Source organism: Microbacterium sp. 1262, assembly GCF_040544895.1.
Taxonomy (GTDB): Bacteria; Actinomycetota; Actinomycetes; order Actinomycetales; family Microbacteriaceae; genus Microbacterium; species Microbacterium plantarum.
On the sequence record NZ_JBEPKU010000001.1, the window covers coordinates 2490587 to 2940680 of the forward strand.

Annotated in this window: 451 protein-coding genes, 4 tRNA genes and 2 pseudogenes (2 of these 457 cut by a window edge); 260 read left to right on the forward strand and 197 right to left on the reverse strand. The window is 69.7% G+C overall.

Going from position 1 to position 450094, the window contains the following annotated elements; all coding sequences use genetic code 11:
- Nucleotides 1–499: the beginning of a DHA2 family efflux MFS transporter permease subunit gene (locus ABIC53_RS11805; RefSeq protein ID WP_274178108.1), read on the reverse strand. The gene continues 992 nt to the left of window position 1, outside the view; only the first 499 of its 1491 coding nucleotides appear in the window; the start codon lies at nt 497–499; its stop codon lies beyond the left edge, outside the window.
- A complete protein-coding gene (locus ABIC53_RS11810; protein ID WP_354451599.1) occupies nt 496–1119 on the reverse strand; it encodes a PadR family transcriptional regulator in 624 nt (207 codons plus the stop codon). The genes ABIC53_RS11805 and ABIC53_RS11810 overlap by 4 nt, the downstream gene beginning before the upstream one ends.
- Nucleotides 1120–1304: 185 nt before the next feature.
- Here ABIC53_RS11810 and ABIC53_RS11815 point away from each other — a divergent pair, with 185 nt between their 5' ends.
- The 5 genes and pseudogenes from ABIC53_RS11815 to ABIC53_RS11835 all read left to right on the forward strand — a co-directional run.
- Nucleotides 1305–2435 (forward strand): Ltp family lipoprotein, encoded by a 1131-nt coding sequence (locus ABIC53_RS11815; protein WP_354451601.1) that lies wholly within the window; start codon nt 1305–1307, stop codon nt 2433–2435.
- 79 nt (nt 2436–2514) lie between these two features.
- A complete protein-coding gene (locus ABIC53_RS11820) occupies nt 2515–2886 on the forward strand; it encodes a PH domain-containing protein (RefSeq protein WP_137749778.1) in 372 nt (123 codons plus the stop codon).
- A 37-nt stretch (nt 2887–2923) separates the two neighbouring features.
- Nucleotides 2924–3829 (forward strand): phosphoribosylaminoimidazolesuccinocarboxamide synthase, encoded by a 906-nt coding sequence (locus tag ABIC53_RS11825; RefSeq protein ID WP_378718936.1) that lies wholly within the window; start codon nt 2924–2926, stop codon nt 3827–3829.
- Nucleotides 3830–3945: 116 nt separating this feature from the next.
- Nucleotides 3946–5286 carry a uracil-xanthine permease family protein gene (locus tag ABIC53_RS11830; protein ID WP_274178106.1) on the forward strand — a complete coding sequence of 447 codons (1341 nt, stop codon included), beginning with the start codon at nt 3946–3948 and terminating at the stop codon, nt 5284–5286.
- A 103-nt stretch (nt 5287–5389) separates the two neighbouring features.
- Nucleotides 5390–6071 (forward strand): annotated as a pseudogene (locus ABIC53_RS11835) (VOC family protein); the annotation flags it as partial.
- Between the two features lie 35 nt (nt 6072–6106).
- Here ABIC53_RS11835 and ABIC53_RS11840 read toward each other — a convergent pair.
- The 5 genes from ABIC53_RS11840 to ABIC53_RS11860 form a co-directional block, all read right to left on the reverse strand.
- Complete coding sequence (locus tag ABIC53_RS11840) at nt 6107–7120, reverse strand: LacI family DNA-binding transcriptional regulator (protein WP_274178105.1); 1014 nt, start codon at nt 7118–7120, stop codon at nt 6107–6109.
- A 7-nt stretch (nt 7121–7127) separates the two neighbouring features.
- Nucleotides 7128–8645 (reverse strand): GH1 family beta-glucosidase, encoded by a 1518-nt coding sequence (locus ABIC53_RS11845; protein ID WP_274178104.1) that lies wholly within the window; start codon nt 8643–8645, stop codon nt 7128–7130.
- Nucleotides 8642–9559 (reverse strand): carbohydrate ABC transporter permease, encoded by a 918-nt coding sequence (locus ABIC53_RS11850; RefSeq protein ID WP_112615779.1) that lies wholly within the window; start codon nt 9557–9559, stop codon nt 8642–8644. Before ABIC53_RS11850 ends, ABIC53_RS11845 begins: the two co-directional genes overlap by 4 nt.
- Nucleotides 9556–10611 carry a carbohydrate ABC transporter permease gene (locus ABIC53_RS11855; RefSeq protein WP_282501831.1) on the reverse strand — a complete coding sequence of 352 codons (1056 nt, stop codon included), beginning with the start codon at nt 10609–10611 and terminating at the stop codon, nt 9556–9558. The genes ABIC53_RS11850 and ABIC53_RS11855 overlap by 4 nt, the downstream gene beginning before the upstream one ends.
- A gap of 70 nt (nt 10612–10681) precedes the next feature.
- Nucleotides 10682–11944, reverse strand: coding sequence for an ABC transporter substrate-binding protein (locus ABIC53_RS11860; protein ID WP_282501830.1), 1263 nt, complete (start codon nt 11942–11944; stop codon nt 10682–10684).
- Nucleotides 11945–12177: 233 nt separating this feature from the next.
- Here ABIC53_RS11860 and purS point away from each other — a divergent pair, with 233 nt between their 5' ends.
- From purS to ABIC53_RS11875, 3 genes are read left to right on the forward strand one after another with little or no spacing between them, the layout of a single operon-like run.
- Nucleotides 12178–12423, forward strand: a complete 246-nt coding sequence (gene purS, locus ABIC53_RS11865; protein WP_023953132.1) for a phosphoribosylformylglycinamidine synthase subunit PurS — start codon at nt 12178–12180, stop codon at nt 12421–12423.
- Nucleotides 12420–13124 carry a phosphoribosylformylglycinamidine synthase subunit PurQ gene (gene purQ, locus ABIC53_RS11870; RefSeq protein ID WP_274178101.1) on the forward strand — a complete coding sequence of 235 codons (705 nt, stop codon included), beginning with the start codon at nt 12420–12422 and terminating at the stop codon, nt 13122–13124. Before purS ends, purQ begins: the two co-directional genes overlap by 4 nt.
- Nucleotides 13125–13148: 24 nt before the next feature.
- Entirely contained in the window at nt 13149–14078 is a 930-nt protein-coding gene (locus ABIC53_RS11875; protein WP_354451607.1) for a 2-hydroxyacid dehydrogenase, read from the forward strand.
- Between the two features lie 29 nt (nt 14079–14107).
- Here the strand turns inward: ABIC53_RS11875 and ABIC53_RS11880 are convergent, their stop codons facing one another.
- Nucleotides 14108–14626 carry an adenine phosphoribosyltransferase gene (locus ABIC53_RS11880; RefSeq protein ID WP_112615769.1) on the reverse strand — a complete coding sequence of 173 codons (519 nt, stop codon included), beginning with the start codon at nt 14624–14626 and terminating at the stop codon, nt 14108–14110.
- A gap of 78 nt (nt 14627–14704) precedes the next feature.
- Here ABIC53_RS11880 and ABIC53_RS11885 point away from each other — a divergent pair, with 78 nt between their 5' ends.
- The 8 genes from ABIC53_RS11885 to sufU all read left to right on the forward strand — a co-directional run bounded on the left by ABIC53_RS11885 (nt 14705) and on the right by sufU (nt 24641).
- On the forward strand, nt 14705–16420 hold the full coding sequence (locus ABIC53_RS11885) for a glycoside hydrolase family 13 protein (RefSeq protein ID WP_114588919.1): 1716 nt from the start codon (nt 14705–14707) through the stop codon (nt 16418–16420).
- Between the two features lie 15 nt (nt 16421–16435).
- Nucleotides 16436–17440: a LacI family DNA-binding transcriptional regulator gene (locus ABIC53_RS11890; protein WP_282501827.1), complete on the forward strand. Its 1005-nt coding sequence runs from the start codon at nt 16436–16438 to the stop codon at nt 17438–17440.
- A gap of 55 nt (nt 17441–17495) precedes the next feature.
- Complete coding sequence (locus ABIC53_RS11895) at nt 17496–18710, forward strand: amidohydrolase (RefSeq protein WP_282501826.1); 1215 nt, start codon at nt 17496–17498, stop codon at nt 18708–18710.
- Nucleotides 18707–19675, forward strand: coding sequence for a hypothetical protein (locus ABIC53_RS11900; RefSeq protein ID WP_282501825.1), 969 nt, complete (start codon nt 18707–18709; stop codon nt 19673–19675). Before ABIC53_RS11895 ends, ABIC53_RS11900 begins: the two co-directional genes overlap by 4 nt.
- Nucleotides 19676–19736: 61 nt before the next feature.
- Nucleotides 19737–20498: a hypothetical protein gene (locus ABIC53_RS11905; protein WP_282501824.1), complete on the forward strand. Its 762-nt coding sequence runs from the start codon at nt 19737–19739 to the stop codon at nt 20496–20498.
- Between the two features lie 82 nt (nt 20499–20580).
- The gene (locus ABIC53_RS11910; protein ID WP_323986999.1) at nt 20581–22671 is read left to right on the forward strand and encodes an APC family permease; all 2091 of its coding nucleotides are present in this window, start codon (nt 20581–20583) and stop codon (nt 22669–22671) included.
- Between the two features lie 186 nt (nt 22672–22857).
- On the forward strand, nt 22858–24186 hold the full coding sequence (locus tag ABIC53_RS11915) for a SufS family cysteine desulfurase (protein ID WP_354451614.1): 1329 nt from the start codon (nt 22858–22860) through the stop codon (nt 24184–24186).
- Nucleotides 24183–24641, forward strand: coding sequence for a Fe-S cluster assembly sulfur transfer protein SufU (gene sufU / locus ABIC53_RS11920; protein ID WP_023953189.1), 459 nt, complete (start codon nt 24183–24185; stop codon nt 24639–24641). The genes ABIC53_RS11915 and sufU overlap by 4 nt, the downstream gene beginning before the upstream one ends.
- Nucleotides 24642–24700: 59 nt before the next feature.
- Here sufU and ABIC53_RS11925 read toward each other — a convergent pair whose 3' ends face one another.
- The 5 genes from ABIC53_RS11925 to ABIC53_RS11945 form a co-directional block, all read right to left on the reverse strand.
- A complete protein-coding gene (locus ABIC53_RS11925) occupies nt 24701–25735 on the reverse strand; it encodes a DUF1266 domain-containing protein (RefSeq protein WP_274178093.1) in 1035 nt (344 codons plus the stop codon).
- A 4-nt stretch (nt 25736–25739) separates the two neighbouring features.
- On the reverse strand, nt 25740–26717 hold the full coding sequence (locus tag ABIC53_RS11930) for an SRPBCC family protein (protein ID WP_274178092.1): 978 nt from the start codon (nt 26715–26717) through the stop codon (nt 25740–25742).
- An 80-nt stretch (nt 26718–26797) separates the two neighbouring features.
- Entirely contained in the window at nt 26798–27163 is a 366-nt protein-coding gene (locus ABIC53_RS11935; RefSeq protein ID WP_274178091.1) for an ArsR/SmtB family transcription factor, read from the reverse strand.
- A 164-nt stretch (nt 27164–27327) separates the two neighbouring features.
- A complete protein-coding gene (locus ABIC53_RS11940; protein WP_103841693.1) occupies nt 27328–27663 on the reverse strand; it encodes a TraR/DksA family transcriptional regulator in 336 nt (111 codons plus the stop codon).
- 9 nt (nt 27664–27672) lie between these two features.
- On the reverse strand, nt 27673–28062 hold the full coding sequence (locus ABIC53_RS11945) for a hypothetical protein (RefSeq protein WP_354451617.1): 390 nt from the start codon (nt 28060–28062) through the stop codon (nt 27673–27675).
- Between the two features lie 126 nt (nt 28063–28188).
- Between ABIC53_RS11945 and ABIC53_RS11950 the strand changes: the two genes are divergently transcribed.
- From ABIC53_RS11950 to ABIC53_RS12015, 14 genes are all read left to right on the forward strand, one after another.
- Entirely contained in the window at nt 28189–28404 is a 216-nt protein-coding gene (locus ABIC53_RS11950) for a hypothetical protein (RefSeq protein WP_023953215.1), read from the forward strand.
- A gap of 324 nt (nt 28405–28728) precedes the next feature.
- Nucleotides 28729–28815: a K(+)-transporting ATPase subunit F gene (gene kdpF / locus ABIC53_RS11955; protein WP_064955215.1), complete on the forward strand. Its 87-nt coding sequence runs from the start codon at nt 28729–28731 to the stop codon at nt 28813–28815.
- 1 nt (nt 28816) lies between these two features.
- Nucleotides 28817–30499: a potassium-transporting ATPase subunit KdpA gene (gene kdpA, locus ABIC53_RS11960; RefSeq protein WP_354451620.1), complete on the forward strand. Its 1683-nt coding sequence runs from the start codon at nt 28817–28819 to the stop codon at nt 30497–30499.
- Entirely contained in the window at nt 30499–32676 is a 2178-nt protein-coding gene (gene kdpB, locus ABIC53_RS11965) for a potassium-transporting ATPase subunit KdpB (protein ID WP_354451622.1), read from the forward strand. The genes kdpA and kdpB overlap by 1 nt, the downstream gene beginning before the upstream one ends.
- Nucleotides 32677–32698: 22 nt before the next feature.
- Entirely contained in the window at nt 32699–33307 is a 609-nt protein-coding gene (gene kdpC / locus ABIC53_RS11970; protein WP_274178087.1) for a potassium-transporting ATPase subunit KdpC, read from the forward strand.
- Nucleotides 33308–33456: 149 nt separating this feature from the next.
- The gene (locus tag ABIC53_RS11975; RefSeq protein WP_274178086.1) at nt 33457–35976 is read left to right on the forward strand and encodes a sensor histidine kinase; all 2520 of its coding nucleotides are present in this window, start codon (nt 33457–33459) and stop codon (nt 35974–35976) included.
- A complete protein-coding gene (locus ABIC53_RS11980) occupies nt 35973–36647 on the forward strand; it encodes a response regulator (protein ID WP_274178085.1) in 675 nt (224 codons plus the stop codon). Before ABIC53_RS11975 ends, ABIC53_RS11980 begins: the two co-directional genes overlap by 4 nt.
- A gap of 23 nt (nt 36648–36670) precedes the next feature.
- Entirely contained in the window at nt 36671–37171 is a 501-nt protein-coding gene (locus tag ABIC53_RS11985; protein ID WP_274178084.1) for a GNAT family N-acetyltransferase, read from the forward strand.
- 26 nt (nt 37172–37197) lie between these two features.
- Nucleotides 37198–37638, forward strand: a complete 441-nt coding sequence (locus ABIC53_RS11990; RefSeq protein WP_114588904.1) for a VOC family protein — start codon at nt 37198–37200, stop codon at nt 37636–37638.
- A 208-nt stretch (nt 37639–37846) separates the two neighbouring features.
- On the forward strand, nt 37847–38749 hold the full coding sequence (locus tag ABIC53_RS11995) for a carbohydrate ABC transporter permease (RefSeq protein ID WP_378718933.1): 903 nt from the start codon (nt 37847–37849) through the stop codon (nt 38747–38749).
- Complete coding sequence (locus tag ABIC53_RS12000; RefSeq protein WP_023953243.1) at nt 38749–39612, forward strand: carbohydrate ABC transporter permease; 864 nt, start codon at nt 38749–38751, stop codon at nt 39610–39612. The genes ABIC53_RS11995 and ABIC53_RS12000 overlap by 1 nt, the downstream gene beginning before the upstream one ends.
- A 38-nt stretch (nt 39613–39650) precedes the next feature.
- Nucleotides 39651–41012, forward strand: coding sequence for an ABC transporter substrate-binding protein (locus ABIC53_RS12005; RefSeq protein WP_274178080.1), 1362 nt, complete (start codon nt 39651–39653; stop codon nt 41010–41012).
- A gap of 39 nt (nt 41013–41051) precedes the next feature.
- A complete protein-coding gene (locus ABIC53_RS12010; RefSeq protein WP_112615711.1) occupies nt 41052–41444 on the forward strand; it encodes an ester cyclase in 393 nt (130 codons plus the stop codon).
- A 15-nt stretch (nt 41445–41459) separates the two neighbouring features.
- Complete coding sequence (locus ABIC53_RS12015) at nt 41460–42047, forward strand: DUF1349 domain-containing protein (RefSeq protein WP_354451626.1); 588 nt, start codon at nt 41460–41462, stop codon at nt 42045–42047.
- Here the strand turns inward: ABIC53_RS12015 and ABIC53_RS12020 are convergent.
- Nucleotides 41983–42633: a hypothetical protein gene (locus ABIC53_RS12020; RefSeq protein WP_354451628.1), complete on the reverse strand. Its 651-nt coding sequence runs from the start codon at nt 42631–42633 to the stop codon at nt 41983–41985. The two genes, ABIC53_RS12015 and ABIC53_RS12020, sit on opposite strands and share 65 nt — an antisense overlap.
- 44 nt (nt 42634–42677) lie before the next feature.
- Between ABIC53_RS12020 and ABIC53_RS12025 the strand changes: the two genes are divergently transcribed.
- The 5 genes from ABIC53_RS12025 (at nt 42678) to ABIC53_RS12045 (ending at nt 48698) form a co-directional block, all read left to right on the forward strand.
- Entirely contained in the window at nt 42678–44429 is a 1752-nt protein-coding gene (locus tag ABIC53_RS12025) for an alkaline phosphatase family protein (RefSeq protein WP_274178077.1), read from the forward strand.
- A 53-nt stretch (nt 44430–44482) separates the two neighbouring features.
- On the forward strand, nt 44483–46804 hold the full coding sequence (purL, locus tag ABIC53_RS12030; RefSeq protein WP_354451631.1) for a phosphoribosylformylglycinamidine synthase subunit PurL: 2322 nt from the start codon (nt 44483–44485) through the stop codon (nt 46802–46804).
- 7 nt (nt 46805–46811) lie between these two features.
- The gene (locus tag ABIC53_RS12035) at nt 46812–46970 is read left to right on the forward strand and encodes a hypothetical protein (protein WP_162815495.1); all 159 of its coding nucleotides are present in this window, start codon (nt 46812–46814) and stop codon (nt 46968–46970) included.
- Nucleotides 46971–47101: 131 nt separating this feature from the next.
- Nucleotides 47102–47935, forward strand: a complete 834-nt coding sequence (locus tag ABIC53_RS12040; RefSeq protein WP_354451633.1) for an efflux RND transporter periplasmic adaptor subunit — start codon at nt 47102–47104, stop codon at nt 47933–47935.
- Between the two features lie 28 nt (nt 47936–47963).
- Complete coding sequence (locus tag ABIC53_RS12045) at nt 47964–48698, forward strand: hypothetical protein (protein WP_269266844.1); 735 nt, start codon at nt 47964–47966, stop codon at nt 48696–48698.
- Between the two features lie 54 nt (nt 48699–48752).
- On the opposite strand, the gene ABIC53_RS12050 is transcribed toward ABIC53_RS12045, so the two are convergent.
- The 4 genes from ABIC53_RS12050 to ABIC53_RS12065 form a co-directional block, all read right to left on the reverse strand.
- Nucleotides 48753–49664 (reverse strand): glycine betaine ABC transporter substrate-binding protein, encoded by a 912-nt coding sequence (locus ABIC53_RS12050; protein ID WP_120263833.1) that lies wholly within the window; start codon nt 49662–49664, stop codon nt 48753–48755.
- A gap of 73 nt (nt 49665–49737) precedes the next feature.
- Nucleotides 49738–50661 (reverse strand): ABC transporter permease, encoded by a 924-nt coding sequence (locus tag ABIC53_RS12055; protein ID WP_114588893.1) that lies wholly within the window; start codon nt 50659–50661, stop codon nt 49738–49740.
- Nucleotides 50661–51986: a quaternary amine ABC transporter ATP-binding protein gene (locus ABIC53_RS12060; protein ID WP_269266842.1), complete on the reverse strand. Its 1326-nt coding sequence runs from the start codon at nt 51984–51986 to the stop codon at nt 50661–50663. Before ABIC53_RS12060 ends, ABIC53_RS12055 begins: the two co-directional genes overlap by 1 nt.
- Nucleotides 51987–52300: 314 nt before the next feature.
- Entirely contained in the window at nt 52301–52597 is a 297-nt protein-coding gene (locus ABIC53_RS12065) for a chorismate mutase (protein WP_023953263.1), read from the reverse strand.
- Nucleotides 52598–52685: 88 nt separating this feature from the next.
- Between ABIC53_RS12065 and ABIC53_RS12070 the strand changes: the two genes are divergently transcribed.
- A complete protein-coding gene (locus ABIC53_RS12070; protein ID WP_274178072.1) occupies nt 52686–53834 on the forward strand; it encodes an AI-2E family transporter in 1149 nt (382 codons plus the stop codon).
- Nucleotides 53835–53856: 22 nt separating this feature from the next.
- Here ABIC53_RS12070 and ABIC53_RS12075 read toward each other — a convergent pair whose 3' ends face one another.
- Nucleotides 53857–55032: a lactonase family protein gene (locus ABIC53_RS12075; protein WP_274178071.1), complete on the reverse strand. Its 1176-nt coding sequence runs from the start codon at nt 55030–55032 to the stop codon at nt 53857–53859.
- A 1-nt stretch (nt 55033) separates the two neighbouring features.
- Nucleotides 55034–56320, reverse strand: a complete 1287-nt coding sequence (locus ABIC53_RS12080; protein WP_354451638.1) for an adenylosuccinate synthase — start codon at nt 56318–56320, stop codon at nt 55034–55036.
- A 142-nt stretch (nt 56321–56462) separates the two neighbouring features.
- Here ABIC53_RS12080 and ABIC53_RS12085 point away from each other — a divergent pair, with 142 nt between their 5' ends.
- The 12 genes from ABIC53_RS12085 (at nt 56463) to ABIC53_RS12140 (ending at nt 68371) form a co-directional block, all read left to right on the forward strand.
- On the forward strand, nt 56463–56960 hold the full coding sequence (locus ABIC53_RS12085) for a transporter substrate-binding domain-containing protein (RefSeq protein WP_274178069.1): 498 nt from the start codon (nt 56463–56465) through the stop codon (nt 56958–56960).
- The gene (locus ABIC53_RS12090) at nt 56957–57937 is read left to right on the forward strand and encodes a cation diffusion facilitator family transporter (protein ID WP_354451640.1); all 981 of its coding nucleotides are present in this window, start codon (nt 56957–56959) and stop codon (nt 57935–57937) included. The genes ABIC53_RS12085 and ABIC53_RS12090 overlap by 4 nt, the downstream gene beginning before the upstream one ends.
- A gap of 98 nt (nt 57938–58035) precedes the next feature.
- Entirely contained in the window at nt 58036–58377 is a 342-nt protein-coding gene (locus ABIC53_RS12095; protein ID WP_354451642.1) for a hypothetical protein, read from the forward strand.
- A 21-nt stretch (nt 58378–58398) separates the two neighbouring features.
- Complete coding sequence (locus ABIC53_RS12100) at nt 58399–59337, forward strand: hypothetical protein (protein WP_354451644.1); 939 nt, start codon at nt 58399–58401, stop codon at nt 59335–59337.
- Nucleotides 59334–59897 (forward strand): dihydrofolate reductase family protein, encoded by a 564-nt coding sequence (locus ABIC53_RS12105; RefSeq protein ID WP_354451646.1) that lies wholly within the window; start codon nt 59334–59336, stop codon nt 59895–59897. The genes ABIC53_RS12100 and ABIC53_RS12105 overlap by 4 nt, the downstream gene beginning before the upstream one ends.
- Nucleotides 59898–59988: 91 nt before the next feature.
- Nucleotides 59989–61179, forward strand: a complete 1191-nt coding sequence (locus ABIC53_RS12110) for an LLM class flavin-dependent oxidoreductase (RefSeq protein ID WP_354451648.1) — start codon at nt 59989–59991, stop codon at nt 61177–61179.
- Entirely contained in the window at nt 61176–62504 is a 1329-nt protein-coding gene (locus ABIC53_RS12115; protein WP_354451650.1) for an NtaA/DmoA family FMN-dependent monooxygenase, read from the forward strand. The genes ABIC53_RS12110 and ABIC53_RS12115 overlap by 4 nt, the downstream gene beginning before the upstream one ends.
- Nucleotides 62501–64378: an FAD/NAD(P)-binding protein gene (locus ABIC53_RS12120; protein WP_354451652.1), complete on the forward strand. Its 1878-nt coding sequence runs from the start codon at nt 62501–62503 to the stop codon at nt 64376–64378. Before ABIC53_RS12115 ends, ABIC53_RS12120 begins: the two co-directional genes overlap by 4 nt.
- Before the next feature lie 49 nt (nt 64379–64427).
- Nucleotides 64428–65480, forward strand: a complete 1053-nt coding sequence (locus tag ABIC53_RS12125) for an iron-siderophore ABC transporter substrate-binding protein (protein ID WP_274178062.1) — start codon at nt 64428–64430, stop codon at nt 65478–65480.
- Complete coding sequence (locus tag ABIC53_RS12130) at nt 65470–66522, forward strand: FecCD family ABC transporter permease (RefSeq protein WP_274178061.1); 1053 nt, start codon at nt 65470–65472, stop codon at nt 66520–66522. Before ABIC53_RS12125 ends, ABIC53_RS12130 begins: the two co-directional genes overlap by 11 nt.
- Entirely contained in the window at nt 66519–67574 is a 1056-nt protein-coding gene (locus tag ABIC53_RS12135) for a FecCD family ABC transporter permease (protein ID WP_274178060.1), read from the forward strand. Before ABIC53_RS12130 ends, ABIC53_RS12135 begins: the two co-directional genes overlap by 4 nt.
- Complete coding sequence (locus ABIC53_RS12140; RefSeq protein WP_274178059.1) at nt 67571–68371, forward strand: ABC transporter ATP-binding protein; 801 nt, start codon at nt 67571–67573, stop codon at nt 68369–68371. Before ABIC53_RS12135 ends, ABIC53_RS12140 begins: the two co-directional genes overlap by 4 nt.
- A gap of 35 nt (nt 68372–68406) precedes the next feature.
- On the opposite strand, the gene ABIC53_RS12145 is transcribed toward ABIC53_RS12140, so the two are convergent.
- From ABIC53_RS12145 to ABIC53_RS12165, 5 genes are all read right to left on the reverse strand, one after another.
- Nucleotides 68407–70014: a molybdopterin-dependent oxidoreductase gene (locus tag ABIC53_RS12145; protein ID WP_274178058.1), complete on the reverse strand. Its 1608-nt coding sequence runs from the start codon at nt 70012–70014 to the stop codon at nt 68407–68409.
- 125 nt (nt 70015–70139) lie between these two features.
- A complete protein-coding gene (locus ABIC53_RS12150; RefSeq protein WP_354451656.1) occupies nt 70140–71192 on the reverse strand; it encodes a GNAT family N-acetyltransferase in 1053 nt (350 codons plus the stop codon).
- 47 nt (nt 71193–71239) lie between these two features.
- On the reverse strand, nt 71240–72232 hold the full coding sequence (locus ABIC53_RS12155; protein ID WP_274178056.1) for an ABC transporter substrate-binding protein: 993 nt from the start codon (nt 72230–72232) through the stop codon (nt 71240–71242).
- 53 nt (nt 72233–72285) lie between these two features.
- A complete protein-coding gene (locus ABIC53_RS12160; protein WP_274178055.1) occupies nt 72286–73053 on the reverse strand; it encodes an amino acid ABC transporter ATP-binding protein in 768 nt (255 codons plus the stop codon).
- Nucleotides 73050–74063: an amino acid ABC transporter permease gene (locus ABIC53_RS12165; RefSeq protein WP_354451659.1), complete on the reverse strand. Its 1014-nt coding sequence runs from the start codon at nt 74061–74063 to the stop codon at nt 73050–73052. Before ABIC53_RS12165 ends, ABIC53_RS12160 begins: the two co-directional genes overlap by 4 nt.
- 156 nt (nt 74064–74219) lie before the next feature.
- Here ABIC53_RS12165 and ABIC53_RS12170 point away from each other — a divergent pair, with 156 nt between their 5' ends.
- The gene (locus ABIC53_RS12170) at nt 74220–74852 is read left to right on the forward strand and encodes a LysE family translocator (RefSeq protein ID WP_354451661.1); all 633 of its coding nucleotides are present in this window, start codon (nt 74220–74222) and stop codon (nt 74850–74852) included.
- 72 nt (nt 74853–74924) lie between these two features.
- Here ABIC53_RS12170 and ABIC53_RS12175 read toward each other — a convergent pair whose 3' ends face one another.
- Entirely contained in the window at nt 74925–76271 is a 1347-nt protein-coding gene (locus ABIC53_RS12175; RefSeq protein WP_354451663.1) for an HNH endonuclease signature motif containing protein, read from the reverse strand.
- Nucleotides 76272–76379: 108 nt separating this feature from the next.
- Nucleotides 76380–77120, reverse strand: a complete 741-nt coding sequence (locus tag ABIC53_RS12180) for a GNAT family N-acetyltransferase (protein WP_274179040.1) — start codon at nt 77118–77120, stop codon at nt 76380–76382.
- A gap of 181 nt (nt 77121–77301) precedes the next feature.
- On the opposite strand from ABIC53_RS12180, the gene ABIC53_RS12185 reads away from it, so the two are divergent.
- Nucleotides 77302–78018, forward strand: coding sequence for a Pr6Pr family membrane protein (locus tag ABIC53_RS12185; protein ID WP_274179041.1), 717 nt, complete (start codon nt 77302–77304; stop codon nt 78016–78018).
- On the opposite strand, the gene map is transcribed toward ABIC53_RS12185, so the two are convergent.
- A complete protein-coding gene (gene map / locus ABIC53_RS12190) occupies nt 78002–78772 on the reverse strand; it encodes a type I methionyl aminopeptidase (RefSeq protein ID WP_274179042.1) in 771 nt (256 codons plus the stop codon). The genes ABIC53_RS12185 and map overlap by 17 nt on opposite strands.
- A 58-nt stretch (nt 78773–78830) precedes the next feature.
- On the opposite strand from map, the gene ABIC53_RS12195 reads away from it, so the two are divergent.
- Nucleotides 78831–79097, forward strand: coding sequence for a helix-turn-helix transcriptional regulator (locus ABIC53_RS12195; RefSeq protein ID WP_274179199.1), 267 nt, complete (start codon nt 78831–78833; stop codon nt 79095–79097).
- A 67-nt stretch (nt 79098–79164) separates the two neighbouring features.
- On the opposite strand, the gene ABIC53_RS12200 is transcribed toward ABIC53_RS12195, so the two are convergent.
- The gene (locus ABIC53_RS12200; RefSeq protein ID WP_114587482.1) at nt 79165–79656 is read right to left on the reverse strand and encodes an FBP domain-containing protein; all 492 of its coding nucleotides are present in this window, start codon (nt 79654–79656) and stop codon (nt 79165–79167) included.
- Nucleotides 79657–79979: 323 nt separating this feature from the next.
- On the opposite strand from ABIC53_RS12200, the gene ABIC53_RS12205 reads away from it, so the two are divergent.
- Nucleotides 79980–80663 (forward strand): hypothetical protein, encoded by a 684-nt coding sequence (locus ABIC53_RS12205; protein ID WP_114587483.1) that lies wholly within the window; start codon nt 79980–79982, stop codon nt 80661–80663.
- A gap of 81 nt (nt 80664–80744) precedes the next feature.
- A complete protein-coding gene (locus ABIC53_RS12210) occupies nt 80745–81431 on the forward strand; it encodes a phosphatase PAP2 family protein (protein WP_274179043.1) in 687 nt (228 codons plus the stop codon).
- Here ABIC53_RS12210 and ABIC53_RS12215 read toward each other — a convergent pair.
- Nucleotides 81376–81822: a hypothetical protein gene (locus tag ABIC53_RS12215; protein WP_354451667.1), complete on the reverse strand. Its 447-nt coding sequence runs from the start codon at nt 81820–81822 to the stop codon at nt 81376–81378. The two genes, ABIC53_RS12210 and ABIC53_RS12215, sit on opposite strands and share 56 nt — an antisense overlap.
- A gap of 158 nt (nt 81823–81980) precedes the next feature.
- On the opposite strand from ABIC53_RS12215, the gene ABIC53_RS12220 reads away from it, so the two are divergent.
- The 9 genes from ABIC53_RS12220 to ABIC53_RS12260 all read left to right on the forward strand — a co-directional run bounded on the left by ABIC53_RS12220 (nt 81981) and on the right by ABIC53_RS12260 (nt 90990).
- On the forward strand, nt 81981–82649 hold the full coding sequence (locus tag ABIC53_RS12220) for a peptidylprolyl isomerase (RefSeq protein WP_274179045.1): 669 nt from the start codon (nt 81981–81983) through the stop codon (nt 82647–82649).
- Nucleotides 82650–82856: 207 nt separating this feature from the next.
- Nucleotides 82857–83843 (forward strand): methionine ABC transporter ATP-binding protein, encoded by a 987-nt coding sequence (locus ABIC53_RS12225; protein WP_274179046.1) that lies wholly within the window; start codon nt 82857–82859, stop codon nt 83841–83843.
- A complete protein-coding gene (locus tag ABIC53_RS12230) occupies nt 83840–84583 on the forward strand; it encodes a methionine ABC transporter permease (protein ID WP_112615635.1) in 744 nt (247 codons plus the stop codon). The genes ABIC53_RS12225 and ABIC53_RS12230 overlap by 4 nt, the downstream gene beginning before the upstream one ends.
- Nucleotides 84584–84649: 66 nt before the next feature.
- Entirely contained in the window at nt 84650–85492 is an 843-nt protein-coding gene (locus ABIC53_RS12235) for a MetQ/NlpA family ABC transporter substrate-binding protein (RefSeq protein WP_274179047.1), read from the forward strand.
- Nucleotides 85493–85516: 24 nt separating this feature from the next.
- Nucleotides 85517–86950: an argininosuccinate synthase gene (argG, locus tag ABIC53_RS12240; RefSeq protein ID WP_274179048.1), complete on the forward strand. Its 1434-nt coding sequence runs from the start codon at nt 85517–85519 to the stop codon at nt 86948–86950.
- 58 nt (nt 86951–87008) lie between these two features.
- Nucleotides 87009–87647 (forward strand): TetR/AcrR family transcriptional regulator, encoded by a 639-nt coding sequence (locus ABIC53_RS12245; RefSeq protein WP_112615629.1) that lies wholly within the window; start codon nt 87009–87011, stop codon nt 87645–87647.
- Entirely contained in the window at nt 87647–88312 is a 666-nt protein-coding gene (locus ABIC53_RS12250; RefSeq protein WP_274179049.1) for a hypothetical protein, read from the forward strand. Before ABIC53_RS12245 ends, ABIC53_RS12250 begins: the two co-directional genes overlap by 1 nt.
- Complete coding sequence (locus tag ABIC53_RS12255; protein ID WP_274179050.1) at nt 88309–90252, forward strand: YhgE/Pip domain-containing protein; 1944 nt, start codon at nt 88309–88311, stop codon at nt 90250–90252. Before ABIC53_RS12250 ends, ABIC53_RS12255 begins: the two co-directional genes overlap by 4 nt.
- 75 nt (nt 90253–90327) lie before the next feature.
- On the forward strand, nt 90328–90990 hold the full coding sequence (locus tag ABIC53_RS12260) for an HAD family hydrolase (protein ID WP_323986955.1): 663 nt from the start codon (nt 90328–90330) through the stop codon (nt 90988–90990).
- A 10-nt stretch (nt 90991–91000) separates the two neighbouring features.
- Here the strand turns inward: ABIC53_RS12260 and ABIC53_RS12265 are convergent, their stop codons facing one another.
- Nucleotides 91001–92149 (reverse strand): mandelate racemase/muconate lactonizing enzyme family protein, encoded by a 1149-nt coding sequence (locus ABIC53_RS12265; RefSeq protein ID WP_274179052.1) that lies wholly within the window; start codon nt 92147–92149, stop codon nt 91001–91003.
- Nucleotides 92150–92258: 109 nt separating this feature from the next.
- Here ABIC53_RS12265 and ABIC53_RS12270 point away from each other — a divergent pair, with 109 nt between their 5' ends.
- Nucleotides 92259–92927 (forward strand): GntR family transcriptional regulator, encoded by a 669-nt coding sequence (locus ABIC53_RS12270; RefSeq protein WP_274179053.1) that lies wholly within the window; start codon nt 92259–92261, stop codon nt 92925–92927.
- Here ABIC53_RS12270 and ABIC53_RS12275 read toward each other — a convergent pair.
- A complete protein-coding gene (locus tag ABIC53_RS12275; protein ID WP_274179054.1) occupies nt 92913–93614 on the reverse strand; it encodes a helix-turn-helix transcriptional regulator in 702 nt (233 codons plus the stop codon). The genes ABIC53_RS12270 and ABIC53_RS12275 overlap by 15 nt on opposite strands.
- A 73-nt stretch (nt 93615–93687) precedes the next feature.
- On the opposite strand from ABIC53_RS12275, the gene ABIC53_RS12280 reads away from it, so the two are divergent.
- Together ABIC53_RS12280 and ABIC53_RS12285 are read left to right on the forward strand one after the other, a co-directional pair.
- A complete protein-coding gene (locus ABIC53_RS12280) occupies nt 93688–94428 on the forward strand; it encodes an alpha/beta fold hydrolase (protein WP_274179055.1) in 741 nt (246 codons plus the stop codon).
- Between the two features lie 52 nt (nt 94429–94480).
- Nucleotides 94481–95494: a glycoside hydrolase family 6 protein gene (locus ABIC53_RS12285; RefSeq protein ID WP_274179056.1), complete on the forward strand. Its 1014-nt coding sequence runs from the start codon at nt 94481–94483 to the stop codon at nt 95492–95494.
- 15 nt (nt 95495–95509) lie between these two features.
- On the opposite strand, the gene ABIC53_RS12290 is transcribed toward ABIC53_RS12285, so the two are convergent.
- Nucleotides 95510–96808 (reverse strand): PP2C family protein-serine/threonine phosphatase, encoded by a 1299-nt coding sequence (locus ABIC53_RS12290; RefSeq protein ID WP_274179057.1) that lies wholly within the window; start codon nt 96806–96808, stop codon nt 95510–95512.
- A gap of 109 nt (nt 96809–96917) precedes the next feature.
- Here ABIC53_RS12290 and ABIC53_RS12295 point away from each other — a divergent pair, with 109 nt between their 5' ends.
- Nucleotides 96918–97457, forward strand: coding sequence for a hypothetical protein (locus ABIC53_RS12295; RefSeq protein ID WP_274179058.1), 540 nt, complete (start codon nt 96918–96920; stop codon nt 97455–97457).
- Nucleotides 97458–97464: 7 nt separating this feature from the next.
- Entirely contained in the window at nt 97465–98049 is a 585-nt protein-coding gene (locus ABIC53_RS12300) for a TetR/AcrR family transcriptional regulator (RefSeq protein ID WP_274179059.1), read from the forward strand.
- Between the two features lie 4 nt (nt 98050–98053).
- On the opposite strand, the gene mnhG is transcribed toward ABIC53_RS12300, so the two are convergent.
- From mnhG to ABIC53_RS12335, 7 genes are all read right to left on the reverse strand, one after another.
- Nucleotides 98054–98404 carry a monovalent cation/H(+) antiporter subunit G gene (mnhG, locus tag ABIC53_RS12305; protein WP_112615611.1) on the reverse strand — a complete coding sequence of 117 codons (351 nt, stop codon included), beginning with the start codon at nt 98402–98404 and terminating at the stop codon, nt 98054–98056.
- Nucleotides 98401–98673, reverse strand: coding sequence for an MrpF/PhaF family protein (locus tag ABIC53_RS12310; protein WP_114587494.1), 273 nt, complete (start codon nt 98671–98673; stop codon nt 98401–98403). Before ABIC53_RS12310 ends, mnhG begins: the two co-directional genes overlap by 4 nt.
- Complete coding sequence (locus ABIC53_RS12315) at nt 98670–99233, reverse strand: Na+/H+ antiporter subunit E (protein ID WP_378718927.1); 564 nt, start codon at nt 99231–99233, stop codon at nt 98670–98672. The genes ABIC53_RS12310 and ABIC53_RS12315 overlap by 4 nt, the downstream gene beginning before the upstream one ends.
- Before the next feature lie 2 nt (nt 99234–99235).
- Nucleotides 99236–100801 carry a Na+/H+ antiporter subunit D gene (locus ABIC53_RS12320; RefSeq protein ID WP_274179060.1) on the reverse strand — a complete coding sequence of 522 codons (1566 nt, stop codon included), beginning with the start codon at nt 100799–100801 and terminating at the stop codon, nt 99236–99238.
- Complete coding sequence (locus ABIC53_RS12325; RefSeq protein ID WP_269266802.1) at nt 100798–101319, reverse strand: Na(+)/H(+) antiporter subunit C; 522 nt, start codon at nt 101317–101319, stop codon at nt 100798–100800. Before ABIC53_RS12325 ends, ABIC53_RS12320 begins: the two co-directional genes overlap by 4 nt.
- Complete coding sequence (locus tag ABIC53_RS12330) at nt 101316–104228, reverse strand: Na+/H+ antiporter subunit A (RefSeq protein ID WP_274179061.1); 2913 nt, start codon at nt 104226–104228, stop codon at nt 101316–101318. Before ABIC53_RS12330 ends, ABIC53_RS12325 begins: the two co-directional genes overlap by 4 nt.
- 71 nt (nt 104229–104299) lie before the next feature.
- Nucleotides 104300–105358, reverse strand: a complete 1059-nt coding sequence (locus ABIC53_RS12335; protein ID WP_282501786.1) for a LacI family DNA-binding transcriptional regulator — start codon at nt 105356–105358, stop codon at nt 104300–104302.
- Nucleotides 105359–105414: 56 nt separating this feature from the next.
- Between ABIC53_RS12335 and ABIC53_RS12340 the strand changes: the two genes are divergently transcribed.
- Nucleotides 105415–106671, forward strand: coding sequence for an MFS transporter (locus ABIC53_RS12340; protein ID WP_274179063.1), 1257 nt, complete (start codon nt 105415–105417; stop codon nt 106669–106671).
- Between the two features lie 264 nt (nt 106672–106935).
- On the opposite strand, the gene ABIC53_RS12345 is transcribed toward ABIC53_RS12340, so the two are convergent.
- On the reverse strand, nt 106936–107481 hold the full coding sequence (locus ABIC53_RS12345; RefSeq protein ID WP_274179064.1) for a TetR/AcrR family transcriptional regulator: 546 nt from the start codon (nt 107479–107481) through the stop codon (nt 106936–106938).
- Between the two features lie 109 nt (nt 107482–107590).
- Here ABIC53_RS12345 and ABIC53_RS12350 point away from each other — a divergent pair, with 109 nt between their 5' ends.
- From ABIC53_RS12350 to nucS, 3 genes are read left to right on the forward strand one after another with little or no spacing between them, the layout of a single operon-like run.
- Complete coding sequence (locus ABIC53_RS12350) at nt 107591–108352, forward strand: CPBP family intramembrane glutamic endopeptidase (protein WP_274179065.1); 762 nt, start codon at nt 107591–107593, stop codon at nt 108350–108352.
- A gap of 47 nt (nt 108353–108399) precedes the next feature.
- Nucleotides 108400–108984, forward strand: coding sequence for a GNAT family N-acetyltransferase (locus ABIC53_RS12355; RefSeq protein WP_354451678.1), 585 nt, complete (start codon nt 108400–108402; stop codon nt 108982–108984).
- 9 nt (nt 108985–108993) lie between these two features.
- Nucleotides 108994–109692 carry an endonuclease NucS gene (gene nucS, locus ABIC53_RS12360; protein ID WP_091501312.1) on the forward strand — a complete coding sequence of 233 codons (699 nt, stop codon included), beginning with the start codon at nt 108994–108996 and terminating at the stop codon, nt 109690–109692.
- Between the two features lie 26 nt (nt 109693–109718).
- Here the strand turns inward: nucS and ABIC53_RS12365 are convergent, their stop codons facing one another.
- Nucleotides 109719–110591 (reverse strand): aldo/keto reductase, encoded by an 873-nt coding sequence (locus tag ABIC53_RS12365; protein ID WP_274179067.1) that lies wholly within the window; start codon nt 110589–110591, stop codon nt 109719–109721.
- A 90-nt stretch (nt 110592–110681) separates the two neighbouring features.
- On the opposite strand from ABIC53_RS12365, the gene ABIC53_RS12370 reads away from it, so the two are divergent.
- The 4 genes from ABIC53_RS12370 to ABIC53_RS12385 all read left to right on the forward strand — a co-directional run bounded on the left by ABIC53_RS12370 (nt 110682) and on the right by ABIC53_RS12385 (nt 113402).
- Nucleotides 110682–111323 carry a TetR/AcrR family transcriptional regulator gene (locus ABIC53_RS12370; RefSeq protein ID WP_354451681.1) on the forward strand — a complete coding sequence of 214 codons (642 nt, stop codon included), beginning with the start codon at nt 110682–110684 and terminating at the stop codon, nt 111321–111323.
- A gap of 10 nt (nt 111324–111333) precedes the next feature.
- Nucleotides 111334–112005 carry an HAD hydrolase-like protein gene (locus tag ABIC53_RS12375; protein ID WP_354451683.1) on the forward strand — a complete coding sequence of 224 codons (672 nt, stop codon included), beginning with the start codon at nt 111334–111336 and terminating at the stop codon, nt 112003–112005.
- 174 nt (nt 112006–112179) lie between these two features.
- Nucleotides 112180–112671, forward strand: coding sequence for a GNAT family N-acetyltransferase (locus ABIC53_RS12380; protein ID WP_282501783.1), 492 nt, complete (start codon nt 112180–112182; stop codon nt 112669–112671).
- A gap of 611 nt (nt 112672–113282) precedes the next feature.
- Nucleotides 113283–113402, forward strand: a complete 120-nt coding sequence (locus tag ABIC53_RS12385; RefSeq protein ID WP_282501782.1) for a glutaredoxin domain-containing protein — start codon at nt 113283–113285, stop codon at nt 113400–113402.
- A gap of 99 nt (nt 113403–113501) precedes the next feature.
- Here the strand turns inward: ABIC53_RS12385 and ABIC53_RS12390 are convergent, their stop codons facing one another.
- The 7 genes from ABIC53_RS12390 to ABIC53_RS12420 form a co-directional block, all read right to left on the reverse strand.
- Complete coding sequence (locus ABIC53_RS12390; protein ID WP_282501781.1) at nt 113502–113792, reverse strand: hypothetical protein; 291 nt, start codon at nt 113790–113792, stop codon at nt 113502–113504.
- 52 nt (nt 113793–113844) lie between these two features.
- Entirely contained in the window at nt 113845–114690 is an 846-nt protein-coding gene (locus ABIC53_RS12395) for a hypothetical protein (protein ID WP_282501780.1), read from the reverse strand.
- A 338-nt stretch (nt 114691–115028) separates the two neighbouring features.
- Nucleotides 115029–115367, reverse strand: a complete 339-nt coding sequence (locus ABIC53_RS12400) for a DUF3892 domain-containing protein (RefSeq protein ID WP_354451686.1) — start codon at nt 115365–115367, stop codon at nt 115029–115031.
- Between the two features lie 104 nt (nt 115368–115471).
- Nucleotides 115472–116140, reverse strand: a complete 669-nt coding sequence (locus tag ABIC53_RS12405) for an Abi family protein (RefSeq protein ID WP_282501779.1) — start codon at nt 116138–116140, stop codon at nt 115472–115474.
- 161 nt (nt 116141–116301) lie between these two features.
- The gene (locus tag ABIC53_RS12410; RefSeq protein ID WP_323986951.1) at nt 116302–117045 is read right to left on the reverse strand and encodes a recombinase family protein; all 744 of its coding nucleotides are present in this window, start codon (nt 117043–117045) and stop codon (nt 116302–116304) included.
- Entirely contained in the window at nt 117009–117677 is a 669-nt protein-coding gene (locus ABIC53_RS12415; protein WP_282502684.1) for a maleylpyruvate isomerase family mycothiol-dependent enzyme, read from the reverse strand. The genes ABIC53_RS12410 and ABIC53_RS12415 overlap by 37 nt, the downstream gene beginning before the upstream one ends.
- Nucleotides 117677–117967, reverse strand: a complete 291-nt coding sequence (locus ABIC53_RS12420; protein WP_282502683.1) for a DUF1905 domain-containing protein — start codon at nt 117965–117967, stop codon at nt 117677–117679. The genes ABIC53_RS12415 and ABIC53_RS12420 overlap by 1 nt, the downstream gene beginning before the upstream one ends.
- A gap of 66 nt (nt 117968–118033) precedes the next feature.
- On the opposite strand from ABIC53_RS12420, the gene ABIC53_RS12425 reads away from it, so the two are divergent.
- Complete coding sequence (locus tag ABIC53_RS12425) at nt 118034–119029, forward strand: RNA polymerase subunit sigma-70 (RefSeq protein ID WP_323986950.1); 996 nt, start codon at nt 118034–118036, stop codon at nt 119027–119029.
- Nucleotides 119030–119281: 252 nt separating this feature from the next.
- Nucleotides 119282–119857 carry an alpha/beta fold hydrolase gene (locus tag ABIC53_RS12430; RefSeq protein ID WP_354452216.1) on the forward strand — a complete coding sequence of 192 codons (576 nt, stop codon included), beginning with the start codon at nt 119282–119284 and terminating at the stop codon, nt 119855–119857.
- Between the two features lie 183 nt (nt 119858–120040).
- On the opposite strand, the gene ABIC53_RS12435 is transcribed toward ABIC53_RS12430, so the two are convergent.
- A complete protein-coding gene (locus tag ABIC53_RS12435; protein WP_282501774.1) occupies nt 120041–120391 on the reverse strand; it encodes a hypothetical protein in 351 nt (116 codons plus the stop codon).
- 166 nt (nt 120392–120557) lie between these two features.
- Between ABIC53_RS12435 and ABIC53_RS12440 the strand changes: the two genes are divergently transcribed.
- Nucleotides 120558–121496 (forward strand): AbiTii domain-containing protein, encoded by a 939-nt coding sequence (locus tag ABIC53_RS12440; protein ID WP_282501773.1) that lies wholly within the window; start codon nt 120558–120560, stop codon nt 121494–121496.
- Nucleotides 121497–121600: 104 nt separating this feature from the next.
- Here the strand turns inward: ABIC53_RS12440 and ABIC53_RS12445 are convergent, their stop codons facing one another.
- From ABIC53_RS12445 to trxB (ABIC53_RS12460), 4 genes are read right to left on the reverse strand one after another with little or no spacing between them, the layout of a single operon-like run.
- Nucleotides 121601–122002, reverse strand: coding sequence for an arsenate reductase ArsC (locus ABIC53_RS12445; protein WP_282501772.1), 402 nt, complete (start codon nt 122000–122002; stop codon nt 121601–121603).
- 11 nt (nt 122003–122013) lie between these two features.
- Nucleotides 122014–123006 (reverse strand): metalloregulator ArsR/SmtB family transcription factor, encoded by a 993-nt coding sequence (locus ABIC53_RS12450; protein ID WP_407667121.1) that lies wholly within the window; start codon nt 123004–123006, stop codon nt 122014–122016.
- Nucleotides 123003–124097: an ACR3 family arsenite efflux transporter gene (gene arsB, locus ABIC53_RS12455; protein WP_282501770.1), complete on the reverse strand. Its 1095-nt coding sequence runs from the start codon at nt 124095–124097 to the stop codon at nt 123003–123005. The genes ABIC53_RS12450 and arsB overlap by 4 nt, the downstream gene beginning before the upstream one ends.
- Nucleotides 124094–125056: a thioredoxin-disulfide reductase gene (gene trxB, locus ABIC53_RS12460; RefSeq protein WP_282502613.1), complete on the reverse strand. Its 963-nt coding sequence runs from the start codon at nt 125054–125056 to the stop codon at nt 124094–124096. Before trxB (ABIC53_RS12460) ends, arsB begins: the two co-directional genes overlap by 4 nt.
- Before the next feature lie 74 nt (nt 125057–125130).
- Here trxB (ABIC53_RS12460) and ABIC53_RS12465 point away from each other — a divergent pair, with 74 nt between their 5' ends.
- Nucleotides 125131–125520 (forward strand): arsenate-mycothiol transferase ArsC, encoded by a 390-nt coding sequence (locus ABIC53_RS12465; protein WP_282501769.1) that lies wholly within the window; start codon nt 125131–125133, stop codon nt 125518–125520.
- 45 nt (nt 125521–125565) lie between these two features.
- Here the strand turns inward: ABIC53_RS12465 and ABIC53_RS12470 are convergent, their stop codons facing one another.
- Nucleotides 125566–126879: an FAD-dependent oxidoreductase gene (locus ABIC53_RS12470; protein WP_354452218.1), complete on the reverse strand. Its 1314-nt coding sequence runs from the start codon at nt 126877–126879 to the stop codon at nt 125566–125568.
- 90 nt (nt 126880–126969) lie between these two features.
- Here ABIC53_RS12470 and ABIC53_RS12475 point away from each other — a divergent pair, with 90 nt between their 5' ends.
- On the forward strand, nt 126970–127320 hold the full coding sequence (locus ABIC53_RS12475; RefSeq protein ID WP_282501768.1) for an ArsR/SmtB family transcription factor: 351 nt from the start codon (nt 126970–126972) through the stop codon (nt 127318–127320).
- Complete coding sequence (locus ABIC53_RS12480) at nt 127317–127820, forward strand: GNAT family N-acetyltransferase (RefSeq protein WP_282501767.1); 504 nt, start codon at nt 127317–127319, stop codon at nt 127818–127820. The genes ABIC53_RS12475 and ABIC53_RS12480 overlap by 4 nt, the downstream gene beginning before the upstream one ends.
- A 281-nt stretch (nt 127821–128101) precedes the next feature.
- Here ABIC53_RS12480 and ABIC53_RS12485 read toward each other — a convergent pair whose 3' ends face one another.
- Both ABIC53_RS12485 and ABIC53_RS12490 read right to left on the reverse strand, forming a co-directional pair.
- The gene (locus ABIC53_RS12485) at nt 128102–128686 is read right to left on the reverse strand and encodes a hypothetical protein (protein ID WP_354451693.1); all 585 of its coding nucleotides are present in this window, start codon (nt 128684–128686) and stop codon (nt 128102–128104) included.
- Entirely contained in the window at nt 128683–130023 is a 1341-nt protein-coding gene (locus ABIC53_RS12490) for a hypothetical protein (RefSeq protein ID WP_354451695.1), read from the reverse strand. Before ABIC53_RS12490 ends, ABIC53_RS12485 begins: the two co-directional genes overlap by 4 nt.
- 289 nt (nt 130024–130312) lie before the next feature.
- On the opposite strand from ABIC53_RS12490, the gene ABIC53_RS12495 reads away from it, so the two are divergent.
- The 5 genes from ABIC53_RS12495 to ABIC53_RS12515 all read left to right on the forward strand — a co-directional run bounded on the left by ABIC53_RS12495 (nt 130313) and on the right by ABIC53_RS12515 (nt 136683).
- Nucleotides 130313–130789, forward strand: coding sequence for a DUF2975 domain-containing protein (locus ABIC53_RS12495; RefSeq protein ID WP_282501765.1), 477 nt, complete (start codon nt 130313–130315; stop codon nt 130787–130789).
- Entirely contained in the window at nt 130789–131007 is a 219-nt protein-coding gene (locus ABIC53_RS12500; protein ID WP_023953394.1) for a helix-turn-helix domain-containing protein, read from the forward strand. Before ABIC53_RS12495 ends, ABIC53_RS12500 begins: the two co-directional genes overlap by 1 nt.
- A 120-nt stretch (nt 131008–131127) precedes the next feature.
- The gene (locus ABIC53_RS12505; RefSeq protein WP_354451697.1) at nt 131128–132600 is read left to right on the forward strand and encodes a DUF3375 domain-containing protein; all 1473 of its coding nucleotides are present in this window, start codon (nt 131128–131130) and stop codon (nt 132598–132600) included.
- Entirely contained in the window at nt 132593–133327 is a 735-nt protein-coding gene (locus tag ABIC53_RS12510; RefSeq protein ID WP_274179100.1) for a DUF4194 domain-containing protein, read from the forward strand. Before ABIC53_RS12505 ends, ABIC53_RS12510 begins: the two co-directional genes overlap by 8 nt.
- The gene (locus tag ABIC53_RS12515; protein WP_354451699.1) at nt 133324–136683 is read left to right on the forward strand and encodes an ATP-binding protein; all 3360 of its coding nucleotides are present in this window, start codon (nt 133324–133326) and stop codon (nt 136681–136683) included. The genes ABIC53_RS12510 and ABIC53_RS12515 overlap by 4 nt, the downstream gene beginning before the upstream one ends.
- A gap of 40 nt (nt 136684–136723) precedes the next feature.
- On the opposite strand, the gene ABIC53_RS12520 is transcribed toward ABIC53_RS12515, so the two are convergent.
- Together ABIC53_RS12520 and ABIC53_RS12525 are read right to left on the reverse strand one after the other, a co-directional pair.
- The gene (locus ABIC53_RS12520) at nt 136724–137140 is read right to left on the reverse strand and encodes an immunity protein CdiI family protein (RefSeq protein ID WP_274179102.1); all 417 of its coding nucleotides are present in this window, start codon (nt 137138–137140) and stop codon (nt 136724–136726) included.
- 137 nt (nt 137141–137277) lie between these two features.
- Nucleotides 137278–137361 (reverse strand) — tRNA-Leu (locus tag ABIC53_RS12525).
- 141 nt (nt 137362–137502) lie between these two features.
- On the opposite strand from ABIC53_RS12525, the gene ABIC53_RS12530 reads away from it, so the two are divergent.
- The 7 genes from ABIC53_RS12530 to pknB are packed head-to-tail and all read left to right on the forward strand — an operon-like array spanning nt 137503 to nt 146490.
- Complete coding sequence (locus tag ABIC53_RS12530) at nt 137503–138243, forward strand: FHA domain-containing protein (protein WP_112615553.1); 741 nt, start codon at nt 137503–137505, stop codon at nt 138241–138243.
- A complete protein-coding gene (locus ABIC53_RS12535; RefSeq protein ID WP_269268443.1) occupies nt 138240–138797 on the forward strand; it encodes an FHA domain-containing protein FhaB/FipA in 558 nt (185 codons plus the stop codon). Before ABIC53_RS12530 ends, ABIC53_RS12535 begins: the two co-directional genes overlap by 4 nt.
- A gap of 9 nt (nt 138798–138806) precedes the next feature.
- Complete coding sequence (locus ABIC53_RS12540; protein ID WP_112615549.1) at nt 138807–140042, forward strand: PP2C family protein-serine/threonine phosphatase; 1236 nt, start codon at nt 138807–138809, stop codon at nt 140040–140042.
- A gap of 56 nt (nt 140043–140098) precedes the next feature.
- Nucleotides 140099–141424 (forward strand): FtsW/RodA/SpoVE family cell cycle protein, encoded by a 1326-nt coding sequence (locus ABIC53_RS12545; RefSeq protein WP_112616917.1) that lies wholly within the window; start codon nt 140099–140101, stop codon nt 141422–141424.
- Nucleotides 141421–142878, forward strand: a complete 1458-nt coding sequence (locus tag ABIC53_RS12550) for a peptidoglycan D,D-transpeptidase FtsI family protein (RefSeq protein ID WP_114587517.1) — start codon at nt 141421–141423, stop codon at nt 142876–142878. Before ABIC53_RS12545 ends, ABIC53_RS12550 begins: the two co-directional genes overlap by 4 nt.
- Nucleotides 142875–144728, forward strand: coding sequence for a serine/threonine-protein kinase (locus ABIC53_RS12555; protein ID WP_354451703.1), 1854 nt, complete (start codon nt 142875–142877; stop codon nt 144726–144728). Before ABIC53_RS12550 ends, ABIC53_RS12555 begins: the two co-directional genes overlap by 4 nt.
- 13 nt (nt 144729–144741) lie before the next feature.
- Nucleotides 144742–146490, forward strand: a complete 1749-nt coding sequence (gene pknB, locus ABIC53_RS12560; protein ID WP_269268440.1) for a Stk1 family PASTA domain-containing Ser/Thr kinase — start codon at nt 144742–144744, stop codon at nt 146488–146490.
- A 32-nt stretch (nt 146491–146522) separates the two neighbouring features.
- On the opposite strand, the gene ABIC53_RS12565 is transcribed toward pknB, so the two are convergent.
- From ABIC53_RS12565 to ABIC53_RS12580, 4 genes are all read right to left on the reverse strand, one after another.
- Entirely contained in the window at nt 146523–147164 is a 642-nt protein-coding gene (locus tag ABIC53_RS12565; RefSeq protein WP_354451705.1) for an anthranilate synthase component II, read from the reverse strand.
- Nucleotides 147161–147319: a hypothetical protein gene (locus ABIC53_RS12570; protein WP_181574158.1), complete on the reverse strand. Its 159-nt coding sequence runs from the start codon at nt 147317–147319 to the stop codon at nt 147161–147163. Before ABIC53_RS12570 ends, ABIC53_RS12565 begins: the two co-directional genes overlap by 4 nt.
- The gene (locus ABIC53_RS12575; RefSeq protein WP_258524581.1) at nt 147319–148044 is read right to left on the reverse strand and encodes a class E sortase; all 726 of its coding nucleotides are present in this window, start codon (nt 148042–148044) and stop codon (nt 147319–147321) included. Before ABIC53_RS12575 ends, ABIC53_RS12570 begins: the two co-directional genes overlap by 1 nt.
- A gap of 74 nt (nt 148045–148118) precedes the next feature.
- The gene (locus ABIC53_RS12580; protein ID WP_354451708.1) at nt 148119–148304 is read right to left on the reverse strand and encodes a hypothetical protein; all 186 of its coding nucleotides are present in this window, start codon (nt 148302–148304) and stop codon (nt 148119–148121) included.
- Between the two features lie 361 nt (nt 148305–148665).
- Here ABIC53_RS12580 and ABIC53_RS12585 point away from each other — a divergent pair, with 361 nt between their 5' ends.
- A complete protein-coding gene (locus ABIC53_RS12585; protein WP_023953414.1) occupies nt 148666–148905 on the forward strand; it encodes a cell division protein CrgA in 240 nt (79 codons plus the stop codon).
- Nucleotides 148906–148981: 76 nt separating this feature from the next.
- Here ABIC53_RS12585 and ABIC53_RS12590 read toward each other — a convergent pair whose 3' ends face one another.
- Together ABIC53_RS12590 and ABIC53_RS12595 are read right to left on the reverse strand one after the other, a co-directional pair.
- The gene (locus tag ABIC53_RS12590) at nt 148982–149881 is read right to left on the reverse strand and encodes a rhomboid family intramembrane serine protease (RefSeq protein ID WP_274179108.1); all 900 of its coding nucleotides are present in this window, start codon (nt 149879–149881) and stop codon (nt 148982–148984) included.
- A gap of 7 nt (nt 149882–149888) precedes the next feature.
- Nucleotides 149889–150446: a peptidylprolyl isomerase gene (locus ABIC53_RS12595; protein WP_181574157.1), complete on the reverse strand. Its 558-nt coding sequence runs from the start codon at nt 150444–150446 to the stop codon at nt 149889–149891.
- 92 nt (nt 150447–150538) lie between these two features.
- Between ABIC53_RS12595 and ABIC53_RS12600 the strand changes: the two genes are divergently transcribed.
- Together ABIC53_RS12600 and ABIC53_RS12605 are read left to right on the forward strand one after the other, a co-directional pair.
- On the forward strand, nt 150539–151117 hold the full coding sequence (locus ABIC53_RS12600) for a DNA helicase (RefSeq protein ID WP_112615535.1): 579 nt from the start codon (nt 150539–150541) through the stop codon (nt 151115–151117).
- A 5-nt stretch (nt 151118–151122) separates the two neighbouring features.
- Nucleotides 151123–151608, forward strand: coding sequence for an aminoacyl-tRNA deacylase (locus tag ABIC53_RS12605; RefSeq protein WP_274179110.1), 486 nt, complete (start codon nt 151123–151125; stop codon nt 151606–151608).
- A gap of 282 nt (nt 151609–151890) precedes the next feature.
- On the opposite strand, the gene ABIC53_RS12610 is transcribed toward ABIC53_RS12605, so the two are convergent.
- From ABIC53_RS12610 to ABIC53_RS12645, 8 genes are read right to left on the reverse strand one after another with little or no spacing between them, the layout of a single operon-like run.
- A complete protein-coding gene (locus tag ABIC53_RS12610) occupies nt 151891–152172 on the reverse strand; it encodes a hypothetical protein (protein WP_354451711.1) in 282 nt (93 codons plus the stop codon).
- Between the two features lie 16 nt (nt 152173–152188).
- A complete protein-coding gene (locus tag ABIC53_RS12615; protein ID WP_354451713.1) occupies nt 152189–153004 on the reverse strand; it encodes a DUF2705 family protein in 816 nt (271 codons plus the stop codon).
- Nucleotides 153004–153936: an ABC transporter ATP-binding protein gene (locus ABIC53_RS12620; protein ID WP_274179113.1), complete on the reverse strand. Its 933-nt coding sequence runs from the start codon at nt 153934–153936 to the stop codon at nt 153004–153006. The genes ABIC53_RS12615 and ABIC53_RS12620 overlap by 1 nt, the downstream gene beginning before the upstream one ends.
- Nucleotides 153933–155207 (reverse strand): metalloprotease, encoded by a 1275-nt coding sequence (locus tag ABIC53_RS12625; protein ID WP_274179114.1) that lies wholly within the window; start codon nt 155205–155207, stop codon nt 153933–153935. The genes ABIC53_RS12620 and ABIC53_RS12625 overlap by 4 nt, the downstream gene beginning before the upstream one ends.
- Entirely contained in the window at nt 155204–156340 is a 1137-nt protein-coding gene (locus ABIC53_RS12630) for a lantibiotic dehydratase C-terminal domain-containing protein (RefSeq protein WP_274179115.1), read from the reverse strand. Before ABIC53_RS12630 ends, ABIC53_RS12625 begins: the two co-directional genes overlap by 4 nt.
- Nucleotides 156337–159093: a lantibiotic dehydratase gene (locus tag ABIC53_RS12635; RefSeq protein ID WP_354451716.1), complete on the reverse strand. Its 2757-nt coding sequence runs from the start codon at nt 159091–159093 to the stop codon at nt 156337–156339. Before ABIC53_RS12635 ends, ABIC53_RS12630 begins: the two co-directional genes overlap by 4 nt.
- Before the next feature lie 2 nt (nt 159094–159095).
- A complete protein-coding gene (locus tag ABIC53_RS12640; RefSeq protein ID WP_354451718.1) occupies nt 159096–160679 on the reverse strand; it encodes a nitroreductase family protein in 1584 nt (527 codons plus the stop codon).
- A 29-nt stretch (nt 160680–160708) separates the two neighbouring features.
- Complete coding sequence (locus ABIC53_RS12645) at nt 160709–162412, reverse strand: TOMM precursor leader peptide-binding protein (RefSeq protein ID WP_274179118.1); 1704 nt, start codon at nt 162410–162412, stop codon at nt 160709–160711.
- A gap of 75 nt (nt 162413–162487) precedes the next feature.
- On the opposite strand from ABIC53_RS12645, the gene ABIC53_RS12650 reads away from it, so the two are divergent.
- Entirely contained in the window at nt 162488–162646 is a 159-nt protein-coding gene (locus tag ABIC53_RS12650) for a hypothetical protein (RefSeq protein ID WP_269268424.1), read from the forward strand.
- 409 nt (nt 162647–163055) lie between these two features.
- On the opposite strand, the gene ABIC53_RS12655 is transcribed toward ABIC53_RS12650, so the two are convergent.
- From ABIC53_RS12655 to ABIC53_RS12670, 4 genes and pseudogenes are all read right to left on the reverse strand, one after another.
- Nucleotides 163056–163232, reverse strand: coding sequence for a hypothetical protein (locus ABIC53_RS12655; protein ID WP_274179119.1), 177 nt, complete (start codon nt 163230–163232; stop codon nt 163056–163058).
- A gap of 2 nt (nt 163233–163234) precedes the next feature.
- Nucleotides 163235–163330 (reverse strand): annotated as a pseudogene (locus tag ABIC53_RS12660) (hypothetical protein); the annotation flags it as partial.
- Nucleotides 163331–163351: 21 nt separating this feature from the next.
- A complete protein-coding gene (locus ABIC53_RS12665) occupies nt 163352–165298 on the reverse strand; it encodes a hypothetical protein (RefSeq protein ID WP_323986937.1) in 1947 nt (648 codons plus the stop codon).
- A 164-nt stretch (nt 165299–165462) separates the two neighbouring features.
- Nucleotides 165463–166608, reverse strand: coding sequence for a sensor histidine kinase (locus ABIC53_RS12670; RefSeq protein ID WP_323986936.1), 1146 nt, complete (start codon nt 166606–166608; stop codon nt 165463–165465).
- 80 nt (nt 166609–166688) lie between these two features.
- On the opposite strand from ABIC53_RS12670, the gene ABIC53_RS12675 reads away from it, so the two are divergent.
- Nucleotides 166689–167525 (forward strand): response regulator, encoded by an 837-nt coding sequence (locus ABIC53_RS12675; RefSeq protein WP_354451721.1) that lies wholly within the window; start codon nt 166689–166691, stop codon nt 167523–167525.
- Between the two features lie 176 nt (nt 167526–167701).
- Here the strand turns inward: ABIC53_RS12675 and ABIC53_RS12680 are convergent.
- From ABIC53_RS12680 to dnaA, 9 genes are all read right to left on the reverse strand, one after another.
- Nucleotides 167702–167774, reverse strand: a tRNA-Ala gene (locus ABIC53_RS12680).
- A 14-nt stretch (nt 167775–167788) separates the two neighbouring features.
- Nucleotides 167789–167862, reverse strand: a tRNA-Ile gene (locus ABIC53_RS12685).
- A gap of 61 nt (nt 167863–167923) precedes the next feature.
- Nucleotides 167924–168328 (reverse strand): DUF3566 domain-containing protein, encoded by a 405-nt coding sequence (locus tag ABIC53_RS12690; protein WP_354451723.1) that lies wholly within the window; start codon nt 168326–168328, stop codon nt 167924–167926.
- The gene (gene gyrA, locus ABIC53_RS12695) at nt 168325–170904 is read right to left on the reverse strand and encodes a DNA gyrase subunit A (protein WP_112615521.1); all 2580 of its coding nucleotides are present in this window, start codon (nt 170902–170904) and stop codon (nt 168325–168327) included. The genes ABIC53_RS12690 and gyrA overlap by 4 nt, the downstream gene beginning before the upstream one ends.
- A gap of 33 nt (nt 170905–170937) precedes the next feature.
- Nucleotides 170938–172995, reverse strand: coding sequence for a DNA topoisomerase (ATP-hydrolyzing) subunit B (gene gyrB / locus ABIC53_RS12700; RefSeq protein WP_354451725.1), 2058 nt, complete (start codon nt 172993–172995; stop codon nt 170938–170940).
- A 123-nt stretch (nt 172996–173118) separates the two neighbouring features.
- Complete coding sequence (locus ABIC53_RS12705; RefSeq protein WP_112615518.1) at nt 173119–173607, reverse strand: DciA family protein; 489 nt, start codon at nt 173605–173607, stop codon at nt 173119–173121.
- A complete protein-coding gene (gene recF / locus ABIC53_RS12710; RefSeq protein ID WP_274179123.1) occupies nt 173594–174760 on the reverse strand; it encodes a DNA replication/repair protein RecF in 1167 nt (388 codons plus the stop codon). Before recF ends, ABIC53_RS12705 begins: the two co-directional genes overlap by 14 nt.
- Nucleotides 174761–174818: 58 nt before the next feature.
- Nucleotides 174819–175958, reverse strand: coding sequence for a DNA polymerase III subunit beta (gene dnaN / locus ABIC53_RS12715; protein WP_112615514.1), 1140 nt, complete (start codon nt 175956–175958; stop codon nt 174819–174821).
- Between the two features lie 393 nt (nt 175959–176351).
- On the reverse strand, nt 176352–177677 hold the full coding sequence (gene dnaA / locus ABIC53_RS12720; protein ID WP_240309637.1) for a chromosomal replication initiator protein DnaA: 1326 nt from the start codon (nt 177675–177677) through the stop codon (nt 176352–176354).
- 396 nt (nt 177678–178073) lie between these two features.
- On the opposite strand from dnaA, the gene rpmH reads away from it, so the two are divergent.
- The 9 genes from rpmH to ABIC53_RS12765 all read left to right on the forward strand — a co-directional run bounded on the left by rpmH (nt 178074) and on the right by ABIC53_RS12765 (nt 183622).
- Entirely contained in the window at nt 178074–178211 is a 138-nt protein-coding gene (gene rpmH / locus ABIC53_RS12725; RefSeq protein ID WP_036304730.1) for a 50S ribosomal protein L34, read from the forward strand.
- A 13-nt stretch (nt 178212–178224) separates the two neighbouring features.
- Nucleotides 178225–178563: a ribonuclease P protein component gene (gene rnpA / locus ABIC53_RS12730; RefSeq protein WP_023953438.1), complete on the forward strand. Its 339-nt coding sequence runs from the start codon at nt 178225–178227 to the stop codon at nt 178561–178563.
- Nucleotides 178560–178916 carry a membrane protein insertion efficiency factor YidD gene (gene yidD, locus ABIC53_RS12735; RefSeq protein WP_354452220.1) on the forward strand — a complete coding sequence of 119 codons (357 nt, stop codon included), beginning with the start codon at nt 178560–178562 and terminating at the stop codon, nt 178914–178916. The genes rnpA and yidD overlap by 4 nt, the downstream gene beginning before the upstream one ends.
- Nucleotides 178917–178923: 7 nt before the next feature.
- Complete coding sequence (yidC, locus tag ABIC53_RS12740) at nt 178924–180012, forward strand: membrane protein insertase YidC (RefSeq protein WP_112616914.1); 1089 nt, start codon at nt 178924–178926, stop codon at nt 180010–180012.
- Nucleotides 180013–180058: 46 nt separating this feature from the next.
- On the forward strand, nt 180059–180565 hold the full coding sequence (locus ABIC53_RS12745; RefSeq protein WP_274179125.1) for a Jag family protein: 507 nt from the start codon (nt 180059–180061) through the stop codon (nt 180563–180565).
- A complete protein-coding gene (gene rsmG, locus ABIC53_RS12750) occupies nt 180558–181205 on the forward strand; it encodes a 16S rRNA (guanine(527)-N(7))-methyltransferase RsmG (protein WP_354451729.1) in 648 nt (215 codons plus the stop codon). The genes ABIC53_RS12745 and rsmG overlap by 8 nt, the downstream gene beginning before the upstream one ends.
- Nucleotides 181206–181336: 131 nt before the next feature.
- A complete protein-coding gene (locus ABIC53_RS12755) occupies nt 181337–182266 on the forward strand; it encodes a ParA family protein (RefSeq protein WP_323986932.1) in 930 nt (309 codons plus the stop codon).
- Entirely contained in the window at nt 182266–183249 is a 984-nt protein-coding gene (locus ABIC53_RS12760) for a ParB/RepB/Spo0J family partition protein (protein WP_274179127.1), read from the forward strand. Before ABIC53_RS12755 ends, ABIC53_RS12760 begins: the two co-directional genes overlap by 1 nt.
- Before the next feature lie 34 nt (nt 183250–183283).
- Nucleotides 183284–183622, forward strand: a complete 339-nt coding sequence (locus ABIC53_RS12765; RefSeq protein ID WP_269268412.1) for a tryptophan synthase subunit alpha — start codon at nt 183284–183286, stop codon at nt 183620–183622.
- A gap of 80 nt (nt 183623–183702) precedes the next feature.
- Here the strand turns inward: ABIC53_RS12765 and trxA are convergent, their stop codons facing one another.
- The 4 genes from trxA to ABIC53_RS12785 form a co-directional block, all read right to left on the reverse strand.
- A complete protein-coding gene (gene trxA / locus ABIC53_RS12770; RefSeq protein WP_023953450.1) occupies nt 183703–184026 on the reverse strand; it encodes a thioredoxin in 324 nt (107 codons plus the stop codon).
- 71 nt (nt 184027–184097) lie between these two features.
- Complete coding sequence (trxB, locus tag ABIC53_RS12775; RefSeq protein ID WP_274179128.1) at nt 184098–185129, reverse strand: thioredoxin-disulfide reductase; 1032 nt, start codon at nt 185127–185129, stop codon at nt 184098–184100.
- 104 nt (nt 185130–185233) lie between these two features.
- Nucleotides 185234–186829 carry a murein biosynthesis integral membrane protein MurJ gene (gene murJ / locus ABIC53_RS12780; protein WP_269268410.1) on the reverse strand — a complete coding sequence of 532 codons (1596 nt, stop codon included), beginning with the start codon at nt 186827–186829 and terminating at the stop codon, nt 185234–185236.
- Nucleotides 186826–188964 carry a DUF6049 family protein gene (locus ABIC53_RS12785; RefSeq protein ID WP_354451733.1) on the reverse strand — a complete coding sequence of 713 codons (2139 nt, stop codon included), beginning with the start codon at nt 188962–188964 and terminating at the stop codon, nt 186826–186828. Before ABIC53_RS12785 ends, murJ begins: the two co-directional genes overlap by 4 nt.
- 126 nt (nt 188965–189090) lie before the next feature.
- Between ABIC53_RS12785 and ABIC53_RS12790 the strand changes: the two genes are divergently transcribed.
- The 7 genes from ABIC53_RS12790 to ABIC53_RS12820 all read left to right on the forward strand — a co-directional run bounded on the left by ABIC53_RS12790 (nt 189091) and on the right by ABIC53_RS12820 (nt 197409).
- Nucleotides 189091–190608 (forward strand): DUF7059 domain-containing protein, encoded by a 1518-nt coding sequence (locus tag ABIC53_RS12790; protein WP_354451735.1) that lies wholly within the window; start codon nt 189091–189093, stop codon nt 190606–190608.
- Nucleotides 190609–190653: 45 nt separating this feature from the next.
- Nucleotides 190654–192087 (forward strand): CCA tRNA nucleotidyltransferase, encoded by a 1434-nt coding sequence (locus tag ABIC53_RS12795; RefSeq protein WP_282501744.1) that lies wholly within the window; start codon nt 190654–190656, stop codon nt 192085–192087.
- Between the two features lie 79 nt (nt 192088–192166).
- Entirely contained in the window at nt 192167–193495 is a 1329-nt protein-coding gene (locus ABIC53_RS12800) for a GAF domain-containing protein (protein WP_354451738.1), read from the forward strand.
- Nucleotides 193496–193569: 74 nt separating this feature from the next.
- Nucleotides 193570–194106: a putative glycolipid-binding domain-containing protein gene (locus ABIC53_RS12805; RefSeq protein WP_354451740.1), complete on the forward strand. Its 537-nt coding sequence runs from the start codon at nt 193570–193572 to the stop codon at nt 194104–194106.
- A 25-nt stretch (nt 194107–194131) separates the two neighbouring features.
- Nucleotides 194132–196285 carry a 4-alpha-glucanotransferase gene (malQ, locus tag ABIC53_RS12810; RefSeq protein ID WP_354451742.1) on the forward strand — a complete coding sequence of 718 codons (2154 nt, stop codon included), beginning with the start codon at nt 194132–194134 and terminating at the stop codon, nt 196283–196285.
- Nucleotides 196286–196370: 85 nt separating this feature from the next.
- Nucleotides 196371–196880: a DUF2231 domain-containing protein gene (locus ABIC53_RS12815; protein ID WP_354451744.1), complete on the forward strand. Its 510-nt coding sequence runs from the start codon at nt 196371–196373 to the stop codon at nt 196878–196880.
- A gap of 13 nt (nt 196881–196893) precedes the next feature.
- Nucleotides 196894–197409: a DUF2231 domain-containing protein gene (locus tag ABIC53_RS12820; RefSeq protein WP_114587537.1), complete on the forward strand. Its 516-nt coding sequence runs from the start codon at nt 196894–196896 to the stop codon at nt 197407–197409.
- Between the two features lie 68 nt (nt 197410–197477).
- Here the strand turns inward: ABIC53_RS12820 and ABIC53_RS12825 are convergent, their stop codons facing one another.
- A complete protein-coding gene (locus ABIC53_RS12825) occupies nt 197478–201167 on the reverse strand; it encodes a family 43 glycosylhydrolase (protein WP_354451746.1) in 3690 nt (1229 codons plus the stop codon).
- 192 nt (nt 201168–201359) lie between these two features.
- Between ABIC53_RS12825 and exaC the strand changes: the two genes are divergently transcribed.
- On the forward strand, nt 201360–202907 hold the full coding sequence (gene exaC, locus ABIC53_RS12830; RefSeq protein ID WP_112615445.1) for an acetaldehyde dehydrogenase ExaC: 1548 nt from the start codon (nt 201360–201362) through the stop codon (nt 202905–202907).
- Between the two features lie 19 nt (nt 202908–202926).
- On the forward strand, nt 202927–203391 hold the full coding sequence (locus tag ABIC53_RS12835) for a DUF779 domain-containing protein (RefSeq protein ID WP_323986920.1): 465 nt from the start codon (nt 202927–202929) through the stop codon (nt 203389–203391).
- Here ABIC53_RS12835 and ABIC53_RS12840 read toward each other — a convergent pair.
- A complete protein-coding gene (locus tag ABIC53_RS12840) occupies nt 203351–203875 on the reverse strand; it encodes a putative immunity protein (RefSeq protein ID WP_354451749.1) in 525 nt (174 codons plus the stop codon). The genes ABIC53_RS12835 and ABIC53_RS12840 overlap by 41 nt on opposite strands.
- Nucleotides 203876–203959: 84 nt before the next feature.
- On the opposite strand from ABIC53_RS12840, the gene ABIC53_RS12845 reads away from it, so the two are divergent.
- From ABIC53_RS12845 to ABIC53_RS12895, 11 genes are all read left to right on the forward strand, one after another.
- A complete protein-coding gene (locus tag ABIC53_RS12845; protein WP_354451751.1) occupies nt 203960–204592 on the forward strand; it encodes a TMEM175 family protein in 633 nt (210 codons plus the stop codon).
- A gap of 130 nt (nt 204593–204722) precedes the next feature.
- Nucleotides 204723–205772 carry a LacI family DNA-binding transcriptional regulator gene (locus ABIC53_RS12850; protein WP_354451753.1) on the forward strand — a complete coding sequence of 350 codons (1050 nt, stop codon included), beginning with the start codon at nt 204723–204725 and terminating at the stop codon, nt 205770–205772.
- Nucleotides 205769–206713 (forward strand): carbohydrate ABC transporter permease, encoded by a 945-nt coding sequence (locus tag ABIC53_RS12855; RefSeq protein WP_112615437.1) that lies wholly within the window; start codon nt 205769–205771, stop codon nt 206711–206713. The genes ABIC53_RS12850 and ABIC53_RS12855 overlap by 4 nt, the downstream gene beginning before the upstream one ends.
- The gene (locus tag ABIC53_RS12860) at nt 206710–207549 is read left to right on the forward strand and encodes a carbohydrate ABC transporter permease (RefSeq protein ID WP_354451755.1); all 840 of its coding nucleotides are present in this window, start codon (nt 206710–206712) and stop codon (nt 207547–207549) included. Before ABIC53_RS12855 ends, ABIC53_RS12860 begins: the two co-directional genes overlap by 4 nt.
- A 43-nt stretch (nt 207550–207592) precedes the next feature.
- A complete protein-coding gene (locus ABIC53_RS12865) occupies nt 207593–208882 on the forward strand; it encodes an ABC transporter substrate-binding protein (RefSeq protein ID WP_354451757.1) in 1290 nt (429 codons plus the stop codon).
- Nucleotides 208883–208970: 88 nt separating this feature from the next.
- Nucleotides 208971–210119, forward strand: a complete 1149-nt coding sequence (locus tag ABIC53_RS12870) for an ADP-ribosylglycohydrolase family protein (RefSeq protein ID WP_354451759.1) — start codon at nt 208971–208973, stop codon at nt 210117–210119.
- A complete protein-coding gene (locus tag ABIC53_RS12875) occupies nt 210116–211483 on the forward strand; it encodes an ADP-ribosylglycohydrolase family protein (RefSeq protein WP_354451761.1) in 1368 nt (455 codons plus the stop codon). The genes ABIC53_RS12870 and ABIC53_RS12875 overlap by 4 nt, the downstream gene beginning before the upstream one ends.
- The gene (locus tag ABIC53_RS12880; RefSeq protein ID WP_269268391.1) at nt 211480–212412 is read left to right on the forward strand and encodes a ribokinase; all 933 of its coding nucleotides are present in this window, start codon (nt 211480–211482) and stop codon (nt 212410–212412) included. The genes ABIC53_RS12875 and ABIC53_RS12880 overlap by 4 nt, the downstream gene beginning before the upstream one ends.
- Nucleotides 212409–214364: an SUMF1/EgtB/PvdO family nonheme iron enzyme gene (locus tag ABIC53_RS12885; RefSeq protein ID WP_354451764.1), complete on the forward strand. Its 1956-nt coding sequence runs from the start codon at nt 212409–212411 to the stop codon at nt 214362–214364. Before ABIC53_RS12880 ends, ABIC53_RS12885 begins: the two co-directional genes overlap by 4 nt.
- The gene (locus ABIC53_RS12890; protein ID WP_354451765.1) at nt 214361–215548 is read left to right on the forward strand and encodes a CaiB/BaiF CoA transferase family protein; all 1188 of its coding nucleotides are present in this window, start codon (nt 214361–214363) and stop codon (nt 215546–215548) included. Before ABIC53_RS12885 ends, ABIC53_RS12890 begins: the two co-directional genes overlap by 4 nt.
- On the forward strand, nt 215545–216387 hold the full coding sequence (locus ABIC53_RS12895; RefSeq protein ID WP_354451767.1) for an HpcH/HpaI aldolase/citrate lyase family protein: 843 nt from the start codon (nt 215545–215547) through the stop codon (nt 216385–216387). The genes ABIC53_RS12890 and ABIC53_RS12895 overlap by 4 nt, the downstream gene beginning before the upstream one ends.
- A gap of 104 nt (nt 216388–216491) precedes the next feature.
- Here the strand turns inward: ABIC53_RS12895 and ABIC53_RS12900 are convergent, their stop codons facing one another.
- Nucleotides 216492–217484, reverse strand: a complete 993-nt coding sequence (locus ABIC53_RS12900) for a LacI family DNA-binding transcriptional regulator (protein ID WP_354451769.1) — start codon at nt 217482–217484, stop codon at nt 216492–216494.
- A 191-nt stretch (nt 217485–217675) separates the two neighbouring features.
- Here ABIC53_RS12900 and ABIC53_RS12905 point away from each other — a divergent pair, with 191 nt between their 5' ends.
- The 8 genes from ABIC53_RS12905 (at nt 217676) to ABIC53_RS12940 (ending at nt 225770) form a co-directional block, all read left to right on the forward strand.
- A complete protein-coding gene (locus tag ABIC53_RS12905) occupies nt 217676–219502 on the forward strand; it encodes a glycoside hydrolase family 2 protein (RefSeq protein ID WP_354451771.1) in 1827 nt (608 codons plus the stop codon).
- Nucleotides 219503–219585: 83 nt separating this feature from the next.
- The gene (locus tag ABIC53_RS12910) at nt 219586–220896 is read left to right on the forward strand and encodes an ABC transporter substrate-binding protein (RefSeq protein WP_274179146.1); all 1311 of its coding nucleotides are present in this window, start codon (nt 219586–219588) and stop codon (nt 220894–220896) included.
- A 61-nt stretch (nt 220897–220957) separates the two neighbouring features.
- Nucleotides 220958–221899, forward strand: a complete 942-nt coding sequence (locus ABIC53_RS12915; RefSeq protein WP_274179147.1) for a carbohydrate ABC transporter permease — start codon at nt 220958–220960, stop codon at nt 221897–221899.
- Nucleotides 221896–222819 carry a carbohydrate ABC transporter permease gene (locus ABIC53_RS12920; RefSeq protein ID WP_274179148.1) on the forward strand — a complete coding sequence of 308 codons (924 nt, stop codon included), beginning with the start codon at nt 221896–221898 and terminating at the stop codon, nt 222817–222819. The genes ABIC53_RS12915 and ABIC53_RS12920 overlap by 4 nt, the downstream gene beginning before the upstream one ends.
- Nucleotides 222816–223439, forward strand: coding sequence for a hypothetical protein (locus ABIC53_RS12925; RefSeq protein ID WP_274179149.1), 624 nt, complete (start codon nt 222816–222818; stop codon nt 223437–223439). The genes ABIC53_RS12920 and ABIC53_RS12925 overlap by 4 nt, the downstream gene beginning before the upstream one ends.
- A 27-nt stretch (nt 223440–223466) precedes the next feature.
- Complete coding sequence (locus tag ABIC53_RS12930) at nt 223467–224261, forward strand: SDR family NAD(P)-dependent oxidoreductase (protein WP_274179150.1); 795 nt, start codon at nt 223467–223469, stop codon at nt 224259–224261.
- The gene (locus tag ABIC53_RS12935) at nt 224258–224986 is read left to right on the forward strand and encodes an SDR family oxidoreductase (protein WP_274179151.1); all 729 of its coding nucleotides are present in this window, start codon (nt 224258–224260) and stop codon (nt 224984–224986) included. Before ABIC53_RS12930 ends, ABIC53_RS12935 begins: the two co-directional genes overlap by 4 nt.
- 100 nt (nt 224987–225086) lie before the next feature.
- Complete coding sequence (locus tag ABIC53_RS12940) at nt 225087–225770, forward strand: helix-turn-helix domain-containing protein (protein ID WP_354451775.1); 684 nt, start codon at nt 225087–225089, stop codon at nt 225768–225770.
- Here the strand turns inward: ABIC53_RS12940 and ABIC53_RS12945 are convergent.
- The 3 genes from ABIC53_RS12945 to ABIC53_RS12955 form a co-directional block, all read right to left on the reverse strand.
- Entirely contained in the window at nt 225746–226144 is a 399-nt protein-coding gene (locus ABIC53_RS12945) for a VOC family protein (protein WP_354451777.1), read from the reverse strand. The two genes, ABIC53_RS12940 and ABIC53_RS12945, sit on opposite strands and share 25 nt — an antisense overlap.
- Before the next feature lie 86 nt (nt 226145–226230).
- Complete coding sequence (locus ABIC53_RS12950; protein WP_354451779.1) at nt 226231–227454, reverse strand: hypothetical protein; 1224 nt, start codon at nt 227452–227454, stop codon at nt 226231–226233.
- Nucleotides 227451–228437, reverse strand: a complete 987-nt coding sequence (locus ABIC53_RS12955) for a hypothetical protein (protein WP_354451781.1) — start codon at nt 228435–228437, stop codon at nt 227451–227453. Before ABIC53_RS12955 ends, ABIC53_RS12950 begins: the two co-directional genes overlap by 4 nt.
- 175 nt (nt 228438–228612) lie before the next feature.
- Here ABIC53_RS12955 and rpsF point away from each other — a divergent pair, with 175 nt between their 5' ends.
- The 4 genes from rpsF to rplI are packed head-to-tail and all read left to right on the forward strand — an operon-like array spanning nt 228613 to nt 230283.
- A complete protein-coding gene (gene rpsF, locus ABIC53_RS12960) occupies nt 228613–228969 on the forward strand; it encodes a 30S ribosomal protein S6 (RefSeq protein ID WP_036305492.1) in 357 nt (118 codons plus the stop codon).
- A 5-nt stretch (nt 228970–228974) separates the two neighbouring features.
- Nucleotides 228975–229505, forward strand: coding sequence for a single-stranded DNA-binding protein (locus ABIC53_RS12965; RefSeq protein WP_023953543.1), 531 nt, complete (start codon nt 228975–228977; stop codon nt 229503–229505).
- A gap of 59 nt (nt 229506–229564) precedes the next feature.
- Nucleotides 229565–229819, forward strand: a complete 255-nt coding sequence (gene rpsR, locus ABIC53_RS12970; protein WP_023953545.1) for a 30S ribosomal protein S18 — start codon at nt 229565–229567, stop codon at nt 229817–229819.
- 11 nt (nt 229820–229830) lie between these two features.
- Nucleotides 229831–230283, forward strand: a complete 453-nt coding sequence (gene rplI / locus ABIC53_RS12975; protein WP_023953547.1) for a 50S ribosomal protein L9 — start codon at nt 229831–229833, stop codon at nt 230281–230283.
- Between the two features lie 256 nt (nt 230284–230539).
- On the opposite strand, the gene ABIC53_RS12980 is transcribed toward rplI, so the two are convergent.
- Both ABIC53_RS12980 and ABIC53_RS12985 read right to left on the reverse strand, forming a co-directional pair.
- Nucleotides 230540–232282 carry a chaplin family protein gene (locus tag ABIC53_RS12980; RefSeq protein ID WP_274179156.1) on the reverse strand — a complete coding sequence of 581 codons (1743 nt, stop codon included), beginning with the start codon at nt 232280–232282 and terminating at the stop codon, nt 230540–230542.
- Between the two features lie 80 nt (nt 232283–232362).
- Nucleotides 232363–233481 carry a hypothetical protein gene (locus ABIC53_RS12985; protein WP_354451784.1) on the reverse strand — a complete coding sequence of 373 codons (1119 nt, stop codon included), beginning with the start codon at nt 233479–233481 and terminating at the stop codon, nt 232363–232365.
- A 463-nt stretch (nt 233482–233944) separates the two neighbouring features.
- Here ABIC53_RS12985 and dnaB point away from each other — a divergent pair, with 463 nt between their 5' ends.
- The 4 genes from dnaB to ABIC53_RS13005 all read left to right on the forward strand — a co-directional run bounded on the left by dnaB (nt 233945) and on the right by ABIC53_RS13005 (nt 236995).
- Nucleotides 233945–235315 (forward strand): replicative DNA helicase, encoded by a 1371-nt coding sequence (gene dnaB / locus ABIC53_RS12990; RefSeq protein ID WP_036304736.1) that lies wholly within the window; start codon nt 233945–233947, stop codon nt 235313–235315.
- Between the two features lie 73 nt (nt 235316–235388).
- Entirely contained in the window at nt 235389–235736 is a 348-nt protein-coding gene (locus ABIC53_RS12995) for a hypothetical protein (RefSeq protein WP_354451786.1), read from the forward strand.
- Entirely contained in the window at nt 235733–236635 is a 903-nt protein-coding gene (locus ABIC53_RS13000; protein ID WP_354451788.1) for an ATP-grasp fold amidoligase family protein, read from the forward strand. The genes ABIC53_RS12995 and ABIC53_RS13000 overlap by 4 nt, the downstream gene beginning before the upstream one ends.
- Nucleotides 236636–236728: 93 nt before the next feature.
- Nucleotides 236729–236995, forward strand: coding sequence for a hypothetical protein (locus ABIC53_RS13005; RefSeq protein WP_354451790.1), 267 nt, complete (start codon nt 236729–236731; stop codon nt 236993–236995).
- Here the strand turns inward: ABIC53_RS13005 and ABIC53_RS13010 are convergent.
- Nucleotides 236968–237399: a YkvA family protein gene (locus ABIC53_RS13010; protein ID WP_354451792.1), complete on the reverse strand. Its 432-nt coding sequence runs from the start codon at nt 237397–237399 to the stop codon at nt 236968–236970. The two genes, ABIC53_RS13005 and ABIC53_RS13010, sit on opposite strands and share 28 nt — an antisense overlap.
- Nucleotides 237400–237556: 157 nt before the next feature.
- On the opposite strand from ABIC53_RS13010, the gene ABIC53_RS13015 reads away from it, so the two are divergent.
- Nucleotides 237557–238879: an APC family permease gene (locus tag ABIC53_RS13015; protein ID WP_354451794.1), complete on the forward strand. Its 1323-nt coding sequence runs from the start codon at nt 237557–237559 to the stop codon at nt 238877–238879.
- A gap of 85 nt (nt 238880–238964) precedes the next feature.
- Here ABIC53_RS13015 and ABIC53_RS13020 read toward each other — a convergent pair whose 3' ends face one another.
- The 5 genes from ABIC53_RS13020 to ABIC53_RS13040 all read right to left on the reverse strand — a co-directional run bounded on the left by ABIC53_RS13020 (nt 238965) and on the right by ABIC53_RS13040 (nt 247072).
- Nucleotides 238965–240377, reverse strand: a complete 1413-nt coding sequence (locus ABIC53_RS13020; RefSeq protein ID WP_354451796.1) for a phytoene desaturase family protein — start codon at nt 240375–240377, stop codon at nt 238965–238967.
- Nucleotides 240374–241264 carry a UbiA family prenyltransferase gene (locus tag ABIC53_RS13025; RefSeq protein WP_354451798.1) on the reverse strand — a complete coding sequence of 297 codons (891 nt, stop codon included), beginning with the start codon at nt 241262–241264 and terminating at the stop codon, nt 240374–240376. The genes ABIC53_RS13020 and ABIC53_RS13025 overlap by 4 nt, the downstream gene beginning before the upstream one ends.
- 4 nt (nt 241265–241268) lie before the next feature.
- A complete protein-coding gene (locus tag ABIC53_RS13030; RefSeq protein ID WP_354451800.1) occupies nt 241269–242831 on the reverse strand; it encodes a cryptochrome/photolyase family protein in 1563 nt (520 codons plus the stop codon).
- A gap of 61 nt (nt 242832–242892) precedes the next feature.
- Nucleotides 242893–243843 carry an ATP-grasp domain-containing protein gene (locus ABIC53_RS13035; RefSeq protein WP_354451802.1) on the reverse strand — a complete coding sequence of 317 codons (951 nt, stop codon included), beginning with the start codon at nt 243841–243843 and terminating at the stop codon, nt 242893–242895.
- 67 nt (nt 243844–243910) lie between these two features.
- Nucleotides 243911–247072, reverse strand: coding sequence for a chitobiase/beta-hexosaminidase C-terminal domain-containing protein (locus tag ABIC53_RS13040; RefSeq protein ID WP_274179166.1), 3162 nt, complete (start codon nt 247070–247072; stop codon nt 243911–243913).
- A gap of 343 nt (nt 247073–247415) precedes the next feature.
- Between ABIC53_RS13040 and ABIC53_RS13045 the strand changes: the two genes are divergently transcribed.
- From ABIC53_RS13045 to ABIC53_RS13075, 7 genes are read left to right on the forward strand one after another with little or no spacing between them, the layout of a single operon-like run.
- Nucleotides 247416–249053: an ABC transporter substrate-binding protein gene (locus ABIC53_RS13045; protein ID WP_354451803.1), complete on the forward strand. Its 1638-nt coding sequence runs from the start codon at nt 247416–247418 to the stop codon at nt 249051–249053.
- Nucleotides 249054–249063: 10 nt separating this feature from the next.
- The gene (locus ABIC53_RS13050; protein ID WP_112615363.1) at nt 249064–250053 is read left to right on the forward strand and encodes an ABC transporter permease; all 990 of its coding nucleotides are present in this window, start codon (nt 249064–249066) and stop codon (nt 250051–250053) included.
- Nucleotides 250054–250056: 3 nt separating this feature from the next.
- On the forward strand, nt 250057–250965 hold the full coding sequence (locus ABIC53_RS13055; protein WP_274179168.1) for an ABC transporter permease: 909 nt from the start codon (nt 250057–250059) through the stop codon (nt 250963–250965).
- On the forward strand, nt 250962–251810 hold the full coding sequence (locus ABIC53_RS13060; RefSeq protein ID WP_274179169.1) for an ABC transporter ATP-binding protein: 849 nt from the start codon (nt 250962–250964) through the stop codon (nt 251808–251810). Before ABIC53_RS13055 ends, ABIC53_RS13060 begins: the two co-directional genes overlap by 4 nt.
- Nucleotides 251807–252595 (forward strand): ABC transporter ATP-binding protein, encoded by a 789-nt coding sequence (locus ABIC53_RS13065; protein ID WP_274179170.1) that lies wholly within the window; start codon nt 251807–251809, stop codon nt 252593–252595. Before ABIC53_RS13060 ends, ABIC53_RS13065 begins: the two co-directional genes overlap by 4 nt.
- Nucleotides 252592–253869, forward strand: coding sequence for a S8/S53 family peptidase (locus ABIC53_RS13070; RefSeq protein WP_274179171.1), 1278 nt, complete (start codon nt 252592–252594; stop codon nt 253867–253869). The genes ABIC53_RS13065 and ABIC53_RS13070 overlap by 4 nt, the downstream gene beginning before the upstream one ends.
- Nucleotides 253853–255040 (forward strand): ROK family transcriptional regulator, encoded by a 1188-nt coding sequence (locus ABIC53_RS13075; RefSeq protein WP_112615353.1) that lies wholly within the window; start codon nt 253853–253855, stop codon nt 255038–255040. Before ABIC53_RS13070 ends, ABIC53_RS13075 begins: the two co-directional genes overlap by 17 nt.
- Here ABIC53_RS13075 and eda read toward each other — a convergent pair.
- From eda to ABIC53_RS13105, 6 genes are read right to left on the reverse strand one after another with little or no spacing between them, the layout of a single operon-like run.
- Entirely contained in the window at nt 255031–255657 is a 627-nt protein-coding gene (eda, locus tag ABIC53_RS13080; RefSeq protein WP_274179172.1) for a bifunctional 4-hydroxy-2-oxoglutarate aldolase/2-dehydro-3-deoxy-phosphogluconate aldolase, read from the reverse strand. The genes ABIC53_RS13075 and eda overlap by 10 nt on opposite strands.
- On the reverse strand, nt 255657–256382 hold the full coding sequence (locus ABIC53_RS13085; protein WP_274179173.1) for an SDR family oxidoreductase: 726 nt from the start codon (nt 256380–256382) through the stop codon (nt 255657–255659). The genes eda and ABIC53_RS13085 overlap by 1 nt, the downstream gene beginning before the upstream one ends.
- On the reverse strand, nt 256379–257890 hold the full coding sequence (locus tag ABIC53_RS13090) for a xylulokinase (protein WP_274179174.1): 1512 nt from the start codon (nt 257888–257890) through the stop codon (nt 256379–256381). Before ABIC53_RS13090 ends, ABIC53_RS13085 begins: the two co-directional genes overlap by 4 nt.
- Nucleotides 257891–257892: 2 nt before the next feature.
- Nucleotides 257893–258864, reverse strand: a complete 972-nt coding sequence (locus ABIC53_RS13095; protein WP_274179175.1) for a shikimate dehydrogenase family protein — start codon at nt 258862–258864, stop codon at nt 257893–257895.
- The gene (gene deoC / locus ABIC53_RS13100) at nt 258861–259580 is read right to left on the reverse strand and encodes a deoxyribose-phosphate aldolase (RefSeq protein WP_274179176.1); all 720 of its coding nucleotides are present in this window, start codon (nt 259578–259580) and stop codon (nt 258861–258863) included. The genes ABIC53_RS13095 and deoC overlap by 4 nt, the downstream gene beginning before the upstream one ends.
- On the reverse strand, nt 259573–260178 hold the full coding sequence (locus tag ABIC53_RS13105) for a glucose-6-phosphate isomerase family protein (protein WP_274179177.1): 606 nt from the start codon (nt 260176–260178) through the stop codon (nt 259573–259575). The genes deoC and ABIC53_RS13105 overlap by 8 nt, the downstream gene beginning before the upstream one ends.
- A gap of 133 nt (nt 260179–260311) precedes the next feature.
- Between ABIC53_RS13105 and ABIC53_RS13110 the strand changes: the two genes are divergently transcribed.
- The gene (locus ABIC53_RS13110) at nt 260312–262780 is read left to right on the forward strand and encodes a glycoside hydrolase family 2 protein (protein WP_274179178.1); all 2469 of its coding nucleotides are present in this window, start codon (nt 260312–260314) and stop codon (nt 262778–262780) included.
- Nucleotides 262781–262809: 29 nt separating this feature from the next.
- Here ABIC53_RS13110 and ABIC53_RS13115 read toward each other — a convergent pair whose 3' ends face one another.
- The 3 genes from ABIC53_RS13115 to ABIC53_RS13125 are packed head-to-tail and all read right to left on the reverse strand — an operon-like array spanning nt 262810 to nt 265657.
- On the reverse strand, nt 262810–263754 hold the full coding sequence (locus ABIC53_RS13115; RefSeq protein ID WP_114587579.1) for a phosphotriesterase family protein: 945 nt from the start codon (nt 263752–263754) through the stop codon (nt 262810–262812).
- Entirely contained in the window at nt 263751–264716 is a 966-nt protein-coding gene (locus tag ABIC53_RS13120; protein WP_112615335.1) for an NAD(P)-dependent oxidoreductase, read from the reverse strand. The genes ABIC53_RS13115 and ABIC53_RS13120 overlap by 4 nt, the downstream gene beginning before the upstream one ends.
- A complete protein-coding gene (locus tag ABIC53_RS13125; protein WP_274179179.1) occupies nt 264713–265657 on the reverse strand; it encodes an SIS domain-containing protein in 945 nt (314 codons plus the stop codon). The genes ABIC53_RS13120 and ABIC53_RS13125 overlap by 4 nt, the downstream gene beginning before the upstream one ends.
- 62 nt (nt 265658–265719) lie before the next feature.
- On the opposite strand from ABIC53_RS13125, the gene ABIC53_RS13130 reads away from it, so the two are divergent.
- A complete protein-coding gene (locus ABIC53_RS13130) occupies nt 265720–266472 on the forward strand; it encodes an SDR family NAD(P)-dependent oxidoreductase (protein ID WP_274179180.1) in 753 nt (250 codons plus the stop codon).
- 14 nt (nt 266473–266486) lie between these two features.
- On the opposite strand, the gene ABIC53_RS13135 is transcribed toward ABIC53_RS13130, so the two are convergent.
- Both ABIC53_RS13135 and ABIC53_RS13140 read right to left on the reverse strand, forming a co-directional pair.
- The gene (locus ABIC53_RS13135) at nt 266487–269021 is read right to left on the reverse strand and encodes an alpha-L-rhamnosidase (protein WP_274179181.1); all 2535 of its coding nucleotides are present in this window, start codon (nt 269019–269021) and stop codon (nt 266487–266489) included.
- Entirely contained in the window at nt 269018–270334 is a 1317-nt protein-coding gene (locus ABIC53_RS13140; RefSeq protein WP_274179182.1) for a DUF3863 domain-containing protein, read from the reverse strand. The genes ABIC53_RS13135 and ABIC53_RS13140 overlap by 4 nt, the downstream gene beginning before the upstream one ends.
- A 181-nt stretch (nt 270335–270515) precedes the next feature.
- Between ABIC53_RS13140 and ABIC53_RS13145 the strand changes: the two genes are divergently transcribed.
- The 10 genes from ABIC53_RS13145 (at nt 270516) to ABIC53_RS13190 (ending at nt 282423) form a co-directional block, all read left to right on the forward strand.
- Nucleotides 270516–271778: an ABC transporter substrate-binding protein gene (locus ABIC53_RS13145; RefSeq protein WP_274179183.1), complete on the forward strand. Its 1263-nt coding sequence runs from the start codon at nt 270516–270518 to the stop codon at nt 271776–271778.
- Nucleotides 271775–273037: an ABC transporter substrate-binding protein gene (locus ABIC53_RS13150; RefSeq protein WP_274179184.1), complete on the forward strand. Its 1263-nt coding sequence runs from the start codon at nt 271775–271777 to the stop codon at nt 273035–273037. The genes ABIC53_RS13145 and ABIC53_RS13150 overlap by 4 nt, the downstream gene beginning before the upstream one ends.
- Before the next feature lie 118 nt (nt 273038–273155).
- Nucleotides 273156–275255, forward strand: coding sequence for a DUF6259 domain-containing protein (locus tag ABIC53_RS13155; RefSeq protein WP_274179185.1), 2100 nt, complete (start codon nt 273156–273158; stop codon nt 275253–275255).
- Nucleotides 275252–276244, forward strand: coding sequence for a carbohydrate ABC transporter permease (locus tag ABIC53_RS13160; RefSeq protein WP_023953595.1), 993 nt, complete (start codon nt 275252–275254; stop codon nt 276242–276244). The genes ABIC53_RS13155 and ABIC53_RS13160 overlap by 4 nt, the downstream gene beginning before the upstream one ends.
- On the forward strand, nt 276241–277077 hold the full coding sequence (locus ABIC53_RS13165; RefSeq protein ID WP_112615319.1) for a carbohydrate ABC transporter permease: 837 nt from the start codon (nt 276241–276243) through the stop codon (nt 277075–277077). The genes ABIC53_RS13160 and ABIC53_RS13165 overlap by 4 nt, the downstream gene beginning before the upstream one ends.
- Before the next feature lie 3 nt (nt 277078–277080).
- Nucleotides 277081–279858 carry a glycoside hydrolase family 2 protein gene (locus tag ABIC53_RS13170; RefSeq protein ID WP_274179186.1) on the forward strand — a complete coding sequence of 926 codons (2778 nt, stop codon included), beginning with the start codon at nt 277081–277083 and terminating at the stop codon, nt 279856–279858.
- The gene (locus ABIC53_RS13175) at nt 279855–280574 is read left to right on the forward strand and encodes a Type 1 glutamine amidotransferase-like domain-containing protein (RefSeq protein ID WP_274179187.1); all 720 of its coding nucleotides are present in this window, start codon (nt 279855–279857) and stop codon (nt 280572–280574) included. The genes ABIC53_RS13170 and ABIC53_RS13175 overlap by 4 nt, the downstream gene beginning before the upstream one ends.
- Before the next feature lie 62 nt (nt 280575–280636).
- Nucleotides 280637–281026 carry a DUF2256 and DUF3253 domain-containing protein gene (locus ABIC53_RS13180; RefSeq protein ID WP_274179188.1) on the forward strand — a complete coding sequence of 130 codons (390 nt, stop codon included), beginning with the start codon at nt 280637–280639 and terminating at the stop codon, nt 281024–281026.
- A gap of 60 nt (nt 281027–281086) precedes the next feature.
- Nucleotides 281087–281479 (forward strand): ArsR/SmtB family transcription factor, encoded by a 393-nt coding sequence (locus ABIC53_RS13185; protein WP_114587591.1) that lies wholly within the window; start codon nt 281087–281089, stop codon nt 281477–281479.
- Nucleotides 281479–282423 (forward strand): cation diffusion facilitator family transporter, encoded by a 945-nt coding sequence (locus tag ABIC53_RS13190; RefSeq protein ID WP_274179189.1) that lies wholly within the window; start codon nt 281479–281481, stop codon nt 282421–282423. The genes ABIC53_RS13185 and ABIC53_RS13190 overlap by 1 nt, the downstream gene beginning before the upstream one ends.
- A 17-nt stretch (nt 282424–282440) precedes the next feature.
- Here ABIC53_RS13190 and ABIC53_RS13195 read toward each other — a convergent pair whose 3' ends face one another.
- Nucleotides 282441–283187 carry an EI24 domain-containing protein gene (locus tag ABIC53_RS13195; protein ID WP_354451814.1) on the reverse strand — a complete coding sequence of 249 codons (747 nt, stop codon included), beginning with the start codon at nt 283185–283187 and terminating at the stop codon, nt 282441–282443.
- Nucleotides 283188–283298: 111 nt separating this feature from the next.
- On the opposite strand from ABIC53_RS13195, the gene ABIC53_RS13200 reads away from it, so the two are divergent.
- A complete protein-coding gene (locus tag ABIC53_RS13200) occupies nt 283299–284645 on the forward strand; it encodes an APC family permease (protein WP_112615305.1) in 1347 nt (448 codons plus the stop codon).
- Here ABIC53_RS13200 and ABIC53_RS13205 read toward each other — a convergent pair.
- Nucleotides 284630–285400, reverse strand: a complete 771-nt coding sequence (locus ABIC53_RS13205; RefSeq protein WP_274179191.1) for an IclR family transcriptional regulator — start codon at nt 285398–285400, stop codon at nt 284630–284632. The two genes, ABIC53_RS13200 and ABIC53_RS13205, sit on opposite strands and share 16 nt — an antisense overlap.
- Before the next feature lie 162 nt (nt 285401–285562).
- Between ABIC53_RS13205 and ABIC53_RS13210 the strand changes: the two genes are divergently transcribed.
- From ABIC53_RS13210 to ABIC53_RS13230, 5 genes are all read left to right on the forward strand, one after another.
- Entirely contained in the window at nt 285563–286498 is a 936-nt protein-coding gene (locus ABIC53_RS13210) for a carbohydrate ABC transporter permease (protein WP_023953611.1), read from the forward strand.
- Nucleotides 286495–287403, forward strand: a complete 909-nt coding sequence (locus ABIC53_RS13215; protein WP_269268368.1) for a carbohydrate ABC transporter permease — start codon at nt 286495–286497, stop codon at nt 287401–287403. Before ABIC53_RS13210 ends, ABIC53_RS13215 begins: the two co-directional genes overlap by 4 nt.
- A 28-nt stretch (nt 287404–287431) precedes the next feature.
- On the forward strand, nt 287432–288718 hold the full coding sequence (locus ABIC53_RS13220; protein ID WP_274179192.1) for a sugar ABC transporter substrate-binding protein: 1287 nt from the start codon (nt 287432–287434) through the stop codon (nt 288716–288718).
- A gap of 91 nt (nt 288719–288809) precedes the next feature.
- Nucleotides 288810–291065 carry an FAD-dependent oxidoreductase gene (locus tag ABIC53_RS13225; protein ID WP_274179193.1) on the forward strand — a complete coding sequence of 752 codons (2256 nt, stop codon included), beginning with the start codon at nt 288810–288812 and terminating at the stop codon, nt 291063–291065.
- Nucleotides 291066–291094: 29 nt separating this feature from the next.
- Nucleotides 291095–293149 (forward strand): alginate lyase family protein, encoded by a 2055-nt coding sequence (locus ABIC53_RS13230; RefSeq protein WP_354451818.1) that lies wholly within the window; start codon nt 291095–291097, stop codon nt 293147–293149.
- Between the two features lie 105 nt (nt 293150–293254).
- Here the strand turns inward: ABIC53_RS13230 and ABIC53_RS13235 are convergent, their stop codons facing one another.
- Nucleotides 293255–294277 carry a zinc-dependent alcohol dehydrogenase family protein gene (locus ABIC53_RS13235; protein ID WP_274179195.1) on the reverse strand — a complete coding sequence of 341 codons (1023 nt, stop codon included), beginning with the start codon at nt 294275–294277 and terminating at the stop codon, nt 293255–293257.
- Between the two features lie 87 nt (nt 294278–294364).
- Between ABIC53_RS13235 and ABIC53_RS13240 the strand changes: the two genes are divergently transcribed.
- Nucleotides 294365–295354: a bile acid:sodium symporter gene (locus ABIC53_RS13240; protein WP_274179196.1), complete on the forward strand. Its 990-nt coding sequence runs from the start codon at nt 294365–294367 to the stop codon at nt 295352–295354.
- On the opposite strand, the gene ABIC53_RS13245 is transcribed toward ABIC53_RS13240, so the two are convergent.
- Together ABIC53_RS13245 and ABIC53_RS13250 are read right to left on the reverse strand one after the other, a co-directional pair.
- Nucleotides 295337–296311, reverse strand: coding sequence for an intradiol ring-cleavage dioxygenase (locus tag ABIC53_RS13245; RefSeq protein ID WP_274179197.1), 975 nt, complete (start codon nt 296309–296311; stop codon nt 295337–295339). The genes ABIC53_RS13240 and ABIC53_RS13245 overlap by 18 nt on opposite strands.
- A gap of 107 nt (nt 296312–296418) precedes the next feature.
- Nucleotides 296419–297810, reverse strand: coding sequence for an HNH endonuclease signature motif containing protein (locus ABIC53_RS13250; RefSeq protein ID WP_354451820.1), 1392 nt, complete (start codon nt 297808–297810; stop codon nt 296419–296421).
- A 197-nt stretch (nt 297811–298007) separates the two neighbouring features.
- Here ABIC53_RS13250 and ABIC53_RS13255 point away from each other — a divergent pair, with 197 nt between their 5' ends.
- Together ABIC53_RS13255 and ABIC53_RS13260 are read left to right on the forward strand one after the other, a co-directional pair.
- Nucleotides 298008–298337, forward strand: coding sequence for a DUF3140 domain-containing protein (locus tag ABIC53_RS13255; RefSeq protein WP_354451822.1), 330 nt, complete (start codon nt 298008–298010; stop codon nt 298335–298337).
- A gap of 44 nt (nt 298338–298381) precedes the next feature.
- Nucleotides 298382–299188, forward strand: a complete 807-nt coding sequence (locus ABIC53_RS13260) for an alpha/beta fold hydrolase (protein ID WP_274179519.1) — start codon at nt 298382–298384, stop codon at nt 299186–299188.
- Nucleotides 299189–299207: 19 nt separating this feature from the next.
- Here ABIC53_RS13260 and ABIC53_RS13265 read toward each other — a convergent pair whose 3' ends face one another.
- Complete coding sequence (locus ABIC53_RS13265; RefSeq protein ID WP_274179518.1) at nt 299208–299600, reverse strand: GIY-YIG nuclease family protein; 393 nt, start codon at nt 299598–299600, stop codon at nt 299208–299210.
- A gap of 95 nt (nt 299601–299695) precedes the next feature.
- Nucleotides 299696–300619 carry an NADP-dependent oxidoreductase gene (locus ABIC53_RS13270; RefSeq protein WP_354451825.1) on the reverse strand — a complete coding sequence of 308 codons (924 nt, stop codon included), beginning with the start codon at nt 300617–300619 and terminating at the stop codon, nt 299696–299698.
- A gap of 119 nt (nt 300620–300738) precedes the next feature.
- Here ABIC53_RS13270 and ABIC53_RS13275 point away from each other — a divergent pair, with 119 nt between their 5' ends.
- Complete coding sequence (locus ABIC53_RS13275) at nt 300739–301389, forward strand: acyl-CoA synthetase (RefSeq protein ID WP_274179516.1); 651 nt, start codon at nt 300739–300741, stop codon at nt 301387–301389.
- Entirely contained in the window at nt 301386–301715 is a 330-nt protein-coding gene (locus tag ABIC53_RS13280) for an amino acid transporter (RefSeq protein ID WP_112615279.1), read from the forward strand. The genes ABIC53_RS13275 and ABIC53_RS13280 overlap by 4 nt, the downstream gene beginning before the upstream one ends.
- Nucleotides 301716–301796: 81 nt before the next feature.
- Here the strand turns inward: ABIC53_RS13280 and purB are convergent, their stop codons facing one another.
- Nucleotides 301797–303179 (reverse strand): adenylosuccinate lyase, encoded by a 1383-nt coding sequence (purB, locus tag ABIC53_RS13285; RefSeq protein ID WP_274179515.1) that lies wholly within the window; start codon nt 303177–303179, stop codon nt 301797–301799.
- 27 nt (nt 303180–303206) lie between these two features.
- Nucleotides 303207–303683, reverse strand: coding sequence for a low molecular weight protein-tyrosine-phosphatase (locus tag ABIC53_RS13290; protein ID WP_112616901.1), 477 nt, complete (start codon nt 303681–303683; stop codon nt 303207–303209).
- Between the two features lie 143 nt (nt 303684–303826).
- On the opposite strand from ABIC53_RS13290, the gene ABIC53_RS13295 reads away from it, so the two are divergent.
- A complete protein-coding gene (locus ABIC53_RS13295) occupies nt 303827–304126 on the forward strand; it encodes a hypothetical protein (protein WP_274179514.1) in 300 nt (99 codons plus the stop codon).
- The gene (locus tag ABIC53_RS13300; RefSeq protein WP_274179513.1) at nt 304123–305427 is read left to right on the forward strand and encodes an alpha/beta hydrolase family protein; all 1305 of its coding nucleotides are present in this window, start codon (nt 304123–304125) and stop codon (nt 305425–305427) included. The genes ABIC53_RS13295 and ABIC53_RS13300 overlap by 4 nt, the downstream gene beginning before the upstream one ends.
- A gap of 27 nt (nt 305428–305454) precedes the next feature.
- Here the strand turns inward: ABIC53_RS13300 and ABIC53_RS13305 are convergent, their stop codons facing one another.
- On the reverse strand, nt 305455–305862 hold the full coding sequence (locus ABIC53_RS13305; RefSeq protein ID WP_274179512.1) for a phage holin family protein: 408 nt from the start codon (nt 305860–305862) through the stop codon (nt 305455–305457).
- Between the two features lie 72 nt (nt 305863–305934).
- On the opposite strand from ABIC53_RS13305, the gene ABIC53_RS13310 reads away from it, so the two are divergent.
- Complete coding sequence (locus tag ABIC53_RS13310; protein WP_274179511.1) at nt 305935–306999, forward strand: histidinol-phosphate transaminase; 1065 nt, start codon at nt 305935–305937, stop codon at nt 306997–306999.
- Between the two features lie 24 nt (nt 307000–307023).
- Here ABIC53_RS13310 and ABIC53_RS13315 read toward each other — a convergent pair whose 3' ends face one another.
- The 5 genes from ABIC53_RS13315 to ABIC53_RS13335 form a co-directional block, all read right to left on the reverse strand.
- Nucleotides 307024–307518, reverse strand: coding sequence for a DUF1990 domain-containing protein (locus ABIC53_RS13315; protein WP_112615267.1), 495 nt, complete (start codon nt 307516–307518; stop codon nt 307024–307026).
- 152 nt (nt 307519–307670) lie between these two features.
- On the reverse strand, nt 307671–308117 hold the full coding sequence (locus tag ABIC53_RS13320; protein WP_274179510.1) for an SRPBCC family protein: 447 nt from the start codon (nt 308115–308117) through the stop codon (nt 307671–307673).
- A 139-nt stretch (nt 308118–308256) separates the two neighbouring features.
- Nucleotides 308257–309045 carry a hypothetical protein gene (locus tag ABIC53_RS13325; RefSeq protein ID WP_274179509.1) on the reverse strand — a complete coding sequence of 263 codons (789 nt, stop codon included), beginning with the start codon at nt 309043–309045 and terminating at the stop codon, nt 308257–308259.
- Between the two features lie 93 nt (nt 309046–309138).
- Entirely contained in the window at nt 309139–310482 is a 1344-nt protein-coding gene (locus tag ABIC53_RS13330) for a sensor histidine kinase (protein WP_354451830.1), read from the reverse strand.
- 2 nt (nt 310483–310484) lie between these two features.
- Nucleotides 310485–311162, reverse strand: coding sequence for a response regulator transcription factor (locus ABIC53_RS13335; protein WP_354451832.1), 678 nt, complete (start codon nt 311160–311162; stop codon nt 310485–310487).
- 208 nt (nt 311163–311370) lie between these two features.
- Between ABIC53_RS13335 and ABIC53_RS13340 the strand changes: the two genes are divergently transcribed.
- The 4 genes from ABIC53_RS13340 to ABIC53_RS13355 are packed head-to-tail and all read left to right on the forward strand — an operon-like array spanning nt 311371 to nt 315122.
- On the forward strand, nt 311371–312504 hold the full coding sequence (locus tag ABIC53_RS13340; RefSeq protein WP_354451834.1) for a thiamine pyrophosphate-dependent dehydrogenase E1 component subunit alpha: 1134 nt from the start codon (nt 311371–311373) through the stop codon (nt 312502–312504).
- Nucleotides 312501–313481, forward strand: a complete 981-nt coding sequence (locus tag ABIC53_RS13345; protein ID WP_354451836.1) for an alpha-ketoacid dehydrogenase subunit beta — start codon at nt 312501–312503, stop codon at nt 313479–313481. Before ABIC53_RS13340 ends, ABIC53_RS13345 begins: the two co-directional genes overlap by 4 nt.
- Before the next feature lie 31 nt (nt 313482–313512).
- On the forward strand, nt 313513–314853 hold the full coding sequence (locus tag ABIC53_RS13350) for a dihydrolipoamide acetyltransferase family protein (RefSeq protein ID WP_274179503.1): 1341 nt from the start codon (nt 313513–313515) through the stop codon (nt 314851–314853).
- A gap of 59 nt (nt 314854–314912) precedes the next feature.
- Nucleotides 314913–315122: a DUF4287 domain-containing protein gene (locus tag ABIC53_RS13355; protein ID WP_274179502.1), complete on the forward strand. Its 210-nt coding sequence runs from the start codon at nt 314913–314915 to the stop codon at nt 315120–315122.
- 106 nt (nt 315123–315228) lie between these two features.
- Here ABIC53_RS13355 and ABIC53_RS13360 read toward each other — a convergent pair whose 3' ends face one another.
- On the reverse strand, nt 315229–315795 hold the full coding sequence (locus tag ABIC53_RS13360) for a manganese efflux pump MntP (protein WP_274179501.1): 567 nt from the start codon (nt 315793–315795) through the stop codon (nt 315229–315231).
- Between the two features lie 219 nt (nt 315796–316014).
- On the opposite strand from ABIC53_RS13360, the gene ABIC53_RS13365 reads away from it, so the two are divergent.
- Nucleotides 316015–317037: a metal ABC transporter solute-binding protein, Zn/Mn family gene (locus ABIC53_RS13365; RefSeq protein WP_274179500.1), complete on the forward strand. Its 1023-nt coding sequence runs from the start codon at nt 316015–316017 to the stop codon at nt 317035–317037.
- A gap of 19 nt (nt 317038–317056) precedes the next feature.
- On the opposite strand, the gene csrA is transcribed toward ABIC53_RS13365, so the two are convergent.
- From csrA to ABIC53_RS13425, 12 genes are all read right to left on the reverse strand, one after another.
- Nucleotides 317057–317305, reverse strand: coding sequence for a carbon storage regulator CsrA (csrA, locus tag ABIC53_RS13370; protein WP_307225170.1), 249 nt, complete (start codon nt 317303–317305; stop codon nt 317057–317059).
- A gap of 60 nt (nt 317306–317365) precedes the next feature.
- The gene (locus ABIC53_RS13375) at nt 317366–319417 is read right to left on the reverse strand and encodes a flagellar biosynthesis protein FlhA (protein WP_354451840.1); all 2052 of its coding nucleotides are present in this window, start codon (nt 319415–319417) and stop codon (nt 317366–317368) included.
- Nucleotides 319414–320505, reverse strand: coding sequence for an EscU/YscU/HrcU family type III secretion system export apparatus switch protein (locus tag ABIC53_RS13380; protein ID WP_354451842.1), 1092 nt, complete (start codon nt 320503–320505; stop codon nt 319414–319416). The genes ABIC53_RS13375 and ABIC53_RS13380 overlap by 4 nt, the downstream gene beginning before the upstream one ends.
- A 13-nt stretch (nt 320506–320518) precedes the next feature.
- Nucleotides 320519–321280 (reverse strand): flagellar biosynthetic protein FliR, encoded by a 762-nt coding sequence (locus ABIC53_RS13385; protein ID WP_112615241.1) that lies wholly within the window; start codon nt 321278–321280, stop codon nt 320519–320521.
- 1 nt (nt 321281) lies between these two features.
- Nucleotides 321282–321557: a flagellar biosynthesis protein FliQ gene (gene fliQ / locus ABIC53_RS13390; protein WP_023953659.1), complete on the reverse strand. Its 276-nt coding sequence runs from the start codon at nt 321555–321557 to the stop codon at nt 321282–321284.
- A gap of 12 nt (nt 321558–321569) precedes the next feature.
- Complete coding sequence (gene fliP, locus ABIC53_RS13395) at nt 321570–322304, reverse strand: flagellar type III secretion system pore protein FliP (RefSeq protein WP_114588711.1); 735 nt, start codon at nt 322302–322304, stop codon at nt 321570–321572.
- On the reverse strand, nt 322301–322858 hold the full coding sequence (locus ABIC53_RS13400) for a FliO/MopB family protein (protein ID WP_274179499.1): 558 nt from the start codon (nt 322856–322858) through the stop codon (nt 322301–322303). The genes fliP and ABIC53_RS13400 overlap by 4 nt, the downstream gene beginning before the upstream one ends.
- Nucleotides 322815–323465: a flagellar motor switch protein FliN gene (gene fliN, locus ABIC53_RS13405; protein WP_354451845.1), complete on the reverse strand. Its 651-nt coding sequence runs from the start codon at nt 323463–323465 to the stop codon at nt 322815–322817. Before fliN ends, ABIC53_RS13400 begins: the two co-directional genes overlap by 44 nt.
- Nucleotides 323462–324391 (reverse strand): flagellar motor switch protein FliM, encoded by a 930-nt coding sequence (locus ABIC53_RS13410; protein WP_112615233.1) that lies wholly within the window; start codon nt 324389–324391, stop codon nt 323462–323464. Before ABIC53_RS13410 ends, fliN begins: the two co-directional genes overlap by 4 nt.
- 307 nt (nt 324392–324698) lie before the next feature.
- Nucleotides 324699–325508 carry an OmpA/MotB family protein gene (locus tag ABIC53_RS13415; RefSeq protein WP_274179498.1) on the reverse strand — a complete coding sequence of 270 codons (810 nt, stop codon included), beginning with the start codon at nt 325506–325508 and terminating at the stop codon, nt 324699–324701.
- Nucleotides 325505–326308, reverse strand: a complete 804-nt coding sequence (locus ABIC53_RS13420; RefSeq protein WP_274179497.1) for a motility protein A — start codon at nt 326306–326308, stop codon at nt 325505–325507. The genes ABIC53_RS13415 and ABIC53_RS13420 overlap by 4 nt, the downstream gene beginning before the upstream one ends.
- Entirely contained in the window at nt 326308–326574 is a 267-nt protein-coding gene (locus ABIC53_RS13425; RefSeq protein ID WP_269268331.1) for a flagellar FlbD family protein, read from the reverse strand. The genes ABIC53_RS13420 and ABIC53_RS13425 overlap by 1 nt, the downstream gene beginning before the upstream one ends.
- A 104-nt stretch (nt 326575–326678) precedes the next feature.
- On the opposite strand from ABIC53_RS13425, the gene ABIC53_RS13430 reads away from it, so the two are divergent.
- Nucleotides 326679–327308, forward strand: coding sequence for a hypothetical protein (locus ABIC53_RS13430; RefSeq protein WP_282501684.1), 630 nt, complete (start codon nt 326679–326681; stop codon nt 327306–327308).
- Nucleotides 327309–327411: 103 nt separating this feature from the next.
- On the opposite strand, the gene ABIC53_RS13435 is transcribed toward ABIC53_RS13430, so the two are convergent.
- The 15 genes from ABIC53_RS13435 to ABIC53_RS13505 form a co-directional block, all read right to left on the reverse strand.
- Complete coding sequence (locus tag ABIC53_RS13435) at nt 327412–328572, reverse strand: flagellar hook protein FlgE (protein ID WP_354451849.1); 1161 nt, start codon at nt 328570–328572, stop codon at nt 327412–327414.
- A gap of 57 nt (nt 328573–328629) precedes the next feature.
- The gene (locus ABIC53_RS13440; protein WP_323986839.1) at nt 328630–329082 is read right to left on the reverse strand and encodes a flagellar hook assembly protein FlgD; all 453 of its coding nucleotides are present in this window, start codon (nt 329080–329082) and stop codon (nt 328630–328632) included.
- A gap of 14 nt (nt 329083–329096) precedes the next feature.
- Nucleotides 329097–330527, reverse strand: coding sequence for a flagellar hook-length control protein FliK (locus ABIC53_RS13445; protein ID WP_354451851.1), 1431 nt, complete (start codon nt 330525–330527; stop codon nt 329097–329099).
- Nucleotides 330524–330982, reverse strand: coding sequence for a hypothetical protein (locus ABIC53_RS13450; protein WP_269268327.1), 459 nt, complete (start codon nt 330980–330982; stop codon nt 330524–330526). Before ABIC53_RS13450 ends, ABIC53_RS13445 begins: the two co-directional genes overlap by 4 nt.
- Nucleotides 330979–332298, reverse strand: coding sequence for a FliI/YscN family ATPase (locus ABIC53_RS13455; RefSeq protein ID WP_274179492.1), 1320 nt, complete (start codon nt 332296–332298; stop codon nt 330979–330981). The genes ABIC53_RS13450 and ABIC53_RS13455 overlap by 4 nt, the downstream gene beginning before the upstream one ends.
- Nucleotides 332295–332930 carry a FliH/SctL family protein gene (locus ABIC53_RS13460; RefSeq protein WP_274179491.1) on the reverse strand — a complete coding sequence of 212 codons (636 nt, stop codon included), beginning with the start codon at nt 332928–332930 and terminating at the stop codon, nt 332295–332297. The genes ABIC53_RS13455 and ABIC53_RS13460 overlap by 4 nt, the downstream gene beginning before the upstream one ends.
- Nucleotides 332920–333921, reverse strand: coding sequence for a flagellar motor switch protein FliG (gene fliG, locus ABIC53_RS13465; protein WP_274179490.1), 1002 nt, complete (start codon nt 333919–333921; stop codon nt 332920–332922). Before fliG ends, ABIC53_RS13460 begins: the two co-directional genes overlap by 11 nt.
- A complete protein-coding gene (fliF, locus tag ABIC53_RS13470) occupies nt 333918–335543 on the reverse strand; it encodes a flagellar basal-body MS-ring/collar protein FliF (RefSeq protein WP_354451855.1) in 1626 nt (541 codons plus the stop codon). Before fliF ends, fliG begins: the two co-directional genes overlap by 4 nt.
- Nucleotides 335543–335848 (reverse strand): flagellar hook-basal body complex protein FliE, encoded by a 306-nt coding sequence (gene fliE / locus ABIC53_RS13475; protein ID WP_269268323.1) that lies wholly within the window; start codon nt 335846–335848, stop codon nt 335543–335545. The genes fliF and fliE overlap by 1 nt, the downstream gene beginning before the upstream one ends.
- Complete coding sequence (locus ABIC53_RS13480; protein WP_023953675.1) at nt 335848–336240, reverse strand: flagellar basal body rod protein FlgC; 393 nt, start codon at nt 336238–336240, stop codon at nt 335848–335850. The genes fliE and ABIC53_RS13480 overlap by 1 nt, the downstream gene beginning before the upstream one ends.
- On the reverse strand, nt 336237–336578 hold the full coding sequence (locus tag ABIC53_RS13485; protein ID WP_023953676.1) for a flagellar basal body rod protein FlgB: 342 nt from the start codon (nt 336576–336578) through the stop codon (nt 336237–336239). Before ABIC53_RS13485 ends, ABIC53_RS13480 begins: the two co-directional genes overlap by 4 nt.
- 126 nt (nt 336579–336704) lie before the next feature.
- On the reverse strand, nt 336705–336965 hold the full coding sequence (locus ABIC53_RS13490) for a hypothetical protein (protein ID WP_282501679.1): 261 nt from the start codon (nt 336963–336965) through the stop codon (nt 336705–336707).
- On the reverse strand, nt 336962–337339 hold the full coding sequence (gene fliS, locus ABIC53_RS13495) for a flagellar export chaperone FliS (RefSeq protein ID WP_112615207.1): 378 nt from the start codon (nt 337337–337339) through the stop codon (nt 336962–336964). Before fliS ends, ABIC53_RS13490 begins: the two co-directional genes overlap by 4 nt.
- A complete protein-coding gene (gene fliD / locus ABIC53_RS13500) occupies nt 337336–338715 on the reverse strand; it encodes a flagellar filament capping protein FliD (RefSeq protein WP_282501678.1) in 1380 nt (459 codons plus the stop codon). The genes fliS and fliD overlap by 4 nt, the downstream gene beginning before the upstream one ends.
- Nucleotides 338716–338808: 93 nt before the next feature.
- Nucleotides 338809–339609 (reverse strand): sigma-70 family RNA polymerase sigma factor, encoded by an 801-nt coding sequence (locus ABIC53_RS13505; RefSeq protein ID WP_404568586.1) that lies wholly within the window; start codon nt 339607–339609, stop codon nt 338809–338811.
- A gap of 240 nt (nt 339610–339849) precedes the next feature.
- On the opposite strand from ABIC53_RS13505, the gene flgN reads away from it, so the two are divergent.
- Genes flgN through ABIC53_RS13525 form a run of 4 tightly spaced genes read left to right on the forward strand, consistent with a single transcriptional unit; the run spans nt 339850 to nt 343004 of the window.
- Entirely contained in the window at nt 339850–340332 is a 483-nt protein-coding gene (gene flgN / locus ABIC53_RS13510; RefSeq protein ID WP_036304750.1) for a flagellar export chaperone FlgN, read from the forward strand.
- Between the two features lie 8 nt (nt 340333–340340).
- Nucleotides 340341–341744, forward strand: coding sequence for a flagellar hook-associated protein FlgK (gene flgK, locus ABIC53_RS13515; protein WP_282501677.1), 1404 nt, complete (start codon nt 340341–340343; stop codon nt 341742–341744).
- Between the two features lie 13 nt (nt 341745–341757).
- The gene (locus ABIC53_RS13520; protein WP_112615201.1) at nt 341758–342639 is read left to right on the forward strand and encodes a flagellin N-terminal helical domain-containing protein; all 882 of its coding nucleotides are present in this window, start codon (nt 341758–341760) and stop codon (nt 342637–342639) included.
- A complete protein-coding gene (locus ABIC53_RS13525) occupies nt 342636–343004 on the forward strand; it encodes a flagellar assembly protein FliW (RefSeq protein ID WP_112615199.1) in 369 nt (122 codons plus the stop codon). Before ABIC53_RS13520 ends, ABIC53_RS13525 begins: the two co-directional genes overlap by 4 nt.
- 17 nt (nt 343005–343021) lie before the next feature.
- On the opposite strand, the gene ABIC53_RS13530 is transcribed toward ABIC53_RS13525, so the two are convergent.
- Nucleotides 343022–344098: a sugar-transfer associated ATP-grasp domain-containing protein gene (locus tag ABIC53_RS13530; RefSeq protein ID WP_282501676.1), complete on the reverse strand. Its 1077-nt coding sequence runs from the start codon at nt 344096–344098 to the stop codon at nt 343022–343024.
- A gap of 96 nt (nt 344099–344194) precedes the next feature.
- A complete protein-coding gene (locus tag ABIC53_RS13535) occupies nt 344195–345115 on the reverse strand; it encodes a flagellin N-terminal helical domain-containing protein (protein WP_354451861.1) in 921 nt (306 codons plus the stop codon).
- A 72-nt stretch (nt 345116–345187) separates the two neighbouring features.
- Between ABIC53_RS13535 and ABIC53_RS13540 the strand changes: the two genes are divergently transcribed.
- Genes ABIC53_RS13540 through ABIC53_RS13570 form a run of 7 tightly spaced genes read left to right on the forward strand, consistent with a single transcriptional unit; the run spans nt 345188 to nt 351366 of the window.
- Nucleotides 345188–346042: a metal ABC transporter ATP-binding protein gene (locus tag ABIC53_RS13540; protein ID WP_354451863.1), complete on the forward strand. Its 855-nt coding sequence runs from the start codon at nt 345188–345190 to the stop codon at nt 346040–346042.
- Nucleotides 346039–346920 (forward strand): metal ABC transporter permease, encoded by an 882-nt coding sequence (locus ABIC53_RS13545; protein ID WP_354451865.1) that lies wholly within the window; start codon nt 346039–346041, stop codon nt 346918–346920. The genes ABIC53_RS13540 and ABIC53_RS13545 overlap by 4 nt, the downstream gene beginning before the upstream one ends.
- 10 nt (nt 346921–346930) lie before the next feature.
- Entirely contained in the window at nt 346931–347347 is a 417-nt protein-coding gene (locus tag ABIC53_RS13550; protein WP_112615191.1) for a Fur family transcriptional regulator, read from the forward strand.
- On the forward strand, nt 347325–348344 hold the full coding sequence (locus tag ABIC53_RS13555) for a permease (protein WP_274179481.1): 1020 nt from the start codon (nt 347325–347327) through the stop codon (nt 348342–348344). Before ABIC53_RS13550 ends, ABIC53_RS13555 begins: the two co-directional genes overlap by 23 nt.
- Nucleotides 348337–349260 carry a TIGR03943 family putative permease subunit gene (locus ABIC53_RS13560; RefSeq protein ID WP_274179480.1) on the forward strand — a complete coding sequence of 308 codons (924 nt, stop codon included), beginning with the start codon at nt 348337–348339 and terminating at the stop codon, nt 349258–349260. Before ABIC53_RS13555 ends, ABIC53_RS13560 begins: the two co-directional genes overlap by 8 nt.
- Nucleotides 349250–350680 (forward strand): hypothetical protein, encoded by a 1431-nt coding sequence (locus ABIC53_RS13565; protein ID WP_274179479.1) that lies wholly within the window; start codon nt 349250–349252, stop codon nt 350678–350680. The genes ABIC53_RS13560 and ABIC53_RS13565 overlap by 11 nt, the downstream gene beginning before the upstream one ends.
- Complete coding sequence (locus tag ABIC53_RS13570; RefSeq protein ID WP_274179478.1) at nt 350656–351366, forward strand: DNA-3-methyladenine glycosylase; 711 nt, start codon at nt 350656–350658, stop codon at nt 351364–351366. The genes ABIC53_RS13565 and ABIC53_RS13570 overlap by 25 nt, the downstream gene beginning before the upstream one ends.
- 207 nt (nt 351367–351573) lie before the next feature.
- Here the strand turns inward: ABIC53_RS13570 and ABIC53_RS13575 are convergent, their stop codons facing one another.
- Both ABIC53_RS13575 and ABIC53_RS13580 read right to left on the reverse strand, forming a co-directional pair.
- Nucleotides 351574–353100: an HNH endonuclease signature motif containing protein gene (locus ABIC53_RS13575; protein ID WP_274179477.1), complete on the reverse strand. Its 1527-nt coding sequence runs from the start codon at nt 353098–353100 to the stop codon at nt 351574–351576.
- Nucleotides 353101–353251: 151 nt separating this feature from the next.
- Nucleotides 353252–356260, reverse strand: coding sequence for a DEAD/DEAH box helicase family protein (locus ABIC53_RS13580; RefSeq protein WP_354451868.1), 3009 nt, complete (start codon nt 356258–356260; stop codon nt 353252–353254).
- 233 nt (nt 356261–356493) lie between these two features.
- Between ABIC53_RS13580 and rpmB the strand changes: the two genes are divergently transcribed.
- The 7 genes from rpmB (at nt 356494) to ABIC53_RS13615 (ending at nt 361261) form a co-directional block, all read left to right on the forward strand.
- Nucleotides 356494–356730, forward strand: a complete 237-nt coding sequence (gene rpmB, locus ABIC53_RS13585) for a 50S ribosomal protein L28 (RefSeq protein ID WP_005051771.1) — start codon at nt 356494–356496, stop codon at nt 356728–356730.
- Nucleotides 356730–356900, forward strand: coding sequence for a 50S ribosomal protein L33 (rpmG, locus tag ABIC53_RS13590; RefSeq protein ID WP_005051772.1), 171 nt, complete (start codon nt 356730–356732; stop codon nt 356898–356900). The genes rpmB and rpmG overlap by 1 nt, the downstream gene beginning before the upstream one ends.
- 4 nt (nt 356901–356904) lie before the next feature.
- Nucleotides 356905–357210 (forward strand): 30S ribosomal protein S14, encoded by a 306-nt coding sequence (gene rpsN / locus ABIC53_RS13595; RefSeq protein ID WP_112617610.1) that lies wholly within the window; start codon nt 356905–356907, stop codon nt 357208–357210.
- Between the two features lie 171 nt (nt 357211–357381).
- Nucleotides 357382–357510: a hypothetical protein gene (locus ABIC53_RS13600; RefSeq protein WP_258524735.1), complete on the forward strand. Its 129-nt coding sequence runs from the start codon at nt 357382–357384 to the stop codon at nt 357508–357510.
- Between the two features lie 2 nt (nt 357511–357512).
- Nucleotides 357513–358664, forward strand: a complete 1152-nt coding sequence (locus ABIC53_RS13605; RefSeq protein ID WP_354451873.1) for an alpha/beta hydrolase — start codon at nt 357513–357515, stop codon at nt 358662–358664.
- A 211-nt stretch (nt 358665–358875) separates the two neighbouring features.
- Nucleotides 358876–359163: an HU family DNA-binding protein gene (locus tag ABIC53_RS13610; RefSeq protein ID WP_036304753.1), complete on the forward strand. Its 288-nt coding sequence runs from the start codon at nt 358876–358878 to the stop codon at nt 359161–359163.
- Nucleotides 359164–359284: 121 nt separating this feature from the next.
- The gene (locus tag ABIC53_RS13615; protein WP_112617617.1) at nt 359285–361261 is read left to right on the forward strand and encodes a bifunctional copper resistance protein CopD/cytochrome c oxidase assembly protein; all 1977 of its coding nucleotides are present in this window, start codon (nt 359285–359287) and stop codon (nt 361259–361261) included.
- A gap of 6 nt (nt 361262–361267) precedes the next feature.
- Here ABIC53_RS13615 and ABIC53_RS13620 read toward each other — a convergent pair whose 3' ends face one another.
- Nucleotides 361268–362395: a hypothetical protein gene (locus tag ABIC53_RS13620; RefSeq protein WP_269268302.1), complete on the reverse strand. Its 1128-nt coding sequence runs from the start codon at nt 362393–362395 to the stop codon at nt 361268–361270.
- 42 nt (nt 362396–362437) lie between these two features.
- Between ABIC53_RS13620 and ABIC53_RS13625 the strand changes: the two genes are divergently transcribed.
- A complete protein-coding gene (locus tag ABIC53_RS13625) occupies nt 362438–363817 on the forward strand; it encodes an ATP-dependent DNA helicase (RefSeq protein ID WP_112617618.1) in 1380 nt (459 codons plus the stop codon).
- A 9-nt stretch (nt 363818–363826) separates the two neighbouring features.
- Here the strand turns inward: ABIC53_RS13625 and ABIC53_RS13630 are convergent, their stop codons facing one another.
- The gene (locus ABIC53_RS13630) at nt 363827–364504 is read right to left on the reverse strand and encodes a biliverdin-producing heme oxygenase (RefSeq protein ID WP_354451876.1); all 678 of its coding nucleotides are present in this window, start codon (nt 364502–364504) and stop codon (nt 363827–363829) included.
- Between the two features lie 71 nt (nt 364505–364575).
- On the reverse strand, nt 364576–364884 hold the full coding sequence (locus tag ABIC53_RS13635; RefSeq protein ID WP_274179474.1) for a DUF2470 domain-containing protein: 309 nt from the start codon (nt 364882–364884) through the stop codon (nt 364576–364578).
- A 180-nt stretch (nt 364885–365064) separates the two neighbouring features.
- Here ABIC53_RS13635 and ABIC53_RS13640 point away from each other — a divergent pair, with 180 nt between their 5' ends.
- The 17 genes from ABIC53_RS13640 (at nt 365065) to ABIC53_RS13720 (ending at nt 385553) form a co-directional block, all read left to right on the forward strand.
- Nucleotides 365065–366210, forward strand: coding sequence for a serine hydrolase domain-containing protein (locus tag ABIC53_RS13640; protein WP_240309756.1), 1146 nt, complete (start codon nt 365065–365067; stop codon nt 366208–366210).
- Between the two features lie 297 nt (nt 366211–366507).
- Nucleotides 366508–368205 (forward strand): ABC transporter substrate-binding protein, encoded by a 1698-nt coding sequence (locus ABIC53_RS13645; RefSeq protein WP_354451879.1) that lies wholly within the window; start codon nt 366508–366510, stop codon nt 368203–368205.
- Nucleotide 368206: 1 nt separating this feature from the next.
- Nucleotides 368207–369181 carry an ABC transporter permease gene (locus ABIC53_RS13650; protein ID WP_274179472.1) on the forward strand — a complete coding sequence of 325 codons (975 nt, stop codon included), beginning with the start codon at nt 368207–368209 and terminating at the stop codon, nt 369179–369181.
- The gene (locus ABIC53_RS13655; protein ID WP_274179471.1) at nt 369178–370176 is read left to right on the forward strand and encodes an ABC transporter permease; all 999 of its coding nucleotides are present in this window, start codon (nt 369178–369180) and stop codon (nt 370174–370176) included. The genes ABIC53_RS13650 and ABIC53_RS13655 overlap by 4 nt, the downstream gene beginning before the upstream one ends.
- A gap of 17 nt (nt 370177–370193) precedes the next feature.
- Nucleotides 370194–371057, forward strand: a complete 864-nt coding sequence (locus ABIC53_RS13660; RefSeq protein WP_354451882.1) for an ABC transporter ATP-binding protein — start codon at nt 370194–370196, stop codon at nt 371055–371057.
- Nucleotides 371054–371944: an ATP-binding cassette domain-containing protein gene (locus tag ABIC53_RS13665; RefSeq protein ID WP_112617626.1), complete on the forward strand. Its 891-nt coding sequence runs from the start codon at nt 371054–371056 to the stop codon at nt 371942–371944. Before ABIC53_RS13660 ends, ABIC53_RS13665 begins: the two co-directional genes overlap by 4 nt.
- Nucleotides 371941–373230 (forward strand): alpha/beta fold hydrolase, encoded by a 1290-nt coding sequence (locus ABIC53_RS13670; protein ID WP_354451884.1) that lies wholly within the window; start codon nt 371941–371943, stop codon nt 373228–373230. The genes ABIC53_RS13665 and ABIC53_RS13670 overlap by 4 nt, the downstream gene beginning before the upstream one ends.
- On the forward strand, nt 373227–374669 hold the full coding sequence (locus ABIC53_RS13675; RefSeq protein ID WP_323986806.1) for an aminopeptidase P family protein: 1443 nt from the start codon (nt 373227–373229) through the stop codon (nt 374667–374669). Before ABIC53_RS13670 ends, ABIC53_RS13675 begins: the two co-directional genes overlap by 4 nt.
- Entirely contained in the window at nt 374666–377419 is a 2754-nt protein-coding gene (locus tag ABIC53_RS13680) for a beta-L-arabinofuranosidase domain-containing protein (RefSeq protein ID WP_354451886.1), read from the forward strand. The genes ABIC53_RS13675 and ABIC53_RS13680 overlap by 4 nt, the downstream gene beginning before the upstream one ends.
- Nucleotides 377416–378318, forward strand: a complete 903-nt coding sequence (locus tag ABIC53_RS13685) for a dihydrodipicolinate synthase family protein (protein WP_112617629.1) — start codon at nt 377416–377418, stop codon at nt 378316–378318. The genes ABIC53_RS13680 and ABIC53_RS13685 overlap by 4 nt, the downstream gene beginning before the upstream one ends.
- Before the next feature lie 53 nt (nt 378319–378371).
- Nucleotides 378372–379373, forward strand: coding sequence for a proline racemase family protein (locus ABIC53_RS13690; RefSeq protein WP_274179465.1), 1002 nt, complete (start codon nt 378372–378374; stop codon nt 379371–379373).
- Nucleotides 379370–380347: an ornithine cyclodeaminase family protein gene (locus ABIC53_RS13695; RefSeq protein ID WP_323986804.1), complete on the forward strand. Its 978-nt coding sequence runs from the start codon at nt 379370–379372 to the stop codon at nt 380345–380347. The genes ABIC53_RS13690 and ABIC53_RS13695 overlap by 4 nt, the downstream gene beginning before the upstream one ends.
- Nucleotides 380344–381054, forward strand: a complete 711-nt coding sequence (locus tag ABIC53_RS13700) for a GntR family transcriptional regulator (protein WP_112617632.1) — start codon at nt 380344–380346, stop codon at nt 381052–381054. The genes ABIC53_RS13695 and ABIC53_RS13700 overlap by 4 nt, the downstream gene beginning before the upstream one ends.
- The gene (locus ABIC53_RS13705) at nt 381051–382217 is read left to right on the forward strand and encodes an NAD(P)/FAD-dependent oxidoreductase (protein WP_282501662.1); all 1167 of its coding nucleotides are present in this window, start codon (nt 381051–381053) and stop codon (nt 382215–382217) included. Before ABIC53_RS13700 ends, ABIC53_RS13705 begins: the two co-directional genes overlap by 4 nt.
- Nucleotides 382214–382522: a (2Fe-2S)-binding protein gene (locus ABIC53_RS13710; RefSeq protein WP_274179462.1), complete on the forward strand. Its 309-nt coding sequence runs from the start codon at nt 382214–382216 to the stop codon at nt 382520–382522. Before ABIC53_RS13705 ends, ABIC53_RS13710 begins: the two co-directional genes overlap by 4 nt.
- The gene (locus tag ABIC53_RS13715) at nt 382519–384063 is read left to right on the forward strand and encodes an FAD-dependent oxidoreductase (protein WP_354451889.1); all 1545 of its coding nucleotides are present in this window, start codon (nt 382519–382521) and stop codon (nt 384061–384063) included. Before ABIC53_RS13710 ends, ABIC53_RS13715 begins: the two co-directional genes overlap by 4 nt.
- On the forward strand, nt 384060–385553 hold the full coding sequence (locus tag ABIC53_RS13720) for an aldehyde dehydrogenase (NADP(+)) (protein WP_282501659.1): 1494 nt from the start codon (nt 384060–384062) through the stop codon (nt 385551–385553). The genes ABIC53_RS13715 and ABIC53_RS13720 overlap by 4 nt, the downstream gene beginning before the upstream one ends.
- A 96-nt stretch (nt 385554–385649) precedes the next feature.
- Here ABIC53_RS13720 and ABIC53_RS13725 read toward each other — a convergent pair whose 3' ends face one another.
- On the reverse strand, nt 385650–386519 hold the full coding sequence (locus tag ABIC53_RS13725) for a MurR/RpiR family transcriptional regulator (RefSeq protein ID WP_274179459.1): 870 nt from the start codon (nt 386517–386519) through the stop codon (nt 385650–385652).
- Between the two features lie 126 nt (nt 386520–386645).
- Between ABIC53_RS13725 and murQ the strand changes: the two genes are divergently transcribed.
- The 4 genes from murQ to ABIC53_RS13745 all read left to right on the forward strand — a co-directional run bounded on the left by murQ (nt 386646) and on the right by ABIC53_RS13745 (nt 391374).
- Nucleotides 386646–387551 (forward strand): N-acetylmuramic acid 6-phosphate etherase, encoded by a 906-nt coding sequence (murQ, locus tag ABIC53_RS13730; RefSeq protein ID WP_274179458.1) that lies wholly within the window; start codon nt 386646–386648, stop codon nt 387549–387551.
- A gap of 69 nt (nt 387552–387620) precedes the next feature.
- Nucleotides 387621–389156: a PTS transporter subunit EIIC gene (locus tag ABIC53_RS13735; protein WP_274179457.1), complete on the forward strand. Its 1536-nt coding sequence runs from the start codon at nt 387621–387623 to the stop codon at nt 389154–389156.
- A gap of 15 nt (nt 389157–389171) precedes the next feature.
- A complete protein-coding gene (locus ABIC53_RS13740) occupies nt 389172–390254 on the forward strand; it encodes a MupG family TIM beta-alpha barrel fold protein (protein ID WP_354451891.1) in 1083 nt (360 codons plus the stop codon).
- Between the two features lie 121 nt (nt 390255–390375).
- Nucleotides 390376–391374, forward strand: coding sequence for a LacI family DNA-binding transcriptional regulator (locus ABIC53_RS13745; RefSeq protein ID WP_112617644.1), 999 nt, complete (start codon nt 390376–390378; stop codon nt 391372–391374).
- A gap of 68 nt (nt 391375–391442) precedes the next feature.
- Here the strand turns inward: ABIC53_RS13745 and ABIC53_RS13750 are convergent, their stop codons facing one another.
- Nucleotides 391443–392597, reverse strand: a complete 1155-nt coding sequence (locus tag ABIC53_RS13750; protein WP_354451894.1) for a DUF4232 domain-containing protein — start codon at nt 392595–392597, stop codon at nt 391443–391445.
- A complete protein-coding gene (locus ABIC53_RS13755) occupies nt 392594–394108 on the reverse strand; it encodes an alanine/glycine:cation symporter family protein (RefSeq protein WP_354451896.1) in 1515 nt (504 codons plus the stop codon). The genes ABIC53_RS13750 and ABIC53_RS13755 overlap by 4 nt, the downstream gene beginning before the upstream one ends.
- A gap of 270 nt (nt 394109–394378) precedes the next feature.
- Here ABIC53_RS13755 and mbhE point away from each other — a divergent pair, with 270 nt between their 5' ends.
- The 7 genes from mbhE (at nt 394379) to ABIC53_RS13790 (ending at nt 400611) form a co-directional block, all read left to right on the forward strand.
- On the forward strand, nt 394379–397156 hold the full coding sequence (gene mbhE, locus ABIC53_RS13760) for a hydrogen gas-evolving membrane-bound hydrogenase subunit E (RefSeq protein ID WP_282501654.1): 2778 nt from the start codon (nt 394379–394381) through the stop codon (nt 397154–397156).
- A complete protein-coding gene (locus tag ABIC53_RS13765) occupies nt 397153–397536 on the forward strand; it encodes a sodium:proton antiporter (RefSeq protein ID WP_282501653.1) in 384 nt (127 codons plus the stop codon). Before mbhE ends, ABIC53_RS13765 begins: the two co-directional genes overlap by 4 nt.
- On the forward strand, nt 397533–399053 hold the full coding sequence (locus ABIC53_RS13770) for a monovalent cation/H+ antiporter subunit D family protein (protein WP_282501652.1): 1521 nt from the start codon (nt 397533–397535) through the stop codon (nt 399051–399053). Before ABIC53_RS13765 ends, ABIC53_RS13770 begins: the two co-directional genes overlap by 4 nt.
- Nucleotides 399050–399412, forward strand: coding sequence for a Na+/H+ antiporter subunit E (locus ABIC53_RS13775; RefSeq protein ID WP_282501651.1), 363 nt, complete (start codon nt 399050–399052; stop codon nt 399410–399412). The genes ABIC53_RS13770 and ABIC53_RS13775 overlap by 4 nt, the downstream gene beginning before the upstream one ends.
- Nucleotides 399409–399666: an MrpF/PhaF family protein gene (locus ABIC53_RS13780; protein WP_023953776.1), complete on the forward strand. Its 258-nt coding sequence runs from the start codon at nt 399409–399411 to the stop codon at nt 399664–399666. Before ABIC53_RS13775 ends, ABIC53_RS13780 begins: the two co-directional genes overlap by 4 nt.
- Nucleotides 399663–399992 carry a cation:proton antiporter gene (locus tag ABIC53_RS13785; RefSeq protein WP_282501650.1) on the forward strand — a complete coding sequence of 110 codons (330 nt, stop codon included), beginning with the start codon at nt 399663–399665 and terminating at the stop codon, nt 399990–399992. Before ABIC53_RS13780 ends, ABIC53_RS13785 begins: the two co-directional genes overlap by 4 nt.
- A 169-nt stretch (nt 399993–400161) precedes the next feature.
- Nucleotides 400162–400611: a hypothetical protein gene (locus tag ABIC53_RS13790; protein ID WP_354451900.1), complete on the forward strand. Its 450-nt coding sequence runs from the start codon at nt 400162–400164 to the stop codon at nt 400609–400611.
- A gap of 92 nt (nt 400612–400703) precedes the next feature.
- Here ABIC53_RS13790 and ABIC53_RS13795 read toward each other — a convergent pair whose 3' ends face one another.
- Together ABIC53_RS13795 and ABIC53_RS13800 are read right to left on the reverse strand one after the other, a co-directional pair.
- Nucleotides 400704–401111, reverse strand: coding sequence for a GNAT family N-acetyltransferase (locus ABIC53_RS13795; protein ID WP_282501648.1), 408 nt, complete (start codon nt 401109–401111; stop codon nt 400704–400706).
- Entirely contained in the window at nt 401108–401671 is a 564-nt protein-coding gene (locus tag ABIC53_RS13800; RefSeq protein WP_282501647.1) for a pyridoxamine 5'-phosphate oxidase family protein, read from the reverse strand. The genes ABIC53_RS13795 and ABIC53_RS13800 overlap by 4 nt, the downstream gene beginning before the upstream one ends.
- Before the next feature lie 152 nt (nt 401672–401823).
- Between ABIC53_RS13800 and ABIC53_RS13805 the strand changes: the two genes are divergently transcribed.
- Nucleotides 401824–402225, forward strand: a complete 402-nt coding sequence (locus tag ABIC53_RS13805; RefSeq protein WP_274179451.1) for an arsenate reductase ArsC — start codon at nt 401824–401826, stop codon at nt 402223–402225.
- A 96-nt stretch (nt 402226–402321) separates the two neighbouring features.
- Here ABIC53_RS13805 and ABIC53_RS13810 read toward each other — a convergent pair whose 3' ends face one another.
- Together ABIC53_RS13810 and ABIC53_RS13815 are read right to left on the reverse strand one after the other, a co-directional pair.
- Nucleotides 402322–402837, reverse strand: coding sequence for a septum formation family protein (locus ABIC53_RS13810; protein WP_282501646.1), 516 nt, complete (start codon nt 402835–402837; stop codon nt 402322–402324).
- Nucleotides 402838–402923: 86 nt separating this feature from the next.
- Nucleotides 402924–403223, reverse strand: a complete 300-nt coding sequence (locus tag ABIC53_RS13815; protein WP_354451903.1) for a DUF4406 domain-containing protein — start codon at nt 403221–403223, stop codon at nt 402924–402926.
- 54 nt (nt 403224–403277) lie between these two features.
- On the opposite strand from ABIC53_RS13815, the gene ABIC53_RS13820 reads away from it, so the two are divergent.
- The 3 genes from ABIC53_RS13820 (at nt 403278) to ABIC53_RS13830 (ending at nt 405575) form a co-directional block, all read left to right on the forward strand.
- The gene (locus ABIC53_RS13820) at nt 403278–403976 is read left to right on the forward strand and encodes a DeoR/GlpR family DNA-binding transcription regulator (RefSeq protein WP_404568587.1); all 699 of its coding nucleotides are present in this window, start codon (nt 403278–403280) and stop codon (nt 403974–403976) included.
- Nucleotides 403977–404092: 116 nt separating this feature from the next.
- Nucleotides 404093–404977, forward strand: a complete 885-nt coding sequence (locus ABIC53_RS13825; protein WP_274179449.1) for an SDR family oxidoreductase — start codon at nt 404093–404095, stop codon at nt 404975–404977.
- Between the two features lie 103 nt (nt 404978–405080).
- Nucleotides 405081–405575, forward strand: coding sequence for a DUF1269 domain-containing protein (locus ABIC53_RS13830; RefSeq protein WP_282501644.1), 495 nt, complete (start codon nt 405081–405083; stop codon nt 405573–405575).
- Between the two features lie 52 nt (nt 405576–405627).
- Here ABIC53_RS13830 and ABIC53_RS13835 read toward each other — a convergent pair whose 3' ends face one another.
- From ABIC53_RS13835 to ABIC53_RS13850, 4 genes are read right to left on the reverse strand one after another with little or no spacing between them, the layout of a single operon-like run.
- Entirely contained in the window at nt 405628–405858 is a 231-nt protein-coding gene (locus tag ABIC53_RS13835) for a helix-turn-helix domain-containing protein (protein ID WP_274179447.1), read from the reverse strand.
- The gene (locus tag ABIC53_RS13840; protein WP_282501643.1) at nt 405855–406469 is read right to left on the reverse strand and encodes a hypothetical protein; all 615 of its coding nucleotides are present in this window, start codon (nt 406467–406469) and stop codon (nt 405855–405857) included. Before ABIC53_RS13840 ends, ABIC53_RS13835 begins: the two co-directional genes overlap by 4 nt.
- Nucleotides 406469–407119: a hypothetical protein gene (locus ABIC53_RS13845; RefSeq protein ID WP_274179445.1), complete on the reverse strand. Its 651-nt coding sequence runs from the start codon at nt 407117–407119 to the stop codon at nt 406469–406471. The genes ABIC53_RS13840 and ABIC53_RS13845 overlap by 1 nt, the downstream gene beginning before the upstream one ends.
- Entirely contained in the window at nt 407119–407880 is a 762-nt protein-coding gene (locus ABIC53_RS13850; protein WP_354451907.1) for a hypothetical protein, read from the reverse strand. Before ABIC53_RS13850 ends, ABIC53_RS13845 begins: the two co-directional genes overlap by 1 nt.
- 174 nt (nt 407881–408054) lie before the next feature.
- Between ABIC53_RS13850 and ABIC53_RS13855 the strand changes: the two genes are divergently transcribed.
- Both ABIC53_RS13855 and ABIC53_RS13860 read left to right on the forward strand, forming a co-directional pair.
- The gene (locus tag ABIC53_RS13855) at nt 408055–410580 is read left to right on the forward strand and encodes an ATP-dependent Clp protease ATP-binding subunit (protein WP_112617660.1); all 2526 of its coding nucleotides are present in this window, start codon (nt 408055–408057) and stop codon (nt 410578–410580) included.
- 168 nt (nt 410581–410748) lie between these two features.
- A complete protein-coding gene (locus ABIC53_RS13860) occupies nt 410749–411498 on the forward strand; it encodes a gamma-glutamyl-gamma-aminobutyrate hydrolase family protein (RefSeq protein ID WP_354451909.1) in 750 nt (249 codons plus the stop codon).
- 149 nt (nt 411499–411647) lie between these two features.
- Here ABIC53_RS13860 and ABIC53_RS13865 read toward each other — a convergent pair whose 3' ends face one another.
- Both ABIC53_RS13865 and ABIC53_RS13870 read right to left on the reverse strand, forming a co-directional pair.
- A complete protein-coding gene (locus tag ABIC53_RS13865; RefSeq protein ID WP_354451911.1) occupies nt 411648–412532 on the reverse strand; it encodes a transglutaminase family protein in 885 nt (294 codons plus the stop codon).
- A complete protein-coding gene (locus ABIC53_RS13870) occupies nt 412529–415048 on the reverse strand; it encodes a circularly permuted type 2 ATP-grasp protein (protein ID WP_354451913.1) in 2520 nt (839 codons plus the stop codon). Before ABIC53_RS13870 ends, ABIC53_RS13865 begins: the two co-directional genes overlap by 4 nt.
- Nucleotides 415049–415116: 68 nt before the next feature.
- Here ABIC53_RS13870 and ABIC53_RS13875 point away from each other — a divergent pair, with 68 nt between their 5' ends.
- From ABIC53_RS13875 to ABIC53_RS13885, 3 genes are all read left to right on the forward strand, one after another.
- On the forward strand, nt 415117–415629 hold the full coding sequence (locus ABIC53_RS13875) for an amino-acid N-acetyltransferase (RefSeq protein WP_354451915.1): 513 nt from the start codon (nt 415117–415119) through the stop codon (nt 415627–415629).
- Between the two features lie 45 nt (nt 415630–415674).
- A complete protein-coding gene (locus ABIC53_RS13880; protein WP_282501638.1) occupies nt 415675–416343 on the forward strand; it encodes a hypothetical protein in 669 nt (222 codons plus the stop codon).
- A gap of 237 nt (nt 416344–416580) precedes the next feature.
- Nucleotides 416581–416988, forward strand: a complete 408-nt coding sequence (locus ABIC53_RS13885) for a dehydrogenase (protein ID WP_323986785.1) — start codon at nt 416581–416583, stop codon at nt 416986–416988.
- Between the two features lie 218 nt (nt 416989–417206).
- Here the strand turns inward: ABIC53_RS13885 and radA are convergent, their stop codons facing one another.
- From radA to ABIC53_RS13900, 3 genes are all read right to left on the reverse strand, one after another.
- A complete protein-coding gene (radA, locus tag ABIC53_RS13890; RefSeq protein WP_323986784.1) occupies nt 417207–418571 on the reverse strand; it encodes a DNA repair protein RadA in 1365 nt (454 codons plus the stop codon).
- A gap of 162 nt (nt 418572–418733) precedes the next feature.
- Nucleotides 418734–419690 carry an L-lactate dehydrogenase gene (locus ABIC53_RS13895; protein WP_114588768.1) on the reverse strand — a complete coding sequence of 319 codons (957 nt, stop codon included), beginning with the start codon at nt 419688–419690 and terminating at the stop codon, nt 418734–418736.
- 32 nt (nt 419691–419722) lie between these two features.
- Nucleotides 419723–420502 (reverse strand): SDR family oxidoreductase, encoded by a 780-nt coding sequence (locus tag ABIC53_RS13900; RefSeq protein WP_282501635.1) that lies wholly within the window; start codon nt 420500–420502, stop codon nt 419723–419725.
- Between the two features lie 100 nt (nt 420503–420602).
- On the opposite strand from ABIC53_RS13900, the gene ABIC53_RS13905 reads away from it, so the two are divergent.
- A complete protein-coding gene (locus ABIC53_RS13905) occupies nt 420603–421454 on the forward strand; it encodes a helix-turn-helix transcriptional regulator (protein WP_282501633.1) in 852 nt (283 codons plus the stop codon).
- A gap of 3 nt (nt 421455–421457) precedes the next feature.
- On the opposite strand, the gene ABIC53_RS13910 is transcribed toward ABIC53_RS13905, so the two are convergent.
- Nucleotides 421458–422846 (reverse strand): MFS transporter, encoded by a 1389-nt coding sequence (locus tag ABIC53_RS13910; RefSeq protein ID WP_282501631.1) that lies wholly within the window; start codon nt 422844–422846, stop codon nt 421458–421460.
- 71 nt (nt 422847–422917) lie between these two features.
- Between ABIC53_RS13910 and ABIC53_RS13915 the strand changes: the two genes are divergently transcribed.
- A tRNA-Ser gene (locus ABIC53_RS13915) sits at nt 422918–423008 on the forward strand.
- An 82-nt stretch (nt 423009–423090) separates the two neighbouring features.
- Here ABIC53_RS13915 and ABIC53_RS13920 read toward each other — a convergent pair.
- Nucleotides 423091–423528: a hypothetical protein gene (locus ABIC53_RS13920; protein WP_323986727.1), complete on the reverse strand. Its 438-nt coding sequence runs from the start codon at nt 423526–423528 to the stop codon at nt 423091–423093.
- A 476-nt stretch (nt 423529–424004) separates the two neighbouring features.
- On the opposite strand from ABIC53_RS13920, the gene ABIC53_RS13925 reads away from it, so the two are divergent.
- The 9 genes from ABIC53_RS13925 (at nt 424005) to ABIC53_RS13965 (ending at nt 429597) form a co-directional block, all read left to right on the forward strand.
- Nucleotides 424005–424274, forward strand: coding sequence for a hypothetical protein (locus tag ABIC53_RS13925; protein ID WP_282501629.1), 270 nt, complete (start codon nt 424005–424007; stop codon nt 424272–424274).
- Nucleotides 424274–426022, forward strand: coding sequence for a WXG100 family type VII secretion target (locus ABIC53_RS13930; RefSeq protein ID WP_447660256.1), 1749 nt, complete (start codon nt 424274–424276; stop codon nt 426020–426022). Before ABIC53_RS13925 ends, ABIC53_RS13930 begins: the two co-directional genes overlap by 1 nt.
- A 77-nt stretch (nt 426023–426099) precedes the next feature.
- Nucleotides 426100–426480 (forward strand): DUF2267 domain-containing protein, encoded by a 381-nt coding sequence (locus tag ABIC53_RS13935; protein WP_274179305.1) that lies wholly within the window; start codon nt 426100–426102, stop codon nt 426478–426480.
- A gap of 38 nt (nt 426481–426518) precedes the next feature.
- Nucleotides 426519–426983, forward strand: coding sequence for a hypothetical protein (locus ABIC53_RS13940; RefSeq protein ID WP_282501627.1), 465 nt, complete (start codon nt 426519–426521; stop codon nt 426981–426983).
- A gap of 122 nt (nt 426984–427105) precedes the next feature.
- On the forward strand, nt 427106–427585 hold the full coding sequence (locus tag ABIC53_RS13945) for a hypothetical protein (protein ID WP_274179303.1): 480 nt from the start codon (nt 427106–427108) through the stop codon (nt 427583–427585).
- A 176-nt stretch (nt 427586–427761) separates the two neighbouring features.
- A complete protein-coding gene (locus ABIC53_RS13950; RefSeq protein ID WP_282501625.1) occupies nt 427762–428106 on the forward strand; it encodes a hypothetical protein in 345 nt (114 codons plus the stop codon).
- Nucleotides 428107–428168: 62 nt separating this feature from the next.
- Entirely contained in the window at nt 428169–428582 is a 414-nt protein-coding gene (locus ABIC53_RS13955) for a hypothetical protein (protein WP_282501624.1), read from the forward strand.
- A 29-nt stretch (nt 428583–428611) separates the two neighbouring features.
- Nucleotides 428612–429076 carry a hypothetical protein gene (locus ABIC53_RS13960; RefSeq protein ID WP_282501622.1) on the forward strand — a complete coding sequence of 155 codons (465 nt, stop codon included), beginning with the start codon at nt 428612–428614 and terminating at the stop codon, nt 429074–429076.
- Nucleotides 429073–429597: a hypothetical protein gene (locus ABIC53_RS13965; protein ID WP_274179299.1), complete on the forward strand. Its 525-nt coding sequence runs from the start codon at nt 429073–429075 to the stop codon at nt 429595–429597. Before ABIC53_RS13960 ends, ABIC53_RS13965 begins: the two co-directional genes overlap by 4 nt.
- A 43-nt stretch (nt 429598–429640) precedes the next feature.
- On the opposite strand, the gene ABIC53_RS13970 is transcribed toward ABIC53_RS13965, so the two are convergent.
- Together ABIC53_RS13970 and ABIC53_RS13975 are read right to left on the reverse strand one after the other, a co-directional pair.
- Nucleotides 429641–430567, reverse strand: a complete 927-nt coding sequence (locus ABIC53_RS13970) for an SDR family oxidoreductase (RefSeq protein ID WP_274179298.1) — start codon at nt 430565–430567, stop codon at nt 429641–429643.
- Nucleotides 430568–430661: 94 nt separating this feature from the next.
- Nucleotides 430662–431504: a helix-turn-helix transcriptional regulator gene (locus ABIC53_RS13975; protein WP_282501619.1), complete on the reverse strand. Its 843-nt coding sequence runs from the start codon at nt 431502–431504 to the stop codon at nt 430662–430664.
- A gap of 257 nt (nt 431505–431761) precedes the next feature.
- On the opposite strand from ABIC53_RS13975, the gene ABIC53_RS13980 reads away from it, so the two are divergent.
- The gene (locus ABIC53_RS13980; RefSeq protein WP_282501617.1) at nt 431762–432790 is read left to right on the forward strand and encodes a S41 family peptidase; all 1029 of its coding nucleotides are present in this window, start codon (nt 431762–431764) and stop codon (nt 432788–432790) included.
- Between the two features lie 20 nt (nt 432791–432810).
- Here ABIC53_RS13980 and ABIC53_RS13985 read toward each other — a convergent pair whose 3' ends face one another.
- Genes ABIC53_RS13985 through ABIC53_RS14005 form a run of 5 tightly spaced genes read right to left on the reverse strand, consistent with a single transcriptional unit; the run spans nt 432811 to nt 436541 of the window.
- Nucleotides 432811–433668: a hypothetical protein gene (locus tag ABIC53_RS13985; protein ID WP_282501616.1), complete on the reverse strand. Its 858-nt coding sequence runs from the start codon at nt 433666–433668 to the stop codon at nt 432811–432813.
- Nucleotides 433661–434209 (reverse strand): hypothetical protein, encoded by a 549-nt coding sequence (locus ABIC53_RS13990; RefSeq protein WP_274179294.1) that lies wholly within the window; start codon nt 434207–434209, stop codon nt 433661–433663. Before ABIC53_RS13990 ends, ABIC53_RS13985 begins: the two co-directional genes overlap by 8 nt.
- A complete protein-coding gene (locus ABIC53_RS13995) occupies nt 434202–434813 on the reverse strand; it encodes a hypothetical protein (RefSeq protein ID WP_274179293.1) in 612 nt (203 codons plus the stop codon). The genes ABIC53_RS13990 and ABIC53_RS13995 overlap by 8 nt, the downstream gene beginning before the upstream one ends.
- Nucleotides 434814–434847: 34 nt before the next feature.
- Nucleotides 434848–436110 (reverse strand): hypothetical protein, encoded by a 1263-nt coding sequence (locus ABIC53_RS14000; protein WP_282501615.1) that lies wholly within the window; start codon nt 436108–436110, stop codon nt 434848–434850.
- A complete protein-coding gene (locus ABIC53_RS14005) occupies nt 436107–436541 on the reverse strand; it encodes a hypothetical protein (RefSeq protein WP_323986718.1) in 435 nt (144 codons plus the stop codon). The genes ABIC53_RS14000 and ABIC53_RS14005 overlap by 4 nt, the downstream gene beginning before the upstream one ends.
- Here ABIC53_RS14005 and ABIC53_RS14010 point away from each other — a divergent pair.
- Both ABIC53_RS14010 and treS read left to right on the forward strand, forming a co-directional pair.
- The gene (locus tag ABIC53_RS14010) at nt 436540–437199 is read left to right on the forward strand and encodes a YoaK family protein (protein ID WP_323986717.1); all 660 of its coding nucleotides are present in this window, start codon (nt 436540–436542) and stop codon (nt 437197–437199) included. The two genes, ABIC53_RS14005 and ABIC53_RS14010, sit on opposite strands and share 2 nt — an antisense overlap.
- Nucleotides 437200–437261: 62 nt before the next feature.
- Nucleotides 437262–439559: a maltose alpha-D-glucosyltransferase gene (gene treS, locus ABIC53_RS14015; RefSeq protein WP_354451924.1), complete on the forward strand. Its 2298-nt coding sequence runs from the start codon at nt 437262–437264 to the stop codon at nt 439557–439559.
- Between the two features lie 126 nt (nt 439560–439685).
- On the opposite strand, the gene ABIC53_RS14020 is transcribed toward treS, so the two are convergent.
- Entirely contained in the window at nt 439686–440930 is a 1245-nt protein-coding gene (locus tag ABIC53_RS14020; protein WP_354451926.1) for a maltokinase N-terminal cap-like domain-containing protein, read from the reverse strand.
- 161 nt (nt 440931–441091) lie between these two features.
- Here ABIC53_RS14020 and ABIC53_RS14025 point away from each other — a divergent pair, with 161 nt between their 5' ends.
- Nucleotides 441092–441367, forward strand: a complete 276-nt coding sequence (locus tag ABIC53_RS14025) for a hypothetical protein (protein WP_114588784.1) — start codon at nt 441092–441094, stop codon at nt 441365–441367.
- Here the strand turns inward: ABIC53_RS14025 and ABIC53_RS14030 are convergent.
- Entirely contained in the window at nt 441364–442653 is a 1290-nt protein-coding gene (locus ABIC53_RS14030; protein ID WP_274179287.1) for an MFS transporter, read from the reverse strand. The two genes, ABIC53_RS14025 and ABIC53_RS14030, sit on opposite strands and share 4 nt — an antisense overlap.
- 70 nt (nt 442654–442723) lie before the next feature.
- On the opposite strand from ABIC53_RS14030, the gene ABIC53_RS14035 reads away from it, so the two are divergent.
- Both ABIC53_RS14035 and ABIC53_RS14040 read left to right on the forward strand, forming a co-directional pair.
- Nucleotides 442724–443332 carry a TetR/AcrR family transcriptional regulator gene (locus tag ABIC53_RS14035; protein WP_274179286.1) on the forward strand — a complete coding sequence of 203 codons (609 nt, stop codon included), beginning with the start codon at nt 442724–442726 and terminating at the stop codon, nt 443330–443332.
- Nucleotides 443329–444030 carry a FadR/GntR family transcriptional regulator gene (locus ABIC53_RS14040; protein ID WP_323986715.1) on the forward strand — a complete coding sequence of 234 codons (702 nt, stop codon included), beginning with the start codon at nt 443329–443331 and terminating at the stop codon, nt 444028–444030. Before ABIC53_RS14035 ends, ABIC53_RS14040 begins: the two co-directional genes overlap by 4 nt.
- A 7-nt stretch (nt 444031–444037) precedes the next feature.
- Here ABIC53_RS14040 and ABIC53_RS14045 read toward each other — a convergent pair whose 3' ends face one another.
- A complete protein-coding gene (locus tag ABIC53_RS14045) occupies nt 444038–444229 on the reverse strand; it encodes an Rv3202a family protein (protein ID WP_274179284.1) in 192 nt (63 codons plus the stop codon).
- 186 nt (nt 444230–444415) lie between these two features.
- On the opposite strand from ABIC53_RS14045, the gene ABIC53_RS14050 reads away from it, so the two are divergent.
- From ABIC53_RS14050 to ABIC53_RS14060, 3 genes are all read left to right on the forward strand, one after another.
- Nucleotides 444416–445846: a four-carbon acid sugar kinase family protein gene (locus ABIC53_RS14050; RefSeq protein ID WP_354451930.1), complete on the forward strand. Its 1431-nt coding sequence runs from the start codon at nt 444416–444418 to the stop codon at nt 445844–445846.
- A gap of 20 nt (nt 445847–445866) precedes the next feature.
- Complete coding sequence (locus ABIC53_RS14055) at nt 445867–446763, forward strand: NAD(P)-dependent oxidoreductase (RefSeq protein ID WP_354451932.1); 897 nt, start codon at nt 445867–445869, stop codon at nt 446761–446763.
- Between the two features lie 370 nt (nt 446764–447133).
- On the forward strand, nt 447134–447343 hold the full coding sequence (locus ABIC53_RS14060; RefSeq protein WP_274179344.1) for a DUF3072 domain-containing protein: 210 nt from the start codon (nt 447134–447136) through the stop codon (nt 447341–447343).
- Here the strand turns inward: ABIC53_RS14060 and ABIC53_RS14065 are convergent, their stop codons facing one another.
- Genes ABIC53_RS14065 through ABIC53_RS14080 form a run of 4 tightly spaced genes read right to left on the reverse strand, consistent with a single transcriptional unit; the run spans nt 447344 to nt 449695 of the window.
- Nucleotides 447344–447814, reverse strand: coding sequence for a BLUF domain-containing protein (locus tag ABIC53_RS14065; protein WP_354451934.1), 471 nt, complete (start codon nt 447812–447814; stop codon nt 447344–447346). It lies immediately after the preceding gene.
- Nucleotides 447811–448053: a hypothetical protein gene (locus ABIC53_RS14070; protein ID WP_274179280.1), complete on the reverse strand. Its 243-nt coding sequence runs from the start codon at nt 448051–448053 to the stop codon at nt 447811–447813. Before ABIC53_RS14070 ends, ABIC53_RS14065 begins: the two co-directional genes overlap by 4 nt.
- On the reverse strand, nt 448050–448406 hold the full coding sequence (locus tag ABIC53_RS14075; RefSeq protein ID WP_354451936.1) for a DUF6804 family protein: 357 nt from the start codon (nt 448404–448406) through the stop codon (nt 448050–448052). The genes ABIC53_RS14070 and ABIC53_RS14075 overlap by 4 nt, the downstream gene beginning before the upstream one ends.
- 59 nt (nt 448407–448465) lie before the next feature.
- Nucleotides 448466–449695 carry an ROK family transcriptional regulator gene (locus ABIC53_RS14080; RefSeq protein WP_354451938.1) on the reverse strand — a complete coding sequence of 410 codons (1230 nt, stop codon included), beginning with the start codon at nt 449693–449695 and terminating at the stop codon, nt 448466–448468.
- A gap of 88 nt (nt 449696–449783) precedes the next feature.
- Between ABIC53_RS14080 and xylA the strand changes: the two genes are divergently transcribed.
- Nucleotides 449784–450094: the start of a xylose isomerase gene (xylA, locus tag ABIC53_RS14085; protein ID WP_114588790.1), read on the forward strand. It continues 877 nt past the right edge of the window; the window shows 311 of its 1188 coding nt (coding positions 1–311); it begins with the start codon at nt 449784–449786; the stop codon falls past the right edge of the window.

Sequence of the window (450094 nt, forward strand, 5' to 3'; positions counted from 1 at the left end):
GCGGTCCGACGAGGGTCGCGACGCCGGCGGTCGCACCCCACAGGCCCATGGCCGCGCCCCGGCGCTCGGCGGGGAAGGTGCGGGTGATGACGGCCATCGTCTGCGGGGTCATGAGGGCGGCGCCGAGACCCTGCACGGCGCGCGCGATCACGAGCACGGCGAGCGAGCCCGAGAGCCCGCAGGCGAGCGAGGCGATCGTGAAGATCGCGAGCCCGATCAGGTAGATGTTCTTCGGCCCGAATCGGTCGCCGAGGCGGCCCGTGACCAGCAGGGGCACTGCGTAGGCGAGCAGGTACGACGAGGTGACCCACACCACGTTGTCGAGGTTGCCGGTCGACGGGTCGAGCGCGGCCTTGATCGCCGGGTTCGCGACCGAGACGATCGTGGTGTCGACGAGGATCATGAAGAACCCGATGACCATCGCCCACAGGGCGGGCCACGGGTTGACGGCGGGGGCGGCGCCTTCGGGGGCGCGGACGGTGCTGGTTCTCTCGCTCATGCGCGGGCGGCTTCTCTCTGTGCCAGGTAGCGGTCGGTCGGGGCGAGGTCGGTGACCCCCCACACGGTGTCGGGACGACGGATGTACTCGACCGCTTCGTCGAGCCAGGCGACATCCGCCGACAGCAGAGCCGTCTCGCGGTGCACCTCGATCCAGAACTGGGGATACGAGCCGCGCTCGATCGCATGGTCGCGCGCCTGGCGGTGCGCCTCGAGGGATGCCGCCAGGGCGTCCCTCCGCTCGCTGAGGAGCGCCACCACTTCGGCGCGCTCGAGGTTGTGCGATTCGGCCAGCGCGACGCGGAAACGCTCGGGGCGGTCGACGGCGGGGAGCTCGCGCCGCACCCACGCGGTCATCATGTCGGCGCCGGCGTCCGTGAGCGTGTACGTCGTCCGCTCCGGACGGTTGCCGTCGCGATCGGTGCCGACGTCATCGATGAGGCCCTGCCGCTCGAGACGCGCGACGGTGTGGTAGATCGTCCCGTGCGTCAGGGCGACGAGGCGGTCGGCTTTCCGTTCGCGCAGCAGGCGGACCATCTCATACGCGTGCATGTCGTCCTCGTGCAGCAGCGCGAGCAGCATCAGCCCCAGCGGGGTGAGCCGATCGACGGCATCCGGCATGGCACCCCCCTCTCGATTAGTCCATGTGGACTATACGCCTTTTTCACGGGTGATCGTCGGCCGGCATCCGGACGGACCCCCGCGATGCTCGGGAGGCGTGGACCGCAGCGGATCGAGCACCGCGCCAGTCCGATCGACGCCCACTACTGCTCCTGCATTGTGACGAAAGGGGATCGGATGCCAATATGAGAGCCGTCTCATATTGCACAGAGACATTCGGGGGAGAAATGACTTCAGAAAACACATCGCACTCGCGCGCCACCACGCCGCCACCGCCGCCACCGCCGCCACTGGCGCCACCGGCGCCACCGGCAACCCTCGCGGCCCCGCCGGCACCTTTCACGCACGCAGCATCCGTCCAGACGCCGCCCCAAGACAGCTACCCGGCCGCGCCATCCGCTATGACCACACAAGGACCGGGCTCAGCGCAGCCCGCCCTGAGCGATAAGTCGTTCATCGCGACCTGGCTCTTCGCACTATTTCTAGGGGTCCTCGGAGTCGATCGGTTCTACCTAGGGAAAGTCGGAACTGGCATCATCAAGCTCCTGACTTTCGGCGGCCTCGGGATCTGGGCGCTGGTCGACCTGATCATCACGCTGACGCAGAATGCGAAGGACGCCCGGGGCCTCGCGGTGCGAGGCGAAGGCAGGCAGCCGATGATCGCTTGGATCGTCACCGGCATCGTCGTGGTCGTCGCGCTCGTCGCTAACATCGGCAACGCGGCGAACAGCGTGTCGGACCGCGTCTCGGCGCCTGTCGTAGCCGCGCCCATCGACGACCAAACCGCGAACGATCCCGCCGACGACGTGGCGGCGGCACCAGTCGACGACCGTGCCACGGTTCCGACCATCGTCGGTTCGACTGTGGCCGAGGCCCGGGTCGCGCTGCAAGCAGGTGGCTTCGTCCTCGTCGTACCCGAAGGAACCGGTGACGACTGGCTCGTCACGTCTCAGAACGTGACCGGAGGCGCCAAGGCCGATGACGGAGCAGAGATCACGGTCGTCGCTGAAGCCCCCGCGCCTGTGCTCTCGCTGGGGCAGCGCAACGCGGTCGACAAAGCCGCGAGCTACCTGTCCCTCATGGGCTTTTCGCGCACGGGGTTGATCACGCAGCTCGAGTTCGAGGGGTTCACCAACGAGGACGCCACGTTCGGCGCGGACAATGCCGGCGCGGATTGGAACGCGGAAGCTGCCGAGAAGGCCGCGAGTTACCTTGATCTCATGGCGTTCTCACGCCAAGGGCTCTACGACCAGCTCGCCTTCGAAGGGTTCACCTCCGAACAGATCGAGTTCGGGCTGGCAGCCATCGGTTATTGAACGACCGGGGGCAGGCGATCTGTCTGCCCCCGCACCACGTACACCTACACCTCCATCTCACGATCACCGAGGAACCCTCATGGAACCCGCCGCAATGCTCACGTGGACGCTGCAACAAGAGATCGCCGTCCCCGCCGATGTGCTGCCCCTTCTGACACAGGGCGAAGAAGCCGTCGCATCGTTCAAGACGTTTCGCGATTCTGCGACCTTCACCACCAAGCGGCTGATCGTCCGTGACGCCCAGGGCATCACGGGCAAGAAGGTCGAGATCTACTCTCTGCCCTACAGTGCGATCAATATGTGGTCATCCGAGAACGCGGGAACCCTCGACTGGAACTCCGAGATCGAGCTGTGGACGCGAGCCGGACACATCAAGGTGAAGCTCTCGAAGGGCGCCGACGTCCGGCGTATCGACAGCCTGATTGCCTGGGCCGTCCTGCACGCACACTGACCTCGGCTGTAGTGGTGCTTGCCGCGCGGCTCAACCCATCGGCGCGCTCCGGGATAATGGCCGGGTGAGCGCCCTCGATCTGCCCGGCTGGAAGCACGTCTACTCCGGCAAGGTCCGCGACCTGTACCGTCCGGCGGACGGCCCGGCCGACCGGATGCTCGTCGTCGCGAGCGACCGCGTCAGCGCTTTCGACCACGTCCTTGAGCCCGGCATCCCCGGCAAGGGCGAGCTGCTGACGCGCCTGAGCCTGTGGTGGTTCGCCCAGCTCGCCGGTCGCGACGGCGGCCACCCGATCCCGAACCATCTGCTGGGGCTCCAGCCGCCGGCAGCGGTCGCCGCGCGGGCGATGATCGTGCGCGAGCTCGACATGCAGCCGATCGAGTGCGTCGTCCGCGGCTACCTGACCGGCACCGGCTGGGCCGAGTACTCCGAGAGCGGCACGGTGTGCGGCATCCCCCTCCCCGCGGGCCTGCAGAACGGCGACCGCCTGCCCGAGCCGATCTACACCCCCGCGTACAAGGCTCCCCTCGGCGAGCACGACGAGAACATCTCGTTCGAGCGTTCCGTCGAGCTCGTCGGCGCCGAGACCGCCGCCGCGCTGCGCGACGCGTCGCTCGAGATCTACCGACGAGCCGCCGCCCTCGCCGAGAGCAAGGGGCTCATCCTCGCCGACACGAAGTTCGAGTTCGGCCTCGATGCCGATGGCGTGCTGACCCTCGCCGACGAGGTGCTCACGAGCGACTCGTCGCGCTACTGGGATGCCGAGGCCTGGCGCACCGGCACGACGCCCGCCGAGCGCATGGCCAGCTACGACAAGCAGATCGTGCGCGACTGGCTCGCGGCGGCCTGGGACAAGACCGGCACTCCCCCGGCTCTCCCCGACGACATCGTCGAGCGCACCGCCGCGAAGTATCGCGAGCTGCTCGAGACGCTCGCGGGCTGAGGGCGGGCCGTACGCGCGCTCCGCGGAGCGCCGACGCGGCATGCAGGGATCTCACAGGTAGGGTAGGGCCGCTCTCGCGCTCCATCCCGAATCGTTCATCCTTTCCGAGGAGTCCCATGCCCATCTGGTCCCTCCACGGCGACGGTCGCACCGTCGCGCGCGGCGCCGTCGTCAAGCCCGGCGAGCGCCTGAACTGGCCCGGCACCATCGCGATCGGCGCGCAGCACGTCGTCGCCATGTTCGGTGCGACGTTCCTCGTGCCGATCATCACCGGCTTCCCGGTCTCGACGACCCTGCTCTTCTCGGGTCTCGGCACCCTCGTCTTCCTGCTGATCACGCGCAACAAGCTGCCGAGCTACCTGGGCTCGTCGTTCGCTTTCATCGCCCCCATCACGGCGCTCAACGGCGGCAACCGCCTCGAGACCGCCGAGCAGATCACTCAGGCGCTCCTCGGCGTCGTCGTCGCGGGCCTCCTGCTCGCGGCGGTCGGCTTCATCGTGCAGGCCTTCGGCACGGGCTGGATCGAGAAGCTCATGCCGCCCGTGGTCGCCGGTGCGATCGTCGCGCTCATCGGGTTCAACCTCGCACCCGCCGCCTGGAACAACTTCCAGCTGCAGCCCGAGATCGCCACGGTGACCCTGTGCGCCGTCATCCTGTTCAGCGTGCTGTTCCGCGGGTTCCTCGGCCGCATCTCGATCTTCCTCGGCGTGATCGTCGGCTACGTCGTGGCCGCCGTCACCGGACAGGTCGAGTTCGAGGCCGTCGGGGCCGCCGCCTGGTTCGGTCTGCCCGACTTCCACCTCGTGGCGATCGGGGATGCCGCGGCCTGGTCCATCGTGCCGATGTTCCTCCCCGTCGTGCTCGTGCTGATCGCCGAGAACGTCGGCCACGTGCGCGGCGTCGCGACCATGACCGACGACCCCTCGATCAACAAGCACACCGGCCGCGCGCTCATCGCCGACGGTGTCGCGACCACCCTCGCGGGCGGCTTCGGCGGCTCGGGCACCACGACCTACGGCGAGAACATCGGCGTCATGGCCGCGACCCGCGTCTACTCGACCGCCGCGTACTGGGTGGCCGGCATCGTGGCGATCCTGCTCGCCTTCTCGCCCAAGGTCGGGGCCGTGTTCAACACGATCCCCGCGGGCGTGCTCGGCGGCGTCACGACGGCCCTCTACGGCCTGATCGGCGTCATCGGCATCAAGATCTGGGTCGACAACCGCGTGGACTTCTCGCGTCCCGTGAACCAGTACACCGTCGCGGTGTCGTTCGTCATCGCGATCGCGGGGTTCGCGATGAACTTCGGTTCGCTGCAGTTCGGCGCGATCGTCCTCGGCACCATCGCGGCACTGGTGATCTACCACGCCGGCAACGCGATCGCCCGCTGGCGCAAGACCGGCGCCGACGACGGCGGCCCCATCCCCGCGGTGGGCCCCCTGGGAGGAGACCCCCAGTAGGCCCGCATCCCGAGTGCACGGCATCCCGTCGAAAGGACGACTTTCAGACGCGAGGATGCCGTGCACTCGGCGTTTCGCCGTGCACTCGACGCCGCTCCCGGCCCTGCAGGTGCTCGCCGCAGGCGGCGACACCGTCACCCTCGGGCGCGCCGGCCGGCCGGTCGTGATCCTGCGCCACGAGCCCGCGCTCCGCCATGCGGCCGCCGGGTCGGCTGGCTTGTTCCACACGGCCATCCTGTTCGAGACGCAGGCAGCTCTGGCGGCCGCGCTCTACAGCGTCGCCCGCCACGCGCCCTCGACCTTCACCGGCAGCGCCGACCACCTCGTCAGCCAGGCGTTCTACTTCACCGACCCCGAGGGCAACGGCATCGAGCTCTACTGGGACCGCGATCGCAGCACCTGGTCGTGGACGCACGGACAGGTCGAGATGGACACGCTCTTCCTCGACCCCAACGCCTTCTTACGCGAGCACCTCGATGCCGCGATGCTCGACAGCGCGGGCAGCGCCGGCTCCACGCCATCCGATCCCGCCCGCGCAGGCCCTCTTCGTCAGCGCGGGCGGCTACCACCACCACATGGCGATGAACGTGTGGAACTCCCGAGGGGCAGGGCCGCGCATGCCGGCGCTCGGGCTCGGCCGCGTCGACCTCGCGCTGCCGACGGCCGACGATCTGGGGGCTCTCACCGAACGTCTGCGCCATCATGGCATCGCGGTGCGCGACGACGGGCGCACGGTCGCGTTCGACGACCCCTGGAAGAACACGCTCCACGCCGCCCTGGCCTGAGCACGACGCGCCCTGACCCGAGCGTCAGGCCCGCGTCAGGCCGAGCCGCGGACGATGAGCTCGGTGTCGAGGATCGTCACCTCGGGGGGCGACATCCCCGCGAGCCGCGCGAGCAGGACATCGGCCATGCACTCGCCCTGCGCGAACGACGGCTGCCGCATGGTCGTCAGCTGCGGCTCGGTCGTCAGCGCGACGGGCGAATCATCGAAGCCCATGACCGCGACCTCGTCAGGGACCCTGATCCCCTCGGACGCGAGCACCTGCATGGCGCCGCGCGCCATGAGATCGCTCGCCACGAAGAGGCCGTCGAGCGGCTCGCCCGCCGCGAGGATGGCACGCATCGCCACAGCTCCGGACTCGGTCGTGAAGTCGCCCTGCACGACGGGGGCCGGCGTGAGTCCCGACTCCGCGAGCGCCACGCGGTAGCCCTCGGCGCGGTCGACGCCGGCGGGCATGGACGGCGGGCCCGTGATCGCGCCGATGTGGCGGCATCCGCGGCCGATGAGGTAGGCCGTGGCATCCCGCGCACCGGCGACGTTATCGACGTCGATGTAGTAGTCGCCCATCCGCGATCGCACCGGTCGACCGCCGTAGACGACGGGAATCGCGGCCGCGATGCGCTCGATGAAGGTGTCGCTCGTGTGGTGCGACACGATGATCGCGCCGTCGACGGCCCCACTGCGCACGTACTGGGCCGTCTTGTCGCCGGGGTCGGCGCTGGCCATGATCAGGTTCAGCACATAGTCGCTGCGGCTGATGCGCGAGTTGATGCCCGACACGACCGCCGCGAAGAACGGATCGCCGAACACCCGGCTGGTGTCTTCGGGCACGACGAGCGCGATCGCCATCGTCGACCGGCTGGCGAGCGAACGCGCCGCGCGGTTGGGAACGTAGTTGAGCTCGGCGATCGCGCGGCGCACCGACTCGAGGGCGGCGGGGCTGACGGCGGTCGAGCCGTTGACGACGCGCGACACCGTCGAGCGCGATACACCGGCGACGGCCGCGACCTCTTCGATGGTCGCGGCCGTCCGGTTCTGGTCGGAGATCACAGGTGGGCTACCTCGGGACGGCGGTCCGGGCGGCGTCCGCCGGAGCGGGAACGTCGATCGCACGATCTGCGATGACCCGACGATACTCCTTCGCGCTGTCCTTCAACGTCCGCTCCTGCGTGTGGTAATCCACGTGCACGATGCCGAAGCGCTTCTCGTAGCCCCAGGCCCATTCGAAGTTGTCGAGCAGCGACCAGTAGAAGTAGCCGCGGACGTCGGCACCGGCCTCCTGGGCGTCGAGGATGGCGCCCAGGTGCACCCGCAGGAACTCGGTGCGCTCGGCGTCCGGCACCGACTTCTCGCCGTCGACCTCGACGAGCTCGTCGTCGTAGGCGGCGCCGTTCTCGGTGACGTAGAGGATCGTGCCGACGGGCTGGGCGTACTCGGTCCACACGCGCTCGAGCAGCTGGGTCAGCCCCGCGGGCTGCACCTCCCAGTGCATCGACGTGCGGGGCAGACCCCGCTCGTGCCAGTAGATGTCGTGACCGGCGGGCCACGGCGAGCCGGTCTTGCGATCGGTGGGCGCGTCTCCCGGGGTCGGCGGGTTGGGGTCGGGACGACCGCCCACGAACTCGCCGTGGTAGTAGTTCACCCCGAGGGCGTCGAGCGGCTGCGCGATGATCGTCTCGTCGCCCGGGCGCACGGCATCGCGCCAGCGCTCGACCGCCGCGGCATCCACCTTCTCGATGTCGGCGACGATGTCGCCGGGGTAGGCGGCCCGGAAGATCGGGTCGAGGAACCAGCGGTTGAACTGGCCGTCGATGCGCCGCGCCGCGTCGACGTCGGCGGCATCGGCCGGATCGGCCGGTTCGGCCACCGTCAGGTTCAGCGTGATGCCCAGCGACAGCGACGAGTCGCGCTCGCGCAGGGCGGCGACGGTCTGCCCGTGACCGAGCAGCAGGTGGTGCGCCGCGAGCATGCCGTCGCCGATGTCGAACCGTCCGGGAGCGTGGATGCCCGCGGTGTAGCTGAGGAACGACGAGCACCACGGCTCGTTGAGCGTCGTCCAGTGGTGCACGCGGTCGCCGAGGGCGTCGTGCATGTCGAGGGCGTACTCGGTGAAACGATCGGCGGTCTCGCGAAGGGTCCACCCGCCCCGGTCCTCGATGGCCTGCGGCAGATCCCAGTGGTAGAGGGTCAGCCACGGGATGATCCCGGCACCGAGGAGCTCGTCGACGAGCCGCTCGTAGAAGTCGACGCCCTTCGGGTTGAGCGCGCCGCCGTCGGGACGCACGCGCGACCACGAGGTGGAGAACCGGTACGTGTCGAGACCGAGCTCCTTCATGAGCGCGACGTCGTCGCGGTAGCGGTGGTAGTGATCGCACGCGACGTCGCCGTTGTCGGCGTTGATCACGGCACCGGGAACACGGGCGAACGCATCCCAGATCGACGCGGTACGACCGTCTTCGAAGGCCGCGCCCTCGATCTGGTACGCCGCGGTGGCTGCTCCGAAGAGGAAGCCGGTGGGGAAGCTGCGCGAAGCGTTCATGTTCTCCTGCTGAGTGCGGTCGAGGTTCAGGGTCATCCCTTCACCGCCCCGGCCATGATGCCACTGACGAGCTGCTTGCCCGCGAAGATGAACAGCAGCAGCAGCGGGATGGTGGCGAGGATGACGCCCGCGAGCACGACCGAGTAGTCGACGAAGTAGTTCGACTGCAGCAGCGACAGCGCCACGGGAAGCGTCGGGTTTTGCCGGTCGAGCACGATGAACGGCCAGAAGAAGTTGTTCCAGGCTCCGACGAAGGTGAAGAGGAACAGCATCGCCGCGGCCGGACGCGCCGCGGTCATGCCGACGGTCCAGAACGTGCGGATCATCGAGGCTCCGTCGACGCGCGCCGCCTCGATCAGCTCGTCGGGCACCGCCTGACGCAAGTACTGCGTCATCCAGAACACGCCGAAGGCGCTGGTGAGCGCCGGGATGATGATGGCGCCGATCTGCCCCGTCCAGCCGAGCTCGGAGAACAGGATGTAGAGCGGCACGACGCCGAGCTGCTGCGGCACGGCCATCGTCGCCACGACGAAGACCAGCAGCCCGGGTCCGCCGTGGAAGCGCAGCTTCGCGAAGGCCCAGCCGGCGAGCGTCGAGGTGATCACGACGGCGGCGGCGATGAGGAACGAGCTGTAGATGGAGTTCCACAGCGCCGGCCAGAAGTTGACGGCCGGGTTGGAGATGACCGACAGGGCGTTCTCGATGAAGTTGCCGCCGGGGATCCACGGGAAGGGCTTGCGGAGCGTGGACGAGTCGCCCGAGCCGATCACGAACGACCAGTAGAGGGGGAACACGGCCGAGAGGAACACGGCGCCGAGGATGGCGTAGGTCCAGAACCCGGGACGGCTGCCGCGGATGCGCCGGGCGCGGCCACCCCGGCGCTGCTTGCGCGCGTTCGGGATGCCCTCTTCCACCGTGGCGAGGGGGACGGGAGTGCCGATGGTGCTCATGCCTGGTTCTCCTTCAGCGCGCGCTGCGCCTGCTTGGACTGCTTCTTCTGCTCCCGTTTGCTGAGCTCACGGCGAAGTCCTTCGTCGCGGACGAGGGTGCGCGTCACCACGAGGTTCACGAGTCCGATCAGCACGATGATGATGAACAGGATCCACGCCATCGCCGCGGCCCGGCCGAAGTTCCACTGTCCCCAGCCGACGTCGTAGAGGTAGAGGGTGATGGTCAGCCACTGCTGGGCGGATCCACCACGGCCGAATTGGTCGAACACGCGCGGCTCGTCGAAGATCTGCAGGCCGCCGATCGTGGCCGTGATGATGACGAAGATGAGCGTCGGCTTGAGCGAGGGCAGCGTGATCGAGAAGAACTGGCGCACGGGGCCGGCGCCGTCGACGGTGGCCGCCTCGTAGAAGTCGCGGTTCACGGCCTGCATGGCCGCGAGCAGGATGAGGGTGTTGTAGCCCATCCAGCGGTAGTTCACCATCGTGGCGATCGCGACATGGCTCCAGAACGGCTCGACGTGCCAGGGGATGGCGCCGATCCCGATCGCTTGGAGGATGCCGTTGATGAAGCCCGACTGGTCGGCGAACATCGCGTTGAAGATGAGGCCGACGGCGATGGGGGCGACGACGTAGGGGACGAGCACCGCCATGCGCCAGAAGGTCTTGGCGCGGATGTTCCGGTCGAGCACGGCCGCGATGAAGATCGCCAGCACGAGCTGCGGGACGCTCGAGAGCAGGAAGATGCTGAACGTGTTGCGCAGCGCGGTCCAGAAGTGGGGCTGCGACAGGATCCAGATGTACTGGTCGAATCCGATGAACTCACCCTCGCCGCGGATGAGGTCCCAGTCCATGAACGAGATCACCGCGGTGTACGCGATGGGGAAGAGCCCCACGATCGCGAACATGATGAAGAACGGCGAGATGTAGAGGTACGGCGAGAAGCGGATGTCCCACTTGCTGAGCTTCTGCGAGAAAGAGATGACTCGCGGAGGACGACCGCCGTCGTCGTTTCGGGGGGCGCGCGTCACTGGGCGCTGCTGAGTCGTGGTCACGATCGTCCTTCGGGTCCGAGAGGGGGACGCCGGGGCGCACCGATGATCCGATGCGCCCCGACAGGGTGGGTCAGAAGGCTCCGACCTCGGTCACCCAGGTCTTCCAGGAGGTCTCCTTGTCCTCGATGCCGTCGAAGACGCGCGTGATGGCGTTTCCGAGGGCGTCGTGGAACTGGAAGTACTTCGGGCCCTTGAAGGTCGTGACGGTGATCGCGTTGGCGCGGTCGATGCCGATCTGACCCGAAGGAGCGTCGTTGAAGTACTCGTTGACGAACCCGGTCAGGTCGGGGCTCGACTGCGCCTCGGGCTGGCTCGGGAACGTACCGGCGTTGTTGAAGGCCTTGATCTGCGTCTCGGGAGACGTCAGCCAGTCGGCGAGCTTCTGCGCGTTGGTCACGTTCTTGCCGTTGGCGGGGACGACGAGGTACGAACCGCCCCAGTTGCCGCCGCCCTCGGGGAAGGCGTTGGCGATGTCCCATCCGGCGATGTCGGGGGCTTCGCCCTCGATGATGCCGTGCATCCACGGCGGGCACAGCATCGCGGCGAACTTGCCACTCGCCATGGCCGCGTACCAGTCGTCGGACCACTGTCCCGGGTAGGCGGCGATCGGGATCGCCTTGTCGACGACGGTGTCGTAGGCCGCGCGGATGTCGGGGTTCTCGGTCGCGATGACCGTGCCGTCCGGCTCCTCGTAGGCGACGTCGAGCTGGTTCACGACGCCCTGCAAAACGGAGTTCGCCGAGTCGATGAAGGGCTCACCCGTCTTGGCGACGTAGTCACTGCCGACCTGGAAGAACGCGTCCCATGTCGGGAAGAGCTTGGCGACCTCTTCGCGGTCGGTGGGCAGGCCGGCTGCCTCGAACAGGTCGGCGCGGTAGCAGATCGCCTGCGGTCCGACGTCGGTGCCGTACGCGACGAGGTTGCCCGCGGCGTCGGTCGCCGCCTTCTCCTTCCAGTCGAGCCAACGGCCGGCGAGCTCGTCCGGCACCGGGGCGACGAGGTCGGAGTACTGCATCATCTCGGGGAACCAGTCGACCTCGACGCCTTCGACGTCGGCGAGGCCGGTCTTGCCGAGCTTCTGGAAGAAGTTGGTGCGGGCGTCGTTCGAGGTCGCCGCCTTGGTGTGTACGACCTTGATGCCGGTCTCCTCGGTGAACTCGGCGAGCAGTTCGTCGGTGTAACCGAAGTCGTTGAACGTCGCGAGCGTGACGGTGTCGGAGTCGCCCCCGGATGCGGCCTGGTCACCTCCGCCCGAGCATCCGGCGAGGACGATGGCCGAGGTGGTTGCGACGCCGGCCACGAGGCCGATCCGCCGCAGTGCGCGTGAATTCACGTGTCACTCCTTCGTGATTGCGGTATCTGGTGCGCGGCGGTTCGCACCCGACTATGGGAGCGCTCTCACCGATTGCCCATGACCATACGGGAGCGCTCCCAGGAACTCAAGAGAGCGCTCCCGAAGTGGATGGTCACGATCGGGTCACGACACCGGCCGGATGCGGCGGACGAGCGGCGCCTTCCCACCCGTAGACTGGTCGCGCACCCATCCCGCGACCTCCGGAGCGAGCAATGCCCACCATCGTCGTCGACGTCATGCCCAAGGCCGAGCTCCTGGATCCGCAGGGCAAGGCGGTGTCGGGAGCTCTCACTCGTCTCGGCGTGGCCGGCTTCTCCGACGTCCGCATCGGCAAGCGCTTCGAGCTCACCGTCGACCGCGCCGACGACGCGACCCTCGAGACCGCTCGCCGCATCGCCGACGAGATCCTCTCGAACTCGGTCATCGAGGACGTCGTGAACATCGAGGTCGTGGAGTGACCGCGCGCATCGGTGTCATCACCTTCCCGGGCTCGCTCGACGACCGCGATGCGCAGCGCGCCGTCCGTCTCGCGGGCGCCGAGCCCGTCGCGCTGTGGCACGGCTCGCACGACCTCGACGGTGTCGACGCGCTCGTGCTGCCCGGCGGCTTCAGTTACGGCGACTACCTCCGCGCCGGCGCGATCGCGGCGCTCGCGCCGATCATGGCCGAGGTGAAGGATGCCGCAGACAAGGGCATGCCGATCCTCGGCATCTGCAACGGCTTCCAGATGCTCGTCGAGGCGCATCTGCTGCCCGGCGGCCTGATCCGCAACGCCCACCAGCAGTTCATCCGCCGCGACCAGCGCCTCGTCGTCGAGAACGCCGACACCGCCTGGACGAGCGGCTTCGAGAACGGCCAGGAGATCGTCATCCCGCTGAAGAACGCCGACGGTGGCTTCACGTGCTCGGCCGAGACGCTGAAGCGGATCGAGGGCGAGGGTCTCGTGGCGTTCCGCTACCGCGGAGTGAACCCCAACGGCTCGCTCGACGACATCGCCGGTCTCACGAATGAGCGCGGCAACGTAGTCGGGCTCATGCCCCACCCCGAGCACGCCGTCGAGCCCGGATTCGGCCCGAACACCAGCGACGCGATGCGCTCGGGCACCGACGGGCTCACGTTCTTCACGTCGGCCGTCGCGGCGGTGCTCGCCCGCGTCTGAGCACCGGGTCGGTAGCGTGGGGGCATGATCGAATCCCCCCGCCCCATCGTCGTCAGCGCGCCCAGCGACGAGCTGGCAGCCGACATCGGCGCCGTGCCCGAGGGGGTCGACCTCGTGGTGTGGGACCTGCGGTCCCCCGCGCCCCGAGACGCGTTCGACATGGTCGTTCCGCCGTACATGTCGGGCAAGCGACTCCTCTCGGCTCTCGAGAACATCAGCGTCGGGATGCTGCAGAGCCAGTCGATCGGCTATGAGGGCATGGGGCGTTACCTTCCCGAGGGCACGAAGCTGGCGAATGCGTCGAGCGTCCACGAGACGGCGACCGCCGAGATCGCGGTGGGCCTCGCGATCGCGGCGCAGCGCGACCTCGCCGACTACGTGCGCAACCAGGAGTCCGCGCGCTGGGCACCGCAGTTCAGCCGCAGCGTCGCTGATCGCACGGTGCTCGTCCTCGGCTACGGCGGGGTGGGCAAGGCCGTGGCATCCCGGTTGCTGCCGTTCGAGACGACGATCGTCCCGGTCGCGTCCCGAGCCCGGGACGAGGACGGCGTCCACGTGCACGGCATCGACGAGCTCGACGAGCTGCTGCCGCGCACCGACATCCTCATGATCACGCTGCCCGGTGGCGAGACGACGAAGGGCCTCATCGGCGCCCGTGAGCTCGCGCTGCTGCCCGACGGCGCGCTCGTCGTCAACGTCGGACGCGGCACGGTGCTCGACACCGACGCCCTCGTGTCCGAGCTGCAGTCCGAGCGCCTGCGCGCCGCCCTCGACGTCGTCGATCCCGAGCCGCTGCCCGAGGACCACCCGCTCTGGGGTGCTCCGGGCGCGCTCGTCGTGCCGCACGTGGGCGGCGCGGCCGACGCCATGCGTCCGCGGATCGCGAAGCTCGTCCGCACGCAGATCGAGCGCCTCGCCGCCGGCGAGGAGCCGCTCAACATCGTCGAGCCCTGAGCCGCCGGGCCCTGATGGGGCCCGGCGGCTCAGACGCGGAAGATCGTGTGGACCGGGCCGCAGACGTCCTGGCCGCCGAGCTCGACGAGCTCCATGAGAACGGCGGTGCCGACCGTCCGGTGCCCGAGGCCTTCGAGCAGGCGCTGGGCCGCGCGCAGCGTGCCACCGGTCGCGAGCACGTCGTCGACGAGGAGCACGCGCGTACCGCGTGGCAGATCGTCCGCCATCTCGATGGTCGCCTGACCGTACTCGAGGTCGTACGAGACGGATGCCGCCGGGCGCGGCAGCTTGCCCGCCTTGCGGATCGGCACCATGCCGACACCGCTCGCCGCCGCGACGGCGCCGGCGATGAGGAATCCGCGCGCCTCGACGCCGGCGACGACGTCGAACTCACGGGCGAAGGGCGCGACGATCGCGTCGACGACGGTGCGCAGCGCGGTCGCGTCGGCGAGCAGCGGCGAGATGTCGCGGAAGAGGATGCCCGGTTCGGGGAAGTCCGGGATGAGCGCGATGAGCGACTCAGCGTGCTCGAGGGGGTCGGAAGTCACCGAACCACCCTAGGCCCGTTTTGATGCTCCTCCGACGGCGAGGTCGCGACTGCAAGCGCTTGCACTAGAGTGAGCGCCATGACCTCCTCTTCCGTGGACACGGCGGCATCCACCCTCGCCCCGATCGGGATCTCCCGGCCCGGCGCCGAGTGGTGGCGCACCGCCGTCATCTATCAGATCTATCCCCGCTCGTTCGCCGACGCCTCGGGAGACGGCATCGGCGACCTCGCCGGCATCACCTCGCGCCTGGGCGACCTCGCCGACCTCGGCGTCGATGCCGTCTGGCTGAGCCCCTTCTTCCGGTCGCCGCAGAAGGATGCCGGCTACGACGTCTCCGACTACTGCGACGTCGACCCTCTCTTCGGCACCCTCGCCGACTTCGACACGATGCTCGACGAGGCGCACGCCCGCGGCATCCGGGTCATCGTCGACCTCGTCCCGAACCACTCGTCCGATCAGCACGCCTGGTTCCAGGAAGCGCTCGCGGCGGAGCCGGGCAGCGCCGAGCGCGCGCGCTACATCTTCCGCGACGGCAAGGGCGAAAACGGCGACGAGGCGCCCAACAATTGGGAGTCGGTCTTCGGCGGCCCCGCCTGGACGCGCACGACGAACCCCGACGGCACGCCGGGCCAGTGGTACCTGCACCTGTTCGACTCGACGCAGCCCGACTTCGACTGGGCCAACCCCGAGGTGGGCGACGAGTTCGAGCGCATCCTGCGGTTCTGGCTGGACCGCGGCGTCGACGGATTCCGCGTCGACGTCGCCCACGGCCTGGTCAAGTCGGACGGCCTGCCCGACTTCGTGCCGGCCGAGGACGCTGGATCGATGGGCGGCGACAGCCTCGACGTGCCCTACTGGGGCCAGGAGGGCGTGCACGACATCTACCGCCGCTGGAACCGCATCCTCGCCGAGTACGAGGGCGACCGGGCCCTGTGCGCCGAGGCGTGGCTGCCCACCGTCGACGAGACCGCCCTGTGGGTGCGCCAGGACGAGATGCACCAGGCGTTCAACTTCCCCTACCTGCAGACCGAGTGGGACGCCGACCACCTCACCGAGGTGATCTCCGAGTCGCTGCGCGCCTTCCCCGCGGTCGGCGCGCCCGCGACCTGGGTGCTGTCGAACCACGACGTCGTCCGCCACGCCTCACGCCTGGCGCTGACCGCGGAGAACCCGCAGGGCCACGGTCTCGGCCCCGACTCCCCCGGTCAGCCGGACGCCGTCGTGGGCCTGGCCCGCGCCCGCGCCGCGACGACCCTGATGCTCGCCCTGCCCGGCTCGGCCTACCTCTACCAGGGCGAGGAGCTCGGGCTGCCCGAGGTCGTGCACCTGCCCGATGACGCCCGTCAGGACCCGACCTGGTTCCGCACCGACGGTGAGCGCTACGGCCGCGACGGATGCCGCGTGCCGATCCCGTGGGAGGCCGACGCCCCCGGATACGGGTTCAGCCCGACCGGGGCCTCGTGGCTGCCGCAGCCCGAGGAGTGGCACGGCCTCGCGCGTTCGGTGCAGGACGGCGACCCCGCCTCGACCCTGACGCTCTACCGCGAGCTGCTCGCCGCACGTCGCCGGCACGACCTCGGCGCCGGATCGCTCGAGTGGGTCGATCTGCAGCTGGGTGACGACGTCGTGGCGTTCCGCAACGGCGACGTGCTCGTCGTCGCCAACACCGGCACGGATGCGGTCGCACTGCCCGCCGGTGAGATCCTGGTCTCGAGCGTCGCCGATCTCGCCGAGAGCGCCGGTGACGTGGCCGAGCTGCCCGTCGACGCGGCGGTCTGGATCCGCGTGAGTTGACGAGAGGAGCGGGAGATGGTCGGCATCGACGACGTCGCGCGACGCGCCGAGGTCTCGACGGCGACCGTCTCCCGCACCCTGAGCGGCCGGGGTCCGGTGTCGCCCACGACGCGCGAACGCGTGCTGCGGGCGGCATCCGATCTCGGCTACGTCGTCTCGTCGGCGGCCTCGAGCCTCGCGTCCGGACGCACCCGCAACATCGGCGTACTCGTGCCGATCCTCGACCGCTGGTTCTTCTCGCGCGTGCTCACGGGCATCGCCGCGACCCTGCAGCGCGACGGCTACGACGTCGCGCTGTACGCCCTCACCGCCGAGGCCGACGAACGCCGCCGGGTGTTCGCGACCTCGCTGCGACGGCAGCGCGTCGACGGCGTCATCGTCGTGTCGATGGCACTCGCAAGCGACGAGATCGCGCAGCTCGGCGACCTGGGCCTGCCGGTCATCGCGATGGGCGGGCAGCTCGCGGGCCTGCGGTCGCTCACCGTCGACGAGATCGAGGTGGCCCGGACGGCGACCGAGCACCTGCTCGACCTCGGGCACCGCGACATCGCCCACATCGGCCTGCATCCGCAGTTCGAGGGCGACTTCCACATCCCCACACAGCGTCGCCGGGGCTTCGAGGCCGCCCTGTCCGAGGCCGGCGTCGCCCCGCGGACAGACCGCTTCGCGGCGGCGGACTTCACGATGGCCGGCGGGCATGATGCCGCGACGCGGTTGCTCCGCGACGCCGAGACCCGCCCCACCGCGATCTTCGCGGCCTCGGACGAGATGGCGATCGGGGCGATGCTGGCGGCGCGCGAGCTCGGGCTGCGCGTTCCGGAGGACGTGTCGATCATCGGGGTCGACGGCCACGACCTCGGCGAGTTCTTCGGCCTCACAACGGTCGACCAGTTCCCGGGCCGACAGGGCGAGCGCGTGGCCTCGGCGATGATCGCGGCGCTTCGCGGGGCGGCGTCCGAGGCCCCGGCCGACCTCGACTTCGCGCTCGTCGAGCGGTCGAGCACGGCCCCGCCGGCCTGAAACCGGCGCAGCGACCCCCGGGCAGCGCGCAGGCGCCCTCCCGTAGGCTCGGAGCATGTCCTTGGACCTCGACGCCCTCTACACCGACCTGCACCGGCACCCGGAACTGTCGTTCCAGGAGACGCGGACGGCCGCCGTCATCGCGGCTCGGCTCAGCGAGCTCGGTCTCGAGTACCAGGAGGGCATCGGCCGCACCGGTGTCGTGACCGCGATCCGCAACGGAGACGGTCCCGTCGTGTGGCTCCGCGCCGACATGGACGGCCTCCCGGTACCCGAGCAGACCGGCCTCGAGTACGCCTCGACGGCGCGCGGCGTCGACCCCGCGGGCAACGACGTGCCCGTCATGCACGCCTGCGGCCACGACATGCACGTCACCGCGCTTCTCGGAGCCCTCGAGCAGCTCATCGCCACGCAGCACGAGTGGTCGGGAACCGTCGTCGCCGTCTTCCAGCCCGCTGAGGAGTACGGCGCGGGCTCGCAGGCGATGCTCGCCGACGGCGTGCTCGACCGCTTCCCGAAGCCCGACATCGTGCTGGGCCAGCACGTCACGCCCCTCCCCGCCGGCGTCATCGGCGTGCGACCGGGCACCCAGATGGCAGCATCTGACGGCCTCAGCGTCGTGCTGCACGGTCGCGGCGGCCACGGCTCTCGCCCGCACTCCACGATCGATCCCGTCGTGATGGCGGCGGCGACGGTCATGCGCCTGCAGACGATCGTGTCGCGCGAGGTCGACCCGCGCGATGTGGCCGTCGTGACGGTCGGCTCGATCCACGCCGGCCTGAAGAACAACATCATCCCCGCCGAGGCGAAGCTCGAGCTCAGCCTGCGCTACCCCGACGACGCCGCGCGGGAGCGCGTCATGGCGAAGGTGGAGCGCATCGTGCGCGCCGAAGCCGCCGCATCCGGTGCCGAGACCGAGCCCACGATCACGGTCGACCACACCCTGCCCCCGACGATCAACGACCACACCGCGACCGCCCGCCTGACCGCCGCATTCGAGCGCGCCTTCGGCGAGGGCAGCGTCGTCGACCCCGGCATGTTCACCGGCAGCGAGGACGTCTCGTGGTTCGCCCGCGAGGCCGGCGTTCCCCTCGTGTTCTGGTTCTGGGGCGGCGTCGACCCGCAGAAGTTCGCGGATGCCGTCGCAGCAGGCACCGTCGAGCGCGACATCCCCACCAACCACTCCCCGTTCTTCGCGCCGGTCATGCATCCGACGATCGAGCGCGGTGTCGAGAACCTCGTCGTGGCAGCCAAGGAGTTCCTCGCATGAGCGACCCCAACGACCCGTTCGCCGATTTCGAGCCCTACGAGCCGCCGGCCAAGCCCGAGCGCGCGAAGCGCGAGAAGGCGCCGCGTGAACCGCGTGAACCGCGTGAAGCGCGTCAGCCGCGCGAGAAGAAGCCCCGCGCGTCGCGTGAGCCCGGACCCAAGCGAGAGAAGGCGTCGGGGATGCCGTCCGTCATGGCGGACTGGCCCGACGAGCCCCTCGCGCCGCGTCCTGCCGAGCGGAGCGACGACGGCGGCGGCGGCGATCGTCGCCTGCTCGTCATCCTGTCGAGCATCGCCGGCTTGCTCGTGGTCGCCGTCATCGTGGTGTTCGCGATCTATCTGACGCAGCAGTCGCAGCGGCAGGAGCCCGCGGCCGGCCCGGTGCCGACGGCTCCGGCGACGCAGTCGATCCCGCAGCCGTCCGGCACTCCGCAGCCTTCGGAGAGCCCGAGCGCCCCGGCCGCGGCCGCGGGCGTCGCGGTGACCGCGGACGGGTTCACGATCACCGATGCCGGCGGATCGACGACCTTCACCCACGCGTGGGCGGATGACGCGGCTCCGGCCGTGGCGGCACTCACCGAGCTCTTCGGCGCGGCTCCGACGGAGGACTTCCAGAACGGCGACGCCGAGAACTATGCGTATCGGATCTACGTCTGGGAGGGTTTCCGGCTCTACGACGTGTATCTCAGCGAGAGCAACCGCCCGCGAGCCGAGGTTCCCGCACCGACCTACGTCTCCTACGACTCGGACATCGACGTACCCGTGACGGACGACTTCGGGGTCGAGCTCGACATGTCGGCCGACGAGGTCGCGGCGCTCGGTCCCGACTCCGGCCAGGGCGGTTCGTTCGTGTTCGGCTCGGACCGCAACACCTTCTACCAGGACGGTCAGCGCCGCTTCGGAGCAGCCGTCACGGTCGAGGGCAGCAAGGTCACGGTCACCTACACCTTCCGCGCCGGGCGCTGAGAGGGTCTCCGTGCCAGGCCGGGATGCCGCCGGCGGTGACTCCCCTGCCAGGATGGCGGGTATGACCACAGCGACACCGCGGCGGCCCCTCATCGTGCTCTCGATCGTGGCGGGGGTGCTGCTGATCGTGGCGGCGGTGGTCGTGTTCCTGCTCGCGCAGCGCGATGCCGCACCCGCGGCTGCGCCGTCGTCCCCGGCCCCGACTCAGACCAGCGCGGCATCGGGGCCGACCCCGACGCCCACGCCGACACCCACACCGGCGGATGCCGCACCCGTCGCAGCCGAGGTGGTCATGGCCGCGACCGGTTTCACGATCGTCGCCGATGACGGATCGACGCTGCTCGAGTTCCGCTGGCGCGATGAGGTCGGGCCGGCCGTCGCCGCACTGACCGAGGCGTTCGGAACGGAGCCCGAGCTCGGCGTCCAGACCGGAGACGGCACCCACTTCCCCGACTACACGATCTACGACTGGGCCGGCTTCGCGCTGTACGACATGATCTTCGTCGACGGCAACAAGCCGCGGGACGAGTACGGCATCCCGACGTGGGTCAGCATCGGGGCGAACGAGGTGCAGGAAGTGCCCATCACACCCGAATTCGCGCTCACCATCGGCTCGGCCGCGGATGCGGTGCGCTCGAACGGTCCCGACGACGAATGGGCGATGCCCGGCGACGGCGAACTGCGCTTTGTCTTCGACATCGACCGAACTGATTTCCTCTCTCCCGACGGTCCGGTGCGAGACCTGTCGTACAGCGTCTTCGCGGACGCGACCGAAGGCCTCGGCGTCACCGACATCCTGTACCGCCCCTACAGCGGGCTCTGAACCGAACGCAGAAACCACGGTTCGACAACGCTCCGGTGACGCTCGGCGCGGCGAGATTGCGCAGGATGCCGCGCCAGGCGTAATGTCGCCCGCCGTGACCACTGACAGTCGCGAACCGGGCGAGGAAACCACGCCGATCGCGAAGCGCATCCTCATCGGCGACCCGCTCGATTCCGAGAAGCTCGACGACCAGCTCCTCCCCAAGCGCCGGGCCCTGCCGATCTTCGCCTCCGACGCCCTGTCGTCGGTCGCGTACGCGCCGCAGGAACTGCTGATGATCCTGGCGATCGGCGGCACGGCGATGCTCGCCTTCAGCCCGTGGGTCGCGCTGGCGGTGGTGGCCCTGCTCATCGTCGTCGTGCTGAGCTACCGGCAGCTGATCAAGGCCTATCCCTCGGGCGGCGGCGACTACGAGGTCGCGCGCACCAACCTGGGCGAGAAGGCCGGGGTCGTCGTGGCCGCGGCGCTGCTCGTCGACTACATCCTCACGGTGGCCGTGTCGGTGGCCTCCGGCGTCGACAACATCATCTCGGCGTTGCCCGGCCTCGCCCCCTGGCGGGTCGAGCTGGCGGTCGGGTTCGTCGTCCTCATCATCATCGTCAACCTCCGCGGGGTGCGCGAGGCCTCGTCGGCATTCGCGGTGCCGACCTACATCTTCATCGGCTCGGTCGGCGTCATGGTGGCGACCGGGCTCATCCGCACGCTGCTCGGCGACGCCCCCGTCGCCTCGAGCGCGCAGTTCGCGATGGAGGCCGAGAGCCTCAGCCAGGTCGCGCTCATCCTGCTGATCCTGCGCGCGTTCTCGAGCGGCTGCTCGGCCCTGACCGGAGTCGAGGCGGTCTCGAACGGTGTGCCGGCCTTCCGCGCCCCGAAGATCGCGAACGCGCAGAAGACCCTCGTCATGATGGGCACGATCGCCATCCTGCTGTTCTCGGGCCTGACGGCTCTCGGACTCATCGCGGGCGTCCACTACGCCGAGGACCCCTGCGCCCTCGTCGGCTTCGACTGCGTCAACCAGCCGCAGCCGAGCCTCATGGCGCAGATCGCCGCCGCGACGTTCGGCATGGGGTCGATCCCGTTCTTCATCATCCAGGCCGCGACCGCCTGCGTGCTGCTGCTCGCCGCGAACACGGCGTTCAACGGGTTCCCGCTGCTGGGTGCCGTGCTCGCCCGCGACGGGTACGCGCCGAAGTCGCTGAACACCCGCGGCGACCGGCTCGTCTTCTCCAACGGCATGATCATCCTGGGGCTCGCCGCGATCCTCGTGCTCGTCGTGTTCCAAGCCGACCTGACCACCCTCATCCAGCTGTACATCATCGGCGTGTTCGTGTCGTTCTCGCTCGGTCAGGTGGGGATGGTCAAGCACTGGCGGCGTGAGTTGCGGCTGCTGCATCCGACCGCCGCCGCCGACCGCGCGGAGGCCCGCCGCGGACTGATCATCAACGGGATCGGGGCGACCTTCACCGTCGCGGTGCTCGTCATCGTCACCGTGACGAAGTTCACCCACGGCGCCTGGCTCGTGTTCATCGCGATCCCGATCCTGGCGTTCCTCATGGTCGGGGTGAGCCGCTACTACCGCGACGTCGAGCACGAGATCGCGATGGATGACGACGTGCACTACGGCTCGACGGGCGACGTCGCCCTCGTCCTGGTGAACCGCCTGCAGAAGCCCGTCGCGAAGGCCGTCGACTACGCCCTTTCGGCGAAGCACGACAAGACCATCGCGGTGCACGTGGCGGTGTCGAAGGAGTCGGCGCAGGATGTGCAGACCGACTGGGAGGTGCACCGGATGCCGGTGCCGCTCGTGATCATCGAGTCGCCCTACCGCCAATATGCGGCTCCCCTCGCGGCGTTCATCCGCAAGTACCGCGAGAAGCACGGCTCATCCGTCGTCACGGTGTACCTGCCGCAGTACATCGTGGGCCACTGGTGGGAGACCTTCCTGCACAACCGACGCGCCCGCCGCATCGCTCAGCAGCTGATGATGGTGCACGGCGTGCAGATCACCCTCGTGCCGTGGCTGCTCGATTCCTCCGAGATCGTCTACGGCCGACGCTCCCGCCCGATGCCCGGCGACGACCGGGCCGGCCGGGCCTCCGCGACCTACGGCCTGGTGGCCCACACCGATTCGCCCGAGCCCGGCGAGGCGGTCTCGCGCGAACGCGCGCAGTAACTCCTCAAGCGCGGGCGCAGCACCGCCGCCAGCAGGCCGGTCCGGCCCTCGATGGCACGGGTTTGAGGAGTTACGGCAGGCTGACGGAGGCGGAAGCTCGGATCCGCGGCCCCGAACCGCTCCGAGCACGCGCCGCCGCCCCGAGCGACCCGAGCCCGGGCCGGCGCGCGGGCGTAGCCTAGAGGGGTGAGCTCTCCCGTCGTTCCCGCCGCTTCACCGCGCGTCAGTCCGCTCGACGCGGTGTCGTTGCGCGCCGACTTCCCGATCCTCTCGGAAGAGGTCAACGGGCACCGGCTGGTCTACCTCGACTCCGCCGCGACGAGCCAGAAGCCCACGGCGGTCCTCGACGCCGAACGCGACTTTCTCACGCACGCCAACTCCGCCGTCCACCGCGGTGCCCACACCCTCGCGGCCGAGGCGACCGATCTCTTCGAGGATGCCCGCGCCGCCGTCGCCGGTTTCGTCGGCGCCCAGCCCGAGCAGCTCGTCTGGACGAGCGGCGCGACAGCCGGCCTGAACCTCGTCGCCTACGCGATCGGCAACGCCACGCTCGGCCGCGGCGCGCCCGCATCCGCACCGTACGCGCTGACCCCGGGCGATGAGATCGTCACGACGGCGATCGAGCACCACGCCAACCTCATCCCGTGGCAGGAGCTCGCCGCCCGCACCGGCGCAGTGCTCCGCCACATCCCCGCACGGGCAGATGGCACGCTCGACCTGGATGCCGCGGCATCCATCATCGGTGAACGCACCCGGATCGTCGCCTTCACCCACGTCTCGAACGTGCTCGGCATCGTCAACCCGGTCGCCGAGATCGTCGCCCTCGCGCAGGCGGTCGGCGCTACGACCGTGCTCGACGCGTGCCAGTCGGCCCCGCACCTGCCGCTCGACCTGCCGGCGCTCGGCGTCGACCTCGCTGTCTTCAGCGGTCACAAGATGCTCGGCCCCTACGCGATCGGCGGACTGTACGGCCGCGCCGAGGTGCTCGACGCGCTGCCGCCGTTCCTCACCGGCGGATCGATGATCACCACCGTGACGCTCGACCACGCCGAGTACTTGCCGGCTCCCCAGAAGTTCGAGGCCGGAACGCAGGCGGTCGGACCCGCGATCGGTCTCGCCGCGGCCGTGCGCTACCTGCAGGACGTCGGACCCGAGAACATCCACGCGCACGAGGTCGCCCTGGCCGAGCGCATGGGCGCGGGCCTCCGCGAGATCCCCGGCGTCCGCCTGCTGGGCGACGCCCCGGGCGCGGAGCGCGTCGGCCTGTGGTCGTTCGACGTCGCCGGCGTGCACGCGCACGACGCGGGCCAGTTCCTCGATGCCCAAGGCATTGCGGTGCGGGTCGGGCACCACTGCGCCGCGCCACTGCACCGGCAGTTCGGGATGACGGCATCCGTCCGCGCCTCGGCGGCGCTGTACAACACCGAGGACGACGTCGACCTGTTCCTCGACGCGGTGCGCGGCATCCGCGGCTTCTTCGGCGTCAGCGATCAGGCCGAAGGGGCGCACGCATGACCGGGCTCGACTCCCTGTACCAGGAGCTCATCCTCGACCACTCGAAGCACCCGGTCGGCAACCCCCTCCACGACGTCGGCGATGCGGCGCACGCCGACTCGCACCAGAAGAACCCCGTCTGCGGCGACGAGATCACGCTGCGCGTCGCCGTCGACGGCGACCGCATCACCGAGGTGTCGTGGGAGGGCACGGGCTGCTCGATCTCGCAGGCCTCGGCCTCGATGCTCGCCTCGCTGGTCGAGGAAGAGGTCGAGGGCGACGGGATGACGCGGGCCGACGCGGCCGCCCTCATCGAACGCTTCCGCGAGGCGCTGCGCTCGCGCGGCAGCATCCCCCTGGACGAGGAGACGTTCGGCGATGCCGCGGCGCTGTCGGGCGTCTCGAAGTTCTCGGCGCGCGTCAAGTGTGCGATGCTCGCCTGGGTCGCCCTCGAAGACGGCCTCGGCCGGGCCTGAGCCCCGGCTCACCGCGGATCGGCCGCAGAGGTCGGTTCAGGCCGAGGGCCGAGCGCCGGTCAGGCCGAGGGCCAGGCGACGGATGCCGCGGGCCAGTCCGATCGCTGCAGTTCCGCGAGCGTCTCGCGCTGGCGCTGCACCGACTCGAGCGAATCCGTGCGGAACGCCGTCGCGATGACGACCTCGCGCCAGTACTCGTCGCGACCCTGGTACGTGGTGAACGCGCGCGTCGCCAACGGCTCGAGCAGCGCCCACGCCTCGTCGGCGGTCAGGTACCCCGCGACGTAGGCGTAGCGGACGCCGCCGATCGCGCGCTCGATGTCGGCGGCCAGCAGCAGCCGGGGCGGACGCTCCTCATCGCCACGCGCGAGGTCGTGGATGTCGAAGACCGGCAGGTCGGTGAGGGCCGCGATGCGCGACATCATGTGCTCTGCCGCATCGCTCTGCGCGACCTCCGCGAACCGCGTCGAGAGCACGCCGCGGGCGAGCGTGTCCGCGACGAGAAGCTCGGCGTCGGAGCGCGAGACGATCTTGAACTGCTCGTCGAGCGCAGCGCGGAGCTGCTGCATGCCCGGCAACGGCATCGCGAACCAGGGTGATCCGTCGGCGCCGTCACGGTGCTTGGCGCGCAGGTCCTGCGGCAACTCGGCGAACGTCGGCGTGAATGCGAGCGAGGAGTTCCACCCGCGCATCGCGAAGTCGCTCGCGGCGTCGAGCGCCAGGATCTGCTGCTGCCGCGGCGTGAGCGGACTCCGCGCCGCGAGCGCGAGGTACTGCCGCTGCGCGTTGCGCGGAGCGCGGGCGTCGCGCACAGCGAGGACGATCGACGCGACGAGCAGGCCCGCGCACATCCCGAGGAAGAGACCGAACAGGTTGTTCCCGAAATCCTCGCTGCCCACCCACACGTACGACAGCACGAAGCCCAGGATGCCGATCGGCACCGCGATCGCCGTCACGGGGAACGCCCGCTTGCGCATGGCCTTGGGGTCGGCCTTGCGCCGAGCGTCCAGCATCCGTGTGTACCGCCGCCGAGGGCGGACGGGGAACTCCACGTCGCCGGGATGGTTCTGGAGGGCGATCACGGGTTCCGTCACCCCATCATTTTGACAGCACCTCCGCCTCGAGGCGGGCGTAGGAGTCTTCCATGCCGTCGGCCATGCCGGTAGCGAGGACCGTGTCGCGCGTCTCCTTGTCGGGATACTCGATGAGGAGCGTGAGCAGGGTGGCGCCGTCCTCTTCGTAGAGCTGGAGGTCGTTGACCGTGCCGGGCCCCTCGACTCCCGACATCCGCTCGGTCGCGACCTCGCGGCGCGGCGCGTCGAGCTGCAGCAGCTCGCCCTCGAACCCGAACGCCGTCTCGGGGGCGCCCTCCTGCTCCCACGCGTACCGGAACGTCCCGCCCACCTCGGTGGCGGGCTCGGCGACCGTCATCGACCAGCCGTCCGGACCCAGCATCCACTTCTTCAGCAGCTCGGTCTCATGGTGCGCGCGCCAGACGAGCTCACGCGGACCGTCGATGAACCGGGTGATGCGCACATGCGTGTCGTCGAGCAGTTCGACGTGCGTGCCCTGCCCCTGCGCGTAGGCGCGGAGGTCCTGCACGACCGCGTCGAGCTGGCCCATGGCGAGGCGCGAGCCCTCGATGGCGCCCATCGCGATGACCTGCTCGAGCCCCTCAGCGGACGTGAAGTAGGTGACGTTCGTCAGGCGCGAGCCGGTCTCGGTCGTCTCGAACGAGAACAGCATGCGCATCGCCGGGAACTGCTCCATCGGCTCGCCGTTCTCGTCGGCGAACGCGTCGAGCACCTCGAAGCTGCGGCCCTCCTCGATCGTGATGAACTCCCAGGTTCCGCGCGACTTCTCGCCCTGCGGGCTCGACATGGCGTACTGCGCGCGTCCGCCCGGGGTGAAGTCGAACCGCGTGAAGGTCGCGGGCCAGCCGGGAGGGCCCCAGAAGCGCTCGAGCTGCGCGGGCTGCGTGAACGCGCGCCAGAGGCGGTCGACGGGCGCGGCGACATCCGCCACGAGCGTCATCGTGAGGTTCTCGGCATCGGTGGTGATGTCGGTGACGGGCATCGAATTCTCCTTCGAACGGATGGTGCGCGTGGGGTGGGTGTGCGGGCTTGCGGGTCTGCGGGTCTGCGGGTCTGCGGGGGTCAGTCTTCGGGCTCGGCGAGCAGGGCGTCGAGGCGATCGACGCGGGCACGCCAGAGGTCTTCGTAGCGGGCGAGCAGGGCCCGCGCGCGGGCGATCATGGCGGGGTCGGCGCGGACGAGGCGCTCGCGCCCCTCCGCCCGCTTGACGATGAGGCCGGCCGTCTGGAGGACGCCGACGTGCTTCTGCACCGCGGCGAACGACATGTCGTAGTCGGCCGCGAGCGCCGACACCGACTGCTCGTGCTCGATCGTGCGGCGGAGGATGTCGCGACGCGTCGCCGTAGCGAGCGCGTGGAAGAGACGGTCGATGTCGTCATCGCTCAGCTCGCTCCGCTCACTCGGTCGGGGTTCGTTTCGTGCAACCATTTGGTTGTACGTTAGGGCTCGGGGTGGCGGGTGTCAACACCCGCGGCGGAACGAATTTCGGAGATCGACGCGAAACTCGGACCGGGATGCCACATCCGTCCGAATCTCGCGCGATTCTCCGAGGTTCGACCGGATGCGGGCGGCGTGAACAGCTACGGGCGCGGCTAGCGCGAAGCGCAGGCGACGCACATCGTCGCGTGGGGGCGGACCTCGAGGCGCTCGACCGGGATGTCGCGGCCGCAGCTCGCGCACACACCGTAGGTGCCTGCGGCGACGCGGGCGAGGGAGGCCTCGACCTCGGCGAGCTCTGCCCGCGCGGCTCGACGTAGAGCCTCGACCCGCTGCCACTCCCCCGACAGCGTCGACCCCTCGGGGTCGTGCTCGTCGTCGGCGGTGGCGTCGGCGCGGTCGTGACGAAGGCTGTCGTCGTCGGCATCCAGCCGGTCGAGCTGCACGGTGAGCTCACGCTTGCGCTCGTGCAGTCGCGCTTCCGGGTCCATCCCGCGACCCTACGCCCGCAGGAGGTCGTCGTGGCGACGCGGCTCGCGCCAGCTGTGTCTCACGACGACACCGGCCAGGATGACGGTCACGGCGAGCGCATGGAGGGCGATGATCGACGGCCCGAAACTCGGCCCGACGAACACCGACTCTCCCGTGGGGGCCGTGTAGCGGCATCCGACGCCGAGGGGAAAGAGTTGCCAGGCGCCCTGGGCCGCGACGGATTCGGGCACCACGGATGAGTCGAACACGAGACGGTTGCCCGCAGCGTGCGCGCAGGCGCCGCTCGGCCCGTCATTGATGCCGGGGGGCATCGCTGCCAGCAGGGCTCCAGCCCACAGCACCGCAGCCACGAAGGCGAACAACAGTTTCAGCGCGCGGGTGCCCGTCCGGGACGTCATGCGGGAACCCTACCGATGGGCCCCGCGCGGTACGGGCCCGGTCCCTTCGGCCACACGAGTCGCTACGTCAAGCCGGTGACATGGTCGGCCGGATCGGCGCACGCTGGGAGTGGAAGGGAGAACGACATGACCGATCACCACGACAACGAGGCCGAGCACGCCGACGAGGGTGCCCAGCACGCCCCCGACGAGAACCCCTCGACGGAGGAGCTCGAAGAGCCCAGCGTCGCGAAGGAGCCGGGCGAAGAGCCCAAGGCTCCGGAGCAGAAGGACGAGGAGCCGAGCCACCACGCCGTCGGCATCGGGGTCATCGACGACGAGTCCTCGCCCCTCGCGCCCTGACCCCGCCCCTGATCCGGCCGGGAGGCCCGGCCTGGCGATACATCTGCAGGACCGGTGGTGCTGGTGTCGTCTGGGCGCACGTCGGAGGCGACAGCAGCACCGGCCGCCCGACGGATGTATCGCCACCGGGCGCCGAGCCGGCACCAGAACCGTGAGGGCGGCGTGAGGAGCGGGCGCGGGGCCGTATGGATTCCGTGAGGACAGCGGGCGCGGCATCGGGCGGGGTGTTGCATCGGATCTCGTGCTCGACCTCATCTATCTCGCCGCGATCCTCGCGCTCTTCGCCGTCGCCGGCCTCATCGCCCGGGGGGTCGAGAAGCTGTGATGGTCTTCTCGCTCCTCGCGGCGGTGCTGGCCGTCGCCGCCATCGTCTACCTCGTCGTCGCCCTCGTGCGGCCCGAACGGTTCTGACGTGGATGCCGCGCAGATCGGGTTCGCGTCGTTGCAGATCGCGACCCTCGTCCTCATCCTCGTCCTGCTGTACCGGCCCGTCGGCGACCACATCGCTCGCGTCTACACGTCGCCGCGCGACCTCGCCGTCGAACGGGGCGTCTACCGCCTGATCGGCGTCGATCCACGCGCCGAGCAGACCTGGCAGGCCTACGCCCGCGGCGTGCTGCTGTTCTCGCTCGTCGGCGTCGTGATCGTCTACGGACTGCAGCGCCTCCAGCCGATCCTGCCGTTCAGCCTCGGCCTGCCCGCACCGAGCGAGCACCTCGCGTTCAACACCGCCATCTCGTTCGTGGCCAACACGAACTGGCAGTCGTACTCCCCCGACACGACGCTCGGCTACACCGTGCAGTTCGCGGGTCTGGCCGTGCAGAACTTCGTCTCGGCCGCGGTCGGCATAGCCGTCGCCATCGCCCTCGTACGGGGCTTCGCGTATCGCCGCTCGGGGACGATCGGCAACTTCTGGGTCGACCTCGTGCGCGGGCTCGGCCGCATCCTCCTCCCGATGGCGATCGTCGCGGCCGTCGTGCTGCTCGCAGGCGGCGTGATCCAGAACTTCGCGGGCTTCACCGACGTGCAGACGATCGCCGGCGGGGCGCAGTCGATCCCCGGCGGACCGGTCGCCAGCCAGGAGGCCATCAAGCTGCTCGGCACGAACGGCGGCGGGTTCTTCAACGCGAACTCGGCCCATCCGTTCGAGAACCCGACGCCGTGGACGAACCTGTTCGAGATCCTGCTGCTGCTCGTCATCCCGTTCGCCATGCCGCGCGCCTTCGGCCGGATCGTCGGCGACGATCGCCAGGGCTACGCGATCGTCGCGGTCATGGGCGGAATCTTCCTCGCCTCGATCGCCCTCGGCTCGTGGGCCGAGGCGTCGGGCGGCGGCACGGCGACGCAGCTCGCCGGCGCCGCGATGGAGGGCAAGGAGACCCGGTTCGGCGTCGCCGCATCGGCACTGTTCGGCGGCGCTTCGACGCTCACCTCGACCGGCGCGGTCAACGCGATGCACGACAGCTTCACACCGCTCGGCGGCATGATGCCGATGCTCAACATGATGCTCGGCGAGATCGCTCCCGGCGGCGTCGGTTCAGGGCTGTACGGGATGCTGGTGCTCGCGATCCTCGCCGTTTTCGTCGGCGGCCTGCTGATCGGACGCACGCCCGAATACCTCGGCAAGAAGATCGGGCCGCGCGAGATCAAGCTCGCGAGCCTGTACATCCTCGTGACGCCGACGCTCGTGCTCGCGGGAACGGCGCTGAGCTTCGCGATCCCGGCCGTGCGCGCCGACGTCGAGGGCACCTCGATCTGGAACCCGGGCGTCCACGGCCTGAGCGAAGTCCTCTACGCGTTCACCTCCGCGGCGAACAACAACGGCTCGGCTTTCGCCGGCCTCACCGCCAACACCCCGTGGCTCAACACGGCGCTCGGCGTCGCGATGCTGCTCGGCCGGTTCATCCCGATCGTGCTCGTCCTCGCCCTCGCCGGATCGCTCGCCGCTCAAGACACCGTGCCGTCGAGCGCCGGCACCCTCCCGACGCACCGCCCGCAGTTCGTGGGCCTGCTCGCCGGCGTCGTCGTCATCATCACCGCGCTCACCTATTTCCCGGTCCTCACCCTGGGCCCCCTCGCCGAAGGACTCTCCTGATGTCTGCCCCTCTGACCGAAACCCGGCCCTCATCCGGCCCGTCGTCCGCGGACCCGGACGCCAGCCCGGCACCGCGCCGGCGCAGCGCGTTCAGCCTCGAGCAGGTCGGTGCCGCCCTCCCCGGCGCGGTCCGCAAGCTCAACCCTGCCGCCCAGTGGCGGAACCCCGTCATGTTCCTCGTCTGGGTCGGCGCGGCCCTGACGACGGCGATCGCGATCGCGGAGCCGTTCCTCGGCGGTCCCGAGACCTCGGGCGGCTCGGCGGTTCCGGCCGGGTTCACCTGGGGCATCGCGGTCTGGCTGTGGCTCACGGTCCTCTTCGCGAACGTGGCGGAGTCCGTCGCCGAGGGCCGCGGCAAGGCGCAGGCCCAGGCGCTGCGCAAGACCCGCACGACGACGACCGCGCGCCGGGTGGTCTCATACGACGAGCGGACGGATGCCGCGGCCCGCGGCTCCGCGACCGAGGAGGTGCCCTCGGCCGACCTGCGGCTCGGGGATGTCGTGCTCGTCGAGGCCGGTGAGCTCATCCCGGGCGACGGCGACATCGTCGACGGCATCGCGACGGTCGACGAGTCGGCCATCACGGGCGAGTCGGCTCCCGTCGTCCGCGAGTCCGGCGGCGACCGCAGCGCCGTCACGGGCGGCACCCGGGTGCTCTCCGACCGCATCGTCGTAAGGATCACGTCGAAGCCCGGCGAGACCTTCGTCGACCGGATGATCGCCCTCGTCGAGGGCGCTGCGCGTCAGCGGACGCCCAACGAGATCGCCCTCAACATCCTGCTCGCGAGCCTGTCGATCGTCTTCGTCGTGGTCGTGCTGGCGATGAACCCCATCGCGTCGTACAGCGCCTCGCCCGTCAGCATCCCGGTGCTCGTCGCGCTGCTCGTCTGCCTGATCCCGACCACGATCGGCGCCCTGCTGTCGGCCATCGGCATCGCGGGCATGGACCGTCTCGTGCAGCGGAACGTCCTGACCATGTCGGGCCGTGCGGTCGAGGCGGCCGGCGACGTGACGACCCTGCTGCTCGACAAGACCGGCACGATCACCTACGGCAACCGCCGCGCGTCGGAGTTCGTCGCGATGACCGGCGTCGACGGCGCCGAGCTCGCCCGCGCGGCATCCCTCTCGTCGCTGTCGGACCCGACACCCGAGGGCACCTCGGTCGTCGAGCTCGCGGCCTCGCAGCACGTGGTGGGCGAGCTGCCGCGCGACGCCGTGGCGGTCGCCTTCACGGCGCAGACGCGCATGAGCGGGGTCGACCTGCCCGACGGCACACAGGTGCGCAAGGGCGCGTCGGGGTCGGTGCTCGCCTGGCTCGACGCATCGGCACGACCGGTCTCGGCCGAGGCCCGCGCCGAGCTGCTGCACCACGCCGACGCGATCGCGCAGTCCGGCGGCACGCCGCTCGCCGTCGCGACCCTCGACCCATCCGGTGCCGGGACGCTGCTCGGGGTCATCCACCTGAAGGATGTCGTCAAGGACGGGCTGCGCGAGCGCTTCGACGAGCTGCGCTCGATGGGCATCCGCACCGTCATGATCACCGGCGACAACCCGCTGACCGCTGCCGCGATCGCGAGAGAGGCGGGTGTCGACGACTTCCTCGCGGAGGCGACGCCCGAAGACAAGCTCGCCCTGATCCGCAAGGAGCAGGAGGGCGGTCACCTCGTCGCGATGACCGGCGACGGCACGAACGACGCACCCGCCCTCGCGCAGGCCGACGTCGGCGTGGCGATGAACACGGGCACGTCGGCGGCGAAGGAGGCCGGCAACATGGTCGACCTCGACTCGGACCCGACCAAGCTCATCGACATCGTCCGGATCGGAAAGCAGCTGCTCATCACGCGCGGCGCCCTCACGACGTTCTCGCTCGCGAACGACATCGCCAAGTACTTCGCGATCATCCCGGCGATGTTCATGGGGGTGTTCCCGGGGCTCGCGGCGCTCAACGTCATGCAGCTGTCGTCGCCGGCGTCCGCTGTCACGAGCGCCATCGTGTTCAACGCGATCGTCATCATCGTGCTCATCCCGCTCGCGCTGCGCGGCGTGAAGTACCGCGCGGCGAGCGCCTCGTCGATCCTGAGCCGCAACCTCGTCGTGTACGGGCTCGGCGGGGTCATCGCACCGTTCGTCGGCATCAAGCTGATCGACCTCGTCGTCAGCCTCATCCCGGGCTTCTGAGCCCCCCTCCTGGAGACCTGTCATGTCCACCGCTCGCGCCTCGTTGCGCACCTCCGCCGTCGCCGTCCGCGCGATGATCGTCCTCACCCTCGTCCTCGGCGTCGGATACACCCTGCTGATCTCACTGGTCGGGCTCGCGCTGCCGTCGCAGGCGAACGGCTCGCTGCTGCGCGATGCGGAGGGCGAGGTCGTCGGCTCGTCGCTCATCGGCCAGTCCTTCACGGATGCCGACGGCGAAGCGCTGCCGCAGTACTTCCAGTCACGCCCCTCGGCGGCCGGCGACGGCTACGACGCGGCGGCGTCGAGCGGGTCGAACCTCGGCCCGAACAACGCCGACCTCGTGACCGCGATCGAGGAGCGCCGCACGGCGATCGCCGACCGCGAGAGCGTCGACGTCGCCGACGTGCCCGCGGATGCCGTCACCGCCTCGGGCTCGGGCCTCGACCCGCACATCTCGCCCGCCTACGCCGCGCTGCAGGTGGCCCGCGTGGCTGCCGAGCGCGGGCTGCCCGAGGCGGAGGTGCGCGACCTCGTCGCCGCGCACACGGCGGGCCGCGACCTCGGGTTCCTGGGCGAGCCGCGTGTCGACGTCGTCGAGCTGAACCTGGCGCTGGACGGTCTCGCGCCGTGAGCTTCCGACCGGGCGCGGATGCAAGGGATGCGGGGCGGCACGCCGGGGAGCGTGGCCTCTCGGCGGGGTGTCGTGCCCGATCCCTCGCATCGCGGCGCACACGAGCGGGGCGAGCGGGGCGAGCGGGCGGGGAGAACTAGGGTGATGCCGTGAAGCGGGGACGGCTGCGGGTGCTGCTGGGTGCGGCGCCGGGCGTGGGCAAGACCTACGAGATGCTCGAAGAGGGCCGCCGGCTGCAGGATGCCGGGGTCGACGTCGTCGTCGCGATCGTCGAGACCCACGGTCGGGCCGCGACCGCCGCGATGACCGCCGGCCTGCCGATCGTTCCACGGCGCCGCCTCGAGCACCGCGGCGTCACGCTCGACGAGATGGACCTCGAGGCCGTGCTCGCCCGAGCCCCGCGCGTCGCCCTCGTCGACGAGCTCGCCCACACCAACGTCGGCGGCTCGCGCAACGAGAAGCGCTGGCAGGACGTCGAGGAGCTCCGGGATGCCGGCATCGACGTCATCACGACCGTCAACGTCCAGCACATCGAGTCGCTCGGCGACGTCGTCGAGCAGATCACCGGCGTCGCGCAGCGCGAGACGGTGCCGGATGCCGTCGTGCGCTCGGCCGACCCGATCGAGCTGGTCGACCTCGCTCCGCCGTCGCTGCGTGACCGCCTCGCCGCCGGCCTCGTCTACCCCGCCGAGCGCATCGACGCCGCCCTGTCGAACTACTTCCGGCTCGGCAACCTGACGGCGCTCCGCGAACTGGCACTTCTCTGGCTCGCGGACGAGGTCGACAGTGCCCTGCAGGACTATCGCGCCGAGCACGGCATCCGGGGCACGTGGCAGGCTCGCGAGCGCGTCGTGGTCGCGCTGACCGGCGGGCCCGAGGGCGAGACGCTCATCCGGCGCGGCGCCCGCATCGTCGACCGTTCGGCCGGCGGCGAGCTGCTGGCCGTCCACGTGTCGGGCCAGGACGGGCTGCGCACCGCCGACCCGGCGGCCCTCGCTGCTCAACGGGCTCTCGTCGAATCGCTCGGCGGCAGCTACCACCAGGTCGTCGGTGACGACATCCCCGCCGCCCTCGTCGAGTTCGCGCGGTCGGTCAACGCGTCGCAGCTCGTCGTCGGTGTCAGCCGTCGCGGCCGGCTCGCTGCGGCCCTCAGCGGTCCGGGCATCGGCGCCACCGTCATCCGCGAGTCGGGCGATATCGACGTGCACGTCGTGACGCACGCCGCCGCCGGCGGCCGCTTCACCCTGCCCCGTGTCGCCGGCGGCGCTCTCAGCGTGCGGCGCCGGATCCTCGGTTTCGTCGTCGCGCTGACCGGCGGTCCGCTGCTCACGTGGCTGCTCGTCGCGCTGCGGAGCCCCGAGTCGATCACGAGCGATGTGCTCGCGTACCAGCTGCTCGTCGTCGTGGTCGCGCTCGTCGGCGGACTGTGGCCCGCCGTCTTCGCAGCGGTGATGTCGGGGGTGACGCTCGACTTCTTCTTCGTGGCTCCGCTGTACACCGTGACGGTCTCCGATCCGCTGCACGCGTGGGCGCTGATCCTGTACGTCGTCATCGCGCTCCTCGTGAGCGTCATCGTCGACCGCGCGGCCCGGGGCACGCGCGCGGCCCGGCGGGCGGCGGCCGAGGCCGAGCTGCTCGCGGCGGTCGCGGGCAGCGTGCTGCGGGGCGATGGCTCGATTCCGGCCCTCGTCGCGCGGGCGCGCGAGGCCTTCGGGATGTCGGGTGCGCGCTTGGTCGCGTCGGACGGGACCGTGATCGCCGCCGACGGCGAGCCCGTGCGCGACGACCGCCACCTGCGCGTCGACGTCGGACGCGAGGCCGTGCTCGAGCTCCACGGCAGCGAGTCGGAGCAGCTCGACGGCTCGGAACGCCGGCTGCTGGATGTCGTCGTCGCGCAGCTCGCCGCCGCGCTCGAGCAGGCCGACCTGCAGCGGGCGGCGAGCTCGGCGTCGGTGCTCGCCGAGACCGACCGGGTACGCAGCGCCCTCCTCTCGGCGGCGAGCCATGACCTGCGGCGCCCTCTCGCCGCCGCCGTCGCGGCACTCGGGGGGCTCCGCGCGGCCGGCCCCGCGCTCGACGACGCCGACCGCGACGAGCTGCTCGCGACCGCCGACGAGAGCCTCGGCACGCTGACCTCGCTCGTGACCGACCTGCTCGATGTGAGCCGCATCGAGGCCGGCGCTCTCGCCGTCGCCCTGCGACCGGTCGACACGGCCGATGCCGTGCTCGCCGCGGTCGACGAGCTCGGTCTCGGGCCCGCTGCGGTGGAGCTGGCGCTGGACGAGGCGATCGGGCCGGTGCTCGCCGATGCGGTGCTGTTGCAGCGGGTGCTGGTCAACGTGCTGGCCAACGCCCACCGCCATTCGCCTGCCGGAACGCCGGTGCGCATCAGCACGAGCTCGCTGGGCGGGCAGGCCCAGGTCCGCGTGATCGACCACGGACCCGGCATCCCGCCCGAGCGTCACGGCGACGTGTTCACGCCCTTTCAGCGGCTCGGCGACACCGACAACACGACCGGACTCGGGCTCGGGCTCGCGCTGTCGAAGGGTTTCACCGAGGGGATGCGGGGCCAGCTCGTGCCCGAGCAGACCCCTGGCGGCGGCCTCACCATGGTGATCGAGCTGCCCCTGGCATCGGCGGCGGCGCAAAAGGGCAGGATCGAGGGGTGAAGGTCCTCCTCGCCGACGACGACCCGCAGCTCGTGCGGGCGCTGCGCATCACGCTCGCGGCCCACGGGTACGACGTCGTGGCGGCCGCCGACGGGGCGGCGGCGATCGCGGCGGCCGCGTCCGAGCATCCCGATGTGATCGTGCTCGACCTGGGGATGCCGCGCCTCGACGGCGTCGCCGTGATCGAGGCCGTGAGGGGATGGAGCGCCGTGCCGATCATCGTCGTCTCGGGGCGCACCGGGTCGGCAGACAAGGTGGCGGCGCTCGACGCCGGGGCTGACGACTACGTCACCAAGCCCTTCCAGATCGACGAGCTGCTCGCGAGACTGCGCGCGCTGACCCGGCGGGCCGGCGGTGCCGCATCCGTCGCCGTCGTGCGGTTCGCCGATGTCGAGATCGACCGCGCCGCCAAGACCGTCACGCGCGGCGGCGAGCGCGTGCACCTCACGCCGACCGAGTGGCGGATGCTCGACTTCCTCGCCCGAACCCCCGGGGCACTCGTGACCCGGCAGGACCTGCTGAAGGAGCTGTGGGGCACCGAGCAGGTCAACGACACCGGGTACCTGCGTCTCTACGTCTCGCAGCTGCGGAAGAAGCTCGAGGCCAATCCCGCGCATCCCGAGCACCTGCTCACCGAATCTGGCATGGGCTACCGGCTCATCGTCGAGTGAACGCCGCTCGATACGATCGGGCCGTGCCGCTCGACATCCGCCCGCCCAGCCCCGGCGAGCTGGACCTCCTCGAAGACATCGAGAACGACGCCGACGCGCTGCTGCGCGATCTGCTCGACCCGCCCACCTGGTGGCCGGCTCCGCCCGGGTCTTCTCGCGCTGCGGAGCCGGGATTCCTGCTCGTCGCCCACGTCGGTGACGGGGTGGTCGCGGGGTTCGTTCATGTGCTCGAGCTCGAGGGTCATGCCCACCTCGAACAGCTGTCGGTGTCGCCCGAGCACGCTCGCCGCGGGTACGGCCGCAAGCTCGTCGAGGCGGCGATGGCGTACGCGCGCGACCGCGGCCACGATCGGATGTCGCTCCGCACCTTCGCCGACGTGCCCTGGAACGCCCCGTTCTACGAACGCCTCGGCTTCGCGGTGACCGACCCGCGTTCGGAGTTCGAGCTCATGCTCGTCGAGACGGAGGAGCGCATCGGCCTCGACGCCCTTGGCCCGCGCGTGCAGATGACCGCGAAGCTGTAGGTCGCGTCTGTATGAGACTGGGACCCATGGCAGGTTTCCATCACGTCGAGCTCTGGGTCAGCGACATCGAGAGCGCACGCTCCGACTGGGGCTGGCTGCTTCGGCGGGTCGGCTTCGACCTCGAGAGCACGTGGCCGCAGGGCGAGTCGTGGGCGGCGGGCGGGGCCTACCTGACGCTCACCACCTCACCGAACACGGTCGGCGCCGAGCACGACCGTCGGCGGCCGGGCCTGAATCATCTGGCCTTCCACGGCGGCTCCGCCGCCGAGGTCGATGCGATCATGGCCGACGCCCCGGCCGCGGGCTGGATGCCGCTGTACCAGGAGCGCTACCCGCACGCCGGCGGCCCGCAGCACTACGCCGGCTGGCTCGAGAATGCGGCGGGCTTCAAGGTCGAGGTGGTCGCAACGGGGACCAGCTTCGTCGCGGAGATGAACCAGCACGCAGGCATCTCCTCGTCGCTGTGACCACGCCAGCCTGATCGGGGCTGCCCGGCGAGCACTGCCCGAGGGATGCCGCCGTGTCAAGCCACTGGGGAACCGCTTCTCGCTTCTTCTAGCTTCGGCCCCACAGGACGGCATCCATCAGGTCCTGCGGGTTCGAGGCCTGGAGGACGACATAAGCAGTACCGCTCGCGCGCGACCGACGACGGTCGGCGCCACACGGCCGGGGCGCATCCGGCAGAAGTACAACAAGCGCGAAGCGCTCGCGGGCTACCTCTTCCTGACGCCGTGGATCATCGGATTCCTCGTCTTCACCGTCGGGGCGATGATCTACAGCCTGTACATCTCGTTCAGCAGCTACAACCTCGCCACGAACTCGTCACGCCCCATCGGCTTCGACAACTACGCCCGGCTCTTCGAAGACCCCCGCGTGGCCGTATCGCTGGCTAACACGCTGTTCTACGCCGTCATGGCCGTGCCGCTCGAGATCATGTTCGCGCTCGTGCTCGCGCTGCTGCTGAACCGGATGGGTCGCGGCGCGGGGATCTTCCGCACGCTCTACTACCTGCCGAAGATGACGCCGGCGGTCGCGACGGCCGCGGTGTTCTTCCTCCTGCTCAACGGCAACTCCGGCGCGATCAACCAGGGGCTCGCCGCCATCGGCATCCAGGGTCCCCAATGGCTCGTCGACCCGGCGTGGGTGAAACCCAGCATCGTGATCATGGCGCTGTGGACCGTCAGCGGCACGATGGTGATCTTCCTCGCCGCGCTGAAGAACGTCCCCGTCGAGCTGTACGAGGTGGCATCCCTCGACGGCGCCGGCCCGGTGCGGAAGTTCTTCTCCATCACGCTGCCGATGATCTCGGGCGCGATGTTCTTCAACGTCATCGTGCTGTCGATCGCAGCCTTCCAGGTCTTCGACCAGGCGTATCTGCTCTTCTGGCGGGATCAGAGCAACGCGTCGCCCGAGGCGTCGCTGTTCTACGCCATCTATCTGTTCCAGCAGGCGTTCCGGCAGTTCAACTTCGGGTTCGCGGCGGCCATGGCCTGGCTGCTGTTCGTCATCATCATGGCCGTCACGGTCATCCAGGTGAAGTTCGGCAACCGCTTCGTCTACTACGAGGGCGACCGCTGATGGCGACGAGGTTCCGCACCCCGAAGACCGTCGCCGGCCGCGTCACGCTCGCCGCCATCTCGACCGGCTTCGCCCTGCTGTTCCTGTACCCGTTCGCGTGGCTGCTCGCGGCGAGCTTCAAGCCCCGCGGCGAGGTGTTCGACAACCGCCTCATCCCGCAGACCTTCGTGCCCGAGAACTACGCCGAGGTGTGGAACCAGCTCCCCCTGCTCAGCTGGATGTTCAACAGCGTCGCGATCGCGCTGCTGGCGGCGACGGCGGTGTCGATCTCGAGCTCGATCGTCGCGTTCGGGTTCGCCTACTTCTCCTTCCCCGGACGCAAGCTCCTGTTCGGACTGGTGCTCGCCACGATGATGCTCCCCGGCGCCGTGACGATGATCCCGGTCTACCTGATCTGGAAAGAGACGGGCCTGCTCGGCACCTGGGTCCCGCTATGGGGCGCGAACCTGTTCGGGTCGGCGTTCTACATCTTCCTGCAGCGCCAGTTCTTCCTCGGCCTGCCACGCGAGCTCTTCGAGGCGGCGCGCATCGACGGCGCCAGCTACTGGGGACTCTTCTGGCGCATCGCGATGCCGCTGTCGGTGCCCTCGTTCGTGATCGTGTTCCTGTTCGAGTTCCAGGCGAGCTGGAACAACCTGCAGTCCGCGCTCATCTACCTCAACGCCGGGTCGGTCGACGAGTTCACCGCACCGCTCGGCATCGCCTACGCGATGACCAAGTACAGCCCGACCGCCGGCGGCCAGGGCGACTACCAGTACGTGATGGTGGCCTCGCTCATCGTCACGCTGCCCATGCTCATCCTCTTCGCCTTCGGGCAGCGCTACTTCATCGAAGGCGTCGCCACCCAGGGCCGAAAGGGATGATCCGCGTGCTCGCGCGGGACCACGACAGGAGGAATCACATGCGCAATCGACTGATCGGAACGACCGCGGTGGCCGCGGCATCCGTCATCGTGCTGGCGGGATGCAGCAACGACGCCGGCACCGCGGAAGACGTCGACTTCTCGGCGACGCCCACCGGAACCCTCGCGGCGTGGGGCTTCGAGAACGCCGACGACGTCGGCACCGCGCGACTCGACTACGCGGCGGAGCAGCTGTCGGATGTCGAGGTGCAGCTGGATGCCACGGCCTTCGACTCGCAGAAGTTCACGACCCGCATCGCGAGCGGCGACGTGCCCGACGTCGTGCAGATGGACCGCCGCTACGTGACCCAGTACGCGGCACAGGGCCTCATCATGCCGCTCGACAGCTGCTTCGAGGCACAGGACGTCGACGCGGACGACCGGTGGTACGAGTCGGTCGTCGACGACGTGCGCTACGAGGATCAGGTGTGGGGAGCGCCGCAGTTCTACCAGCCGCCGGCCATCATCCTGAACAAGCGGGTGATGGATGCCGCGGGCGTGACGGCGGACGAGATCGACACCTCGCAGCCCGACGTCCTGCTGGCCGCCATCGAGAAGATGTACCAGGAATCCGGCGGCGTTCCGACGCGGCTGGGCCTCGACCCGGTGTCGACCGGTCAGTCCGCGCTGTGGATCCTCGGCGCGGGCGGCCAGCTCACCGATGACGACGGCGTGCCGACCCTCGACGACCCGAGCAACCTCGCGGGCATGGAGCTGCTGCAGCGGATCAACGACGCGCAGGGCGGGTTCGCGCAGGTGAAGAGCTTCACCGACGCGTTCGACACGTTCGGCGATGCGAACCAGTACGTCACCGATCAGGTCGGTGCGCAGGTCAACGCGCAGTGGTACCCGAACGTCCTCTCGCCCTACCTCGAGCAGATCGACATCGAGGCGGTGCCGTTCCGCGACAGCGACGGTGAGCCGTTCTCGGTGTCCGGCGGCCAGGCTTTCGTCATCCCGGCCGGAGCGAAGAACCCCGGCGCGGCCTGCGCGTGGGTCTCGGCTCTGACGAGCGGCGAGGCGTGGAACGCGGCGGGCGAAGCACGCGCTGCGACGCGTGCCGCCGACGGCGGCGCCAACACCGGCCTGTTCACGGGATCGCCGCAGCCCGACCAGGAGATCCGCGAGAAGTGGGTCACGCCGTCGGGCAACGAGGGCTTCGACCAGGTCGTAGCGACCTACTACGACGTGGTCGATTACGGCACCTCGTTCGGGTCCTCCCCCGCCGGGCAGGACATCCAGAACGAGCTGAACAACGCGGTGACGGCGGCCCTCCTCGGCGACAAGACCGCCGAGGAAGCGCTCGCGGACGCACAGGATGCCGCCATGCGGGCCTACGAGAACGCCGTAGCGTCGCGCTGACGGTGCGGTACCTGGTCACCACCCGCCGATAATGGGCGGATGGAGCCGTGGGAGATGCACGCCTGGTACGCCGATTACCTGGAAGCCTGCAACCGCCACGACCTCGACGCCATTCGCTCGTTCATCGACCCGAACGTCCGGCGAGCGCACCTGCCGGGCGGAGCCGACGCCTGGATGACCGACGTCGTCGAGGTGCTCGATGCCTTTCCCGATTGGCAGGTGCGCCGCATCCAGCTCGTCGTGGAGGACGACCGCATCGCCGCGCATGTGCGCGCCAGCGGCACGCACATCGGGCCGTTCCGCGGTATCCGGCCCACCCGACGGCACGTCAATGTCGCGGAGTTCGGCTTCCTGCGGCTGGCGGGAGGCCGGATCGTCGATTTCGCGGGCACCACCGACCACGCCGCCCTGCTGACCCAGTTGCGCGACTGAACCGGAAGGAACCACATGACCGACATCGACTGGTCCGTAGGATCATGGACCAACGAACCCGCGGAGGCCGTGCTCGACGGCGACGACCTGTTCGTCACGGCACGCGAGGGGAGCGATGCCTGGCGCGTGACGTCGTATGGGTTCGTCCACGACGACGAACACGCTCTGCTCGCCCCGATGCAGCCCGACACCGCCGTCGAAGTAGCGTTCGTCCTCGACTTCGCCGCGCAGTTCGATCAGGCAGGCGTCTTCCTGCGCGTCGACGACGAGACGTGGATCAAGGCGGGGATCGAGCACAGCGACGGCGCCGACAGTCTGGGCGCGGTGGTGACCCGCGGGATGTCGGACTGGTCGCTCTCGCCCGTTGCCGACTGGGCTGGTCGCGTCGTCACCGTGCGCGCGAGCAGGTCGGGCGACGCCGTCACGATCAGGGCCCGCGTCGACGAGGAGGACTGGCGGCTCGTCCGGGTGGCGCCGCTCGATCCTCGGGCGGAGGTCGCGGCCGGGCCGTTCTGCTGCGCGCCGACGCGCGCCGGTCTCACGGTTCGATTCGTGTCGTGGCGGAGCGTACCCGCCGACGCGTCGCTGCATCCCGACCACTGAAGCGCCGACGCGCCCACCGGTCGACACCAGCCGCCGCCCACACCGCGGCCAGCCCTCCGACGACGACGATGCCCTGCATCGCCAGCGCGTAGCCGCCGCTCGTGGCGTTCGCCTCGACCAGCCGCGGACCGACGATGGGCGGCACGAGCGCGACGACGACGACGACCCACGACAGCGGGTGCCGCCCCCGTGCGATCACCCAGCCGCCCACCCCGGCGAGCAGCGCGATGAACCCCTGGTTGAGCACGACCTCCCACAGCGGATCGAGGTGCGCGAGGTGGCCCGCACCGCGCAGCAACCCGAAGGTGGCCCACAGGAACAGCGCGACGCACGCGAGGGTCACGCCGCCCAGACGACGCATCGGCGAGGTGGGCAGCACGGCGAGTGCGGCGACGAGGGTCGCGACCACGAGCACGAACTGGAGCGTGTCGACGTACGGCATGTCGTTGGTGATGGTGCCGGCGTACATCTCGGCCTGCACGATCGCGGAGAAGTCGGAAGCGACGGCGAGGTAGGTCGCGAACATCGCCGCGACGATCGCGGCACCGTACCGGGCTCCTCGATCGAAACGCAGGCCGTCGTCCATGGTGTGAGAGTAGCCTGATCGCCGAGGACCGAGGGAGGGGACCCATGGCCGACGCGGATCGCGATGAGACCGACGCCTCCTGGGCCAGCCGACGCCCGTCGCGCCGCGACTTCCTCCGCCGCGCGGGCCTGGGAGCCGCGGGCCTGGCGATCGGGGGCTCGGCCGGTGCCGCGGTGACGGCGGCGATGACCGCGCACCCGCCCGAGTTCGCGCCCCTCGCGGCGCGCAGCGTCGCCGGGTTCGACCACGTCGTGGTGCTCATGTTCGAGAACCGCAGCTTCGACAACCTGCTCGGCCACCTCTACACGGCCGATGAGAAGAGCGCGGCCGAGTTCGACGGCATCCTGCAGGGCGACTACGCCAACACCGCACCCGACGGCACGGCCGTGCCCGCGCACGTATACACGGGCGCGACCGACCACATCATGCAGCAGCCGCAGCCCGACCCCGGCGAGACCTACCCCCACGTCAACACCCAGCTGTTCGGGACGATCGACCCGCCCGCCAACGCCGACATCGCCCGCAACGGACTGCAGCCGCCGTACAACGCACCCGCCGCCGGGAGCGCACCGCGTAACGACGGCTTCGTGCACGACTACATCGTCAACTACCGCCTCGCCAAGAAGCGCGAGCCGACCGCTGATGAGTACACGACGGCGATGGGCGGCTTCGCGCCCGAGATGCTGCCGGTGGTGTCGACCCTCGCCCGCGAGTTCGCGGTCTACGACCGCTGGTTCGCCGGGGTGCCGTCGCAGACGTTCTGCAACCGCAGCTTCTTCCACGCCTCGACCTCGCACGGCTACGTCGTCAACCACACCGGCGACAACTACGACAAGTGGATCGACGCCCCCGCGGCACCCACGATCTTCAACCGGCTCGAAGACGCCGGCCTGTCGTGGCGCGTCTACTACGACGCGACGCAGCTCGTCTCGCTCACCGGCATGCTCCACGCGCCCGTGCTCGAGCGCTACTGGAAGACGAACTTCCGCGTCATGGAGCAGTTCTACGAGGATGCCGCGAACGGCGAGCTGCCCGACTACGCGTTCATCGAGCCGCGGATGGTCTTCAACCACAACGACATGCACCCGCCATGGGGCGCGACCCGCGAGGGCGAGCTCGAGCTGCCCGACGGCAGCCGCATCCGCATCGCCAACAGCGCCGACAGCGACGTCCGCGCCGGCGACAAGCTCGCGCAGGACGTCTACGACGCGATCCGCACGAGTGCGTCGACCTCCGGCTCGAACGCCATGAACACCGCGCTCGTCATCACCTTCGACGAGCACGGCGGCACCTTCGATCACGTCGCCCCGCCGTCGGCAGCGCCGCCCGACGCGAGCGGTCCCGGCGAGATGGGCTTCACGTTCGATCGCCTCGGTCTCCGGGTGCCGGCCATCGTGGTGAGCGCTTACACCGCGGCCGGAACCGTGATCCACGACGAGATGCACCACGGCTCGGTGACCAACACCCTGTGCCGGCTGCACGGGCTGCGGCCGCTCAACGTCCGCGACGAGACCGCCAACCCGATCTTCAACGCGGTCAACCTCACGACGCCGCGCCAGCCCTACACCTGGCCGCAGCCGCAGTCGCTGTATGTGCCACCCAATCCCGAGAAGGGCACGGCCAAGGCCCCCGACGAGAAGCACCACAAGCGCCCGCTCACCCCACCGGCGCGCGGACTGCTCGGGCTCCTGGCCGCCCGATTCGACCCCGGCAGCACGTTGCCATCCACATACGGCGAGGCCTACGACGCCCTGGTCGAGCACGGCACCGGCCTCTTCGGCGCGTACAACCCCTGACCCCCCAACTAGACTGATCGCGTCCGGCATCCCGAGTCCTGGAGTCCAGCCGCGTGAGCACCCCTGTCGCAGATACCGTCGAGAACGCCACCGCCACTCCGGAGCGTGAGCAGCCCTACGGAGCCCTGGGCCTCAAGCCCGACGAATACGCGAAGATCCGCGAGATCCTCGGCCGCCGCCCCACCTCGGGCGAGCTGGCGATGTACTCGGTCATGTGGAGCGAGCACTGCTCCTACAAGTCGAGCAAGAACTACCTGCGCCGCTTCGGCCAGAAGGTCTCCGACGAGATGAAGACCCGCCTCATGGTCGGCATGGGCCAGAACGCGGGCGTCGTCGACGTCGGCGAGGGATGGGCGGTGACCTTCAAGGTCGAGTCGCACAACCACCCGAGCTACATCGAACCGTTCCAGGGCGCCGCGACCGGTGTCGGCGGCATCGTCCGCGACATCATCTCGATGGGAGCGCGTCCTGTCGCGGTCATGGACCAGCTGCGCTTCGGCGCCATCGACCACCCCGACACCGCCCGCGTCGTGTATGGCGTCGTCAGCGGCATCTCGTTCTACGGCAACTGCCTGGGCCTGCCGAACATCGGCGGAGAGACGGTCTTCGACTCGGTCTACCAGGGCAACCCGCTCGTCAATGCGCTGGCCGTCGGCGTCATGCGCCACGAGGACATCAAGCTCGCGAACGCCACCGGTGCGGGCAACAAGGTCGTGCTGTTCGGCGCGCGCACGGGCGGCGACGGCATCGGCGGCGCCTCCATCCTCGCGTCCGACACCTTCGCCGACGGCGGGCCCACCAAGCGCCCCGCGGTGCAGGTCGGCGACCCGTTCGCGGAGAAGGTGCTCATCGAGTGCTGCCTCGAGCTGTACGCGGGCGAACTCGTCGAGGCGATCCAGGACCTCGGCGCCGCGGGCATCTCGTGCGCCACGAGCGAGCTCGCCGCGAACGGCGGCTCGGGCATGCGCGTCGACCTCGAGAACGTGTTGCTGCGCGACCCCTCGCTCACGCCCGAGGAGATCCTCATGAGCGAGAGCCAGGAACGCATGATGGCGATCGTCGCTCCCGAGAAGCTCGATGCGTTCCTCGCCGTCGTCGGCAAGTGGGATGTCGAGACGAGCGTGCTCGGCGAGGTGACCGGCGACGGCCGCCTGCAGATCTTCTGGCACGGCGAGCAGATCGTCGACGTCGACCCCTCGACCGTCGCGGTCGACGGCCCGGTCTACGACCGCCCGGTCGCCTACCCGACCTGGATCGACGGCCTGCAGGCCGACTCGGCGGCATCCCTCCCCCGCGCCACCGACGGCGACGCGCTGCGCGAACAGTTCCTCCAGCTCGTGGCGAGCCCGAACCTCGCCGACACGTCGTGGATCACCAACCAGTACGACTACTACGTGCTGGGCAACACCGCCCTGAGCTTCCCCGACGACGCCGGCATGATCCGCGTCGACGAAGAGTCGGGCCTCGGCTTCGCGATCGCGACCGACTGCAACGGCCGCTACTGCCAGCTCGACCCGTACGCCGGCGCCCAGCTCGCCCTCGCCGAGGCGTACCGCAACGTCGCCGTCACCGGCGCGAACCCCACCGCAGTCACCGACTGCCTCAACTTCGGCAGCCCCGAGAACCCCGAGGTGATGTGGCAGTTCGGTCAGGCCGTCGACGGCCTCTCCGACGCCTGCCTCGAGCTCGGCGTGCCCGTCACGGGCGGCAACGTCTCGTTCTACAACCAGACCGGCGACCAGCCGATCTTCCCGACCCCGGTGGTCGGTGTGCTCGGCATCGTCGACGATGTCGCCCGCCGCATCCCGTCGGGCTGGCAGGACGCCGGCGAGAACATCTACCTGCTCGGCACGACCGCCGAGGAGCTCGACGGCTCGGCGTGGGCCGACACCATCCACGGCCACCTCGGCGGACGGCCCCCGAAGGTCGACCTCGCCGCCGAGAAGCGTCTGGCCGGCCTCATCCAGGCCGCCTCGCAGCAGGGACTCATCTCGGCCGCGCACGACCTGTCGACCGGCGGCCTCGGCCAAGCCCTCGCCGAAGCGACGACCCGCTTCGGCGTCGGCGCACGCGTCTGGCTCAGCGAGATCGTCGAGCGCGACGGCGTCGACGTCGCGACCGCGCTGTTCAGCGAGTCGACCGGCCGCGTGATCGTGTCGGTGCCACGCGAGGAGGACGTCAAGTTCCGCGGGCTCTGCGAGGGACGCAACTACCCCGTCATCCGCATCGGCGTGACGGATGCCGCCGAGGGCGTCGAGTCCGTGCTCGACGTCCAGGGTCTGTTCTCGGTGCCCGTCGCCGAGATCCGCGCCACGTCGCGCGCGACGCTGCCCGCCGCCTTCGGCGAGATCGTCGACGAGGTGCCGACGTCATGAGCGCGTCATGAGCGGGCGCGACCTGACGCCGCCGGGTGAGGACGACGAGTACGCCGGCTTCGCGCGCGGACGCTCGCGTCGCATGCGCGTGACCGCGTGGGTCGCGATCGTCTCGCTCATCCTCGTCGGCGGCGGCTCCACCGTCTTCGCGCTGCTCTTCGGCTGATACAGCTGCAGGACTCGTGGGGCTGCTGTGGCCTCACAGCCGGTTCGACCGCGCACCAGCACCACCGATCCGACAGGTGTATCCCCAGCCGGGACGAAGACGGGACTCGGCGAGGTGCGTAGGCTGAAGGGGTGGATCCGATCCTCATGCTCGCGGCCGAGTGGTGGTGGATCGCGCCGGCGGGAGCCAGCGCGGGCGCCCTCGGCTGGGCCGGCCTGCGCCGGGGACGACCGTCGCAGCGTCGCCTCGAGCTCGATGCCGCGCAGCTCGACCTGCGCCGGGCGCAACAGGCTGTGACGCACGCTCGCGCGCAGCTGAAGGTGGCCCGCGCGGAACTGATGCGCGCCCAGGCCGAGAAGGCGACCCCGCGCGCGACAGCCGGAGCGGTGCCGGAGGCCCGTCGCCGCCTGCAGATCGCCGAGCGTCAGGCACGCGCCGCCGTGGCCGAGCTGAAGGCGCGCCGCGCGGGCGTGCAGGCGGCGCGGGCGATGATGCCGACCTCGCGCAAGGAGGTCGACCGAATGCCGCTGGCCCGGCTGATGGCCGAGCACGACGTGCTTCTGGCGCGGTGGATGGACTACGAGACGGATGCCGCGAAGGCGATCGGGTTCCCCATGATGCTCGATGCCCGCTGGCCGCCGATGGACCTCTTCCTCCGCGAGCACCAGCAGGCGTCGTGGCTGCGACCGTCCTCGCGCGATGTCCGCATGTCCCCGGCCGATTACAGCGCCTACCGCGAAGCGGTCCGTCGGGCGACCCACGCCTTCGATGCGGCGGAGCGCGCCGCATCGCAGGGTACGCCGCGCGCGCTTCCCGAACCCGATGACCGTTCGCCCGACTGGGCGGAGGTCGCGCAGGACCTTCTCGACAACGCGCAGCGCGCGATCACCCGGTCGACCGAGATGTGGAACCGGATGCGGCGCGATCGCCCCGTCCGCCCCCGGCGTCCCTCATCACCCGAGTGACACAGCGCCCCGGGGCTAGCATGGCGGTGTGGATGGATTCTGGTCCGGACTGTGGCAGTTCGCCGGCAACTACTGGTGGCTGATCTTCATCATCGGACCCGCAGCCGGCGGCGCGGCGAAGGCTCTCGAACAGTCCGCGCGGCGACGGCACAAGCGCCGTCTCGAGATCATCCGCGCCAAGGCCGAGGCGAAGAGCATCATGCGCTCCGGTGCCGTCCGAGCCGGCGACGCGTCGCCGGTCGCCGCGGATGACGAACAGCTGAGCACCGGCGCTCGCCTGCAACAGCTCTTCGACGCCCATGACGACCTGACGCACCGCTGGCTCGAGTACGAACTCGATGTCGCGAAGCTCATCGCCTTCCCGGCCATGAGCGACGGACGGCAACCGCTCACCGCCGCGTTCCTGCGCGCGAAGAAGGTCGCTGACGGCCTGCGCCCACCGACGACGTCGGCGCGCATCGGTTCCGCCGACCTGACGGCCTACCGCGATGCGCTCACCGACGCCGAGGTCGCCTTCGACGTCGCGGAACGCGACGCCCGCCGTCAGCGCGATCGGGCCTTCAGCGAGCCGGAGCGCCGCCGACTCGACACGGCCAAGCGTCTGCTCAACGTCGCGGTGGACGAAGCTGCCACGCCCGCCGAGCGCCGAACGGCGTACGAGCGCGTGCGAGCCGAGCTCGACGGGCTCATCGCGGTGTCGGATGCCGCGATGGAGCGTCTGGCCGAGAAAGCTGCCCTGCAGCTGCCGCCGACGGCATCCTGACGCACGAAACCCCCCGGGGAGGCCCCGGGGGGTTTCGTTGTCCGTCAGACGGGATCAGCTGGTCTGGAGGCCGTCGACCTGGCTGCCGTACTCCTCGAGCCAGGCGGTGATCGCCTCGGCTTCCTTGCCCTCGCCGTACTGGTTGACGACCATGTCCTCGAGCGCCGCGTACTGCTCGTCGTCCAGCTTGATCTTTCCGATCAGCTCAGCCGCCTCGGGGTGCTCGTCGGCGAAGCCGGACGTGGCGAGGAAGTGCAGCGCCTCGGTGTCGCCCATCGCACCGCGCGGGTCTTCGAGGTCCTTGAGGCCGTAGCGTTCGTTGGCCCAGAACGGACGCCACGAGGTCACGACGATGTCGCGCTGCGCCGCGATCGCGGTGTCGAGCTCGGTGAGCATCGCCGCGGTCGACGAGGTGACGAGCTCGTACGTGCCGTCGAGGCCGTACTCGGGGATCATCGACTCCTGCGTCTGCTTGGTCAGACCCGCGCCCGGCTCGATGCCGTAGATCTGGCCGCCGAAGCGGTCGGCGTTGGCGGCGAGGTCCTCGATCGAGGTGATGTCGACGTACTCGGGCACCGCGATCGTGAGCTTGGCGTTGTCGTAGTACGCGCCGAGGTCGTCGATCTGGTCGCCGTAGCGCTCCATGTACGAGGCGTGGGTGAGCTCGGGCCAGGCCGACGGGTAGATGTCGACGTCGCCCTGCGCGAGACCGGCGTAGAGCGGGCCCGCCTCGGTGAGCTCCTGCATCTCGACGGTGTAGCCGAGCTGCTCGAGCTGGTTCTCGAGCAGGTACGCGGTGCTGAGGCCGTCGGTCCACGAGGGCAGGTAGCCCAGCGTGATGGTTCCCTTGCTGTCGCCGTTCTCGCCAGAGCCGCCTTCGGCCTGGTTACCGCTCGCGCAGCCGGCCAGGGCGAGGGATGCCGCGGCGCCGAGCGCCACGATCCCGGTGAGGTGTCGCTTGTTCATCGTGTGCCTTCCGTATGGATTCATTTCGTTCCGTATGGGTGGTGCAGGGAGGATACGTTCGGATGCCGCGGGGTCAGGCGGCGGGGGCGAGCTCGCGCTTCTCCGCGGCAGTGGCGGCGGCCGCGGCTGTCCGGCGACGGCCGATCACGCCGAGGATCGACCCCTTCTGGCCCTTCATGTCGCCGAGGGCGGAGGTCAGGCGATCGAGGTAGATCGCGAGGATGACGACGCTGAGGCCCGCCTCGACACCGGTGCCGATGTTGACGGTCGACATCGCCTGGACGATCTCCTTGCCGAGCCCGGGCGCACCAGCGATACCGGCGATGACGGCCATCGAGAGCGCGAGCATGATCACCTGGTTGACGCCGGTCATGATCGTCGGCATGGCGAGCGGCAGCTGCACGCCGCGCAGGATCTGCCCCGGCGTGGCGCCGAATGCGTGCCCGGCCTCGACCGTCTCGGAATCGACGCTGCGGATACCGAGCTCGGTCAGGCGCACGCCCGGGGGAAGCGCGAAGATCACGGTCGCGACCAGACCCGGTACGAAGCCGATGCTGAAGAACACGATCGCGGGGATCAGGTACACGAACCCGGGCATCGCCTGCATGAGGTCGAGCACGGGCTTGATCACCGCGCTGAAGCGGTCGCTGCGGGCGGCGAGGATGCCGAGTGGCACAGCGATGACGACGGCGATGACCGTCGCGATGACGACGAGCGCGAGCGTCTGCATCGCGGTGACCCACTGTCCGACGCCGAGGATGATCGCGAACGAGATCGCGGTGCCGATCGCGAACTTCCACGACCGCAGGAACCAGCCGAGCAGTGCTGCGACGACGATGACGACGACGATCGGGGCGCTCAGCAGCAGGTCGGCGAGCGAGCCGACGAGCCAGCCGACGGCGGTGGAGATCGCGCCGAGCAGCCACGAGACGTTGTCGCGGATCCAGTCGACCGCGACCTCGGCCCACTGGCCGAGCGGAATGCGGAAACCATCCATCAGCGCACCTCCCCGTTCTGGAGAGCGGCGCCGTCGACGGCGGTCGCCTCCGCGAGCACCTCGTCGATCGCGGCCTGCGGCATCGGCTGCAGCGGGATCGTGATCTCCTCCGTCGCGCCGGGGCCGGGGCCGAGGGCGGCGAGCAGGGTGATGCGGGGGATGACGCCGACGAGGCGCCCGTCCGCATCGGTGACGGCGAGCGGCAGCGGCGACTCGACGGCCGGGACGAAGAGGTTCATGAGGACCTCGTCCTGGCTCACGGTCTGCGGCGCGGGCTTGATGACCGACGACAGCGCCGACTCGCCGCGGCGGACGAGCTTGACGGCGTCGCGGTCGGTGACGACACCCAGCAGCTTGCGGTCGCGGCCCACGACGTAGGCGGCCGACATGAAGGCATCCCGCATCTGCTTGAGGGCGACGCGCGGTCCGGCGGACTCGGCGACGACGGGACGCGGCCGCTCCATGACGTTCGCGGCCGTCAGCACACGGGCACGGTCGACGTCCTGCACGAACTGCTCGACGTAGTCGTTGGCCGGGTCGGTGAGGATGTCTTCGGGCGTGCCGATCTGCACGATGCGGCCGTCACGCATGACCGCGATGCGGTCGCCGAGGAACATGGCCTCGTTGAGGTCGTGCGTGATGAAGATGATCGTCTTCTGAAGCTTCTGCTGCAGTTCGAGCAGCTGCTCCTGCATCTCGCGGCGGATGAGCGGGTCGAGTGCGCTGAACGCCTCGTCCATGAGCAGGATGTCGCTGTCGGCGGCGAGCGCGCGAGCGATGCCGACACGCTGCTGCATCCCGCCGGAGAGGGCGGACGGGAGCTTGTCGCCCCAGCCCTCGAGTCCGACGAGGGAGAGGATCTCCTCGGCCTTCGCGAGGCGCTCGGTCTTCCCGACGCCGCGCAGCTCGAGCGGGTAAGCGACGTTCGCGGCGACGCTGCGATGGGGAAGCAGCGCGAAGTGCTGGAAGACCATCGCGATGCGCTCTCGACGGATGCTGCGCAGGCGAGCGGGGGCGACGTCGGTGATCGAGTCGCCCTTCACCGTGATCGTTCCGGCGGTGGCGTCGTGCAGCCCGTTGAGCATGCGGATCAGAGTCGACTTGCCCGAGCCGGAGAGGCCCATGATGACGAAGATCTCACCGGGCTGGACGGTGAAGGAGGCATCGATGACGGCGGCGGTCCCGGCGTCGGCGATCTCGTTGCGCTGGGCTCCGGCCCGCAGCTTCTCGACGACGGACTTCGGGTTGCGCCCGAAGACCTTGTACAGATTCTTGGCTTCCAGAGCGGGGGAAGTCGCTTCCCCCGGAGAAGACGGACTGGTCACAGGTCACCTCGGCAGCCGGTGCAGGCTGCATCGGTTACGCCCGGGTGGCGACCTCCTGGCGCGCGTCTCGCGACGGCGTCTCGGCTGCGGATGTCGGATCCACGAGCACAGGCCGCCGACCATACGTTCGCCGGTCTGGCACCCCCAGGGTTGCCACCAGCGACCGCGGACTGGTCGGGTAGTGGCCCGCGGCGGGCCTCATCCAACGTTTCACGTTCGGGGGTCAGTCGCAAATCGGATTCGGGATTTGACCTCTGATCGGCCATTCCGATATTCGCGCGCGCACGCGCAGGTGTCGTCGAAGCGACTGAGCCTCAGTCCGCGATGTCCTCGGCCGCGATGCGGTGATGCCGGATGACCTCGGCGACGACGAACCCGAACCACTTCTGGGCGAACTCGGGGTCGAGGTCGGCCTCTTCGGCGAGACGCCGCAGGCGAGCGATCTGCCGCTCCTCCCGGCCGGGGTCGGAGGCGGGCATGCCGTGAGTCGCCTTGAGCTCACCGACCTGCTTCGTGCAGCGGAACCGCTCGGCCAGCATGAAGACGAGCGCGGCGTCGATGTTGTCGATGCTCGCCCGCAGTCGGTGGAGTTCGGTCGTGGCGTCGGTCATGGTGGCTCCTTCCCTCGCCGACCCTATCTGCTCGGCAGGCGCTCGCGACCCCACCGCGAGCCGTGAACCCCGCGCCTAGAGTGTGACCATGACGAAGCCTCGCTCGAACAGCCCAGCTCCCGCGGCGCCCTCCGCTCCGGTGGCCGGGCCGGCCACGCGTGATCAGCCCATCTGGGGCGCGCTGTCCCGGCCGTTCGCGGCCGGCTTCTTCCTGGCGCTGGGAGCCCTCGCGGCGATCGTCCTGGGGCTGGCGGTCTCCAGCCTGTCGACGGTTCTCATCTACGTCGCGATCGCACTGTTCGTCGCCCTGGCGCTCGACCCCGTGGTGCGGTTCCTCGTGCGGCGCGGCATCCCGCGCGCCTGGGGCATCGTCATCACGTTCGCCGCGCTCGCGCTCATCATCGCCGGCATCCTGTGGGTCGTCCTGCCGCCGGTCGTCCGCCAGGTCGAACAGTTCGCGAAGGACGTGCCGTCGATCGTCAACGACATGTTGCGCAGCGACACCGTGCGCTGGTTGGAGAGCACCTTCGGCGACAGCCTGAGCGACGTGCTCAACGAGGTGCAGAGCTTCGTGACCAACCCGTCGAACATCGCGGCGATCGGCGGGGGTCTGCTGCAGGTCGGCGTGAACGTCGTCACGGCCATCTCGGGTTCGATCATCGTGCTGGTGCTGAGCCTGTACTTCCTCGCATCGCTGCCCCGCATGAAGAACGCGCTCGTTCGCATCTCGCCCGCGCGTTCGCGTGCGACCGTCGCCGACATGACCCGGCAGATCACCGAGTCGATCGGTGGCTACCTCTCGGGCATGGTGGTACTCGCGCTCATGAACGCGACCTTCGCGTTCATTCTGCTGACGATCCTCGGGGTTCCGTTCGCGGCGCTGATGGCCGTGCTCGCATTCGCGATCACGCTCATCCCGCTCGTCGGAACCGTGATCTTCTGGGTGGGCGCCTCGGTCATCACGCTGCTGACGAACCCGACCGCCCCACTGCCGGCGATCATCTTCGCCGCGGCCTACCTGCTCTACATGCAGGTCGAGGCATACGTCCTGACGCCGCGCGTCATGAACCGGACGGTGTCGGTCCCGGGGTCGCTCGTGGTCATCGGAGCGCTCGTCGGCGGCACCCTGCTAGGCCTGCTGGGCGCGCTCGTCGCGATCCCGGTCACGGCGTCGATCCTGCTCATCATCAACCAGATCGTCATCCCGCGTCAGGACGCGAAGAAGCTGCCGCACTGAGCCCCGCGGTGGGGGCACGCGATCACGCGACCGGCAGGATGCAGGTCGGGCTCGGGGCCGCTACACGATGGCGCACGCGGCCGGGAACCCCGGTGCGCGGGTCGCGCGTCATCGAGACCACCTCGCTCGAGAGCTGTCCCGCGACGAGCAGGGTGTCGCGCACGACCACGTGGTGGCGCGGCCAATCGACCCCCGCATCGACGAGCGCGAGCTGCTCGAGTCGATCACCGGCACCGCGGACGCGGAGCACCCCGAGGGTGTTGCTGCCGCGGACGCCCGCGTAAACGGTCTCGCCGTCGGGTGTCATGGCGATCTCGGCCGCCGTGTCGTCGTCGAGGGCTCCGAGGAGGCCCGTCGCCGACAGCATCCGCCATTCACCGGCGCGGTCGGCGCCCAGCACGAACACCTCGCGAGAGAGCTCTGTGAGCACGTACAGGTGGCCGCTCGGGTGCCAGAGGGTGTGACGGGGGCCGCTCCCGAGCGGCAGGGCGACCTGCTGGACGAGCCGGAGCCCCCGCGGGTTGTCACGCCAGAACCGCACGAGGTCGAGACCCATGTCGGTCGTCACGATCAGACCGCCCGGAAGGTGTCGCGCCTGGTGCGAGCGCGAGGGGCGTGCGGCCTCGGCATCCTGATCGGGACCGGGATGCGGCGGCGCCGGCACGTCTGAGCCGGGCACCAGGTGCGCGAACTCGGGTCCGGCCGCCTCTCGAAGCGCCCGCGCGGCGGCGGCGAGGTCGAGGTCTTCTGCGGCCGGCTCGGCGGAGGCGTCGGGTCCGTACGGGTCGACGGCCGCTGGCGCGATCACCGGAGCCGACGGGATGCCGGCGTCGTCGAGGCTCATGCGGACGACACGTCCGTCGCTCCAGCAGCTCGCGATGAGCGATGCTCCGTCGGGCGCGACGGCCACGTGGCACACGGCCTCGCCCGCCGGGACGGGACGCCCGAGCGGCGCCCACGCGTCGGGGCCGGTGCGCCGGTAGGCCTGCACCTCGCCGCGGAACTCGAGCGCGGCGTAGACGACATCCCGGCGCGGATGGCGGGCCACCCACGACGGCGACGACGCGGCGACGACCTCGGGCCGCAGCGAGAGCTGACCGTCGGCGGTGGCGCCGTCGGGATCGCCGGCGTGCAGCAGGCCGATGCCCGCGGCCTCGCCGCCCATGTCGGCGGTGTAGCCGCCGAGCAGCAGCCGCACGTCAGTCGACGAGGTCGTGGCGGACGATCACGGCGTCGCGGGCGGGCCCGACGCCGATCACCGAGATGCGCGTGCCGCTCATCTTCTCGAGCGCCAGGACGTACTCCTGGGCCGCGGTGGGGAGATCGTCGAACGTGCGAGCCGTCGAGATGTCCTCCTTCCACCCGGGGAAGTACTCGAGGACCGGCTTGGCGTGGTGGAAGTCGGACTGGTTGACCGGCACCTCGTCGAATCGCTGGCCGTCGACGTCGTAGGCGACGCAGACCGGGATGCGGTCGAGGCCCGTGAGGATGTCGAGCTTCGTGAGCACCAGGTCGGTGATGCCGTTGATGCGCGTCGCGTAGCGCGTGATCGGGGCGTCGTACCAGCCGACGCGGCGGGGGCGGCCGGTCGTCGTGCCGAACTCGAAGCCGCGCGAGCGGAGGAAGTCGCCGTTCTCGTCGAACAGCTCGGTCGGGAACGGACCGGAGCCGACGCGCGTCGTGTACGCCTTGACGATGCCGACGATGCGGTCGAGGCGATTGGGGCCGACGCCCGATCCGGTCGCGGCGCCACCGGCGGTGGCCGACGACGAGGTGACGAAGGGGTACGTGCCGTGGTCGACGTCGAGCATGGTGGCCTGCCCTCCCTCGAAGACGACCACGTCGCCGTTGTCGAGCGCCTCGCTCAGCAGCAGGCCGGTGTCGCAGACCATCGGACGCAGGCGATCGGCGTACGAGAGCAGGTCTTCGACGATCTCGTCGGCGGTGATCGCGCGACGGTTGAAGACCTTGACCAGCAGGTGGTTCTTCTGGTCGAGGGCGCCCTCGACCTTCTGCCGCAGGATGTTCTCGTCGAACAGGTCCTGCACGCGGATGCCGACGCGGTTGATCTTGTCGGCGTAGGCCGGCCCGATGCCGCGGCCGGTGGTGCCGATCTGACGCTTGCCGAGGAAGCGCTCGGTCACCTTGTCGAGCGTGCGGTGATATTGCGTGATGAGGTGCGCGTTGGCGCTCACCTTGAGCCGGGAGATGTCGAGCCCGCGCGCCGACAGCGCCTCGAGCTCGGCGAACAGCACCTCGAGGTCGACGACGACGCCGTTGCCGATGACGGCGTTGACGCCCGGCGAGAGGATGCCGCTCGGCAGCAGGTGCAGGGCATACTTCTCGTCACCGATGACGACGGTGTGCCCGGCGTTGTTGCCGCCGTTGAACTTGACGACCCAGTCGGTGCGGTCGCCCAACAGGTCGGTGGCCTTGCCCTTGCCCTCGTCGCCCCACTGGACGCCGACGATGACGATTCCCGGCATGCGGATCTCCCTTTCTGTCGAGGAGGGATTGCACCCCATCCTATCGACACGGACGCAACCCCCTTACGGAGATCGCGGCGCGCACGCCAGGGTGATGACGCAGATCGGATGTATCGATCGAACGCGCACGGAGGAGGGTCTCATGCACCACCGGCTCGCCGCAGCGGTCGGCGCGGTCCTGTTGCTGCTGACATCGTCGTTCGCGCTCACGGGGTGCGGGCTGTCGATCCCCACCGACCCGTCGGGCACGCTCGCCACGGTCGAGGGCGGCACACTGCGGGCCGGGGTCTCCCCCGACGGTGAATGGGTGCAGGTCGACGGCGACGAACCGCAGGGCAGCGAGCCCGATGCGATCCGAGCGTTCGCCGACTCGCTCGACGCCGACGTGGAATGGACGGTCGGCTCGGAGGAGGCACTGGTGCGCGAACTCGAGGACGGCGGGCTGGACCTCATCGCGGGCGGCATCACCGACCAGACGCCCTGGACCGACAAGGCGGGAGTCACGCGCCCGTATGCCGAGGCCACGGCGAAGGACGGCAGCACGCTCAAGGTCGTCATGCTCGTGCCGCTCGGCGAGAACGCGTTCCTCTCGCGCCTCGAGACCTTCCTCTCGGAGCGGGCGAAGGCGGGCGAGCTGTGAACCGGTCGGAGGTGCGATTCGGGCAGACGGAGCTGCCGCAGCGTCAGGTCGAGGTGCTGCGTCGCGCCGTGCGGCTCGAATGGGTCACGATCGGATTCCTCGCGGTGACGGTGACCCTCGTCTTCCTCGTGCTCGGAAATTCCCAGGCGATGAAGGCGGCGTGGATCGAGGATCTGCTGTCGTTCATCCCGCCGCTGGCTTTCCTCATCGCGATCCGGGTCAACCGGCGCCGGCCGACGCTCAAGCATCCGTACGGCTATCACCGCTCGGTCGGGGTCGGCCACCTGGTGGCGGCCGTCGCCTTGACCACGATGGGCACCTACCTGATCGTCGAGTCGGCGATCGGGCTGCTGAGCGGCGAGCACCCGACGATCGGGACGGTCGAGCTGTTCGGCGCGTCGATCTGGCTCGGGTGGCTCATGATCGGCGTCATGGCGATGACCGCCGTGCCGCCCGTCCTCCTCGGGCGCGCGAAGCTCAAGCTGGCGCGCGAGCTGCACAACAAGGTGCTCTACGCGGATGCCGATATGAACAAGGCCGACTGGATGACGGCCGTCGGCTCGATCGTCGGCGTCACCGGCATCGGTCTCGGCCTCTGGTGGCTCGACTCGGCGGCGGCGCTGTTCATCGCGGCGGGCATTCTGCGCGACGGGCTGAAGAACCTGCGGGCCGCGATCGTCGACCTCATGGATGCGCGGGCGACGACCTTCGACGACGCCGAGCCGCATCCTCTCGCGGGCGAGATCGACGCGTACCTCGCCGGCCTGCCGTGGGTGTCGGCCGCGGGCAGCCGGGTGCGCGACGAGGGCCATGTGTTCCACGTCGAGTCGTTCGTCGTGCCGCGGGACGGGCGGATGCCGAGCCTCGGTGAGCTGGAGGCGGCGCGCGAAGGCTGCGTCGAGCTCGACTGGAAGGTGCAGGACATCGTGCTGGTGCCGGTGCGCGAGCTGCCGATCGTCGTGCCGGTCAGCGAGTGACGAGCTTGCGCAGCGCCAGACAGCGAGAAGATGCCGGAATCGGCGGACCAGTTTCCACCGCTGTCTGAATCCATCGGGTCACTGACAGTATCGAGTTCGTGAGGCGCGACTATCTGGGGCGTGCCGCGCTGGCGGCATCCGCGATGTTCCTGCCGGGGATCGGCAGCGTCGTCATCCTGCTGATCATGGCGACGGCCTACTCCGACGACGTGCAGGCGGCGATCGGCCTGGGCGGTTCGACCGCCGCGATCGTGACGGTCGTGGCATCTGGTTTCGTGGTCACCACCATTCGTGCACGCACGGCGGGACGCTCCCTCCAGGGCGAGCTGACGGGGGCCGTCGGGGCAGCGATGCTCCTGCTGCTCGCATCGATCGCGATCGCCTTGCTCAGCCCGGTGCTCTGCCGCTCGGACGCGGGCGGGTTCTTCGCCGCCTACTGAATCGCCACCATCCCGGCGACGGTGCTCACCCCGATCGGCTTCGTCTTCAACGGAGCGTTCCAGGCGCTGCACCGCGACGGCACGAACCTGATCACCGCGGTCACCGGGACGCTCGTGAAAGCGGCCGTCGCGGCGGTCGTCGTCGTGCTCGGCGTCTCCCCGCTTGCTGCCGTCGCGGCAGTGGGGGCCACGACGTCGGTCGCGTCGATCCTGGGGGCGCTGGTACGGGGATCTCAGCTCGCGCGGGCGGACATGATCTCGTGGCCCATGTTCGCGGCGGCGACGCGCGAAGCTCTCGCGCACCCCGTCGCGGTGGTCCGCTCGCTCGGCGAGCGTGCCGCGGCGTCGGTCGACGGGCTGGTCTTCCTGGTGACCTTCACCGCGGCGATCCTGGTGGCCACAGCGCACTCCCCCGCAGACGGTGCTGTCGTCGCGCTCTCGGTGGCCGTGATGCGCTCGGTCATCGTCCCGCTGAAGCAGTTCGGCGTGGTGGGCGCGAGATTCGTCATCGCCGAGCGCGGTCGCGAGCGCGCGGACGCCATGCGTCTGTCGACGGTCCAGACGAACTGCTTCGTCCTGCTCGCGGCGATCGCGGTGGCGCTCACGATCTCGCGCCTCGCTCTGCCGGTCTTCGACCAGCTCGGCTGGCTGGTCATCGCGATGATGGCCGTGCAGCTGCTCATCGAACCGTGGGCAGGCGTCCTCTACTCCTACCGGAAGATCGCGCTGTCGACGGCGGCCGGGCTGCCCGCCCTCGTCATCGCGTACGGGGCGGTGGCCGGCCCCGGGTTGACGCTGCTCGCCGTCACGCGTTCCGGCTCGGCGGAAGCCATCTGGGCGGTCTTGCTCGCGACACGCGTCGTCTTCGCCATCCTCTTGGCCTGGACTCCTCGCATATCGATGCCCGCAGGTCCAGACTGGCGTCGCGGCGTCATCCGCCGCAGGCGGGATGCGACATGAGACCTCTCCGGTATTCGATCAACGTGACGCTCGACGGCTGCTGCCACCACGAAGCGGGGCTGCCGCCTGACGAGGAGTCGATGGACTTCTGGACGGCGCAGATGGCGGGAGTCGATGCACTGCTCCTCGGCCGGGTGACGTACGAGATGATGGCGACTGCCTGGCGGCGGCCGGCTTCGGGCGAGTGGCCCGAATGGATGGATGCCGCTGAGATCCGGTTCGCCGAAGCCATCGACGGCGCGCGCAAGTTCGTCGTGTCGTCGACCCTCGCGGACGCCGACTGGAACGCCGAGCTGATCTCGGGCGACCTCGAGACAGCCGTTCGCGCGTTGAAGGCCGAGCCGGGCACCGGCCTCTGGGTCGGCGGCGTCACCCTGCCGACCGCCCTGGCGAACCTCGGCCTCATCGACGAGTTCGAGTTCCTCGTGCAGCCGGTCGTCGCGGGGCGTGGACCGACCCTGCTCGCCGGCTTGGACCGGCAGATCCAACTCGACCCCGTCGACCGTACGGCGTTCCGGTCCGGTGCCGTGGCGACGCGATATCGGGCCCGGAACCCGTAAGGCGCGCGCCGACGCGAACCCCTGTTACGACAGGTGTCGCCGGATGACGCGCGGTCTTGGCACCGCTCGGGCCGAGGTCGACAGTGGGCTCATGTCTCACCGCATCCATCTCGCCGTCGCCCTCGAGCGGGCCGGCTGGCACCCCGCAGCATGGCGTGATTCCGGCCTCTCGACGCGGTCACTCACGACACCGCGCCGCTGGGCGGACCAGGTGCGTCTCCTCGACGGGGCGGGCGTCGCTTTCGCAACCATCGAAGACGCGCTCTCGCTGACCGATCGCATCGAAGACCCGCACGATCCTGACCCGCGGCGCCTGCACGGGCGCATCGACGCGGTGCTGCTGGCCTCGGCGCTCGCGCCGCTCACCCACCGGATCGGCCTGATCCCGACGGTCACGACGACGCACACCGAGCCGTTCCATGTGGCCACCGGCATCCAGACGCTCGACTTCGCCAGCCGCGGCCGCGCGGGCGTGCGCCTCGTCGTCGGCGGCTCGGCCGCCGAGCGGGCGAACTTCGGGCGCCGCGGCGAGATCGACCTCGAGACCGGGTTCCGCGAGGCGGGCGAGGTCGCCGACGCGCTCGGGCGCCTCTGGGACTCGTGGCAGGACGACGCCATCATCCGGGATGCCGCGAGCGGACGCTTCGTCGATGCCGACCGCATCCACAACATCGACTTCGCGGGCGCGTTCTTCTCGATCACCGGCGCGTCGATCGTGCCCCGCTCGCCCCAGGGCCGCCCGATCATCTCGGTGCTCGCGCACCAGACCGTGCCGTTCCGCCTCGCGGCCGAGCACGCCGATGTCGTGTTCATCACGCCTCACGATGCGGCCGCGGCGACCGGCATCCTCGCCGAACTCGACGGAGCGGCCGCCGAGCTGCGCCGCGCTCGCGAGCGGCTGCGAGTGTTCGCCGACGTGATCGTGCTGATCGAGGAAACCTCGACCGCCGCCCGCGAGGCGCTCGCGCGGCTCGACGACCTGGCCGGGGCCGAGTTCCACTCCGACGCGCGCATCGTCGCCGGCACGCCGACCGAGGTCGCCGAGCACCTCCGCGCCCTCGCCGAGACCGGCGTCGACGGCGTGCGGCTGCGTCCCGCACGTCAGCCCGACGACGTCGTCGCGATCGCGGAGCGCCTCGCCCCGCTGCTGCGCGCGACCCGCGTGCTGCGCGACGACGACGCCGCCACCCTGCGGGGCCGGCTCGGCCTGCCGCGGCCCGCCAGCCGGTACGCCGCCCCGACGCACGATTCCGCCCCGGCACGAGAGAAGGTCGCCCTGTGAGCCGTTCGCCCCGCCAGATCCACCTGGCCGCCCACTTCCCCGGCGTGAACAGCACGACGGTCTGGACCGATGCCGCCTCGGGAAGCCAGATCGACTTCGCGGCATTCGAGTACCTCGCCCGCACGGCCGAGCGCGGCTTCTTCGACTATGTCTTCCTCGCCGAGGGCCTGCGGCTGCGCGAGCACAAGGGCCGCGTGCACGAGCTCGACGTGCTCGGACGGCCCAACACCCTCGCGATCCTTGCCGCGCTCACCGCGGTCACCGATCACGTGGGTCTCGTCGGCACGCTGAGCACGACGTTCAATGAGCCGTACGAGCTCGCCCGCCAGCTCGCGACGCTCGACCACCTGTCCGGCGGCCGCGCCGGCTGGAATGCCGTGACGAGCTCCGACGCGTTCCATGGCGCGAACTTCCGCCGCGGCGGGTTCCTCGACCACGCCGATCGCTATGAGCGCGCGAAGGAGTTCGCCGCGCTGTCGAAGAAGCTCTGGGACTCGTGGGACGAGGGCGAGGCGCTGCCGCGCCGCATCCGCCACGCGGGTCCGCAGTTCGACGTCGACGCCCTTTTCGATGTCCCCCGCTCGCCGCAGGGGCGCCCCGTGATCGTGCAGGCCGGCGACTCCGCCGACGGGCGCGACTTCGGGGCCGAGCACGCGGAGGTCATCTTCTCGCTGCACCAGGACTTCGACGCCGCCCGGGTGTTCTACGACGACGTCAAGGGGCGCCTCGCCGCCTGGGGTCGCGACGAGGACTCGCTGAAAATCCTGCCCGCCGCGACCTTCGTCATCGGCGACACGGATGCCGAGGCGCGCGAGCGGTCGCGTGAGATCGCTCTGCAGCAGGTGCGGCCCGAGCAGGCGCTGACCTACCTCGAGCAGGTGTGGGGTCGCGACCTCAGCGGCTACGACCCCGACGGGCCGCTGCCCGACGTCGAGCCCGACACTGGCTCGGAGACCGCGCGCGGCTGGGCGAATCGCCACAGAGCCGTGCAAGCGCGCATCGCGTCGCTGCGGGAGCTGTCGGAGGCCGAGGGGCTGAGCGTGCGCGAGCTCGTCATCCGGCTGACGGCGAAGCACACGTTCGTGGGCACGCCCGAGCACATCGCGGGCGAGATCGACCGCTACGTGCAGGAGCGGGCGACCGACGGCTTCACCGTCGTCGGCCACCTGACCCCCCACGGCCTCGACGAGTTCGCCACGCGCGTGGTGCCGCTGCTGCAGGAACGTGGGTCGTACCGCGACTCGTACGACGAGGGCGCGACGCTGCGCGACCTGCTCGGGCTGCCGGCCACCGTGCCCACGGCCCCGGCGTCCGTGCCGGCGTGAGCGTGCATCGGCTCGTCTCCGTCGGCGCCGGCCCGCGCGCGATCATGCTCCTCGAGCGGATCATCGCGCGGTTCGGCGTCGCGGCGGGCGCGGTGGACGCGCGCGCGGTCGGTGCTCCGCGCCTGCACGTCGAGCTGATCGACCCGCATCCGCCGGGCGGGGGCCGGATCTGGCGGCGAGCGCAGTCGCCGCTGCTGAAGCTCAACTCGATGGCGCGCGACGTCACGGTCTTCACCGACGACAGCTGCACGATCGACGGTCCGATCCGGCCGGGGCCCTCGCTGATCGAGTGGGCCGAGCTCTGGCGCAGCGGCGAGCTGACCGCGACCGGCCGGGACATCGAGATCGACGACGAGGTCGCCGCGGCCGAGGCGCGCGGTCTGCGCGGCGACAGCTTTCCCACGCGGCGGCTGCACAGCTACTACCTGGAGTGGTTCTCCCGCCGCACGATCGCCGAGGCGCCGGCAGGGGTCACCGTCCGCTGGCGCCGCGACACGGTGGTGCGGGTGAGCGAGGCGAACCGGGTCACGCTGGCGAGCGGTCTCGAGCTCGAGGCCGACGCGGTCGTCTACGCGGTCGGTCACAACGGACGCGAACCGGATGCCGCGACCGCGCAGCTCGCGGACGCCGCACGGCGCGCGGGGCTGCAGTACGTCCCGCCCGCGTTCACCGCCGATGCCGACCTCTCGCACCTCGGGGCGGGCGAGGACGTGATCGTCCGGGGCATGGGACTCGCTGCGGTCGATCTCGTCGTGCTGCTGACACAGGGCCGCGGGGGTCGCTTCCTCGAGGAGGGCGACGGGCTGCGGTACGTGCCGTCGGGAAGCGAGCCGTGCCTGCATCTCGGGTCGCGGCGGGGCGTGCCCTACCGCTCCAAGGTGTCGTCGACGCTGCGGGGCGAGGCGCCCCAGCGCGAGGTGCTGACGCCCGCGGCCATCGAGGCGCTGCTCGCGCGGCCCGGCGAGGTCGACTTCGAGGCGGACGTGTGGCCGCTCATCGCGGGCGAGCTGCTGCACGGGCACTACCGAGAGCTGTTCACGGGGCACCCCGACCGCGTCGTGGGTGACTGGGCGTCGTTCCGCGCGGTGCTGCATTCCCACGCGTGGGACGACCCCGCGCTGCTCGACGCGATCGCGGCGGCGGTTCCCGACCCCCTCGACCGTTTCGACGTCGCGTCGCTGGATCGGCCGTTCGCCGACGCGACATTCGAGGGCCGCGACGATGCGCACGGGCGCGTGCGCGAGCACATCGTCACCGACCTGCATCTGCGCACGGCCCCGGAACGCAGCGCCGCGCAGGGCGTCTTCCTCGCCGCGCTGCTGTCGTTCCTCGCCCTTTCCGAGATCCCTGCGGAACGATGGAACGAGCACTCGCGGACGGTGTCGCTGCCGGTGCGGTGGCACACCTTCTTCAGCTACGTCGCCAGCGGCCCGCCCCCGCATCGCCTCCGGGAGCTCTTGGCCCTCGCGGATGCGGGCGTCGTGCGGTTCCTCGGACCGGGAGTCGACGTGCGCGTCGAGCCGGGGCGCGGCTTCATCGCGTCGAGCCGTCGTGTTCCCGGCGAGACGGTCGCCCGCAGCATCGTCGACGCGTGGCTGCCCGGGCCGGGGGCTGCCGCCAGCGACAATCCGGTGCTCCGCGCGCTCGTGGAACGGCAGGGCTCCGCGCTGCGGGTGCTGACCGACGCCGACGGCCGGGTGCTGGAGCGGGACGGCGTGCCTGCGGCATCCGTCTTCGCGATCGGCCCTTTCACGTCGCTTCCGGAGGGCGGGGCGTTCACGCGCCCGAACTCGAATGCCCTGTCGATCCGCCAGACCGACCGCACGGCCGGGGCTGTTCTCGCGGCACTGGTGTCGCTGGTTAGGGTAACCTAACGTTCGGTCGGGCTCCCGGCCGAACACCCTCCAGCGTTCAGGATCACGCATGCGCACCGCTCTCTCCCGTTCCGGGGGCCGCCTCGCCGCGGCCGCCGCCGCCCTCGCCATCGCCGGAGCCGGGCTGGTCGCCTGCTCGCCCGCTGAGTCGGGAACGAGCGCGTCGCCCTCGACGGCAGGCGACGCCTCGGGGGCCTTCCCGGTCACGATCACGTCGGCGCTGGGCGACGCCGTGATCCCCGAGAAGCCCGAGCGCGTCGCGACGTGGGGCTGGTCGGCGCAGGATGCCGTGCTCGCGCTCGGCGTCGTGCCGGTCGCGATGCCCGCCTTCGCCTACGGCGGCGTCGACGGCGTGCTCCCGTGGGACGCCGATGCGATCGCCGAGCTCGGGGGCGAGACGCCGACCCTCCTCACCGGCGGCGACACGAGCGAGCCGAACATCGAGGAGTTCGTCGAGGCCCGTCCCGACGTCATCCTCGCCCCCTACTCGGGCCTGACACAGGAGCAGTTCGACGCCCTGAGCAAGGTCGCGCCCGTCGTGGCCTACCCCGACCAGCGCTGGGCGACCTCGTGGGAGGACCAGACCGCCATCGTCGGACAGGCGCTCGGGATGTCGGATGAGGCGGCCGACCTCGTCGCTCAGGTCGACTCGGACATCGCCGACCTGGCATCGCAGCATCCCGCGCTCGCAGGGAAGTCGTTCGCCTACGGGGCGAACAACCAGCCCGAGATCCTCAACGTCTTCCGTGACGACGACCCCCGCGTGCAACTGCTCACGCAGCTGGGGATGACGGTCGCGCCCTCGGTCGAGGAACTCGCCCCTGACGGCGACGACAGCTACTTCTACCAGCTGGGCTTCGAGAACCTGAACGCTTTGGAGTCCGACGTCCTCGTGGCGTACTTCGGCACGCAGGCCGACGTCGACGCGTTCGTCGCCGACCCGCTCGTCGCCGCGATGCCGCAGGTGCAGCAGGACCGCTTCGCCCCGATCGTCGGCGAATCGTTCGTCATGGCCTCGAGCGCCCCGACGGTGCTGTCGATTCCGTGGATGCTCGACCAGTACGTCCCCCAGCTCGCAGCCGTCGCCGAGCGTGTCGGCTGACACCCTCGCGCTCTCCCGGGGCAGGGACCGCTCCTCGCGGTCACTGCCCCGTCGGCGTGTCTGGGCCGGGGCCGCGGTCGCCCTCGCGCTCGCGGGTGTCGTCTTCGCGAGCCTCGCGATCGGGACATCCGAGATCCCGCTCGACACCGTCTGGCACGCGCTGACGGCGTATGACCCCGCCGATCCGGAACACATCGCGATCATCGAGAAGCGCCTGCCGCGGACGATCGTCGGTATCGTCATCGGCGCTGCGCTGGGACTGTCGGGCACGATCGCCCAGGGGCTGACCCGCAACCCGCTCGCCGATCCCGGCATCCTCGGTGTCAATCAGGGCGCAGCGCTCGCGGTCGTCACGGCCATCACCGTCTTCGGCGCCACGGGCCCCGGCTCGTACCTCTGGTTCGCAATCGGCGGCGCCGCGATCGCGGCCGCCGTCGTCTGGGTGCTGTCGTCGCGGGGACGCGACGGGGCGACCCCCGGCAAGCTCGCGCTCGCGGGAGCAGCCGTGTCGGCGGCGCTGTTCTCACTCGTCTCGGCCGTCCTCATCGTCAGCCGCGAAGCGCTCGACGCCATGCGGTTCTGGCAGGTCGGCGCCCTGGCCGGGCGCGGCCTCGACGTGCTCGTCCCGGTGCTGCCGGTCTTGATCGTCGCGGCCGTCGTCGCCCTGTCGGCCGGGCGGACCCTCAACCTCTTCGCGCTCGGCGATGAGACGGCTGCGGCGCTCGGCTTGCGCGTGAACCGCGCACGCCTGCTGCTCGCGGTGGTGCTCGTCGTCCTCGCGGCGGCGGCCACGGCCGTTGCCGGCCCCATCGCGTTCGTCGGCCTCGTCGTCCCGCACGTCGTCCGCGGCATCGTGGGTGCGGACTACCGGTGGATCCTGCTGTTCGCAGCGCCGGTCGCCGCGATCCTCCTCGTCGCGGCAGACGTCGTGGCCCGGATCGTCGCTCGACCGGGCGAGCTGCAGGTCGGCATCGTCGTCGCGGCGATCGGTGCACCCTTCTTCATCGCGCTCGTGCGGCGCGGACGGATGGTGGGACTGTGACGACGGCGACGGGCACCGGCCCCGCGGCGATCACACGGCCCCTCCGCCTGGCCTCCGTTCGCCGCGTCGCGATCGTCTCGGCGAGCGCCGCCGCTGTCGTGGCCGTCCTGTTCGGGATCGCGCTGCTGCTCGGGCCGGCCGCGCTCGCACCGGCGGAAGTGATCGAGGCGATCACCGGCCGAGCCCAGCCGGTCGTCTCGTTCGTCGTGTGGGAGTTGCGGATGCCGCGCGCGCTCGCGGCCGTCGTCGTCGGCGCCTGCCTGGGGGCAGCCGGCGCCGTCTTCCAGTCGGTGCTGCGCAACCCGCTCGCAAGCCCCGACGTGCTCGGCGTCACGGCTTCTGCCGGTGCCGTCGGTGTCGCCGGGGTACTCGGGTTGGGAGCGAGCGGCATCGCGCTGACAGGTCTCGTCGCCGGTGGGTCGGTCGTCGCCGCGGTGATCATCGGCGTCCTCGCCTGGCACCGCGGGCTGCACGGCATGAGGCTCATCCTCGTCGGCGTCGGATTCTCCGCGTTCGCGACGGCGCTGACCGGAACCGTACTCACCCGCGCCGAGATCCGCGACGTGAGCGTCGCATACACGTGGCTCGTCGGCAGCCTGGGCGGCTCGTCGTGGGAGGTGGTCGGCACGAGCGGGGTCATCGCTCTCGCGGTCTTCGCCCTGCTGGGCCTGCAGGCGCGGGGTCTGCGGGGGCTGGAGCTCGACGACGCAACCGCCGCGGCGCTGGGCGTGCGCGTGCAGCGGGTGCGCGTCGGCGTTCTGCTCACCGCCGTCGTCCTCGCTGCGATCGCCGTCGGCGCGAGCGGACCGATCGGCTTCGTCGCCCTGATGGCGCCGCAGATCGCGCGGCGCCTCGTGGGGCCGGGGTCGATCTCAATCGTGGCCTCGGCCGCCGTCGGCGCCGCCCTCGTCAGCGCGGCGGATCTCATCGCGCAGTACGCCGTGCCCGGCATCCCTTTCCCCGTCGGTGTCGTGACGGGCGCGATCGGCGCACCGTATCTCGCCTGGCTGCTCACCCGTTCCGATCCCGCTCGCCCTGGAGGCATCCGATGACCGCCGCCGACCACCGACTGAGCGCCGAGTCGATCACCCTCGGCTATGACGGACGCACTGTCGTCGACGAGCTGTCGCTCGTCGTGCCGACCGGACGGATCACGGCGATCGTCGGGGCGAACGCGTGCGGCAAGTCGACGCTGCTGCGCGCGTTGGCGCGGCTGCTCGCTCCTGCAGCCGGAACCGTCCTGCTCGATGGCGCAGACATCCGGTCGCGCCCGACGGCCGAGGTAGCGCGGGTGCTGGGACTTCTGCCGCAGTCGCCGGTCGCGCCGGAGTCGATTCTCGTGGCCGACCTCGTCGCCCGCGGGCGGTACCCGCACCAGAGCTGGCTCCGCCGGCGCGCGTCGGAGGACGACGCGATCGTCGATGCGGCAATGCGCACGGCGGGGGTGAACGACCTCGCCGACCGTTCCGTCGACACGCTCTCGGGCGGTCAGCGTCAGCGCGTCTGGATCGCGATGGCCCTCGCGCAGCAGACCGACCTCATGCTGCTGGACGAGCCGACGACCTACCTCGACATCAGCCACCAGATCGACGTGCTCGACCTCCTCGTCGACCTCAACCGCGAGCGGGGGACCACGGTCGTGATGGTGCTGCACGAGCTGTCGCTCGCGTGCCGTTACGCCGACCATCTCGTCGCGATGTCGGGTGGCCACATCGTCGCCGAGGGAGCGCCGTCGGACATCGTCACCGCGGACCTCGTGCGCGAGGTCTTCGGGATCGACGCGATCGTCATCCCCGACCCGGCATCCGGTACACCGCTCGTCTCGCCGCTCGGTCGCCACCGCCGCTGACCTGCCCCTTTCGGCCGGGCGCGCCGGAGCCGGGGTCAGGCCGAGACCGTCACCAGGACGCGCTGCCAGCCGCTCGAGCCGTCGGGAGCGATCGGGGCGCGCTCCTCGATCTGCGTGTCGCCGTCCTTGTTGACGGCGCGCACCTCGACGTAGTGGGTTCCCGCCTCGGCCTGCCACTCGAGCATCCACTGCACCCACGTGTCGGCGTTGATCGGGTTGGAGAGCGTCGCAGCCTGCCAGTCGCCGTCGTCGATGCGGACCTCGACACGTTCGATGCCCACGGTCTGAGCCCAGGCCATTCCCGCGATCGCGACGCTTCCCGCCGCCACCGGGGTGCCCGTGCGCGGCGTGTCGATGCGGGAAGAGAACTTGATCGGCGCTTCGGCCGCGTAGCCGCGCGGGGTCCAGTACGCCTCATCGGCCTCGAACGTCGTGACCTTGAGCTCGGTGACCCACTTCGTCGCGGAGACGTAGCCGTACAAGCCGGGAACGACCATGCGCACGGGGAATCCGTGCTCGAGCGGAAGCGGCTCGCCGTTCATCTTCACGGCGAAGATGGCGTCCCGCGCATCGTCGGTCAAAGCTTCCAGCGGAGTGGATGCCGTGTAGCCGTCGACGCTCTTCGAGAGCACCATGTCGGCGCCGGACTGCGGGCCGGCCATGCGCAGGATGTCGCGGATCGGGACGCCCTGCCAGATGGCGTTGCCCACCAGCCCGCCGCCGACCTCGTTCGAGACGCAGGTGAGCGTGACCGCATACTCGTCGAGGCCCATGCCGACGAGGTCGTCGAAGCTCAGCTCGACGCGCTGATCGACCATGCCGTCGATGACGAGGCGCCACGTGGTGGGGTCGACCGAGGGGACGGTGAGCGCCGTGTCGACGCGGTAGAAGTCCGCGTTCGGGGTGATGAGCGGCGAGATGCCCTCGACCTCGAGCTCGGCGCCGTCGGGGATCGTGACCGTCGACCGGGGTTCGGGGATGCGCAACTCACGGCGGAGCGCGTCGACCGAGGCCGTCGTCGCATTGAGCAGGCGGGCTCCGACGCCGACGATCACGGCCGCGAGGCCCACGCCGCCCGTCGCGACGAGGAACGAACGACGGCCGAGGCCGCGCTGCTCAGCGGCCGGCGCGGCCGGGGTGTCGGCCTCCGCGGCATCCGTAGCGCCCGCCCAGCGCCGGAGGCGCGTGATGAGGAGAACGAGGACGAATACCCCGACCAGCGTTCCGATCACCGGCGGAACGAACGCCAGCGGGCTGGCTCCGGTGCGGGTGATGATGGCAGCGGTCGAGATCACCCCGGCGAGGGCGATCACGATGACGCCGAACGGCCGCACGAAGAACTGCAGGATGCCGGCGACCGCGGCGGCGATCACGACGGCGAGCGCGAGACTGCCGAGCAGGACGACCTTGTCGGCCGAGCCGAAGGTCGCGATCGCGAACTCCTTGAGCGGCTGCGGCACGATGTCGATGACGAAGGCACCCACCGCGAGGATGGGGCTGCTCTCGCGCGCGACGAGGAGCGCGATCAGTTCGGCGACGGCGAGGAAGGCGGCCGCGCTGACGATGCCCGCGAGGGCGCTCCACAGGCCCCAGACCCAGCGCCGACTCTTCACCTGGTTCGCGGATGCGGTTGATTTCGCCATCGCTGTCGCCTCTCGATCGGCAGATCACTCGTACCGTGCATAGTTCTTCGTCGCCGAGCCCGCAACGGATGGAAATCCGGCGGAAACGGTGCGTGCTCGGCGGCGGGGACGGGGTGGGGCGGAGGCTAGAGGGGCTTGGCGAAGCAGCGGGAGAACGCGTACTCGGTGTACGGCGCGTAGATCGGGATGGGCGTGTAGCCGAGGCGTCCGTAGAGCTCGACGGCGTCATGCTGGCGGTCGCCGGTCTGCAGGATGACGCGTTCCGCGCCTCGATCGAGAGCGATGCGCTCGAGCTCGGCGAGCAGCGCCCGGCTCGCGCCGAGACCGCGGGCACGGGGGTGGACGTACACGCGCTTGATCTCGAGATCCCGGATGCCGTCGTGCTCGAGGTCGCGGAGTGCGCCGTGGCCCACGGCCTCGCCCGCGGCATCCGTCACGAGCACCGTCGCGACGATCGTCGCGGGGTCGATCGCGAAGGCGCGAGCGGACCGGGCGGCCGCCTCGGGATCGGCGTCGTCGAAGCGGTCGGCGTAGCGCGGACCGACCTCGCGGTCCATCTCGGCGCGCAGGGCCGCGGCACGCGGGTCGTCGTAGTCGATGTGCTCGAACAGCCACGTCATGGCCGAGACGCCGGCAGTGGTGCGGGTTCCCGCGCGGGGCTCCGGTGCGAGGTCGTATCCGAACGCGAGCAGGTCGACGAAACGGCCCGGCTCGACCTCGATCCGGCCCTCCCGCTCGGGCAGGCGCGTGAAGCCGAGCTTGGCGTACAGCGCGTGCGCGGCGGTCATCTCGGGCCCGCTGTTCATGACGACGCGATGCGATCCGCGCTGCCGGGCCAGCTCGATGACGTGCCGGGTGAGCGCCTCGCCGACTCCTCGGCCACGGGCTTCGGGGGCGACGGCGAGCTGGCGGAAGTCCGTCTCGCCGGGCCGCGCGACGCCGGCGAGCGGACGGTTGGGCCGAGCGACCCAGACGGTTCCGAGGATCCCGCCGTCATCCACCGCCACCCACACATCTCCGATCCGCACGCGGGCGGCGACGTCCCTCAGCGAGTCGAGGTACTGCTCCGAGAGCCGGTCGTAGCTGTGCTGGTAGGCGCGTGCGGTCAGCTCGCCCGCCCGAGCGAATTCCTCGGTGCGGACGAGCCGGATGGTGAGCGCTGTCGCGGTCGATGTCACGAGGCGACGCTACCTTTCACCGCGACCTGTTCACGACGCATACCCGTTCACGACGCGGGGAGTCCGGGCGGGTTGATCTCGCTCTTCTCGATGCGCTCCGACTCGAGGCCCCACGTCTCGAGGACCTCGTCGTACTGCCCGCCCTCGATGATGGCGTTGATCGCGATCGACACCGGCTCGATCAGGCCGTTGCCCTTGGCGGTCGCCGCGGCGATGTTGGCGGTCTGCGGCCAGCCGCCGGGCACGAGTCCGACGAGCTTGGTGTCGCCGGTCTCCCGGGCCGACCAGGCCGAGGTTGCGTTGGGGCCGAAGGTCGCGTCGACGCGGCCGGACTGCAGCGCGAGGACGGCGGCGGCGTTGTCGTCGTAGTACTGCAGCTCGGCGGGAGCCTCGCCGGCAGCTTCGAGCTCCTCGTTCCAGGCGAGCAGCACCTGCTCCTGGTTGGTGCCCGAGCCGACGACGATCTTCAGACCGGAGATGTCGGCGGACTCTTCGATCTTGTCGATGTCGCTGTCGGCGCGGACGTAGAAGCCGAGCAGGTCCTCGCGGTAGCTCGCGAAGTCGTAGAGCTCCTTGCGCTCTTCCGTGACGGTGACGTTCGAGGTGATGAGGTCGTATTTGCCCGACTGGATGCCGAGGGGCCAATCGGCCCACGCGACGACCACCGGGTTGTACTCGAGCCCGAGCGCTTCGGCGATGAGCGATCCGATGTTCGGCTCGGTGCCCGCGGCCTGGGTCTCGCCCTCGGGGATGTAGCCGAGCGGCGGCAGGTATGCGGAGTGCGCGACCGTCAGCTTCCCCTCTTCGACGGGCTCGAACCCGCTCACCTCGAGGGCGGCGACGGCCTCGGCGACGGGTTCGTCGAGGTGCACCCAGTGGATGTCGTCGGTCGCGACGTTGGCCGTGGCGGGTGCGGGCGCCGCGGCCTCGGCTTCGGCGGGTCGGTTGAGGTTCACGGCGGTGACGATGCCGCCGACGATCGCCGCGACCGCGACGACGCCGAGTCCGGCGGCGATGCCCTGCTTCTTACTGATGGCCATGCTGTGGGTCTCTCTCGAAAAGTGGGGTGCGGGTGGAGGGGTGGGATGGGATGTCAGGCGAGGACCTTGGCGAGGAACTCCTGCACGCGGGGGTGCTTCGGCGCGACGAGCACCTCGGCGGGCGGGCCCTGCTCGATGATCCGGCCGCCGTCGAGGAAGACGACGCGGTCGGCGACCTCGCGGGCGAAGCCGATCTCGTGGGTCACGATGATGAGCGTCGTCCCGAGCTGCGCCAGGTCGCGGATGACGTCGAGCACCTCGCCGACGAGTTCGGGGTCGAGCGCGCTCGTCGGCTCGTCGAACAGGATCACCTTGGGCTTCAGAGCCAGCGCTCGCGCGATCGCGACGCGCTGCTGCTGCCCGCCCGAGAGCTGGCGCGGATAGTGACCGGCCTTGTCGCCGAGCCCGACGCGGTCGAGCAGTCCGAGCGCGAGCTCGCGGGCGTCGTCCTTCGACAGCCGGCCGAGCGCGATGGGCGCTTCGGTGACGTTCTCGAGGGCGGTGAGGTGGGGAAAGAGGTTGAAGTTCTGGAAGACGATCCCGATCTGGGTGCGGCGTTCGAGCACCGCCTTCTCGCGCAGCTCGTAGAGCTTGCCGTTCCGCTGCTCGTAGCCGATGAACTCGCCGTCGACCGTGACCGATCCGCGGTCGACCGTCTCGAGGTGGTTGATGGTGCGCAGCAGCGTCGACTTGCCCGAGCCGCTCGCGCCGAGGACCGCGACGACCTCGCCCGGCTCGACCGTGAGGTCGATGCCGCCGAGCACCTCGACTCCGGCGTAGCTCTTGTGGACGTTGTGGATCTCGACGAGACCGATGGTCATGACTTTCCTCCGGGTGCGAGGGGGCGGGGTGCCGGCGCGTCGTCGCCGAGGCGAGCCCATTGCGCCGCGATCCAGCGGCGCGCGCGCTGGACGGGCGTGGGCGGCAGAACTCGTACGGATCCCCGCGCGTAGTGACGCTCGATGTAGTACTGCAGGATGCTGAGCACCGTGGTGATGATCGTGTACCAGACCACCGCGACGAGCAGCAGCGGGATGACGCGGCTGTTGCGGTTGTAGATCACCTGCACCGCGTAGAACAGCTCGGGGATCGCGATCACGAACAGCACCGACGTGCCCTTGACGAGGCCGATCACCTCGTTCGTGGCGTTGGGGATGATCGATCGCATGGCCTGCGGCAGCACGATGCGGCTGAGTCGGCGACGCGGCGGGATGCCGAGGGCCGCGGCCGCCTCGAGTTGGCCCTGGTCGACCGAGAGCAGGCCGCCGCGGATGATCTCGGCGGAGTAGGCCGCCTGGTGCAGGCTCAGGCCGAGCACGCCCGCCGCGAACGCGCTGATGAGCTGCACCGTCGGGAACTCGACGATCCAGAAGTCGGTCGTGAAGGGGGTGCCCAGCCCGAGCGTCGGATACAGGTAGCCGAGGTTGTACCAGACGACCAGCTGTACGACGAGGGGGACCGAGCGGAAGAACCAGATGAAGCTCCACGCCGCCGCGTTCAGCAGCGGCGACTTGGCGAGCCGAGCCAGCGCCAGCACCGTCCCGAGCAGGAATCCGATCGTCGCCGACACTGCCGTGTAGGCGAGGGTGAGGCCGAGTCCCTGCAGCACCGGGTCGGAGAAGAAGTACTGCGCGAAGTAGCCCCACTCGTAGTTCTCGTTCGTCACGAGCGACCACAGGAACTGTGCGACGACGAACACGATGATCGCGGCGATCGCCCACCGGAACCAGTGCCGCGTGCGGACGACGGGGATGTCGCCGAGGTCGACGCGCTGCGCGGTCGGCGCAGTGTCGCCGACGCTGCGGTCGACGCGCGAGACGGTGTCGGTCATGCGGATCTCCTCGGAACGGCGCGGATGCAGCGGATGCTGCGGATCGCCCGACAGTAGAGCGGCGCGGGCGCCGCTGTCGCGGCGCCGCCACACACGGCGACACGCACGGAGACATGGCGTAATACAGGCGACTCCTCGGGCCGATAGCGTTCGTTCGTGATCCCGTTCGAGAACCTGCTGGCGTTCCTCCTCGCGGCTGTCGTCATCATCGTGATCCCAGGCCCCGGTGTGCTGTTCGTCATCGGCCGATCGATCGCCCTCGGGCGTCGCGCCGGCGTGCTGAGCGTGCTCGGAAACGCGCTCGGGAACGTCCCTGCCCTGCTCGCGGTGGCGTTCGGGGTCGGCGCGATCGTCGCGTCGTCGGTCGCCGCTTTCACGGTCATCAAGATCGTCGGCGCCGCGTATCTCGTGTGGCTCGGGGTGCAGGCGATCCGCCACCGTCACGCGCACGTGCGCACGCCCTCGAATGTGCGTACGTCGCCGATGCGCCTGCTTGCTCAGGGGTTCGTCGTCGGTGTGACGAACCCGAAGACGATCGCGTTCTTCGTGGCTGCTCTCCCGCAGTTCGTCGCCCCCGGCGCTGGTCCGATCTGGATGCAGCTCCTCGCGCTCGGCCTGATCTTCCAGGTGCTCGCCGTGGTGAGCGACAGCCTGTGGGCGCTCGCGGCGGGAACGGCCCGCGCGTGGTTCGCCACCTCACCGCGCCGCATGGCGACGCTCGCAAGCGCGGGAGGCGTGATGATGATCGGGCTCGGCGGAACCCTCGCGTTCGCGGGCGCGAAGGGCTGACGACGGCGCGCACCGCGCGAGCGTGGGACTCGGGCTGTGCGCGGGCGCGCCATCGAGGGCGCGCGGCCGGAGTCAGAAGGGTGGCGATTGTCCCGGCGGCGGTCCGCCGAGTGCGGCATCCGGTGGCGGGTCCGCGGTGTCCATCGTGAAGCAGACGGCGGGTATGGGGACGTCTTCGCGGTACACCCGGCCGAGGGGTGAGGTCCATTCGAGGACCCCGCCGCCGACCTGCCTGACCTCCCACTTGGTGAACTGCTTCATGGAGTGGTGTCGTTGGCAGAGGTGGGCGAGGTTGAAGATGTGGGTGTGGCCGCCGAGGGCGTAGTCGATGGTGTGGTCGAGCTCGCAGCGGATCGCGGCTCTGCGGCATCCGGGGAACCGGCAGTGCTGATCCCGTGCCATCAGGAGCTTCTTCATCGACGCCGTGGGTCGGTAGGTGTCGATCTCGACCGGTGTGCGGGTGAGGGGGTCGATGAAGAGCCGGTCCCACTCGCTGACCTGCCCGGCGAGCTGCCGCACGGTGTCAGCATCGACGAGCCCAGCACCCACGGCTTCGGCGGGGTTCTCGTCACGCCCCATCAACGTCTCGGCGGTGACCGCCACCTGCACGCGTGCCCGGATCGCCCCGAGCCCACCGGCCCGGTCCGTCCCGTACGTCGGGTCGACCACGGGCGCCCCGCCGAGGACGAGGTCACCGAGGATGTCGGCGCGCAGCTGATCCATCGTTCGCGTATCGGCCGGCTCGCATGCGCCTGCGGCATCCGCCCGGGCGTCCTTCACCAACTGCCCCATCTGCGTGAGCCGGTCGAGCATGCCCACCGCGATCACGGTCGGGACGGTCGCGATGACATCCGACATCCCGTCCGTCCCGTGCGCGACCCGCACGCACCGCCCGGCGGCGGCTTCGCGGTGCCGGTCGGTGAACGTGCGCTCGTGCAGCTTCTCCGCGAGGGCACGCAGGGCCGGTTTCACCCGGGTGGCGATGTCGCGCTCGCACACCGCGATCGCCGCGACCTCGAACTCGCCCCGCACCTCATCGGGCAGCCCGGTTCCCGCTTTGACGACCGCGTCGACGTGGTCGCGGGTGATCCGCCGCTCCTCCCACGCCGAGAAGACGGTCGGGTAATCGTCGACGATCGTCAGCGCATGGTCGATGTCGGCCTGCAGGCGCCTGTCGGTCCGCCGGGCCAGCCCCGCAGCTTCAGCCGCGACCGACCGCAGCTCCATGTCCGAGGCCATCCCACGCACTCCGTCACGGCGCGCCTCACGCAACGCGGACCGGCCCAGCTCGGCCAGAGCCCGCACCGAAGCGACATCCGCGTCATGCACCAGCGCGAGCGCCTCGCCGTAAGCCGCGATCGCGGGGCCGTGCGGCGAGACCTCGATCTCGTCCGAGCCGCAACCCCTGTTCGCTGACATGTTCCCATTGTGGCAGCGGGGTCAGACATTTACGTCGAACAAACATACGAAGAGCGAAACTCGTCAGAGCGCACGACTGGGGAGGAATCGCCGACCGGGAACCGCCGGTCAGGGCACGCGCACGCCCGTGAAGTTCGTCCGCTGCCGCAATTCGAACCCCAGCTTCTCGTAACCGGCGATCGCGTTCACGTTCGACGCCGCGGCGTGCATCATCGCTCGGCCACCCCGCTGCTGGATGTGGAACGCGACATCTAGCACCAGCCGCGACGCGAGCCCCTGCCGCCGGTACGCCTCGTCGGTCGCGACGGCGCTGATCTCGGTCCATTCGCCCGGCTGCAGCCGCTCCCCGGCCATCGCGATCAGCCGGCCGTCGCGCCGGATGCCGATGTACCGGCCGAGCAGGTGGGTGCGCGGCCGGAAGGGACCGGGCCGGTTGCGTTCGACGAGCGCGAGCATGTCGGCGACATCCGCCTGCCCCAGCTCGACCGCCTCGTCGTCCGGTCGCGGCTGCAGGCGATCCGTCTCGACGAGCTGCACTCCCGCGCCACCGAACGTGCGCACCCACCCGTCAGGCAGCACCGGCCCAGCACCATCACTACCGCCAACGTCCGCACGGTCGGGCGTACTGATGCTGAACTCATTGCCCGAACCCACCACGGTCGTGAGCGAGTCCCACACCGCGGGGTCCTCCCACGTGCGCACGCCCACGAAGCCGGCCACGTCGTCGGGATACCGGCGGACGAGGTCGTCGCCGATGGCGAGGTGCGCGTGCGCCCCGGTCAGCGAATGCCATGCGGCGTTATCGCGGACGTCGGGGCCGCCCAGAACAGGAGGGGTGGTGATGGTCATCGGGTTCGTCCTCTCGCGCGCCGCGTGCTGCCTTCGCCGCGGTCGCCGTCGGACCCAACGCGTCGACGCGCCGATCCATGCCCGCGGATGCCGCATCGCGACGCTATCCGTGACCGGACGCGACATCCCGGACCGCCGCCACATGCGTTCACGTACGGCAGTCGAGCGATAGTGTGCCCACGTGCAGAGCTCGAGGCAGGCGACGGTGTGGTCGCTCCTGCGGCTGGCGATGGCCGTCGTCATCCTCGCCGCCGTCATCACCCAGCTGACCGTGTCACTGACGCGAACCGCCGAGTCCGGCGGCGACGTCGCGACCGTGTTCGCGAACTTCTTCAGCTTCTTCACGATCCTCTCGAACGTCATCGCAGCAGTGGTTCTCGTGACGGCGGGCGTCCGCGCACTGATCGGCCGCGCCGGGCCGGAATCATCGCTCGGGCTCTCCGCCGCGCTCACCTGCGCCACGGCGTACATGGTCATCACCGGAGTCGTCTACAACGCACTCCTGCGCGGGATCACGCTCCCGCAGGGATCCGAGCCGGTGCCGTGGTCGAACGAGGTGCTGCACCTGATCGGCCCGATCTTCCTCGTGCTCGACCTGCTGATCGGCGCCCGGCGCCGCGCCCTTCGCTGGCAGGTCGTATGGGTCGTGGTGGCGTTCCCGCTGCTGTGGGTGGCCTACACGCTCGTCCGAGGCCCGCTCGTCACGAACCCCACGACGGGCGAGCCGTACTGGTACCCCTACCCGTTCCTGAATCCGAACGGCCCTGGCGGATGGGGGTCGGTCGCGGCGTACGTCGTCGTCATCGCGATCGGCTTCGTCGCCGTCGGCTTCGGAGCGGTGTGGGTCACCCGCCGCCGCGCCCGCGTCCTGCCGACGGAGGTCACCGCGGCAGGGTGAGGATCTCGGCCGCTCCGTCGGTGATGGCGATCGTGTGCTCGGCGTGGGCGGTGAGGCATCCGGTCGAGCTGCGGAGCGTCCACCCGTCCGCGTCGGTCACGAGCACATTCGTGTCTTCCATGACCCACGGCTCGATCGCGATGAGCAGCCCCGGCCGCAGGATGTAGCCCCGCCCCGGCCGCCCGGTATTGGGGATGTGCAGGTCGCCGTGCATCACCGACCCGATGCTGTGCCCGCCGAACTCGGTGTTGATGGAGTATCCGGCACCGGAGAGCACATTGCCGATCGCGCGCGAGATATCGCCCACCCGGTTGCCCGCGCGTGCGACCTCGATGCCGGCGGCGAGGGCGCGTTCGGTCGCGTCGATGAGGGCTGCCGCTCCCTCCGGGCGCCGATTCCCGACGACGAAGCTGATCGCGGCGTCGGCCGCAAGGCCGCCCTTCGTGACGGCGAGGTCGAGCGTGAGGAGGTCCCCGTCGGCGAGGCGGTAGTCGTGCGGCATCCCGTGCAGCACGGCGTCGTTGACCGCCGTGCAGATGTAGTGCCCGAAGGGGCCCCGCCCGAACGACGGCGCGTAGTCGACATAACACGACGTCGCCCCGTTGTCAGCGATGAGCTCGCGCGTCCACTCGTCGATCTCGAGGAGGTTCGTACCCACCTGCACCCGCGAGCGGATATCGCGGAGGATGCCGCCGACGATGGCCCCCGTCTCGCGGGCGCGATCGACCTCGCGCGGTGTGAAGATCTCGATCATGGTGCGCTCCTCCGGTATAAAAATACCGGTCAAACTATACCGCTACGATGAGCGCATGATGGTTCGTCGCGCGCTCACGCCCGAAGCCGTCGAGCGCGGCCGTCGCCTGGGCGCCCAGCTCCGGCGAGCGCGGGGAGACCGGTCGATCACGGAGGTCGCCGCAGCCGCCGGCGTATCACCCGAGACACTGCGCAAGATCGAGACCGGCCGGCTGGCGACCCCGTCGTTCGCGACCGTCGCCGCCGTCGCCACGAGCCTCGGCCTGTCGCTCGACGCGCTGGCCGCCGAGGCGCTGCTCACGGACATCGCCTCGACGACGACCTGATCAGCGAGACCGCCGGCGCCCGGCCCCGCCTCGCTGAGGAGAAGCCGGACGCCGGGTGCGGGGCGGCTCAGGCGCCGTCGCGCAGATCGCGGAAGAACGCGTCGACGTTGGCCTGCAGCGTCGCGATGCGGCGATCGCGCGCCGCTGCCGCGTCGAACCCGAGGTAGGGCGGCGGGTCGAGGCGCCGGACGTTCCGCGAGCACTCGAACCCCGAGCACAGGAGCGTCCCGACGGTGTTTCCGGCACGACCGGCCTTGCCCGCCCGCTTCGCGGCGAAGAAGACGACCTCGTTGGGGAGGGTGACATCGCAGCACCACGAGCATTGCGGGCGGGTGCGCGTGGCCTGATCTGCCTGACGCAGCTGCAGACCGACGGCCTCGCCGTCGACCTCGGCGACGATGAACCCGAGCAGCGGAGTCTTGGGGTCGCGCCACCCGTAGTAGTCACGGGTAGACCAGTCGACGTCCCCGAGGTCGGCGGGGACGACGAGCGAATTGCGCTCGCGGAGCGAGACGTTGATGAACGAGGAGCGGATGGCTTTCGCGGTGAGGGCGAACATGGAAAGGGTCCTGTCTGAGTACGCGTTCGCGCACCACCGTCGCGCCGGCGCCCCGGAACGGGCTGCGAGCAGACGGTCGTGAGCGGATCATCCCGGAACGACGGAGTCGTCGCCCGGGACCGGGAGAGCGCGTCGCGGACATGGGTCGACGCGACGCGCGCCGGATCAACCGGCGAGGAGGACGAAGGATGCCGCGCCTGTGCCACCGGCGCTGAGCGCGCCGGAGACCCCCTCACGCCCAGAGGGCATCGGCAGACGGACGGTACTCACGCGTCCAGGCTACTCCCTGCACACCGGCCGGTCACCGGCGATAGCATCCACCCGTGACGACGAACGATCGGGGACGACGGCTCGTCGAACGCGCCAGCGCCCGCCTCGAGGAGCATCATCCCTCCTTCGTGACCTCCCACCCCACGGCCCTCGGCCTGCTGTGGATGATCACCGTGGTCGCCCTGCTCGTCATCTGCGATCTGCTCGGCGGCCCGCACTGGCTGCGCGCGACCCTCACCCTCACAGCAGCACTGCCCCCGCTCGTGGCGACACTCATCGTCCTGTCGCAGACGCCGAGGTCGCACTTGGAGTACGAGCCGTCGATCCTGACCCATTTCTTCGCGCGGTTCCTCGCGCTCTTCAGCGCCTTCGTGTTCTGGCTGGGCTCGGTCGTGATCGGCGGCGCGATCGCGGTGCAGCTCGCCGACGAGAGCGGCACCGACATCGAGACGGCCTGGATCGCCGCCGGTGACCTCTTCGCCCGCATCGTGCCTCCGGTCACCGTGCTGCTCTACTGCGTGCTGATCATCCGCTACGCGAGCTACCTGGTGCGACTGCGCGGGTGGTCGGCCGTGCCCACGCGCCACCGCATCCCGGAGCACTTCCTCGCCGACGCGCCGCGCACACGTCAGATCGTGATCGGCCTCGCGCATCCGGGTCTGCTCCTCGCCTCGGGCCTGCTGTCGACACTCGTCGCGATCGCACTGACCCTGCGGGCAGAGGCGCTGCTCTCCTGAACGAGGAATACACCTCGGGGAGGATGCGCGCGCGCCTGAGAGCGGATGCCGCGCGGCCGCGCGCTTCCTAGCGTTGCTGGGGTGAGCACCGCCATCCCCCGATCGTCGATACTCCCCGTGTCCGCTGTCGCCGTCATCGCGGCGGCCGCACTGCTCATCCCCTGGTGGGGCGTCAGTCTCAGCGTCCTGGCGACACGCGGGGCGATGACCGCGGGCCTCGCGCTTCCGGCGACCGCGTACCTCTCGGACGTGTTCCTGTCGCTGCTCGCCGTCGGCACGGTCGTCGCGTTGGCCGTCGCGCTGCGAGGCGGGTCACGGCACCGCATCCTCTCCATCGCCGCAGCGGGCGGAGTCGTCATCGCCTACGCGACCAGCGAGATGGTCAAAGTGGCCCTCATGCAGGCACGCCCGTGCACCCGCTGGGCAGCGCTGTCGGCCTGCGACGCCACCGACTACTCCTTCCCCTCGAACCACGCCGTCCTCGCGATGGGCGCGGTCTGGGTCATCGCCACCGCGGCGCGCCGGACGTGGGCGACGTGGGCGGCCGTGGGCGCAGCGCTCATCGTGTTTTCGGGTCGACTCTTCGAGGGCGCGCACTACCTGCACGATGTCGCCGCCGGCGCTCTGCTGGGTCTCGCTGTGCCGGCGCTGCTGACGATCGTCGCGGTCGCCGTCACGCGAGAACCCCGGACGATGCGGTCGGCGCCGGAGATCAGTCGACGGCGGCGCGAACCAGCTCCCGCACGCGACTCTCGACCTGGGGAGTGACCTCGACGATCGCGAACGACGTCGGCCACATCGACCCGTCGTCGAGCGTCGCCGTCTCGTCGAAGTTGAGCGTCGGGTAGCGGGTGTCGAACTTCGACTTCGGCTGCACGAAGATCACGACCTTCCCGGCGCGCGCATAGGCCGGGAACCCGTAGAACGTCTTCGGGTCGAGGTCGGATGCCTCCTCCGAAACGATCCGGTGGACCATGCGGGCGACCTCGCCGTCGATCCCCTCGAGCGCGTCGATCGCGTCCACGCAGGCCTCGAGCTCCTTCGCGAGCTTCGCGGCGCCCTTCAGACCCTTCGTCGAGCGGAGCTCCTCGGCCCGCTGCTTCATCGCCGCCTTCTCCTCGTCGGAGAACCCGGCACCGCCCGCCGTGCTGTCAGCCATCGCCACCCCTTCCGCGGCCCGCGGCGCGGGCATCACGGTCCGATCGTGCCACTCGCGGCGCGTGCTGACCAGGTTCCGGCATCCGGCTTCGCTCGCGACAGCGAACCGCGTCGATCCGGGTACCCGACCGGCGGCATCCGAGACCGTAGGCTCTGAACATGCGTGCTCGTCTCGGTTCCGCCCTTCTCGTCCTGTCGGCTCTCGCTCTCGCCGGATGCGCATCGTCGCCCACGCCCGCCGAGCCCGACACCATGCCGACCGCCGAGACCGTTCCGGAGGGCGCCTGCGCCTACGTCGAGGCTCCCGGCGGCGTGCGCGACGTCGAGCTCCCGCCGGCCGAGTCCGAGGTGACGGGCCAGGTCTCGGCCGTGCTGCAGACGTCGGCCGGCGACATCCCCATGACCCTCGACGCCGACCGCACGCCGTGCACGGTCGGCAGCTTCGTCTCGCTCGGGGAGCAGGGCTACTACAACGACTCGCCCTGCCACCGCCTCACCACCTCGGGCATCTTCGTGCTGCAGTGCGGCGACCCGTCGGGAACCGGACGCGGCGGCCCCGGATACAACTACGCCGACGAGCTCGACGGCAGTGAGACCTACCCGGCCGGAACGGTCGCGATGGCCAACGCCGGCCCGAACACGAACGGCTCGCAGTTCTTCCTCGTGTACGAGGACACCCCGCTGCCCGCGAAGTACACCGTCTTCGGCACGCTCGACGAAGCGGGCCTCGCCATCGTGCGCGATGTCGCTGCCGCCGGCGCCGAGGGCGGTGCCCCCGACGGCGCCCCCGCCACCCCGGTGACGATCACCGGTGTCTCGCTGGGCTGAGCCCGGGGGGCGCCGGCCCGCCGAGAACGCACCCTCTCGGCGAAAACGCACCGTGCGGGGTACGCGCTCGCGGCGACGGTGCGTTCTCGCGCGTCGGCAAGGGACGGCGACATTTGGGGTAACGGGAATTCGGTGCGACACGTGAAGGACGGGAAACTCGGGGTTACGCCGGCGACCCGACGGCGCAGACCTCCGAAAGGCCCGACCGTGATCGCGCTCGAGCACGTATCGAAGACGTACGGCGGATTGACCGCCGTCGACGACGTCTCGCTGCAGATCCCTTCCGGGGAGATCTACGGCATCGTCGGCCAGTCCGGCGCCGGCAAGAGCACCGTCGCCCGCATGGTCAACCTCATCGAGCGGCCGGATACAGGCCGAGTGGTCGTCGACGGGGTGGATCTGACCGCCCTCGACGCGAACAGCCTGCGCGCGGCACGCCGTCGCATCGGGATGGTGTTCCAGCGGTTCAACCTCCTCGGCAGCCGCTCGGTGCGCGGCAACGTCGAGCTCGCCCTCGAACTCGACGGCAGCCCCCGGGTCCGGCGGCGCGACCGCGCGCAGGAGATGCTCGACCTCGTCGGCCTCGGTCACCGGGGAGACGCCGGCGTGCACGAGCTGTCGGGCGGGCAGCAGCAGCGCGTCGGCATCGCCCGCGCCCTCGCGAGCGGCCCGAGCGTGCTGCTCTCCGACGAGGCGACGAGTGCCCTCGACCCCGAGACCACGACCTCGATCCTCGACCTCTACCGGCGCATCAACGCCGAGCTCGGACTCACCGTGCTCCTCATCACGCACGAGATGGATGTCGTGAAGTCGACGTGCCACTCGGCGGCGCTCATCGAGCACGGCCGCGTCGTCGAGAGCGGTCGCCTCACCGACGTCATCCGCACGCCGGGCTCGCGCCTGACCTCGCAGCTCTTCCCGCTGGGGCCGATCCCCGCGGGAGCCGACCCGAGCGCGACGGTCATCGACATCACGTTCGCCGGCGGCACGGCCGACCGTCCCGTCATCGCGCGGATCGCCCGCGACCACGACGTCGACGTGTCGCTGCTCGGCGCCCTCGTCGAGCAGATCGCCGGCACGCAGGCCGGCCGCACCCGTCTCGAGGTGCCCGCGGCCGCGGCATCCGCCGTCATCGCCGACCTGCGCGGCCAGGGTCTCATCGTCGACGTCCTGCAGGGAGGGGATGCCGCGTGAACGAGCAACTGCTCAATCTGCTGCTGGTCGCCACCGGCCAGACGCTCTACATGGTGGGCGTCGCGCTGCTGGCGACGATCGTCGTCGGCCTCCCGCTCGGCGTCGTGCTCGTCGGCACCGAGCAGGGGCGCTTCCTCGCGACCCCCTTCGGCTCGCGCCGCGTCGGCATCGTCATCAACCGTGTGCTCGACTTCATCGTCAACCTCGGCCGGTCGGTGCCGTTCATCATCCTGATGGTCGCGCTGATCCCCTTCACCCGGCTCATCGTCGGCACCTTCATCGGACCGACCGCGGCGATCGTGCCCCTGTCGGTCGTGGCCATTCCGTTCTTCGCCCGCATGGTCGAGATCGCGATCAAGGAAGTCGATGACGGCCTGCTCGAGGTCGCCGCATCGCTGGGCGCGAGCCGCTGGCAGCTCGTGACGAAGGTGCTGCTGCCCGAGGCCGCGCCCGCGATGCTGCTCGGCCTCTCGACGACCGTCACCTCGATCATCAACTTCTCGGCGATGGTGGGCACCGTCGCCGGTGGCGGTCTCGGCGACGTCGCGATCCGCTACGGCTACCAGCAGTACAGCTGGATCCACATCGTCAGCGTCATCGTCGTGATCTTCGCGATCGTCATGGTGCTGCAGGGCCTGGCGAGCTGGGGCGCCCGGCGCCTCGCCCGCCGCTCGCCCCGCGGCCGCACCGCCGCCCCGAGCGCACGGATGCAGCGGGCCGACGCCCGCGGCACAGCCTGACGCCCCCGCACCGCCCCTCCAGCCACGCACCGCCCGACCGCACCGTCATCCCGAGAGGAACCCTCCATGTCCCGCACGGCCCGCACCGCCCGCACCCCGCTCCTCCTCGCCGCCGTCGCCGCGGCGGCCCTCCTGCTCGCCGGATGCGCCGGCTCGCCGGCATCCGAGTCGGGCGGCGCCGACGGCGACGGCCTCGGCACCCTCAAGGTCGGCGCACTGCAGACGCCCGCCGGCGACATCCTGAACCACATCGCCGAGAACGGCGCGGCCGAGCTGGGACTCACGATCGAGTTCGTGCCCTTCACCGACTACAACACCCCCAACACCGCGCTCGTCGACGGCTCGATCGACGCGAACCTGTTCCAGAACTCGACTTTCCTCGAGAACTTCAACACCAACACCGGGTCGGATCTCATCAGCGTCGGCGAGGCGTACCTGCCCTCGGCCGCGTTCTACTCGAGCAAGGTCGACAGCCTCGACGACCTGAAGGACGGCGCGACGATCGCCATTCCGAACGACCCGACGAACGAGGGGCGCGCGCTCAAGCTCCTCGCGCAGGAGGGCCTGATCGAGGTCTCCGACGACGTCGCCGACCTCACCGGGATCACCGACAACCCGCGCGACTTCCGGTTCCAGGAGATCGAGAACGCGACGCTGCCCCAGGCCGTGCCCGACGTCGACGCCGCCTTCGTCACGATCAGCTTCGCGCTTCCGGCGGGCCTCACCGCCGACCAGGCGATCCTCACCGAGGGCGAGGGCAGCCCGTACTACAACGTGCTCGCGACGCGTCCAGACCTGAAGGACGACCCCCGCATCGTCGCGCTCTACGACCTGCTGACCTCGTCGGAGGTCGCCGACTTCGAGAACGAGACCTGGGGCGGCCTGGTCGTCCCCGTCACGAAGGACTGACCCCCGCTCAGTAGGATTGTCCCCATGTCGAAGGTCCTCCAGTCCCTGCCCGTCGGCGAACGCGTCGGCATCGCCTTCTCGGGGGGTCTCGACACCTCCGTCGCGGTCGCGTGGATGCGCGACAAGGGCGCCGTCCCGTTCACCTACACCGGCGACCTCGGCCAGTACGACGAGGACGACATCGCCTCGATTCCCGGCCGCGCGCTGCAGTACGGCGCGGAGGGCTCGCGACTCATCGACTGCAAGCCGATGATGGTCGAGGAGGGCCTCGTCGCCCTTTCGTGCGGCGCCTTCCACATCCGCTCGGCCGGCCGCACCTACTTCAACACCACGCCGATCGGCCGTGCCGTCACCGGAACGATGCTCGTGCGCGCCATGAAGGAGGACGGCGTCGACATCTGGGGCGACGGCTCCACCTACAAGGGCAACGACATCGAGCGGTTCTACCGCTACGGCCTGCTCGCAAACCCTGCCCTGCGCATCTACAAGCCGTGGCTCGACGCCGACTTCGTCACCGAGCTGGGCGGCCGCACCGAGATGAGCGAGTGGCTCGTCGCGCACGGGTTCCCGTACCGCGACTCCGTCGAGAAGGCCTACTCGACCGACGCCAACATCTGGGGCGCGACCCACGAGGCCAAGACCCTCGAGCACCTCGACGTCTCGCTCGAGATCGTCGAGCCCATCATGGGCGTGCGCTTCTGGGATCCTGCGGTCGAGATCGAGACCGAGGACGTCTCGGTCACGTTCGAAGCGGGCCGCCCCGTCGCCATCAACGGCGTCGAGTACTCCGACATCGTCCAGCTCGTCATGGAGGCGAACGCGATTGGCGGCCGCCACGGTCTCGGTATGAGCGACCAGATCGAGAACCGCATCATCGAGGCCAAGAGCCGCGGCATCTACGAGGCGCCGGGCATGGCGCTGCTGTTCGTCGCGTACGAGCGCCTCGTCAACGGCATCCTGAACGAGGACACCCTCGCGACCTACCACGAGCAGGGTCGCCGCCTCGGGCGCCTGATGTACGAGGGCCGCTGGCTCGAGCCGCAGTCGTTCATGCTGCGTGAGTCGATCCAGCGCTGGGTGGGCTCCGCGATCAGTGGAACGGTAGCGCTGCGCCTGCGCCGCGGCGAGGACTACACGATCCTGAACACCGAGAGCCGCAACCTGTCGTACTCGCCCGAGAAGCTCTCGATGGAGCGCGTCGGCGACTCGGCCTTCGGTCCCACCGACCGCATCGGTCAGCTCACGATGCGCAACCTCGACATCGCCGACTCGCGCTCGCGCCTGGAGCACTACGCGGGCATCGGCCTCATCGGCGGCCCGACGGCCGAGCTCGTCGGCGACCTCGAGCGGGGCGGCGCGGCCGAGATCACCGGCAACGTCGAATCGACCGATCAGGATCTCGCCGAGCGGGTGGATGCCGCGGGCGAGTCCGCGTCGTTCGACTTCGGCGCCGACTGACCCGCAGCACGCGTTCTTATAACTTGCACATGTGTGTGCAGGTTCGTATCATCGACGGGTGACCGACACCGTCTCCCCCCGTCGTCCGCGGAAGGATGCCGCCGCCAATCGCGCCGGCCTGCTCTCCGCCGCCGCGCGCACGCTCGCGCTCGACCCGAGCGCGTCCGTCGACGCGATCGCCCGCGCCGCCGGGCTCAGCCGCCGCGCCCTCTACGGTCACTTCGACGACCGTGACGCGCTCGTGCGCGAGCTCGTCGCGTCGGGCGCCCAGCGTTTCAACGCCATCGCCACAGACCCCGAGCTGCGACTCGACACCGAGCCGGTTCCGGTCGCGCTGGCCCGCCTGACCGGTCGGCTCTGGGGCGAGGCATCCCACGTGCAGGTGGCCGCCGCCGTCGCCCTCGATGAGCGGCACGTCGAAGACTCCGCCGCCGCGCTCGCCCCGCTTCGTCGCGCACTGATGAACCTGGTGCGCCGCGGGCAGGACGAGGGCGCGCTGCGGACGGATGTCGCCGCGCCGACTCTCGCTCGTCTCATCGAGGAGACCGCGCGCACCGTCATCGTCCGGCTCGACGCGTCCTCACCCGAGGCGCGGTCGCTCGTCGTGCGCGCGGTCCTCTCGATCGCGGGGCTCTCGTGGCGCGACGCCGCCGCACTCATCGACTCGCACCCCGATGTCGTGGGGGCGGTCTCCTGATGCGCGTCGAGCTGCGTGTCGTGGCGAAGGGCCGCAAAGACCTCGCTCTGCCGCCCACGACCCTGTCGTTCCGCACCGGCCGTGCCACCCTCGCGATCGCCGAGACGGAGCAGCGCCCGACCGTCCTGGGCCTCATCGCGAGCGGACGGATGCGGCCCGACGGCGGCACCGTCCTGCTCGACGGCGCCCGCGCCTCGCGCACGCTGCGGCACAAGACCGCACTGATCGACGCGCCGGACGTGAGCGACCCGCCCCCGAACATCTCCACGGTCGGCGTCGTCAGCGAGGAGCTGATGTTCGCGGGCCGCCTCGCCGACCCGATCTCCGCGCGGCGGTGGCTCGACGAGCACGATCTGCGCTCGTACTCGCGCGTCCCCATCGGGGACGTGCCCGCGACCGACCGCATCCGGATGCTGCTCGAGCTCGCGGTCCTGCGGCCGGGCGTCGAGGGCATCGTGCTCGTCTCCCCCGACCGCCACGGCGGCGATCCGCACGACTGGTGGACCCTCGCCCGGGAGTTCGCGGGACGCGGCCTCGCGGTGCTCGTGATCGCCGGCCAGGCCGCTGCGACGCTCCTCACCGAAACCGATCCCCTCGCGCCGCATCGACGCCTGGTGCCCAGCGGCATCCGGCTGCGCGGCACCCGTCCGAAGGCCTCCCGATGAAGATCCCCGCCCTCATCACCGCCGAACTGCGACGGCTGACGGCCACCCGGATGTCGGTGGTCGCGCTCATCGCGCTCATGCTCGTCCCCGTCCTCTACGGCGGCCTGTACCTGTGGGCAAACCAGGACCCGTACGGGAAGTTCGCCGACATCCCGGTAGCGCTCGTCGACCTCGACTCGGGGGCGCCCAAGAGCGACGGCAACGGCACGGTCAACTACGGGTCCGACGTCACCGACAAGCTCGTCGAGGGCCGGGCCTTCGGCTGGAAGGACATGACCGCCGCCGAGGCTCAGGAGGCGCTGCGTACCGGCGATGTCGACTTCTCGGTGACCATCCCCGAGGACTTCTCGCTCGCCCTGACCAGCGCCGCAGGCGACGAGCCCCGCCAGGCGACGCTCGTGCTCGCCACCAATGACGCGAACAACTACCTCGCTTCGTCGATCGGCTCGCAGGCGGTCGAGCGGATCCGCTCCTCCGTCGCCGAACTCGTCGGACGGGAGGCGGCATCGCGGCTGCTCACGGGCATCGCCGACATCCGCGTGCAGTTGCAGAACGCCACCGACGGGGCGAACCAGCTCGTCGACGGGGCGGGGCAGGCGCTCGACGGCGCCAACCAGCTCGCCGACGGAACCGGGCGGCTGTCGAGCGGTGCCGTGCAGCTGCGCGACGGTGCGAACCAGCTCGCCGGCGGCGCGTCGCAGCTCGCCGACGGCACCCGCACGCTGGCTCAGGGCTCGTCAGACCTGGCGTCCGGCGCAGCCCAGGTCTCCGACGGCACGGCCGAGCTCGCGGGCTACGCCGACCGCGTTCGCGCAGCCGTCGACGATGCGGCGGGTCAGCTGCCGCAGGTGCGCACAGACATCGCCGCGCTGCTCGCCGACGGAGGTCTCGATCAGACGCAGATCGCGGAGGTCCTCGCCCGCCTCGATCCCATCGGCGACCGTCTGCAGTCGGGCGCGACGCGCGTCGACGAGGCGACGGGTCAGATCGACCGCCTCGCCGCGGGGGCGGCCCAGGTCAGCTCGGGCGCCGCACAGCTCGCCACCGGTGCTGCGCAGGCCGCCGACGGTGCGGCATCCGTGTCGTCGGGTGCCGGCCAGCTCGCCTCGGCGACGGACGAGGCCGCGACCGGCGCCGCTCAGCTCGACGAGGGCGCCCGACAGCTCGCCTCGGGACTCGGGACGCTCGACGGCGGGCTCGTCACCCTGCGCGACGGGCTGAGCTCCGGCGTGGCCCAGCTGCCCGTCTCTACTCCCGAGCTGCGCGAGCAGCAGGCGCAGACGATCGCCGACCCGGTGGCGGTCGACTCCGGCAACCTCGCGAAGGCCGGTGATTACGGTGCCGGCCTGGCGCCCTTCTTCGCCGCCCTCGCGGGATGGATCGGCATCTACGCCCTCTTCCTCATCGTGAAGCCGGTATCGCGCCGGGCGGTGACCGCGCTGCGTTCACCCCTCCGCGTAACCCTCGCCGGCTGGCTCACTCCGGCGATGCTCGGCGGAATCGGCATGATCGTCCTCTTCGGGGTGCTGTCGATCGCGCTCGGATTCAACTTCTCGAGTCCGGTCGGCACCCTCGGGATGCTGATCACCGCGTCGTTCACGTACGCCGCGATCATCCTGGCGCTCAACGTGTGGCTGGGATCCGTCGGTCAGTTCATCGGACTCGTGCTGATGGTGCTGCAGCTCGTCACCGCGGGCGGGACCTTCCCCTGGCAGACCCTCCCGGCACCGCTCGCCGCACTGCACCATGTTCTGCCGATGGGGTACGTCGTCGACGGCATGCGGCAGTGGATGTACGGGGGCGACCTGAGCCGGGTCAGCCTCGACCTCGCGGTGCTGTTCACATGGATGGCCGGAGCACTCATCCTCGCCGCGATCGGCGTGGCCCGGATGACGCACGGCCGCACGCTGCGCGACCTGCAGCCGAGCCTCATCGGCTGACCGGGGCGGCCGGCCACGGCGGCTACTCTTGGCTGGATGTCGACAATCGACACGCGAGCGAGGAGTGGTGGAACGATGGACGTCGACACCGACGGAGCACCTGACCCGATGGCCCCCGAGCGGATCCACGTCGACGACCTCGGCGCTGCCGTGATCGGTCGCGTCCGACGGCAGGACATCGACGCGGTGATGTTCGACTGCGACGGCACCCTCGTCGACTCCGAGCCCATCGGCCACCGCGTCTGGGGCGCTCTCGCCGACGACCTGGGCGTGGTGGCAGCCCCGGGAGCCGACGCGGAGGGCCTCAGCTTCGAGCAGCGCCTCGAGGCACTGCGGACCACGAATCCCGCACTGCCCCCGACCGAGGTCGTCTATGCCGAGTACTGGCGGCGCCTGCGCACAGCCTTCGACGAGAGCCTGCAGCCCATCGAGCCGACCTACCGCCTCGCCCGCGAACTCGTCCGCGCGAACATTCCCGTCGCGATCGTCAGCAACAGCGCGCAGGAGCGGCTGCAATACACCGTCTCCTGCGCGCTGCCCCTGCTGGCAGGAGTGACGCTGGTGGGATGGACAACGCAAGACCGCCCCAAGCCTCACCCCGACCTCTACCGTCGAGCCGCGTCGCTCGTCGCGGCTCCAGCCGACCGGTGTCTCGCGATCGAAGACAGCACCGTCGGCGCGCTGGCCGCCTCGCGCGCGGGCATGCGCACGCTCATCCTCGACGTGGCCATTCGCTGACCCGCGGCGCTCACCGGCTCACGCTCGGCCGAAGCAGATCGGGCCGTGTGCCCCATCGGTCGAGGGCTTCCTGCGAGAGACGGATGCCGAGCCCCGGCCCCTCGGGCACGGCGAGCATGCCGTCGGCGTCGAGCTCGGGAGGCGTCTCCAGCAGCCCGTCGATATAAGCAGAGCCCGTGCGGTACTCCACGAGGTCGGTGCCGGCGACGGCGGACGCGAGATGCAGATCCGCGCTCAGCCCGATCGCTGTGTTCCACCCGTGCGGGATGAGCTGCACCCCGAACTCCTCGGCCAGCCAAGCGACGCGGCGTGACTCGGTGAGCCCGCCGCTCTTCGTCGTATCGGGCTGCACGATGTCGAAGGCCCCGGCCCGCAGGCATCTCGCGAAGTCCTGGCGCCGGGTCAGCACCTCGCCGCCGGCGATCGGTACACCGGCTCGGGCACGCAGAGCGGCATACCCCTCGATGTCGTCGGGCGCCAATGCCTCCTCGAACCACGCGACGTCGTGATCGGCGAGCATCATCGAGGTGCGGATCGCCCACGCCGATCGGCCCGCCCAGAATCCATCCGATCCGCCGGCGTCGACGGCGAGCAGGGCATCCGGCCCGATCGCGTCGCGCGCCGTGGCGACGACATCCTCGTCGTATCGGCTGTCGCGGCGTCCGAAACCGCCCCACCCGATCTTGAACGCGGTGAAACCGTCGGCCGCGATCTCGTGGAGCGTGTCGCGCAGCGGAGCAGGATCCTCGATCAGCAGCGACGCATACGGTCGTACGCGCGACCGGTAGACGCCCCCGAGCAGCATCCCCACCGGAAGTCCCGCCGTCTGCCCCAGGATGTCCCACAGGGCGATGTCGATCCCGCTGATGGCGTGCGCGACCGCGCCCCCTCTCCCCATCCAGAAGGTATGGGCCGCCAGCGTCTGGCTCACGCGCTCGGGCTCGCGCGGGTCCGCGCCGATGGCGAGCGGGGTCAGGAGCTCGAGCGCAGCCCCGACGAGGGCCTCGCTCGAGTAGCAGCTGCCGACGCCGATCACGCCCTCGTCGGTGTGCACCGCGATCAGGGTGTGGATGACGTCGTCGGGGCCGTGCTCGTGCGTCCATCCGCCCTCCGGGGTCGCACCACGCAGTCCGCACATCTTGATCTCGGTGATCTTCATCTGATCCGCCTTCCTCACACGGGAACCGCGTTGTCGATTGTCGACAACTACCGTACCGACATGATCGGGTCATTGTCGACAACGACCGTCGGATTGCTACGGTGGCGGAGTGACCTCCTCCCCGCTTCCGCCGATCCCGACCGCTTCCCGTCGTCAGCAGGTCGCCGACGTGCTGCGAGAGGCCATCACCTCGGGCGATCTGGCACCCGGCCATAAGCTCACCGAGCTCGAGCTCGCGAGTCAGCTCGGGACCAGTCGCGCACCCATCCGCGAAGCACTCCGGCAGCTGGAGCAGGAGGGGCTCGTGGTCTCCTACCCGTACCGCGGCACCGAGGTGCTGGGCGTCTCGCAGGAGGAGATCGAGAACGTCCTCGTCCCCGTCCGCCTCGCCCTCGAGCGCTTCGCCTTCGCGAAGGCGATGGAGGTGTGCACGGATGAGGATGTCGCAATGCTGGCAACCATCATCGAGAGCATGGACGATGCGGCGTCGGCCGGCGACCTGGGGAGGCTCGCCGACGAGGACGCCCGGTTCCACGAAGCGATCGTGATCCTCTCCGGCCAGCAGCACTGCCTGCAGATCTGGCGGACGATCCAGCCCCGCGTGCGCGCCTACTTCCGACGCGACGCGTCGTACTACAGCGACCCGCACGCCGTGGGAGCGCAGCACCGCGCACTGCTCGATGCCCTGCGCGCCGGCGACCAGGACGAGGGCCGGCGCGTCATCAGCGAGCACATCCGCACGCACTTCGGCGACCCCGCGGACTCACTCCGTTCGTGATCCGCTGACCGGTCGGGCGTGCTCCGGCGGCTGCCCGACCTCGGCGACGCTGTGGCCCTCGCACTCCGCCGCCGTGACGTGCGCCCGCTCGACGCGATCGACCGCGAACCACCGCATCGCGTCGCGCAGTCGACACCATCCGATGAGGTACCACCGACCGCCGTTCGACGCGAACAGCACCGGCTCGACGTCGCGCGTGGTGGTGGCTCCGCTCTCGGCTGTGTAGCGGATGCGGACGACGCGCTGCTCGAGCATCGCCTCCTCGAGCGCTGATCGGACGGCTCGCGAAGCCGCGGGCGCCCCGTCGACCCAGACGCGTCCGGCGAGGTCGACCGCGCGCTCCCGCGTCCGGGGGTCGAGCACGTCGACGATCTTGCGCACCGCGGCCGACGCGAGGTCGGCATAGGGCGCATCCGGCGCAGCGGCGACGGCCGCCATCAGTGCCACCGCCTGGGAGGGCGACAGGCTGACGGGCGGGAGCGAGGACCCGGCGGCGACCCCATAGCCGCCGCCCGGACCGGGCCGCGACCAGATCGGCGCACCGCTGCGTTCGAGTGCATCGAGATCGCGCTTGATCGTCCGGACCGAGACCTCGAACTCACGTGCCAGACGCTCGGCCGACACACCGCGCGTCCCGCTGCGCCGCAGCGTCTCGGCGAGGGCGTGCAGGCGCTCCGCGCGCTTCATCGTCGAAGCCGCGGCGAATTCATGACATAGATGATGACACACTGTTGTCCAACGCGCGACGGATGCTGATCTCATGACCGATCACTTCACGCCTCCCCCACTCGTCCTCGTTCCCGGCCACTGGCTGGGCGCCTGGGCGTGGGACGATGTCGCCGCCCATCTCTCCCCCATCGACGCGCGTGCACGAGCGCTCACCCTGCCGGGCCTCGACGCCGACGACCCCGAGCACGCGACGCGCACGCTCGAAGATCAGGTCGGCGCGATCCGCGACACGCTCGACGAGCTCGGAGCGTCGCGGGACGATCCAGCCGTCCTGGTCGCCCACAGCGGCGCCAACGGCCCGGTGAGCATCATCCTCGACCGGCATCCGGAACTCGTCCGACGTGTGGTGTGGGTGGATTCGGGCCCGATGGCGAGCGGTGCCGCGTTCGCACCGGGACTCCCGGAGGCCGTCTCGGAGCTGCCGTTGCCGCCCTTCGACGAGCTCGCACAGCAGGCGAGCCTCGACGGCATCGAGCCCGAGGTCCTGGCGCGGTTCCGAGCTCGGGCGGTCGCCGAGCCGGCACCCGTGGTGCGGGAACCAGTGATCCTCACCGATGGCGCCCGCTACGCCGTGCCGACCACCCTGGTGTGCTGCTCGATCTCCGGCGAGCAGGTCATGCGGATGGCCGAGAGCGGTCATCCCATGTTCGCCGAGGTCACCCGGCTTCGGGACGTCGACGTCGTCGACCTCCCCACGGGCCACTGGCCGATGTGGAGCAGGCCGCGCGAGCTCGCCGACATCATCCGGGCGGAGGTCGCACGAGGCTGCTGACGAGCGCGCGGCATCCCGGTAGTCTCGGGGCACCGTTGCAAGGAGGTCGATCATGCGCAGCGTTCCACGGATCTCATCGGCGCTCGCGGCGGTGCTCGCTCTCGCCTTCGCCGCCGGAGTCGCGCATGCGGCGCCCGCGAGCGCGCACGAGGAGGCGCGCCGCGGCGCCGGACCAGCGGTCGCCCCGACCTCGGGCCCGAATCCGCTCGCTCGGGGTGCCGCGCTGCCGACCCATTCGGCTGCGGCCCAAGCGGCGTCGGACGCGCGAGCTCAGGGACGCACGGCGGTGGCCGATGCCTTCGACGTGATCGCGCGCATGCCCACCGCCACCTGGCTCGGGGAATGGTACAGCGATGCCGAGCTCGTGCAGGTGCTGCGGGCGGAGACCGCCGCGGCGGCCGCACAGAACAAGGTGGCGACGTTCGTCATGTACGCGATCCCTGCCCGCGACTGCTCCGCGTACTCGCAAGGCGGGCTGCCGGTCGAACGCTATGGGGAGTGGGCACGGCTGATCGCTCAGACGCTGCGCGGCACGGCATCCGCCGTGATCGTCGAGCCCGACGCCCTGTCGATGCTCGGCGACTGCGCGGGTCAGGGGCCCCGGACGACGCTGATCCGCGACGCCGTCCGTGCCCTCACCGAGGCCGGCGTCACCGCCTACATCGATGCGGGGAACGCGAACTGGGTGCCGCCCGAGACGATGGCGCAGCGGCTGCGGGATGCCGGCGTCCTCGACGGCCGCGGGTTCTCCACCAACGTGTCGAACTTCTCGCCGACCGCCGACGAGCAGCGGTACGCGGAGCGCCTGCGAGCATTGCTGGGCGGCAGCCCGCGGTACGTCATCGACACGTCGCGCAACGGTCGCGGGTGGCAGGGCACGTGGTGCAACCCGAGCGGCGTGGGCCTGGGGACGCCGCCGAGCGTCGGCGCGGATGGCTCCGGACTCGACGCGCTGTTGTGGATCAAGCGACCCGGCGAGAGCGACGGGACCTGCAACGGCGGTCCCGCGGCGGGCAGCTGGTACGAAGAGGCCGCCCTCGAGTTGGTGCGGAACCGCGCATTCTGAGGCCGACGCCGGCGATCAGGCCGTGCCCCAGGTCACGGCGATGACGGTGGCGTCATCCTCCTGTTCGCTTCCGGCGGCCCGAGCGACGAGTTCGCTGACGACGGTGTCGATATCGGGCCGGCTGCTGACGAAGTCGCGATAGCGGTCGATGGAGTCGAGCGATCCGCCGAACAGATCGAGTACGCCGTCGCTGACGCTGATGACGCTGTCACCGGGGCGCAACGAGAGCTCATCGCTCGTCCAGCTGGTCCCGACGCCGATCGGAAGGTGGCCCGAGCGGAGGAACTCGCTGGTGCCGTCCGCGCGACGGATCACGGTGAGGCCGTGACCCGCATCGACCCACCGCAGCATCCCATCGGGGCTGATGCGCGCGTGGAAGCACGTCGTGAACTGGGCTCCGATCGTGTCGGTCGGACCGGTGTTGAGACCGATCGCGGCGCGGCGGAGTGCGGCGGCGGGGTCGGGATCGTCGACGTTGCTCCGAATGACCGTGCGGACGGCGGCGGCGATCATACCGGGACCGACCCCCTTGCCCATGACGTCGCCGAGGGTGAAGGCGGTGCCGCCGTCGGGGGTGGCGTACCAGTCGTAGAAGTCGCCGCCCACGGTGCGGGCCGGGACGCACGCGCCGGCCACCCGGAAGCGCGCCGGCAGATCCGACCCGTCGACCGGCTGCAGAGACCGCTGGACGACGGCAGCCTGCGACACCTCGGCCTCGGCCAGACGCCGGTGCCACTGCGACGCCGTGAGCTTCTGCAGCGAGCGGCGCGACAGCTCGTTCACGACGGCGCCCGCTGCAGCGTAGACGAGTACGGCGATGATCAGTCGAACGAGCTCGCTCACGGTGAGCACCTGGTCGGGCGCGAGCACCAGCGGCAGCAGCAGCGTGACGCACACACCGACGAGCGGGAGCACGATGCGCCAGCGCCCCGGTCCGGCAGCGATCCAGATGACGGGGAGGACGACGATCGCGAGGAACACCGATTGCGTGTCACCCGTGCCGAACCGCAGCAGGCCGATCGCGATGAAGTCGCCGATCGGGATGACGAGCTCCGCACGCCGCAGCGCCGGCCATCGCGCCATGAGCGCGCCGAGGACGAGGAGCACGACGGCGAGCGCCGCTCCCTGCCACATCCTCGCCGCATCCGTCACGGGGAGCCACGGCACGGCGGCGCTCGCGATGGCCGCTCCGACGACGAACGCCGCGACGATGGCCTGCCGCGCGAGGTTCTCCCACGATCGGTGCACGGGCACCACGACCGCGGGAGCGGCCTCGACGGATGAGACCCGGGCGTCAGGCGGGGCGTGCGTCATGTCTTCAGTCAATACGACTTCCGGCCTCGGTGGGCGACGAAAGGGCGCCGGTTTTAGTAACACGAGCGTGCTAACATCGCTCCATTCGCCGAAATGAGAGGACTCGACCATGATCCTGGCCGCCATCATCGCCTGCGAGGTGGGATTCTGGGTTGCGATCATCGCGGGCCTCGTAGCCCGCTACGCGTTCAACCGACCCCGCCTCGGCGCGATGCTGCTCCTCGCCGCGCCACTGATCGACCTCGTCCTGCTGCTGCTCGTCGCGGTCGATCTGCTCGGCGGCGGGACGGCCTCCTGGCACCACGGGCTGGCGGCGCTCTACATCGGCATCTCGGTCGCCTACGGACACCGGATGATCGCCTGGGCCGATGCGAAGGTCGCCACGCGTTTCCGGGGCGCGGCGCCGCGCCCCGCGCTGTACGGCACCGCATACGCGATCGCCTGCTGGAAGGATGTGCCGCGCACGCTGCTCGCAGCCGCGATCGCGGCTGCGATCCTCGGCGGGCTCATCCTGCTCGTCGGCGACGCCGACCGCACCTCTGAGCTGCTCGGGTTCTTCCCGATCCTCGGGGTGATCGTCGGAATCGACCTGCTCTGGGCGATCAGCTACTCCGTGTGGCCTAAGCGCGCTCCGGTCGCTGCGGGATGATGATGACATGCCCCGCCTGATCGACCACGACCACCGCAACGACGAGATCGCCGCGGCCGCGTTCCGAGTGCTCGCCCGCGACGGGGTCGCAGCGCTGTCGGTGCGGCGGGTGGCCGACGAGGCGGGAATCGCGACGGCATCCTTTCGTCGGGCGTTCCCCACGCAGGATGAGCTACGCCGATTCTGCTTCGAGCGCCTCCAACAGAACGTTACGGCCCGTCTGCTCGCCGTGACCGGTCAGGGGCGCGAGCGGGCGATGCGCTGGATGCGCGAGCTGCTGCCGCTCGACGATTCGCGGCGCACCGAGCTCCTGGTTCAGCTGCAGCTGAGCCGGCTCGCCCTCACCGATGACGGCTTGCAGGGCCACGCCCGCGAGCTGCACGACGGCGTCCATCGCGTCTGTGCCGCCGTGATCAGCGAGCTCGGGGAGACGGGAGGTCTCGGCGCCGACATCGATCCGGTGCTCGAAACGGAGCGCCTGCACGCTCTCCTCGACGGGCTGGCGCTGCACCTCATCTGGACGTCGTCGACCGAGCCGGCCGTCGATGTCGACCGGGTGCTCGACCGTCACCTCGACTCGCTCGCCGGTTAGCGGGTCAGTCGCGGGTGTCGCTCGGAGCCGGGGCGTCGGCGAACTCGTCGACGAAGAGCGACTCACCGTCGAGCGTCTTGTTGCGGTACGCCTGACGTCCGACCATGTGGGCCGACAGCGGCGCCGTCGCGAGCTGGATCAGCGCCACCGGCACGAGGAAGGCCACGACCGGCCACGAGTGCAGCGAGACCCCCACGGCGATGCAGATGAGGATGAAGCCGAGGACCTGGGGCTTCGTGGCGGCGTGAAGGCGGGTGGGTACGTCGCGGAAACGCAGCAGCCCGATCGCCGCCGTGAGGCACAGCAGCGCCCCGATGAGGACGAGCACGAGGGCGATGACGTCGGTGATGCTCATGAGGCGTCCGTGTTGTCCTTCCGCGCGACGAAGCGCGCGATCGAGATCGAACCGAACACGCCGACCGCGGCGACGATCAGCAGCACGGGCAGGGTGCGGGTGTGATGGTTGATCGCCATCTCGGCGCCGAGCGCGCAGATCACGAGCGTCAGCAGCACATCCGAGGCGACCGCGCGGTCGAGGATCGACGGGCCGACGATGATGCGCCACAGCGTCAGCAGCGCGGACACCGCGAACACGACCGAGATGACGACGACGAGCCAGGTCATGAGCGCTCCCTCCGCAGGTCCGACAGCTGGTGCGCCTGTTCCTTCGATCCGACCGCTCGGACGATGCGCTCCTCCCAGTGTTGGATCTCGCGCCGCTGGTGCTCGAGCTGCTCCTGCGTGCGGATGCCGATGGCGTGCACGTACAGGATTCGGCGGTCGCGGTCGATGTCGATGATCAGCGAGCCGGGGATGAGGGATGCCGTCACCGCGACGTGCGTCATGATCAGGTCGTCATCGGTGCGCAGCGGCACGGCGATGATCGCGGCGCCCGGCTGACGGCGCGGATCGATGACCTGCCAGGCGACCAGCAGCGATCCCTTGACGAGCGAGAGGAGGAACTCGAGGAAGAAGACGACGCCCCACCAGATGTTGACCCGGCCCGACAGCTCGACCGGCGGCAGCCGGAACACGCGCGTCACGAAGAGGGCCACCACGATGCCGGTCAGCGCCGCGAGCACGGTGAACTGACCCCACAGCAGCATCCACAGCGCGACGAGCCAGACGAAGAACGGCAGCTGTCGCCAGAGCGCGGTCGCAGCGTTGCGTTTGGCGTCGCCCATCATCACTGCACCTCCTGCTCGAGCTGACTGATCGTGACCGGCTGCAGGAGCGATTCTCCGATGGCGGCGCAGAGGTCGTACAGGGGTCCGGCGAACACGGTCAGCGCGACCGTGACGGCGACCATTCCGGCCGTCGCGGTCGTCATGATGCGCGGGATGACGCGCTTCTCGGTCTGAACGTCGGCCCCTTCGGCATCCCCGAGGTAGGCGATGCGCGCGTCGGTCTCGCTCTCGCCCTCTCCGACCTCGTCCTTCTCGCGCCAGAACGACAGGTTCCAGGCGCGCATCAGGGCGTAGAGCGTGAGGAGCGAGGTGATGATGCCCGCGACGATCAGCACGTACATCAGCGGACTGCCCTCGTCGGCGGCCGCGTCGAACAGCGCGTACTTGCCGATGAAGCCGGAGAAGGGCGGGAGACCGCCGAGGTTGATCGCCGGGATGAAGTAGAGCACGGCCAGCAGCGGCGCCGCGCGCATGAGGCCCTTCACCTTCAGGATCGAGGTCGACCCGGCCCGTCGTTCAACGAGACCGACCGCCAGGAAGAGGGTCGTCTGCACGACGATGTGGTGGACGATGTAGTAGATCGTCGCGCCGACGGCGGCCGGCGTGGCTATGGCGAGGCCGAAGATCATGTAGCCGATGTGGCTGACCAGCGTGAACGACAGGATGCGTTTGAGCTCGGCCTGCGCGACGGCGCCGAGCACCCCGACGATCATCGTCGCCAGCGCGACGATCAGCAGCAGCGTGTTGACGCTGTTGTCCTGGAAGATCTCCGTCTCGGTGCGGATGATCGCGTACACGCCGACCTTCGTCAGCAGCCCCGCGAACACCGCGGTGACGGGAGCGGGCGCCGTCGGATACGAGTCGGGCAGCCAGAACGACAGCGGGAAGACGGCGGCCTTGATGCTGAACGCGAGCAGCAGCAGCAGGTGCAGGACGAGCTGCGTCTCCTGCGGCAGCTCCGTCATCCGCTGCGAGAGCTGCACCATGTTCACGGTGCCCAGCGCGCCGTAGATCGCCGCGATCGCCGACAGGAACAGGATCGACGACACCAGCGAGACGACGATGTAGACGACGCCCGTGCGGATGCGCGACTCGGTCGACCCGAGCGTGATGAGCACGTACGACGCGACGAGCAGGATCTCGAATCCGACGTACAGGTTGAACAGGTCGCCCGCGATGAAGGCGTTGAAGATGCCCGCCGAGAGGATGAGGTACGACGGGTGGAAGATCGAGACCGGCGTCTCATCGTCACCGTCGGCGGCGCCCTGGCCGACCGAGAAGAGCAGGACCGCGAGCAGGACGACGCTCGAGACGACGACCAGCAGCGCGGCCAGCCGGTCGACGTAGAGCACGATGCCGAACGGGATCGGCCACCCGCCGACCGAGACTGCGATCGGCACGCCGGTGGCGTTGATGACGTTCAGCAGCACCGCCGCGATCACGAGCGTCGCGGTGAGCGTGACGATCGAGACCCCGACCTGGATGCGGCGGCGGCGACCGAAGATGAGGGCGACCGCGGCCCCCAGCAGGGGCAGCGTCACGAGGAGGGGAACCAGGGCGCTCATCGGTCTCCTCCGGGGCGATCGGTGGGCGCGTCGTCGCGCAGCGCGTCGAAGTCGCGCGAGTGCAGCACGGTGATGGGTGACGTCTGGTCGCCGACGAAGTCGGTCGTCGCGTCGTCGTCTTCGTCGGTGATCTCCTGCTCCATCGCCTCCTCGTCTTCGGCCATGCGATCGCGCACGGCGAGGTCGGCCTCGTCATCCTCGACCGTGTCGGCCTGACCGAGCTGCCAGGAACGGTAGATCAGGGCGAGCAGGAAAGCCGAGACGGCGAAGGTGATGACGATCGCCGTGAGGGTCAGCGCCTGCGGCAGCGGGTCGCTGAACTCGGCAGGGTCATCGGCCGAGCCGTAGAACGGCGCGACACCGGGCGCCCCCATGACGACGAGGAGGAACAGGTTGGCCGCGTTGCCGAGCAGCAGGAAGCCGATCAGCACGCGGGTGAGGCTGCGCTCGAGCATCGCGTAGACGCCGGCGGCGAAGAGCACGCCCATGATGATGATCAGGATCAGTGAGACGTTCATCGGGCGAGCTCCTCTCGCTCCTTGCGCTGCCGGTCGACTTCCGCGCCCAGCGAGCGGAGCACGTCGAGGACGAGCCCGATGACCACGAGGTAGACGCCGACGTCGAAGATCGTCGAGGTGACGAACTCCACGTGGCCGAGAACGGGCAGCTCCGCCTCCCAGAACGTGCTCGTCAGGGCGGGCGCACCGAAGAAGAGGGGCACGACCGCGGTACCGACAGCCAGCGCCATCCCGACGCCCAGCAGTCGCCCGGCATCCGTCGGAGCGGCAGCCCCGAGCTCGTACGGTCCGCCCGCGACGTAGCGCATGACGAGCGCCATCCCCGCGACGAGTCCGCCGGCGAAGCCGCCGCCCGGCAGATTGTGGCCGGCGAAGAGCAGATACAGCGACACGACGATGATCGTGTGGAACAGGATGCGGACGATCACCTCGAGCATGATCGAACGCGTCTCGGGGCGGAGCTTCTGCCCGCCCACGAGCCAAGCCTGCCGCGACGATCCCGATCCGGCGCGGGGCCGCGGCCCCTCTGACGTCTCGACGAGCGGACGGCGCGTGCGCAGCGCGCCGGTGGGCAGCGACGAGATCGCACGAGAGAGCGTGTCGGAGCGATGCGTCACGAAGACGAGCGAGGCCACACCCGTCGCCGCCAGGATCAGCACCGACAGCTCGCCCATCGTGTCCCAGCCGCGCAGGTCGACGAGGGTGACGTTGACGACGTTCTTGCCGTGACCGATCTCGTACGCGAGGTCGGGGAACGCGGTCGAGATGGGCTCGGCGACACGGGCGCTGGTCGCGACGATCGCCACGAGCGCCATCGTCGCACCGACGCCGATGCCCAGCAGCGCGCGCCCGATCGGCCAGACCGAGGCATTGTGGTCGCCCATCCGCGAGGGGATGCGGCGCAGCACCAGCGCGAAGGCGATGAGCGTGACCGTCTCGACCAGAATCTGCGTCAGCGCGAGGTCGGGCGCACCGGCCGACGCGAAGAGCGCGACCATGCCGAGCCCCGTCACCGACACGAGCACGACTCCGGTGTAACGCTTGCGGGCCCGCACCGCGATGATGCCCGCGATGATCATGATGGGCGCGACGAAGACCTGCATCGGCGAGTGCCACGCGGCGAGATCGGCCTGCCAGCCGCCGTGCGCGATGAGCGCCGTGCCCTCGGCCGCGACGAACACGACGAAGATCGTGCCCACGTAGACCGGAAGCGACCCTCGCTGAGTGAGCGACGTCGTCCACACCGAGGTCCGCACGATGGCGCGAACCGTCCCGTTGTAGGCGTCGACGGCGGTGAAGGGCAGCCAGCGACGCTGCGTGCCCGGGCGCCGCCCGACGAACCAGAACAGCACGAGACCGGCGAGGATGCTGCCGACCGAGAGGAACAGCGCGGGTTCGAAACCGTGCCAGAGGGCGAGGTGGTACTCGTAGCCGTCGGCTCCCGCCGCCTCGGGCATCGTGGCGGCGTAGCCCGAGAACGCGGCATCGAGCAACGGTGCGGCGATGCCCCCGACGACGGTGAGGCCGCTCAGCAGCACCGGGGCGGCGAGGAATCCGATCGGCGGATCGGGCCACTCCGTGCGAGGCAGAGTCGCGCCTGCGGCATCCTTCTTCGTGAAGAACGCGCCCCACACGAAGCGTGCGCCGTAAGCCGTGGTGAGCAGCGAGCCGAGCACGATGCCGATCAGCGGTGCGAGGGCGAGCGGATCCGTGCCCCCCTCGAGCAGCGACGAGAGCGCGGCTTCCTTCGCGACGAAGCCGATGGTCGGTGCCACGCCCACCATCGAGGCGATCGCGATGATCGAGAAGACCGCGAGCGTCGGCGCCTGGCGCCCCACTCCCGAGAGCTCACGGATGTCGCGGGTCGACAGCTGTCGGTCGATGACGCCGACCACGAGGAACAGCGACGACTTGAACAGCGCGTGGCCGACGAGCAGCGCCAGGCCGGCCAGGGCGGAGTTGCGCTCGCCATAGCCGAGAACGACCGTCAGCATGCCGAGCTGGCTGACGGTGCCGAAGGCGAGGATGCGCTTGAGGTCGGACTCGCGCAGGGCCTGCAGACCTCCGAGCAGCATCGTGAAAACGCCGAGCCCGATGACCATGGGACGCCACGGGTCCTCGTGCGCGAAGGCGGGCGCGAGACGGGCGATCAGATAAATGCCGGCCTTCACCATCGCTGCGGCGTGGAGGTAGGCGCTGACCGGGGTGGGCGCGGCCATGGCGCCGGGCAGCCAGAAGTGGAAGGGGAAGATGGCCGACTTGCTCAGGGCACCGACGAGCGTGAGAGCAATCGCGATGCTGAGGAGCGCACCTTCCGGTGCTGGGGAGGAGACGATCGTGCTCAGGCTCGTGGTGCCGTAGAGCACGACCAGCATCACGACGCCGATCAGCATCACGAGACCGCCGAGGGTGGTGACCAGAAGCGCCTGGAGCGCCGCACGGCGGCTCGCTCCTCGGCCGTTGTAGAACCCGATGAGCAGGTAGGAGAGAACGCTCGTGATCTCCCAGAACATCACCAGCACGACGATGTCGTCGGTGAGAACGAGTCCGTACATGGCGCCGGCGAAGGCGAGCAGCACGGCCGCGAACTGCCCGACGCCGACCTTCTTGCCGTCGAAGTACCAGCGGCAGTAGATCATCACGAGCGCACCGACGCCGGTGACGATGAGCGTCATGATCCACGCGAGGGTGTCCATCCGCATCGACAGAGCGATGTCGAGCTGAGGGATCCAGGCGTATGACTCGAACGGAATGCCTCCGCTCAGAACCTCAGGAGCGCGACGGGCCGCGTCGACGAACGCTGCGATGGGCAGGAGTGCTGCGACGAAGAATGCGCGGGCGCCGATCCGCTTGATCAACCACGGCAGAACCAACGGAAGAACCGCGAACGCACCGAGGAAGATCAGCAACAGGCCTCCTCTGGGCGTGGGGGGTCGTGTCACCCATCTTACCGACAGGATGCCGGTCTACGGTCGATCGGCTAAGACTTGACAGCAACCGGCCCCGTCGTGTTCCCCAGACGGAACGTACTCGTGAACCATTGCGAGTCGGGCGTGTCTCCGGCTAGGAGCGCTGCCACAGCCTCGCCGGCGGCTCGCCCCTTCTGCCACGCCGGCTGCACGAGTGTGGTCAGTTCGTAGGGCGCGAGACCGTCGACCACGATGCCGTCGAAGCCCGTGATGCTGACATCCTCCGGTACCCGCAGCCCGGCCTCCTCCGCAGCGCGCAGCACACCCACCGCGAGCAGATCGCTCTGCGCGATGACCGCCGTCGGATGCGGGCCGTCGCCCGCGAAGAGCGCGCGTCCGACTGCCGCGCCGGCGTCGATCGAGCTGTCCCCGGCGGCGTAGGCAGCGGCATCCGGAAACACGTCGCGGAATCCGGCGAGCCGGTCGGCCACCACGTCGACCGACGTCGTGCTCTCGTCGTCGCGCGACAGCCAGCCCGACTCCGATCCCCACCGCACCGGCATCGTCACCGCGACGACGTTCGTGTGCCCGAGATCGCGCACGTGCTCGGCTGCGAGGCGCTGCGCCTCGCGGTTGTCGAGCGCGATCCGGGGCACCCCCTCGCCCCCGTCGCCTTCGATGACGACGACCGGGATGCCACGGGCCCGAACGCTCGCGAGGTGGTCGCGCAGCAGCGCGCTGCATCCGATCAGCACGGCGGCGTCGATGGGAGCCGTCATGAGCGTCGGCTCGCCCGCGACGACGCTGCCCTCGCGTAGCAGCAGCAGTCCGGCGCCGATCGGGGCGACCGCGTCGGCGAGCGCGTCCATCGTCGTCCGCATGACGGGGTCGCCGAAGACGCTGCCGAGCCGCCCGCCGCTGACCACCCCGATGATCCCGCTGCGTCCGCGCCGGAGCGACGCCGCGCGCGGGTCGGGTCCGAGGTATCCGAGCTCGGCGGCGGCCGCGAGGACCTTCGCGCGGGTCGCTTCGCTGACGGGCGTCTTGCCGCTGAAGACGACGGATGCCGTCGACGGCGAGACCCCGGCCGCATGCGCGACGTCCGAGATGGTGGGCCGACGTGCGTTCACGCCCCGATCGTACCTGGCCGTAGTGCAACGTCGAATCGATTCGGTACGCTGACCCGGTGACCGATGTGCTCTCCCGTTCCGTCTACCTGCGCTGGCGCAACGCCGTCTTCGCGATCTTCGCCGCGAGCGGCCTGAGTATCGCCACCTGGGCCGCGCGCGTACCCACGATCAAGGAAGACCTCGGCATCGAGAACCGCGAGATCGGACTGGCGCTGCTCGCGATGGGGATCGCCTCGATCCTCGGGCTCTCCGCGAGCTCCGTCATCATCGCCCGGCTCGGCACCCGCACCGGCATGTTCGGGGTGCTGATCACCCTGTCGATCGGCCTCGCGATCCTCGGGCTCGGCAGCGGCTTCTTCCACTCCTACGCCATGCTCATCGTCGGGCTCGCGCTCTTCGGGTTCGGCAACGGATGCCTCGACGTCATGATGAACGTCGACGGTGCCGCCATCGAGACGCAGTCGGGCAAGACGATCCTGCCGCTGTTCCACGCCTTCTTCAGCTTCGGCACCGTGATCGGCGCAGGGCTCGGCGCGATCGCCGCGAGCCTGCACATCGGCGTCGCCATCCACGCCGTGACCATCGCCGCACTCATCGTCGTGCTCGCGATCGTCGCGATTGCGAACGTCCCCCGCCGCGCGGTGACGGATGCCGTCGCCGCCGACGTCGCGGCGCCGGAGGCGGCCGCCGACGGCCCCGCGCCCGGGTGGCGTCAGCGACTCGCGGTGTCGCTCTCGGCCTGGCGCGAGCCGCGCACCTACACGCTCGGCATCATCATGCTCGGCATGGCCTTCGCCGAAGGCGGTGCGAACGACTGGCTCGCGCTCGGCGTGGTCGAGCACGAGGGCGGAACCGCCGCCATCGGCGCCGCGGCCCTCACCGTCTTCAGCGTGTCGATGACCGTCGTTCGCGTCTTCGGCGGACCCCTCGTCGACCGCTTCGGCCGCGTCGCGACGCTGCGCGTGCTCGCCGTCGCCGCGACAGCCGGCATCCTGCTGTTCATCCTCGCCCCGAACCTGCCGCTCGTCTTCGTGGGAGCCGCACTGTGGGGCATCGGGGCGTCGCTCGGCTTCCCGCTCGGGATGTCGGCCGCCGCAGACGACCCCGCCCGCGCGGCCGCCCGCGTGAGCGCCGCCGCGACGATCGGTTACGTCGCGTTCCTGTGCGGACCGCCGATCCTCGGATTCATCAGCGACCACATCGGCCTGCTGCCGACGCTGTTCATCCTGGTGGTGCTCGTCGCGGCATCCGGTCTCGCCTCGTCGGCCGCGAAGCCGCTGCCCGGAGCCAAGGTCGGCGCCGGCCGCCACTGACCCGTCGCGCGAGGTCCGCGCCGCTTCACCGCGCCGCGAGGTCCCAGTTTGGCCGGGTATCCCGTCGCCATTCCGGCCCAACTGGGACCTCGGCGGAGCGGTGAAGCGGGCGGGGGCAGATGGCCTGACGGACGAGTCGGGGTCGTGTGAGCCGAGCCGGTCCCGCCCGGTCAACAGGCTCAACCGTGCTCGCTGACGGCCCGCGGGGCTTCAACGGCAGGTGAGCCTGACGACGGGACAACCGGCAGATGCCGGCGCGGTAGCTCAGAACCGCGGCAGCGGCACCCCCATGCCGCGAAGCAGGGCGCGCACCGCGTCGACAAGCAACCCGGTGGGGACGGGCGCGGCGAGCGCGTCGGCTGCGGCTCCGTCGAAGAGCCAGCGGATCGCGCGAGCCTGGCCGGTGCACCTCGCCGGGTCTGCATCGAGAGCCTGCGCGAGGTACTGCGTGAGGAAGTCGTCGATCGCCGCGGTCTCGGCGGCGAGCGATTCGCGGACGGGCTCGAGCCGTTCGACGTCGCCGATCGCCCGGACGAGCCCGGGGTACAACTCGTCGGCGAGCTCCGCCTCGAGGTGCGCGGCATAGGCCAGAACGGCATCCATACCCGCTGCCCGCTCAGTGATCTCGGCGAGCGCCCGTTCCGTCTCGGAGCGCCCGGCCTCGAGCACTCCGACCAGGAGGTCGAGCTTCGTCGGGAAGTAGTGGAACAGCGTGCCCGACGACACGCCCGCGCGACGGTGGATCGACGCAGTGGTGGCGGCCGCGTATCCGGATGCGGCGAACTCGGCGGCCGCCGCATCCAGGATCACGGCACGCCGCTCCTCAAAGCGTTCAGGATCGCGACGGCGTGGCACGGGAGCCACCCTAGCCCGCGAAGCTTTACTAGAGCAGCAACTCTAGAGCGGTTACTCTGATGTCGTGGAATCGGAATCGAACCCCGCCACGGCACCGACGAACGCGACACCGCCAGAGCCCCGGCACCAGCCGCAACGGCCGCAACCGCCCCGCCCCCGCGCGCTCGCCTGGACGACCGTCCTGGTCGGCATCGGTCTCGCGTGGTCACCGATGTGGCTACCGGAGGTGCTTCGCGCCGTCGGAGCCGACCCGCGCCCCCCGCTCGCGGCGATCGGGCTCGCGGGACCGGCGGCCTCGATCTTCTGGAACTGCCTCGCGACGGCGCTCGTCCTCGCGTGGGTGTTCGGTGTCGAGCGGCGCGGGCTGTCGTCTCTGCGCATCGTGCGGCCGACTGGCAAAGACCTCGAGTGGGCACTCATCTTCTTCGGTGGCGCCATGGCCTGGAGCTGGCTCGCGCAGCTCATCCGTCCGCAGAACGCACCCGACACCGGCTCCGCCACCATCGCGGCGCTCCCGATCCTGGTGGTCGTCGCGATGATCCTGAGCGCTGCGATCTGCGAAGAGATCCTGTTCCGCGGCTATCCCCTCGAACGATTGACCGAGCTCACGGGGCGACGCTGGGTCGCGGTCGCCACGACGCTTCCGTTCTTCGTCGTGCCACATCTGTTCACCTTCGGACCCGAGTGGCTGCTCTACCACGCGAGCGGAACCGTGGCGATCTACGTGCTGTACCTCTGGCGCCGCAACCTCGTCGCCTGCATGGTGCTTCACGCCGCCGTCAACGCGCCGATCCTCATCCCGACCGTCGCTGCGCATATCGGCTGAACACGCGGGCGCGCGCCCGCGCCGGCACTCTGCCAGGATCATCCGCGATGACGATCTCCACACAGCCCTGGTACCTCCCGGCATCCGACACCGGCGTCCACCTCGACATGATCCCCGAGCAGGTTCTCCATGCCCTCGGGGCAGGTGACACGGCGAACCTCGACCCGATCTACGCCAACCCGTTCCTCACAGGCCCGGAATGTGACTGGCTCTGGCGGCACCGCAGCGCACAGGTCGGGAACGCGCCTGGTGACGCTCCGTGGATCACCCGGCTCATCATCGATCCCCAGCGCGACGCCGCCGTCGGCGTGGCCGGCTTCCACGGCCCGCCGGATGCCAGCGGCATGGTCGAAGTCGGGTATCGCGTCGACCCCGCGCTGCGGCGCCGCGGTTATGCACGACAGGCTCTCGAGACCCTGCTCGACGTGGCACGCAGCCACCCCGATGTGCGCACGGTGCGCGCGACGATCAGCCCTGACAATGTCGCGTCACGAGCGCTCATCGACGGTTACGGGTTCGTCGAGCGCGGCGAGCAGTGGGATGACGAGGATGGTCTCGAGATCATCTACGAGCTCTCCGTCGCCGACGCCGACGCCGACGACGCCGCCGCCGCCGCCAGCGATAGCGCTTAGGCTCGACGGGTGCGTCTGGTCATCGCCCGCTGCTCCGTCCAGTACACGGGGCGCCTCAATGCTCACCTTCCGCTCGCCACCCGTCTGCTGGTGCATAAGGGCGACGGAAGTTTGCTCGTGCACTCCGACGGCGGGTCGTACAAGCCGCTGAACTGGATGAGCCCGCCGTGCACGCTCACGGTCGAGACGCCCGAGGACGACCCGGATGTCGAGGAGCAGGTCGTCGAGCAGTGGCGGGTGACCCACGCGAAGTCGGGCGACACCCTCGTCGTGCGCATCTACGAGATGATCCACGACTCGTCCCACGAGCTCGGCGTCGACCCCGGTCTCATCAAGGACGGCGTCGAGGCCGATCTTCAGCGCCTGCTCGCCGAGCAGGTCGAGGTGATCGGTGAAGACCTGACGCTGGTCCGCCGCGAGTTCCCGACCGCGATCGGACCGGTCGACCTGCTGCTGCGCGATCCCGCGGGCGGAACGATCGCCGTCGAGGTCAAGCGCCGCGGCGACATCGACGGTGTCGAGCAGCTCACGCGCTATCTCGAGCTGCTCGGCCGAGACCCGCACCTCGCGCCCGTCACCGGGGTGTTCGCGGCGCAGGAGATCAAGCCGCAGGCGAAGGTGCTCGCCACCGACCGCGGCATCCGCTGCGTCACGCTCGACTACGACGCCATGAAGGGCATCGAGTCGGGCGCGCCGCGCCTGTTCTGACGCGACGCGCCCGCAACCGCGAGCCGTCAGGAGCCGAGCTTCGACAGCTCCTCGAACTCGTCGTCGGTCAGCTCGATCTCGGCGGCGCGGAGGTTGTCCTCGAGGTGCGCGACGCTCGAGGTGCCCGGGATCGGCAGCATGACCGGCGAGCGCTTGAGCAGCCACGCGAGGGCGATCTGGGCGGGGGATGCCTGCTTGCGCTCGGCGAGCTCGCTGAGCGGCGAGTCGGCACCGGTCAGGCCGCCGGTCGCGAGCGGGAACCACGGGATGAAGCCGATGCCCTGCTCCGTCGACCAGTCGAGGAGTTCCTCGGCATCCCGCTTCTGCAGGTTGTAGAGGTTCTGCACCGACACGATCGTGGCGATCTGCTGCGCGGCCTTCACCTGATCGACGGTGACCTCGGAGAGTCCGATGTGGCGGATCTTGCCCTCGTCCTGGAGCTTCTTCAGCTCGCCGACCTGGTCCTCGAGGGGAACCTGCGGGTCGATGCGGTGCAGCTGGAAGAGGTCGATGCGGTCGAGTCCGAGGCGGCGAAGGCTCATCTCGGCCTCCTGGCGCAGGTACTCGGGGCGCCCGAGCGGCGGCCACTCGTTGGGCCCAGTGCGCGTGAGGCCGGCCTTCGTCGCGATCACGACGTCGTCGCCGTAGGGGTGCAGCGCCTCCTTGAGGAGCTCCTCGGCGACGTAGGGGCCGTACGAGTCGGCGGTGTCGAAGAAATTCACGCCGAGCTCGACGGCGCGCTTGAGCACGCGGATCGCCTCGTCGTGATCCTTCGGCGGACCCCAGACGCCGGGGCCGGTGAGCTGCATCGTGCCGTAGCCGAGGCGGTTGACCTCGAGGTCGCCGCCGATGCGGAAGGTGCCGGAAGCGTGGGCTGAGGACGTGCTGGATGTCGTCATGAGGATGTCAGCGCGCGGGAGCCGCGAGACATTCCCGCCACCCGCATAGCCACCCCGGCGGGCCTCATGAGCGAGACCCATAATGGGGCGGTGCCGAAGATCACCGCTGCGACCGTCGCAGAGCACCGCGTCGCTCAACACGGAGCGCTCCTCGCCTCGGCGAAGGCGATCATCGCCGAGGCCGGCGTCGCCGCCATCACTCCGCGTTCGGTGTGCGAAAGGGCGGGCCTGTCCCGGTCGAGCTTCTACGAGTACTTCCCCTCCAAGGACGACCTCCTCGCCGCGATCGCGATGCAGGCGTTCGAGGAATGGGGTGCGGAGCTCGAGGCCGCGATGGATGCCGCAGCCCCCGGCCGCGCTCGCCTGCACGCCTACGTCACCGCGACGATCCGGATGACCGCTGATGGCAAGCACACGCTCGCCACGGGCCTCCAGCAGACCGACATCTCGCCGAAGAACGTCGAGGCGATCATGGCGATGCACGACGCCCTCACCGCACCGCTGCGTCACCTTCTCGAAGAGCTCGGAATCCCGGGTGCCGCAACCCGTGCGGCCCTCGTGCAGGGCGTCATCAACGCCGGCATGCAGCTCGTGGAGCACGGGGTCGACGCCGACGATGTGATCGCGGGAGTCATCGGGGTTCTCGATGGGGGCGTGCACGGCGCATGCGACCGCGTTCCGAAGATGGTCGACGGCCCCCTCACGCCGTACTCCGCGTCATCGCGCACGTAGGGTGGGACCTATGACCCGATCGCCGTTCTCCTGCGTCCTGTGGGACATCGACGGCACGGTCGTCGACGCTTCCGAGGGCATCCTCCGCCGCCTCACGATCACGCTCGAGCACTTCGGCCGCCCCGCGCCGACGCGCGAGGAGCTCATCCACTGGATCGGTCCGCCGATGCACGAGTCGTTCCAGACGAACCTCGGGATGACGCCCGAGAAGGCGACCGAGGCGGTGTCGTTCTACCGCGTGCTCGGCAAGGCAGACGGCTACACGACCGGTGCACGCCTCTACCCCGGCGTCGCCGACCTCATGGTCGAGCTGGATGAGGCGGGCGTGCCGCAGTCGACGGCGAGCTCAAAGCCCGAGATCCAGGTGCGGGCGCTCATGGAGCACTTCGGCCTCGCACCGCGCCTGCGCGAGATCGTCGGGGCCACGAGCGACGAGAAGACGCTGAGCTCGAAGTCGGACATCGTGGCGGAGGCTCTCCGACGCCTGGCCGCCGACGGCATCGACGTCTCGCGGCCGGTGCTGATCGGCGACCGTCACCACGACGTCGAGGGCGGCGCCGCGAACGACGTGCCGGTCATCTTCGTGTCGTGGGGCTTCAGCACTCCCGAGGAGGCGAACGGCGCGATCGCCGTGGCAGCTGACATCGACGAGCTGCGTACGCAGCTGCTTCCTGCCGGCTGAGCGTCGGGGCACTCCCCCATTCGACGCCCGGGCTGCGTGCCAGAAATGCAGCGCCCGGGCGTCGACGGATCCCCCCGGATACGTCACGCGATGCGTGACGGGATAACTGTACTGATCTTCGCCGCGCACCGATACCCGTAAATGAGACGGATTTCATCCGCGTAGCGTGCCGGTGTGACTCACGTGGATCTCCGCCCCTTCGACGATGACGACGCGGATGCCGTCTTCGAGATGATGCGCGACCCGGATGCCGTCGCCCAGGCCGCCTTCACTGCCGACGACCCCTCCGACCGCGCCGCGTTCGATGCGTGGCTCGAGCGGCACCGCGCCGACGACCGGGTCTCGATGTTCGTCGTGACCGATGACGGCGGCTTCGCCGGAACCGCCGCGGCCTTCACCGTCGACGGCGATCGCGAGGTCACCTATTGGATCACCCGCCACGCCCGAGGTCGCGGTGTCGCCTCGGCCGCGCTGCGCCTGCTCGTCGCCCGCGAAGCGGAGCGCCCGCTCTATGCCCGGGTCGCCGCCGACAACGCGGCATCCATCGCCGTACTCACCAAGAGCGGCTTCAGCGAGATCCGACAGCAGCGGGCATACGCCCCCGCCCGCGGCGAAGAGATCGACGAGTTGGTGTTCGCGCTGCCGCCCACCCTCGACGGAATCTGACGCGACTGTTCGATGTCGGGCGAGCCGTCAGGACCCGACATTGTGGCGGCGAGCGGGACTCAACAGAATCGCCTCCATCGCTGCTTGGTACGCCTTCCTTCGTAGGCAGCTCCCCGACTGGGAGCTCTTGCTCCGACCACCAGGTCGGCAGCCCGCGCTCGTTCCGCTTCTCTTCGAGGTGGTCGATGACCTCCTCTAGAAGCACGGCGTTCGAGACGCCGGCGTGCTGGGCGAGCTGATTGAGCCGGTCCTTCGAACCCGCTTGATCGCCCAACCCCGGCTCCCTGGGTTCTCACGCGAACCCCACGGGAGACGACGGTCGGTCATACCGCGACACCAGCCATAGACCGAGCGAGTCGCGAGTAACACGCCGCGTGTTGCCATAGATCAAGACAGAGTGACACGGACGTGTCAACTACTTGAGCTGCCGGCGCCGGCGGCAGCGGGGGAGCGCGTCGGCTCGGAACGCCTCAAGGGTGCTGCGCGGATTCCTGCGGAATCCCGGCGGGGCCAGTCCTTGACCCGCTCCGAGCCGACGCGCGGGCGGCAAGTATCAGCTGATGGCGAAGCATCGGCTGAACGGCCGAGGACCGCAGAGAGGATCACGGGCGATGAGCATTCATGTCACGGTGTACGGGGCCGAGGGCTGCACGAAGTGCACGAACACCTGCACAGCGCTGCGCCTGGCCGGTATCGACTTCGATCTCGTCGACGTCCACGCCGACGCCTGATCGACGAGCTGCGCGTTGCCGGCGTCCACGAGCTTCGTTGGTCGTGACCGACAACGGCGACAGGTGGCGGCGCACCATGACCTTCGCCGGAGCGTTCAGTCAAAATCTGCTGCTGGGGCGGTCTTCGGCTTCACCGAGAGCACGGTTTAGCTGAGCTAGTTCATCTCGGACGCGCTGGACCTTCTCGGGAGTGAAGTACTGGATGCCTAAGGAGGAGACGGCTTGGGCAATCGCTGTGTCGAAGCGATACTCGTGCTCGATTGCTTCGCTCAGGTGATCGCCGGTTGGGAGGCGAAGAACGAGGTCCAAAAACCGTGAGGGGTCGTTGAGAACGTCGAGATAGGCGTTCAACAGACGCTTTCTCTCGATCTGTAGTTCGCGATGATTCATCTGGACACACTATCCGGGTGACTCGACCTGAAGTCGAGCCCCCCGGATACCCTCAGAACGTCGCGCCCGATGTGCCCGTGTGAACGACGGTGTAGGTGTGGCTGTTTCGCAGGAACCACAGTGGCTGACCGGGATCATGGTAGGTCGTGATCTTCCCACTCAGCTCGACGTGGTACTTCGTGCCGGGCGCCGAGCCGTGCTGGTAGTTTTCCTCGAAGATCAGCGGGCCTGTTCCCATCCCTCGAAACTGTGCGCTGTCACAGTTATTCCAATCGTGCAGAACCTGGTCAAAGAGGGGGAGCTCGTAGTAGGTCTTGCACTCCAGCGGATTGACCTCAATGAGTGAACCGGCGATTGCGCGGACTTCACCATCAAGAGTGACAGTGGGATACTCGTTGATATTGTACGAGAATTTAAGTTGAACGGCGCCTACGACCGGCCCACAGCCGGTTCCGTCGGGACGACAATATCCGTAGTCGAGCTTCTCGTCCAGGTACCAGATTTTCCCGATCACTCGCCCGTCTCGGATTGCGGGGGCACGTAGAGCATCAGCCTGCACTCCGCCACGGCTGACATCCGTAGACTCCGAGGCCGTCGCTTCGGCCAGAACTGCTCGAAGGTCCGCGGCGGACGCGCTGTCAAGGTTGGCTGACTTCTTCTCGACGAATGCTGTAGCTCCAGCGCTTTCGCCTTGCGCCACCAGCTGCCGAACGGCTGCCTCTACCGGATCCTCGTCAGCAGATGCGAGGTAAGGTGCACAATCTCCAGCTTGCTTCTCATCGATACTGCACGGCTGTGCTGCGGTGCCACTCGCCCATGCAGGAGTTACCGCGGCGGTAGCAAGGATCGTCAGAACCGCGGCAGAGAGTGCAGCACGGGTCAGAAGTCTCGTTTTCAACTGATTCCCCCATAATGTGATTCGGTCGAGCCGACCGTTTCACGATTTATGCCAGGAAGCAACGAAACGATCGAGGTTCCTCAGTTGGGAGATCGAAACATCCCCTCATTGGGCAGTTATCCCGATGATCGAGAACTGGGCTCTCGACAGCTCACCCGCCGCGGCGGCCGACGGTCGCAAGAGCAACCAAGCGGTACCGGATACCCCGATAATCAACGTTATGTCAGGTTCCTGACATATGTCCGGTTGCGTGCCCCTAGATGGGTGCGTGAACGCACGCGGCCGCTTGGGGCATCCGGCGATGGGGCTAGCGCTTAAGGCTTGTGGAAGCTCATGGTTCAGAAGGTCAGGAGGCTGACCAGGTTGTTAGTCCACTTGACGTCGGCATGAGTACGCAGGTACGGCTGCCCGTTTTGCGGCCTGACAACCCCGACTGCTACACGAGCGCTCCCAGCGCCGACGTAGGCCTTCCCTCCGTTGTCGATCCAGGCAACCAAGGTGGGCTTGTCGCTGTGCTTGACTTCGCCCGTCTGCTCGCTCTTCCATTTTGTATGAGACGATCTCGTCCTCCGTCTTCCGAGTCCCCCCGAAACGGACGTGTGTGATCTGGATGGACATGGCCCCTCGCTTCCTGTCGCAACACTGCGGCACTGAAACGGATCATGGCACGAAGGCACGACAGCCCACTCCGTTCAGTTCGCAAACGGCCGCATGAGAACGCGAACGTGGCGACAACGTGGCTACGCGCCGGTGAGCGATTCGCGCTCGTCGGCCGGAGAAGCTACACGGGCTTGACCGCCAACACCCCTGGTACAGCCGACTGCGCGTCGACCCAGCTGCTCAGGTCAGGATCGATGAAGCTTGTAACAAGCAGGATGTCGTCATATCGACCTTGAAGGTCCTGCGACCAGATGCGGTGGTGGTGCCCGATGCGATTGCGAAGGTCGCGAAGCCGACTGACAGGCTCTTGCACCGTGTCCTGCGCTCTGTCAGGAGCGTGTGGGAACCCGGTCGCGATGTCCGGCCAGAACCGCATCTGACTCTGGGAGACCATCTGGTGCCAGAACCCGAAGGAGATCTCCGAGATGACTTGGCTTGGCGTAACCGGCTTCTGGTTCTTTGTGACGCGCCTCTTCGCGGTGTCAACGTCGACGTACGGGTACCGATGCTTAGTGGGTGGGTTTCTGCGACCGAACTCACGATGGTCGTCCGAGATCCAATGGCTCGCGCGCCCGAGTTGCGCGTGCCGGTCTGACATGCGGGCATCGATGGTGTTGCGCAGTGCCACCTCGAGGTGTCCGAGCGAACCCCAGAACGCCGAAGCAGCCTCGACGTTCCACTGGTAGAGCTCCTCCGCCCTCGCAGTGTCTCCGCGCGCTTCGGAGAGATAGTGTTTCAGCCGGTCCGGGCCGAAGTGTTGCTCGTAGAACGCCCAACGCTGATTGACCATCGTCCCCCACTCACGTAACATGTAACGCAACACCCCGGAACCGTCCCTGTAGGCCTCGCAAAGGTCAGATCACACGGCCGGGGTTCTGCTTTTCTACCAGGCGGTCACGGGTGCCCGCGACCGCTAGCGCTGGGAAGTCTGCAGGCGGCACTCACGCTTGCTCAGTCGCGGGGAGATAGAGCGCGTCGAACGCTCGACGACCCTACCCCGAGGACCCGTCCGATACTCTCCCAGCTGTGATGCTCGGCGCGTAACTGTCGAGCCGCCGCGATTCGCTCTGGAGTCATCACGCTCGGGCGGCCGCCGACACGTCCCTGGCTGCGGGCGTACTCGAGACCTCGCTGAGTGTTGTCCCGGATCGTGTCCACGCGCAGCTGCGCGAACACGGCCACGATCCCGAACAGCGCACGACCCATAGGCGACGTCGTGTCGATCATCGGCTCGGTGAGACTCACGATGTTCACCTGGCGCGCGTCGAGATCCTGCAGCGTCTCAATCAGGATGCGCTCACTGCCGGCGAGACGATCGAGCCGGCGGACCTTGAGGGTGTCCCCCGGCCTCAGGTAGTCGAGACATGCCAGCCACTGCGGCCGATCGGTGACGCGGCTCGATTCGCCATGGTCGACGAAGACACGTTCGCAGCCGGCGGCGCGGAGCTCGGCGGACTGAGCATCCGGGTTCTGCTCCCGCTTCGAGACCCGGGCGTACCCGACTTCATGTGCCATGCCGAAAACGGTACCGCCAGGGTTCCGGCGCGAAACGGTTTCGGCAGGGGGTTTTGGCGGATCGATCCTCGGCGTGTCGCGCAGCTGCTCATCGACGCCGACGAGCCCACCAGAAACGATCAGTTTCGGCCGATTGTGGACCTCTACAAACGGCGAGCAGGTTCGCGTTGCGGCTTCCACTCCGCCCCGCCACGCTTGATCAGGACAGCCGCTCCGGGCCCGTGCAGTTCACCCGGGATGACCGGCCGGCCAGAAAGCGCGACAAGGAGCGACAGCGCCCGACCGCGCACCTCCGCACCTTGGCCGATCTCGGTCGCCGCGTCGTTGGCGACCAACCGGAGGCCTTGCGCTCGTGAGCGCGAGTACTCCGTGAAATCGTGACGCGCGAACCATTGCAAAGTGGCGGCCGCCGTTTGAACGGGTACACCGTCTCGGATACCGACAGGCCGACGGATCTCTTCGCCGTGGATCAGGACTTCACCCAATCCCGCCATGAGCGGACCGGCCGCGCGTCGCTTGTTGCGGATCGCTCGTTCATACCTGGCCAATGTCTCAGCCGGCGAAGCCCCCATCCTGGTGACTACTCCCCGTTCCTTATGGAGCTCAAAGTCAAAGCGCGCGGAGAACACGCTGCGCAGCCAGGCTGGGATGCTCTGTTCTGCTCCAGCCGTCAGATGTGCGATGGTCTGCTCGAGAGTCCAAGAGCCAACGAGCGCGGGAGATCGCCATTGCTCGGCGGTGAGGGATTGAGTCTGGTCATGTAGACGCTGCCGCTCGGCGTGGATCAGCGACCAGAGCGCGGAGGCCCTCATCACTTGACTCGACGCTCGATGTGGACGGTGACGGTGTCTCCCACGTCCTTGCCCAGCTTGCGGCGGAACGCAGCGTTCAGCGACACCATGTGGCCGCCCGTCCCGGTGACCATCATCCCGACGTCTTTCAGCGGCAGGTCGTCAACTGTAAGGTCTACCCGAACGGAGCGGCCCGTGCCGAAGAAATCGGCAGAGTCGGGCATCTCGACGCAGGCCCAGACCTCGCCCTTCACGTTTACGCCGATCGGGGCGGTGAAAGTGTGATCGAGCGTGATGGGGTCAAACGGCATGGGATCTCCTCGGTCGTCGGAACGCTGTCGATAGGTGAGACTGCGCGGCGCGGGCAGAATCGTCGCATGGCGCAGAACTTCTCGGACATACCCGTCGTAGAGCGCGAGAGCGCCAACGAGAACTCTCGTGAACGATTCGAGCGGGCGGTAGCACCACTGCGGCAGGGCCTGCACGCTCACTGCTATCGCATGCTTGGGTCGGTGCACGACGCCGATGATGCTCTGCAAGACGCTCTCTTGCGTGCCTGGGCGGCGTTCGACCGGTTTGAGGGACGCAGCTCGGTCCGAACGTGGCTCTACACGGTGGCCACTCGGACATGCCTGGATACCGCCAAAGCACGGGGACGACGAGCGCTCCCGATCGACCTTGGCCCTGCCGCCACCGAACCCGCCACCGACTCGACACCGGACACCGAAATCGAGTGGCTGACGCCGTACCCCGATCCGGCAGACTTGGCGCAGCGCACCGAACACTTAGAACTCGCCTTCGTCGCGACGTTGCAACTCCTGAGCGGCAACGAGCGGGCCGCGCTTCTCCTCGTGGACGTCCTCGGCTTTTCGGCCTTCGACGCGGCCTCAGCAATGGGGACCAACACGACCTCGATACATTCGGCTCTCGCTCGCGGGAGGCGAACTCTGGGGGAACGCAGCGCCTCCCCGGCGAATCCGACACAGCCTCGTCCGTCGCAATCGACGCTTTCCCTGGCTCATCGGTTCGCAGAGGCACTCGCCAACTCCGACCTACGGACGTTCGTCGACCTTCTGGCTCCCGACGTGACCTGGCAGATGCCACCACTCACGGAGTGGTACGCCGGCGCGGATTCTGTCGCAGCCTTCGCACATGCCGTCCCGATGACGCTGTGCCCAAGCTGGCGCACCCGCGTGATAACCGCCAACGGGCAGGCCGTGGTCGCCTTCTACATCGGAGCGCACCATGCCGCGCCGCACGAGGCATGGTCCTTGACGCTGGTCGATACCCAGTATGAGGCGATCACAGGCATCACCTCGTTCATCGACCCCGATCTCTTCGCACGGTTCGACCTGCCGGCTTCACTGAGTTGAAGGCGACCGAAACCCCGTACCGAAACCGTTTCTCCCAAAACCAGGTTTCGACACGGTCCTAGGTTTCGGCAGGCTCCCGCAGCGCCATCCGCCGAGGTGCCGTAAACGATCGTTTACGGCAGGCAGGCGGCCGAAAGTCACAAATACGCTCGGAGGCTCTGACAGGGTGAGAGCATCATGTTTCTCTCCTCATCTGGCCCTGACACCGCGTCGCCTGTGCTTCTTCTCCACGGCGGTGGGGTTGCCGGCTGGATGTGGGACTCCTTGCGGGAGCGGCTTGCACCGAGCTACGCGGTCCTTGTTCCCGACCTACCGGGGCACGGACGGTCAGCCGCTGAACCTTACGTATCTCACGCGAACACCATTACCGCGATCGCAGAGCTGCTCGCGACTACTGTCCCCGGTCGCCCCACGACCGTCATCGGGTTCTCCCTCGGGGCTCAGCTCGCCATACAACTGGCCTCAGGGCACCCTGAACTCGTCAGTCAGGCGGTCATCGTCAGTGCTCAAGCAAAGCCCATGCCGTTCACCGACCTCACGCTTGCCGCGCTCGGCGTCAGCGCACCGCTTGCTCGCAAGCGATGGTTCGCTAAGTTGCAAGCTCGGGAACTCTTCATACCCCCCTCATCTGATGGAGGAATACATCAGCACCAGCGCGGGAATCACGAAAGAGACACTCGTCGGCGCTGTCGGCGCCAACATGAGGTTTACGCTGCCCGACGCATGGTCGGCGTTCCGCGGGCAAACTCTCGTCATGGTGGGCGGGCGAGAACGACGCCTGATGCGCGACTCAGCCGACTCCATCCACGAAGCCCTTCCCAGCGGTGAACTTCTGGTCGTCGACGAATGCGGACACGGCGTCCCGTTACAACGCCCGGATTGGTTCAACGATCGCGTCGTCGATTGGCTCCCCGCGGACTGATCCTCGACCAGTGGTTCCGCCTGAAACGGTAGTTGGCAGTGTGGCGTGCTGTCCGTAGACGTGCAGAACACGGCCGCATGGCCGGCGCGTTAGGAGATCGGTCGGAGGATGTTGTGATCGACGGGGAACGGCGTCGAGTAGTACAGCTCGGTAGCCGAGGTGTTCCCCCAGTCGTCTTTCTGCAGTCGTATACCTCGCGGCGAGAGTTCCGCGATGCGCACCTTCAGCCATGACCCGTCGATCAACCGGAGCTCATGAGGGTCGGCCAAGTACGTCAGCCCCAACGCGTCGAGCGTCTCCTCTGCGGTCAACCAGTCCACCGCCTCAGTGCGATTACGACCAAGCAGATCGATGGCAACGAAATCTTCACCGGTCGGTTTCATCCATCCCAGGAGTTCGCCGTCATCGGAACGTCGATGCTCGATCCAGTCCGCGTCCATCCGAACAGCCTAAGAGACGGAAAACCCCTGCCGGAACCGAGTTGCGGCCCACGTTATCGGTGATCGGTGAGGACCGCACGGCGCTCACGCGCCGGAAACGATCGGTTTCGCACCGCTCGCAAGCCGGTGGGTCCGCGATGTCATAGGTTCCACCTACGATTCCGACATGACCGACTCGCTGCTGCGATCACTTCGGGACCGCGCCCTCGACGAGACCGAGCCTCTTGCCGGGCTGCTACGGAAGTGTCTGCTGCTCGGCGCCGAGACCGGATCGAGCGCGCTACGCGATTGGGCTCGTCTGGAGCTCAACGGCTACACGGACGAATCGACGATTCCCGATTATCGCAAGCTGCCGGGCGTCCCCATCACGGTCGACTCGATCAGCGGGAACACGTGGACAAAGGGACAGATCGTCACACGCTGGCAGCTGCCCAAAGCGGCCCAGGGCTACGTGCCCGAGTTGCTGTATCTGACCCAGCCGATCGAAGAGCTTGAACGTCAAGCACAGGAGAAGTCGCTGCGCTTCAAGCCGCCTGGGCTGGCGGCTGCGCAGAGCGTGTGGGACCGGGAACTGGGACCGTTTCAGTCCATTGTGAACATGTCCTACATCCTCTCGGGGACGTCTATCTCGGGTCTCCTCGGGCAAATCCGTACGAAGCTGATCGACGTGATCGCTGATCTGACCGTGACCACACCGCTGACGGAGCTGCCTCGACGCGAAGATGTCGACGCCGCCATGCAGCAACGCATCGGTCATCTCGGCGACGTCTACACGACCACGGTCGTGCATCCGTCCGGCCCGACTGCCATCGGTGCCGGAGCAACGGCTTCTACGGGTCTGCGCGTCAGCGATGTCCTCCCACTTCTCGACGCCGTGAGAGCGGCCGCCCAAGCCACCGATGCCGACACGACAGAGGTTGAAGCGGCTGTCACCGAGCTCAATGAGGTGGTCTCGAAGCCTGATCCCGAAACGGGCGAGGTCGTCAAGCGCGCAGGCAAACTCCGCGAGGTCGCGGACAAACTCGGCATCGCCGCTGTCTCGAGTGCGACGAGCGCGGCCGTATCAGCGCTCACCGATCTCGCGATGAAGGGCGCGTTTGGTTGACCGACCGCGGTGAGGTCCGCTTCTGCGTGCCGGAACCGCGGCTTAGATCAGCGGTGATCGCCGGGTGAGCGCTCCGGCCCTTCTCTAAACGTAGCTGAGACGTCTCAGACGAGCTCGCTGACGAGCTGCTGGATCCGTTCACGGATGTCGTCGCGGATGGGGCGCACCGCGTCGATACCCTGCCCGGCGGGGTCGTCCAGCTTCCAGTCCTCGTAACGCTTGCCGGGGAAGAAGGGGCACGCGTCTCCGCAGCCCATGGTGATGACGACGTCGGAGGCCTGCACGGCCTCGGTCGTGAGCACCTTGGGCTGCTCAGCGGTGATGTCGATGCCGAACTCGGCCATCGCCTGAACAGCGGTGGGGTTGATCTGGTCGGCGGGCATCGACCCCGCGGAGCGGACCTCGATGCGGTCGCCGGCGATGTCGCGCAGGAATCCCGCGGCCATTTGGGAGCGGCCGGCGTTGTGGACGCAGACGAAGAGGACGGAGGGCTTGGTGTCGGTCATGGTGGCTCCGGTCAGCGGGCGGGGGTGAGTGTGGCAAGGAGGGCGTCGACGCGGCGGGCGATGTCGTCGCGGATCGCGGCGACGCCTTCTGCGGAGGCGAGGGCGGGGTCACCGACGGTCCAGTCCTCGTAGCGGACGCCGGGGATGATGGGGCAGACGTCACCGCAACCCATGGTGATGACGACGTCAGCTGCGCGCACTGCGTCATCGGTCAGCGGTTTCGGGAACCGCGGTTCGTCGTCGCCGAGGGTCAGCTCGTCGATGAGGGGCTGCACATGGGGGTGGATCTCAGCGGCCGGGGTCGATCCGGCCGAGCGCGCCACAACGGCGCCGCCCGAGCGCTGATTCACCAGCGCCGCGGCGAGCTGCGATCTACCTGCGTTCGCGACACAGACGAACAGCACCTGCGGCTGTCCCTGCGTGCGGTCACGGGTGATGTCGGTGAGCCGTTGGTGCGCGAACCGGTCGGTGAGCGACAACAGGTGGTTCTTCACCCGAGCGCTTTTGGCCAAGGCCGTGTACGACTCGCGGACGATCGTCGCCACCAGGCTGCCGTCGAGCTGCGGGTAGTCCTGACCGAGCGCTTCGGCCAGGTGGGCGAGAGCGTCGTCGACGTTCTCGAGCCCCGCGTGCTCAGCGCGGACGGGGGCCACGGCGGCGGGCGCGAACGAGTCCAGCAGCGTCGTCACCGCCGGGCGAAGGGGCGGGGCGATCCGATACCAGACCCACGTGCCACGCCGCTCGGAGGTGAGCACGCCGGTGTCGCGGAGCACCTTGAGGTGGTGCGACACGGTGGGCTGGGACACCTCGGCCAGTTCCGCGAGGTCGCACACGCACGATTCACCGCGCGCGTCGGTGGCAATCGCGGACAGCATCCGCAACCGCAGCGGATCGGATAGTGCTTTCAGCGTGGTGGCGATCGCGGTGGCCGCGTCGTCCCCGATCGCGTGCGTGGGGGACGGCGCGCAGGTGTCTTCTGCGGTAGTGGCGGGAGCGCTCATCATCGAGTCCTTTCCAGGGCAGGTTCGGGAATCGCGTAGGGGTCGGTGTGGAACCATGCCCGCGCGGCCCACAGTGAGACGTAGACCAGGCCGACGAGCACGGGGACCTCGATCAGTGGCCCCACGACACCGGCGAGGGCGTGCCCGGACGTGGCGCCGAACGTGCCGATCGCGACGGCGATGGCGAGTTCGAAATTGTTGCCGGCCGCGGTGAACGCGAGCGTCGACGAGCGGGCGTAGCCCAGGCCGAGGGTCTTACCGGTGATGAGGCCGGCGAACCACATGATGGCGAAGTACACCAGCAGCGGGACCGCGATCCGCACGACATCGAGCGGCCGTGAGGTGACCTGTTCCCCCTGGAGGGCGAACAGCAGCACGATCGTGAACAGCAGCCCGTACAGCGCCCACGGTCCGATCTTGGGCAGGAACGAGCCCTCATACCAGGCGCGGCCCTTGCGGCGTTCCCCGATAAGACGGGACGCGAACCCGGCGACCAGTGGCACGCCCAGGAAGATCAGCACGTTGAGCGCGATCTGCCACACGGACACGTCCAGGCCTTGGCTGTCGAGGCCGAGCCAGCCGGGGAGGACGGTGAGGTAGAACCAGCCGAGGATCGAGAACGCGATGACCTGGAACACCGAGTTGATCGCAACAAGCACGGCCGCAGCTTCCCGGTCACCGCAAGCGAGGTCGTTCCAGATCACGACCATGGCGATGCAGCGTGCGAGGCCGACGATGATCAGTCCCGTCCGGTACTCGGGCAGGTCCGGCAGGAACACCCACGCCAGGGCGAACATCAATGCAGGGCCCGCGATCCAGTTCAGCGCCAGCGACGAAACGAGGAGCTTCTTGTCGCCGGTCACGGCGGCGACCTTGTCGTATCGGACCTTCGCGAGCACCGGGTACATCATGACCAGCAACCCGAGCGCGATCGGAATCGAGATCCCACCGACCTCAAGGTGTGACAGCAGTTCGGACAGCCCCGGGATGAACCGGCCCAGGAGGATGCCGCCACCCATCGCCAAGCCGATCCACAGCGGTAGCCACCGGTCGAGGGTCGAGAGGCGGCGAGTAGCGGGTGCTGCGTTGCTCACGCGAAAGCCTCCGCCAGGGCGGGAACATCGAGCGTGGCGAGGTAGTGCTGCGCGTCCTGTGCTGCCGCGCATCCGGTCCCGGCAGCGGTGATCGCCTGCCGGTAGGTGTGGTCGACGAGGTCGCCGGCGGCGAAGACCCCGGTGAGCGAGGTGCGCGTGGAGGGGTGGTCCACCAGCACGTAACCATCGGCATCGGTGGTGACCTGGCCGGTGACGAGTTCGGAGCGAGGGTCGTGACCGATAGCAACGAACACGCCCGTCACGGGGAGGTCACGCTCAGCACCGGTAACGGTGTCCCGCAGGCGAACTCCGTGCACCTTCTCTTCCCCCTGCAACGCAGTGATCTCGCTGTTCCACGCGACGTCGATCTTCGGGTGCTCCAGCACCCGCTGCGCCATGATCTTCGACGCTCGGAACGAGCTGCGGCGGTGCACGACGGTCACTTTCCGAGCGAACCGGGTCAAGAACAGTGCCTCCTCCATGGCCGAATCACCGCCACCGACCACGACGATGTCCAGGCCCCGGAAGAAAAACCCATCGCACGTCGCACACCACGACACGCCATGACCCGACAGGCGCTCCTCGTCGGGAAGCCCGAGCTTCCGGTACGCCGACCCCATGGTGAGGATCACCGCGCGGGCGTGGAACGTCTCCCCGGCGCCGGTCTCGATGACTTTCGTGTCGGATTCGAGATCGACGCGGATCGCGTCGTCGAGGAGGATGCGGGCGCCGAAGCGTTCGGCCTGCCGGCGCATCGTGTCCATCAGCTCCGGTCCCTGGATGCCATCGACGAACCCGGGGAAGTTCTCCACCTCCGTAGTCGTCATAAGCGCACCGCCCGCAGTGACAGAACCGGCGATGACAACGGGGGCGAGCCCGGCCCGCGCCGCGTACACCGCCGCCGTGTAGCCCGAGGGGCCCGACCCGACGATGACCAGCTCAACCTCTTGAATCGACATATATCTATATTGACAGGTGCCTATGCAAGACGCAATCCTGATCATCGACACCGCAACGTACCGAGGAGAGCCGCATGAAACCGACCGTCCTGTTCATCTGTCAGCACAACGCCGGCCGCTCTCAGCTCGGCGCCGCTCTCCTCGAGCACCTTGCAGGGGGCCGCTTCACCGCAGCGTCCGCCGGTCTCGCCCCGGCCGAGACGGTGAACCCTGCCATCGCCGCGACCGTTGCCGAGCTGGGAATGGACATTACGGGGCGCGTGCCCCGCGCGGTGACGCCTGCTGACTTGGAGGCTGCCGATGTCGTGGTTCTCATGAAGCCCGGGTTGGCGCTGCCCAGCGCTCCGCGCGGGGAGGTTCTGGAATGGTCCTTCCCCAACCCTGAGTCCTGGGATGCCGACGCGGTCCGTCCGTTGCGCGAAGCGGTGTCCAACAAGATCCAGGCGACTCTCCTTACCCGCTGAGCTGACAGTGAGGGGGCAGGCCGCCGGCCTGCCCCCTCTGCGTTCTCATACCGATGCCGGCGCCCGTCCGATCTGCAATACCGGAGGCGCGCAGCACGCCCCGCCTAGCGACGCCCCGGATGCATCGAACAGCCCTGCGCCGCCGCAAACACCAGTGTCCGGGAGGACGAGCTCGACGCGGCGGGCGGCTTCGCGGTCGCCCGCGATTTCAGCTGCAACGCTGCGGACTTGCTCGTACCCGGTGAGCGCGAGGAATGTCGGCGCACGGCCGTAGGACTTCGCCCCGACGAGGTAGAAGTCAGGTTCGGGCTGGGCGAGGTCGCCGGCGCCGGTCGCGGCGACGGACCCGCAGGAGTGCACGTTCGGATCCACCTCCGCGGCGATCCGAACCGGCGCCTGCAACGTCGGGTCCAGCTCCAACCGCAGCTCGGAGAGGAACGACAGGTCGGGGCGGAAGCCAGTGAGCACCACCACCCGGTCGGCCGTGAGAGTGCGACCGTCCTCCGCGACTAGGACGGGGCGCTCACCGTCACGGGTCACGCGTTCGACCCGGAACCCGGTGACGAGGGATACCAGGCCGGCATCGACGTGCTCTTTCGCCTTGATCCCCAGCGCGCCGCGTGCGGGCAGCTCGTCAGCGTCGCCCCCGCCAAAGGTGTTCCCAGCGGTGGCTCGGCGTAGCGCCCAGGTCACCGTCGTCGAGGGGTCCCGGCGAGCCATGCGGGCAAGGGCCAGCACGGCCGTCACGGCCGAGTGTCCCGAACCGATGACAACGGTGTGCTTGCCGGCGAAACCAGCACGGTCACGAAAGTCGGGGATGCGGTACGAGAGCAGGTCCGCGGACGCCGCCTCACCGATAGCGGGGAGCCCGTCAGCTCCCGCCGGGTTGGGGGTCGACCAGGTGCCGGATGCGTCAATCACAGCTCGGGCTTGCAGCCGATACTCCTCCCCCTGAGCAGGCGAGACGTGAACGGTAAACGGCTGATCCCCGCGGCCAGCATCAACAAGTCGGTCCCGGCCGAGCCGCGAAACTCCCATCACCCGGGCACCAAAGCGAACGCGATCACCCAGGGCGGCAGCCAGGGGCGCGAGGTACCTCTCAATCCACTGCGCCCCAGTGGGGTACCCCGTCGTCGGAGCCTGCCACCCCGAGCCGTCCAGGAGACGAGCGCCCGCCGCGTCGATCAGCTCAGGCCACTCGGAGAACAGCCGCACGTGCCCCCATTCCGCAACCGCAGCCGCAGGAGAACTGCCAGCCTCAAGCACCACAACGGGCACACTTCGCTCAAGCAAATGCGCGGCCGCGGCAAGACCCTGAGGACCCGCGCCGATCACAGCCACCGGCAAGACGTCTTCCACAGCAACCTCACTCATCCATTGACGAACATCGATGGGTAGAGCATCATCGATACATCGACGACTGTCAATACGACGTGAGAGGATCGCAGTATGACTGCACAGCTCCCGCTCCTTCCTCCCGCGGAAAGCGAATCGTGCTGCGCTCCTGTGACCGGGGCGGTGATTTCGCTTGAAGACGCTGAGCGCACCGCTCGAACATTCAAAGCACTCGGCGACCCCACCCGCGTACGCCTGCTGTCCTTGATCGCCGCATCCGCGGACGGGGAGGCGTGCGTCTGCGATCTAACCGAGCCCGTAGGCCTATCGCAGCCGACCGTGTCACACCACATGAAGCAGCTCGTCGACGCCGGTCTCGTTACCCGCGAGCAGCGCGGCCGATGGGCCTACTACCGCGTCATCACCGACGCTCTCGACGCCGCATCCCGCGCCCTCCGCGCATGAGCGACATCGCCGTACGGGCCCTGACCGAGAGGGACTGGCTCGAGGTCGAAACGATCTACCGTGAAGGCATCGCCGCCGGAAACGCGACGTTCGAAAGCGAGCCTCCATCCTGGGCCGACTTCGACCAAGGAAAGCTCCAGGTTGGCCGACTCGTCGCCACCGATCCCGCCGGCTCAGTCCTCGGATGGGTTGCCGCATCCCGCGTCTCTGCACGCGAGGTCTACCGCGGAGTCGTAGAACACTCCGTCTATGTTGCCGATCGCGCCCACGGGCGCGGCGTCGGCACGGCACTTCTCACCTCCTTCCTGCGCGCAGCTGACGCCGCTGACATCTGGACGGTGCAAGCAAGCATCTTCCCCGAAAACACCGCCAGCCTGGCCCTTCACGAGCGTGCCGGCTTCCGCCGCATCGGCCACCGCGAACGCATCGCGTACATGACCTACGGCCCCTGGGCTGGCAACTGGCGCGACACGATACTCATCGAGCGCCGCCGCCCCTAAGGCACGTCAAAACCCCCTGCCGAAACCGTTTGTCCCGTAACCGGGTTTCGATACGGCCCTGAGTTTCGGCAGGCTTCCGCGGCGCACGACTCGACCGTCCCAGAAACGATCGTTATCGGTCGGCACGCGTCTCGCCCAGTTCATGCGACCGAGTGAAATGGAACACCCCTGCCGCGACGAGGGAGATGCTGGCGAACCGCCCCAACAGTGGAGGGTGGAGCAGCGCCCCCACTCACGGAGCACGGCCGGGACCGCCACGATCAGGAGCAAGATCGGCCCTTCTAGGGTGTTCCCGTGGGGAGAACCAGTGATTCCCCGCTCGGTAGTATCACCGGCCCGTCTCCAACCACCGCCCCGTCCAGTTCGAGACCGCCGTGAACGGTGATCGCGGCTCCCGGTAACTCGATCACTCCATCACCGGAGATCTCTACGTCGCGAAGAATCACGTCCGATAGTCGACTGATCCGCGCAATGCTCAGGTTGACCCGGCCGCCGCTTATCTGAGCGTGGCTCACGTCGACAGTGCCATGGTTCTCCACCCTTGTATGGGAAAAGCTGATCAGGCCCGCTTTCTGAATCTTCACGAGAGTGAGCTTTGCGGAGCCTTTGTAGCCGATCCGCGCCTGATCGAGTCGGATAACGCCCGCGACATCAGCCCGAGCCAGAAGGACTTGCCCGTCGTACTGCACGGCCAGCTTCCGGAACGACAGCGCCCCACCATGCCGGATCACCGAGCCCGAGAATGTTAGAACGCCCTGATCCTGCACCGTCGCGTCGTCAAAGAAGACGCGACCTCCATCGAGCACGTGCAGGCGGACGAATCGCAACAGGCCTCCGCGACCGATGTGCGCGCTCGCGAAGCTCACGCTGCCGTGGGGGAGGATGACGGCCCCGCTGAGGTCGACAGTGAAGTCGATGTGGGCGCCAGCGAGGTTGATCGTCCGGTTGTGCCAGCCGGACTCGGAACCGTCGTACAGGTGGTTGCGAATAACCGTGTAGCCGGCTTGCTTGACTGCGACTTCCTGGGGGTGGTGCGCTGCGCCCTCCGGCGTTCCTCAGGAGTGGGCGAGTCGTCTGGATCGAGTTCATCATCCGGCGAGAGGAGCATGTCGTCGGAGCGAGGGGCACGAAGGTAGCCCGCGAGAACCTCGATACAGACCTGTACCTCGTCGGGCTTCTCGAATGCGTGCCAGTCATCCGCGAGGGAGCCGAGCGCGAACGGTGCCGCTTGCCGGTTCACGGGCGATCGGTCACTGAGCAGCTGAACGGTCGTCACGAAGCGCTCTCGCAGGGTTCGCTCTGTCTCAACGCGCCGCTGTGCATCTACTTCCTCCCGGCGCGATTGCTCCCGCGCCCGGTCGTCGTTCAACCGATCAAGGTCGCGCTGGGCCGCCTCGCGTTCCTGGTGGTGGCGAGAGAGGCTGATCCCGACACCAATAACGGCAGCAACCCCGCCGATCGAAAGTAGGACGAGGTTCCCTGCTGAGCCCAGCAGTTTGCTTCGCTCCAGGTCGTCGAGGTCCGGCAGCCAGTTGTTCAGCAGCTGTCGTGGAAAGTTGATGACAGCGTAGAGAGCGACGACCAGGTAGACGACTACGCCAATCGCTACGAGCCGACCGTAGTTTCTGCTCAACCAGCTCGGCTTCTTCGGCGTGGGGGTGCTCTCATACCGATTGCGGCTGAGCGCTCGAGGCTCACGCCGCATCTTCACCCCTCGGGGCCACGCCTGCCCCTGCGGTACAAGACCGGGGACATCTGCGCTGTAGTCCTGAGCGCGCCCTTCGCTGACCGCGACGGCGACGAGTGCCTTGCCGGCTTGGTCAAGGGCGGGCGTGAGGAGCGGAGCGATGCCCCGTCTGAGCGCTCGACCGCGCTGCGATCCAGGTTGGGCGGTGGTGTGGCCTGCGACGTGCCAGGCGTCGCGTTTGGCCGTGATCGCAAGCGTGGCGTCCCGCTCGGGGGTCATGTAGTACCTGGTGTGGCGGCGAAGTGCGATCATCGCCGGGTACATGAGAGCGAGCGCTGGCGCCCCAATGATGCAGGCCACAAACATCAAGGCTGAGAAGCGGCGTGCACGCTTCGTGCTTTTACGGCGCTCGGCGCCGTGGGTGAAGCCGCGGAGCGTCCAGCCGAGGATGCGCAGACCGTCACGGATTGGGCGTGCGTCGGGGTAGCCATTGATGGCGGGGGGTCTGCGCGTCATGGTGCGATTCTGCCGCCGCCACCTGACACATGCTTCCCCAGCTGCTCGCCGGTGAGCCATTCGGAGAGCCGGTTGATCTCGCGTGCGGCTTGATCGGGGTCGGCGTGGACCCCTCACACGGTTCGCAGCCCGCCGGGAACGATCGTTTATGGCCGGCCATCGCCAGGCACTTGGTTTGCGCTGTGAGGCCTGCTGACCCGGCCGGCATCCCGGCCGCTACGCGTCCAGGGGGTAGGCGCCTATCGAAAAACGATCTATCGTTTCTCGATACTTAGGGAAGGAGCGCGATATGAGCCGGACCCTGATCGCCACCGCCAAGATCGTCTTCGCCGTACTTGCCCTCATCGGGCTCGCGCTCCAGCTCTTCATCATCCCCGCGAACGTCGCCGGCCTCGCCAGCGCATACGCGGAGGTCGCCAGTATCGCGCCCGCCATCATCGGGTGGGGAGCCTTCGTCATCGCCTGCGGTCAGGCAGCGGTCATCGTCACGTGGCGCTTGCTCGATCTTGTGCGCGACAACAGCATCTTCACGACCGACGCCTTCACGTGGGTGCGCGCGCTGACGTGGTGCCCCGCCGCGATCGGGCTCAGCACCCTCGCGATGTTCGTGGTGCTCAACGCCGCGCATGTCACGCCGCCGGCGCTCATGCTCGGCATGCTCGCCGCGATCGGAGTCAGTGCCGCGGCGACGTTGATCCTGGCCGTGCTGTTCACGCTGCTTCGGCAGTCCGCCTCCATGCAATACGACCTTGCGGAAGTCATCTGATGCCGATCGTCGTCGACATCGACCGGCTCATGGACGAACGCGGCATGACCGTCGCTGAATTGTCCGCGGCGATAGGAATCACGCCAGCGAACCTTGCCGTGCTCAAGAACGGTCGCGCGAAGGCCGTCCGCTTCTCCACGCTCTCTGCCCTCTGTGAGGCGCTCTGCTGCCAGCCCGGCGACATACTCCGATACGACAACGCCCCAGCCGTCACGTAGGCTCGGGCACCCGCCGGTGTCTTGCATCCGGTCGCCGGACGTGCGGATGGCGAGATCCGCCGACGCTCGACGGGATCTGACCGACAGTTCGATGTCGGCGCGCCGGATACTGTTGCATGGATGGGAAGTACTCGCGCTGAGGCCGCATATGTGCGTGCGTTGTCGGCGTTCCGTACCCCCACGCTCGATCTCCTCCACGGCCGCTACGCGCCGTTCGTGGTCGCAACGCTCTCACTCGTCTTCTCCGTCGACCGGCCGTCCGTCGAGATCTCGGATGCGCATGCCGAGGTCGCCGAGATCGTCGACGAGCTGCGTGCAGCCGGATACGACGAGGACGATCGCGCGCTGCCGGCCGGTACAGCCCGCGAGATCTGTCGCTACTGGGTGCGGGTGGGATGGCTCGTCCCCCAGATCGACGGCGACGTCGAGGTCTACCGGCTGACGGCCCACGCGGTGGGCGCCCTGGAGATCACCGGACGCACCACCGGCGGACGCACCCGGGTCTCGAACTCCCGTGTCCGCACCCTCCTGGAAGCCGTCGAGCGGCTCTCAGACCACGCTGAGACTGACCCTGAGGTGCGCCTCGCGCGCCTCATCCGGGAACGCGATGCCCTCGACGCCGAGATCGCGCGCCTCCAGGTCGGGGAGTCCGAGCCGATCGACGATGAGCAGCTCCTCGAAGAGGCGGAGAACGTGCTGCATCTCGCGCGCGAGCTGCCCGCCGACTTCACGCGCGTCGCGGAGTCCATTAAGGCCATGCAGCGCGATGTCATCGCCGACCTCCGGCGCGACGTGCGACCCACCGGCGAAGTGCTGCGCGAGTACCTGCAGCGCGGGCAGTACGTCATGCAGTCCACCCCCGAGGGCCGGGCGTTCGCCGGCGCGCTGAAGCTGATCGGCGATCCCGAGCGCATCGACAGCCTCACTGACCAGCTGCACACCCTGCTCACACAACCCTTCGCGCGCCTCATGGACACCGAGCAGCGCGCCGAGCTCGACGCGATGTCACGGCGCGTGGAGCTCGGCGTCGAAGAGGTTCTGACCGCCCAGCGTCGCGCGTCGCGCGTCATCACCGCCCAGGTGCGCACGCACGACCCCATCCGCGATCGCCACGTCGACGATCTGCTGCGCGATGTCATGGCCGGTCTGCAGGCCTGGACGCACAGCACGTCATCCGAGGCCTCCGTCGACATGGTCCGCAGCCTGCCCACGGCTGACATCCGCCACCTGCGGCAGTCGACCACCGACATCCGCCCCCCGCGTGCGCCGGCGCCGCTGTCGGCGTCCGACGCAGACGCGGAGATTCTGGATGCCGATACACGCGCGTGGGGCGGTCCGCGCTATGCGGAGCTCGAGGCTCACGTCGCTGCGCTCGGCGAGGAATTCGATCTGGGTGAGGCCTTCCTCGCCGCGGACGACGACGTGCGCCGTCCGGTCGACCTGGTCGGACTCCTCGAGATCGCCCACCGCAACGGCATGCGCGAGAGCGACGACCTCTCGGTGGTCGAGGCGCGCCGCCCCGACGGGACGACACGGCGCTTCGCGTTCGGATCCGTGACCGCCCGCACCTCGAAGGAGCCCGACGATGACTGACACCGCCACCCTCGGCACAGCCGACAGCGAGGCTCCGGTCGACGGCGCGTTCGTCGAGCCCGCTGCGATGGAAGACGACCTCGGCGAGCTCTTCCCCGGCGATCGTGGGGTGCTCGATCCCGCGGTGCGCCGCGTGCTCGTCCACCTGCTGCAGCGGCGGTTCGTGCTCGCCGACCGCAACCGCGAGGAGTGGACGGCCCTGCTCGACAATCAGCAGCTCGTCGAATCTCGCCTCAATGACCTGTTCGTGCGGCTCGTGATCGACCACGACCGCGGCGTCGCCTACAAGCAGCAGGTGCGCTCGGACGAGCTCGATGTTCCGATCCTGCTTCGGGATGCCGCATACACGCGGTCCGAGACCCTCGTCCTCGTACACCTGCGCACGGTGTATCAGCGGGAGTCGGCGGCCGGGGAGCCGGCCGCCCGGGTCGACATCGAGGACGTCGAGCAGACCGTGATGAGCTACTTCGCGGATGCCGACGGCGACACCGCGAAGCGGCAGAGACTGATCCGCAAGGCGATGGACCGGCTCGCTCGCGACGGCATCGTCGACGAGGAGACGACGGGACGCTTCCGCATCAGTCCGCTCGTCGAGATCGTCCTCAGCGCCGAGAAGCTGCGCGAACTGCGCGATTGGCTGCGCGACCGGTCGGAGGCGGACGACACCGGTGGCGTCGCGGCCGACGAAGACGACGAAGACGACGAGCCTCAGGAGGAGGAGCTGTGACGATGCTCGAGACGCTGTTCGGGCTCATCCCGGCGGCATCCCGCGGCCAGCAGTGGCTCGCCGAAGACCTTCAGCTCATCAACTGGGGCGGCTACGAGGGCGCCCACCGCGTGCGCTTCTCTCCCGGTGCCACTCTTCTGTGCGGTGGTTCGGGGTCGGGTAAATCCACGCTCATGGACGCCTACATCGCGCTCATGATGCCCCACACCACTCCCTTCAACGGCGCCTCGAACGGTGGCGTCACCGGGCGTCCGCGCGGCTCCGAGCAGCGCAACATCCTGTCCTACGGCCGCGGCAAGATCGACGAGTCGCGCACCGAGGACGGCACGAAGATGACCGTCCTCCGCGGCGACGGCGAAGACACCTGGACCGCGGTGTCGATGACGTGGATCGATCACGACGGGTCGCAGTTCACGGCGGTGCGAGCCTGGTACATCCCGGCGAGTGCACGCGTGCTCGAGGACACCGTGCGTGTGCGGGCGACGACCGATCGGGCCTTCGATCTCCGCTCACTCGAGCCGGCCGCCGCGCAGCGACTTTCCGATTCCGCCGTGCGCGCTGCGGGCCTGGAGCCCGTCGGAACGGACCGCGAGTTCTCGGCCCGCCTGCATGCCGTGCTGGGCATCGGCGCCGCGGGGGCCGGGGCCAAGGCTATGAGCCTGCTCGCGCGCATCCAGGCCGGCCAGCAAATCACGACCGTCGACGACCTCTACAAGCGTCTCGTGCTCGAAGAGCCCGAGACGATGGAGACCGCCGACGCCGTCGTGGCGCACTTCGACGGACTCGAGAGCACCCGCATGCGCATGCTGACGGCCCGGCAGCAGGTCACTGCGCTCACGCCCATCCCCCAGCTGCGCGCCAAGATGGCCGCCGCGACCGAGCGCGTGAACCTGATCGACGAGGTCGGCTCCTTCTCGGATGCCGGTTCGCTCGCCACACTCTGGCGAGCGAACAGACGCCTGGCGATGCTGCGTGAGGTCGAGACCGAGCTGCGCGAGCGCAAGACCGCGGCCGAGGTCACGCTGCGCGAGAAGCGCGCCCTCGCGGATGGCGCCGAGGCCGAACGCGACGGCCTGATCGACGTGCTCCGGCTCTCCGGCGGGGATCGCCTGGCCACGGCGCAGCGCGAGCTGCGAGAGGTGGAGCGACGGCTCGCCGACGTCCGGCGACACCGCGAGGTGTTCGACACCGCCGTCAAGAGTCTGGGCGTCGAGCTCTCGAACCGCGACGAGTTCACCGCGTTCATCTCCCGCGCCCGGGCAGAGCTCGCCGACTCCGATGCGAAGGCGCGTGCCCGCTCCGCCTTCGCTGAAGCCGCGTCGACAGCGAAGGCCGCGCGGATCGAGGTCGCAGAGCTGGAGGCGGAGGCTCAGCGCGTAGCCTCACGCCACGGCAACATCCCGCCCGCTCTGCACGAGTCGCGCGAGCGGCTCGCGGAGGCCGCGGGACTCACGACCGCAGACCTTCCCTTCGTCGGCGAGCTCGTCGAGGTGCGCACCGAGTTCGAGCCGTGGCGCGAGGCGTTCAACCTCGCGCTCGGCGGCTTCGCGACCACGGTGCTGATCGACACCGCTCACCTGGGGCGCTTCCGGGCGGCGATCGAATCGGTCCACACCCCCGTGCGGTTGCGCTTCGAGGGCGTGCACGCAGGCATGGAGCCGGTCGCCAACCTCGACCCGCAGACCCTGCCCGGGCGCCTCGACTACCAGACCTCGCCGTTCACCGGTTGGCTGCAGGAGCGGCTCGAGACCCGCCACGGATACGTCTGCGTCGATTCCAGCGCCGAGCTGCCGAAGCATCGCATGGCGCTCACGATCACCGGACAGGTGGCGCAGGGCAACCGCGGCGCGCACGGTGGCCACGGTCGCGAGAACGTCCTCGGGTTCTCGAACGAGCGACGCCGGCACGACGTGGGACGTCTCGTCGACGACGCTCGCCGCCGTCTCGACGACGCCCTGCGGGAGCGGAAGGTCGCCGAGAGCGAACTAGACACCATCGACTCGCGCCTTGCCGTGTACGCCAAGATCACCGACCTGACCTGGGAAGAGGTCGACGTCGAGGCGGTCACCGCGGAACGGGATCGCTGGATCGGCGTGCAGAGCGACGTCACGGCCGCCAACCCCGAGATCGCCGATGTGCAGCGACGGATCTCCGACATCAAGGACCGGATCTCACACCTGCGCGATGAGATCGCCCGCGTGTCGATCGAACGTGATCAGATCGAGGCACAGTGGGCCGAGGTGATCGACGACGTCGATTCGGATCAGTCCGTGCTCGACGACGCCGAGCGGGCAGAGCGCACTCTCACCGCCGCACAGTCCGCGTTCCTCGACGAGCGATTCCATCTCGATGGGCCGACCTCTGACGGCAGCCCGTCCCAGGCGCTGAACCGCTTCTCCGCGGCCCTCGCGACGGCCGCGCAGCGCCTCGCAGAGGACCGGCGGGCGGCCGTCGACGCCCTCGACGAGAGCCGCGATGGCCTGCGACGCATCATGGTGAGCTTCCTCGAGCGGTGGCCGAATCCGAACCTGCTGCCCGACCCCGACACCTCGATCGACGACTTCGAACGCGCTCTCCAGGCCCTCGAGACCAGTGGACTGCACGAGCTCGAGTCCGAGTGGCGCGACAGCCTGCTCAAACTGTCGGGCAACGACCTCACGAACCTCGACTCGACGCTCAGCCGATCGATCCGCGAGATCCGTGATCGCATCGACCCGATCAACCGCATCATGCAGGACCTCCCGTTCTACGACGACGACCATCGCCTGCAGATCACCACGCGCGAGAACCAGTCCGAACCTCGCCGTCGCTTCCGGCGCGAGCTGCGCGAGGTTCGCGGGCTGATCGAGAACGCCACCACAGATGATGAGCGCGAACACGCGTACCGCCGGATGTCGCGCCTCATCGGGCATATGCGCCGGTCGGCGCCCGATTTCGGCGACCTCATCGACGTCCGCAACCACGTTCGCGTGAGCGCAGAGCGCGTGGATGCCGTGACGAAGAAGCATGTCGCGCTCTACGACCACATCGGCGAGAAGTCCGGCGGAGAGTCGCAGGAACTCATTGCGTTCATCGTCGGCGCGGCCCTGCGCTACCAGCTCGGCGACGCGAGCGCCGAGCGCCCTCGCTACGCCCCCGTGTTCATGGACGAGGCCCTGATCAAGGCCGATGCACACTTCACCAAGCGTGCGATCGGAGCGTGGCGCGGACTCGGCTTCCAGCTCGTGATCGGCGCACCGAACGACAAATACAGCGCGATCGAGCCGCACGTCGACGTCGAGTACGACATCCTCAAGGACACGCGCGGTCGCTCCTGGGCTAAGCCGAAGGTCGCCCTGGAGGCCCCGGCGTCGTAACGGCGCGCGGTCCCGGGCATGCGGATCAGACGACCCATGCCTATAAGCGATCGCTCTCCCTCGTCGTGCGCCGAAAGCTCGGGATGACGTCGAAGTCTGACCAGAGGGCCTTCTCTACGACTGTGAACAGTCGCTCGCCCTGCTCCAGCCACTCGCTGCGGTGCCCGTCGGAACGCCAACCTGTCGGGAAGACGTATCCCGCCTCGAACCGTCCCTGCCAAAGCATGAGGTCTCGGACCACGTCCTCGGGGAGGCGACGAGCGATGTCTTCCACGGCGCCGCTGCTCTCCGGCCAGAGCGGGAAGATACAGCCGTAGTCGGGCTCCATTTTGACCGCCGGTACCCCGCCAGCTTCTCGGCGACGCGAACGATCGAGAGCTTCCTCATCGGTCGCGAAGTCGGGCACGATGACTTCCAGCCACGTCTGCGGATCGACGATCGTCCTCTGCATGCCCATGGGGTGATGCTACGAGCTCACGCCCCACCCCCAGCCGGGCGCTATCCCCCAGGGCGGGCCGATCATCGTCCACGCGAACCTGCTGGGAACGCCGAAGGCCCCCGCCGGTTTCCCGGTCGGAGGCCTTCGTCTCACTGTGCGCGAGGGGGGACTTGAACCCCCACGCCCTTGCGGGCACTGGCACCTGAAGCCAGCGCGTCTACCTATTCCGCCACTCGCGCGAGAACGTGTTTCCACGAACTCAACTTCCCGAGGATATCACGCCGACGGCGGCTCCTGAGCCGCGATCCGAGCCCCAATGCATGGTCCGTTCAGCCTCGCTGACTACGATGAAGCAACCATCCGCCTGCCTGAGGAGCCCCGTGGGACTACTTGACAGCTTCGAGAAGGGTCTCGAGCGTGCCGTCAACGGCGCGTTCGCCAAGACCTTCCGCAGCGGCGTCCAGCCAGTGGAGATCGCCTCCGCCCTCCGCAGCGAACTCGACAAGAAGGCCGCCGTCGTCAGCCGCGACCGCATCCTCGTTCCGAACGCCTTCACGGTGCGCCTCTCCGACAACGATGCCGAGCGCATGAACGCGATCGGGCCCGCTCTCCTCGACGAACTCCGCGGGCTGGTCGAGAAGCACGCCAAGGCTCAGGGCTACTCGTTCTCGGGTGCCGTCTCGGTCTCCCTGCAGGACGACCCGCAGCTCTCGACCGGCACCGTCCGCGTCGACTCCAACTCCGATGCGGGCGCCCGCGTGTCGTGGCAGGCCGTGCTCGACATCGACGGCACACGGCATCCGATCGTCGCAGCGCGCACCGTCATCGGGCGCGGCAGCGACGCCGACATCACGATCCCGGATGCCGGAACCAGCCGGAAGCACGTCGAGATCCTCTGGGACGGCGAGCGCGCCATGGTGCGCGACCTCGGTTCCACCAACGGCACCCAGCTCAACGGCGCGCGGGTCAGCGAGGCCGCCCTGCCGTCGGAGGGCGTCGTGCGCATCGGTCGCACCGACATCGTCTTCCGCGTCGTCCCGCAGGCGCAGGCTCCCGCGCGGCCCCGGATGTCGGCGGCCGACGCGACCCGCATGTACGACACCCGAGGTGAAGCCCGATGAGTCCGCTCACCCTCCTGCTGCTGCAGATCGGCTTCCTGGTCCTGCTGTGGTTCTTCGTCTTCGCCGTCGTGTACTCGCTGCGCGCCGACCTGTTCGGCGTGAAGGTGCGCAAGCTCCCCGAGCCGGCGGCAGCCGGTGCCGCGCCCGCCGCGAGCCCCGCGGTCACCCGTCCGCCCACGTCGTCTCCGGATGCCGCGACCGCCGCCGTCGGCGCGGTCGGCACCCCGGCCCCGGCAGGCAAGGGCGGAAAGGCGACGACCGACGCCGTGTCGCGCATCGTCATCACGAGCGGCCCCAAGGCCGGCCTCGAGCTTCCGCTCGGCTCCGAGCCGCTGACCATCGGCCGCTCGAGCGAGTCGGGTCTCGTCATCCGCGACGACTACACGTCGAGCCACCACGCGCGTCTGGTGCTGTGGGGCAATCAGTGGATGATCCAGGATCTCGACTCGACCAACGGCACGTGGCACGACGGCGAGCGCGTCGCTTCTCCGGTTCCGATCGTCGTGGGCGCGCCGATCAAGGTCGGCGCGACGACGTTCGAACTGCGGAAGTAGCCCGCACGTATGGTCTTCCAGGGCTCCAGCGCCGCCATCTCGCATACCGGGAAGGTGCGCTCCAACAACCAGGACTCGGGCTTCTGCGGCTCGAACCTGTTCGTCGTCGCCGACGGCATGGGCGGGCATGCCGGTGGTGACGTCGCCTCGAGCCTCGCGGTTCGACGGCTCGAGAGCCTCGACCAAGCCTTCTCCACGACCACCGAGGCCGAGGCCGCCCTGCGCGAGGCGCTGGCCGACACCGCGGCAGAGCTGATCAGCACCGTCAAGGTGCGCCCCGAGCTCGCCGGCATGGGCACGACCGTCAGCGCGCTCGTCATGGTCGACGAGTACGCCGTGATCGCGCACATCGGCGACTCGCGCCTGTACCTCTTCCGCGACGGGGCACTGACCCAGATCACGACGGACCACACGTTCGTGCAGCGTCTGGTCGACTCGGGCCGCATCACCCCCGAAGAGGCTCGCTACCACCCGCGCCGTTCGGTGCTCATGCGTGTGCTCGGTGACATGGACCCCGATCCCGAGATCGACACGTTCATCATGCCCACGCAGCCCGGCGACCGGTGGCTGCTGTGCTCCGACGGACTGTCGGGCGTCGTCGACGACGCCCACACCGCGAAGGCGCTCGGGCAGGGTTGGGCTCCGGGCCGCACTGCCGACAGCCTCCTCAAGCAGGCCCTCGACGGCGGTGCGCCCGACAACGTCACGATCGTCATCGTCGACGTCGGAGGCCAGCACCCGCTGTTCAGCGGACCACCGACGGTCGTGGGGTCGGCGTCGCACCCGCTCGGTATCGAGGTGCCCGCCGCTCGCCCGCAGCGCAGCAGCTGGCTGCATCCTGCTCGCCAGGCCGCGAACGAGCCCACGCACTTCGAGCCTGCCGCGGAGTTCCTCGAGGAGCTGATCGAAGAGGACCGCCGCCGCGCACGTCGCCGCCGGATCACCTGGTTCGCCGGCTTCATCGTCATCCTGGCCGCGATCGGGGTCGTGCTCTTCGGTGCCTACAGCTGGACGCAGACGCGCTACTTCGTCGGCGTCGACGAAGACACGGTCGTGATCTACCGCGGCATCCCGCCGAGCATCGGACCGATCTCGCTCTCCTCGCCCGAGGAAGACACCGGAATCCCCCTCGCCGACCTGGCTCCCTACCAGCTCGACCTGGTGAAGCAGACCATCTCAGCCGACTCGCTCGCCGAGGCCCAAGCCATCGTCGAGAATCTGCGCGTGGACGGAGGATCATCGTGACCGGCACCGCCGTCTCGGCCGACACCTCGGTCATCAAGGCGCTGCGCAAACTGCGGATGCCGCAGACGCAGCGCAACCGCGAGCTGGGCCTGCTCCTGTTCGCGTTCGTCATCAACGCCGCGGCCCTCGCCCTCGTGCAGCTCGGAAAGAACGGGGCGATCGACTCGTCGTTCCTGATCTACTGCGCCGTGCTCGACGCGCTCGCACTGGCCATCCACGTCGTGCTGCGCCTCCGGGCGCGCGACGCCGACCCGTTCGTGGTCCCGATCGCCACGCTCCTCTCGGGCATCGGCATCGCCATGATCTATCGGATCGACCTGGAGGGCACCTCAGCCGGCTGGGACATGCTGGCCGTGCGTCAGATCGTCTGGTGCGCGATCGCCCTCGTGGCAGCCCTCATCGTCGTCATCGCCCTGCGCAACTACCGTGTGCTGTTCCGGTACACCTACGTGTTCGGGTTCGCGGGCATCGCGCTGCTTCTCCTTCCGTTCGTCCCGGGCCTCGGCGTCGAAGCCGGCGCCGACGTCTGGGTGTCGATCGGCGGCATCGTGTCGTTCCAGCCCGGCGAGCTGGCGAAGATCGCCCTCGCGATCTTCTTCGCGGGCTACCTCGTCCGCACGCGCGAATCCCTCACATCGGTCGGAACTCGATTCCTCGGGGTCACCTGGCCGCGAGCTCGCGAGCTCGGTCCGGTCCTCGTGATCTGGGCGATCTCGCTGGGCATCATCGTGCTGCAGCGCGACCTCGGCACCGGAACCCTGATCTTCGGCATGTTCATCGCGATGCTCTACGTCGCGACCGGTAAGACCAGCTGGGTCATGATCGGCCTGAGCCTGGTTCTCGCCGGCGTGATCCTCGCCTCGCAGGTGCTCCCCTACGTCAACGGCCGCTTCCAGAACTGGCTGAACCCGTTCGACCCGAACAACGTCGACGCCGCCGGCGGAAGCTTCCAGCTCATCAACGGCCTGTACGGCCTCGCCAAGGGCGGCTTCATCGGCACGGGGCTCGGCCAGGGTCGCCCCTGGATGACGCCGTTGTCGCAGAGCGACTACATCTTCCCGAGCCTCGGTGAGGAGCTCGGCCTCATCGGCGTCTTCGCCCTGCTGTGCCTCTACATGGTGTTCACGAGCCGCGGCGTGCGCATCGGCCTCGCCGGTCAGGACGACTTCGGCAAGCTCCTCGCGACGGGCCTGTCGTTCACGATCGCGCTGCAGGTGTTCATCATGGTCGGCGGTGTGACCCGCGTCATCCCGCTGACGGGGCTCACGACACCGTTCCTGGCTGCCGGCGGCTCGTCCCTCGTGGCCAACTGGATCATCGTGGCCCTCCTCCTCCGCATCTCGGATGCGGTTCGCTCTCGACCCCGGGTGGTGATCGGATGACCAAGGAATTGCGACGACTCAGCTTCGTGATGCTGGCGATGTTCCTCGCCCTGTTCATCTCGACCAGCTGGATCCAGGTGATTCAGGCCCAGGCGCTCAACGAGAACCCGGGCAACCGGCGGACGCTGTACGACTCGTTCGAGGTGCAGCGCGGTTCGATCATCGCGGGCGGTTCGGTCGTGGCGGCATCCGTGCCGAGCGGCGACATCTACTCCTGGCAGCGCCAGTACACGGATGCCGCGATGTGGGCGCCCCTCACCGGCTGGATCAACCCGGTGCTCGGGTCGTCGTCGGGGATCGAGCAGATCATGAACCAGTCGCTCTCCGGCACCGACGACACCCAGTTCCTCGCTCGTCTCGAGCAGATCATCTCGGGCGCACCGGCGCGCGGATCGAACGTCCTGCTCACGGTGGACCCGAGAATCCAGCAGGCGGCCTTCGACGCACTCCAGGGCTACGAGGGCGCCGTCGTCGCGAGCGACCCCTCGACCGGACGCATCCTCGCCATGGTCACGAGCCCGAGCTTCGACACCAACCTGCTGGCGTCGCACGACTCCGCCGGCGTCAACGCCGCGTACGACGAACTCGCGGCCGACCCGCTCAAGCCGCTTTTCAACCGGGCGATCGACGGCGATCTCAACCCGCCGGGATCGACGTTCAAGCTCGTCGTGGCCTCCGCCGCGCTGTCGTCGGGCAAGTACACGCCCGAGTCGACGTTCCCGAACCCGGCGACGTGGACGATCCCCGGCACGAGCAACACGCTTCACAACTTCGACCTCGGCACCTGTGGCCCCGGCGACACGGTCACTCTCGCGACCGCGCTGCGGCTCAGCTGCAATATCCCGATGGCCGAACTGGCTGTCGAGCTCGGCGACGACGCCATCCGCGAAGAGGCCGAGAAGTTCGGCTTCAACAGCGAGATGGAGATCCCGCTCGCGACCGCCGCGTCGCAGTACCCCCGCGGGCTGAACGACGCCCGCACGGCGCTCTCGGGGTTCGGTCAGGGGGACGTGACCGCGACGCCGCTGCAGATCAACCAGGTCTCGGCCGGCATCGCGAACGGCGGCATGGTGATGAAGCCGCAGCTTCTCGACTCCGTCGTCGCACCCGATCTGACCGTGCAGGAGAAGTTCGAGCCGAGCGAGTTCGGCCGTGCTCTCAGCAAGGATGTCGCCGAGCAGATGCGGACGCTCATGGTCGCCAATGTCCGTGACGGAGCGGCGAGCGGTGCAAGAATAGACGGCGTCGATGTCGCCGGAAAAACGGGCACTGCGGAGCACGGTCCAGGCGATCCGTACACGTTGTGGTTCACCGGCTTCGCGCCGGCGGACAACCCCCAGGTGGCCGTCACTGTGATGGTCGAGAACGGGGGCGGCCAGGGGCAGGCCGGGACGAGCAGCGGGATCGCAGCCCCCATTGCGAAGAAGGTTATCGAGGCGGTGCTGAACAGATGAGACCCATGCAAGGCGTGAGCTTCGGCGGGCGTTACGAACTGGATTCGCGGATCGCGATCGGCGGTATGGGCGAGGTGTGGGAAGCCACTGACCACGTCATCGGCCGCACTGTCGCGATCAAGATCCTCAAAGACGAGTACATGGGCGACCCCGGGTTCCTCGAGCGCTTCCGCGCCGAGGCCCGTCACGCGGCGCTCGTGAACCACGAGGGCATCGCGAGCGTCTTCGACTACGGCGAGGAGAACGGCAGCGCCTTTCTGGTGATGGAGCTGGTGCCCGGCGAGGCGCTGTCGACGATCCTCGAGCGCGAGGGCTCGCTGTCGTCCGACAAGACGCTCGACATCGTCGCCCAGACCGCCTCGGCGCTCCAGGCTGCCCACGCCGCGGGCCTCGTGCACCGCGACATCAAGCCCGGCAACCTCCTCATCACGCCCGACGGCCGTGTGAAGATCACCGACTTCGGCATCGCGCGTATCGCCGACCAGGTTCCGCTCACCGCGACCGGTCAGGTCATGGGCACCGTCCAGTACCTCTCCCCCGAGCAGGCGTCGGGGCACCCGGCTTCGCCGGCCACGGACGTCTACTCGCTCGGCATCGTCGCGTACGAGTCCGTGGCGGGCAAGCGTCCGTTCACGGGCGAGTCGCAGGTCGCGATCGCCATGGCGCAGATCAACGAGCAGCCGCCGCCGCTGCCCGCCACCGTCTCCGACCCGGTGCAGAAGCTCATCCTCGCGATGATCGCGAAGAAGCCCGACGACCGTCCGGCGTCCGCCTCGGCCGTCGCGCGGGCGGCATCCGCTCTTCGCCGTGGCGATCTGGCCGCGGCGCATGCCGCGGTGCCGGCGATCGCGGCCGGTGCGGGCACGAGCGACGTCACGCAGCTGATGCCCTCCGCAGGCGGCGACACGGCGACGTTGCTGCTCCCGGCCGGAGCCGCCGCTGCCGGGGCCGGCCTCGCGGCCGCGGGTGCGGCGGGCGCTGCGTCCGAAGCCGCTGCTGCGGACGACAACCTCGCCGAGACGCCGAAGCGCAAGCGCAGCCGGTGGACCTGGCCGCTCGTCGCGCTCATCGCCCTGCTCGTCATCGTGCTCGGCGGCACGCTGTTCGCCCTGCTCTCCGGCAACGGCGACCCCGAGCCTGCGCCCTCGAGTCCGACGAGCTCGGCACCGTCGACCCCCGTTGACACTCCCTCGGCGCCCCCGAGCCCGAGTGGCCCCTCGACGATCAATGTCGACGGTCTCGGACTCACCGGCCGCTCGTGCGAGGACGCCCTCGCCGTCGCGGCACAGGCGGGCCTCGAGAACGTCACCTGCGCGCCGGGCAACCCGGCCCCGAGCGAGGACCAGATCGGCCAGGTCTACGAGGTCGTTCCGCTCGGCAACGTCAAGCCGACCGACTCGGTGACGCTGACCTCGTACGCCGAGCAGAGCCCCCTCGATGCGCCGGCGGCGCCGACGATCCAGTCGAACGGCCAGACCGTCACCAGCGTGACCGCCGGCTCGACGGTTCAGGTCATGTGGTCGAGCTACTCGTGCCCCGCCGGCCTGACGCCGTCGGAGTACCGCTTCACGGTGTCGGGCGGGACCTTCGCCAACGGCCAGACCACGTCGAGCTTCAGCCTTAACCAGCGCCCCGCGCCCGTCACCGTCGGCGACTCCGGAGCGCTCTCGGTGACGTACACCGTCACCTGCGCCGGCGAGAACGGTGACCGCACGTCGCCCGCCTCCCCCGAGGCCGCCGCCACCATCCAGACGGCGCCCTCTCCGAACCCCAGCCAGAACGGGAACGGCGGCGGCAACGGCGGCGGAAGCGGCAACGGCGGCGGGAACGGCAGCGGAAGCGACGACTGATTCCGGTTCGACCATGAGTCCCACATCCGAGTACGAGTCGAACGCAGGGAGTGACGTGTCGGCAGAGCAACGTGTGCTGTCAGGGCGCTACCGCATCGACGAGCCCATCGGGCGCGGCGGAATGGCGAGCGTGTACCGGGGGTACGACGTCACCCTCGGGCGTGACGTGGCGATCAAAGTGCTCAAGCGCGAGCTGGCCGACGACCCCGGCTTCCGCATGCGGTTCCGCCTCGAGGCGCAGGCCGCGTCTCGGATGGCCCACCCGTCGATCGTCCGTGTGTTCGACGCCGGTGAGGACACCGAGACCGACCCCGACGGCAGTGACCACTCCGTGCCGTACATCGTCATGGAGCTCGTGACGGGTCGACTGCTGAAGGACATGGTCGAAGCCGGCCCCATCAGCGAGTCGGATGCGGTGCGCTACGTCGACGGCATCCTCGAAGCCCTCGAGTACTCGCACCGCGCCGGGGTCGTGCACCGCGACATCAAGCCGGGCAACGTCATGATCACCGACGCCGGCACCGTGAAGGTCATGGACTTCGGCATCGCCCGGGCCGTTTCGGACTCGTCGTCGACGGTCGCGGAGACCACGGCGATCATCGGCACGGCGGCCTATTTCTCCCCCGAGCAGGCCAAGGGCGAGCCGGTGGACGCGCGCGCCGACCTCTACTCGACCGGTGTCGTGCTCTACGAACTGCTCACCGGGCGGGCGCCGTTCCGCGGTGAGACGCCGGTTGCCGTCGCCTACCAGCACGTGAGCGAAGCTCCCCTACCGCCGTCGGAGATCGTCGAGAACGTGCCGCGCGCGCTGGATGCCGTCGTGCTGCGCGCTCTCGCAAAGAGTCCGTTCCAGCGATTCCAGGACGCGACGGAGTTCCGGGCCGCGCTCGACCAGGCGGTCGGCGGCAAGCAGCCGACCAAGCGTCAGATGGGGGCCCTCGCAAGCGAGCTGTACGGGCCGGATCCGCGGCACGCGGCCGAGACGGCACGATCCCTGCGTCAGCTCAGCACCGACAACACGATGCGCCGCACGCAGTCCGGCCCGCCCGTCAGCTGGATCTGGGCCGGAGTGGCGGTGCTCGCCGCCCTGCTCATCGCGGTGCTCATCTGGGTCCTGGCATTCCGTGACACGACCACGACCGTGCCGAGTACGTCGCGGGTCGTGCCGGAGGTCGCCGGCAAGTCGTGGGACCTGGCGGAGAATCTCATCGAAGAAGCCGAGCTGGATCCGGTCCGTTCCGACCGCAGCGACGACGCGGTGCCGCCGGGCGACGTCATCAGCACCGAGCCCGCAGCAGGCATCACCCTCTCGCCGGGCCAGCGCGTGACCGTCTACGTCTCGACGGGCCAAGAGATGGCTACCGTCCCGACGCTCCAGAACCTCTCACGCACCGAGGCGACCGAAGCGCTGCAACGTGCCGGGCTGCAGCTGGGCACCGTTCGATCGCGCAACGATCCGACCCTGCCTGCCGGCACGGTCATCGAGGCGTCGGCGCCCGAGGGCTCGGCTCTCGCCATGGGATCGTCGGTCAACCTCGTCGTCGCCAGCGGCACCGTGACCCTCGTCGACCTGACCGGGTACACCGTCGAAGCCGCCGAGCGCGAGCTGCAGCAGGAATCGCGTCAGCTGATCCCCGAGGTCGTCGAAGACCCGGGCTGCGCGGCAGCAGCGGGCGGTCGCACCGTCTCGTCGCAGTCGCTGGCACCGGGCGAGGTCCCGATCGGATCGACCGTCACGCTCCGGGTCTGCACCGGCAGCTGAGACCCGCGCCTCACCGGCTCCGGCGCACCGGTTCAGGTGACGGTTGCATCCCGTCGATGCGGGTGCAACCGCGCTCCGCGCTCCTGCGCGCCGTTCAGTCCGACCGACGCCAACCAGTTCCCCAGCATCCGGTAGCCGCCATCGGTCAGCACGGATTCGGGATGGAACTGCACGCCGACGACGGGTGCGTCACGGTGGGCGATCGCCATGACCGTGCCGCCCGACGCGCGTGCGGTGACCCGCAGCTCGGCGGGCACCGTCGCGGCGTCGACGGCGAGAGAGTGGTACCTGCCCGCCGCGAAGGTCGTCGGCACGCCCTCGAACAGGAAAGACCCGTCGTGCCGCACGTCCGACGTCATCCCGTGCATGAGTTCCGGCGCCTCCCCCACCGTCGCGCCGAACGCGACCGCGATGGCCTGATGCCCGAGACACACCCCGAGCAGCGGAACCGCGGATGCCGCGGCTGCGCGCACGACGTCGATCGAGGCGCCCGCATCCTCCGGAGCGCCCGGTCCCGGCGACACGAGGACGCCGTCGAAGCCCGCCATAACGTGAGAGGGGTCGCTCACGGCATCCGACTCCACCATCTCGGTCTCGGCGCCGAGCTCATGGAGATAGCCGACCAGAGTGTGGATGAAGCTGTCGTGATTGTCGATCACGAGGATCGCGGTCACCCGACCGTCGACTCCTCGCCCGGCGCGAAGAACGGCGCGATGGCAGGGAACACCCAGAAGAACAGCGCATAGACGACCGCAGCCGCGAGGATGAGCAGGAAGAACAGCCGGAGCCACCAGGGTCCGGGGAGAACTCGCCACAGTGCTCCGTACATCAGGCGGAGACTCCCTCTGTCAGCGACGCCGGCGGACCCGCCGAGGTCGGGGTGAACTCTTCGAAGACCGCGTACGAGATGATGCGCTCGAGCATGTTGAGTTTCGGGGCGCAGCTCGTGAGGGTGAGGTACTTGCCGTTAGCGCTGAGGTCGACCTGCTGGGGAACCGGGTTGAGTACCTCGATCGCCGTGTCCTGCACGTACTCGACGTTGCGGAATCGGTAGGTGTACCAGCCGTCCTGGGTCTGGATGACAATGGCGTCGCCGACCACGAGCCGGTCGACCGGGTCGAAGGGCGCACCCGAGGTCCACCGGTGCGCGGCGACAGCCATGTTGCCGTCGGCGCCCGGCATCGCGGAACCCTCGTAGTGACCGATGTGGCCCTTGTCGAGGATCGCCTTCTTCGCCGTGCCGTTCGCGATGGTGAATTGCCAGTCGGGACCGAAACGCGGGATGTACATGATGCCGAACTCCGCGCCCGGCTCGGGCTCGGCCAGCACGGGAATCGCGGCGGGGTCCGCCGGCTCGGGCTCACCGGTAGGCGTCTCGGCCGGCGTCGGAGCCTCTTCGGCCTGGGTCTGCCATTGCTGCGCGAGCGCCGCGGCCTCCGCCTGCTTCTGCGATCCGATGATCATGTCGCCGAACCACATCTGCCAGCTCACGAAGAGCAGCATCACCACACCGGCGGTCAGAAGGAGCTCGCCGAAGACGCTGATCACACTCACGCGTCGCCGCGGGCGCGACGGCGAGCGACGTGAGCGTCGGGACGACGTGCGAGTGCTCTCCACAGTCGCAGAGTTTAGCCCGCAGCCCTGGAAGAACTCACTGTGGCGACGAGACGGCGCACCGCGCTGGATGTCGGCAGATCGACCCAGAGGCGGATGCTGCCGGTCCTGACGCCTGCGCCGTTGACAACCGCGGCACCGCCGAGGTCGTCGAGCAGCGGATGCATCTCGGCCGCGACCGACTCCGGGAGATATCCCACACCGCGACCGTTCGAGAAGGCTGCGATGTTGCCGCGGCCCCGAGACGCGTCCACTTCGGTACGCAGGACATAGGCACGAGGATGACGGCTCTGTCGCTCACGGTCGTTCACGAGATAGTGAGTGCGTTCGAGTCTGACCGCGCGAGACGGGAGCTCCCGCAGATCCGGCAGGTCGTCGTGCCGGCTGACGCGCCCGGTCACTGCGTGGACGATCTGTTCCCACCATGCGGGCATCTCGGCCCCTCTCGATTCGGCATGCCATCACCGAGGCGGAGCACTCCCCTACTGTCTCACGGCCGGCCTGTGGGAGTCCTGACGGGTGAGCCCGGGCGACTCGAGGTCCGACGGCTAGGATTCTCCCATGGCATCTTCCAGCGACCACGACGACCCGACCGTGGAGCGACGCCCCGCAGATGACGCACCTAACCCGGTCTGGTTCAAGCCGATCATGCTGGGGCTGATGCTCATCGGACTCGTGTGGGTGCTCGTCTTCTATCTCAGCAACTCCACGCTTCCCGTGCCCGGTATCGGGGGCTGGAACCTGGTGATCGGTTTCGGCATCGCCTTCGTGGGCTTCCTCATGACCACGCGGTGGCGCTGACCGGTTGTCCACATGGGGTGAATCACACCGGTGTGATTCCATCCCCACCTGGGGATAGGCCTGTGGATAACTTTCGTCAGTAGAGGGCGAGGGGCACCGCGAGCAGAGCGATCAGCCCCGCGGCGGTGGCGCCGAGCAGCCAGACCTGCAAGCGCTGACGGCGGATCGTTCGCGTGCGCGCGAAGATGAAGCCGACGAGCGCGCCCACCGCCAAGCCGCCGACGTGCGCCTGCCACGAGATCTGCGTGCCTGCGCTTCCGCCGAGCCCGCTCAGGAGCAGCGGCAGGAACGTGATGACGAGGTTGATTCCCAGAACCACGGCGATTCCCGTGATGTTCGCGCCGATATGACGGCCGATCACGAGCAGGGCGCCGAAAAGGCCGAAGATCGCGCCCGACGCACCGACGACAGCCGATGAGAACCCGAACAGCACGACTGCGACCGATCCCCCGAGGCCGCTGAGCAGATAGAGCGCGAGGAAGCGGCCGCGACCGAGCATCGGCTCGAGGCTGCGCCCCAGCATCCAGAGCGCGAGCATGTTGAGCCCGACGTGCCAGAAGCCGCTGTGGACGAGCAGCACCGTGAACAGCCGCCACGGCTCGAAGGTGCCGCTGAACTCCGGGTAGAGCAACGGGGGGTACATCGCCAGAGTCGACGTGACCACGGACCCCAGGCCCGGGATGAGTCCGACGATGAACACGAAGAACGTCACGCCGATGATCCCGTAGGTGACCAGCGGCCGTGAGTCGTCGGAGCGCACCGCGCGCAGGACGCGCGGTGCGCGGCGGGGACGCGGCGCGTCCGAGCTCTTCTGCTGATCACGCAGACATTCGGGGCAGATCACTCCGACGGGCATCTGGGTCTGGCACTCCGCGCAGATCGTGCGCAGGCACCGCTGGCAGAGCACGAAGCTCTGCCGATCCGGATGCCGGTAACAGAAGTTGTCGGGGTTGCTCCGCAGCTCGGACGCGCTCACGTACCGCTCAGACCGTGACGACGTCGATCGACGAGATGACCACCGGGTCGACCGGACGGTCCTGTGCGCCGGTCTTCACCGAGGCGATCGTGTCGACGACCTGGCGCGACGCGTCATCCGCGACCTCGCCGAAGATGGTGTGCTTGCCCTGCAGCCAGGGGGTCGGGTCGGTGGTGATGAAGAACTGCGAGCCGTTCGTGCCCTCGGCCTTGCCCGTGATCGCGTTGCGGCGCAGGCCCGCGTTCGCCATCGCGAGGATGTACGGCTTCTGGAAGTCCAGCTCGGGGCTGATCTCGTCGTCGAAGTTGTAGCCGGGGCCGCCGATGCCCTGACCGAGCGGGTCGCCGCCCTGGATCATGAAGTTCGGGATGATGCGGTGGAAGATGACGTCGGTGTAGAGGGGGCCCTCGCCGGGCTTGCCCGTGGCGGGGTTGGTCCACTCCTGCGAACCGTCGGCGAGACCGATGAAGTTCTTCACCGTGCGGGGGGCCTGGTCGCCGAAAAGGTTGACGACGATGTCGCCGTGGTTGGTGTGGATCGTCGCTACTGCAGTGTGCTGAGGCATGTGTGCCATTCTCGCACCTGTCAATGCCCTGCTGGCTGGAGCGCTCTCTGGCAAGATGAGGGAAAACGTCCCACGATGCAGGGAGGGCCCACGTGAGCCTCAGCCGCAAGCGCAAGAAGCAACTCCGCAAGCTCCAGAAGCAGGCGAACACCCTGTGGGAGTCGCAGCAGGTCCTGATGGGAGAGGCCGCCAAAGTCGCACGCGACGCCGGCCACCAGCTGGGCAACTACAACCGCGAGCACGTCAAGCCCGCCGTTCAGAACACCTATGAGCAGTACGCCGCGCCGTACGTCGACAAGAGCGTCCGCGCGACCCGCAAGGTCTACAACGGCGCTCTCATCCCCGCCGCCGGAGCCGTCGTGGGCGGCGCACTCTCCGTGTGGGATGCGGCGAACGACACCCGTGGACGCCTCGCCCACGGACGTGGTGTCGACCTCGACCTCTCCTCGGTGAAGAAGAACGCCGCCAAGTACGGCAAGAAGGCGACGAAGAAGTTCCAGTCGCGTGCCGCTCTGCCCGAGCCGAAGAAGAAGCGCGGCGCCGGTGGCGTCATCGCTCTGATCCTCGGCGTCACCGCCGCAGCCGGCGTGCTCTACGCCGCCTGGCAGACGCTCCGCGCGGACGACGAGCTGTGGGTTGCCGACGACCCGCTGCGCGCTCCCGACGCCTGAATCGGATGACCGAAGATCTCGAGCCCACGTCTCGGGTTCGCCTCGCGGCGGCCGAGCGTGGGCTCGATGTCGTCGTTCGGCCGCGTCCGGATGCCGCCAGCCTCGATGAGGCCGCCGCGCTCCTCGGTCTCGAACCCGACGACATCGTCAAGACACTCGTGGTCAAGCGGAGCGACGACACCTACCTGTTCGCGCTCGTCCCGGGCGACCGGGTGATCTCGTGGCCGAAGCTCCGCGCCCTCGTAGGGGTCAACAAGCTGCGCCTGCCCGAGCCCGAGCTCGCCCTCGCGGCGACCGGGTACGAACGCGGCACGATCGTGCCGATCGGCAGCACCCATGACTGGCCGGTCTTCGCCGATTCGTCCATCGCGGGCCGACGCATCGCGATGGGCGCCGGCGCGCACGGCTACAGCCTGTTCGTCGACGCCGACGCTCTCATCGCCGCCTACGGCGCAACCGTCGCCGACATCACGGAGCAGCGTTCGCGCTGACGGGTCGCTCCCGATCGTCGCGCGGGGTCACCGCGTGAGAGAACGTCTGGCACCTAAGCGCAGGACGACGTGGACGCGCAACTCGTCGACGTCGTACTGCAACACGACGACGTCGAGCACGAGCAGGTCGAGGTGGTGCTGCACGCGCTGCTCGTCGTGCTCGTCGAAGCCGCCGAGAGATCGTCGGTCATGGCGAGGTCGAGTACCTCGAATGTCTCGACCTCTAGCGCCGCCACTTCGGCCCTCAGCATCGTCATGGTGCCATCCTTTCGTCGTCGCGATCTAAGAGAACGTCATTCCGAATACAGTCGACGAGGCGATCAGACACAGCACGGCGATGATCGCGAAGACCGCCTTCTGACCGCTCGACCTGCTCGTGACCGCGGCGACACCCGCCGCGAATGCGCCGATCATCCCGACGAAGGCGAGCGTGCGGGCCGCTCCGACGTCGGCGAAGCCGAAGTGCAGCACAGACGCGGCGACGGCGCTCGCAACTCCGATCACAGCGCCGACGGCCGCGAATCGCTGGAGACCGCGCGGGTGGATAGATTCTTCAGTCGTCATTTCGGCTTTCTCCCTGTCATCGGATGTCACGCGCACGGAACACCACCGCCGCCACGCCCGCGCTGAGGATGCACCATGCGACGAGCACGAGGATCGCGATCCCCAGGGGGGCGTCGGGGACGCCGCCCGGCATGGTGGCGATACCGGCGGCGTCTGCGAGGACCGCGGACGCCCCGCTGATGAGCCCGACGCGCACGGGCGCCAACACGGTGGCCACCGCCGCAAGCCCGTGAACCATCTGCTCGACGACAAGCGCCCACAGCACGCCCATCGCGATGCTGGCCGCGAGCGAACGGGTAACGATACCCAGCATGAAGCCGAACATCGCCCAGGCCACGGCAATCAGCCAGGAAGCCGCGGTGTCGGCGACGATCGCGACAGCGTTCCATCGCATCGACGCTCCGTCGATGGCCGAGAAGACCACGGCGCACACGGCGGCCGTGACCATCGACAGCACGATGACGACGGAAACCAGCAGGAGGAGCGCCGTGAGCTTACCCACCAGCACGGTAGCGCGCTCGGGCACGCGGCTCAGAGTGAGACGGAGGATTCCCGATCTCTCGTCTCCGGCTGCCATGAGCGCGCCGAGGATGATCAGCACCGGGGCTCCGTACATCGGAAGCGACCCGAGGACGGCCGCAGACACTGCGTCCGTGCCCAGGCTCGCTTTCATCGCGGCGCGTTGCTCCTCGGTGAGTCCGTCGACGGTCATCGCGACGATGAAGTTCGCGAGATAGGCGAACAGCACGATCTGGAGAAGCCAGACGATGGGCAGGACGGTGAAAGCCCTACGGTGCCGCATCCCGTACAGCTCTGCATCCACCGTGGACATCATGAGCTCCTCCGTTCGTCGGCCGCGGTCATCTGCAGGAAGACATCTTCCAGGGAGCGGTGGTCCCGCCGGACACCCGTCACATCCACTCCGGCCGAAACCAGGGCCACCGTGACCGACGCCGAGATGTCCTTCGCCGCGACGACCTCGACGCCCTCGCCGGTAGGCCGGACCTCGTCGACCTCCGCGTGCGAGCGCAGTACGTCGAGCGCAGCCTCGACGTCGGTGGTCGTCACGATGATTTTCGGCGCCTCCCCGTGCGCAGCTTCGATCTCGGCAGGGGTGCCGATCGCGATGATCCGCCCGTGGTGGAGCACCGCCACGCGATCGCACACGTGGGCGACCTCGCCGAGCAGATGGCTGGACAGCAGCACCGAGCGGCCCCGCTGCGACTGCGCGCGGATCAGATCGCGCATCGCCGAAATACCGGCGGGATCGAGCCCGTTGGTCGGCTCGTCGAGAATCAGCAGCTCTGGTTCTCCGAGCAGCGCGGCGGCGAGTCCGAGGCGCTGCTTCATCCCGAGCGAATACGTCCTGAAAACGTCATCCCCGCGATCACCCAGCTCGACCGCCTCCAGCGCGGTGTCGACGGCTGTCCGGGCGAGGCCGGCGTACTTGGCGATGAGCACGAGGTTCTGGCGCCCCGTCATACCGGGGTAGAAGGTCGGGCCCTCGATCATCGTGCCCACTCTCCGCAGCACGTCGTTGCTCAGCGTCGCACTCCCGAGTACCGAGAACGAACCGCTGCTCGGTCGCGCGAGACCGACGAGCATCCGCATGAACGTCGTCTTCCCGGCGCCGTTGAGACCGACGAACCCATAGACCTCGCCCCGTCTCACCTGCAGGCTGACGGCGTCAACCGCGGTCCCGCGGCGGAAGGTCTTCGTCAACGCGGTCGTGCTGATCGCGTTGTCCGTGTCGCTGATCGTCATGTCTGACCCCATCTCTTCGATATCGGTGTCCTGGTGCCCGTCTGCGCCCTGCGCTTGGCCCGCGTCCGCCGCGTCGCCAGCACCCCGATGGCGAAGGTTGCCAGCACCCCGCTGCACACCACGACTACCGCGGGCCACGGACCGAGCAGCGGTTGGAGGGCCAGATATCCCGCGACCGCGAATCCGAACACCATCGCGCTCATGAACAGGAGCGAGAAGAGGCCGTACACCAGCGACGCGGTTCGGTGGCCGGATTCCCGACTGCCCGCTTCGCGGCTGCGACGTGCGAGGCCGACCAGCGCCGCTCGTGAGGAAGCCTCGAGATCGAAGGCGCCGAGAGCGTGCATGAGCGCGTAGTAGCCGTCCATGTGAAAGAGCGGGACGAGATTGATCAGGCCGGTGAGCAGACCGAACGTCATCATCGCCGCACAGACGGTGGCGAGCGTCCCGTCGGCGACGAGCGACAGCGGCCAGAACGGTAGACACACCGCGACGGATACCGTCACGCCCGCGAGAGCCACCCTCACCCTGCGGGAGCGATCGTGGAAGAGCATCGTGTCGTCGACCTTGCAATAGGGCGAGATGAACGGAAATCGCCACATGACGCCGATCTCGATGTCACGCGCCCCGTAGGCCCACGCCGTCGCGCCGTGAGCAAGCTCGTGAAGAACGAGGGAGGCCCACATGACGACGATGAAGACGGCGATCGCCACCGGATCCGTCCAGAGCGACCGGGCGGCGGGCCAGAGCACATCCCAGTTGGAGCTGACATGAACAACCAGCGCCGCCGCGGCCACCCAGACCAGCAGCCAGACGGCGAGATGATCGAGCACCCGCACCGCGACGGCCATGCGGCGAAGGATCCGATCCGCCTTCACGATCGGCATCCGGGCGTGCAGCCACGTGCGAGCCTCTCCGCGTTCTCGCTCTCGGGCGTCTCGCAGGCTCTGCAGCTGGACCGGCGTAGCCGACCCCACCAGGAGGCCTCGCTGAGCGAGCAGTCCGAGCAGGGAATTCCACAGCGGCTCGGTGAGTCGCCGTTCGTAATGCTCGATGAACTCGTCTTCCAGCTGGTCGACGGTGCGCACGCCGTCCATACGTGAAACAAGGAATTGCTCGTGCTCGCCGATGCGGAAATACCATCCCGTCCGCGCATCGTGCATCACGAAGCGTGTCGACGGAACATCCCAGAGGCCGGGACCGATGCGCACATCATCGACCAGCTGCGGGCGCGCATCGCGCAGCAGGTCGAGAGTGTCGCCGCCATTCATCGGTCGGCCCCTGTCCCCCCGAACATGAACTGCAGGTCGGTGCTGGCGGAATCGGCTCCACCCTGAGTGAGGGCATGCTCGATGAGGTAGGCGATGTAACACTCGTCGATGATGCTCACCCCCAGACGGTTGTTCGTCATGTGCAGATACCCACTGAGGAGAGCCTGTGCCCCCGTCGTGATGTCGACGGGGATCGTGCCGCCGTCCGGGCCGAGCGGGAACGTGAGCTCTCCCCTGTCGGCGACAGCAGAAAGCGTGTCGTGAAGGTCGATGCAGTGCTCGGCCCATTCCTTCAAGAAGCCGTTCAGTTCATCGGTATCCCTGCGAGCGGCAGCCTCGTACACCGTGCCGAGGTGTTCGCGCAGACCGCCCTGCATGGTGTCGAACGCTCGAGCGTATGCATCGTGGCGCGGCGCCGCCTCGCCCGAGCCCGATCGCTCCCAGTACGTGCGGTATGCCGACAGGAAGAGCGCCGATCGGTCGATGTCGTCCTGGAACACGCCCAGCATCACCGTCATCAGCTGCGCGGAAAGCCCGAACAGCACCGATCGCACGTGCACATTCGTCGTCTCCACGAGCGTGCGCACCAGGTCGCTGGATGCCTCGAAGTGCTTCTCCGCCACGCTGATCGCCTCGGTACCCCCATATCGTCCGACTTCGGGCTCGTAGCGCATGACGACGTAGCTGTTGTTCGGGCGCATAGGCATGGAGCCGGTCTCTCCGTACAGCTCATTCCACTGCTGCTCGTCGTATTCGCCGAGGAACATCTCCTTGAACAGGCCGGACGTCTCACGCTCGTCCATCTCGTAGAGAGCAGGACGGTCGTCGAGGAACGCGTCGAGAGCCGAGAACAGCCGGTCGACGACCATCTGCTGATCGCCCATACGTCTCGGCTTGAGTCGCACGCGCAGATGCGGCCCTTCCATCCAGTACCTGATGAAGAACCACGATTCCAGCAGCCCGTCTCGGCGAAGCCCGTCGATGACAGGTCCAACGGCGTCGACGAGCAACGGGTGGTTGTTGCTCGAATAGTAGACGTGCACGGCAATCCATTCGCCGGCGGCATCCGGATCCACCACGGGGGGCAATTCGGCCTCGACGGCGACGGGCGATATCGGACGAACCGCGGTCATCGTGTCACCGCCGGAGCGTTGAACTCGAAGGTGATCTCCGAGACGTAGCGTTCCCCAGCCGCATTCCGCGCGGGCAGGCTCTCCGGTACCGGCAGCATCTCGGTGAAGACCAGGCGCCGATTCGCGCGCTGGGCCAACTGGTCGAGGATGTCGAGACAGAAATGGTCCTCGAAGTCGACGAACTGCGGCTTACCGAAACGCACGGCGGAGTCATCACCCTCGCCCTCGTCCCCACCGGCGGCATCGGGCGTGACGAAGACGTAACGCGGTAGACCGTGCCTGCGCGTCCACCGTCTCCAGCCGAGCATCCGTTCCGCGCCATCCGCGCCTAACAGACCCTCGGGGAGCGAAGCCGGGTCCGTCTTCCACACTCGTCGGACGAGCACCAGGTCGCCTAGCCGCACCCGCGGATGGCCGCCTATCTCGCCCCCGCCCAGAGGTTCGTCGGTCCCCGTCCAGAGGTCGAGGCTCGCGATCCGACTCTGCGAGAACGCCAGGAGCAGCCGCTGCATCTCCGGCAGTGCCATGGGCATGAGGAAACCCAGATAGACCGGGATCACCTCGACGTCCAGTCGCCGTGAGCGGAGGAGAAGCCGGCCGCACGAGGGGTCACGGACGATCGAGAGATCCTCCACAGGCAACTGCTCGTCCGTGTCGCGGAACGAGACCTCACCGGAACAGACGATCTCGTACGGCGTGACGACGGAATGCAGGTTCAGGTTCGACGTGTCGTATCCCCCGGTGATCTCTGCGAAGACGGCGCCGGGCGGAGTGATGCTGCGCAGGTGCTCTCGCAACGCGTCGACGAGAGAGGTGTCGCCGGACTCCGCGAAGCAGTGGTGGAAACGCGAGAACAGCAGTGACAAGCCCGTATAGGTGCGATTCAGGACGCACCGATCGCGGCCGTCTATCTCGCCGATCTGGCCGAAGTAGGCGCGCGGGTCCAGCCGGTCGCCCAGATCGGGTAGCGCGGCCGCCACCTCCTCGACGAAGGCATCGTCGAGAACGAGGTCACCGGCACCATCGTGCGCGGCATACCGCGAGCGCATCGCACGAACCAGGGTGCGCCGTGCCTCATCGAGAGCGCGGACCTCGTCCATCTTGAACCAGTTCTCCTGGTCCTGATATTCGTTGTCGACGAAAGGCCGTCTGTTGGCCGAGTAGCGGAGGTACTGGTCGTAGACGTCGAGGTGGAAGTCGTGGGTGAACTTCACGATGTCGTCGCATGTTCCGCGTGCCCCGTAGCGGGCGTCGAAGAACCCGCGCACCATCAACCGGTGCGGGGTGAGGGAGTCGAAGACGGGCAAGATGCGAGCAAGCGAGGCGAAGTCGCCGGACAGCCCGCTTTCCCAGGCATCGAGCGACGCACGGACGCTGCCGCGCGGCAGCGCAGAGTCCTCGTAGACCACCGTGCGCAGCCGCTCCGGTTGCTGCACACCTATCCCGCGCATCATCGCGTCGTAGTGAGAGTGCAGATCGCGGATGATGAGCCGTCTCTCGTCAACGCTGGCCTGCGCGTAGGTCCCTACGAGGTCGGTCATCCGACGGATGTCGCTCGAAAGCGTGGAAGCCCATGGCGCCTCCAGTCCTGCGATCCTGTCCGCGAAGTGAACAGCGGGATCCGCCGCATGGATGTCCATCGTCAGCACAGGCGCGGTCAGCAGATTCAACCTCAGGAGATGCCGCAGGTAGTGCCACACATCGTCGAGGGGACGGTCGTGCGGAAGCTGGGAGTGGAGCGCGATCTGCAGGCGGCCCATGGTCATCATGCGGTCTCCGAGCACACGGAAGAGATCGTCGACGATGTCGCTGTGCGCAAGGAAGAACACGTTCTCGTCGAAGGTGTCGAGGGTCATCGCCGCATCGGCGTCACCGACCTTGCGCTGCCTTCGCATGTACCTGACGCGCCGACGATCGCTCGTCCATCCACGCGAGACCATCACGGGGAGGTCGACGAGATGCTCGTCGGACGCCAGGATGGCCTCGCTCACCCGTGCCAGCATGGCCATGTTCAACCGGGGATTGCTCCGGGCTGCTTGCGAGTCCAGAACCTCGGGATCGACCTCGAGCACACCGCCAGCATCGCCCGAGAAGTCGCCCAGCGCGACGTCGGTGAGTGTGCTGAAGGGACTCGTCTTGCAGACGGTCCGATAGACATAATCGCTCGCCGACCGCTCGATGCGCCGGGCGCGCTTCGACAGGCTGGCGGGATCGGCGGCCAGGTAACGCGGGATGGCCTCGTCGAGAGATGGAGACGCCAGAAGAATCCCGGAGCGCAGTACTGGTGTCGCGATAAGCCGTTGCAGGGCCGCTCTCCGCAGCGGGAGCTCGGCGCGGAACACGTCGGCGCCGCTTCGGCGCACGTCACGCGTCTGCTGCGCGAGATCGATCCACTCGAGGATGTCACCCGCCAGGCCATCGGGGAGAATCGCGAGCGCTGCGCGGGTCGCCTCGATGTCGCGCGGCACACGGGCGTTGAAGATGTCACGGCGGAGATTGATCAGTGCGTGACGGACCCCGTCATCTTCTTGGCCGCCGATGAACTCCTGCACGCGGTCCGGAAGGGTTCGGGCAGCATCGTCGAGTCGCGCCTCGGCATCCAGCACGACGTCGGCCCATGCGACGGTCCGAGAGAATGCCAGTCCCTGCAGCCGTTCCCAGGGCAGCGGCGCGACTCGGAACATGAAGTGGGGGGGCGTCGACTTCGCGACGGAAGAGATCCGTGGGCGAGCGAGGGCTGAGAGGTTGGTCATGACTACTCCTTCGCGTCGAGATCCAGCGGTGCGGCGAAATCCGCCTGATCGACGCGATCGCGGCCGATCATGATCATGATCAAGGGCCATTCGCCGGTGTCGATCACGCGCAGACGCTCGGCGTACGCGACGTTGTCGAAACCCAGGGCAGCACCACACGCGAGCCCGAGGTCGGTAGCCGCAAGGTAGGCGGACTGGGTCGCCGCACCCACGACTGCGTTCAGCAGACGCACGGTCCGCGAGCCACCTGCGGCGAGCACGTCGTCGGCCGGCACGAGGATGGCGAGCACGGCTGCCGCCTGCTCGACGTTGTAGTTGTCGAGGAAGTACGTGGCCTGAAGGAAGAGCCCGGGATCTTCGTCGTCGATACGGACCAGGGCGTCCTGCTCGTGGTCGTACACGTATCCACCCGGCGAGATCCCCTCGACGTGGTTACAGAAAACGGCCACCCGAGCGAACTGCGCCCGTCCGGCGTCGGTGAGCAGCCGCGCACCTCGATCGGTGGTGCGAAGCACATGGGCAAGCTCCGCGAGACCCAGCGGGATGTTGGAGCTGAAGGTGCCGAAACTGGACCGCCTGGCGGCCAGAAGATCCGACAGTCCGAGCGCGGAGCTCGACTCCGCGCTCGGGGGCAGCGACGTCATCTGACCCGACGACGTCCGCGCGAGCACCACATCTATCGCAGGAGCGATCGTGTCCGCGAAGGAGTCGCGCATGACCTCGACCACCTGAGGGAAGCGCGTCGACCCGGGGAAGCGCTCCGCCTCCTCGAACCGCACCCCCGCCTCGGAGGTGACGGTCCCTCTTTTCAGGTCGCCGGCCCCCGGCGGGAGTGGCAAGACCGCCAAGGTCGTCTCCTCGAACGGGTCGAGGCCGAGCAGGCCGTCGAGACCCGCGGAGTCGAACCACAGGCGGGGAGTCCGCGCGGCCGAGTCGCCCGACAACCCGGACAGTGCGAGTGTGGCGAGCACCGTCCCGAGGTCCATGGTGACCACGTGGTGGCTGAAGCTGTTGTATTTGAAAGCGTTCTTCCAGAGCTTGACCGTCACCAGCAGGAACTGGTCGGTCCCGCAGTCGTCGTCGATCGCGGCGCGAACCCTGTCGTGTGCATCGCCGACAAGAAGCCTTTGCATCGTTCCCGAGGCCGTGTTCCAGTGATACACACCGGGAAGCTGCCGCGCCGAAGAACCGCTCACCCAGTAGAACTCGAGCGGATAGAGACCGCCACCATTCGCCGTGCCCCGGGAGTACGTGCTCACCGCGCTCACCGTCTTGTTGACCGCATCATCGTTGCCGGTCACGCGCAGACGACGCGAGAGGAGACCATATGTGTCGTGGAGGGCGCGGCCCAAGCTACCGACGTCCAGCACATCGCTCGGCGACGTCGACGGGGATGAGAGCGCATCCGACAGCCGTGTACGGCACTTCTCGCCGACGGGCATCTCGAACTGCGCGGCGTCGGAGAAGACCTTGTGGCGCCGGGGCTGCTGGTCCCACAGCACCACGTGGTCGAGCGGTGGCATCGGCGTACGGGCGCGCCGTACAACATCATCGACGTACTTCCTGACGCGTGTCGTCGTGGGCATGTGGGCTCCTGTCGGAATGACGGCGGTCATCAGGGGAACGGGTGCGGTACCGGGTTGATGTCCTCGAACCGCAACGCGGTGGCGCGAAGCCCCGCGTCGCGGTGAGCGGTGCGGGTCCGGTCCATGTGGAAGGCTCGCTGTTTGTGCCAGCCGAAGTCGATCGGGATCAGCCCCGGCACGACCGTGGCATACGTGTTCAGACCCATCGACCGTTGCTCGGGCGACGTTTGATCCACCGCGAGGAGATCGAACCCCCTGTCGTCTAGCGCGGCGATGACCCACCGCAGGTCGTCCGAGAGGTCGAGGTTCCGGGGACGTGTCCTGTTCCATTCCTCGTAGACAACCCCCATCGGCTGCGCGCGGCGCTCGCTGAGCAGAAAGTCTGAATGCTCGACCATCTCGTCCATTCCGTGGAGGAGAGCATGGTGCTTGAGCTCGCGAACCAAGCCGAAGTCATTCAACATCGCGCGAGCCTCGGCAGCGCCGCTCGTCATCCGCCGGTCGAAGCTCGGGACATACGATGCGACCTCGCACAGCGCCGCCCGCATCGCCTGCACCGGGTCCAGCGACGAGCCGGCGGCGAAGCACAGTGCGCCCGGACGTCCGTCGGTCCGCACGGCGACGGCGGTCACGACGGGAACCGGCAAGTCGACCCTGGTGTCGAACATGCGCACGTCGAAGCCCTCGAGCGCCATCCGCGCCACCATGATCGAGATGTCCGAAGCGCCGCTGCTGAGCGGATCGATCTCGACCGCAGGATGACGAGCGAACCAGGTCAACAGGAAGGAGTCCCGTTCGATGAGCTCGAGGACTCCGTGCAGGATGGCCTCCTCAGGGCTTCCCCCGGTAGCGCAACCGTTCGAGCATTCATCGACGAATGCCGGGCCCGTCTGATCCAGATAATGCACGAGTCGCTGCGGCACGAACGTATCCGTGCCGGTGGTGAGGTTGCGACCCCAGACCCAGGGGATCTCGAGGTCCTCGGTGAACTCGACGAAATAGGGCGTGTTGAAGTCGTAGAACTCGCGCGGATAGAGGGTGCACGCACGAGGATCGAGAGCGGGCACGTCCAGGTCGCGAAGCGCAGCCCAGACGGGTTCGGGCAGGCCGCGGGCCAGGAGGCCGGCATACCGCTCGAGACCCTCCAGCACAGCGAGCCGCCGCGAGTCCTCGATGTTGTCGGCGTGGCCGCTCCAGAAGAACTCGTAGAGGTGCGCTGCCCCGCGCACGTAGCTGTAGCCCGTGACGGGGATCGTCGTCGGGTTGTCGAAAGCGGCGGGAGCCTGGGGGCCCAACACGCCACACACCGGGTTCGCGAAGACGTCGATGTCCATGGCGTAGTCGCGCAGCGAGGTCAGACGGTAGGTGTCGACGTCGGGTTTCGGGCGGGGTGCGAACGGGACCGCCGCCCGCGACGGCGAGTTGGCCGGGGTCATGCCGCATGCGGGACAATCGGGGTCCGCCAGGAGGGGGAATGTCCGGGTCGCGAGAGTGTCGAGCTGCAGCCTGCGCACGGGGGTCTCCCCCATGGTCGAGGGACGGACACGGGTATCGTCTTCCACCATCAGCTGCAGCGCGTCGAGCACCAGTGGCGTCAGCCAGACGCCCGACGGCAGCGCGCAGGAACTTCCCGCCATCTCGAGAGCGTCGCGCTCGTCCTCCCGACGAATGGCTTGCCAGCGGCGATGGAAGCAGAGAGCACAGGCAGCTCGTTCAGATTCGACTCCTGTCATCACGTACGCGTCGCGCCCGTGGAGGTGCACCGTTGTGACCTCCCTCTCGGGGAACAGCGTCGTGTCGACGGCACCGTGGATTCCCAGGACATCGGTCGCGCCGAGTTCCAGGACACGTGCACGTGGGCGATCGCTCCGTCGCGGCTGGGCGTCGAGATACGCCTGTACCGTGTCCGCGGCTCGCACTATTACGGGTGCCGTCATTTCTCCTCCATCGCCGCCGAGGCGGCCTAGATCACTTACTGGTCGACCCGCAGCTGGACGAACACCCGCAGCAGCTGCCGCAACTCGAACTCGAACAACCGCAGCAGCTCGAGGTCGAGCAGCTCGACCACTGGAGCGCTTCGTCCTGCGACAGCTGGGCGAAATCGTCTATCTCGAAGGTCTGCGCCTCGAGATCGGCGATCTGTCGTGCAAGGGGATTCATCATCACCCCTCCTCTCCGTTGGTCTGGGTCGTCACGCACACGACGATGTAGAGCTGCAGCTCGAACTCGTCGTCGAGCAGCACGACGAGCACGAGCACGAGCACGTCGATGTGGTGCTGCACGCGCAGCTGGTACTGGTCGAAGCCGCCATGTCTTCGGCGGGTGTGAAGTCGAGCACCTCGAAGGTCTCCGCCTCGAGAACCGCGATGTGGGCTTTCAACTGGGACATTCGTTCACCTCCTTTCCGGTTGTGCGTGGGCGTGTGGCGCCCGCTCGGGTCAGCCGATATGGCTGCAGCTGGTCGTCGATGTCGAGCTCGTGGCGCTGCAACTCGTCGAGCTGCAGCTGCAGGTCGTGCATCCACAGCAGCTGGACGTCGAACAGCTCGACCACGCGAACCCCTGCTGGTCCATCAGCAGCTCGGCGCTGTCGAGGATCTCGAACGTCTCGGTCTCGAGTGCTGCGAGGTCCGCCCGCAATCCGTTCTCCATGTCTTCCTCCCTTCTCGCAGGTCAACTGTCGGCCGGAAGCAGAACTCGCACGGTGTGGAGCGCCCCCGTCGCCCGGATATCGGCGGTCGTCGTATCGACCACCACCGTGTCGAGGGACGCCTCGGTCGACCCGGTGAAGGGCTCGGACACCGTCCGCAACGCAAGAGTCGACACATCGAGATCCGGGATGAGCATCCGGTCCGGTTCGGCCCCGGTCGGAGCCACGAGCACGCGGCCGAGGAGTCGGAGCAAGGCATCCTGGGCGGCCTGATCGACGTCCCACCCGGAGCCGAGCGTGTGCTCGCCGGACCGCAGGTCTCGCGCGAGCAACACGGTCCCCACCGCGGTGTGCGGCAGCTCGACGAGAACCGGGTCCAGTCCCTTCAAGCGAGCCGCGTCGAGCAGGTACGCATTCTGCGCGTTGAGACCGTCGGCGGGGATGTCGTGCACGTCGCCCTCGCGCACCAGCGAGGACAGCGCGCGGAAGGCTGCGGCTGACAGCAGGCCGGCGGCTACAGCTTCGGCAAGGGTGGCACCCGCTCCCTCGCCGGCAGTGGTGCGTTCGAACGCGCCGCGTGAGTTCACTGCATGGCGCGACCACACCGCTGCCTGGGGGACGAGAACTCGCTCGCCACCGAGGGTGATTCCGGGGACGAGAGGCATGTCGTCGGCCTCGACGGGGCCGAGACCCGTTGCGATCTCGAGCTCGGTGGCGAGAATGCGTCTGAATGCGGACGACTCCTGCGGCTCACGCGGACCGACGTTGCTGACATGGAGGAGCGCGGCGGCCTCCATTGCGCGCCGACGAGCGTCTCCGAGGTTGTCCAGCGAGAACCCCAGCACCGTGGTCGACGTACCCGACCGCCGGTGCACGGCGCGCGCGATCTTGATCGGCGACTGGTCGACCAGCTCGTCGGTGAATCCCGTGACGACGCCGACCTTCTCGCCGACGAGGCGCAGATAGCGCTGCAGCCTGTCGGAGTCCACGTCGTTGTCGACGCTGTCCCTCGCTGTTGGCCATGATCGGACCTCGGCGGCATCCGGTGGCCGGATGCCGGATGATCGCGGGTCTGGAAGGACCGCTTCGCGAGAGGTGTCACCGGTGGTGAGGTCGACGATCACGATCGCGTCGTCTGCTTCGGCCGGTGGGGCCGCCGTGAGGTAGCGGAAAGCGTCGTAGGCCACCGTGGTCCCGAGGATGCCCAGCTGCACGCGCGAGAGGGACGCCACAGACACACGATGGGCGGGATCTGAGATCGCCCGCCACATCTGGAGGGAGCCGGGTGTCTCGTCGTTGTCGGTCAGCCGGGCCATCGCCGCAGCCCAGTTGATCGCGGAACCGGGACGGGTGATCGGGCCGAGGATGACCTGGTCTCCGATCCGCGTCACGGGGTAGACGGCGCTGCCGGGCTCACGAGTGGCTCGGGCGATCGCCGAGGCGTCGCCGGTGGTGTCAATGACGATCCGCAGTGCGGCGGCGCCGGCCGCGGGTGTCTCATCCGCGTCCGCCGTGCGGAGCAGGCCGTTGCGCTGCAGGCCCCGTCGGACGACGTCGCTGACTTCTGGGTCGCCCTCGACGGTGACATGCGCAGCGCGAAAGCGACGAAACCGCTCGAGACCATCGTTCGCGTAATGGTCGATGTAGGCGATCTGTGCTCGAAACGGGGCAAGAGGCCCCGTCGGGTCGACCGGGTCTCCGTCGATCAGTGACACCGCGTCATGGTCGCGGAGAACGGCGAGAAGACTGTCGACCATCTGGGATCGAGACTCATCAAGTCCGGCCACCAGCTCCTCGGCCGTGCGTGAGCCGTCGAGGAACGGGGCGAGGCTGGCGAGCCACCGATACGTCGTCTGCCCGCGCAGAACGAAACCTCCGTCGGAGTGCCGGACCAGGGCTCCGCCGGGCACCTGCGCGAAAACCAGATCATGGCGCAGCCGCAGCCTGCTCGCCGCCTTCTCGGACTGCATTGCGATATTCATCGGCCCCCCACTCGATCTCGACCACACGCGTCGTGTCGACCTCGACGGTGGTCTCGCTCGAACACATGCTCATCTTGTGGGAGAAGGATCCGCACAGAAGTGCCGATTAGATGGCACGAAAGTACGACCGCAGGAGAGGCCCGCGGGTCGGGTCACTCGCTCTCGTGACCCGTCGGCACACGGACCGACAGCGTCCACACCCCCGAGGACGCGGCGGCGGAGAGATGTCCGCCCACCCTCGAGACGCGCTCACGCATCCGGACCAGGCCGAACCCGCCGGATGGTACGCGTTGGATTCTGCGTCCTTCCTCGACGGAATTCGTGATCTCGAACTCGACGGCGGCCCGCGACGTCCGCACCGCAAGGGCGACCTCCGTGCCGCTCGAGTGCTTCAGCACGTTCGTGGTCGCCTCGCGCACGAGCCGGGACAAGGTCAGGTCCACGATCCGAGGCAGCTGTGTCCCGTCGACGGCGTCGACATCCGCACGTACGGTCATCCCGGCGCGTTCCAGCGTGTGACACCCGTCTGCGATGGCGCCCCGGAACTCGGAAACCGACGCGGAGGTCGTTTCTGTGGGCTGAACGTGCGATTGCCCCACAACGCGCCTGAGGTCCTCCAGCGCGCGACGCGAAGAGGAGCGGATCGCGTCGAGTGACGTGCCGTGCGCATCGCATTCGACGATCAAGTCGACGTGCATGGCGATGATCGTCAGATCGTGTGCAACCACGTCGTGCAGCTCATCCGCTATTCGCAAACGCTCCGCCATCACGGACTCGTGCTCCGCCCGCGCACGCTCCGCCAACTGCTCACGCAGTCGGCGCGACCCCGCCTCGATTCTGCGCATGATGAGCCCGCTGGACGCCGACACCACCCCCACGGCCATGAGGACGATCGCCTCGGTGACAGGCGTCGCGTCAGCGAGGATGCTCCACGAGAGCCCGCCTGACCACACCATGGCGTACACGAGTATGACGCGAAGGTCGCACGTGCGGACCACGAGGGCCAGCGCCACAGCGGCTACCACGAGGGCGAGTGCTTGCGTATCCCCCAGGAAGGCGCCGAGGAGGAGAACGACGATGACCGCAGCCGAGAGTCGGGGCGAGAAAGCGAACCCGGCCAGGGAGACGGTGAAAAAGGACTCGAAGATGGCCGTCGACAACGGATCCCCGGCGGTTGCGTGCATGGCGATTCCGGCGACGAGCAGCACACCTGCGAGAGTGAGCAGCGTGATGCGCTCGGGACGACTGAGAGGCGAGACGTGGCGGAGCCCGTGACCGAAGCCGTCGCTACGCTTCACCGTCCCCACGCTCACAGGACCATTGTGCGTCGCTGAGGCCCGGGCGAGTCAACCGCCACATCGCGCCAGTGTCAGTGTCAGTGGCACACTCCGAGCATCTTGCAGAGTTCGGACCAGAAGCCGCCCGCCATCATCCCGTGAATCACGCACATCACCTCCCCCTGTGTCGTCGCCTCCAGCATCACGCGAAGAGAGCGGCCCATTCGTCTCGATCCGTCGCACTTTCGTACCGAAGAATCCCCGATATTCTCGACGACGTGACCGAGATCCGCGTGCTGATCGCTGATGACGAGGAACTCATGCGCAGCGCTCTGGCGATCTTCGTGGAACGCTCGCCGTCGATGACGGTTCTCGGGACCGCCGAGGACGGTGCCGTCGCGGTCGACATGGCCGAGCGTCTTCGTCCCGATGTGGTGCTCATGGATCTGAACATGCCGCGAATCGACGGTTTCGAGGCGGCACAGCGTCTGCAGCGCGCAGGAAACCCCGCACAGATCATCGCGATCACGACGCTCGGCACCACCGATGCCATCACCCGTGCACTGAGAGGTGGATTCGCCGGCTACCTGTTGAAGGATTCTCCGCCGGATGCGGTCGTTGCTGCGATCGCGGCGGTGCACAGCGGTTCGGGCGTCCTGTCCCCCGAAATGACCAAGCGTCTGGTACTCGACGTCAAGCGGCACGACGTCATCGATGCGCACTCGGTCGAGAGCCTCAACGACCGCGAAGCGGCGATACTCCGCGAGCTCGCGCTCGGGAAAAGCAACAGCGAGATCGCGGATGCGCTCCATCTGTCCGAAAGCACCGTCAAGACCCACCTCGGCGTCGTCATGAAGAAGTGGGATGTACGAGACCGAGTGCAGGTCCTCATCACGGCGGTCAGGGCCGGACTCGTCGATCTGTTTCCGGCGGACTGAAGCGGACTATCGTCGCCGTCGTGATGGACGGGATCGCAAGCACGGCCGCAGGCACCAAGCGAGCAGATCACTCGCACGCCTGAACTCCCGCGTCTCGTTGCGGCTCGAACTTCCCGGCGCCGACGAAAAAAGTGACGCCGGGTATCCGTGTGAACGGATACCCGGCGTCTTGTCTGTGGAGCCTAGGAGATTCGAACTCCTGACATCCTGCTTGCAAAGCAGGCGCTCTACCAGCTGAGCTAAGGCCCCGAGGGGGTTCGGGGTGGGGCTACCAGGACTTGAACCTGGGACCTCTTCATTATCAGTGAAGCGCTCTAACCGCCTGAGCTATAGCCCCGTACCGACGCGCTTCACGCGCCGGCAACCTCCAAGACTTTACCCGATGATCCGGGAATCTACTAATTGGAGGTGAAGCCGACCAACAGTCCGCCGGTGACCTTGACCATCACGTTGTAGATGCCGGCGACGACAGCGCCCAGCACCGTGATGACGATGAGGTTGAGGATGGCGACGACGGCCGCGAACGCCATGACCTGCGGCAGGTCGAGGAACTGCTTGATGGAGAAGTCACCGTTCGAGAACGCCACGAACAGCTCGTCCACCCGGTCGATGAGACCGGTGGTGCTGAGCACCATGAAGACGAGGAAGGTGGCGACGACCGTCACGATCGCCAGGGCCACCGCGGCGAGGAACGACAGCTTCACGGCCGACCAGAAGTCGACGTAGACGAGGCGCAGGCGGACCTGCTTCGCGCTGGTCTTGCTCGTGGACTTCCTGGCGAGTTTTTCGGCGACCGTGCTCATGCGTCAGAACCACTCTCTTCGGTATCCGCGGACGGGGGTGCATCCGGGGCGGAGGCATCCTCGGATGCCGCGTCTTCGGTCAGTCCACGCTCACCGTTCCGGGCGATGGCGAGGATGCGGTCGTCGTCACCGAACCGGGCGAAAACGACGCCCATGGTGTCGCGACCCTTGGCCGGGACCTCGGCCACGGAGGAGCGTACCACCTTGCCGCTGGCAAGAACCACGAGGACCTCGTCGGTCTCCGACACGATGAGACCGCCCGCGAGCACCCCGCGATCGTCGTTCAGCTTGGCCACCTTGATGCCCAAGCCGCCACGGCTCTGGGTGCGGTACTGGTCGACCGACGTGCGCTTGGCGTACCCGCCGTCCGTGACGACGAACACGTAGCCCTCGTCCCGCACGACCGATGCCGACAGCAGGCTGTCGTCCTCACGGAACGAGATGCCCTTCACACCTTCGGTCGATCGGCCCATCGGGCGCAACGCGTCGTCGGTGGCCGCGAAGCGCAGCGACATCCCCTTGCGCGTGATGAGAAGGATGTCGTCGCCCTCGTCGACGAGCAGCGCGCTGACGAGCTCGTCGCCGCCGGCCTCGTCGTCCTGGCCGCGCAGGCGGATCGCGATGACACCGCCCTGGCGGTTGGTGTCGTACTCGGTCAGCGCGGTCTTCTTGACCTTGCCATCGCGGGTCGCGAGTACCAGGTACTGCGCCGCGGCGTAGTCGCGAATGTCGAGGATCTGCGCGATCTCCTCGCCCGGCTGAAGCGCGAGGAGATTGGCGACGTGCTGGCCCTTCGCATCGCGGCCGGCCTCGGGAAGCTCGTACGCCTTGGTGCGGTAGACGCGGCCCTTCGTCGTGAAGAACAGCAGCCAGTGGTGCGTCGTCGTGACGAAGAAGTGCTCGACGACGTCATCCGCGCGCAGCTGGGCGCCCTTGACGCCCTTGCCGCCTCGGTGCTGCGAGCGGTAGTTGTCGCTCCGCGTGCGCTTGATATACCCGTCGCGGGTCACCGTGACCACCATCTCCTCTTCGGGGATGAGGTCTTCCATCGACATGTCGCCGTCGAACCCGTGGAGGATGTGCGTGCGCCGCTCGTCGCCGTACTTGTCGACGATCGCGGTCAGCTCTTCGCCGATGATCGAGCGCTGACGCGCGGGGGTGGCGAGGATGTCGTTGAGGTCGGCGATCTTCAGCTCGAGCTCGGTCGCCTCGTCGATGATCTTCTGACGCTCGAGCGCCGCGAGGCGGCGCAGCTGCATCGACAGGATCGCGTCGGCCTGCAGATCGTCGATGTCGAGAAGGGCTTTCAGTCCCTCTCGCGCTTCCTCGACCGTGGGGGAGCGGCGGATGAGCGCGATGACCTCGTCGAGGGCATCGAGCGCCTTGAGGTATCCGCGCAGGATGTGCATGCGCTTCTCGGCCTCGTTGAGGCGGTAGCGCGTGCGGCGGACGATGACCTCGATCTGGTGGGTGATCCAGTACGAGATGAATCCGTCGAGCGGGAGGGTGCGGGGCACGCCGTCGACGATCGCCAGCATGTTGGCGCCGAAGTTCTCCTGCAGCTGCGTGTGCTTGTACAGGTTGTTCAGCACGACCTTCGCAACGGCGTCGCGTTTGAGCACGACGACGAGGCGCTGACCCGTGCGGTCGCTCGTCTCGTCGCGGATGTCGGCGATGCCGGTGATCTTGCCGTCACGAGCGAGGTCGCGGATCTTCAGCGCGACGTTGTCGGGGTTGACCTGGTACGGCAGCTCGGTGATGACGAGGCAGTTGCGGCCCTGGATCTCCTCGACCTCGACGACGGCGCGCATCGTGATCGAGCCGCGACCGGTGCGGTACGCCTCGCGGATGCCCTTCGTGCCGAGGATCTGCGCCCCGGTGGGGAAGTCGGGGCCGTGGATGCGCGACATCAGCGCTTCGAGGAGTTCCTCGCGCGACGCATCCGGGTTCTCGAGCGACCACAGTGCGCCCTCGGCGACCTCGCGCAGGTTGTGCGGCGGGATGTTCGTGGCCATACCGACCGCGATACCCACCGAACCGTTGACGAGCAGGTTCGGGAAGCGCGAGGGCAGGACGACCGGTTCCTGGGTCTTGCCGTCGTAGTTGTCCTCGAAGTCGACGGTGTCTTCGTCGATGTCGCGGACCATCTCCATGGCGAGGGCCGCCATCTTGGTCTCGGTGTACCGGGGGGCCGCAGCACCTTGGTTGCCCGGCGAGCCGAAGTTTCCCTGCCCGTCGGCGAGCGGGTACCGCAGCGACCACGGCTGCACGAGGCGGACCAGCGCGTCGTAGATCGCGCTGTCGCCGTGCGGGTGGTACTGACCCATGACCTCACCGACGACGCGGGCGCACTTCGAGTAGCTCTTGTCGGGGCGGTAGCCGCCGTCGTACATGCCGTAGATGACACGGCGGTGCACCGGTTTGAGGCCGTCCTCGACGCGGGGGAGCGCACGCCCCACGATGACGCTCATCGCGTAGTCGAGGTAGCTCCGCTGCATCTCGACCTGGAGGTCGACCTGGTCGATGTTGCCGTGGTTGTGGGCAGGCGTGAGGTCGGGACGTTCTTCGTCAGACATACGTTCTCAGTTTCTCGATGTCGCTCGGCTCGATCAGATGTCGAGGAAGCGGACGTCCTTGGCGTTGCGCTGGATGAAGGTGCGGCGGGACTCGACGTCTTCGCCCATGAGCACCGAGAAGATCTCGTCGGCGGCGGCCGCGTCGTCGATCGTCACCTGGCGCAGGGTGCGGGTGCTGTGGTCCATCGTGGTCTCCCACAGCTCTTTCGGGTTCATCTCGCCGAGACCCTTGTAGCGCTGGATGCCGGATTCCTTGGGGATGCGCTTGCCGTTGGCGAGCCCGTCGGCGAGAAGAGCGTCGCGCTCCTTGTCGCTGAACACGTACTCGTGGTCGGCATTCGTCCACTTCAGGCGGTACAGCGGCGGCATCGCCAGATAGACATAACCCGCTTCGATGAGCCCGCGCATGTAGCGGAACAGCAGCGTCAGCAGCAGCGTCGTGATGTGCTGCCCGTCGACATCGGCATCCGCCATCAGCACGATCTTGTGGTACCGCGCCTTATCGACGGCGAAGTCCTCGCCGATGCCGGTTCCGAACGCGGAGATGATCGCCTGGATCTCGTTGTTGCCGAGAGCACGATCGAGTCGCGCCTTCTCGACGTTCAGGACCTTGCCGCGCAGCGAGAGGATCGCCTGCGTCTCGGGGTCACGGCCGCGCACAGCCGAACCGCCGGCCGAGTCACCCTCGACGAGGAAGATCTCGGAGATCGACGGGTCCTTGCTCGTGCAGTCCTTGAGCTTGTCGGGCATCGACGCCGACTCGAAGACGCTCTTGCGGCGGGCGGTCTCGCGGGCCTTGCGCGCGGCGAGACGCGCGGTCGCGGCATCCACCGCCTTCATGATGACGCGCTTGGCCTGGGCGGGGTTGCGGTCGAGCCAGTCCGTCAGCTGGTCGCCGACGATCTTCTGGACGAACGCCTTCGCCTCGGTGTTGCCGAGCTTCGTCTTGGTCTGACCCTCGAACTGCGGCTCGGAGAGCTTGACGGAGATGACGGCGGTGAGTCCCTCGCGGATGTCGTCACCGGTGAGGTTGTCGTCCTTCTCCTTGAGGAGGCCCTTATCGCGCGCGTAGGCGTTGACGCGCGTCGTCAGCGCCGCCCGGAAACCCTCTTCGTGGGTACCGCCCTCGTGCGTGTTGATCGTGTTCGCGAAGGTGAACACGTTCTCGGTGTAGCTCGTGGTCCACTGCATCGCGAGCTCGAGCGAGATGTGGCGCACGGTGTCCTCGGACTCGATCTCGATGATCTCGTCGTTGACCACCTCGGTCTTGCGCAGCTTGTTCAGGTACTCGACGTAATCGACGAGGCCACGCTCGTAGTGGAAGTCGTCGTGACGCTGCTGCGACTCGGAGCCACCCTCGTCGAGGTCGACGACCACGGCCGCCTCGGGACGCTCGTCGGTCAGCGTGATCCGCAGCCCCTTGTTGAGGAATGCGGTCTGCTGGAAGCGCGTGCGAAGAGTGTCGTAATCGAACGAGATCGTCTCGAAGATGTCGCCGTCGGGCCAGAAGGTGACGGTCGTTCCGGTCTCGTCGCTGTCCTCGCCCTTCGCCAGGGGAGCCTGCGGCTTGCCGCCGTCGGCGAACGTCTGGCGCCAGACCGATCCCTGACGCTTGATCTCGACCTCGAAGCGCGTCGAGAGCGCGTTGACGACCGACGATCCGACGCCGTGCAGTCCACCGGAGACGGCGTAGCCGCCGCCGCCGAACTTTCCACCGGCGTGCAGGACGGTCAGCACGACCTCGACGGTCGACTTCGTCGGATCGGAGGCGTGGGGATCCACCGGGATGCCGCGGCCGTTGTCGACCACCCGGAGCCCACCGTCTTCGAGGATCGTCACGTGGATCGTGTCGCAGTAGCCGGCCAGCGCCTCATCGACCGCGTTGTCGACGATTTCGTAGACGAGGTGATGCAGACCACGCTCACCCGTGGATCCGATGTACATTCCCGGACGCTTCCGCACCGCCTCGAGGCCTTCGAGCACCTGGATCGCGTCGGCGCCGTACTCGTTGGGCACCTTCGCCGAGGTCTCCTCAGCCGAATCGGGGGTTTCGGGGTCTTCGGGAACGCTGTCGGGATTCTGAGACGTCATAGGTTTCGAGCGCTCCACATCGGTTCGGTCAGTCCCGCTCAGTCTACCCGTTCGGGCGCTCTCACGCGGCCCTCAGCGCCCGTATGGCGAACGAAAGTCGGATTCGATGACTGGGGACGTGGCTCATCCGTAGGTATCGCGAGGGCCACGGCCTGGAACGGCTCTGGGGCCCCATTTCCAGGAGGGGACGTCCGGGCCTACGAAACGCACCGACTCGACCCCCGATTGTGGGAACGCTTTCACGAGCTGCGTCGTGATGACCGTCCGCATCAGGTGGAGGTTCTTCGCCCACGCCGTCGAGTCGCACTGCACGGTGAGCACGCCGTCGGAGAGCGCGACGGGGGATGCGTGGCGCGCGGTCTCCTCGCCGGCGACCTCCGCCCAGCGCAGCACGAGATCCTCGCGGGAGAGCTGGGCGTCCCACCCGGCCTGACGAGTGAGGTCGGCGATGACGTCACCGAGTCCCTTGGGGTCGCGTCCGGACGTGAAGGGCTGGTTCTCGTCGTCGTCCGTCCGCTGCCGACGGCGCTTCTTCCACCGGCCCGAGGGCTCGAGCCCGCGCAGACGCAGATACGTGGAGATCGTCTCCGGCGCTTCGTCAGACGGCAGCATCGGAATCCTCGTGCAGCGTGCCCGCCTCGACCCGAACGGTGCGCGCACGCAGACCGAGCGGAACGTCTTCGGAGACCGCCGCCGTCACGATGACCTGTTCGTAGTCGGCGACGATGCCGGCCAGGCGCGCGCGCCGATCAGCATCGAGCTCGGCGAAGACGTCGTCCAGGATCACGATGGGGTCGCCCAGCGTCGACTCCGCGCGCAGCAGCTCGGCCGACGCGAGGCGGAGGGAGAGGGCGACGGACCACGATTCGCCGTGCGACGCGTAGCCCTTCACCGGAAGATCGCGGATGCGCAGGATCAGGTCGTCGCGGTGCGGGCCGACGAGCGTGATGCCGCGGTCGAGCTCCGCGCTGCGACGATCGGCGAGGGCGGTGCGGAAGAGCTGCTCGATCGCCGCCGCGTCGGCGATGCCGGCGTCGGCAGGCGAGTCGTCCTCTTCCGGATCGGCTCCGCCGACGGAGAGCGCCCACTGGAGTTGGGGTCGATGGTCGGCACCGGCGATGGCGGTGTAGGCGCGGGCGACGGGGCCGGCGAGTTCGGATGCCAGTCGCAGACGGGCCCGGATGACGTCGGTGCCGAGCGAGACGAGCTTGTCGTCCCATACCTCGAGTGTCGAGAGCCCGTCTCCACGGACACCGCGGGCGCGGGCGGATTTCAGCAGGGCGTTGCGTTGCTTGAGCACGCGGTCGTAGTCGGCGAGGACGCCCGCAAGCCGCGGGGCACGCTGAATGAGGAGCTGATCGGCGAATCTTCGGCGCGCCGACGGATCACCGCGCACGATCTGCAGGTCTTCCGGTGCGAAGAGGACGACCTGCGCGTAGCGGGGGAGTTCCGCCGTACGCACGGGCGAACCGTTGACGCGAGCCTTGTTGGAGCCGGTGCGATTGAGCTGCGCTTCGAGCTGCACCCGTCGCTGACCGTGAGCGAGCCGGGCTCGGACGAAGGCGGCATCCGCGCCGTCGCGCACCATGGGTGCGTCCTGCGACACTCGGTGGGAACCGAGCGTCGCGAAGTAGCCGATCGCCTCGGCGAGATTCGTCTTTCCCTGACCGTTGCGCCCGACGAACACGTTCGCCCCGGGAGCGAGAGAGAGCTCGGCAGCCGCGTAGTTGCGGAAGTCCACCAGGCTCAGCTGCTCCACGATCATCAGATCACCCTAGTTCTCGTCTCCGACAGTCCCACCGAGGTGGTCGTGATCGGGGCGATCAGCGCAGGAGGAGGTTGGGCTGCAGCAGGTACTTGAACGACTCCACGCCGCCCGAGGTCTGCGGGGTGATGAGAATCGGGCTGAGCTTGTTCGCGTTCTCGCTCGAGGTGAAGGTGACGCGGGTGAACTCGCTCTTCACGGCCGCGAGCGCCTCGAGCAGGTACTGCGGGTTCAGGCCGATGACGACCTCCTCGCCCGTCAGCGTCGCGTCGACCGACTCGGTCGCGCGTGCCTGCTCGGTGCCCGACGCATCCATCGAGACCCCGTCGGCGCCGAACGTGAAACGCAGCGGAGCCGAACGGTCGAGCACGAGGGCGACACGCCGCACGGCTTCGATGAGCTCACCGGTGTTGACGACGGCGTGGTGGTCGGTCGCCTCGGGGAACAGGCGGCGGACCGGCGGGAAGTTCCCCTTGATGAGCAACGACGTGACCGTCTTGTTGCCGGCGGTGAAGGCGATGATCTCGCGGTCGCCGGAACCGGAGAACGACACCGTGATGTCGCCGGAGTGGGCGAACGTCTTACCCACCTCGGTGAGTGTGCGTGCCGGGACGAGCGCGGTGGTGGTGTTCTCGTCGGCGACGATCCCGCTGTCGAACGGGATGTCGCGGAGCGCCACGCGGTAACGGTCGGTGGCGACGAGGCTGAGCTGGGTGCCGCTCACCTCGAGCTGAACGCCGGTGAGCACAGGAGTCACGTCATCGCGCGACGCCGCGAAGGCGACCTGCGAGATCGCCGTGGCGAAGTCCTCGGCCGGCACGACACCCGATTCGCCCGAGACCTCGGGGATCGCGGGATATTCCTGTACCGGCATCGACGCGAGCGTGAAGCGCGCAGATCCACAGGTGAGGAGGATCCCGTCGTCGTCGACGGCGATCTGGATCGGCGCGTTCGGCAGGCGGCTGGCGATCTCCGACAGCAGACGACCGTGCACGAGGATCGTGCCCGGGTCGTCGACGGTGGCCTCGATCGTCGTGCGTGCGGACGCCTCGTAGTCGAACGCCGACAGCGAGAGACCCGCCTCGGTGGCTTCGATCAGCACACCCGCGAGGATCGGCTGCGGGTTGCGCTGGGGGAGGAGCTTCACGACGAACGACACAGCCTCGCTGAAGACGTCGCGATTGACCTGGAACTTCACTGGCGCTCCCTTGTCGTGGATGAAAGCTCTCCCATGCTAGTGCCCAACCCGAGCGGTTCCCGAAGCACGGTTGCGACCGGCCTCACCGCCGTCGAGGTGATCGAATCGCAAATTCTCTAGATGTAACTGTCTTCTTCATCTCCGCTGGGGAAACTGTGGACAACTCGGTGGATACCAGTCGGGACACGGGAACCACACGGATGTAACTTGTGAGCCGGCTGCGGATGATCGTGGGATGACGTCGGCCGCGCTCGGATCGCTGTCGAGCGGCGATCCACAGGAGATGTGTGATTCGTTCACAACTCTTCGACGACGAATCGAAGTTATCCACAGGTTTTCCACACTGTGCAGAACGGCATGATCGGGCGTCGCGCGACCCCTGTCAAGCTGAGCTCAGCGTCGGCCGAGCTGCGACGTGATCTCGGAGACCTGGTTGTAGATCGAGCGGCGCTCCTTCATGAGCTCGCTGATCTTCTTGTAGGCGTACATCACGGTGGTGTGGTCGCGGTTGCCGAAGAGCTGACCGATCTTGGGCAGCGACAGGCTGGTGCGCTCGCGGCAGAGGTACATGGCGATCTGTCGTGCGGTGGCCACGGCCTGCGAACGGCTCGAACCGTACAGATCGTCGACGGACAGTCGGAAGTACTGCGCGGTCGCCGTGATGATGTCGGTGGGGGAGATGACGTTCGCGTCATCCTGATCCACGATGTCGCGCAGCACGGTCTGTGCGAGGGAGATGTCGAGGTTCGACCGGTTGAGGCTCGCGAACGCCGACACGCGGATGAGCGCGCCTTCGAGCTCGCGGATGTTCGACGAGACCTTCGTGGCGATGTACTCGAGGACGTCGTCGGGGACGAGGAGCCGCTCGGACTGCGCCTTCTTGCGCAGAATCGCGATGCGGGTCTCGAGGTCGGGTGCCTGCACGTCGGTGATCAGGCCCCACTCGAAGCGACTCCGCATGCGGTCCTCGAAACCGGTGAGGTGTCGAGGGGGCACGTCGCTCGTGATCACGACCTGCTTGTCGTGATCGTGGAGGGTGTTGAACGTGTGGAAGAACGCTTCCTGCGTCTCGGCGCGACCCTGCAGGAATTGGATGTCGTCGATCAGCAGGATGTCGACCTCGCGGTATCGCGCCTGGAAGGCCGAGCCGCGGTTGTTGGCGATCGAGTTGATGAAGTCGTTGGTGAACTCCTCGCTCGACACGTATCTGACACGGATGCCGGTGTACAGGTTGAGCGCGTAGTCACCGATCGCGTGGAGGAGGTGCGTCTTGCCGAGCCCCGAGTCGCCGTAGATGAACAGCGGGTTGTAGGCCTTGGCGGGAGCCTCGGCGACGGCGACCGCGGCCGCGTGGGCGAAGCGGTTGGACTGCCCGATCACGAAGTTGTCGAACGTGTACTTCGGGTTCAGCCGGGTGTCGTGGCGCGAGGTGGAGACGGGCGCTTCGACGTATTCCTCGCCGGCCGGCCGCAGCGGTGCCGGCGCAGCCGCGGACTGAACCGGGATCGGCGCCGTGAGGTGCGCGTCGGCGAGCTCCGGGTTGACGACGACGCGGTAGCTCGAGGCACCGGGCTCGACATGGACGTGTGCGAGCGCTTCCATGATCGGCTGGCGCAGGCGCTTGTTGAGCTGGGCGGCGGTGAGGTCGTTCGGAACGTCGAGGTAGAGCGTTCCCCCCATCACGCCCTGAGCCACAGCGAGACTCAGGAACCCCTGCATCTGCGGGGTCACCCGGTCATCGTCGGCGAGCAGGTCGAGGACCGCGTTCCACACCGGTACGTCCGGGAGATCGTGCTGAGCCAAGAGTTCCCCCGCGGATGATCGATGCTTTTCCACACAGCTACGCGCCAAACTGGGGATAGCTGTGGATAACTGCCCGTGACACGCTAGTCATGCGGTGTCGGGAGCGCCAAATCCACTGTAGTTCCGGCCCGCGTGTCGCCGCCAGGGCCTGTGTACAGCGGTGGATAATTGCGGGTTCCCGTCGCTCCGGTTTGAGTTACCGGGCATCGCGACGTACCCTTAGTCGGTTGACTTATGCCCGCGAGGGCAGTCCTGTACCCCCGTGTCCCCGGTCTGAAGCGTTCCGGTGACCGCCGATCCGGAGTGATCCCTATGAGCAAGCGCACGTTCCAGCCCAACAACCGCCGCCGCGCCAAGAAGCACGGCTTCCGCGCCCGCATGCGCACCCGCGCCGGTCGCGCCATCCTGTCGGCTCGCCGCGGCAAGGGCCGCACCGAGCTGTCGGCCTGACACAGCCTCTTCTGTGCTGGCGCGCGGAAACCGGATCACGCGCGGGGCGGATTACAAGGCCGTCGTCCGCGGGGGTGCTCGCTGTGCCGGTGCGCACACCGTGACCTACGTGGTGTCCACCGGTGCGAGCAGAGCTCCCCGGTTCGGTTTCATCGTCAGTAAGCAAGTCGGATCAGCCGTCGTGCGCAATACAGTGCGCCGACGGCTGAAGGCCGTTTGCGCGCAAGCGCTTCCCGACGTCCGTGAGGGCGCCGACATCGTGATCCGAGCGCTCCCCTCAGCGGCGCGCTCGGATTTCGCTGATCTGAGAGACGAGGTGGAACGGTGTCTGCGACGGCGAGCGGCGGTATGAGCTGGTCGACGCTGCCCACCGCTTCCGTCGGTGAGGGACACCTGGCCGCGGCATCCGTGCTCCGCGCGGCGCCGCTCGTTCCGCGTAATGCCGGGATCGCGCTGCTGCACGCCTACCGTTCCGTTGTCTCGCCGCTGTACGGCGACGTCTGCAAGTACTACCCGAGCTGTTCCGCGTACGCGGTGGGGGCCGTGCAGCAGCACGGGCTCGTGAAGGGCTCCGCCCTCGCCGCCGCTCGGCTCGCCCGATGCCACCCGTGGGCGCAGGGGGGCGTCGATGACGTCCCCGCCCATCGGGACTTCCGCCACACGCTGACCAGGCACGGCTTCGTCGTGCCGCCGAGAAAGGACTGATCCCGTGCTGGATCTCTTCCTCGCCACGCCGACTCCCGTCGTGCCGACCCCGACGACTCCTCCTCCCGGCGGTGCTGACTTCTTCAGCACGATCATGTGGCCGTTCAAGTTCCTGGTCGAGGCGATCCTGGTCTTCTGGCACTGGGTTCTCACCGCTGTCGGCATGCCGGCCGCCGCGGGCGCGACCTGGGTCATGTCGATCATCGGTCTGGTCATCGTCGTGCGTTCGGCCCTGATTCCGCTGTTCGTGCGGCAGATCAAGAGTCAGCGCAAGATGATGGAGCTCGCGCCCGAGATGCGCAAGATCCAGGAGAAGTACCGCGGTAAGCGCGATCAGCTGTCGCGCGAGGCCATGAGCCGCGAGACGATGGCTCTGTACAAGAAGCACGGTACGACGCCAGTGTCGAGCTGCCTTCCGCTGCTGGTGCAGATGCCCATCCTCCTCGGCATGTTCTACACGCTGAGTGACGTAAAGAAGCACGCCGAGTGGGGCGTGGGCGGTGTCGGCCTCCTCAACGTCGACCTCACGAAGCAGTTCTACGACGCGCAGCTGTTCGACGTGGCGCCGCTTCACACGAACATGATCGAGGCGATCAACCTCGGTCAGACGGCAACCGTCACCATCCTCGTGATCCTCGTCGTGCTGATGATCGCGTCGCAGTTCATCACCCAGCTGCAGATCATCTCGAAGAACCTGTCGCCCGAGGCGAAGACCGGCCAGGCGTACCAGATGCAGAAGATCATGCTCTACGTGCTGCCGCTGGCGTTCATCTTCTCCGGTGTCTTCTTCCCGCTCGGCGTCGTCATGTACTGGTTCACGTCGAACATCTGGACCATGGCGCAGCAGTTCATCGTCATCCGCAACCTGCCGACCCCCGGCTCGGAGGCGGCGAAGGCTCGCGAGGAGCGCCTCGCACGCAAGGGCAAGGCCCTCGACGCCAAGGGTCGCGTCGTGTCCATGGAGAAGTACCAGGCTGAGCAGCAGCGACTCCTCGAAGAGGCTGAGCGTGCCCGCGCGGCTCAGCCGAAGCGTCAGCAGCCGATGAGCAAGCAGCGCGCGAAGAAGCAGTCGAACAAGGATGGCTCGCAGGGCTGACCCTGCCGGCATCCCTCATCGCACAGATCGAACCACGCGAGGAATCATGACGAACCCCACGGAGTCCCCGGCGGCTGAGCGCGCTGACGCGACGGTCGAAGAGCTCGAGCACGAAGGCGACATCGCCGCTGATTACCTCGAGGGCCTGCTCGACATCGCCGACATCGACGGCGACCTCAACCTCGACGTGCGCGCCGGACGGGCATACGTATCGGTAGAGGCGGACGACCCGAGCGCGCTGCGTGTGCTGTCGGACCCCGACGTCGTGCAGGCGGTGCAGGAGCTGACGCGGATCGCCGTTCAGACGAAAACCGGACGCTTCTCGCGCCTCATCCTCGACATCGGGGGATCGCGCGACGCGCGCCGGCGCGAGCTCGAGCGTCTCGTTGACCGTGCCGTCGAGCGTCTCAACGACGGAGCATCGCAGGCATCCCTGCCGGCGATGTCCAGCTATGAGCGCAAGCTGGTTCATGACATCGCGTCTGAGCGTGGTGTCGTCTCGGAGTCCTACGGCGAAGGCGCAGACCGCCACACCGTCATCCGACATGGCTGATGTTTCACGTGAAACACCCGTGACCGAGCCGGAGCCGACGAGTGCCGTCGAGGCGCTGTTCGGCGCTCGGGTGGACCTGGCCCGGCATTACACCTCTGCGTTGGCAGCGCACGGCGAGGAGCGCGGCCTGATCGGCCCGCTCGAGTTGCCGCGGCTGTGGACTCGACACGTTCTCAACTGCGCGGCCGCGGCTCCACTTTTCACGGGCCGTGTCGGAGATGTTGGATCCGGCGCGGGTCTGCCTGGGCTCGTGCTCGCGATCGCGCGACCGGACGTCGAATGGGTGCTCATCGAGACGATGGAACGACGAGTCACCTGGCTTACCGAGCAGGTAGCGGATCTCGGGCTCGACAACGTCGAGATCGTTCGATCCCGCGCCGAAGAATGGAACGGCGCTGGAACGCTGGATGGCGTCACAGCTCGCGCTGTCAGCGCCTTGCGGACACTCGTCCCGATCACGGCACCGCTGGTTCGGGATGGGGGAGAGCTCTTCCTGCTGAAGGGCGCGAATGCTGAAGCAGAGATCGCCGCTGCCGACAAGGTGATCCGCCGCTTCAAGCTGCGTGATGTGCGCGTGGAGATGGTGGGAGAGTCTGTCCTCGCTGAGCCCACGCGCGTCCTGCGCGCGACGGTGCGGTGATGTTTCACGTGAAACAGCGGATCCAGCACGTCGCCACCTCACGTTTCACGTGAAACATCGCGGGCGGCCGTTTCACGTGAAACGTCAGAGGCCGTCCGTAGAGTGAGACCACGAACCGAGGAGTTGAACGAATGGCAGAACCCGAATCGGGCCGCGCGTCCTTGACGTTCGATTCTCCCCTCGCACGCGAGCTGGCGGATCTGTCTTCGCGCCGCCGGGCCCTGGACGCCGTTTCGGTCGACTTTTCCGGGGATCCGCGAGTCATCACCGTCTCTAATCAGAAGGGTGGCGTCGGGAAGACCACCACCGCGGTGAACCTCGCTGCTGCATTGGCTTCGCTAGGCGCCCGCGTGCTGGTGATAGACCTCGACCCGCAAGGGAACGCCTCGACCGCCCTGGGCGTGCCGCACAGCGCTGACGTTCCCAGCGTGTACGACGTGCTGATCGACCAGTTCCCGCTCTCGGACATCGTGCAGGTGAGTCCCGAGTCCCCCAATCTCCTCTGCGCGCCCAGCACGATCCACCTCGCGGGCGCTGAGATCGAGCTGGTCTCGCAGGTCGCACGTGAGCACCGGCTGCGTACGGCGGTCGAGGACTACCTCGCTTCCACGGATGACCGCATCGACTTCGTCGTGATCGACTGCCCGCCGTCGCTCGGGCTCCTGACGATCAACGCTTTCACGGCCGCGCACGAGCTGCTGATCCCCATCCAGTGCGAGTACTACGCGCTGGAAGGTCTGAGCCAGCTCCTCGGCAGCGTCTCCATGATCCAGAAGCACCTGAACAGCCGTCTTCACCTGTCGACCATCCTGTTGACGATGTACGACGGACGTACCCGTCTGGCCCAGCAGGTGGCCGAGGAAGTGCGGTCGCACTTCCCGAATGAGGTCCTCCGCACGGTAATTCCGCGCTCGGTTCGCGTCTCGGAAGCACCGAGCTTCGGTCAAACGGTCATCGCCTACGATGGGCAATCGGCTGGCGCGGTGGCGTACCGCGAGGCAGCCGTCGAGATCGCGCAGCGTGCATCTGCGGCGGTACAAGGAAACAAGGGAGAAGCCTGATGGCCAAGCGCACCGGATTGGGCCGAGGAATCGGCGCACTCATCCCCACGTCCGAGGCAACCGAGGCCCGGCCCGTCGATGTCTTCTTCCCCGGGGGTAAGACGACGACAGCTGCCACGGAGGTGCCGGCGCCCGCAGAAGTGAAGGCAGAGGAGGGTCCCGAGCTCGTCTCGATTCCCGGAACCGCACTGATCCAGGTCGATCCGAACGAGATCGTGCCCAACCCGCGGCAGCCCCGTACCCACTTCGACAGCGAAGACCTCGCCGAACTGGTGCACAGCGTTCGCGAGTTCGGCGTGCTCCAGCCGGTCGTCGTCCGCACGAACGAGGACGGCAAGTACGAACTGATCATGGGTGAGCGCCGCACCCGCGCCGCTCGCGAGGCCGGTCTCACGGCGATCCCGGCCGTGTTGCGCGACACGTCGGACGAGAATCTCCTCCGCGACGCGCTCCTCGAGAACCTGCACCGCTCTCAGCTGAATCCGCTCGAGGAGGCGTCCGCCTATCAGCAGCTCCTCGAGGACTTCGGGATCACCCAGGAGGAGCTCGCGACTCGTATCGGACGTTCACGCCCGCAGATCAGCAACACCATCCGCCTTCTGCGCCTGCCGGTACCGGTCCAGCAACGCGTTGCGGCCGGTGTGCTCAGCGCCGGCCACGCGCGCGCGATCCTCTCCGTCGACGGTGCGGACGGTATGCAGCGCCTCGCCGACAAGATCGTGAACGAAGATCTCTCGGTACGTGCTGCGGAAGCAGCGGCGAAGACGATCGAGGCGGCGGGGACTCGACGCCCCGCGCCGAAGGCCGGGGGAGTCCGCGCGCACCTGGACGAGGTCGCCGGGCGTCTCGGCGACCGCCTCGACACCAAGGTGAAGATCTCGCTCGGCGCGCGCAAGGGGCAGATCGTCGTGGACTTCGCGACCATTCAGGATCTGAACCGCATCCTCGCCGAGCTGGGCGAGGACGCGTACGGCGCACGCTGACCCCCATGTCGGTGGCGCGACGTAGGCTTGTTCGGTGACAGACGAGCGGAATCCCAGGCGTGCCAGCGTCGAGCTGCTGCGGGCTGAAGCAGCAGATGAACTTTCCGTCCTCGTCGAGGAGCGGCTCCGCGCTGGCGAAGACCCATGGGAGTTCATGGAGGAGCTGCCCTCCGTCGACGAGCTCGTCGTTCTCATGCTGCGCGCCGAGAACATCGCCGCTTACGGCGGGGGTCGCCCCAGCTCGTCCCGCAACTATCGCGTCCTTCGTCAGATCGCGATGGATCACCCCGAACTGACCCGAGCCGTATGGCGCCTGCTGGGCAGTGAGCCGCACCGTCGGTGGGACGCAGCGACGCGCGCCGACGCCTCCTGACGAACCGCGACAGCAGCGGACGGAAACGAAAAAGCCCCGGTCAGATCAGTGATCCGACCGGGGCTTCCGTGTGTCTGGGGTCAGCCGATGTAAGAGGCGAGGTCCTGCTCGAGTGCGAACTTCGGCTTCGCGCCGATGATCGTCTTCTCGACCTCGCCCTTGTTGAAGACCTTCATCGCGGGGATGGAGGTGATCTGGTACTGCATGGCGAGGTTGGGGTTCTCATCGACGTTCAGCTTGAGCACCGTGATCTTCTCGGGGTGCTCGGTCGCGATCTCGTCGAGGATGGGTCCGACCATGCGGCACGGACCGCACCAGGCGGCCCAGAAGTCGACGAGGACGGGTCCATCGGCGTCGAGGACGTCCTGCTGCCAGGTGCTCTCGGTCGTGGCCTTGGCGGTCATGGTGATCTCCTTCGAAAGGGTGTCGCCTACGTCAACGACGTGGGCGGGTGAATTGTTCCGCGGTGCGGCCGTCAGGCCGCGTCGCTCTCGTCGTTCGTCTCGGTCTCGGCGACGAGTGACTCGAGGCCCTCGTCAGGGCGACCGCGGAGCGGGGAGCTGTCGGCCGCGGGCTCGGACGCTTCGCCCAGGGCGGCGAGGTAGTGCTCGACATCGAGTGCAGCGACGGTTCCGCTGCCCGCGGCGGTGACCGCCTGGCGGTACGTCGGGTCGATGACGTCGCCGGCCGCGAAGACGCCGGGGACGGAGGTGCGCGAGGAGCGGCCGTCGACCCAGACGGTGCCGTGCTCCGTGAGGTCGAGAGATCCGTGCACGAGGTGCGTGCGGGGGTCGTATCCGATCGCCACGAAGATGCCGTCGAGCGCGAGCTCACGCGTCGAGCCGTCGACCGTGTCGCGGAGGACGACACCCGTGACGGCATCCTCGCCCAGGATGTCGGCGACCTCGCTGTTCCAGATGAACTCGATCTTGTCGTTGTTCATGGCGCGGTTCTGCATGATCTTCGAGGCGCGCAGCTCGTCGCGACGGTGGATCACGTAGACCTTCGACGCGAACTTCGTCAGGAACGTCGCCTCCTCCATGGCCGAGTCGCCGCCGCCGACGACGGCGATCGTGCGCTCGCGGAAGAAGAAGCCGTCGCAGGTGGCGCAGTACGACACGCCACGGCCCGACAGGCGGCTCTCGCCCTCGATGCCGATCTTGCGCGGGGCCGAGCCGGTCGCGAAGACCAGGCTGTCAGCCTCGTGGCTGGCGCCACTGCCGAGGGTGACCTTCTTGACCGGTCCGTCGATGTCGAGCTCGACGACATCGTCGTAGAGGACCTCGGTGCCGAACTTTTCGGCCTGCTCCTGCATCTTGGTCATGAGGTCGGGCCCCATGATGCCCTCGGGGAAGCCGGGGAAGTTCTCGACCTCGGTGGTGTTCATCAGCTCGCCGCCCGCTTCGACCGAGCTCGCGATCAGCAGCGGCTTCAGGTTCGCGCGCGCCGCGTAGATCGCGGCCGTGTAACCGGCGGGGCCGGATCCGATGATGATGACCTGTCGCACGTCGACATCCCTTTCTGGGGTCTGGAATCCGCGTCGCGGATACCCCGACACGTCCAACCCATGGTAGCCGCGAGGCATTCCCCGGCGGCCGTGGGGGAGGGGTGTCAGCGGCCGAGGATGCGGCGCACCGTGCGAACGGCCGTGGTCAGCTCCGGCGCGCGCAGAAGGGCGAGGAGGATGACGTAGACGACGAGGGTCGCCAGGCCGATGACGGCACCGCCGAATAGGGCTCCGAGGTAGCCGCCGGCGACCCAGCCCGCGCTGCCGCCGAGAAGAGCGAAGACGAGCCAGCCGACGGCGGCGGCAGGGATGCCGGCGACGACGAAGCGGACGACGGCGCGGACGGCTCCGCCGAGGCCGAGCGGACCGATCTTGCGTCGCAGCAGGATGACGGCGAGAGCGAGCTGGACGACGTTCGCGAGCGACTGCCCGAGGGCGATGCCGACAGCGAGGTGCTCGAGGGGCAGGATCGCGGCGGCGATGAGGGCGGTGACGACCACCAGCACCGCTTGGGCGAGAGTGAAGAAGAAGGGGGTGCGAGTGTCCTGGTGGGCGTAGAACGTCCGCTGCAGCACGAACTGGAACGACAGCGGCAGGAGGGCCACCAGGTACGCCGCGAGGACCCAGGCGAAGGCCTGGGCGGCATCCGGGGTCTTCGTGAAGACGCGGGAGATCGGAACGATCGCCGCCACGATCGCCGCGAGGGCGCCAACCATGAAGATCCCGATGGTGCGGGTCGCCGAATCCAGGTCGGCCCGCAGTGCGTCGGGCCGGTTCGCGGAGACGTGTTCGCTGAGGCGCGTGAAGTACGGCGTGCCGATCGACAGCACGATCACCGAGAAGGGGAGCATGAAGACGAGCCAGGCGTATGACAGGACGGCGATCGACGGGCCGCTCGATGACGCCGAGCCGACGATGTTGGTCTGGATGAGCCCGGCGATCTGACCGACGACGACCATGAGGAACGTCCACCCGGCCAGTCGTCCGATGTGGCGGAGCCCGATGCCGCGCCAGTGGAAGTCGGGGCGGACGCGCAGCCCGGCACGGCGCCAGAAGAGCAGCAGGACGAGGGCCTGGAACACGATGCCGAGCGTCGCTGTGCCGCCCATGATCGCGACCATCGTCGGGGTCCAGCCCGCGGCATCCTCACGGACGCCGAACATCCAGATGAACACCAGGAAGCCCGCGATCGAGACGACGTTGTTGATGATCGGCGACCACGCGAACGGCCCGAAGACCCGGCGGGCGTTCAGGATCTCGCCGAGCAGCGCGTACAGGCCGTAGAAGAGCAGCTGGGGGAGGCACCAGTACGCGAAAGCCAGCGCCAGCGCCTGCGTCTCGGGCGCGAGTTTGTCGCCGTATGCGATCACGAGCAACGGGGCGGCGATGACGGCCAGCGCCGTCGTCACCGCCAGGGCGATCACCCCGAGGGTCAGCAGCTTGGACACGAAAGCGCTGCCGCCGTCGCGGTGCTTGGCCGCCTGGATGATCTGGGGGACGATCACGCCGGCCAGGAGGCCGGAGGAGATGATCGCGTAGATGTTGTTGGGCAGCTGCGTGGCGAGCGTGAAGGCGTCCGCCGCACCGGCGCCCACGGTCCCCAGCGCCGCGGCGAGGACGATGTTGCGCACGAGGCCCGTGACCCGGGAGACGAGTGTTCCCGCGGCGACGACCGCTCCTGCCCGGCCGATTCCGCTCACTCGGTGTTCTCCTGCTGTTCGGGGATGTCGTTCTGTCCGGAGGGGGTCTCGCTCCGCCGACGTCGCAGCTTCAGAATCGTCCGGATCACGCCGCCTGCGATGAGGACGACGACGATGATGACGATGGCGGTGATGCCGACCGACTCCCACTCGGCGCGCACGGTGAGGCCGATGCGCTCCGACGCGCCGATCGGCACGGCGGCCGTGCTCCGCAGCTGCAGGCTGAGGGTGGTCTCGCCGCTTCCGACGCGTGCCTCGACCGGCACGTCGACGCGGGTGTTCTGCTGCGCGCCCGCTTCGACGACCGTCGCCTTCTGCACGATCAGGCGGGGGTCGCCGGTCTCGGCGAAGAGCACGAGCGAGACCGGCCAGGGCAGGTCGTTACGCACGGTGACGGGGATCGGGGCACTCGTCGCGAGGAAGTTGATCGTGCCGGGGTTGGCGATGCCGACCGCGTCCAGCGTGCTCTCGGTGTTCTCCTCGTGCTGCGCCACGGCCGCTGCCCAGCCGATCGGCTCGGCCAGCCAGGCGTCGCCGATCAGCTGGAGGATGGCGGTGCGTTCCCGCGCCGTCAGCTGCGCGGGTTCGACCAAGGCCGTGGCGAAGGTCGCGAGCCGTTCCTCGTCGGCGAGGAAGCGGTGCAGGGCTGCGACGCGATCGTCATCGGCGGGGATATCGGCAACGGTGACCTGGGCACGGTCGGCGGCGCGGAGATCCTGGAGTGAGGTCGGCGTCGCTCCCGGGCTGCCGGTGACCGCTGTGATGGCCGCTCGGACGCTGGCGCGTGAGCTCGTCGCGGGACGGTCGATCGTCGCCACGATCGGGCGGTCGCCGCTCAGGGCGACCTGCGCGTTCGCCGCAGCGAGCTCGGCGTTGCGAACCGGTGCGTCGTCGGATGCCGCGGCGACGCGCGCCAGCTCGGCCGACACCACCTGGTCGTACACGAGCAGGTCGGCGTCACCGATAGCGGCGCGAACCCCGCTATCGCCCCCGGAGACGGTGTCGGACGGCACGAGAGTCAGCGCGTCGGCATCCGCTCCGGCCTGAGCGTCGACGGTCGTGACGACGTTCGCGCCGGCTGTGCCGCTGGCGGGCCAGAAGACGTCGCGAACGGTGTTCGCCGCGGTTCCGACCGCGAGGAGCTGACGCGTGTCGGGCACGCTGGCGGGAGCGGTGGAACCCGCTGCGGCGCTGAAGTTCGCCGGGTCCGCGTACGGCTCGAGCGTCGTGGGTTCGAGCGGGGCTGTCAGGCCGGCGTGCACCTGGGTCGCGAGGTCGGCGTCGCCGAACTGCAGGGCGAAGCGCTCGTTGGGAAGCGCCATGAGGCTCGTGAGCCAGCCCACGGCATCTGCCGGCGCGCCCGAGCCCAGCACGCGGATCGACGCCACGATCGCGGGATCGATCGCGAGAACCGCAGTCGTCCCGGTGACGGCGTCGAGAACCGCGCTGAGCGCCCCGTCTTCGGCGGTGAGCTCCGTGAGCTCGGTCGCCGTGAGCAGGCCTGTGGTGCGGGCCCCTGCGGTGATGGGGACGATGACGGTCGCCGTGCGTGCCGGGGCGTCGGGACGGGGCACGGTGATGACCGTGCGCGCCGAGCCGCCGGGGCCCGACACGGCGATCGGGTACACGCCGGGGGCGAGACCGACGAGGTTCTTCTCGGTCGCCGGGATCGATACGTCGGTGGCGCGCTCGTCACCCGCGGGGAGCTCGGCGACGTCGGCGCGCGCGACCTCTTCGAAGGCCGGCAGGGCTTCGTCAGCGTCAGCGTCGGGCCGCAGCCAGTCGACGACCGCCTGTGGGGAGGTCAGGGCCGAGCGTGACAAGGTCACCGACAGCGCGCCGGCGGGCAGCGCGCGCGGCGATCCGTTGCGCTGGTCGACCGAGATGACGGCGTCCGCGCCGGTTGCGACGATGCCGCCGCTCGCGGGAGCGGCGATGAGCGAGGCGATGCCGGGGGATCCGGGCGTCGCACTGGCCGTCGGGGTCGGCGCCGGGCTCGGCGGGGAATCGGCGAGAGCGGCTGCCGGAGAGGCGAGAGGGGCCAGCGCGATCGCGGCAGCGGCGAGCCAGCCGAGCACGCGGGCACCGCGACGGCCGCGACGGGCGCGTGTGGTGGCAGGGGAAATGTCGGTCATGGCGGCTCTCGACCCGCTGCGATACCCGACCGCAGGGTCGCACAGAGTCTAGGGCGGCCCTGCTGTGCGTCATCCGAGGCGGGCCGGGCCTGCGGCTTTTCGCGCGTCGCAGGGTTGAATGGTCGAGTGACCCTGTACCCCGAGGCCGGCCGCTGCGCGGCTCTCCGTACCGACCTGGATGCCGCGGGATACCGCGCCGACGCCGTGCGAGCCCTCTGGGGAGGGATGGTCGACACCGCGGTGGGTCACGGACTCGTCGAGCCCGCCCGTCGCGTGCTCACGGGGCGCTCCGATGCCCTGGCAGTGCTGGCGGGGCTGCTCTTCCTGGGCGGGCCGGCATCGCGCGCTGCGGTGGATGCCGCACTGCCGTCTCTGGGAGCCACCGGGCTCGCAGAGCTCGGACTCGCGCACCTCGAGGGTGATCTCGTGGTTCCCGACGCCCTGGTGCGCCCGCAGGACATCGCGGATGCCGCGGGCGAGGGCCACTGGTGGATCGCGAGCGATCTCGACGAGGCGGCAGTGGGCGGCCCGCTGCCCACGGGTCATGTTCTCGGCGTCGGCGGTGCGTCATTGACACTCGCGGGACTGCAGCTGACGTCACGGGTCGGGCGCGTGCTCGACATCGGCACGGGGTGCGGCATCCAGGCTCTTCGCGCGCGGCGCGCGGGTGACAGGGTCGTGGCCACGGACGTCTCTGAGCGCGCTCTCGCCTTCACGCGCTTGAACGCACTCCTCAACGACGTCGACGGGATCGAGACGCGGGCCGGCAGCCTGTTCGAGCCGGTCGCCGGCGAGCAGTTCGAGCGGGTCGTCTCCAATCCGCCGTTCGTGATCACGCCGCGCGTGGAGGGCGTACCCGCGTACGAGTACCGCGATGGCGGGATGTCGGGCGACGACCTCGTGGCGGCTTTCGTGCGCGGCGTCGGTCCGGTGCTCGCTCCTGGCGGTGTCGCGCAGCTGCTCGGCAACTGGGAGTACCGCGCCGGCGAGGACGGCCTCGATCGCGTGCGCTCCTGGGTGTCGGAGTCGCCGGTGGCCCTGGATGCCTGGGTCGTCGAGCGTGAACAGCTCGACCCGCTCGCCTACGCCGAACTCTGGGTCCGCGACGGCGGCACCGCTCCGGGGTCACCGGCGTATGCGCCGCTCGTGCAGGCGTGGCTCGACGATTTCGCCGCGCGGGGGGTCATCGCCGTGGGGTTCGGCTACATCACGCTGCACCGCCCGACCGTCATCCCCACGCTCGCCCGATACGAGCGCATCGCAGGCAGCATCCCCGGCGCCCTCGGCCCGCATATCGGAGAGTCGCTCAGCGCGTGGCAGCGACTCTCGAGCATGACGGACGCCGATCTGGATGCGGCGGTGCTACGGGTCGCGCCAGATGTGGCCGAGGCCCGCCATCACGTTCCCGGAGCCGAGGACCCTCAGGTCATCGAACTGCGTCAGGGAGCGGGCTTCGGCCGGGTGCTCGACGTCGATCCCGCGCTCGCCGCCCTCGTCGGGGCCAGCGACGGTGATCTGCCGGTCGGTGTGCTCGTCGCGGCGATCGCCGACCTGCTCGACGTGGACGCCGTCGCCCTGCGTGCCGACCTGTTGCCGCGCGTGCGCGAGCTGCTGTTCACGGGTTTCCTGCGTTTCGCCGATTGATCGCGGACTCGGGAGCTCCGGGGGAGGGCCGGTAGGCTCGGAGGCATGCTGAACATGGCCGAGGGTGTCGCGCGCCTGGGTGCCCTGGCAGCGTCTCCCGTCGTCTCGGCGCTCGCCGACGCGTTCGAGCGCGCGGGCTTCGAGCTGGCCATCGTCGGGGGGCCCGTGCGCGATGCGCTGCTGGGACGCGCGACCAACGATCTCGACTTCACCACGAACGCCCGACCCGACGACATCCTTCGGGTCGTCGAGCCTCTCGCCACCGCGACGTGGGACATCGGACGCGCCTTCGGCACGATCGGTGCGAAGGTGCGCGGCGAGCAGATCGAGATCACGACCTACCGCGCCGACAGCTACGACGGACTGACCCGGAAGCCCACGGTGGAGTTCGGCGACACCCTCGAGCAAGATCTCGCGCGCCGCGATTTCACCGTCAATGCGATGGCCCTGCGCGTTCCGGGACCATCCCTGGTCGACCCGACGGGCGGAGTCGAGGACCTCGTCGCGACGACGCTGCGCACGCCGAGTGATCCCGCGGTGAGCTTCGGCGACGACCCGCTCCGGATGCTGCGCGCCGCGCGCTTCGCCTCCCAGCTCGGCTTCTCGCTCGATCCCGCCACCGAGCAGGCGATGACCGAGCTGCGCGAGACGCTCTCGATCGTGAGCCCCGAGCGGGTGCAGGGCGAGCTGGTGAAGCTGCTCCGCACCGACGACCCCGCGCGCGGCATCCGACTGCTCGTCGACACCGGCCTCATGCAGCTCGTGCTGCCCGAGGTGCCGGCGCTGCGCCTCGAGATCGACGAGCACCATCACCACAAGGACGTCTACGAGCACTCGCTGACGGTGCTGCGCCAGGCGATCGAGCTCGAGCACGAACGGCATCCCGGCGCGGAGCCCGACGTGGTGCTGCGCCTCGCGGCGCTCCTCCACGACATCGGCAAGCCCGCGACGCGCAAGCTCGAGCCCGGTGGGGGAGTGAGTTTCCACCACCACGACCTCAAGGGCGCACGCATGGCACGCAAGCGCCTGCAGGCCCTCCGCTTCGACTCCGACACGATCTCGTCGGTGAGCCGTCTGGTCGAACTGCACCTGCGCTTCTTCGGGTACTCCGAGGGCGCGTGGACCGACTCGGCCGTGCGGCGGTACGTCCGTGACGCGGGCGACGAGCTGGAGCGACTCCACATCCTCACGCGCGCCGATGTCACGACGCGGAACAAGCGGAAGGCCGCCCGCCTGAAGTCGGCGTACGACGACATCGAGCGCCGCATCGACGAGCTGGCCGCGGCCGAGGAGCTCGGCGCCATGCGCCCGGAGCTCGACGGCAACCGCATCCAGGAGATCCTCGGGATCCGTCCGGGGCGTGAGGTGGGTGAGGCGTACCGGTTCCTCCTCGACATCCGCCTCGACGAGGGGATGATCGGCGAGGATGCGGCGGAGCAGCGTCTGCGCGAGTGGTGGGCCGCGCGCTCGGACGGCTGACGACCGCGGTCAGCCCTACCGCGACGGGTTCGTCCGGCTTAGGCTGAGGGCGCTCCTTCACCGCCGATCGGAGTCGTCCGTGTCCTCGTCGTGGTCCGCGAAATGGGATGTCGCTCCCGAGTCGTCCCGTCTGCTGATCGAACGCGCGCGGGACGAGCTGCTGGCCGGGGCTGACGCCGAGCGTCGACTGGACGACGTCCGGTCGCTCGTCCGCGAATCGTGGCGCCGTTCGATGGCGAACCTCGTCCGCGCCGAGGCACTGCCACCGCTCGAGTTCGACGAACGAGCGCTGGCCGCATACCGTAGCGCCCACCCGCTCGCCGGGGTCATGGACATGGTCCGTGCGCTGCTCGTGCCGAGCACTGATTCCGGAGTGGTCGTCGCCGTGGGTGATGCCGCCGGCCGTCTGCTGTGGGTCGAAGGCGACACCAGCGTGCGGACCCTCACCGGCGACATGGGCTTCGTGGCGGGCGCGAACTGGTCGGAATCCACCGTCGGCACCTCGGCGCCCGGGACGGCGCTTCAGCTCGACCGGTCGGTGCAGATCCGCGGGGCGGAGCACTTCAACCGCCTCGTGCAGCCCTGGTCATGCACGGCTGCACCGGTGCACGACCCCGAGACCCGCCGACTTATCGGCGTCATCGACGTGACCGGTCGGGCGGAGGCGGCCACGCCGCAGGCGCGACTCCTCGTCGACGCGACGGCGCGGGCGATCGAGAGTGAACTCCTGGTGGCGCGACTGCGTTCCCGGGCCGACCCGCCACGCGGCTTCGCCCGGCAGCGTCGACGGGATGCCGCAGCACCGACCGCCTCGACCCTGCGTGTGCTCGGTCGCGATCGCGCTCTCCTGGAGACCACTGATGCCTCCGGAGAGCGGATCGTCGAGGTGTCGGCTCGGCACGCCGACATCCTGCTGATGCTCGCCACCTACCGTCAGGGGCTTTCGGCGGAGCGACTCGCCGAGCTCGTCTACGGTCCCGACGCGACGGACACTCTTCGACCCGAGATGGTTCGGCTACGGCGGGTGCTCGAGCAGGCCGCCCCGCACCTCGTGCCGTTGTCGCGGCCCTACCGCCTTCCGGCCGAGCTCGAGACCGACGCGCAACAGGTGGCGTCCCTGCTCGACCGCGGCGCTCACCGCGTCGCCCTCGCGGCGTACGCGGGCCCGGTCCTGCCGGACTCGAGCGCTCCCGGGACGGAGGAGGTTCGTGATCGGCTTCGCGCCTCTCTGCGTGAGGCTCTCCTGGCGGAGGCATCGGTGGACGTGCTGCTGGAGTACGCCGACACAGACGATGGCGCGGACGACGTCGATGTCCTGCGTCTCTGCCTGCAGCTGCTTCCGGCACGGTCGCCGAAACGGGCGGGCATCGTCGCACGACTGACCTCCCTCGGCAACCCCGCGGACTGACCGTTTCGTCGTGGCGCAGCCGCTGGGAGGATGGCCGGACGATGTTGCACGTGAAACATCGGAGGAGGCGACCGATGAGGACGACACGAATCTCATGGACGAGCATCGGATCCGTCGAGACGCTCGACCGGTGTACCGCGGAGTATTCCGATGACGGCATCCGCATCGTCGGAGAGGTCGATGGCGGAGACGGACCCTGTCGTTATGCGGTGCGAATCGATGAGCACGGCCTGTTCCATCACGCGGCGATCGAGTCGGGCGGGCGGACACTTCACGTCGAACTCGTGGACGGCGTGTGGTCGGTCGACGGTGAGGAGCGTCCCGATCTCGCCGGTGCGACCGACATCGACATCACGGCCACGCCGGCCACCAACGCTCTTCCGATCCGACGGCTGGGGCCCGCCGTGGGCGGCCGAGCCGACGTCGAGGTTGCGTGGGTGCAGGTGCCGTCGCTGGATGTCGCTCTGGGGCGCCAGCGCTACACGCGCGTCGGGCCGCGCGCTTACTGCTTCGAGTCGCGGGATCGCGACTTCCGGCGCACGCTCACCGTCGATGATGACGGCTTCGTCCTGAGCTACCCGGGAGTCTTCGAGCGGGTGACGGGATCGTGACCGACGTGGCGAAGAGGAGAAGACGATGACCGATGCGACCCCCGACGACGCCCCGACGCCGGCTCTCGTCTCGCTCGCCAGGGCATACGGCATAGCCACCGAATACTCGTCCTTCTCGGGCGAGCATGTCGATGTGCCCGCCACCACCCTCCGTGCGGTGCTGGCGGCCATGGGTGTGGTCGCGGATGACGACGCGGCAGCCGAGCAGGCGCTCGCCGAGTCGATAGCCGAACCCTGGCGGCGGCTCGTACCCGCCTCGACCGTCGTGCGCCGGGGTGGTGGGACGATCGAGCTGCATGTCGCCGACGGCAATGACGTCGAGGTGGCCATCGTGCTGGAAGACGGCTCGGTGCGTCCCCTTTCGATACCCGCTCAGCAGCCGGTCGCGCGCACGGTCGACGGCCGGACGCGCTGGCGGGTGCGCGTGCCCGTGCCCGAGGATGTCCCGCTGGGATGGCACACGGTCCAGGTGCGCCAGTACGGCGGGGAAGGCGATGTGCACGACAGTGGGGCGCTGATCGTCACGCCGGAACGCCTCACACCGCCACCCGCCGAACCGGGCCAGCGCTCGTGGGGACTCATGGCGCAGCTGTACTCGGTGCGGTCGCGGCGATCGTGGGGGATGGGCGATTTCGCGGACCTCGCCGACCTCGCTGCGATCGCGGGGGAGTCGGGCGCCGACTATCTGCTGATCAACCCGGTGCACGCCGCGGAGGTCACGACGCCTGTCGAGCCGTCGCCCTACCTGCCGTCGTCGCGCCGATTCCTCGCGCCGCTGTACGTCCGCCCGGAGCTCATTCCGGAAGCGGCATACCTCTCCGAGTCCGGTCTCGATCGCTTCCACCGGCTGCAGCGGGACGCAGCCGCCACCAACACGGACGCGGAGCGCATCGATCGGGATGCGGTCTGGAGCGCGAAACGAGAGGCGCTCGCGCTCGTTCATGACGTCGAGCTCTCTCCCGCCCGACGCGCGCAGCGTGACGCCTTCGCGCGGCGGGAGGGGTCGGCACTCGCCGACTTCGCCCTGTGGTGCGCGCTGCGCGAGCACGAAACGGAAACGGGCGACCGGCTCCCGGACGGAATCGCAATCGATGACCCCGCGGTGGGTGCGCTGCGGGAACAGCTGGCTGAGCGCATCGCGTTCCACGTGTGGCTGCAGTGGATCGTCGACGAGCAGCTCGGCGACGCGGCTGCCGCCGCGGCTGCCGCCGGAATGCGGATCGGCATCATGCACGACCTTGCCGTCGGCGTCTCGACGACCGGGTCGGACGCGTGGTCGCTCCGTGATCTGTACGCGCCGGGCGTCGTGGTGGGCGCACCTCCCGACATGTACAACCAGCAGGGCCAGAACTGGAATCAGCCACCGTGGCTGCCGCGTGCCCTCGCCGAGCATGCCTACGCGCCGCTGCGTGACATGCTCCGGTCGCTGCTGCGGCACGCGGGCGCCCTGCGGATCGATCACATCCTCGGATTCTTCCGCTTGTGGTGGATTCCAGAGGGGCTCGGGCCGGGCGAAGGCACGTACGTTCGCTATGACCACGAGGCCATGATCGGCGTGCTGGCTCTCGAAGCCCAGCGAGCCCGTGCGGTGATCATCGGCGAAGACCTCGGCCTCGTGGAGCCGTGGGTGCGCGATTATCTCGCCGAGCGCGGCATCCTCGGCACCTCGGTCCTGTGGTTCGAGAGCGACGACGACGGGGGACCGCTGCCTCCCGAGCGTTACCGTACCGACCTGCTCGCGACCGTCAACACGCACGACCTGCCGCCGACGGCCGGCTACCTCGACGGCGAGCACGTCGCCCTGCGCGCCCGGCTCGGCCTGCTGACCAGGTCGGTCGACGACGAGCTCGCCGATTTCGAGCGCGAGCGCGACCGGATGCTGGCGGAGCTGCGCTCTCGCGGGCTGATCTCCGACGGCGCGAGCCAGCAGGAGGTCGTCGAGGCTCTGCACGTCTTCCTCGCCGCATCGCCATCGCGCTTGCTGGGCGTCTCGCTCGTCGATGCCGTCGGCGAGAAGCGCGTGCAGAATCAGCCCGGCACCGACGACGAGTACCCGAACTGGCAGGTTCCGCTGGCGGATGCCGACGGCAGAGCCGTGCTGCTCGATGATCTCGCCTCGTCACCGAGGTACCGCTCGCTGCTGGATGCTGTCGAGCGGGCCCTGCGCGGCCGCCCGTAGAGGTCGCGCGCCGGGCTTGTCAACCCGGTACGTGTCGTACCCCGGGGAACCCGTACGGTCGGGGCGTCGGACGAGAGGAGACGCCATGGTCGACACCGCACCCCTGACGCGTGCGAAGTATCCGCGGTCGCTGATCGCGGGGCCCTACGGGCACCCCTTCCACGCGATCGCGATCATCCTGCCGATCGGCGCCTGGGTGTCGGCATCCGTCTTCGACGTCATCGCCGTCATGAGTCCGGATGCCGCCGTCTTCGCCCTCGGCGCCCGCATCCTCATCGCGATCGGTCTTCTGGGCGCCGTCGTCGCGTCGGTGCTGGGGCTGATCGACTGGAGCAGCATCCCGAAGGGCACCCCTGCGCGGGCGACGGGGCTGACCCACATGATCCTCAACCTCATCGCGATGACGGTGTTCGCAGGAAGCCTCGCGCTTCGCGTCGACGAGGAGACCGTGCCGACCCTGGCGATGATCGCGAGTTTCGGTGGACTCGCCCTTCTTTCGGTGTCGGGGTGGCTGGGCGGGAAGCTCGCCCACACCTACGGCGTCCGCGTCGCGACCGAGACGACCCAGGCCGAGGGCCTGGAACCGCTGCCCTGACCGAGGAGAGATCATGACCGACCTGGACACCCGTCCCGACAAGCGGCCCGCGAACCCCCTCGCCGGCCCCTACGGACACCCGTTCCACCCGATCGCCGTCACGATCCCGATCGGGGCGTGGATCGCGAGTTTCGTCTTCGACATCATCGGCCTGATCGTCGCCGACCCGACCCCGTACGCCGTGGGTTCGCGCGTCCTGATCGGGATCGGGCTGGTCGGCAGCGTCGTGGCTATCGTGCTGGGCATCTTCGACTACCTCCGCATCCCCGATCGGACGCGCTCGTCGAGCACCGCCACGATCCACATGGGGCTGAACTTCGTGGTGTGCGGCGCCTACCTGTTCCAGCTCTTCCTGCGGACGTCGACCGACGACATCCCCATCGCGGGCGTCATCTTCAGCGCCGTGAGCCTGCTGACCCTCAGCGCGTCGGGATGGCTCGGGGGCAAGCTCGCCTATCGCTACGGCGTCCGCGTGGCCCACGAATCGAAGCAGGCCGAGGGATTCGTCACGCGACGCAACCGGCACTGAGCGCGATCGAAACGGGCGGCGACCTTCTGGAGAAGGCCGCCGCCCGTTGGCGTCGGTGGGCTCCGGTGTCAGGCGGCGCTTGGCCGGCGTGCGGGCCGAACCGACCACAGCACGCCTCCCGCGACGAGCAGGAGCGCAGCCAGCAGCGCGCCACCGAGCGGCGCCTGAGCGCCGGTGACGGCGAGCTGCCCGGAGGCGACCACGGTGATCGTCGCACTGCCGATCACCTGACCGTCGGCACCGAAGACCACGATCGTGTGGGCGCCCGTGGCCAGATCGGCGGGGATGCGGACGTCGAACGCGACGCGCCCGTTCGCATCGGCGGCCGGGATGCCCGACACCCGGATCGGGTCGCTCCGCAGCTCGGCGGTGACCTGCTCGCGGGCCTCGAGACCGGTGACCGTCACCCGCACGGCCTGTCCGCGCTCGACCGTCGTGGCCGAGACCGACACGACCGGGGCCGCGGTGCCGGGCTCGGTCGGGTTGGGCTCGGTCGGGTTAGGCTCCGTCGGGTTGGGCTCGGTCGTACCGGGCACCTCGCGCGGGTCGACGCTCGCGAGCGTCGGCGTCACGGTCTGGAACAGCCCGTCCTCGCCGATCTCGAGGCGATCGATCGTCGTCTCGCGGTTGGTGCCGTTGCCGCCGGGGATGGCGAACCGGTGGTACGCGATGTACCACTCGTCCGTGCCGGGGACGTTGATGATCGAGCTGTGACCAGTGCCGAGGATCCCCTGCGACGGGTCCTTCTGCAACAGGAGGCCCCGGTAGGTCCACGGTCCGTCGATGCTGGTCGACGTCGCGTAACCGACGCGGTAGTTCTCCGAACCGGTGTCGTCGATCGAGTACGTCAGGTGGTACGTCCCGTCGCGGTAGTTCAGGAAGAGTCCCTCACGGAAGTCGACCAGTCCGTCGATCGGCGTGATCGTCCCGTTCTCGACGCTCAGCATGTCGTCGGACAGCTCGCCGTAGACGGGTCGTCCGTTGCCCCAGAAGAGGTACGACTTCCCGGTCTCGGGGTCGGTGAACGCCGCCGGGTCGATCGCCTGACCGCTGTTGACGGCCTCGTCGTTGGTGATCATCGGCTCCGCCTGTGCGGTGAACGGTCCTTCGGGACTGTCGGCGACGGCGACGCCGATCATCTTGCGGTTCGCGTTCGGCTCATGCCCGCTGAAGTAGAAGTAGTACTTCCCGCCCTTCTCGATGATCGTCGGAGCCCACGCGTTGCCGGTGGCCCACGGAACGTTCCCGTTCGCGCCGTCCAGCGTCAGGATGGGCTCGTCTGACCGCGTCCAGTCGATCAGGTTCTTCGACGTCCAGACGTAGAACGTGTTGCCGCCCCAGCCGGGGGTGCCGTCGGTGGTCGCGTAGATGTAATAGGTGTCACCGAACACGGCGATGTTCGGATCGGCGTACAGACCCGGCAGCACCGGACTCTTCATCTCCACAGCCTCGAGCGTCCAGACGGCGTCGGGCTGTCCGGGGGTCGTGAGCGTGACGGTGGCAGGCTTGCTCAGGTCGCGGACCGTGCCCGACGCGGGCGTGGCGGTGGTGCCGGATGCCGTCGTGAAGACCGGGCGCAACTGCGTCAGATCCGTGCCGCGCTTTACCGGGAACAGGACCGTGCCGGCGTCGGTGTCGACGATCGGCGCGACCTTGAGGGCACCGGCATCCTGCAGGCTCACGGCACCGAGCGCGCTGGAGTTGCCGGAGTTCTGCACAATCTCTTTGGGGGTCAACGCGCGGTTGTACAGCGCGAACTCGCGCATCTGACCGCGTAACAGGTTGTCGGCGTTGTAGACCGACTTGCCCAGGTAGTTCGCCAGCGTGCTGCCGCCGCCGATGTCACTGGGGCGCACCGTCACGTTCGTGTTCTCGGCGACCTGCTGACCGTCGAGGTACAGCCGTGCCGTGTTCCCGGTCAGGGTGTAGGTGAGGTGCACCCAGCGGTCGCGGGGAAGCGCCGCACCCGAGGTGACGTTCTGCTCGCCGCTCCAGTTGCCGGTGGTCAGTGCCGCGCGGTACTGGTCGCCGGTCGAGAACAGGTAGCCGTTGCCGGCACCGTCAGCGCCGGTGTTGCCGAAACCGTAGAGGAAGTACGGGGTGCGCTGGGCCGGGTCGATCCGCAGCTCGGCCTCGACCGTGATGTCGTCGACGCCGACGAGGACGTTGTCGGGCAGGTCGACGTAGTCGTCGGTGCCGTCGAAGGTGAGCGCGCCGTCGGTGAACGTCGCACCGCCGCGTACCTGGGCGTCACGCCCGGCGCCGGAACGGTCGTGAAGCACCGCGCCCGCGTCATCCGTGAAGTCGTAGCGCAGCAGCTCGCCCTTCTCGTTCGCCGCGAGGGGCTGCGGCAGGTTGGCGCGCAGCGCTTCGAGTTCGGCCGCGGTCACCGGCATCACTGTGCCATGGCGCGGGCTCGCGGGCAGGCGGTAGCTCGCGGGCACCTGCCAGTCCGGCGCGTCGAGGTCATCCGTTCCCAGGGGGATGTAGCCGCGTCCGCCGTATTCGTCGACGAAGAGGTAGTAGTTCGACCCGGAGGTGTCGCCGGGGTTCGCCGCGAAGATGGTGGGGCCTTCGACGGCGCCGAGTCCGGCATCGCGACCGATGCAGCTGTCGATCAGCTTCCAGGCGGGGTCGGCTGCGTTCCAGCTGGGATCGCTTCGGTCATCGACGGCGGTCAGGCTGGTCGAGGACTCCTGGATGATGTCGCGGCATCCGGTCGTGCTGGCTTCATCCTTCGTGAATCGGTAGTAGGTGCCGTTGTCCTTGAGGACCGTGGAATCGATGCGCGATGCTCCGAAGTCCTGCCAGACCTTCGGCTCGCTGAACGTCGTGAAGTCGCGCGTCGTCGCGTACATCATGGTCTGGTAGAAGCTGCCCGTGTGGTTCGGGTCGTCCTCGCCGAAGAGCGACGATGCCCAGAACACCACGTACTCGCCGAGTGCCTCGTCGTAATAGGCCTCGGGCGCCCATGTGTTGCCCGCGTTGTCGGGGGCGACGCGGACGTGGCGCTGCTCGCTCCAGGTGACGAGGTCATGCGATTCCCACACCTCGAGGTACTTCGAACCCTGCGTCTGTGCTCGACCCCAGTCGCCGTTGCGGCCGATGGAGAGGTCGGTGGCGATGAGGTAGAACGTGTCGCCCTCGGGCGAGCGGATGAGGAACGGGTCGCGCAGACCCCTCTCGCCTTCCGTGGAGGTGAGCGTCGGCTCGCCGCCGTTGAGCTCGGTCCACGACAGCGCGTCGTTGCCGTTGCTGGCGGCGAAGTAGATGTTCTCGCCCGCGACGGAGTTTCCCGTGAAGTAGGCGAACGTGTAGCCCTCGAAGGCTCCGATGTTCGCGGCCTTGCGCACCGCGGCCGGGAAGGAGCGGGTGAGCGTCGTCGCGCCCTTCGTGACGGATGCCGTCAGCGCGACGGTGGTGTTTTCAGCCGGCCGGGTGACCAGGCCGTCAGCGGTGATGACGCTGGTGTCGGCGGACGACCACGACACGTCGAGTCCCTGCGAGGTCGTCGGCAGCGTGAGGTTGCCGCGCACGTCGTCGATGTTCGTGACGGTTAGCGCGTCGAGCGCCGCCTGCGCGGCCTGACCGTCGGGGGTGTCGACGAGCGCGACCTGCCCGGAATGCTGGAGTGGGCCAACTGCCTGAGCTGCGGCGGGGACGATGAGCGGCGCGGCGACGAGTGCGGCGACGATCGGGACGGCGAGCGTCCAGGGATGGTGTCGGCGCCAGGGCGCCGGGCGAGCGGATGCGGGCACGGGGGAACCTCTCGTATGCGTCGTTGCATGGCCGTCAGCACTGACGACGCTCGAATGTTAGCGCTCACAATTCGCGTAGCGCTAGTGCGCGGCATCCTCCCCGCCGAGCCGTGCAACGCGTTGCAACGTAGCGGGGCGTAGCGTGCCCGGCACCACCGCAGCATCGGCGCTGCGGGGAGTCGAGGAGATGACATGACCATCGTCGAAGAGGGCGTCTCGAGCGTCTACGCCGCTCCCGGTCAGCGCGGAGCCGTTGCAGAGTACCGCGCCCGCTACGGGCACTACATCGGCGGCGAGTTCGTCGAACCCGTCAAGGGGCAGTACTTCGAGAACATCACGCCCGTCACCGGAAAGCCGTTCTGCGAGGTGGGTCGAGGCACCGTCGAAGACATCGACCGCGCCGTCGACGTCGCCTGGCAGGCGTTCGCGTCGTGGAAGAAGACCACGCCGGCCGAGCGCGCTGTGATCCTCAACAGAATCGCCGACCGCATGGAACAGCACCTCGAGAAGATCGCGGTGGCCGAGACGTGGGAGAACGGCAAGCCCGTGCGCGAGACGCTCGCCGCCGACATCCCGCTCGCGATCGACCACTTCCGCTACTTCGCCGGCGTCCTGCGCGCCCAGGAGGGCTCGCTCAGCCAGATCGACGAAGACACCGTCGCGTACCACTTCCACGAGCCGCTCGGTGTCGTCGGGCAGATCATCCCGTGGAACTTCCCGATCCTCATGGCGACGTGGAAGCTCGCGCCCGCGCTCGCCGCCGGCAACTGCGTCGTGCTGAAGCCCGCCGAGCAGACACCCGCGTCGATCCTGTTTCTGTTCGAGCTGATCGGCGACCTGCTGCCCGCCGGCGTCGTGAACATCGTCAACGGATTCGGTATCGAGGCGGGCGCGCCGCTCGCGCAGCACCGCCGCATCCGCAAGGTCGCGTTCACGGGCGAGACGACGACGGGGCGCCTGATCATGCAGTACGCCTCGCAGAACCTCATCCCCGTCACGCTCGAGCTGGGTGGCAAGAGCGCCAACGTGTTCTTCGAGGATGTCGCGCGCGAGCGCGACGACTACTACGACAAGGCCCTCGAGGGCTTCACGTTCTTCGCCCTCAACCAGGGCGAGGTGTGCACGTGCCCGTCGCGGGCGCTCATCCAGCGGTCGGTGTACGACTCGTTCCTCGGCGACGGCCTCGACCGCGTCGGCAAGATCGTCCAGGGCAACCCGCTCGATCCGGCGACGATGATCGGTGCGCAGGCATCCAACGACCAGCTCGAGAAGATCCTGTCGTACATCGACATCGGCAAGGCCGGGGGAGCGAAGCTGCTCGCCGGTGGCGAGCGGGTCGACCTCGGCGGCGAACTGAGCGGCGGGTACTACGTGGCCCCTACGGTCTTCGAGGGCACGAACGACATGCGCATCTTCCAGGAGGAGATCTTCGGGCCGGTCGTCTCGGTGACGAGCTTCGACGACTTCGACGACGCGATCGGCATCGCGAACGACACCCTGTACGGACTCGGCGCCGGCGTCTGGAGCCGCTCGGGTGACACCGCCTACCGGGCCGGCCGTGCGATCGAGGCCGGGCGCGTGTGGACGAACACGTATCACCAGTACCCCGCGCACGCCGCTTTCGGCGGATACAAGCAGTCGGGCATCGGTCGCGAGAACCACCTCAAGATGCTCGACCACTACCAGCAGACGAAGAACCTCCTCGTGTCGTACGCCGAAGGCGCGATGGGCTTCTTCTGAGCCGCATCCACTCATCACCATGTCGAACGACACGTACAGCAGGGTCGCGGTGACCGACGCCGCCGCGGCCCAGCTGCGCGACCTCACCGCCCAGCACGGGCCGTTGATGTTCCACCAGTCGGGCGGATGCTGCGACGGCTCCGCCCCCATGTGCTACCCGGTCGGGATGTTTCTGACCGGCCCCGCCGACGTGAAGCTCGGGGATCTCGACGTCGGCCTCGACGACGCGATCGAGGTGTTCATCTCGCTCGCGCAGTTCGAGTACTGGAAGTACACGCACATCACGATCGACGCCGTGCCGGGTCGCGGCGCCGGCTTCAGCGTCGAGGGACCGACCGGGATGCGGTTCATCATCCGGTCGCGCATGCTCGACGACGCCGAGCTGGCGGCGTTCGGGCTGGTGCCGGTCACCGCAGTTGATGACATCGTTGCGGCACCCCGGACTAGTCCCGCGCTCGGATCGCCGAGTCCAGATCAATCATGAGCTGCGAGATCCGGGAGGTGCCCGGAGACGCGACCGGATACCGACGAAGTATCTCGGGCAGGGGCGGATTCGCCCGATGGGCGAGAACGCGAACCGTGGCGCCGTCCGCAGTTCCTGTTCTCAGCTCGGTGACCAGCGCGACGCATGCGGCCGCGCGGAGGATGTGACCGACTTGCGAGGCCTTGGCGATCGGGTGAAGGTAGGCGGCCGCGGCAGCGTCGCCGCATGCGAGCGCCGCAAGTCGAGCGGTCTCCTCCGAGGCGTCCTTGGCTGCGCGATGCGAGGCGAACGCGGCCGTTCGTTGCAGGTTCGACCGTGGCGCGCCATCCGTGAACATGCGCGCCGCACGGATCGCTTCGCGCGGCCGTGAATCCTGGGGGTTGACCGCTTCGAACTCGGGAAGCAGATCCTGTGCGCGATCGGAGGCGAATCGGACGACCGCCCGTAGCTCACCCATCGTCAGTTCGAAGTCTCCCGCTCCCATGCGCCCATTGTTTCGCGTGGCCGTAGGTGCTCTCGACGACCAGGGATCGCTGAACCACGGAACCCGGGCGCTAGCATCCTCGGCATGAGCGATGACGTCGCGCCGGAGCCCGGCATCCGGGGACTCAGCGCCGAGCGCACGAAGGCGTTCGTCGATGCGGTCGTCGCGATCGCGATGACGTTGCTGATCCTGCCGCTCATGGAGAGCGTCGGCGAGAGCGCGGGGCACGACCACACGACGTGGGAGTGGCTCGTCGATCAGCGCGATCAGCTGCAGAGCTTCCTCATCAGCTTCGTGCTCATCGCGATGTTCTGGATGCTGCACCACCGGCTCTTCGTGTCGGTGCACCGCATCACCCCGGGGCTCATGTGGATCACGGTCGCGTGGATGCTCACGATCGTCTGGATGCCGGTCGTCACCGCCCTCACCGGCCAGGTCGCCGACGACGCGCTGCAGAAGGTGCTCTACATCGGAACGCTCGTCGTCACGAGCGGGATGCTGCTCGTGACGCGGATCTACCTGGTGCGGCATCCGGACCTGCACAGCGCGACACGGGACGATCTGCGCCTGGGGATGTCGATCGATCTCTCGATGATCCTGCTGTTCCTGGTGGCGCTGGCGATCGCGCTCGTCTTCCCGGCTGTCGGCTACCTCGGGCTGTTCATCATGTTCCTCACCGGCACGGTGCAGAAGCTGATGGCCCGCATTCTGCGCTGACCCAGCCTCCCGGTCGCGGCGCGAGGTGAACGGGCGAAGCGGAGAACTGGGGTTGACAGGGGCGGGGTCGGGGTGAGAACGTTTACAACGTCCAGCGTTGGAAACGTTTACAACCGCTCGAGGGAGAGCCATGGTCCGCGTCACGATCACGCAGGTCGCCGCCCGCGCCGGCGTCTCCGTCGCGAGTGCGTCGCGAGCGCTGAACGGACTCGTCGCGAGTCCCGAGACCGCGGCGAAGGTCCGGGATGCTGCGCGAGAGCTCGGCTACGTGGCCGATGCCACGGCGCAATCGCTCAAGCGGGGCCGCACGTTGCAGCTGGGCTTCGCCGTCGCCGACATCGGCAACCCGGTCTACGTCGAGATGATGGCTGCTGTCGAACAGGTGGTCTCGGCATCGGGATACCGCCTGCTGCTGTCGTCGACCGGCACGTCGTCGTCTTCGGTGGATGTCGTCCGCGACCTCGGTCGGGGCTATGTCGACGGGCTGATCCTGTCGCCGCTGCGCGTCACCGAGGAGCTGCTCACCGCGCTCGCCGCCGCTCCGATCCCGTTCGTCGTCCTTGGCCGCCTGCCCGATTCGGCCGAGTTCGACACCGTGCGCGCCGACTCTCCGACGGCGATGCGGCTCGTCGTCGACCACCTCGTCGACGAGGGGCGCCGCGACATCGCGTTCATCAACGGCCCGACCGACACCACCCCCGGTGTCATGCGACGCGACGGTTTCATCGCGGCGGTGGGCCAGTACGACGACCTGCGGACGCGGCACGTCGACGCCGCCGACTTCACGATCGCCGCGGGCTACGACGCGGCGCTCCCGCTTCTCGACCGGCCCGACCGGCCGGCGGCCGTGGTCGCGGCGAACGATCTGATCGGCGTCGGAGTATTGCGTGCCGCCGAAGACCTCGGCCTACGGGTCCCGGCCGACCTCGCCGTCACCGGCCTCGACAACACCGAGCTCGCCGAGGTGGTCCGCCCCGGGCTCACGAGCGTCGACCTCGGCGCCAAGGAGCGCGGTCGCGCCGCCGCCGAGATGCTCCTCGCCCGGATCGCCGACGACACGCGGCCGGCCCGCACCGTCACGGTTCCTCCCGCGCTGGTCGTGCGCGGCTCGACGTCGGCATCCGTCCCCGCGGCCCTCCGCCGCCCCGAGCCCATCGACGAAGAGAAGGCACACGGATGACCACGCTCGCTGAGACGAAGACGTCCTCGCGCCCACCCCGCGTCCGGCAGATCGGGCCGCGCGCCCGCGCTCAGCGCAAAGAGGCGATCGCCCTCGTCGCCCCCGCGCTTCTGCCGATCATCATCTTCTCTGTCATCCCGCTCGTCAGCGGCGTGCTCCTCGGATTCACGGATGCCACCCTCGCGCGCAACGCGGAGATCTCGTTCATCGGGCTCGACAACTTCATCGAGCTCGCCGGTGATCGCCGGTTCTGGCAGTCGTTCGGGATCGGCATCGTCTGGGCGGGGTCGGTCGCCCTCCTCACCCTGGTGAGCGCGATGGGCCTTGCTCTGCTGCTCAACAGCAACCTGCGGCTGAAGGGCCTGACCCGCGTTCTCGCACTCATCCCCTGGGCGATGCCGCCGGTGGTCATCGCGATCGTCTGGCGCATGATCTACAACCCCAACTCGGGCCCGCTCAACGGCGTGCTCGGCTGGCTCGGCATCCCGGGTGTGAACTGGCTCGGCGACTTCTCGACCGCGCTGCCCGCCGTCATCGTCGTCGGCGTCTGGGCCGGTATTCCGCAGACGACCGTGCTGCTTCTCGCGGGCATGCAGTCGATCGCCCCCGAGCAGCACGAGGCCGCGGCCGTCGATGGCGCGGGAGCCGCCCGCCGGTTCTGGCACGTCACGCTGCCCGCCCTGCGGCCCGTGATCATCGCGGTCACCGCGCTCGACTTCATCTGGCAGTTCAACTCGTTCGGCCTCATCTACGTGCTGACCGAGGGCGGCCCGGGCGGCCGCACGATGATCCCGCCGCTGTTCACCTACCTCGAGGCGTTCCGCAACCGCGAGATCGGGTACGCGTCGGCGATGGGCAACGTCCTCGTCGTGGCGATCCTGGTGATCCTGTCGCTGTACCTGATCAACCAGTTCCGGCAGAACAAGGGGGCCCGCAAGTGACCACCAAGCGCCCCCTGTACGCGACCGTCCTGATGTACCTGGCGCTCGCGGGATACCTGATCTTCCTGGGCTTTCCGCTGCTGTGGCTGCTGTCGGCGTCGTTCAAGTCGACGCGAGAGCTGAACTCGCTCGCGGTGAACCTCATCCCGCAGCAATGGGACTTCGGCAACTACATCGCCGCGCTCGAGCGGCAGAATCTCATCACCGCAGCCGGCAACTCGGTGCTCGTCTCGATCGTCACGATGGTCGTCGCCGTGCTCCTGTCGATGCCCATGGCGTACGCGCTGGCACGGCTGAAGGGCCGGCTGCGCGCTGCCGGCACGGTGTGGATCCTGGTCAGCCAGGTGTTCCCGACGATCCTCATCATCATCCCGCTGTTCCTCGTGCTGCGGAGCCTGCAGCTCAACGACACCCTCTTCGGCCTCATCCTCGTCTACGTCACCTTCACGATGCCGTTCACGCTGTGGATGCTGCAGGGATACGTCGCGGCGATCCCGCCGGAGCTCGAAGAGGCGGCCGAGATGGACGGCGCCGGCCGGTTCACCATCCTGCGCACCGTGATCCTGCCGCTGCTGGTGCCGGGACTGGTCGCCACGGCGATGTTCACCTTCGTCTCGGCCTGGAACGAGTTCTTCCTCGCGCTCGTGCTCATCCAGAGCCCGGAGCTGTACACGCTGCCGATCGCGCTGCGCTCGTTCCTCGGCGCGGAAGGTCAGACCCAGCTCGGGCCCCTGGCCGCCGGCGCCATCCTCGCCACGATCCCGTCGCTCATCATCTTCGGGATCCTGCAGAAGAAGCTCACCGGCGGCATGCTCGCCGGTGCCGTCAAGGGCTGACCTCCCCGTGACGACGACACCCGAGAACCAGAAAGGCCACACCATGAGAAGAATCCGCGGCATCGGCGCCGTCGCATTCGTGGGCATCGCAGCCGTCGCGCTCGCAGGATGCCAGCAGGGCAGCGCGAACAACAGCGGGGGAGACGGCGACGTCGTCACCCTCCAGTTCCAGTCGCTGTCGGACCAGCCCGCGACCCAAGCGGCCATTAGCGAGATCGTCGACGCCTGGAACGCCGAGCACGACGACGTCCAGGTCAAGATCATCCAGGCCGGCTGGGACGGCACCTACGACAAGCTGATCACCCAGTTCTCGGGCGGCACCGCGCCCGACATCATCCACTTCGAGGCGAGCTCGATCGTGTCGTTCGCGGCCGACGGCTACCTCGCCGACCTGACCGACCTGATCGATCCCGAGCTGAAGTCGGACATTTCCGACGGCATCTGGGAGTCGGTGACGCATGACGGTCAGATCGTCGCCTACCCCTCGACCCTGCAGTCGTACATGGCGTTCGCGAACGCCGATCTGCTGGCCGAGGCCGGTGTCGAGGTGCCCACGGGCGACACGATGACGTGGGATCAGCTCCAGGAGATCGCGAAAGCGACGACCACGGCCGACCACTACGGCCTGGGCTGGGGTCTCGGATCTCCGACCGCCACGATGATGAGTCTGTCGATGGGCTTCGACGGCGGCTACTTCGACGGTGAGGGCGACGATGTGACGATCGAGGTGGGCGACGACGAGCTCGCCGTGCCCGAGCGCATCCACGAGATGGCCTACACCGACCGGTCGATCGACCCGACCTCGCTCACGCAGTCGGGCTCGGACGTGCTGCCGTCGTTCTACGGCGGCAAGGTCGCGCTGACGGTGCAGGGCTCGTTCCAGGCGACGAACATCGCCGCGGATGCTCCCGAGGGCCTCAACTGGGTCGCGCTTCCGCCGCTCGAAGGATCGGCTGGCGCCATTCAGGCCGCGAACCCGCAGACGTACTCGGTGAACATCGACTCGGAGCACGTGGAGGAGTCGGCGGAGTTCCTGAACTTCTTCATGGACGGCGAGAACCTCGCGAAGATCGCCTACGCCGACGCGCTCATCCCCTCGTCGGGTGCCGCCCGCACGCAGGTCGCCGAGCTCGCCGGCGACGACGCCGCGTGGAAGCAGGTGCTCGCGTCGGGCGAGGGCCTGGAAGGTCCGCCGTTCCTGAAGGTGTCGAAGTACACCGAGTGGAAGGACACGATCGCGACGCCGGCGTTCCAGCAGTACCTGGCGAACCAGATCGACCGCGACCAGCTCGCCGCGCAGCTCAGCGACGGCTGGGCCGACGTCGCCGGATGACGATCCGCGGGGGCGGGTCGATCCGATCCGCCCCCGCCTCACACGCTCGAACGAAGAGAGGGACGTAATGGACGTGTTGCACGATCGGGTGGCAGCAGTACTGGCGGGAGCCGCCGTGGGCGATGCGCTCGGCGGTGCGACGGAGGGCTGGACCCCTGAGCAGATCGAGGAGCGCCACGGCGGACGTGTCGACGGGATCGTCGGTCCCTTCCTGCCCGACTGGCGCACGGCTCGCCCCATCGCGCCGTACCACAAGGGCGACGGGCACGTAACGGACGACACCCTCATGACCCACGCGCTCATCGAGGTGTACGCCAAGCAGCGTCGGCACCTCGACGCCTACGACGTCGCGAGCGACCTCGTGCCGCTCATGATGGGTGAGCGCCGCTGGATCCCCGAGCTCGAAGACGAAGCGCTCATCCTGCAGCGCGTCTTCCTCGCCGAGAAGTGGCTCGTCATGAAGCTGCACTACGGCCACGCCGACCCCCGTGAGGCGGGCGTCGGAAACGTCGTCAACTGCGGCGCGACGATGTACATGGCGCCCGTCGGCCTCGTGCACATCGGCGACCCGCGCGGCGCCTACGCCGAAGCAATCGACATCGCCGGCGCCCACCAGTGGTCGTACGGTCGCGAGGCCGCCGGCGTGTTCGCCGCCGCGGTCGCGGCATCCGCCACTCCCGGAGCGACGGTCGACGACGTTCGACGGGCGGTGCTGGATGTCGCGCACGACGGCACCGCCGCCGCCATCCGCGCCGTGTTCGAGGCCGTCGATGCCTTCCGTGCCGCTGGCGGGTCGGACGATCCGCGCGAGCTCGGTCGCTTCGTCCGCGAAGCGGTGCGGCCCTTCGACACCGTGGGCGAGGCCTACCGGTCGCCGGCCATGGACGCGCGTCTTCCCTCGCGGACGAAGGCCATCGAAGAGCTTCCCGTCGCGCTCGGCTTCGTCGTCGCTCACGACGGCGACCTGCGTGCTGCCGTGCTGGACGCGGTGAACTACGGCCGAGACGCCGACTCGATCGCCACGATGGCGGGCGCGATCTGCGGTGGGCTCCACGGCAGCGCCGCCGTTCCCGAGGAGTGGCTCCACGAGGTCGTGACCGCGAGCCGCCTCGACCTCGATGGCGTCGTCACGACGATGGTCGAGGTCGTGCGCGACGTCGCCCGCGCCGATGCCGAGCGCGCCGCCGCCCGCGCGGAATCGCTGTCGTCGCTGCTGTCGGTGGGGGCCGGGGCGTGAGACTGACCTGGGCTCAGCCCGAAGACCTCGTCCCCGCCGAGCTCGTCGCCCTGCGCGAGCAGGGGGCGCCCGACGACGAACTGTCGGCGATCGAACGGGTGTGGACGCAGGCAGGCGGAGCGACGGTCCTCGCGCCTTCCGGGGCCAGCGCGACGCCGGCTTCGCCCGAACTGCGCGCGGAGGCGCGTCGCGTGCTCGATGAGCTGCAGGGGCTGCAGCGCCCGAGCGCGGACGAGCCCGACGAGTGGGATGCGATCGCGGCGCTGCTTCCCGCGCAGCCCGAGCCGAGCGTCGGCGACGCAGCTTTCGACCGCGTGCACGGCGCGTGGCTGGGGCGGTCGGCCGGCTGCCTGCTCGGCAAGCCGGTCGAGAAGATCCCGCGCGAGGGCATCGAGCAGATCGCCCGTGCTACCGGAAACTGGCCGGTCAGCGGCTACTTCACCGCGCGCGGGCTGCCGGCAGACGTCGCCGAGCGCTGGCCCTGGAACCGTCGCTCGGCGCCGACCTCGCTCGTCGAGAACATCGCCGGGATGCCCGAGGACGACGACCTGAACTTCCCTATCCTCGCCCTCGACCTGCTCGAGCAGCACGGCTCCGCGCTGACGACCGACCACGTCGCCGAGGCGTGGCTCTCCGCCCTCCCGGCGGGGCGCGTCTTCACGGCGGAACGCGCCGCGTACCGCAACATCCTCGACGCACGCCCGGTGCCCGAGACCGCGACGCACCGCAATCCGTTCCGCGAGTGGATCGGCGCCCTCATCCGTGCCGACGTGCACGGGTGGGCGAACCCCGGCGATGTCCGGGCCGCGGCGCACTCGGCGTGGATCGACGCGCGGCTCAGCCACACCCGCAACGGCCTGTATGGCGCCATGTGGGCGGCCGCTCTCTGCGCGGCATCCCTCGTCGCCGACTCGATGGATGCCGTGCTGGATGCCGCCGACACCGTCGTGCCGCCCGCATCCCGCCTGGCCGCGGCCGTGCGGTTCGGCCGTGAGACCGGTCGGGCGCTTGCCGCGGGCGAGCTCACGACGGCGGGTGCGCTCGACGCCCTGCACGCTGAGTTCGCCGGGATGCACTGGGTGCACACGCTGAACAACGCCGCGCTCACCGCGTGCGCGCTGCAGGCCCACGGTCGCGACTTCGGCGCCGCCGTCGCGCTCGCCGTCGCCGGTGGCTGGGACACCGACTCGGTCGGTGCCACGGTCGGCTCGGTGGTCGGCGGCCTCGTCGGTGCCGACGGCATCGGGTCCGCGTGGACCGCGCCCCTGAACGACCGCATCGCGACCTCGATGCCCGGCGGTCCGCAGCGGTCGATCCGCGAGCTCGCCGAGCGGACGGTCGCCCTCGCGGAGGGAAGCTCGTGAGCGTCGTCGTCGTCGGCAGCATCAACCAGGACGTCGTCGCCCGGGTCGCCCGCATCCCCGCTCCCGGCGAGACGCTGCTCGCGTCGTCGCTCGTCCGCACCGGCGGGGGGAAGGGGGCCAATCAGGCCGTTGCCGCCCGGCGTGCCGGGGGAGCGGAGGTCGCCTTCGTGGGCGCGGTGGGAACGGATGCCGCGGGCGCGGCGTTGCGCGCGGCGCTCGAGGCCGACGGCATCGACGTCTCGGGTGTGGTGCAGGTCGACGAGGTGACCGGAACAGCGCTCATCTCGGTCGACGCGTCGGGTGAGAACGCGATCGTCGTCGCCGCCGGGGCCAATGCCGCGCGCGACTCCCTCACCGACGCGCAGCGGGCGGTGGTCGCATCGGCGTCGGTTCTGCTCACTCAGCTCGAGATCCCCGTGGCCCTGGTGCGGGACGCCGCCGCGGCCCGGGGTGAGGGCGCGTGGCACGTGCTGAACGCGGCGCCGTCCGCACCCTTCGCCTCCGCCCGCGACGCGCTGCTCGCGGCGACCGACGTGCTGATCGTGAACGAGCACGAGGCACTCGAAGCGGCGGGCGTCGAAGCCCTCGACGAGGCCGTCGCCGAGCTCGCCCGTACGGTGCGCGGACTCGTCGTCACACTCGGTTCTCGCGGATGCCTGGTCGTCTGCGGTGACGAGCGCACCGAGGTGCCCGCCCATGTCGTGACGCCGGTCGACACGACGGGCGCCGGCGATACCTTCTGCGGTGTGCTGGCCGCGGCGCTCGCCGCCTCCGGACGCCGCCCCGACGCCGTCGGTCTCGATCTGCTCGCGGATGCCGCGCGCGCCGGTGCTGCGGCATCCGCTCTTGCCGTCACGCGCCCCGGTGCGCAGGACGCGGTGCCCACGAGCGATGAGGTCGCCGCCTTCCGGAAGGAGAACCGACCGTGAGCGGTGGATTCGATCCCCTGGTCCCGCGCGAGATCGATCGCCCGACGCCGGTGCCGCTCGACGCCGACGTGCGCTCGGGCGACGCCGCGACGGTGCTCGATGACGCGAAGATCTTCGTCGCGCCGACGGATCCGGCCGACCTCGGTGCGTGGCGTGCCCAGCTGACGGTGTGGCGCGAAGGCGCTCGCGAACGGCACGGCGTGCCGACCCGCTACGAACAGGCCGAGTCCGCGTGGGCGAGCCGGTGCTTCACCGTCGCCCAGGTATGGCTCTGGGACGAGCTGTTCTTCGACTTCGACGAGCAGCGCTTCACGCCGGAACGCTTCCTCGCCGACGCGCAGCGCCGGTTCGGCGGTCTCGACGGGATCGTGCTGTGGCACGCCTACCCCGTCATCGGCATCGACGGCCGCAACCAGTGGAACTTCTACGCGGTTCCGGGGCTCGTCGAAGCCGCCGAAGCGCTGCGCGCCGCCGGTGTCGCCGTGTTCGTCGACTACAACCCGTGGGATGTCGGCACGCGACGCTCGGGAGACGACGCCGCCGAGCTGGCCGCCACGGTTCGGCGTCTCGGGGCAGACGGCGTCTTCCTCGACACGCTGCGGAAGGCCGATCCCGATCTCGTCGCGGCCCTGGATGCCGCGCGCCCGGGCATCGGACTCGAGGGCGAGTCGAAGCTCGCGACCGAGCGCATCGCCGACCACACCCTGTCGTGGGCCCAGTGGTTCGCCGACTCGGAGGTGCCCGGCGTGCTGCGCGCCCGGTGGTTCGAGCGCCGACACATGCAGCACCACATCCGCCGGTGGCACCGCGACCACGCAGAAGAGCTGCGCTCGGCATGGCTCAACGGCGTCGGGGTGATGGTGTGGGAGGTCGTCTTCGGCGTCTGGGTCGGCTGGAACGACCGCGACGCCGCGACCCTGCGGCGGATGCTGCCCGTGCAGCGCGGCATGCACCGCTGGCTGGTCGAGGGGGAGTGGACGCCTCTCGCCGTGCACGACGCACCGGTCTTCGGGTCGGCGTTCGAACTCGACGGCGTGACCCTGCTGTGCCTCGTCAACACGTCGGGGTCCGATGTCCAGTTCGAGCTCGAGTCCGGCGGTCGGTACGTTCCGCTGCATGAGCCCGGCGATGAGGTGTCGTCGGTGACGGTGCCGGCCGGTGGGGTCGCCGCCGTCGTGCGGCTCACCGCGGATGCCGCGGGTACCCCTGTGCCGCCGGTCGTCGCCGAGGTGAAAGCCGCGCTGCGCGATGAGCCGCCGGTGGCGGACGTGTCGTTCCCGCACCGCCGAGCGCGGCGCCTCACCGCTCCGGCATGGACCGGGCCCGTGCGAGACGCTGCGGCGGATGAGGAGGAACCGACCGTCGCGGTGGCGCCCGGCACATATGCGCTGACCGTGCGCTTCCGCGCCCGCGAGACCGGGATGTACGAGGGCGCACCCTACGTCGACGAGTGGAAGCCGCTGCCGCCTCGCCTGCACGACCAGCGCACACTCGAACGCGTCGTCGAGGTGCGGCACCCCGTGCGCGTCGGCGCGGCCGAGGTGACCGAGGCCGAATACGCGCGGTTCCTCGACGCGATCGGTGAAGACGCGGATGCCCGTGACCCCGAGCGCCCGGCGACCGATGTGACCTTCGCGCGGGCTCGGGAGTACGCCGCATGGGTGGGCGGGCGGCTCCCCACCGAGGACGAGTGGCAGCTCGCGGCATCCCTTCCGTCGTTCCGTCGACGCGCGCCGGAGGTGTGGAACTGGACGGAGTCGGAGCACTCCGACGGCCGCACCCGGTTCGTGATGCTGAAGGGCGGCAGCGCCCACCGCAGCGAGGGGTCGGACTGGTACTTCGACGGCGGTGTGCGGTCGCCGGAGTTCGCGGCCAAACTGCTGCTGCCGGGGCTCGGACAGGACGCGTCGCCCTCGATCGGATTCCGCGTCTGCTGGGAGGAGCCCTCGTGACCCCGCTCGACGGACTGCGCGTCATCGACGCCTCGACGCTGTTCGCCGGTCCCATGGCCGCGATGCACCTCGGCGACATGGGGGCCGAGGTCGTCAAGGTCGAGCACCCGACCCGGCCCGACCCCGCGCGCGGCCACGGTCCGAGCAAGGACGGGCAGAACCTGTGGTGGAAGACGCTCGGCCGAAACAAGCGGACCGTGGCGATCGACTTGCACACCGCCGACGGGCGCGAGGCGTTCCTGCGCCTCGCCCGCACCGCCGATGTCGTCGTCGAGAACTTCCGCCCCGGAACCCTCGAGCGCTGGGGACTCGGGTACGACGAGCTGTCTGCGGAGAACCCCGGTCTCGTTCTCGCCCGCGTGACCGGATTCGGTCAGATCGGTCCGTACCGCAGTCGCCCCGGCTTCGGCACGCTCGCCGAGGCGATGAGCGGTTTCGCTGCCGCGACGGGCGAGCCCGACGGTCCGCCGACCCTTCCCCCGTTCGGCCTCGCCGACGGCATCGCCTCGCTCGCCACCGCCTACGCGATCATGACTGCGCTGCATGCCCGCGAGCGGGACGGGCGCGGGCAGGTGGTTGATGTGGCGATCATCGAGCCGATCCTCGCGATGCTCGGCCCGCAGATCACGCGCTGGGATCAGCTCGCGACCGTGCAGCCCCGCACCGGAAATCGATCGGCGAACAACGCGCCGCGCAACACCTATCGCACGGCCGACGGTTCGTGGGTCGCCGTGTCGACGAGCGCTCAGTCGATCGCCGAGCGGGTGATGGCTCTCGTCGGCCGCCCCGACCTCGCGGCCGAGCCGTGGTTCGCGAGCGGATCGAGCCGGGCGCAGCACGCCGACGAGCTCGACGAGGCCGTCGGCAGCTGGATCGCGCAGCGCACGCGCGAAGAGGTGATCGAGGCGTTCGAAGCCGCGCAGGCCGCGGTCGCCCCGGTGTACGACCCCTCTGACATCGTCGCGGACCCGCAGTTCCAGGCGCTGGGCACGGTCCACCGCATCCACGACCCCGATCTCGGCGAGATGGCGATGCAGGGACCGCTGTTCCGGATGTCGCGCGACGAGTCGACGATCGCCTTCACCGGGCGGGCTCACGGCGCCGACACCGCAGAGGTGCTGGCCTCTCTCGGCTACGCCGACGACGACATCGCTCGCATGCGTGCGGAGGGATCGGTCGCATGACCCGCCCGATCCTGGTCGCGCTGTACGCGCCCGCCGACCGCCCCGAGCGCTTCGAGAAGGCGCTGGATGCGGGAGCGGATGCCGTCATCGTCGACCTCGAGGACGCCGTGGCACTCTCGCGCAAGGCGCAGGCGCGGGCGGCGCTCGCCGAGTTCGCCGCGGTTCGGGCGTCGCGAGGGGCTGCCGCACCGGCGGTGCAGGTCCGGGTGAACGCGCGCGGGGCGGACGCGCACGCCGCGGATATCGCCGCCGTCGCGGACCTGCCCGCCGCCTTCGGCATCCGGCTTCCCAAGACGCAGTCGGCGGATGACGTCGCGGCGGTCCGCGCCGCCGCGCCCGGACGCGAGGTGCATGCCCTGCTCGAGTCGGCGCTGGCGATCGAGCGCGCGTTCGAGATCGCGCAGGCTGGGGTCGCGTCGATCGCGGTCGGCGAGGCCGACCTGCGCGCGGAGATCGGCGTGCCCGCGGGGCGTGGCGGGGAACCCGGGCTCGCATGGTCGCGCGCGCGGGTCGTGAACGCGGCGGCTGCGGCCGGGCTGCCCCTTCCGCTCATGGCGGTCTGGGCCGATGTCGCCGACCTCGAGGGCCTGGAGCAGAGCTGCCGGGCCGGGCGCGCGCTCGGCTACGCAGGCCGCACCGCCATTCATCCGCGGCAGATCGAGGTGATCCGGCGGGCCTTCACCCCCGGCCCGGAAGAGGTCGAGCGAGCGCAGCGCATCGTCGAGCGGGTGCGCACCGCGGCGGCGGACGGGACGGGCGCGTTCGTGCTCGATGACGGCACCTTCATCGACATCGCGATGGTCAAGGCCGCCGAGCGCATCCTCGCCGCCGCGCCCTGACCCCGCTGCATCCACCGGGCCCGCTGCATCCGTCGCATGCGAGGTCCCGGTTGAGCCGGTTACCGAGCCGGGATTCCCGGCCGAAGTGGGACCTCGGTGGGGGATCAGCGGGTGATGAGGCGGTACGGCACCTGGTGGTGCACGCCGGTCTGCCTCGTCGCGTCGCTCAGGATGTCGAGGATCGACGCCGCCGCCTTCTCGACACCGTGGTCGACGGTCGAGAACGCGGGGATGTGGAAGCGTCCCTCTTCGATGTCGTCGAAGCCCATGACCTGCACGCGGTCCGGCACGGAGATGCCGTGCGTGCCGAGGGTGTACAGCGCGCCGAGGGCGAGGCTGTCGCTGAAGCAGAACAGGGCATCGAAGTCGGTTCCGCTCGCGATGAGACGCGCGACGGCGGTCGATCCTTCGGCGCGGTTGAACTGGTCGACCGAGGCGTAGAGCGCGGGGTCGTGGGCGATGCCCGCTGCGGTGAGCGCTCGCCGGTACCCCTCGAACCGCAGCCGCGAGGTGGCGGTAGGCCCGGATTCTTGAACCCCCACCGCAGCGATGCGCCGCCGACCCTGCTGGATGAGATGCGTGGTGGCGGCCGCAGCCGCTGAGATGTTGTCGATCCCGACGTGGTGCACGGACGGAGTGAGGAGCTCTTCGGCCTGCTCGCCGATCAGCACGAGCGGGGGGCCGTTCGGCCGGTCCCGTACGTCGTCGAGAGTAAGGGCGAGCGGGCTCATCACGATCCCGTCGAGCGCGGGGAAGCCCTCGCCGGCCATCATCGCCAGTTCCGCGGGACGGGCGCCGCCCGTCTGCGCAATGAGAACGGTCAGCGCGCGGGTCTGCGCGCTGGTGACGAACTGCGAGGCGAATTCGGCGAAGTAGGGCTCGCGCAGGTCGGGGAGCACGAGCGCGATCAGTCCGCTGCGACCGTTGCGCAGCTGTCGCGCGGCGAGATTGGGCCGGTACCCCAGCTCATCGATCGCCTCGAGGATGCGTCGCCGCATCTCGTCTCCGACCCATCCCGTCCCGTTCACGACGTTGGAGACGGATTTCGCGCTCACGCCGACGCGGGCGGCGACGTCGGCGAGTGTGACGCGGGTCATGGGTCTCCTGTCGAGCGGGTCTCGGGTTCGATGTTGACTCTAGTTCAGCGTGGAACTATCGTGTAGTTCAACGTGGAACGGAAAGCGGTTTCCGTGTTCGCCTGCGGGCGGGACAGACGACGAGGTCGGCATCGAAGCCGACAGAGGGAGCCATTGCAGTGGAGCAGGATGCCGGTCGAGAGCCCGACGCGATGCGTGCGAGCGCGCTGGAACCGGCGCGGCCGCGCCCGCAGCTCGTGCGGGACTCGTTCCTTCTCCTCGACGGCGAATGGGGGTTCGCCTACGACGACGACGATCGCGGTGTCGCCGCACGGTGGTTCGACGGTCGCGAGCTGGGCGGCAGCATCCTCGTGCCGTTCCCGCCGGAGTCGCCGGCCTCGGGCATCGGCGAGACGGGGTTCCACCCGATCGTCTGGTACCGCCGGACGCTGACCGACGCAGATCTCGCCGCCGCCGGACATGGGGCGGAGAAGCGCGCGATCGTGCGCTTCGGTGCCGTCGACTACCGGGCCACCGTCTGGGTGGACGGGCAGATGGTCGGCAGCCACGAGGGCGGCCACACCCCCTTCGCCGTCGACATCACCGACGCGCTCGACGGTGAAGCTCGCGAGCATGTCATCGTCGTGCGCGCCGAGGACGACCCGCACGACCTCGCGCAGCCTCGGGGGAAGCAGGACTGGGAGGAACAGCCTCACTCGATCTGGTACCACCGCACGACGGGGATCTGGCAGTCGGTGTGGCTCGAGTCCATCGCGCCGCAGCACATCACCGCGCTCAACTGGACCAGCGACCTCGCCGACGGCACGGTGACCCTCGAGCTCCGACTGAGCCGGCCCGGCCGCGCACGCGCGAGCATCCGGATCGCGCACGAGGGGCGGGAGCTCGCCGCTGCGACGATGCGCACGAGCGGCACGCGAGCGACGTTGACGATCGCCCTGGACGGACAGCGAAACGGTCAGAACTACGAACGTCTGCTCTGGAGCCCCGACCGGCCCACGCTGCTCGACGCCTGGATCGAACTGACGGATGACGATGGCCGAACGGATGCCGTTGCGAGCTACCTCGGTCTGCGCAGCGTCTCATGGAGCGACGGCGCGCTGCTGCTCAACGACCGGCCGGTGACGCTGCGGTCGGTTCTCAGCCAGGGGTACTGGCCCGAGTCCCACCTCGCGGCCCCCTCGCCCGACGCGCTGCGACGCGAGGCCGAATTGATCGCCGAACTCGGCTTCAACTCGGTGCGCGTGCACCAGAAAGTCGAGGACGACCGGTTCCTGTATTGGGCGGATCGGCTCGGGCTCCTGGTGTGGGGCGAGATGGCCGCGACGTACACCTTCGACGAGCGAGCCGTGCAGCGCACGACCGCGGAGTGGACCGAAGCCGTGCTTCGCGACCGGGCGCATCCCGGCATCATCACGTGGGTGCCGCTCAACGAGAGCTGGGGCGTGCAGCACATCGCCTCGCGCTCGGATCAGCGGGCCTTCGCGGAAGCGCTGTTCCACCTGACCAAAGCCCTCGACCCCACCCGGCCGGTCATCTCCAACGACGGATGGGAGCTCGGCACCTCCGACCTGTGGACCCTGCACGACTACGAGGCCGACGGCGATGTCCTCGCCCGGCGCTACGACGTCGACGCGGTCGAGCTGCGCACGCTCGTCTCCGGCATCGGCCCGGCCGGTCGCCGCGTGCGTCTGCCCGGAACGGCGGACGACGGACAGCCGGTCATGCTCACTGAGTTCGGCGGCGTGAAGTGGGCGGCCGATGCGAGCCCCGACGACTCCTGGGGCTACTCCGAGGCGCGCGGCGCCGAGGAGTACGGCCGGATGGTCGCGGCGATCCTCCGGGCCGTGCAGTCGGGCACGAGAGGCTTCCGCGGGCGACCCGACGGGCTCGCCGGCTGGTGCTGGACGCAGCTCACCGACACCATGCAGGAGCGGAACGGCCTGCTCACCGAAGGCCGGGAACCCAAGCTGCCCATCGAGACCATCCGGTCTCTCGTCCGAGGAACCGGCACCGACTGAACCTCCGCCGGTTCTCGGCCGGCCACCGCCACCGCCATCGACACCGACACCCCGGGCTCATGCCCGCTCAATGAGGAGAAACCATGATGAAGAGACTGCCCGCATCGCTCGCCCTCGTCGGAGCCGCAGCACTTCTGCTCGCGGGTTGCGGCGCTGGAGGAGGATCCGATGCCGCTCCCGAGGAGATCACGTTCGACGAGGACACATCGGCCAAGATCAGCTTCTCGTGGTGGGGAAACGAAGACCGCGCCGCTCGCTTCGAAGAGGTCGTGGCGCTCTTCAATCAGCAGTACCCGAACGTCGAGGTGGTGCGGAATTTCAACGCCTGGGGCGACTACTGGACCGCCCGCAACACCGAAGCGGCGGGGAAGTCGCTTCCCGACGTGGTGATGATGGATGCCGGCTACCTCGGCGAATACGCCAGCAAGGGTCTGCTCGCCGATCTCTCGCCCTACCGCGACTCACTGCTGCCGCTCGACGGCGTCGACGACCAGGTGCTCGGATCTGGAACGGTCGATGACGAGCTCGTTGGCGTTCCGCTGGGCACGAACGCCTGGTCGATGATGTACAACAAGGACATCCTCGACTCGTTCGGTATCGACTATCCGACCGACGACATGACCTGGGACGAGTTCAACGACTTCGTCCTCGAGGTCAACGCGGCCGGGGCGTCATCCGAACCCCGGATCTACGGGGCGGAGGACTACACGGGCGGCCTTCCGAACTTCATCTACCACCTCATGCAGGACGGCAGTCCGGTCTTCGAGGAGAACGGTGCGCCCGCGTTCGACGAGAACGATGTGATCGAGTACCTCGACGGTGCCGCCGATCTCCGCGAGGACGGCGACTTCTACCCTGTCGAGCGCAGCGTCGCCCTTTCGCCCAGCGGGGGCTTCCTCGCCGGTGAGACGGCGATCTGGTTCAACTTCTCGACGACGGTGCTGCAGGGCATGACGGATGCCGGCACCGAGAACATCGGCATGGTGCAGCCGCCGCTCGAGAAGGGCCAGGACGAGCACGTGCTCGCACCCAAGCCGAGCATGCTCCTGAGCGTGGCGAAGAACTCCGACCAGCAGCAGGCCGCTGCCGCCTTCGTGAACTTCCTCACCACCTCGCCCGAGGTCGCGAAGATCTTCGGCACCTCGCTCGGCACCCCGCCCACGGAGGCCGGACGCGAAGCGATCGATCAGACCGCAGCCGACACCGTCAACCTCGACTACCTCGCGTCCATCGACGATGAGCTGACCGCGAGCTACCCGATCCTGCCCGCGGGCTACGGCACCATCGAGGCCAAATGGGGCGAGCTGCACGAGCAGCTGCGGTACGGCGATCTGACGACGAAGCAGTTCGCTCAGGAGTTGTTCTCCGAGATCTCCCTGGTGCTGGGCTCCTGATCGCTCCGCACGACCCTGCCGCACGGCCGAGCCGCCGGACCGCAGGAGAAAGGAACATCCCATGACTGCTCCTGCAGCCGTCGTCCCGGTTCGTGCGCGCTCGACCGTGCGGGCCCGGCGCGAGACGCGTGCCGGCTACCTCTTCCTGAGCCCGTGGCTCATCGGGTTCTTCGCCCTGACCGCAGGTCCGATGGTCGCTTCGCTGGTGCTGTCGTTCACCGACTACAACCTGTTCAACGATCCCGAGTTCATCGGCGTGGACAACTACACGCGCATGTTCGCCGACCCCAACTTCCTGCAGGCGGTCAAAGTCACCGGCATCTATGTCCTGGTCGGAACGCCGTTGAAGCTCGCTGCGGCGCTCGGGGTCGCGCTGCTGCTGAACGCGCCACGGCGGGGCCAAGGGTTCTACCGGTCCGCGTTCTACCTGCCCTCGTTGATCGGCGGCAGCGTCTCGATCGCGATCGTGTGGAAGGCGATGTTCATCGACGACGGCATCGTCGCGCAGATCGGCTCGTTCTTCGGGGGGCCGCCGGCCTCGGAGGGCGGATGGGTGGGAGACCCGGCGCGCACGCTGCCGCTGCTCATCCTGTTGACCGTGTGGCAGTTCGGAGCACCGATGGTGATCTTCCTCGCGGGACTGAAGCAGGTGCCGCCGGAGCTGTACGAGGCGGCATCCGTCGACGGCGCGGGTCCGGTGCGACGGTTCCTCTCGATCACGATCCCGATGCTGTCGCCGGTGCTGTTCTTCAACCTGCTGCTCGAGACGATCCACGCCTTTCAGGTGTTCAACTCGGCCTACATCATCTCCAACGGCAGCGGCGGACCCGCAGGTTCGACGCTTTTCTACACGCTCTACCTCTATCTGCGCGGATTCCGTGACTTCCAGATGGGTTACGCCTCGGCGATGGCCTGGGTGCTGGTGGTCGCCGTCGGCTTGGTCACGCTCATGCTGTTCCGCACATCGCGGGCGTGGGTTCACTATGCGGGGGACGAACGATGACCAACACGATCACTCAGACGGAGCTCATCACGACCGACCCGTCGTCGCGGCGACGCGGTCGCGGCGACGCGGGAGGGCGGCGTTGGGGCACGCGGGGGAGCGCGGTGGTCTTCCACCTGCTCGCGATCGCCGTGCTCGTCGTCATCCTCTACCCGGCGGCGTGGATGGTGATGTCGTCGTTCAAGCCGGGCAACGAGATCATCGGCTCGGTGAGTCTCGTGCCGGAAACCTTCTCGCTCGACAACTACGCCACGGCGTTCGCCGGGATCGGGGGAGTCTCGTTCTGGACGTTCGTCGTGAACTCGCTCATCCTCGCGGTCGCCTCGGTCGTCGGGGTGGTGCTCTCCTGTTCAGTCACGGCGTACGCGTTCGCCCGCATCCGTTTCCGCGGCAGCAAGGTGTTCTTCCTGTGCATGATCGCGACGATGCTCCTGCCGTTCCACGTCGTGATCATTCCGCAGTACATCGTGTTCAACCAGCTCGACATGATCAACACCTACTGGCCGCTGCTGCTGGGGAAGTTCCTCGCGGCCGACGCCTTCTTCGTGTTCCTCATGATCCAGTTCATCCGCGGTCTGCCCCGCGATCTGGACGAGGCCGCGCGCATTGACGGCGCCGGCCATGCGCGCACCTTCACCGCCGTCATCCTGCCCCTCATGCGACCCGCGCTCGTCACGAGCTCGATCTTCGCGTTCATCTGGTCGTGGAACGACTTCTTCGGGCCGCTGCTGTACCTGAAGGATCCGGGCATGTACACGATGCCGCTGGCTCTGCGCCTCTACGTCGACCAGACGTCGACCAGCGACTACGGCGCGCAGATGGCCATGGCGATCCTCGCCCTGGTGCCGGTGGTCCTCTTCTTCCTCGCCTTCCAGCGATACCTGGTGGCGGGCGTCGCGACGGAGGGGCTCAAGGGATGACCTCGGCGCGCAAGGCGGACGGATCGCCCGAGAGCCGCGCGGTCTTCGGCGGCTCGGGCGTCGCCGGGTTCGGCGAGATGTTCGTGGTCGGCATCGGGGTCGCTCTTCTTTCGCTGCCGCTCGTGACACTCGCCCCGGCGTTCGGTGCGGGGGTGCGGCACTTCCGCGCGCACCTCGACGACGAGCCCGACTCGATCGGTCTTCTCGCCACCCGGGGGCTCCAGGCGGTGCGTTCGGGCTGGTGGTTCGGCACGGCCAGCGTCGTGGTCATCGCGCTCCTCGTCCTGAACGCGATCGGGGCGGCCCAGGGGGTGCTTCCCGGCGGGGCGGTCTTCGCGATCATCAGCGGCGGCCTGGCGGTGGTCGTGGCCGTCGCGATGCTGCGGACCGCGGCGCTCTGGACGCCGGGCGCACGGTGGATCGACCTCTGGCGAGAGGGACGCGCGGTCGTGATCGACGACCCGATCGGAACGTCGCTGGTGCTGGTCGGGCTCGGGGTGAGCGCGACCGTCGTGTGGATGCTGCCGCCGCTCATCGTGATCGCGCCCGGGCTCGTCGTCGTGTCGCTCGTCGCTGCCGAACGCCGCCGCGCTGCGACATCATCGAGGAGGGCCGCGTAGGCGCGGCCCCGATCGGAGGAGAGCACGATGCAGTGGGATCTCGACGGCAAGGTCGTCGTCGTCACCGGAGCGGGCCGCGGCATCGGCCGCGCCATCGCCGAGACGTTCATGCGCGAGCGCGCCATCGTCGTCGCGACGGACATCGCCGAAGATGCGGTGGCTTGGGCCGACGACGCACGCCGCGATGCGGAACTCGATGGCGTCTCACTGGCGTGCGACGTGCGTTCGTCCGCTTCGGTGCAGCAGGCCGTGGATGCCCCGCTGAGCCGGTTCGGACGCATCGACGTGCTGGTCAACAACGCCGGCATCCTGGGCGACGGTCTCATCGAGGACGCCGATGCCGAGACCTGGAATCGCGTCTTCGACGTCAACGTCACCGGCACCTTCCGCACCTGCCAGGCGGTCATCCCCGCGATGAAGCGGCAGGGTGGAGGCCGCATCGTCAACGCGGCCTCGTTCGCGGCCATCATCCCCAGCGTCGGCGGGGCGGCCTATGCGGCATCCAAGGCCGCTGTCGTCCAGTTCACCAGAACACTCGCGGGAGAACTGGGTCCCTGGGGGATCACCGCGAACGCGTACGCTCCGGGGATGATCCCCACCGACATGAACGGCTTCGCCGACAAGCCGCACGATGAGCAGCGTCGCCTGCTCGACACGCTCACGCTACGGCGGTGGGGTGACCCGCGCGAAGTGGCGGACGCTGTCTGCTTCCTCGCGAGCGATGCCTCGCGCTACGTCACGGGCACCCTGCTCGATGTGAGCGGCGGCAAGTTCGCGACCCAGTTCCCGCAGCGGGCGTACGAGATGGCCGGCCGAGAATGACCGCGGCCGAGGCACGCGTCACGTGGATCACCGGCGCCGGCAGCGGAATGGGCCGGGCGGCCGCGCTGGCCCTGGCCCCCGACCGGCGTCTCGCGCTCAGCGGACGGCGTCAGGACGTGCTCGCGCAGACGGCGCGCGATGTGGCGGACGCGGGCGGAGAGGCCCTCGTGCTGCCGTTCGACGCCACTGACGCGGGGGCGGTGACGGAGGCTCGAGATGACCTTCTCGGCCGGTGGGGACGCATCGACGAGCTCGTCCTTGCCGCGGGCCTGAACTCGCCACGGCGGACGTGGGCGACGCAGTCGGTCGACGAGGTCGACCAGGTCATCGGTACGAACCTCCACGGGGTCATCCACGTGCTCGACGCAGCTTTGCCGGCACTCCGTGCCTCCGGCTCGGCCTGTGTGGTCGTGGTGTCGTCGATCGCGGCCTGGCGCTTCTCGCCCGTCGCCGGTGTCGCGTACAGCGCCAGCAAGCGCGCGCTCGCGGCTGTCTGCGAGACCCTGAACGCGCAGGAGTCCGCTGCCGGCATCCGGGTGTGCCACCTGTGCCCGGGCGACGTCGACACGGAGTTCCTGAGCCTGCGTCCCGAGGTGCCCGACGACGAAGCCCGCAAGCGGATGCTGACTCCCGACGACATCGGCCGCACGGTGCGCTTCGTGGTCGATGCGCCCCCGCACGTGCGCATCGACGAGCTGGTGATCAGTCCGGTCGCGCGCGGTTGAGGGTGCGCGGCTGAGCCGAGGTCCCAGTTCGGCCGGGTATCCAGGGCGGATTCCCGGCTGAAGTGGGACTTCGAGCGACTCGAGGCGCGAGACTGGGCCCATGTACTCGGAGGTGCGGTTGTCGGGCGCGGCGGCGCTGTGGCGTTCGGACCACAGCGCCGGGCATGCCGTCATCCCCGCGGACGGATGCGTCGACCTCATCCTCCGCGACGGCCGGGTCGACGTCGCGGGACCCTCGACACGCTGGCTCGAGACCGCGCCCGACGGCACGGATGGGTCGACCGGTCTGCGGCTCGCGCCCGGCCGTGCCGCACACGTACTGCGAATCGACCTCGCCACGATCGCAGATCAGCTCGTTCCGCTCGACGATCTCGCCGCGGCCGGGCACGCACGCCGTCTGCGCGAGACGATGCTGCGAGTGGCGAGCCGGTCGGGACGTCATGAGGCCGTATCGCGGATCGCCGCGCTCGGCGACGAGAGCGCACCCTGGATCGACGGCGCTCGCCGCTTCGCCTTCTATGCCGGCCCGGCCCGGGATGCCGCCGCGTCGCTCGGGATGTCGGAACGCACGTTCCGCCGGCGGATGCTTGCGACTTTCGGCTACGGCTACGCCACCCTGGTGCGCCTCGAGCGGGCCCGCCGCGCACAACGGATGCTGCGGTCCGGCTCTTCGATCGCGGATGCTGCAGCCGCGGCCGGCTTCGCCGACCAGCCGCACCTCTCACGCGAGTTCCAGCGCCTGGTCGGTCGCAGCCCCGCTCAGTTCGCGCTCAGCGCGGCGTAGAGGTCGACGGAGTTTCCGTCGGGATCGAGCAGGGTCGCGTAGCGCTGGCCCCAGACGGCATCCCACGGCGCCACGTGCTCAGCGAATCCAGAGGTGATCATCGTCGCGTACGCTGCGTCGACCTCGGCTGGCGTGCCCTTATCGAAGGCGAGCGCGATGCGGTGACCGCCCGACGCGGGCGTGTAGGCCGGATCGAACGAGCGGATCGTGTCGATGGTGTCCCACGCCAGCGCCGTTCCGTCGTCGAGCGTGGCGTCGACGTGAGGGCGGTCGTCCTGGCCCGCATCGATGTGAACGCCGAGGGCTCGATAGAAGGCCAGGGACGCCGCCATGTCCTTGGTCACGATTCCGATGAATCCGAGTGCGAGTGTCATGGGCCTCACCGTAGGGCCGGCCGGGCAGCCTCGTCGTGAACAAAACGGCCACCCTGTGCTCAGCCTGTTCGCGTCACGCCGGCCGGTCAGCGCATGGCGGCGAAGAGTCCGCCGATGAAGGCGATGACCGGACCGATGGCGCCGACCGTGACGATCAGCAGGACTACGACCACCGCCATCCACGGGACGCTCTTCTTCAAGCGCTGGCCGGGCGCGGCGACACCGGGCGGCGGGCGCAGCAGTCCCGGCGGCGGCGTGACGGGCAGCGCGGATGCGGCGCCGGCGGCCGCACCCGGTCCCGCCGTAGCCGGCCCCGCGGGACTCGGTTGCGCCGGTACGGCCGGCACCGCCCCCACACCGGACGCCGCGGGCGGCGCGAGCCGGTCGTCGCGCCAGCGCTCCCATTGCGCGAACTTGTCGATCATGGCGCCGACCGCACCGAACAGCCACGACCAGGTCGCGGGATCGAGCGTCGAGAAGTCGCGCTTTCCGTAGAAGAAGAGCCAGTCGTCGACGATCTCGACATCCAGTGCTGCGGCGTTGTCGACGAAGCGCGCCATGATGTCGGGCGTGAAGAGGTACAGCGCGTCGCGCTCGTATCCGCGCGGGCAGTAGAGGCGGAAGTACCGGTCGAAGTCGCCCTCGAGGGTCAGGTGCTGGTCGCGGTCGAACGCGACGGGGAGGTTCGAGCCGAACAGTCCGTTGTTGCCGAGGGCGTCGAGCACGATGTGCGGCAGCGGCGTCGACAGGTGCACCGCGACGTAGCCCCACGTGTGCGTCTGCTGATTCTTGCCCGACCCGGTCGTGTAACGGTAGTTCGCGAACTCGACGAAGCGCGGCTGGTCGCCGCGGACGAGATTGGATGCCATCCGCCCCGACCCCTGCGAGAAGATCATCCCCGGCAGCGGGGGCTGGGGTCGCTGCGGCTCGAAGCTCATGCCGTTGGCCCGCGCGAACCGGTCGAGCCGGTACCAGACCGCGGCTTGCGCAGCGCGCTGCCGGCGGACGAAGAACGGGATGAGCGCCGCGAGGGCGATGATGATGACGAGGGGGATGACGGGCGCCAGCGAGACCACCGCACCGGAACCCGACTGCGTCCCGACGGCGAACACCAGGCCGCCGATGATGGCGGACAGGACGCCGCCGAACACGAGCACCACGAAGACGATGACGACGATGGCGATGATCACACCGGCGGTGCCCGACCCGCCGGGGAGCCGGCCGCTGGCGGCCAGGTGCTTCCGGAATGCACGCGCGGTGGCGGGCGACACCGGCTCGAGGAGGGGTCGGGGATCGAACGGAACGCTCATCGATTGACCTCGTCTGCGCCCCAGGACAGGGATGCGTCTGCCGGAAGGGGCAGGGCTTCGAGCTCAGGGGACCGGCAGATCGCGTTCACGAGCTCCCGCGAGCCCCCGACGATCGTCGAGTCGAAGTCGACTTCCGAGACCATGACCCAGGCGCGGTCCGCGGGCCAGAGCAGGCTCGGGCTCTGCGACGTCGGCACGGCTCCCATCGCCTCGGCGGCGAGGTCGCGCCACGGCGGCCTCAGCTCCCAGTCGTCGTCGGCGAACTCGTCGACAGCGCCGCGGAACAGGACGAAGGCCCGCTCCGGCAGCCTCAGCCGTGGTCCTTCCGAGATCTCGCGCGAGAGGATGCCCTCCTGCCAGGTGGGTTTGCGGAAGACGCTGTTGAAGCGGTCGCCGATCGACGACCCGAGCATGCGGTTGTGGCGGGCGAGGGTCGCGTCGTCGGGGTCGCCGGGCTGGAAGACCGTGCGCGACGGCGCGCGTCCGAGGTGCCCGAGCAGGCCGCCCCGGCCTTCCCAGAGGCCCGCGGTCACGTCATCCGGTGTCGACGTGTGCCCGATCAGCTCGCGCGCGAGAATCGCCATACGGTGCGGGTCGAGCTCGCCCTGCGCGGGCGCGACGAACCAACGGCCGTCGGGGGACGCCGTCTGGTTCGAGCCGAACTCGGGCGAGCGCACGAGCGAGTCCCACTGCGCCAGCGGATGCAGCGTCGTCCCGAAGGCGGCGGCGGTCTCGGCCCACGTGGCGGGATCGGTGACGAGGTCTGCCGTCACCTGCTGCGACTGCTGCCACGGCATCCCGACCCACTCGTCGAACGGGGGGAGGCGTTCGCCGCTCTCGCGTGACTGGACGGATGCCGGATGCAGGATGCGCGCGTACGCCTCGAAGCCCCGCGGCACGACGTCGTGGAACGTCCCCCGCCACGGATCGTCGACGCGTTCGCGCAGCCATTCGCCGGTCAAGACGTCCGCGGTCCACTCCATGCGCCCACGCTACCGGTGACCGGTCGGCGGGATCACGCGCGATCAGGTAAGCTGTTGTGGTTGTCCGACCTCGGTCGGGCACGTGCTACACACCCTCCTGCTTCCGGGAAACGCCCGGGAGCCGTTCTAGTCCGAAGGAGGTGGGTCAGTGACGCACACGTACCAGTACGAGCTCATGGTGATTCTCCAGCCCGAGATCGATGAGCGTCAGGTTGCTCCCAACCTTGACAAGTTCCTCAAGGTCATCACGAATGACGGCGGAACCATCGAGAACATCGACATCTGGGGCCGTCGCCGCCTGGCGTACGAGATCCAGAAGAAGAACGAGGGCATCTACGCCGTCGTCAACTTCACCGCGACGAGCGAGACCACGCAGGAGCTCGACCGCCAGCTGAAGCTGAGCGAGTCGATCATGCGCACCAAGGTCCTGCGCGCCGAGGAGGCCATCGCACAGGTCGCCGCCGAGAAGGCGCGCTCCGAGGCGAAGGCCGCTCGCAAGGCTGCCGCCCCCGCTAAGGCTGCGAAGGCGTAAGGCTCATGGCCGGCGAGACCGTCATCACCGTCGTGGGCAACCTCACGGCAGACCCCGAGCTGCGTTACACGCAGAACGGCCTGCCGGTGGCGAACTTCACGATCGCCTCGACTCCTCGCACCTTCGACCGTCAGGCGAACGAGTGGAAGGACGGCGAAGCGCTGTTCCTCCGCGCGTCCGTGTGGCGTGACTTCGCCGAGCACGTGGCGGGTTCGCTGACCAAGGGCATGCGGGTCGTCGCGACCGGCCGCCTGCGTCAGCGCTCCTACCAGGACCGTGAGGGCCAGAACCGCACCGCGATCGAGCTGGAGGTCGACGAGATCGGCCCCTCGCTGCGCTACGCGACCGCACAGGTCACGCGCGCCGCATCCGGCTCCGGTGGTGGTGGCGGCGGAAGCTTCGGCGGCGGTCAGCAGTCGCGCCCGCAGCAGCAGGTGCAGGAGGAGCCGTGGGCGACCCCGGGTTCTTCGGCTCCCGACGCGTGGAGCGCACCGGGTACCAGCGGCGCCTCCTACGGCGACGACACCCCGTTCTGAATCGGATTCCGGGTGCTGCGTGCAGCGGCATCCGATCATCACTCTCGTAAGGAAAAACAATGGCTGGAAAGGCAACCGGCGACCGCCGCAAGCCGCGGAAGGGCGCGAAGAACGCGGCCCCCGCGAAGGCGATCCGCGTCGGCGTCATCGACTACAAGGACGTTTCGACGCTCCGCAAGTTCATCTCGGAGCGTGGGAAGATCCGCGCCCGTCGTATCACCGGTGTCTCGGTGCAGGAGCAGCGTCTGATCGCCAAGGCGATCAAGAACGCGCGCGAAATGGCGCTCCTGCCTTACGCCGGCGCTGGCCGGTAAGGAGCACCGACATGGCAAAGCTGATTCTCACGAACGAGGTCGCCGGGCTCGGAAGCGCCGGTGACGTCATCGAGGTCAAGAACGGGTACGCCCGCAACTACCTCATCCCCCAGGGCTTCGCTGTGGCCTGGACCCGCGGTGGCGAGAAGCAGGTGGCGTCGATTCGCGCCGCTCGCGACGCCCGCGCGATCCACGACCACGAAGAGGCCGTGGCTCTCAAGAACAACCTCGAGTCGAACAAGGTCAAGCTGTCGGTCAAGGCCGGCGCCGAAGGCCGTCTGTTCGGTGCGGTCAAGCCCGCCGACGTGGCTGACGCCGTCAAGACCGCTGGTCTGGGCGACCTCGACAAGCGCAAGATCCACATCACCTCGCCGATCAAGGCCGTGGGCGAGCACGAGGCGACCATTCGCCTGCGTGACGACCTCACCGCCGTGATCACCCTGCAGGTGGTCGCCGCCAAGTAATCCCTGGCGCACCGTACGGATGCCGCGGACCTTCGGGTTCGCGGCATCCGTCGTTTTCGGGCGCGTGCCGGGATGCAAGGTTTCCGGGCCGACACCCCGCGAGCGGATGCCGAGCCCCGGGGTGTCGGTGCAGATCCCTTGCATCCCGGTGCGGTGGCGTGCGCGTCGGCGAGGTGCCCCGCGGGCAGGCCGGAGCGGATGCCGCAGGCCGAGGGCCCGCGGCATCCGCTTTGTCCGAGACTGACTCCTGTCGGGATCAGACCGTGGCGCGACGGCGCAGAGCGACGAGGACGAGCCCCATCAGCGTCAGCGCCAGGGCGCCGATGCCGAGAGCCACCGGGGTCTCACCGCCCGTCTTGGCGAGCATCAGCGGGCGAGCCGACGCTGCCGAAGCCGACGTGCCGACCACAGCGGTGTCCGTCATGCTCGACGTGGTCGGAACCGCGGGGGCTTCGCCGTTGCCATCCGTGCCGGGCGTGGTGCCGGGGTCGGTTCCGGGGTCGGTTCCCGGGTCGGTTCCGGGGTCCGTGCCGGGGTCGGTTCCGGGGTCCGTGCCGGGGTCGGTGCCCGGGTCAGTGCCGGGGTCGGTGCCGGGGTCGGTTCCCGGGCCGGCCGGGGTGACGACCTCGGTGGTCGAGTCGCCGATCACCGAGATCGCGTTTCCGGTCAGCGAGATCGGGGCAGTGATCGGGAGCACCAGCTGGGTGCCGCCGAGGATGCTGTCCGAGCCGCTGGTCGACGCGCTGGGCGCGGTGCCCGTCGTGCCGCCGTTGCTGCCGGTGGTGGCGTCTCCGATGACGGAGATGGCGGTGCCGGTCAGGTCGATCGGTGCCGTCACGGGTGCGACGACCTGGGTGCCGCCGAGGATTCCGTCGGTGCCGTCGGTGGTGGCCTCGGGCGTGGTGCCCGTGGTGCCGCCGCCGTTGCCAGCGGTGTTGCTGCCGGTGGTGGTGTCGGTGGTGGCGTCTCCGATGACGGAGATGGCGGTGCCGGTGAGGTCGATCGGTGCCGTCACGGGTGCGACGACCTGGGTGCCGCCGAGGATGCCGTCGGTGCCGTCGGTGGTTGCCTCGGGCGTGGTGCCCGTGGTGCCGCCGCCGTTGCCAGCGGTGTTGTTGCCGGTGGTGGTGTCGGTGGTGGCGTCTCCGATGACGGAGATGGCGGTGCCGGTGAGGTCGATCGGTGCCGTGACCGGTGCGAGCACCTGGGTGCCGCCGAGGACGCTGTCCGAGCCGCCGGTCGACGCGTCAGCCGTCGAACCGCCGTTGCCAGCGCCGTTGCCGCTGGTGGTGGTGTCGCTGGTGGCGTCTCCGATGACGGAGACGGCGGTGCCGCTGACCTCGATCGGTGCCGTCACCGGGGCCACGACCTGGGTGCCGCCGAGGATGCCGTCGGTGCCGTCGGTGGTTGCCTCGGGCGCGGTGCCCGTCGTGCCGCCGTTGCTGCCGGTGGTGGTGTCGCTGGTGGCGTCTCCGATGACCGAGACGGCGGTGCCGCTGACCTCGATCGGTGCCGTCACCGGGGCCACGACCTGGGTGCCGGAGGCGACGCCATCCGACCCGTCCGTTTCGGCAGCGGGTGCGGGAGCGGGCTGCGCCGGAGCGGGAGCCGACTCGGCGGGTGCGCTGCCGCTGTCCGTCGACGACGTGCCGTCGCCGACGACGGCGACGGAGGTGCCCTCGACCGTCACGGGCACGGAAACGCTGATGAGCGCCTGCGACCCCGAGCCGACGCCGTCCGAGCCGCTCGTCGAGCCGCTGGGCGCCGGTGCCGATTCCGGTGCACTCGAGCCTGACGTCGAGCTGTCCGCATCACCGAGGACGGCGACCGATGTTCCGCTGACCGTGATCGGGGCGTCGACGGAGACGATTCCTTGGGTGCCCGAGAGCAGCCCGTCCTCTCCCGTGGTGTCGGCCGCGTGGGCGACCGATGCGCCGAGGATCGTGATCCCCCCGGCGACGAGCGTGCCCCAGATGGCACGCGAGACGATGGTGTTCATGATTGTTCTCTCCTTGAGAATGACGAATGGATGGCGCTGCGCGCCGATGGTCGTGCCGCTCGAGCGCGGCCGGCCGTTCGTCAGTCAGGAGAGACGTCGGTGGGGTAGACGGGCGAGATCGGGCCCGTCGAGTTCGTGAGGCGTCCGCGGCGTCCGGGGAGCAGGAACGCTGCTCCGGCGAATGCGAACAGGGCTGCGGCGATACCGCCTCCGGCAGCGGCGGCGCCGGCCGAGGCCGCGCCCGGAGCGCTGACGGCGAGGCCACCCGACGCCGGTGCGCCCAGAGCGAGCGCATGACCCGCGACGGCGGGTGCCGCGCTGGCCGCCGCGGCGAACAGTTCGGATGAGGGCGCGAGAACCTCGGCCGACGTCGCCAGGACGCCGAAAATGCCGAATGGGCCGTCGGTCGACGTGGACGTAGCCAGGTCGCGTGCCAGACCGAGGGCGACGGCGGAAAGCGCGTCCAGCGGCGAGCTGGTGGCGATTCCGGGCTCCGGCGTCTCGCCGGGAAGCAGGGGGACGAACGGCTGCGAGCCGCCGGGTACAACGGCATCCGTGATCGGGACGATGACGGGAGTCAGCGCGTCCGTGACGGGCGCGAGGGCATCGGTCACCGGAGCGAGCACCGCCACGACGGGTGCCAGGGCGCCGTCGAGGATGCCGAGCACGGGAGTCACGGGGGCGCCGACGGCATCGGTCACCGGAGACAGTGAGCCGACGATCGGTGCGACGACAGGCGCGAGGTTCTCCGTGACGGGCGCCGCGACATCCGAAACGGGCTCGATGACGGGAGCCACGGTGTCGGCGACCGACTCGACCACGTCTGCGACCGGCTGCACGGCCGGAGCGATGACGTTCTGCGCGACGGGCTCGACCACCTCGCGGACGACCGGTTCGACGACCGGCGCGACGGCGGGAGGGGCCGACTGCACGACGGGGGCGACAGCCTGCACGACGGGGTCTGCGACGCGGGCCACAGGCTGGACGACAGTGTCGAGCACCGGAGCGACGACGTCTTCGACGGCACGGTCGACCGGATCGGTGACGGCGGAGACGATGCCCTGCAGGGGCCCAGTCTCTTCGTCGGCCGCGTAGCTCGCGGGCGCGAGTGCGAGGGAGAGCGCCGTCCAGGCGAAGGCGAGACCGACGCCGGTGCCGAGGATCGGCACCCAGCGAGGCGCACGGCGGTGCTGGGCCATGACGAGCGATCACCTCCCCCGAGAGCGTCGACATCGTTCGCACGGGAGACCCCGTGCCGTCGGATACTGCTTGGCGAAGAAAGATACTCCTGTCTCGGGCGACTGTCTAGGGTTCCGCTGAGTTCGTCATGAGCCCGTCCTGAGGATGCCGCGCCGGGGGCGCCGAGTCGACTTGACAAGGCGGGCGTTTTACACAAGTGAGTCCCCAGATGAACAACCTTCAAGTGAGACTTCAACCACGATCTTCATCCACAGGTTGGGGAAACTTAAACCCCTGATCAACGCCTACTAAGTCGTAGACTTTCCACGTATCCCCGGGCGTTTTCCACAGGACTTCTTCACAACCGTCGCGGCGTTTCCCGCATCCTCTCCACAGAGTTATCCACAGGCCGGTTTGCGGGTGTCGGACGCCCTCCATACCGTGTACTCCGGCTCGGTCACAGGCCAGGATGCGGGGGTGCGGATGTCGATCGCGGACATCTCTGACGACAGGCTCGGCGGACGGCGCGAACCCGATCGCACCCCGCCGCACGACATGCTCGCCGAGCAGAGCACGCTCGGCGGAATGCTGCTGTCGAAGGATGCCGTCGCCGACGTCATCGAGACGCTCCGGGGCACCGACTTCTATGTGCCCAAGCACGAGCTCATCTACGAGGCGCTGCTCTCGCTGTACTCCCATGGTGAGCCGACCGATGTCGTGGCCGTCACCGACGAGCTCATCAAGAACGGCGAGCTGCAGCGCGCTGGCGGGGCCGACTATCTGCACACGCTGACATCCATCGTCCCGACCGCGGCGAACGCCGGCTACTACGCGACGATCGTCAACGAGCGCGCCCTGCTGCGCCGCCTCGTCGAGGCCGGAACCCGCATCGTCCAGATGGGCTACAACGGCCAGGGCGACGCGGTCGACCTCGTCAACAACGCACAGGCCGAGATCTACTCGGTCACCGGTGCCGAGAAGGCCGAGGACTACGTCCCCCTCGAGGTCGCCGTCACCGCTGCCATCGACGACATCGAAGCCGCACGTGGTCGCGATGGCCAGATGACCGGCATCCCGACCGGCTTCTCCGGGCTCGACCAGCTGACCAACGGCCTGCATCCCGGTCAGATGATCGTCGTCGCGGCGCGTCCCGCCATGGGTAAGTCGACGCTCGCGCTCGACTTCGCCCGCGCCGCCGCGATCAAGAACAACTCGCCCACGATCTTCTTCTCGCTCGAGATGGGGCGCAGCGAGATCGCGATGCGCCTCATGAGCGCCGAGGGCGCCGTGCCGCTGCAGTCGATGCGCAAGGGAACCCTCGACTCACGCGACTGGACCACCGTCGCCGCGACGCGTGGCCGCATCAACGACGCTCCGCTCTACATCGACGACAGCCCCAATATGACGCTCGTCGAGATCCGCGCGAAGTGCCGCCGCCTCAAGCAGCGCGTGGGCCTCAAGATGGTCGTGATCGACTACCTGCAGCTGATGACCAGCGGTAAGCGCGTCGAGTCGCGCCAGCAGGAGGTCTCGGAGTTCTCGCGTGCGCTCAAGCTGCTCGCGAAAGAGCTGCAGGTTCCCGTCATCGCGCTGTCGCAGCTGAACCGTGGTGCCGAGCAGCGTGCCGACAAGAAGCCGGCGATCAGCGACCTGCGTGAGTCGGGCTCGATCGAGCAGGATGCCGACATCGTCATCCTGCTGCACCGCGAGGCGGCCTACGAGAAGGACAGCCCGCGTGCCGGCGAGGCCGACCTCATCGTCGCGAAGCACCGTAACGGTCCGACCGACACGGTCACGGTGGCGTTCCAGGGTCACTTCTCGCGGTTCACCGACATGGCCGTGGGGATGGACTGAACGGTCAGCCGACGACCGTTATAGTCCAGTGCGCGCGATCACGCGCATCCACCCTCGGCCCGTTGGGAGCCTGATGCCGTCCCGCAGTAAAGAGACGCTCGAGCGCTGGCTCGGCGAGTTCCACGAGCAGCGGGGAGCGGGTGAGCTCATCCGCGTCCTCGTGCAGGACGGTTCGGAGGGATCGGACACGGGGCTCGTCGTCGTGCCCCTCGCGAACTCCTCCGTGTCGGTGTTCATGGAGCCCATCGAGATCGGCGATGCCCGCTGGCGGATCACCATCGAACCGCAGCCCGACTTCACCATTCTCAGCAGCTTCCAGATGCACGCGCTCGCCGCCGAGTTCACCGTCGCCGCCGAGCTCTGCGCGTTCCTCGAGGCGAAGTCGATCGGTCACGACGAAGGCGACCTCGACGAGTCGTGACACCTCGCCATCATGGCGTCCGCTGGCGCGAGCGCAGCCGGCTGGTTCGGATGCTGCGCCTGTGGCGCACCCGCAATCCGACGACGTTCCGTGAGAAGGTGCGGTACAAGATGCTGCGCGACCGCCGCAGCCTCATCGTCACCTTCGCCGACAAGGCCGCCGTGCGCGACCACGTCGCCGCGGTCATCGGCGAGCAGTACCTGCCCCGCGCCTACGCGATCGTCGAAGATCCGCAGAGCCTGCTGGACCTCGACTGGCCCGATGCCTACGTCGTGAAGCCGACGCACGGGAGCGGCGCTGCGATCGTCGTGTCCGCCGCCGCCTCCGCGGATGCCCGGCTTCCGGAAGCGCGCTGGGGCTGGGTCTATCGGCACGTGCGTCCCGAGTTCGCGAACCCGCACGACCTCGCGGCGATCGCCGCGGGCTGGCTCGCCAAGCTCTACGGTCAGGGCCCGAATCGCGAGTGGGTCTACGGACAGGTGCCGCGCCGAGTCATCGTCGAGGAGTTCCTGGTCGGTGCCGACAGCGGCATCCCGGACGACTACAAGTTCTTCGTCTTCCATGGGCGATGCCACTTCATCCAGGTCGACGGCGGACGCTTCGGCGGTCGCACGCAGGACTTCTTCCGACCCGACTGGAGCCGCATCCCGATGAGTGGCGGCCCGCCCTGGGCTGATCCCGAGCGCTCGCGGCCGGCGCATCTCGACGAGATGATCAGCATCGCCGAGCGGCTCGGCGAGGGCACCGACTTCGTGCGCGTCGATCTGTACGACGTCGACGGTCGCGTCGTCTTCGGCGAGCTCACGAGCTTCCCCGCCGGCGGCGACAGCCCGTTCGATCCGGAGTCGTACAACACCGAGTTCGGCCGCCCCTGGACAGTGCCGCGGCGCTACCGCTGACGCTGTGCCTCACCCGTGCGCCGGATGCTCGCGCGCGAGGTTTCCACCGTACGGCGGAGGCGCGGCCCACTCAGCCCGCATAGCGTCGTATCCATGAGCACTGCCCTCGCCAACCAGCCCGCCGACCGTGCGACGCGAGAGGCGTCCCGCCTGCAAACGGCGAGGACCTGGCTGCCGGTCGGATCGGCCATCGCCCTGCTGGCTCTCATCGCCTGGGCCATCGTGGCCGGCATGAGCGGGTCGCCCGCGGGGACCATCGCGTCGACGTCGGGTGCCGTGGCCGTCACGGTCGCGTGGAGCACGGGCCTCGTCGGCATCACCGCGCGCCTGCGTCAACTCGACGAAGCGCGGGCTTCGTAACCGACGAGTGAGAGCAGGCTGCGCAGCCCGGCATCCGTTCCCGGCCAGTGGCGCTCGATCGCGGGCATGCCGGCGTGTCTCACCGCGAACCTCAACGCGATCGCAACGATGATCGCGTCGTCCGCGTAGCCGAGAACCGGGATGACGTCGGGAACCAGGTCGATCGGCGACAGGAGGTAGGCCAGCAGCGCGATCAGCCACCATCGCGTGGCTCGCGGCACGTCGCGATCCGCGATCAGCCTGCGGATGAGCCGGAGCACGTCGGGCACCAACCGTGCGAGTTCCCGCCAGTCGGTCGTGGTCCCCGAGCGACGCTGCTGGACCCAGAGCACCACGATCAGTGCGACCCACAGCACGAGGATGCCGCCGGCGATGCCCAGGACGATCACCCACCACTCCGGCATCCCCGGCCTCCGTTTCCGACGCTCGTGTGCGTCTGGGCACGGAGGTGAGGCTACCGCCTCGCCCGCGGTCGGCCGCGCGGTCGGGGTCTGGGCTCATCCGCGGGTCTGCTGTCAAGCCGCTACGGGTTTCGGGATGCCGCGATCTAGCGTTCGCGGAATGAGCAAGACCGATACCCCCGCGCCCACTCGCCTTCGGCGAGGAATCGGCGGACCGCTGCTGTTCGCCTTCATCCTCGGTGACGTTCTGGGCGCAGGTGTCTATGCGCTGATGGGGGTGCTGGCCGAGCGTGTCGGCGGAATGCTGTGGGCGCCCCTCCTCGCCGCCCTCGTGCTCGCGCTGCTCACCGCCGGGTCGTACGCCGAGCTGGTGACGAAGTACCCGCGGGCCGGCGGCGCGGCCGTCTTCGCCGAGCGCGCGTTCAAGAACAGGCTCGTGTCGTTCCTCGTCGGCTTCTGCATGCTGGCCGCGGGTGTCGTGAGTGCGGCGGGGCTGTCGATCGCCTTCGCCGGTCAGTACTTGCAGACGTTCGTCGAGGTTCCCGTGGTGCCGGTCGCCATCGTGTTCCTCGCCGTGCTCGCGGCTCTCAATGCCCGCGGCATCCGGGAGTCGATGGGCGCGAACTTCGTCATGACCGCCATCGAGGTCTCCGGGCTGGTGATCGTCGTGGTCGTGGTCGGGTTCCTCCTCGCCGGCGGTGGCGGGGATGTGTCGCGCGTCACGCAGGTGCCCGAGGGCACCGGCGTCGCGTCGGCCGTGCTCGCCGGAGCGATCATCGCGTATTACTCCTTCGTGGGCTTCGAGACGTCGGCGAACATGATCGAAGAGGTCAAGGAACCCTCGAAGATGTACCCGCGCGCTCTGTTCGCCGCCCTCGGAGCAGCCGGGCTGGTCTACGTGCTGGTCGGCCTCGCGAGCAGCATCGCTCTGCCGCCCGAAGAATTGTCGAGCTCGAGCGGCCCCCTCCTCGCTGTCGTCGAAGCGAGCGGCGTCGCCATCCCCTCGTGGCTGTTCAGCCTCATCGCGCTCATCGCCGTCGCCAACGGTGCGCTGCTGACGATGATCATGGCGAGCCGTCTCACGTACGGCATGGCAGAGCAGGGGCTGCTGCCGCGCGCTCTGTCGCGGGTGCTGCCCGGGCGGCAGACGCCGTGGGTGGCGATCCTCGCCACGACGCTCGTCGCGATGCTGCTGACGCTCGTGGGCGACCTGGCGCTGCTCGCCGAGACGGTCGTCCTGCTGCTGCTCTTCGTCTTCCTGAGCGCGAACATCTCGGTGCTCGTCCTGCGCCGCGACCGCGTCGATCACGATCACTTCCGCGTCTGGACGTTCGTTCCCGTGCTCGGCGTCGCGTCGTGCCTGCTGCTGCTCAGCCAGCAGACGCTGCGGGTGTGGATCTTCGGCGCCATCCTCATCGTGGTCGGCGTCGGGTTGTACTTCCTGGCCCGGTGGGCGCGCGGTCGCGGGGAGCTTCCGTCGTGACCGCAACCGAGGAGATCTGCATTTCGGAGGGCTGAAGCCCTGCGCGACGTCCTCCCGACAGCAGATCTCCTCGGCTGTAAACCGCTCAGGCCGGATGCCGCTTGAGCAGCTTCGACGTGACGATCATCGCGCCGCCCAGCACGGCGGGGATGCCGCCGCCCGGATGCACCGACGCGCCGACCCGCCACAGCCAGGGTGCGCGGAGGTCGTGCTGCGCGGGCTGGTGCAGCGGGCCGCTCATCCACAGCGGTCGCGATGCGCCGTAGAGGGCGCCGTGGGGCTCGCCGAACGAGCCGAAGTAGCGGGGGTCGAGCACGGTCGTCTCGGTCATCGCGTCGGTGAGGAGTCCGTCGAGGCCCATGGCCCCCGAGATGCGCTCGATCTCGCGCGTCACGAACGGGTGGTCGAGCGAGTAGCCCTGGCCATCGGCGGGGCTGGTCAGCAGCACGGCGAGGGTGCTGCGATCGTTCGGGTAGATCTCGCCCGCGCGGTAGTGGTTGACGAACGCCATCGTGTCGGCGGGCTCGTCGCCCGCCGCGAGACTGCGGTGCAGGGCAGCGGGCTTCGTCGGTAGGATGACGCTGTGCGCGGCGATCCGCTCGGGCAGAGGCTTCTCGAGCACGCCGTAGATCGCGACGGCCGAGCACGACAGCGACGGTGAACCGGGAGTCAGCCGGCGGCGGCCCAGCAGCGCGTCGAGCCGCGAGGCGTCGAGACCGCTCACGACGACATCCGCGTCGTGCACGCCGCGGTCTGTTGTCACCCGGCCGCGCTCGATGCGCGTGACGCGCTCGCCGGTGCGGATCTCGACGCCCGCGGCATCCGCCAGCCGCTGCAGGGCGACGACGATCTCGAACACCCCGCCACGGGGCACCCAGACCCCGTCGGCGGCCATGACGGCGGGCATGCTCGCGTACAACGCCGGGGTGCGGGAGGGGGAGACGCCCGCATTGAGGGTGTGGATCGCGATGATCTCGCGCAGCCCCTCGGGCATCCAGGTGAGGCTGTCGAGGTAGGCGCGGGTGCTGAGGCGTCGACCGTACACGGCGAGCAGTCGCTGCAGCGCGGGCAGCGACGCGCGGTCGAGCGGGTCGGCGACCAGCAGCGCGGCGACGTCGCCCGCGAGGGGTGCGTGCTCGTCGCTGAATCGCTTCCACGCCGGGTACCAGGGGTGCCCTTCCGGCACGGGCAGCGACACCTCTTCGCCCCGGTAGTAGTAGCGGCCGACCTCATCGAGACGGACGAGGTCGAGCCCACCGGCATCCGTGCTGGTTCGCGACCCCGCGCCCAACCGGCGCAGCAGCTCATCCCAGACGGACGGGAAGGTGACGAGCGACGGCCCGGTGTCGATGCGCTCGCCGTCGAGCTCGATGCGCCGGCTCTTGCCGCCGACGGTCTCGGCCGCTTCGAGCAGCGTCACGCGGTGGCCGGCGTGGGCGAGCAGGGCGGATGCCGCGAGCCCGCCGAGGCCGGCTCCGACGACGACGATGCGGCTCATGGATAGATCCCCAGGAACATGGCGGCGAGCAGCAGCCCGCTCGCGACCGATCCCGCGATGTACGGGAAGGCGACGGACAGCGGATACAGCTTGCGGCCGGTGGCGGGTGTCGGGCGCAGCAGCATCCAGACGACGAGGGTCCCGGCGAGGGCGAGGTTGACGAGCGCGACGGGCAGGCTGATGAGCGCGAAGAGCACGGTCGAGATGAGCCACCAGGCGCCACTCCACAGGGCGGTGCCGCGCGGGCCGAGCAGTACCGCGGTGGTGGTGATGCCCGCCTCGCGGTCTTCCTCGATGTCCTGCACGGCGTCGTAGGCGTGCTTCGCGACGCTCCAGGCGAGCAGCCCGACGACGGCGGGCCAGACCGGCGGCGCCTCGAGGGCGACCGGCAGGATCAGCAGCGGCAGGCCGTAGGCGGCGTTGCTCAGCGAATCGAGGAACGGGCGCGCCTTGAACCGCAGCGGTGGGGCGGAGTAGAAGACGAACACGCCCGCGTAGAGCAGGATCAGCCCGACGGCGGCGAGCGGAAGCGCGATGACGAAATAGATCAGGAACGGGATGTTGGTGACCGCCACCGCCCAGGCGATGAGCTTCACCTCGCGCGGCTCGATGCGCGCGCCCTCGATCGAACCCTTGCGCGGGTTCAGCGCATCCGTGTCCTGGTCGAAGATGTCGTTCACGCCGTAGATCAGCAGGTTGAACGGCAGCGTCAGCCAGATCAGCAGCGGGATCGCGGCGACGTCGATGAGCTGACCGGTCAGCCACATGCCGAGCGCGCCGGTGCCGATCGTGTTGATCCACAGAACGGGCCGTGAGATGTGGACGAGGCGCGCAAGCGTCGATGTCGGACGGGTGATGGCGTCGCTCCTGGGTTCGGGTGTCGTCACTATCTCACCATCGGCCGGATGGTCGTGAATCGGTGACGTCGCCGCGCCGGATGGCGTCGGCGCGGGCGCGGATCGCGGTGATCTCGTCGTCGTCGAGGCGGCCCAGGTTCTTCACCTGCAGCGCCATGCGGTGGTTCTCGGCGAGGGGCGCCTCGTGCCGGATGAGGTAGTCCCAGTAGAGAGTGGTGAAGGGGCAGGCATCCTCGCCGATCCGCTTCGCGGGGTCGAACGGGCACGTCTTGCAGTACGGGCTCATGCGATCGATGTACTTGCCGGTCGCGGCGTACGGCTTGCTGCCCATGAGCCCGCCGTCGGCGTACTGGCTCATCCCGAGCGTGTTCGGAAGCTCGGCCCACTCGACCGCATCGACGTACACCGCGAGGTACCAGGCGTGCACCTCGCGCGGGTCGACGCTGAGCAGCATCGCGTAGAGACCGGTGACCATGAGGCGCTGGATATGGTGCGCGTACCCGTTCTCGAGCGTCGTGCCGATGGCATCCCTCAGGCAGGCCATGGGTGTGTCGCCCGTCCAGTACCAGTCAGGCAGCGGTTCGAACGCCTCGAAAGCGTTCCGCTGGATGTAGCCGGGCATCTGCGTCCAGTAGATCCCGCGCACATACTCGCGCCACCCGAGGATCTGCCGGATGAATCCCTCGACCGCCGCAAGAGGCGCACGCTGCGACCGGTACGCCTCCTCGGCGGCCGCGACCACCTCGCGCGGATGCAGCAGCTTCAGGTTCATCGACGATGACAGGTGCGCGTGCCAGAGCCAGGGCTCGCCCGGCCACATCGCGTCCTGAGCGTCACCGAAGCCCGGGAGCCGCTCGTCGATGAACAGGTCGAGCGCTTCGAGCGCCTGCGGGCGAGTGACCGGCCACGCGAACGTGTCGAGCGAACCGGGGTGCTCGGCGAACTCCGTGTCGACGAGCGCGATCACCTCGCGCGTGATCTCATCGGGCGCGAAGGTCGCGCGGGGCGGCACGAGACCGGGACCCTGCTTCGGGAACGCCTTGCGGTTGTCGGCGTCGTAGTTCCATTCGCCGCCGACGGGCTGCCCGCGCCCGGTCATGAGGATGCCGTGCCGCTTGCGCATCTCGCGGTAGAAGTACTCCATCCGCAGGGTCGCCCGGCCCTCGGCGTGCTCGGCGAACTCGGCGATGGTCGAGAAGAAGTGCCGGTCGATGCGGATGTCGAGCGGGATGCCGGCGGCATCCGCCGTCTGCTGCAGCGCTTCGCGCACGCGCCACTCGCCGGGCTCGGTCATCACGAGCGCCTCGGGCTTCAGCTTCTCCAGGTCGGCGGCGAGCTGGCCGGCGAATGTGCCTGAGTTCCCCCGTGCGTCGAGCTCCGCGTAGTGCAGGGTGTGCCCGGCGTCGCGCTGGTCCTCGGCGAAGTGGCGCATCGCGGCGAGGAACACCGCGGTGCGCGGCTTCGAGCTCCAGACGTGGGTGGACTCTTCGGCGACCTCCGCCATCCAGACGGCATCCTGCGCCGGGTCGAAGTCGTCGAAGGCGCTCGCGTCGGGGTCGAGCTGGTCGCCCAGGACGATCACGAGGTTTCGGAGCACGGTGTCAGCGTAGGAAGAGCCTCGGATGCGGCCTATCGGTTGTGCGTGAGGCGGGGCTGCGCTAGTTGCGTGCTTCGCCGAGCAGTCCGCCGAGGAATCGGGCGATCTCGCCCGGCCCGGATGCGTGAGCCGAGGCCTCGACGTCGGGGTTGTAGTTCGTGTTCGTGTTGAGGTCGTAGGTGACGAGTCGCCCGTCGATCGTCTCGACGAACTCGATCCCGGCGATGCGGATGTCGACGGCGCGAAGGAAGTCGCGGTGCTGCACGACCAGGGGATGGTCGGCGGTGATCTCGTCGCGCAGCGCGAAGGGCGGATAGGCCGGGGTGGCGCCCGTGCCCGCGGCGGGGTCGACGACGCACGCATCGGCGGGGCAGAGCTCGAAGCTGCCGGCGCTCGTGTCGACGCGCACGGCGTAGACGAACTCGCCGCCGACGTACTCGGCGCGGGTGACGAACGGCTCACGGGCGAACAGGAACTCCTGGATGAGTGTGATGCCGTCGGGGGATGCCTCGAACTCGGGGCCGTCGACCCAGGCGTCGAACTCGTCGTGGGAGTCCCAGCGGCGGACGCCGAGACCCTTGCCGCCCTGGTTGTGCTTGCTGATGAACGGCACCGGGAACTCGCGTGCGCGCTCCTTCAGGTCACCGGTGCCGAAGACGGCGACGGTGTGCGGGACGTCGATGCCGCTCGTCCGCAGGGCGGCATGCTGGGCGACCTTGCTGACCTCGAACTCGAGGACGTGGCTGCCGCCGATCACCGTGCGGCCCCACGACTCGAGCCAGCGGAGCACCGCGCGGCCGTACTCCTTCGACTGCGCGTGATCGCGCGTGTGCGCCGATGCCGACAGCCGCGACCAGAAGACCCCCTGCGGCGGCTCGGCGGACAGATCGATGGATCCGTCGGTGAGCAGCCACTGCTCGGCGGGGACGTCCTCGGCGGCGAACGCGGCCGCGAAGGGCGCCCACCACTCGGGGTTCTCGTGGATCACGTACACCTTCGGCGACAACGACATCCCGTCAGGCTAAGCCGGAGAGGCGGGTCCGGGCGCACCCGGACCCGCCTCTGTGCGGTCGCTCAGCTCACCGCAGGGTGAACTCGACCGTCGTCGTGTTGCCGGCGACGTCGTGCACGACGAGCGTGTTCGTCCCCGACACGGCACCGAAGACCCCGGGCTTCACGAAGTTGACGTCCGACCACGCGTTGTTCGTCAGGTCCTTCGTCACGCCGTTCAGCACGGCCTTGTCGATGTTGCCCGCGTCGTGCAGCTTGAAGCTCACCAGCGAGTAGTCGTCGCCGTCCCGGGCCGTGAACGACGCCCCGTCCTTCACCGTGACGGTCGGCGCGGTGGCGTCGATCGTCACGTCGAACGTCTTCGTCTGCGCGACATTGCCGGCCAGATCGTGCGCGTTGTAACGGACCGTGTAGGTGCCGTCGGGCAGCGTCACCGAAGCCGCGTGCGTCGCGGCTGCGGCGCCGTCGACGGCGGTCTGCGTGCTCTTGACGAGCGTGCCGTCACGGTACACGTTGGCCACGATGCGCGCGAGCCCGCGGTCGTCGGTTGCGTCGACCTTCAGATCGAGCGACCGATGCGGACCGGCGGTCGTCGGAGCGGTGAGTGTCACCACCGGCTTGACCGTGTCAGGCTCGGGCTCCGGCGTCGAGGCCACGACCACCTGCACGTCGTCGACGAAACCGGTGTTGTCGCCCTCGGTCGTCGTCGCGACGAACGAGATCGTGTGCTCGCCCTCCTCGACGGTGAACGGTTCGGTCTCGTACGCGGTGTACTTCCCATCCCGCGTCGGCACGAAGTGCCCGAGGTTCTGGTCGTCCACGAGAACGTCGAACTCCTGCTGACCGCCGAACCCCACGCGATTCGCCGCCGCGAAGGTGATCGCGAAGGTGCCGGCCGGGAACCGCACGGTCTGGTCGATGCGGCTCGCGAGCCCCGAATCGCTCTTCAGGTACGCCGTGCGCTCGCCCTGCGGGGCGGGGAAAGCGGGCTGGAAGACGCTGTTGTTGTGCTGGATGCCGGCACGCGCACTGAACGTCCATCCGTTGACCATCGGTCCGTTCGACGTCCCGCCGGTGGCGGGCCGCTCGAAGCCGGCGTTGTAGATGGTGACGATCGGCTGTTCCTCGGGAACGTCGGGGTTCACGAAGCACCGGTTGTCGCCGCCCGGGTTCGGATCGCCGCCGAAGCTCGCGGCGGTGCAGTCGACGCCGCCGGTGAAGGTGCCGTAGCGGAACAGGCCATCCGAGCCGAACGCGACGCTCGCCTCGCCCTCGAAGATGCAGTCGCCGCGGTCCTGGTACTGGCAGAAGGCGTACCCGTCGGGGGCGTTCTGCACGTCACGCACCTTGTACAGCCGCGAGGTCACCCCGGAGTCCTCGAGCCCATCGCCGACCGCGATCGCCCGGAGGTAGGTGGTCTTGAGCGGCTCGAGCACGATCTGCCCCGTGTAGAGCGTCGAGTCCGCCGTCGGGACGCTGCCGTCCGTCGTGTACCGGATCTCGGCGTCGGGCGTCCCGGTCGTGATGCTCACGGCCTCGACCGACTCGTAGAGCCCGGGCTCGAGGCTGAACACCGGGGCGTCCGCGACCCCCGGCTCGGACGCGGGAGTCACGAGCACCTGAGCGACGCCGTACACGCCGTCGGCCAGGGTCGCGCGGATCGCGACGGTGCGCTCGGTGTCGACATCCGGCGCCGTGAAGACGCCGTTCGCGTCGACCGAGCCGTTATCCTCCCCGACGACCGACCAGGTCAGGTCACCGGCTCCATCGATGATGCGGGCGTCGAGGTCGAGCTGCGACCCGCCGGCGATGGTCGACTCGACCGGGTCGACGGCCACCTGTGTCGCCGCCGGCGAGGTCGTGTAGATGGCGAAGGTGTTCTCGTCGCCGATCGCGTCGTCGGTGAACGCGTTGCTCGACGGCGTCAGCGTTCCCGATGACGCGGGCAGCAGCGCATTCTTCTCCCGCTCGACGATCGAGTCGGAGTACGCCAGGCGCGTGAACGGCTCGCTGACGTCACCGCCGGTGAACTCCACGCGAACGTCCTTCGGCGAGCCCGACTGGGTCTCGACGAGCACGGTGAGCTCGCCGTCGCGATCCCGGAACGCAGTGGCGCGGACGTCGTCGTGCGAGGTCTCGGTTCCCAGCACCGTGCTGTGCTCGGGGATGTACCGCATGAGCAGGCCCGCCTCGTAGAAGGCCGCCGTCGGCTCGAGGCCGAGGACGAGCGAGTCCCACAGGTTGTAGGAGCCGTTCGTGTCACCCGCCGGGTCGTGGGTCATCACGCCGTTCAGCTGCCACACGAGGTTCGAGTGGACGCCGTTGTTGGCGCTGCCGATGATGTAGTTGGCGTAGCCGGTCTCCCAGACGCTCGTGCCGGGGTTGGTCCACCCCATCTCGGAGAGGTTCAACGGCGCGTCGCCGATCGTCGACCGGCGCTGGTCGATCGCGTCGCCGAGGAACTCGTACGACTCGCCGTAGAGGTGGAACGAGTACTGGTCGAAGACATCGCCCGCGTTCTCAGCCATGTACTGGGTCCAGTCAGGGGCGTTGACCTCCTCCGGACCCCAGATCTGCACCTCGCCGCGCAGGCCGTCCGCGATCAGCTGGTCGTGGACCTTGCGTGCCATCTCGGCGTAGTACGCCTTCTGGTCGGCCGGTCCCTCGAAGTCCCAGCTCCCGTTGGGTTCGTTGTAGAAGGTCAGGAAGTCGATGTTGTCGTAGCCACGTGCATTGATCAGCTCGTCGAGGAGAGCCGAAGCCGAGCGGCCGTAGGCGTCGAGGTCGCCGGGGGCGCTCTCGTAGGGCTTGGTCACGCCGGGGTAGAGGAACCAGTCGTGGACGCGCTCGCCGACCTTCCAACCGAAGTTCAGCAGGACCTCGGTTCCCGCCTGCTCGAACGCGTCGAGGTAACGGTAGAAGGCCCGCATCTCGGGGCTGTCGAAGTCGTACTGGCCCTTCTCCAGCTCCATCCAGTCGATCTGGAACCAGACGCGAGCGACCTTCGGCTGCAACGTGAGGATGCGCTCGACGTCGACCTCCCAGTCGGCGTCGTCGTAGCCGAGGCGGGTGGTGCCCTCGAGCAGGCTCCACGGGATGACGTTCACGCCGATGCCGAGGTAGTCCTCCTGCACGGTCTGATCGAGCGCGACGGTGACCGTCCGCTGCTCTGCGGGCGTGGTGTCGTCGGCGGTGGCGGGTGAGACCGGTCCGAGCGCGGCAGCGGCCACGGACCCGGCTATCACTGTGGCGGTCGCTGCGACTGCAGCGCCGATTCGTCGTTTCACGGGGGGATCTCCTATCTGCGTCGATGGAGCGCAGTCGCGCACGGGTTCGGGACCGTCGATGGCGACACCAGGTAGTGCGACTACGAACATCTGTTGTGGAGCACGGTATATCAGCGCTTCGACAGCCCACAAGAGCGAGTAGCCGGCTCAGATCTGTAGTGGGGCTACCCATTTCGGCTAATTTCAGATACTTTACTTTCGCCGGACCACCCGGCCCCGAGCCCGCACATCGACGTGTCGGAAAGGAACGACGATGATCCTCCGTACCCCTTGGTCCCGTGCCGCGATGCCACTCGCCGCGGGAGCCGTGGCGCTGCTGCTCGTCAGCGGCTGCGCTCCGCAGAGCGGCGACGACCGCGGAATCTCGATCTCGACGGGCGCGATCGGCGACATCACGAGGAACTTCAATCCGTTCTCGCCGAACGTGCTCCAGCCGACGCTCGGGGCGATCTACGAGCCGCTGTTCTTCTACAACAACCTCGCCGTCGGTGAGCCGAAGCCGATGCTCGGCACCGAGTACTCGTGGAACGACGAAGCGACGGAGCTGACGATCCAGGTCCGCGACGGGGTCACCTGGTCGGATGGCGAGGCCCTGACCGCGGATGACGTCGCCTTCACCTTCGACCTCATCGCCGACACCCCCGAGATCAACACCATCGGCTACACCGGCTCGGCCGAGGCGGTCGACGACGACACCGTCGTCGTCACCTTCGACGAGCCGTCGCTGCCGATCGGCCCCGAGCTCATCGGTCGCACCGCGATCGTGCCCGAACACCTCTGGTCCACGTACGACGACGTCGCCAACTTCGTCAACGAGGAGCCCGTCGGCACCGGACCGTTCACGCTCTCGACCTCCACGCCCCAGAGCTACGTCCTGCAGAAGAACACCTCGTACTGGCAGGAGGGCAAGCCCGCGCTCGAGACGCTGCGCTACGTCTCCTTCGCGAGCGGTGACGCGGCCACCACCGCGATGGTCAACGGCCAGCTCGACTGGAACACCGGACTGGTCCCCGACTTCGCCGACGAGGTCGAGTCGCACCCGACCCTCAATCAGATCAACACGCCCATCAACCAGACCGCGTGGATCTCGTGCGCCGACGCCTCGCTGGGCTGTTCCGGACCCCAGACAGACCCCGCCGTGCGGCTCGCCATCAGCCTCGGTCTCGACCGGCAGGAGATCATCGACATCGCCTTCGAGGGCCTCGGCGGCGCGGTCTCACCGGCCATGCTGCTGCCCGAGCGCGACGCGGAGTACATCGCGTCGGATCTCGGCGACACGACGTCACCGTCCGCCGACCCGGCGGCTGCCGCGGCCGTGCTCCAGGAGGCCGGGTGGGCTCCTGGAGCCGACGGCATCTACGAGAAGGACGGCGAGCGACTGAGCGTCACGGTGCAGGTTCCGCAGGAGTGGACCTCCTACGTCACCGCCGTCGAGGTCGCCTCGCAGCAGCTCGCCGACATCGGCATCGACCTGAAGCCCGAGGCGCTCCCCGGCGCGCAGTGGAACGAGAACCGGTTCTCGGGCAAGTTCTCGTTCACGATGGACGGCGTCTATCAGGGTCCGTCGGCCGATCCGTACTACATCTACGCGAACTACTACACGACCGCCGCCACGGCACCGGTCGGGGAGCAGGCTCCCACGAGCTACTCGCGCTACACCGACCCCGAGGTCGACGCGCTCGTCGATCAGGCCCGCGTCGAGGTCGACCCCGAGCGGCGGCGCGAGCTGTACTTCGAGATCCAGCGGATCATCGCGGCATCCATGCCCTATATCCCCGTGCTCGTCGTCCCGACGGTCACGTACTACAACACCGACGACGCCACCGGCTGGCCGACCGAGGACGACCTGTACGCGTTCCCGGCCGCCTGGTCGATCTGGAACCTGGGCGTCGTGGCGGCGAACCTGCAGCCGGTCGGGGAGTGAGCCGGCGGGGGTGAAGTACTACGCAAAAAAGCTCGCGTTCTACGCCATCGCGCTGTGGGCCGCCGTGACCCTGAACTTCTTCATCCCGCGCCTGCTGCCGGGCAACCCGGTCGACATCATGCTCGCGAAGCTCGCGCAGAAGGGCCCGGTCAGCCCGGCGGCGCGGCAGAGCCTCGAGCTGCTGCTGGGCACCGGCACCGACGTCCCCGTGTGGGAGGCGTACCTCGGGTACCTCCGCAACGTGGTGACGTTCGACTTCGGGCCTTCGATCACGTACTACCCGACGCCGGTCGTCGACGTCATCTCGCAGGCGCTGCCCTGGACGATCGTGCTCGTGGGGGTGTCGACCGTGCTCTCGTTCGTTCTCGGCATCACCCTCGGCACGATCGCCGGGTGGCGCCGCGGCGGCTGGCTCGACAACCTCATCCCCATCACGACGATGCTCCAGGCGGTGCCGTACTTCTGGATGGCCATCATCCTGGTGTACCTGCTGGCGGTCATCTGGCCGATCTTCCCGGCCTTCGGCGGGTACGACATCTACAGCACCATGCCGGGTTGGTCGGCCGACTTCGTGGGCAGCGCCGTGTACTACGCGTTCTTGCCCGCGCTCACGATCGTCATCAGCTCGGTCGGCGGCTGGATGCTGGGCATGCGCAACATGATGGTCGCGACGCTGTCGGAGGACTACATCACCACCGCCGAGGCGAAGGGCCTCTCTCCGGTGCGCGTGCGGCAGCGGTATGCCGCGCGAAACGCCATCCTCCCGTCCGTCGCCGGCTTCGCCCTCTCGCTCGGCTTCGTCGTCTCGGGCTCGCTCGTCACCGAGCAGGTCTTCTCGTATCCGGGCATCGGATACGCCCTGCTGCAGTCCGTGAACAACAACGACTACGCGCTCATGCAGGGACTCTTCCTCGTGATCACGCTGGCCGTGCTCGCCGCCAACCTCATCGTCGACCTCTTCTACGGAGTCATCGACCCCCGTACCCGGATCCGGAGGTAACGGATGTCGTCGCAATCGGTCACCGCCACCCTCGCGCAGCTGTCGCCGCGCCGCCGTCGTCGTCGCCCCGTCAGCACGAAGCTGGTGGTCGGACTGTCGATCACGTTCGCCATCGTGCTGTTCGGCCTCGTCGCCCCGTTCTTCGTCGGCGACCCGTTCCGCATCCGCCCGATCGGGATCACCCCGCCGAGCGCCGAGTTCTGGCTCGGCACGACGCAGAAGGGGCAGGACATCTTCGCGCAGCTCGCCGTGTCGACGACGAACTCGCTGCTCATCGGTGTGGTCGTCGGCGTGCTCAGCCTCGTGCTCTCGGCGTTCTTCGGCATCGTCGGCGCCTACCTGGGGCGCTGGTTCGACGAGGGTTTCTCGCTCATCACGAATATCGCCCTGGTCATCCCGGGGCTGCCGCTCATCATCGTCGTGTCGAGCTACGTCGAGAGCCGTGGTCTCGGGGTCGTCGCCCTGATCCTGGCGCTCACGAGCTGGGCCGGCGGCGCGCGCGTGCTGCGCGCCGTCACCCTGAGCCTGCGAAACCGCGACTACGTGGCGGCCGCGCGCGTCGCGGGCGAACGGACCTTCCGCATCATCACGGTCGAGATCCTGCCGAATCTGCTGCCCATCCTCGCGTCGTCTTTCATCTTCGGCGTCGTGTCGGCGATCCTCGCCGAGGCGGGGCTGTCGTACCTCGGCCTCGGCGTGACGGGCGACTACACGTGGGGGCGCATGCTCTACGACGCACAGATGAACTCGGCGCTGCGGGCCGGGGCGTGGTGGTGGTTCGTGCCGCCGGGCCTGCTGATCGCGACGCTCGGCGCGGCGTTGTCACTCGTCAACTTCGCCCTCGACGAGATCGTGAACCCCAAGCTGCGTCTGCCCGTCGCAGCGCGTCCCCGTCGGAAGGCTCTCTCATGAACGACATCGTGCTGAGCATCGAGGACCTGCGCATCGACTATGCCTCGGACCCGGTCGTGCACGCCGTCGCGGGAGTGAGCTTCGACCTCCGGCGAGGCGAGATCCTCGGCATCGCGGGCGAATCGGGATGCGGCAAGACCACCCTCGCCTACGGCATCACACAGCTGCTGAAGCCGCCGGCCGAGGTCGTCGGCGGGGGTGTCCGCTTCCTGGGCGGTGACCAGCCGGTGCGCGTCGACGAGCTCGAGGGTGCGGCGCTGCGGGCGTTCCGCTGGGATCGCATCTCGATGGTCTTCCAGGGTGCGATGAACGCGCTCAACCCGGTCCTGCGCGTGCGCGCCCAGCTCGAAGACGTGCTGACCACCCACCGCCCGACGATGACGAAGCAGGAGCGCCGCGACCGCTGCGAGCACCTCATGCGTGTCGTGGGCGTGCCTGCCGAGCGGCTCGACGCCTATGCGCACGAGCTGTCGGGCGGGATGCGCCAGCGCGTCATGATCGCGATGGCGCTGCTGCTCGATCCGCCCGTGATGATCATGGACGAGCCGACGACCGCCCTCGACGTCGTCGTGCAGCGCGAGATCATCGCCGAGATCACCCGACTGCGCGACGAACTGGGCTTCGCCGTCATCTTCATCACGCACGACCTGCCGCTGCTGCTCGAGATCAGCGACCGCATCGCGATCATGCGGCGCGGCGAGATCGTCGAACTCGCTTCGACGCGAGACATCTATCACCGGCCGCGAGACCCGTACACGCGCGAGCTGCTCGCCGCGTTCCCCAGCCTCACGGGGGAGCGACTGGGGTATGCCGGCGCGGCGACGACGACGGAGGAGGGCGCATGAGCGCGATCGAGGCCATCGGCCTGCGCAAGACCTACGGCACGGGGCGCGGCGCCGTCGAGGCGGTGAAAGGCGTCGACCTCTCGATCGACTACGGGCAGACGGTCGCTCTCGTGGGTGAGAGCGGCAGCGGCAAGTCGACGATCGCCAAGATGCTTCTGCTGCTCGAGCAGCCCAGCGGCGGTGAGATCCTGCTCGACGGCGAGAAGCCCCCGACCCGGGGGCGGGCGGCACGGCAGTACCGCACCGCGGTGCAGATGGTCTTCCAGGATCCTTTCGCCTCGCTGAACCCGTTCCACTCGATCTACCACCACATCGCCCGTCCCCTCGTGATGTCGGGGCGTGCGCGGGGGCGGATGCAGGTGCAGCGGGCCGCCGCCGAGCTGCTCCAACGCGTGCAGCTCGACCCCGACGAGTACCTGCACCGGCGCCCGCACGAGCTGTCGGGCGGGCAGCGCCAGCGGGTCGCCATCGCGCGCGCTCTCGCGCCGTCGCCGCGGGTGCTGATCGCCGACGAGCCGGTGTCGATGCTCGACGTGTCGATCCGGCTCGGCGTGCTGCGGCTGCTCGCCGACATCCAGCGGCAGGACGACCTCGCGGTGCTGTATATCACCCACGACCTCGCGACCGCGCGGCACTTCTCCGACGAGATCCTCGTCATGTACCACGGCGAGATCGTCGAGCGCGGGCCGGCGGACGACGTCATCCTGCATCCGCAGCACCCCTATACGCAGCGGCTCGCGGATGCGGCGCCCGACCCGCACCGCCGCTTCGCGGAGACCTCGTGAGCGGCGAGGCGCGCCGTGCGCAGCGGGCGCACACGTGGGTGACTCCGAAGATCTTCGCCGACCTCGCCGACCCGCGGCCCGGGGTCGCGTCGTTCTTCGACCACTACGCCGACTGGTTCGCCCGCGTCGATGAGGTGGTCGTGACCTTCTGCGCCGGCAACGGCGATCACGTGCTCGCGTACCCGGGTGCGGAACACGAGGCGACGCGCTTCGACTGGGGGCGCTACAACTCCTACGTCGGCACCGCCGTCTCGACGCGGGACCACAACGGTCACTGGCTGCGCGTCGCGCGGGAGGACCGGGTCATCGCGGGCAACCCGTACCACGCGGGGCCGGCGTTCGTACTCAGTGAGCAGCCGATGGACTACGCCACTCTCGCGGCGATCTACCGGGCATTCCGCGACGAGGCGCGGCGGCGCGGCATCCCCCTCGTGCTGCTCGAGTACCTCGAGCCGGGGTCGGAGTTCTGCGCGTGCGTGTGGAAGACGGAGCGGCATCCCGAGGCGGCATCCGGCTGGGTGGATGCCGGCGGCAACGTCGCCCCAGGTCTCCTCGACGTCGCCGGGGTGCTCGATGCCGACACCGAGACGTACGCGGCGTATCCGGACGGCATCCCGGCTGGTGAGCCGGTGGAGCGGTTCGCCGCACGTCAGATCGCGGCGTTCGTCGCCGATTTCGGGCTCGACGGCATCACGCTCGGCAATCAGTTCGGCCTCATCGGCATCTGGCATCCCGAGCACGCTGTGGAATCGACTCCCGCACGGCGCGCGTCGGTGACGCGGTTCTTCACGCGGCTGCGCGAACTGCTCGACGCGGGCGCGCGCGGGACAGCCGCGGGAGCACGCATCTACTGGCAGGACTCGTTCTGGCCCGTCGAGGTGGAGCAGGACGTGTGGGGCATGACCGATGATGCCTACGCGGCGCTGAGCGGCATCGTCGTCTCGAACTTCGCGGTGCTCGCGCGCGAGGAGAACATCGCCGAATCGGCCCGCAGCAAGATCGCGCTGCGCGCACGCCTCGGGGGTGAGCTCGAGATCATCTACTCGCTCGACTTCGTCGACCCCTGGTACTGGTATCGGGTCTACCTCGACTCGCCGCACTTCTGGCACCGCCAGCGCGCGGTGTACAGCGAGCTGAGTGCGATGCTGGACGGCGTCATGTTCTTCGCCAACGACACCTTCGGGCACTTCGTGATGCCCGACCCGCTCGGTACGACCCTCGCACTGCTGCCGCGACGGGCCCCCGGCAGGCACGCCGATGCGTCCCGCCCCTGAGCCCGACGGCGTACCCGTGCGGCGCCCGACGCGAGCCGTCGTGCTCGAGCTGATCCGGGTGGCCGGCCCGATCAGCCGCACCGAGCTCGCCGAGGCGACCGCGCTGACACCCGCGACCATGACCACCGTGGTGCGCGACCTCATCGCCGACGGCCTCGTCGTCGAGACGGGGGTGGGTGAGCCGACCGGCGGCAAACGGCGGACGCTGCTCGAGGCCCGACCCGACTCGCGCTACGCGATCGGCATCGTTCTCGGGTTCGCGGCGACCTCGTACGTGGTGGTGAACGTCTGGGGTGAGCTCGTCGCCGAGCGCTCGGCGGCGGGGGCCGACCGGCTGGAGCCCGCCGAGGTCGTCCGCCGCATCGCCGAGGAGGTCGAGTCGATCATCGGCGAGGCCGGGATCGAGCGCGAGATCGTGGCCGGCGTGGGGATGGTCGTGCCGGGGCCCATCGACGTCAGGAGCGGAGCGGCTGTGCAGCTGCCGTCGTCGCTGCCCTGGTCGGACTTCAGCGTGCGCGACGCGCTCGCCGAGGCTCTCGCCCTGCCGGTCGTCATGGAGAACGACGCGACCGCCGCTGCCGCGGGGGAGTACTGGTCGCGCGCGACGAACGGGCAGGGGACGTTCGCCACGATCCACATGGGCATCGGCATCGGGGCCGGCATCATGATCGCGGGCGAGCTGCTCCGCGGCATCAGCGGCAATGCGGGAGAGATCGGCCATGTGTCGATCGACCTCGACGGGCCGCGCTGCCACTGCGGCAACCACGGCTGCCTCGAGCTGTTCGCCGCGCCGCCCGCGGCGGAGGAACGCTACTTCGCCGTGTCGGGCGAGCGCCGTGATTGGATCGACATCGCCGCGCGCGCGGGTGCGGGCGACGACCCCCACGCCGTCGACACGGTTGCCCGGTCGGCGGATGCGCTCGCCGTCGCGGTGACGAGCCTCGTGAACCTCCTGGACCTCGACCTCGTCGTGCTCACGGGGGCCGGGTTCGCGGGCGCCGGGCCGGTGTTCGCCGAACGAATCGGCTCGGTGCTGGCCGACACCTTCTTCGCGCGCCGGTCTCACCCCGTGCGCGTCGTGGCCTCGGCCGACCCGAGCCGCTCGGCAGCCCTCGGCGGTGCCGCGATCGTGCTTCGCGAGGCGCTGGCGGGTCCGCGGGCTCAGGTCTGAGCGGCGCGCGAGAGGCGCTCGACGGCATCCCAATCGCCGGCGCGGAGCGCGTCGGCCGGGACCATCCACGAGCCGCTGACGGCGAACACGGCGGGGTCGGCGAGGTACTCCGCGGCGTTGGCGGCCGAGACCCCGCCCGACGGCAGGAACCGAACGTCGGGGAACGGGCCCGCGAACGCGCGGACCGCCGCGAGGCCGCCGACGAGTCCCGCGGGGAAGAGCTTCAGGTAGCGGAGGCCGCGGCGCAGCGCCGCCTGGATGTCGCTTGCCGTTGCGACGCCGGGAACGATCGGCAGGCCGCGCTCGGCGCAGCGGTCGACGACGTCCGCGTCGAAGCCCGGCGAGACGGCGAACGCGGCTCCCGCCTCGACGACCGCGTCGACCTGGTCGGGGTCGACGACGGTGCCCGCGCCGACGAGGATGTCGTCGCGATCGCGCAGCGCGCGGATGGCCTCGATGCCCGCGGGAGTGCGCAGCGTGATCTCAGCGCACCGGATGCCGCCGGCCACGAGCGCGTCGGCGAGAGGGTGCGCGTCGGCCGCATCGTGCAACACCACGACCGGCACGATCGGTTCGCCGCGCAGCGGTCCGGCGCCGGGGATGCCGCGACGCTTCATCAGGCGTCTTGCGACGTCGGGGCGACCACGATCTCGCGGAAGCTGATGTGCTGGGGCAGCTGGTAGGCGGTCAGGATCGCCTGCGCGATGTCGTCCGGACGCAGGCCGCCGCCGATGCTGCTCTTGTAGTCGAGGTAGCCGTCGAGCACGGCGCCCTCGCCGGTGTTGCCGAGCAGACCGGTGTCGACCATGCCCGGGGCGACGAGCAGCACCCGCACGCCGTGGGCGGCGTTCTCGCGGCGCAGCCCCTCGGTCATCGCGTGGACGGCGTACTTCGTGCCGTTGTACACGGTGTGGTCGGTGTACAGCTGCTTGCCCGCGATCGAGCCGATGTTGACGATGGTGCCGCGGCGACGCGTCTGCATCCCGGGCAGGACGAGCTGGCTGTTCTTCATGAGGGCGACGCAGTTGACGTCGAACTGCTCCTGGACGAGTGCGGGATCCTGCTCGGCCACCGCCGACAGGGCCATGAGCCCCGCGTTGTTCACGAGCAGGTCGGCGGCGCCGAATCGCTCCTCGGCGCGGGCGAGAGCCTCGGCCACCGCGGCAGTGTCGGTGACGTCGACGGCCGCGAGCTCGGCGTTCTCGAGGCCCAGCTCGACCATGGGCTGGAGGCGACGGGCGATGAGCAGCAGGGGGTGGCCTGCGGCGGCGAATACCCGCGCGGTGGCGGCGCCGATGCCGGAGCTCGCGCCGGTGATGACGACGAGGGGGAGGTCGGTCATGAGGGGTTCTCCTGTGTCGGGGTGAGGGAGGCGAGCGCCGAGACGGCCGCGTCGAATCGATCTCGCGCGCCGGCGTACGACTCGGGTGAGGTCGGTGCGATCTCGTCGAGACCGGCGTGCGCGGCATCCGCTCGCGCGTAGTCGTCCCAGAGGCCGAGACCGACGAGCGCGATCGTGGCGGCACCGAGCGTCGCGGCCTGCTGATCCACGGTCGAGCGCTGCAGGGGCGAGCGCAGGATGTCGGCATAGATGCCGTTCCACAGGGGTGAACGGCTGCCGCCGCCGGTGATGAGCAGCGGCTCGCGCGACCCGCTGAGCTGGCGCATGAGCGTCAGGCTGCGGTCGAGCGAGAAGGCGATGCCCTCGAGGCAGGCGCGTACGAGATCTGCGGGACCGGCGCCGAGGTGGAGGCCCGTGAACCCGCCTCGGGCGCCGCTGCCTCCTTCGAGCGGGGTGCCGCCGGCGAGGGTCGGGACGAAGCTCACACCGCGGGCTCCGGCTGCGCTGTCCGCTGCGAGGCCGATGAAGTCCGCGGTGCCGGCGCCCGGCGCGAGCGTCGCGCGCAGCCACTCGAGGCTCGTGCCGCTGCTGAAGGTCGACAGGGCGCTGACGAACATCCCGGGGATCGCGTGGGCGAAGACGTACGGGCGCGCGTGCTCGTCGATGACGGGCTGCGCCGAGGTCACGGTGATCCAGCTCGACGAGCCCAGCGCCGCGTAGATGCGCCCCTCGGCGGTGCCGCGCGAGCCGAGTGCCATCGCCGCGTTGTCGACTGCGCCCGCGAAGACGGGGATGCCGCTCGGCAGGCCGAGCGCTTCGGCGGCTCCTCGGGTGAGCGAGCCCACCCGCTCCGATGACGGCACGATGCGCGGGAACACGTCTCGCGGCAGCTCTGCGGCGGCGAGCAGCTCGTCGTCGTAGTCGCCTGTCGCGAGGTCGTAGGCGCCGCTTCCCGAGGCCATCGAGTGGTCGGTCGCCAGCTCGCCGGTCAGACGCAGGTTGATCCAGTCCTTCGATCCGACGAGGTGCCGCGTGCGTGCCCAGGCGACGGCGTCTTCGGCGCGGAACGCGGCCGCCTTCGTCAACGGATAGAGGGCGGCGCCGAATCCGTTGCCGGTACGCCGGTACCACTCTGCCTCGGGGATGTCGCCGAAGACGGCATCCGGGCGCCCGCGGGTGTCCGACCAGATCGGGGTCGTGGGGGCGACGAGCTCGCCGCGCTCGTCGACCTGCACCGCGCCGAGGCTCTGGCCGGACAGGGCGACGCCGGCGATGCGCGCACGTGCTCCGGGGGAGCGCTCGAGCAGGTGCCGGGTCGACGCCGCCACGGCATCCCACCAGTCGTCCGGTCTCTGCTCGTTGCGTCCGGGCGCGGGATGGCTCGTGGGGTACGGCACGACCGTCTCGGCGAGCATCGTCGCCGCCGGCGTCCACAACGAGGCCTTGCAGCCGCCGGTGCCGAGGTCGTAGGCCAGGACGAGGTCGGGCGCCGTGCCGAGGTCTGTCATCGTCAGCGCGTCGAGCCCGCGAGCTCGACGAGCCGGTCGAACGACGGTCCCGAGGTGGGGATGTCGACGTCGAAGACCTCGGCGATCACCTGCGTCCAGCCGTGAACGAAGTAGATCCATCCGTCCTCGACCTGCAGCGCGCGCGACTGCGCCTGCGCGCGAGCCTGATCGAGGAAGACGAGGTCGCCGCGGTAGTTGAGGTCCCACGCGACGCCGTGCTCGGGGAAGACCCCGGCGCCGGTGAGGGGCGAGCCGGGCGCGTCCTTGCCGAGCCCGGTCGCGTTGACCACGAGAGAGCGCGGCGCGAGGCCCGCGAGAACGCGGTCGTTGTCCTCGGGGGTCGGGGTCAGGACGTACTCGAAGGCGGTGTCGGTGTCGAGCTCGGCGTGGATCGCGCGGATGTGGTCGAGGCGCTGGGCCGACCGGTTGGTGACGATGATGCGCTCGGGGCGGTCGGTGCCCGAGTCTCGGCGCGAGAGGTACCAGCTGATGGCGATCGTCGAGCCGCCGGCGCCCATGCAGAGGGCGTCGGCGCCCGAGCCCTCCCAGTACCCGCGGGGCAGGAACGCGTCGAGGGCGAGGCCGCTCGAGATCGGGTCCTTCGCATGGCAGATGAGGCGCCCGTCGCGCTTGGAGATGCAGCTCGTCTCGCCCATGAGGCGTGCGAACGGGTCGATCTCGTCGAACATGTCGGCGCAGGCGGCGAAGAGGTCGATCTTGTGGGTCGTGACGAGGGCGCCGAGGCTCAGCGGATCGTTCGCGATGAAGTCGACGACCCGTCGATAGTCTTCGCGCGGCGCGTGGAGCGGCAGGTCGATGCCCTGCAGCACGGCACCGTCGAGCCCGAGCTCGTCGGCCCAGCGCGGGAACACCTGCTGGATCGACGACCGACCGGTCGTCACCCCGATGAAGTAGAGCGTCGGGGTCTGGGCCGGCCGCAGCTCGGTCGCGTTCATGGTCTGGATGATGCTCATGCGTCGTCTCCCCGTGCGCCTGTCGCCGCCGCGACCGCCGCGACGGCCGAGTCGGCGTTCATGCCGAACCGCGTGACCCCGAGGGCCGCCATGGCGCGGACCGTCTCGATGTCGCGGATGCCGCCGGCCGCCTTGATCGCGGCGCGACCGTCGACCTGGTCGGCGATGATCCGGATGTGGTCGATCGTCGTGGGGCGGCCCGACCACCCGGTGCCCGTCTTGATCCACGGGATGCCGGCAGCGACGGCGGCATCCACGCCGAGGCGGATCGCGGCCTCGTCGAGGTGACCGACCTCGAGGATCGCGCGCAGCGGCACCCGTCCGCCGACGATGTCCGCGACCGCGGCGAGCTCGTCGGTCACGTAGCCGGTCTCGCCCGAGCGCAGGCGGCCGATCGCCACGACGACGTCGAGCTCCTGCGCGCCGAGGTCGAGCAGCTCGCGCGCCTCGGCGACCTTCGTCGCGGTGGTCGCGCCGCCGCTGGGGAACCCGACGGGCGATCCGGCGAGGACGGTGGTCCCGGTCAGCAGCTCGCGGATGACGGGGAGCCACCCCGGAAGGACGTGTGCGCTGACGAAGGATCCGGCACTGGCGCGCCGCGCGAGCTCCTCGATGTCGGCGCGCGCGTGCTGCGCCTGGACGCAGCTGATGTCGATATGGGCGGCGAGGTCGCTCAGGACGGCCTCGGCGCCGGCCGTGGTCGTGGTGTCAGGCACGGTAGCCTCCGTGATCCGGATTGGGGCGAGCGGTCCAGCCGCCGGCGTCGTCGGCGACCACGAGCTGGCTCATGCCACCCGCGCGTTCGATGATGCCGTAGTCCTGCCCCGCCTCGGTGGCGTACGCGAACAGTGTCACGAGCAGCTCGTCGCCGACGTTGACGCTGCGGTGCACCCATCCGCCCGGCACGTGGACGGCTACGCCGGGTGCGATCGGCACGGCCCGAGACTCTCCGTCGACGCTGTCGAGGAGCATGACGCCCGATCCAGCGATGCCGTAGTACAGCTCCGCGAACTCGGCCTGGGCGTGCAGGTGACCTCGAGTCATTGCGAACTCGTCGCCGACCCGGCCGGGACGCAGAACGCTGAGGCCGATCGTCAGCGCACCGCGGCCCGTGTCGGGGGTGCTGCTGTCGACCCAGTACACGGGAGCCCCGTCATCGGCAGCGAGAGCGGCCTCGAAGGCATCGGCGTCTCGGTAGAGGCCCCGCAGGTCGACGAGGTGCTTCTCGTACCGTTCGGTCGGGCCCGCGAGAGCACCGGCGAGGGCCTCGACGGTGAGGGCGGCGGGTTCAGCCGGTCGTGCAGCGGCGCACATGCTCACATCCATTCATCACGACCCGGGTCTCGGATCGGTAGTGATACTACGTGAATAGGCGTGCGAGGTGCAACGAACGCGGCTAGCCGCGCCGGGAGGCGCGGTATTCCGGTAGTTGTGCTACTTCTAGAGGGTGACTTTCCATGCCCTGCACTCCGGCTGGCACCTCACGCACGTCGCTGGAGATGTGCCGGAGACCTTCGCCGAGACCGCCCGTTCGAGCATCCCCGCGACAGTCCCCGGGGTCGTGCACACCGACCTGCTGGCCGCCGGCCTGATCCCCGACCCGTATGTCGACGACAACGAGTCGGCGCTCGCCTGGATCGGCCACTCCGACTGGGCGTACGAGACGACCTTCGCCTGGTCGGACGACGACGAGGCGGTCCACGACCTCGTCGCGCACGGGCTCGACACCGTGGCCCGCGTGATTCTGAACGGACGAGAGCTGGGCCGCACCGTCAATCAGCACCGCACCTACCGGTGGCGGCTCGGCGAGCTGCTCCGCGAGGGCGACAACATCCTGCGCGTCGAGTTCTCGTCGCCGATCGCCTACGCCCGCGAGCGCGAGGCTGTCCTCGGCGAACGCCCGCACTCGTACGTCCACCCCTTCAACGCGATCCGCAAGTCGGCGTGCAACTTCGGGTGGGACTGGGGTCCCGCCGTCGTGACGGCCGGCATCTGGCGCGACATCGGCATCGAGAGCTGGAGCGAGGTCCGCATCGTCGCCGTCCGTCCCGTCATCGGCGTCGATGATGATCCGCGGCGTGTCGACGTGCACGTCGAGCTCGAGTGGCAGGCGCTCGACGCGGATGCCGCCGGAACGGGGAGCCGCGAGATCGTGGCCGAGGTCGCGGGCGAGCGTGCCGCCGTATCCGTCGCGCACGGTGAGGCCCGCGCGACACTGTCGCTGCGCGCCGCGGACGCCGAGCTCTGGTGGCCTCGAGGGTACGGCGACCAGCCGCTCTACGACCTGCGGGTCGCGGTCGGCGAGGTCGAGACCGGTCGTCGCATCGGCTTCCGCTCGGTGACGCTCGACGTCGAGGCCGACGAGGACGGCAGCCCCTTCGCGCTCGCCGTCAACGGAAAGCCCGTCTACGTCAAGGGAGCGAACTGGATCCCCGAAGACACCTTCTTCCCCCGGGTGACGCGGGAACGTCTCGCCGAGCGCTTCGACGACGCCGTCGACGCGAACATGAACCTGCTGCGCGTCTGGGGTGGCGGGATCTACGAGTCGGAGGACTTCTACGACCTCGCCGACGAGCGCGGCATCCTCGTCTGGCAGGACTTCCTGCTCGCTTGCGCCGCCTACAGCGAGGACGCCGAGCTGTGGGACGAGTTCGCCGCGGAGGCCCGTGACAACGTCGCGCGGCTGACCGGCCGCGCGAGCCTCGTCATCTGGAACGGCGGCAACGAGAACATCTGGGGCTGGGTCGACTGGAACTGGCGGTCGCGGCTGCGCGGCGCGACGTGGGGCGACGGCTACTACCAGCGGCTCTTCCCCGAGATCGTGGCCGAGCTCGCGCCGACGACGCCGTACTCGCCCGGCAGCCCCTACGGGTTCAGCTCGTACGTGCACCCCAACGACCCCGCCCACGGCACGACCCACATCTGGGACGTCTGGAACCAGGTCGACTACGACGTGTACCGCACCTACCGCCCGCGGTTCGTATCGGAGTTCGGCTTCCAGGGTCCGCCCGCATGGTCGACGCTGTTCTCGGTCGTCCACGACGAGCCGGCCGACCCGTACGGACCGCTCATGCTGGTGCACCAGAAGGCACAGGACGGAAACGGCAAGCTCGAGCGCGGCCTCGGCGACCACATCGCCGCGCCCCGCACGATCGAGGACTGGCACTGGGCGACCCAGCTCAACCAGGCACGCGCGGTGCGTTTCGGCATCGAGCACTTCCGGTCGCTGCATCCCCTCAACCAGGGTGCGATCGTCTGGCAGCTCAACGACTGCTGGCCGGTCATCTCGTGGGCCGCGGTCGACGGGCACGGTCACCGCAAGCCGCTGTGGCACGCGCTGCGCGCCGTGTACGCCGACCGGTTCGTGACGATCCAGCCGCGCGAGGACGGTCTGGCCGTCGTGCTGCACAACGACACGGACGCCGTCTGGGATGCCGCGCTGACGCTGCGGCGCACCGGCTTCGACGGGGCCGTGCTGGCCGATGAGCCCGCCACGGTGAATGTCGAGCCGCGGCAGGCGGTGACGGTGCCGGTTCCCGACGCGATCGCGACGGCGTCGGATCCCGCCCGCGAGCTCATCGCCGCCGAGCTGTCGACGGGGGAGCGCGCGCTCTGGTACTTCGCCGAGGACCCCGGGCTCGCCCTCGAGCCCGACGGCTTCGAGGCGATGGCGGTGTCGACAGACGCGGGCTACGAGGTGCGCGTCACGGCAGGGTCGCTCCTGAAGGACCTCGTGCTGCAGGTCGACCGCGTCGACGCGACGGCGCGGGTGGATCACGGGCTCGTGACGCTGCTTCCCGGAGAGAGCGAGGCCTTCACCATCACGGCCCCTGCCGGGATCGATCCGCAGGCCTTCACGGCGTCCGGCATCATCCGTTCGGCCGGAGACCTGAACCCCGCTCGCGTCGACGCCTGACGAGCGGGCTCGTCGCCGGCTCGCCCGCGTCAGACGCGCCAGGCGAGCCAGGCGGCGGGGTTGCGGCGCAGGACGCGATCGACGACGTCGTCGCCGGCGGCGTCGCGCAGGCGCGGCACGAAGCGGTCGCCGAGATAGCGCAGGCCCGGGATGCCGCCGTAGGCGCGATAACGCGTCGCGCGGGCGACGTCGCCGCCGAGCAGCACGCGGTCGGCTCCGCCGCGCCGAGCGGTCTCGGCGAGGCAGTCGATCAGCACGGAGTCGGGCCAGTCGCGAGCCCGCGCAGCGCCGTCGTAACCGAGGAACGCGCCTCGCGCGGCGAGCTCGGCGTGCAGCCCCGGGTCGGGGTTGCGGTCGATGTGGGCCAGCGCGACACGATCGGGGGCGACGCCGACGGCGGCGAGGGCGTCGAGAGCCTCGTGGGCAGCCGTGCCGTGCTCGAGGTGCACCATCACCGGCGCGCCCGTCTCGCGGTGTGCGGCGCCGACCGCCGCGATGGCCCGGCGGGCCGCCTCGTCGATGCGCCAGTAGCCGAGACCGACCTTGAGCACGCCGGCCCGCGGCGCGGCATCCTGACCGGCAGCGAGCCCCTCGGCGGCACCGACGGTCAGGTCGCGGAGGAACGCCGCCGCGAGCTCGTCCTCGGATGCCGAGAGCAACGGATGATCCTCGGCATAGTGCTCGCGGCGGTGAGCGCCCGTGGTCATGACGACGGTGAGGCCGGTCGCGCGCGAGATGCGACGGATCGCGTGGGGTCGCCGTCCGAGGCCGAGCGGGGTCGCGTCGACGAGCGTGGCGAAGCCCGACTCCCGCAGCTCCACGGCCTCGCGCCCCGATGCGTCTTCGTCGTCGAGGTCGTCGCCGGGCAGCAGCGGGGAGCGCTGGAACAGGTGCTCGTGATAGTTCACGGTGCCGAGGGCGTCGGGCCCGACGTCGCCCGTCACCGTGCGGACCCGCCCGCGCGCGTCGGTCACGGCGCGACCGGGTGCCGCGGCTGACGGCCCTCGAGCACGGCGCGCAGGTCGGCGGTGGCCATGCTGCCCATGCCGTCGACGCCCTCGCGGGTCTGGGCGGCGAGGTGCGGCGTGACGATGACACGATCGGCGAGATCGGGGGCGAGCAGGGGCGAGGCGCCGTCGCCGTGATTCTCGGTCGCGAGGGTGTCGGCGGCGTAGGCCCAGACCCGGCCCGACCGCAGCGCGGCGGCGACGGCATCCTCGTCGACGAGGTCGGCGCGCGCGGTGTTCACCAGCAGCACCGGCCGATCGGATGCCGCGAGCCAGGCGTCATCGACGACGGTCTGGCCTCCGGGGGCGTGCAGGGTGACGACGTCGCACGATCGGGCGAGGTCATCGGCGGACGCTCGCTCGATTCCGTCGAAGATCGAGTCGTCGGCCGGTACCCAGGGATCGGCGCCGAGCACCCGCGGCCGGAAGCCGCCGAGCCGTTCGACGACAAGGCGTCCGATGCGCCCGAGGCCGAGCACGCCCACGGTCAGTGCCGACAGTTCGCGCGCCTGCCAGCCCGACCAGTCGCCGGAGCGGACCCGGCGGTCGGCCGCCGGCACGCCGCGCAGGGCCGCGAGGAGAAGAGTGACGGTGTGCTCGGCTACTGCGCTCGAGTTCGCGCCGGGGGTGTTCGTGACCACGACGCCGCGCGCCGCGGCCGCCGCGACGTCGACCTTGTCGACCCCGACGCCGTAGCGGGCGATGACGCGCAGTGCGGGTGCGAGCTCGAGGTGCGCCGCCGTGACCGGGCCCGTGCCGGCGATCCACCCGTCGGCGTCAGGCAGCAGCGACGCGAGCTCCTCCAGATCGTGCGCGGGACTCGCGCGCACGACCTCGTAGCCGGCGGCATCCAGCTCGGCGGCGAAGTCGGTGCCTCCGCCTCCGAACGACCGCGACGTGACCAGCACGCGTCGCTGACGAGTCGTCATGACGAGGGCTGCTGGTCGGCGACGGCTTCGTCGCCGCCGCCGCCGTGGCGCATCGAGGCCAGCTCGCTCTTCATCCGGCGGATGGCGGCCGTGTGCTCGGGGCTGCGGCGGAGCGCGACGCCCGTGGCGAGGATGTCGATGACGACGAGGCCGGCCAGACGACTGGTCGACGGCGTGTAGACGTCGGTGTCCTCGAAGGTGCGTGCGATGAGCGGAACGGTGGCGATCTCGGACAGCGGGCTCGGGCGCCCGGTGATGGAGATGACGGACGCGCCGGCCTTGCGTGCCGCCTCGGCGACGATCATCGTCTGCTCGGTGTGGCCGGTGTTCGAGATCGCGACGGTGACCGATCGCCGCCCGCTCATCGTCGCGGCGATGAACTGCTGGTGGAAGTCTTCCGGCGCCTGGCACGGCACCCCGAACAGGGGGAACTTCTGCTGCGCGTCCTGCGCGATGATGCCGCTCGCGCCGAAGCCGACGAACAGGATGTCGGATGCGTCGAGGATCAGCGCGATGGCGTCCTCGACCGCCGCGGCGTCGAGCGTGCGGCGAGCCCGGTCGAGGCTCGAGATCGTGTGGTCGAAGATCTTCTCCGACAGGTCGGCGCTCGAGTCGTCGGGTGTGATCGACGAATGGGTAACCGGCAAGCCGAGGGCGAGCGTCTGGGCGAGTTGGATGCGGAAGTCCTGGAACCCCTCGCACCCGACCGAGGCGCAGAAGCGCATGACCGTCGGCTCGCTCACCTCGGCGGCTTCGGCCAGCCCCGCCATCGTGAACTGAACCGCCCCGACGGGATTGTCGAGCACGATGGCGGCGACGCGCTGCTCGGATCGTCGCAGGCTCGGAAGCTGCCGTGTGATGCGCTCCAGGAGCGTGTCGCTCGAGTCCTCCGTGGGCGCTGCGGTGGTGCCGGATGCGCCGGGTGCGGTGTCCGTGGTCACGGATCCCCCCTCCATGTAGTATCGCTACAAACCTTACCCCACCACCTCGGAAGGGCACAGAGATGTACCGCGAACGGCTCGAACTGGACGGCAGAGTGGCCGTCGTCACCGGCGGATCCCGGGGCATCGGACTCGCCTGCGTCACCGCGCTGCGCGAGTTCGGAGCGACCGTCGTCATCGCCGACCTCCTCGACGACGTCGGCCGCGCCGCGGCGGAGTCTCTCGGTGGGGGAGTCGAGTACGTACACCTCGACGTGACCGACGCGGCGGGGGTCGCCGAGGTGTTCGCGGGCGTCGCCGAACGCCACGGCCGGCTCGACATCCTGGTGACCTCGGCGGGCATCGCCAACCACCAGCCGTCGTCCGAGATCTCGCGCGAGGCGTGGGACGCCGTGCTCGCCGTCAACGCGACCGGAACATTCTGGTGCGCCCGCGAGGCCGCTCGTCACATGACCCGCGGCGCATCGATCGTCGCGATCGGGTCGATGTCGGGAGAGCTCGCGAACGCGCCGCAGCGGCAGGCCGCCTACAACGCGTCGAAGGGCGCGGTGCACCTGGCGGTGAAGTCGCTCGCCGTCGAGTACGTCGACGCCGGCATCCGGGTCAACGCCGTGGCGCCGGGGTACATCGGCACCGATCTGACGAAGGACGGCGTCCCGGGTGAGTGGTGGGACGACTGGATCCGGCGCACTCCGATGCAACGGCTCGGGTCGCCCGAAGAGGTCGCATCGCTCGTGGCCTTCCTGGCCTCCGACGCTGCTTCGTACCTCACCGGGTCGATCGTTCTCGCCGACGGAGGCTACTCGGCCTGGTGAACCGGACGGCCGGCTCAGACGTGCGCACGGAGCGTGTGCCCGCCTGAGCCGACCTCCCGTCGGACGCCCGGCAGCACGACCTCGGCGGTGATCCCGACGGGAACCTCGCAGGTGAGCTCCACCTCGTCCGGAGCGAGATCTTCGCCCCCACGCCGCCAGCGCACCGTGAGGTCGCCGTAGGGCGTTCGCACCGACCCTTCGGCCGACGTCAGCGACGTGGCGGTCACCCGCGGTTCGATACCGGCTCGACGCCAGCCCGCCGCTAGCGGACGCAGCCCGGCGACATCGCCGTAGAGCCAGTCGTCGATGGTGCCGAGGAAGTAGTGTCCGCGCGAGCGCGACTCCGGCTTCCAGTGCTCCCAGAGCGACGTGGCCCCGAGCTCGACCCAGTGGCCCCAGCTCGGGAAAGTCGTCTGCGTCGCGACCGCGACAGCGGCATCCGCGTGCCCGAACCGTGTCAGCACCGGCAGGATGTGCTTCGTCGCGAGCGCGCCGGTCCACAGGTGGCCATCACGGTCGCGCACGTCGGCGGCGAGACGATCGGCGGCGGGCTGTCGGGCGTCTTCGGGGAGGATGTCGAAAGCGAGGGCGAGGACGGCATGGGCCTGCCGGTACCCGTCGTCGCCGACGCCCCGGACCTCGGCTCGATCGGCATCCCAGAAGGTCGCGACGAACGCCTCGCGACTGCGCTGCGCCGCCGCGAACCATTCATCCGCGGGTTCTCCGAGCTCGACGGCGATCCGGGCGGCGGTGTCGCACATGGCGATGAGGAAGGCGGTCGCGGCGACACGGGCGTCCTCGGGCGGGTTGCCGCCGCCGGCATCCGTGTCGGGGGCGACCCAGTCGCCGAGCGTCGTCTCGGCGATGCCGCCGGGCGATCGGTCGATCTCGAAGCGGAGGTAGTCGCGGGCATCGGGCCACACCGCCGCGAGCACGTCTCGGTCGCCTCGCTGCAGGTGCACCTCCCACGGCACGAGGAGCAGCGCGGAGTGCCACGTCGGCGCGGGAGACCAGTCCATGCGCCATCCGCCGTGGGGCGCGATCACCTCGGGGGCACCCGCACCGTGGCGGGAATGGGCGATGTCGGCCGTCCACTTGGCGAGCAACTCGTGCGTGTCGAGGTTCTGGAGCATCATCCGCGCGCCGACCATCCCGTCGCCCGTCCACCCGTTCTTCTCGTACTTCGGGGTGTCGGTCGGGATGCCGTGCAGGTTGCTCACGATCGTGCGCACCGTGAGCTCGTGGATCGTGTTCAGCAGGGGATCGGAGCACGAGAAGCGGCCGATTCGCGGGGCCCGGGTGTGCACGATCGCCGCCCGCAATCGGGGAAGACGGGGCGCGCGCACCTCGACGTAGCGGAACCCGTGCCAGGTGAACCGCGGATGCCACCGCAGCGGCCCGTCGACGCCCGTGTCGTCGAGGATGATGCGGTCCGTCTGGAACCGCCCGTCGAAGTAGCCCTTCTCGTCCTCGTAGTTCGGCGTCCCGTCGGGCTCGAGGGTCTCTCCGAAACGGAGCTCGATCACGTCACCGGCGGCACCCTCGGCTTCGATCTCGACCCAGCCCGCGATGACCCGTTCGAAGCCCACGACCCAGCGGCCCTCGCCGAGCTCGACCACGGACTCCGGCTCGAGATGCCCCGCGACGACGATGGGCGGCTGTCGCTGCGGCTCGGGCGCTCCGGCAGGGCCGGTCGCCATCCGCACGCGCGGCCAGCCGGAGACGTCGGTGTCGGCGGAACCCACTCCGACGACACGACGCCGTGCGTCGAAATCTTCGCCGGCGTACAGGTCGTCGCTCGTGGTCGCTCCGTCGACCGCTCGCCAGGTGTCGTCCGTCACGACGGTCTGGTCACCGTCGGCCCCCCGGATGACGAGCAACAGGCGGACGCAGGGGTCGTCGTGCCAGGGGGCCGTCTCCCAGTTCCAGGTGTTGCGGCCTCGCATGCCGTAGAAGCCGCGGCCGAGCTCCGCCGTCAGCACATGGGCGCCGCGAGTCAGCCGATCGGTGAGGTCGACCACGGTGTACTGGGCGACGACGTCGTAATCGGTGAACCCGGGCCCGAGCACGGAGTCGTCCACGGATCGGCCGTCGAGCTCGACGTGCGCCAGACCTCCGGCGGCGACGACCAGATAGGCCTCCATCGGTGCGGCGTCGAGAGTGAAGGCGCCGCGCACGATCGGAGCCGCCGCGGACGGCTCGGCGGCGCCGATCCACCGGGCGCCTCGCCAGTCCGCATCGACGACGCCCGTGACGAAGGTCCCCTCGCCCGTGGCCGGTCCGGCGGTGGTCTCGACCTCGACGCGCCATCGGTGACGTGCGAGAGCCGCGAGCGGCGGACCCGCGTACGGGATGTCGACCGAGCGGTCGTCCGCGACGACGCCGGAGTCCCAGAGCACGACGTCTCGGACGTCTCGGACCTCGAGGCGCCACGAGGTCTGCCGGCTGCCCGGCTCGTCTGTGACGATCTCCCACCCGAACAGCGGCCGGGGGCCGGTGCCGACGCGGTCGACGTCGTGGTCGACGGTCAGGCGGTGAAGCCGAGTCATGCCTCTTCCCGCAATGCCGCGAGCTCGACGCTCTGGCCGTAGCCGGCATCCAATGCCGCATCGACCTCGGGATGCGCTGCCAGGAATCGGCGCAGCGGCACCGGCTCGTCCTGCGGGCGGGTGCGCTTCTGGTTGATCTCGCCGAGCAGGCTCCAGCGCCGGTCGCCGAGACCTGACGGTTCGACCGCGTCGCCGTCGTAGGCGGTGTAGTCGAACACTCGGATGCCGTCGGCATCCGAGACCACGCCCAGGCGGAAGCCGGCCGTCATGAACCAGGTCACCGTCTCGCCCAGCCGTGACGCCTGCACACCGCTGCCGCTCTGCTGCAGCAGGTACGCGAGCCGCTCGTTGTCGGGATGCCGCGTGCGCCACTCGTCGCCGAACTCGGCGATCGTCGGCATCCTCAGATCCGGCCAGCGATCGCGCAGGCCTCCCAGCCAGCCGCCCCAGGCATCGAGCATCGAGGGATCGGTCTCGAGCCCGCGGGCGACCTCGCTGATCTCGTAGTTGACCGTCAGCCAGCCCAGACCGTTGCGCTCGACGTTGCGGTCGTTCAAGTGCGCCTCGCTCGTCGCGTTCAGCTCGCGGAGCGCGTCGGCGCGGGGCAGGCGATGCAGCGTCTCGATGGGGCCGAGGCCCAGACGCGAGTTGTAGTCCGACGACATCCCGGCGGTTCGCGCGGCGACGAGGTCGACCGTCCAGCCGTCGAGCTGGACGGCGTCGATGCGCTGATCGCCCCGCCCGGGTACGAGGAAGTGCGATGACGACGGGTAGTAGGGGTAGGCGATCGAGCCGTCACCGTCCTGCAGATCGATGTCGAACTGGCTCCAGATGTTGCCCTGCACCGTCCGCATCCCGCGGCCGCGCGCATCGGCGATGTTGTGCGCCGAGAGGAAGCCGGCGACCAGCGACCGGGGGTCGCGACCGAACTCCTGCGCGATGAGATCGGCTGCGTCGGCGATGTCGCGCGAGACGTCCTCGCGTGAGCCGTACAGGTTGGCGAAGAACCCGCCGGGCACGAAGGCGATGTCGTCGCCGTGCGCCTCGGCCGCACGACGAACGGCGGTGCGCACGTCGCGGTAGCGCGACGAGTCGTCGGTGAGGGCGCCCCATGACATCGCCCAGGTCAGCCGGGCATCCGGGATCGCCGCGCGCACGGTGTCGGAGAACCGCTCGACGAGCTCCGCCGAGTGGAGCTCGGATTCGTCCTCCCACAGCGATCGCGTGCGGGTGGCCTCGATCTGGTGGCGTCGCACCACGGTGTTGACGGTGATGCGTCGTCCGATGGCGTGCGGCTGCTGCGAGGATTCCATGAGGCATCACCCTAGCCACGATCACGGCCGAGAAAGTAGTAGCACTAGCGAAATTGGCGGGTAGAACGTCTCAATTCGGTAAACACGCGACGAATGAGGCGCCAACGTGTAGTCTCGCTACCAATACCCGGACGTCGCGCCTCCAGCGGGCGTCGACCATCGATGAAGACAGGGAGAAGCCATGAAGAAGTGGCTCAAGGGGACAGCATTCGTCGGAGTCGCGCTCGCGACCGTCGGCACTCTGGCCGGGTGCGCGGGTGACGCCGGCGGCGGGAAGACGGAGCTCAGCTTCCTGATGTGGGGCGACGGCGGTGACACGCAGAAGGCGTACGAGGACGTCATCGCGTCGTTCGAGGAAGCCAACCCCGACATCACCGTCAACGCGGAGTTCTTCAACACCAACGACTACGACAACATCCTCAAGACCCGCCTCTCGGGCGGGGCCGGTCCGGACGTCTACGGCTTCGACCTCGGCAACATCGACACGTTCGTCGCCGACGGCTTCGCGGCCGATCTCTCCGACGGCGGCGAGAGCTACCTGTCGAAGCTGACCCCCGAGGCTGCGGAGGATTCGCAGCGCGCGGGTGGCACCTACAACCTGCCGATCTCGCTCTCGGGCAACGGTCTCATCTACAACAAGGCGCTGTTCGACCAGGCCGGCATCACCGAGGAGCCCACGACCTACACCGAGCTCCTGGCGGCCTCGGAGAAGCTCAAGGCCGCGGGCATCACGCCCTTCGCGATGAGCGCGCAGGACAACTGGTGGCCGCAGTTCATCGTCTACTACCCGCTGGCCGAGCACGGTGCCAACGAGGAGCTGGGGGCCGAGATGGCTGCCGGCAAGACGACGTTCTCGGACAGCAAGGCGTGGGCGGACTCGCTCGACATCGTCCGCGAGCTCACGCCTTACTACATGCCCAACCCGGTCGGCACGAGCCAGACCGCCGCGCAGTCGGCGTTCCTCAGCGGCCAGGCGGCGATGTTCCCCGCTACGTGGATCCTCTCCGACGCCCGTGACGCCGACCTCGATGTCGAGTACATGAACTTCCCGACGACGGATGACGGGGCCGACACCATCTGGGGCACCTACCAGGTGCGCTTCGGTCTCAACCCGAACAACGGCGACGCCAAGCTCGATGCCGGGCAGAAGTTCCTGGACTACTTCATGCAGGACGACGTCTACACCGAGTTCCTCGGCAAGGTGAAGCTCTTCCCGACCACGACCGGCATCGAGATCGGCGCCGACGTCGACCCGCTGTTCCCCGACATGCAGGCGTCGTGGGAGGGCAAGCAGTTCGTCGCGGCGTTCTCGCCGACCGACCCCAGCATCCAGGACGCGCTGCTGGTCGGCCTGCAGAACATCATCAGCGGTCAGCGTGACACGCAGCAGGTGCTCGCCGATCTCGACACCGCTCTCGCCCAGTACGTGGCGAACAACCGATGACGCACGGCCCCCGTGTCCGTCTCGCGAGCGCGGCCGGCGTGGCCGCGCTCGCGGCGGCGGCGCTCACCGGATGCGGCAGCGCGGGCGACGGCGGGACCGAGCTCAGCTTTCTCATGTGGGGCGACGGCGGCGACAACCAGAAGGCGTATGAGAAGGTCATCGCCGCCTTCGAGGACGCCAATCCCGACGTCACCGTCAACGCCGAGTTCGTCAACACCAGCGACTACGACAACGTGCTGAAGACTCGGCTGTCGGGAGGCGCGGGGCCGGACGTCTACGGGTTCGACCCGAAGAACCTCACCGACTTCATCCAGGACGGCTTCGCCGCCGACCTGTCGTCGACGGACTTCCTCGGACGGCTCGACGCTGCCGCGGCACTCGAGGCGACGCGCGATTCGGGCGGCGACGGCGCCTACTACGTGCCCATCTCGCAGTCGGGCAACGGGATCATCTACAACACGGCGCTGTTCGAGCAGGCCGGCATCGGCGAGATCCCGCAGACGTACACCGAGCTGAAGGATGCCGCCGAGAAGTTGTCGGCTGCAGGGATCGTGCCGTTCGCGATGTCCGCTCAAGACAGCTGGTGGCCGCAGTTCATCGCGTACTACGCGATGGCGGAGCACGTGTTCCCGGCCGAGCCCGACATCATCGACGAGCTGCTCGCGGGGGAGACGACGTTCGCCGAGACGCCCGGCTACGAGAGTGCTCTGGATGTCGTCGAGGAGCTGGTGCCGTACTACATGCCCGACCCGGTCGGCACGAACCAGTCGGCCGCCAAGACGGCATTCCTCTCGGGCAAGGCCGCGATATTCCCCGCGACCTGGATCCTCTCCGACGCCCGCGCTGCCGGCGTCGACCCGGGGTACATGAACTTCCCCACCCTCGACGCCGACGTGGCCGACATGTGGGGAAGCTACCTCGTGGCGTGGGGCATCAACCCGGGCAACGACAAGGTCGACGCGGCCGAGCGCTTCATCGACTTCTTCTTCCAGGACGACGTCTACGCCGAGTTCTTGACGGGGGTGAAGGCCTTCCCGGTGACCGAGGGGGTCGACGTCTCGTCGGTGGACCCGCTGTTCGGCGACATGGCGGACGCCTGGCAGGGCAAGACGTTCCGCCCGATGGTGCTGCCCGCGCACCCGCAGCTGCAGGAGACGCTGCTGGTGGGCATGCAGAACCTCATCGCCGGCCGGACCGACTCGGCGTCGGTCATCGCGGAGCTCGACGCAACGCTCGAAGAGATCCGCGCATCTCGGTGACCAAACGGTAGCTTCGCTACCCAGGACCCCCGATATCTGCTCGTTTGGAGCGATATCGGGGGTCTTCTCCCGTCATTCGTGTAGTGTGGCTACACAACGCAACTCAAGGAAGTGTTCCGTGACCCAGCTCCTCACCCTCGAGGGCCCGCACCTGTCGATCGCCTTCGATGCCCGCACCGGCGGCCTCGTGCGATTCGATGATGGCAGGGTCGGCCCGTGGCTGGAAGAGGCGAGCGCGGGTTCGCTGTTCGTCGTCGAGGTCCCGCGCGGCGGCGACCGCACCGTCGTCGTTCAGACCGCGCAGCAGACGCTGTCCCACCACGAGCTCGCTGCCGGCGGCAACGCTGTGACGCTGCGATGGCTCGACCCCATCACGTCCGCGGGCGAGAGGCTTCGCGGTGACATCACGGTCACCGCGGCGATCGAGCAGGCCGGTCTCCGGCTCACGCTCTCGCTCGACCTCGAGGAAGGCGGCGTCGAAGCCGTGCGTTTCCCGTCCGTGCGCGGCGTGAGGCCGACGACGGCCGAGCTCGAGCTGCGCGGGGTCGACTACTCCACCGGCACGCGCGTGGGCCTGCTGCCCGTGTTCGACAGCAACGCCCCCTATTGGGGCACGATGTTCCCGGACTACGCCAGCGGCAACCTGCGGCCCGAGCTCGTCGGCAACCCCACCTCCCCGTTCGTCGCCCTCGTGACCGATGCCGGCGGCATCACCGTCATGCCGGCGGAACCGACGCTCGACTTCATCGGCTGGCGTGCGTCGCTCGAGCCCGGATTCGCCGACAGCCTCGCCCGCACCGCCGGGCTCGATGCCGCCGTCACGCTCGACGCCATCCACTTCCCCGCCGCGACCGGCAACCGCATCGAGCTGCCCGCGATGTCGCTCACGCCGTACGCGGGTGACTGGACCGGTTCGCTCGAGCCGTACCGCCGCAACCAGGCGCCCACCCGGCGTTCACGCGCGGCCTGGCTCGCGGAGCCCCGGCTCTGGCTGCAGGTGCAGCTCATGTCGACCGAGGGCGAGCCCCGCTACGACTTCGACGACCTCGTCGACATCATCGAGGAGTGCGCGTCGACCGGGGTCGGCGCGATCCAGATCGTCGGCTGGAACGAGGGCGGACAGGACGGTCTCGTCCCGTGGCACCGCCCGGCGGCGAAGCTCGGCGGACCCGCCGGCCTGCAGCGTGCGCTCGATCGCGCTCGCGAGCTCGACGTCGCCACCGTGCTCTACGTCAAATATGTGTGGGTCGAGAAGCCCGGCCCGAACTGGGAGGAGCTCGAACCCTTCGTGTCGCGTGACCCCCACGGCCAGCCCTACGCTCAGCCCGGGCCGGTCTACCACTCCTCGCGCAAGCGCTACGGCATCAGCACCCCCTGGTACGTGCCGCTGTGCTTCGGAGTACGCGAGCTGCGCGACCGCATCGCCGGCGAGGTCGCCGAGATGGCGTCCTGGGGCGCCGACGGCATCCTGGCGGACGAGTCGCTCTACCACGGACGCGCTCTGCTGTGCTTCGCCGACGATCATGGCCATCCCGTCGGCGCGAGCGCCTTCACGTGGGACGCGGCGTACATCGACGACATGCGCGCTCGCCTCGGCGACGCGGCCGACACCTTCGTCATCGCCGCCGAGGGCGCGTACGACGCGCAGTTCGAGGACTACGACGTGTCGTACTTCCGCAGCGCATCGCCCCACCACCGTCCCGTCGGCAGGATGCTGCGCCCCGGCGCCCGCATCGTCACCGCGCTGACCGGGTTCGACGAGCACGGGATGATCGCCCAGAGCCTGCTCGACGGCTATGCGATGAGCTTGGAGCCGTTCAACTTCAAGGGACGCCCGGCCGACATGCCGGCGACCGTGGAGCGCGCGCGCCGCGCCGAGGATGTCCGCCGCCGCTATGCGGAATGGCTGTGGAACGGCGAGCTGGTGGCCGACGCCGCCGTCACGGTGACGGCGGCCGACGCATCCGGCTCGGCCGCGCTGGTTCGCCACACCGTCTGGCGACGGGGGCAGGACGACTCCTCGCGCGTCGTCGTCGTCGCGAACTTCGGTGACGCGCCTGTGCGGGTGCGCATGGGCGGTCTTCCGGCCGGCTCGCTGATCGTGCGTCTCGACGGCTCGGCCGACACGAGCCTCGACGCGACAGACGCGATCCTCACCATCGACCCCCGCGACGCCGCCGTCGTGGTTCCCCCGACCGACCCGATTGGAACGACATGAGCAGCACGCGCGTCGAAGATCCTCGCGTCCTCGCCTTGGACGACCCGGAGAACGTGACCGCCCTCCGGAAGCGCACGACGCTGAAGGAACGCCTCTGGACCGGCCGGAGCTCGGCCGGGAAGTTCTGGGTGGCGATCTCGCCGGCCCTGATCCTGTACCTGGTGTTCACGGTCTACCCGATGGGTCAGGTCGTGGTGGCGAGCTTCACCGACGCCCGCGGATTCAACCGCGCGTGGGAGTTCCTGGGGCTCGACAACTTCGTGCGGATCTTCTCGGGCGACCCGGTGCTGATGGAGGCGGTGGGCAACACCGCGATCTACGGATTCTTCAAGATCGTCGTGCAGACGGTGCTGGCGTTCCTGTTCGCCGTGCTGCTGCACCGTCAGTTGCGGCTCGGCAATATCTACCGCGCGATCTTCTTCGCGCCGATGGTGATCTCGCCGGTCGCGATCGTGTTCGTGTGGAGCTTCATGTACGACCCCACCACGGGGACGTTCAACACCATCCTCCGCAGCCTCGGGCTCGGCGGCCTCGCGCAGGACTGGCTCGGCAACTACGACCTCGCCCTCTACAGCGTCATCCTCGTCGACCTGTGGAGCGGCCTGGGCTTCAACATCGTCATCTTCCTCGCCGGACTGTCGACGATCCCGGGTGAGATCCTCGAGGCCGCGAAGGTCGACGGGGCGCGCGGCTGGAAGGCCCTGCGCTTCATCACGCTGCCGCTGATGATCCCCTCGATCGGCCTGGTGCTGGTGCTGTCGATCAACGGCGCGCTGCGCGCGTTCGACACCGTCTATCTGATGACGAGAGGCGGGCCGGGCAACTCGACACAGCTGTATATGACCCAGGTCTTCCAGGAGGGCATGGTCAACAACAACTTCGGCTACGCCTCGGCCATGGCCGTGCTGGTCATCATCGTGCTCATCGCCATCGCAGCGGTGCAGAACCGCCTGAACAACCGCATCGCCGCGGAGGAGGAGGGTCGATGAACAGCCGCACCACGACGCGTCTGCTGCGACGCGTCCCCGTCAACGTCCTGCTGATCATCCTCAGCATCCTGATGATCTACCCGCTCGTGATCATCGTGATCACGGCGTTCAAGCCCAACCTCGAGGTGCTGACGAACCCGACGGGTCTGCCGATCTCGCCGACTTTCGACAACTTCGTCACCTCGTGGAACGAGGCGAACTTCACGAACCTGTTCGCGAACTCGATCCTGCTGACGCTCGTCAGCATGACCGTCGCGACCTTCGTGGCCGCGCTCGCCTCGTACGCCATCGTCCGTCAGGCCACGAAGATCGGTTCGGGTATCTACCTGCTGCTCGCCGCCGGCATCTTCCTGCCGATGCAGCTCGCGCTCGTGCCGCAGTTCCGCGTCGTGCGCGACCTCGGGCTGATCAACAGCTACGCCGGTGTCATCCTGCTCTACATCGCGGGAGCCCTGCCCTTCGGCGTCTTCCTCATGGCGGCGTTCATGCGGCAGGTGCCGCGCGAGATCGTCGAGGCCGCGATCATCGATGGCGCCGGCTACTTCCAGCTGTTCTGGCGCATCTTCTTCCCGCTCGCACGCCCGGCCGTCGCGACCTTCTGGGTGCTGCAGGGCGTCGGCGTCTGGAACGACTACCTCGTGCCGCAACTGCTGCTCACCGACCCCGGCAAGCGCACGCTGACGACGGGTGTCCTGTACTTCAAGGCGCAGTACCTCGCCGACTGGGGCAACATCATGGCCGCCGTGCTGATCATGAGCCTGCCCATCCTGCTGCTGTTCGTCTTCGCCCAGCGCTACTTCGTCAGCGGCCTGTACGCGGGCGCGGTGAAGTAAGCGGTGGCGGCGTCGCTGGACGGCATCGAACGCGAGCGGTGGCTGAGCTCCCCGCTGCTCGGAGACCGCTGGATCGAGCACCACGCTTCGGTCCCGTCGCGCGAGGCGCAGGTCGCGAGGGAGGGTGCGGTCGCCGAGGCGCCCGCCGGTTCTCAGGCCGACGTCGTGTCGCTCGACGGCGAGTGGTTGCTCGCGGGGTCGCTGCCGGGGCGGGAGTTCTCGATCGAGCGCTGGCTCGGCGACCGATCGGATGCCGCGCGGCGCAGCCCCGTCGGCTGGCACCGGCCCGACACCGACCGGTCGACGTGGGTGACGGCGACGGTCCCGGGCACGGTGCAGGGGGCGCTCGTCGCCGCGGGAGTCATGGCCGACCCGCTCGTCGACGACAACACCTACGCCGAACTCACCGAGCACGGCGTGCCCGAGGAATGGCCGTGGTACTTCCGCCGCACCCGGATCGAGCAGCAGGAGTGGTGGTACGCCCGTCGCTTCCGGGTGCCCGAGGACTGGCGGGGCGACCGCATCCGTCTCTCGTTCGACGGCCTGGACTACGCGGCGTCCGTGTTCGTGAACGGTCGGCCGGTCGCGCGGCACGTCGGCATGTACGGCGGACCGGATGTCGACGTGACCACGGTGCTCGATCTCGACGCCGAGAATGAGATCGTCGTCCGCATCGATCCGCCGCCGCGCGACTGGCATGGCGTGATGAAGCCGTCTCCCGGCTGGGGCTGGCACTACGGGCATCTCATCTCGATGGGCATCTGGCGCGGCGTCCGACTCGAGCGCGTGCCCGCGGTCGAGCTCGCCGATCTGGCGGTCGTGGTGACCGACGCCCGCGAGGGCGCGGCACGGGTGCGCGTTCAGTGGGATGTCGTCGCGCCTCACGGCCGCGCGGAGTCGGGGCCGGAGTCGCTTGCGGTGTCGGTGACGATCCGCGATCCCGAGGGCGTCGCGGTCGCCGAGCTCGGGGTGTCGGCCGCCGCCGGCCCCGACCTGACGCGGCACCACATCGAGATCGACGTGCCGGATGCGCGGCTCTGGTGGCCGTTCGGGTATGGCGAGCAGCCGCTGTACACGGCCGAGGTGCGGGCTGCGGGGCAGGCGCTCGCCACCCGGTTCGGCATCCGCTCGGTGCGCATGGAGCCGTTGGCGGGCAGCCACGGGCCCGACGTCTACGACTGGCGCTTCGTCGTCAATGGGCGTGAGCTGTTCCTCAAGGGCGCCAACTGGTGCTGGACCGATCCGATGGCCCGCCGCGGCTTCGAGGTCGATCGGCACATCCTCGACCTCGTCGTGCACGGAAACCTGCAGATGCTCCGCGCGTGGGGTGGCGGGACGATCGAGAGCGACGAGTTCTACGACGAATGCGATCGTCGCGGCATCCTCGTGCTGCAGGAGTTTCCGCTGACGTTCGGGCTCGATTCGACGGGCGCCGACCTCGCGACGATCGACGAACAGGTGTCGCGCATCGTCCGCCGGCTGCGCAATCATCCCTCGCTCATCATGTGGGGCGGGGGAAACGAGAACCCCGCGACGATCACCTCGGACGATCTGCTGACGGTCATCGGGCGGCGGGTCGCGCAGTACGACCCCGAGCGGCCGTTCCACCGGACCGACCCGTGGGGCGGCAGCGAGCACTTCTACGGCGTGTATCACGAGGGCATGCCCGTCGAGGCGTACACCGGCCTGCTGCCGGCGGTCTTCGGCGAGTACGGCCTGTCGAGCCAGTGCGACCTCTCGAGCATGGCGCGCTTCCTCGACCCCGGCCTGCTCGACCAGTGGCCGCCGCCCGAGCACGGGGCGATCATGCAGCACCAGTCGCAGTTCTCGCTGTTCGATCTGTTCAAGCAGGCGCGGTACGCCGCGTACGGGCCGATTCGCGACTGGCGCGCGTTCGTCGAGTACTCGCAGCTGGGGCAGGGGGATGCGTTGCGGTTCGCATCGGAGCGGATGCGCGCCCACAGCGGCGACAAGACGTCGGCCTACTGGTTCTACAAGATCGGCGAAGCGTTCCCGGGGGCGTCCTGGGCGGTCATCGACTACTACGGCGTGCCCAAGCTCTCGTACTACCGCGCGAAGCAGTTCGGCGCCCCGGTATCGGCGTATGCGACGTACGAGAAGTTCGACTGGTCGGCGACCGAGACGTTCCGCGCCCGCATCCACGTATCGAACGACACGCCCTCGACGGTTGTCGGCGCCCGGTTGTTCGTGCGCCTGTACGACGCCGATCTTCGGCTCGTCGTCGAGCACGAGTCGAGGGTCGACGTCGCGGCCGATGGTCGCGTGGACGCCACCGAGATCGTCGCGCCGCTCGGCGGGCGGCCGGTCGAGCCGCTCGTCCTCGCCGTGACGCTGCAGGATGCCGCGGGCGGGCGGATCTCGTCGCAGTGGTACCCGTTCAACCATCAGCGGAAGGATGCCGCGCTGCGCGCGCTGGAGGCGCGGCCCCTCGACGAGGCCGCCGCGACGCCGGTCGCCGAGTTGCTGCAGCCGTATGCGGAGCTGACCTCGCCCCTGTCGGAGCTGCCGTCGACTGCCGTGTCGGCGCATGTCGAGGATGACGCCATCGTCGTTCGCAATGTCGGCGAACATCCGGCGCCGATCGTGCTCATCGATGGGTTCCCGCACGGGCTGGGGGCGGTGCTGGACGACAACGCGTTCGGGCTCGATGTCGGCGAGGAGCGCCGCGTGGGCTTCGCGTTGCCCGGGGGGTCGGAGCGCGACGGGCTCGGCGGCGTTCGCGTGCGAGCCTGGAACGCACCGGAGGTGATGCTCTCATGAGCAAGAGTCGGACGATCCTGGCCACGTGCGGCGGGTGGAGCCCCGCGCAGTGGGGCGATGTCGAGTTCAGCCCGCTGCAGCGGTACGCCCTCGACCTGACCGGTGTGACGGGACGGCGGCCCCGGGTCGCGTTCGTGAACACCGCCGCGGGGGACCAGCGCGTCGACGAGGGCCGCGAGCTGGCGGCCGCGCAGCAGCTCGGAGTGGACGCCGTCCACATCCGGTTGTTCGGGCGGAACCAGCCGGACCTCCGCGAGGCCGTGCTGGCGAGCGATCTCGTTTGGGTCGCCGGTGGTAGCGTCGCGAACCTCCTCGCCGTGTGGCGGGTGCACGGATTGCCCGAGGTGCTCGCCGAGGCGGCGGATCAGGGGACCGTGCTGGCGGGCACCTCGGCCGGCGCGATCTGCTGGCACGTCGGCGGCCCCACCACGACGTTCGGGCCGGTCGCCGTGATCGACGACGCGCTCGGTTTCGTCGACCGATCGGTCGGGGTGCATTACGACTCGCAGCCCGACCGGCGCCCCGCTCTGCAACGCGCGATCGCCGACGGAACGTTGCCGAACGGGTTCGGCCTCGACGAGGGAGCGGCGGTGCTCTACGTCGACGGCGAGCCGGTCGAGATGCTCACCGAGTCGGCCGACGGTGCGGTGTGGGCCGTCGAGCGCGATGGCGACGGTGTCGCCGAGACTCGCTGCGAGACGCGCCTGCTCACCTGAACGCGTCCGGGGCGCGTGTCAACGGCCCGACCCGAGGCCCGGAACGCGCGCAGACTGGACGCATGCCTCGAGCCGCCGCCGCCGCGACCCCGCCGCCGAAGACCTGCGCGTCGTGCGGTCGCGAGATGCAGTGGCGCGCGAAGTGGGCGAAGAACTGGGACGAGGTCCGCTACTGCTCGGATGCCTGCCGCCGTCGCGGCATCCGTCCCGTCGACGCGCAGCTGAGCGAGAAGATCCTCGAGCTGCTGAGCGCTCGCGCCGCGGGGGCGACGATCTGCCCCTCCGAGGCGGCGCGCGCCGTCGGCGGCGAGGAGTGGCGCGACCTGATGGAACCCGCGCGCCGTGCCGCGCGGCGGCTCGTCGCCGACGGCGAGGTCGAGATCACGCAGCGCGGTGCCGTCGTCGACCCGTCGACGGCGAAGGGGCCGATCCGCATCCGCCGCGCCCGCTGACGCCGCCGCGCCGAACCCCTATCTCATATCGGGTCTGCGCGATATCATCGCTTCGTGGCGATGAATGGATCTCTCGATGCTGGTGTCCCGGTGGAGCTGGACGCGCGCGCGACCGAGGTCTACGCACACCTCTTCCAGGCGCTCGCCGACCCGACCCGGCTCGCCGTGCTGCAGCATCTGTCGTACGGCGAGCACCGTGTTCGCGATCTCGTCGAGCACGTCGGGCTCGCGCAGTCGACCGTGAGCAAGCATGTCGCCTTCCTGCTCGAGTGCGGGCTCGTCTCGGTGCGACCCGACGGGCGATCGTCCTGGTACGCCCTCGCCGAGCCGGAGGCGACCGCGCGACTCATCAATGCGGCCGAGGCGTTGCTGGGCGCGACGGGGACGAGCGCGACGCTGTGCGGGCACCTCCGGCGGCCCCGCGCCATCGCCGGCGAGGCCGAGGCCAGCTGATGGGCGCCGGACACGACCACGGCCCCGTGAACGCGGCGCAGGCGGGCCAGCCCGCCGACTTCCGGGTGAAGCTCTGGATCGCCTTCGGGATCACTGCGGCGATCGTCGTGACCCAGGCGGTGGGTTCGATCGTCACAGGCAGCCTCGCGCTGCTCACCGACACCGCCCATGCCCTCACCGATGCCTCGGGCCTGCTCGTCGCGCTCGTGGCCGCGAACCTCATGATGCGGCCGGCCAACGCCCGCCGGACGTGGGGCTTCCGCCGGATCGAGGTGATCGCCGCTTTCGCCCAGGCAGCGCTGCTGCTCGTGGTGGGCGTGTACGCCGCGATCGAGGGCATCCGTCGCCTGTTCGAGCCGCCCGAGGTTCCCGCCCTGGAGCTGCTGGTGTTCGGCGTCGTCGGCCTCGTCGCGAACATCGTCGCGATCGCGGTGCTGTCCTCGAGTCGCGGCGCGAACTTCAACATGCGCGCGGCGTTCCTCGAGGTGCTCAACGACGCGCTCGGGTCCGTCGGCGTCATCGTCGCGGCGATCGTCATCGCGACGACCGGATTCGCGCAGGCGGATGCGGTCGCCGGGCTGTTCATCGCCGCCCTCATCGTGCCCCGCGCCGTGAAGCTCATGCGCGAGACGGCGTCGGTGCTGATGGAGTTCACGCCGCAGGGGCTCGATCTCGACGACGTCCGCGCACACATCCTGCGCCTGGACCACGTGACCGACGTGCATGATCTGCATGCGTCCACGGTCGCGTCGGGGCTTCCGACCATCACGGCGCACGTCGTCGTCGAGGACCGGTGCTTCACCGACGGCCATGCGGCCGAGGTGCTGCAGGAGGTGCGCTCGTGCGTCGCGGAGCATTTCGAGATATCGGTGCTGCACTCGACGTTCCAGATCGAGAACGAGCGCATCCGCGACGAGGAGCCCGATTCGGTCCGACACGACTGACGTCGGGCGTGGGGACCTCAGTCGTGCGCGTCCAGCACCGTCCGCGCCAGCCAGGTCGAGCCGGCGACGGCGGCCGGCATCGCGACGACGGCCCCGAGCGGAACGAGGAAGCACAGCTGCGTAGCCACGCCGAAGCCCAGGAACCGGGCGCGGTGCGTACGGCGGAGACGGCGCCGGTCGGCGGCCAGGATGCCGCGTGCGGACAGGGCGCGCGAGGTCAGCTCATCCGCGAGCAGCCAGCCGGTGAGCGACACCGCCGTGACCGACCCCAGCACGCCGCCGATGACGGGGATGAGGCCCACGAGGGCTGCGATGACCGCCGCGAGCAGACCGCGGGCGATGAGTCCGACCGCGTCGCCGACCGAGCGCCAGAATCCGCTCTCGCTGTCGGGAACGGGACCGCCGAGGTCGGCTTCGGCGGCTCGCCAGATGCGGTCGTAGAACGGCTCACCCACCATGAGGGCGAGCGCCGTGAACGACACCGCGACGAGCACGATCGCGCCGCCGAGCACCGCGGTGCCCGCGGCGACGCGCACGAGCGTCGCCCACAGCTCGGGCCATGCGTCGGCGAACGGGGTGAGGGCGTCGACGATCTGAGACAGAAAGGCGCCGAGCGCGATGAGGCCGCCGAGCAGCACGAGCCCGACGATCGCGGCGGGGATCAGGCCGAGCGCCATGACCCCCGGCCGGCGCGACCAGAAGCCGAAGCCGCGCGCGAGGTCGGCGGCGCCGCGGAGGAACGAGCGAGCGGGGGCATCGGACATGTCTCACATCCTGCCTGTATCGGGCGCCGCCCCGTGGCAGGTGCACAATCACAGATCACGCGCCGACGCCAGGGGTTGTCGGAATTCGGGGTGAGGCGCTGAAGTGATGCGATGACCAACGACACCAGTGCGCCGATCGCCGACGATCGGCCTGGACTGAAGCGGGCCATCGGAACCCCCCTCCTGTTCGCCTTCATCGTGGGCGACACCCTCGGCGCCGGCATCTACACGCTCGTCGGAACGATGGCGACGGACGTCGGCGGTGTGATCTGGCTGCCGCTGCTGATCGCGCTCGTCGTCGCGCTGCTCACCGCCGGCACCTACGCGGAGCTGATCACGAAATACCCGCACGCGGGCGGCGCCGCCCGTTACGTCGACAAGGCGTTCGGCATCCCGTTCCTGTCGTTCCTCGTGGGCTTCCTCATGATGGCGTCGGGCATCACGACGGCGGCGGCGCTCGCGAACGCGTTCGCGGGCGACTACTTCGCCGCGCTCTTCGACATCCCGCCGATCCCCGTGGCGATCGCCTTCATCGCGGTACTCACCCTCATCAATCTGCGGGGGGTGCGCGAGTCGCTCGCCACGAACTTCGTGGCGTCGATCATCGAGGTCTCGGGCCTGGTCATCGTCATCTTCGTCGCGGCGATGGTCTTCGCCGGGGGCGGTGGCGAGCCGGCGCGCATCTTCGAGTTCGCCCCGGATGTGCCTCCGCTGCAGGGGGCGTTCGCGGCATCCATCGTCGCCTTCTTCTCGTTCCTCGGCTTCGAGGCGGCGGCCAATATGGCGGAAGAGGTGAAGAACCCGTCGAAGTCGTACCCGCGAGCCCTCTTCGGCGCCATCATCACCGCGGCGGTCGTCTACCTGCTCATCGCGATCGGCGCCGTCATCGTCGTGCCGCCGGCCGAGCTCGCCGAGTCGACCGGCCCGTTGCTGGATGTCGTGACCGCGAGCGGCGTCGCCATCCCGCCGTGGCTGTTCAGCCTCATCGCCCTTGTGGCCATCGCCAACGGTGCCCTGCTGTTCATGGTCATGGCCAGCCGCGTGGGCTACGGTCTCGCCGAGTCGGGTCTGCTGCCGCACGCCTTCGGCCGCGTGCTGTCGAAGCGCCGCACGCCGTGGGTCTCGATCCTCGTCGTCGCCGGTGCCACGATGCTGCTCACGGTCCTCGGCGACATCGGAACGCTCGCCGAGACGACGGTGCTGCTGCTCCTGCTGGTCTTCCTGTCGGCGAACATCAGCGTCCTGGTGCTGAAGAAGGACAAGGTCGAGCACAAGCACTTCTCGGTGCCCCGGGTCGTGCCCGTGCTCGCGATCATCGCCAGCGTCGTGCTGCTCACCCAGCAGACGGGGCCGGTGTGGCTGGGCACCGCCGGTTACATCGTGGTCGGGACGATCCTGTTCTTCATCGCGCGGGCGGGGCGTCGCCGCTCGGACCGCAAGGCTCAGGCCGGGCCCTGATAGCCGAGGCCCGAGCTGATGCGGTCGGCGGTTTCGACGACCGTGCGGCCCAGCTCCGCGCCGCGGGCCTCGAGATCGATCGCTGTTAGCGGACCGGAGACGGATACGGCCGCGACGATCTTCCCGCTGCGGTCCAGGATCGGCGCGGCGGTCGAGGCCCGTCCGAGCACGAACTCCTCGACCTCGATCGCGTAGCCGCGTCTCGCGGTCAACGCGACCTCGCGGTCGAGCGCTTCGTGCGTCGTGATGGTCGCCTCGGTGAAGCCGGGCAGCTCCGGCAGCAGTCGCAGGCGCTTCTCGCGATTCGTGCCGATGAGCGTGGCCTTGCCGATGCTGGTCGCATGCAGCGGCACGCGCTGCCCCATCAGCGTGTGCGACTTCGGTGACAGCGGCCCTTCGAAGTTGCAGAGGTAGACCAGCTCCGCGCCGCGGAGGAGGGCGATGTTGACGCCGAGACCGATCTCTCCGGCGAGGCTCTGCGCGATCTGACGGCCGACTCGGTGCACCCGGTTCTGATTGATCGCGATGCCCGCGAGGGTCATGAGCTCGGCGCCGAGGAAGTACAGCGACGTCTGCGGATCGCGCTCGACCAGCCCGCCGGCCTCGAGAGTCGCGAGCAGGCGGGACGCGGTCGACTGACCGATCCCGGCTTCGCGCGCGACATCGCTCACGCGCATGGGTTCACCCCCCGAGAAGGTCTCGAGAACCGTGATCGCCTTCTCGACGCTCTGATTGGCGCCCTTCTCCGCAGCCATGCTTCCTCGCTTTCGCCGCCGATGTCCGTCACCCCATTATGCACATAGTGCATGACAGTTGCGCACTATGCGCACGTCGTGCACTCTGAGTTCGGCGACGCGGATAGTCGCCACCCCCGGGAGTCGCAGACGACGGCCCGGACGACGAAACGAAGGACGACGATGACCTCTTCGAGCGTGACCGCTCACGAGAGCCCCGGGCGGGGCCGACTCGGCTCGCGGCTGAGCGAGCGCACCTTCCTGGTCTTCCTGCTGCTGCCCGGGTTCGTGCTGCTCTGCGCGATCGTGCTCTACCCGCTGCTGCGGTCGCTCGTCTCGGCGTTCTTCGACGAGAATCTGCTCTATCCGGGCATGGAGTTCGTCGGGCTCGAGAACCTGTCCGCCGTCCTCGCAGATGACTTCGGTCGGCTCGTCTGGCAGACCCTCATCTTCACCGTGGGCGCGACCATCGCGCCGTTCCTGATCGGGCTCGCGCTCGCGCTCGTGCTGAACCAGCGCTTCCCGGGCCAGCGCATCCTGCGGGGCGCCTTCCTCATCCCGTGGCTGATTCCCGGGGTCGTCGTCTCGTTCCTCTGGATGTGGATCTTCGACGCCAACTACGGTGTGCTCAACGGCATCCTCATGAGCCTCGGCGCCATCGACAGTCCGGTCGCCTGGCTCTTCCAGACCGACACTGCTCGTGGCGCGCTCATCATCGCGAAGACGTGGAACACCTTCCCCTGGGTGATGGTCATGCTGCTGGCCGCACTGCAGACGGTCCCCGGCGAACTGCACGAGGCGGCCTCGATGGACGGAGCCGGAGTCGTCCGCCGATTTTTCGCCGTGACGTGGCCGCACATCCGCGGCGTCGCCGCTCTGGTCGTGCTGCTCGAGTTCATCTGGAACTTCCAGCACTTCGACACGATCTTCGTGCTGACCGGCGGCGGTCCCGCGGGCACCACCAGCACTTTCGCCACCGAAGTGTACGACACCGCTTTCCGCGGTTACGACCTGGGTCACGCCGGCGCGCTCGGCATCGTCTGGATGGCGCTGCTGACGGTGCTCGTGGTGGTGTACGTCTGGCTCTCCGAGCGCGGCGAGAAGGAAGGCTCACGATGAGCACCATCACCCCCGTTCCCACGCCCGCACCCGCGGCATCTCACTCGGCCGCCCCGGCGCAGCCGGCTCCGACCCGCCGCCGACGCGGTCGCATCCGCTGGGGCATGTGGACCGCGCTCGCGGTGATCGTCCTCTTCGGCTTCGCCCCCGTGTACTGGCTCCTCGTGACTTCGCTCACCCCGAGCGACCGCGTGTTCGCCTTCCCGCCGTCCCTCTTCCCCACACAGGTGACGTTCGAGCACTACGCGACGGTCTTCGGCAACGAGCAGATCTTCGGCTACCTCCGCAACAGCGTGATCGTGTCGGTCGTGACCGCCGTGCTGTCGGTCGTGGTGTCGATGTACATGGGATACGCCTTTTCGAAGTATCGCTTCGCGGGCCGCAAGTCGCTGATGTACTTCGTGCTGTCGAGTCAGATGTTCCCGCAGGCGCTGCTGCTCGTCACGCTCTACCTCGTCTTCGCGCAGTTCGGTCTCCTGAACACCTACCTCGCGCTCATCCTGTCGTTCACGACCTTCACCCTGCCGCTGTGCGTCTGGATGCTGAAGGGCTTCTTCGACGCGCTTCCCGACGACCTCATCGAGGCGGCGCGCATCGACGGCGCCGGTCCGTGGCGCATCTTCCACTCGGTCGTGTTCCCGCTGGCGGCGCCGGGGTTGGTCGCGGCCGGCCTGTTCGCCTTCGTCCGCGGGTGGAACGACTTCATCTTCGCGCTCACCCTCGCCGGGCCCGATCGGCAGACGCTGCCGCCCGGCCTCGTGAACACCTTCATCTCCGAGGCCAGCACCTCGTGGCCCGCGCTCATGGCGGCATCCCTCGTGGTGTCGGTGCCCGTGTGCGTCGCGTTCATCCTGCTCCAGCGCTTCCTCGTCGGCGGCATCACCGCCGGCGCGGTCAAGGGCTGATCCACCCACCCGATTCGAAGGAGAATTCATGGTCCAGGACATCTCGCGGCGCACGCTGCTGCGGTACTCGGTGTTCGGCATCGGCGGCGCCGCCGTGCTCGGGCTCGCCGGCTGCGCCCCGGGAGATTCCGGTGCGCCTGCCGCGACACCCGGCGGCGGCACCGCCACCGACTTCACATTCTCGTCGTGGAGCCTGTCGGAGGAAGCGGCGAAGCCGGCGATCGAATCCGCCCTGTCGAGCTTCCGACAGGCGGAGGGCATCGAGATCGACACGGTCGCCTATCCGTACAACGACTACCTCAATCAGCTGACGCTGCAGGTGCGAGGCGGTCAGTTCGCCGGTGCCGCGCAGCTCGACGTCGCCTGGCTGTCGGCGCTCGCCGCGCTCGGGAAGCTCACCGACCTGTCCGCGTTCACGCAGGGCAAGGGGTACACCGACGCCGCACTGGGGGCGGGCAAGTCGGACGGCAAGCAGCTCGGACTGCCCTGGACGATCGGCGCCGTCGGCCTCATCGGCAACGCCGAGCTGTTCGACCGTGCCGGGGCGTCGCTCACCCCCGCCACGATCGAGGAGTTCGAGGAGGGCCTGCGTGCGCTCAAGGGGATCGGGGTGATCCCCTACGCGGCGAGCACGAAGGCCGCGCAGCTCAAGGACATCGTCGTGTGGATGCAGACCTTCGGATCGCCGATCGTCGACGGCGACGAGTCTGCGATCGGAGACGAAGCGTCGATCAAGGCCGTCGAGTGGTACAAAAAGCTCTACGACGAGGGGCTCATCGCCCCCGACGTCGACCGTGCCGCGGCGCGAACCCTCTTCGCCCAGGGATCGACCGCGCTTTACGACGATGCCCCCGTGGGCAAATCCGCCGTGCTCTCGCAGTCGCCCGATGCTTCGCTCGGCGACAAGATGACCCCGATCGCGCGGCCGGTTCTCAAAGCCGGTCAGACCCCGCAGCATGTCCTCTGGGGACACCTGGTCGTCGTCGTCGACGGCGACGGGGCGCAGACCGCCGCCGACTTCGCGTCGTGGCTCACCAGCGACACCGCGCAGAGCGAGACGTACTTCACGGCGCTCGGTCTGCCGCCGACGACGGATGCCGCTCTTTCGTCGGACGCGGTCACCTCGAACGCGTTCGTCGAGGCGTTCACGTCATCGATCACCGCGACGGCGAAGCCCAGCCCGCTGTGGAAGTACCCGGCGTACGGACAGATGGAGACCGCGATCGCCGAACAGGTGCAGGCGGTCCTCATCGGCCAGGCCCAGCCTGGGGCGGCGATGAAGAGCGCGGGGGAGGCGATCTCCCGCCTGCTCTGAGCCCGTCCGTCCCACCGCTCGACCAGACCGTCGTCCGACCGGCGGGAGCCGTCTCGCTCCCGCCGGTGATCCCCCCTGCCCTGAAGGAACCATGCGCACTCAGAACATCGAATCCGACATCACCGTCGTCGGCGGCGGCCTCGCCGGCGTCTGCGCGGCGATCAGCGCCGCGCGGCTGGGGAAGCAGGTGGCGCTCATCGGCAACCGGCCGGTGCTGGGCGGCAACTCGTCGTCGGAGGTGCGGGTATGGGTCGTCGGCGCGACGTCGCACGGAATCCAGCGGTTCGCCCGCGAGAGCGGCGTGATCGGCGAGCTCTACGTCGAGAACCAGTACCGCAACCCGGAGGGGAACCCCATCATCTGGGACGAGGTCGTGCTCGACGCGGTGCGGGCCGAGCCCAACATCCGGTTGTTCCTCAACACGGATGTGCGCGAGATCGACACCGACGACGTCGACGGCGAGCGGGTCGTGACGGCTGTGCACGGGTGGACGATGGGCTCGGAGATCGCCACGACGTTCCGGAGCCCGTACGTCCTCGACTGCACCGGCGACGGTCTCATCGGGTACCTGGCCGGCGCCGACTTCCGGATCGGTCGCGAGGCCCGCGGCGAGTTCGGTGAGGCGTGGGCGCCCGAGACGGCCGATGACGAGCTCCTCGGCTCGACGATCCTCTTCTACACGAAGGATGTGGGACGACCGGTCGACTTCGTCGCGCCGGACTCGGCGAAGGACATCACGGCCACCCCGATCCCGACGTCGCGGATCCTGCGGTCCGGCGACTCGGGCGCGCACTACTGGTGGATCGAGTGGGGCGGCCACCTCGACACCGTGCACGACAACGAGGCGATCCGCGACGAACTGCGCTCCGTCATCTTCGGCATCTGGGACTACATCAAGAACTCGGGCCGCTTCGACGCCGACACCCTCGATCTCGAATGGGTCGGCACGATCCCGGGCAAGCGCGAGTACCGCCGATTCCTGGGGGACCATGTGCTGACCCAGAACGACATCCTCGATCAGGTCGACCACCACGACGCGGTCGCGTTCGGCGGCTGGTCGATCGACCTGCACCCGGTCGAGGGCATGTACGCCACCGAGGCCGGGGCTCACCAGCGGTACTCGAACGGCATCTACGGCATCCCGTTCCGCAGCTACTACTCGCGCAACGTCGCGAACTTGCTGGTGGCGGGGCGCGACATCTCGGCGAGCCATGTCGCGTTCGGCTCGACCCGTGTCATGGCCACATGCGGCGCGGGCGGCGAGGCGGCGGGAACCGGAGCCGCGCTCGCGCTCGACCTCGGGGTGCGTCCGCGCGCGCTGGCTGCCGACCACGCCGACGAGCTGCGTCAGGTGCTCCTGCGCCAGGATGCCTCGGTGTTCGGCGTGCGCAACACCGATCCGGCCGACCTGGCGCGGCAGGCCCGCGTATCGGCGTCATCGGTGGCGACCACGCTCGACCCCGTCGAACTCGTGCCGGATGCCGCTGTCGCCGAGCACCCGCTCGACTCCGACCTCGGCGTGCTCGTCCCGGTGGACCCGCAGCTCGACGGCGTCGACGTTCTGCTGAAGGTGGCCCGCGCTGCCACCCTCACCGCCGGGCTGTGGACCACCGGGCGGCGGCAGAACGCGGTTCCCATCGACGAACGGATGCGGGTCTCGGTCGACGTGAGGGCAGCCGCCGACCCGCAGTGGGTGCGGTTGCCGCTCGTGTGGACTCCGGATGAGCCCGAGAACGTCGTCGTGGTCCTGGGCGCCGATCCCGATGTGAGCGTCGTGCTCGCCGAGGCGCAGGTGCCGGGAGTGCTGACCCTGCCGCACCGACCTCAGGCCGACGGTGATCAGAACGTCGCCGTCGACGAGTCCGAGAGCGTCATCGCGTGGCCGGCGATCCCGATGCGAGGACGCACGCCGCGCGTGCGCCTGCATCCCCAGACGTCGGCCTTCGCGGCCCAGCAGGCGGTCGGCGGCTATCAGCGGTTCTTCGGCGGTCCGAACCTGTGGATGTCGCGTCCCGACGACGCGGCGCCGCACCTCGCCCTCGCCTGGGATGACGAGCAGTCGATCACGGCCGTGCGACTGGTGTTCGATGACGACACCGACGTCGAGCTCAACACGCTGCATCACCACCGCACGCCCGACCGCGTGTTCCCCGAGCTGGTTCGCGACTACGTCGTGGAGACCTGCGGCGCCGACGGCGTCTGGGTCGAACGGGTCAGCGTGACGGCGAACCGCCGACGACAGCGTGTTCACGACGTCGAGGTCGACGGGGTCAGGGGCCTGCGGGTGCGGGTGACGGCCACGAACGGTGCCGCGCAGGCGCGGATCGTGTCGCTGCGCGTGATGTGAACACCGAAGACCCCGACGAAAGGTACGACATGAAGAATCGATGGAGATTCTCGCTCGCTGTGATCGGAGTCGTCGCGCTCGCGATACCGGCTCTGCCCGCGGTCGCCGCTGCGGCCCCGTCCGCGACGATCGAGGACGGGTTCGACGAGCTGACTCCCGACTGGCTGCCCGCAGCCGGAACATGGGAGGCGGCGGACGGCGTCGCCAGAGTCGTGCAGCCGGGGGCGTCACGCGGGTCGATCCTGGCGCTGACCGGCCGCGGCCTCGACGGGGAGGCGACGGCGACGGTGACCTTCGCCTCTGCGGGCGGGGGAGCCAGCGCGTGGGCGGGCTTCACGGTGCGGCGCACCGGCACGGCCGATGACTACACGCAGTCCGGTTACACCGTTTTCGTCCGCAACAGCGGCGAGCTGGCGGTCATCCGCGCCGCCGGCGACGGGCAGGTCGCCGTGCTCGGCACAGCGCAGACCGATGCCCGCCCCGGTTCCGGCCCGGTCACGGTCACGGCGTCGCTCGACGGCGAGCGGATGCGGGTCGGCCTCGGCGACGTCGGCGAGGCGACGACGCTGATCGATGTCACGGACGCCGCCTTCTCGGGCAGCGGGTTCGCGCTCGCGGCGCATCGCGACGTCCGGATGTCGGTCGACTCCGTGCAGCTGTCGGGCGTCATCGACCGCGCTGAGCCAGTGCCGACCGACTGCGTCGGCTGGTCGGGTGCACCGGTGACGGATGCGGGTCGCGGCGAGGTGCTCGTCAGCGACGCACGCATCGAGGCGGTGTCGGCGCGCATCGCGGCGGGGGAGCAGCCGCAGACGTCTGCGTACGCGCGTCTGCTCACGGCCGCCGACGCGGGTCTCGAGCGAGCACCTGCTCCTCCGACGACCTTCTTCGTGCCGTTCTTCTACAACGATCCGACCGCGCACCGTGGGGCGCGGGACGGGCTGCAGAACGACGCGAACACCGCCTACGAGCTCGCATTGGCGTATCGCCTGTCGGGTGATGCCCGCTACGGCGCGCACGCCGCGCAGTTCATCGATTCCTGGACCTCGACGGTCGAATGCGTTCGCACCCGTGAGGACTCCGCGCTCGCCTTCAGCTACCACTTTCCGGCCTTCGTTCACGCCGCGGAGCTGCTGCGCGGCACGTCCGTGTGGAGCGCGGCATCCGAGGCCGTGTTCGCCGGCTTCCTGCGTGAGACGGCGACGCCGGTCGCGGCGTCGATCCTGCATCGGACGAACAACTGGGGCAGCTGGGCCCTCGAGACGACGACCGCCGTCGCGGCCTACCTTGACGACGAGGCGGAGCTCGCCGCTGCGAACGCGCGCGCCGTCGAGCTGCTCGAGCACCAGATCGACGAGAACGGGCACCTTCCGGAGGAGGTCGACCGGAACAACGGCGTCGGCGATCACGGCATCTGGTACACCCACTTCTCCCTGCTGCCGCTCTTCCTCGTCGCCGAGACGCTGTCGGCGCACGGTTACAACGTGCACGATCACGTGAACGCTCACGGGCGCGGGCTCGCGGATGCCGCGGACGCCGCGACGGGGTGGGTCGCCGACCCGGCATCCTTCCCCTACTACACGGGCGACCCGGCGAAGCTCGCGAACGTGCGCACGATCGATTACCTGCGTGACGCGGGGTTCACGGCGCACAGCATGAGCTACTTCGAGCTCGCGCAGAACCACTTCCCGACCGACGAGCGCGCAGCGCTGCTGGCCGAGGAGGGGCCCATGACGACGATCCACTCGGCGCCGTACCTGAGCCTCACCCACGGTGGACTCGCCGACGTCACGGCGGCTCCCGGCGAGGGTGAGCCGGGCGCGGGTGAGCCGGGTGCGGGAGAACCAGGAGGGGGAACCCCCGGCGACACGGGTTCGCCGGGAGGCTCGTCGGGAGGGTCGTCGGGCACCGGTCCGGCCGGGGCGCCGGGCGGTAGCTCGGATGCCCGGGCGGTCGGCTCGCTCGCGGCATCCGGTGGTGAGGTCTCGCCCGCGCCGCTGGCGCTCGCGGCAGGGCTGAGCCTCGTCGGCCTGCTCCTCATCGTCGCCCGGGTGCGCCGGCGAGCGGTCACGACGCGGCGCTGAGCCAGGTCTGCCGCGGTCCCGCATGCAAGGGATCGCGGCAGACGCGCCGTGCCGGCGGCATCCTCGACGGCGTGTCGGATCGGATGCCGTGCATCCCGGTACCGGTCAGAGCGTGAGCAGCACCTTCGTCGCGCGGCGCTCGTCCATGGCCCGGTAGCCTTCGGCGGCGTCGTCGAGGGGCAGGGTCAGGTCGAACACGGCACCCGGGTCGATCGTCCCCGACATGATGAGGTCGATCAGTTCGGGCAGGTACTGCCGCACCGGGGCGGGGCCGCCGTGCAGGTGCACGCCCGATCCGAAGAGCTCGGCGCCGGGCAGCTCGACGTCGTGCGAGACGCCGACGTAGCCGACGTGGCCGCCGGCGCGGGTGGAGCGGATCGCCTGCATCATCGATTCCTGGGTTCCGACCGCCTCGATGACGGAGTGCGCGCCGAGGCCGTCGGTGAGCTCCTTGATTCGCGCGACGCCGTCGGCGCCCCGCTCTTCGACGATGTCGGTGGCGCCGAAGCGGCGGGCGAGGGCCTGGCGGTCGGCGTGACGCGACATCGCGATGATGCGCTCGGCCCCGAGCTGCTTGGCCGACAGGATGCCGAGAAGTCCGACGGCGCCATCGCCGACGACCGCGACGGTCTTGCCGGGGCCGGCCTCTGCGGCGACGGCGGCGAACCAGCCGGTGCCGAGCACGTCGGATGCCGCCAGGAGGCCGCGGATCTGGTCGTCGGTGGGCTCGCCCGGGACGACGACGAGGGTGCCGTCGGCGAGGGGCACGCGCAGGCGCTCGGCCTGCGAGCCGAGGCGGCCCATGGGAACGCGGTCGACGCAGTGCGACTGGTAGCCGTCGCGGCAGATCTCGCACGTGTTGTCCGAGGCGATGAACGAGCCGACGACGAAGTCGCCGACCGAGAGCCCGCTGACGTCGTCCCCGATCTGCTCGACGACGCCGACGTACTCGTGCCCCATCGGGATGGGACGCTCGATGGGGTCCTCGCCGCGATAGGGCCACAGGTCGGAGCCGCAGATGCAGGCCGCGGCCACCCGGATGACGGCATCCGTGGGCTTCTCGATCGTCGGGTCGTCGCGTTCCTCGACGCGGACGTCGCCGGGGGCGTGCATGATGACTCCGCGCATGGTGGCTGTCCTTCCGTAGCGGTTCTCCCATTCCACCTCATGCGACGGCTGCCGGGGTGCTTCTGGCCTCCGGTGCGGCATGCTGGCATGATGCGGGCGCTCGCGGTGATCGAACGGCACCAAGCGGCGATGTTCCTGGTGGCGCTGGTCGTGGGCGGGGTCGTGGGGCTCGCGATGCCGCGCTTCGCTGAGGCGATCGAACCGGCGCTCACCCCCGTGCTGGGCGTCCTGCTGTTCCTCACGTTCCTCTCGATCCCGCTCGTCGGGCTGCGGGAGGCCGTCCGTGACGCACGGTTCATCGGGGCCGTGATGGTCGCGAACTTCGTCGCGGTCCCGGTGGTCGTGTGGCTGCTGTCGCGGTTCGTCGCCCATGACGCGGCGCTTCTGCTGGGCGTGCTGCTGGTGCTGTTGACACCCTGCGTGGACTACGTCGTCGTCTTCGCGGGCCTCGCTGGAGGATCGCGTGAGCGGCTGCTGGCGGCGACGCCGCTGCTCATGATCACGCAGCTGCTGCTTCTGCCCGCGTACGTGTGGGCGATGGCCGGGGGCGAGGCTGTCGCAGTCATCGATCCGCGCCCGTTCGCCGAAGCGTTCGTTCTGCTCATCGTCGTTCCGCTTGCGCTCGCCGCCGTCGCGCAGGCGGCAACGCGCCGTTCGCCGCGCGTCGGGTCGGTGTCGTCCGGGCTGCTGCGTGCCATGGTGCCGGTGATGATGCTGACGCTATTCGTCGCGGTCGCCTCGCAGACGGCCGCGGTCGGGGATGCGATGGTGTCGCTGGCGCCCGTCGTGCCGATCTTCGTCGCGTTCGTGCCGTGCGCAGTGATGGTGGGGATTGTCGCGGGCCGTCTGGCCGGACTCGATGTCTCGCGCCGGCGGGCGGTGGTCTTCAGCACTGTGACGCGCAACTCTCTCGTCGTCCTGCCGCTCGCACTCGCCCTGCCTGCGTCATTCGCGTTGACTCCGCTCGTAGTGGTCACGCAGACGCTCGTCGAGCTCGTCGCGATGGTTGTGCTGGTCGCGGTCGTGCCCCGGCTCATGCGCGGCCGCGGCGCGCAACGGTCAGGGTCGGCGGGGTGAGACCCCGCCCGGAGCGGCGCCCGCCGCGGGGGTCGTCGTCGTGTCGACTCGAGCGGTGAGCGAGACGACGTATCCGGATGTCGTGTCGCCGGTGACGGTGGCCAGCTGGAGGGCGCCTGCATCGTCGCCGAACACGTTGTCGGAGGCGAGCGAGACCTGCGCAAGATTGCGCGCGGAACCGCTGTAGGCGGGGAGCGCGTAGACGGTGCTGCAGACGTCCCCGGGGAGGGCGACCTGTGACGTCGCGATGGCATTCGCGGCGTCGGTCATCGCCGCCGCGTCCGGGTAGACCTCGAAGTGGATGTGCGGCCACCGGCCCGTGTAGCAGGCGGGAATGATCGAGGTGAAGGTGACGACGCCGGACGCGTCGGAGACCTGCACCCCTCGCAGGTAGGTCTCGTTCTCGATCCCGTTCGAGTACATCGAGTACCCGCCGTCGGCGTCGCAATGCCACACGTAGACGGCGGCCCCGGCGAACGGCACGTCACCTCGAGCGGTGTCGAGGATCGTGAGCCGGAGGGTCATCGGCACGCCGTCCGCGGTCGCGCCGCCCTCCAGGGACGATCGGATGTCGCTGCGGACGATGCCGGAGCGCTCGAGGATGTCGGGCCCGTTCGAGCCGTCGCCGGGGTAGGGGCCGGCGGTCTCGTCAGGGATCTCGCCGGCGGGCAGGCCCGAGTTCGCGACGGCTGTCGCGGACGGTGTTGCGGTGGGTGTCGCGGTCGGTGTCGCCGTGGGTGATGCGGCGGGCGAGGCCGTCGCCGTGGGAGTGCAGGCCGCGAGAGCCGCGGCGCCCAAGCCGAGGCCGGCGAGGCTCAGCATGGAACGCCGGGTCATCAGCGTGCGGATGTCGAACGGGGCGCCCTGATCGACGACCTCGTCGTCGGCGCGGTCGAGCAGGCGGCCCTCGTAGGCCGGTCCCGCGGGCGTGTGATCGGGTTCGGGGATGCGGCTCACGTCTGACTCCTCGGTCGGTTGTGCACCGAGCATCGCCCACCAGCCCATCCGTATCGTTGGATAGACCTATGCGCCGGATATGAGACCCACGCGAGACCGCCGCGCTGTCAGAAGGGTGGTCTCTCGGGAGGTCCGCCCGTGTCGATGGTGAAGCAGACGGCGGGTATGGAGACGTCTTCGCGATACACCCGGCCGAGGGGCGAGGTCCATTCGAGAACCCCGCCGCCGACCTGTCGGACTTCCCATTTCGTGAATTGCTTCATGGAGTGGTGTCGCTGGCACAGGTGGGCGAGATTGAAGATGTGGGTATGCCCACCCAGGGCGTAATCGATCGTGTGGTCGAGTTCGCAGCGGATCGCGGCCCGGCGGCATCCCGGGAACCGGCAGTGCTGATCCCGCGCCATCAGGAGCTTCTTCATCGAAGCCGCGGGCCGGTAGGTGTCGATCTCGACCGGGGTGCGGGTGACCGGGTCGATGAACAACCGGTCCCACTCGCTGACCTGCCCGGCGAGCTCGCGCGCCGTATCGGCATCGATCAGCGCACCCCCGACGGCTTCGGCGGGGTTCTCGTCCTTGCCTATCAACGTCTCCGCGGTGACGGCGACCTGAACGCGGGCGCGGATCGCGCCGAGCCCACCAGCTCGGTCCGTTCCGTAGGTCGGGTCGACCACGGGCGCCCCGCCGAGGACGAGGTCACCGAGGATGTCGGCCCGCAGCTGATCCATGGTCCGCGTATCGGCGGGCTCGCCGGCCCCCGCGGCATCCGCCGCCGAGCTCTCCGCGGCATACGCCCCGCCCGCCCCGGCGCCCTCCGCCCCGGCGCCCTCAACCCGCGCGTCCTTCACCGACTGTCCCATCTGCGTGAGCCGGTCGAGCATCCCCGCGGCGATGACGGTCGGAAGGTTGGCGACGAGGTTCGACATCCCGTCTGTTCCGTGGAACACCCGCACGCACCGTTCCGCGACCGCGGTCTTGTGTCGCTCGGTGAAGTTCTGCGGGTGCAGCCGGGCCGCCAAAGCCTCCAACGCACCCCGTACCCGCGACGGCACATCCCGCTCACAAACCGCGATCGCCGCTTCCGCGAACGAATCCCGCACCTCATCCGGAAGCCTCGCGCCGACGCGCACGACGACATCGACGTGTCCGCGTTCGATCCGCCGCTGGGCCCACGCCTCGAACACGGCCGGGTAGTCGTCGATGACCGTCATCGCGTGGTCGATCTCACCCTGCAACCTGCGGTCGGTGAGTCGCGCCATCCCGGCGGCCTCGGCCTCGGCCGCGACCGACCGCAGCTCCATGTCCGACGCCATCCCACGAACTCCGTCACGGTGCGCCTCACGCAACGCCGACCGGCCCAGCTCCGCCAACGCACGAACCCGCGAAACACCAGCCGCATGGAACTGGTCGAGCGCTTCCGCGAACACGGAGAACGCCTCGGCGTGCGGCGACGCAACTGCGGCGCCATCACGCGCGAGCCCCCGACCGCCGTTCGATGTCATGTTCCCATGATGTCAGCATCCTCCGACATCCGCATCGGATATTTGTTCCACGGTGGATAAGTCGCTGAGCAAGCGAATTGTGCAGGAAACGCCCAACCTGCCGACGACAAAAACCACGAAAAGGCGGCATAAACGCGCTGACCCATCGTGCTGTCAAGAGGATGCGGCCGGGCAGACGCCGCGGGCACCATCGCACCATGAGCGAAGACGACCAGACGCGGCACGACTTCCGCGACGCCGTGAACATGAGCCCCGCCGAGCTCGAGAAATGGCTCGACACCGACGAGTCGAAGGAGGTCGGTCAGAAGGACGGCGGCGGTGAATCGACGGGCCACCAGTCGGGCCGGCGCATCGTCGACCTCCTGCGCACCAAAAAGGACGACCTCACCGAATCGGACCTGAAGCACATGCGCAAAGTCGTCGGCTACGTCAACCGACACCTCGCACAGCGCCCCTCGGGCGACACCACCGAGACCGCCTGGCGCTACTCGCTCATGAACTGGGGCCACGACCCCGCGAAGAAGTGACCGCCTCCGCCGAGCAGGCCTCCGCCGAGCAGGAGAATGGAACCGTGAGCATCCCCGCGTCCTCCGGTCTGACCGAGCTGCCCGACCCGCGATTCGTCCTCGTGGGCGAGGACGGCCACCGCATCGCCACCTACTCGTGGGGAGAGGACGACCTGCCGACGGTGGTCGTCGTGCACGGCTTCGCGTCGAACACGAAGGACAACTGGGTCTCGACCGGTTGGGTGCGCGACCTGCAGCGCGCCGGCTTCCGCGTCCTCGGCCTCGATCAGCGAGGACACGGTGCGAGCGACAAGCCGCATCGTGCCGCCGACTACGACCTGCACCAGCTCGCCTCCGACGTCGAAGCGGTGCTCGACACGTACCTCGTAGACACGGCGATGTACGTCGGATACTCCCTGGGAGCGCGCGTGGGCTGGGAGGTGCTGCAGGACTTCTCCGCGCGCATCACCCGCGGCGTGCTGGGCGGCGTGCCCGACGGCATCCCGCTCGCCCGCCTCGACATCGATCAGGTGCGCGCGCTCGTCGAGAACGGTACCGAGGTGACCGATCCGGTCACGCAGAACTACGTGCGGCTCACCGAGCGCGTTCCCGGTAACGACCTGCGCGCGCTGCTCGCGATCGCCGGCGGGATGCGCGCCTCGGGCACGGTGGACCCCGACCCCGCCAACGCGCCGGAGCAGCCCGTGCTGTTCGCCACAGGTTCTCGTGACGCGATCATCGAGGGATCGAAGGCCCTCGCCGCCGCCACCCCGCAGGGACGCTTCGTCGAGATCCCCGATCGGCATCACTTCAATGCGCCCGGCTCGCGGGTGTTCCGTCAGACCGCGATCGAGTTCCTCACCGGAGGATGACGCGGCGGCGGACGTCGCCTCACGACGACGCCCGTCGGTAGGCGTCGCCGAGCCAGCGGTCGTAGGCCAGCCACGGCTCGGATGCCGCTGCCCGCAGCGTCTCGATGTGCGCGGTCAACGGACCGGTGAGCGTGAACCACTCGCCGCCCTCTCGCAGTGCCGCGAACTCGCGGTGTCGCTGCTGTTCGAGGGGCCGACCGCCGCGCTCGAATGCGAGGAGCTCGTCATGTCGGATGGCGGCGAGCCGCTGCCGTGGCCGCTCGCTCGTACCGATCTTCACGCGGGCGCCGAATCGCAGGTAGTAGACGACGGCCACGACCGGGCGGGGCAGGTCGGCATCGAAAGCGTCGCCGAGTCGCCACCCGCAGCGCCCGCAGATCCAGTGGTCCGTCGCGGTGCTGATCTCGCCCACGCGCCCGCCGCAGACGCGGCACGGAAACGGCATCTCGGATATCGAGGAGGCGGGCACGACTCCAGGATCGCGCCCGCCTCCGACATCCACGCCCGTCAGACCGTGACGACGATCTTGCCGCGGGTGTGCCCCTCTTCCAGACGCGCGTACGCCGCCGCGGCGTCGTCGAGCGGGAAGGTCTCGGCGACCTCGACCCGCAGCGAGCCGTCGGCCGCAAGACGCGCGAGCTCGGCGAGCTGGGAGGCATCCGGGCGCACCCAGATGTAGTTGCCGCCGAACTCGGATGCCGCGCGCGGGTCGGCGATCGAGGTGACGACGCCGCCCTCGCGCAGCAGGTCGTTCGTGGAGTCGAGCGAGCTTCCGCCGGCGAAATCGAGCACGACGTCGACGCCCTCGGGAGCGATCTCGCGCACCCGAACGGCGAGGCCGTCGCCGTAGACCACGGGCTCGGCGCCGAGCTCGCGGAGGTAGTCGTGGTTGCGCTCCGACGCGGTGCCGATCACGCGCGCGCCGCGCAGGCGCGCGAGCTGCACGCCGAACGAGCCCACGCCGCCGGCCGCGCCGTGGATGAGCACGGTCGACCCCTCGCCGACGGCCGACCGCTCGATCGCCTGCAGCGCGGTCAGGCCGGTGAGGGGGATCGCGGCGGCCGCGGTGAACTCGAGACCCTCCGGCTTGCGCGTGGCGGTGCGCACGGGAACAGCCATGTATTCGGCGACCGATCCGCCGCTCACGACATCGGCGCGCGCGTAGGCCAGCACCGGGTCGCCGACCTGGAACTCGGGAGTGTCCAGTCCCACCTTCTCCACGACGCCCGCGACATCCCAGCCCGGCACCGCCGGCAGCTGAACGTCGAGCAGGCCCTGGAGGTATCCCTCGCGCACCTTGTAGTCGACGGGGTTCAGGCCCGCGGCCACCACGCGCACCACGAGGGTGTCGGGTCCGATGTGGGGCATCTCCCGCTCGGTGATCTCGAAGCGGTCGTTGCCGCCGAACTCGTTGTACGTCAGTGCCTTCATGCGCAGGACAAACGCCGGGGCGGCCGGCAGGATTCCCGACGGGATGCCGCTGACGGGCGCTCTCTCGGGGCGGACGCGTAGAATCGGGGGCATCCCGTTCTGAAACGCGAGAGTCCGCCGTGTCTGCAGCATCCGCCGCCCGCACCTTCGAGGTGCGGCATGTCCAGCTCGCGCGCGCCCTTTTCGCGGCCGTCGCCGCCGTCATGATCACGTTCTCGCCCGATCACTCCGCCGCCGTGGGCATGTCGGTGTTCGGCGGGTTCGCCACCGCGACGGCGATCGTCTTCTTCGTCGGAGCGTGGCTGACGCGCCACGCGGGCCGCCGTGCGCTGCCGATCGCCCTCGGGGCGGTCACCCTCGTCGCCGCGATCCTCGCCGGCATCCCGCCGTTGCGGACGACGACCGGCTTCTTCGTCATCGTCATCTCGTGGGCCGCGATCACGGGGGCCATAGAGCTGATCGGCGGCATCCGCGGTCGCCGCTCCGGAGCTCCGGCCGCGCGCGACGAGGTGTTCATCGGTGCGATCACCCTCCTGCTGGTGGTCGGCCTGCTGCTGGTCAACCCGGCCTACCGCCTCGATTACGTCATCGAGGAGGCCGGCGCCTTCACGCTCACCGGCATCACCATCGGCGTCGGGCTGTTCGGCGGCTACGCCGCGATCGTGGCGGTCTTCCTCGGAATCGCCGGCTTCTCGCCGCGGCGCGAGGAGCTCGCGCCCGCGGCATCCGTCCCGTCATCCCCCTCGTCCGATCCGGAGGTCGCATCGTGAGCGGCGAACACCCCACCCGCCGCGAGATCATGCGTCCGGTCCAGCTGCTGGGCCTCGCGTTCGTCGCGGCGATCTTCTCGGGTGTCATCACCCTCGTGTCGATGGGCGCGTTCCAGGCGCTCCCGCGCGAGTCCGTCGAGCGTGCCGTGGTCGTCGCCCTGATCGTGGCGGGGATCGCCTTCATCGCGACGCTCGTGATCATCGCGCTGCTGATGCTCGCCGTCGATCCTGCTCAGGTGAGCAAGCGCGTCGACCGCCCCGTGCTGTACCCCGACGAGTCGGAGACCCCCGACGACTCGGCGTCCGGCTCGTCGCCCCGGCGCTGATTCAGCCGCCGAGCGCGTACCGTTCACACGAAAACGCACCGCCCCCCCGAGCGTTCTCGGCGGGGCGGCGCGTTTTCGGCGTCAACCGAGGCGTGAGACCAGGTCGTCGGCGAGGCCGGCGTAGCCGGCGGGGGTCAGGGCGAGCAGGCGCTCCTTGGCGGCATCGCCGATGTCGAGGCCGCGCACGAACTCGGCGAGCTCCGGTCCGCCGACGCGGCGACCGCGGGTCAGGTCCTTGAGGAGCGCGTACGGGTCGGTGATCCGCGAGCGACCGGCGGCGATCTCGGCGCGGACGACGGTCTGGATCGCCTCGGCCAGCACCTCCCAGTTGGCGTCGAGATCGGCCAGCAGCACGTCGCGCGACAGCGAGATCTCGGTGAGCCCGCGCTGCAGGTTGTCGAGGGCGAGCAGCGAGTGGCCGAAGGCGACGCCGATGTTGCGCTGCGTCGTCGAGTCGGTCAGGTCGCGCTGCATCCGGCTCGTGACGAGCGTCTGCGCGAGCGTCGAGAACAGACCGCCGGAGATCTCGAGGTTCGCCTCGGCGTTCTCGAACCGGATGGGGTTGATCTTGTGCGGCATCGTCGACGACCCGGTCGCGCCGGCGACGGGGATCTGCGCGAAGAAGCCGAGCGAGATGTAGGTCCAGACGTCCGTGGCGAGGTTGTGCAGGATGCCGCCGGCGTGCCGCACCCGGTCGTAGAGCTCGACCTGCCAGTCGTGCGACTCGATCTGGGTGGTCAGGACGTTGAAGTCGATGCCCAGTCCCTCGATGAACGAGCGCGAGAGCTCGGGCCAGTCGACGTCGGGCTCGGCCGCGAGGTGCGCGGACCAGGTGCCGGTCGCGCCCGAGAACTTCGCGAGGTACTCGCCGCCCTCGATCTGCTTCGCGACGCGGGCGAGGCGCCACGCGAACACGGCGATCTCCTTGCCCATCGTCGAGGGGGTGGCGGGCTGGCCGTGCGTACGCGAGAGCATCGGGGCGTCGCGGTGCTCGCGGGCGAGGTCGCCCAGTGCGTCGATGACGGCATGCAGCTTCGGCAGCCAGACGTTCTCGACGGCGCGCTTGACGGTGAGGGCGTAGGAGGCCGAGTTGATGTCCTCGCTCGTGCACGCGAAGTGCGTCAGCTCGGCGATCGCGTCGAGGCCGAGGGTCGACAGCCGGTCGCGGACGAGGTACTCGACGGCCTTCACGTCATGGCGGGTGACGGCCTCCTTGGCGGCGAGCCAGTCGATCTCGGCCTGACCGAAGTCGCGGTAGAGCCCACGGAGCTGGGTTTTCTGCTCATCAGAGAGCGGTGAGCTGCCGAACAGGCTCCGGTCGGTGAGGGCGATGATCCACTCGACCTCCACCTCGACGCGGGCGCGGTTGAGACCGGCTTCCGAGAGGTAGTCGGCGAGGGATCCGACGGCGGCGGCATACCGGCCGTCGAGCGGGCTCAGGGGCTGCGGGGGCAGAGAGGTCACGAGGCTCCATTCAGTGTGAACGGGCGCTCAGGACGTGGTGCGGATCGCGGGTTCGAGCTGCCGGAAGAGCGCCCGGCTCGCGCTCTCGATCATAGCGAGCACCTCGTCGAACATTCCGGCGTCGCCGTAGTAGGGGTCGGGGACGTCCAGATCGCCTCCCGCTTGCGCGTCGAACGACATCAGCAACCCGAGCTTGTCGGTGTCGGCCGTCGTGCGCGCCCAGTTCGACAGCACGCGCTCGTGCGACCGGTCGAGCGCGACGATCAGGTCGGAGCGATCGAAATCCGTCAGCGTGAAGCGACGGGCCCGATGCCCCCGCCCGTCGTAGCCGCGGCGTTCGAGCGCCTCGAGCGTGCGTCCGTCGGCGGGCTCGCCGACGTGCCAGTCGCCCGTTCCCGAGCTCGCCGACACGACGCGGTCGCCGAGCCCGGACTGGTCGATGAACCAGCGGAAGACCACGTCGGCCATGGGGGAGCGGCAGATGTTCCCCGTGCAGACGAACATGACGCGGAAGGGCTCGGCGCGTCGGGTCACCGTCCCATTCTGGAGGATCGAGCCTTTCCTGCACAGACGTATCGGCGCACGCGCTCGTCCCCGGTGGCGTCGAATGAGGATGCCGCGTCCGCGCGGGCGGGCATCGTGGCGGGATGACCTCGCCTCTCGTCCTCTCCTCCGGTCTCGGACGCGAGTCCGCCGCAGCGCGGACCCTCGAGATGATCGCGTCGTTGCGGGCACGGCTTCCCGCTCTGCGCGACGAGCTCGACGTGATCCGTCGCGGCGCGGCGGATCTCGACCACGACACCGCCTGGCGCGCCCGCGCGGCCCGCGGCTACCGTGACCGCCTCGCCGACTGGCGCGCGCGAACGGATGACGCCTCCGCTCGAATCGAACGCCTCGACGACGAACTGCGCCACGTGCAGGCTCGCCTCGTGATGGGTGGCCCGTGAGCGATGACTCCCTCGACATCCGCGATGGCGGGGTCATCGCGGTCGACACGGAGCGGCTCCGGATGGCGGCCGCCGTGCTCGTGAGCCTGTCGACGGGCTGCGGTGGACTGGGCCGCGCCTTCGAGACCACGACACGCGAGCTCACCGCGCACGAGGCGACCGCGTGGCCCGCGGCGGCGCTCGGCGCCGACCTCGCACGACTCCTCGACGAGCTCTCGGCCGAGGCATCCGCCCTCGCCGGAAAACTGCGGGATGCCGCAGACGTCTATGACATCGTCGAGCTCGAGGCGGCGCGTCGGGCCGCTGCCGGCGGTGACCGGCGGGTGACGGATTCGCTCGACCGGCGCATCGATGAGGCGCGCGAGCGTTCGTCCGGGGCGGCCGCACGCGCCGACCTGCTACTGGCGACGTGGCCGCTGCTGCGGCACGGTGAGCTCCAGCGCCAGATCGGCGGCGCTGTCGTGCCGCTCGGGCTGCTGGGCGGGGCCGCCGTCGCGGGCAGCGGCCTCGCGTTGACGGCGCTCGGCGCCCTGGGCCTGGGGCGTGCGACGCCCGACCGGGGCGGGAACGCGTCGCCGCCGGTCGTCGAGGTCACGCGATCAGCGGCGCCCGTGGCGGGGGCCGCTCCGACCACGCTCGCTGCTCTCGCTGCTCGCATCCCCCGAGAAGGCGACCAGATCCGTGTCGAGCGCTACGGAGGTGACGGAAGTGAGCGCCGCTTCGCCGTCTACGTCGCGGGGACCCGATCGCCGCTCGGGTTCGGCGGCCGCGAGCCCTTCGACATGTCATCGAACGTGCAGCTCTACGCGGGCCGCAGCTCGGCGTCGTATGAATCGGTCGTCAGCGCCCTCCGCGCAGCCGGCGCACGGCCGGGAGACGCCGTGCTCGCCGTCGGGTACTCGCAGGGCGGCGCGATCACGTCACGGCTCAGCGTCGGCGGACCTTTCCGCGTCGTCGGCAACGTGACCTTCGGCTCTCCCGTGCAGGCGGATCCCGGCGACGCCACGCTGCAGGTTACGGTGCGGCACACCGACGATCTCGTCCCGGCCCTGCAGTCGGGCGGCCACCCCGATCGTGCCGGCGCGGCGGGCAGCATCGTCGTCGAACGGGTCGCCGATCCGCCGCCCGGCATGGCGGACGTCGCGCTCGGCGCTCACTCGATCGACGCCTACGGCGACACCGCCGCCCTCGCCGACGCCTCGGGCGATCCCCGCGTCGATGACGTCCAGGAGCGCATCGCGGCCTTCGGGGGCGACGAGTCCGCCGAGGTCACGACCTACCGCGTGCGGAGGCCCGACTGATGGCGCGTGCGTGCGCTCGTGCGGGCGTCAGCGGCGGTCGCGGTCGCGGTCGCGACGAGGACGGAACAGGATGCCGGCGACCCAGTTGATCAGCGCGATGACGATGGCCGCGAGCACCGCGAGCCAGAAGCCGCCGATGCGCAGGCCCCAGTCCCAGCCCGAGGTGACCCAGCCGGTGAGCCACAGCAGGAAGCCGTTGATGATGAACGAGATCAACCCGAGGGTGAGGATGTACAGCGGGAACGCCAGCACCTTCAACACGGTGCCGACGATCGCGTTGACGAGTCCGAAGATGAGCGCGATCAGCAGCAGCGTGAGGACGAGCTGCAGGTCGCCGCCCGGCGGGAACGCCACGACCGACACCTCCAGCGCCGGGATCAGCGTCACGATCCAGACCGCGAAGGCGTTGACGATCAGGCGGATGATGAGGCTCATAGTGCCGACAGTCTCCCACGGGGCCTCCGATCCGTCATCCGGCGGAGGTGGCGGCATCCGTAGACTCGCATCGTGACCGACCTGCCCGTGCGCATCCGACCCGAGATCGCGGCGCTGCCCGCATACCGCCAGGGCCGTCAGGCCTCCGCCGACGCCTTCAAGCTGTCGAGCAACGAGAACCCGTTCGACCCGCTGCCCGGCGTCGTCGAGGCCGTGCGCGCGGCGACGACCTTCAACCGCTACCCCGACGCCTCGGCGGGCCGGTTGCGCGCGCGGCTCGCGGATCGCTACGCGGTCGCGCCCGACGGCGTGCACGTCGCCGCCGGTTCGGTGTCGATCCTCTACCAGCTCGCTTCGGCGACGAGCGGCCCGGGCGACGAGATCATGTTCGCCTGGCGATCGTTCGAGGCCTATCCCGGGCTCGCCGCCGTCGCCGGGGCAACCGCCGTCGCGGTGCCGCTGACCGCCGACGCAGGGCACGATCTCGACGCGATGGCGGATGCCGTCACCGACCGCACGCGGATGATCATCGTCTGCAGCCCCAACAACCCCACCGGTCCCGTCGTGAGCCAGGCGGCGTTCGATGCGTTCGTGGCGCGCGTCCGCTCCGACGTCCTCATCGTCCTCGACGAGGCCTACGCCGAGTTCGTGACCGATCCGGATGCCGTGACCGGCGCTGTCGTGCTCGCCGCGGGCCACGCCAACGTGGTGGTCCTGCGCACGTTCTCGAAGGCATACGGTCTTGCCGGACTGCGCGTCGGGTACGCCATCGGCGACCACCGCATCCTCGATGCGGCGCGCAGCACCGGCATCCCGCTCTCGGTCACGGCCCAGGCTGAGGAAGCCGCGCTCGCGAGCCTCGACGCCGAGGACGAGCTGCTCGAGCGGGTGCGCCACATCGCCGTGCGACGCGATGCGCTCGCCGACCGGTTGCGCGAGGCGGGGTGGGACATCCCGGTCGCGCAGGGCAACTTCGTGTGGCTGCCCGCGGGCGAGCGAGCCCTCGAGATCGCCGAGGCTTTCGATGCGGCCGGACTGATCGTGCGAGCGTTCGCCGGCGACGGAGTGCGCATCTCGATCGGCGAGGAGGAGTCGATCGAGCGGATCGTCGCGGCCGCGGCAGCCGTCGTCGGCTGAACGGCGCGGCGCGGCCGCGGCTCGCTAACGCCCGGTACGGCCGCCTCGGCTCAAGGCGCTGAGGTAGCGCGTTCGCACGATCACCTGCACGACGCGGACCGCCGGATAAGCGAGCCGCCAGAACCAGGTCGGCGCCGGCCGCGAGAGTGATCGCAGCGTGAAGAGCACCTCGTCGCCGCGCCGGGTGATGAGGAACGTCTCCTCGCCTTCGAGCGGGTGGCCGGGCAGCGCGAGGTAGACGTACCCGACTCGATCCGGCTCGTCGACGAATGCGACGACCTCGACCGGCTCGCGGAGTGTGAGAGGCCCGTATCCGACCTCGAGCCAGTGCCGCCCGCCGACCACGGCAGGAACGTCGGGCACCACCCGGAATCCGCTGCGGGTCTTGACGCGCCAAGCCAGGAGGTCGGCCCGGGCCTGCCGCCACGCGGCATCCCCCGATCCCACGCGCACGGTTCTCTCGAATCGACGGAAGCCTCGCGGGCCGGCGTTCCACTCATCGCGGTGCGACAGGCTCATGCGACCAGCATCCCACCCCACGCCCCCGGCGCCTGTGCGCGGATGCAAGACCCCGCCGGCGACACCCGGATCCGGATGCCGTGGCGGCGGGGTGTCGGTCAGGATCCCTTGCGACGGGGCACGCGCGCGACGCGGGTGCGCAGAGCCCCGGGTCAGCCGGACAGCGTCGTCGCGAGATGCTCGGCCCGCCGGGTGAGGAGCCGGCGCAGATAGGGCACCAGCACGAGGCGTTCGGCGAGTCGGCCGAGGACGGGCGACGCGAGGGTGACCCGGTCGGTCATGACCGTCATCCCGTCGCGCTCGACGTAGAGGTGCTCGTGCCGGAAGAGGCGGAACGGGCCGGCGATCTGCTCGTCGACGAAGCGGTGCGGACGGTCGAGCGCGGTGACCCGCGACGTCATCCGGAACGGGATGCCGAAGTGCCACGCGCGCCACGTCACCGTCTCGCCCAGGCCGATCAGGCCGCTCGTCACCCCATCGACCGCGCGCTCGCCGGTGCCGCGCATCGAGGCGACGTGGGCCCCGATGTCACGCGATGCGTCGAACAGCGCCTCCGCGGGCACCGCGGCGCGGGTCACGATCTCGAACGACGACGTCATCCGCCGATCCTCCCACCCGTGCCCGGATGCTCTGAATCTGGCGTGACACCCCGGTGCGGATGCCGCCGCCTCGAGGTGTCGTTCACGATCCCTTGCATCCCGGCACGGCAGTCGGACCGAGCGGAGACGGCGTCCGGGGTCAGTCGTCGAGCTCGGTGCGGAGGACCGAGCCGTCGGTGCCGACGGTGACGTCGACGACGCCGCGGTCGGCGGTGAGCACCGAGACGTCGAAGGGTGAGCGGGGGTCGTCGTCCGCGTCGACGTCGATGATGCGGCCGTCGGCCTCGCTCAGTGCCGCTTCGATCACGGTGCGCAGCGTCGCGACGTCGAGGACGTTCTCCGCCGCGGTGTCGTCGGCCTCGGCTGACTCGGTCGCCGTGACCGTCACGGTGCCGTCGACGTCGACGCGGACGTCCGTTTCGGAGCCGTCTGCTGCGACGAGCTGCACGTCCCACGTGCCGTCGCGGTCCGCATCGAGTGACACGACGTCGCCGTCGGCGGCCGCGCGCGCCGCGTCGGCGATGGCGGTGAGCTCGTCCGCGGATGCCGCACCGTAGGCCTCGGTCGAGATGGACCCGGCCTCGCCGCCCGTCGGCGCGTCGTCGCGGTCACCGTCTGCGCGAGCGCCGGCGAGGCCGTCCGACGATGACAGGCTGGCCGCTCGGTCCTCGTCGTCATCGTCGTCGGCGATCGCCGCCCCCACGGCCGCACCGCCTCCGACGAGCAGCGCTGCCGCGACGACGGCTCCGCCGGCGAGCAGCGCTGTGCGGCGACCGCGCCGACGCGGCTCGGCAGGCACCGCGGCAGGCACAGCGGCAGGCGCAGCGGAGGGCGCGTCAGCGGGCGCGGCGTCGGACGGCGAGAGGGGGAGGGTCGGTGCGTCGGCGGGGATCGGCTGGTCCTGGGGGGTGCGCTCGTTGTCGTTCATGCCTCGATGGTGTCGGCCGACCGCTGAAGCACGGCTGAAGCGACCTGAAGCCGCGTTCAGGGAACCTCGTGCTCCGCGCTCCTCGCTCCGCGCTCAGTCGCCCGCGCGCAGGATCACAGTGAACCGCGCGCCTCCGAGCGGTGATGCGGAGACCGTTACGGAACCGCCCGAGGCCTCCGCGATGCCGCGGACGATCGCGAGCCCGAGGCCGCTGCCGCCGGCATCCCGCGCGCGGGCCTCGTCCAGACGGACGAAGCGTTCGAACACCCGCTCGCGTTCCTCCGGCGCGATACCGGCGCCGTCGTCGTCGACGTGCAGCACGGCGTGACCGGCGTCGACATCGACGACCGTGGTCAGCGCGATCCGCGAGCGTGCGTGTCGCACGGCGTTGTCGGCGAGATTGCGCACCAGGCGCGCCAGCAGGCGGGGGTCGCCCATCGCGCGCGCTGCGCCGATCCCCGACGTGTCGACCGAGATCGCGTCCGCCCGGTCCCTCGCGGATGCCGCGCGGAGGCGCGCAGCCTCCGACAGGGCGAGGTCGTCGAGGTCGATGCCCTCGCGACGGGTCGGTGCGTGCTCGTCCAACCTCGCGAGCAGCAGCAGGCCGTCGACGAGATCCTGCATGCGGAGGCCTTCGGCCGAGACGACTTCCGCGAGATCGTCGAGTGACGTGGCCGCGGGGTGCGCTCGCGCGAGTTCGGCATGCTGGCGCATCGTCGCGAGTGGTGACCTGAGCTCGTGCGAGGCGTCGGAGACGAAGCGACGCTGCGCGGCAGCCGCGTCGTCGAGGCGCGCCAGCATCCGGTTCATCGTGCCCGCCAGGGCCGCGATCTCGTCGCCCGATGCCGGCTCGGCGATGCGCCGGTCGAGCCGGTCGGCGGTGATCTCGTCGACCTCGGCGCGGATGCGCGCGACGGGACGGAGCGCCCGACCGACGACCCACCACGTGACGCCGGCGACCAGGGCGATGACGAGGACGGTCGACGCCGCCAGCAGCGCGGCGACCGTCGCGAGGGTCTCGGCCGCGTCATCCGCGGGAACCGCCAACACGAGCCGGCGTCCGTCGTCGAGCTCCTCGGTCGCGATCAGCACCCGGTCGCCGTCGTACCTCGCTTCCTCCCCGTCGCGGTCTGCGGCGGGGAGCGGCCCGTCGTCGGCGTCGCTCGAGGCTACGACGACGACGCCCTCAGCATCCTGCAGCTGCACGATCTCGTCGTCGAGGGAGCGGACGGCTGCGGGTCCCTCGGCCTCGACACGTGCGGCAATCTCCTCGACGCGCACCTCCGCCGCACGATCCGCGGCGGCGTGGATGCTGGCGTTCAGCACGGCGTGGAAGGCGATCGAGCCGAGCACCATCACGAGCGCGACCGTCGCCGTCGCGAGCAGTGTGATGCGTCCCCGCAGTCCGCGAGGCCGGCGCCGCCCTGCGTCGGACACCGTCAGCCCCCGTCCGCCGCGAGTCGGTAGCCGGCGCCGCGGACGGTCTCGATCGCCTCGCGCCCGAACGGTCGGTCGAGTTTGCGCCGCAGGTGTGCGACGTAGACCTCGACGATGTTGGGGTCGCCCGCGAAGTCGTCATCCCACACACCCGCGATCAGGTCCTGCTTGGAGATCACCTGACCGCGGTGCCGGATGAGGTGATGCAGCACGGCGAACTCGCGAGAAGTCAACTCGACCTCCGTCTCTCCCCTCCAGACGCGGCGCGACGCGGGGTCGAGGCGCAGGTCGCCCGCCTCGAGTGCCACAGGCCGCGCTACCCCGCCCCGACGGATGAGGGCACGCAGCCGGGCGACCAGCACGGGATACGAGAACGGCTTCGTGACGTAGTCGTCGGCGCCGGCCTCGAGCGCCTCGACCTGATCCCACTCGCCGTCCTTCGCGGTGAGCATGAGCACGGGCGTCCAGTTCTCCTCGGCCCGCAGCGTCTCGCACACCTTCCAACCGCTCATCCCCGGCATCATCAGGTCGAGGACGACCGCGTCGTACCGCGTCTCTCGCGCGCGCCAGAGTCCATCGACCCCGTTATGGGCGACGTCGACGGCGAAGCCCTCGGCCTCGAGACCCCGACGGATCCCGTCGGCGAGGCGGACTTCGTCATCGACCACCAGCACGCGCATCGCTCCCAGTGTGACGCGTCTCTGCTGAAGCGGGCCTGAAGCGAGCTCGAAGCGGGATCGAAGCGGGATGAAACGGTTTCGAAGCCGACCGGCAGCGCCGCGACGTCCCTGATGGGCCGCCCGGCTTGTGCCGCGCCCACCGCGAATCGCGGCATCCGTTGTCGACCGCATGCAGATGGGGCCATACCGGGGGCGTTAGCGTGGGAGGGTGACCGACGCAGAACTCGATCCCGCTCTCGTCCGCGTCCTCGCGGCCGACGGCTCACTCGACCCGTCGCCCGAAGCCGAACGCTACCTGCCGGTGATCGAGGCGCTCTCCGAGGCCGAGCTCGAGACGTTCTACCGCGACATGGTGACGGTGCGGGCCTTCGACCGCCAGGCGACGAACCTGCAGCGCCAGGGGCAGCTCGCCCTCTGGCCGCCGTCCTTCGGGCAGGAGGCCGCTCAGGTCGGCTCCGCGCGTGCGGCCCGACCCCAGGACCACCTCTTCCCGTCGTACCGCGAGCACGTCGTGTGCACGATCCGCGGCGTCGATCCGATCGACATCATCCGGCTCATGCGCGGCCTCACGCACGGCGGGTGGGACCCGACAGAACCCAAGAACGGCAACACCCACATCTACACGCTGGTGCTCGGCTCGCAGACGCTGCACGCATCCGGCTACGGCATGGGCATGGTCTTCGACGGACGCACCGGCACGGGCGACCCCGAGCGCGACGAAGCGGTCATCGTCTACTACGGCGACGGCGCGTCGAGCCAGGGCGACGTGCACGAGGCGATGGTCTTCGCCACGAGCTACAACACCCCGCAGGTCTTCTTCCTGCAGAACAATCACTGGGCGATCTCGGTGCCCGTCTCGACGCAGTCCAAGGTCCCGCTGGTGCGGCGCGGCGCCGGATACGGGATGCCGTCGATCCGCGTCGATGGCAACGACGTGCTCGCCAGCTACGCCGTCACCAAGCTCGCCCTCGACGAGGCCCGCTCCGGCGAGGGGCCGCGCGCGATCGAAGCGCTGACCTACCGCATGGGCGCGCACACGACGAGCGACGACCCGACGAAGTACCGCACGAGCGACGAAGAGGCCTTCTGGGCGCAGCGCGACCCGATCACCCGCATGCGCGCTTATCTCGAGGGTCGCGGCGCGTCGGCATCCTTCTTCGACGACGTGGATGCCGCGGCCGCGGCCTACGCCGACGACGTCCGGGTCCGCACGAACCAGCTCACCGCTCCCGAGGCCGACAGCATGTTCGCGCACGTCTACAGCGAGCAGCATCCGCTCGTCGACCGGCAGCGGAAGTGGCTCGCCGACTACGAGGCATCCTTCGAGGAGGGACGCGCATGAGCGTCGAGACGCTGCCGTTCAGCAAGGCGCTCAACGCGGGCATGCGCGCCGCGATGCAGCAGGACGACCACGTCCTCATGATGGGCGAGGACATCGGCCGCCTCGGCGGCGTGTTCCGCGTCACGGAGGGGCTGCAGGCCGAGTTCGGCGACCGCCGCGTGCTCGACACGCCCCTCGCCGAGTCGGGCATCGTCGGCACCGCGATCGGCCTCGCGATGTCCGGCTTCCGCCCGGTGTGCGAGATCCAGTTCGACGGGTTCGTCTTCCCCGCTTTCGACCAGATCACGACGCAGCTCGCGAAGCTCACCAACCGGCACGACGGACGGATGTCGTTCCCCGTCGTCATCCGCATTCCCTACGGCGGCCACATCGGCGCCGTCGAGCACCATCAGGAGAGCCCGGAGGCGTACTTCACGCACACCGCGGGCCTGCGGGTCGTGTCGCCGTCGACGCCGAACGATGCCTACTGGATGATCCAGGACGCCATCGCCTCGAACGACCCGATCGTGTTCCTCGAGCCCAAGTCGCGCTACTGGTCCAAGGGCGAGGTCGACCTCACCGCACGCGCACTGCCGCTGCACGCCTCGCGCGTGGTCCGGCGGGGCACCGACGTTACGCTCGTCGGGCACGGCGCGATGGTGAACGTGCTGCTGCAGGCCGCCGCGCTCGCCGAGAGCGAGGGCGTGTCGTGCGAGGTCGTCGACCTGCGGTCGCTGTCGCCCGTCGACTACGGCCCGATCGTCGAGTCGGTGCGCCGCACGGGGCGGATGGTCTACGGGCAGGAGGCACCCGGCTTCACCTCGCTGGGGTCCGAGATCGCCGCGACCGTCACGGAGCAGGCGTTCTTCTCGCTCGAGGCTCCCGTGCTGCGGGTGTCGGGCTTCGACGTCCCGTTCCCGGCGGCGAAGCTCGAGGGCGCCTACCTGCCCGACGCCGACCGCATCCTCGAGGCCGTTGACCGCGCCCTCGCCTACTGACCATCCGACGCGCCTGCGAGAGGATTCCCTCATGAGCACCCAGACCTTCCACCTGCCGGACGTCGGCGAAGGCCTCACCGAGGCCGAGATCGTGCAGTGGCGCGTGGCCGCGGGCGACGAGGTCGCGGTCAACGACGTCCTCGTCGAGATCGAGACCGCGAAGTCGCTCGTCGAGCTGCCGTCGCCGTTCTCGGGAACCGTTGGCGAGCTGCTCGTCGACGAGGGGACGACCGTCGAGGTCGGGGCCGCGATCATCACGATCGCCCCGGGGGGTGGGTCCGGAGGAGCGGATGCCGCGAGCAGCCCGGCCGTCCCTGCCGAGAAGCCTGCGGCAGCCGGCGACGCGTCGGAGGAGAACGGGTCGGTGCTCGTCGGATACGGCGGAGCCGGACAGGTGCAGTCGCGCCGCCGCAAGCCCGCCGAGCCCCCCGTGCGCGCGGCCGTGGGCGTCGTGGCGAAGCCCCCGATCCGCAAGCTGGCACGCGACCTCGGCGTCGATCTCGCCTCGGTCACGCCGTCGGGTGCCGCGGGCGAGGTGACGCGCGAGGACGTCGTGAACCACGCGTCGCAGGCATCCGTCTTCCGGAACCTGCAGACGCCGGCCCGACCCGAGGTGCGCGAGCAGACGATCCCCGTCCCGCCGGCCGTCATCTCGGCCGGGCCTGCCGACGACCGCGAGGAGACGATCCCCGTCAAGGGTGTCCGGAAGGTCACGGCCAAGCACATGGTCGACTCCGCGCACACCGCACCGCACGTGTCGGTGTGGACCGACGTCGACGCGACCCGCACGATGGAGGTCGTCAAGCGGATGAAGGCGTCGCCCGACTTCGCCGACATCAAGGTCTCGCCGCTGCTGATCATGGCGCGCGCGGTCGTGTGGGCGGTGCGCCGGACGCCGATGGTGAACGCCGCGTGGGTCGATACCGAGAACGGCGCCGAGATCCGGGTGCGCCACTACGTCAACCTCGGCATCGCCGCCGCGACCCCGCGCGGCCTTCTCGTGCCGAACATCAAGGACGCGCAGGACCTCAACATGCGCGGCCTGGCCCGCGCTCTCGAGAAGCTGACCCTCACTGCCCGCGAGGGCAAGACCGCGCCCGCCGAGCAGCAGGGCGGCACGATCACGATCACGAACATCGGCGTGTTCGGCATGGATGCCGGTACCCCGATCATCAACCCCGGCGAGTCGGGCATCGTCGCGATGGGCACGATCCGGCAGAAGCCGTGGGTCGTTGACGGCGAGGTGCGTCCCCGCTACGTGACGACCGTGTCGGGCTCGTTCGACCATCGCGTCGTGGACGGCGACGGCATGAGCCGGTTCATCGCCGACGTGGCATCCGTCTTGGAGGAGCCCGCGCTGCTGCTCGACTGAGCTGGATGCGCTCGAGAACGGTATGTTCTCGGCGGTGGGCGGGGGAGTAGCCTCGGCGCATGAGTGAGAAGGGGCCGGCGTCGTACTTCCCGAGCATCGAGAAGACCTACGGACTGCCGATTCAGCACTGGCTCGACATCGCGGCCGACGAGCTCTCGGCGGGGACGCCGCACATGCAGGTCGTCAAGTCGCTCAAGACCGAGCACGGACTCGGCCACGGACACGCGAACGCGGTCGTCGCGTACGCGAAGACGAAGCTCGCCGGCTGAGCCGCGGCATCCCTCCTTCGGAGAATGTCGCGAAGCTCGGACTGCTCGCGCGTACGGATCCGAGGTACGCGCGATTCTCCGAGGCCCGCGAGCGCGAGCCGCGAGACTAGCCGGCGACCAGGTGCTCGATGAGGATCTGGGTGCCGATGCCGATGAGGACGATGCCGCCGATGATCTCGGCGGGCTTGCGCCACCGCGTGCCGATGCGGTGGCCGATCAGCACGGCGACGAACGACAGGGCGAACGTGACGAGGCCGATCGAGACGACCGCGATCCACAGCGGCACGTCGAGGAAGGCGAAGGACAGCCCGACGGCGAGGGCGTCGATGCTCGTCGCGAGAGCGAGCAGGATGATCTCGCGCGCCGACAGGCCGGATGCCGCGTCCGCGTCGTCATCGTTGGGGCGGAACGCCTCCCACAGCATCTTCGCGCCGATGGCGGCGAGCAGGACGAAGGCGATCCAGTGGTCGAACGGGGCGATGGCCTCCGCGAAGGTGCTGCCGAGCAGCCAGCCGATCAGCGGCATCACCGCCTGCGCGAGGCCGAAGGCGCCGGCGATGAGGAGTGCGCCGCGCACGACGTGAGCCCGCAGCTGCAGGCCTTTCCCGAGAGCCACGGCGAAGGCGTCGGCCGAGACGCCGACGGCCAGGATGAAGAGCGCCCAGGGCGACATGGCTCCTCCTCGAAGCGGGATGACGGGATGGCGGGCGATCGTCCCGGGCACCGTCGAACGGAGATCGGCCGCTCTCGAGCTTGCCAGCCGCAGGCCGTCGAAAATGACGAAAAGCCCTGATTGACAGCATTTCGGGCGAGCGAATCCTTCGGGCCGCCGAAAGGTCGCTCCTAGCGGACGTGTGCGGAGAACGATTATCAGTAACGTACAATCGACGGCATGACCCGTCGACTCCTCCCTGCCGCCGCGCTCGTGGCAGCGGCATCCCTCGCTCTCGCCGGCTGCGCCGGCACCTCGTCGCCGGCCGCGAGCGGTTCGGACGACGGCAAGATCAGCGTCGTCGCCTCGACCAACGTGTACGGCTCACTGGCCGCCGAGGTGGGCGGCGACGCCGTCGAGGTGACCTCGATCGTGACCTCACTCGCGCAGGACCCGCACTCGTACGAGGCGTCGGCGCGCGACCAGCTGACGGTGTCGCAGGCCGACCTCATCATCGAGAACGGCGGGGGCTACGACTCGTTCCTCGACGGGCTCGTCGAGTCGAGCGGCAGCACGGCTCCGGTGCTCACGGCGGTCGAGTTCTCGCACGACTTCCCCGGCGCCGAGGGCCACGACGACCACGCCGACGAGCACGCCGCGGATGAGCACGCCGCGGACGAGAGCGCCGAGGCCGAGCACGACCACGAGCACGACCATGAGGGTCACGACCACATCGAGGGCTTCAACGAGCACGTCTGGTACGACCCGCACACGATCGCTCACCTCGTCGAAGACATCGCGCACGAGCTCGGTGAGCTCGACGCGGCCCAGGCCGACACGTTCGAGGCGAACGCGAAGGCGCTCATCGAGCGGATCGACGGCCTCGAGACATCCCTCGACACCATCTCGGCGGCGCACCAGGGCGAGAAGATCTTCGTGACCGAGCCGGTGCCGCTGTATCTCGCCGCGGCGGCGGGTCTGGAGAACGCGACTCCGGAGGCGTTCAGCGAAGCCGTCGAAGAGGGGCAGGACGTGCCTCCCGCGACCCTCCTCGAGGCGCAGCAGATCCTGCGTTCGGGCGAGGTGCGCATCGTGATCGTCAACGCGCAGACGGGCGGCGCTGAGACCACGGAGATCACGAAGGTCGCCGGAGAGCTGAACATCCCCGTGCTCGAGTTCACCGAGCTCATGCCCGACGGCGTCGACTACGTCGGCTGGATGCAGCAGAACATCGACGAGATCTCGGGCGCCCTCGCGGGCTGACCCGCCGCCGTCATCCCTCTCAGTCCGCCGTCGGGGCCCCGCCCTGGCGGCGGACGAGTGCGTTCAGGAGCGCCGCCTGCTCGTCTGCGGACGTGCGGGCGGCCGAGACGTTCTCGGTCTCGACGGCCGCCACGATCTCGGCGCGCTGGATGCGGGTCGACCGCGGCGCTTCGATGCCGAGCCGGATGCTGTCGCCCTTGACCTCGAGCACCGTGAGCTCGATGTCGTCGCCGATGAGCACCTTCTCACCGACTCGTCTCGTCAACACCAGCACTCGATCACCCTACTTTCCGGAAGCCGTGCCCGCCCCGCGCGCTCGACGCGAGTCTCACGCGGGCGTGATGGCATGCGCGTCGCCGATCGTGTCTCGGACGACGCCCACCGTGTCGATCGCCAGGCCCCCGGCCGTCGCCTCGGTGTACGACAGCACCGGCAGCCCGTCGGTCTGCGACGAGATGAGGCGCCGCACGGCGGAACGCAGCGACGGCGCACACACGAGCACGGGCTCGGGGCCCGGGCCGGCCGCTTCGAGGGCGGCGCGAGCCGAGGCCACGACCGCCTCGAGCCGGTGCGGGTCCAGGGCGATGTGCGGACCGTCCTCGCTCGGTCGCATCGCCTCGAGCATCGACTGCTCGAGCAGCGGGTCGATCATGACGATGCGCAGCCGCCCCTGTTCGGCGAAGCGCGTCGCCACGGCGGGACCGAGCGCGAGACGTGCCGCCTCGATCAGGGCGTCGGGGTCGGTCGTCGTCTTGGCGCGCAGCGCGAGCGCCTCGTAGATCCGCGTGAGGTCGTTGATCGGGATGCGCTCGGTGAGCAGGCCCTGCAGCACGCGCTGCACCTCCGCCAGCGAGAGCAGCGCCGGCGTGAGCTCCTCGACCGCTGCCGGGCTGGACTGGCGCAGCGTCTCGGTGAGCTGACGCACGTCCTCTCGGCTGAGCAGCCGGGCGGCGTGGGCCTGGATGACCGCGGACAGGTGGGTGATGATGACGCTCGCGCGGTCGACGACGGTCGCTCCGGCGAGCTCGGCGCTGTGCCGCATCTCGAGGGGAACCCACTTCCCGTCGATGCCGAACACGGGGTCGGGCGACGCCCGCCCGGGCAGGGTCTCGAGGCCCGAGCCGAGCGCGAGGAGCGAGGCGCGGGGCGCGACGCCGCGACCCGCCTCGATCCCCGCGACCCGGATGACGTAGGTCGAGGGCGGCAGCTCGATGCTGTCGCGCGTGCGCACGGGCGGAACGATGAGCCCGAGCTCGAGCGCGGTCTTGCGCCGCAGCGACCGCACGCGTCCGAGCAGGTCGTCGGGACCGCCGGTGACGAGGTCGACGATGTCGGGAGCGAGCAGGATCTCGAGCGCGTGGACCCGCATCCGCTCGGCCAGCTCCTCGGGGGTGTCGACGGCGCCGCGCGGGTCGACGGCGGGGGCGTCCTCGGCCGCCTGCGTCTGCTCGCGCCGGCCGACACGCTGCGCGATGAGCAGCAGGGTGGCGCCGATGACGAGGAACGGCAGCATCGGCATCCCGGGGATGAACGACATCACGATCGCCGCGCCGCCCGCGATCGACAGGGCGTTGCGCGACTGCGTCAGCTGCGCCGCCGCGGCCGAGCCCATGTCGGACTCCGCTCCCGAGCGGGTGACGATCATGCCCGTCGCGACCGCCATCAGCAGCGCGGGGATCTGCGTGACGAGGCCGTCGCCGATCGTCAGGAGGGCGTAGGTGTTGAGGGCCTCGCCCGCCTCCATGCCCTTCGAGAGCATCCCGATCGCGACGCCGCCGACGAGGTTGATGATGATGATGACGAGTCCGGCGATCGCGTCGCCCTTGACGAACTTCGAGGCGCCGTCCATCGCGCCGTAGAAGTCGGCCTCGGCCGCGATCTCGGCGCGCCGGCGCCGCGCTTCGGCGTCGCTGATGAGACCGGCGTTGAGGTCGGCGTCGATCGCCATCTGCTTGCCGGGCATGGCGTCGAGGGTGAACCGGGCGCCCACCTCGGCGACGCGCTCGGCGCCCTTCGTCACGACGACGAACTGGATGACGATGAGGATCAGGAACACCACGATGCCGATGACGAGCGATCCGCCCACGGCGATCGCGGCGAACGCGTCGATGACCTGCCCCGCGTGCGCCTCGCCCAGCACGAGCTTCGTCGAGGCGACGTTCAGGCCGAGCCGGAACAGCGTCGCCACCAGCAGCAGCGAGGGGAAGACCGCGAAATCGAGCGGCCGCTTGACGAACATCGCCGTCAGCAGGATGAGCAGGGCGAACAGGATGTTGGTGATGATCAGGACGTCGAGGATCGGCGGCGGCACCGGCACGATCAGCAGCATGATGATGCCGACGACCCCGATCGGCACGAGCGACCTTCTCAGGATGTTCATCGGGGTGCCTTCCTCTCGGGAACGGTGTGGACGCCGCGCGCCGCGCCGCGGCGCTTGAGCCCGTCGACGAAGACGAGCACGCGGGCGACGGCGGTGTAGAGATCGCCGGGGATCTCCTGGCCGAGCTCGCACGCGCCGTGCAGGGCGCGTGCGAGCGGGATGTCGCGGACGAGCGGGACGCCGGCCTCGTGCGCCCGCTCGCGGATGCGCTCGGCGATGAGGCCCTGCCCCTTCGCGACGACGCGCGGCGCCGACTTGCCCGGCTCGTAGCGCAGGGCGACGGCGATGTGCGTGGGGTTCACGAGTACGACATCCGCATCTCCGACGGCGGCGATCATGCGGTTGCGGCTCATCGCCATCTGCCGGGCGCGGCGCTGGCTGCGGATGAGCGGGTCGCCCTCGGAGTTCTTGTGCTCGTCGCGCGCTTCCTTCTTGGTGACGCGGGTGTGCTTGCGGTTGCGCCGCATGACGACGAGGACGTCGATCGCGGCCAGCAGCACGCCGACGGCGACCGCGGTGATGAGCAGCGCGGTCACGACGTTCGAGGCGATCTCGAGCAGCCGGGTGATCGGGTGGGCGCCGCTCATCGTCAGCACGGGCATGAGCCCGGCGACGACGAACCACAGGGCGAGGCCGATCGCGGCGGTCTTGAGCAGCGCTTTCGCGCCCTCCCACAGTGCCTGCACGCCGAACAGCCGTTTGACGCCGTTCAGCACGTTGAACTGCTCGAAGCGCGCCGGCACCCCGCGCAGATGGATGCCGCCCTGGGCGACCGACCCGACGATCGCGACGATCACGACGGCGAGCAGCGCCGTGCCCAGGATGGCCGGGATGCTGCCGAGCGCCGACGACAGGACGGCGACGGCGTGCTCGGGGTCGGGGTGGCGGATGACCGCGGCGATCTCGACGAACTGCGCGGCCCCGGCATCCGCACCCGCTCCGATCATGGCGGGGAGGACCAGCGCGACCGTGCCGATCGCGAGCCAGGCGGACAGGTCCTGGCTGCGCGACAGCTTGCCCTTGCGGTGTGCCTCGCGCAGCTGCCGGCGGCTGGCCTGCTCGGTGCGTTCCCCGCTGTCGCTGCTCATGACGCGCCGCCGTTCATCGGGTTCCGCCGATCAGCAGCCCGGTCGCCTGGTCGGTGAGCGCCCCGACGACGGCGGGCAGGGCGAGGATGACGCTTCCCGCGAGGAGGAAGGTCAGGATGATCTTCAGGGGGAAGCCGAGCGCGAACGCGTTGAGGGCGGGGGCGACGCGGCTGACGAGCCCGAGCGCGATGTCGGCGAGGAAGAGGACGAGCAGCAGGGGACCGGCGATCTGCAGCGCGGCGACGAGCAGTTGCGACGCGGTGTCGACCAGCAACTCGGCCGGGCGGGCGAGGTCGAGGACCCCATCGACGGGGATCGCCGTGAAGCTCCGGGCGAGCCCCGCGAGGATGAGCTGGTAGCCGTTGCTCGCGAAGAGCAGGGCGAGGGCGATCATCTGGAACAGGCGCGTGAACTGGGCGCCGTTGACGTTCATCTGCGGATCGAAGGCCTGCGCGAGCTGAAAGCCGCCGAAGACGTCGATCAGCCCGCCGGCCGACTGCACGACGGCGAAGCACGTCATCACGAGGAATCCGAGCAGCGCCCCCGTGACGACCTGAGCGGTCAGGGCGAGGAAGAACGGGCCGGTGCCGAGGCTCTGGTAGCCCGGCGCCACCGTGCCGCTGAGAGCGAGGGCGACGCCGATCGCGACCATCGCCTTGATGCGCGCGGGGAAGGCGCCGTACGAGAAGGGTGGGGCGGTGAAGACGAAGGCGGTCGTGCGGACCGCGGCGAGTCCGGTGGCCTCGATCCAGGCGAAGTCGAGCAGCAGCTGCATCTCAACCGCCCGAGAGCAGGTGCGGGATGCGGTCGAACATGGTGTGGGTGAAGGCGATCGCCTCGGCGATCATCCAGTGCCCGCACACGACGAGTGCGATCGCGACGGCGACGGCCTTCGGCACGAACGAGAGCGTGACCTCCTGGATCTGCGTGATCGACTGCAGGAGCGAGATGGCGAAGCCGACCACGAGTGCCGTGATGAGCAGCGGAGCGGCGAGCTTCGCGGCGAGCACGACGCCCTCCATGCCGATGTCGAGGACGGCCTCAGGGTTCACGCGCGCCCCCGGTCATCCGCCCGCTCCGTAGCTCTCCATCAGGGTGCGGAGGATGAGTCCCCACCCGTCGACGAGCACGAACAGCAGGATCTTGAAGGGCAGCGAGATCATCACCGGCGGGAGCATCATCATGCCCATCGACATCAGCGCTGCGGCGACGACGAGGTCGATGACGAGGAACGGCACGAAGATGACGAAGCCGATAATGAAGGCCGCGCGCAGCTCCGAGATCATGAACGCCGGGATGAGGGTGATCATCGGGACGCTCGCCGGGTCCTCGGGGTTCTCGGCGCCCGCGAACCGGGTCATGAGCGCGAGATCCTCCTCGCGCGTGAACGACAGCATCCAGGTGCGCAGTGGGTCGGCGCCGACGCCCACGGCATCGGTGAACGTGATCGAGCCGTCGACGTAGGGCTGGACGGCGACCGTGTTGATCTCGGTCAGCACCGGCCACATCACGAAGAGGGTGAGGAACAGGGCGAGGCCGGCGAGCACCTGGTTGGGCGGGATCGTGGGCAGCGAGAGGGCGTTCCGGGTCATCGCCAGCACCACGAAGATCTTCGTGAACGACGACATCATGAGCAGCAGTGCCGGGGCCACCGACAGCAGCGTGATGCCGATGAGGGTCAGGACCGACGACGAGGGTGTGCCGTCGATGCCGTTGATGTCAACGGAGATGCCGCCGTTCGGCGGGGGCGTCGAGGCGGCGACGAGCACGAGCGCGCCGAGCGCGCCGCCGGAGATCACGCGCCCAGGGCCCGGCGCAGCACCTGTGCGGCATCACGCGCGGTCATGGTCGCCGGGCGGGTGGTGCGGGCAGTGCGTTCGGCGCGGGCCTGCGCACGGAGCAGGGGCACGGGCGGTGCGAGGGGCGCGTCGTCCGCGACATCCCGCAGGACCGGGCGCGCCGTGTCGTCGCCGTGCGCGGCATCCGCTGTCGCGTGGGGCCCCGTCGTGGTGCCCGGCGTCGGGTCGATGCGGTCGAGCATCGACACCCCGCCCTCGGTGATGCCGAGCACGTAACGGGCCCCATCGATCTCGACCACGGCGACCTGGGCCTTCGGCCCGATGCCGCGCTTGGCGACGACGGTGATGTCGGCGACGGCATCCGTACGTGTCGACTTGAGGCCTCGCGGCCGGTTCGCGCGTGCTCCGTTAGCGCTGCCGCGAGAGAAGCGACGCTGCAGCACCCACACGATCGCGAGCACGACGCCGAGGGAGACGACGACGCGCAGCGCGAGCAGCAGATCGTCGATCTCAGGCCTCCGCGTTCTCGATGATGCGCGTGATGCGCACCGCATAGTCCTGGTCGACGACGACGATCTCGCCATGGGCGATCAGCCGCCCGTTGAGCTTGACGTCGGCGGGGGCGCCGGCCGAGCGGTCGAGCTCGATGATGCGCCCGGGCTCGAGATCGAGCACGTCGCGGACGGTCATGCGGGTGCGACCGACCTCGACGGTCAGCTCCATCTCGACGCCGGCGATGCGCTGCAGGCGGCGCGGCGAGGCCGCCGCGGGGTGCGACACCCGCACGGCGAGGCGTCCGATCACGCGGGCATCCTCGTCGACGAGGTCGAACACCTGCGCGACGGGGTGCGCGAAGAGCGCCGAGGCGTCTCCGATCGTCGCCTCGCCGAGCACGCTCGGGCCGAAGGCGGTCGCCGCGGCGTCGAGCGCGTCGCGGAGTCGTTCGGGCAGCGGCAGGGCGGCGTCCGCGCCGAGGAGCGCCGACTCATCGAGGACCACGACCGCGAGCGCGGCGCTCGTGTCGCCGACCGACGAGACGATGACCGCGTCGCCGGTCTCGCCCGCGCTCGTCCCGGGGCGGGCGGTGATGCGCGAGGCGGTGGGCAGCCGGTCGGCGAACGCGGCTGCGGCTGCGGCCTCGTGGGTGGTGGTGCTGGTCATGGCGACTCCTCGGACAGTGCGGGGGAGAGATCGGATGCCGTCACGACGCACGCGAGCCGCGCGCCATGAGATCCCACGGCGGCGGAAGCGACGACCTGCTCGTCGACGGTGAGATCGAGGGGGCGGTCGGCGGCGTGCGCGAGCGAGATGACATCGCCGACGGCGAGGTCGAGCACCTCGGCGGGGCGGACGGCACGCGGCGCGAGCCGCAGCGTCACTTCGACGGGCGTCTGCTCGACGTGCCGGCGGACGAGGCCCGGGTCGTTCGTCGCCCGCGGCGCCGAGGCGCTGTCGGACAGGCGCTCGAGCAGCGTCGCGGCGGGGAGGGCGATCGTCGCGGTCTCGGTGCGGTCGGCCAGACGCATCGAGAAGCGGGCCACGACCACGAGGTCCTGACCGCCGACGACCTGAGCGAAGGCCGCGTTGTACTGCACCGCGCCGACGCTCAGCTCGCGAGGCAGGAGGGAGCCGAGGGCTGTGCGCAGGTGGCCGAGGGTCTCGTCCATCAGCGACCGGATGAGCGCCTGCTCGATCGCCGTGAGGGCGCGGGCCTCGGGGCGCTGCGAGCCGTCGCCGCCGAGCATCTTCACGATCCACGACAGGGCCGACGGCAGCGGGAACTCGATGACCGCACGATCGTCCGAGGTCGCATCCGAGCACAGCACGAGCGTCGTGGTCGGCGGGATCGTCGCGACGTACTCGTCGTAGGTCTCGAGGCTCACCCGTTCGAGGGCGATGTGCGCGCGCACGCGGGCCTTCGCGGCGAGGAGCATCGCCCACTGGCGCGCGAACGCGTCGAAGGCCCCCGCCAGAGCGCGCGTGTGCTCACGGGACAGTGCCGCGGGTCGGCCGAAGTCGTAGCGTTCCGGGGCCGCGGTCGCGGCATCCTCGGTTCGCACGCTCGGGGCGGTCGGCACGGTCTGCACGCCACGGACTATCGGTCGCGTGTCGCCCGCGGTTAGGCCCGGGCCTCGCGGGTGGGTGTGGGCTCAGGTGGGGTTGGCAGTTTGTGCCCACTCGGGGCACGGGATGGGGCGGGAACTGCCAGGTGGGTCCTGGCGGTGACGTGAGCTCAGGTTGGGTTGGCAGTTTGTGCCCACTCAGGGCTGGGGATGGGGCGAGTTCCGCCAGGTGAGACCCCGGGTGGGCGCGGGCTCAGGCTGGATGGGCAGGTTGTGCCCACTCAGCGCACGGGATGGGGCGGGAACTGCCAGGTGAAGGCCGAGCCCGGAGTCAGCCGTCGGCGGCGGCGAGAGCGGGGAGCTCGCCGCGCACCTGGGCGTCGGCGTCCGAGAGCACGACGATGTCGACGCGACGGTTCTGCGCGAGGGCCTCGGCGCTCGAGCCCTCCGCGAGCGGTCGCGACGACCCGAACCCGACGGAGCTGATGCGCTCCCTCGCGACCCCGCGTGCCTCGACGAGGTAGCCGAGCACACCGTTGGCCCGCGCGGTCGAGAGCTCCCAGTTGTCGGCGAACGGCGCGATGGCGGGGCGGGCGTCGGCGTGGCCCTCGACCGAGATGAGGTGCGCGTCGGCGGCGAGGACGGACCCGGCGGCGTCGAGCACGGCCCGGGCACGGTCGCTCAGGTCGGTGCTGTTGGTGTCGAAGAACGTCTCGGCGCTCACGAGACCGATGGTGAGGCCCCGGTCGTCGATCGTGAAGGTCGCGGCGTCACCGAGGCCCTGCTCGGCGAGAGCACCCTCGAGGCGTGAGCGCAGGTCGTCGAGCGAGCTGTACTCCTGCTCGGCCGGGGTCGGGGCGGTCGGGGTCTCGACGAATCCCTCGCCCTCCTCCTCGACCAGCTCGGGCGGCACGACGACGCCCTCCGAGACGTCGCGGGTCTCGGAGATCTCCGAACCGAACCCGGTCGCGAGCGAAGCGCGCAGCTGCTCGAACTTCTCCTGGTCGACGTTGGACATCGCGAACATGACGATGAACATGCACATCATCACGGTGATCATGTCGAGGTACGACGCCATCCAGCGCTCGTCGGGGCCCTCGTGCGAGGACTCCATGACCCGGCGGCGACGAGGCGCGCTCATACTCCGGCGTCCGCGGGCTCGTCGGCCGCCGCCTTCGCGCGGCCGCGCCCGGGCTTGGTCTCGGGGGCGAGCGCCCGCAGACGCTCGGCGACGAGCATCGGCGGGTTGCCCGCCTGGACGGCGAGCATCCCCTCGGTCACGAGCGTCATGCGGTCGACCTCGATCTCGGCGAGGCGCTGCAGCCGCGTGCCGATCGGCAGCCAGATGAAGTTCGCCGACAGGAGGCCCCACAGGGTCGCGACGAAGGCGGCGGCGATGAGGGGCCCGAGCTGGTCGGGCTTGTCGAGGTACTCGAGCACGTGGGTGAGCGAGACGACCGTGCCGACGATGCCGACCGTCGGGGCGTACCCGCCGAGGGCCGAGTAGAAGCGCGAGGCCGTGCGGCGCTCCGCGGCGACGGTGGCGACGCGGTCTTCGAGGACGACGCGCAGGTCTTCGGCATCCGTTCCATCGGCGATGCTCTGCAGGGCATGGCGCAGCAGCGGGTCCTTCTCGTCTGCCACGGCGCTCTCGAGCGCGAGCAGCCCCTGGGCGCGCGCCTTCTCGGCGTATCCCACGACGGTGTCGATGAGCGCCTCGGTCGATCCCTTGATACCGACGAAGGCCCGCGGCAGCGCGCGCACGGCGCCCGCGGCATCCCGCAGCGTGCCGCCGGCGATGCCGATCGCGATCGTCGCGCCGAAGACCAGCACCATCGGCGCGGGCAGGAGCAGGGCGTTGAGGCTGGCGCCCTCCAGCTGGATCATCGCCCACAGGCCGCCGAAGGCCAGCAGGATGCCGATGAGGAGTGACGGATCCATCAGCGCTCACCCTCCGGCGCGGCGGCGGCGGCCGTGGAGGCCGACTGGGATGCGGACCCGGATGCCGCGGCATGGCCGAGCGCCGTCGCCAGCACGCGGGCGCGGAACTCGACGATGCTCTGGATGACGGCATCCATCGTCTCGGCGACGACGAACGTCGCCCCGTCGACCAGGGTGAGCGTCGTGTCAGGGCTCGCCTGGATGCGTTCGACGAGGTCGGGGTTCACGGCGAACCGGTGACGGTTCAATCGTGTGAGAACGATCATGTCGCCCTTCTCGTCGGTCAGCGCGCGGGGGAACGGGTCGTCGCGGGTACGGCGGCTCCGAGGAGACTGTCGGCAGCGGGCGGCGGTCGGTTAGCGTTGCGCTCGTGTCAGCGTCGTCATCGGAGCCGTCGTTCTTCCGCCCCGTCGAGCCGCGGGAGATCCCCGGCGACGACCATCCGCCGCTCGACATGCCGGCGTGGATGGGGCCGCCCTGGCATGTCGCTCCGGCGATCGTGGCGCTCGACCGCGAGGTGGGTCGCTCGTCCGACACGGTCGTGTCGCTGGAGCTCGCGCGCGTGTACCGCGAGGGCGTCGTGCTGCGGTTGGCGGTGCGCGTGGCCGAGACCGGCCGGGTCGCGCGGCAACGGATCTGGGGATACCTCGATCGTGCGCACGGCCGGGGGCAGCTCGATGACCGGTTCGATCCGACGGGCCTGCGCTGGGGCGTCCGCTTCGCCGATGGGCGGACGATCACGACGCAGGACGATTCGCCGTGGGCACGGGGAGACGTGACCGACGCGCAGGTCGAGGGGCCGGTGATCGAGGGGCTCGGCCGCCCGCAGGGTTATGCCGACAGCTGGGCGCGCGAGTTCTGGGTCTGGCCGACACCCCCGCTTCCGACGTTCGAGGTCGGGGTGGAGTGGAGCGCCCGCGGTATCCCCGAGACGGTGACCGAGTTCGACGCGGCTGCGCTCGGGGCGGCGTCTGCCCGAGCGCTCCCGCTGTGGCCCTGACCGGCCGCGCACAACTCCTCAGAAACCGTCGTGACCGGCGCCGCGCGCGGGCCGCGAGGCCGAACCAGCGGGGATTCTGAGGAGTTGCGGGCCGCGCCCGCGATCAGCGCTTGAGGTTGGTCAGCTCTTGCAGCACCTCGTCGCTCGTGGTGATGATGCGGGCGTTCGCCTGGAAGCCCCGCTGAGCGACGATCAGGTTCGTGAACTCCTGCGAGAGGTCGACGTTCGACATCTCCAGAGCCCCGCTGACGAGCCCGCCGCGGTCGTCGGTGCCCGCGGTGCCGACGGCGGCCGCGCCCGAGTTGGCGCCGGCGCGGTACTGCGACGACCCGGCCTTCTCGAGCCCCTCGGGGTTGTCGAACGATGCGAGGGCGATCTGCGCGAGCACCGATGTCGCTCCGTTGCTGAAGGCGCCGACGAGGCTGCCGTCGGCCGACAGCGTGTACGACACGAGGCTTCCGGGCGCGCGGCCGTCCTGACCGCCGAGCTTGACGGTGCTGAGGTCGGCGTAGCCGGTGATGGCCGAAAGGTCGACCGCGACACCGCCCGAGGCGATCGTCGCGGGCGTCGTCGTCAGGCGTCCGTCGGCGAAGGCGAGCTGCGTCGTCGTGGCGCCGTCGGTGACGTCCCAGCCGCCCGCGGTGCGGGTGAAGGTGAGTGCGAGCTGGCGGGACTCGCCCTGCGCGTCGTAGACGGTGACGTCGCGGACGAGCTTCTCGCCGACCGCGGCGCCCGAGGGCAGGTTGCCGGTCACCGCGGCGGACGTCGTCGCGCGCCCGGGCGAGGTCGCGCCCACCGGGAGCGCGATGTTGCCGACCGGCCCGCCCGTAGGCACGACACCGTCGACCCCGGTCCAGCCCTGCACGAGCGCGCCGTCCTTGGTGGTCAGGCGACCCGCGGAGTCGAAGCCGAACGAGCCGTTGCGCGTGTAGAGCGTCTCGGCGCCGTTGCGGACGACGAAGAAGCCGTCGCCCGCAATCATGAGGTCGGTGGGCACGCCGGTGGCCTGCTGCGATCCCTGCGTGAAGTTCGTGCGAACCGCCGCGACCTGGGTGCCCAGACCCACCTGCGCGGCGTTCGTGCCGCCAGCGTCCGCCTGAGCGGCGCGGGAGTTCTGGACGATCTGCGAGAGCGTGTCCTGGAACTGCACCGAGCCCGCCTTGAACCCGACGGTGTTGACGTTGGCGATGTTGTTGCCCGTGACGTCGAGCATGGTCTGGTGTGAGCGGAGACCGGAGATTCCGGCGTAGAGCGAACGAAGCATGGGGTGTCCTTCGGTGAGGGGCTGACGTGGTCGTGGGGTAGCCGGAGTGGCCGTGGCTCAGGATGCGGATGCCGCGGGCGGCGCCGTCGCGGCATCCGACACCGCGATGCCCGAGACGACGTCGAGGGGGACCGCGGTGCCGCCGATCGTCACGAGCGGCACGCCCTTCTCGAACGACACCTGGGTCACGCGACCGCTGCGGGTCGTGCCGTCGGCGTCGACGTACGAGGCCTGCTGGCCGACGAGCGCGGCGGCGGTCTGGCGCATCGTGAGGGCGAAGTGCTCCGACGAGGTGGTGGTGAGCGCGACGAGCTGCTCCATCATGGCGAGCTGCGTCGTCTGCGCCATCATCTCGTTGGTGTCGAGCGGCGAGCTCGGGTCCTGGTTCTTCATCTGCGCGACGAGCAGCTGCAGGAAGACCTCGGAATCGAGGGTCTGCTTCGGCGCGGGCGGCGGGGCGGCTGCCGTGGGCGTGGCACCCACGACGCCGACGGGCGGAATGCTGCTCATGGTGGTTCTCCGATTCAGGCGTAGAGGTCGATGCGACCGGCCTCGAGAGGCGCGGGATGGGCTGGGTCGTCCGTGCGGTCCGCGGGAGCGGCAGGCCACGCGGGCCCGTGACCGGGGCGCCCGCCGCGGCCCGGATCGTCGGCGGTCTGCTGCGGCGTCCGGCCGGATGCGCCGCCGTCCGATGGGTGGCCGCCCGACCCGCCTGCTCCGCCCGCCGCCGCATGCTGTGCCAGGGCCGGGAGCGACGACGACGCCCGTGACGGATCGTCGCCCGGGGTCAGGCTCACGGAGGAGAAGGGGGCGAGCACGGCGAGCTCGCGGCGCAGGTCGCCGAGGACCGCCCGGATCGCGTCGTGCGCCGCCGCCGTGCCCGAGCTCAGCTCGACGGTGATGGAGGACCCGGAGATGTGCGCCGTGACGGTGATCGGTCCGAGGCTCTCGGGCGAGACCCGCAGCACCATGGTGTGGCGGCCGGGCTCGGCGGCGACGAGCGAGAGGACGGGGCCGCGCAGCTGAGGCGCGAGGGCCGGCGCGGATTGCGCATGAGCGCCTTGCGTGGGCGTGGGCGCAGGCGCGGACTGAGCCGGGCCGGGCTGAGCGGGCGCGGGCTGCGAACCGGGCGTCGGCGTCACGGATGTCGCTGCGGACACGTCCGCGGATCCCGGCACGGGCTCCGGTGCGGTCCGCGCGGTCGGCGCGGCCACGGCGGGGATCGTGCTCGCTGCGTCCGGCGGTGACGCGCTCATCGCTGCGGGTGTCGCCCCGGCGGACGTCGTCTCTCGCGCTGTTGTTCTCTCGGGTGCCGCCATCGGGGCTGCTTCGGTCGCCGTCGCCGTCGCGGTTGCCGTCTCCGCCGTCGCTGCCGTCTCCGGCGCTGTCGGCGCCTCCGCCGTCGCCCCTGCGGCCGGCGCGCCCCTCGTTCCTACCAGCGCTCCTCCTGCCAGCGCTCCTCCGGCCAGCGGTGTCGCGCGATCGGCGGCGACCGGCACAGTCGCGGTCGACGTCAGCGTCTCGGTACCGAGTTCTCTGCTCGTCATCCCCGCAGCCGGACCCGCATCATCCGAGACCCCGGTGCCCGACATTCCGCTCGTGGGCCGGCCGCCTGTGCCCGTACTGATGACGGCGAGCAGCGCTGCCGCATCGCCCGTTGCCGCGTCCGCGTCGTCATCGAGTGCTGCAGCCTCCGCCGCGTCGGACGAGCCGGAGCCCGAACCCTGCTGTGCGCCCGTGTACGGGTCGATGCCGAATGCCCCGCCGCCCGCTCCGACGCCGGCCCCGGCAGCGTCCACTCCGCCCACGGGCACCGCGACCGCGGCCTGCCCGGCGAGCACGAGCGCGAAGGCATCCGATGCCGTCGCGCCGTCGCCCCCGTCGTTCGAGGCTCCGCCGCCCCGCGGACGCACCGCAGCGCTCGTCGTTCCGAGTGCGAGACCCCACAGACTCATGACGCCCCCTCTGTCCGGTCCGGCGCGTCCGGTGCGCCCGACGTCCCGCTCGCCGAGCGCAGCGCGATCTCGTCGAGAACGGCCTGCTCGGCGGCATCCCGTCTCGCGCGTTCCCGTTCGTGGAAGGCATCGGCCAGCCGCTCGATGCCTCGCTCGGCCCGGCGGGCGTCGTCGAGGCCCGCGCGAGCCGCGTCGACTTCCGCGCGCTGCGCTCGCCGGAGCGTGTCGAGGTCGGTCAGCAGGCTGCGCGCGGCCACACGGCTGGCGGCGAGGGCCGCGAGCGTGCGGATGTCGCCGGGCGTCTCGGCCGACGTCGTCAGGGCCGCGCGCAGCTGCCGATCGCGCGCCTCGGTGCGCTGCTCCTCCATCGCGGCGCGCGAGAGGTGCGCTGCCGCGGCACGCTGCTGGATGCCGCGGATGCGCAGCAGCCCGGCCAGGGGGAAGCCCCGCTTCATGAGACGTCCCCGAACGATGCGACGAGCTCCCCGAGGCGGCGCCACGACTCGGCTGCGGGGGAGCGGTCGTCGAGGTCTTGCCGGAGGAAGGCGTCGATCGCCCGTGCCGAGGCGACCGCGGCGTCGACCCGCGGGTTCGCTCCCGCCTGGTAGGCGCCGACGCCGATGAGGTCCTGCGCCTCCTGGCGTGCCGCGAGCACCGAGCGCAGCGTCGTCGCGAGGCGTCGCTGATCACCGGTCGCGACCTTGCCCGCGAGCCGGGACACCGATCCGAGTACGTCGATCGCGGGGTGGTGCCCGGTGACGGCGAGCGTCCGGTCGAGTACGAGGTGTCCGTCGAGGATCGAGCGCACGGTGTCGGCGACGGGCTCGTTGTGGTCGTCTCCCTCGACGAGCACCGTGTAGATCCCCGTGATCGAGCCGTGCCGGTCGGTGCCGGCGCGCTCGAGCAGCCGCGCGAGCACGGGGAAGGTCGAGGGCGGGTAGCCGCGGGTCGCGGGCGGTTCGCCGGCGGCCAGTCCGATCTCGCGCTGCGCCATGGCAACGCGGGTCAGCGAGTCCATCATGAGCACGACGTGCTGACCGTCGTCGCGGAACGACTCGGCGATGCGCGTCGCGGTCGAGGCCGCCCGCAGGCGCGCCATGGCGGGCTGATCGGAAGTCGAGACGACGACGACCGAGCGTGCGAGCCCCTCCGGCCCGAGATCGTCCTCGAGGAACTCGCGCACCTCGCGGCCGCGCTCGCCGACGAGCGCGATGACGTTGGCCGAGGCCGACGACCCCCGCGCGATCATCGACAGCAGGGAGGACTTGCCGACGCCAGATCCGGCGAACAGCCCCACGCGCTGGCCGCGGCCGAGCGGCGTGAGGGTGTCGATCGCGCGCACGCCCGTGACGAGCGGCTCGGTGATGCGCTCGCGTCCCATCGCCGAGGGAGGCGCATGGTCGAGGTCGACGCGAGGCGCGACGAGAGGGCCGCGACCGTCGATGGGTCGGCCGAGCCCGTCGAGCACGCGCCCGAGCACGGCGGCGCCGACCGGCACGCGGGCGCGGCCGGAAAGAGCGCGGGCCGTGTCGCCGACGCGCAGTCCGTCGGTGACGCCGAGCGGCATGCAGCGCAGGATGCCGCGGTCCGCGGCGACGACTTCCGCGGGCATGCCGGCGGCCCCGCGATCGGCCGTCCCGCCGAGTTCGACCAGGTCGCCGACGGCCCCGTGCACGCCGCGGATGTCGACACCGAGCCCGACGATGCGCGAGACCGTGCCGGTCCGCAGCGGACGCGCCGCCTCGATGACCGCCGGCCAGCCCCCGCTCACGCGCTCTCCTCGAGAGCCCGGCGGGCCCGCGCGAACGCGGCGGCGATCCGCAGGTCGATCGCGCCATCGGCGAGACGGATCGTCGCGTCGCCGGGCGCGAGTCCCGGGTCGACCTCGACCTCGACCGATCGCGGCAGCGTGGCGGTCCCGCTCTCGGCGGCATTCGCGGCGCCGGTGAGGATCGCCGCGTCCGCGGGGGAGAGCCGGACCACGGGCGCCTCCGCAGCCTCGAGATCCGAAACGGCGTTCCCCACGCGTGCCGCGGTCGTGAGCGCCGCGCGCACGGGGTCGGACAGCTCGCGCTCGACGATAGCCTGCGCCAGCTCGATCGCCATCGCGTGAAGCTCGGCGACGACGGGCGCCGTCAGTTCGGTCGCGCGCGCGTCGAACCGGGCGGACGCGCGCTCGAGCGCCGCGATGGCGGCAGCCACGCGCGCCCGGGCGGCTGCGTCCGCCGCCTGCTCCTGTTCGGCACGTTCCGCTGCCTCGCGTTCGGCGTGGGCCGCGGCCTGCCGCATCCCCTCGGCGTACCCGGCGGCGTGACCGCGGGCGCGGGCCCGATCGCGTTCCTCGGTGAGAGCCGGGCCCGACAGTCGGGGGATCTCGAGGCGGGTGAAGGCGTCAGACGACATACTCCTCCTCGACCCGTTGCACTCGGATGTCGCCGGCGGCCTCGAGCTCGCGGATCGTCCGGACGATCGCCGCGCGCGCCTCCTCGACCTGCGAGACGCGCACGGTGCCGAGCAGACGCGACTCCTCCTGCAGCGCCTCGCGGTTGCGCTCGGTCATATTGCGGAGGATCACGTCGGCCACCGGGCCCGACGAGCCCTTCAGCGCCAGAGCGAGCACACGGACGTCGATGCCGCGCAGCACGCGCTGGGCGTCGCGATCGTCGAGCACGACGATGTCGGCGAAGGTGAACATGCGCGAGCGGATATCTTCGGCCAGGGCGCTGTCGCGCGCCTCGATGCTCGCGAGCAGGGCCTTCTCGACGGTCGCATCCGACCGGTTGATGATGTCGACGAGGGGCTGCACGCCGCCGAGGGTCTCGCGGGCGTCGCGAGTGGTCAGCGCCCCCGAGCGAGCGCGCAGCGCGGTGGCGACGACGGCGACGGCATCCTGTGTCGCGGTTCCCATCGTCGCGATCGCCTGCGCGACATCGGTGCGGGCGGGGTCGGCGATCTCGGCCAGGACGGCCGCGGCGCGCTCCACCGGCAGGTGCGCGATGACGAGCGCGACGGTCTGGGGCAGCTCGCCGTCGAGGATGCTCGCCACCTGGGCCGGCTCGACGGCGGTGAGGAACTCGAACGACGAGCTCGTCATCGACGACGACACCTTCGTCAGCACACCGGCGGCGCGCTCGGGGCCGAGCGAAGCCTCCAGCAGTCCCGTCGCGAGGTCTCGCCCGCCGCGGACGGGCGGCAGGTGTCCCCGCACGACCCGCTGGAAGTCGGTCAGGGCATCGCGCGTGGTCTCGAGGTCGAGGTCGCGCAGCCGGATGATCTCCGCCGCGATCGCCTCGGCCTCGTCGTCGGAGAGGTGCTTGAGGACTTCGACGGCCTGCGCCCGGTCGAGGTTCATGATGACGACGGCAGCCGTCTGGGTTCCGGTCAGCTCGCTCATGCGTCGGTCGAGTCCCGGACGAGCCGGCGCAGCAGGTCCGCGGTGCGGGCGGGATCGCGGCGGGCGAAGTCGCCGATCTCGGCGCGGCGGCGGTCGAGGGCGACCTGCACGGGCTCCGGGTCGGGCTCCGGCTCGGGGTCGATCGCCATCGCGGGCAGGGGGACGGTCGGAGCCTCGTCGAGGAGCGGCGTCGCGAGGCCCCGGGTGAGCGCGTCGAACCGGTCGAGCGGCTCGTCGACGGGGGTCAGCGTCATGACCGGCTCTTCCTCCGCCGCGGCGCGTCGGCGGCGGACGATCACGACGCCCGCGATCGTCGCTCCGATGAGGCCGAGCACGACCACGACGGCGATGATCGCGGTGCGGAGCGTCTCGGCGGCGCGCTCGGCCTCCTCCGCCTCGCGCGCGGCGTCGAGCGCCGCCTGGGCGGCCGCGGCGCCCTGATCGCTGAAGGCGACGAGCTCGACGGTCACCTGGTCGCCGCGGGCCCGGTCGATGCCGGCGGCCGAGGTGACGAGGGCTTCGAGCTGCGCGACGTCGACGACATCGGTGCCGTCGGCGTTGACCGCGACGGCGACGGTCTGCCGCGCGACGGCCCCCGCCGGCGTCGAGGTGCTCTCGACGGTCTTGTTCACGACGTTCGAGCGGTTCGTCTGGGTCGATTCGTAGGTGCCCGCGCCGCCGACGCCAGCCGGAAGCTCGGTGCCCAGCACGCCGGTCTGTCCGCCGGTGCCCGTGTAGGTCTCGGTGCTCGACTCCTCGGTGGCCGGCAGGGCACCTTCGACCGGCGTGTAGGTCTCGTCGACGCGCTCGGTCGCGGCCTGCTGCATCTCGGCGGCGACCGACACGGTCGCATTGCCGGTGCCGAGCACGGTGTCGAGCATCTGCTGCACGCTCGCCGTCATGCGAGTCTCGTACGCCCCCGCCTGCTGGTCGGCGTTGCGCGTGCCATCGCCGCCGATCGCCGACAGGGTGCGGCCTGCGGCATCCACGACCGCGACGTTCTCGGGCTTCATCCCGCTGACGGCCGCCGAGGTGAGGTGCACGATCGCCTCGACCTGCTCGGGCGGCAGCGCGACTCCGCGGGAGGTCTCGATGAAGACGGATGCCGTGGGCTCGACCTTCTGCGAGACGAACACGCTCTCCTCGGGCAGCGCGAGCTGCACCGAGGCCGTCGTCACGTTCTCGAGGGCGCCGATCGTGCGGGCGAGCTCGCCCTCGATCGCGCGCTTGTAGGTGACCGACTGCTGGAACTCCGAGCTGGTCACGCCCATCTTGTCGAAGAGCGAGTACCCCGACGACTCGGCGCTGGGAAGTCCGGCCGCGGCCGCGGCGAGGCGCTGCTCGTACACCGCGGTCTCGGGCACGAGCACGGTCGAGCCGCCGTCGGTCAGCTCGTAAGGGATCGAGCCCGAGCGCAGCTGCTCGACCACGGCGCTGGCGTCCGAGGCCGACAGACCCGAGAACAGCGGGGTGAGGGTCGGACGCGACATCCAGCTCGCCAGGGCGAACACGCCCATCGCGAGCACCGCGATGCCGATGATCGCGATCGTGCGCTGAGCCAGGGTGAACCCGGCGATGGTCGTGCGCAGGCGCGTCCAGAGCGACGTGACGGCGGCGGGCATCAGGCCTGCATCCGCATGATGTCGTTGAACGCCTCGATGCCCTTGTTGCGTACGGCGGCGACGAGCTCGAGGGTCACCGACGCGCGCGACGACGCGATCATCGCGGAGTGGATGTCGTCGAGGTCACCGGTGACGGCCGCGACGGCCAGCTCGTTCGACGTCGACTGCATCGCGCGGAGCTCGTCAACGGCGCCGGTGATGCTCGCGCCGAAGTCGGCGCCGTCGGTCTGCTGGGGCGGGCGGGTGCTCGACGTGAGGGCGGATGCGGCCGCGCCCAGGGCGTCGATGCCCGACAGCGGCGGCATCAGCGGCGTCCGATCTGGAGGGCGGCTTCGTAGGTGGTCTTCGCACGGTCGACGACCGCCGCGTTGGCCTGATAGCCGCGCTGCGCGAGGATCAGGTGGCTCATCTGCTCGCCGAGATCGATGTCGGGGTAGCGCACGTAGCCGTCGGCGTCGGCGAGCGGATTGTTGGGCTCGTGCACGAGCCGGCCCTCTGTGCCGCCCCAGACGGCGCCCGCGACGCGCACGCCGCCCGGGTCGCCGGCCGACTCGACCGCGATGTAGCGCTGGCGGAACGCGTCGTCGCCGGGCGCGACGGCGGTGTTGATGTTGGCGATGTTGTCGCTGAGCGCGTCGAGCCAGGTGCGGTGGGCCGTCAGGCCCGACCCGGCGATGCCGATGGCGTCGAAGGTCATGAGGTCCTCATCGCGGTCTGGAGCGAGCTGAAGGTGCCGCCCACGGCCTGCGCTGCGAACTGGTACCGCAGCACCGCCTCGATGTTGGCGAGCGTCTCGGTGTCGAGGTTGACGTTGTTGCCGTTGAGCCGGGTGGGGGCGGTCGACTCGCGGACGGTCGCCGTCACGGCGCCGTCGCCGCGCTCGACCGAGCGCGCCAGAGCGCTCTCGAAGCTGACGACCTTGGCCCGGTAGCCGGAGGTGTTGACGTTCGCGATGTTGTCCGCGATGGCGCGCTGGCGCTCGGCGAGGCCCGAGAGGGCGCTCGTGAGCGCGGTGGTGGTCACAGATTCGAGCACGAAGGCGTCTTCCGTCGAACGATGTGGCCGATCCCTGGCCGATGGATGAGCGATCCGTGCTCAGCATCCCCTATCGGCCGCCGCAGCGACGCCGTTAGACGGGCATCCGGCGATCCGCGCGCCCGGTCAGCCGTCGACGTCGAGGTAGACGGCGTCCGACTGTGACTGCGGGATGCGATCGAGAGCGTCGAGGTGTCGGCGCAGGGCGTCCCGTTCGGCGCGCAACGCCCGCGCGCGATCGGCCTGCGCGCGCAGGATCGCCCGGGCCCGGTCTTCGAGGTGCGCCGGGATCGGGCCGAGATTCGCGGGCGCATGCCACGGCTGAGCCGGGGAGGTGTCTGCAGCGAGCTCCGCCTCGAGCCCGTCGAGCAGGTCGGACCAGGTCACGCGGGCGCCGCTTCCGCCGCGCCGTGCCACGCCTCGCGCAGGGGAGCGATGAGATCGCGGCATTCGCGGGTGCGCTCGGGATCGCGGCCGATGTTGGCCCCGATGAGCGTGCGGGTGATGTAGTCGTAGACGGCCCGGAGCGCCGCCGATCCGCTCCAGCTGTCGTCGAGCGAGCCGGTCAGCTCGACGAGGATCCGCTGCGCGTGCTGCAGCTGCTCGTTGGCCGTCTGCCAGTCTCCCGACCGCTGCGCCGCCTCTCCGCGTTCGACGTCGAGGAGCAGCCGGTCGAACAGGAGCGTGACGAGGCGCGACGGGCTCGCCGAGAGGATCGTCTCTTCGCGGTAGCGCTGCTGCGCGCGGAGGGCGGCGTTCACTTCTTCGCCGTTCCCGACAGGGCCGACAGCTGCGACTCGAGGTACGACGACTGGGTCTGCAGCCGCGAGAGCATCGTCTCCATTGCGGCGTACGTGCGTTCGAGTGTCGCTCGCCGCTGCTCGAGCCGCAGGTCCCAGCGCGCCAGCTGCTCGCCGAGCATCTTCACCTCGGACTCCTGCCCCGTGATGCGGGCCGTGAGCAGGCCCTCGTACTTGTCGGAGTAGCGCTCGGCGACATCCTGAACCCGCGCCGCGACCCCCGCGAAGACCTGCTGCACGCCGGCGGGGTCGTCGGCGAGGGCTTTCGTGAACGCGTCCTGGTCGAAGGTCAGCGCGCCCCACCGGTCGACGCTCAGGCCCATCGTCGAGGGGGCGACCCCGTCGAGCGGCAGCTGCACGGCGCCGGTGAGCGCCTGGTGGAGCGCGCGCACGGTGCTGTCACCCGTGAACACGCCGAGGGTCGTCTGCTGGCCCGGGGTCGTGGCGGCCGTGGCGGTGGACCCGCGGGCGATGCCAGCCAGCAGCGTGCCGATCTGGGTGACGAACGCCTTCGCGGCGGCCGCGCTGCCATCGGCGTCCGCGGCCACGGTGACCGAGACCGGCGTGGCCGCGGCCCGGGTCACCGTCACGTCGACGCCGGCGAACAGGGACCTGAAGGTGTTGCTCGCCGAGGTCACGGTCTGCTCGGCGGCGGTTCCCGCCCACAGACGCACCTGCGCATCCGCGCCCACCGTCACGATCGCCGATCCGGGTTCCGTGGCGAGGTCGCTCGCCGTGCCTGCCGCGACCGCTGCCGCGTCGCCGCGGAACACCTGGAACGTGTTCTCGGCGCCCGTCTCGGTCGCGGTGATCTGCAGGCGCCACAGGGCCTGGCCGTCAGCATCGACGCCCGCCGACACCGCCGACGCGGTGATGCCGGTGCCGGTCGCGCTCAGCGCGTGGGCGATGTCGGCTGCGGCGCCCGACGTCGGGCGGACCTCGACGGGCTTGCCGTCGGCGCCGAGCACCGTGAAGACGAGCGGATCGTCCGTTGCCGAGCCGAAGGCCCCCGTGACGACGCTGTGGGCGGTGGCGACGCGGTCGACGACGACGTCGGCGCGCAGGACCGGGGCCCCCGCGGATGCCGTCACCGTGAGGCTGTCGTCGGAGCTGGTCGCCGTCCGCTGCAGGAGCGCCGTCGGGCCGGCGGCATCCTTCGCCTTCGCCGCCAACGACTGCAGCGACGCGTTGAGCGCCTGCAGCTGGGCGATGACGGCTTTGCGGTCGTCGGACTTGGCGCTGAGGATCGTCCGCGGCAGGCGCTCGACGTTCATGAGCGCGTCGATGATCGCCTTGGTGTCGAGTTTCGAGGCGAGGCCGTCGATCGAGATCGCCATGTGCCCGTCCTGTCGTTCGTCGGTGCGGCCGCGTGCGCGCCGTCCGTTGGCTCTATCGACCGTGCGGGCGGGATCGTTAGCCGGCGCGACGCGTCAGAGCGCGACGGATGCCGCCGGCGCCACGCCGCGGCCGCTGCGGGGCACCATCGCGGTGATGCGGGCGAAGTACGCCTCGCGCGTCTCGACCGAGACCCGTGAGATGGGTTCGGCCTGCTCCTCGGCCGCGAACCGCTCCAGGGCGTCGCGGAGCAGCCGGATGGCTTCGGCACGCTGCTGCGAGACGGCGGAGTGCGAGACGCCCAGCTCGGCCGCGATCTCCTTGACGGGGCGCTCGTCGATGTAGACAGCCTGGACGATGGTCCTCATGCGCTCGGGGAGAGCCGCCACGGCGCGCTCGAGCACGTCGCGCCGTTCGCGGAGCACGGCGGCCTCGTCGGGCAGGACCATCGGGCTCGGCACCTCGAGCGCAGTCGCGTCGTCGATGCTCGTGACCGTGCGCGCCGCGTCGTCGAGGGCTTCGACGACCGCGGCACGCGGCAGGCCCATCGTGGCCGCGATCTCGTCGACGCCGGCGACACGGCCGAGGCGAGCGGTCAGGGTGTCGCGGACGGCCGTGGTCTCCTTGATGCGCTTGCGGATGCCGCGCGAGGCCCAGTCCATCGATCGCATCTCATCGGCGAACGCGCCGAGGATGCGGCGCCGTGCGTACGCGCCGAAGGGGACACCGAGGGCGGGGTCGAACGCGTCGGCGGCCGTCACGAGGGCGAGGGCGCCGACCGACGCCAGCTCCTCCAGCGGCACGTGCGTGGCCCGCGAGTGCAGATCCCGCGCCAGATAGCCCACGAGGGGCAGGTTCTCTTCGATGAGTCGATTGCGTTCCGCGTGACCGAGGATGTGCAAGGGGGGCCTCTTTCGTGGCGTGCACCCGCTTCCGCGGCCCGAATTCGCGGAAGCCGTCACGCCGGCTGAGGCCATCATAAGCAAAATGAGAAACATCTCATACGGAATCCTGAGGAGATGTAACGGGATCGACTCATCGGCCGATAGACGAGGATGATCGCTTCAGAACGGTTCGTCGGAAGAGCGAGTCGTTCGATGCGGTCCATGGGGGGCTGCTCAGGTAAGGGGGACACCTTGGGAGCTAATGAACTGTCGATGCAGCTGTGGCGCGAACGCGAGCTGCTCGAGATGCTGATCTTCAAACTCGAGGAGCAGCGCCTGCTGCTCGAGGCCGGGAACACGCGCTGGATCCATCTCGCGTCGCGCGAGATCGAGCGCGTCCTGGAGGAGCTGCGCGAGTCGGGCCTCGGCCGCGACGTCGAGGTGGCCGCCGTCGCGCGCGAGTGGGGCGTGCCCGAAGCCGCCACGCTGTCGGAGCTGCTCGATTCGGCCCCGACCGGCACGTGGCGGGATGTCTTCGCCGAGCACCGCGCCGCGCTCACCGAACGCATGGCGGAGGTCTCGCAGCTGAAAGAGGCGAACGAGACGCACCTGCGCGCAGCCAGTCGCGCAGTGGACGAGACGCTCGCCGGACTCGAGTCCGGCACGGGCGAGTACACCACGGGCGGTGGGCGAGTCCGCGAGGACACCGCGCGCATCGTCGACCGGGAGATGTGAGGACGCAGATGTCGACATTCAGCGGGTTGGGGACGGCCGCGAGTGCGCTCGCCGCGGCGCGGCGCGGCATGGACCTCGCGGGACAGAACGTCGCCAACCAGCTGACGCCCGGATACACGCGGCAGCGGCTGGAGACGTCCGCGGTCGCGCCGCCGGCGGGCGCGACGCGCTTCGGACCGGTCGCCGGCCAGGGCGTCTCCGTCGACGGGATCGCGCGGCTGGGGGATGCGGTGCTCGATGCGCGGGTCCGCGACACCCTCGCGGCATCCGGCTACTGGTCCGCGCGTGCGCAGGCCGCGGTGCGCGCCGAGGCCTCGCTCGCCGAGCCGGGCAAGAACGGCCTGGCCGACCAGCTCTCGCAGCTGTGGACCGCATGGCAGGACCTGTCGAACGCTCCCGACTCCACGGCGGCTGCCGCCGCCGTCGTGACCCGGGGTGAGACGCTCGTCGCACGGATCGCCGACGGATACCGCTCCGTCGCCGAGCAGTGGTCGTCGGCGCGCGACGCCGCCGAGCTGACGGTCGATCAGATCAACGCCGCCGCGGCCGAGATCGCCGAGCTCAACGCTGGGATCCGCGAGGTCGGCGTGGCGGGCGGCTCCGCGAACGAGCTCATCGACCGGCGGAACCTGCTCGCGCAGACCGTCTCGCGGCTCTCGGGCGCCGTCGGCACGGTGGAGTCCGACGGCACCCTCACCCTGAGGGTCGACGGGAACGCCCTCGTCTCGGGCACGCGAGCCCGCGAGCTCGAGGTCATCGGTCCCCGCTCCATCGGCGCGGACGAGCCGGTCGTGCTCGCCTGGCGCGAGCCCGGTGCTCCGCCCGTCGGGGTCTCCAGCGGCGAGCTGGCCGGCACCCTGTCGGTGCTCGCCCCCGCCGAGTCCGGCGGAGTGCTGGCGGGGCTCGCGGCGTCGTACAACGACCTCGCGGCATCCCTCGCCACGACGGTGAACGCGCAGCACCGGCTCGGGTCGACCGCGTCGGGCGTGCCGGGCGGTGACTTCTTCGCCGTCGCGGCGGACACGCCCGCTGCGCTCGCGCTCAGCGTCGTACCCCGCGGCCGCGACGACTTGGCAATCGCCGCTCCCGGTGCGGGCGCTCTCGACGGCGGGAACGCCGACGCGCTGTCGGGCATCGGGAAGCGGTCCGACGGACCCGACGCGCGGTGGAGCGATGTCGTCTCGCGTCTCGCGGTCGCCACCGCCGCCGAATCGGGACGGGCCGCGCGCGCCGAGACGACGGCGGTGGCCGCGGCGGCCGCGCAGCAGTCGGTCGCCGGCGTCGACAACGACGAGGAGACCATGAGTCTGCTGACGTACCAGACCGCCTACCAGGCGGCGGCGCGTGTGCTCACCGCCGTCGACGAAGCCCTCGACATCCTCATCAACCGCACCGGCCTCGTCGGCCGCTGACACCCGGAGCGCCATGATCAGCCGAGTCACATCGCAGACGCTCGCGCAGTCCGCCCTGCGGAACCTGCAGTCGGGCCTGAACGACCTGTCCCGCCTCCAGAACCAGGCGACCTCGCAGCGGGCGTTCGCCGCCCCGTCCGACGACCCCGCCGCCGCGTCGGCCGCTCTCGACCTCCACGCGGCCCAGCACCGGAACGCCCAGTACGCGCGCAACATCGGCGACGGCCTCACCTGGGTGACGACCGTCGACAACGCCATCTCGGCCTCGACGTCACTGCTCGGGCGTGCGCGCGACCTCACCCTGCGCGGCGCGAACTCGGGGGCACTCGACGCCAACGCGCGCGAGGCGATCGCGCTCGAGCTCGAGACCATCGCCGATGAGCTCTTCGCCCAGGCGAACACGACGCTGCTCGGACGCTCCGTCTTCGCCGGCACCACCGAGGGCAGCGCCTTCGCAGCCGACTTCACGTTCGCGGGCGTGCCGGGCAGCGAGGTGCGCCGACGCGTCGCCGACGGCGAGACGGTGCGCGTCGACGCGAGCGGCGCGGAGGTGTTCGGCTCGGGCGAGGACTCGGTCTTCGCCCTGATCGGATCGATCGTCGCCGATCTGCGCGGCGGAGCCGACATGCGCGGCCGCATCGACCAGATCGACGACCGCATGAACGCGATGCTGGGGGTGCAGGGCACGGTGGGGGCGAGGCAGAATCAGATCATGCGAGCCAAAGACGCGGCGGCCGACGCGACGGTGTCCCTCGAGGCGCAGCGCGCGGCGGTCGAGGACATAGACACCGTCGAGGTGCTCGTCGCCCTGAAGTCGCAGGAGCTCGTCTACCAGTCCGCACTCGCCGTCACCGCGCGGGTGATGCAGCCGACGCTGATGGACTTCCTCCGATGACCGCGCTCCAGTTCGTGACACCGCCCCCCGGGCTGTCGCCGCACACGTCGTTCTCCCTCGACGAGGTCGACAGCGCTGGAGGCCTCTACGCGCTGACGGCCGCCGACGACCCGGGGGTGCGGCTGTTCGCCGTCGATCCGGGGGCCGTCATCGACGACTACGCGCCGACGCTCTCCGACGCGAACGTCGCCGACCTGGGACTGTCCGAGCCGGCGGATGCCCGGGTGCTCGTGGTGGCGCGGATGACGGACGAGGGCATCGGCGTGAATCTCCTCGCCCCCGTCGTGATCAACCGGCGCACCGGCGTCGCGGCGCAGGTCATCCTCGAGGGGCAGGACCTGCCCGTTCGGGCCCTGCTGGCCTGACCCCGGCCCGGCCCGTCTCAGGCCGCGGCGCGCGCCGCGGCCGTCCGCGGAAGCGATGACGCCGACCCGGCGGCATCCGCATCGATCGCCGCGAGATAGCGCGGCTTGTGTCCCGTGCGGATCCCGGTCGCGCTCGGCTTGTTCTCGTAGACGCCCGCCGCCCAGTTGCCCTCGACGAGCACGGGGCCGGTCGGGGAGACCGCGATGTCCCAGCCGACGTAGCGCACCTGGGGCACGACGCGCGCGAGTCGGTCGACGAAATCGAGCACCTCGTCGAACATCGGCAGGCGGAAATCGGCGATGCGGATGCCGCTGTCGGGATGTGTCGGGTACACGCGGTCGTTCGAGTCGTAGCCGTCTCCCGTGGCGCGGCCGGTCTCGTCGAGCATTGCGTAGAAGCCGCCGAAGGCGTTCTGGTCGCTCACCGCGCCGCGGCCGAACTTCTGGGCCATGGCGAGCACGTGCGTCCGCTCGCCGTCGAAGTAGGTCGTCACGCGCGTCGTGTTGACGGTGCCGGGGCAGAGGGCCGCGAGCTCGTCGTGCTGGCGGATGACCTCTTCGACGAGTGTCTCGCCCCGCTCCAGCAGTCCGCGGTGGAACAGCGTCCAGTCGGTGACGTCGTGGGCGACGTAGCGATGCACGCCGAGGCCTGCGCGTCCCATCGGCTCCTTCGTGACGATCGTGCCGTGCCGCAGTGCGAAGGCGCGCACGTCGTCGACATTGTCGGCAGTCACGACCAGCCACTCGCGCTGCAGGTGCGGGGCGAAGGTGTCGTTGAAGGCGATCTTGTCGTGGAAGAGGTGCCGGTAGGCCGGATCGTCGAACCGCACTGCGAGGCGGTGCGAGACGGGGCTCGTCATGTAGGTCGCGCGCTCAGCACGGGTGAGCATGGCGAAGTCGTAGTCGATGTAGTCCTGGAACCCGACGCCCCGCGCCCCGGCCTGCCAGAGCATGTCGAGGACGACGCCGAGCGTGCTGCGGCCGTGCCGCTGTCCGGCCCGCCGCGCGCGGGCGACGAGGCTGCTCGGGTTGACGCGTCGAGCCCGCTCCCACAGGAAGGGGAGACCGGGCGTCAGGGTTCGGGGGGATGTCATCGGGTTCCTCGTGTGGTTCTCAGGCGCGTTCCCGCGGTGCGCCCGCGACGGCGATGGGTCCTGCGTCGGGCGGCGCAGGACCCACCGTCGCGAGGCTTACCGGAGCAGCTGGAGCACGCCCTGGTTGGCCTGGTTCGCCTGCGCGAGCATGGCGGTGCCCGCCTGCGACAGGATGTTCGCCGCGGTGTACTTGACCATCTCGGCCGCCATGTCGGTGTCGCGGATGCGGCTGTTGGCCGCCGACAGGTTCTCCGCCGACACGTTCAGGCTGTTGATGGCCGACTCGAAGCGGTTCTGCGCAGCACCCAGACCGGCACGCTGCGACGACACCGCCGTGATCGCCTTGTCGATGGCGGTGATCGCCGACGCCGCGTTCTCGGCGGAATCGAACTTCACCTCGATGGCGGCAGCCGCGGCCACAGCGGCGACATCGTCGCCGCCACCGGCGACACCGTCGGGACCGTTGCTGGCGGCAACGCCGTAGGTGAGGTCGACCACGCCGGCCAGGGCCGACTTGAGGTCGCCGAGCGTCACGCTGATCTGCGACGACGAGTCTCCGTCGGCACCGATCTGGAACGACAACGCCTTGGTGCCGTCGCCCTTCAGCAGGCTGATGCCGTTGAAGTTCGTCGACTCCGCGATGCGGCCGAGCTCGGCGGTCAGCTTGGTCGCCTCGTCGGTGATCGCGTTGCGCGAGGCCGGGTTGTTCGAGTCGTTTCCGGCCTGAACAGCCAGGTCGCGCACTCGCTGGAGGATCGAGTGGACCTCCGTCAGGGCACCTTCCGCGGTCTGGATGACCGAGATGCCGTCCTGAGCGTTGCGCGAAGCCACGTTGAGCCCGTTGACCTGAGACTTCAGGCCCTCCGAGATCGCGAGGCCGGCGGCGTCGTCCGCGGCGCGGTTGATGCGCAGACCGCTCGAGAGCTTCTCGAGCGACTTCGACACATCGTTCTGCGTGCTGGACAGGTTGCGGTAGGCGTTGAGCGCGCCCACGTTGGTGGCGATCTGCATTCCCATGGTTCATTCCTCCGTGATTGGGATGAGCGGGAGCCCGTCCTGGGCTCCCGGAGTCCGTCCGTGGACTCCTGGATGCCTCTATCGACCGCTCATCGTCATCGGTTAGGCGGGTACGCTGACCCGGTGAGCCTGCTCAATATCCGTGGTGCCGCGCTGCGGCGTTCGGGCCGCGAGCTGTGGAGCGGTCTCGACCTCACCGTCGAGCCGGGCGAGCTCATCGCGGTCCTCGGTCCGAGCGGTTCGGGCAAGACGACGCTGCTGCGCGCGATCCTCGGTCTCGAGCGTCTGAGCGAAGGGTCGATCACGGCGCTCGGCCGGCCCGTCAAGCACAAGGGCAACCGATCGATCGGCTACCTGCCGCAGGCGCGGCCCCTGCCGCGCGACACCGCGCTGCGCGCCCGCGACCTCGTCGCCCTCGGCGTCGACGGTCACCGCTTCGGTCTGCCGCTCCCGCGGAAGCGCGACCGCGAGCGCGTCGATCGCCTGCTCGACGGCGTCGGAGCGGCGTCCTTCGCCGATCGCCCCGTGGGGGTGCTGTCGGGAGGCGAGCAGCAACGCCTGCGCGTCGGCCAGGCTCTGGCCGACGACCCGCAGCTCCTGCTGTGCGACGAGCCGCTGACGAGCCTCGACCTGGCGAACCAGCAGGCCGTCGTCGGGCTCATCGATCAGCATCGGCGCTCGGGCGCCGGGGTGCTGCTCGTGACCCACGACATCAACCCGGTGCTCGGCAAGGTCGACCGCATCCTCTACATCGCGAACGGCCGCTTCACGCTCGGCACCCCGAAGGAGGTGCTGACCTCGCCCGTGCTCACCGACCTGTACGGCGCGCCGGTCTTCGTGCTGCGGGCGGGCGACCGGCTGGTCGTCGTCGGGGCCCCTGACGCCGACGCGTCGCACCACCACCACGACCACGGAGACCACGCATGAACTGGGCCGACGTCTGGGACGCGATGTTCGGCGGCCTCCCCGTCTACGGCGACATCCTCGCGCTCGTGCAGAACTCGGTCTGGGCCGGAGCCGTCCTCGGGCTCGTCGGTGGGCTCATCGGGGTCTTCGTGCTGCAGCGCGACATGGCCTTCGCCGTCCACGGCATCAGCGAGCTCTCTTTCGCGGGAGCCGCCGCCGCGCTCCTCATCGGCGTCGATGTGGTGACGGGATCAATCGTCGGGTCGATGATCGCCGCCGCCCTCATCGGGTGGCTCGGGTCGCGCGCCCGCGATCGCAACTCGATCATCGGCGTGCTCATGCCGTTCGGTCTGGGGCTCGGCATCCTGTTCCTCTCGCTCTACGACGGCCGCAGCGCCAACCGGTTCAGCCTGCTGACCGGACAGATCGTGTCGGTGCAGTCCGGTCAGCTGGGGTGGCTCATCGGCATCGGCGCGTTCGTGCTCATCGCCCTGCTGCTGATCTGGCGTCCGCTGCGCTTCGACTCGCTCGACCCGCAGTCGGCCGCGGCGCGCGGTGTTCCGACGGTCGCCGTCTCGCTCGGGTTCATGCTGCTGCTCGGCCTCATCGTCGCCGTCGCGGTGCACATCATCGGCGCACTCCTCGTGATGGCGCTGCTCGTCACGCCCGCCGCCGCGGCCGTGCGGGTCGCGACGGGGTCCCTCGCCGTTCCGCTGCTCGCAGCCCTGTTCGGCGTCGTCTCCGCCGTCGGCGGCATCCTGCTGGCGGTCGCGGGAACGCTGCCGGTCAGCCCCTACATCACGACCATCTCGTTCATGATCTACGTGGTGTGCCGCATCGTCGGCGCGCGCCGCGGGCGGGTGCTGCGCACCCAGCCGACCCTGAGGCGCGCCGAGTAGACTCGCCGCCATGGCTCAGCGGAACACCTGGCAGCGCGAGCGCGTGCGCACGGCGCTGTCCGACGCCCGCGGGTTCGTCTCGGCCCAGGATCTCCACGCGTCGCTGCGCGACGACAACACCGGCATCGGGTTGGCGACGGTCTACCGTGCCCTCGCGACCCTGGCCGCCTCGGGCGAGGCCGATCAGCTCCAGAGCCCCGACGGCGAGGCCATCTACCGCGCCTGCTCGAGCGACGGTCACCACCACCACCTCATCTGCCGGTCCTGCGGTCTGACCGTCGAGATCCAGGCGACGGATGTCGAGGAGTGGGCGCACCGCACCGCCGCCGCCAACGGTTTCACGCAGGCCGAGCACATCGTCGACATCTTCGGCGTCTGCGCCGCGTGCTCCGCGGCCCGAGCCGATGAGAAGCGTGGCGGGGCCTAAGATCGCACGGCTCGCGCCCTCTCCCGCGACGCGTTCCGCCGTCGCGCTCGGGATCGGTGCGGCCGTCGTCGTCGCCCTCGTCGCCCTGGCCGCGCTCACCCCCGGGCCCGCGCTGCCCACGCGTGCGCAAGACGGGGTCACCCTCGGGCTCAGCGTGCTCATCGAGTCGCTGCCGTTCGTCCTGCTCGGTGTCGCGCTATCGATCATCGTGCAGGTGTGGGTGCCGCCGGGAGTCATCGAGCGCTGGATGCCGCGCCGGGCGTGGGCTCGCCGCGCCGTGCTCTCGCTGCTGGGAATGCTCATCCCCGTCTGCGAGTGCGGCAACCTGCCGTTCGCGCGCGGCCTCATGATCCGCGGTTTCTCGGTGCCCGAGACGATGACCTTCCTCATCGCGGCGCCGATCGTGAACCCCATCGTCATCATCACGACCCACCAGGCGTTCGGATTCGACGACGGCATCCTCATCGCCCGGCTTCTCGGCGGGTACGCCGTCGCGAACCTCATCGGGTGGCTGTACTCGCGGCATCCCGATCCCGACGGCCTGCTGACCGATCGGTTCCTCGCGGCCTGCGAGCTCGCGGCCGAGGACCCGGGCGGGAAGGGCCGCCGGAGCCTCGCCCAGTTCGTGGTCGAACTGCGGGCCGTGATGCCGGCGCTGATCCTCGGCTCGGCGATCGCGGGCGCCGTCCAGGTGCTGGTGCCGCGCGACACGCTGCTCGCGATCGGGTCGAACCCGGCCCTGTCGATCCTCGCGATGATCCTGCTCGCGATGATCGTGTCGATCTGCTCGAACGTCGACTCGTTCTTCGCCCTGTCGTTCGCCTCGACCTTCACGCCCGGCTCGATCGTGGCGTTCCTCCTCGTCGGCCCGCTCGTCGACGTGAAGATGCTCGCGCTCATGCGCACGACGTTCCGCTCGCGGGTGCTCGTCGCGCTCGTCGTGATCGTCGTCCTCTTCGCGATCGCCGTCGGAGGGATGGTGAACCTCCTTGCCTAAGTCATCGGCCCTGCTGACCCGGCTCTTCGGCGTCGGGCTCGCCGCCGCGCTCGCCGCGATCACCGTCGCTCTCGCCGCCACGGGCCGTATCGGGCTCTACATCAACCCCGAGTCGGCCTGGTTCGCCGTCGGCATGTCGGTGCTCGGCCTCATCGGAGCCGTCGTGAGCTTCGCGCTGCCGCTCGGCGCCGAGGCCGATCACGGGCACGACCACGGCGAGCTGCACGGGCACGGACGCGAGCACTCGCACGAACACGAGCACTCGCACGAGCACGAACACATGCCGTCGGATGCGGTGCCGACCTCCCGTCGCGCCGCCCGCGCCGCGTCGCTCGCCGACGCCGCTGCTCTCGCCGGTGACACCAGTGCGCCCGGCGCCGCGGTCGCACCGGTGCGTCCGCGCCCCGACTGGCGGCTCGTGCTGGGGTCCGCGGCTGCGGGAACCGGTGGGCTGCTCGCGACCGGCATCGTCGCGGTCGTCCTCGTGACGCCGCCGGCGACCCTGTCGGCCGAGCTCGCGATATCGCGCGACACGGGGACGCCGCCGCTGTTCCAGGGCGCCGACACGGTCGCGCTCGCAACGACCGGTGACACCTCGTCGTTCGGCGTCGGCGAGTGGGCGAGCGTCTTCGCGACGGCGACGAACCCGGAGGCCTTCGAAGGCGACGAGATCAGCCTGACCGGCTTCGTGACTCCGTCGAGCGCGGGAGGCTTCGGGCTGACGCGGCTCGTGATCACCCACTGCGTCATCGACGCGCAGCCCGCCAGCATCCCCATCGGCGAGACAGCCGACATCCCCGCGACGGGGGAGTGGGTCACCGTCACCGGCGTGATCCGCGACCGTGACGGCGCGCTCGTCGTCGAGGCCACGGGCGTGCAGTCCGTCGGCGAGCCCGAGGACCCCTATGAGTACTGATCGACGGGCCGGGGTTTCGCGCCGCGCGCGCACGCAGGAGCGCCGATCGCGGCGCTTCGTCGTCGCGATGGCGGCGGTGATCGGCGCGCTCGCGCTCGTCGGCGGAGCGAGCGGCGTGCTGACGACCGTTCAGGGGCCGCGGGCGACGGCGACGAGCGTCGACCCCCGGGCCGGGATCGAATCGGCGGGGTCGCGGCTGATCGTCACGACGACTCAGTCGCTCGAGGAGATCGATCCGGCGCAGGTGCACATCGAGCCGGCCGCGGACTTCACCGTCGACACGTCGGGGCGGCAGATCGGCATCCGATTCACCCTGCCGCTGCGGGACGAGACCGACTACACCGTGCGGATCGACGGCGTGCAGGGCCTCGGCGGAGGGCCGGCGGCGACGATCGAGGAGTCGTTCTCGACGCCGGCGCTCGAGACCTACATCCTGCAGCGCGGCGGCGACGAAGACACCATCTTCCGCACCGGGATCGACGGTGAGAACGCGGTGCCGGTGTTCGCGGATCCGCACATCGAGGACTTCCGCGCCACGTCGACGCATCTCGCGATCGTGACCGCCGATGACGAGGGCGTCTCGACGCTGATCGTCACGGACCGCGACGGCGAGGGGGCGCGCGAGCTCGGCCTGCCGGGTCGCGGGTTCGTGACCAACCTGCAGACCGCCGACCGCGGCGACCTCATCGGTTACACCTACACCGACGCGGGCATCGGGTCGGCGGGCGGTCTCGAGAGCGCCCTGTTCACCGCGTCTCTCGCCGACGGCAGCGCCGACGATGAACCCACGCAGCTGCAGTTCGCCGGCGGTGACGCGCGCGTCGACGACTGGCGCTTCGTGCCGGGGACGGATGCCGTGCTGCTGCTCGGCTTCGACGGGGCCCTGACGCTCGTTTCAGCTGCTGGAGGCGAGCCTGTCTCGCTCGGCAATGCGATCACGATCGACGGCATCGCCCGCGGCTCGACGGAAGCCATCGTGCAGCGGGCGACCGGCCTCGTCGCGATCGATCTCGCGACGGCGGAGGAGCGGCCGTTGAGCGCCGCGGATGCGGCAGCCGGCGAGACCCAGTCGGTCACGGCGTTGCCCGGCAACGCGGATGAGACGCTGCGCGTGCTCTCGCGGCTCGACGGGTTCACGGTGCTGTCGACGACGGCTGCCGTCGTCGGAGCCGACGGTGCGACCCGCGACGTGTTCACGGTCGCGCCGGATGACCTGCTGCTGCACACGTGCGTGTCGCCGAGCAGCCGGTACGCCGCGTTCCTCATCGCGCCCGACGCCGTCTCGAACCCGTACGATGCGTATGCGCTACCGCTGCCCGAGCGGGTTCAGACGCACATCGTCGACCTCGGCACCGGCGAGGAGGTGTCGGCGCTCACCGGTTTCGACATCTCGTGGTGCCAGAGCGCACCGCGGCCGTGAGCGCCGGGTTCCATCCCGCGACCCGTGAGGAGCTCGCAGCGCTGCCCGTGCAGGTCGCGCCGCGCCTGCTCGGCGGGCTGCTCGAGGTCGCGGTCGACGGCGCGCGCGTCGTCGCGCGGCTGACGGAGGTCGAGGCGTATCACGGTCGCGATACGGGAGACCTGCCCGACCCCGGGTCGCACGCGCGCATGGGTCAGACCGCGCGCAACGCCACGATGTGGGGCGAACCCGGCCACCTGTACGTCTATCTCAGTCACGGCATCCATTCGTGCGTCAACGTCGTCTGCGGGCCGGCCGGGGTTGCCGGCGGTGTGCTGCTGCGCGCCGCGGAGATCGTGGAGGGCGCGGATGTCGCCCAGCTGCGGCGGGCTGCGGCTCGGACCCACCGGGATCTCGCTCGGGGGCCCGGGAGGCTCGGCGAGGCGGTCGGTCTGCGGCATCCTGCGCACGACGGCATCGACGCTGTTTCCGGGCTCGAGCGCGCCGGCGCAGTCGCCCGGCTGCTGCTTCGGGACGAGCCGGAGCGCGACGTTCTGACGGGCCCGCGCGTCGGGGTGGCCGGTGTCGCGGGAACTGAGGCGTTCCCGTGGCGATTCTGGATCGCCGGTGACCCGACGGTCTCGCCGTTCCGCTGGGGTCGCGGCGCCGCCGAAGCAGCCGCAGAGGCCGGATCGTCCGCCCGCTGATCCCCGCGCTCTGGTGGCTCTCGTGGCTCTCGTGGCTCGCGTGGCTTTCGTGGCTCGCGTGGCTTTCGTGGCTCTCGTGGCGCGCTCGCGACTGATCGCGGACCACTGACGACCGCAGACGTAAGGGCAACGTGGGAACGCGGCTCGCGGTCGAGGCGTGACCTCGAGGGGTGCGTCGCTGCAGCACGGGGTGAGGGGCGAACCCCGTCAGAACGGCGGCGCAGATCCCGGAGGCGTATCGAGGCGACCCGGTGATCGCGGTGGTGGGGAGGGCGCGCCGGGCGGTTGTTGATCGTCCCGTCCATCGGGTGGACTCGCCGCGGTGAAGGCGACCGTGAATGCGACGAGGGGTGGTGGTGCGTCTTCGCGATAGATCCGTCCGGTGGGTGATGTCCAGATCAGCCTTCCGCCCGCGAGTTGTTGGACTCGCCATCGGGTGTGGTGTTTGACGTCGTGATGGCGTTTGCAGAGGTTGGCGAGGTTGCACACGTGCGTCGCGCCGCCGTCGGATGCGGCGATGGTGTGGTCGAGTTCGCAGCGGATGGCGGGTTGCCGGCATCCGGGGAACCGGCAGTGCCGGTCTCGGGCTCGCAGCAGCCGCACCATGGCCGCGGTGGGCCGGTAGCTGTCGCACTCGAGCACCGTCCCGGTGACCGGGTGGGTGAGAAGCCGGTCCCAGGAGGTCGCGTTGCCGGCGAGCTCGCGGGCGGTCGCGGCATCGATGGGGGAGCGCCCCGCGAGGTCGGCCGGCCCGTCGTCCTGTCCCATGAGCGTCAGTGCCGACACCGCGACCTGCACGTGCGCGCGGATCGCCCCGAGCGTTCCGTCGCCGTCACCGGTGCCAGTCGGGTCGAGGGCGGGCGTCCCCGCGAGGAGGAGGTCACTGAACACGTCGGCGCGGACTTGGTCGATGGTGCGGGCATCGTCGACGAACGACGACCCGTCGCGAATCGTCGTGTCGGCGCCGGGCGCGCCGCCGTTGGTGTCGGCTCGAACGCCAGGCGCCTCGGCTTGAGCGTCAGGGGCGTCGGCTCGAGCGTCAGCGCCGCCACCTGCCGCGTCAGCCTGGGCCCGCGCGTTGATGATCTCCCGCGCCTGCCGCGTCAGCCGGTCCACGATTCCGTCGGCGATCACGGTCGGCAGCGTCGCGATCAGGTCCGACATCCCATCCGCCCCGGCCTGCACCCACACACACCGCCCCGCCGCGGCCTCTTCATGGCGTTCGGTGAACGTCCGCGGATGCATCCGCTCGGCCAGCATCCGCAGCCCGTCCCGCACCCGATTCGGTGTTTCGCCCGCGCACCGCTCAATCGCGACCCGCTCGAACTCCGCCCGTCCCTCCGCGGGCACGATGCATCCGACCTCCTGGATCACCCGCACATGCCCGCGGACGATGCGCCCGTCCTCCCACGCGGCCATCGTCACGGGGTAGTTCTCGACGAGATCACGGGCTTCATCGATGCGTCGCTGCAACGTCCGGTCGGTCGCGATGAACACCCCGGCCAGCTCCGCGGCGATCCCGCGCAGCGCCATCTCGCGCGCCTTGACCTTCTCCGACGCACCCGCGGCCTGCCTCTCAGCCAGCACCCCGGCCGCGGCAAGCACCCGAACCTCACGGATCTGCGCCAACCGCGCAGCATCCGCCGCGCCCTCGGCATCCGCGACCAGCACCGCCAGGGCATCGACATCGCTGTCGCTGCCCATCCCGCTGCCGAGTTCGTCATTCGAATGCATGTTCTAATGTTGCCACGGGCCCCCGACATCGCGCCCCGACTCTCCACAGACGCGCGCGGGGCCCCGAACCCGCACGGTCAGCCCGACAATGCACCGTGCCCGAGCCCGCCACCGCGCCAAAACGTGCACCGCGTCAGAGTGCTCCACCGCGTCAGTCCCAGCGTTCGATGACGGCGAGATCGCCCGCCACCGCGCCCCCGCGACGAGCCTCTGCCAGGAGGGCGAGTGCTTCCGGGCTGTCGACGAAATGGAGCGTGCACGGACCGACGGTCCGCTGCCAATCCTCCGCGAAGGAGCGCAGACGCCCGCCGGCCATGCCGAACGACGCGGGCACGGCCAAGAACTGCGACCGGCCCTGCCCGCCACCCCCGCCGCGCGCACCGCTCCCAACACGGGCGCGCTTCAGCAGCCACCGTACGAGTGGCGACCGGCCGCCGGCATCCACCTGCAGCAGGAATCGCGGCGTGCGTATCGGTCCGAGCAGCTCCGACATCGCGCCGGCGAAGACGTGCTGCTCGGCGAGGGTGGCATGGGTCAGGCGCAGTTCGAGGTGCTGGAAGCCGCCGGCATCCGTCGGTCGCTCGACGATCACCTCCGGCGTCGCCCGGTCGCCGATGCGTCCCGCGCGCTGCAATGCGGCCACGACGGTGCGCGCGATGCGGCGATACAGCTCCGGCGCCTCAGCGTGGGCTCGACGGGAGCGCCACCAGGCGCGAGCGACCGGCGCACCGGCGGCCACGGCGCCGGTCAGCGCCACCGCCCCGGCCGCGACCCCGGCCACGCCGACCGCGCCGACCACGCCGGCGACCATGAGCGCGAGCGCCGCCGCGGCGACGATGCCCGCCGTTGCCGTGCCGGCCCCGAGCACGGCATCCGCTCGGCGCCGCGTTCGGAAGGTGGGGTCGGCGGCGCGCCGGACGATGACGGTCTCCGTCGACTCCCGGTCCAGATAGCCCGTTCCGATCTGCCATGACGCCCGCGAGAGCTCTCGCGGCTCGACGACCGTCAGGGAATCGAGCTCGTCCGCCGATGGGAGAGAACCCGACCCGAGCAGGCGTCGCTGCTCGGCCGTCAGGGCGCCGGCGAGCCCGCGGACGATGCGGCGGGGATCGTCGCGGTGCACGCCCCACAGCCGCGCCTGTTTGCGCCGCAGTCGCGAGAGGTCCGGGGCCGCGTCGATCGGCGACGAGGGCGGGAGCAACGCGGTGACCGTCCAGATGTGCGAGACCTTCTCGGGCCAGTCGGGGTCGAGGCGTAGCGCGCGCCCGCGCAGCTGCTGTGTCGCGGGGGCTGTCGCCACCGATGACAGATCGATGAGCGTGTTCACCGCGGGACAGTCCCACCCCTCGCCGAAGAGGCCGCGGGTGCCGACGACGACATCGAGCTGGCCACGGCTCAGCAGGGTCGCGGCGGCACGGACGAAGCCCGCGGCACCGACGCCGGGCGCGGAGATCTCGGTCACCGCCGGATTCTCGGCGACGGGCGCGGTCGCCACCTCGGTGCTCAGGGCCGCCGTCCACGCTTCAGCCAACGAACCGGCGTGACGCGTCGCGATGCGCGTCGTCGATCCGGTGACCAGGGCACCGCGCAGGTCGGCGGTCGCGGCATCCGTCGCCAGGACGTCGAAGGTCCGCAACGCGCCCGCGCGGCTGACGAGTCCACCGTGGCGGTTGCCGTGCTCGCTGAAATCGGACACGACCAGTGCGCGCAAGCGCGTGCCCATCCGGTCGCGTTCGAGGCGGAGGATGTCGCACACCGCGCGGTCCTTCGACAGCGATGACGCCAGCATCGTGTCGATGGGGTCGCGCGTGCGGCGCAGGCCACGGTCGGTCAGCGAGAAGCCGAAGTCGGCGAGTGCCGACCGGATCCGATCCCACCGGTCTCGGGCGGCCGGGTCGGGCAGCACGCGGTCGAGCGCGAAACGGCCCAGCAGTCGCAGCGACTCCTCCGTCGTCGGCTTTCGTCGCGCTGCGGTCGGCAGGCGTGCGACGAGTGGATGGTCAGGATGGACGGTCGCGAGCATCGCCGCCGCAGCCTCGGCGCCCGCGAAATCGTCGGCGAAGGCTCGTGCGAGGCGGATGTCGGCGTCGTTCGGCGCCGCGCGTGCGGATGAGGCCGGCGGCGGGGGAGAGAGCGCCGGCCCCGGCGTCTCGGCGTCGCCTTCCGCATCCGCGCCGGCCTTGCGCTCGGCCGGAGGCTGGAGCATCCCGATGAGATGTGCGGCCCCGTCGCCGTGGGCGAAGGTCGAGCGGATGAGCACGGCGAGGCCGGTGGCGGCGCCCGACAGGAACGCGAGCTCGTCCGTCGTCGGCTCGACGAACCGCGCGTACTCGCGGTACGGGGCGAGATTGCCCTCGCGGACGACCGCAGGGATCGGCACCTCGTAGTCGACCTCGCCGAGGAGCGAGGTGTAGTTGTCGTACGCGTTGCCGTCGTCGGGCGAGGGGAGCGTCGCGGTCAGGCCGACCACGAGCGGAGACCTGCCCGCGTCGCGCAGCCGTGCCACCAGAGCCGCGACGACGAGCGCCCAGTGGTCGAGCAGGTGATGGCACTCGTCGAGGACGACGGTGTCGACGCCGTGGTCGACGAGGCTCTCGATCAGCGCGCGAGCATTGGGGTGCAGTGCGCGCGACAGGGCGCCCGGGTCCTCCTGGGCGATGCGGCGTCGCAGCGTGCGCGAGCGCCGGGCTATCCCGGCGGCGTACGCGCGGTGGTTGCCCGAGCGCAGAGCGTCGAGCCAGGCGGATGCCGCATCCGTCGACCGGCCGTCCGCCTCGAGTTCGCGCAGCCAGCGCTCGTGGGCGAGCGCTGCGAGGGGATTCTCGCCGTCGAGCACGCTCAGCGACTGGTATGTCAGCGCCGTCAGTTCGCCCGGGGCTTCGCTCGTGGTCGAGACGGCGCCGGCCTCGGGGGCCAGCCGCCGCGCCTCGGCGGCCCACTGGTCGCGAATGGTGATCGTCGGGGCGAGGACGAGGGTCCGCGTCCCGCGCCGCATCGCGAGCAGGAGCCCGAGCAGGGTCTTGCCCGAACCGGGCGGAGCGACGATGTGCAGCGGACCGGAGCCGGAGGGGTCGACCCGTTCGAGCACGTCGGCCTGATAGTGCCGCAACCGTCCGTCGAAGAGCCAGCGCCGAAGGGGAGCCTCGACCTCCGGCGACATAGCGGCAGTATGGCAGACCGTGCCGACGCGGCATCGGCGGGTCTCCTCCGGCCGCCCGCCCGGTCAAGGCGACACGCCGCCGCGTGCTAGACTGACTGTTTGTCTGCGCGCACTCCAGCACGCAGTACGTACCCACTCCCCATCACAGGCCCGAAACGGCCGGATGAGGCGCGGGTGCAGACAAGGGATCTTGGGTGGCACCGTCCGGTGTCACGGTACTAAGGAGAATCACTATGGCAGCAGTGTGCCAGGTGACCGGAGCAGTTCCCGGCTTCGGTCACAACATCTCGCACTCGCACCGCCGGACGAAGCGTCGCTTCGACCCGAACGTGCAGAAGAAGACCTACTACGTTCCTTCGCTCGGTCGCAAGATCACGCTGAACGTGTCGGCTAAGGGCATCAAGGTCATCGACGCCCGCGGCATCGAGTCGGTCGTCAAGGACCTCATCGCGAAGGGTGTGAAGCTCTAATGGCGAAGAAGGCTCAGGACGTACGTCCGATCATCAAGCTCCGTTCGACCGCCGGTACGGGGTACACCTACGTGACGCGTAAGAACCGTCGCAACAACCCCGACCGCATCGTGCTCAAGAAGTACGACCCGGTGATCCGCAAGCACGTCGAATTCCGAGAGGAGCGCTGATCTCATGGCTAAGAAGAGCAAGATCGCGCGCAACAACCAGCGTGAAGAGGTCGTCGCCCGCTACGCCGAGAAGCGTGCCGAGCTGAAGAAGACCCTCGTCGACCCGAACGCGACCGACGAGGCCCGCGAGGCTGCCCGCGTCGGCCTGCAGAAGCTCCCGCGCAACGCGTCGCCGGTCCGCATCCGCAAGCGTGACGCCATCGACGGTCGCCCCCGTGGCCACCTCTCGAAGTTCGGCATCTCGCGCGTTCGCTTCCGCGACATGGCGCACAAGGGCGAGCTGCCCGGTGTGACCAAGTCGAGCTGGTAAGCCAGCCCGCGTAAAGCACCTCGAGCTGGTAAGCCAACCCGCGTAGAGCACCGAAGCCCCCGTACCGATTCGTCGGGACGGGGGCTTCGTCGTTCCCGCGCGACGCCTCCTCGGGGAAGAGCCGTGCCGTCCACGGGAACGGGCGTCCGTGACAGCGGCTACGGTCGGAGGATGGACGTCAGCTCGATGATCATGGGTGGCGCGATCGCGTCGGTGATGTGGATCGTCTTCGTGCCGTGGTCGAAGCTCCGGCGGCTGCGCGAGCTCGACGAGCGCACCGGGCGAACGGACGGAGACTGACCATGCCGCTCGATCCGTTCTTCGCCGAGCGGCTGCGCACGCACCGGCGGTACCTCCTGCGTCAGGCCTGGCGGTCGGTCACGTCGGCGGTGGCCGAGCGGATGCCGCGGATGCCGCGGTCTCCCGCCGCCGAGGGCGTGCCGGGCACCGCGCCCGCGGCGACGTCCGCGGCGGCAGCATCCGCATCAGCGGCGCGCCCCGAGCCCGCGCCGACCCCCGCGCCGACCCCGGCTCCCGCCAAGCCCGCCGGCAAGCGCCCGCTCACCCTGCGCGAGCGTCACCGCAAGGCGGCGCTCGCCTGGGACCGCCAGGAGCTCCGCACGGTCGGTACACCGGGACCCGGGATCGCCACGTCCGAGCACGTCGTCCCCGTGGCCGGATACCCCGACGTGCGCGTCCGGGTCTACCGTCCGAGCACCGTGGCCGAGGGACAGCCTGCGCCGGCGTGCCTCGTCTTCGGCGGCGGGGCGTTCCGTATCGGCGGCATCGACTACCCGACGGCGGATGCCGCGTGCCGACGCCGTGCCGAGGCATCCGGGGTCGTGCTGATCGCGGTCGACTACTCGCTCGCGCCCGAGCATCGCTATCCGACCCAGATCGAGCAGGCGTACGCCGCGTGGGAGTGGCTGCACGACGAGGCGGCGACGCTCGGCATCGACCCGGACCGCGTCGGCATCTCGGGGTCGTCCGCGGGCGGGAACATCGCCGCCGTGCTGACGCTCATGAACCGCGACCGTGCGCGGCTGCCGGTCGCCGTGCAGATCCTCGAGGTGCCGGTGACCGACCTCACCGGGCGGTTCATCGATCTGCGCGCGACCTACGCGCTCGGCATCCCGGCCTTCATCGCGCTGCGCGAGCTCGTCTCGGTCGCCCGCACGTACCTCGGCGACCGCTCGCGCGCGCACGAGTCGTACGCGTCGCCGATGCGCGCCGATTCGCTCGCCGACCTGCCGCCGGCGGTCATCCTCACGGCCGAGTACGACCCGTTGCGCGGCGACGGTGCGGCCTATGCCGCGAAGCTTCGCCGCGCCGGCGTGGCGGCGAGTGCGACCCGGTACCTGGGCGTCACGCACGACACCCCGATCTTCGTCGGAGCACTTCCCGCCGCGCGTCGCTGGGAGGCGGAGGTCGTCGCCGCCCTCCGGCGGATCTGACCCCCGCGAACGTCACATCCGTCCCACGCGCCCCGAAAACGGGCGACACGCCGGGTGAAAGCGGCGCCCGAAGCCGGTAAATCCGCGAAATTCCGCGGAATCCGCGTATATTCGGGACCGGTCGAACGACCAACCGTGGGACGCGAGTCCCCCGGGAACCACCCACGCTGTCGGCGGCGCGTCCGTCGTCCGCCGTCTGGAGGACAACCCTATGGCTGACAAGTCCATCACCAAGACCGAGCTCGTCGCGAGCATCGCCAGCGCCACCGGTCAGAGCCAGGCCGCCGTCTCGGGCGTGCTCGACTCGCTCTTCACGACCGTCTCCGAGGCCGTCGCCAAGGGCAGCAAGGTCTCGATCCCGGGCTGGATCGCCTTCGAGCAGGTCGACACCGCGGCTCGCACCGGCCGCAACCCGCAGACCGGCGAGGAGATCAAGATCGCCGCGGGCAAGCGCGTCAAGGTGACCGCCGGCTCGAAGCTGAAGGCCGCCGTCAAGTAATCGACGACGATTCACCGGAGGGGGATGCCGACACGGCGTCCCCCTCCGTCGTTCCCGCCCCGCCCGCCGGGGACCTCGCGCCTGCGAGGCTCAGACCTCCCGGCCGCCGTAGGCTGGTGGGGTGGAATCCCGAGCGCAGCGTCTCGCCGGACCGGCGATCCTCGCTGTGTCGGCTCTCATCGTCGTCCTCATCGGCCTCGCGGCCGGAGGCGGCGCCGCACCGCTGCAGCTGCTCGACCCGGGACCGGTCGTGCGCTGGGGCCTGCCGATCATCAAGCTCGTCGTCAATCTGGCGGCAGCCGGCATGGTCGGTTCCCTCGTCGTGGCGCTGTTCGCCCTGCGCGCGGGCGAGCGCCCGTTCGACACGGCCCTCGACACCGCGTCGATCTCGGCGGCGGTCTTCACCGTCGCGAGCGCCGGCACCGCGTTCTTCACCTTCCTGAACCTCCTGGGCGCAGCTCCGAGCGCGAGCGCGGAGTTCGGCCAGCAGCTCGGCCGGTTCCTCGTCGACACCGAGGCCGGCCGCGCCTGGCTGCTGACGACGATCGCGGGCGCGGTGCTGACGGTGCTGACGTTCGCCGTCCGCGGCTGGACCTCGACGCTGATCGTCGGCATCCTCGCCGCCGCATCCCTCATCCCGATGGCGACGCAGGGGCACTCGGGCGAAGAGGCGAACCACAACATCGCGGTCACCGCGCTCGCCCTGCACATCGTCGCCGCCGCCGTCTGGCTCGGCGGTCTGCTGCTGCTCGTGATCATCCGGCCCGTCGTCGACCGTGCCGACATGGTCGCCGTCGTGTCCCGGTACTCCAGCATCGCCCTCGCGGCCTTCATCGTGGTCGCGGTCTCGGGAACGGTCCGCGCCGCCGTCGCGATCCTCTCGCCCGCCAACCTGTTCTCCCCCTACGGGGCGCTGCTGCTGCTCAAGGTCGTCGCCCTCATCGCCATGGGCGTGCTGGGCGCCTCGTACCGCGGGCGGCTCATCACCAAGCTCGCCTCGTCGGGCGCCGCCCGGGTGTTCTGGCTGCTCGTGACCGTCGAGATCGTCTTCATGGGCATCGCGAGCGGCGCGGCCGCGGCCCTCGCCCGCACCCCTCCGCCCGTCGACACGACCCTGCCCGAGCAGCAGACGCCCGCCCAGATCCTGACCGGCACCGTCCTGCCTCCCGAGCTGACGATCGACCGCTGGTTCACGATGTGGGATGTCGACCTGCTCTGGGTCTTCGCCGTCGGGTTCGGTCTCTTCTTCTACCTGGCCGGAGTGTGGCGCCTGCGCAAGCGCGGCGACCGCTGGCCGCTGTACCGCACCGTGCTGTGGGTGTTCGGATTGCTCCTGCTGGCATGGGTCACGAGCGGACCCATCAACGCCTACCAGGACTACCTGTTCAGCCTGCACATGATCGGGCACATGCTGCTCTCGATGGCCATCCCGCTGTGCCTCGTCGCGGGCGCTCCCGTGACCTTGGCCGCACGCGCGATCCGCAAGCGGGACGACGGGTCGCGCGGCGGTCGCGAGTGGATCCTCTGGGCCGTTCACACCCCGTTCTCGCGCGTCGTCACCCACCCGGCGTTCGCCGCGGTCATGTTCGTCGGCTCGCTCTGGGTCTTCTACTACACCGACCTGTTCCGCTGGACGCTGTACGACCACATCGGGCACGAGTGGATGGTCGCCCACTTCCTGATCTCGGGCTACCTGTTCGTGCTGTCGCTCATCGGCATCGACCCCGTGCCCTACCGTCTGCCGTACCCCTTCCGCCTCCTCACGCTCATCGCGGTCATGGCGACCCACGCCTTCTTCGGCATGGCGATCATGATGTCGTCCGGCCTGTTCGCCGCGGAGTGGTTCGGCTCGATGGGCCGCATGTGGGGGCCGACACCGCTCGAGGACCAGTACATCGGCGGTGGTGTCGCCTGGTCGGTCGGTGAGATCCCGACGCTGATCCTCGCGATCACGGTCGCGATCCAGTGGAGCCGCTCGGACGACCGGATGCAGCGCCGCCGTGACCGGCAGGTCGAGCGAGCCGGCGACACCGAGCTCGACGAGTACAACGAGCGCCTCGCCGAGCTGGCCCGCCGAGACGCCGCGCGCAGCCGCTGACGCCGATCAGCCCTGGTCGGCCGACACCTGGATGGATGCCGTGCCGTCGGGGAGGATCGTGATCTTGCCGGTCAGGAAGAACTCGACGTCCTCCGAGACCTCGTTGAGTCGTCCGTCGTAGATCGAGCGGATGTCGACGTCGATGTGGGCGACGGCGCGGGTGCTCGGGATCGCCCACTGCGCGCCGTCGGGCACGACCTCGATCTCGGGGTTCTGCGCGATCGACCACTGCGGGGCGCCCTCGACGCGGTTGCGGACGAAGTAGCCGAACGGGCATCCCGTCGGCTGCAGCACCTGCTGGGTCGCGCAGGAGGCGAGGAACTCGTCGACGCGGTCTTGCACGACCTCGATGAACTCCGGCGTGGGCTCGGTCTGCAGATCGACCGGCACGGATTTCTGCGGGGCATCCGAGAGCACGGCCACTCCGGGCGTCTGTGCCGTCGGGGTGTCGACCGAGATGGAGTAGGCGCCGGGAGAGAACACGAGCATCGACACGGGCACGAGCGGGTCGGCATCTACGCCCTCGGGCGCGACCTGCCGGGTATCGAGCTCGAAGCCGTTGACGGAGAACCGCGTGGCTCCTCGCACCGTGAGGTCGATCGCCGAGAGCGGGCTGTGCGCGAAGCGCCAGGCCGGGGCGACGCCGATCCAGCCGTCCTGCTCGACGTCGAACTGGGTGCGGCCGCGATGACCGTTCGCGAGGTAGGTGACGGTGATCTCGGTCACGTCACCGCGGACGCGCTCACCGATGACCGAGACCTCGGACAGCGGCGCGAGGGCAGCGCGGCGCAGCAGCACCTCGGATGTCGTCGACGGCAGCTCCGCCGCGGCGAGCTCGGCGGAGTCCATGGCGACGCCGGGCAGTCGCAGCGCATCGGCGGCGCTGCCGCTGCTCAGCAGCGACAGGTAGCGCTCGACGAAGGCCGCAGGGCTGTAGAGCGTGCGGTACACCGCGACACCGCCGACGCCGAGCGCGCCGAGGGCGAGCACCGAGAGGAGCCCGATCGCGGTGAGGTCGAAAGCAAGGCGTCGCCGGCCCCGTCGCCGGCCCTGTCCGGTTCGTCGCACGCTTTCGGGCGCGCTCGACTCATCGTCGCCGATCGCGGCGTCCGGAGTCGTCTGCGCCTCGTGCACAGCACAAGTCTAGGAAGGCTCACCTGTGGCTACCATGAATCGGTGACCTTGCCGCCTCTCTCCGCTGAGCAGGAGGCGCTGTTCCGACGCATCGAGACGACCCGAGACCACGTCTTCGTCACCGGACGCGCGGGCACCGGCAAGTCGACGCTGCTGCAGCACCTGGCGTGGAACACCGACAAGCAGATCGCGATCTGCGCGCCGACGGGGGTCGCCGCACTCAACGTCGAGGGTCAGACGATCCACTCCCTCTTCCGGCTGCCGATCGGTCTCGTCGCCGACAGCGAGCTGGAGCAGTCCGAGCCGACCCGCCGCATCCTGAACGCGATCGACACGCTCGTCATCGACGAGATCTCGATGGTCAACGCCGACGTGATGGATGCGATCGACCGGTCGCTCCGGCAGGCGCGCCGACGGCGCTCCGAGGCGTTCGGCGGTGTGCAGATCGTCATGTTCGGTGATCCGTATCAGCTGTCGCCGGTGCCGCCCCGCGGCGACGAGCTGAAATACATCCGCGACCACTACCGGTCGTTCTGGTTCTTCGACGCGCAGGTGTGGGCGGGGCCCAAGGCGGAGGCCGGCGCCATCCGCTCGGACGGACTGCTCGATCTCGGACGGGTCGGCGCCCCGCTGCACATTGCGGAGCTGGGGGAGATCCACCGTCAGGCCGACCCGGGCTTCAAGGAGATGCTGAACGCCGTGCGGTACGGCGTCGTCACGGCCGACATCGCCGCGGCGCTCAATGCGGCGGGAGCCCGCACGCCGCCGCCGCCCACCGGCGACGAGCCTCCCGTGATCACGCTCGCCACGCGCAACGACGCCGTCAACCGCATCAACCAGCGTCACCTCGACGCGCTCACCGGCCCGGTGCAGACGGCGAAGGCCGACGTGAGCGGCGACTTCGGCCGCGGCGAGACGTCGTACCCGGCCGACCCCGAGCTGCAGCTGAAGGTCGGTGCGCAGGTGATGTTCCTCCGCAACGACGTCGCGGGGTACGCCGGCGACGGCCCCCGCTGGGTGAACGGCTCGATCGGCACCGTCACCCGCATCGCGGGGTCGTCGGTGCGCGTCGAGCTCGACGGCGAGGAGCACGACGTCGAGCCCGCGGTGTGGGAGAGGTTCCGCTACGCCTACGATCCCGGCTCGCGCAAGCTGACGCGCGAGATCGTCGCGGAGTTCACGCAGTTCCCGCTGCGGCTGGCGTGGGCTGTGACGATCCACAAGTCTCAGGGCAAGACCTACGACCGCGCGATCGTCGACCTCGGATCGGGTGCCTTCGCGCCGGGGCAGACTTACGTGGCGCTCTCACGCCTGACCTCGCTCGACGGGCTCTACCTGTCGCGGCCGCTCCGGCCCAGCGACATCCTCGTCGATCACGACGTACGGCGGTTCATGGCCGCCGTCCGCGCGGCCGGCATGTGACCGGCAGGGTCACGCCACGACGGAGGCCCCGGATGCCGCTGCGGCCGCGTCCTTCGCCCGCGCGAGGTCGGTGAACAGGTCGGTGTTGAACTGGTAGGCGACGAGCACCTCGTCGATCACCCGCTGCTGCTCGGCCTCGTCCCACGGCGCGGCATCGAGCTGCTCGCGATAGCGCTCTTTGAACGCGGCCGGATCGGCGATGTCGCCGAAGATGTAGAACCCGATGCCGTTGGTCTCGAACCCGAACTGGCGGGCCATGAGCTTGCCGATGAACAGCCCGCCCGACAGGTCGCCCAGGTACCGGGTGTAGTGATGCGCGACGAAGCCGCCAGCCCAGGTGGCCCCGACCTCGTCGATGCGGGCGACATACTGCTCGGTGGTCGGCAGCGGAGTGATCCGCTCGCGCCAGTCCGGGCCGATGAGGAACTCGAGGTCGGCCTCGAGGGCGGGAAGCCGGGTGAGCTTCTCGCTGATGAACGGAGCGGCGACCGGGTCGGCCGCCATGCGGGATGCCGCGCCCTCGAGCGCTGCGTAGATGAACCAATGCTGCGCGACCAGGGCGACGTAGTCGTCGCGCGTGCCCTTGCCGCGCATGAGGTCGGACATGAAGCCGGCGCCCTCGCTGCCGGAGTGCGCAGAGCTGGACCGCTCGCGCAGAGCGGTCGAGAACGGGATCGGTTCGAGCATGGCCCGACGATAGCACTTAGGTACAGCTAACCTGAAGGTTTTTCGTCGAGCTCTTAACGACTTCGTAACGCTCAGTCGTGCGGGCGCGGCTCCACACCGAGGCGCTCGCAGGCGGCGTCGTAGAGCGCGACGATCTCCCGGCGCACCTCGCGACGCTCCGTGATCGGGCCACCGGGCCAGGCCACTCGGAGCTCCCGGGTGCCGCCGTCGGCCCGAATCGCCTGCCAATCCCCGCCATCGCCGTCGAAGAACGTCATCGTCGCCGCCGCGGCATCCGGTTCGCCGAACGCGCGCACGATGAGGAGATTGTCGGCGCGGTGATCGTCGTTCATGTGACCGAGCACACCCGAGATGGCGTCGGCGTCGAAAGCGTGTGTCATGCGTCCACCCTAGGTTCGCAGGTTCCACAGGAGCGGTGTGCTTCACTGGAGGCATACATCTCGGGGGGTGGCTCAGGAATGCGTGCGACTCGACGCCGTCGAAGCGCAGGGATCGCCGTTGCGGTCGCGCTCGCGCTCGGTCTTTCGGCGTGCGCTCCGGCGAGCGTCAGCAGTGTCGAGATGCCCCCGCAGGTCGACGGCGAGATCGGTGGCGACACGCAGGCGCAGCTCACCGCCGCGGTCGAGCGCGCAATGGCGATGACCGGCTCGGCCGGCGCGATCGCCGGCGTCTGGGTGCCGTGGTCGGGCGAGTGGGTGGCCGGCTTCGGCACCAACCCCGACGGAACCGAGGTCACCGCAGACGACTCCTTCAAAGCCGGCCCGGTCACGCGCGCGATGACGTGCGACGTGCTCTACGGCATGGCCGCAGACGGCACCGTCGAGCTCGATGACCCCGTGACGGAGTGGATCGTCGGATTCCCCGCCACCCCGGTCGTGACCCTCGAGCAGCTCTGCGACAGCACATCGGGACTCGGGTCGTACCAGCCGCGTCTGCAGGCCAGGTGGGAAGCGAATCCCGCGCGTCCGTGGGCTCCGCATGAACTCCTCGCCTACGGGCTGGCCGCCTCGGGCCCGACGGGCGGCACGTCGTTCGCCAACTCGGACGCCGGATATGTCCTCCTCGGCATGGCTCTCGAGCGGGCCGCGAACAGCACCGCCGCGGAGCTGTTCCAGCGCTACGTCTTCGAGCCCCTCGGCATGGGCGGATCGTCGCTGCCGGATCGGCAGGCCGACGTCGGCCTGCACGGCACGCAGTCGGTGCTGACCCCCGAGGGTGCGCCCGATTGCGCGACGGCTGCCGACCTCACCGCGTGGTCTCCCTCGGCTGGATTCACGTCGTCGGGCGTCGTCACGACGGCCGCGGACCTGGGGCGGTACGCGCGCGCACTCGCAACCGGCCTGCGCTCGTTCGACGACGACCAGCGGTTCGGCTCGCCCATCCCGGTCGGAGAGGGCGTTCCGACCTGGTACACCGTCGACGGCGGCGCGTACCAGGCGGGCACCCTCATCGGCCAGTACGGCTCGATCCCCGGGTATCAGACCGCGGCTTTCGCCGACCGTGAGACGGGCCTGACCGTCGTCGCCGTGCTGAACAACTCCCGCGCCTCGGCCGAGGCGATCCGCGTGCTCGGATGGGAGCTCGCCGCGATCGCGTCGAAGGCGCCCGCCGCCTCGGGAGAGACCGCCCCACCGGCGGGTCTGCCTTGGACGCCCGAGCAGATGGACGGCGACCTCGCCTCGGTCGCGATCTGCCCGCTTCCCTGACCGCGGCCGCGCTGCCTCGCGAACGTCGGAGGATGTCGCCGGCGTCGGAGTGATGCCGCGAAGGCATCCGATATCGCCGTGATTCTCCGAGTCTCGCGCGCCGCGACCGACGCCCGTCGTGTTTCGGGCGTGTGAAAAGACGGCCGGATCTCGTGACGATCGTGTCACACCGCCCTCCCCGACCCGCTCGACTCGGTAGAACGGATGCAGCGTGATCGTGCAATTGCACATTGCACCGTGATGTTGTTTTATGGACAGCACTCGACGCAATGGAGCAGAGAAAGGGAAGGTCCACCGATGACCACCACCAGGAGATTCGCCGGCATCCTCGCCGCGGGAACGGCCATGGCACTCGCCCTCACGGCGTGCGGCGCCGGCGGCGGCGGTTCGCCGCAGCAGACCGGCACCGACGGCACGCCGCAGGCCGGCGGAACCGTCCACATGCTCCAGAACGCCGACTTCTCGTACCTCGACCCGGCCCGCGGCTGGGACGGCGGCGTCAACGCGTTCTACCGTCTGCTCTACCGCGGCCTCACGATGCAGGCCGCCGGCGACTCGGATGACCCGAACGCCATCGTGCCCGACCTCGCGACAGGTCTCGGCGAGGTCTCCGACGACGGACTCACCTGGACCTACACGCTGAAGGACGACCTCTTCTTCGACAACGGCGACCCGATCACGTCCGCCGAGATGGAGTTCGGCATCTCTCGCGCGTGGGACCCGCAGATCGGCATCGGCTCGCCCTACCTGAAGTCCGTCATCGACGCGCCCGCGGACTACCAGGGCCCGTACGTCTCGGGCGACCTCCCGACGATCGAGACCGCGGATGAGAAGACGATCGTCTTCCACCTCAAGGCCCCGTTCCCCGAGTTCGACAACGTGCTCGCCCAGCCCAATGCCGTGCCCTTCCCGATCGGTTCCGGCGGCGGCGACGAGTTCATCAACGACGTCATCGCCTCGGGCCCCTACACGCTCGACGCTTACACCCCCGGCAGCACCATCAAGCTGGTGCGCAACGAGCACTGGGAGCCCGAGACCGACGACGTCCGCAAGGCGTACCCCGACCAGTGGCAGTTCGACATCGGCATCGACGGCGCGACGATCGACGAGCGCATGATCGCCGGTCAGGGCGCCGACCAGAACGCGATCGCGGGCAAGATCGCGGGCGCCACGCTGCCCCGCATCCAGACGCCGCAGCTGCAGGAGCGTGCCATCACCGCCCCCGCGTACTGCACGACCTACATGTCGCTCAACACGTCGAAGCCGCCGTTCGACGACGTCCGCGTGCGCCAGGCCGTGAACTGGGCGCTCGACCGTGCCAGCATCCAGAACGCCTCGGGCGGGAATCAGCTGGCGGATGTCGCGACGACGATCATTCCGCCCGCCGTCAGCGGTCACCTGGACTACGACCTGTACCCCTCCGACGACAACACCGGCGACGTCGACGAGGCCATGGCGCTGTTGGAGGAGGCCGGGCTCGGCGACGGGTTCGAGTTCACGCTCGAGATCCGCTCGAACCCCGTCGCGCAGGCGCAGGCCGAGGCGGTGCAGCAGGGCCTCGAGCGCATCGGGGCGAACGTGAAGCTCAACGTCATCGACACCTCGATCTACTACGAGACGATCGCGACGCCGTCGCAGCAGAACAACGCTGCGATCACCGGGTGGTGCCCGGACTGGGCCTCGAGCGCCAGCACCTTCATCCCGCCGCTGTTCGACGGCGCGGGCATCACCGAGAAGGGCAACCAGAACCTCGCCCAGCTCAACGATGCGGCCGTCAACGACCGGATCGCCGAGATCCGCGCGATGACCGACGTGGACGCCGCCAACGAGGCGTGGGGCGAGCTCGACAAGCAGATCATGGAGCTCGCGCCGATCGCCCCGATGGTGTTCGAGAACGGCATCTTCCTGCCGGGGTCGAACATCGCCGGCTACATCCCCAACACCAACATGACCGACCTCACGATCGTCGGTCTGAAGGACCCCTCGAAGGGCTGACATGACCTTCAGTTCGGCCCCCCTCGAGGTCGAGGCCACGCCGGGCGGTGATCCCACTCTCGATGAGTCGGTGGAATCCCGTCCGGCGTCCGGCCGGAAACTCCTCCGAGGCTTCCTCACCGATGTGCCCGCGATGCTGTCGCTGGCCTACATCGTGCTCGTGCTGCTCATGGCGGTGTTCGCTCCCCTCATCGTCCAGATCAGCGGCTGGTCGCCCTACCAGTTCGACCAGAGCGCGATCGATCCCAACATGGGCGCGATCCCGATCGGGCCGCTCGGCGGCATCAGCGCCGAGCACTGGTTCGGCGTCGAGCCCGGCAACGGCCGCGACATCTTCGCCCGCATCGTCTACGGCGCCCAGGTCTCGATGACGGTCGCCCTCTCGGCGACGCTGCTGACGACGGTGCTCGGAGTCGTGTTCGGGATGCTGGCGGGTTACCTCGGCGGCTGGGTCGACACGGTCATCTCGCGGGTCATGGAGTTCCTCATGGCCTTCCCGGCGCTCATCTTCATGATCGCGATCCTCTCGGCGCTCCCCGCCGACAATCGCGTGCTGCTGCTCGTCGTCGTGATCTCGCTGTTCGGCTGGCCCTACCTCGCCCGCATCGTGCGCTCGCAGACGCTCTCGCTCAAGGAGCGCGAGTTCGTCGAGTCGGCTCGTGCGTCGGGTGCGTCGAGCGTGCAGATCATCTTCCGCGAGATCCTGCCGAACCTCTCGTCGACGATCATCGTCATGGCGACCCTCGCGGTGCCGGGCTACGTCGGCACCGAGGCGGGGCTCTCGTTCCTCGGCGTGGGCGTCGTGCCGCCGACCCCCAGCTGGGGTCAGATGATCGCTTCGGCGGCGCCCTGGTACGCCGTCGATCCCATGTACTTCCTCATCCCGGGCGCCTTCCTCTTCCTCCTGGTGCTCTCGTTCACGACCCTGGGCGACCGCATCCGCGCGCTCGTCGGCAGCGCGGAGGTGCGCGCGTGACCCGCTTCGTCCTCTCGCGCGCGACCGGCATGGTCGTGGTGCTGTTCCTCGTGACGCTGTTCACGTTCGTGATCTTCTTCGTGCTCTCGCCCGACCCGGCGGTGCAGATCTGCGGCAAGAACTGCACGCCCGAGCGCATCGACCAGATCCGGGCGAACCTCGGGCTCGACCAGCCCTTCCTCACGCAGTTCTTCACGTACCTCTCGGGCCTGTTCGTCGGCCGTGAGTACGAGATCGCGGGCGCGACGGTCGCGTGCGGCGCCCCGTGCCTCGGGTACTCGTTCCAGACCGGGCAGCTCGTGGGCGACATGATCGTGCAGCGCCTGCCGATCTCGGCGACGATCGCGATCGGGGCGGCGGTGCTCTGGCTCGTCGGCGGCGTCGTCGGGGGCGTCCTCAGCGCGGTGCGCGAGGGGAAGTTCACCGATCGGTTCATCGCCGGGCTGACGCTCGGGTCGATGTCGATCCCGAACTACGTGCTCGCTCTCGCGCTGCAGTTCGTCCTCGTCGTCTCGCTCGCCTGGCTGCCGTTTCCGCAGGCCGTTCCCTTCGCCGACGATCCGGTGCAGTGGTTCCTGAACTTCCTCATGCCGTGGATCGTGCTCGCGGTCGGATATGCCGCCGTCTACACGCGGCTCACGCGAGCGAACGTGATCGACACCCTGCAGGAGAACTTCGTGCGCACGGCGCACGCGAAGGGGCTGCGGCCGAGCCTGGTGTGGCGTCGCCACGCGCTGCGCCCGGCACTGACCCCCATCGTGACGATCTTCGGGATGGACGTCGCGGGCCTTCTCGGCGGTGCGGTGATCACCGAGACCGTGTTCGGCATCAACGGCGTGGGAAAGCTCACCGCCGACTCGATCTCGTCGAACGACCAGCCGGTCATCATGGCGGTGACGCTGCTCTCGGCGTTCTTCGTCATCGTCGGCAACCTCGTCGTCGACCTGCTCTACGCGGCGATCGATCCTCGCGTGCGAACGGCGGCGAAAGCATGAGCCGCGAAAGGATGCCGATGACGGATGACCTCCTGCGCGTCGATGACCTGACGGTGCAGTTCCGCACCGCCGGGGGCACCGCCCGCGTCGTCGACGGCCTGAGCTTCGCGATCCCGCGCGGCGGGGCCCTCGGCATCGTCGGCGAGTCGGGCTCGGGCAAGTCGATGACGAGCCTCGCGATCATGGGGCTGCTGCCCCGGGGCGGCAGCGCCACGGGCTCGGTCACCTTCGACGGACGCGATCTGCTCACCCTTCCCGGCCGGGAGATGCGTCAGGTCCGCGGTGACCGGATCGCGATGATCTTCCAGGACCCCCTGTCGTCGCTGAACCCCTATTACACCGTCGGCACGCAGATCGCCGAGGCGTACCGCTCGCACCGGTCGGGCGTCTCGCGTCGCGAGGCCCGGCGGGTCGCGATCGAGGCGATGGAGCGGGTGCACATCCGGGATGCCGCGAAGCGTGTCGACCACTACCCGCACCAGTTCTCGGGCGGGATGCGGCAGCGCATCATGATCGCGATGGCTCTCAGCATGGAGCCCGAGCTGATCATCGCCGACGAGCCGACCACGGCCCTCGACGTGACGGTGCAGGCGCAGATCCTCGACCTACTCGCGGAGATCCGTCGCGACACGGGCGCCGGTCTCATCCTCATCACCCACGACCTCGCGGTCGTCAGCGAGGTGACGGAGCAGATCGTCGTCATGCGAGCCGGTCGCATGGTCGAGAGGGGCAGCGTCGAAGAGGTCTTCAGCGACCCGCAGGAGGAGTACACGCGGCGACTGCTGGACGCCGTGCCGCGCATCGACGACGCGATCGGCGAGCTGCGCACGACCGACATCGCGATCGTGCCGGACAACGAGATCGAGGAGGAGACGGCATGACCGATCAGACCGCGCCGCTGTGCCGCGCGACGGGCCTCGTCAAGGAGTTCGCGAGCCCCGGCGCGACGATGTTCTCGCGCAGCAGTCGCTTCCGCGCTGTGGACGGCGTCGACCTCGACATCCGGCGGGGCGAGACCCTCGCGCTCGTCGGCGAGTCGGGCTCGGGCAAGTCGACCGCCGCGCGACTGATCGCCCGTCTCATGGACACCACGGCGGGGACGATCGAGTTCGAGGGACGGGATGTCACGCACCTGCAGGGGCGCGATCTCCTGGCGTTCCGCAGCGACGTGCAGGTGATCTTCCAGGACCCGTATTCGTCGCTCAACCCCAAGCACACCGTCGAGCGACTCGTGACGGCGCCGCTGCGGTATCAGAACCGGAAGATCCCGGGTGGGGCGCGCGCCTTCACACGGTCGCTCATGGACCGGGTGGGGCTCAATCCCGACCATTCCGACCGCTATCCGGCGCAGTTCTCGGGAGGTCAGGCGCAGCGCATCGGAATCGCCCGGGCGCTCGCGGTCGGCCCGAAGATGGTGATCTGCGATGAGGCCGTATCGGCGCTCGACGTCTCGGTGCAGGCGCAGGTCATCAACCTGCTGACCGCGTTGCAGCGCGACGAGGGCTTCGCGTACCTCTTCATCGCGCACGACCTCGCCGTCGTGCGCCAGATCGCTACGCGCATCGCCGTGATGAGCCGCGGTTCCATCGTGGAGACGGGGGAGCGCGACCGCGTCTTCGAGAGCCCTCAGCACGAGTACACCCGTACGCTGCTCGCGGCGGTGCCCCGCATCAACCCCGAGTGGGACCGCCGCCGGCGCGCCGCCGAGAAGGCCCGCCGGGCCCGCGCGGCAGCCGCGGCATCCGATACCCAGACGGAGGCGTCATGACGAACGAGTACCACCTGCCCGGCATCCGCGTCGCGGAGCGTCGCATCGACGTCCCGCTCGACTGGAGCGGCGGCACAGCAGCGGCCGGCACGATCGAGCTGCTCGTCCGCGAGCTCGTCGATCCCGACCGCGCGCGCGACGACCTTCCGCTGCTCGCGTTCCTGCAGGGCGGGCCCGGCGGGGCGAACCCACGGCCGCTGCGCCGAGACGGATGGATCGACGAGGCGCTGCGGGACTATCGCGTGGTGCTCGTCGACCAGCGCGGCACCGGGGGCAGCACGCCCCTCGAAGCCGTCGACGTGGCGGGGCTCGACGCCGCGGCCGGCGCTGACCTCCTCGCCCTCCACCGGGCCGACTCGATCGTCCGCGACCTCGAGCACGTGCGCGAGACGCTCTTCAGCGGTCGGCGATGGGCCACTCTCGGACAGAGCTACGGCGGCTTCCTGACCCTCACCTATCTGTCGCTCGCGCCCCAGGCGCTGACGGCCTGTTACGTCTGCGGCGGCATCCCCGGCACCCCGCCGCGCGCGGCCGAGGTCTACGCCCGCACTTTCGACCGCGTCGCGGCGAAGACGGCTGAGCTGTACCGGCGATTCCCCGAGGACGCCACGGCGATCGCGCGCATCGCCGACCGGCTCGCCGAGGGCGACGTGAGGCTCCCGGACGGTGACGTGCTGACCGTGCGCCGCTTCCAGTCGCTCGGGATCGACCTCGGGATGAAGCCCGGCCACGAGCGCCTGCACTGGCTCGTCGAGAAGGCGTTCGCCCGGCCGGGGCGGCTGTCGGAGGCGTTCCTCGCCGACGTGCAGTCGCTCAGCTCCAGCGCCGGCAACCCGCTGTTCTGGACCCTGCAGGAATCGATTTACGGCGACCCGGCCAGCGGGCCGACCGCGTGGGCGGCGCAGGCCGAGCGCGACCGTCGTCCCGAGTTCGACGAGGACCGGCGGCCGCTGCTGTTCACGGGCGAGATGGCCTTCCCCTGGATGTTCGACGAGGTGCGTCTGCTGCGGGGATTCCGGGATGCTGTCCACGCGCTGGCCGGCCGTGCCTCCTGGACGCCGCTGTACGACCTCGACCGGCTCGCCGCGAACGACGTGCCGCTCGCGGCGGCGGTGTACTTCGACGACATGTACGTCGATGCCGGGCTGCAGCTCGACACGCTGTCGCGCATCGGCAACGCCCAGTCGTGGGTGACGAACGAGTTCGAGCACGACGGCATCGGCTCCGGTCGCACGTTCACGCGACTGCGCGAGCTGGTCCGAGACCGCGGAGGAGAGAAGCGATGACCGCTGCCGACACCACCCGTCCCCCCTACGCCGGCACACGATACCCGCGCCTCGCGCAGGTACCGGCGTTCACCGAGTTCGTCTCGCGCGACTGGGCCGACGTGCCGACCAGACCGCACCTGCCCGCGGGCGCCGCGGCCGCGGCATCCGCTCATCGCGATCGCCTCAGCGCCGCCCTTCCCGGGCACGTGATCGTCGCTGCGGCGGGGCACGCGCCTGTCCGCAACGACGACGCGCACTACGGCTTCCGCGCCGACAGCGGCTTCGTCTGGCTGACGGCGTGCCAGGTCGAGGGCGCCGTGATCGTGCTGTGGCCCGCCGCCGGCGGACACGACGCCGTGCTGTACCTGCCGCCGCCGTTCCGCCCCGGCGATGCCGGGTTCTTCTCGGATGCGAACCACGGCGAACTCTGGGTCGGCCCGTCTGCCGGTCTGCCGGAGTGGGCCGACGCGCTGGGGATGACCGTCGAGCCTCTCGCTGCGCTGGAGCGCCGCCACTCCGAGCTGCGGGGCGCCTCGGCCGCGCGTTCGGCCGCCGCGCTCGCCGCCGAGGTCGGCGCGGAGGTGTCGGCCGAGCTCGAACGTGCGCTCGCCCGCCTGCGCATGGTGAAGGACGAGTGGGAGATCGGGCAGCTCCGCGCGGCCGTCGACGCCACGGTCGCCGGGTTCGGTGCTGTCGTGGCCGAGGTGCCGCGAGCCATCGCCGACGGCCTCGGCGAGCGGTGGCTGCAGGGGACGTTCGACCGGCACGCCCGCACGTTCGGGAACGGGCCCGGCTACTCCACGATCGTCGGGTCGGGAGCGCACGCGCCGATCCTGCACTGGGTGCGATGCGACGGCGACGTCGTGCCGGATGCCGCGCTGCTGCTCGACATGGGCGTCGAGGCCCGGTCGCTCTACACCGCCGACGTGACCCGCACGGTTCCCGCGAGCGGTACGTTCTCGGAGACCCAGCGTGCGGTGCACGACCTGGTCGAGAAGGCGCACCGCGCGGGACTCGACCGCATCCGCCCGGGCGTGGCGTATCTCGATTTCCACTTCGCCGCGATGGAGGTCGTCGCGCAGGGCCTGCACGACTGGGGGCTGCTGCCGGTCTCGGTCGACGAGGCCCTGTCGCCCGAGGGCCAGCAGCACCGGCGATACCTCGCCTGCGGGATCGGCCATCACCTCGGTCTCGACGTGCACGACTGCAGTCAGGCGCACTACGAGGACTACATGGGCGCGGCGCTCGAGCCGGGCGTCGTCATGACCGTCGAGCCGGGCCTGTACTTCCACGCGCATGACCTCACGCTGCCGCCCGAGCTGCGCGGCATCGGCGTGCGCCTCGAAGACGACGTGCTCGTGACCGACTCGGGCTCGGAGGTGCTGTCGGTGGCGCTCCCGATCTCCGCCGCCGAGGTCGAGGCGTGGACGCGCGCGCAGTGGACGGGCGAGCGATGACGGATGCCGCACCCCGCGCGCTGCCGTTCCCCTACGGGGCGGTGCGACTGAAGCCGACGAGCGCGTTCGCGCCGGCCCGTGACCGCATGCTGCACCTCGCCCGGGTCTATCCGATCGACCGGCTCCTCGCGGTGTTCCGGGCAGGTGCCGGGCTCGACACCCGCGGCGCGGAGCCTCCGGGCGCGTGGGAAGGATTCGGTCACCCGGCGGAGGAGCCGTGGGGCGAGTACGACTATCCCGGTCGTGAGGCCGCGCAGACGGCGAACCTGCTGCGCGGCCATTACGCGGGCCATTTCCTCTCGATGCTCGCGCTGGCCGCCGCGGGCGAGGACGACGACGAGCTGCGCTCGCGGGTCGACGAGCTCGTGGGCGGTCTCGCCGAGGTGCAGCAGGCGCTCGCCGCCACCGGGCGATATTCGCACCCGGGGCTGCTCTTCGCCTCGGGGGAGTGGCAGTTCGCGCGGCTGGAGCACTTCGCCCCCTACGGCGAGATCTGGGCGCCGTACTACACGTGTCACAAGCTCATGGCGGGGCTGCTCGACGCGTACGAGCTCGCGGGCGACAAGCAGGCGCTCGAGGTCGTCACGGGCATGGCGCACTGGATCTCGGGGCGACTCGAGAAGCTCGATCACGACCACCGCCAGCGCATGTGGTCGCTCTACATCGCGGGCGAGTTCGGCGGCATGAACGAGACCCTCGCGCGGCTCAGCGCCATCGTCGACGAGCCGCGCTTCCTCGCGGCGGCGCGAGCGTTCGATCAGGGAGACCTGCTCGAGGCGGGGTCGTCGGGGCACGACATCCTCGACGGCATGCACGCCAACCAGCACCTGCCTCAGCTCGTCGGCTACGTGCGCGAGTACGAACTGACCGGCGAACGCCGGTATCTCGCTGCGGCGATCGGCGTCTTCGACCAGGTCGTGCCGGGGCGGATGTACGCGCACGGCGGCACCGGGGAGAACGAGCTCTGGGGTCCGCCGCGCACGGTCGCCGGCGACATCGGCCGGCGCAACGCCGAGACGTGCGCGACCTACAACCTCGTCAAGCTCGCCGAGACGCTGTTCACTCATACGCTCGCGCCGCGCTTCCTCGACTACGCCGAGCGGGCGCGGCAGAACCACATCCTCGGCTCGCGGCGCGCGGTCGACTCCGACGACAGCCCCGAGGTGACGTACATGTTCCCGGTGCACGCCGGGGCGCTGCCCGAGTACGACAACGTCGGCACGTGCTGCGGCGGAACCGGGCTCGAGAACCACGTGGGTCACCAGGCCGGTATCTTCTTCCGCGACACCGGCGCGGAGCCCGCGCTGTGGGTCGCCCGTTACACGCCCGCTGAGCTTCGCTGGGACGAGCGCGGCGTGAGCGTCGAGGTCGAGCAGGAGCATCCCTTCGCCGATCGCGTGACCCTCCGGGTGCAGACGACGGCCGGCCGTCCGGTGCGGCTCACGGTGCATCTTCGCGTCCCGGACTGGGTGGCCGGCGGGGCCGAGGTCGCCGTCGACGGACATCGGGTCGACGTCGATGCCGCGCCGGGCGGCTTCGTCACCATCGACCGGACCTGGCGGGGCGATGAGCTCATCGAGCTGACCCTGCCCGCCGCGCTTCGGTCCGAGCCGGCGATCGACGACCCGGCGCTGCGCAGCCTGAGGTACGGGCCGCATGCGCTAGTCGCCCGCGACGAGTCGACGACCCCGATCGAGCGAGCGTGGGATGCGCGTCGGATGCCGGGAGGCGCGATCCGAGCCGACCTCGACGATGTCTCCGCGGCGCTCGCCGCGACCGGCGCGGTATCGATCGCCGGGCTCCGCCACGAACCGGTCTGGAACGGCTCCGACGAGCGGTACCACCTGTACTCGCGAGCCGACGACCGCACGATCGGATTCGCCGGCGTCGAGACGGGGGTCCCTGCTCGGCGGCGCGCCGACGGGACCACACTGATCGACGCCCTGTGGGCCGAGCCCGCGCCGCAGGACGACGCCGAGCTGCTCGACCGCCTCGTCGCGGTGTGCCGCATCGGGATGGCGGACTCGCTCGTGAGTGCTTCCGAGGCGCGGGCCGTCATCGGCGCGGGGCTCGACGCCGGCCTCGGGATCGGCGGCGCGTCGGCCGGGACCGCGGATGCCGCGCGCCGCGCCCGGGACTTCGTCGGGGCGCTCACCACGACGCCGGATGCCGTCATGCCGCCGACCGTCGACATCGTGGTCTCACCCGCACCGGCGACCTCGGGCTGGTTCACCGCCCCGCCGACCGTCGAGGTGCGGGCCGCCGGCGTGACCAGCGACCGGTTGCGCCTCGAGCTGCGCATCGACGACGGCCCCTGGCGCGCGGTCGACGGTCCCGTCGTCGTCGATCGCGAGGGTGTGGTGCGCCTCGCGGCGCGCGCGGTCGATGCCGACGGGCGGTCGAGTGCCGTACGACGCGAACTCGCGATCGACACCGAGCCGCCGCGGAGCGAGGCTCGGGTGAAGCAGCTCGGCGCCGCCGTCGAGATCACCCTCATCGCGGCCGACGACGTCTCCGGCGTCGATGCCATCCGCTGGGAAGGCGAGGGCACCTTCTGGGCGACGTTCCAGGAGACCTTCGTGCGAGCGCTCACCGATCACGAGCAGGTGATCGAGTTCGCCGCGACCGACCGCGCCGGGAATGAGGAGGCCCGTCGCCGGATCACGCTTCCGCCCGCCTCGAAAATGGATACCATTGCAATTGCACTGACATCGGCGCCTAACATCGCCAGATCGGAGAACGACTCATGACCGACCGCAAGCCCTGGCACGGCGTCAACCTCGCGACCACGCTGCCGTTCCACGACGACCTGTCCGTCGACTACGACGCCTACGCCGAGCTCGTGCGCTTCACGACGCAGAACGGCGTGACCGGCATCATCCCCAACGGCTCGCTCGGCGAGTATCAGACGCTCACCGAGGAGGAGCGCAAGCGCGTCTTCCTCACCGCCGTCGAGGCCGCGCCCGACGCCGCCGTCATCCCGGGCGTCGGAGCCTACGGCGCGCTCGAGAGCGTGCGCTTCGCCGAGCACGCCGCCGAGAACGGCGCGCCGGCCGTCATGCTGCTGCCGCCCAACGCCTACCGGGCGAGCGACGACGAGGTCGTCGACCACTATCGCCGGGTCGCCGCGGTCGGCCTGCCGATCCTCGCGTACAACAACCCGATCGACACGAAGGTCGACCTGCGTCCCGACCTGCTCGCGCGGCTGTTCGCCGAGGGGCTCATCGTCTCGGTCAAGGAGTTCTCGGGCGACGTCCGTCACGCCTACGAGATCCGCGAGCTCGCGCCCGGCCTCGACATCTCGATCGGGTCGGATGACGTCGTGTTCGAGCTGGGCCTCAACGGCGCCGTGGGCTGGGTCGCCGGTTACCCCAACGCGATCCCCGCGTCGACGGTCGAGCTCTACACGCTCTCCACCTCCGACGATCCGCAGGACTGGGTGCGGGCGCGCGAGATCTACCGCGACCTGCACCCGCTACTGCGCTGGGACTCGAAGACCTGGTTCGTCCAGGCGATCAAGCTCTCGCAGCAGGTCGCCGGCGTGCTGACGAGCACGACGACGCGTCCGCCGCGGCTGGCTCTGCCCGACGAGGTGGCCGCGCGTATCATCGCCGACACCGAGGCCGTGCTGAGCAAGGGCTACCGCTGACCCGCGGCATCCGCGCCCGCTGAACCCGCCGCCGACGATCGAAAGGCTCCTTCATGCGCACGAAGCGCGTCTTCCACGCCGTGGACTCCCATACCGAGGGGATGCCGACACGGGTGATCGTCGGCGGCGTCGGCACCCTGCCCGGCGCCACGATGGAGGAGCGGCGGCAGCGGTTCATGGCCGAGAACGACGGGCTGCGACGCCTGCTCATGAACGAGCCGCGGGGCCACAGCGCGATGAGCGGTGCGATCCTGCAGCCGCCCACCCGGCCGGATGCCGACTTCGGCGTGCTCTACATCGAGGTGTCGGGATGCCTGCCGATGTGCGGCCACGGCACGATCGGGGTCGCCACCGTGCTGGTGGAGACCGGCATGGTGCCCGTCGTCGAGCCCGTCACGACGATCCGGCTCGACACCCCCGCGGGACTCGTCGTCGCCGAGGTGGCGGTGTCGGACGGCCATGCCGAGCGGGTCACCATCCGCAACGTGCCCTCGTTCGCCGTCGGGCTCGGCCGCACGGTCGACGTCCCGGGGTTCGGTGCGGTGACCTATGACCTCGCGTTCGGCGGCAACTTCTACGCGATCGTGCGCCTCGACGACCTCGGTCTGCCGTTCGACCGGTCGCGCAAGGACGACCTGCTGCGCGCGGGGCTGGCGATCATGGCGGCGGTCGACGAGGCCGACAGCCCCGTTCATCCGGTCGACGGCACCATCCGCGGCTGCCATCACGTCTATCTCGAAGCGCCCGGATCGACCGCGCGGCACTCGCGGCACGCGATGGCCATCCACCCGGGCTGGTTCGACCGGTCGCCCTGCGGAACCGGCACCAGCGCGCGCATGGCGCAGCTCCACGCCCGCGGCGAGCTTCCGCTGCACACCGACTTCGTCAACGAGTCGTACATCGGCACCGCCTTCACGGGTCGCCTCGTCGAGCAGACCGAGGTCGCCGGCATCCCGGCGGTGATCCCGACGATCACCGGCCGCGCGTGGGTCACCGGCACGGCGCAGTACATGCTCGACCCGAGCGATCCGTTCCCCGAGGGGTTCGTCCTGTGAGCGCGGGATCGGTCGGCGTGCCCGTCGTCTCGGCGGCCGACATCGAGCGCGCGATGACGCCGGCCGCGGCCGTCGAGGCGATCGATGCGGCGCTGCGATCGGGGCTCGACGTCGAGGCCGACCACGAACGGATCTTCGCGCCGCTGACGGCGGGCGACTTCCTGCTGATGCCGTCGGAGTCACCGGATGCCGTCGGCATCAAGGTGGCGACGATCGCGCCCGGCAACACCCGGCTCGGGCTGCCGAAGATCAGTGCCTGGTACCTGGTGTTCGATCGCGAGACCTTGCAGCCTGCGGCGATCGTCGACGGCACGCGGCTGACGACGCTGCGGACGCCCGCGGTCACCGCCGTCGCCGTCCGCGACCTGCTCGCCGCCGACCCGCGCGGTGCCCGGCGGCGGATCGACCGTCTCGCGGTGCTGGGGTCGGGTCCCCAGGCGATCGAGCACGCGACGACGCTCGCGGCGATCCTGCCGGTCGGCGACGTGACGATCATCGGGCGGACGCCCGAACGGGTGGAGGATGCCGTCCTGACCCTTCGCGAGCGGGGTATCGATGCCCACGCCGGGACGCTCGCGGCTGCACGGGACGCGGATGTCGTCGTCACCGCGACCTCCTCGAGCACGCCGGTCGTCGATCTGGGAGACATCGCGCCGAGCGCCGTCGTCGCCGCCGTCGGGGCGCACGGGCTCGATCACCGTGAGCTCGGCGCCGACCTCGTGCGGGCCGCCGATGTCGTCGTCGAGGCCCGCGCCTCGGCCCGGCGCGAGAGCGGCAACCTCGCGGGCGCGGCTGGCGGCGCGCCGCTCGCCGAGCCCGCCAACCTCGCCGAGCTGGTCTCGGGCCGCGTCTCACGCCGGCCCGGAGCGCCCGCCGTGTACACCGGCGTCGGCATGGCCTGGGAAGACCTCGCCGTCGTGCAGGGGATCATGGAGGTCATGCGGCGGGGGTCCGCATCGGAGGAGACGACATGAGCACGCCCGAGTTCCGCAACGTGGTCCGGCTGGACAAGCAGCCCAGCATCCGCTCGACCGTCACGCGTGCGCTCCGCGCCGCTGTCATCAGCGGCGAGCTGCAGCCCGGCCGGGTGTACTCGGCGCCGAGCCTCGGTGAGCAGTTCGGCGTCTCGGCCACGCCCATCCGCGAGGCGATGCTTGACCTCGCCCGCGAGGGTCTCGTCGTCACGATCCCTAATCGCGGCTTCCAGATCACCGAAGTGTCCGAGCGCGACCTCCGCGAGGTGACCGAACTGCGCCTCATGCTCGAGCCGCCCGCCATGGAGCGCGCGACCCCGCTCATCCCGGCCTCGGCGCTGCCGGACCTCCGGCGCAAGGCCGCCGACATCGTCGCGGGCGCCCAGTCGGGCGACCTGGTGGAGTACCTCGCCGCCGACAGCGACTTCCACCTCGCGCTGCTGCAGTACGCCGGTAACGCCCGGCTCGTCGACCTCGTCGCGGGGCTCCGCTCGCAGACGCGCCTGTTCGGTCTGGCGAACCTGCACGAGCAGGGGCGGCTCGTCGCCTCGGCCCACGAGCACGACCTGATGCTCGACGCGATCGAGGCGGGCGATGCCGCGGGCGCTCGCGACCTCGTCCACCGCCACATCGAGCACGTGCTGACCGACTGGTCGGGCGAAGCCCCCGCACGCTCGGATGTCGCGGACGGCGGTGTCGGCACGTGACGGAACGCCCCGGGAATCCCGACGTCCTCGTCATCGGCGCGGGCATCGTCGGCGCGGCGGTCGCCCGTGCGGCGGCGGAGGCCGGGTTCTCGGTGACCGTCGTCGAGCGAGGAACGATCGCGGCCGGCACGACGAGCCGGTGCGAGGGCAACCTCCTCGTCTCGGACAAGGAGGTCGGACCCGAGCTCGAACTCGCTCTCCACTCGCAGCGCATCTGGCGCGGTGAGCTCGCCGAACACGCGGCGCGGTGGGAGTTCGAGGCCAAAGGCGGACTCGTCGTCGCGGCGAGCGAGGGCGGCAAGACGGCCCTCGACGCGCTCGCCGAACATCAGCGCTCGCTCGGCATCCGGGCCGAAGACGTCCCCGACATCGCGGCACTGCACGACATCGAGCCGTACCTGAACCCCGCGATGGCCGGTGGCGTCTACTACCCCGACGACGCCCAGGTGCAGCCCGTGCTCGCCGCGCATCATCTGCTGCGGCTCGCCCGCGACCGCGGCGCCCGATTGCTGACCGGCGTCACGGTCACCGGCATCCGCACCCGCGCCGGACGTGCGATCGGCATCGATTCCTCCGCGGGCGCGATGGACGCGGGCGTCGTCGTCAACTGCGCCGGGCCATGGGCGGGCGAGATCGCCACGCTCGCCGGGCTCGAGCTGCCCGTCCTGCCCCGGCGCGGCTTCGTGCTCGTGACCGAGCCCGTCCCGGTGACCGTGCGGCACAAGGTGTACGCGGCCGAGTACGTGCAGAACGTCGCGTCGTCGGATGCGGGGCTCCAGGTCTCTTCGGTCGTCGAGGGGACGCCGAGCGGCACGATCCTCATGGGGGCGAGCCGCGAACGCGTCGGCTTCGACACGTCGTTCTCGGCCGAAGCCGTCGGACGCGTCGCGCGCGCGGGCGCCGAGCTGTTCCCGGTGCTCGCCGACGTGCAGATCCTTCGCACCTACTCGGGTTTCCGGCCGTACTGCCCCGACCACCTGCCGGTCATCGGTCCCGACGCCCGGCTTCCGGGTCTCTGGCACGCCGCGGGGCACGAGGGCGCGGGCATCGGACTCTCCGTTGGCACGGCCGCCCTCATCGTGCAGGCGCTCCGCGGCGAGCCGACCGACCTGCCGCTCGACGCCTTCCGGCCCGAGCGCTTCGCGGAGCGGGTCGCGGCATGAGCGCGGACATCACGAGCGACGAGACCTTCCGCTTCGACGGGGCGCCGGTGCCGTTCCGCCCCGGCCAGACCGTGGGTGGCGCGCTCGCGGCATCCGGCGTCGTCTCGTGGCGGGCCACGCGGGGGAGCGGCGAGCCCCGCGGGCTCTTCTGCGGCATCGGCGTCTGCTACGACTGCCTGCTGAGCGTCGATGGACAGCGCTCGCAGCGCGCCTGCGTCACGCCCGCACGGGCCGGGCAGGACGTCCGCAGCGACAATCCGGACGCGCCCCTGCCGCTGCCCGCGCCGGAGGGGGCTGAGCCGTGAGCGTCGAGAATCGCGCCGACCTCGCCGTCGTCGGGGCCGGACCGGCGGGCCTGTCGGCGGCCGTCACTGCGGCCGAGGCCGGGTTGCGGGTCGTCCTCGTCGACGCGGGCACGCAAACGGGCGGCCAGTACTGGCGGCATCCCGACGAACGGCACCTCGGTGCTTTCGCCGATCCCGAGCACACGGGGCACCACCACTGGCAGCACTATCGCGGACTGCGCGATCGGCTGCGGCGTCAGATCGAGGCCGGAGGCGTCGTCCACCGCGCCGGCCGGCAGGTGTGGCGGATCGACCGCGAGGCGGCCGGCGGGTTCCTGCTGCGGACGACCGCCGTGACCGGGATGGATGCCGCGGCAGCGGTCGATCGCGCGATCCGCGCCGAGCGCGTGGTGCTCGCGCCCGGAGCCTACGACCGGCAGCTGCCCGTGCCGGGCTGGACGCTGCCCGGCGTCATGGCCGCCGGCGGCGTGCAGGCGATGCTGAAGGCGAACCAGGTCGCGGCCGGCCGTCGCGCCGTCGTCGCGGGAACCGGGCCGTTCCTCCTGTCGGTGGCGGCGGGACTCGCGCGAGCGGGCGTCGAGGTCGTGGCCGTCTGCGAGGCGAACGCGCTGTCGCGCTGGGCCGCGACGCCGCTGCGGGCGCTGCAGGAGCCGGGCAAGCTCATCGAAGGGGTCGGCTATGCGACGACCTTCGTCCGAGAACGCATCCCGCTCCGCACCCGCACGATCGTGACGTCCGTCGCGGGGGAGGGGCGAGTGACCGGCGCGACGATCGCCCGGGTGGATGCCGCCGGGCGCGTGCGTCCGGGGACGGAGCGCACCCTCGACATCGATCTCGTCGCCTTCGGCTGGGGCTTCACCCCGCAGATCGAGCTCGTGGTCGGTGCCGGGGCGGAGACCCGGATCGACGTCGACGGGTCGCTCGTCGCGGTCGTCGACGGCGACCAGCGCACGAGTGTTCCCGGTCTTTACGCAGCCGGCGAGGCGACCGGCATCGGCGGCGCCGTGCAGTCGTGCGCCGAGGGTGAGCTGGCAGCCCTCGCGGCGGCCGTCGACGCGGGTCTCGCGGTGCCGATGGCATCGGCCCGGCGTCTGCGGCGGCGGATCGCGCGCGGTCGGAGCTTCGCGGTCGGGATGCATCGGGCGAGCCCCGTGCCCGAGCAGTGGGCGACCTGGCTCCGCGACGACACCCTCGTCTGCCGGTGTGAGGAGGTGCCGGTCTCGGCCGTCCGCGACACGGTGACCGACCTCGCCGCCGACGACGCCCGGGATGTGCGCGTGACCGCGCGCCCCGGAATGGGGATGTGCCAGGGGCGCGTGTGCGGCTTCGCGCTCTCGTGCCTCGTCGGCCAGGAGACCGGACGTCCCCGGCGGGCCGCCGATGTCGAGCCCCTCGTGCGCCGGCCGATCGGTACGCCCCTCCGCGTCGCAGATCTCGCCGAGCTGGCCGAGCCCGCGGCGCAGGCCGAGCCCCCGGGTTCCGCCGACCCCGCAGACCTCCCCGACTCCGCAGACCTCTCTCCCCGGAAGGAACGCTCATGACCACCGCAGCATCCCCCGCCACGGCGACGCCCGTCGCCGACACCCCGATCGCCGAGGTCGACGCGTTCGTCGGGCTCGCCGCCGAGGCGTCATCGGCCTGGCGAGCGGCGTCGATCGCCGTCCGGGGCGAGGCGCTGCGCGCGGTGGCCGACGGGCTCGACGCGCGTGCCGACGACCTCGTGCTCCTCGCCGGCCGTGAGACGCATCTCGCCGAGGCGCGGCTGCGCGGCGAGCTGAAGCGCACGACGTTCCAGCTGCGCCTGTTCGCCGAGGTGCTCGCCGAGGGCTCCTGGCTCGATGCGCGCATCGACCACGCGGTCGCCGACTATCCGATGGGGGCACCGCGCCCCGACATCCGGCGTCAGCTCGAGGGCATCGGCACGGTGCTGGTGTTCGCGGCGAGCAACTTCCCCTTCGCGTTCTCCGTCGCCGGCGGCGACACCGCCAGCGCGCTCGCGGCGGGGAACGCCGTCGTGCTCAAGGCTCACCCGGGCCACCCGCACGTGTCGCAGCTGACCGGCGAGATCGTCACGGCGGCCCTCTCGGCGGCGGGCGCGCCCGCGGGTATCTTCACGGTCATCCACGGGACGGATGCCGGGGTGCACGCGCTGCGGCATCCCGAGGTCCGTGCCGCCGCCTTCACCGGGTCGATCGCCGGCGGCCGCGCGCTGTTCGACATCGCGATGTCGCGGCCCGAGCCGATCCCGTTCTACGGCGAGCTCGGCAGCGTGAACCCCGCGTTCGTCACGCGCGGTGCCGCCGAGTCGCGGCCGGCGGAGATCGCCGAGCAGTTCGTCGCCTCGGTCGTCGGCAGCGCGGGGCAGCTGTGTACGAAGCCCGGCCTGCTGCTCGTGCCCGCGGGGTCGGGAGTCGTCGACGCGCTCGCCTCGATCGTGCTGCCGGGGCCTGCGCCGCTGCTCAACGATTCGATCGCGTCGGGCTTCCGCCGGGCGTTCGACGGCGCCGCGCAGCACGACGGGGTCGACGTGCTCGTCGGGGCTCCCTCGTCGGACAGCGACACGCCGCCCGCGCCCGCCCTGCTGCGGACGACCGCCGCAGCGGTGATCGCCGACCCCGACGCCCTCGTGTCGGAGATGTTCGGGCCGGCGGCCCTCGTCGCCGAGTACGACGACGATGCCCAGCTCGTTGCGGTCGCGAAGCTGCTCGAGGGTCAGTTGACCGCGACGATCGTCGCCGAGGAGGGCGACGCGGTGGCGGCCGAGCTGCTGCCGGTGCTCGCGACGAAGGCCGGCCGCGTGCTGTGGAACCAGTGGCCGACCGGTGTCTCCGTGACGTGGGCGCAGCAGCACGGCGGCCCGTACCCCGCCACGACAGCGGTCGGGACGACGTCGGTCGGAACCGCCGCGATCACCCGCTTCCTGCGGCCGGTCGCGTATCAGAACGTGCCCGAGGCGCTGCTGCCCGCCGCCTTGCAGGAGGCCAACCCGCTCGGCATCCCCCGCCGCGTCGACGGCATCCTGCAGCCCTGAACCGCCCCTGCTCTTCCACGTCGAGTCGCCAGGGAATGCGGATGCTGGCATCCTCGCATCCGCACTCTTTGGCGACTCGACGGGGATGGGCCCGGGTCACCGGGTCAGGTGCTGGGTGCCGACGGCGGCGCGGGTGGCACTGAGGGCGGCGTCGAGGTCGGGGTAGCGCAGCTGGGCGACCCGGATGAAGACGAAGTCCGCGACGGCGAGCTGCGCCATCCGGCTCGCGAGCGCTGCAGCGCGCAGGGTCGCCTCTCGAGCGGGGGTGCGCAGGGTGGCGGATGCCGCAGCGGCGAGGGGCGAGTCGGTGTCGTTGGTGATCGCGACCGTGAACGCTCCGGCGTTCGAGGCGATCTCGACGGCGCGCAGTACATCGATCGTGCCGCCGCTGAACGAGAACGCGATCGCGGTGGTGCGTTCGTCGGCGAGCGCGGCGTGCACGAGCTGAACGTGCGTGTCGTGGGAGCTCAGGCACATGATGCCGATGCGCTGCAGCTTCTGCGCGAGGTCGGCCGCGGCGAGGCCCGACGCGCCGACGCCGAAGGTGACGACCCGCTCGCTGTCGGCGATCGCTCGGGCGATGCGTTCGAGGGCGTCGAGATCGAGCATCCGGCCGGTCTGCTCGATCGTCCGCGCCTCGTGGAACGCGACCTTCGCGACCATCTCGGCGGGGGAGTCCGACGGGTTCAGCTCGCCCTCAGCGATATTCGAGCGCTCGAGCTCGATCGCTCGCCGTGAGACCTCCTGGGCGAGCTCGACGCGGAACGAGGGGTACCCCGCGAATCCGAGGCTCTTCGCGAAGCGGACGACCGACGCCTGCGAGACCGACGCGCGCTCGGCGAGTGTCGTGACGGTCGCGGTCACGGCGAAAGCGGGGTCGTCGAGCACCGCGCGAGCCACCTGCACCTCGGCCGGGCGCAGACGGGGGATGATCGCGCGGGTCGCTTCGAGGACGTCGCCGTCCATGTGCCTCCTCGGGAAGTCGGTTCAGTCTTCCACAGATCTTGACAAAAGTTGCCGCCAAGAGCACTCTGTGTGAAACAAAGTGCCACGCGCCCATCGGCGTGCGCCGCACCCCGACGAGGAGCATCCGTGACCACCCCGCACCCGACCCCCGCCACCGAGACGCCCAACCCGCTGACGGGCGAGCTCGACGCGATGTCCGTCGATGAGATCCTCCGCGTCATGAACGACGAGGATGCCGGGGTGGCCGGGGCCGTCGCGGCCGCGATCCCCGCGATCGCCCGATCCGTCGATCTCGCCGTCACCGCGCTCTCGTCCGGCGGGCGCCTCGTCTACCAGGGGGCGGGCACGAGCGGCCGTCTCGGCGTCCTCGACGCGGCGGAGTGTCCGCCGACGTTCGGCACCGACCCCGCCCAGGTCGTCGGCCTGCTCGCCGGCGGTAACGAGGCGATGTTCCGCGCGATCGAAGGTGCGGAGGACTCCCGCGAGCTCGGCGCTGACGACCTGACCGGCATCGGACTCACCGAGCGCGACGTCGTCGTCGGCATCGCGGCATCCGGTCGCACGCCCTACGTCATCGGCGGACTCGACGAAGCCCGTCGAGTCGGCGCCGCGACCGTGGCGATCTCGTGCAGCCCGAACGCCGAGATCAGCGCACACGCCGACGTCGCGATCGAGGTCGACAACGGTCCCGAGGTGCTCACCGGCTCGACCCGGCTCAAGGCGGGCACGAGTCAGAAGCTCGTCCTCAACATGATCTCGACGGCGACGATGGTGCGTCTCGGCAAGGTCTACGGCAACCTCATGGTCGACGTGCGCCCGAGCAACGAGAAGCTTGTCGCCCGCGCCGTCCGCATCGTCCAGGCCGCGACCGATTGCGATACCGCCACCGCCCGCCGCGCGCTCGACGAGGCCGATGGTCACGCCAAGACGGCGATCGTCGCGATCCTCTGCGACGTCGACGCGGCGACCGCCCGTGAGCGGCTCAGCGCGGGCGCGGGCTTCGTCCGCGAAGCCGTGCGCGACCGCGCCTGACGCGCCGCCCGCCCGTACCCCCGAACCCAGCACCCGACACCCGAACCCCGTCCGCCGGAAGGAATCACCGTGGATTACCCCGAACTCAGCGAGGAGATCCTGCCGCTCGTCGGCGGCTCGCAGAACATCGCCTCGTACACGAACTGCATGACGCGCCTGCGGCTCAATCTTCATGACCCGTCGAAGGCGGATGTCGCGGCGCTCCGGCGCCTCGATGGCGTCATGGGCGTCGTCGACGGCCCGCAGCTGCAGGTCGTCGTCGGTCCCGGTCACGCGCAGCGCCTGCGCGACGCCTTCGCCGAGGTCGTCGACGCTCCCGCCGAGGCTCCTGTCGACGATCCCGAGGACGAGGTCGCCGACATCGCGGCGGCCGCGGCGGGGAGCCGGGCCGCGGGCGCGCGAGCAGCCGGCGGCGGCGAGCCCGTCGACGCGGCGACCGACCTGCGCACGCTGCAGCAGCAGAACACGCAGAAGGTGAAGTCGCGGCACACCTCGCGGGTGCACGGGCTGTTCCGCCACATCGCGAACATCTTCGTGCCGATAATCCCCGGGTTCATCGCCTGCGGACTCGTCGTGGCGATCGGCAACATCTGGAAGCTCATCGACCCGAGCGTCACCGCCAACCCGTGGTTCCTGGTGTTCGCGGCCCTCGGCACGATCGTCGTCACCTCGCTCAACCTCATCGTGGGGCTCAACACGGCGAAGGAGTTCGGCGGCACCCCCGTGCTCGGCCTCATCGCCGGCGCCATCTCATACCTCCCCGCGCTCGCCGGCGTCGCCGCGACGACGGCCGCCGACGGCACGGTCACTCCGGCGCAGCCGCTCGTGCTCCCGCTGTTCGGCGAGCTCAAGCCCGCGCTCGGCGGCATCATCGGCGTCATGGTCACGGCGTGGCTGTTCACGGTCATCGAGAAGTGGATCCGCAAGCGCGTTCCCGCCTGGGCCGACCTCTTCGTCGTGCCGGTCGTGACGCTTCTCATCGGTGCCGTCATCTGCATCTTCGTGATCATGCCGATCTCGGGTCTGCTCATGCAGGGCATCAACTGGCTGCTCATCGACTTCGCCCTCGAGCGCGGCGGCGTCATCGGCGGATACCTGCTGTCATCGCTGTTCCTCCCGCTCGTCATGCTCGGCATCCACCAGGGCCTGACGCCGATCCACGCGCAGCTCATCACCGACCACGGCTTCACGGAGCTGCTGCCGGTTCTGGCGATGGCGGGGGCGGGCGAGGTCGGCATGGCGATCGCGATCTTCCTGAAGACCAAGAGCACCCGGCTTAAGAACATCATCCGTGCGGCGCTGCCCATCGGCGTGCTCGGTGTCGGGGAACCGCTCATCTACGGCGTCTCGCTGCCCCTCTTCTACCCCCTCATCACGGCCTGCCTCGGCGGTGGCTTCGGCGGCGCGTTCGTGGCCTTCGGCATTCAGGCCAGCGGCGGGTTCGGCGCCGGTGCCCTCGGGCTCTCGGGCGTGCTCATGACCGCCGTCATCACCAACGGCGCGTGGCTCTGGTACGTCGGCGGCCTCGTGATCTCGTACATCATGGGCTTCGTGCTGACCTGGTTCTTCGGCTTCAAGGAGCACATGGTCGAGCGGCTCGGCTGAGACAGGAGCGCCCCGATGCTGTTCTCCATCTACCCCACGGATGCCGCCGAGACGCGGCGGACCGTCATCGATCAGGTGCTCGCGACGGCGCCGTCGTCCTCGCCGGCGCCCGGCGCGTCCGGCGACTCCGGCGATGAGCGGATGCTGTTCACCTCGCTGCACATGGTCGACACCGGCGAGCTCGCCGCGTTCGGCGAGGTGCTGCGCGCGGCGCACGACGATGACGGCGTGACCTTCTGCGCCGACGTCTCGCCCGTCGCGCTCGAGTACGTCGTGGCCGGCGACGAGGGGTGGGGCTGGCTCGCGCGCCGCGGCATCACGATGCTGCGACTCGACTACGGCTTCGACGCCGATGAGATCGGCCGGGTCGCCGAGGCGTCGGGATGCCGCATCGCCGTCAACGCCAGCACGGTCGACGTGGCGTTCCTCGACGAGCTGGCGGGGCTGCCCGTCGTGGGCTGGCACAACTTCTACCCGCGGCCCGAGACGGGCCTGACGGCGTCGTTCCTCGTGGCGCAGTCGCGGCTGTTCCTCGACCGGGGGATGCCGGTGCTCGCGTTCATCCCCGGCGAACGGGAGCTGCGTGCGCCGCTGCACCTCGGCCTGCCGACGCTCGAGGAGCAGCGGCACCACAACGCCTGGCGTTCGTACCTTCAGCTGCGGCGGCTCGTTCCCGAGGCGGTCGTCGTCTGCGCCGAGGGCGCTGTGGCCGATGACCACGCCGCCTGGATCGCGGAGTTCGAGGCGACCGGCACGGTCACGCTGCCGGTCGTGGGACTGGATGCCGCGGCATCCGTGCTGCTGGAGCGGCCCTGGCGGCTGCGGGTCGAGGAGGCGGCGGCATCCTTCCGGCTGGACGAGACGCGCGGCAGCATCCGCCCCTCCCGCATCCGCAACGCCGATGCGCGTGAGCGCGGCAGCCTGCAGGTCGACCTCGACGCCTACGGGCGGTATCGGGGCGAGGTGCACCTCATGCGGGCCGATCGCCCGCTCGATGCAGGCCAGGCGCGCATCGGCGAGGTCGCCGCGCCGTACCGCGGCATCGTCGACGACCTCCGCCCGGGGCAGACCGTCCGCCTGATCCCGCTGCCTGCCTGACCCCTGCGACGGGGGCGGGGAGAGGGACCGATTCTTGCTACGTACTACTAATACGTAGTATCAATCGCAGGAGGCCGTCCGTGGGGAAGGTCGGTAAAGTCACATGCCAAGAAAGGCAGTCATGGGGAAACGGCCCACGAGCCGCGACGTCGCCGCCCGCGCGGGGGTCTCGCAATCGACGGTCTCGCAGGTGTTCACGGGGCGCGCGGGTATCTCCGCGGCCACCCGGGAACGGGTCTTGGAGGCCGCGCGCGAGATCGATTACCGGCCGAACCTGGCCGCCCGCTCGATGCGCACGACGCGAACGGGCCGTCTCGCCGCAGTGCTGCCGATCACCGCGTTCCACTCGGCTCCGCTGATCGCCGGCACGATCGAACGGGCCCGTGCCGCCGGGTACGAGGTCGAGGTTCAGAGCATTCCCAACGCGCCGGACCAGCGTCGACCGCGACTGCTCGAGATGATCGATTCCCGTCAGTTCGAGGGCATCCTCTGTTACGCCCCCGTCCCCGGTGACGACCTCGCGCGGGTCGACCCGAACGTGCCGGTGCTGACGCTCGAGGAGTTCGACGACGACATGCGCGTCTCAGGCGAGATGCTCGACGTCCACCCACTCGAGAGCATGGTCGAGCGGCTCGCCGAGCTCGGGCACCGGAGGTTCCTGCACATCACCGGCGCGCGCAGCTACCCATCGGCGGATGCACGACGCCGTGCCTATGAAGCGACGGTCGCTCGCTTGGGCGTGCAGTCCGTCGGCGTCGTCGAGGGCGATTGGAGCGCGCAGTCGGGCCTCGACGCCATCCGTTCGCTCGATGGCGACTCACTGCCGCTCGCCGTCATCGCGGCGAACGACTTCATCGCGACGGGCGTCGTCCGGGGCGCGCTCGAGCGAGGCTGGACCGTGCCGGGGGATGTCAGCGTGACCGGGTGGGACGATTCGCCGACGAGTGCGTTCCAGGTGCCGTCGCTCACGAGCGTGTCGATGGACTACGTCGAGCTCGGCCGCCGCACCGCCGACCGGCTCATCGCCCTCATGCGGGGCGAGCAGGCGCCGTCTCCCACCGAGCCGCTGCAGCACGTGGTGTGGCGGGAGTCGACCGCCGCTCCCGCCTCCGCCTCCTGACGTCGAGTCGCCATGATCTGCGGGTCCCGGGCCCCGGCATCCGCGTTCCCTGGCGAGTCGACCGCCGGCTACTCCCGGCCGGTCGGGGTGGTATCCAGCTCCCAGGCGGTGACGGCCACGGTGGAGCCCTCGACGATGTCGAGGTCGATCGGCCACGAGCCGCGCGTCATGCCCGGGCTTGCAGCTGCGTAGACCCGCTTCGTGACGAGCGCTCCGTGAGTCGAGGCGCCGTCCCAGCCGAGGAACGCCACGGCGTACCCGCCCGCCGGCACCTCGATGCGTTCTGGCCCCGGATCCTGCGCCATGAAGGAACTGCCAGGGGTGAGCTCGACCGTCAGCAGATGCTCGTTCTGGTCGCCGAACGCGACGTCGGGGTATCCCTCGATCACGCACGATTCCTCTGAGAAGTTCATCAGCCGGATGGGCATCCCGCGGTGACCGGTGGCGGCATCCGGTTCGCCCTTCAGGACCATGGCCCGGTCTTCCGTGCACCATCGCGGATCGGTCGGCGCGGAGGTCCCGGATGTCTCGGGTACCGGCACCCCAGGCGCGGCGGGATCGGGCATCGCCCCGAACGTCACGGCGGCCTCCGCCTCTTGCTGAGCGGCGACGTCGTCGTTGACGGCGGCGGTTCGTGCAGCATCGCTTCCCGCGCCGAGGCCGGCCGCCGCAATGGTGGCGACCGCGGCGGCGGAGCCGATCCACAGCAGGGGCCGCGATCGCGGTGTTGCGACGTCTGCCGGCATGCGTGCGTCCGGCATGCGAGTGTCCCGAGTGCGGGCGACGAGGCCGGGCAGCCACCCGACCGCGAGCCCCCACAGAGCGCCGGATGCCGAGGCCGCGCCGAACTCGCCCACGACGAGCCCCCGTGGGCCGAACATCGCGAGCGAGCTCCACGCGGCACCGAGGTCGAGCGCGAGTCCGACCAGCGCCCCTGCCGCGACCGCCGCGAACCACGCCGCGAGGAGCAGGCTGCTGCGCGTGTGCATGCGGGTCGTGACCCAGAGGAACACGAGCCCGACGGCGACCGCGCCGATGGCGACGCTCAGGACCAGCCACGGACCGCTGTCGCCCCACATCAGACCCGCGGGCACGACGGGGGGCACGAGGTTCGCGAGTTGCGCGGCTCCGCTCGGGATTCGCGAGAAGCCCCAGCGGGTCAGCGCGACGGCCGCCCAGAGCGCCGCGGCGAGCCCGCCGGCGGCGACGAGTCGCCGGGTCATCGGCGGTCGTGCAGGTGGTCGCGGTGCTTGGCGGCCTGGCGTGCACGCACGGGCAGGTCGATGGGGCCGGTGACGGTGAGCTCGTCCTCCCAGCACTCGATGCCGCGCACGTCGGGCAGCCGTTCCCGCGTGAACACGGGGTCGAGCCCGGCGCGTCGCTGCTCGGTGTAGTCCTTGAGAAGGCGGAACGCGATGCCCGACAGCAACGCGATCGCGATGAGGTTCGTCAGCGCCATCAGCCCCATCACGCCGTCGGCGAAGTTCCACACGAGGTCGGCTCCGACGACCGATCCGCCGAGGACGGCGGCGACGACGAGCACGCGGTACCCCGTCAGCACGGCGCGGTTGGTCGAGATGAACTCGATGTTCGATTCGCCGTAGTAGTAGTTCCCGAGGATCGACGAGAACGCGAGCATGAAGATGATGATGCTCAGGGCGATGTTCGACCACTCACCGAGGGTGTCGACGAGGGCTCCCTGGGTCAGGTCGATTCCCCGTGTAGCTCCGGCCAGATCGGGGACGGAGACCAGGATGATGAACGCGGTCACCGAGCACACGAGGAATGTGTCGAAGTAGACGCCGAGGGTCTGCACGAGGCCCTGCTTCACCGGATGAGTCACGGCGGCGCTCGCGCCGGCGTTCGGAGCCGAGCCGAGCCCCGCCTCGTTCGAGAACATGCCGCGCTTGACGCCGGTGAGGACGATGTATCCGAACGCGGCCCCGACGACCTCGTTGAAGCCCCAGGCCGACGTGAAGATCTCGGCGAACACCGGCCCGATCCGATCGAGGTGCAGCGCGACGACGATCACGCCGAGCACGAGATAGGCGAGCGCCATGATCGGCACGAGCACCTGCGTCACCGAGGCGATGCGGCGCACCCCGCCGAACACCACGAGCCCGGTGAGGAGCGCGATGCCCGCCCCGATGATCCACGGCAGCCAGGGCAGATCGCCCCCGACACTCGAGCTGATGGTGGCCGAGATCGTGTTGGCCTGCAGCGAGCTGAACGCGAAGGGGAAGCAGACGATCAGGATGACGGCGAAGAGGACGCCGAGCCACCGGGCGCCCAGCCCGCGCTGCATGTAGTACGCCGGGCCACCGCGGAAACTGCCGCGGTCGCGCGTCTTGAACAGCTGCGCCAGCGACGACTCGATGAAGCTCGACGCTCCGCCGACGAACGCCATGACCCACATCCAGAACACCGCGCCCGGGCCGCCCACCGCGATGGCGGTGCCGACGCCGGCGATGTTCCCGACTCCCACGCGGGAGGCCGCGGAGATCGTGAAGGCCTGGAAGGCGGAGACCGACTGCGGCTTGCCGTCCGCGGTCTGCGGCGTCTTGTCGGTCAGCGTGCGGAACATCTCGGGGATCAGACGGAACTGCACGACGCCCGACCGAACGGTGAAGTAGAGCCCGAGGAGGACCACGACCGGGAGGACGATCCAGGTCCAGAGGTGGTCGCCCCACGTGAGCAGCCAGTCGTTCACGGCATCCATGCCCGTCGAATCCATGCTCGCCAGTATGACGACTCGACGACCCCGTGCGAGGCGGACGCGTCTGATCAGCTCGGAATGGCCGGTGAGAAATGACTCATGACCGCGTTGTCAAGCATCCGCGCGCACCTGATTTCCCCAGGTGGCCCCCGGTACGCTGTCAGCTGGTGAGCCGGGAAGTCTGGTCGGCACGTAGTCGTCGATCGAACCCGGAGAATCCGTGCTCACTGTCCTGCCTGCCCTCTGTTGCCGCGCGCCCGCGAACGCCCTGACCGGGCGGCGGCGCGCGTGACCCTCCTCGTCGCGGTCGCCGCAGCCTGGTTGCTCGTGGCGCTCGCCCCCGCGTTCGTGCGGCTGACCGGACGGCACGCGGGGTGGCCTCTGGCCGCCGGCATGCTCGCGGTGCTCGGGCTCGTCATCTCGGCGTGGAATCCGCAGCAGGTCGTCCGCGAATCACTGCCGTGGATCCCGGCACTCGATGTCGCGCTACGCCTGCGGCTGAACGGGCTCGCGCTGCTGTTCGCCGTGGTGGTGCTCGCGATCGGCGCGGTGGTGCTCGTCTACTCGTCCTCGTACCTGCGTCAGCCTCGCTCGCCGGGCTTCTACGGCCTGATGACGGCGTTCGCGGCGGCGATGCTCACCCTCGTCCTCGCCGACGACCTCGTCGTGCTCTTCGTGGCGTGGGAGCTGACGACCCTGTGCTCGTACCTGCTGATCCTCCGTTCGGGCCCCGCGGCGAAAGAGCCCGCGACGCGCACGCTGCTCGTCACCGCCGCCGGCGGTCTCGCCCTGCTCGCCGCCGTCGTGACCCTGATCGCGCGCACCGGCACGACCGAGCTCACCGCCGCCCTCGCCCACCCGCTGTGGCGCGAGGACCCGGGATTCGCGACCGTCGTCGCGGTGCTCGTCGCCCTCGCGGCCATGACGAAATCGGCGCAGTTCCCGTTCCACTCCTGGCTTCCGGATGCCATGGTGGCGCCCGCCCCGGTGAGCGCTTATCTGCACGCGGCGGCGATGGTGAAGGCCGGGATCTTCCTGCTCATGCTCTTCGCGCCAGCCGCGTCCGCGGCGGCGATCTGGTCGCCGCTCCTCGTGGGCGTCGGGCTCTGGACAGCTCTCATGGGGGCGTTCTTCGCGGTTCGCCGCGCCGACATGAAGGAGCTGCTGGCGTACTCGACAGTCAGTCAGCTCGGCCTCCTGGTCGCGGTGATCGGCGTCGGCACGCCGACGGCGATGCTCGCGGCGAGCGCGCATGTGGTCGCTCACGCGCTGTTCAAGTCCGCCGGCTTCATGGGCGTAGGACTGGTCGAGAAGCGCACCGGGACCCGGATCCTGACCGAGCTCCGCGGATCGTGGGGGATGCTGCGCTGGGATGCCGCGATGCTGATCCTCGCGGCGGTCAGTATGGCCGGCATCCCTCCGATGCTCGGTTTCATCAGCAAGGAGCTGCTTCTCGACTCGTTCCTCACGGCGGCTTCGCCTGCGCTGTCATGGACGCTCGCGATCGTGGCCACCGCTGGAGCCGTGCTGACGGTGGCGTACAGCCTGCGACTGGTGCTTCCCCTGCTGCCCGGTCGCCTCGGTGCCGCTCAGCCCGGTGAGCACGGGCCGCAGGCACGCGCCTGGCGCGACACGCGAACGATGTCGGTCGCGGTATCCGTCCCGGCGATCCTGGGGTTGGCTCTCGGTGCGGGCGCACCGCTGCTCGACCCCCTCGTGCGACCCGCGGCAGCGGGGGCGGCGCGCGTCGACGCGGTATCCGTCTCGGGCATCTACCTCTGGCACGGTGTGAACGCGGCTCTGCTGCTGTCGGTGACGGCGATCGTGCTCGGAACGCTGGTCGGCCTCCGGCTGCGCGGTACGCCCGTGCCGCCGACACCGCAGCGGTGGTCAGGCGTCCTCGCCGTCCAGTATGCGCAGCGGGGCATCATCGCGCTCGGCCGTCGTGTCGGCGACCTGACGCGCTCCGACGCCCCCGCCGCGAACCTCGTGGTGCCGATCGTGCTGATCGGTGCCGCCGCCGCAGCGCTTCCCGCGATGTGGCGCGGCTGGCCGCGCTACGACGAGCCGTTCCTCGTGCTCGATCTGCTCCTGCTCCTCCTCGTCGCGGCCGGGGTGATCGCGGTCTCGGTCGCCACCCGCCGCCTGACCGCGATCATCAGCGTGGGTGTGGCCGGGTTCGCCGTCGTGCTGTGGTTCCTGGTTCTGGGGGCCTCGGATGTCGCGGTGACGCAGCTCCTCGTCGAGATCCTGACCGTCGTCGTGATGGTGCTTGTGCTGCGCCGGATGCCGCGCCGCCTGCGCCCGTCGCGCCCGCGGCGACGCGTGCTCGCGGTCATCGCCGCGCTCGCCGCCGGGGCGACCGCGACGCTCGCCGCGCTCGTGTTCACCGGACACCGCGAGATCTCGGATGTCGCCGCCTTCTTCCTCCGCGAGGCGAAGGAACTGACCGGCGGCACCAACATCGTGAACACGATCCTGGTCGACTTCCGAGCGCTCGACACGCTCGGCGAGCTCGTCGTCCTGGGGATCGCAGCGGTATCGATCACCGCGCTTCTCGAGGCACGTCGAGCCGTTGACCGCCCGGTGCGGGAGGGAACCTCCGCCGCGCTCTCCAACGCCCGCGCCAACGCGGTCTTCCTCACCACTGTGGGACGCATCGTCGCCCCGGTGATGGTGGTCGGGTCGGCCTACGCGCTGCTGCGCGGTCACAACGACCCGGGCGGCGGCTTCATCGCGGCGCTCATCGGCGCCGCGGCCATCGCGCTGATCTACCTCGCCGCCCCGAGCGACGAGATCCCGCGGATCGAGCGTTCGTACCTGGCGATCGCCGGAGCGGGCGTCGTCATCGCGGTCGGCACCGGTCTGCTGGGGCTTCTCGACGGCTCGTTCCTCCGGCCGCTGCACTTCGACATCGGCAGCCTGCACCTCACCACGGCCCTCGTCTTCGACCTGGGTGTGTATCTCGCGGTCTTCGGGGTCATCCTCGCCGCCATCAATCGCCTCGGTCTGTCTCCCGCCGAAGCGGTCCGAACCGACCGTTCGTCAGAAAGGAGCGTCCGGTGATCCTCGCCCTCACCATCGGTGTGCTCGTCGCCGGAGCGGTCTACCTGCTGCTGCAGGAAGACCGGCTGCGCGTCATCCTCGGCTTCGTGCTGCTCTCGCACGCGGCCAATCTGCTGCTGTTCAGCGCCGGCGGCATCGACTCGCGCGAGGAGCCGCTCGGCGAGGCGCTGGATCCGGCGACCACGGCCGATCCGCTGCCGCAGGCGTTCGTCCTGACCGCGATCGTCATCGCCTTCGCGATCACCATCTACCTGCTCGTCCTCGCCGTGACGGGCAACCCGTCCGAAGACGCCGGGCTCGAGGATGCGGGCGTCGACGATGCAGGGCCCGACGATGCGAAGGCCGCGGCCCCGGCCCCGACCCGAGGAGGACGCCGATGAACGACGCTCTGCTTCCGCTCATCGTCGCGGTGCCGCTCCTCGCGAGCGGTGTCGCCGCGTTCGCGCGCCGTCGTCATCGATGGGCGATCGTCCTGCTCCTGATCGTGCTGACGGCGAACCTCATCGCGGCGGCTGCGCTCGTGTGGGCGACAGCCGACGGATCAGTCGTCGCCCACGGGATCGGCGGATGGCCCAACGGCATCGCCATCCCGTTCGTCGCCGACGCCTTCTCCGCCCTCATGCTCACGGTCGCTGGGCTGCTCACCCTCGTCTGCGTGGTCTTCGCGATCGTCGCGGACACCGGTCGCAACCGGCTCTTCCCCGCACTCGTCCTCGTGCTGACGGCGGGAGTGAACGGTGCGCTCCTGACGGCCGACCTGTTCAACCTCTTCGTCTTCATCGAGGTCATGCTGCTGCCCTCGTACGGGCTTCTGGTGCTCTCGCGTCGTGGTCGCGGCACGGACGAGTCGGTGACCGGCTCGAGGCTCTACGTCACCTTCAACCTGTTCGTCTCCACGGTCTTCCTGGCCGGGGTGGCGCTCGTCTACGGCGTGGCGGGCACGGTGAACCTCGCCGAGCTCGCCGGTGCCGCTCAGGAGTCGCCTCTGGTGGCGGCAGCGCTCGGGGTCTGCCTCTTCGCGCTCGCGATGAAGGCCGCCGTGGTGCCCGTGCACGGGTGGCTCGCCCGTGCGTACCCGTCGACGTCGCCGGCCATCACCGCGATGTTCTCGGGTCTGCACACGAAGGTCGCGATCTACGCCATCTACCGCATCTACGCCGTCGGCTTCGAGGGTGACCAGACCTACCTCTGGATCGGCGTCGCCGTCTTCAGCGCCACGATGCTGATCGGTGTGCTCGGCGCGGTGGGGGAAGACCGGATGCGGTCGATCCTCGCCTTCCACATGGTCAGCCAGATCGGCTACATCCTGCTCGGCGTCGCGCTGTTCACGCCCCTGGGACTGGCCGCCGGCATCTTCTACCTGCTTCACCACATGATCGTGAAGGCATCGCTGTTCCTGTCTGCGGGCGCCATCGAGACCCGATTCGGGACGGATCGCCTCGACGACCTGCGCGGTCGTGTCGGCCGGGAACCCGTGCTGATGGTCGCCTTCGGTGTTGCGGCGCTGTCGCTCGCCGGCATCCCGCCGTTCTCGGGCTTCTTCGCGAAGCTCATGCTGCTCGTCGCGGCGATCGAGGACGGACAGGTCGCGGCGGCAGTGATCGCGATCGTGGTGAGCCTGATCACCCTGCTGTCGATGCTGAAGATCTTCAACGCCGTCTTCGCGCGCACGGTCACCGGTGGTGAGCCGGGTGAGCCGGGCGATCCGGTCGGGCGCGGGGGGCTCGCGGTGGCGCAGCGAACCACGACCCGCGCAGCGCTCGCGGCGCCTGCTGTCGTGCTCGCCGCGGCGACCCTGGCCCTCGGGCTCGGTGCGCAGGGGCTGTTCGCCCTCGCGGAGGTCGCCGCCGCCGGCCTGCTCGATACGACCGCCTACGTCGGGGCGGTGCTGCCGTGATCCTCAGCATCCTCACTCTGCCCTTCCGGTTCGCGGCCTTCGTCTGCTGGTTCGCCGCGCAGCTGACGCTGACATCGGTGAGGGTGCTCGGCGACATCCTCAGCCCGGGGCTGGCCGCAACGCCACGCGTCGTGCGGCTTCCGCTGGGGCCTGCGGGTGACCTGCACGTCACCGCGATCAGCGTCCTCATCACGCTGACTCCCGGCACGCTGGCCCTCGGCGCGGCACGCGATGAATCCGGCGCGCGCTTCGTCATCGTGCATTCGCTGTACCACCGCGACCCCGATTCGGCGCTGGCCGACTTCGCCGACATGGACCGCCGGATGACGCGCGCGGTCGCACTGGGAGGACCGAGATGAACCTGCTGGACCTCGCCGCGGCGGGATGCGCGATCGCGATGATCGCGTCCGTCGTGCACATCCTGCGCGGCCCGACCCCCGCCGACCGCGTCATCGCCGCCGACCTGCTCACCTTCAGCCTGGTCGGGCTCGTGGCGCTCGTCGGCGTACGCCTGGCGCGTGAGGGCACGTTCGACCTCGTGCTGGTCGCGACCCTCGTCGCCTTCCTCGCCGCGGTCTCGCTCGCGCGCGCGCTGACGGGAGGACGTCGATGACGATCCTCGAGCTCATCGGTCAGATCATCGCCCTGCTGGGCGCGCTCATCTTCGTCGTCGCCGCCGTCGGCCTGCGGCGCTTCCCCGACCCCTACGCGCGCATCTCGGCCGTCGCCACCGCCGCCGGCTTGGGCGTCGCGTTCATCACGGTCGGCGCGGTGCTGCAGGTTCCGACCGTGGACAACGTCGTCAAAGTCGTGCTCGCCGTGCTCCTGCAGCTGATCACCTCGGCGGTGGCGGCCATCGTCATCGCCCGCGCCGCGGTCAGCTCAGGGCATCGGTTCACCGAAGGCACCGATACCGCGGCTCTCGATGAGGACGGATGACACGCGCGGTGCGGCGGCCCGGGGTGCGGGCGCCGTGGCATATGGTGAGGGAGTTCGGCCGCGAGGCCGAGCAGGTGCGCCGGGAAGTCTGGTCGGCAAGACGATGACCGCTACCCGAAGGGCCCCCGTGAACCCCCGCATCGCTGTCGCCGGTGACCGACCAGAACCGATGGCGGCAGCTATCGCGTCCCTCGCCACGGAGGGGGAGCCCACCTGCCTGGTGTGGACGGTGGATCTGGAGGCGGAGCCGACGGTCCGCCGCTCGCGCGCTGAGCTCAAGCAGCGCTACGAATCCCTCCTCGCTCACGCGTCGGGTCTCGTCGCCCTGCGCAACCTGGTCGTCCTGCTGCGGCACGCCGACCGCATCCCCGAACGCAAGATGCATGCCGCTGCTGCCGCGCTCGCCACCCGGCTGCACGCCGACCTCGAACGGGCGCGCGGCCGCTACGTGGATGTCGCGGTCGTCGACATCAGCTTGTGCACCGACACCCGGCGTCTGCTCGACCGCGTCGAAGAGGTCGCGGGAACGGCGGCCGGCCCGGTCGGGAACGTCGCGCTCACCTGGCACGAGATCCGCGACCGCAGCATTCACGCCGCCGCTGCCGCGTCGCAGTTCTGAGCGCCGCCACCGTCCGTCGAGTCGCCACGATGTGCGGATCCGGCACCCCGCGCATCCGCAGCTTTTGGCGAGTCGACCGCTCGGCGGAGGGGTCAGCCGTCGGCGACGACGTCCATGCCCGGGCCGTCTGCCGGGCGCGGCGCGAAGCCGTGGCGCTCGTAGAACCCCGCGCGGCCGCGAGCGGCGAAGAGCTGGATGTCGTCGACGCCGCGCCGCCGTGATTCGTCGACCAGCATGCGCAGGATCTCGCTCCCGATGCCGCCGCCCCGCGCCGATTCCGCGACGATCATCTCGGTGACGAACGCGTGCAGCGCACCGTCGCTGATGAGGCGCCCGATGCCGACGAGCCTGCCGTCGTCGTCACGCGCCGAGCACACGACCCAGCTGCCCGCGAGGGCCCGTTCGAAGGTCTCGGGTGACCACTCGGCCCAGCCCGTCTCGGCGTAGAGCGCGGCGAACTCGGCGGCCGTGGGCGGCGTGAGCGAGTAGTGGAGGGTCACGCTGCACCTCCGAGGAGCGTGTGCCGCCAGGTCGTCCCGTCGGGTTCGTAGACGACGCGGGTGTGGCGACGGTCGAGCGATCCCTGCCAGAACTCCACGCGGGTCGCCTCGATGCGCCAGAGCGCCCAGTCGCCTTCCGCGACGTCCCGGCGTGCCGCCTCCGACCGTGCCGCGAGGTCGGCTGCGGTGTCGTCCGCGCTCGCCTCACAGACCGACCCGCGCACGCGCACCGCCCGCATGACCGGCTGCCACCAGAACGCGAGGGCTGCTGCGGGCTGCGCTGCGAGCTGCCCGCCCTTCGCGGACGATCGTGTGCTCGCGAACGCCCAGCCGCGGTCGTCGACGTCTTTGACGATCAGCGTCCGGGCATCGGGGATGCCGTCGGCGTCGACCGTCGCGAGGGTCGCGGAGTGGGGCTCGGCGACACCCGCGGCCGCCGCCTGGTGGATCCACTCCTCGAACAGCGTCACCGGCGATGCGGGGAGCCGGTCGGTGTCGAACACCGGAGGTGTGCCCGTCAGCGAGGGCTGCGAGCGTAGCCACTCCCGCAACGCGCTCATGCCGCGAGCCACGCGACGTCGGCGAAGAGCTCGCGCAGGTCGAAATGCCGCCGGCGCGGCCAGGTGTCGAGGTCGATGGGGATGGCGTCGTCCATGACCTCATCCTCCCAAAGTGGCCTGTCGCGGCGCAGATGCGGGAGAGTAGAGGCATCATGACCGACGCCACGCCCTCCGTCCTCTTCGTCTGCGTGCACAACGCGGGACGCTCGCAGATGGCCGCGGGGTTCCTCCGCGACATCGCGGGTGATCGCATCGAGGTCCGCTCGGCCGGGTCCATGCCCGCCGATCGGATCAACCCGGTCGCGGTCGAGGCGATGGCCGAGCTCGGCATCGACATCACCGCCGAGCAGCCGAAGGTCCTCACGACAGAAGCCGTGCAGGCGTCCGACGTCGTCATCACGATGGGATGCGGGGATGCCTGCCCGTTCTTCCCCGGCAAGCGCTACGAGGACTGGAAGCTCGACGACCCCGCGGGGCAGGGGATCGATGCCGTCCGCCCGATCCGAGACGACATCCGCGAGCGCATCCGCCAGCTGGTCGACGAGCTCATCTGACGGCGCCCTCCCGCCGGAAACGACGATCGCCCGCCGGGGACGGATGTCCACAGCGGGCGATCGCGCCGGCCGCTTCGAGGGCGGTGGCGGAAAGCGTCAGCGCGCGGCGCCGGCGAGGGTGTCGGTCACCTGGCCCTGCGGGTCGCCGATGAGGCAGAGGATCTCGCGGTCGCCGGCGTCCCAGCTGCCCTGGGTGGGGACGTAGTAGTTGTACCCGAGGACCGACTCCTCGTACGAGATGCCGACGAACGGCGCGAACGCGTCGTAGCAGACCTGCTCGGCTTCGGTCTGCGCCGCCTCGATGCCGGGGAACTCGTCGGCCTCGATGTCCTGCGCGTGGTAGGCCTCGAGGTCGTGGGCCTCGCCGCAGGGGACGGTCGGGGTCTCGGTGACCTCGGTGTCGGCCGTGCCCGAGTCGAGCATGCAGTCGCCCACGCGGATCGCGAAGACATCGGTGCTCTCGTTCGACTCGGCGATCGCGCCCGACTCGTCGCGGACGGGGGCGGCGGCTCCGCCACCGGTGAAGGCGTTGAGCGTGGAGCAACCGGTCGCGAGCAGAGCGACGGTCAGTGCGGCGGCGGGCAGGACGAGGAGTCGACGAGTAGCGTTCACGTCGAACGACTCTAGCCAGTTTCGGCTGTTTCTGGGAAACCCTGATGATTTTCCTGAGTGTTCATCCGGGGGATGCATGAAACGCTTCACGCCACGCCGGGCACATCGCGGAGGGCCGTGTAGACCGGGATGCCGCGCTCTCGGGCGATCGCGACATCCTGATCCGCGCCGCGCGACTCTCCGGGCAGGCGGAGAACCGCGTCGCAACGCTGCAGCAGGCGATGGGCGACCGGGTACATCACCTTCTCGGCGAGCGGGTCGGTGGGGCCCGAGGCTCCCGCGCTCGCGAGGACGGGCAGCGCGACCCACTCACCGATCATCGGGATGTGTCCGGCCTCGAAGAGCGGCCATGCCGCCTCTTCCAGGCGGTCGAGGTTGCGCCGCATCAGGGCGGGATCGCCGCCGGTGCCCGAGGCATAGGGTCCGGCGATGACGGCCGCATCGTCGCGAAGGAACTGGCAGCCGAACTAGGGGTGTCCGAAGACAGCATCCGCCGCGACCTTCGGGAGCTGGATGCTGCCGGCCTCGCCGTGCGCGTCTACGGGGGCGCAGTTCCGGCGTCGCCGGCCGTCGCCGACTACGCGTCTCGCCAGGCGGTCGCTACCGAGAGCAAGCAGCGCATCGCCCGCTTCGCCGCGAGCCTCATCGAACCGGGCAGCACGGTGATCGTCGATGGCGGCACGACCGCACTCGCCACGGTGCGGGCGGTCGACCCGGCGCTGGCCTGCACCATCGTCACCCACAGTCCGACCGTGGCAGCGGCGCTCCTCGATCACGCAGCCGACGTCATCATCATCGGCGGGCGGCTGTTCAAGCACTCCGCGGTCGCGAGCGGCGCCGCGGCTGTCGAGGCCGCACGCATGGTGCGGGCCGACCGCTTCCTCCTCGGTGTTACCGGCATCCACGCCGACGCGGGCCTGACGACCGGCGACGCGGACGAAGCGGCGATGAAGCGCGTGCTCGCCGAACGCGCTGCCGAGACCTACGTCCTCGGCAGCGAGGAGAAGATCGGTGCGGTGTCGCCGTTCGCGGTGCTGCCGTTCGACGAGGTCACGGGGGTCATCGTCGATCTCGCGGCTCCGGCCACCAGCCTGGAGGCCCTCGACCGCCGCGGCGTTCCGTTGCTCCGCGCCGGGTGACACGCGCCGAGTGACGCCGTCGCGGCTGCTCGCTAGGCTGAGCCGCATGCAATGCCGGTGAACCGCTTCCGATCCCCATCCACGCGTCGAGGACGACGCGATCGAAAGGTTCACCCATGCACGCTTCTTCTTCTGCACGCGCTCTTCCACTGAGCGGTAAGACCGCCCTGGTCACGGGCGTCTCTCGCCGTCGGGGCATCGGCTTCGCCGTCGCCACGACTCTCGCCGGGCTCGGCGCGAACGTGATCGCGCACCATCACCGGCCTCACGACCTCGACCTGCCGTGGGGTGGCGACGACCTCGACGCCGTGTGCGCCGGCATCCGTTCCCACCTCGTGGGCGATGCTCGCTTCGCCGACGTCGCCGCGGATCTGAGCGTCGCGACGGCGGCGACCGACCTGATCGATGAGGCCGCCGCCGTGACGGGCGCGCTCGACATCCTCGTCTGCAACCACGCCAAGAGCGGCGACGACGGCAGCATCCTCGATATGACGCCGGAGCGTCTCGACGCGTTCTGGGACGTCAACGCCCGCGCCACCCTCCTCCTCACCGCGGCATTCGCGCGCCGCTTCGCGGAGACGCCCGCGACGCCGCGCCGGCCGGGTGACCGGATCACGGGCGCGAAGCCCTACGACGCGCCGCAGGGGCACGTCGTGTGGATGACGTCCGGCCAGATCCACGGGCCGATGATCGGAGAGGTGGCGTACGCCACGAGCAAGGCAGCCCTCGCCGGCGTCACGAGAACGGTGGCCGCAGAGCTGCTCGAGCTCGGCATCATCCTGAACACCGTGAACCCCGGACCGGTGAATACCGGCTACCTCGATCCCGACACCACCGACCGCTCGCTCGGCGACTTCGACGCCTGGCTGAGCACGACGGCGTTCGGGCGCGTGGGCCGTCCGCAGGACCCCGCGGAGCTCATCGGGTGGCTGTGCAGCCCCGCAGGCGCGTGGATGGTCGGTCAGGTGCTCACGAGCGACGGCGGCTTCAGCCTGAGCTGACCGGCCACGGACGGCGGCGGTGTCCGCGGCCCCCTTTGTTGCTCCTCACGCGCCGGGATACCGTCGGCCTCGAGGGGACAGGCAACACGGAACGAGGGATTTCATGGCCGATTTGATCGTGATTGCATTCGACAGCGAAGCGGACGCCGAAGCCGCGTACAACGAAATCCAGGTGCTCCAGAATGACCTCGTGGTCGAGCTCGCCGGGCTGGCTCTGGTGAAGGTCGACGACGAGGGAAAGACGAAGGTCGAATACCCCGGCGTCGTCGGCAAGGTTGGCGCGGGCGCGGCGGGCGGAGCGCTGTTCGGCCCTCTGATCGGCATCCTCTTCTTCGTCCCGATCGCGGGGCTCGTCTTCGGCGGGTTGTTCGGGGCCCTGTTCGCCGGCCTCGACAAGACGAACCTGGATGCCGAATTCCGCGACCGCGTGAAATCGGCGGTGTCCGCCGGAAAATCGGCGGTCGTGCTCTATGCCACCAAGATCACGACGGACAAGTTCGCATCGGCGCTCGCCGGTTACCACGGCACCGTCGTGCAGACCTCGCTCTCGGAGAAGGACGAGCGGGAGCTGATCCACGACCTCAGCGGCACGCGGTAGTCCGTGGCGCGTCCGGGTCGGGGTGTCATTCGCCGCACCCCGACCCGGTTCGTCAGTCCGCGCGGACCAGCAGGTCGCCGATCTCGCAGTCGAGCGCCCGGCAGATCGCGGCGAGCGTCGAATAGCGGATGGCGCGGGCTCGGTCGTTCTTGAGCACCGAGAGGTTCACCACCGAGACTCCGACGATCTCGGAGAGGCGGGTCAGCGTCATCCCGCGCTCGGCGAGCAGCTCGTCGAGGCGGCAATGGACCCCGCTCGGTCCGTCATCGTCGGCCGCGCTCATACGAGTCCCTCGGTGTCGCGCTGCAGTCGTACGCCGCGGCGGAACGCGATCGCGATCAGGCCGACGGCCACGCCGATCGCCCAGGCCGGCGCGTAGGCCCAGAAGTCGAGGAAGTGCAGCGGCTCGACGTCATCGACCCCGAGAGCGGTGAGGATGCCGTTGCGCCCGATGTTCTCGAGGACCAGGATGACCAGCGCGCCCGAGACGATCGACCACCCGATGACGTCGAAGGCCCGTGCCGTGGCGGGAACGAAGAGCCGCCCGCGCAGGAAGCTCCGCGCGACGTACATCACCGCGGCGATCACGACGAGCGATGCGACGCCCCACGCGATGATCGAGCCGGCGAGCGCGACTGCCGTGCCGCCGTCGACCTCCGGTGCGATGACGAGCGCGTTCTCGACGATGCCGTCGACGTATCCCGCGCCCGACCCGACGGAGGCGGAGAACGGCTTGTCGTCGATGTCGATCCTCCAGGCGACGCCCGCTTCGCGGAAGACGTTCATAAAGCGCGCGATGACCGTGAGCACGACGGTGATCGCGGCGCCGAGGCCGAGCATCAGGACGGCGATGGCGTCGGCGGCATCCGAGCGGGGTCCGCGGGTGAGGGGCATCAGACCAGTCCTTCCGTGTCGCGCTCGAGACGTTCCATCCGTCGCAGCAGAAATCCCAGGCAGATCACGCTGACTCCCACGATGGGCAGCGCCATTCCCCAGGTCGAGGCGCTGAATCCCGGGAGGAGGAGGTCGTCGAAGGCCGGACCGAACTGGAACGCCGCCTCCATGGATGCGAAGCCGGCGAGCGACGTGCTCACGGCGGGGCCCAACAGCAGCGCGCACCCGGCGATCGTGCAGAAGCGGCGGAGGGCCGGGCGCAGTGGACGCTCGGCGCTGATCGAGAGGAGGAACCAGGAGAGCGCCGCCGCGACGAGGACCGCGGTGATCCCGAGGGCGATCGAACCCGCGGCGAAGAGGGCTCGCGTCGACGATGCGAGTTCGCTTGCCTGGAGTGTGACGCTTGTGATGTTCGCCGTCGCGACGCCTCGGCCGGCGACCACCGGGAGCTCCTGCTGGGCGAGGAGGGTCAGCGTGACGTCGGGCGACCAGGCGTACGTCACGGCCGCACCGATCTGACCCGCCGCGAGTGCGACACCCATCAATCCGGCCAGCACCGCCATCGTCCGCGTCGCCCACCGATCGCCGCGCGGCATGTCGTACATCGACGTGGTCGGCGGCATGTTCCTCTTCCCGATGGTGCCTGCCATCAGACCAGTCCCTCCGTGTCGCGCTGCAGTCGTGAGCCGTATCGGAACACCGCGGCCAGCGCGGCGAGGCCGAGGCCGGCAGCGATCGGCCAGAACGGCAGAGTGACGTTGAGCGTCGCTTCCGGCCACCAGGCGAACGGATCGTCGACTCCGGGGATCTCGGTCCACCGCGCGCTTTCCCGGGCGAAGAGCTCCTGCGAGGCCATGCTCCCGGCCATGTCCGAGAGCAGCTGTGCGGCCGTCCCGCCGGCAGCGACGATGACGGCGGTCGCCATCGTCATGCGAACGATGATCCGATCGAAGGTGCGCCCGGCGAGCAGCTGGAAGCAAGCCACGGCGATGAGCGCCGCGGTCGCCGCGGGGATCAACGACCACAGCGCCTGCCCGGTCGTCCACAGCGCTCGCGCCAGCGGACTGACCCCCGCCACGTCCACCTCGGCGAACATGAAGCCGCCGCCGACGACCTCGGCCGTCGGGCCGGTGTCGATCGTGACACCCGGAAGCAGGTCAGACCAGAACGGCGCGACGGGAACGCTCATGCGCGGCGCGTCTGCGGCGAGATTCTGAATCACCGAGATGACGGCGCCGAGCAGGCTGAATGCAGCCCAGGCGGCAGACAGCGAGAGCGCGAGGCTCACGACCGGCGACGCGTCCCCGCGACTACGCGCGCGGCGCGTCGCCCTGATGAAGAGCACGGCGGCGACGACGAGCGCCACCGCAGCGATGATCACGATCTGACCGACCGCCCACGTGTTCGACATCCGCATCCTCTACTTATCGATAGTCGTTGTTATCGACAAACGTTATGGTCTGGCCCTCCCGAGCGCAACCCCGCGTAACGCTATGCCGACGGCGAACACGGGCATACCCGTATCCGTGCCTGGTTACTCTCTTTCGTAAGCGCCCGGAGTCCCGGCGCTCAAAGGAGGCTGACGATGTTCGAGAGATTCACGGATCGTGCCCGTCGCGTGGTCGTGCTCGCCCAAGAAGAGGCGAAGATGCTCAACCACAACTACATCGGGACCGAGCACATCCTCCTGGGTCTGATCCACGAGGGTGAAGGCGTCGCGGCCAAGGCCCTCGAGAGCCTGGGCATCTCGCTCGACGCGGTGCGCGAGCAGGTGCAGGACATCATCGGTCAGGGGCAGCAGCAGCCGACCGGTCACATCCCGTTCACGCCGCGCGCGAAGAAGGTCCTCGAGCTGTCACTGCGCGAAGCGCTGCAGCTCGGACACAACTACATCGGCACCGAGCACATCCTCCTCGGCCTCATCCGCGAGGGCGAGGGTGTGGCGGCTCAGGTGCTCGTCAAGCTCGGCGCCGACCTGAACAAGGTCCGCCAGCAGGTCATCCAGCTGCTCAGCGGCTACCAGGGCAAGGAGCCCGCCGGCGCGACCGTCGGCGCGGGCGAGCAGGCCCAGGCGCCGCAGGGCGGCTCGGCCGTACTCGACCAGTTCGGGCGCAATCTCACGCAGGCCGCGCGCGACAACAAGCTCGACCCGGTGATCGGCCGCGAGAAGGAGATCGAGCGGGTCATGCAGATCCTCTCGCGTCGCTCTAAGAACAACCCGGTCCTGATCGGCGAGCCCGGCGTCGGCAAGACCGCCGTCGTCGAGGGCCTGGCTCAGGCCATCGTCAAGGGCGATGTGCCCGAGACGCTCAAGGACAAGCAGGTCTACTCGCTCGACCTCGGATCGCTCATCGCCGGTTCCCGCTACCGAGGTGACTTCGAGGAGCGCCTGAAGAAGGTCACGAAGGAGATCCGCACGCGCGGTGACATCATCGTCTTCATCGACGAGATCCACTCGCTCGTCGGTGCCGGTGCGGCCGAAGGCGCGATCGACGCCGCGTCGATCCTCAAGCCGCTGCTCGCCCGCGGTGAGCTCCAGACGATCGGTGCCACGACGCTCGACGAGTACCGCAAGCACTTCGAGAAAGATGCCGCCCTCGAGCGCCGGTTCCAGCCGATCCAGGTCGGCGAGCCCAGCATCCCTCACGCGATCAACATCCTGAAGGGTCTGCGCGACCGCTACGAGGCGCACCACAAGGTGCAGATCACCGACGGCGCGCTCGTCGCCGCGGCGAACCTCGCCGACCGGTACGTCAGCGACCGCTTCCTGCCTGACAAGGCCATCGACCTGATCGACGAGGCCGGCGCCCGCCTGCGCCTGTCGATCCTGTCGTCGCCGCCGGAGCTGCGCGAGTTCGACGAGAAGATCGCCAAGGTCCGCGAGGACAAGGAGCGCGCGAGCGAGGAGCAGGACTTCGAGAAGGCCGCGTCGCTCCGCGACGAGGAGAAGTCGCTGCTCGCCGAGCGCCTGCGTCTCGAGAAGCAGTGGCGCTCGGGCGACGTCGCGTCGCACGCGGTGGTCGACGAAGGCCTCATCGCCGAAGTGCTCGCCCAGGCCACCGGCATCCCGGTGTTCAAGCTCACCGAGGAGGAGACCAGCCGTCTCGTCTTCATGGAGAAGGCGCTGCACCAGCGCGTCGTCGGACAGGAAGAGGCCATCGCGGCGCTCTCGCGCACGATCCGTCGTCAGCGTGCCGGTCTGAAGGACCCCAAGCGCCCCTCGGGCTCGTTCATCTTCGCTGGCCCCACCGGTGTCGGAAAGACCGAGCTGGCCAAGGCGCTCGCCGAGTTCCTGTTCGACGACGAGGGCGCGCTGATCTCCCTCGACATGTCGGAGTTCGGTGAGAAGCACACCGTCTCGCGTCTGTTCGGTGCCCCTCCCGGATTCGTCGGATTCGAAGAGGGCGGCCAGCTCACCGAGAAGGTGCGCCGCAAGCCGTTCTCGGTCGTGCTCTTCGACGAGATCGAGAAGGCCCACCCCGACATCTTCAACTCGCTGCTGCAGATCCTCGAAGAGGGTCGCCTGACCGACGGTCAGGGCCGCATCGTCGACTTCAAGAACACCGTGATCATCATGACGACGAACCTCGGTTCGTCGGCGATCGCCGGTGGTCCGGTCGGCTTCCAGGTCGAGGGCAACGCGCAGACGAGCTACGAGCGGATGAAGGGCAAGGTCGACGAAGAGCTCAAGCGGCACTTCAAGCCCGAGTTCCTCAACCGCGTCGACGACGTCATCGTCTTCCCGCAGCTGAACAAGGCCGAGCTTCGCCAGATCGTCGACCTGTTCACGAAGCGCCTGAGCGACCGGCTGCTCGACCGCGACATGACGGTCGAGCTGTCGGATGCCGCCAAGGACCGCCTCATCGAGATCGGGTTCGACCCGACGCTCGGCGCCCGGCCGCTGCGCCGTGCGATGCAGCGCGAGGTCGAGGACCAGCTCAGCGAGAAGATCCTGCACGGCGAGCTCAACGCGGGCGACCACGTGAAGGTCGACACCGAGGGCACGAAGTTCGTCTTCGAGACCGCTCCGCGTGAGGGCAAGGTCGCGGTCGGCGTCGGCGCTGCCGGCGAGATCGCCGCGACCCCCGACATCGCTGCGAGCGGCGACTGACTGGGATCGCGCGAGCGACGAGTCGTACGGAGGGGCGGATGCTGCGGCATCCGCCCCTCCGGCGTTTCCGGGGCCTGTCGGCGGGACACGCCGCACGACGCAGCCGGAGGGCTGTGGGCTGCTGCGGCGTGTGATCGGCGCGAAACACGACGGCTCTACGATCGGCGCGTGAGCAGCGAAGACGCGACGACGGCGCCCCGACCCGTCATCGGCTTGACGACCTACCTCGAGCGCGCGCAGCAGGGGGTGTGGGACGTGCGGGCGAGCTTCCTACCGCAGCAGTACTTCGACCGGGTCGCGTCCTCGGGCGGCGCGGCGGTGCTGCTGCCGCCGCAGCCCTCGCCCGGGCCCGCCGCCGACGTCGTGCTCGACCGGCTCGACGGGCTCGTGCTCACGGGCGGCCTCGACGTGCAGCCCGAGCTGTATGGGGCCGCGCGGCATCCTCTGACGGATCCGGCGCGGCCTGACCGCGACGACTGGGAGCTCGCTCTGCTGCGGGGTGCCCGCGAGCGCGGCATCCCGGTCCTCGGCATCTGCCGCGGATTGCAGCTCATCAACGTCGCCGCGGGGGGCACGCTCCATCAACACCTTCCGGACGTGCTGGGCACCGACCGGTACCAGCTCGGCGGCGGTGTCTTCGCGCGGAACGGGGTCTCGGTGTCGGCCGGCACGATGCTGTCCGAGCTCGTCGGCACGGGTTCGCTCACCGTGAGCAGCTACCACCACCAGGGCATCGACCGACTCGGCGACGACCTCGTGGTCTCGGCACGCAGCGGCGAGGGGCTGCCGCAGGCGATCGAGTCGCCGGGTTCGGACTTCCTCGTCGCCGTGCAGTGGCATCCCGAGGAGGAAGCCGCCGACCGACGGCTCTTCCTCAGCCTCGTCGCCGCCGCGACGGAGTACGCCGCACGCCGCTGATCCCGCCGGCATCCGTGGTCGGTCGGCGTCCGCCGGCGTGCCGGGATGCAAGCGATCGTGGCCGACACCCCGGAGATGGATGCCTCGACCCGGGGTGTCGCCGCTGAGCCCTTGCATCCGCGCACGGCGCGCGCAGCTCACCCGGCGGGTCAGGGCTCGATCGGGGCGACGTCGACCGAGACACGGAGGGTCGAGGTCTTCGCCTCGGTGAAGATGATGCCCTTGACGGGCGAGACGTCGCCGTAATCCCGGCCCCATGCGACAGTGACGTAGCGGTCGTTGGCCCACTGGTCGTTCGTCGGATCGATCGCGAGCCACTGGTCGGTGCCCGGGAGCCAGACCGCGAGCCACGCGTGCGAGGCGTCGGCGCCGAAGACCCGTTCCTTGCCGGGCGGTGGCTGCGTCGCGAGGTAGCCCGAGACGTAACGGGCCGCGACGCCGTGCGAGCGCAGGCACGCGAGGGCGACGTGGGCGAAGTCCTGGCAGACGCCGGCCCGCTTCTCGAGCGCATCGGCGACGGTGCTGGTGACGGTGGTCGCGGTGCTGTCGTAGTCGAAGTCGGTGTAGATGCGGTGCATCAGGTCGGTCGCGGCTTCGCCGATCGGGCGCCCCGGGGTGAGCGAGATCGCGCCGTAGGCGGCGGTGGCCTCCGACTGCGCGACCCGGGGCGAGGCCATCGCGAATTCCGCCGCGCGCCACGCTCCCTCCTGGTCGGGATGCCGCAGCGGCCGCGCCGTCTCCCAGGGAAGCGCGAGCGCAGCGGCGTCGTACTCGGGAGCGGTGACCGCGACCTCGCTCGACGCCTCGATCGACAGCGCCTCGTGCGCGTCGGTAACGTGGAAGTACGTCGACCAGTTGCCGAAGTAGTCGGAGTCGCGGCGCATGTCACCCGGGGCGGGGGAGACGACGACCTCCGCCTCGCGCACCCGCTGCCCGGGCAGCTCGCGAGGGATCAGGTGGAACTGCCCGACGCTGTCTTCGACGGGATCGCTGTAGGTGTAGGCGGTGCGATGCCAGACGCGGTACTGCTTCACGCGCGAGCCTCCATCAGTTCCTCGATGAGGGCGAGCGACGAGAGTGCCACCGGGGGCGGTCCGCTCTCGAAGTGCAGCTCGTCGATCGCGTCGCCCAGCTGTTCGAGCTGCGCCGTGAGGTCGTCGAGCAGCTCGGCGAGGGGCGAACGGATGCCGTCGACGGCATCCCCCAGTGCATCCGTGTCGATCGCACCGACGAGGTTCTCGAGGTCGTCGACCAGGCGCTCGGGGCGTGTCGACCCCGTCGACGCGGGGGCTGCGGCAAGGTGCGTGCGCAGCTCGGCGAGGCAGAACGCGAGCGAGCGAGGGTTGTCGGGGTCGCGCAGCAGCAGGTCGAGCACGTCGCCGAGGCGCACCGCGCCACGGAACCGGCGCCGGTGGGTGACGATGCTCTCCGACGCGGTGAGCAGCGCCTCGAGCACGGCCCGCTCGGTGCGAGCGTCGCGGCGGTCGACGACCACCCGCAAGATGTGGCACACCTGAAGCGCGCGCTCGAGGAAGCGTCCCGCCTCGATGAAGTGCCAGCCGGTGTCGCGCATCATGTTGGCGGTCACGCCCTGCAGCGACAGCACGACCGTGAGCATGCGTCCCGCCGACTCGGCCGTGCGGTGGGCGTGCGGCGACGCCCGCAGGGCGCGGGAGGCGCGTTCGATGCCGGCGAAGACGCGCCACGTGTCGCCGGACAGCTGGTCGCGGACACCGTCGAGCGCGTCGCGCAGTCGGCTGAGCGCGTGGGCGGTCGACCCGACCCGAGCCGCGTCGAGCAGCAGCGACCGGAAGTCGGCGTCAGCGGCATCCGGTCCGGGACCGGCGAGCCGGTGGATGGCGTCGCGCAGGACGCGGGCGCTCGTGTGGCTGGCGCGGCCGGCGCCCGCGAGGTCGAGCTGCTGCTGCGCCGTGAGCACGAGCCGCAGCAGGTCTTCGGCCCGTTCGGCGTATCGCCCCGACCAGAACATGTCGTCCAGGGCACGCGGTGCGATGCTCGGAGCACTGCGGCCGCCCGGGAGCGGACCGATCTCGACGAGGCCCTGGTCCGCGTCGCCCTCGGCGGCCTTCAGCACCCAGACGTCCTTCGTGGTCGGGGCTGCGTCGGGGCTCTCTCGCACCGTCGCGAGGCCACCCAGAAGCGGGCGATGGGCCGAGCCGTGGCGCAGGGTGAACGCACGGAAGATCAGAGCCCGGGCACGCGCGCCCTCGCCGGTCCAGACCGGGGCCTGCGAGAGGGGCAGCAGCTCCTGACCGACGTATCGGTGCGGGTTCGCCTCGATGCGGCCGGCGATGGCCGCGGCATCCAGCCCCGTGAGATCCCGGCGTGAGCCGTCGAGCGTACGCACGAGCACGGAGTCATCGCCCGTGCGGACGCGTTCGAGCACGACGGCGCGCGCCGCCTCGTCGCCGCACCACCACGTCGGGACCGCCGAGAGGCGGAGCTGTTCCCCGAGCAGGGCTTCGCACGCGGCCGGGAGGTAGGGCAGGAGCGCCGGGTTCTCGAGGACGCCCGCCCCGAGCCCGTTGACCAGTCGCACGGTTCCGCGGCGCACCGCCTCGGTGAGACCGGCGACGCCCAGGCGCGAGTCGGACCGCAGCTCGAGCGGGTCGCACCATTCCGCGTCGACGCGCCGCAGGATGACGTCGACCTGCTCGGTCGGTTCGCGGCGGGGCCACCCGGTGGGCTTCATCCACACCCGCCCCCCGCGCACGACGAGGTCGCTGCCCTGCACGAGCGACAGGCCCAGGCCCCGGGCGAGGAAGGCCTGGTCGAAGGCGGTCTCGGAGTGCGGCCCCGGCGTCAGGACGACCACGCGCGGCTCGGTGACGCCCTCGGGCGCCGACGCGGCGAGCGTCGCGTGCAGCGCCGAGAAGTAGGGCTCCATGCGGTGCGGATCGCTCTGCTGGTACAGGTCGGGCAGCACCTGCGAGATGACGCGGCGGTTCTCCATCGCGAACCCGAGCCCAGACGGGGCCTGCACGCGGTCGGCGAGCACCCGCCATTCGCCGTCGGCGTCGCGTCCGAGGTCGGTGCCCGACAGCAGCAGCGGATGCCGGTCGGCCGCGGTCGCTCGCGCGAGGGGGCGGAGGAATCCCGCGTGACCGAGCACCGCGGCGGCGGGGACGATCCCCGACGAGAGCAGGGTCTGCGGTCCGTAGAGGTCGGCGAGGACGGCGTTCAGCAGCTCGGCGCGCTGCGCGAGGCCCGTCTCGAGCGGGGCCCAGCTGGCCGCGTCGACGACGAGCGGAACGGGGTCGAGCTGCCAGGGCTGGGCGCCGCTGTCGGGCCGGACGTAGGTCACACCGTCGTCGGCGAGGAAGCGGGTGATCTCGCCCTCGACGCGCGAAAGTTCGGACGGCGTCAGGGCCAGCGCGAGGCCGGCGAGCGACTGCCACGCGGGGCGGAGGCCGCCGTCGGCATCGACCACCTCGTCGTACCGCGAGAGGTCGGCCGGGCCGTGGGGAAGCGACGACAGAGGCAGTGTCGGCTGGGACACTGCGGCGGCGTAATCACGGAGCACGCTCACGTCGGCACTCCAAGGCGGGAGGGATCTCGGGCTGAGGCAACCTTACCGGCGCGGACTATCGTTGAGGCGTGAGCTCAGACGACCCGGCCTTCGTCGTCCGCCCTGCGAAGGCGAGCGACGTCCGCGGCATCCGCGAGATGCTCGAGCCCTGGGTGCAGCGACGAATCCTGCTCGGCAAGGACCTCGTGGTGCTCTACGAGTCGGTGCAGGAGTTCGTCGTCGCCGAGGCCGACGGGCAGCTGGTCGGATGCGGCGCCCTCCACGTCATGTGGGAGGACCTCGGCGAGGTGCGCACCCTCATCGTCGTCGACGAGTGGCTGCACCGTGGGGTGGGCGGCGCCATCGTCGACCGGCTCGAGCAGGGCGCTCGTGAGCTCGGTCTCTCGCGCCTGTTCTGCCTCACCTTCGAGGTCGACTTCTTCGCACGGCGCGGGTTCGAGGCGATCGGCGAGCAGATCGTCGACGCCGATGTGTACTCGCAGCTGCTGCGAAGCCCCGACGAGGGCATCGCCGAGTTCCTCGACCTCGCGCACGTCAAGCCGAACACCCTGGGCAACACCCGGATGCTCAAGCACCTGTAGGCGTGCCGCCGGGGCGGCATCCGACCTGCGGCCTACCCTGGCTTCATGACCGACACGCCGCCCCGACGCCGTCATTCGCCCGCGGTCTACCGCCGGCGACGTCTCGTGCTGCTGCTCGTCGTGCTGGTGCTCATCGCCGCTGTCGTGCTCGCGTTCTGGCGACCGTGGGAGGGATCGGCAGCGGACAGCACTCCCGCTCCGGCTGGGTCGTCGGATGCCGGTGAGGCACCGGCGTCACCGCCCGCGGATCAGCCCACGCCCGCGGCATCCCCCAGTGCGCCGCAGCCGTCGTCGGACGCGACGCCGGCCGAGGTCGAGGCGTGCTCCGCTCGTTCGGTCCAGGTCTCGGCGGTCACCGACAAGGAGTCCTACGGAGCCGGCGAACTGCCGCAGCTGTCCATCTCGCTCACGAACTCCGGCTCGGCTCCCTGCCTGCTCAATGTGGGCACGGCGACGCAGAAGCTCACGGTCGCGAGCGGACCCGACGTCTGGTGGCGTTCGACGGACTGCCAGAGCGAGTCGAGCGATCAGGTCGTGCAGATCGACCCCGGCCAGACGGTGTCGAGCGTGACTCCGATCACCTGGGACCGCACCCGCTCGTCGGTCGACACGTGCGACGCGGAGCGCCCGGCAGCGCCCGCGGGCTACTTCAACCTGGCGGTCGAGATCGGTGGGCTCGCGGCGCAACAGGAACGACAGTTCGTGCTGCGCTGACGCGTTCACCGACGTGAGACTTTTCTCACCGGAGAGAGGGCGACAGGTGGCGAGCTCGGCCGTAACCTGGATGCAGTTCCCCGAGGACCCCCGCTGTCCCCAGCAGCGAGTAGTCGCGAAACCCCCCAGAATCTCGACGACGGATCCCCACCTCGGGTGAGCGATGGGCCCTCTCGATTTCCTCAGTCCCCAATGAAGAGTTCGAGAGGGCCCCTTCTCTCTCTCTAGGCTGAGGTGATGGCTGGAAAGAAGCGCGGCGCGAAGAAGCCGCTGCCCGAGTTCCGCAACCCGCAGCTCGCAGACGCCCTGCAGACGCAAGACATGGCTGCCCTCGCATTCGCGTTGCGGCACGGTCCGACGGTGGTGCCGCTCATGCGACCCGGGAACCGTGACGATCCGCGCGACGTCGGTGAGATCTGGACGTATCGCGATCCGAACACCGGCGATGTCGCGCTGCTGCTGTTCAGCGATGCGGCGCACAAGCCGGCGGCGCTTCCCGCCCACGTGGCGTTGCAGTCGCCCGGGGGCCTGCGCGCCTTCCTCGGCGTGCACGAGGCCGAGATCAGCACCGTGTTCTTCGACATCGCCGGCCCGCACCCGATGCAGGCTGCCCCCCAGGACGTAATCGCCGCCCTCGACGCCTAACCTCGGGCTCCTGGTTTGGGCTCGGGCTGGGGCTGGGGCTGGGGCTCCGAGTTTGGGTTGGCAGTTGGTGCCCCCTCGGCGCGTGGATGGGGGCGTGAACTGCCAGGTGAGTCGGGGTGGGTTGGGGCTCCGAGTTTGGGTTGGCAGTTGGTGCCCCCTCATCCCTGGGGTGGGGGCGTGAACTGCCAGGTGAGTCCAGGTGAGTCGGGGTGGGTTGGTCAGAAGCCGGCGTCGACGGCGGATGCTGCGGGCTGGCGCACCTGTAGATCGCGCATGGCTCCGCCGATGGTGCGGGATGAGGCATCCACCACGGCGGTATAGCCCATGCGCTTCGCTTCGGACTGTCGCTGGCTCGACTGCGTGACCGGCCGGATCTCCCCGGCGAGGCTGAGCTCGCCGAAGGCCGCCACCTGTCGCGACACGGCCCTGCCGCCGACGGCGCCCGCGATGGCGATGGCGATGGCGAGGTCTGCGGCAGGCTCGACGAGGCGTACACCTCCCACGGTGGAGACGTAGACGTCCTGGTCGCTCGTGACGGCGACGCCGCGCTTCTCGAGCACGGCGAGGATCATCGCGACGCGGGCGCTGTCGACACCGCTGACGACACGGCGGGGGTTGGGTGCCCCGGTCTTGAGCGTCAGCGCCTGAACTTCTACCGGCAGGGCGCGACGCCCCTCGAGCGCGATCGTGACGCACGTGCCCGGCACGGGGTCGCCGTGCCCGAGGAACAGGGCACTCGGATCGGGCACCTCCGCGATGCCGTCGCCCGTCATGTCGAAGCATCCGACCTCATCCGTCGGCCCGAAGCGGTTCTTCAGCGCTCGGACGAACCGGAGCGAGGTCTGGCGGTCGCCTTCGAACTGGCAGACGACGTCGACGAGGTGCTCGAGCACCCGGGGGCCGGCGATCGACCCGTCCTTCGTGACGTGTCCGACGATGAGGACGGGGAGGTCACGCTCCTTCGCGACGCGGATGAGCGTCGACGCGACCTCTCGCACCTGGCTCGGCTGGCCCGCGACCCCGTCGGACAGCGACGACGACACCGTCTGCACCGAGTCGACGATGAGGAGGTCGGGGCGCACCTCGTCGACGTGACCCAGCACCGTGGCGAGGTCGGTCTCGCTCGCGAGGTAGAGGGCGTCGTGCAGCGCGCCGGTGCGCTCGGCCCGCAGGCGGACCTGGCCGAGCGATTCCTCCGCGCTGACGTACAGCACTCGCCGACCCGAGCGGGCGGACTGTGCGGCGACCTCGAGGAGCAGGGTCGACTTGCCGACGCCGGGCTCGCCCGACAGCAGGATCGCCGCGCCGGGGACGACGCCACCGCCGAGCACGCGGTCGAACTCGCCGACGCCGCTCGAACGTCGAGGCGCCTCGGTCGTGTCGATCTCGGTGATCGGACGAGCAGCGCGGGCAGCGCCGGGGCTCACCGCCGTCACGGTCGACGTGATGCCGGTCTGCGTCGCCGCCTCGACGACCGTGCCCCATTGCTGGCATTCACCGCAGCGGCCGACCCATTTGGCCGTCGTCCACCCGCATTCTGTGCACTTGAAGGCCGAGGTGGCGGCGGGACGTCGAGAGGCCATGCGTCCAGGGTAGGCGCGACCTCCGACATCCCTCGGTCACCGGCCCCTCGCGAGCCTCGCCCCGATACAACTGTCGGACCGGCGGTGCGGATGTCGTCTTCCCGGGGCTCCGGGACGACACCAGCACCGCCGGTCCGACGGATGTATCGGCGTACCGACTGATCAGCCGCGCAGGGAGGTCGCGACCTCGCTGAGCGCCGCTGCCGAGTGCTGGAACAGCTCGAGCTCGCGCTCGGAGAACTCGATCTCCCGCACGGGGAACGCGCCCCGGCGGTTGACGACCGACGGCACGGACAGCGCCATGCCGTCGACTCCGTGGAAGTCGCGCAGCACTGTGGAGACGGGCAGCACGGCATCCTCGTCACGCAGGATCGCCTCGACGATGCGCGCGCTCGAGAGGCCGATGGCGTAGTTCGTCGCGCCCTTGCCCTGGATCACCTTGTAAGCGGCGTCGCGGACGTCGATGGCGATCTGGTCGAGCTCCTCCTTCGTGAACTTGGGCTGACCGTCGAGCGGCACCCAGTCGAGGATCGGCACCGTGCCGATGGTGGCGTGCGACCACAGCGGGAACTCGGTGTCGCCGTGCTCGCCGACGATGTACGCGTGCACGCTCGAGATCGAGACGCCGGCGCGACGCGCGATCTTCCAGCGCAGGCGCGAGGTGTCGAGCACGGTGCCCGAGGCGAAGATGCGCTCGGGCGGCAGGTCGGTGGCCTCGTGCGCCAGGACGGTGAGCACGTCGCAGGGGTTGGTCACGATGACGAAGGTCGCGTTGGGGGCGACGTCGAGCAGCTGCGGCATCATCGAGGCGATGATGCCCGCGTTCACGCCCGCCAGCTCGGTGCGCGTCTGCCCGGGCTTCTGCTTCGCGCCCGCGGTGATGACGACGACGTGCGAGCCCTCGGCGACCGAGATGTCGGACCCGCCGATGATGTCGCTCGAACCCGTGAACTGTGCCCCGTGCGCGAGGTCGAGCACCTCTGCCTCGGTCTTCTCGGTCGCGATGTCGTAGAGGGCCACGTGACGGGCCGATCCCCGGATGAGGGCCGCGTAGGCCACGCTGGATCCGACGGCGCCCGCGCCGACGACGGTGAGTTTGGAGTTCTCGATCGCGCTCATGATCTCAGTCTGGCAGGGGCGAATGAGAGTCGCTACCGGCCCCCTCGCTGCCCCGCGTGCGGGTCGCTCGCGTTGAGTGCGCGCACGACGTCGGCGTAGTCGCCGCGTGCTTCGCCGTGGCGCAGGAACTCGACGCGCTCGACGAGCACCTCGCGCACGTCGGCATCCCGCTCGAGGATCGACATCACCTCGTCGACGAACTCGTCGAGCGGCTGCGCCTGCGGGTTCTCGGCGTGACCGGGCATGAGGTCGGTCTGCACGGCCGGCGGCACGAGCTCCACGATCGACACCGGCGATCCTGCGTACTGCAGGCGCAGTGATTCGCTCAGCATGTGGATCCCGGCCTTCGTCGCGTTGTAGCTGGGGGTGGCGGCGAGCGGAGCGAAGGCCAGGCCCGACGAGACGGTCATGATCGTGGCGGCGGGGCGTGTCAGCAGGTGCTCGATGAACGCGCCGATGAGCCGGATCGGTCCCAGCAGGTTCGTGGTGACGGTGCGTTCGGCGCTGTCGACGAAGCCCGCGGGAGAGGTCCAGTCCTCGGCGTTCATGATGCCCGCCATCGTGACGAGCACGTCGAGATCGGGATGCCGTTCCAGAACCTCGGCGGCGGCGCGTTCGATGGATGCGGCATCCGATGTGTCGATCTCGAGGCCGTCGATGCCCGGGTGCGACGAGCGTAGGTCGTTGATGAGCTCGCGACGGCGCCCGCCGACGATGACCGTGTTGCCGCGCTCGGCGAGGGCGATGGCGAGCGCCCGGCCGATGCCGCTCGTCGCGCCGGGGATGAAGATGGTGCGTCCGGTGATGTCCATGCCCCGACTCTCGTCGCGGCATCCTGATGCATCCAGGCACGCCCGAACGGGGGAGCGGCGGTCCCTGGCTCGGGCGGGTCGCCGCGTTCACAATGGATGCGTGGACCGTGCCGCTCTCGCCCGATTCCTCCGCGCGCGCCGCGAGCGACTGCGTCCGGAGGATGTCGGGCTGCCGTCCGGAGAGCGCCGCCGTGTGGCGGGGCTCCGACGCGAGGAGGTGGCGCAGCTCGCCCTGATGAGCGCCGACTACTACACGCGCCTCGAGCAGGAGCGCGGGCCGCAGCCGAGCCTGCAGATGCTCGCCTCGCTCACGCGGGCGCTGCGGCTTTCGCGTTCCGAGCGCGACCACCTGCACCGCCTCGCTGGGCACACGCCGCCCGAGCGTTCCGGAGCCGCCGATCACGTCGCGCCGGCGCTGCAGCGGGTGCTCGATCGGCTCGACGACATCCCGGCGCTCGTGATCACCGAGCTCGACGAGACTCTCGCGCAGAACGATCTCGCGCGGGCTCTGTTCGGCGCGCGTGAACGGCGCATCGGACCCGAACGCAGCGGTGCCTGGTGCTGGTTCGTGCATCCCATCAGCGAGCGGGCGGTGTACCCGGCATCCGATCACGACCGGCAGAGCCGGGCCATCGTGGCGAACCTGCGCGCCGTCGCGGGCCGGGGTGGCGCAGGGTCGCGGGCCGCGCGTCTGGTCGATGACCTGCGCGAGCGGAGCGCCGAGTTCGCGCGGCTCTGGGACCTCGAGGAGGTCGCCGAGCGCTTCGCCGATCACAAGGTCGTCGTGCATCCGGCCGTCGGCGAGATCGAGGTCGACTGCCAGGTGCTGTTCACGGAGGACCGCTCACAAGCCCTCCTCACCCTCACCCCGGAGCCCGGGTCGGAAGCGGCGGAGAAGCTGCGGATGCTGTCGGTGCTCGGGCCGCTCGCGGCGGAGCGCTCGCCGGCCTGAGCGTCAGTCAGCCGCGGACGGGGTTGCTGCAGCTGAGGGTGCGCTGTTCCGGATGCCGGTGAAGGCGATGAGTCCGCCCGCGGCCATGAGCGCGGCGGTGACGATCGCTGCTCGGTGGAATCCGTCGAGGTCGAGCGCGCCGCCCACGATGGGTGCGAGGAAGGCGATGACCACGAGGCCCGCGACCCGCGCGACGGCGTTGTTGACCGCCGAGGCGATGCCCGAGCGCTCGGAGTCGATCGCGCCGAGGATCGTCGAGGTCAGCGGCGAGACGGTCACGCCGAGCCCGAGCCCGAACACGACGAGGCCGGGCAGCACCTGCCACCAGTAGTCGAAGCGCTCGCCGACGAGCAGCAGCATCAGTGCGCCGCCGGCCATGACGAGCGGGCCGACGGTCATGAACAGGCGTCCGCCGAGGCGTTCCGCGAGCGAGCCGGCCCACGGGCTCAGAACGATGAGCAGCACCGTCGTCGGCAGGCTCGCGAGGCCTGCCAGCGTCGCGCTGAGGCCGGCGCCCTCTTGCAGGTAAACGCCGACGACGAAGCCGTTGAGCGAAAGGGCGGCGTAGACGAACAGCGTCGCGAGGTTGCCGGTCCAGTAGTTGCGCGCCCGGAAGAGCCCGAGGGGCAGGATCGGATGCCGCGACGTGCGCTGCCGCAGCAGGAAGGCCGCGAACATCACGGCGCCGCCGGCCAGCGGCATCCAGATCGCGGGGGAGGCCCAGCCGAGGTTCGGCTGCTCGATCAGTGCGAAGACCATGCCGCCCAAGCCCGCCGTGCACAGGACCGCGCCGAACCAGTCGATGCCCGCATCGGCTCGGCGTTCGTCGTGCACGGGGAGTCGTGCGACGAGCCACAGCGTGACGGCCACCGGCAGGACGTTGATGAGGAACGCGTAGCGCCAGGACAGCAGGTCGACGAAGAGACCGCCGAGCAGCGGCCCGACGAGCGAGGCACCGGTCGTGAAGGCCGTCCACAGGCCGATGGCGCGAGAGCGCTCGTGGCCCTGGAGGAGCGATGTGATGAGGGCGAGCGAGCTCGGCACGAGGAAGGCGCCCGCCGCGCCCTGGACGGCGCGCGCGGCGATCAGGAAGACCGGATCCTGCGCGAGTCCCACCGCGACCGAGGCGACACCGAAGCCGACCAGCCCGATGCGCAGCACGAGGAGGCGCCCGTAGGCGTCGCTCACGGAGCCCGCGAGCAGGATCAGCGACGACAGCGTCAGCAGGTACGCGTCGACCGCCCACTGCTGCGTCGCGAGACCGCCGCCGAGCTCGCGTTCGATCGCGGGGAGCGCGACGTTCACGATCGTGCTGTCGAGGAACGCGACGGATGACGCGAGCGACGCGATCGCGACGATGAGAGCTGTCTGCGGGGCCGATGATCGCGTCACAGACACACGCTACGCCCGGCCGGGGACGCCGTGGTTCGCAGCATCGCCTCGGATGTCGTAAGCTGGTCGGCGGTGACGTGTCCGAGCGGCCGAAGGTGCAACTCTCGAAAAGTTGTGTAGGGTAACCCCCTACCGTGGGTTCAAATCCCACCGTCACCGCCATGAAAACCCCCGGTTACCCGGGGGTTTTCTGCATGTGTGGGGCGTGTGTGGTGCGGTCTTGGTGCGGATCTGGGTCGTGCTGTCAGCCGCGGTTCTGCGGCGAGCCCGGCCATGGCTGCGGCGGGTATCGCTTGTAGTAACGCTTCCAGGCGAACACGTTCGCAGCACCTGCGAGAGCTACCCACAGCCCCAGGAGTACCCAGGGCAACGGGGCGCCGGGCTCGCCGAGCGCATGTAGCAGCAACAGTCCCGCCACGGGGTAGCAGAGAACGCCCGCGATCATGAGCTGGTGGTTTCGCCGACGAGCTGCAGGATCCGTCGGTGGCTGAGGTGTTTCCATAGTTCGATGCGCCTCCGAACCCATCATCGGGGTAGGGCCGCGACCGTGCATAGGCTCGGCGGCCAGCGCGGCACTGACTGTCGGAATGCTCGTCTCGTGGGCGTTCGCTGCCTTCGGGTCGCTGACGAGATCGACGACGAGCTCCGGCAGCGCGCTCGAGAGGGCCTGCTGTTGCAGCATCCCACTGTGGAGGCGCTCAACACGCTGGGAACCCTGGAGCTAGAGGATGAGGCGCGACGACTGCGACGCCTGAACTCGTCTGGCGGAGTCGATCCGTGCGGGCACGCGCGTCGAAACTGGGCAGGCGATTCCAACTCCTGATTGCGGCATTCCTGCTGGTCGTGGTCCTCGGACTTGTTCGTATGATCTGGGCGATTGCTCTGGGGCAGGAGTTCTGGTCAGGGCTGATCGGCGGCGTCGGTGGAGGGGCGGTTCTCTTCGTCATCCTTTCCTCCCTGCACCGACGCCAAACTCGCGACGAGCCGCCTGCGGGAGGCTGAACCGATCCGGCTAGGGTCAGGTACACCCGCAGCACCAGCTGCGACCGGGGCTTCTGCGTTCGCGCTGGCGAGCCTTGGCCGAGGAATTCTCATCCGTTTGGGCGATTCGCTTCTTCGACTGCGCTCATAGGCTGGCCATGCCTTGAGGAGGGTGGCATGACCGACGTTTCCGTGCATTTCGACACGCTTCGCTCGTCGGCAACCACGATCGGTGCGGCGGGCCGCGCTGTGAGGAACTCCGGCGAGCTCGGATACGTCAGCGAGAGCGTGATCGGGTCGAACGAGGTCGCGTCTGTTCTGCAGGATGTCGCTACCGAGCACAGCATTCGCGCGGCGGTCGCGAGCGAGACGTTGGTGACCGTTGGTCGGCGCCCGGAGGCATCGGCGAACGAGTTCACTCAGCTCGACGGAGTCATGGCGTACTGATGGTCGACCGGAATGACCCTGGCGCCGGCGACCCTTCCGCGATGGCTGCCATGGCCGACGACTGGGGAGAGCGGGCAGAGAGCATCCGTTCGTCGCAGACGAGCGTTCGTTCCGCAGCGGAGGCGGCATCCGGTTCGTGGTCGGGCGAAGCTCACGATGCTTTCCAGCGCCAGGTGGCGGCGGTGGAGCCCGATCTGCTGGTGCTGGCGACGGGCATGAGCGCCGCGGCCGGTGCGCTGAGGGGATATGCGGAGGTGGTTCGCGCGATCAAGGACGAGCAGGACTCGCTCGCCCGGCGCCGCGCTGTTGTCGCGGATGAGCGCGAGGAGCTCCGTGGCCAGCTGCGGGTTGCGCGGGCGGAGTCGTCGAACAATTACGTCTCGTTTCCCGAGCCTGTTGCTCGCGCTCGTGCGTTGGAGATCGAGCTCGGCGACGCCCGGGATGCTCTCGACGCCGTGGAGGCGGAATGGGATGCGCTGTGCGAGAGGCGTGCCGCGGCCGACGACGCGCTGATGTCCGCGCTGTCATCCCGAGACGTTCGAGGCGCGCTGGGAGTGTTCGCTCGCGGGGGTGCTGCGGCTATCCCACGCGGCGGGCTGCTGACGCTGGTCGCGTCGCTGTCGGAGGCGGACCTTCGGGCGCTCGTCGCCGTGCACCCGGAAGTCCTCGACCTGATCCGCAGTGTCCCTCCGGCGGAGGTCGCGACCTGGTGGGGCGCGCTCGTCGACGGAACCCGGACCCTGCTGGTGAACGGTATCCCCGAGTTGATCGGAACCCTCGGTGGCATCCCGGCTGTCGTTCGCGAAGCGGCGAATCGTCTCGTGGCCGCGGCGAATCTGGAGGGCCTCCTGCGGGAGCGAACCCTGCTCACCGGTGAGGGGCCGCCGATCCTTAGCCCTCTCTCCAGGCTGGCCGACCCGTGGTTGTTGAGGCAGATCATCCACCAGTTCAACGAGCAGCAGTACGTTGATCGCCTTGCCGCTCTTGACTCCGAGATCGCCTACCTCGAGCGCGTGGTGGCAGGAGACGTGTCGCTCTACCACTACGACCGGGACCGGCAGCAGATCATCGAGATGTTCGGTGACGTCGGGAAAGCGGATGTCATCATGAGTTTCATGCCCGGGACCAACACGACGATGGAGAGCTTCTACTCCTCCACTGGTGAGGAAGGGATCACCGCGCTCACCGAGCTGGTTGTTGACGAGGGGCCCATCGGGGTTGATGTCGCCGGATTCGTTCTGAAGCAGGGATTCTTCCCCCACCTCGCGCCCGAGACAATTGTCACGCAGGGACCACAGGTGAACTTCTGGGCGCTTCCTCTCGGCAGTCGGTACGCAGCTTTCGAGAACGAGCTCGACGTCGTCGTGGGCGACACGCCGTTGATGTCGCTAGAGCACTCCTTCGGGACCGCCATCGGCGGTGCGGCGGAATCTGCGGGCGCCGATTTTCAGGCACGCGTGCTGCTAGGTGGGATCGGGATGCTGGAGGGTTGGGAAGCCCGCGACGGCACTGAGTACTACGCCATTCAAGGCCCCCATGACGTCAACCGTTATCTCGACGGCGTGCAAGTCGGCCCGCTGGGGTATGCCATCGCCCCATCGCATGAGAATGGCATCACTGAGCTCGATTCCGGGATAACCGCGGGGGATCCCATCGAACAACATAACTGGCTATTGTCAACAGACGCGCAGCTCAATCCGCGCACGCGCCGTGAGGTCAACCGAATCTTGTACGAGCTAACACGATGAGCCGCCGTCGGGCCGTCGGAGTTGCCCTCGGGATCCTGACAGCGCTGCTCATAACGGGCTGTACATCAGGAGAGCAGATGACACTCGACGAGGCACGCGCAATGACCGAGACGGTGATGCAAACGATCGCTGATGAAGTTCCAGGCGGCACTATCGAGGATTTCTCCGCAGAATCGCCCTACCTGGCCTGCGGAGAAGGCGCATACATCTACAGCGCCCGGTGGGGGGTGACGCCAGACCGGCCCTTCGATGGTGCGGATTTCGTTCGCGACCTCCCCGACCGTCTGGGCGAAGATTTCGTCGTCGACGAGAAGGTCGTCGACATTTCGTTCCCGGCGGTCGCTCTGAACCATGCGAGCGGGATCATCCTGGATGTCATCGTCGCCGGCGTCGATGGGGCCGAGGTCGTTGACGTCTACGCGATCGCTCCATGTGCAAGAGGTGAGCTGCCGGGGTGAACCGCGGGCTTCCCGGTCCTCGCGGAAGCGGCGGGGCGTTGAGAGGGCTCAAGAATGTCGCGGCCACGGCGATCCTCATTTTGGCTGCAACGACGATGACGGGGTGCGTGATGGCAAGTGGGCCGACGATCGATGAGGTGCGTGCTGATACGGACGCGATGATGCAGCGCGTCGCGGATGAGGTTCCCGGCGGGGTTCCGGAGGTTCGGCCGTCCGACTCGCCCTATTGGAAGTGCGCCGAGAGCTCTTTCTACTACTCAACGCGCTGGACAGTTGCCCCCGAAGAAGGGTTCAACGGTCCGGCCTTTATCGAAGCGCTCCCGGCTCGTCTGGGCGACGGGTTCCGCAAGTTCGAGACGGTCGAGGTATCGGTGCCCGCCATCGCATTGAAGCACTCCAGCGGTATGCTCCTCGACGTCCAAGTGATCGATCTGGATGGCCGCACGGTCGTCTCCCTGCTGGGCGTCTCTGCGTGTGGTGAAGGGAAACCGCCGGCGGAGTAGCCGAAACCGCCTGTCGCGGCGGTTGTCCAGGTGGGACGCAATGCCTCGCATGGCTCCGACCGACAGATGACCCAGTGGGTATTGACCGGCATAACGATGGGGGGTGTGAGGGGATGCCGCCGATGAGCCTTCGCGCGACCTCACCTAGACGCGTCTTCTCGGCCATTGTTGTTCTGGTGCTGGCCGCTATGACGATGGTGGGGTGCGCGATGGCGGATCAACTGACGCTCGAGCAGGCGAAGGCTGAAACCGAGGTTGTCATGCAGCAGATCGCGGACGAGGTCCCGGGCGGCGTTGTGGAGGTCGCCACCCCTGACCCGACCCACCTCGCATGCGGCGACGAGACGTACTACGCCACTCTTCGTTGGGGCGTGACGCCGGGGCCTGAGTTTGACGGGGAGGCGTTTGTCGATGCCCTCCCCGGTCGCGTCGGCAAAGACTTCGTGGTCGCTGAGACCGTGGACATCACATCACCTGCTGTCGCTCTCGATCACGCCAGCGGCGCCCTGCTCGACGTGAAAGTTCTCGAGGTCGACGGAGGCATTGTCGTCGATCTGCTCGGTCTGACTCCCTGTGGGGTGGGGGAGCCTCCGGCGAGATGATCTCGACCTTTGCGACACGACCGGGCGGCGCAGACGCCGCTTCCGCGATGCCTCACTGGAGGCGGGCGAGAGGCGTCGCGCTTTCGGCACTCCTCACGTTGGCGGCGACGACGATGGCGGGGTGTGCGATGGCAGGACGACCGACGCTCGAGCGGGCGAAGGCTAAGACTCAGGCCGTGTTGCAGCAGATTGCGGACGAGGTTCCCGATGGTGTTGTCGAGGTTCGTACCCCTGATTCGGCTTACCTGGCCTGCGACGGTGGCGGGTATTACTCGATCAACCATTGGGTTGTCACGCCAGGGCCCGAGTTCGACGGTGAAGCGTTCGTCGACGCGTTGCCCGCGCGATTGGGTGATGGCTTCGTTGTTGCCGAGGTGGTGGACATCAAGTCCCCGGCCGTGGCCCTCAACCACGTCAGCGGCGCGGTCCTCGACGTCGTGGTTCTCGAGTCGGACGGCGGTGTTGTTGTCGACCTTCTTGGACTCACGCCATGCGGCGATGGCGAGCCGCCGACCGAATGAGCAGCGAATCGATGAGGCGGTCCCGTGCAGTGTCGGTCACTGCAGTTCTGACGCTGGCGGGCATGACGATGGTGGGGTGCGCGATGGCAGGAAGACCGACGCTCGAACAGGCGCGAGCGGATACTGAGGCAGCGATGCAACGAATCGCGGACGAGATCCCCGGAGGTGTCGTCGAGGTGCGAACTCCCGACTCGGCTTACCTGGCTTGCGATGGCGGCGGGTATTACTCCATCAACCGTTGGGCGGTCACTCCACAGCCTGGTTTCGACGGCGAAGCATTCGTTGATGCGCTGCCCGGCCGCCTTGGCTCTGATTTCGTGGTCGCCGAGACGGTGGACATCAGGTCCCCAGCCGTGGCCTTTGATCACGCCAGCGGGGCTGTCCTCGACGTCAAGGTACTGGGAGTTGAAGGAGACATTGTCGTGGATCTTCTCGGTCTCGCGCCATGCGGTGATGGCGATCCTGAGGGAGTGTGATGGGGTGTCACCTGCGAACGGATTTTCTTATGACAGCCACGCGCACCTCGTCGGCCGCCCTCATCGGCGCGCTGGCAGCCGTGGCCCTGTCGGGGTGTGCAGTGGCGGAGCGACCGACGCTCGAAGACGTGCGGGCTGAGACCGAGGCTGTCATGCAGCAGATCGCGGACGAGGTTCCGGGTGGGGTTGTGGAGGTCGCCACCCCTGACCCGTCTTACGTTGCGTGCGGCGACGACACGTACTGGGCCACTCTTCATTGGGGGGTCACGCCGGGCCCCGGGTTTGACGGGGAGGCGTTCGTGGAGGCTCTTCTTAGTCGCTTAGGCGAGGACTTCGTGGTCGCTGAGACGGTGGACATCACGTCGCCCGCCGTCGCTCTGGATCACGTCAGCGGTGCCCTGCTCGACGTGATAGTTCTCGACGTCGATGGAGGCCTCGTTGTCGACCTGCTCGGTCTGACTCCCTGCGGGGTAGGACAGCCTCCGGCGAGATGATCCCCACCCTGGAAAGACCACCGTACGGCGCAAACGCCGCTTCCGAGATGCCGCCCTCGAGGCGCGCGAAAGGCGTCGCGCTTTCAGCGATACTCGCGTTGGCAGCGACGACGATCACTGGTTGTGTCATGACAGGTCGGCCGACGATCGATGAGGTGCGTGCTGATACGGACGCGATGATGCAGCGCGTCGCGGATGAGGTTCCCGGCGGGGTCCCGGAGGTCCTGCCGTCCAACTCGCCCTACCTGGAGTGCGCCGAAAACTCCTTCTACTACTCGACGCGCTGGACCGTTGCCCCCGAAGCGGGGTTCAACGGATCGGCCTTCATCGAAGCGCTCCCGGATCGTCTGGGTGACGGGTTCCGCGAGTTCGAGACGGTCGAGGTATCGGTGCCTGCCATCGCATTGAAGCACTCCAGCGGCATGATCCTCGATGTCCAGGTGATCGATCTGGACGGCCGCACGGTCGTCTCCCTGCTGGGCGTCTCTGCGTGCGGTGAAGGGGAACCGCCGGCGGAGTAGCCGAGACCGCCCGTCGCCCATGGCCACCCCGCGCCCGTCCCGCTCAGATCGCGAACCGCTCGCCGATCATCTCGAGCGAGGCATCCCACAGACGCGGTCCGTCGGTGAGGTCGCGGAACGGCGCCCAGAACTCCTGGCGACGCGGTGCACCCGCGATGACGCGACGTGGGCCGTAGAACTCGTCGCCGCGGGAATCGGGGCCGGCTGCCGCGACCAGCGCGGGCTCCGCCGCGCCCGGCACGGTGCCGGCGAGCCCCACGCGCGAGAGCGCGACGATCAGCGCCCGGCCCGGAGACGCCTTCGCCCGGCCCATCCCGGGCTGCGCCGCGAGCAGATTCGTCGGGCTGACGCCGGGGTGTGCGATGTTGCTCGACACGCCCCATCCGCCGGCGCGGCTGCGCGCGTCGAGCTCGCGGGCGAAGAGGGCGACGGCGATCTTCGACTGCCGGTACGCGGCCATGTCGTCGTAGCCGCGCCGCCAGTCGAGGTCGTCCCAGTTCAGCCCGCCCGAGCGGGCCGCGACGCTCGTCTGGTGCGTCACGCGCGCTCCGCCGGCGCGCAGCAATGGCAGCAGTCCGAGGGTGAGCGCCACGTGGCCGAGGTGGTTCACGCCCCATTGCAGCTCGAAGCCTTCCGCGGTGGGTCGCCGTGAGCCGGGGTGCATCACACCGGCGTTGTTGACGAGCAGATCGACGGGTCGGCCCGCCGCCACGAGGTCGCGCGTGAACGCGGCGACCGAGTCGAGCGAGGCGAGATCGAGCGGACGCGTCGTGACCTCGGCGCCCGGCACGGCACGGCGGATGCCGTCGAGGGCTGCCTCGGCTTTGGCGGGGGACCGTGCCGGCAGGACGACGGTCGCTCCGGCGGCCGCCAGCCGTGTCGCGATCACCCGGCCGATGCCGTCGGTCGCGCCGGTGACGACGGCGAACCGTCCATGCAGGTCGGAGAGGGGAGCGGTGCCGCGGGTCATGGTTCCTCCATCGTTCGCGCGGACCGGGCGGTCCGCTCGTCCCATGCTGATCGCGGCGCGCGGCGGCATCCAGAGCCGGCTCATCCACTGATCGTCAGGTCGCCCCTGCGCCGGCGCCGATGACGGCCAGCAGCTGCAGCTTGTCGTGACTCTCGCTCCCGGGCGCCGCGGTGTAGACGAGCAGGCGGTGCGACTGATCGGGGTCGAGGAGGGTCTGACACTGCAGCTCGAGCGCGCCGACCTCCGGATGCCGGAACCGCTTGACCTCGGGCGGAGCGATGCCGACCTGCTGGGCATCCCAGAGAGAGCGGAACTCCGCGCTGCGTTCTCTGAGCGACGCCGCCAGCGCGGCCGCGCGCGACGACGGGCCGCGCCGTGCCACGATCTCGCGCAGACCTCCCGCGTACACCCGGGAGAGGACCTGATACTCCGCCGCGTCGTACGACTCTCGCGCCGACGGGTCGGTGAACCAGCGGTAGCCGAGGCTGCGGGCATCTCCCGTGTGCCGGGTCGCATCGCCGACGAGAGCGATGCTCAGCGGCGTCTGGCGCAGGGTCTCGCCGAGCTCTGTCACGATCTCCGCCGGAGTGTCGTGCAGCCGATCGAGGATGCGCAGCAGACCCGGGCTGACGTGATCGCTCGCGGGCCCGCGAGGGGGCGGCGCGTGTCCGGCAAGTCGGAAGAGGTGGTCGCGCTCGCCGAGCGTCAGATGCAGCCCCTGTGCGATCGCGGCGAGCATCTGCTCCGACGGGCGGGGCCCGTTGCCGCGCTCGAGACGGGCGTAGTAGTCCGTCGACATGTTGCAGAGGGCGGCGACCTCCTCGCGGCGCAGCCCCGGAGTCCGGCGGCGCTCGCCCCGCTGCAGCCCGACATCCGAGGGCTGCAGCGCCTCTCGCCGCATCCTCAGGAATGCGGCGAGCGTGTCTCGATCGATCATGTGTCGTTCGCCTTCCCGGTCACGCGGTGCGGCCTCTGTTCTACCGGTCGGGGGGCCTCGCAGCCAGGACCTGCTGCTCCACCCCTCGCCGCCCGTCGGCGGTGCTGCGTACGCCTTCGCTCAGGTGGTGCTCGCCGTCACCGACTGATCGCGGATCTCCTCCTCGGGAATGACATCCGCTGGCGCGGCTACATCGCAGTGGCGATGTGCCGAGGCTGCGAGATCGAGACGATCGGTGAGTGCCACGGTCGAGAAACATGACAGCAGCAGGTCCGGAGCGGAAGAGCCGCCGTCGTCGGCGGCGTCTGGTCGGCGCGACCGTCGCGGTGGGTGCGCTCGCGGCGGTGACAGTCGTCGGCGTCTTCGCACTCGACGTCTACGGCCCCCGGTTCGGCGTCTACCTGGTTCCTCCGTCGGTGCAGAAGTACGCGGAGATCGCCGTCGAGCGCCTCGACCGTGGGTATCACACCGACAGCGCCGAGTGGCCGCCGGTTCGCGCCGCGCTCCTCGAGGCCGCGGCGCATGCTTCAACGTACGCCGAGCTGTATCCCGCTCTCGGGGAGGCGGTCGCGGTCGCCGGCGGGCCGCACTCGCGCTTCATCCCCTCGGGCGAGGAGCGATCCGCCGAGGCGACCGCGTCCGTGCCGGCGCCGACGGTGAGTTCCGAGGGCGGCATCACCACGGTCGTGCTGCCGGAGATGCTCTCCACGGATGCGGACGACCAGGACGCGTACGCGATCACCGTCGCAGACGGGATCGACCGGGCTGCGGCGGGCACGTGCGGTTGGCTCGTGGACCTTCGCGGCAACGTCGGCGGCAACATGTATCCGATGCTCTCGGGGGTGACGGCGCTGCTTCCTGACGGGCCGGCGCTGTCGTTCCGCGACCGGCACGGCAGTGACGCCGTCGTGACGGTGCGGCCGAACGGGGTGGCACTGGGCGAGAACGTCTTCGTGGACGTCGGCGACCGAGCGAAGGCGACCGGAGTGCCCGTCGCGGTGCTGCAGGACGACAGAACGGCATCGAGCGGCGAGTCCGTGCTCGCATCCTTCCGCGGAGTCGACGGTGTCCGCACGTTCGGCACGCCCAGCGCAGGCTACACGTCGGCGAATGCGAGCACGACGCTCTACGACGGGGCCACGCTCGTGCTCACGGAGAGTGCTTACGTCGACCGGACCGGTCGCAACCACGACGAGCAGAGCATCGACCCGGACCAGCCGGCGACGGCATCCGCGTCAGAAGACGAAGCGCGCGCGTGGCTTCGCGAGCAAGGATGCGGTGGATGATCCGCGCCTTTCGCTGACGCTTACTGGCGCTGGCGCTGGCTCACCGGAAGCCACAGCATCGTCTGCTCGTGGATGATGAACCCGCCGGGAGGAGTGTCCGGCTCGTCAGCCTCCATCGCTCCGCCGCGTGAGCGGAGTTCGTCGATCGCGGCGCTGCGCCGCCTGACCAACTCGGCCACATCCGTGCGCCCGTCGAGATCGCGCATCAGCTCGGCCGTCATCCGATCGCGCTCGACGGCGATCTCGGCTGCCACGTCCAAGTGCGCCAACTCGACCCCGTTGTCGATGTCTGTGGTCATCGAGCCACCGCGTGCCCTCATGAGCCGGACGACGATCGCTGCGATCGCTGCGATCACAGCGCCCAGAAGATAGAGCATCCGGATGCCCCCGTCGGTTACCACCCAGGCCACGGCCGCGGCGGCGATCACGAGGACTGCGAGCAACGTGCTCTGCAGAGCGACCGGTCGCCCGAGCGGTCGGCCACCGGCAGCCGCCACGGCCGCCAGAGCCCCGATCCCCACGACGACGCTGACGATCCCGCCGGGAACCACCGTGTTCTCGATTCCGAGGCGGATGCCGTTGAGCATGCCGATCGGCAGCACCGAGAGCAGCAGCAAGACGAACACGACGCGCAGGATCACTCCGCTGTGCGGGTCACGTGCGCCGAAGCGCTCACGAAGATGTGCTGTGACGCTGCGCCGTGCGGCGTTGCTGGCCGCGGCACCCTCGTGCCAGAGCCGGTCGACCAGGTCGCCCAGGCCCGCCGAGCGCAGAACCGCGGCGTCGACGTCCGCCCGAGTGAGGCGCTGGTGGGGCCGTGCGCCGAAGTCCAGGCCGGCCAGGCCGTTGGGAGACGAATCGGGACGAGATTCAGGCATCTGCCACCTCGATGCTCGCGAGCAGCTCTTCGGCCAATGGCATCGCGAGAGCCGATGCAGCAGGCGGGAGGGGCGACATCTGCGCGACGGCGAGCCTCCCGCCGAGCGCGAAGATGTACATCGCCCGGACGGTCTGGATGACGCGTGGTGCGCCCTCGTTGGGTCCATCGTCGATGACAATCGTCAACCGCCAGGCAGGCATCCCATGGAGCTCGAAGGGAACCGCCACGGGCTCCCACGCCGAGGGGGTGGCGGCCAGAGCGATTCGAACCGCGTCGGACTCGTGCGTGACGGCGGGCAGTCCCGGGACCAGCAGGGTGAGCGCGGCGTAGAGGCCGGCATCGGGTTCGCACAGCAGCAGGACGGAGCCGGACTGGGCAGCCTCGCGAGTGAGGACGGCCAGCTCGGCCGCCGTGAGGATGTCGCGGATGACCGACTCGTCGCGCCCCTCGCACAGATCGTTGAGCCATGGCAGAGCATGCTCGCGATCAGGTACAGCCGACCAGATCCTGCTGTCGGCCGACAGCGACAGCTCAGGCACGTCGTTCCCAACGCACGGTCGAGACGATCGCATGACTCAAGGCCGTCATAGCGGAGATCCCCTCCTCGTCGACTGCAGCTGAATCTGCCGCCGCCAGCATCTCCGCACGCAGGAGCAGACCGTGCGCCGGCTGGTCGGGGACGGGTAGCAGGTAATTCAGGGCGGTCGTGGATATCTGACCGTTCGTCACCGTCACGTTCTCGTTACTACGCCAATGCAGGATTCCGGCGATGTCTCCGAGCGGGGCGGCCCCGCGAGCTGCGATCAGCTGTGCGCCGACCTCCATGATGGACCGGCCGAGCGGCGCGTCCATCCGTGACGCGGTGATCGATAGCGGCAGATAGTCATCGGGAGTGACGTCGACCTGCGCGAACACGCGGATGACGTTCCCCTTGGCCGCAGACGACGTCATGGTCTCGAACAGCTCCTCGAGCTGCGGCGCCAGCACGGCTCGCTGCGCCCCCGGGAGGGCCCGCAGTGAGCGCGTGGCCCGCTCGCGCAGCTCTTCCCCACTGGGCGCGAATGAGCCCCACCCGCCCGGGAGCACCAATGCGAAGCCCGGAACCTGTGGCGACGCGCCGACAAGTTCGGCTCGGAGCGACATCTATGACCTTTCTGGCGGAGGTACGCGGTCGAGCCTATCGAGCCTGCGGGGCCGGGCCCGCCAGCACCGACTTGGCATTCTGTCCGAGGCCAGCGAATTGCTGGATAGCCTGCATCGAGCCCCAGAAGCCCTCGGCAAGGGTCGACGGCATCGTCCCCGGCGCGAAACCCCCGAGATTGCGGAGGCTGTTACCCCAGTTGCCGGTCCACTCGATGGTCTGCCACGCCGCCTTCGGACCGAGAAACAGCCGGAACATGTTGCGGGTGTTCATGCCGTGGTTTGCGAATGCATCCGGCAAACGGGTGCGAAACAGGAGGTCGTCGATCTGTGCGAAGCCGGCGCGGGCATCGATGAACTCCGAGAACGTGAGGCGCATCGTCCGGGTGAACCGAGAGACGTCTCCGGCCGCATCGAACAGGGTCGTCACTTTCGCGAGCTTCCCGAACGGGAGGACCCCGAAGATCGCGAGCCCCACTTCACCCCACGAGCCGCGCCCGGTGTGCAGCCGCGCAAGCTCGCCGAGGAGCGAGATCACGCCGATGATGGCCGCCGCTGCTGCCGCGATCGCCGCCAACGGTCCCGTGACGACCAGTGCGACGACGAAGAGGATGACGCCGACGATCGCCAGGACGAACAGCATCCCCTCGATGAATGGCATGGCGTTGTCCCAGAACCCGTCGGAGACGCCGTCCTCGTTCACGCGCTCCAGACGATCGACGGCGCGGTCATACGCCGCTTCCCACGACTCGACGGGTGCGTCGTAACGCGACCAGTAGCTCTCGAAAGTATCGAGCGCGTTGTCGAAGGCAGCCTGCTCGCCTGCCGTGGACGGGCGCGGACCGAGTTGCTCGACGTCGTTGCGCTCGTCGCGTTCGTAGTCGCGAACCTCGCCTTCGGCGCTCTCCAGCGACCGCGAGGCGGCGTTGACCTCCGCCCATGCCGCGGCGGCGTTGTCGACCAGCGTGTCGGTGCTGGACTGCACCTCCTCGAGGGCGCCGGCGTACCAGACCAGCGCTTGCCCGCTGGGACGGTAGCGGGACGCCGCCGTGGAGAGATCTGCGTGCACCTCTTTCGCCTGATCGCGGATCGAGGTGAACGAGTCGCCGCGGCCGACGGTTCCGTCTGCGAACAGCTCGAGCGTGCGAGCGGCCGACGCCATCTTGTCGCCGAGCTCCTGGATCGCTTCGCCGCGTGTCTTGATGCTTCCCGGGGCGCCTGCGATTTTCTCGAGTCGGCGGCCTCCGGGAGTCGCCGGCATCGATTCGGACTGGTAGCGGTAGTCGTCGTGGCTCATCATTCGCTCGATTCCAGGGACGCCGCGAGCTCGAGGTCGACCTCAGCCCATGCCTCGCGGCTGTCGTCGATTCGCTTCTTCATCTCTTCCAGGTGACGACGCTGCGTCTCCCGCTTGTCGTTCCATTCGGACTCGAAGGCGCTGGCCGCTGCGGCGAGCGTGCCGTCCCCCCGCGGCCGGTCGATCGCCTGTTCGAGAAGGTTCGTCTCGGACCCGGCGTCCGCGTACTCGGCGATGATCAGCGCGAGTGCCGTGCTGAGCTCTTCCATCGATGCAAGCGGAATCTCTACCCCGTCGCCTGCCATGTCGTCCCCCTGTTGTCCGTGAACATCGTCCTGCGCGCCGCCTAGCGTATGCGTGGTCGTGGCTTCGGTGCCATGGGGAGTTCTCCCCATGACTCCGGCGATGCCGCGCGGGGAGGAGACTGATGGCATGGTCCGTCAGCTCAGCGCGCGTCGTCTCGCCGTCGCGGTCGCTCTCGCCTCGCTCGCGGGGTACCTCGACGGCTGCGGCTTCATCCTGCTGGGCGGCTACTTCGTCTCGTTCATGACCGGCAACACCACCCGCCTGGCGGTCGACCTCGCGCACGTCGATTGGTCGGCCGCGGGCCTCGCGGCTGCGCTCATCACCGCGTTCGTCATGGGCGTCATGGCGGGCACCGCGCTCACCTCGCCGGCATCCGACCGCACCGTGCACATCCTCGGCGTCATCACCGCCTCCGCGGCGCTCGCGGCCGCGCTGGCTCCCACGACCGCGCCCGCCGTCGCCGGGTCGCTGCTGGCGTTCGGGATGGGGGCGGCCAACACCGTGCTGGCGCAACGACAGGATGTCGCGTTCGGGGTCACCTACATGACTGGAGCGCTGGTCAAGGTCGGCCAGGGCGTCGTGCGGGCGCTGCGCGGCGGGGACCGCTGGGGCTGGTCCCGTCACCTGCTCATGTGGGCGGCCGTCGCCGCGGGGGCGGTGGCGGGAGGCCTCGCCTCGTCGCTTCTCGCGTCGAGCGCGCTGTGGATCGCCACGGGTGCTGCCGGCGTGCTCACGGCGGTTGCGGCCGTGTTCCGGATGCGGCGCGGTCGGGCGCGGACCCCATAATGCTTCGCCCGCTCGGGCACCAGCCCTTTCCGCCGGATCCGCGCCGCCCCTAGCGTTGAGGCATGGCGCGCGACGACGAACAGCCGGAGGACCTCTACACCGCCCCGATCACCCTCCCGGGTGCGGCAGGCGCCGACGGCGAAGACACCGATCTCGAAGTTCCCGAGATCAGCTACGACGAACAGCGCTACCCGGCACGCCCGCGGCGACTGCGGCCGCGCGACCAGTTCCGCGGCGGCAGCGTCCGCCGCAACATGACCGACCCGCGGACCGCGAACGGCAGCAACCCGTCGTATGTCGAGTGGCTCGTGCGGCAGTCGATGCTCAAGGATGCCGACGTGCTCGCGCGTCAGCTGTCGGGGCAGCCCGCCATGTGGCGGAATCCATACGCCCGTCCTGACGCGCGCCGGGCGATCTCGACGACGGACGTGTGGTTCACCGCCTATCCGATCTCGCTCATCACCCGCCCGGGGCAGTCGTTCCTCGCCGCCCTCGGCGACGACGCGCTGTGGTCGGTGTTCGAGCGCATCGGCATCACCGCGATCCACACGGGCCCGGTGAAGCGGGCCGGCGGTATCACCGACTGGCGAGAGACGCCCAGCGTCGACGGTCACTTCGACCGCATCAGCACGTCGATCGATCCCGCATTCGGCACCGAGGAGGAGTTCCGGACCCTCTGCGACGTCGCCGACGCGCACGGCGGCAGCGTGATCGACGACATCGTGCCGGGTCACACCGGCAAGGGTGCGGACTTCCGCCTGGCCGAGATGGGCTTCAAGGACTACCCCGGGATCTACCACATGGTCGAGATCCCGCCGGAGGACTGGCACCTGCTGCCCGACGTCCCCGAGGGATACGACAGCGTCAACCTCGACCCCGCGAACGAGCACGAGCTCGCCGAACGCGGTTACATCATCGGAGCGATGCAGCGGGTCATCTTCTACACCCCGGGGGTGAAGGAGACGAACTGGAGCGCCACGGCGCCCGTCATCGGTCCCGACGGCGCCACCCGGCGCTGGGTCTACCTGCACTACTTCAAGCAGGGTCAGCCGTCGATCAACTGGCTCGACCCGACCTTCGCCGGCATGCGGCTGGTCATCGGCGACGCGCTCCACTCGCTCGGCGAGCTCGGCACCAGCGCGCTGCGCCTCGACGCCAACGGCTTCCTCGGTGTCGAGAAGAGCGCGGAGGGCCTTCCCGCATGGTCGGAGGGGCACCCCCTCTCGCACGCGGCGAACCACATCATCGCGGGCATGGTCCGCAAGGTCGGCGGCTTCACGTTCCAGGAGCTGAACCTGACGATCGAGGACATCCGCGACACCGGAGCGGTGGGCGCCGATCTCTCGTACGACTTCATCGGACGCCCGGGCTACCACCACGCCCTGGCGACCGGTCAGACGGAGTTCCTCCGTCTCGCGCTGACCTCGTCCCTCGAGCTCGGTGTCGCGCCGGTGCAGCTCGTGCACGGCATGCAGAACCACGACGAGCTCACCTACGAGCTCGTGCACTGGGCGACGCGGCACGGCGACGACGAGTACCGCTTCCGCGGACGCGACATCACGGGCGGCGAGCTCGCAGAGGAGATCCGCGCCGACCTCACCGAGCACCTCACGGGCACGGCCGACTACAACCGCGTGTTCACGCAGAACGGCATCGCGTGCACGACGACGTCGCTCATCGCGGCATCCCGCGGCATCGCGCGCCTCGACGACATCACCGACGCCGACGTTCCCGGCATCCGCGACGCCCACCTGCTGCTGTGCGCGTACAACGCCTGGCAGCCCGGGGTCTTCGCCCTGTCGGGCTGGGATCTCGTCGGCATGCTGACGGTGCCCGCCGACGAGGTCGCCGACCTGCTGGGCGCGGGGGACACCCGCTGGATCGAACGGGGCGCGCACGACCTGCTCGACGCCGACCCGACCGCCATGCGCTCGGCATCGGGGATGCCGCGCGGCCGCGCCCTCTACGGAGCTCTGCCCGCGCAGCTCGACGATCCGGACTCGTTCGCGTCGCGGCTGTCGGGCATCCTCGACCTGCGCCGCGAGCATGGCATCGCGACCGCGTCACAGGTCGACATCCCCGAGGTCGCCCATGCCGGGATGCTCGTGCTCGTGCACCGGCTCGACGAGGGCGATCCTCACGCGGACGCCGCGATGCAGGTGACGGTGCTGAACTTCTCGCCCGAGCCGACGGAGGGCACCGTGCGCTCCGAGCAGCTCGTACCCCGCAGCGAGGTCTACGACGCCGCGTCGGGCGAGACCATCGGGCGCGTCGACGACCTGCAGAGCTTCAGCGTCTCGCTGCCCGGCTACGGCGCGAAGTTCCTGGTGCTCCGCGCTCCCGAGCCCGTCGAGGACTGAGTCCGCGATACATCCGTCGGATCGGTGGTGCTGGTGTCGCCTCGGCGGGCCGTTCGGTAGACACGGGCACCGTCGGACCGACGAACGTATCGGCGCATCCGCCGGGGGGCGGCGCCGCAGCCCGGCTCAGGCCAGGGCGGCGTCGATCCCGGCCAGCGGCACGGGCAGCCAGTCCGGTCGGTTCCGCGCCTCGTAGATGGACTCGTACACGGCCTTGTCGAGCACGAGAGCGCGCAGCAGCACCGGGTCGAGGTCGATCGCGCCGGGTGCGGCGCCGTAGGCCTCGATGAAGGCTGCGCGGCAGGCCGACGCCCATCCGATCGGGTCGGGGCCGTCGCCGACCGCGCCGGCGTAGTCGAACGACCGCAGCATCCCGGCGACATCTCGCGGCGGCAGATCGGGGATGGCGCGCTCGGCCATGGGCCGCAGCGGCTCGCCCTCGAAGTCGACGATGCGCCAGCCCCCGGCCGGAACTGCCAGCACCTGCCCGAGGTGGAGGTCGCCGTGGATGCGCTGGAGCCGCGGCCACGGGCGTGCGAGAGCCGCGTCGTACACGGCTCCGATCGCGTCCACGCGATCGGCCACGGCCGGAACCTCGTTGGCGGCGATCGACAGCCGTCGGCGCCATGCGGCTCCGGTCGCCGTGACCTGCTCCGCCGCGGCCTCCGTCGAATCGAGTGCTGCGCCGAGCGCGCCGTGCACGCCGGCGACCGCGATGCCGAGATCACGGGCCGCGTCGGTGAAGTCGCGATCCTCGCGGGCGGCCTCGAGAGCTACGGCCCAGCCGTCGCGGACGCCGCGGAGGAACTCCTGGGCGAACCCGAGCGTGCCGCGAGCTGCGCCCGAGTCGCGCCCGATGTCGGGCCATTCGGCGTCGAGGCTCCCGAAGAAACGCGGGACGAAGGGCGAGCCGGCGTCGCTCAGCACACGCTGCACGGTCACGTCGGGGTTCTCGCCGTGGTGGAGGGTCCGGAAGAGCTTGAGGATGATCGTCGGCTCGCCGTCGACGTCGTAGACGATCGAGGTGTTCGACTGCTCGCCCGTCAGCACGCGGGAGTCGGTCACGCGCGAGACGTCCACGCCCATCTCGGCCAGCGTCCCGATGGTGAACCCGGTGTGCTTCGCGGCGTCGACGAGGTAGTCCTCGCCGTCACGGGCGACCACGTCGTCGCCGTCCGCCGGAGCCGACACCCGGGCGAGCGGCACGTTGTAGAGCGTCGGCAGTGCGCCGGCGTCGTCCATGAGGAGGTAGCGCGTCGCCCCGCCGGGGGCGGGTTGCGCGTCGAGGATGCGGAACCGCGGTTCGTGACTCTTGCCGGCATACCACCGCTGTCGCGCCGCCCAGGCGCCGAGCTCGTCTGTCAATCGCACGGTCCCACACTGTCGGTTCGGAATCTCCGAGCAAAAGGGCTGGACGCGCGCGGGGGAGAGGCGTAATGCTCTGTTCCAACGCCGGCCCGCACATTCGCAGCGACGCGACCGATAGTGACCGGTGGAGCGGGGCACCCGAGAACCCCGCCCGCGGAGAGAGTATGTCCCTGCATGGCACGGTGAACACGCGGATGCGGCGCGCCCGCCGCATCCGCGTCATGGTCGGTCTCGGGTTGATCGCCGTGATCGCGACCCTCGTCTTCGTTCAGGTGGCCACGGGGTGGCATCTGCGGCAATTGCGGGTTCTCGCCTTCGCCGGGATCGTGGTGGTCGTCCTGCTCGCGGCGTTCGTCGCCGTGACGTTCGCGAACGGACGCCGCACGTCCGCACGCGCGGACGACGCCGACGGGATGCCGCACCCGCGTCTCGACGTCTAGGGGCGCGCCCCGGTCCCGAGGCCGGCCGGATCATCGATGAGGGGCGCGGGGCGGTTCGTCGCCGCATCGACGATGGGCGCGCGCATCACGGTGGCCGCGGCAATGGCCATGAGCACGGCGCCGAGAGCGTAGGGCGCCGCGTGTGCGACGACGGCGTAGAGCACGCCCGCGAGGATCGGGGCGATCGTGCCCATCGCCGCGGTGAGCGACTGGGTGACTCCGCCGAGCCAGCCCTGCTCGTGCGGACCGACCGCGTTCGACATGACACCGTCGAGCGCGGCCTGCGATGCCCCTTGCCCGGCGGCGAGCGCGAGGGCGCCGAGGACGAAGAGCCAGGGCTGCGCGATGAGTGAGGCGACGACGGCGAGGGCGACGAGCCCGGCTGCCTGGGCGGCGATGCCGGCGACGATGACGCCGCGTTCACCCATCCGGGGCAGCAGGAAGCCGAGAAGGACGCCCTGGACGACGATGTCGATCACACCGACGACGGCGATCAAGAGCCCGATGGCCGTCGGACCCCATCCGATCGAGTCGAGCGCGAGCACGCTGAAATTGTTGACGAAGAAGCCGAAGGGGAGGGCGAGGAGCGCGAACGCGATGAGCAGTCCGCGGAGCTCCGGGCGGACGAAGGCGCGGCGGAACACCGCGAACGGGTTGAGGTCCGATGCCGCGATCGCGGGGATGCGATTTCTGCGCTCGAGGCTCTCGGGCAGGAGGAAGACGCTGAGGGTCGCGATGAGGAACGAGATCCCGGCGGTCACGAAGACGGGCAGGGCGAGGTCGACCGCAGCGAGAAGACCGCCCAGGGCGGGGCCGACCATGGTGCCGATCCCGGAGAGGGCGCCCAGGAGGCCGAATCGCTGCGCGCGCTTCTCGGGTGGGGTGATGTCGGCGAGGTAGGCGAACAGCGCGGGCAGGTCTCCGGCCGTCGCCCCCTGGATGACGCGCGCGAGCAGCAGAACCCAGATCGCGCCGCCGATGCCGAAGAGAAGCATGCTCACCGCGGCCCCGAACGACGCGACGATGATCACTGGGCGGCGACCGAACCGATCGGACAGGCGACCGAGGAAGGGGGCCGCGATGAAGGCGCACAGCCCGTTGACGGCTTCGAGCGCGCCCACCCAGAGCGCGAGGTCTCCCTCGCCGGAGACGTAGCGCAGCACGACGAACGGGAGCACGGGGAGGACGACGGTCATGCCTGCCGTCGTGAGCGTCGTGAGCAGGATGAGCATCACCCATCGGCGGTCGGCGCCGGCGGGCTGCGGACGCGAGAAAACTGAAGTCATACCGAAACTGTATTGATACCAAGTGTGGTGTCAATACAGTTTTTCGTGCTCGCCGCCTAGGATCGACCTCATGAACCACACTGCGCCGCCGGGACGCCGCGAGCGCAAGAAGGCGGCCACGCGCAAACGGATCTCGGATGTCGCGACGATGATGTTCCTCGAGCGGGGTTTCGACGACGTCAGCATCCGTGAGATCGCCGACGCGGCCGATGTCTCTCCGACGACCGTCTTCGCGCACTTCAGTCAGAAGGAGGCGCTGGTCTTCGACGAAGACGACGAACAGCGCGAGCGCCTCGTCGCGGCCGTCCGGGACCGCCCCCCGGGAACGTCGATCTCCCGATCGATCCGTGACTACTACGCCCGTGAGATCCGCGCCGGAGCCGCCGAGCATGGCGATGACGTGGCGCGCGTGTTCATGGACTTCCTCAACGCCACGCCCGCGCTGCGCGATTACGCCGCGCGCATGTGGCTGCGCCACGAGGAGGCGCTCGCCGAGGCGGTCGCCGCAGAGCTCGGCGAGGCGCAGCCCGACCCCTACATCCGTGCGTTCGCGCGGTTCGTGCTCCAGATCCAGACGATGGTGAACGAGAGCGACGATCCCGAGGCGACGCTCGATGCCGGGTTCGCTGTGCTCGAGAACGGCTGGGCGGGTTTCGAACGGCGAGGTGAGGGGCGGTGAGCCGTCGCAAGTCGCTCGTGAACACCGTCGCCGACGATCTGCTCGACCGGATCATCGGGGGACGCTTCGCCCCGGGCGATGCCCTGCCGACCGAGGCGGAGATCGGCGTCGAGTTCGACGTCAGCCGCGTGACCGTGCGCGAAGCGCTCCGCACCCTGTCGGCGCGGGGCATCGTGCGGGTGGTGTCGGGGGTGGGGTCCCGCGTGGCTCCGGTCGAAGAGTGGGGCTCGGTGTCCGACGCTCTCCGGTTCCGGGCCGCACACGGTGATGACGCCCTGGTGGCGGAACAGCTCATCTCGACGCGCCGGATCATCGAATGCGAGGCAGCGGCTCTCGCTGCGCCGCTCATCGACGACGCCGCCCTGGCGGAGTGCGCGGCGTGCATCGACGAGATGGTCGCGGGAGCGACCGCGGCCGATGTCGATCGCTTCGTGGACGCCGATCTGCGCTTCCACGCCGTGATCCTCCGCGCCTCGGGCAACCTGTTCCTCGCCGTGCTGCTCGCGCCCCTGACCGAAGTGCTCGCCGAGCGCCGGACGCAGACATCGCGGGCGCCGGAGATCCAGCAGCACGCGATCGCCGAGCATCGCGGAGTCCTCGAGGCGTTGCGGACGGGCGACCCGGATGCCGCGAGGGCGGCGATGGACCAGCACCTGCAGCAGACGCTCGACGACTTCCGCCGCTACGTCGCAGGGTGAGCGCGCCTCACTCCGATTCCGGTTCGTCGTCGTCCACCGGCACCTCGTGACGCTGCTCCCACACGTCGGCCGCGTCGGCCTCCGTGCTCGGGGCGGGAATCTCGGGGGCCGCGCTGTCGTCGGCCGTGGCCGGCAGCTGCTGTTCCTCGGCGTCGGCGACAGGAACCTCGGTGCCGTGCTTTCGCTCGATGTCGGGCATGTCTGACTCCTCACGTTCGTGGTGCCGGGTGACCAGTGATGCCAGCGTGCGATCCGCGAGGGGGTTGGCGCAAGCCCCGGGGCGATCTCGTCTCCGATGTTGACGGCGATGCCCGGCTGCTGCATGCTGTCATACAGCTGACAGCAGCCGTCATCGGCTGACCTCACTCGACGACGAGGAGAACACGTGGCCCCCACGGTGCCCCTGCCCGATCTGCCGGCCGTCTCGCGCCCCGACCTCGATCTCCTGGCGGAGCGCATGGCCGACGGTCGTCGTGTGTTCGTCGTCCTCGACGACGATCCGACCGGGACGCAGTCGGTCGCCGACCTGCCGGTGCTCGGCGCGTGGGACGTGGCCGATTTCGCGTGGGCGTTCTCGTCCGGCGCTCCCGCGGTGTACGTCCTGACCAACTCGCGCAGCCTCGCGCCGGCGGAGGCCGAGCGCATCAACCGTGAGGTCGTGCGGGCGGCACTCGCGGCCGCGGAGACAGCGCGCGTGCGCGTCGACTTCGTCAGCCGCAGCGATTCGACGCTCCGCGGGCATTTCCCGCTCGAGCCCGACACCATCGCCGACGAGATCGGTCGCTCCGGGGCGCTCGCTCCGACGAACGTCGTCGTCGTGCCCGCCTTCCCGGATGCTGGTCGCGTGACGGTCCGCGGCGTCCACGGCATCCTGTCGGACGAGGGCTTCACTCCCATCGGCGAGACGGAGTTCGCCCGCGACTCGACCTTCGGCTTCCGCGCATCGCGGCTGGCGGACTGGGTGGCGGAGAAGACGGGCGGCGCCATCCCGGCTGCGGACGTCGTCGAGGTCACGGTCGATGACCTCCGCGCGGGGACGGCAGCCGTGGCGGCGGTGCTGCGCACCGCCCCGGCGGGGGCTCCCATCGTGGTCGATGCGGTCGTGGAGGAGGACCTGGTCGAGCTGGCGCTCGGTCTCGAGGCGGTGGAGGCCGAAGGCCGATCGTTCGTCTACCGGGTGGGACCGCCCTTCGTCCGAGCCCGCATCGGCCAGCGCCGCCGGCCGCCCGTCGACGCCGCCGAGCTGAGCGTCGACCATGCGACCCGCGGGGGACTGGTCGTCGTCGGCTCGCACGTCGGTCTCACCAGCCGCCAGCTCGCCGACCTCGTGCGTCGCCGCCCGCTCGAGGCGGTCGTGGAGCTCGACGTCCCGCGACTGCTCGATCCCTCCGAACGGCGAGCCGAACTCGACCGCGCCTGCGCGACCATCGCCACCGCGCTGCTGCGCGGCGATGTCGTGCTGCACACCAGCCGCACGCTCGTCCGCACCGACGACCCCGACGAGAGCCTCGACATCTCCCGTCAGGTCTCGGAAGCCGTCGTCGAGGTCGTCCGAACGGTCGTCGCACGGGTCACGCCCCGTTTCGTCATCGCGAAGGGCGGCATCACCTCGAGCGACGTCGCGACGCGCGGGCTCGAGATCCGGCGCGCGCGGGTCCTCGGTTCGCTCTTCCCCGGCATCGTGTCCGTCTGGGAAGCAGCCGACGGGCCGGCATCCGGAATCCCCTACATCGTGTTCGCCGGCAACGTCGGCGACGACGGGTCGCTCACCGCCGCTGTCGAGCGGCTCTCGCTGACGCCCGCGCAATCCGCCTGAGACGAAGGAGCACGGTCGAAATGAACGACAACACCGCGGTTGCGGTACTGGGGCTCGGCGCGATGGGCCTGCCGATGGCCGCCCGCCTGGCGGAGACTTTCCGTGTCCGCGGCTTCGACATCGCCCCCACCCGGCTCGCACTGGCCGCGGAAGCGAACGTGACCCCGGCTGCTTCCGCCGCGGAGGCTGCGGCGGGTGCGCAGGTCGTCCTGGTGGCGGTGCGCGACTCCGCTCAGCTCGCGGATGTCCTGTTCGGGGATGCCGGCATCGTCGACGCCCTCGCCGAGGGAGCGGTCGTCGTTCTCACGAGCACCGTCGGAACCGACGGGGTCGCCGACGTCGCGGCCTCGCTCGCGCAGCGGGGCATCGGCCTCGTCGACGCCCCGCTGAGCGGTGGCCCGGTCCGGGCGCGAGAGGGCGATCTGCTGATCGTCGTCGGGGCCGACCCCCGAGCCCTCGCGGTCGCGAGGCCCGTCCTGGAGGTGCTCGCGTCGACGCTCACCATCGTGGGCGAGCGCGCCGGCGACGGTCAGGCGCTGAAGACCGTCAACCAGCTGCTGTGCGGTGTGCACATCGCTGCAGCCGCCGAGGCGCTCGCGCTCGCCGACCGCCTGGGGCTCGACCTCGAACGCACACTCGAGGCGCTGCAGGCCGGGGCCGCCGCGTCGTTCATGCTCGGAAACCGCGGCCCGCGCATGCTGCAGGCCTGGGACGACGAGGGCGCCGAGGTGCTCAGTCGCCTCGACATCTTCGTCAAGGACATGGGCATCGTCGGCGCCGCCGCGCGGCGGGCGGGACTCCCGGCGCCGCTCGCCGCTGCGGCCGAGCAGAGCTACCTCCTCGCACAGGCTCAGGGCCTCGGTGAGGCGGACGATTCCGCCGTGATCCGGCTCTCCGCCCCTGCGCGCCGCGGCTGAGGCCGATCTTGCGGATTTCTTGAGGTTGGTCGGTGTGCGCGTTGCGTATTCCTTGCGGTCGATCGCCGAACATCGAAGAACACCCGGTCACGGGGACGTTGCCCGAACGACGTCCCCGGGCCGGGTTCTCTCGTTGAGTGCTTTTCGCGGAACGCGCAAGTGCCTCGGCTTCTGGGGCCCGTCGGCCTAGCGTCGAGGAATGAGCGATCAGAGCATCCCCACACCCGACGAGCCGACCTTCCCGGCCCCCGCCGAGCCGACCGTTCCCGTTCCCGCCGAGCCGACGGCGCCGGCGCCCGGCGAGCCGTCGGCCCCGACTCCGCCGGCGTCGCCGGAGCCCGCGGCCGAGACGCCGGGTGCGACCGACACGCTGGGCGGCACCGAGGGCGGCGGCGAGGGGTCGCCGGTCAAGGATCCCGACACGTGGGTCACCGGCGATGAGCCCATGACGGGCCCGCAGCGGAGTTACCTCGACACGCTGGCGCGCGAGGCGGGCGAAGAGTTGCCGGGCACCCTCACCAAGGCCGAGGCGTCCGAGCAGATCGACCGCCTGCAGGACGCCACGGGACGCGGCGCGTAACTACGATCCGGCGTCCGCGTCCCGCCGCGGCCGAGCCGACCGCACACGGAACCACAGGCTCAGCTCCCGGGCGGCGCGCAGCGTCGCGCTCGGGTCGTCCGAGCCCTCGAGGTCGTCGAAGGTGTCGCGGAACCCCGTCGGAGCGTCACCCGTCGTCTCGGCGATCGGCTGATAGCCCATCGTCCACTCGCGGAACTCGCGGTGGGCGATGGGCTGCTCGATGAGGACCCGCATGTCGGAGTGGCGGGAGTCCTGCCGGATGGTCGCGAGCAGATCGCGGACGGCGGGCTCGGGTCCCTCGAGCACCTGCACGAACCGGCCGCCGCGGTACAGCAGCATCCCGGTCAGGTCTCGCGCCGCGTTGGACGCCCGGCTCTGCGCGAGGAGCGCCGCCAGGTCGTCGTCGCCGAAGGGCGCGCGGGCGTTGCTCGTGTAGAGGATCGAGAGCAGGCCCTCGGAGGTCGAGGTCATCGGATCTCCCGGAGTTCGATGGGCGGTTCTTCGGCCGCGATGCCGGGCGTCGCTCGCAAAGCGAGCGTGCGCATCGCCGCGGTCAGGTCGGAGAACGATCCGGCGCAGGCCGACCGTGAGTCGTAGGCGAGGTAACGGCCGTCGGGCTGCCGGTCGATGTAACCCACGAACTCGCCGGTACGGCTTCCGACGTGGAACCCGTCCTCGACGCGAGCCCAGACGATTCCGGTTCCGGTCACCGCGCGGCCTCGGGGCGGGGTACCCACACGAGGGCTCCCGCTGCGATGAAGGTCGCCGCGCCGACGACGTGCGCGGCCAGCCAGACCGGCTGGTCGAGCGAGAAGGGGTACACCGGGTTCCACAGCACCGCGATAGCCGCCATCGGCAGCGCCCACCACCACTGCCGCGCCTGGATCGCGAACCACGCGATGATGAGCGCGAGGATCGCGACGACGAACGAGATGACCATCGCGAACTCGCCGCCGATGAGCGGGATTCCGGCCACGAGCGCAGCGGCCCCGAGGATGCCGGGGGCGAGCCCGTTGCGCTGGCGCAGCGGTGGGTCGGCGGGGCGGGCGGATCTCGAAGTCATGCGGACGTTTCTCTCGGGACGGGTGACGCGAGGTCGCGCGTCTTCTCGATCGTACGAGTTCAGCGCGCGGGCCGACCGGCGCTTGACGCCACGCCGGAATCCGTCATGGCGGCGTCGGCGCCGGTCATGACGGGGACCGGATCCGACAGCAGCGCGGCGAACGCGGTCTCGGCGGCGCCGACGAGCAGGCGGTCGTCTCCCAGCTCGGCGGTGCGCACGAGCGGCGCCGAGCCGGAGATCGTCTGACGGGCGACCGCGTCGGCGAAGCCGTCGACGTCCGTCTCGACGAGCGGCGCGAGGAAGCCGCCGAGGACGACGACAGCGGGATCGAGGACGTTGACCGCGCTTGCCACGGCGGACGCGAGGATGCGGCGCTGCCGATGCACCTCGGCGCGCGCCGCCGGATTCGCGGCGCCGTGGACCGCTGCCCGCAGCTCGGCGTCGTCCGCACCGGGCAGCCCGAGCGAGGCGATCAGGCGGTGCCGGCTCACTTCGTCTTCGAGGGCGGCGCGTTCACCGGATCGCCGGTCCGCGGCATCCTCGAAGATCGCCGGATTGTGCCCGAACTCCCCCGCGAGGCCTCGCGCGCCGCCGACGAGTCCGCCGCCGACGACGAGCCCGCCACCGATGCCGCTCGCTCCGCCGTTGAGGTAGATCACATCGGCGACGCCGCGCGCGGCGCCGAAGAGGTACTCGGCGTGCGCGCCGTACGAGGCATCGTTGCCCACGGTCGTCGGGGTGCCCGTCGCGGCGGTGACGAGATCGGCGAGCGGGGCGTCCGTCCACCGCAGGTGCGGCGCGTGCACGACCAGGCCGGCAGCCGGGTCGACGAGCCCGGGGACGGCGACACCGACCCCGATGACCCTGGTCGTGGCGAGCGGCCCGCTGCGCCATTCCTCGATCGTCGCGGCGATCAGTGACGCCAGCGCGTGCGGCGTGATGAGGGTCGTCGTGAGTGCGCGGCGGCGCGCGTGAATCCGGCGGTCGAGGCCGACGGCGGCGAGTGTCACCGCATCGACCTCGGGGTTCACGGCGACAGCGACCACATCGGGGCGGGCCGTGATGACGGGGGACGGGCGCCCGATCCGACCCTCGGCAGCGCCGGCGGTCTCGGTGACGAGGCCCAGGCGCGCGAGCTCGGCGGTCAGCGCTCCGATGGTCGAGCGGTTGAGGCCGAGGTCCGCGGTGAGCGCGGCCCGCGAGATCGGACCGTCGCGGTGCACGACGACGAGCATCCGGGCGAGGTTCACTCGCCGGACGAGTTCGGCGGTTCCGGGCGCGACACTCACGGCATCAGCCTACGAGAACACAGTTTGTTGACGTAATAGACAAACCGACCTACGCTGAGGTCGCAGCAATCGAAGCGAAGGAGCACGCATGCGCACCCCGACCCCGGCCGACAAGTTCACGTTCGGCCTCTGGACCATCGGCTACAACGGAACCGACCCGTTCGGCGGACCGACCCGGCCGCCCCTCGACGTCGTCCACGCCGTCGAGAAGCTCGCCGAGCTCGGGGCCGCGGGGCTGACGTTCCACGACGACGACCTGTTCGCCTTCGGGTCGAGCGAGAGCGAGCGGCAGACGCAGATCGATCGCCTCAAGGGCGCGCTCGCCGACACCGGCCTGACCGTGCCCATGGTGACCACCAACCTCTTCAGCGCCCCGGTCTTCAAGGACGGCGGCTTCAC

Bases quoted from the DNA above. Each gene is read 5' to 3' on its own strand.
- ABIC53_RS12690 (WP_354451723.1), bottom strand. From the start codon at position 168,328: ATGAGCACGGTCGCCGAAAAACTCGCCAGGAAGTCCACGAGCAAGACC.
- ABIC53_RS12940 (WP_354451775.1), top strand. From the start codon at position 225,087: ATGTACTCGGAGGTGCGGTTGTCGGGCGCGGCGGCGCTGTGGCGTTCG.
- ABIC53_RS11845 (WP_274178104.1), bottom strand. From the start codon at position 8,645: ATGACCCTGAACCTCGACCGCACTCAGCAGGAGAACATGAACGCTTCG.
- ABIC53_RS12010 (WP_112615711.1), top strand. From the start codon at position 41,052: ATGGAGCCGTGGGAGATGCACGCCTGGTACGCCGATTACCTGGAAGCC.
- ABIC53_RS13180 (WP_274179188.1), top strand. From the start codon at position 280,637: ATGCCTCGAGCCGCCGCCGCCGCGACCCCGCCGCCGAAGACCTGCGCG.
- ABIC53_RS13250 (WP_354451820.1), bottom strand. From the start codon at position 297,810: ATGACATCGAACGGCGGTCGGGGGCTCGCGCGTGATGGCGCCGCAGTT.
- ABIC53_RS12005 (WP_274178080.1), top strand. From the start codon at position 39,651: ATGCGCAATCGACTGATCGGAACGACCGCGGTGGCCGCGGCATCCGTC.
- ABIC53_RS13350 (WP_274179503.1), top strand. From the start codon at position 313,513: ATGAGCACCCAGACCTTCCACCTGCCGGACGTCGGCGAAGGCCTCACC.
- ABIC53_RS11950 (WP_023953215.1), top strand. From the start codon at position 28,189: ATGACCGATCACCACGACAACGAGGCCGAGCACGCCGACGAGGGTGCC.
- ABIC53_RS13005 (WP_354451790.1), top strand. From the start codon at position 236,729: ATGAGCACTGCCCTCGCCAACCAGCCCGCCGACCGTGCGACGCGAGAG.
- ABIC53_RS13215 (WP_269268368.1), top strand. From the start codon at position 286,495: ATGAGCACCATCACCCCCGTTCCCACGCCCGCACCCGCGGCATCTCAC.
- fliG (WP_274179490.1), bottom strand. From the start codon at position 333,921: ATGAGCGAGCTGACCGGAACCCAGACGGCTGCCGTCGTCATCATGAAC.
- rpsN (WP_112617610.1), top strand. From the start codon at position 356,905: ATGGCTAAGAAGAGCAAGATCGCGCGCAACAACCAGCGTGAAGAGGTC.
- ABIC53_RS13295 (WP_274179514.1), top strand. From the start codon at position 303,827: ATGACCTCGCCTCTCGTCCTCTCCTCCGGTCTCGGACGCGAGTCCGCC.
- ABIC53_RS12795 (WP_282501744.1), top strand. From the start codon at position 190,654: ATGCTGAACATGGCCGAGGGTGTCGCGCGCCTGGGTGCCCTGGCAGCG.
- ABIC53_RS12290 (WP_274179057.1), bottom strand. From the start codon at position 96,808: ATGACGCACGCCCCGCCTGACGCCCGGGTCTCATCCGTCGAGGCCGCT.
- ABIC53_RS12785 (WP_354451733.1), bottom strand. From the start codon at position 188,964: ATGACCGACATTTCCCCTGCCACCACACGCGCCCGTCGCGGCCGTCGC.
- ABIC53_RS12840 (WP_354451749.1), bottom strand. From the start codon at position 203,875: ATGGGAGCGGGAGACTTCGAACTGACGATGGGTGAGCTACGGGCGGTC.
- ABIC53_RS13690 (WP_274179465.1), top strand. From the start codon at position 378,372: ATGCGCACGAAGCGCGTCTTCCACGCCGTGGACTCCCATACCGAGGGG.
- ABIC53_RS12625 (WP_274179114.1), bottom strand. From the start codon at position 155,207: ATGAATGGCGGCGACACTCTCGACCTGCTGCGCGATGCGCGCCCGCAG.
- ABIC53_RS12585 (WP_023953414.1), top strand. From the start codon at position 148,666: ATGGCATCTTCCAGCGACCACGACGACCCGACCGTGGAGCGACGCCCC.
- ABIC53_RS12950 (WP_354451779.1), bottom strand. From the start codon at position 227,454: ATGAGCGTTCCGTTCGATCCCCGACCCCTCCTCGAGCCGGTGTCGCCC.
- purS (WP_023953132.1), top strand. From the start codon at position 12,178: ATGCCCACCATCGTCGTCGACGTCATGCCCAAGGCCGAGCTCCTGGAT.
- ABIC53_RS12260 (WP_323986955.1), top strand. From the start codon at position 90,328: ATGGACGTCGACACCGACGGAGCACCTGACCCGATGGCCCCCGAGCGG.
- ABIC53_RS13920 (WP_323986727.1), bottom strand. From the start codon at position 423,528: ATGCTGCAACAGCAGGCCCTCTCGAGCGCGCTGCCGGAGCTCGTCGTC.
- ABIC53_RS13745 (WP_112617644.1), top strand. From the start codon at position 390,376: ATGGGGAAACGGCCCACGAGCCGCGACGTCGCCGCCCGCGCGGGGGTC.
- ABIC53_RS11890 (WP_282501827.1), top strand. From the start codon at position 16,436: ATGGTCGGCATCGACGACGTCGCGCGACGCGCCGAGGTCTCGACGGCG.
- rplI (WP_023953547.1), top strand. From the start codon at position 229,831: ATGGCAAAGCTGATTCTCACGAACGAGGTCGCCGGGCTCGGAAGCGCC.
- ABIC53_RS13400 (WP_274179499.1), bottom strand. From the start codon at position 322,858: ATGCGGTGCGCATCACGCGCATCATCGAGAACGCGGAGGCCTGAGATC.
- ABIC53_RS13090 (WP_274179174.1), bottom strand. From the start codon at position 257,890: ATGACAGACCTCGGCACGGCGCCCGACCTCGTCCTGGCCTACGACCTC.
- ABIC53_RS13150 (WP_274179184.1), top strand. From the start codon at position 271,775: ATGACGCACGGCCCCCGTGTCCGTCTCGCGAGCGCGGCCGGCGTGGCC.
- ABIC53_RS12080 (WP_354451638.1), bottom strand. From the start codon at position 56,320: ATGCCGGGAATCGTCATCGTCGGCGTCCAGTGGGGCGACGAGGGCAAG.
- ABIC53_RS13385 (WP_112615241.1), bottom strand. From the start codon at position 321,280: ATGCAGCTGCTGCTCGACTTCGCCTGGATCGAGGCCACCGGACTCGCC.
- ABIC53_RS13435 (WP_354451849.1), bottom strand. From the start codon at position 328,572: ATGCTTCGTTCGCTCTACGCCGGAATCTCCGGTCTCCGCTCACACCAG.
- ABIC53_RS13085 (WP_274179173.1), bottom strand. From the start codon at position 256,382: ATGACCGACCTCCCCCTCGTCGTCATCACCGGCGCGAGCTCCGGCATC.
- ABIC53_RS14030 (WP_274179287.1), bottom strand. From the start codon at position 442,653: ATGACTTCAGTTTTCTCGCGTCCGCAGCCCGCCGGCGCCGACCGCCGA.
- ABIC53_RS12905 (WP_354451771.1), top strand. From the start codon at position 217,676: ATGCGTGCGAGCGCGCTGGAACCGGCGCGGCCGCGCCCGCAGCTCGTG.
- ABIC53_RS13815 (WP_354451903.1), bottom strand. From the start codon at position 403,223: ATGCGGCGCAACCTCGACCGCCTGGAAGAGGCGGCATGGCCGCTCTTC.
- ABIC53_RS13965 (WP_274179299.1), top strand. From the start codon at position 429,073: ATGATCCCCACCCTGGAAAGACCACCGTACGGCGCAAACGCCGCTTCC.
- ABIC53_RS13175 (WP_274179187.1), top strand. From the start codon at position 279,855: ATGAGCAAGAGTCGGACGATCCTGGCCACGTGCGGCGGGTGGAGCCCC.
- ABIC53_RS13200 (WP_112615305.1), top strand. From the start codon at position 283,299: ATGACCAACGACACCAGTGCGCCGATCGCCGACGATCGGCCTGGACTG.
- ABIC53_RS13550 (WP_112615191.1), top strand. From the start codon at position 346,931: ATGGCTCAGCGGAACACCTGGCAGCGCGAGCGCGTGCGCACGGCGCTG.
- fliF (WP_354451855.1), bottom strand. From the start codon at position 335,543: ATGCCCGCCGCCGTCACGTCGCTCTGGACGCGCCTGCGCACGACCATC.
- ABIC53_RS14010 (WP_323986717.1), top strand. From the start codon at position 436,540: ATGGTCCGTCAGCTCAGCGCGCGTCGTCTCGCCGTCGCGGTCGCTCTC.
- fliD (WP_282501678.1), bottom strand. From the start codon at position 338,715: ATGGCGATCTCGATCGACGGCCTCGCCTCGAAACTCGACACCAAGGCG.
- ABIC53_RS13045 (WP_354451803.1), top strand. From the start codon at position 247,416: ATGCCACTCGCCGCGGGAGCCGTGGCGCTGCTGCTCGTCAGCGGCTGC.
- ABIC53_RS13565 (WP_274179479.1), top strand. From the start codon at position 349,250: ATGAGTACTGATCGACGGGCCGGGGTTTCGCGCCGCGCGCGCACGCAG.
- ABIC53_RS13120 (WP_112615335.1), bottom strand. From the start codon at position 264,716: ATGACGACTCGTCAGCGACGCGTGCTGGTCACGTCGCGGTCGTTCGGA.
- ABIC53_RS13450 (WP_269268327.1), bottom strand. From the start codon at position 330,982: ATGAAGCGGGGCTTCCCCCTGGCCGGGCTGCTGCGCATCCGCGGCATC.
- argG (WP_274179048.1), top strand. From the start codon at position 85,517: ATGTCGAAGGTCCTCCAGTCCCTGCCCGTCGGCGAACGCGTCGGCATC.
- yidD (WP_354452220.1), top strand. From the start codon at position 178,560: ATGAGCTGGTCGACGCTGCCCACCGCTTCCGTCGGTGAGGGACACCTG.
- ABIC53_RS12425 (WP_323986950.1), top strand. From the start codon at position 118,034: ATGGCGCAGAACTTCTCGGACATACCCGTCGTAGAGCGCGAGAGCGCC.
- ABIC53_RS12930 (WP_274179150.1), top strand. From the start codon at position 223,467: ATGCAGTGGGATCTCGACGGCAAGGTCGTCGTCGTCACCGGAGCGGGC.
- ABIC53_RS12635 (WP_354451716.1), bottom strand. From the start codon at position 159,093: ATGACCAACCTCTCAGCCCTCGCTCGCCCACGGATCTCTTCCGTCGCG.
- ABIC53_RS13720 (WP_282501659.1), top strand. From the start codon at position 384,060: ATGACCACCGCAGCATCCCCCGCCACGGCGACGCCCGTCGCCGACACC.
- gyrB (WP_354451725.1), bottom strand. From the start codon at position 172,995: ATGACGTCTCAGAATCCCGACAGCGTTCCCGAAGACCCCGAAACCCCC.
- ABIC53_RS12540 (WP_112615549.1), top strand. From the start codon at position 138,807: ATGGTCTTCCAGGGCTCCAGCGCCGCCATCTCGCATACCGGGAAGGTG.
- ABIC53_RS13790 (WP_354451900.1), top strand. From the start codon at position 400,162: ATGGCGGCAGCTATCGCGTCCCTCGCCACGGAGGGGGAGCCCACCTGC.
- ABIC53_RS13555 (WP_274179481.1), top strand. From the start codon at position 347,325: ATGAGAAGCGTGGCGGGGCCTAAGATCGCACGGCTCGCGCCCTCTCCC.
- ABIC53_RS12805 (WP_354451740.1), top strand. From the start codon at position 193,570: ATGAGGACGACACGAATCTCATGGACGAGCATCGGATCCGTCGAGACG.
- ABIC53_RS11850 (WP_112615779.1), bottom strand. From the start codon at position 9,559: ATGAGCACCATCGGCACTCCCGTCCCCCTCGCCACGGTGGAAGAGGGC.
- ABIC53_RS13900 (WP_282501635.1), bottom strand. From the start codon at position 420,502: ATGGACATCACCGGACGCACCATCTTCATCCCCGGCGCGACGAGCGGC.
- ABIC53_RS13135 (WP_274179181.1), bottom strand. From the start codon at position 269,021: ATGACTCGGCTTCACCGCCTGACCGTCGACCACGACGTCGACCGCGTC.
- ABIC53_RS12855 (WP_112615437.1), top strand. From the start codon at position 205,769: ATGACCACGCTCGCTGAGACGAAGACGTCCTCGCGCCCACCCCGCGTC.
- ABIC53_RS13375 (WP_354451840.1), bottom strand. From the start codon at position 319,417: ATGAACATCCTGAGAAGGTCGCTCGTGCCGATCGGGGTCGTCGGCATC.
- ABIC53_RS12220 (WP_274179045.1), top strand. From the start codon at position 81,981: ATGCGTGCTCGTCTCGGTTCCGCCCTTCTCGTCCTGTCGGCTCTCGCT.
- ABIC53_RS11815 (WP_354451601.1), top strand. From the start codon at position 1,305: ATGAGAGCCGTCTCATATTGCACAGAGACATTCGGGGGAGAAATGACT.
- ABIC53_RS12945 (WP_354451777.1), bottom strand. From the start codon at position 226,144: ATGACACTCGCACTCGGATTCATCGGAATCGTGACCAAGGACATGGCG.
- ABIC53_RS13855 (WP_112617660.1), top strand. From the start codon at position 408,055: ATGTTCGAGAGATTCACGGATCGTGCCCGTCGCGTGGTCGTGCTCGCC.
- ABIC53_RS13335 (WP_354451832.1), bottom strand. From the start codon at position 311,162: ATGCGCGTGCTGGTGGTCGATGACGAAGTCCGCCTCGCCGACGGGATC.
- ABIC53_RS13830 (WP_282501644.1), top strand. From the start codon at position 405,081: ATGGCCGATTTGATCGTGATTGCATTCGACAGCGAAGCGGACGCCGAA.
- ABIC53_RS14055 (WP_354451932.1), top strand. From the start codon at position 445,867: ATGAACGACAACACCGCGGTTGCGGTACTGGGGCTCGGCGCGATGGGC.
- ABIC53_RS12445 (WP_282501772.1), bottom strand. From the start codon at position 122,002: ATGACCGACACCAAGCCCTCCGTCCTCTTCGTCTGCGTCCACAACGCC.
- sufU (WP_023953189.1), top strand. From the start codon at position 24,183: ATGACCGGGCTCGACTCCCTGTACCAGGAGCTCATCCTCGACCACTCG.
- ABIC53_RS13610 (WP_036304753.1), top strand. From the start codon at position 358,876: ATGGCTGACAAGTCCATCACCAAGACCGAGCTCGTCGCGAGCATCGCC.
- ABIC53_RS13440 (WP_323986839.1), bottom strand. From the start codon at position 329,082: ATGAGCAGCATTCCGCCCGTCGGCGTCGTGGGTGCCACGCCCACGGCA.
- ABIC53_RS12285 (WP_274179056.1), top strand. From the start codon at position 94,481: ATGCGCAGCGTTCCACGGATCTCATCGGCGCTCGCGGCGGTGCTCGCT.
- ABIC53_RS13140 (WP_274179182.1), bottom strand. From the start codon at position 270,334: ATGGAATCCTCGCAGCAGCCGCACGCCATCGGACGACGCATCACCGTC.
- ABIC53_RS12200 (WP_114587482.1), bottom strand. From the start codon at position 79,656: ATGTTCGCCCTCACCGCGAAAGCCATCCGCTCCTCGTTCATCAACGTC.
- ABIC53_RS12935 (WP_274179151.1), top strand. From the start codon at position 224,258: ATGACCGCGGCCGAGGCACGCGTCACGTGGATCACCGGCGCCGGCAGC.
- ABIC53_RS12310 (WP_114587494.1), bottom strand. From the start codon at position 98,673: ATGACCTGGCTCGTCGTCGTCATCTCGGTCGTGTTCGCGGTGTCCGCG.
- ABIC53_RS13290 (WP_112616901.1), bottom strand. From the start codon at position 303,683: ATGTTCGTCTGCACGGGGAACATCTGCCGCTCCCCCATGGCCGACGTG.
- ABIC53_RS13750 (WP_354451894.1), bottom strand. From the start codon at position 392,597: ATGACCCGGCGACTCGTCGCCGCCGGCGGGCTCGCCGCGGCGCTCTGG.
- ABIC53_RS13010 (WP_354451792.1), bottom strand. From the start codon at position 237,399: ATGCCGGAGTGGTGGGTGATCGTCCTGGGCATCGCCGGCGGCATCCTC.
- malQ (WP_354451742.1), top strand. From the start codon at position 194,132: ATGACCGATGCGACCCCCGACGACGCCCCGACGCCGGCTCTCGTCTCG.
- ABIC53_RS14025 (WP_114588784.1), top strand. From the start codon at position 441,092: ATGTCCCTGCATGGCACGGTGAACACGCGGATGCGGCGCGCCCGCCGC.
- ABIC53_RS13360 (WP_274179501.1), bottom strand. From the start codon at position 315,795: ATGTCGCCCTGGGCGCTCTTCATCCTGGCCGTCGGCGTCTCGGCCGAC.
- ABIC53_RS11820 (WP_137749778.1), top strand. From the start codon at position 2,515: ATGGAACCCGCCGCAATGCTCACGTGGACGCTGCAACAAGAGATCGCC.
- ABIC53_RS12900 (WP_354451769.1), bottom strand. From the start codon at position 217,484: ATGACCCGCGTCACACTCGCCGACGTCGCCGCCCGCGTCGGCGTGAGC.
- ABIC53_RS13305 (WP_274179512.1), bottom strand. From the start codon at position 305,862: ATGAGCCTCATCATCCGCCTGATCGTCAACGCCTTCGCGGTCTGGATC.
- rpsR (WP_023953545.1), top strand. From the start codon at position 229,565: ATGGCTGGAAAGGCAACCGGCGACCGCCGCAAGCCGCGGAAGGGCGCG.
- ABIC53_RS11910 (WP_323986999.1), top strand. From the start codon at position 20,581: ATGTCGCCCGCCGTGACCACTGACAGTCGCGAACCGGGCGAGGAAACC.
- ABIC53_RS13835 (WP_274179447.1), bottom strand. From the start codon at position 405,858: ATGAGCGCGGCCGACGATGACGGACCGAGCGGGGTCCATTGCCGCCTC.
- ABIC53_RS12815 (WP_354451744.1), top strand. From the start codon at position 196,371: ATGGTCGACACCGCACCCCTGACGCGTGCGAAGTATCCGCGGTCGCTG.
- ABIC53_RS12555 (WP_354451703.1), top strand. From the start codon at position 142,875: ATGAGACCCATGCAAGGCGTGAGCTTCGGCGGGCGTTACGAACTGGAT.
- ABIC53_RS12435 (WP_282501774.1), bottom strand. From the start codon at position 120,391: ATGGACGCGGACTGGATCGAGCATCGACGTTCCGATGACGGCGAACTC.
- ABIC53_RS13095 (WP_274179175.1), bottom strand. From the start codon at position 258,864: ATGAGCATCATCCAGACCATGAACGCGACCGAGCTGCGGCCGGCCCAG.
- rpsF (WP_036305492.1), top strand. From the start codon at position 228,613: ATGGTGATTCTCCAGCCCGAGATCGATGAGCGTCAGGTTGCTCCCAAC.
- rpmB (WP_005051771.1), top strand. From the start codon at position 356,494: ATGGCAGCAGTGTGCCAGGTGACCGGAGCAGTTCCCGGCTTCGGTCAC.
- ABIC53_RS12845 (WP_354451751.1), top strand. From the start codon at position 203,960: ATGAGCGATGACGTCGCGCCGGAGCCCGGCATCCGGGGACTCAGCGCC.
- ABIC53_RS13710 (WP_274179462.1), top strand. From the start codon at position 382,214: ATGAGCGCGGACATCACGAGCGACGAGACCTTCCGCTTCGACGGGGCG.
- ABIC53_RS12510 (WP_274179100.1), top strand. From the start codon at position 132,593: ATGACTGACACCGCCACCCTCGGCACAGCCGACAGCGAGGCTCCGGTC.
- ABIC53_RS13255 (WP_354451822.1), top strand. From the start codon at position 298,008: ATGAGCGAAGACGACCAGACGCGGCACGACTTCCGCGACGCCGTGAAC.
- ABIC53_RS12535 (WP_269268443.1), top strand. From the start codon at position 138,240: ATGAGTCCGCTCACCCTCCTGCTGCTGCAGATCGGCTTCCTGGTCCTG.
- ABIC53_RS13740 (WP_354451891.1), top strand. From the start codon at position 389,172: ATGCTGTTCTCCATCTACCCCACGGATGCCGCCGAGACGCGGCGGACC.
- ABIC53_RS13225 (WP_274179193.1), top strand. From the start codon at position 288,810: ATGCGCACTCAGAACATCGAATCCGACATCACCGTCGTCGGCGGCGGC.
- ABIC53_RS13985 (WP_282501616.1), bottom strand. From the start codon at position 433,668: ATGCCTGAATCTCGTCCCGATTCGTCTCCCAACGGCCTGGCCGGCCTG.
- ABIC53_RS12465 (WP_282501769.1), top strand. From the start codon at position 125,131: ATGAAACCGACCGTCCTGTTCATCTGTCAGCACAACGCCGGCCGCTCT.
- ABIC53_RS13800 (WP_282501647.1), bottom strand. From the start codon at position 401,671: ATGAGCGCGTTGCGGGAGTGGCTACGCTCGCAGCCCTCGCTGACGGGC.
- ABIC53_RS12520 (WP_274179102.1), bottom strand. From the start codon at position 137,140: ATGGGCATGCAGAGGACGATCGTCGATCCGCAGACGTGGCTGGAAGTC.
- ABIC53_RS13345 (WP_354451836.1), top strand. From the start codon at position 312,501: ATGAGCGTCGAGACGCTGCCGTTCAGCAAGGCGCTCAACGCGGGCATG.
- ABIC53_RS13240 (WP_274179196.1), top strand. From the start codon at position 294,365: ATGATGCGGGCGCTCGCGGTGATCGAACGGCACCAAGCGGCGATGTTC.
- ABIC53_RS13545 (WP_354451865.1), top strand. From the start codon at position 346,039: ATGAACTGGGCCGACGTCTGGGACGCGATGTTCGGCGGCCTCCCCGTC.
- ABIC53_RS13445 (WP_354451851.1), bottom strand. From the start codon at position 330,527: ATGAGTCTGTGGGGTCTCGCACTCGGAACGACGAGCGCTGCGGTGCGT.
- ABIC53_RS12375 (WP_354451683.1), top strand. From the start codon at position 111,334: ATGACCCGATCGCCGTTCTCCTGCGTCCTGTGGGACATCGACGGCACG.
- ABIC53_RS13420 (WP_274179497.1), bottom strand. From the start codon at position 326,308: ATGGATCCGTCACTCCTCATCGGCATCCTGCTGGCCTTCGGCGGCCTG.
- ABIC53_RS12390 (WP_282501781.1), bottom strand. From the start codon at position 113,792: ATGAATCATCGCGAACTACAGATCGAGAGAAAGCGTCTGTTGAACGCC.
- ABIC53_RS12415 (WP_282502684.1), bottom strand. From the start codon at position 117,677: ATGAGGGCCTCCGCGCTCTGGTCGCTGATCCACGCCGAGCGGCAGCGT.
- recF (WP_274179123.1), bottom strand. From the start codon at position 174,760: ATGATCGTGGAGCAGCTGAGCCTGGTGGACTTCCGCAACTACGCGGCT.
- ABIC53_RS13535 (WP_354451861.1), bottom strand. From the start codon at position 345,115: ATGGGAATGCAGATCGCCACCAACGTGGGCGCGCTCAACGCCTACCGC.
- ABIC53_RS13575 (WP_274179477.1), bottom strand. From the start codon at position 353,100: ATGCATTCGAATGACGAACTCGGCAGCGGGATGGGCAGCGACAGCGAT.
- ABIC53_RS13665 (WP_112617626.1), top strand. From the start codon at position 371,054: ATGACCGATCAGACCGCGCCGCTGTGCCGCGCGACGGGCCTCGTCAAG.
- kdpC (WP_274178087.1), top strand. From the start codon at position 32,699: ATGTCCACCGCTCGCGCCTCGTTGCGCACCTCCGCCGTCGCCGTCCGC.
- ABIC53_RS13365 (WP_274179500.1), top strand. From the start codon at position 316,015: ATGACCCGTCGACTCCTCCCTGCCGCCGCGCTCGTGGCAGCGGCATCC.
- ABIC53_RS12645 (WP_274179118.1), bottom strand. From the start codon at position 162,412: ATGACAGGAGTCGAATCTGAACGAGCTGCCTGTGCTCTCTGCTTCCAT.
- ABIC53_RS13065 (WP_274179170.1), top strand. From the start codon at position 251,807: ATGAGCGCGATCGAGGCCATCGGCCTGCGCAAGACCTACGGCACGGGG.
- ABIC53_RS13845 (WP_274179445.1), bottom strand. From the start codon at position 407,119: ATGGCAGGCACCATCGGGAAGAGGAACATGCCGCCGACCACGTCGATG.
- ABIC53_RS12570 (WP_181574158.1), bottom strand. From the start codon at position 147,319: ATGTACGGAGCACTGTGGCGAGTTCTCCCCGGACCCTGGTGGCTCCGG.
- ABIC53_RS13935 (WP_274179305.1), top strand. From the start codon at position 426,100: ATGACACTCGACGAGGCACGCGCAATGACCGAGACGGTGATGCAAACG.
- ABIC53_RS12195 (WP_274179199.1), top strand. From the start codon at position 78,831: ATGGTTCGTCGCGCGCTCACGCCCGAAGCCGTCGAGCGCGGCCGTCGC.
- ABIC53_RS13600 (WP_258524735.1), top strand. From the start codon at position 357,382: ATGGACGTCAGCTCGATGATCATGGGTGGCGCGATCGCGTCGGTGATG.
- ABIC53_RS11875 (WP_354451607.1), top strand. From the start codon at position 13,149: ATGATCGAATCCCCCCGCCCCATCGTCGTCAGCGCGCCCAGCGACGAG.
- ABIC53_RS12035 (WP_162815495.1), top strand. From the start codon at position 46,812: ATGAGCGGGCGCGACCTGACGCCGCCGGGTGAGGACGACGAGTACGCC.
- ABIC53_RS12420 (WP_282502683.1), bottom strand. From the start codon at position 117,967: ATGCCGTTTGACCCCATCACGCTCGATCACACTTTCACCGCCCCGATC.
- ABIC53_RS13725 (WP_274179459.1), bottom strand. From the start codon at position 386,519: ATGGACGGCGACGTCCTCGAAGCGACCCGCGCGATCATCCCCCGTCTG.
- ABIC53_RS14035 (WP_274179286.1), top strand. From the start codon at position 442,724: ATGAACCACACTGCGCCGCCGGGACGCCGCGAGCGCAAGAAGGCGGCC.
- ABIC53_RS12025 (WP_274178077.1), top strand. From the start codon at position 42,678: ATGGCCGACGCGGATCGCGATGAGACCGACGCCTCCTGGGCCAGCCGA.
- ABIC53_RS12000 (WP_023953243.1), top strand. From the start codon at position 38,749: ATGGCGACGAGGTTCCGCACCCCGAAGACCGTCGCCGGCCGCGTCACG.
- pknB (WP_269268440.1), top strand. From the start codon at position 144,742: ATGAGTCCCACATCCGAGTACGAGTCGAACGCAGGGAGTGACGTGTCG.
- ABIC53_RS12450 (WP_407667121.1), bottom strand. From the start codon at position 123,006: ATGATGAGCGCTCCCGCCACTACCGCAGAAGACACCTGCGCGCCGTCC.
- ABIC53_RS12125 (WP_274178062.1), top strand. From the start codon at position 64,428: ATGCGCACCGCTCTCTCCCGTTCCGGGGGCCGCCTCGCCGCGGCCGCC.
- ABIC53_RS13320 (WP_274179510.1), bottom strand. From the start codon at position 308,117: ATGACGTCGTCGTTCGAGATCGTGACCCGCGCCGCGGTGCCCGCGGAG.
- ABIC53_RS12235 (WP_274179047.1), top strand. From the start codon at position 84,650: ATGTCCCGCACGGCCCGCACCGCCCGCACCCCGCTCCTCCTCGCCGCC.
- ABIC53_RS12895 (WP_354451767.1), top strand. From the start codon at position 215,545: ATGACCCGCCCGATCCTGGTCGCGCTGTACGCGCCCGCCGACCGCCCC.
- ABIC53_RS13605 (WP_354451873.1), top strand. From the start codon at position 357,513: ATGCCGCTCGATCCGTTCTTCGCCGAGCGGCTGCGCACGCACCGGCGG.
- ABIC53_RS12965 (WP_023953543.1), top strand. From the start codon at position 228,975: ATGGCCGGCGAGACCGTCATCACCGTCGTGGGCAACCTCACGGCAGAC.
- ABIC53_RS11830 (WP_274178106.1), top strand. From the start codon at position 3,946: ATGCCCATCTGGTCCCTCCACGGCGACGGTCGCACCGTCGCGCGCGGC.
- ABIC53_RS11935 (WP_274178091.1), bottom strand. From the start codon at position 27,163: ATGGTTGCACGAAACGAACCCCGACCGAGTGAGCGGAGCGAGCTGAGC.
- ABIC53_RS11905 (WP_282501824.1), top strand. From the start codon at position 19,737: ATGACCACAGCGACACCGCGGCGGCCCCTCATCGTGCTCTCGATCGTG.
- ABIC53_RS13055 (WP_274179168.1), top strand. From the start codon at position 250,057: ATGTCGTCGCAATCGGTCACCGCCACCCTCGCGCAGCTGTCGCCGCGC.
- ABIC53_RS12355 (WP_354451678.1), top strand. From the start codon at position 108,400: ATGACGATCTCCACACAGCCCTGGTACCTCCCGGCATCCGACACCGGC.
- ABIC53_RS14065 (WP_354451934.1), bottom strand. From the start codon at position 447,814: ATGACCTCGACCTCCGAGGGCCTGCTCTCGATCCTCTACACGAGCAAC.
- ABIC53_RS13130 (WP_274179180.1), top strand. From the start codon at position 265,720: ATGTACCGCGAACGGCTCGAACTGGACGGCAGAGTGGCCGTCGTCACC.
- ABIC53_RS12615 (WP_354451713.1), bottom strand. From the start codon at position 153,004: ATGTCCACGGTGGATGCAGAGCTGTACGGGATGCGGCACCGTAGGGCT.
- ABIC53_RS13015 (WP_354451794.1), top strand. From the start codon at position 237,557: ATGAGCAAGACCGATACCCCCGCGCCCACTCGCCTTCGGCGAGGAATC.
- ABIC53_RS13755 (WP_354451896.1), bottom strand. From the start codon at position 394,108: ATGGATTCGACGGGCATGGATGCCGTGAACGACTGGCTGCTCACGTGG.
- ABIC53_RS12250 (WP_274179049.1), top strand. From the start codon at position 87,647: ATGCGCGTCGAGCTGCGTGTCGTGGCGAAGGGCCGCAAAGACCTCGCT.
- ABIC53_RS13525 (WP_112615199.1), top strand. From the start codon at position 342,636: ATGACCGCGCTCCAGTTCGTGACACCGCCCCCCGGGCTGTCGCCGCAC.
- ABIC53_RS13035 (WP_354451802.1), bottom strand. From the start codon at position 243,843: ATGTCGTTGTCGCCGAAGGTGTACGTGATCCACGAGAACCCCGAGTGG.
- ABIC53_RS12835 (WP_323986920.1), top strand. From the start codon at position 202,927: ATGTCGAACGACACGTACAGCAGGGTCGCGGTGACCGACGCCGCCGCG.
- ABIC53_RS13635 (WP_274179474.1), bottom strand. From the start codon at position 364,884: ATGACACACGCTTTCGACGCCGACGCCATCTCGGGTGTGCTCGGTCAC.
- ABIC53_RS12915 (WP_274179147.1), top strand. From the start codon at position 220,958: ATGACTGCTCCTGCAGCCGTCGTCCCGGTTCGTGCGCGCTCGACCGTG.
- ABIC53_RS13230 (WP_354451818.1), top strand. From the start codon at position 291,095: ATGAAGAATCGATGGAGATTCTCGCTCGCTGTGATCGGAGTCGTCGCG.
- ABIC53_RS12505 (WP_354451697.1), top strand. From the start codon at position 131,128: ATGGGAAGTACTCGCGCTGAGGCCGCATATGTGCGTGCGTTGTCGGCG.
- ABIC53_RS13530 (WP_282501676.1), bottom strand. From the start codon at position 344,098: ATGACATCCCCCCGAACCCTGACGCCCGGTCTCCCCTTCCTGTGGGAG.
- ABIC53_RS13355 (WP_274179502.1), top strand. From the start codon at position 314,913: ATGAGTGAGAAGGGGCCGGCGTCGTACTTCCCGAGCATCGAGAAGACC.
- ABIC53_RS12595 (WP_181574157.1), bottom strand. From the start codon at position 150,446: ATGCCTCAGCACACTGCAGTAGCGACGATCCACACCAACCACGGCGAC.
- ABIC53_RS13805 (WP_274179451.1), top strand. From the start codon at position 401,824: ATGACCGACGCCACGCCCTCCGTCCTCTTCGTCTGCGTGCACAACGCG.
- ABIC53_RS12665 (WP_323986937.1), bottom strand. From the start codon at position 165,298: ATGCAGTCCGAGAAGGCGGCGAGCAGGCTGCGGCTGCGCCATGATCTG.
- ABIC53_RS13060 (WP_274179169.1), top strand. From the start codon at position 250,962: ATGAACGACATCGTGCTGAGCATCGAGGACCTGCGCATCGACTATGCC.
- dnaB (WP_036304736.1), top strand. From the start codon at position 233,945: ATGTCGATCGCGGACATCTCTGACGACAGGCTCGGCGGACGGCGCGAA.
- ABIC53_RS12745 (WP_274179125.1), top strand. From the start codon at position 180,059: ATGACGAACCCCACGGAGTCCCCGGCGGCTGAGCGCGCTGACGCGACG.
- fliE (WP_269268323.1), bottom strand. From the start codon at position 335,848: ATGCCGCCGCTGTCGGGCATCGACGCCCTGGGCGCGGCCGCATCCGCC.
- ABIC53_RS12315 (WP_378718927.1), bottom strand. From the start codon at position 99,233: ATGGGCGACGCCAAACGCAACGCTGCGACCGCGCTCTGGCGACAGCTG.
- ABIC53_RS13660 (WP_354451882.1), top strand. From the start codon at position 370,194: ATGACGGATGACCTCCTGCGCGTCGATGACCTGACGGTGCAGTTCCGC.
- ABIC53_RS12180 (WP_274179040.1), bottom strand. From the start codon at position 77,120: ATGACCATCACCACCCCTCCTGTTCTGGGCGGCCCCGACGTCCGCGAT.
- ABIC53_RS13880 (WP_282501638.1), top strand. From the start codon at position 415,675: ATGACCGACACGCCGCCCCGACGCCGTCATTCGCCCGCGGTCTACCGC.
- ABIC53_RS12610 (WP_354451711.1), bottom strand. From the start codon at position 152,172: ATGACGACTGAAGAATCTATCCACCCGCGCGGTCTCCAGCGATTCGCG.
- ABIC53_RS12820 (WP_114587537.1), top strand. From the start codon at position 196,894: ATGACCGACCTGGACACCCGTCCCGACAAGCGGCCCGCGAACCCCCTC.
- ABIC53_RS13460 (WP_274179491.1), bottom strand. From the start codon at position 332,930: ATGTCGTCTGACGCCTTCACCCGCCTCGAGATCCCCCGACTGTCGGGC.
- ABIC53_RS13145 (WP_274179183.1), top strand. From the start codon at position 270,516: ATGAAGAAGTGGCTCAAGGGGACAGCATTCGTCGGAGTCGCGCTCGCG.
- ABIC53_RS13675 (WP_323986806.1), top strand. From the start codon at position 373,227: ATGACCGCTGCCGACACCACCCGTCCCCCCTACGCCGGCACACGATAC.
- ABIC53_RS12175 (WP_354451663.1), bottom strand. From the start codon at position 76,271: ATGTCAGCGAACAGGGGTTGCGGCTCGGACGAGATCGAGGTCTCGCCG.
- ABIC53_RS12980 (WP_274179156.1), bottom strand. From the start codon at position 232,282: ATGAACACCATCGTCTCGCGTGCCATCTGGGGCACGCTCGTCGCCGGG.
- kdpF (WP_064955215.1), top strand. From the start codon at position 28,729: ATGGTCTTCTCGCTCCTCGCGGCGGTGCTGGCCGTCGCCGCCATCGTC.
- ABIC53_RS12755 (WP_323986932.1), top strand. From the start codon at position 181,337: ATGGCAGAACCCGAATCGGGCCGCGCGTCCTTGACGTTCGATTCTCCC.
- ABIC53_RS14005 (WP_323986718.1), bottom strand. From the start codon at position 436,541: ATGCCATCAGTCTCCTCCCCGCGCGGCATCGCCGGAGTCATGGGGAGA.
- ABIC53_RS13970 (WP_274179298.1), bottom strand. From the start codon at position 430,567: ATGACCCGCGGCACCGCTCCCCTCTCCGACCTGCATGGACGGTTCGCC.
- ABIC53_RS12705 (WP_112615518.1), bottom strand. From the start codon at position 173,607: ATGCTGCCGTCTGACGAAGCGCCGGAGACGATCTCCACGTATCTGCGT.
- ABIC53_RS12440 (WP_282501773.1), top strand. From the start codon at position 120,558: ATGACCGACTCGCTGCTGCGATCACTTCGGGACCGCGCCCTCGACGAG.
- ABIC53_RS12145 (WP_274178058.1), bottom strand. From the start codon at position 70,014: ATGGCGAAATCAACCGCATCCGCGAACCAGGTGAAGAGTCGGCGCTGG.
- ABIC53_RS13105 (WP_274179177.1), bottom strand. From the start codon at position 260,178: ATGTGCGCCGCTGCACGACCGGCTGAACCCGCCGCCCTCACCGTCGAG.
- ABIC53_RS13520 (WP_112615201.1), top strand. From the start codon at position 341,758: ATGATCAGCCGAGTCACATCGCAGACGCTCGCGCAGTCCGCCCTGCGG.
- ABIC53_RS12385 (WP_282501782.1), top strand. From the start codon at position 113,283: ATGAGCATTCATGTCACGGTGTACGGGGCCGAGGGCTGCACGAAGTGC.
- ABIC53_RS12760 (WP_274179127.1), top strand. From the start codon at position 182,266: ATGGCCAAGCGCACCGGATTGGGCCGAGGAATCGGCGCACTCATCCCC.
- ABIC53_RS11940 (WP_103841693.1), bottom strand. From the start codon at position 27,663: ATGGACCCGGAAGCGCGACTGCACGAGCGCAAGCGTGAGCTCACCGTG.
- ABIC53_RS13980 (WP_282501617.1), top strand. From the start codon at position 431,762: ATGACAGCAGCAGGTCCGGAGCGGAAGAGCCGCCGTCGTCGGCGGCGT.
- ABIC53_RS12475 (WP_282501768.1), top strand. From the start codon at position 126,970: ATGACTGCACAGCTCCCGCTCCTTCCTCCCGCGGAAAGCGAATCGTGC.
- ABIC53_RS13415 (WP_274179498.1), bottom strand. From the start codon at position 325,508: ATGAGCGCGCCTCGTCGCCGCCGGGTCATGGAGTCCTCGCACGAGGGC.
- ABIC53_RS13895 (WP_114588768.1), bottom strand. From the start codon at position 419,690: ATGAGCGCGATCGAGAACTCCAAACTCACCGTCGTCGGCGCGGGCGCC.
- map (WP_274179042.1), bottom strand. From the start codon at position 78,772: ATGATCGAGATCTTCACACCGCGCGAGGTCGATCGCGCCCGCGAGACG.
- ABIC53_RS12065 (WP_023953263.1), bottom strand. From the start codon at position 52,597: ATGACCGACGCCACGACCGAACTCCACCGACTGCGGGCGAGCATCGAC.
- ABIC53_RS12320 (WP_274179060.1), bottom strand. From the start codon at position 100,801: ATGAGCGCCCTGGTTCCCCTCCTCGTGACGCTGCCCCTGCTGGGGGCC.
- ABIC53_RS13840 (WP_282501643.1), bottom strand. From the start codon at position 406,469: ATGCCCCTCACCCGCGGACCCCGCTCGGATGCCGCCGACGCCATCGCC.
- trxA (WP_023953450.1), bottom strand. From the start codon at position 184,026: ATGACCGCCAAGGCCACGACCGAGAGCACCTGGCAGCAGGACGTCCTC.
- ABIC53_RS12105 (WP_354451646.1), top strand. From the start codon at position 59,334: ATGAGACCTCTCCGGTATTCGATCAACGTGACGCTCGACGGCTGCTGC.
- ABIC53_RS13825 (WP_274179449.1), top strand. From the start codon at position 404,093: ATGCACGCTTCTTCTTCTGCACGCGCTCTTCCACTGAGCGGTAAGACC.
- ABIC53_RS13380 (WP_354451842.1), bottom strand. From the start codon at position 320,505: ATGAGCAGCGACAGCGGGGAACGCACCGAGCAGGCCAGCCGCCGGCAG.
- ABIC53_RS12280 (WP_274179055.1), top strand. From the start codon at position 93,688: ATGACCGATCACTTCACGCCTCCCCCACTCGTCCTCGTTCCCGGCCAC.
- ABIC53_RS13930 (WP_447660256.1), top strand. From the start codon at position 424,274: ATGGTCGACCGGAATGACCCTGGCGCCGGCGACCCTTCCGCGATGGCT.
- ABIC53_RS13190 (WP_274179189.1), top strand. From the start codon at position 281,479: ATGGGCGCCGGACACGACCACGGCCCCGTGAACGCGGCGCAGGCGGGC.
- ABIC53_RS12985 (WP_354451784.1), bottom strand. From the start codon at position 233,481: ATGGCCCAGCACCGCCGTGCGCCTCGCTGGGTGCCGATCCTCGGCACC.
- ABIC53_RS13650 (WP_274179472.1), top strand. From the start codon at position 368,207: ATGACCTTCAGTTCGGCCCCCCTCGAGGTCGAGGCCACGCCGGGCGGT.
- ABIC53_RS12920 (WP_274179148.1), top strand. From the start codon at position 221,896: ATGACCAACACGATCACTCAGACGGAGCTCATCACGACCGACCCGTCG.
- ABIC53_RS13325 (WP_274179509.1), bottom strand. From the start codon at position 309,045: ATGAACGACAACGAGCGCACCCCCCAGGACCAGCCGATCCCCGCCGAC.
- ABIC53_RS12640 (WP_354451718.1), bottom strand. From the start codon at position 160,679: ATGCCCACGACGACACGCGTCAGGAAGTACGTCGATGATGTTGTACGG.
- ABIC53_RS11900 (WP_282501825.1), top strand. From the start codon at position 18,707: ATGAGCGACCCCAACGACCCGTTCGCCGATTTCGAGCCCTACGAGCCG.
- ABIC53_RS12630 (WP_274179115.1), bottom strand. From the start codon at position 156,340: ATGACCGCGGTTCGTCCGATATCGCCCGTCGCCGTCGAGGCCGAATTG.
- ABIC53_RS12110 (WP_354451648.1), top strand. From the start codon at position 59,989: ATGTCTCACCGCATCCATCTCGCCGTCGCCCTCGAGCGGGCCGGCTGG.
- ABIC53_RS14000 (WP_282501615.1), bottom strand. From the start codon at position 436,110: ATGATGAGCCACGACGACTACCGCTACCAGTCCGAATCGATGCCGGCG.
- ABIC53_RS13160 (WP_023953595.1), top strand. From the start codon at position 275,252: ATGAGCAGCACGCGCGTCGAAGATCCTCGCGTCCTCGCCTTGGACGAC.
- ABIC53_RS12500 (WP_023953394.1), top strand. From the start codon at position 130,789: ATGCCGATCGTCGTCGACATCGACCGGCTCATGGACGAACGCGGCATG.
- mnhG (WP_112615611.1), bottom strand. From the start codon at position 98,404: ATGAGCATCACCGACGTCATCGCCCTCGTGCTCGTCCTCATCGGGGCG.
- ABIC53_RS13235 (WP_274179195.1), bottom strand. From the start codon at position 294,277: ATGCGCGGAGTCATCATGCACGCCCCCGGCGACGTCCGCGTCGAGGAA.
- kdpB (WP_354451622.1), top strand. From the start codon at position 30,499: ATGTCTGCCCCTCTGACCGAAACCCGGCCCTCATCCGGCCCGTCGTCC.
- rsmG (WP_354451729.1), top strand. From the start codon at position 180,558: ATGGCTGATGTTTCACGTGAAACACCCGTGACCGAGCCGGAGCCGACG.
- ABIC53_RS11930 (WP_274178092.1), bottom strand. From the start codon at position 26,717: ATGCCCGTCACCGACATCACCACCGATGCCGAGAACCTCACGATGACG.
- ABIC53_RS12215 (WP_354451667.1), bottom strand. From the start codon at position 81,822: ATGGCTGACAGCACGGCGGGCGGTGCCGGGTTCTCCGACGAGGAGAAG.
- ABIC53_RS12160 (WP_274178055.1), bottom strand. From the start codon at position 73,053: ATGACCATCGGTCTCGTCGAGATCCACAACGTCCACAAGAGCTACGCC.
- ABIC53_RS12495 (WP_282501765.1), top strand. From the start codon at position 130,313: ATGAGCCGGACCCTGATCGCCACCGCCAAGATCGTCTTCGCCGTACTT.
- ABIC53_RS12295 (WP_274179058.1), top strand. From the start codon at position 96,918: ATGATCCTGGCCGCCATCATCGCCTGCGAGGTGGGATTCTGGGTTGCG.
- ABIC53_RS13685 (WP_112617629.1), top strand. From the start codon at position 377,416: ATGACCGACCGCAAGCCCTGGCACGGCGTCAACCTCGCGACCACGCTG.
- ABIC53_RS12140 (WP_274178059.1), top strand. From the start codon at position 67,571: ATGACCGCCGCCGACCACCGACTGAGCGCCGAGTCGATCACCCTCGGC.
- ABIC53_RS12365 (WP_274179067.1), bottom strand. From the start codon at position 110,591: ATGACGACATCCAGCACGTCCTCAGCCCACGCTTCCGGCACCTTCCGC.
- ABIC53_RS12275 (WP_274179054.1), bottom strand. From the start codon at position 93,614: ATGAAGCGCGCGGAGCGCCTGCACGCCCTCGCCGAGACGCTGCGGCGC.
- ABIC53_RS13270 (WP_354451825.1), bottom strand. From the start codon at position 300,619: ATGAAGGCACTGACGTACAACGAGTTCGGCGGCAACGACCGCTTCGAG.
- ABIC53_RS12480 (WP_282501767.1), top strand. From the start codon at position 127,317: ATGAGCGACATCGCCGTACGGGCCCTGACCGAGAGGGACTGGCTCGAG.
- ABIC53_RS13630 (WP_354451876.1), bottom strand. From the start codon at position 364,504: ATGCTCGAACCGATCCCGTTCTCGACCGCTCTGCGCGAGCGGTCCAGC.
- ABIC53_RS13780 (WP_023953776.1), top strand. From the start codon at position 399,409: ATGAACCTGCTGGACCTCGCCGCGGCGGGATGCGCGATCGCGATGATC.
- ABIC53_RS12850 (WP_354451753.1), top strand. From the start codon at position 204,723: ATGGTCCGCGTCACGATCACGCAGGTCGCCGCCCGCGCCGGCGTCTCC.
- ABIC53_RS14075 (WP_354451936.1), bottom strand. From the start codon at position 448,406: ATGACTTCGAGATCCGCCCGCCCCGCCGACCCACCGCTGCGCCAGCGC.
- ABIC53_RS13645 (WP_354451879.1), top strand. From the start codon at position 366,508: ATGACCACCACCAGGAGATTCGCCGGCATCCTCGCCGCGGGAACGGCC.
- ABIC53_RS13020 (WP_354451796.1), bottom strand. From the start codon at position 240,377: ATGAGCCGCATCGTCGTCGTCGGAGCCGGCCTCGGCGGGCTCGCGGCA.
- ABIC53_RS13945 (WP_274179303.1), top strand. From the start codon at position 427,106: ATGAGCCTTCGCGCGACCTCACCTAGACGCGTCTTCTCGGCCATTGTT.
- ABIC53_RS13315 (WP_112615267.1), bottom strand. From the start codon at position 307,518: ATGAGCCTGTCGCACCGCGATGAGTGGAACGCCGGCCCGCGAGGCTTC.
- flgK (WP_282501677.1), top strand. From the start codon at position 340,341: ATGTCGACATTCAGCGGGTTGGGGACGGCCGCGAGTGCGCTCGCCGCG.
- ABIC53_RS13220 (WP_274179192.1), top strand. From the start codon at position 287,432: ATGGTCCAGGACATCTCGCGGCGCACGCTGCTGCGGTACTCGGTGTTC.
- eda (WP_274179172.1), bottom strand. From the start codon at position 255,657: ATGAAGCGTCGCGGCATCCCCGGCGCCGGACCGCTGCGCGGCGAACCG.
- ABIC53_RS12910 (WP_274179146.1), top strand. From the start codon at position 219,586: ATGATGAAGAGACTGCCCGCATCGCTCGCCCTCGTCGGAGCCGCAGCA.
- ABIC53_RS12020 (WP_354451628.1), bottom strand. From the start codon at position 42,633: ATGGACGACGGCCTGCGTTTCGATCGAGGAGCCCGGTACGGTGCCGCG.
- ABIC53_RS11810 (WP_354451599.1), bottom strand. From the start codon at position 1,119: ATGCCGGATGCCGTCGATCGGCTCACCCCGCTGGGGCTGATGCTGCTC.
- ABIC53_RS13540 (WP_354451863.1), top strand. From the start codon at position 345,188: ATGCCTCTATCGACCGCTCATCGTCATCGGTTAGGCGGGTACGCTGAC.
- ABIC53_RS13205 (WP_274179191.1), bottom strand. From the start codon at position 285,400: ATGGCTGCGGAGAAGGGCGCCAATCAGAGCGTCGAGAAGGCGATCACG.
- ABIC53_RS12325 (WP_269266802.1), bottom strand. From the start codon at position 101,319: ATGAACGTCTCACTGATCCTGATCATCATCATGGGCGTGCTCTTCGCC.
- ABIC53_RS13785 (WP_282501650.1), top strand. From the start codon at position 399,663: ATGACGATCCTCGAGCTCATCGGTCAGATCATCGCCCTGCTGGGCGCG.
- ABIC53_RS11945 (WP_354451617.1), bottom strand. From the start codon at position 28,062: ATGACGTCCCGGACGGGCACCCGCGCGCTGAAACTGTTGTTCGCCTTC.
- ABIC53_RS13960 (WP_282501622.1), top strand. From the start codon at position 428,612: ATGACAGCCACGCGCACCTCGTCGGCCGCCCTCATCGGCGCGCTGGCA.
- ABIC53_RS12925 (WP_274179149.1), top strand. From the start codon at position 222,816: ATGACCTCGGCGCGCAAGGCGGACGGATCGCCCGAGAGCCGCGCGGTC.
- ABIC53_RS13925 (WP_282501629.1), top strand. From the start codon at position 424,005: ATGACCGACGTTTCCGTGCATTTCGACACGCTTCGCTCGTCGGCAACC.
- ABIC53_RS12300 (WP_274179059.1), top strand. From the start codon at position 97,465: ATGCCCCGCCTGATCGACCACGACCACCGCAACGACGAGATCGCCGCG.
- ABIC53_RS14045 (WP_274179284.1), bottom strand. From the start codon at position 444,229: ATGCCCGACATCGAGCGAAAGCACGGCACCGAGGTTCCTGTCGCCGAC.
- ABIC53_RS13700 (WP_112617632.1), top strand. From the start codon at position 380,344: ATGAGCACGCCCGAGTTCCGCAACGTGGTCCGGCTGGACAAGCAGCCC.
- exaC (WP_112615445.1), top strand. From the start codon at position 201,360: ATGACCATCGTCGAAGAGGGCGTCTCGAGCGTCTACGCCGCTCCCGGT.
- ABIC53_RS12070 (WP_274178072.1), top strand. From the start codon at position 52,686: ATGACGAAGCCTCGCTCGAACAGCCCAGCTCCCGCGGCGCCCTCCGCT.
- ABIC53_RS12955 (WP_354451781.1), bottom strand. From the start codon at position 228,437: ATGGAGTGGACCGCGGACGTCTTGACCGGCGAATGGCTGCGCGAACGC.
- ABIC53_RS13995 (WP_274179293.1), bottom strand. From the start codon at position 434,813: ATGTCGCTCCGAGCCGAACTTGTCGGCGCGTCGCCACAGGTTCCGGGC.
- ABIC53_RS13185 (WP_114587591.1), top strand. From the start codon at position 281,087: ATGAATGGATCTCTCGATGCTGGTGTCCCGGTGGAGCTGGACGCGCGC.
- ABIC53_RS13580 (WP_354451868.1), bottom strand. From the start codon at position 356,260: ATGTCGCCGGAGGTCGAGGCTCCCCTTCGGCGCTGGCTCTTCGACGGA.
- ABIC53_RS12055 (WP_114588893.1), bottom strand. From the start codon at position 50,661: ATGGATGGTTTCCGCATTCCGCTCGGCCAGTGGGCCGAGGTCGCGGTC.
- ABIC53_RS13480 (WP_023953675.1), bottom strand. From the start codon at position 336,240: ATGACCTTCGACGCCATCGGCATCGCCGGGTCGGGCCTGACGGCCCAC.
- ABIC53_RS12165 (WP_354451659.1), bottom strand. From the start codon at position 74,063: ATGACCGACACCGTCTCGCGCGTCGACCGCAGCGTCGGCGACACTGCG.
- ABIC53_RS12620 (WP_274179113.1), bottom strand. From the start codon at position 153,936: ATGACGATCAGCGACACGGACAACGCGATCAGCACGACCGCGTTGACG.
- rpmH (WP_036304730.1), top strand. From the start codon at position 178,074: ATGAGCAAGCGCACGTTCCAGCCCAACAACCGCCGCCGCGCCAAGAAG.
- ABIC53_RS12995 (WP_354451786.1), top strand. From the start codon at position 235,389: ATGCCGTCCCGCAGTAAAGAGACGCTCGAGCGCTGGCTCGGCGAGTTC.
- ABIC53_RS12155 (WP_274178056.1), bottom strand. From the start codon at position 72,232: ATGGCCATCAGTAAGAAGCAGGGCATCGCCGCCGGACTCGGCGTCGTC.
- ABIC53_RS13670 (WP_354451884.1), top strand. From the start codon at position 371,941: ATGACGAACGAGTACCACCTGCCCGGCATCCGCGTCGCGGAGCGTCGC.
- dnaA (WP_240309637.1), bottom strand. From the start codon at position 177,677: ATGCAGGGGTTCCTGAGTCTCGCTGTGGCTCAGGGCGTGATGGGGGGA.
- ABIC53_RS13075 (WP_112615353.1), top strand. From the start codon at position 253,853: ATGCGTCCCGCCCCTGAGCCCGACGGCGTACCCGTGCGGCGCCCGACG.
- trxB (WP_282502613.1), bottom strand. From the start codon at position 125,056: ATGTCGATTCAAGAGGTTGAGCTGGTCATCGTCGGGTCGGGCCCCTCG.
- ABIC53_RS12015 (WP_354451626.1), top strand. From the start codon at position 41,460: ATGACCGACATCGACTGGTCCGTAGGATCATGGACCAACGAACCCGCG.
- ABIC53_RS12255 (WP_274179050.1), top strand. From the start codon at position 88,309: ATGAAGATCCCCGCCCTCATCACCGCCGAACTGCGACGGCTGACGGCC.
- ABIC53_RS13640 (WP_240309756.1), top strand. From the start codon at position 365,065: ATGCCCCCGCAGGTCGACGGCGAGATCGGTGGCGACACGCAGGCGCAG.
- ABIC53_RS13770 (WP_282501652.1), top strand. From the start codon at position 397,533: ATGAACGACGCTCTGCTTCCGCTCATCGTCGCGGTGCCGCTCCTCGCG.
- ABIC53_RS11895 (WP_282501826.1), top strand. From the start codon at position 17,496: ATGTCCTTGGACCTCGACGCCCTCTACACCGACCTGCACCGGCACCCG.
- ABIC53_RS12605 (WP_274179110.1), top strand. From the start codon at position 151,123: ATGACCGAAGATCTCGAGCCCACGTCTCGGGTTCGCCTCGCGGCGGCC.
- ABIC53_RS12085 (WP_274178069.1), top strand. From the start codon at position 56,463: ATGCACCACCGGCTCGCCGCAGCGGTCGGCGCGGTCCTGTTGCTGCTG.
- ABIC53_RS13955 (WP_282501624.1), top strand. From the start codon at position 428,169: ATGACGATGGTGGGGTGCGCGATGGCAGGAAGACCGACGCTCGAACAG.
- treS (WP_354451924.1), top strand. From the start codon at position 437,262: ATGGCGCGCGACGACGAACAGCCGGAGGACCTCTACACCGCCCCGATC.
- ABIC53_RS12265 (WP_274179052.1), bottom strand. From the start codon at position 92,149: ATGAAGATCACCGAGATCAAGATGTGCGGACTGCGTGGTGCGACCCCG.
- ABIC53_RS12545 (WP_112616917.1), top strand. From the start codon at position 140,099: ATGCCGCAGACGCAGCGCAACCGCGAGCTGGGCCTGCTCCTGTTCGCG.
- fliN (WP_354451845.1), bottom strand. From the start codon at position 323,465: ATGACCAGCACCACCACCCACGAGGCCGCAGCCGCAGCCGCGTTCGCC.
- ABIC53_RS12550 (WP_114587517.1), top strand. From the start codon at position 141,421: ATGACCAAGGAATTGCGACGACTCAGCTTCGTGATGCTGGCGATGTTC.
- rpmG (WP_005051772.1), top strand. From the start codon at position 356,730: ATGGCGAAGAAGGCTCAGGACGTACGTCCGATCATCAAGCTCCGTTCG.
- ABIC53_RS13680 (WP_354451886.1), top strand. From the start codon at position 374,666: ATGACGGATGCCGCACCCCGCGCGCTGCCGTTCCCCTACGGGGCGGTG.
- ABIC53_RS12865 (WP_354451757.1), top strand. From the start codon at position 207,593: ATGAGAAGAATCCGCGGCATCGGCGCCGTCGCATTCGTGGGCATCGCA.
- gyrA (WP_112615521.1), bottom strand. From the start codon at position 170,904: ATGTCTGACGAAGAACGTCCCGACCTCACGCCTGCCCACAACCACGGC.
- ABIC53_RS13210 (WP_023953611.1), top strand. From the start codon at position 285,563: ATGACCTCTTCGAGCGTGACCGCTCACGAGAGCCCCGGGCGGGGCCGA.
- ABIC53_RS12430 (WP_354452216.1), top strand. From the start codon at position 119,282: ATGTGGGACTCCTTGCGGGAGCGGCTTGCACCGAGCTACGCGGTCCTT.
- ABIC53_RS11885 (WP_114588919.1), top strand. From the start codon at position 14,705: ATGACCTCCTCTTCCGTGGACACGGCGGCATCCACCCTCGCCCCGATC.
- ABIC53_RS13975 (WP_282501619.1), bottom strand. From the start codon at position 431,504: ATGATCGATCGAGACACGCTCGCCGCATTCCTGAGGATGCGGCGAGAG.
- ABIC53_RS13165 (WP_112615319.1), top strand. From the start codon at position 276,241: ATGAACAGCCGCACCACGACGCGTCTGCTGCGACGCGTCCCCGTCAAC.
- ABIC53_RS12490 (WP_354451695.1), bottom strand. From the start codon at position 130,023: ATGACGCGCAGACCCCCCGCCATCAATGGCTACCCCGACGCACGCCCA.
- ABIC53_RS12050 (WP_120263833.1), bottom strand. From the start codon at position 49,664: ATGAACAAGCGACACCTCACCGGGATCGTGGCGCTCGGCGCCGCGGCA.
- ABIC53_RS12405 (WP_282501779.1), bottom strand. From the start codon at position 116,140: ATGGTCAATCAGCGTTGGGCGTTCTACGAGCAACACTTCGGCCCGGAC.
- ABIC53_RS13195 (WP_354451814.1), bottom strand. From the start codon at position 283,187: ATGTCCGATGCCCCCGCTCGCTCGTTCCTCCGCGGCGCCGCCGACCTC.
- ABIC53_RS13850 (WP_354451907.1), bottom strand. From the start codon at position 407,880: ATGTCGAACACGTGGGCGGTCGGTCAGATCGTGATCATCGCTGCGGTG.
- ABIC53_RS11990 (WP_114588904.1), top strand. From the start codon at position 37,198: ATGGCAGGTTTCCATCACGTCGAGCTCTGGGTCAGCGACATCGAGAGC.
- ABIC53_RS13885 (WP_323986785.1), top strand. From the start codon at position 416,581: ATGGCTGGAAAGAAGCGCGGCGCGAAGAAGCCGCTGCCCGAGTTCCGC.
- radA (WP_323986784.1), bottom strand. From the start codon at position 418,571: ATGGCCTCTCGACGTCCCGCCGCCACCTCGGCCTTCAAGTGCACAGAA.
- ABIC53_RS13425 (WP_269268331.1), bottom strand. From the start codon at position 326,574: ATGATCGTTCTCACACGATTGAACCGTCACCGGTTCGCCGTGAACCCC.